General features: G+C 73.7%; 423 protein-coding genes, 7 tRNA genes and 6 pseudogenes (2 of these 436 cut by a window edge). 225 read left to right on the plus strand and 211 right to left on the minus strand.

Annotated elements, in window-relative coordinates; genetic code table 11:
• The 4 genes from PP1_RS15445 to PP1_RS15460 form a co-directional block, all read right to left on the minus strand.
• On the minus strand, positions 1-231 hold the 5' portion of the coding sequence (locus PP1_RS15445; RefSeq protein WP_010241071.1) for a 6-pyruvoyl trahydropterin synthase family protein. The gene continues 168 nt to the left of window position 1, outside the view; only the first 231 of its 399 coding nucleotides appear in the window; it begins with the start codon at positions 229-231; its stop codon lies off the left edge, out of view.
• A gap of 415 nt (positions 232-646) precedes the next feature.
• Complete coding sequence (gene trpA, locus PP1_RS15450; RefSeq protein WP_010241072.1) at positions 647-1,438, minus strand: tryptophan synthase subunit alpha; 792 nt, start codon at positions 1,436-1,438, stop codon at positions 647-649.
• Entirely contained in the window at positions 1,435-2,700 is a 1,266-nt protein-coding gene (gene trpB, locus PP1_RS15455) for a tryptophan synthase subunit beta (RefSeq protein WP_010241074.1), read from the minus strand. Before trpB ends, trpA begins: the two co-directional genes overlap by 4 nt.
• Before the next feature lie 120 nt (positions 2,701-2,820).
• Positions 2,821-4,056 (minus strand): MFS transporter, encoded by a 1,236-nt coding sequence (locus PP1_RS15460; protein ID WP_075314901.1) that lies wholly within the window; start codon positions 4,054-4,056, stop codon positions 2,821-2,823.
• A gap of 55 nt (positions 4,057-4,111) precedes the next feature.
• On the opposite strand from PP1_RS15460, the gene PP1_RS15465 reads away from it, so the two are divergent.
• The 4 genes and pseudogenes from PP1_RS15465 to PP1_RS15480 all read left to right on the plus strand — a co-directional run bounded on the left by PP1_RS15465 (position 4,112) and on the right by PP1_RS15480 (position 8,394).
• Positions 4,112-4,855 (plus strand): FadR/GntR family transcriptional regulator, encoded by a 744-nt coding sequence (locus tag PP1_RS15465; RefSeq protein WP_029239944.1) that lies wholly within the window; start codon positions 4,112-4,114, stop codon positions 4,853-4,855.
• 144 nt (positions 4,856-4,999) lie between these two features.
• A pseudogene (gene mscL / locus PP1_RS31580) lies at positions 5,000-5,377 on the plus strand (large conductance mechanosensitive channel protein MscL); the annotation flags it as partial.
• Positions 5,378-5,703: 326 nt separating this feature from the next.
• Positions 5,704-7,110 (plus strand): APC family permease, encoded by a 1,407-nt coding sequence (locus tag PP1_RS15475; protein WP_010241078.1) that lies wholly within the window; start codon positions 5,704-5,706, stop codon positions 7,108-7,110.
• 114 nt (positions 7,111-7,224) lie between these two features.
• Positions 7,225-8,394, plus strand: coding sequence for a macrolide family glycosyltransferase (locus PP1_RS15480; RefSeq protein WP_029239945.1), 1,170 nt, complete (start codon positions 7,225-7,227; stop codon positions 8,392-8,394).
• Here the strand turns inward: PP1_RS15480 and PP1_RS15485 are convergent.
• Positions 8,391-9,371 (minus strand): zinc-dependent alcohol dehydrogenase family protein, encoded by a 981-nt coding sequence (locus PP1_RS15485; RefSeq protein ID WP_029239946.1) that lies wholly within the window; start codon positions 9,369-9,371, stop codon positions 8,391-8,393. The genes PP1_RS15480 and PP1_RS15485 overlap by 4 nt on opposite strands.
• A 125-nt stretch (positions 9,372-9,496) precedes the next feature.
• Between PP1_RS15485 and PP1_RS15490 the strand changes: the two genes are divergently transcribed.
• From PP1_RS15490 to PP1_RS15505, 4 genes are all read left to right on the plus strand, one after another.
• On the plus strand, positions 9,497-9,856 hold the full coding sequence (locus PP1_RS15490) for a hypothetical protein (RefSeq protein ID WP_010241083.1): 360 nt from the start codon (positions 9,497-9,499) through the stop codon (positions 9,854-9,856).
• A 129-nt stretch (positions 9,857-9,985) separates the two neighbouring features.
• On the plus strand, positions 9,986-10,378 hold the full coding sequence (locus tag PP1_RS15495) for a GntR family transcriptional regulator (RefSeq protein ID WP_010241084.1): 393 nt from the start codon (positions 9,986-9,988) through the stop codon (positions 10,376-10,378).
• A complete protein-coding gene (locus tag PP1_RS15500) occupies positions 10,375-11,286 on the plus strand; it encodes an ATP-binding cassette domain-containing protein (RefSeq protein WP_075313912.1) in 912 nt (303 codons plus the stop codon). Before PP1_RS15495 ends, PP1_RS15500 begins: the two co-directional genes overlap by 4 nt.
• Positions 11,283-12,146 carry a hypothetical protein gene (locus PP1_RS15505; protein WP_010241086.1) on the plus strand — a complete coding sequence of 288 codons (864 nt, stop codon included), beginning with the start codon at positions 11,283-11,285 and terminating at the stop codon, positions 12,144-12,146. The genes PP1_RS15500 and PP1_RS15505 overlap by 4 nt, the downstream gene beginning before the upstream one ends.
• 12 nt (positions 12,147-12,158) lie before the next feature.
• Here the strand turns inward: PP1_RS15505 and PP1_RS15510 are convergent, their stop codons facing one another.
• From PP1_RS15510 to PP1_RS15520, 3 genes are read right to left on the minus strand one after another with little or no spacing between them, the layout of a single operon-like run.
• Positions 12,159-13,115, minus strand: coding sequence for a TIGR03557 family F420-dependent LLM class oxidoreductase (locus PP1_RS15510; protein WP_010241088.1), 957 nt, complete (start codon positions 13,113-13,115; stop codon positions 12,159-12,161).
• 60 nt (positions 13,116-13,175) lie between these two features.
• A complete protein-coding gene (locus PP1_RS15515) occupies positions 13,176-14,123 on the minus strand; it encodes an NADP-dependent oxidoreductase (RefSeq protein ID WP_010241090.1) in 948 nt (315 codons plus the stop codon).
• Positions 14,124-14,181: 58 nt separating this feature from the next.
• Complete coding sequence (locus PP1_RS15520) at positions 14,182-15,600, minus strand: amidase (protein ID WP_075313911.1); 1,419 nt, start codon at positions 15,598-15,600, stop codon at positions 14,182-14,184.
• Between the two features lie 400 nt (positions 15,601-16,000).
• On the opposite strand from PP1_RS15520, the gene PP1_RS15525 reads away from it, so the two are divergent.
• Complete coding sequence (locus tag PP1_RS15525) at positions 16,001-20,395, plus strand: Pls/PosA family non-ribosomal peptide synthetase (RefSeq protein ID WP_010242418.1); 4,395 nt, start codon at positions 16,001-16,003, stop codon at positions 20,393-20,395.
• A 157-nt stretch (positions 20,396-20,552) separates the two neighbouring features.
• Positions 20,553-20,945, plus strand: a complete 393-nt coding sequence (locus PP1_RS15530; RefSeq protein WP_033200631.1) for a group I truncated hemoglobin — start codon at positions 20,553-20,555, stop codon at positions 20,943-20,945.
• A gap of 10 nt (positions 20,946-20,955) precedes the next feature.
• Here PP1_RS15530 and PP1_RS15535 read toward each other — a convergent pair whose 3' ends face one another.
• Complete coding sequence (locus tag PP1_RS15535; protein ID WP_075300385.1) at positions 20,956-21,375, minus strand: hypothetical protein; 420 nt, start codon at positions 21,373-21,375, stop codon at positions 20,956-20,958.
• A 140-nt stretch (positions 21,376-21,515) separates the two neighbouring features.
• On the opposite strand from PP1_RS15535, the gene PP1_RS15540 reads away from it, so the two are divergent.
• From PP1_RS15540 to PP1_RS15550, 3 genes are all read left to right on the plus strand, one after another.
• On the plus strand, positions 21,516-22,349 hold the full coding sequence (locus PP1_RS15540) for an SDR family NAD(P)-dependent oxidoreductase (RefSeq protein ID WP_060574294.1): 834 nt from the start codon (positions 21,516-21,518) through the stop codon (positions 22,347-22,349).
• Between the two features lie 176 nt (positions 22,350-22,525).
• Positions 22,526-24,187 carry a flavin monoamine oxidase family protein gene (locus PP1_RS15545; protein ID WP_010241666.1) on the plus strand — a complete coding sequence of 554 codons (1,662 nt, stop codon included), beginning with the start codon at positions 22,526-22,528 and terminating at the stop codon, positions 24,185-24,187.
• The gene (locus PP1_RS15550) at positions 24,187-24,975 is read left to right on the plus strand and encodes a carbon-nitrogen hydrolase family protein (protein ID WP_075313910.1); all 789 of its coding nucleotides are present in this window, start codon (positions 24,187-24,189) and stop codon (positions 24,973-24,975) included. Before PP1_RS15545 ends, PP1_RS15550 begins: the two co-directional genes overlap by 1 nt.
• A gap of 61 nt (positions 24,976-25,036) precedes the next feature.
• On the opposite strand, the gene PP1_RS15555 is transcribed toward PP1_RS15550, so the two are convergent.
• Together PP1_RS15555 and PP1_RS15560 are read right to left on the minus strand one after the other, a co-directional pair.
• Positions 25,037-25,879, minus strand: coding sequence for an SDR family NAD(P)-dependent oxidoreductase (locus PP1_RS15555; RefSeq protein WP_010224397.1), 843 nt, complete (start codon positions 25,877-25,879; stop codon positions 25,037-25,039).
• 150 nt (positions 25,880-26,029) lie between these two features.
• Complete coding sequence (locus tag PP1_RS15560; protein ID WP_010224396.1) at positions 26,030-26,287, minus strand: hypothetical protein; 258 nt, start codon at positions 26,285-26,287, stop codon at positions 26,030-26,032.
• Positions 26,288-26,401: 114 nt separating this feature from the next.
• On the opposite strand from PP1_RS15560, the gene PP1_RS15565 reads away from it, so the two are divergent.
• Entirely contained in the window at positions 26,402-27,187 is a 786-nt protein-coding gene (locus tag PP1_RS15565) for a hypothetical protein (RefSeq protein WP_010224395.1), read from the plus strand.
• Between the two features lie 27 nt (positions 27,188-27,214).
• Here PP1_RS15565 and pcaD read toward each other — a convergent pair whose 3' ends face one another.
• The 4 genes from pcaD to PP1_RS15585 all read right to left on the minus strand — a co-directional run bounded on the left by pcaD (position 27,215) and on the right by PP1_RS15585 (position 31,629).
• The gene (gene pcaD / locus PP1_RS15570) at positions 27,215-28,528 is read right to left on the minus strand and encodes a 3-oxoadipate enol-lactonase (protein WP_010224394.1); all 1,314 of its coding nucleotides are present in this window, start codon (positions 28,526-28,528) and stop codon (positions 27,215-27,217) included.
• The gene (locus tag PP1_RS15575; RefSeq protein WP_075313909.1) at positions 28,525-29,343 is read right to left on the minus strand and encodes a hypothetical protein; all 819 of its coding nucleotides are present in this window, start codon (positions 29,341-29,343) and stop codon (positions 28,525-28,527) included. The genes pcaD and PP1_RS15575 overlap by 4 nt, the downstream gene beginning before the upstream one ends.
• Positions 29,344-29,420: 77 nt before the next feature.
• The gene (locus tag PP1_RS15580) at positions 29,421-30,995 is read right to left on the minus strand and encodes a 4-hydroxyphenylacetate 3-hydroxylase family protein (protein WP_010242343.1); all 1,575 of its coding nucleotides are present in this window, start codon (positions 30,993-30,995) and stop codon (positions 29,421-29,423) included.
• Between the two features lie 85 nt (positions 30,996-31,080).
• A complete protein-coding gene (locus PP1_RS15585; protein ID WP_010242341.1) occupies positions 31,081-31,629 on the minus strand; it encodes a flavin reductase family protein in 549 nt (182 codons plus the stop codon).
• Between the two features lie 148 nt (positions 31,630-31,777).
• On the opposite strand from PP1_RS15585, the gene PP1_RS15590 reads away from it, so the two are divergent.
• The 3 genes from PP1_RS15590 to PP1_RS15600 all read left to right on the plus strand — a co-directional run bounded on the left by PP1_RS15590 (position 31,778) and on the right by PP1_RS15600 (position 35,361).
• The gene (locus PP1_RS15590) at positions 31,778-32,590 is read left to right on the plus strand and encodes an IclR family transcriptional regulator domain-containing protein (protein ID WP_010242339.1); all 813 of its coding nucleotides are present in this window, start codon (positions 31,778-31,780) and stop codon (positions 32,588-32,590) included.
• A gap of 94 nt (positions 32,591-32,684) precedes the next feature.
• The gene (locus tag PP1_RS15595; protein WP_075313908.1) at positions 32,685-33,929 is read left to right on the plus strand and encodes a DUF418 domain-containing protein; all 1,245 of its coding nucleotides are present in this window, start codon (positions 32,685-32,687) and stop codon (positions 33,927-33,929) included.
• A gap of 61 nt (positions 33,930-33,990) precedes the next feature.
• Positions 33,991-35,361 (plus strand): diacylglycerol/lipid kinase family protein, encoded by a 1,371-nt coding sequence (locus tag PP1_RS15600; RefSeq protein ID WP_075314899.1) that lies wholly within the window; start codon positions 33,991-33,993, stop codon positions 35,359-35,361.
• A gap of 22 nt (positions 35,362-35,383) precedes the next feature.
• Here PP1_RS15600 and PP1_RS15605 read toward each other — a convergent pair whose 3' ends face one another.
• The 8 genes from PP1_RS15605 to PP1_RS15640 form a co-directional block, all read right to left on the minus strand.
• Positions 35,384-36,817, minus strand: coding sequence for a DUF2252 domain-containing protein (locus PP1_RS15605; protein WP_075313907.1), 1,434 nt, complete (start codon positions 36,815-36,817; stop codon positions 35,384-35,386).
• A gap of 38 nt (positions 36,818-36,855) precedes the next feature.
• On the minus strand, positions 36,856-37,359 hold the full coding sequence (locus PP1_RS15610) for an NUDIX hydrolase (protein WP_202796417.1): 504 nt from the start codon (positions 37,357-37,359) through the stop codon (positions 36,856-36,858).
• Between the two features lie 106 nt (positions 37,360-37,465).
• Complete coding sequence (locus PP1_RS15615) at positions 37,466-37,672, minus strand: hypothetical protein (protein WP_010234446.1); 207 nt, start codon at positions 37,670-37,672, stop codon at positions 37,466-37,468.
• 87 nt (positions 37,673-37,759) lie between these two features.
• Positions 37,760-38,194: a DUF1622 domain-containing protein gene (locus tag PP1_RS15620; protein ID WP_202968849.1), complete on the minus strand. Its 435-nt coding sequence runs from the start codon at positions 38,192-38,194 to the stop codon at positions 37,760-37,762.
• A gap of 6 nt (positions 38,195-38,200) precedes the next feature.
• A complete protein-coding gene (locus tag PP1_RS15625; protein ID WP_010242464.1) occupies positions 38,201-38,692 on the minus strand; it encodes a DUF1269 domain-containing protein in 492 nt (163 codons plus the stop codon).
• 104 nt (positions 38,693-38,796) lie between these two features.
• A complete protein-coding gene (locus PP1_RS15630) occupies positions 38,797-40,323 on the minus strand; it encodes an MFS transporter (protein WP_010242465.1) in 1,527 nt (508 codons plus the stop codon).
• Between the two features lie 17 nt (positions 40,324-40,340).
• Positions 40,341-40,676, minus strand: coding sequence for a DUF3040 domain-containing protein (locus tag PP1_RS15635; protein ID WP_010242466.1), 336 nt, complete (start codon positions 40,674-40,676; stop codon positions 40,341-40,343).
• A 228-nt stretch (positions 40,677-40,904) separates the two neighbouring features.
• Positions 40,905-42,185 (minus strand): AI-2E family transporter, encoded by a 1,281-nt coding sequence (locus tag PP1_RS15640; RefSeq protein WP_010242468.1) that lies wholly within the window; start codon positions 42,183-42,185, stop codon positions 40,905-40,907.
• 225 nt (positions 42,186-42,410) lie between these two features.
• Here PP1_RS15640 and PP1_RS15645 point away from each other — a divergent pair, with 225 nt between their 5' ends.
• The 8 genes from PP1_RS15645 (at position 42,411) to PP1_RS15680 (ending at position 50,449) form a co-directional block, all read left to right on the plus strand.
• Positions 42,411-42,995, plus strand: coding sequence for a potassium channel family protein (locus tag PP1_RS15645; protein WP_010242469.1), 585 nt, complete (start codon positions 42,411-42,413; stop codon positions 42,993-42,995).
• Positions 42,996-43,281: 286 nt separating this feature from the next.
• Positions 43,282-45,924: a LuxR C-terminal-related transcriptional regulator gene (locus PP1_RS15650; RefSeq protein WP_010242470.1), complete on the plus strand. Its 2,643-nt coding sequence runs from the start codon at positions 43,282-43,284 to the stop codon at positions 45,922-45,924.
• 179 nt (positions 45,925-46,103) lie between these two features.
• Positions 46,104-46,295, plus strand: a complete 192-nt coding sequence (locus PP1_RS15655) for a hypothetical protein (RefSeq protein WP_139323632.1) — start codon at positions 46,104-46,106, stop codon at positions 46,293-46,295.
• 1 nt (position 46,296) lies between these two features.
• On the plus strand, positions 46,297-46,740 hold the full coding sequence (locus tag PP1_RS15660) for a DUF7144 family membrane protein (RefSeq protein ID WP_010242475.1): 444 nt from the start codon (positions 46,297-46,299) through the stop codon (positions 46,738-46,740).
• 196 nt (positions 46,741-46,936) lie between these two features.
• Positions 46,937-47,473: a 2,4'-dihydroxyacetophenone dioxygenase family protein gene (locus PP1_RS15665; RefSeq protein ID WP_010242477.1), complete on the plus strand. Its 537-nt coding sequence runs from the start codon at positions 46,937-46,939 to the stop codon at positions 47,471-47,473.
• A 75-nt stretch (positions 47,474-47,548) separates the two neighbouring features.
• Positions 47,549-48,904 (plus strand): MFS transporter, encoded by a 1,356-nt coding sequence (locus PP1_RS15670; RefSeq protein WP_083696987.1) that lies wholly within the window; start codon positions 47,549-47,551, stop codon positions 48,902-48,904.
• Entirely contained in the window at positions 48,898-49,635 is a 738-nt protein-coding gene (locus PP1_RS15675) for an SDR family NAD(P)-dependent oxidoreductase (RefSeq protein ID WP_060574313.1), read from the plus strand. The genes PP1_RS15670 and PP1_RS15675 overlap by 7 nt, the downstream gene beginning before the upstream one ends.
• A 37-nt stretch (positions 49,636-49,672) precedes the next feature.
• Complete coding sequence (locus PP1_RS15680) at positions 49,673-50,449, plus strand: SDR family NAD(P)-dependent oxidoreductase (RefSeq protein WP_010243890.1); 777 nt, start codon at positions 49,673-49,675, stop codon at positions 50,447-50,449.
• A gap of 14 nt (positions 50,450-50,463) precedes the next feature.
• Here PP1_RS15680 and PP1_RS15685 read toward each other — a convergent pair whose 3' ends face one another.
• The 5 genes from PP1_RS15685 to PP1_RS15705 all read right to left on the minus strand — a co-directional run bounded on the left by PP1_RS15685 (position 50,464) and on the right by PP1_RS15705 (position 56,674).
• Positions 50,464-51,528: a LacI family DNA-binding transcriptional regulator gene (locus PP1_RS15685; protein WP_202796479.1), complete on the minus strand. Its 1,065-nt coding sequence runs from the start codon at positions 51,526-51,528 to the stop codon at positions 50,464-50,466.
• A 38-nt stretch (positions 51,529-51,566) separates the two neighbouring features.
• Positions 51,567-52,349: an AraC family transcriptional regulator gene (locus PP1_RS15690; protein WP_010243894.1), complete on the minus strand. Its 783-nt coding sequence runs from the start codon at positions 52,347-52,349 to the stop codon at positions 51,567-51,569.
• Positions 52,350-52,411: 62 nt separating this feature from the next.
• Complete coding sequence (locus PP1_RS15695) at positions 52,412-54,340, minus strand: CheR family methyltransferase (protein WP_050802594.1); 1,929 nt, start codon at positions 54,338-54,340, stop codon at positions 52,412-52,414.
• Positions 54,337-55,419, minus strand: coding sequence for a chemotaxis protein CheB (locus PP1_RS15700; RefSeq protein ID WP_010243899.1), 1,083 nt, complete (start codon positions 55,417-55,419; stop codon positions 54,337-54,339). The genes PP1_RS15695 and PP1_RS15700 overlap by 4 nt, the downstream gene beginning before the upstream one ends.
• A gap of 76 nt (positions 55,420-55,495) precedes the next feature.
• The gene (locus PP1_RS15705; RefSeq protein WP_010243901.1) at positions 55,496-56,674 is read right to left on the minus strand and encodes a TDT family transporter; all 1,179 of its coding nucleotides are present in this window, start codon (positions 56,672-56,674) and stop codon (positions 55,496-55,498) included.
• Between the two features lie 71 nt (positions 56,675-56,745).
• Between PP1_RS15705 and PP1_RS15710 the strand changes: the two genes are divergently transcribed.
• Positions 56,746-57,669, plus strand: a complete 924-nt coding sequence (locus PP1_RS15710; RefSeq protein WP_033200759.1) for a LysR family transcriptional regulator — start codon at positions 56,746-56,748, stop codon at positions 57,667-57,669.
• A gap of 165 nt (positions 57,670-57,834) precedes the next feature.
• On the opposite strand, the gene PP1_RS15715 is transcribed toward PP1_RS15710, so the two are convergent.
• Both PP1_RS15715 and PP1_RS15720 read right to left on the minus strand, forming a co-directional pair.
• The gene (locus PP1_RS15715; protein WP_010243905.1) at positions 57,835-58,824 is read right to left on the minus strand and encodes a CPBP family intramembrane glutamic endopeptidase; all 990 of its coding nucleotides are present in this window, start codon (positions 58,822-58,824) and stop codon (positions 57,835-57,837) included.
• 38 nt (positions 58,825-58,862) lie between these two features.
• Positions 58,863-59,417 carry a hypothetical protein gene (locus PP1_RS15720; RefSeq protein ID WP_060574322.1) on the minus strand — a complete coding sequence of 185 codons (555 nt, stop codon included), beginning with the start codon at positions 59,415-59,417 and terminating at the stop codon, positions 58,863-58,865.
• Between the two features lie 153 nt (positions 59,418-59,570).
• Between PP1_RS15720 and PP1_RS15725 the strand changes: the two genes are divergently transcribed.
• From PP1_RS15725 to PP1_RS15740, 4 genes are all read left to right on the plus strand, one after another.
• Positions 59,571-60,779 carry a sensor histidine kinase gene (locus PP1_RS15725; RefSeq protein ID WP_010229610.1) on the plus strand — a complete coding sequence of 403 codons (1,209 nt, stop codon included), beginning with the start codon at positions 59,571-59,573 and terminating at the stop codon, positions 60,777-60,779.
• The gene (locus PP1_RS15730; RefSeq protein ID WP_010229608.1) at positions 60,776-61,378 is read left to right on the plus strand and encodes a response regulator transcription factor; all 603 of its coding nucleotides are present in this window, start codon (positions 60,776-60,778) and stop codon (positions 61,376-61,378) included. The genes PP1_RS15725 and PP1_RS15730 overlap by 4 nt, the downstream gene beginning before the upstream one ends.
• A 375-nt stretch (positions 61,379-61,753) precedes the next feature.
• The gene (locus PP1_RS15735; protein WP_010229606.1) at positions 61,754-62,938 is read left to right on the plus strand and encodes a hypothetical protein; all 1,185 of its coding nucleotides are present in this window, start codon (positions 61,754-61,756) and stop codon (positions 62,936-62,938) included.
• Positions 62,932-63,150, plus strand: a complete 219-nt coding sequence (locus tag PP1_RS15740) for a hypothetical protein (protein WP_010229604.1) — start codon at positions 62,932-62,934, stop codon at positions 63,148-63,150. The genes PP1_RS15735 and PP1_RS15740 overlap by 7 nt, the downstream gene beginning before the upstream one ends.
• A gap of 46 nt (positions 63,151-63,196) precedes the next feature.
• On the opposite strand, the pseudogene PP1_RS15745 reads toward PP1_RS15740, so the two are convergent.
• Together PP1_RS15745 and arsB are read right to left on the minus strand one after the other, a co-directional pair.
• Positions 63,197-63,540 (minus strand): annotated as a pseudogene (locus PP1_RS15745) (arsenate reductase/protein-tyrosine-phosphatase family protein).
• Positions 63,537-64,506: pseudogene (gene arsB, locus PP1_RS15750) on the minus strand (ACR3 family arsenite efflux transporter). Before arsB ends, PP1_RS15745 begins: the two co-directional pseudogenes overlap by 4 nt.
• 718 nt (positions 64,507-65,224) lie before the next feature.
• Here arsB and PP1_RS15755 point away from each other — a divergent pair.
• Together PP1_RS15755 and PP1_RS15760 are read left to right on the plus strand one after the other, a co-directional pair.
• Positions 65,225-67,429, plus strand: coding sequence for a hypothetical protein (locus PP1_RS15755; RefSeq protein WP_139323738.1), 2,205 nt, complete (start codon positions 65,225-65,227; stop codon positions 67,427-67,429).
• On the plus strand, positions 67,426-67,854 hold the full coding sequence (locus PP1_RS15760) for a hypothetical protein (protein ID WP_010229596.1): 429 nt from the start codon (positions 67,426-67,428) through the stop codon (positions 67,852-67,854). Before PP1_RS15755 ends, PP1_RS15760 begins: the two co-directional genes overlap by 4 nt.
• A gap of 18 nt (positions 67,855-67,872) precedes the next feature.
• On the opposite strand, the gene PP1_RS15765 is transcribed toward PP1_RS15760, so the two are convergent.
• The 5 genes from PP1_RS15765 to PP1_RS15785 form a co-directional block, all read right to left on the minus strand.
• Positions 67,873-68,643 carry a hypothetical protein gene (locus PP1_RS15765; protein WP_139323737.1) on the minus strand — a complete coding sequence of 257 codons (771 nt, stop codon included), beginning with the start codon at positions 68,641-68,643 and terminating at the stop codon, positions 67,873-67,875.
• Positions 68,644-68,754: 111 nt separating this feature from the next.
• Positions 68,755-68,830, minus strand: a tRNA-Arg gene (locus PP1_RS15770).
• Positions 68,831-68,884: 54 nt separating this feature from the next.
• Positions 68,885-68,974 (minus strand) — tRNA-Ser (locus PP1_RS15775).
• Positions 68,975-69,074: 100 nt separating this feature from the next.
• Positions 69,075-71,072, minus strand: a complete 1,998-nt coding sequence (locus PP1_RS15780) for an acetoacetate--CoA ligase (protein WP_010229592.1) — start codon at positions 71,070-71,072, stop codon at positions 69,075-69,077.
• 100 nt (positions 71,073-71,172) lie between these two features.
• On the minus strand, positions 71,173-71,868 hold the full coding sequence (locus PP1_RS15785; protein WP_010229591.1) for a dienelactone hydrolase family protein: 696 nt from the start codon (positions 71,866-71,868) through the stop codon (positions 71,173-71,175).
• A gap of 60 nt (positions 71,869-71,928) precedes the next feature.
• On the opposite strand from PP1_RS15785, the gene hisC reads away from it, so the two are divergent.
• On the plus strand, positions 71,929-72,993 hold the full coding sequence (gene hisC, locus PP1_RS15790) for a histidinol-phosphate transaminase (RefSeq protein ID WP_010229589.1): 1,065 nt from the start codon (positions 71,929-71,931) through the stop codon (positions 72,991-72,993).
• Here hisC and PP1_RS15795 read toward each other — a convergent pair.
• Complete coding sequence (locus PP1_RS15795) at positions 72,990-73,724, minus strand: response regulator transcription factor (protein ID WP_010229587.1); 735 nt, start codon at positions 73,722-73,724, stop codon at positions 72,990-72,992. The two genes, hisC and PP1_RS15795, sit on opposite strands and share 4 nt — an antisense overlap.
• 434 nt (positions 73,725-74,158) lie before the next feature.
• Here PP1_RS15795 and PP1_RS15800 point away from each other — a divergent pair, with 434 nt between their 5' ends.
• Positions 74,159-75,601, plus strand: coding sequence for a glycoside hydrolase family 16 protein (locus PP1_RS15800; RefSeq protein WP_139323736.1), 1,443 nt, complete (start codon positions 74,159-74,161; stop codon positions 75,599-75,601).
• A 76-nt stretch (positions 75,602-75,677) separates the two neighbouring features.
• Here the strand turns inward: PP1_RS15800 and PP1_RS15805 are convergent, their stop codons facing one another.
• Genes PP1_RS15805 through PP1_RS15820 form a run of 4 tightly spaced genes read right to left on the minus strand, consistent with a single transcriptional unit; the run spans position 75,678 to position 80,233 of the window.
• Positions 75,678-77,714 carry a M3 family metallopeptidase gene (locus tag PP1_RS15805; RefSeq protein ID WP_010241119.1) on the minus strand — a complete coding sequence of 679 codons (2,037 nt, stop codon included), beginning with the start codon at positions 77,712-77,714 and terminating at the stop codon, positions 75,678-75,680.
• An 18-nt stretch (positions 77,715-77,732) separates the two neighbouring features.
• Positions 77,733-78,230 carry a GNAT family N-acetyltransferase gene (locus PP1_RS15810; RefSeq protein ID WP_010241118.1) on the minus strand — a complete coding sequence of 166 codons (498 nt, stop codon included), beginning with the start codon at positions 78,228-78,230 and terminating at the stop codon, positions 77,733-77,735.
• On the minus strand, positions 78,227-78,715 hold the full coding sequence (locus PP1_RS15815; RefSeq protein ID WP_010241116.1) for an SRPBCC family protein: 489 nt from the start codon (positions 78,713-78,715) through the stop codon (positions 78,227-78,229). The genes PP1_RS15810 and PP1_RS15815 overlap by 4 nt, the downstream gene beginning before the upstream one ends.
• Before the next feature lie 21 nt (positions 78,716-78,736).
• On the minus strand, positions 78,737-80,233 hold the full coding sequence (locus tag PP1_RS15820; RefSeq protein WP_029239949.1) for a GMC family oxidoreductase: 1,497 nt from the start codon (positions 80,231-80,233) through the stop codon (positions 78,737-78,739).
• A gap of 10 nt (positions 80,234-80,243) precedes the next feature.
• On the opposite strand from PP1_RS15820, the gene PP1_RS15825 reads away from it, so the two are divergent.
• The gene (locus tag PP1_RS15825) at positions 80,244-81,509 is read left to right on the plus strand and encodes a M18 family aminopeptidase (protein ID WP_033200487.1); all 1,266 of its coding nucleotides are present in this window, start codon (positions 80,244-80,246) and stop codon (positions 81,507-81,509) included.
• A 10-nt stretch (positions 81,510-81,519) separates the two neighbouring features.
• On the opposite strand, the gene PP1_RS15830 is transcribed toward PP1_RS15825, so the two are convergent.
• A complete protein-coding gene (locus tag PP1_RS15830) occupies positions 81,520-81,924 on the minus strand; it encodes a YccF domain-containing protein (RefSeq protein ID WP_029239948.1) in 405 nt (134 codons plus the stop codon).
• 237 nt (positions 81,925-82,161) lie between these two features.
• Between PP1_RS15830 and PP1_RS15835 the strand changes: the two genes are divergently transcribed.
• Positions 82,162-84,684 (plus strand): hypothetical protein, encoded by a 2,523-nt coding sequence (locus tag PP1_RS15835; RefSeq protein ID WP_170918869.1) that lies wholly within the window; start codon positions 82,162-82,164, stop codon positions 84,682-84,684.
• 175 nt (positions 84,685-84,859) lie between these two features.
• Positions 84,860-86,056 carry an FAD-dependent monooxygenase gene (locus tag PP1_RS15840; protein ID WP_029239307.1) on the plus strand — a complete coding sequence of 399 codons (1,197 nt, stop codon included), beginning with the start codon at positions 84,860-84,862 and terminating at the stop codon, positions 86,054-86,056.
• Here PP1_RS15840 and PP1_RS15845 read toward each other — a convergent pair whose 3' ends face one another.
• Complete coding sequence (locus PP1_RS15845; protein WP_010226426.1) at positions 86,057-86,398, minus strand: hypothetical protein; 342 nt, start codon at positions 86,396-86,398, stop codon at positions 86,057-86,059.
• 48 nt (positions 86,399-86,446) lie between these two features.
• On the opposite strand from PP1_RS15845, the gene PP1_RS15850 reads away from it, so the two are divergent.
• On the plus strand, positions 86,447-86,848 hold the full coding sequence (locus PP1_RS15850; RefSeq protein ID WP_010226429.1) for a VOC family protein: 402 nt from the start codon (positions 86,447-86,449) through the stop codon (positions 86,846-86,848).
• A 3-nt stretch (positions 86,849-86,851) separates the two neighbouring features.
• On the opposite strand, the gene PP1_RS15855 is transcribed toward PP1_RS15850, so the two are convergent.
• Positions 86,852-87,358 carry a DinB family protein gene (locus tag PP1_RS15855; RefSeq protein WP_010226431.1) on the minus strand — a complete coding sequence of 169 codons (507 nt, stop codon included), beginning with the start codon at positions 87,356-87,358 and terminating at the stop codon, positions 86,852-86,854.
• A 90-nt stretch (positions 87,359-87,448) separates the two neighbouring features.
• On the opposite strand from PP1_RS15855, the gene PP1_RS15860 reads away from it, so the two are divergent.
• Together PP1_RS15860 and PP1_RS15865 are read left to right on the plus strand one after the other, a co-directional pair.
• Positions 87,449-87,898 (plus strand): SRPBCC family protein, encoded by a 450-nt coding sequence (locus tag PP1_RS15860; RefSeq protein ID WP_029239308.1) that lies wholly within the window; start codon positions 87,449-87,451, stop codon positions 87,896-87,898.
• Positions 87,899-87,951: 53 nt separating this feature from the next.
• Positions 87,952-88,377, plus strand: a complete 426-nt coding sequence (locus PP1_RS15865) for a DUF6194 family protein (RefSeq protein WP_010226436.1) — start codon at positions 87,952-87,954, stop codon at positions 88,375-88,377.
• Positions 88,378-88,910: 533 nt separating this feature from the next.
• Here the strand turns inward: PP1_RS15865 and PP1_RS15870 are convergent.
• Both PP1_RS15870 and PP1_RS15875 read right to left on the minus strand, forming a co-directional pair.
• Positions 88,911-88,996: transfer RNA gene (locus PP1_RS15870), tRNA-Ser, on the minus strand.
• Between the two features lie 31 nt (positions 88,997-89,027).
• Entirely contained in the window at positions 89,028-89,765 is a 738-nt protein-coding gene (locus PP1_RS15875; RefSeq protein WP_010226440.1) for a class I SAM-dependent methyltransferase, read from the minus strand.
• Positions 89,766-89,897: 132 nt separating this feature from the next.
• On the opposite strand from PP1_RS15875, the gene PP1_RS15880 reads away from it, so the two are divergent.
• The 3 genes from PP1_RS15880 (at position 89,898) to PP1_RS15890 (ending at position 93,129) form a co-directional block, all read left to right on the plus strand.
• Positions 89,898-90,725, plus strand: a complete 828-nt coding sequence (locus tag PP1_RS15880; protein ID WP_337819671.1) for an AraC family transcriptional regulator — start codon at positions 89,898-89,900, stop codon at positions 90,723-90,725.
• A gap of 81 nt (positions 90,726-90,806) precedes the next feature.
• Positions 90,807-91,739: a KPN_02809 family neutral zinc metallopeptidase gene (gene ypfJ, locus PP1_RS15885; protein WP_010226443.1), complete on the plus strand. Its 933-nt coding sequence runs from the start codon at positions 90,807-90,809 to the stop codon at positions 91,737-91,739.
• 151 nt (positions 91,740-91,890) lie between these two features.
• Complete coding sequence (locus PP1_RS15890; protein WP_249265915.1) at positions 91,891-93,129, plus strand: DDE-type integrase/transposase/recombinase; 1,239 nt, start codon at positions 91,891-91,893, stop codon at positions 93,127-93,129.
• Between the two features lie 60 nt (positions 93,130-93,189).
• On the opposite strand, the gene PP1_RS15895 is transcribed toward PP1_RS15890, so the two are convergent.
• Positions 93,190-93,783, minus strand: coding sequence for a TetR/AcrR family transcriptional regulator (locus PP1_RS15895; protein ID WP_029240133.1), 594 nt, complete (start codon positions 93,781-93,783; stop codon positions 93,190-93,192).
• An 86-nt stretch (positions 93,784-93,869) separates the two neighbouring features.
• Here PP1_RS15895 and PP1_RS15900 point away from each other — a divergent pair, with 86 nt between their 5' ends.
• Together PP1_RS15900 and PP1_RS15905 are read left to right on the plus strand one after the other, a co-directional pair.
• Entirely contained in the window at positions 93,870-94,727 is an 858-nt protein-coding gene (locus PP1_RS15900; protein WP_010243821.1) for an alpha/beta fold hydrolase, read from the plus strand.
• Positions 94,724-95,341, plus strand: coding sequence for a VC0807 family protein (locus tag PP1_RS15905; protein ID WP_010243823.1), 618 nt, complete (start codon positions 94,724-94,726; stop codon positions 95,339-95,341). Before PP1_RS15900 ends, PP1_RS15905 begins: the two co-directional genes overlap by 4 nt.
• Here the strand turns inward: PP1_RS15905 and PP1_RS15910 are convergent.
• Positions 95,334-96,023, minus strand: a complete 690-nt coding sequence (locus PP1_RS15910) for a GNAT family N-acetyltransferase (protein WP_010243825.1) — start codon at positions 96,021-96,023, stop codon at positions 95,334-95,336. The two genes, PP1_RS15905 and PP1_RS15910, sit on opposite strands and share 8 nt — an antisense overlap.
• A 57-nt stretch (positions 96,024-96,080) precedes the next feature.
• Here PP1_RS15910 and PP1_RS15915 point away from each other — a divergent pair, with 57 nt between their 5' ends.
• From PP1_RS15915 to PP1_RS15940, 6 genes are all read left to right on the plus strand, one after another.
• Positions 96,081-97,073 (plus strand): NAD(P)H-quinone oxidoreductase, encoded by a 993-nt coding sequence (locus PP1_RS15915; protein ID WP_010243827.1) that lies wholly within the window; start codon positions 96,081-96,083, stop codon positions 97,071-97,073.
• 28 nt (positions 97,074-97,101) lie between these two features.
• Complete coding sequence (locus PP1_RS15920) at positions 97,102-97,647, plus strand: bacterial proteasome activator family protein (RefSeq protein WP_010243829.1); 546 nt, start codon at positions 97,102-97,104, stop codon at positions 97,645-97,647.
• A 187-nt stretch (positions 97,648-97,834) separates the two neighbouring features.
• Positions 97,835-98,650, plus strand: a complete 816-nt coding sequence (gene wzm, locus PP1_RS15925) for a galactan export ABC transporter permease subunit Wzm/RfbD (protein ID WP_029240134.1) — start codon at positions 97,835-97,837, stop codon at positions 98,648-98,650.
• A gap of 6 nt (positions 98,651-98,656) precedes the next feature.
• On the plus strand, positions 98,657-99,421 hold the full coding sequence (wzt, locus tag PP1_RS15930; protein WP_010243833.1) for a galactan export ABC transporter ATP-binding subunit Wzt/RfbE: 765 nt from the start codon (positions 98,657-98,659) through the stop codon (positions 99,419-99,421).
• Positions 99,418-100,332, plus strand: coding sequence for a galactofuranosyltransferase GlfT1 (glfT1, locus tag PP1_RS15935; protein ID WP_010243835.1), 915 nt, complete (start codon positions 99,418-99,420; stop codon positions 100,330-100,332). Before wzt ends, glfT1 begins: the two co-directional genes overlap by 4 nt.
• Positions 100,333-100,727: 395 nt before the next feature.
• On the plus strand, positions 100,728-101,735 hold the full coding sequence (locus tag PP1_RS15940) for a type IV toxin-antitoxin system AbiEi family antitoxin domain-containing protein (protein ID WP_010243837.1): 1,008 nt from the start codon (positions 100,728-100,730) through the stop codon (positions 101,733-101,735).
• Positions 101,736-101,892: 157 nt separating this feature from the next.
• Here the strand turns inward: PP1_RS15940 and PP1_RS15945 are convergent, their stop codons facing one another.
• A complete protein-coding gene (locus PP1_RS15945) occupies positions 101,893-102,348 on the minus strand; it encodes a GtrA family protein (protein ID WP_010243839.1) in 456 nt (151 codons plus the stop codon).
• A 125-nt stretch (positions 102,349-102,473) separates the two neighbouring features.
• On the opposite strand from PP1_RS15945, the gene PP1_RS15950 reads away from it, so the two are divergent.
• Genes PP1_RS15950 through PP1_RS15965 form a run of 4 tightly spaced genes read left to right on the plus strand, consistent with a single transcriptional unit; the run spans position 102,474 to position 104,999 of the window.
• Entirely contained in the window at positions 102,474-103,082 is a 609-nt protein-coding gene (locus tag PP1_RS15950) for a hypothetical protein (RefSeq protein ID WP_010243841.1), read from the plus strand.
• The gene (locus PP1_RS15955) at positions 103,079-103,393 is read left to right on the plus strand and encodes a transcriptional regulator (protein WP_010243843.1); all 315 of its coding nucleotides are present in this window, start codon (positions 103,079-103,081) and stop codon (positions 103,391-103,393) included. The genes PP1_RS15950 and PP1_RS15955 overlap by 4 nt, the downstream gene beginning before the upstream one ends.
• A complete protein-coding gene (locus PP1_RS15960) occupies positions 103,390-104,262 on the plus strand; it encodes an ABC transporter ATP-binding protein (RefSeq protein WP_010243844.1) in 873 nt (290 codons plus the stop codon). The genes PP1_RS15955 and PP1_RS15960 overlap by 4 nt, the downstream gene beginning before the upstream one ends.
• A complete protein-coding gene (locus PP1_RS15965; RefSeq protein ID WP_010243846.1) occupies positions 104,259-104,999 on the plus strand; it encodes an ABC transporter permease in 741 nt (246 codons plus the stop codon). Before PP1_RS15960 ends, PP1_RS15965 begins: the two co-directional genes overlap by 4 nt.
• A 19-nt stretch (positions 105,000-105,018) precedes the next feature.
• On the opposite strand, the gene PP1_RS15970 is transcribed toward PP1_RS15965, so the two are convergent.
• On the minus strand, positions 105,019-105,621 hold the full coding sequence (locus PP1_RS15970) for a DUF1707 SHOCT-like domain-containing protein (protein ID WP_010243848.1): 603 nt from the start codon (positions 105,619-105,621) through the stop codon (positions 105,019-105,021).
• 20 nt (positions 105,622-105,641) lie between these two features.
• Positions 105,642-107,471, minus strand: coding sequence for a hypothetical protein (locus PP1_RS15975; RefSeq protein ID WP_010243850.1), 1,830 nt, complete (start codon positions 107,469-107,471; stop codon positions 105,642-105,644).
• Positions 107,472-107,571: 100 nt separating this feature from the next.
• Here PP1_RS15975 and PP1_RS15980 point away from each other — a divergent pair, with 100 nt between their 5' ends.
• Positions 107,572-108,978 carry an FAD-binding protein gene (locus PP1_RS15980; RefSeq protein WP_033200753.1) on the plus strand — a complete coding sequence of 469 codons (1,407 nt, stop codon included), beginning with the start codon at positions 107,572-107,574 and terminating at the stop codon, positions 108,976-108,978.
• A gap of 16 nt (positions 108,979-108,994) precedes the next feature.
• Positions 108,995-109,750 (plus strand): decaprenylphospho-beta-D-erythro-pentofuranosid-2-ulose 2-reductase, encoded by a 756-nt coding sequence (locus PP1_RS15985; RefSeq protein WP_010243854.1) that lies wholly within the window; start codon positions 108,995-108,997, stop codon positions 109,748-109,750.
• A gap of 18 nt (positions 109,751-109,768) precedes the next feature.
• Here the strand turns inward: PP1_RS15985 and PP1_RS15990 are convergent, their stop codons facing one another.
• The 3 genes from PP1_RS15990 to PP1_RS16000 form a co-directional block, all read right to left on the minus strand.
• A complete protein-coding gene (locus PP1_RS15990) occupies positions 109,769-110,419 on the minus strand; it encodes a nitroreductase family protein (protein ID WP_010243855.1) in 651 nt (216 codons plus the stop codon).
• A gap of 23 nt (positions 110,420-110,442) precedes the next feature.
• Positions 110,443-111,120 carry a hypothetical protein gene (locus PP1_RS15995; protein WP_075313902.1) on the minus strand — a complete coding sequence of 226 codons (678 nt, stop codon included), beginning with the start codon at positions 111,118-111,120 and terminating at the stop codon, positions 110,443-110,445.
• Positions 111,121-111,284: 164 nt separating this feature from the next.
• Positions 111,285-113,309 carry an acyltransferase gene (locus PP1_RS16000; protein ID WP_075313901.1) on the minus strand — a complete coding sequence of 675 codons (2,025 nt, stop codon included), beginning with the start codon at positions 113,307-113,309 and terminating at the stop codon, positions 111,285-111,287.
• A 194-nt stretch (positions 113,310-113,503) separates the two neighbouring features.
• Here PP1_RS16000 and PP1_RS16005 point away from each other — a divergent pair, with 194 nt between their 5' ends.
• Positions 113,504-116,725: an arabinosyltransferase domain-containing protein gene (locus tag PP1_RS16005; protein ID WP_075313900.1), complete on the plus strand. Its 3,222-nt coding sequence runs from the start codon at positions 113,504-113,506 to the stop codon at positions 116,723-116,725.
• A gap of 54 nt (positions 116,726-116,779) precedes the next feature.
• Positions 116,780-118,675, plus strand: a complete 1,896-nt coding sequence (locus PP1_RS16010; protein WP_010226751.1) for a glycosyltransferase — start codon at positions 116,780-116,782, stop codon at positions 118,673-118,675.
• On the opposite strand, the gene PP1_RS16015 is transcribed toward PP1_RS16010, so the two are convergent.
• The 4 genes from PP1_RS16015 to PP1_RS16030 form a co-directional block, all read right to left on the minus strand.
• Positions 118,635-119,291 (minus strand): hypothetical protein, encoded by a 657-nt coding sequence (locus PP1_RS16015; RefSeq protein WP_010226750.1) that lies wholly within the window; start codon positions 119,289-119,291, stop codon positions 118,635-118,637. The two genes, PP1_RS16010 and PP1_RS16015, sit on opposite strands and share 41 nt — an antisense overlap.
• 224 nt (positions 119,292-119,515) lie before the next feature.
• Complete coding sequence (locus PP1_RS16020) at positions 119,516-122,512, minus strand: arabinosyltransferase domain-containing protein (protein ID WP_075313899.1); 2,997 nt, start codon at positions 122,510-122,512, stop codon at positions 119,516-119,518.
• Entirely contained in the window at positions 122,509-124,518 is a 2,010-nt protein-coding gene (locus PP1_RS16025) for a glycosyltransferase (protein ID WP_010232752.1), read from the minus strand. The genes PP1_RS16020 and PP1_RS16025 overlap by 4 nt, the downstream gene beginning before the upstream one ends.
• A 181-nt stretch (positions 124,519-124,699) precedes the next feature.
• Complete coding sequence (locus PP1_RS16030) at positions 124,700-125,812, minus strand: mandelate racemase/muconate lactonizing enzyme family protein (protein WP_010232751.1); 1,113 nt, start codon at positions 125,810-125,812, stop codon at positions 124,700-124,702.
• Positions 125,813-125,993: 181 nt separating this feature from the next.
• Between PP1_RS16030 and PP1_RS16035 the strand changes: the two genes are divergently transcribed.
• Positions 125,994-126,782 carry an IclR family transcriptional regulator gene (locus PP1_RS16035; protein ID WP_010232748.1) on the plus strand — a complete coding sequence of 263 codons (789 nt, stop codon included), beginning with the start codon at positions 125,994-125,996 and terminating at the stop codon, positions 126,780-126,782.
• Between the two features lie 6 nt (positions 126,783-126,788).
• Here PP1_RS16035 and glf read toward each other — a convergent pair whose 3' ends face one another.
• Positions 126,789-127,994: a UDP-galactopyranose mutase gene (gene glf, locus PP1_RS16040; protein WP_010232746.1), complete on the minus strand. Its 1,206-nt coding sequence runs from the start codon at positions 127,992-127,994 to the stop codon at positions 126,789-126,791.
• 133 nt (positions 127,995-128,127) lie between these two features.
• Here glf and PP1_RS16045 point away from each other — a divergent pair, with 133 nt between their 5' ends.
• The 4 genes from PP1_RS16045 (at position 128,128) to PP1_RS16060 (ending at position 135,362) form a co-directional block, all read left to right on the plus strand.
• Entirely contained in the window at positions 128,128-130,212 is a 2,085-nt protein-coding gene (locus PP1_RS16045; protein ID WP_075313898.1) for a DUF6541 family protein, read from the plus strand.
• 146 nt (positions 130,213-130,358) lie between these two features.
• Positions 130,359-132,575, plus strand: coding sequence for a DUF6541 family protein (locus PP1_RS16050; protein WP_010241716.1), 2,217 nt, complete (start codon positions 130,359-130,361; stop codon positions 132,573-132,575).
• Between the two features lie 52 nt (positions 132,576-132,627).
• On the plus strand, positions 132,628-133,407 hold the full coding sequence (locus tag PP1_RS16055) for a class I SAM-dependent methyltransferase (RefSeq protein ID WP_010241715.1): 780 nt from the start codon (positions 132,628-132,630) through the stop codon (positions 133,405-133,407).
• Between the two features lie 5 nt (positions 133,408-133,412).
• On the plus strand, positions 133,413-135,362 hold the full coding sequence (locus tag PP1_RS16060) for an arabinofuranosyltransferase (RefSeq protein WP_075313897.1): 1,950 nt from the start codon (positions 133,413-133,415) through the stop codon (positions 135,360-135,362).
• Here the strand turns inward: PP1_RS16060 and PP1_RS16065 are convergent.
• On the minus strand, positions 135,343-135,741 hold the full coding sequence (locus PP1_RS16065) for a VOC family protein (RefSeq protein WP_010232788.1): 399 nt from the start codon (positions 135,739-135,741) through the stop codon (positions 135,343-135,345). The genes PP1_RS16060 and PP1_RS16065 overlap by 20 nt on opposite strands.
• A 155-nt stretch (positions 135,742-135,896) precedes the next feature.
• Here PP1_RS16065 and PP1_RS16070 point away from each other — a divergent pair, with 155 nt between their 5' ends.
• Entirely contained in the window at positions 135,897-136,778 is an 882-nt protein-coding gene (locus PP1_RS16070; protein WP_010232786.1) for a glycosyltransferase family 2 protein, read from the plus strand.
• A 70-nt stretch (positions 136,779-136,848) separates the two neighbouring features.
• Positions 136,849-138,423: a hypothetical protein gene (locus PP1_RS16075; protein ID WP_010232785.1), complete on the plus strand. Its 1,575-nt coding sequence runs from the start codon at positions 136,849-136,851 to the stop codon at positions 138,421-138,423.
• Here PP1_RS16075 and PP1_RS16080 read toward each other — a convergent pair.
• Entirely contained in the window at positions 138,405-139,289 is an 885-nt protein-coding gene (locus PP1_RS16080) for a glycosyltransferase family 2 protein (protein ID WP_202796401.1), read from the minus strand. The genes PP1_RS16075 and PP1_RS16080 overlap by 19 nt on opposite strands.
• 81 nt (positions 139,290-139,370) lie before the next feature.
• Here PP1_RS16080 and PP1_RS16085 point away from each other — a divergent pair, with 81 nt between their 5' ends.
• Positions 139,371-140,447, plus strand: a complete 1,077-nt coding sequence (locus tag PP1_RS16085; RefSeq protein ID WP_010232782.1) for a hypothetical protein — start codon at positions 139,371-139,373, stop codon at positions 140,445-140,447.
• Between the two features lie 21 nt (positions 140,448-140,468).
• On the opposite strand, the gene PP1_RS16090 is transcribed toward PP1_RS16085, so the two are convergent.
• Genes PP1_RS16090 through pseB form a run of 3 tightly spaced genes read right to left on the minus strand, consistent with a single transcriptional unit; the run spans position 140,469 to position 143,994 of the window.
• A complete protein-coding gene (locus PP1_RS16090) occupies positions 140,469-141,881 on the minus strand; it encodes a lipopolysaccharide biosynthesis protein (RefSeq protein ID WP_010232780.1) in 1,413 nt (470 codons plus the stop codon).
• Positions 141,878-143,008: a DegT/DnrJ/EryC1/StrS family aminotransferase gene (locus tag PP1_RS16095; protein ID WP_010232778.1), complete on the minus strand. Its 1,131-nt coding sequence runs from the start codon at positions 143,006-143,008 to the stop codon at positions 141,878-141,880. Before PP1_RS16095 ends, PP1_RS16090 begins: the two co-directional genes overlap by 4 nt.
• 2 nt (positions 143,009-143,010) lie before the next feature.
• Positions 143,011-143,994, minus strand: coding sequence for a UDP-N-acetylglucosamine 4,6-dehydratase (inverting) (gene pseB / locus PP1_RS16100; RefSeq protein ID WP_029239670.1), 984 nt, complete (start codon positions 143,992-143,994; stop codon positions 143,011-143,013).
• Positions 143,995-144,077: 83 nt separating this feature from the next.
• On the opposite strand from pseB, the gene PP1_RS16105 reads away from it, so the two are divergent.
• Genes PP1_RS16105 through PP1_RS16145 form a run of 9 tightly spaced genes read left to right on the plus strand, consistent with a single transcriptional unit; the run spans position 144,078 to position 152,274 of the window.
• Entirely contained in the window at positions 144,078-144,803 is a 726-nt protein-coding gene (locus tag PP1_RS16105) for a cytidylyltransferase domain-containing protein (protein WP_010232775.1), read from the plus strand.
• A gap of 4 nt (positions 144,804-144,807) precedes the next feature.
• On the plus strand, positions 144,808-146,355 hold the full coding sequence (locus PP1_RS16110; protein WP_075313896.1) for a bifunctional UDP-2,4-diacetamido-2,4,6-trideoxy-beta-L-altropyranose hydrolase/GNAT family N-acetyltransferase: 1,548 nt from the start codon (positions 144,808-144,810) through the stop codon (positions 146,353-146,355).
• A 31-nt stretch (positions 146,356-146,386) separates the two neighbouring features.
• On the plus strand, positions 146,387-147,007 hold the full coding sequence (locus PP1_RS16115; RefSeq protein WP_050802446.1) for a biotin transporter BioY: 621 nt from the start codon (positions 146,387-146,389) through the stop codon (positions 147,005-147,007).
• Complete coding sequence (locus PP1_RS16120) at positions 147,004-148,353, plus strand: AMP-binding protein (protein ID WP_249265914.1); 1,350 nt, start codon at positions 147,004-147,006, stop codon at positions 148,351-148,353. Before PP1_RS16115 ends, PP1_RS16120 begins: the two co-directional genes overlap by 4 nt.
• Positions 148,350-149,510 carry a thiolase family protein gene (locus PP1_RS16125; RefSeq protein WP_075313895.1) on the plus strand — a complete coding sequence of 387 codons (1,161 nt, stop codon included), beginning with the start codon at positions 148,350-148,352 and terminating at the stop codon, positions 149,508-149,510. The genes PP1_RS16120 and PP1_RS16125 overlap by 4 nt, the downstream gene beginning before the upstream one ends.
• Entirely contained in the window at positions 149,507-150,184 is a 678-nt protein-coding gene (locus tag PP1_RS16130) for an energy-coupling factor ABC transporter ATP-binding protein (RefSeq protein ID WP_010240592.1), read from the plus strand. Before PP1_RS16125 ends, PP1_RS16130 begins: the two co-directional genes overlap by 4 nt.
• Complete coding sequence (locus PP1_RS16135) at positions 150,181-150,816, plus strand: energy-coupling factor transporter transmembrane component T family protein (protein WP_010240590.1); 636 nt, start codon at positions 150,181-150,183, stop codon at positions 150,814-150,816. Before PP1_RS16130 ends, PP1_RS16135 begins: the two co-directional genes overlap by 4 nt.
• Before the next feature lie 28 nt (positions 150,817-150,844).
• Entirely contained in the window at positions 150,845-151,318 is a 474-nt protein-coding gene (locus tag PP1_RS16140; protein WP_010240588.1) for a GbsR/MarR family transcriptional regulator, read from the plus strand.
• Entirely contained in the window at positions 151,315-152,274 is a 960-nt protein-coding gene (locus tag PP1_RS16145) for an alpha/beta fold hydrolase (RefSeq protein WP_010240586.1), read from the plus strand. The genes PP1_RS16140 and PP1_RS16145 overlap by 4 nt, the downstream gene beginning before the upstream one ends.
• 15 nt (positions 152,275-152,289) lie before the next feature.
• Here the strand turns inward: PP1_RS16145 and pseI are convergent, their stop codons facing one another.
• Positions 152,290-153,348 carry a pseudaminic acid synthase gene (gene pseI, locus PP1_RS16150; protein ID WP_010240584.1) on the minus strand — a complete coding sequence of 353 codons (1,059 nt, stop codon included), beginning with the start codon at positions 153,346-153,348 and terminating at the stop codon, positions 152,290-152,292.
• Positions 153,349-153,362: 14 nt separating this feature from the next.
• Positions 153,363-154,358, minus strand: coding sequence for a putative sugar O-methyltransferase (locus PP1_RS16155; protein WP_010240583.1), 996 nt, complete (start codon positions 154,356-154,358; stop codon positions 153,363-153,365).
• Positions 154,359-154,490: 132 nt separating this feature from the next.
• Between PP1_RS16155 and PP1_RS16160 the strand changes: the two genes are divergently transcribed.
• The 4 genes from PP1_RS16160 (at position 154,491) to PP1_RS16175 (ending at position 158,885) form a co-directional block, all read left to right on the plus strand.
• On the plus strand, positions 154,491-155,168 hold the full coding sequence (locus PP1_RS16160; RefSeq protein WP_202796449.1) for a glycosyltransferase family 2 protein: 678 nt from the start codon (positions 154,491-154,493) through the stop codon (positions 155,166-155,168).
• A gap of 17 nt (positions 155,169-155,185) precedes the next feature.
• On the plus strand, positions 155,186-155,641 hold the full coding sequence (locus PP1_RS16165) for a DUF2304 domain-containing protein (protein WP_212592091.1): 456 nt from the start codon (positions 155,186-155,188) through the stop codon (positions 155,639-155,641).
• A gap of 132 nt (positions 155,642-155,773) precedes the next feature.
• The gene (locus PP1_RS16170; protein ID WP_010240579.1) at positions 155,774-157,837 is read left to right on the plus strand and encodes a DUF6541 family protein; all 2,064 of its coding nucleotides are present in this window, start codon (positions 155,774-155,776) and stop codon (positions 157,835-157,837) included.
• A 100-nt stretch (positions 157,838-157,937) separates the two neighbouring features.
• A complete protein-coding gene (locus tag PP1_RS16175; RefSeq protein WP_010240578.1) occupies positions 157,938-158,885 on the plus strand; it encodes an NAD-dependent epimerase/dehydratase family protein in 948 nt (315 codons plus the stop codon).
• A 22-nt stretch (positions 158,886-158,907) separates the two neighbouring features.
• Here PP1_RS16175 and PP1_RS16180 read toward each other — a convergent pair whose 3' ends face one another.
• The 3 genes from PP1_RS16180 to PP1_RS16190 all read right to left on the minus strand — a co-directional run bounded on the left by PP1_RS16180 (position 158,908) and on the right by PP1_RS16190 (position 161,682).
• Entirely contained in the window at positions 158,908-160,065 is a 1,158-nt protein-coding gene (locus PP1_RS16180; protein WP_010240576.1) for a decaprenyl-phosphate phosphoribosyltransferase, read from the minus strand.
• A gap of 4 nt (positions 160,066-160,069) precedes the next feature.
• Positions 160,070-160,660 (minus strand): phosphatase PAP2 family protein, encoded by a 591-nt coding sequence (locus PP1_RS16185; RefSeq protein ID WP_010240574.1) that lies wholly within the window; start codon positions 160,658-160,660, stop codon positions 160,070-160,072.
• Positions 160,661-160,842: 182 nt separating this feature from the next.
• Positions 160,843-161,682 (minus strand): HAD family hydrolase, encoded by an 840-nt coding sequence (locus PP1_RS16190; RefSeq protein WP_010240571.1) that lies wholly within the window; start codon positions 161,680-161,682, stop codon positions 160,843-160,845.
• Positions 161,683-161,767: 85 nt separating this feature from the next.
• Between PP1_RS16190 and PP1_RS16195 the strand changes: the two genes are divergently transcribed.
• Positions 161,768-162,880, plus strand: a complete 1,113-nt coding sequence (locus tag PP1_RS16195) for a glycosyltransferase (protein WP_075313894.1) — start codon at positions 161,768-161,770, stop codon at positions 162,878-162,880.
• A gap of 24 nt (positions 162,881-162,904) precedes the next feature.
• Here PP1_RS16195 and PP1_RS16200 read toward each other — a convergent pair whose 3' ends face one another.
• Genes PP1_RS16200 through PP1_RS16210 form a run of 3 tightly spaced genes read right to left on the minus strand, consistent with a single transcriptional unit; the run spans position 162,905 to position 165,227 of the window.
• On the minus strand, positions 162,905-163,357 hold the full coding sequence (locus tag PP1_RS16200; RefSeq protein WP_010227507.1) for a DUF350 domain-containing protein: 453 nt from the start codon (positions 163,355-163,357) through the stop codon (positions 162,905-162,907).
• A gap of 31 nt (positions 163,358-163,388) precedes the next feature.
• Positions 163,389-164,552, minus strand: coding sequence for a glutathionylspermidine synthase family protein (locus tag PP1_RS16205; RefSeq protein ID WP_010227509.1), 1,164 nt, complete (start codon positions 164,550-164,552; stop codon positions 163,389-163,391).
• 3 nt (positions 164,553-164,555) lie between these two features.
• On the minus strand, positions 164,556-165,227 hold the full coding sequence (locus tag PP1_RS16210; protein ID WP_050802298.1) for a hypothetical protein: 672 nt from the start codon (positions 165,225-165,227) through the stop codon (positions 164,556-164,558).
• Between the two features lie 254 nt (positions 165,228-165,481).
• Between PP1_RS16210 and PP1_RS16215 the strand changes: the two genes are divergently transcribed.
• Both PP1_RS16215 and PP1_RS16220 read left to right on the plus strand, forming a co-directional pair.
• Positions 165,482-166,837 (plus strand): septum formation family protein, encoded by a 1,356-nt coding sequence (locus PP1_RS16215; protein ID WP_010227513.1) that lies wholly within the window; start codon positions 165,482-165,484, stop codon positions 166,835-166,837.
• A gap of 11 nt (positions 166,838-166,848) precedes the next feature.
• Positions 166,849-167,199 (plus strand): metallopeptidase family protein, encoded by a 351-nt coding sequence (locus PP1_RS16220; RefSeq protein ID WP_010227514.1) that lies wholly within the window; start codon positions 166,849-166,851, stop codon positions 167,197-167,199.
• Positions 167,200-167,218: 19 nt separating this feature from the next.
• On the opposite strand, the gene PP1_RS16225 is transcribed toward PP1_RS16220, so the two are convergent.
• From PP1_RS16225 to PP1_RS16235, 3 genes are read right to left on the minus strand one after another with little or no spacing between them, the layout of a single operon-like run.
• Entirely contained in the window at positions 167,219-167,950 is a 732-nt protein-coding gene (locus PP1_RS16225; RefSeq protein ID WP_010227517.1) for a histidine phosphatase family protein, read from the minus strand.
• A complete protein-coding gene (gene pheA, locus PP1_RS16230; RefSeq protein WP_075313893.1) occupies positions 167,947-168,894 on the minus strand; it encodes a prephenate dehydratase in 948 nt (315 codons plus the stop codon). The genes PP1_RS16225 and pheA overlap by 4 nt, the downstream gene beginning before the upstream one ends.
• Positions 168,895-168,896: 2 nt before the next feature.
• On the minus strand, positions 168,897-169,805 hold the full coding sequence (locus PP1_RS16235) for a hypothetical protein (RefSeq protein ID WP_010227520.1): 909 nt from the start codon (positions 169,803-169,805) through the stop codon (positions 168,897-168,899).
• Between the two features lie 140 nt (positions 169,806-169,945).
• On the opposite strand from PP1_RS16235, the gene PP1_RS16240 reads away from it, so the two are divergent.
• A complete protein-coding gene (locus PP1_RS16240) occupies positions 169,946-170,725 on the plus strand; it encodes a DUF2470 domain-containing protein (RefSeq protein ID WP_010227522.1) in 780 nt (259 codons plus the stop codon).
• Positions 170,726-170,728: 3 nt separating this feature from the next.
• Here the strand turns inward: PP1_RS16240 and PP1_RS16245 are convergent, their stop codons facing one another.
• Together PP1_RS16245 and PP1_RS16250 are read right to left on the minus strand one after the other, a co-directional pair.
• Positions 170,729-171,052, minus strand: a complete 324-nt coding sequence (locus PP1_RS16245) for a DUF3817 domain-containing protein (RefSeq protein ID WP_010227524.1) — start codon at positions 171,050-171,052, stop codon at positions 170,729-170,731.
• Positions 171,049-171,543: a hypothetical protein gene (locus tag PP1_RS16250; RefSeq protein WP_249266066.1), complete on the minus strand. Its 495-nt coding sequence runs from the start codon at positions 171,541-171,543 to the stop codon at positions 171,049-171,051. The genes PP1_RS16245 and PP1_RS16250 overlap by 4 nt, the downstream gene beginning before the upstream one ends.
• Positions 171,544-171,687: 144 nt before the next feature.
• Here PP1_RS16250 and PP1_RS16255 point away from each other — a divergent pair, with 144 nt between their 5' ends.
• Both PP1_RS16255 and PP1_RS16260 read left to right on the plus strand, forming a co-directional pair.
• Complete coding sequence (locus PP1_RS16255; protein ID WP_010227528.1) at positions 171,688-172,512, plus strand: CPBP family intramembrane glutamic endopeptidase; 825 nt, start codon at positions 171,688-171,690, stop codon at positions 172,510-172,512.
• Positions 172,513-172,625: 113 nt separating this feature from the next.
• Positions 172,626-173,804: a hypothetical protein gene (locus tag PP1_RS16260; protein ID WP_033199167.1), complete on the plus strand. Its 1,179-nt coding sequence runs from the start codon at positions 172,626-172,628 to the stop codon at positions 173,802-173,804.
• Here the strand turns inward: PP1_RS16260 and PP1_RS16265 are convergent.
• Complete coding sequence (locus PP1_RS16265) at positions 173,699-174,649, minus strand: 1-aminocyclopropane-1-carboxylate deaminase/D-cysteine desulfhydrase (protein ID WP_010227532.1); 951 nt, start codon at positions 174,647-174,649, stop codon at positions 173,699-173,701. The genes PP1_RS16260 and PP1_RS16265 overlap by 106 nt on opposite strands.
• On the opposite strand from PP1_RS16265, the gene PP1_RS16270 reads away from it, so the two are divergent.
• Together PP1_RS16270 and PP1_RS16275 are read left to right on the plus strand one after the other, a co-directional pair.
• Positions 174,648-175,148: a hypothetical protein gene (locus tag PP1_RS16270; protein WP_010227534.1), complete on the plus strand. Its 501-nt coding sequence runs from the start codon at positions 174,648-174,650 to the stop codon at positions 175,146-175,148. The genes PP1_RS16265 and PP1_RS16270 overlap by 2 nt on opposite strands.
• Positions 175,149-175,221: 73 nt before the next feature.
• Entirely contained in the window at positions 175,222-175,755 is a 534-nt protein-coding gene (locus tag PP1_RS16275) for a ferritin (protein ID WP_010227536.1), read from the plus strand.
• A gap of 82 nt (positions 175,756-175,837) precedes the next feature.
• Here the strand turns inward: PP1_RS16275 and PP1_RS16280 are convergent, their stop codons facing one another.
• Complete coding sequence (locus PP1_RS16280; RefSeq protein WP_010227538.1) at positions 175,838-176,773, minus strand: DUF5926 family protein; 936 nt, start codon at positions 176,771-176,773, stop codon at positions 175,838-175,840.
• Positions 176,774-176,793: 20 nt separating this feature from the next.
• Between PP1_RS16280 and PP1_RS16285 the strand changes: the two genes are divergently transcribed.
• The 3 genes from PP1_RS16285 to PP1_RS16295 all read left to right on the plus strand — a co-directional run bounded on the left by PP1_RS16285 (position 176,794) and on the right by PP1_RS16295 (position 179,518).
• Complete coding sequence (locus PP1_RS16285) at positions 176,794-178,017, plus strand: cytochrome P450 (RefSeq protein ID WP_010227540.1); 1,224 nt, start codon at positions 176,794-176,796, stop codon at positions 178,015-178,017.
• 202 nt (positions 178,018-178,219) lie between these two features.
• Complete coding sequence (locus tag PP1_RS16290) at positions 178,220-178,948, plus strand: hypothetical protein (RefSeq protein WP_075313892.1); 729 nt, start codon at positions 178,220-178,222, stop codon at positions 178,946-178,948.
• A gap of 141 nt (positions 178,949-179,089) precedes the next feature.
• Positions 179,090-179,518 carry a hypothetical protein gene (locus PP1_RS16295; RefSeq protein ID WP_010232647.1) on the plus strand — a complete coding sequence of 143 codons (429 nt, stop codon included), beginning with the start codon at positions 179,090-179,092 and terminating at the stop codon, positions 179,516-179,518.
• Positions 179,519-180,124: 606 nt separating this feature from the next.
• On the opposite strand, the gene PP1_RS16300 is transcribed toward PP1_RS16295, so the two are convergent.
• From PP1_RS16300 to PP1_RS16355, 12 genes and pseudogenes are all read right to left on the minus strand, one after another.
• Positions 180,125-181,171, minus strand: coding sequence for a DUF4328 domain-containing protein (locus PP1_RS16300; RefSeq protein ID WP_075313890.1), 1,047 nt, complete (start codon positions 181,169-181,171; stop codon positions 180,125-180,127).
• A gap of 3 nt (positions 181,172-181,174) precedes the next feature.
• The gene (locus tag PP1_RS16305; RefSeq protein ID WP_010232649.1) at positions 181,175-181,504 is read right to left on the minus strand and encodes a rhodanese-like domain-containing protein; all 330 of its coding nucleotides are present in this window, start codon (positions 181,502-181,504) and stop codon (positions 181,175-181,177) included.
• Positions 181,505-181,977: 473 nt separating this feature from the next.
• Positions 181,978-183,576, minus strand: a pseudogene (locus PP1_RS16310) (solute symporter family protein); the annotation flags it as partial.
• Complete coding sequence (locus PP1_RS16315) at positions 183,573-183,917, minus strand: DUF485 domain-containing protein (protein ID WP_033198707.1); 345 nt, start codon at positions 183,915-183,917, stop codon at positions 183,573-183,575. The gene PP1_RS16315 and the pseudogene PP1_RS16310, both read right to left, overlap by 4 nt.
• 217 nt (positions 183,918-184,134) lie before the next feature.
• The gene (locus PP1_RS16320) at positions 184,135-185,892 is read right to left on the minus strand and encodes a sodium/solute symporter (protein ID WP_010224669.1); all 1,758 of its coding nucleotides are present in this window, start codon (positions 185,890-185,892) and stop codon (positions 184,135-184,137) included.
• Positions 185,889-187,802, minus strand: coding sequence for a hypothetical protein (locus PP1_RS16325; RefSeq protein WP_075313889.1), 1,914 nt, complete (start codon positions 187,800-187,802; stop codon positions 185,889-185,891). Before PP1_RS16325 ends, PP1_RS16320 begins: the two co-directional genes overlap by 4 nt.
• On the minus strand, positions 187,799-188,665 hold the full coding sequence (locus PP1_RS16330) for a LytR/AlgR family response regulator transcription factor (protein WP_010242567.1): 867 nt from the start codon (positions 188,663-188,665) through the stop codon (positions 187,799-187,801). Before PP1_RS16330 ends, PP1_RS16325 begins: the two co-directional genes overlap by 4 nt.
• Positions 188,666-188,836: 171 nt before the next feature.
• Positions 188,837-189,724, minus strand: coding sequence for a S49 family peptidase (locus PP1_RS16335; protein ID WP_443217607.1), 888 nt, complete (start codon positions 189,722-189,724; stop codon positions 188,837-188,839).
• Positions 189,725-189,833: 109 nt separating this feature from the next.
• The gene (locus PP1_RS16340; protein WP_010242571.1) at positions 189,834-191,075 is read right to left on the minus strand and encodes a sensor histidine kinase; all 1,242 of its coding nucleotides are present in this window, start codon (positions 191,073-191,075) and stop codon (positions 189,834-189,836) included.
• The gene (locus PP1_RS16345; protein WP_010242573.1) at positions 191,076-191,954 is read right to left on the minus strand and encodes an Fpg/Nei family DNA glycosylase; all 879 of its coding nucleotides are present in this window, start codon (positions 191,952-191,954) and stop codon (positions 191,076-191,078) included.
• A gap of 10 nt (positions 191,955-191,964) precedes the next feature.
• Complete coding sequence (locus tag PP1_RS16350; protein WP_010242575.1) at positions 191,965-192,405, minus strand: hypothetical protein; 441 nt, start codon at positions 192,403-192,405, stop codon at positions 191,965-191,967.
• 85 nt (positions 192,406-192,490) lie between these two features.
• Complete coding sequence (locus tag PP1_RS16355; RefSeq protein ID WP_010242577.1) at positions 192,491-193,039, minus strand: cupin domain-containing protein; 549 nt, start codon at positions 193,037-193,039, stop codon at positions 192,491-192,493.
• A 272-nt stretch (positions 193,040-193,311) separates the two neighbouring features.
• Between PP1_RS16355 and PP1_RS16360 the strand changes: the two genes are divergently transcribed.
• Together PP1_RS16360 and PP1_RS16365 are read left to right on the plus strand one after the other, a co-directional pair.
• Positions 193,312-193,797, plus strand: coding sequence for a MarR family winged helix-turn-helix transcriptional regulator (locus PP1_RS16360; protein WP_010242579.1), 486 nt, complete (start codon positions 193,312-193,314; stop codon positions 193,795-193,797).
• Positions 193,798-196,560 (plus strand): MFS transporter, encoded by a 2,763-nt coding sequence (locus PP1_RS16365; protein ID WP_075313888.1) that lies wholly within the window; start codon positions 193,798-193,800, stop codon positions 196,558-196,560. It abuts the gene before it with no gap.
• Between the two features lie 83 nt (positions 196,561-196,643).
• Here PP1_RS16365 and PP1_RS16370 read toward each other — a convergent pair whose 3' ends face one another.
• Positions 196,644-198,455 carry a gamma-glutamyltransferase family protein gene (locus PP1_RS16370; RefSeq protein ID WP_249265913.1) on the minus strand — a complete coding sequence of 604 codons (1,812 nt, stop codon included), beginning with the start codon at positions 198,453-198,455 and terminating at the stop codon, positions 196,644-196,646.
• 11 nt (positions 198,456-198,466) lie between these two features.
• Positions 198,467-200,254, minus strand: a complete 1,788-nt coding sequence (locus tag PP1_RS16375) for a TM0106 family RecB-like putative nuclease (protein WP_075313886.1) — start codon at positions 200,252-200,254, stop codon at positions 198,467-198,469.
• A gap of 167 nt (positions 200,255-200,421) precedes the next feature.
• Between PP1_RS16375 and PP1_RS16380 the strand changes: the two genes are divergently transcribed.
• The gene (locus tag PP1_RS16380) at positions 200,422-201,321 is read left to right on the plus strand and encodes a DUF6474 family protein (RefSeq protein ID WP_010231270.1); all 900 of its coding nucleotides are present in this window, start codon (positions 200,422-200,424) and stop codon (positions 201,319-201,321) included.
• A 43-nt stretch (positions 201,322-201,364) separates the two neighbouring features.
• Here the strand turns inward: PP1_RS16380 and PP1_RS16385 are convergent, their stop codons facing one another.
• Genes PP1_RS16385 through PP1_RS16395 form a run of 3 tightly spaced genes read right to left on the minus strand, consistent with a single transcriptional unit; the run spans position 201,365 to position 203,964 of the window.
• Positions 201,365-202,774, minus strand: coding sequence for a dihydrolipoyl dehydrogenase family protein (locus tag PP1_RS16385; RefSeq protein ID WP_010231268.1), 1,410 nt, complete (start codon positions 202,772-202,774; stop codon positions 201,365-201,367).
• A 31-nt stretch (positions 202,775-202,805) separates the two neighbouring features.
• Complete coding sequence (locus tag PP1_RS16390; protein WP_010231266.1) at positions 202,806-203,468, minus strand: NAD(P)H-binding protein; 663 nt, start codon at positions 203,466-203,468, stop codon at positions 202,806-202,808.
• Positions 203,469-203,508: 40 nt separating this feature from the next.
• Positions 203,509-203,964 (minus strand): DUF4442 domain-containing protein, encoded by a 456-nt coding sequence (locus PP1_RS16395; RefSeq protein WP_010231265.1) that lies wholly within the window; start codon positions 203,962-203,964, stop codon positions 203,509-203,511.
• Positions 203,965-204,193: 229 nt separating this feature from the next.
• Here PP1_RS16395 and PP1_RS16400 point away from each other — a divergent pair, with 229 nt between their 5' ends.
• The 3 genes from PP1_RS16400 (at position 204,194) to PP1_RS16410 (ending at position 207,079) form a co-directional block, all read left to right on the plus strand.
• Positions 204,194-205,222 carry an NAD(P)-dependent alcohol dehydrogenase gene (locus PP1_RS16400; RefSeq protein WP_010231263.1) on the plus strand — a complete coding sequence of 343 codons (1,029 nt, stop codon included), beginning with the start codon at positions 204,194-204,196 and terminating at the stop codon, positions 205,220-205,222.
• 88 nt (positions 205,223-205,310) lie between these two features.
• Entirely contained in the window at positions 205,311-206,342 is a 1,032-nt protein-coding gene (locus PP1_RS16405; RefSeq protein ID WP_010231261.1) for an amidohydrolase family protein, read from the plus strand.
• A 35-nt stretch (positions 206,343-206,377) separates the two neighbouring features.
• Positions 206,378-207,079, plus strand: coding sequence for an iron-sulfur cluster assembly protein (locus PP1_RS16410; protein ID WP_238591911.1), 702 nt, complete (start codon positions 206,378-206,380; stop codon positions 207,077-207,079).
• A gap of 64 nt (positions 207,080-207,143) precedes the next feature.
• On the opposite strand, the gene PP1_RS16415 is transcribed toward PP1_RS16410, so the two are convergent.
• From PP1_RS16415 to PP1_RS16435, 5 genes are read right to left on the minus strand one after another with little or no spacing between them, the layout of a single operon-like run.
• Positions 207,144-207,902, minus strand: coding sequence for a class I SAM-dependent methyltransferase (locus PP1_RS16415; RefSeq protein WP_075313885.1), 759 nt, complete (start codon positions 207,900-207,902; stop codon positions 207,144-207,146).
• A gap of 13 nt (positions 207,903-207,915) precedes the next feature.
• On the minus strand, positions 207,916-208,257 hold the full coding sequence (locus PP1_RS16420; RefSeq protein WP_010231255.1) for a TfoX/Sxy family protein: 342 nt from the start codon (positions 208,255-208,257) through the stop codon (positions 207,916-207,918).
• 40 nt (positions 208,258-208,297) lie between these two features.
• Entirely contained in the window at positions 208,298-209,440 is a 1,143-nt protein-coding gene (locus tag PP1_RS16425) for a 5-methyltetrahydropteroyltriglutamate--homocysteine S-methyltransferase (protein ID WP_010231252.1), read from the minus strand.
• 60 nt (positions 209,441-209,500) lie between these two features.
• The gene (locus PP1_RS16430; protein WP_010231249.1) at positions 209,501-210,280 is read right to left on the minus strand and encodes an enoyl-CoA hydratase/isomerase family protein; all 780 of its coding nucleotides are present in this window, start codon (positions 210,278-210,280) and stop codon (positions 209,501-209,503) included.
• A gap of 59 nt (positions 210,281-210,339) precedes the next feature.
• The gene (locus PP1_RS16435) at positions 210,340-211,140 is read right to left on the minus strand and encodes an IclR family transcriptional regulator (RefSeq protein ID WP_060574391.1); all 801 of its coding nucleotides are present in this window, start codon (positions 211,138-211,140) and stop codon (positions 210,340-210,342) included.
• Positions 211,141-211,190: 50 nt separating this feature from the next.
• Between PP1_RS16435 and PP1_RS16440 the strand changes: the two genes are divergently transcribed.
• Positions 211,191-211,817, plus strand: coding sequence for a uridine kinase (locus tag PP1_RS16440; protein ID WP_010231243.1), 627 nt, complete (start codon positions 211,191-211,193; stop codon positions 211,815-211,817).
• A gap of 119 nt (positions 211,818-211,936) precedes the next feature.
• On the opposite strand, the gene PP1_RS16445 is transcribed toward PP1_RS16440, so the two are convergent.
• A tRNA-Leu gene (locus PP1_RS16445) sits at positions 211,937-212,022 on the minus strand.
• A gap of 242 nt (positions 212,023-212,264) precedes the next feature.
• On the opposite strand from PP1_RS16445, the gene PP1_RS16450 reads away from it, so the two are divergent.
• From PP1_RS16450 to PP1_RS16495, 10 genes are all read left to right on the plus strand, one after another.
• On the plus strand, positions 212,265-213,578 hold the full coding sequence (locus PP1_RS16450; RefSeq protein ID WP_029239590.1) for a DUF3662 and FHA domain-containing protein: 1,314 nt from the start codon (positions 212,265-212,267) through the stop codon (positions 213,576-213,578).
• Between the two features lie 108 nt (positions 213,579-213,686).
• Complete coding sequence (locus PP1_RS16455) at positions 213,687-214,157, plus strand: FHA domain-containing protein FhaB/FipA (RefSeq protein WP_010231234.1); 471 nt, start codon at positions 213,687-213,689, stop codon at positions 214,155-214,157.
• Between the two features lie 123 nt (positions 214,158-214,280).
• Positions 214,281-215,630, plus strand: a complete 1,350-nt coding sequence (locus PP1_RS16460; protein WP_010231232.1) for a PP2C family protein-serine/threonine phosphatase — start codon at positions 214,281-214,283, stop codon at positions 215,628-215,630.
• Positions 215,630-217,108 (plus strand): FtsW/RodA/SpoVE family cell cycle protein, encoded by a 1,479-nt coding sequence (locus PP1_RS16465; RefSeq protein WP_010231229.1) that lies wholly within the window; start codon positions 215,630-215,632, stop codon positions 217,106-217,108. Before PP1_RS16460 ends, PP1_RS16465 begins: the two co-directional genes overlap by 1 nt.
• Complete coding sequence (locus tag PP1_RS16470; RefSeq protein WP_060574395.1) at positions 217,105-218,574, plus strand: peptidoglycan D,D-transpeptidase FtsI family protein; 1,470 nt, start codon at positions 217,105-217,107, stop codon at positions 218,572-218,574. Before PP1_RS16465 ends, PP1_RS16470 begins: the two co-directional genes overlap by 4 nt.
• A 49-nt stretch (positions 218,575-218,623) precedes the next feature.
• Positions 218,624-220,261: a protein kinase domain-containing protein gene (locus PP1_RS31585; protein ID WP_443217598.1), complete on the plus strand. Its 1,638-nt coding sequence runs from the start codon at positions 218,624-218,626 to the stop codon at positions 220,259-220,261.
• Between the two features lie 103 nt (positions 220,262-220,364).
• Positions 220,365-222,350: a Stk1 family PASTA domain-containing Ser/Thr kinase gene (gene pknB, locus PP1_RS16480; protein WP_010233077.1), complete on the plus strand. Its 1,986-nt coding sequence runs from the start codon at positions 220,365-220,367 to the stop codon at positions 222,348-222,350.
• Between the two features lie 17 nt (positions 222,351-222,367).
• A complete protein-coding gene (locus PP1_RS16485; RefSeq protein ID WP_010233080.1) occupies positions 222,368-223,003 on the plus strand; it encodes an aminodeoxychorismate/anthranilate synthase component II in 636 nt (211 codons plus the stop codon).
• A 177-nt stretch (positions 223,004-223,180) separates the two neighbouring features.
• Positions 223,181-223,441: a cell division protein CrgA gene (gene crgA / locus PP1_RS16490; protein ID WP_010233083.1), complete on the plus strand. Its 261-nt coding sequence runs from the start codon at positions 223,181-223,183 to the stop codon at positions 223,439-223,441.
• A gap of 62 nt (positions 223,442-223,503) precedes the next feature.
• A complete protein-coding gene (locus PP1_RS16495) occupies positions 223,504-223,959 on the plus strand; it encodes a PH domain-containing protein (protein ID WP_010233086.1) in 456 nt (151 codons plus the stop codon).
• A 436-nt stretch (positions 223,960-224,395) separates the two neighbouring features.
• On the opposite strand, the gene PP1_RS16500 is transcribed toward PP1_RS16495, so the two are convergent.
• Together PP1_RS16500 and PP1_RS16505 are read right to left on the minus strand one after the other, a co-directional pair.
• Positions 224,396-225,127 carry a rhomboid family intramembrane serine protease gene (locus PP1_RS16500; protein WP_249266063.1) on the minus strand — a complete coding sequence of 244 codons (732 nt, stop codon included), beginning with the start codon at positions 225,125-225,127 and terminating at the stop codon, positions 224,396-224,398.
• 313 nt (positions 225,128-225,440) lie between these two features.
• Positions 225,441-225,986, minus strand: a complete 546-nt coding sequence (locus tag PP1_RS16505) for a peptidylprolyl isomerase (protein ID WP_033198699.1) — start codon at positions 225,984-225,986, stop codon at positions 225,441-225,443.
• Positions 225,987-226,029: 43 nt separating this feature from the next.
• Between PP1_RS16505 and PP1_RS16510 the strand changes: the two genes are divergently transcribed.
• Positions 226,030-226,422, plus strand: coding sequence for a hypothetical protein (locus PP1_RS16510; protein ID WP_010224599.1), 393 nt, complete (start codon positions 226,030-226,032; stop codon positions 226,420-226,422).
• A 4-nt stretch (positions 226,423-226,426) separates the two neighbouring features.
• On the opposite strand, the gene PP1_RS16515 is transcribed toward PP1_RS16510, so the two are convergent.
• On the minus strand, positions 226,427-227,578 hold the full coding sequence (locus PP1_RS16515; RefSeq protein ID WP_010224600.1) for an alpha/beta hydrolase family protein: 1,152 nt from the start codon (positions 227,576-227,578) through the stop codon (positions 226,427-226,429).
• A gap of 238 nt (positions 227,579-227,816) precedes the next feature.
• Between PP1_RS16515 and PP1_RS16520 the strand changes: the two genes are divergently transcribed.
• Positions 227,817-228,542 carry a hypothetical protein gene (locus PP1_RS16520; protein WP_010224601.1) on the plus strand — a complete coding sequence of 242 codons (726 nt, stop codon included), beginning with the start codon at positions 227,817-227,819 and terminating at the stop codon, positions 228,540-228,542.
• A 126-nt stretch (positions 228,543-228,668) separates the two neighbouring features.
• Here PP1_RS16520 and PP1_RS16525 read toward each other — a convergent pair whose 3' ends face one another.
• From PP1_RS16525 to PP1_RS16550, 6 genes are all read right to left on the minus strand, one after another.
• Positions 228,669-229,229, minus strand: a complete 561-nt coding sequence (locus tag PP1_RS16525) for a GNAT family N-acetyltransferase (protein ID WP_157178917.1) — start codon at positions 229,227-229,229, stop codon at positions 228,669-228,671.
• Positions 229,230-229,298: 69 nt separating this feature from the next.
• Entirely contained in the window at positions 229,299-230,063 is a 765-nt protein-coding gene (locus PP1_RS16530; RefSeq protein ID WP_010224603.1) for a dihydrofolate reductase family protein, read from the minus strand.
• Positions 230,060-230,926, minus strand: a complete 867-nt coding sequence (gene folP, locus PP1_RS16535; protein ID WP_010224605.1) for a dihydropteroate synthase — start codon at positions 230,924-230,926, stop codon at positions 230,060-230,062. The genes PP1_RS16530 and folP overlap by 4 nt, the downstream gene beginning before the upstream one ends.
• 96 nt (positions 230,927-231,022) lie before the next feature.
• Positions 231,023-232,039, minus strand: a complete 1,017-nt coding sequence (locus tag PP1_RS16540) for an esterase/lipase family protein (protein WP_010224607.1) — start codon at positions 232,037-232,039, stop codon at positions 231,023-231,025.
• 110 nt (positions 232,040-232,149) lie between these two features.
• Positions 232,150-232,782: a dihydrofolate reductase family protein gene (locus PP1_RS16545; protein ID WP_010224609.1), complete on the minus strand. Its 633-nt coding sequence runs from the start codon at positions 232,780-232,782 to the stop codon at positions 232,150-232,152.
• A 63-nt stretch (positions 232,783-232,845) separates the two neighbouring features.
• Entirely contained in the window at positions 232,846-233,742 is an 897-nt protein-coding gene (locus PP1_RS16550; protein WP_010224611.1) for an NmrA/HSCARG family protein, read from the minus strand.
• A 144-nt stretch (positions 233,743-233,886) separates the two neighbouring features.
• Here PP1_RS16550 and PP1_RS16555 point away from each other — a divergent pair, with 144 nt between their 5' ends.
• Complete coding sequence (locus PP1_RS16555; RefSeq protein WP_010224613.1) at positions 233,887-234,243, plus strand: MerR family transcriptional regulator; 357 nt, start codon at positions 233,887-233,889, stop codon at positions 234,241-234,243.
• 19 nt (positions 234,244-234,262) lie between these two features.
• On the opposite strand, the gene PP1_RS16560 is transcribed toward PP1_RS16555, so the two are convergent.
• Entirely contained in the window at positions 234,263-235,471 is a 1,209-nt protein-coding gene (locus tag PP1_RS16560; protein WP_010224615.1) for an acyl-CoA dehydrogenase family protein, read from the minus strand.
• Between the two features lie 31 nt (positions 235,472-235,502).
• Entirely contained in the window at positions 235,503-236,033 is a 531-nt protein-coding gene (locus PP1_RS16565) for an SCP2 sterol-binding domain-containing protein (protein WP_010224617.1), read from the minus strand.
• 100 nt (positions 236,034-236,133) lie between these two features.
• Here PP1_RS16565 and PP1_RS16570 point away from each other — a divergent pair, with 100 nt between their 5' ends.
• Together PP1_RS16570 and PP1_RS16575 are read left to right on the plus strand one after the other, a co-directional pair.
• Complete coding sequence (locus PP1_RS16570; protein ID WP_010224619.1) at positions 236,134-236,772, plus strand: TetR/AcrR family transcriptional regulator; 639 nt, start codon at positions 236,134-236,136, stop codon at positions 236,770-236,772.
• Between the two features lie 332 nt (positions 236,773-237,104).
• On the plus strand, positions 237,105-237,479 hold the full coding sequence (locus PP1_RS16575; RefSeq protein ID WP_010224621.1) for a hypothetical protein: 375 nt from the start codon (positions 237,105-237,107) through the stop codon (positions 237,477-237,479).
• Positions 237,480-237,548: 69 nt separating this feature from the next.
• On the opposite strand, the gene PP1_RS16580 is transcribed toward PP1_RS16575, so the two are convergent.
• The 3 genes from PP1_RS16580 to deoC form a co-directional block, all read right to left on the minus strand.
• Entirely contained in the window at positions 237,549-238,157 is a 609-nt protein-coding gene (locus tag PP1_RS16580; RefSeq protein WP_029239192.1) for a mycothiol-dependent nitroreductase Rv2466c family protein, read from the minus strand.
• Positions 238,158-238,186: 29 nt separating this feature from the next.
• Positions 238,187-239,641 (minus strand): hypothetical protein, encoded by a 1,455-nt coding sequence (locus PP1_RS16585; RefSeq protein ID WP_075314885.1) that lies wholly within the window; start codon positions 239,639-239,641, stop codon positions 238,187-238,189.
• A gap of 65 nt (positions 239,642-239,706) precedes the next feature.
• The gene (deoC, locus tag PP1_RS16590; RefSeq protein ID WP_010230041.1) at positions 239,707-240,429 is read right to left on the minus strand and encodes a deoxyribose-phosphate aldolase; all 723 of its coding nucleotides are present in this window, start codon (positions 240,427-240,429) and stop codon (positions 239,707-239,709) included.
• A gap of 192 nt (positions 240,430-240,621) precedes the next feature.
• Between deoC and PP1_RS16595 the strand changes: the two genes are divergently transcribed.
• Positions 240,622-241,086 (plus strand): STAS domain-containing protein, encoded by a 465-nt coding sequence (locus PP1_RS16595; RefSeq protein WP_010230043.1) that lies wholly within the window; start codon positions 240,622-240,624, stop codon positions 241,084-241,086.
• A gap of 21 nt (positions 241,087-241,107) precedes the next feature.
• Here the strand turns inward: PP1_RS16595 and PP1_RS16600 are convergent, their stop codons facing one another.
• The 4 genes from PP1_RS16600 to PP1_RS16615 form a co-directional block, all read right to left on the minus strand.
• Positions 241,108-241,743, minus strand: a complete 636-nt coding sequence (locus tag PP1_RS16600; RefSeq protein ID WP_010230045.1) for an AmiS/UreI family transporter — start codon at positions 241,741-241,743, stop codon at positions 241,108-241,110.
• Between the two features lie 130 nt (positions 241,744-241,873).
• On the minus strand, positions 241,874-243,127 hold the full coding sequence (fmdA, locus tag PP1_RS16605) for a formamidase (protein ID WP_010230048.1): 1,254 nt from the start codon (positions 243,125-243,127) through the stop codon (positions 241,874-241,876).
• A 64-nt stretch (positions 243,128-243,191) separates the two neighbouring features.
• Complete coding sequence (locus tag PP1_RS16610; protein WP_010230050.1) at positions 243,192-243,479, minus strand: FmdB family zinc ribbon protein; 288 nt, start codon at positions 243,477-243,479, stop codon at positions 243,192-243,194.
• A 76-nt stretch (positions 243,480-243,555) separates the two neighbouring features.
• Entirely contained in the window at positions 243,556-244,641 is a 1,086-nt protein-coding gene (locus tag PP1_RS16615) for a substrate-binding domain-containing protein (RefSeq protein WP_029239530.1), read from the minus strand.
• Between the two features lie 105 nt (positions 244,642-244,746).
• Here PP1_RS16615 and PP1_RS16620 point away from each other — a divergent pair, with 105 nt between their 5' ends.
• Entirely contained in the window at positions 244,747-245,157 is a 411-nt protein-coding gene (locus PP1_RS16620; RefSeq protein WP_083697283.1) for a MarR family winged helix-turn-helix transcriptional regulator, read from the plus strand.
• A 46-nt stretch (positions 245,158-245,203) separates the two neighbouring features.
• Here the strand turns inward: PP1_RS16620 and PP1_RS16625 are convergent, their stop codons facing one another.
• Positions 245,204-245,890: a GntR family transcriptional regulator gene (locus tag PP1_RS16625; protein ID WP_212592125.1), complete on the minus strand. Its 687-nt coding sequence runs from the start codon at positions 245,888-245,890 to the stop codon at positions 245,204-245,206.
• A 120-nt stretch (positions 245,891-246,010) separates the two neighbouring features.
• On the opposite strand from PP1_RS16625, the gene PP1_RS16630 reads away from it, so the two are divergent.
• Complete coding sequence (locus PP1_RS16630; protein ID WP_212592124.1) at positions 246,011-248,905, plus strand: FAD-binding and (Fe-S)-binding domain-containing protein; 2,895 nt, start codon at positions 246,011-246,013, stop codon at positions 248,903-248,905.
• On the opposite strand, the gene PP1_RS16635 is transcribed toward PP1_RS16630, so the two are convergent.
• The 4 genes from PP1_RS16635 to PP1_RS16650 form a co-directional block, all read right to left on the minus strand.
• Positions 248,860-249,096: a hypothetical protein gene (locus tag PP1_RS16635; protein ID WP_010237800.1), complete on the minus strand. Its 237-nt coding sequence runs from the start codon at positions 249,094-249,096 to the stop codon at positions 248,860-248,862. The genes PP1_RS16630 and PP1_RS16635 overlap by 46 nt on opposite strands.
• 71 nt (positions 249,097-249,167) lie before the next feature.
• Positions 249,168-250,004, minus strand: a complete 837-nt coding sequence (locus tag PP1_RS16640) for an alpha/beta fold hydrolase (RefSeq protein ID WP_010237802.1) — start codon at positions 250,002-250,004, stop codon at positions 249,168-249,170.
• A 39-nt stretch (positions 250,005-250,043) separates the two neighbouring features.
• The gene (locus PP1_RS16645) at positions 250,044-251,183 is read right to left on the minus strand and encodes an RNA polymerase sigma factor (RefSeq protein WP_075314881.1); all 1,140 of its coding nucleotides are present in this window, start codon (positions 251,181-251,183) and stop codon (positions 250,044-250,046) included.
• Between the two features lie 8 nt (positions 251,184-251,191).
• On the minus strand, positions 251,192-251,599 hold the full coding sequence (locus PP1_RS16650) for a YciI family protein (protein ID WP_010230615.1): 408 nt from the start codon (positions 251,597-251,599) through the stop codon (positions 251,192-251,194).
• A 426-nt stretch (positions 251,600-252,025) separates the two neighbouring features.
• On the opposite strand from PP1_RS16650, the gene PP1_RS16655 reads away from it, so the two are divergent.
• On the plus strand, positions 252,026-253,774 hold the full coding sequence (locus PP1_RS16655; RefSeq protein ID WP_139324008.1) for an ABC transporter ATP-binding protein: 1,749 nt from the start codon (positions 252,026-252,028) through the stop codon (positions 253,772-253,774).
• 47 nt (positions 253,775-253,821) lie between these two features.
• Here PP1_RS16655 and PP1_RS16660 read toward each other — a convergent pair whose 3' ends face one another.
• The 3 genes from PP1_RS16660 to PP1_RS16670 form a co-directional block, all read right to left on the minus strand.
• Complete coding sequence (locus tag PP1_RS16660; protein ID WP_010230610.1) at positions 253,822-254,250, minus strand: (R)-mandelonitrile lyase; 429 nt, start codon at positions 254,248-254,250, stop codon at positions 253,822-253,824.
• 53 nt (positions 254,251-254,303) lie between these two features.
• Positions 254,304-254,921 (minus strand): stage II sporulation protein M, encoded by a 618-nt coding sequence (locus PP1_RS16665; RefSeq protein WP_010230607.1) that lies wholly within the window; start codon positions 254,919-254,921, stop codon positions 254,304-254,306.
• Positions 254,922-255,075: 154 nt separating this feature from the next.
• The gene (locus tag PP1_RS16670) at positions 255,076-255,558 is read right to left on the minus strand and encodes a MarR family winged helix-turn-helix transcriptional regulator (RefSeq protein ID WP_227012739.1); all 483 of its coding nucleotides are present in this window, start codon (positions 255,556-255,558) and stop codon (positions 255,076-255,078) included.
• 92 nt (positions 255,559-255,650) lie between these two features.
• Between PP1_RS16670 and PP1_RS16675 the strand changes: the two genes are divergently transcribed.
• A complete protein-coding gene (locus PP1_RS16675) occupies positions 255,651-256,301 on the plus strand; it encodes an FMN-dependent NADH-azoreductase (RefSeq protein WP_010230601.1) in 651 nt (216 codons plus the stop codon).
• 21 nt (positions 256,302-256,322) lie between these two features.
• Here the strand turns inward: PP1_RS16675 and PP1_RS16680 are convergent, their stop codons facing one another.
• From PP1_RS16680 to PP1_RS16690, 3 genes are all read right to left on the minus strand, one after another.
• A complete protein-coding gene (locus PP1_RS16680) occupies positions 256,323-257,777 on the minus strand; it encodes a phenylacetate--CoA ligase family protein (RefSeq protein WP_010230599.1) in 1,455 nt (484 codons plus the stop codon).
• Positions 257,778-257,868: 91 nt separating this feature from the next.
• Complete coding sequence (locus tag PP1_RS16685) at positions 257,869-258,630, minus strand: SDR family NAD(P)-dependent oxidoreductase (protein WP_202796378.1); 762 nt, start codon at positions 258,628-258,630, stop codon at positions 257,869-257,871.
• Positions 258,631-258,677: 47 nt separating this feature from the next.
• Positions 258,678-259,787, minus strand: coding sequence for an LLM class flavin-dependent oxidoreductase (locus PP1_RS16690; RefSeq protein WP_010230594.1), 1,110 nt, complete (start codon positions 259,785-259,787; stop codon positions 258,678-258,680).
• 229 nt (positions 259,788-260,016) lie between these two features.
• On the opposite strand from PP1_RS16690, the gene PP1_RS16695 reads away from it, so the two are divergent.
• From PP1_RS16695 to PP1_RS16720, 6 genes are all read left to right on the plus strand, one after another.
• Positions 260,017-260,394, plus strand: coding sequence for a Zn-ribbon domain-containing OB-fold protein (locus tag PP1_RS16695; RefSeq protein WP_249266062.1), 378 nt, complete (start codon positions 260,017-260,019; stop codon positions 260,392-260,394).
• Positions 260,391-261,521: a thiolase family protein gene (locus PP1_RS16700; RefSeq protein ID WP_010230591.1), complete on the plus strand. Its 1,131-nt coding sequence runs from the start codon at positions 260,391-260,393 to the stop codon at positions 261,519-261,521. Before PP1_RS16695 ends, PP1_RS16700 begins: the two co-directional genes overlap by 4 nt.
• Entirely contained in the window at positions 261,518-262,789 is a 1,272-nt protein-coding gene (locus PP1_RS16705) for a cytochrome P450 (RefSeq protein WP_010230588.1), read from the plus strand. Before PP1_RS16700 ends, PP1_RS16705 begins: the two co-directional genes overlap by 4 nt.
• Positions 262,776-263,585 carry an SDR family NAD(P)-dependent oxidoreductase gene (locus PP1_RS16710; protein ID WP_050802369.1) on the plus strand — a complete coding sequence of 270 codons (810 nt, stop codon included), beginning with the start codon at positions 262,776-262,778 and terminating at the stop codon, positions 263,583-263,585. The genes PP1_RS16705 and PP1_RS16710 overlap by 14 nt, the downstream gene beginning before the upstream one ends.
• Before the next feature lie 41 nt (positions 263,586-263,626).
• Positions 263,627-264,271 carry a TetR/AcrR family transcriptional regulator gene (locus tag PP1_RS16715; RefSeq protein ID WP_010230583.1) on the plus strand — a complete coding sequence of 215 codons (645 nt, stop codon included), beginning with the start codon at positions 263,627-263,629 and terminating at the stop codon, positions 264,269-264,271.
• A gap of 267 nt (positions 264,272-264,538) precedes the next feature.
• Entirely contained in the window at positions 264,539-266,431 is a 1,893-nt protein-coding gene (locus PP1_RS16720) for an alkyl/aryl-sulfatase (protein WP_010230580.1), read from the plus strand.
• A 633-nt stretch (positions 266,432-267,064) separates the two neighbouring features.
• Here PP1_RS16720 and PP1_RS16725 read toward each other — a convergent pair.
• Complete coding sequence (locus PP1_RS16725; RefSeq protein ID WP_010230573.1) at positions 267,065-267,850, minus strand: SDR family oxidoreductase; 786 nt, start codon at positions 267,848-267,850, stop codon at positions 267,065-267,067.
• A 40-nt stretch (positions 267,851-267,890) separates the two neighbouring features.
• A complete protein-coding gene (locus PP1_RS16730) occupies positions 267,891-268,253 on the minus strand; it encodes a nuclear transport factor 2 family protein (RefSeq protein WP_010230571.1) in 363 nt (120 codons plus the stop codon).
• A 78-nt stretch (positions 268,254-268,331) separates the two neighbouring features.
• On the opposite strand from PP1_RS16730, the gene PP1_RS16735 reads away from it, so the two are divergent.
• The 3 genes from PP1_RS16735 (at position 268,332) to PP1_RS31590 (ending at position 270,668) form a co-directional block, all read left to right on the plus strand.
• The gene (locus PP1_RS16735; protein ID WP_010230568.1) at positions 268,332-269,126 is read left to right on the plus strand and encodes a MerR family transcriptional regulator; all 795 of its coding nucleotides are present in this window, start codon (positions 268,332-268,334) and stop codon (positions 269,124-269,126) included.
• Between the two features lie 95 nt (positions 269,127-269,221).
• Positions 269,222-270,232: a DNA alkylation repair protein gene (locus PP1_RS16740; protein WP_202796377.1), complete on the plus strand. Its 1,011-nt coding sequence runs from the start codon at positions 269,222-269,224 to the stop codon at positions 270,230-270,232.
• Between the two features lie 49 nt (positions 270,233-270,281).
• The gene (locus PP1_RS31590; protein ID WP_075314879.1) at positions 270,282-270,668 is read left to right on the plus strand and encodes an MGMT family protein; all 387 of its coding nucleotides are present in this window, start codon (positions 270,282-270,284) and stop codon (positions 270,666-270,668) included.
• Positions 270,669-271,067: 399 nt separating this feature from the next.
• Here PP1_RS31590 and PP1_RS16745 read toward each other — a convergent pair.
• The 11 genes from PP1_RS16745 to dnaA all read right to left on the minus strand — a co-directional run bounded on the left by PP1_RS16745 (position 271,068) and on the right by dnaA (position 284,838).
• Positions 271,068-271,143: transfer RNA gene (locus PP1_RS16745), tRNA-Ala, on the minus strand.
• A gap of 32 nt (positions 271,144-271,175) precedes the next feature.
• On the minus strand, positions 271,176-271,286 hold the full coding sequence (locus PP1_RS16750; RefSeq protein WP_010230562.1) for a DLW-39 family protein: 111 nt from the start codon (positions 271,284-271,286) through the stop codon (positions 271,176-271,178).
• 39 nt (positions 271,287-271,325) lie between these two features.
• A tRNA-Ile gene (locus PP1_RS16755) sits at positions 271,326-271,399 on the minus strand.
• A gap of 81 nt (positions 271,400-271,480) precedes the next feature.
• Positions 271,481-272,230, minus strand: a complete 750-nt coding sequence (locus PP1_RS16760) for a DUF3566 domain-containing protein (protein ID WP_060574423.1) — start codon at positions 272,228-272,230, stop codon at positions 271,481-271,483.
• Positions 272,231-272,333: 103 nt separating this feature from the next.
• Positions 272,334-274,844 (minus strand): DNA gyrase subunit A, encoded by a 2,511-nt coding sequence (gene gyrA / locus PP1_RS16765; protein ID WP_010230557.1) that lies wholly within the window; start codon positions 274,842-274,844, stop codon positions 272,334-272,336.
• 55 nt (positions 274,845-274,899) lie between these two features.
• Complete coding sequence (gene gyrB, locus PP1_RS16770; RefSeq protein WP_010230553.1) at positions 274,900-277,002, minus strand: DNA topoisomerase (ATP-hydrolyzing) subunit B; 2,103 nt, start codon at positions 277,000-277,002, stop codon at positions 274,900-274,902.
• Positions 277,003-277,362: 360 nt separating this feature from the next.
• Positions 277,363-278,073 carry a DciA family protein gene (locus tag PP1_RS16775; RefSeq protein WP_337819672.1) on the minus strand — a complete coding sequence of 237 codons (711 nt, stop codon included), beginning with the start codon at positions 278,071-278,073 and terminating at the stop codon, positions 277,363-277,365.
• A 63-nt stretch (positions 278,074-278,136) separates the two neighbouring features.
• Complete coding sequence (gene recF, locus PP1_RS16780; protein WP_010230548.1) at positions 278,137-279,333, minus strand: DNA replication/repair protein RecF; 1,197 nt, start codon at positions 279,331-279,333, stop codon at positions 278,137-278,139.
• Positions 279,334-279,340: 7 nt separating this feature from the next.
• Positions 279,341-280,288 (minus strand): phosphogluconate dehydrogenase (NAD(+)-dependent, decarboxylating), encoded by a 948-nt coding sequence (gnd, locus tag PP1_RS16785; protein WP_010230545.1) that lies wholly within the window; start codon positions 280,286-280,288, stop codon positions 279,341-279,343.
• A gap of 167 nt (positions 280,289-280,455) precedes the next feature.
• Complete coding sequence (dnaN, locus tag PP1_RS16790; RefSeq protein ID WP_010230543.1) at positions 280,456-281,616, minus strand: DNA polymerase III subunit beta; 1,161 nt, start codon at positions 281,614-281,616, stop codon at positions 280,456-280,458.
• A 1,509-nt stretch (positions 281,617-283,125) separates the two neighbouring features.
• Complete coding sequence (dnaA, locus tag PP1_RS16795) at positions 283,126-284,838, minus strand: chromosomal replication initiator protein DnaA (protein ID WP_029239553.1); 1,713 nt, start codon at positions 284,836-284,838, stop codon at positions 283,126-283,128.
• A 504-nt stretch (positions 284,839-285,342) separates the two neighbouring features.
• Between dnaA and rpmH the strand changes: the two genes are divergently transcribed.
• The 9 genes from rpmH (at position 285,343) to PP1_RS16840 (ending at position 292,323) form a co-directional block, all read left to right on the plus strand.
• Positions 285,343-285,480, plus strand: a complete 138-nt coding sequence (gene rpmH, locus PP1_RS16800; protein WP_029239552.1) for a 50S ribosomal protein L34 — start codon at positions 285,343-285,345, stop codon at positions 285,478-285,480.
• 28 nt (positions 285,481-285,508) lie between these two features.
• A complete protein-coding gene (gene rnpA / locus PP1_RS16805) occupies positions 285,509-285,895 on the plus strand; it encodes a ribonuclease P protein component (RefSeq protein ID WP_010230535.1) in 387 nt (128 codons plus the stop codon).
• Positions 285,892-286,311 (plus strand): membrane protein insertion efficiency factor YidD, encoded by a 420-nt coding sequence (gene yidD / locus PP1_RS16810; protein ID WP_010230532.1) that lies wholly within the window; start codon positions 285,892-285,894, stop codon positions 286,309-286,311. Before rnpA ends, yidD begins: the two co-directional genes overlap by 4 nt.
• Before the next feature lie 40 nt (positions 286,312-286,351).
• Positions 286,352-287,518: a membrane protein insertase YidC gene (gene yidC, locus PP1_RS16815; RefSeq protein ID WP_010230529.1), complete on the plus strand. Its 1,167-nt coding sequence runs from the start codon at positions 286,352-286,354 to the stop codon at positions 287,516-287,518.
• A gap of 163 nt (positions 287,519-287,681) precedes the next feature.
• A complete protein-coding gene (locus PP1_RS16820; RefSeq protein WP_082399599.1) occupies positions 287,682-288,146 on the plus strand; it encodes a Jag family protein in 465 nt (154 codons plus the stop codon).
• Positions 288,143-288,817 (plus strand): 16S rRNA (guanine(527)-N(7))-methyltransferase RsmG, encoded by a 675-nt coding sequence (gene rsmG, locus PP1_RS16825; protein WP_010230523.1) that lies wholly within the window; start codon positions 288,143-288,145, stop codon positions 288,815-288,817. Before PP1_RS16820 ends, rsmG begins: the two co-directional genes overlap by 4 nt.
• Positions 288,818-288,891: 74 nt before the next feature.
• Positions 288,892-289,785, plus strand: coding sequence for a ParA family protein (locus PP1_RS16830; protein ID WP_010230521.1), 894 nt, complete (start codon positions 288,892-288,894; stop codon positions 289,783-289,785).
• 30 nt (positions 289,786-289,815) lie between these two features.
• A complete protein-coding gene (locus PP1_RS16835) occupies positions 289,816-290,787 on the plus strand; it encodes a ParB/RepB/Spo0J family partition protein (RefSeq protein ID WP_010230518.1) in 972 nt (323 codons plus the stop codon).
• A gap of 1,404 nt (positions 290,788-292,191) precedes the next feature.
• Positions 292,192-292,323, plus strand: coding sequence for a hypothetical protein (locus PP1_RS16840; RefSeq protein WP_010241682.1), 132 nt, complete (start codon positions 292,192-292,194; stop codon positions 292,321-292,323).
• Positions 292,324-293,549: 1,226 nt separating this feature from the next.
• Here PP1_RS16840 and PP1_RS16845 read toward each other — a convergent pair.
• Together PP1_RS16845 and PP1_RS16850 are read right to left on the minus strand one after the other, a co-directional pair.
• Positions 293,550-294,500 carry a D-alanine--D-alanine ligase family protein gene (locus tag PP1_RS16845; RefSeq protein ID WP_029239724.1) on the minus strand — a complete coding sequence of 317 codons (951 nt, stop codon included), beginning with the start codon at positions 294,498-294,500 and terminating at the stop codon, positions 293,550-293,552.
• 76 nt (positions 294,501-294,576) lie between these two features.
• Positions 294,577-295,977, minus strand: coding sequence for an aminotransferase-like domain-containing protein (locus PP1_RS16850; protein WP_010234548.1), 1,401 nt, complete (start codon positions 295,975-295,977; stop codon positions 294,577-294,579).
• A 260-nt stretch (positions 295,978-296,237) separates the two neighbouring features.
• Here PP1_RS16850 and PP1_RS16855 point away from each other — a divergent pair.
• Positions 296,238-296,852 (plus strand): annotated as a pseudogene (locus tag PP1_RS16855) (GNAT family N-acetyltransferase); the annotation flags it as partial.
• A 167-nt stretch (positions 296,853-297,019) separates the two neighbouring features.
• Here the strand turns inward: PP1_RS16855 and PP1_RS16860 are convergent.
• The 8 genes from PP1_RS16860 to PP1_RS16895 all read right to left on the minus strand — a co-directional run bounded on the left by PP1_RS16860 (position 297,020) and on the right by PP1_RS16895 (position 306,085).
• On the minus strand, positions 297,020-298,180 hold the full coding sequence (locus tag PP1_RS16860) for an N-acetylmuramoyl-L-alanine amidase (RefSeq protein ID WP_010243084.1): 1,161 nt from the start codon (positions 298,178-298,180) through the stop codon (positions 297,020-297,022).
• 216 nt (positions 298,181-298,396) lie between these two features.
• Positions 298,397-298,720 (minus strand): thioredoxin, encoded by a 324-nt coding sequence (gene trxA / locus PP1_RS16865; protein ID WP_010243082.1) that lies wholly within the window; start codon positions 298,718-298,720, stop codon positions 298,397-298,399.
• A gap of 43 nt (positions 298,721-298,763) precedes the next feature.
• On the minus strand, positions 298,764-299,768 hold the full coding sequence (gene trxB, locus PP1_RS16870; RefSeq protein ID WP_010243080.1) for a thioredoxin-disulfide reductase: 1,005 nt from the start codon (positions 299,766-299,768) through the stop codon (positions 298,764-298,766).
• 175 nt (positions 299,769-299,943) lie between these two features.
• Positions 299,944-300,417: a hypothetical protein gene (locus PP1_RS16875; protein WP_139324006.1), complete on the minus strand. Its 474-nt coding sequence runs from the start codon at positions 300,415-300,417 to the stop codon at positions 299,944-299,946.
• 179 nt (positions 300,418-300,596) lie between these two features.
• Entirely contained in the window at positions 300,597-301,115 is a 519-nt protein-coding gene (locus PP1_RS16880; protein ID WP_010232632.1) for a sigma-70 family RNA polymerase sigma factor, read from the minus strand.
• A gap of 72 nt (positions 301,116-301,187) precedes the next feature.
• Complete coding sequence (locus PP1_RS16885) at positions 301,188-303,014, minus strand: protein kinase family protein (protein ID WP_010232630.1); 1,827 nt, start codon at positions 303,012-303,014, stop codon at positions 301,188-301,190.
• A 231-nt stretch (positions 303,015-303,245) separates the two neighbouring features.
• Positions 303,246-305,594 carry a DUF6049 family protein gene (locus PP1_RS16890; RefSeq protein ID WP_075314875.1) on the minus strand — a complete coding sequence of 783 codons (2,349 nt, stop codon included), beginning with the start codon at positions 305,592-305,594 and terminating at the stop codon, positions 303,246-303,248.
• Positions 305,591-306,085 carry an NUDIX hydrolase gene (locus PP1_RS16895; RefSeq protein ID WP_029239761.1) on the minus strand — a complete coding sequence of 165 codons (495 nt, stop codon included), beginning with the start codon at positions 306,083-306,085 and terminating at the stop codon, positions 305,591-305,593. Before PP1_RS16895 ends, PP1_RS16890 begins: the two co-directional genes overlap by 4 nt.
• A gap of 172 nt (positions 306,086-306,257) precedes the next feature.
• Between PP1_RS16895 and PP1_RS16900 the strand changes: the two genes are divergently transcribed.
• Entirely contained in the window at positions 306,258-307,754 is a 1,497-nt protein-coding gene (locus tag PP1_RS16900) for a CCA tRNA nucleotidyltransferase (protein ID WP_414706161.1), read from the plus strand.
• Between the two features lie 61 nt (positions 307,755-307,815).
• Here PP1_RS16900 and PP1_RS16905 read toward each other — a convergent pair whose 3' ends face one another.
• Positions 307,816-309,273, minus strand: a complete 1,458-nt coding sequence (locus tag PP1_RS16905) for an MFS transporter (RefSeq protein WP_249266061.1) — start codon at positions 309,271-309,273, stop codon at positions 307,816-307,818.
• Positions 309,274-309,317: 44 nt separating this feature from the next.
• On the opposite strand from PP1_RS16905, the gene PP1_RS16910 reads away from it, so the two are divergent.
• The gene (locus PP1_RS16910) at positions 309,318-309,914 is read left to right on the plus strand and encodes a YqgE/AlgH family protein (RefSeq protein ID WP_010227262.1); all 597 of its coding nucleotides are present in this window, start codon (positions 309,318-309,320) and stop codon (positions 309,912-309,914) included.
• 19 nt (positions 309,915-309,933) lie between these two features.
• On the opposite strand, the gene PP1_RS16915 is transcribed toward PP1_RS16910, so the two are convergent.
• Positions 309,934-310,404 carry an SdpI family protein gene (locus PP1_RS16915; RefSeq protein ID WP_075298708.1) on the minus strand — a complete coding sequence of 157 codons (471 nt, stop codon included), beginning with the start codon at positions 310,402-310,404 and terminating at the stop codon, positions 309,934-309,936.
• Between the two features lie 219 nt (positions 310,405-310,623).
• On the opposite strand from PP1_RS16915, the gene leuS reads away from it, so the two are divergent.
• Positions 310,624-313,479: a leucine--tRNA ligase gene (gene leuS, locus PP1_RS16920; RefSeq protein ID WP_010227258.1), complete on the plus strand. Its 2,856-nt coding sequence runs from the start codon at positions 310,624-310,626 to the stop codon at positions 313,477-313,479.
• 48 nt (positions 313,480-313,527) lie between these two features.
• On the plus strand, positions 313,528-314,277 hold the full coding sequence (locus tag PP1_RS16925) for a hypothetical protein (protein ID WP_010227256.1): 750 nt from the start codon (positions 313,528-313,530) through the stop codon (positions 314,275-314,277).
• Positions 314,278-314,288: 11 nt separating this feature from the next.
• Here the strand turns inward: PP1_RS16925 and PP1_RS16930 are convergent, their stop codons facing one another.
• The 4 genes from PP1_RS16930 to PP1_RS16945 are packed head-to-tail and all read right to left on the minus strand — an operon-like array spanning position 314,289 to position 317,024.
• Positions 314,289-314,789, minus strand: coding sequence for a HEPN domain-containing protein (locus PP1_RS16930; protein ID WP_010227253.1), 501 nt, complete (start codon positions 314,787-314,789; stop codon positions 314,289-314,291).
• On the minus strand, positions 314,786-315,547 hold the full coding sequence (locus tag PP1_RS16935) for a UPF0158 family protein (RefSeq protein ID WP_010227251.1): 762 nt from the start codon (positions 315,545-315,547) through the stop codon (positions 314,786-314,788). Before PP1_RS16935 ends, PP1_RS16930 begins: the two co-directional genes overlap by 4 nt.
• A gap of 58 nt (positions 315,548-315,605) precedes the next feature.
• Positions 315,606-316,046, minus strand: coding sequence for a DUF1707 SHOCT-like domain-containing protein (locus PP1_RS16940; RefSeq protein WP_010227250.1), 441 nt, complete (start codon positions 316,044-316,046; stop codon positions 315,606-315,608).
• Positions 316,047-316,064: 18 nt separating this feature from the next.
• Positions 316,065-317,024 (minus strand): DMT family transporter, encoded by a 960-nt coding sequence (locus PP1_RS16945; RefSeq protein ID WP_010227249.1) that lies wholly within the window; start codon positions 317,022-317,024, stop codon positions 316,065-316,067.
• Positions 317,025-317,106: 82 nt separating this feature from the next.
• Between PP1_RS16945 and PP1_RS16950 the strand changes: the two genes are divergently transcribed.
• Positions 317,107-318,018, plus strand: coding sequence for a LysR family transcriptional regulator (locus PP1_RS16950; RefSeq protein ID WP_010227248.1), 912 nt, complete (start codon positions 317,107-317,109; stop codon positions 318,016-318,018).
• Here PP1_RS16950 and PP1_RS16955 read toward each other — a convergent pair.
• From PP1_RS16955 to PP1_RS16975, 5 genes are all read right to left on the minus strand, one after another.
• Positions 317,987-318,706, minus strand: a complete 720-nt coding sequence (locus PP1_RS16955; protein WP_010227247.1) for an SDR family oxidoreductase — start codon at positions 318,704-318,706, stop codon at positions 317,987-317,989. The two genes, PP1_RS16950 and PP1_RS16955, sit on opposite strands and share 32 nt — an antisense overlap.
• Entirely contained in the window at positions 318,703-319,401 is a 699-nt protein-coding gene (locus PP1_RS16960) for a nucleoside/nucleotide kinase family protein (RefSeq protein ID WP_082399607.1), read from the minus strand. Before PP1_RS16960 ends, PP1_RS16955 begins: the two co-directional genes overlap by 4 nt.
• Before the next feature lie 103 nt (positions 319,402-319,504).
• Positions 319,505-320,104: a C40 family peptidase gene (locus PP1_RS16965; RefSeq protein WP_060574438.1), complete on the minus strand. Its 600-nt coding sequence runs from the start codon at positions 320,102-320,104 to the stop codon at positions 319,505-319,507.
• A 360-nt stretch (positions 320,105-320,464) separates the two neighbouring features.
• A complete protein-coding gene (locus PP1_RS16970; RefSeq protein ID WP_010228796.1) occupies positions 320,465-321,544 on the minus strand; it encodes an inositol-3-phosphate synthase in 1,080 nt (359 codons plus the stop codon).
• 1 nt (position 321,545) lies between these two features.
• Positions 321,546-322,172, minus strand: a complete 627-nt coding sequence (locus tag PP1_RS16975; protein WP_010228793.1) for a PadR family transcriptional regulator — start codon at positions 322,170-322,172, stop codon at positions 321,546-321,548.
• Between the two features lie 200 nt (positions 322,173-322,372).
• On the opposite strand from PP1_RS16975, the gene PP1_RS16980 reads away from it, so the two are divergent.
• The 4 genes from PP1_RS16980 to PP1_RS16995 all read left to right on the plus strand — a co-directional run bounded on the left by PP1_RS16980 (position 322,373) and on the right by PP1_RS16995 (position 328,239).
• The gene (locus PP1_RS16980; protein WP_010228790.1) at positions 322,373-322,771 is read left to right on the plus strand and encodes a DUF5318 family protein; all 399 of its coding nucleotides are present in this window, start codon (positions 322,373-322,375) and stop codon (positions 322,769-322,771) included.
• Positions 322,772-323,350: 579 nt separating this feature from the next.
• A complete protein-coding gene (locus PP1_RS16985) occupies positions 323,351-325,426 on the plus strand; it encodes a transglycosylase domain-containing protein (protein ID WP_075314871.1) in 2,076 nt (691 codons plus the stop codon).
• Between the two features lie 182 nt (positions 325,427-325,608).
• Positions 325,609-327,165 (plus strand): glycosyltransferase family 87 protein, encoded by a 1,557-nt coding sequence (locus PP1_RS16990; protein WP_075314869.1) that lies wholly within the window; start codon positions 325,609-325,611, stop codon positions 327,163-327,165.
• Positions 327,166-327,561: 396 nt separating this feature from the next.
• Positions 327,562-328,239, plus strand: coding sequence for an NUDIX hydrolase (locus tag PP1_RS16995; RefSeq protein WP_010226881.1), 678 nt, complete (start codon positions 327,562-327,564; stop codon positions 328,237-328,239).
• Between the two features lie 46 nt (positions 328,240-328,285).
• Here the strand turns inward: PP1_RS16995 and PP1_RS17000 are convergent, their stop codons facing one another.
• Complete coding sequence (locus PP1_RS17000) at positions 328,286-329,059, minus strand: deoxyribonuclease IV (protein ID WP_010226883.1); 774 nt, start codon at positions 329,057-329,059, stop codon at positions 328,286-328,288.
• A 235-nt stretch (positions 329,060-329,294) separates the two neighbouring features.
• Between PP1_RS17000 and rpsF the strand changes: the two genes are divergently transcribed.
• The 5 genes from rpsF (at position 329,295) to dnaB (ending at position 332,967) form a co-directional block, all read left to right on the plus strand.
• Positions 329,295-329,609: a 30S ribosomal protein S6 gene (gene rpsF / locus PP1_RS17005; RefSeq protein ID WP_029239343.1), complete on the plus strand. Its 315-nt coding sequence runs from the start codon at positions 329,295-329,297 to the stop codon at positions 329,607-329,609.
• Between the two features lie 13 nt (positions 329,610-329,622).
• A complete protein-coding gene (locus PP1_RS17010) occupies positions 329,623-330,180 on the plus strand; it encodes a single-stranded DNA-binding protein (RefSeq protein WP_010226885.1) in 558 nt (185 codons plus the stop codon).
• 54 nt (positions 330,181-330,234) lie between these two features.
• On the plus strand, positions 330,235-330,471 hold the full coding sequence (rpsR, locus tag PP1_RS17015; RefSeq protein ID WP_010226886.1) for a 30S ribosomal protein S18: 237 nt from the start codon (positions 330,235-330,237) through the stop codon (positions 330,469-330,471).
• A gap of 14 nt (positions 330,472-330,485) precedes the next feature.
• The gene (gene rplI, locus PP1_RS17020) at positions 330,486-330,932 is read left to right on the plus strand and encodes a 50S ribosomal protein L9 (protein WP_010226887.1); all 447 of its coding nucleotides are present in this window, start codon (positions 330,486-330,488) and stop codon (positions 330,930-330,932) included.
• Between the two features lie 622 nt (positions 330,933-331,554).
• Positions 331,555-332,967, plus strand: coding sequence for a replicative DNA helicase (gene dnaB, locus PP1_RS17025; protein ID WP_010226888.1), 1,413 nt, complete (start codon positions 331,555-331,557; stop codon positions 332,965-332,967).
• Positions 332,968-333,028: 61 nt separating this feature from the next.
• On the opposite strand, the gene PP1_RS17030 is transcribed toward dnaB, so the two are convergent.
• Together PP1_RS17030 and PP1_RS17035 are read right to left on the minus strand one after the other, a co-directional pair.
• Positions 333,029-333,370, minus strand: a complete 342-nt coding sequence (locus PP1_RS17030; RefSeq protein WP_010226889.1) for a DUF3040 domain-containing protein — start codon at positions 333,368-333,370, stop codon at positions 333,029-333,031.
• A gap of 157 nt (positions 333,371-333,527) precedes the next feature.
• Positions 333,528-334,046, minus strand: coding sequence for a dTDP-4-dehydrorhamnose 3,5-epimerase family protein (locus PP1_RS17035; protein ID WP_157178939.1), 519 nt, complete (start codon positions 334,044-334,046; stop codon positions 333,528-333,530).
• A 236-nt stretch (positions 334,047-334,282) separates the two neighbouring features.
• Between PP1_RS17035 and PP1_RS17040 the strand changes: the two genes are divergently transcribed.
• Both PP1_RS17040 and PP1_RS17045 read left to right on the plus strand, forming a co-directional pair.
• Complete coding sequence (locus tag PP1_RS17040; RefSeq protein ID WP_010226891.1) at positions 334,283-335,413, plus strand: class I SAM-dependent methyltransferase; 1,131 nt, start codon at positions 334,283-334,285, stop codon at positions 335,411-335,413.
• A 53-nt stretch (positions 335,414-335,466) separates the two neighbouring features.
• Entirely contained in the window at positions 335,467-335,829 is a 363-nt protein-coding gene (locus PP1_RS17045; protein WP_010226892.1) for a BlaI/MecI/CopY family transcriptional regulator, read from the plus strand.
• Positions 335,830-335,844: 15 nt separating this feature from the next.
• Here the strand turns inward: PP1_RS17045 and PP1_RS17050 are convergent, their stop codons facing one another.
• Both PP1_RS17050 and PP1_RS17055 read right to left on the minus strand, forming a co-directional pair.
• The gene (locus tag PP1_RS17050; protein WP_010226893.1) at positions 335,845-337,503 is read right to left on the minus strand and encodes an SDR family oxidoreductase; all 1,659 of its coding nucleotides are present in this window, start codon (positions 337,501-337,503) and stop codon (positions 335,845-335,847) included.
• A complete protein-coding gene (locus PP1_RS17055) occupies positions 337,500-338,714 on the minus strand; it encodes an AI-2E family transporter (RefSeq protein ID WP_010226895.1) in 1,215 nt (404 codons plus the stop codon). The genes PP1_RS17050 and PP1_RS17055 overlap by 4 nt, the downstream gene beginning before the upstream one ends.
• A 709-nt stretch (positions 338,715-339,423) precedes the next feature.
• On the opposite strand from PP1_RS17055, the gene PP1_RS17060 reads away from it, so the two are divergent.
• Together PP1_RS17060 and PP1_RS17065 are read left to right on the plus strand one after the other, a co-directional pair.
• Positions 339,424-339,882, plus strand: coding sequence for a hypothetical protein (locus tag PP1_RS17060; RefSeq protein WP_060574447.1), 459 nt, complete (start codon positions 339,424-339,426; stop codon positions 339,880-339,882).
• A 675-nt stretch (positions 339,883-340,557) separates the two neighbouring features.
• Positions 340,558-341,778 carry a D-arabinono-1,4-lactone oxidase gene (locus tag PP1_RS17065; protein ID WP_075314867.1) on the plus strand — a complete coding sequence of 407 codons (1,221 nt, stop codon included), beginning with the start codon at positions 340,558-340,560 and terminating at the stop codon, positions 341,776-341,778.
• Between the two features lie 6 nt (positions 341,779-341,784).
• Here the strand turns inward: PP1_RS17065 and PP1_RS17070 are convergent, their stop codons facing one another.
• Together PP1_RS17070 and PP1_RS17075 are read right to left on the minus strand one after the other, a co-directional pair.
• Positions 341,785-343,116 (minus strand): amidohydrolase family protein, encoded by a 1,332-nt coding sequence (locus PP1_RS17070; protein ID WP_010235820.1) that lies wholly within the window; start codon positions 343,114-343,116, stop codon positions 341,785-341,787.
• A gap of 1 nt (position 343,117) precedes the next feature.
• Entirely contained in the window at positions 343,118-343,762 is a 645-nt protein-coding gene (locus tag PP1_RS17075; protein WP_029239764.1) for an NYN domain-containing protein, read from the minus strand.
• An 82-nt stretch (positions 343,763-343,844) separates the two neighbouring features.
• On the opposite strand from PP1_RS17075, the gene paaI reads away from it, so the two are divergent.
• Positions 343,845-344,300, plus strand: a complete 456-nt coding sequence (paaI, locus tag PP1_RS17080; RefSeq protein ID WP_010235815.1) for a hydroxyphenylacetyl-CoA thioesterase PaaI — start codon at positions 343,845-343,847, stop codon at positions 344,298-344,300.
• A 35-nt stretch (positions 344,301-344,335) separates the two neighbouring features.
• Here the strand turns inward: paaI and PP1_RS17085 are convergent.
• The 4 genes and pseudogenes from PP1_RS17085 to PP1_RS17100 form a co-directional block, all read right to left on the minus strand.
• Positions 344,336-345,436, minus strand: a pseudogene (locus PP1_RS17085) (nitric oxide synthase oxygenase); the annotation flags it as partial.
• 523 nt (positions 345,437-345,959) lie between these two features.
• The gene (gene trmB / locus PP1_RS17090; RefSeq protein WP_010226219.1) at positions 345,960-346,757 is read right to left on the minus strand and encodes a tRNA (guanosine(46)-N7)-methyltransferase TrmB; all 798 of its coding nucleotides are present in this window, start codon (positions 346,755-346,757) and stop codon (positions 345,960-345,962) included.
• Positions 346,750-347,754 (minus strand): glycosyltransferase family 2 protein, encoded by a 1,005-nt coding sequence (locus tag PP1_RS17095; protein ID WP_050802242.1) that lies wholly within the window; start codon positions 347,752-347,754, stop codon positions 346,750-346,752. Before PP1_RS17095 ends, trmB begins: the two co-directional genes overlap by 8 nt.
• 77 nt (positions 347,755-347,831) lie before the next feature.
• Entirely contained in the window at positions 347,832-348,794 is a 963-nt protein-coding gene (locus tag PP1_RS17100; protein ID WP_227012742.1) for a glycosyltransferase family 2 protein, read from the minus strand.
• A 253-nt stretch (positions 348,795-349,047) separates the two neighbouring features.
• On the opposite strand from PP1_RS17100, the gene PP1_RS17105 reads away from it, so the two are divergent.
• Together PP1_RS17105 and PP1_RS17110 are read left to right on the plus strand one after the other, a co-directional pair.
• Entirely contained in the window at positions 349,048-349,833 is a 786-nt protein-coding gene (locus PP1_RS17105; protein ID WP_060574451.1) for a hypothetical protein, read from the plus strand.
• Positions 349,834-349,867: 34 nt separating this feature from the next.
• Positions 349,868-350,176, plus strand: coding sequence for a DUF6802 family protein (locus tag PP1_RS17110; RefSeq protein WP_075298643.1), 309 nt, complete (start codon positions 349,868-349,870; stop codon positions 350,174-350,176).
• Positions 350,177-350,186: 10 nt separating this feature from the next.
• Here the strand turns inward: PP1_RS17110 and PP1_RS17115 are convergent, their stop codons facing one another.
• Positions 350,187-350,642 carry a hypothetical protein gene (locus PP1_RS17115; RefSeq protein ID WP_010241904.1) on the minus strand — a complete coding sequence of 152 codons (456 nt, stop codon included), beginning with the start codon at positions 350,640-350,642 and terminating at the stop codon, positions 350,187-350,189.
• Positions 350,643-350,730: 88 nt separating this feature from the next.
• Positions 350,731-351,294 (minus strand): TetR/AcrR family transcriptional regulator, encoded by a 564-nt coding sequence (locus PP1_RS17120; protein ID WP_033200591.1) that lies wholly within the window; start codon positions 351,292-351,294, stop codon positions 350,731-350,733.
• Between the two features lie 134 nt (positions 351,295-351,428).
• On the opposite strand from PP1_RS17120, the gene PP1_RS17125 reads away from it, so the two are divergent.
• The 6 genes from PP1_RS17125 to PP1_RS17150 all read left to right on the plus strand — a co-directional run bounded on the left by PP1_RS17125 (position 351,429) and on the right by PP1_RS17150 (position 360,703).
• Positions 351,429-353,036 carry an MFS transporter gene (locus tag PP1_RS17125; RefSeq protein WP_010241908.1) on the plus strand — a complete coding sequence of 536 codons (1,608 nt, stop codon included), beginning with the start codon at positions 351,429-351,431 and terminating at the stop codon, positions 353,034-353,036.
• 183 nt (positions 353,037-353,219) lie between these two features.
• The gene (locus PP1_RS17130) at positions 353,220-353,567 is read left to right on the plus strand and encodes a hypothetical protein (protein ID WP_010241909.1); all 348 of its coding nucleotides are present in this window, start codon (positions 353,220-353,222) and stop codon (positions 353,565-353,567) included.
• A 363-nt stretch (positions 353,568-353,930) separates the two neighbouring features.
• A complete protein-coding gene (locus PP1_RS17135; RefSeq protein ID WP_010241910.1) occupies positions 353,931-355,757 on the plus strand; it encodes a phosphoenolpyruvate carboxykinase (GTP) in 1,827 nt (608 codons plus the stop codon).
• A 200-nt stretch (positions 355,758-355,957) separates the two neighbouring features.
• Entirely contained in the window at positions 355,958-358,159 is a 2,202-nt protein-coding gene (locus PP1_RS17140) for a carbon starvation CstA family protein (RefSeq protein WP_010241911.1), read from the plus strand.
• A complete protein-coding gene (locus tag PP1_RS17145; protein ID WP_010241913.1) occupies positions 358,156-358,335 on the plus strand; it encodes a YbdD/YjiX family protein in 180 nt (59 codons plus the stop codon). Before PP1_RS17140 ends, PP1_RS17145 begins: the two co-directional genes overlap by 4 nt.
• A 325-nt stretch (positions 358,336-358,660) precedes the next feature.
• Positions 358,661-360,703: a hypothetical protein gene (locus PP1_RS17150; protein WP_075314865.1), complete on the plus strand. Its 2,043-nt coding sequence runs from the start codon at positions 358,661-358,663 to the stop codon at positions 360,701-360,703.
• Between the two features lie 18 nt (positions 360,704-360,721).
• Here PP1_RS17150 and PP1_RS17155 read toward each other — a convergent pair whose 3' ends face one another.
• Positions 360,722-361,066, minus strand: coding sequence for a DUF3024 domain-containing protein (locus PP1_RS17155; protein WP_010232052.1), 345 nt, complete (start codon positions 361,064-361,066; stop codon positions 360,722-360,724).
• A 111-nt stretch (positions 361,067-361,177) separates the two neighbouring features.
• Between PP1_RS17155 and PP1_RS17160 the strand changes: the two genes are divergently transcribed.
• On the plus strand, positions 361,178-361,756 hold the full coding sequence (locus PP1_RS17160) for a peroxidase-related enzyme (RefSeq protein ID WP_010232050.1): 579 nt from the start codon (positions 361,178-361,180) through the stop codon (positions 361,754-361,756).
• Here PP1_RS17160 and PP1_RS17165 read toward each other — a convergent pair.
• The 3 genes from PP1_RS17165 to PP1_RS17175 are packed head-to-tail and all read right to left on the minus strand — an operon-like array spanning position 361,753 to position 364,363.
• Positions 361,753-362,505, minus strand: a complete 753-nt coding sequence (locus PP1_RS17165) for an amino acid ABC transporter ATP-binding protein (protein ID WP_075315287.1) — start codon at positions 362,503-362,505, stop codon at positions 361,753-361,755. The genes PP1_RS17160 and PP1_RS17165 overlap by 4 nt on opposite strands.
• A 20-nt stretch (positions 362,506-362,525) precedes the next feature.
• Positions 362,526-363,431, minus strand: a complete 906-nt coding sequence (locus PP1_RS17170) for an amino acid ABC transporter permease (RefSeq protein ID WP_010232047.1) — start codon at positions 363,429-363,431, stop codon at positions 362,526-362,528.
• Entirely contained in the window at positions 363,428-364,363 is a 936-nt protein-coding gene (locus PP1_RS17175) for an ABC transporter substrate-binding protein (protein WP_083697402.1), read from the minus strand. The genes PP1_RS17170 and PP1_RS17175 overlap by 4 nt, the downstream gene beginning before the upstream one ends.
• 199 nt (positions 364,364-364,562) lie before the next feature.
• On the opposite strand from PP1_RS17175, the gene PP1_RS17180 reads away from it, so the two are divergent.
• The 9 genes from PP1_RS17180 (at position 364,563) to PP1_RS17220 (ending at position 375,092) form a co-directional block, all read left to right on the plus strand.
• Positions 364,563-364,913, plus strand: coding sequence for an antitoxin (locus tag PP1_RS17180; protein WP_010224212.1), 351 nt, complete (start codon positions 364,563-364,565; stop codon positions 364,911-364,913).
• Positions 364,914-365,124: 211 nt separating this feature from the next.
• A complete protein-coding gene (locus PP1_RS17185) occupies positions 365,125-366,315 on the plus strand; it encodes a thiamine pyrophosphate-dependent dehydrogenase E1 component subunit alpha (RefSeq protein WP_010224214.1) in 1,191 nt (396 codons plus the stop codon).
• On the plus strand, positions 366,315-367,289 hold the full coding sequence (locus tag PP1_RS17190) for an alpha-ketoacid dehydrogenase subunit beta (protein ID WP_010224216.1): 975 nt from the start codon (positions 366,315-366,317) through the stop codon (positions 367,287-367,289). Before PP1_RS17185 ends, PP1_RS17190 begins: the two co-directional genes overlap by 1 nt.
• Before the next feature lie 10 nt (positions 367,290-367,299).
• On the plus strand, positions 367,300-368,868 hold the full coding sequence (locus PP1_RS17195) for a dihydrolipoamide acetyltransferase family protein (protein ID WP_075314863.1): 1,569 nt from the start codon (positions 367,300-367,302) through the stop codon (positions 368,866-368,868).
• A 29-nt stretch (positions 368,869-368,897) separates the two neighbouring features.
• Positions 368,898-369,476: an FxsA family protein gene (locus PP1_RS17200; RefSeq protein WP_010236187.1), complete on the plus strand. Its 579-nt coding sequence runs from the start codon at positions 368,898-368,900 to the stop codon at positions 369,474-369,476.
• Between the two features lie 652 nt (positions 369,477-370,128).
• Positions 370,129-371,319 (plus strand): ATP-binding protein, encoded by a 1,191-nt coding sequence (locus tag PP1_RS17205; protein ID WP_010236184.1) that lies wholly within the window; start codon positions 370,129-370,131, stop codon positions 371,317-371,319.
• Positions 371,320-371,517: 198 nt separating this feature from the next.
• Positions 371,518-371,841, plus strand: coding sequence for a GroES family chaperonin (locus tag PP1_RS17210; RefSeq protein WP_010236182.1), 324 nt, complete (start codon positions 371,518-371,520; stop codon positions 371,839-371,841).
• A gap of 73 nt (positions 371,842-371,914) precedes the next feature.
• A complete protein-coding gene (locus PP1_RS17215) occupies positions 371,915-374,572 on the plus strand; it encodes a VanW family protein (protein ID WP_170918919.1) in 2,658 nt (885 codons plus the stop codon).
• Positions 374,573-374,666: 94 nt separating this feature from the next.
• Positions 374,667-375,092, plus strand: coding sequence for a CBS domain-containing protein (locus PP1_RS17220; RefSeq protein WP_010229623.1), 426 nt, complete (start codon positions 374,667-374,669; stop codon positions 375,090-375,092).
• A 67-nt stretch (positions 375,093-375,159) separates the two neighbouring features.
• Here the strand turns inward: PP1_RS17220 and PP1_RS17225 are convergent, their stop codons facing one another.
• Entirely contained in the window at positions 375,160-376,998 is a 1,839-nt protein-coding gene (locus tag PP1_RS17225) for an acyl-CoA dehydrogenase (RefSeq protein WP_010229621.1), read from the minus strand.
• Between the two features lie 264 nt (positions 376,999-377,262).
• Here PP1_RS17225 and PP1_RS17230 point away from each other — a divergent pair, with 264 nt between their 5' ends.
• Entirely contained in the window at positions 377,263-378,507 is a 1,245-nt protein-coding gene (locus PP1_RS17230; RefSeq protein ID WP_060574462.1) for a peptidoglycan recognition protein family protein, read from the plus strand.
• 58 nt (positions 378,508-378,565) lie between these two features.
• A complete protein-coding gene (locus PP1_RS17235; RefSeq protein ID WP_010235803.1) occupies positions 378,566-379,774 on the plus strand; it encodes a class I SAM-dependent methyltransferase in 1,209 nt (402 codons plus the stop codon).
• A gap of 12 nt (positions 379,775-379,786) precedes the next feature.
• Here PP1_RS17235 and PP1_RS17240 read toward each other — a convergent pair whose 3' ends face one another.
• A complete protein-coding gene (locus PP1_RS17240) occupies positions 379,787-380,359 on the minus strand; it encodes a TetR/AcrR family transcriptional regulator (RefSeq protein ID WP_010235800.1) in 573 nt (190 codons plus the stop codon).
• Positions 380,360-380,487: 128 nt separating this feature from the next.
• Here PP1_RS17240 and PP1_RS17245 point away from each other — a divergent pair, with 128 nt between their 5' ends.
• Positions 380,488-382,113: a GMC oxidoreductase gene (locus PP1_RS17245; protein ID WP_010235797.1), complete on the plus strand. Its 1,626-nt coding sequence runs from the start codon at positions 380,488-380,490 to the stop codon at positions 382,111-382,113.
• A gap of 10 nt (positions 382,114-382,123) precedes the next feature.
• Here the strand turns inward: PP1_RS17245 and PP1_RS17250 are convergent, their stop codons facing one another.
• Positions 382,124-382,759: a 2-C-methyl-D-erythritol 4-phosphate cytidylyltransferase gene (locus PP1_RS17250; RefSeq protein ID WP_010235791.1), complete on the minus strand. Its 636-nt coding sequence runs from the start codon at positions 382,757-382,759 to the stop codon at positions 382,124-382,126.
• A gap of 92 nt (positions 382,760-382,851) precedes the next feature.
• Between PP1_RS17250 and PP1_RS17255 the strand changes: the two genes are divergently transcribed.
• Positions 382,852-385,542: a helix-turn-helix transcriptional regulator gene (locus tag PP1_RS17255; RefSeq protein WP_075314861.1), complete on the plus strand. Its 2,691-nt coding sequence runs from the start codon at positions 382,852-382,854 to the stop codon at positions 385,540-385,542.
• On the opposite strand, the gene PP1_RS17260 is transcribed toward PP1_RS17255, so the two are convergent.
• From PP1_RS17260 to PP1_RS17275, 4 genes are all read right to left on the minus strand, one after another.
• A complete protein-coding gene (locus tag PP1_RS17260; protein WP_060574466.1) occupies positions 385,539-387,008 on the minus strand; it encodes a dynamin family protein in 1,470 nt (489 codons plus the stop codon). The genes PP1_RS17255 and PP1_RS17260 overlap by 4 nt on opposite strands.
• Entirely contained in the window at positions 387,005-388,813 is a 1,809-nt protein-coding gene (locus PP1_RS17265) for a dynamin family protein (protein ID WP_010223742.1), read from the minus strand. The genes PP1_RS17260 and PP1_RS17265 overlap by 4 nt, the downstream gene beginning before the upstream one ends.
• 185 nt (positions 388,814-388,998) lie before the next feature.
• A complete protein-coding gene (locus PP1_RS17270) occupies positions 388,999-389,811 on the minus strand; it encodes an IniB N-terminal domain-containing protein (protein ID WP_010223740.1) in 813 nt (270 codons plus the stop codon).
• Between the two features lie 114 nt (positions 389,812-389,925).
• Entirely contained in the window at positions 389,926-390,756 is an 831-nt protein-coding gene (locus PP1_RS17275; RefSeq protein WP_010223737.1) for a hypothetical protein, read from the minus strand.
• Positions 390,757-391,032: 276 nt separating this feature from the next.
• Between PP1_RS17275 and PP1_RS17280 the strand changes: the two genes are divergently transcribed.
• The 9 genes from PP1_RS17280 to PP1_RS17320 all read left to right on the plus strand — a co-directional run bounded on the left by PP1_RS17280 (position 391,033) and on the right by PP1_RS17320 (position 397,965).
• Positions 391,033-393,066, plus strand: a complete 2,034-nt coding sequence (locus PP1_RS17280; RefSeq protein ID WP_075314859.1) for an Hsp70 family protein — start codon at positions 391,033-391,035, stop codon at positions 393,064-393,066.
• Positions 393,067-393,328: 262 nt separating this feature from the next.
• A complete protein-coding gene (locus PP1_RS17285) occupies positions 393,329-393,670 on the plus strand; it encodes a hypothetical protein (protein WP_139316942.1) in 342 nt (113 codons plus the stop codon).
• A 79-nt stretch (positions 393,671-393,749) separates the two neighbouring features.
• On the plus strand, positions 393,750-394,562 hold the full coding sequence (locus PP1_RS17290) for a hypothetical protein (protein ID WP_139316941.1): 813 nt from the start codon (positions 393,750-393,752) through the stop codon (positions 394,560-394,562).
• 11 nt (positions 394,563-394,573) lie between these two features.
• On the plus strand, positions 394,574-395,296 hold the full coding sequence (locus PP1_RS17295; protein WP_010226091.1) for an alpha/beta fold hydrolase: 723 nt from the start codon (positions 394,574-394,576) through the stop codon (positions 395,294-395,296).
• Positions 395,297-395,339: 43 nt separating this feature from the next.
• Positions 395,340-395,687, plus strand: coding sequence for an MmcQ/YjbR family DNA-binding protein (locus PP1_RS17300; protein WP_029239280.1), 348 nt, complete (start codon positions 395,340-395,342; stop codon positions 395,685-395,687).
• 14 nt (positions 395,688-395,701) lie between these two features.
• Positions 395,702-396,667 (plus strand): ketopantoate reductase family protein, encoded by a 966-nt coding sequence (locus PP1_RS17305; RefSeq protein ID WP_010226086.1) that lies wholly within the window; start codon positions 395,702-395,704, stop codon positions 396,665-396,667.
• Positions 396,664-396,849 carry a hypothetical protein gene (locus PP1_RS17310; RefSeq protein WP_029239279.1) on the plus strand — a complete coding sequence of 62 codons (186 nt, stop codon included), beginning with the start codon at positions 396,664-396,666 and terminating at the stop codon, positions 396,847-396,849. Before PP1_RS17305 ends, PP1_RS17310 begins: the two co-directional genes overlap by 4 nt.
• A 51-nt stretch (positions 396,850-396,900) precedes the next feature.
• The gene (locus PP1_RS17315) at positions 396,901-397,524 is read left to right on the plus strand and encodes a pyridoxamine 5'-phosphate oxidase family protein (RefSeq protein ID WP_010226084.1); all 624 of its coding nucleotides are present in this window, start codon (positions 396,901-396,903) and stop codon (positions 397,522-397,524) included.
• Positions 397,525-397,590: 66 nt separating this feature from the next.
• The gene (locus PP1_RS17320) at positions 397,591-397,965 is read left to right on the plus strand and encodes a hypothetical protein (protein ID WP_010226082.1); all 375 of its coding nucleotides are present in this window, start codon (positions 397,591-397,593) and stop codon (positions 397,963-397,965) included.
• On the opposite strand, the gene PP1_RS17325 is transcribed toward PP1_RS17320, so the two are convergent.
• A complete protein-coding gene (locus tag PP1_RS17325) occupies positions 397,962-398,492 on the minus strand; it encodes a barstar family protein (RefSeq protein WP_010226080.1) in 531 nt (176 codons plus the stop codon). The two genes, PP1_RS17320 and PP1_RS17325, sit on opposite strands and share 4 nt — an antisense overlap.
• Before the next feature lie 41 nt (positions 398,493-398,533).
• Positions 398,534-399,115, minus strand: a complete 582-nt coding sequence (locus PP1_RS17330) for a TetR/AcrR family transcriptional regulator (RefSeq protein ID WP_010226078.1) — start codon at positions 399,113-399,115, stop codon at positions 398,534-398,536.
• Between the two features lie 70 nt (positions 399,116-399,185).
• Here PP1_RS17330 and PP1_RS17335 point away from each other — a divergent pair, with 70 nt between their 5' ends.
• Both PP1_RS17335 and PP1_RS17340 read left to right on the plus strand, forming a co-directional pair.
• The gene (locus tag PP1_RS17335; protein ID WP_075314857.1) at positions 399,186-400,118 is read left to right on the plus strand and encodes an NADP-dependent oxidoreductase; all 933 of its coding nucleotides are present in this window, start codon (positions 399,186-399,188) and stop codon (positions 400,116-400,118) included.
• Positions 400,119-400,208: 90 nt separating this feature from the next.
• Positions 400,209-400,664 (plus strand): hypothetical protein, encoded by a 456-nt coding sequence (locus tag PP1_RS17340; RefSeq protein WP_075314855.1) that lies wholly within the window; start codon positions 400,209-400,211, stop codon positions 400,662-400,664.
• Positions 400,665-401,298: 634 nt separating this feature from the next.
• On the opposite strand, the gene PP1_RS17345 is transcribed toward PP1_RS17340, so the two are convergent.
• Complete coding sequence (locus tag PP1_RS17345; protein ID WP_083697274.1) at positions 401,299-402,813, minus strand: MFS transporter; 1,515 nt, start codon at positions 402,811-402,813, stop codon at positions 401,299-401,301.
• An 84-nt stretch (positions 402,814-402,897) separates the two neighbouring features.
• Here PP1_RS17345 and PP1_RS17350 point away from each other — a divergent pair, with 84 nt between their 5' ends.
• Positions 402,898-403,404, plus strand: coding sequence for a MarR family winged helix-turn-helix transcriptional regulator (locus PP1_RS17350; RefSeq protein ID WP_157178928.1), 507 nt, complete (start codon positions 402,898-402,900; stop codon positions 403,402-403,404).
• 231 nt (positions 403,405-403,635) lie between these two features.
• On the opposite strand, the gene PP1_RS17355 is transcribed toward PP1_RS17350, so the two are convergent.
• From PP1_RS17355 to PP1_RS17370, 4 genes are all read right to left on the minus strand, one after another.
• On the minus strand, positions 403,636-404,502 hold the full coding sequence (locus PP1_RS17355; protein WP_010226070.1) for an AraC family transcriptional regulator: 867 nt from the start codon (positions 404,500-404,502) through the stop codon (positions 403,636-403,638).
• A gap of 114 nt (positions 404,503-404,616) precedes the next feature.
• Complete coding sequence (locus tag PP1_RS17360; RefSeq protein WP_010226068.1) at positions 404,617-404,826, minus strand: hypothetical protein; 210 nt, start codon at positions 404,824-404,826, stop codon at positions 404,617-404,619.
• Positions 404,827-405,431: 605 nt separating this feature from the next.
• On the minus strand, positions 405,432-405,701 hold the full coding sequence (locus tag PP1_RS17365) for an HAD family hydrolase (protein ID WP_139324001.1): 270 nt from the start codon (positions 405,699-405,701) through the stop codon (positions 405,432-405,434).
• A gap of 158 nt (positions 405,702-405,859) precedes the next feature.
• Positions 405,860-405,933 (minus strand) — tRNA-Gly (locus PP1_RS17370).
• Between the two features lie 163 nt (positions 405,934-406,096).
• Here PP1_RS17370 and PP1_RS17375 point away from each other — a divergent pair.
• The 3 genes from PP1_RS17375 to PP1_RS17385 are packed head-to-tail and all read left to right on the plus strand — an operon-like array spanning position 406,097 to position 409,140.
• The gene (locus PP1_RS17375) at positions 406,097-407,269 is read left to right on the plus strand and encodes a UDP-N-acetylglucosamine 2-epimerase (RefSeq protein WP_010226061.1); all 1,173 of its coding nucleotides are present in this window, start codon (positions 406,097-406,099) and stop codon (positions 407,267-407,269) included.
• 25 nt (positions 407,270-407,294) lie between these two features.
• A complete protein-coding gene (dcd, locus tag PP1_RS17380; protein WP_010226059.1) occupies positions 407,295-407,879 on the plus strand; it encodes a dCTP deaminase in 585 nt (194 codons plus the stop codon).
• Positions 407,880-407,931: 52 nt separating this feature from the next.
• The gene (locus tag PP1_RS17385; RefSeq protein ID WP_337819673.1) at positions 407,932-409,140 is read left to right on the plus strand and encodes a hypothetical protein; all 1,209 of its coding nucleotides are present in this window, start codon (positions 407,932-407,934) and stop codon (positions 409,138-409,140) included.
• Between the two features lie 72 nt (positions 409,141-409,212).
• Here the strand turns inward: PP1_RS17385 and PP1_RS17390 are convergent, their stop codons facing one another.
• A complete protein-coding gene (locus PP1_RS17390) occupies positions 409,213-411,840 on the minus strand; it encodes a heterodisulfide reductase-related iron-sulfur binding cluster (RefSeq protein ID WP_075314851.1) in 2,628 nt (875 codons plus the stop codon).
• 618 nt (positions 411,841-412,458) lie between these two features.
• Between PP1_RS17390 and PP1_RS17395 the strand changes: the two genes are divergently transcribed.
• From PP1_RS17395 to PP1_RS17420, 6 genes are read left to right on the plus strand one after another with little or no spacing between them, the layout of a single operon-like run.
• Positions 412,459-412,731, plus strand: coding sequence for a hypothetical protein (locus tag PP1_RS17395; protein ID WP_010244125.1), 273 nt, complete (start codon positions 412,459-412,461; stop codon positions 412,729-412,731).
• Between the two features lie 3 nt (positions 412,732-412,734).
• Positions 412,735-413,511, plus strand: a complete 777-nt coding sequence (locus PP1_RS17400) for a hypothetical protein (protein WP_249266060.1) — start codon at positions 412,735-412,737, stop codon at positions 413,509-413,511.
• Positions 413,498-416,512: an ATP-binding protein gene (locus PP1_RS17405; protein ID WP_249266059.1), complete on the plus strand. Its 3,015-nt coding sequence runs from the start codon at positions 413,498-413,500 to the stop codon at positions 416,510-416,512. The genes PP1_RS17400 and PP1_RS17405 overlap by 14 nt, the downstream gene beginning before the upstream one ends.
• Positions 416,509-418,422, plus strand: a complete 1,914-nt coding sequence (locus tag PP1_RS17410) for a hypothetical protein (protein WP_010232420.1) — start codon at positions 416,509-416,511, stop codon at positions 418,420-418,422. The genes PP1_RS17405 and PP1_RS17410 overlap by 4 nt, the downstream gene beginning before the upstream one ends.
• Positions 418,406-419,008 carry a hypothetical protein gene (locus PP1_RS17415; protein WP_010232421.1) on the plus strand — a complete coding sequence of 201 codons (603 nt, stop codon included), beginning with the start codon at positions 418,406-418,408 and terminating at the stop codon, positions 419,006-419,008. The genes PP1_RS17410 and PP1_RS17415 overlap by 17 nt, the downstream gene beginning before the upstream one ends.
• Positions 419,005-420,033 (plus strand): C40 family peptidase, encoded by a 1,029-nt coding sequence (locus tag PP1_RS17420; RefSeq protein WP_010232422.1) that lies wholly within the window; start codon positions 419,005-419,007, stop codon positions 420,031-420,033. The genes PP1_RS17415 and PP1_RS17420 overlap by 4 nt, the downstream gene beginning before the upstream one ends.
• Positions 420,034-420,039: 6 nt before the next feature.
• Here PP1_RS17420 and PP1_RS17425 read toward each other — a convergent pair whose 3' ends face one another.
• The 4 genes from PP1_RS17425 to PP1_RS17440 form a co-directional block, all read right to left on the minus strand.
• On the minus strand, positions 420,040-420,858 hold the full coding sequence (locus tag PP1_RS17425; protein ID WP_075314845.1) for an ESX secretion-associated protein EspG: 819 nt from the start codon (positions 420,856-420,858) through the stop codon (positions 420,040-420,042).
• The gene (locus tag PP1_RS17430) at positions 420,855-422,279 is read right to left on the minus strand and encodes a hypothetical protein (protein WP_139324000.1); all 1,425 of its coding nucleotides are present in this window, start codon (positions 422,277-422,279) and stop codon (positions 420,855-420,857) included. Before PP1_RS17430 ends, PP1_RS17425 begins: the two co-directional genes overlap by 4 nt.
• Before the next feature lie 9 nt (positions 422,280-422,288).
• Positions 422,289-422,672 (minus strand): PE domain-containing protein, encoded by a 384-nt coding sequence (locus PP1_RS17435; RefSeq protein ID WP_139323999.1) that lies wholly within the window; start codon positions 422,670-422,672, stop codon positions 422,289-422,291.
• 72 nt (positions 422,673-422,744) lie between these two features.
• Positions 422,745-423,299 (minus strand): DUF3558 domain-containing protein, encoded by a 555-nt coding sequence (locus PP1_RS17440; RefSeq protein WP_139323998.1) that lies wholly within the window; start codon positions 423,297-423,299, stop codon positions 422,745-422,747.
• A gap of 922 nt (positions 423,300-424,221) precedes the next feature.
• On the opposite strand from PP1_RS17440, the gene dnaK reads away from it, so the two are divergent.
• The 4 genes from dnaK (at position 424,222) to PP1_RS17460 (ending at position 428,657) form a co-directional block, all read left to right on the plus strand.
• Positions 424,222-426,096: a molecular chaperone DnaK gene (gene dnaK / locus PP1_RS17445; protein WP_010241410.1), complete on the plus strand. Its 1,875-nt coding sequence runs from the start codon at positions 424,222-424,224 to the stop codon at positions 426,094-426,096.
• 35 nt (positions 426,097-426,131) lie between these two features.
• A complete protein-coding gene (gene grpE / locus PP1_RS17450) occupies positions 426,132-426,854 on the plus strand; it encodes a nucleotide exchange factor GrpE (protein ID WP_010241408.1) in 723 nt (240 codons plus the stop codon).
• A 97-nt stretch (positions 426,855-426,951) separates the two neighbouring features.
• Positions 426,952-428,178, plus strand: a complete 1,227-nt coding sequence (dnaJ, locus tag PP1_RS17455) for a molecular chaperone DnaJ (protein WP_010241406.1) — start codon at positions 426,952-426,954, stop codon at positions 428,176-428,178.
• Positions 428,179-428,270: 92 nt separating this feature from the next.
• A complete protein-coding gene (locus PP1_RS17460; RefSeq protein WP_050802538.1) occupies positions 428,271-428,657 on the plus strand; it encodes a heat shock protein transcriptional repressor HspR in 387 nt (128 codons plus the stop codon).
• A gap of 88 nt (positions 428,658-428,745) precedes the next feature.
• On the opposite strand, the gene PP1_RS17465 is transcribed toward PP1_RS17460, so the two are convergent.
• Complete coding sequence (locus PP1_RS17465; protein ID WP_139323997.1) at positions 428,746-430,050, minus strand: MDR family MFS transporter; 1,305 nt, start codon at positions 430,048-430,050, stop codon at positions 428,746-428,748.
• Between the two features lie 158 nt (positions 430,051-430,208).
• On the opposite strand from PP1_RS17465, the gene PP1_RS17470 reads away from it, so the two are divergent.
• From PP1_RS17470 to PP1_RS17485, 4 genes are read left to right on the plus strand one after another with little or no spacing between them, the layout of a single operon-like run.
• Positions 430,209-431,768 carry an ABC transporter substrate-binding protein gene (locus PP1_RS17470; protein WP_010241403.1) on the plus strand — a complete coding sequence of 520 codons (1,560 nt, stop codon included), beginning with the start codon at positions 430,209-430,211 and terminating at the stop codon, positions 431,766-431,768.
• The gene (locus tag PP1_RS17475; protein WP_010241401.1) at positions 431,765-432,706 is read left to right on the plus strand and encodes an ABC transporter permease; all 942 of its coding nucleotides are present in this window, start codon (positions 431,765-431,767) and stop codon (positions 432,704-432,706) included. Before PP1_RS17470 ends, PP1_RS17475 begins: the two co-directional genes overlap by 4 nt.
• A complete protein-coding gene (locus tag PP1_RS17480; RefSeq protein ID WP_010241400.1) occupies positions 432,703-433,563 on the plus strand; it encodes an ABC transporter permease in 861 nt (286 codons plus the stop codon). The genes PP1_RS17475 and PP1_RS17480 overlap by 4 nt, the downstream gene beginning before the upstream one ends.
• Before the next feature lie 57 nt (positions 433,564-433,620).
• Positions 433,621-434,430 (plus strand): TauD/TfdA family dioxygenase, encoded by an 810-nt coding sequence (locus PP1_RS17485; RefSeq protein WP_010241399.1) that lies wholly within the window; start codon positions 433,621-433,623, stop codon positions 434,428-434,430.
• A gap of 61 nt (positions 434,431-434,491) precedes the next feature.
• Here PP1_RS17485 and PP1_RS17490 read toward each other — a convergent pair whose 3' ends face one another.
• Positions 434,492-435,664: a globin domain-containing protein gene (locus tag PP1_RS17490; protein ID WP_010241398.1), complete on the minus strand. Its 1,173-nt coding sequence runs from the start codon at positions 435,662-435,664 to the stop codon at positions 434,492-434,494.
• 313 nt (positions 435,665-435,977) lie between these two features.
• Here PP1_RS17490 and PP1_RS17495 point away from each other — a divergent pair, with 313 nt between their 5' ends.
• The 10 genes from PP1_RS17495 (at position 435,978) to PP1_RS17540 (ending at position 445,473) form a co-directional block, all read left to right on the plus strand.
• Entirely contained in the window at positions 435,978-436,751 is a 774-nt protein-coding gene (locus tag PP1_RS17495) for a pyridoxamine 5'-phosphate oxidase family protein (protein ID WP_249266058.1), read from the plus strand.
• 393 nt (positions 436,752-437,144) lie between these two features.
• Positions 437,145-439,766 carry an ATP-dependent chaperone ClpB gene (gene clpB, locus PP1_RS17500; protein WP_010241393.1) on the plus strand — a complete coding sequence of 874 codons (2,622 nt, stop codon included), beginning with the start codon at positions 437,145-437,147 and terminating at the stop codon, positions 439,764-439,766.
• 50 nt (positions 439,767-439,816) lie between these two features.
• Entirely contained in the window at positions 439,817-440,146 is a 330-nt protein-coding gene (locus PP1_RS17505; protein WP_010241392.1) for a YbaB/EbfC family nucleoid-associated protein, read from the plus strand.
• Positions 440,143-440,478, plus strand: a complete 336-nt coding sequence (locus PP1_RS17510; RefSeq protein ID WP_075314843.1) for a type VII secretion target — start codon at positions 440,143-440,145, stop codon at positions 440,476-440,478. Before PP1_RS17505 ends, PP1_RS17510 begins: the two co-directional genes overlap by 4 nt.
• Complete coding sequence (locus PP1_RS17515; protein WP_075314842.1) at positions 440,475-441,311, plus strand: WXG100-like domain-containing protein; 837 nt, start codon at positions 440,475-440,477, stop codon at positions 441,309-441,311. The genes PP1_RS17510 and PP1_RS17515 overlap by 4 nt, the downstream gene beginning before the upstream one ends.
• A gap of 82 nt (positions 441,312-441,393) precedes the next feature.
• Positions 441,394-442,041: a hypothetical protein gene (locus tag PP1_RS17520; protein ID WP_010226297.1), complete on the plus strand. Its 648-nt coding sequence runs from the start codon at positions 441,394-441,396 to the stop codon at positions 442,039-442,041.
• 89 nt (positions 442,042-442,130) lie between these two features.
• The gene (locus PP1_RS17525) at positions 442,131-443,174 is read left to right on the plus strand and encodes an SDR family NAD(P)-dependent oxidoreductase (protein ID WP_082399246.1); all 1,044 of its coding nucleotides are present in this window, start codon (positions 442,131-442,133) and stop codon (positions 443,172-443,174) included.
• A gap of 54 nt (positions 443,175-443,228) precedes the next feature.
• Positions 443,229-444,248, plus strand: coding sequence for an adenosine deaminase (locus PP1_RS17530; protein ID WP_010235199.1), 1,020 nt, complete (start codon positions 443,229-443,231; stop codon positions 444,246-444,248).
• A 13-nt stretch (positions 444,249-444,261) separates the two neighbouring features.
• Positions 444,262-445,068: a helix-turn-helix transcriptional regulator gene (locus tag PP1_RS17535; RefSeq protein ID WP_139323996.1), complete on the plus strand. Its 807-nt coding sequence runs from the start codon at positions 444,262-444,264 to the stop codon at positions 445,066-445,068.
• A gap of 33 nt (positions 445,069-445,101) precedes the next feature.
• A complete protein-coding gene (locus PP1_RS17540; protein WP_010235194.1) occupies positions 445,102-445,473 on the plus strand; it encodes a DUF4345 domain-containing protein in 372 nt (123 codons plus the stop codon).
• Positions 445,474-445,477: 4 nt separating this feature from the next.
• Here PP1_RS17540 and PP1_RS17545 read toward each other — a convergent pair whose 3' ends face one another.
• Positions 445,478-447,067 carry a flavin-containing monooxygenase gene (locus tag PP1_RS17545; RefSeq protein WP_010235191.1) on the minus strand — a complete coding sequence of 530 codons (1,590 nt, stop codon included), beginning with the start codon at positions 447,065-447,067 and terminating at the stop codon, positions 445,478-445,480.
• Between the two features lie 149 nt (positions 447,068-447,216).
• On the opposite strand from PP1_RS17545, the gene PP1_RS17550 reads away from it, so the two are divergent.
• The 3 genes from PP1_RS17550 to PP1_RS17560 are packed head-to-tail and all read left to right on the plus strand — an operon-like array spanning position 447,217 to position 449,227.
• Positions 447,217-447,990 (plus strand): SDR family NAD(P)-dependent oxidoreductase, encoded by a 774-nt coding sequence (locus PP1_RS17550; RefSeq protein ID WP_010235188.1) that lies wholly within the window; start codon positions 447,217-447,219, stop codon positions 447,988-447,990.
• Complete coding sequence (gene pyrE, locus PP1_RS17555; RefSeq protein ID WP_010235184.1) at positions 447,987-448,544, plus strand: orotate phosphoribosyltransferase; 558 nt, start codon at positions 447,987-447,989, stop codon at positions 448,542-448,544. The genes PP1_RS17550 and pyrE overlap by 4 nt, the downstream gene beginning before the upstream one ends.
• The gene (locus PP1_RS17560) at positions 448,541-449,227 is read left to right on the plus strand and encodes a TrmH family RNA methyltransferase (RefSeq protein WP_010235181.1); all 687 of its coding nucleotides are present in this window, start codon (positions 448,541-448,543) and stop codon (positions 449,225-449,227) included. Before pyrE ends, PP1_RS17560 begins: the two co-directional genes overlap by 4 nt.
• 18 nt (positions 449,228-449,245) lie before the next feature.
• On the opposite strand, the gene PP1_RS17565 is transcribed toward PP1_RS17560, so the two are convergent.
• The 3 genes from PP1_RS17565 to PP1_RS17575 form a co-directional block, all read right to left on the minus strand.
• Positions 449,246-450,211 carry a DedA family protein gene (locus PP1_RS17565; protein WP_083697272.1) on the minus strand — a complete coding sequence of 322 codons (966 nt, stop codon included), beginning with the start codon at positions 450,209-450,211 and terminating at the stop codon, positions 449,246-449,248.
• Between the two features lie 79 nt (positions 450,212-450,290).
• A complete protein-coding gene (locus PP1_RS17570) occupies positions 450,291-450,644 on the minus strand; it encodes a hypothetical protein (protein WP_060574510.1) in 354 nt (117 codons plus the stop codon).
• On the minus strand, positions 450,641-451,339 hold the full coding sequence (locus tag PP1_RS17575) for an RNA polymerase sigma factor (protein WP_369821689.1): 699 nt from the start codon (positions 451,337-451,339) through the stop codon (positions 450,641-450,643). The genes PP1_RS17570 and PP1_RS17575 overlap by 4 nt, the downstream gene beginning before the upstream one ends.
• Positions 451,340-451,486: 147 nt before the next feature.
• Between PP1_RS17575 and fbaA the strand changes: the two genes are divergently transcribed.
• The 4 genes from fbaA to PP1_RS17595 all read left to right on the plus strand — a co-directional run bounded on the left by fbaA (position 451,487) and on the right by PP1_RS17595 (position 455,010).
• The gene (gene fbaA / locus PP1_RS17580) at positions 451,487-452,515 is read left to right on the plus strand and encodes a class II fructose-bisphosphate aldolase (RefSeq protein ID WP_010225292.1); all 1,029 of its coding nucleotides are present in this window, start codon (positions 451,487-451,489) and stop codon (positions 452,513-452,515) included.
• A 92-nt stretch (positions 452,516-452,607) separates the two neighbouring features.
• Positions 452,608-453,021 carry a DUF3151 domain-containing protein gene (locus PP1_RS17585; protein WP_010225291.1) on the plus strand — a complete coding sequence of 138 codons (414 nt, stop codon included), beginning with the start codon at positions 452,608-452,610 and terminating at the stop codon, positions 453,019-453,021.
• A gap of 4 nt (positions 453,022-453,025) precedes the next feature.
• Positions 453,026-454,198: an FUSC family protein gene (locus PP1_RS17590; RefSeq protein WP_010225290.1), complete on the plus strand. Its 1,173-nt coding sequence runs from the start codon at positions 453,026-453,028 to the stop codon at positions 454,196-454,198.
• A gap of 131 nt (positions 454,199-454,329) precedes the next feature.
• Positions 454,330-455,010, plus strand: a complete 681-nt coding sequence (locus tag PP1_RS17595) for a lysophospholipid acyltransferase family protein (protein WP_010225289.1) — start codon at positions 454,330-454,332, stop codon at positions 455,008-455,010.
• Positions 455,011-455,020: 10 nt separating this feature from the next.
• On the opposite strand, the gene PP1_RS17600 is transcribed toward PP1_RS17595, so the two are convergent.
• Positions 455,021-455,596: a hypothetical protein gene (locus tag PP1_RS17600; protein ID WP_010225288.1), complete on the minus strand. Its 576-nt coding sequence runs from the start codon at positions 455,594-455,596 to the stop codon at positions 455,021-455,023.
• 219 nt (positions 455,597-455,815) lie between these two features.
• On the opposite strand from PP1_RS17600, the gene PP1_RS17605 reads away from it, so the two are divergent.
• Positions 455,816-457,090: an adenylosuccinate synthase gene (locus tag PP1_RS17605; protein WP_029239235.1), complete on the plus strand. Its 1,275-nt coding sequence runs from the start codon at positions 455,816-455,818 to the stop codon at positions 457,088-457,090.
• Between the two features lie 10 nt (positions 457,091-457,100).
• On the opposite strand, the gene PP1_RS17610 is transcribed toward PP1_RS17605, so the two are convergent.
• Together PP1_RS17610 and PP1_RS17615 are read right to left on the minus strand one after the other, a co-directional pair.
• On the minus strand, positions 457,101-458,297 hold the full coding sequence (locus tag PP1_RS17610; RefSeq protein WP_075314841.1) for an MFS transporter: 1,197 nt from the start codon (positions 458,295-458,297) through the stop codon (positions 457,101-457,103).
• Between the two features lie 60 nt (positions 458,298-458,357).
• Positions 458,358-459,213 carry the 3' portion of a MarP family serine protease gene (locus tag PP1_RS17615; protein ID WP_029239525.1) on the minus strand. Its footprint extends 344 nt past the window's final position, so 856 of the gene's 1,200 nt are visible here — the last part of the coding sequence; its start codon lies off the right edge, out of view — the gene reads right to left on this strand; it ends in the stop codon at positions 458,358-458,360.

Genomic DNA, 459,213 nt, shown 5'->3' on the forward strand with positions numbered 1-459,213 from the left:
GAAGTCCGGGTGCTCGTCGAGGTCGCGGTGGTTGAGGTCGGCCAGCACCTCACCCAGCTGCGTGGTGGCGAGCGCGATGTCGACCACGATCCCGTCGGGGTCGAGCTCGGGGCGCCGGAACGTCGCGTCGACCAGGAAGGTCGCCCCGTGCCGCTGCTGCGCCGGTCCGAAGACGTCCCCGCGCAGGCTGTGCGCGATCATGACGTGGTCCCTGACGGTGATGCTGAACAAGACGGGGTGACTCCTCGCGGTCGGGCGGCCCGGCTGACGGTGGTGCGCACCCGTCAGCGGCCGTATCGGACATACCCGACAGTCTGCCGTGGACTCCGCTCCCCGGGGGACCGTGTGCGGCCACCGGACGGGTCGGTGCGTCCGGGCGGCACGGCACGGGAGGTCATCGGGTCACTTCCGGTTCGGGGAGCGGCCGGGATCGGTCCCGGCCACCACCGCGACCCGACGGGGGAGCCGGCCGCGGTGCGGTGCCGACGACGATAGGAAGCCCGAGCGGGATCGGGTTGCGTTCCTGAGAGGTGTCACCGCCGTCCGGGCACCGGGGGACGCCGAACGGGCCCGTGTCCCGCCGACCGGAGTACCGGGGTCGCTCCGTCCGCCGCGCCCCCTCTCAGGAACGGCGGGCAGGGACCCGCTAGGCGCTCACCGGCGTCGCCGAACGGATCCCCTCGGACAGCTCCTGCGCCAGGTCGCGCACTGCGGACGGCCCGCCCGACTCGAGTGCCTGCACGAACGCCGTCCCGACGATGACGCCGTCGGCGTAGGAGGCGACCTCGGCGGCGTGCTCGGCGGTCCGCACCCCGAGCCCGACGCACACCGGCAGGGTCGCGACCTCGCGGGCACGGCCGACCAGCTCGCGGGCCTCGGCACCGATCGAGCGGACGCCGGTGACGCCCATCAGCGACGCCGCGTAGAGGAACCCGCGGCTGGCCCCGACGGTGAGTCGCATGCGCTCCGGCGTGGTCGTCTGCGCGACCAGGAAGATGCGGTCGAGGTCGTGGCGCTCCGACGCGGCGAGCCACTCCTCGGCGTCGTCGGGCAGCAGGTCCGGGGTGATCAGGCCGGAGCCGCCGGCCGCCGCGAGCTCGGCGGCGAACCGCTCGACGCCGTAGCGGTCGATCAGGTTCCAGTAGGTCATGACGACCGCGGGCGCCCCGGCGTCGGCGACCCCGCGGACGGCGGTGAACGCGTCCCGAGAGCGGGCGCCGTTGTCCAGCGCCTGCTGTGTGGCGCGCTGGATGACCGGGCCGTCCATCAGCGGGTCCGAGTACGGCAGGCCGACCTCGACGACGTCGACGCCGCCCTCGACCATCGCCCGCATCGCCTCGACGGAGCCGTCGACGCTCGGGAACCCGACCGGCAGGTAGCCGACCAGCGCGGCGCGGCCCTCCGCACGGACCGCCTCGATCCGCTGCGCGACGCTCACTTCGTCTCCCCGTCGGTCACGGCGTTCCCCTGCTCGTCGATCAGGTCGAAGTACTTCGCGGCGGTGTCCACGTCCTTGTCGCCGCGACCGGACAGGTTCACCAGGACGACCTTGCCCTCGCCCAGCCGCGCCGCCTCGCGCAGCGCGCCCGCGAGTGCGTGCGCGCTCTCGATCGCCGGGATGATCCCCTCGGTGCGGCAGAGCAGGCGGAACGCGTCCATGGCCTCGCGGTCGGTCACCGACTCGTAGCGGGCCCGGTGCAGGTCGTTCAGCCAGGAGTGCTCCGGCCCGACGCCGGGGTAGTCCAGCCCGGCCGAGATGGAGTGCGAGTCCCGGGTCTGCCCGTCCTCGTCCTGCAGGATGTAGCTGCGCGACCCGTGCAGGACGCCGACGTCCCCGCCGCCGATCGACGACGCGTGCCGCGGGGTGTCGACGCCGTCACCACCGGCCTCGAAGCCGACCAGCTCGACACCGGTGTCGTCGAGGAACGCGTGGAAGATCCCCATCGCGTTGGACCCGCCGCCGACGCAGGCGCACACCAGGTCCGGCAGCGCGCCGGTGAGGTCCTGCACCTGCTGCCGCGCCTCGACACCGATGATCCGCTGGAAGTCGCGGACCATCGCCGGGAACGGGTGCGGCCCGGCGACCGAGCCGATCAGGTAGTGCGTGTCGGCCACGTTGGTGACCCAGTCGCGCATGGCCTCGTTCATCGCGTCCTTGAGGGTGCGCGTGCCCGAGGTGACGGGGCGGACCTCGGCGCCGAGCATCCGCATGCGGGCGACGTTGAGCGCCTGCCGCTCGGTGTCGACCTCGCCCATGTAGACGACGCAGTCGAGGCCGAGCAGGGCCGCCGCGGTCGCCGACGCGACGCCGTGCTGGCCCGCCCCGGTCTCGGCGATCACCCGCGACTTGCCCATCCGCTTGGTGAGCAGTGCCTGACCCAGCACGTTGTTGATCTTGTGCGAGCCGGTGTGGTTCAGGTCCTCGCGCTTGAGCAGGATCCGCGCGCCGCCGGCGTGCGCGGCGAACCGCGGCGCCTCGGTGAGCAGGCTCGGCCGGCCGGAGTAGGTGCGGTGCAGCTCCGCGAGCTCGGCCTGGAACGCCTCGTCGGTCATCGCCGCGTGGTAGGCCTGCTCCAGTTCGTCCAGGGCGGCGACCAGCGCCTCCGGGACGTAGCGGCCGCCGAAGCGGCCGAAGTACGGGCCGGTCTGGTCGACCAGCCGCGCCGTGTCCCCGGCCGGGGGGAGGGCGGTGTCGGTCACGAGTTCTCCCTGACGGATGAAGCGGACCCCGCGAGCGCGACGGCCGGCACGCCGGGTGCGGTGACGCCGAGCGGGTGCGCCCGACGGTACACCGCGACCACCACCCGCTTTCCGCCGCGATCAGACGAAGCGCGGACGCCCCGCGATCCACCCGACGACCATCTCGACGACGATCACCGCACCGAGCAGGACCAGCGACGCGGTCCAGGTCCCGGTCACCCCGTGCAGCATCCCGAACAGGAACGGCCCGGTGGCCCCGATCAGGTAGCCGACGCCCTGCGCCATCGCGGACAGGTCGGTCGTCTCGGACGCCTCCCGGGTCCGCAGCGCGATCACACCGAGGCCCAGCGGGAAGACCGCCATGCCGGTACCGAGCAGCACCGTCCACAGCCACGGCGCCGCCGCGGGCGCGACGGCGAGACCGGCGACGGCCGCGAGCGAGCAGCACGCAAGGCCGACGATCCACCAGGACTGCGAGGGCCGGTTCAGCGCGATCGGCGGCACGATGAAGCTCAGCGGGATCCCGATGAGGTTGATCAGCGCGAGCATCAGGCCGGCGTCGGTGCGGGGGATCCCCTCGGACACGAACAGCTCGGACAGCCAGCCCATCGCGACGTAGGCGACGCAGGCCTGCAGCCCGAAGAACGCGGTGACCGCCCAGGCCAGCGGCCGGCGCAGCATCGAGCGGCGCGGCTCGGCGGAACGGGCCGTCGTCTCCTCGGCACGCCCGTGCCGGGCCCCGCAGAGCCAGACGACCAGCGCCGCGGCCGACAGCAGCGCCCAGGCACCGACCGCACCGCGCCAGCCGCCGAGCAGCGGCTCCAGCGGCGGGGTGAAGGCCGCGCCGATCCCGCCGCCCGCCGCGAGGGCCGCGGTGTAGACGCCCGTCACCCGGCCGACCGCGTGCGGGAACGACTCCTTGACCACGACCGGGATGAGCACGTTGCCGATCGCGATCCCGGCGGCGGCGACGAACGTGCCGCCGAGCACCACCCACGGCCCGTCGACGATCCGGAGCACCAGCCCGGCGGTGAGCACCGTGAGGGCGATCCCGATCGCCCGGGCCATCCCGAAGCGGCGCCCGAGCCACGGCGCGGCGATCGCGGCCAGTCCGAAGCAGATCGTGGGGACGGCGGTGAGCACACTCGTCCAGGCGGCCGCGGCGCCGAGGTCGTCGCGGACCTCGCCGAGCACCGACGCCATGCTGGTGACCGCGGGGCGCAGGTTCGACGCGGCGAGCGCCACACCGACGACGAGCAGCGGGGACCCGACGAGCGCGGCCCGGCGGGACCGGTCCACTTGCTCGCTCGATCCGGTGGCGATGGTCTCCTCCGCGCGGGTCTCGTGCTCAGCAATGCTCACGAAACAGTAGTGTTACAGACATAGGATGTTCGGATGGAAGGATGATCCGGTGCCTCTGGTCACAGCACGCCGAGGAAGCCTGGTCGACCAGGTGATCGCGCAGCTCCGCAGCGCCATCGCCGACGGCGAGTGGCCGGTCGGCAGCCGCATCCCACCGGAGTCCGAGCTGGCGTCGTCGCTCGAGGTCGGGCGGAACACCGTCCGCGAGTCGGTCCGCGCGCTCGCGCACGGCGGCCTGCTCGAGGTCCGCCAGGGCGACGGCACCTACGTCCGCGCCACCACCGAGCTGTCCGGTGCCCTGCGCACGCTGTGCGGGTCCGAGCTGCGCGAGGTCCTGGAGGTGCGACGGACGCTCGAGGTCGAGTCCGCCCGGCTCGCCGCCGCCCGCTGCACCCCCGACGACCTGGAGATGCTGCGGGGCGCGCTCGCCGAGCGCGACGTCGCCGTCGCCGGGGTCGCCGCGATCACCCGCCGCGGCGACGAGCCCGGCCCCGCCGAGCTGGAGCGCGCCGCCCGCGCCGACACCGACTTCCACCTGGCCGTCGTGCACTGCGCGGGCAACGCGCTGCTCGCCGAGCTCTACCGGGGCGTCGTCGAGGCGGTCGCCGGGAGCGTGGCCGCCACCATGCCCTCCACCGTGGGCACCGACGACGACGTCTCGCACACCGGGATCGTCGAGGCCATCGCCGACGGCGACGTGGAGCGGGCCGCCCGGGAGGCCGGCGACTTCCTGGACCGGCTGATCGCCCAGCGCCGCACCACGCCGGGTGGCCCGGGTCCGGCCACGACCTGACGACGGCCGCCCGCCGATCCGGGCGTCCCGCCCACCGAGCCGGTCACCGCCCGTCCCGCACCGGCGAAGCACGACGATCACGGTCGGGTTACGGTCGCCCGCCGGACCGGCCCCCGACCGACGACCCCCGAGGAGTGCTCCGGCGTGCTGAAGGGCTTCAAGGAATTCCTGCTGCGCGGGAACGTGATCGACCTGGCGGTCGCCGTCGTCATCGGTGCCGCCTTCACCGCGGTGGTCACCGCGTTCACGAAGGCCTTCCTGGAGCCGCTGCTCCGGCTGTTCTCCGGCGGGGAGGACGCGGTGCCGCCCGGGACGATCCCGCTCACCGACGAGGTCCAGCTCGACTACGCGGCGTTCCTCAACGCGATCATCCAGTTCATGATCACGGCAGCGGTGATCTACTTCCTCGTCGTCTACCCGATGAAGTGGCTGCAGGAGCGTCGCAAGAAGGGCAAGGAGGAGGACACCCCGGAGACCGACAGCGAGCTGCTGAAGCAGATCCGGGACCTCCTCGAGGAGCAGTCCGCCCGCGAGCGCGAGCGCACCACCGTGCTGCCCCCGGCCGATCAGGCCGTGCCGGCCGGGCCCGCCGGGCCGCTCGGACATGGCGGCCCGGCCCCGCGGCCCCCGATGCCGGCACCGCAGTGGACGCCCCCGCCGCAGCAGGTCCCGCAGACACAGCAGATGTCCCCGGGGTACGTGTCGTACCAGGACGAGCCGCAGGCACCGCGCCGCCGCGGGTGATCACCCGGGCGCGCACCGTTCCGACTCGACACGGCCGGAACCGGACACCAGGCTGACCCCGGTCGCGGCGGGAACGGCCCCGCCGCAGGAGGGGGAACACCGGGATGGCGGACGCCACCACCACCGAGGCGCAGCCCGCGCTGAAGCGGGTCATGGGGCCCAAGCTGCTGTTGCTGTTCATCGTCGGCGACATCCTGGGTACCGGGATCTACGCCCTGGTCGGCGAGGTCGCCCAGGAGGTCGGCGGCGCGGCGTGGCTGCCGTTCCTGGTCGCCTTCGCGGTCGCGATGGTCACCGCGTTCTCCTACCTGGAACTGGTCACCAAGTACCCCGCGGCGGCCGGGGCGGCGCTGTACGCGCACAAGGCGTTCGGCATCCACTTCCTGACCTTCATGGTCACCTTCGTCGTGATGTGCTCGGGGATCACCTCGGCCTCGACGGCCTCGCGGGCGTTCGCCTCGAACCTGAACGAGGGCTTCGGCCTCGACCTGGGCAACGGCGGCATCGTGCTGATCGCGCTCGGGTTCATGGCCCTGGTCGCGGCGGTGAACTTCCGCGGCGTCGGCGAGAGCGTCAAGGTCAACGTGGTCCTGACCCTGGTCGAGCTGTCCGGGCTGCTGCTGGTGATCCTGGTCGGGGTGTTCGCCATCGCCGGCGGCAACGCCGACTGGGCCCGGGTGATCGCCTTCGACACCCCCGAGGACAAGGGCGTGTTCCTGGCCGTGACCTCGGCGACCTCGCTGGCGTTCTTCGCGATGGTCGGGTTCGAGGACTCGGTGAACATGGCCGAGGAGTGCCACGAACCACGCCGGATCTTCCCCAAGATCATGATCACCGGCCTGACCATCACCGGCATCATCTACGTGCTGGTCGCGATCTGCGCGGTCGCACTGGTCCCCGTCGGACCCCTGGCCGCCAGCGAGACCCCGCTGGTCGAGGTCGTGCGCGCCGGCGCCCCCGGGATCCCGGCCGCCGCGGTGCTGCCCTTCATCTCGATGTTCGCGGTCGCGAACTCGGCGCTGATCAACATGCTGATGGCCTCCCGGCTGCTCTACGGCATGGCCAACCAGGCCGTGCTGCCCAAGCCCCTGGCCCGGGTGCACCCGTTCCGCCGCACCCCCTGGGTGGCGATCGTGTTCACCACGCTGATCTCGTTCGGGCTGATCACCTACGTCTCGCTCGACGACTCCTCCGACGTCGTCTCCGCACTGGGCGGCACCACCTCGCTGCTGCTGCTCGCGGTGTTCACCATCGTCAACATCGCGGTACTCGTACTGCGCCGCGACACCGTCGACGCCGACCACTTCCGCGCCCCGCCCGGCCTGCCCGTCGTCGGCGCGATCACCAGCCTCTACCTGGTACTGCCGTTCTCCGGGCGCGACACCATCCAGTACGAGCTCGCCGGGCTGCTGCTCCTGCTCGGCCTGGTCCTCTACGGCATCACCGTCCTGCTCAACCGCCGCCTCGGCGTGAAGCGCACGACCCTGGACCCGGCGAAGCTCGACGGGTGACGGGAGTCTCGCCGGACGCCTCGCCGGTTCCGTACCCGTAGCTGACGCGGTGTCCGGCGGTGTCCGGTTGATCCCGGAGGACGTCGGTCCGCACCGGTGCCACGATCGGTGATCATGAGCCGGCACTTCACGTTCGTGAGCATGCCCGCGTCCGGGCACGTCAACCCGACCCTTCCGCTGGTCGCCGAGCTGGTCCGGCGCGGACACCGGGTCAGCTACGCCACCGGCGCGACGCACCTGGACGCGGTCGCCGCGGCCGGCGCCGAGCCGGTGGAGGTCCCGTTCGTGCTGCCGGAGGCACCGCCGCCCGGGAAGAGCTTCTCCGACGAGGAGATGGTGTCCCGTGTGGACGCGTTCGCCGTCTCGGTCGAGCAGGTGTTCCCGGTGCTCGCGGACCGGGTCACCACCGACCGGCCGGACGTCCTGTGCGGGGACGCGATGAGCCCGGTCGACGGGCTCGTCGCACAGCAGGCGAGGATCCCGCACGCGGTGATGCACCCGTCGTTCGCGAGCAACGAGCACTTCTCCCTGGCCCGCGACGTCCTCGGCGCCGGCGACGACGGGCCGCCACCCGCGTTCCGCCGGGTCACCGAGCGGATCGCCGGGTTCGCCCGTGAACGGGGCCTCGAACCGCTCCCGTTCGGGACTCCCGGTGACCTCAACCTGGTGTTCCTCCCGCGCGAGTTCCAGGTCGCGGGCGACACGTTCGACGACTCGTTCGTCTTCCTCGGTCCCGCGCTCGGCCCCCGCTCCGCGGACGTCTGGGACGGCCCCGGCCCGGTCCTGCTGGTGTCGCTGGGCACCACGTTCAACGACCGTCCCGACTTCTTCCGGACCTGCGCCGAGGCGTTCGCCGGCAGCGGGTGGCAGGTCGTGATGGCCGTCGGGAGCAGGATCGACCCGACCGACCTCGGGCCGCTGCCGCCGAACGTCGTCGCGCAGGCGCACGTACCGCAGATCGGGGTGCTCCGGCGCGCGCGGGCGTTCGTGACCCACAACGGCATGAACTCCACGATGGAGGCGCTGCTCCTCGGCGTTCCGCAGATCGGGATACCGCAGATGCCGGCGCAGGCCGCCAACGCGGCCCGGGTCGCCGAACTCGGCTGCGGGCGCAGCCTGGACCCGGACACCCTCGATGCCGCGACGCTGCGGGCCACCGCGGACGAGGTCGCGACCGACCCGGACGTGCGCGCCGCCGCGGAGGCGTTCGGCGCCCGGATGCGGGCGGTCGACGGGCCCGCCCTGGGCGCCGACGCGCTGGAGGCCTTCGCCGCCCGCGCCTAGGGCGTGAGGACGATCTTCCCCACCTGGGCGTTCGACTCCAGGTGCTCGTGCGCGGCGACGACCTGGTCCAGGCCGGAGAAGACCCGGTCGACCTGCGGGGCGAAGTCGCCGCCGCGCATCCCGGCCGCGACGAACGCGGCCGCCCGCCGCAGCCGTTCCTCGTCGCGGGTCATCGCGAACAGCGTGAAGGAGCGGACGACGAGATCGGGCAGCGTCGCCGTCGGGAAGATCGTGGGCTCACCGGAGAGCCTGCCGTGGATGACGATCGTCCCGTCCGGGCGGACGGCGTCGGCCATCGTCTCCACCGCGGGCCCGGCGACGGCGTCGAACACGACGTCCAGCCCGCGCCCGCCGGTGATCTCCCGGCACCGTTCCACGAGGTCCTCCTCCCCCGTGGCGACGACGTGGGCGGCGCCGGCGTCCAGGAGCGCCCCCGCCTTGGCGCGGCTGCGGCTGGTGGCGATCGGGACGGCGCCGATCCGGTTCGCCGTCGCGATCGCGGCCAGCCCGACGCTCGACGACGCCGCGGTGACCAGCACGTGGTCACCGGGCTGCAGCACCCGCGGTTCCAGCAGCCCGGCGTAGGCGACGAGGTAGGGCATCCAGGTGGCGGCCCCCGTGACGGCGTCCACCGGGCGCGGCACCAGTGCCCGGGCCGGGACGACCGCGCGGTCGCCGTAGACCGTGTAGTCGTTCATCGAGAAGGCCGGGACGACGCTCACCGGGTCACCCACCGCCCAGCGGGTCACCCCGTCGCCGACGCCGGTGACGGTGCCCGCCGCCTCGTAGCCGAGCCCGGCCGGCAGCCGGGTTTGCTCGATGTACTCGCCGCGCCGGAACATCGACTCGGCCCGGTTGAGCCCGATCGCCTCGACGTCGACCACGGCCTCGCCCGGCCCGGGCACCGGCTCCGGTGCCTCGACGACCTGGAGCACGCCGGGCCCGCCGAGCTCGGTGAAGCGCACGACCCTGTTCATGGTCACCACCCTGCCGTCCCCCGCACCCGCGCCGCCCCGTCCGGCCGGAGGGGTTGCGCTTTCCGATTTTCACTAGTTAACTAGTGAAAGCAAGCAAGCAGGACACACCGAGGGGGACACAGGACATGCACGCACGACGTTCGATCATCGGATTCCTCGCCGTCGCGATCGCGATGGGCGGCGCCACCGGCACCGCGCTCGCCGACCCGGTCACCACCGACCCGACACCCATGACGATCACCTCGGGCCACGGGCCGGTCGACGTGACGGTGCTGAACACCTACGGGGACGGCTACTCCTTCACGGTGCCCGCCGGGGGCCGGAGCGACGTCCCGACCGAGGCGGGCGGGTACAGCCGGATCGTGATCAGCGAGAACGGCGTGACCATCGGGGAGCGTGCACTGCTCAACCCGGATCTCCAGACCTACTGCGACGTCCGTCCTGCCACCGAGGACCCCCGGCTGAGCTGCGGGATCATCGCCTGAGCCACGGTCGGCGCTCCCCGGGCGGAGGGGATCCGGGGAGCGTGGACCGGCCACCGGGCCGGGTGCCGGTGGGGGATCGGCACCCGGCCCGCATGATGTGGCACCAGACCGTCCGGGGAGGAGGTACCGGTGATCGAGTACCGGATCGACCGGCGCTCCGGGGTGGCCGCGTACGTGCAGATCGTCCGGCAGACGAAGGAGGCGCTGCTGCTCGGGACGCTGCGGGCCGGGGACCGGCTGCCGACGGCCCGCGAGGTCGTCGAGGCCACCGCGATCAACCCGAACACCGTGCTCAAGGCCTACCGGGAGCTGGAGCGTGACGGGCTGGTCGAGGCGAAGCGGGGGGTCGGGACGTTCGTCCGGGCCGACGCCGTCGCCGCCGGACCGGCCGCGAGCTCGCCGCTGCGGGCGGAGCTGGAGGACTGGGCGGCCCGCGCCGTCGCGGCGGGGCTGTCCCGGGAGGAGGCCGACGCGCTCGTGCGCGCGGCCCTCGACCGGCACTACGACCGAGGAGACGCATGACCACCGCAGGGACCCACGCGGTGCGCACCTCCGGGCTCGGCCGCCGGCACGGCGGGACCCGGGCGCTGCGTGACTGCTCGCTCACCGTCGAACCCGGCTCCGTGGTCGCGCTGACCGGCGCGCCGGGTGCCGGGAAGTCGACGCTGCTCGGCCTGCTGGCCGGGCTCGACCTGCCGTCGGAGGGGACCGCCGAGGTGCTCGGCGCGCCGGTGCCCACCGGCGGGCCGCACCCGGCCGTCGGCTACCTGGACCAGTCGCGGCCGCTGCCCGGGGGCTTCACCGTCGCCGAGACGCTGCGGCTGGGCGCGGCGCTGAACCCGGGCCGGTGGGACGACGGCCGTGCCGCCGACCTCGCCGGCCCGCTGCCACCGGCCAGCCGGACCTCGGCCCTCTCCGGCGGGCAGCGGGCGATGCTGGCGCTCGCGCTGGTGCTGGGCACGGGCCCGGACCTGTTGCTGCTCGACGAGCCGCTGGCCGGGCTCGACCCGCTGACCCGGCGGCGGGTGCTGGCCGCGGTCACCGCGCACGTCGCGGAGACCGGGGCGACCGCGGTGCTCGCGTCGCACGAGGTCGAGGACCTGCAGGACAGCTGCGACCGGGTGCTGTTCCTCGACCGCGGCCGGGTGCTGCTCGACGGCGACGTCGACGACCTGCTGACCGGGCACCGGATCCTCGACGGTCCGGCCGGGGCCGCCGCCTGGTCCGCGGAGCACACCGTCGTCGAGCAGCGGGTGCACGGACGCGACCAGACCGTCCTGGTCCGGGGCGGACCGATCGGCCCGGCACCGGGCTGGCGGGTGAGTGCCCCCGGCCTGCTCGATGTGGTGATGGCCTACCTGCGCGCCGCCGAGGACCGCTCCGACGACTGCTCCGACGACCGCTCCGACGAGGCGAAGGAGACCCGATGACCTGGGTGATCTGGCGCAGCCACCGCACCGCGCTGCTCACGACCGTGCTCCTCGCCGTGGCCGGCTGCCTGGTGGTGACCGTGCTCGCCGTCACCGGACGGCTCGACGACGCCGTGGGCGTGGACGGCCTCCTCATGGCCGACGCGTCCCAGGTCCTGGCCGCGTTCACGACGCTGGCGCCCGCACTGGCAGGGGCCTTCCTCGGCGCGCCGCTGCTCGCCGGGGACCTGGAGCACGGCACCCACGTGCTGCTGCTGACCCAGGCGGCGTCACGGCGCCGCTGGGCCACCACGGCCCTGCTGCTCGTGGGCGGCCTCGGGGTCGTGGCCGTCACCGTCGTCACCGCCGTGCTGCAGCCGCTGAACGGCTCGGCGCAGTGGTACTCGCTCGAGGAGTTCTCCGCGACCGGGCTGCTGCCCCTGGCCCGCACCCTGTCCGCGGTCGCGCTCGGCGCGGTGATCGGGCTGCTCGTGCGGCGGGTGCTCGCGGCGTCGGCGCTCACGCTGGCCGCCGTCGTCGTGACCGAGGTGACGCTGGCCGCCCTGCGCAACGTGCTCGTCCCGCCGGTGCTGCGCACCGGCCCGCTCCCCCACGGCGGCTCCGTCGACTCCGGCCGGGACCAGATGCTGGACGCCGGCTACACCCTGGCGGGTGGCGGCCTCCGTCCGCTCGGGACGGGCTGCACGCAGGACGACGTCGCCTGCCTGCGGGCCGCGGGGATCGACGGCAACTGGGTGCTGGTGCGACCGCTCGAGCTGCGGTGGCCGATGCACTGGGTGGAGGTCGGGCTGCACCTGGTCCTGACGGCCGGCGCGCTCGCGCTGCTGTTCGCACGGCTGCGCCGGCCACTGGGCCGGTGAGCCGCCCGCGGGTCAGAGGGCCCGCAGGCGCCCGGACAGCTCCTTCTCCCAGAAGGCGAAGAACTCCTCCACGTCCGGTCCGGCGCTGATCAGTGCCAGCCGGTCGTAACCGGCGTCCGCGAAGGCCCGGACGGTCGCGACGTGCGTCTCGACGTCCGGTCCGGCGCCGAACACCCCGGCCATGTCGTCCTTGCGGACGAACGCGGTCGCGGCCTCGAAGTTCCGGACGTTCGGCAGCTCGGCCTGGACCTTCCAGCCGGTCGGGCCGAAGCGGAACAGCCGGTGCGCGGACTCCAGCGCCTCGTCGACGGTGCCGGCGTGGGCGAGTGGCACCTCGGCGTACCGGGCCCCGGTGCCACCGGCCGCGGTGTAGGTCTCGATCAGGTCCGTGCGCGGCTCGGTGACGAACAGGGCGTCGCCGAGCTCGGCGGCGATCCGCGCGGCCCGCGGCCCGCCGGCGGCGACCGCGATCTCCGGCCGGGTCTCCGGCAGGTCGAACACCCGGGCGTCCTCGACGGACAGGTACCGGCCGCGGTAGGTGCGGTAGCCGCCCTCCCAGAGCAGACGGATGATCTCCAGCGCCTCGCGGAGCATCTCCTGGCGCACCCCGACGACCGGCCACTCGGCGCCGGTCACGTGCTCGGAGAGCCGCTCCCCCGATCCGACGCCGAGGGTGAACCGGCCGTCGGACAGCAGCGCGGTCGTCGCGGCGGCCTGCGCGACGATCGCCGGGTGGTACCGGATGGTCGGGCAGGTCACCCCGGTGGCGAGCCGGATCCGCTCCGTGCGGGCCGCGATCGCGGCGAGGATCGACCAGGCGAACCCGGAGTGACCGTGGCTCTCCAGCCAGGGGTGGTAGTGGTCGGAGATCTCGACGAAGTCGAAGCCGGCCTCCTCGGCGCGGACGGCCTGACGGACCATCTCCTGCGGGGAGTAGGCCTCGGCGAAGAGCTTGAAGCCGATCTGCACGGCGGGTTCCTTCCCTGCTGGCTCGCGGATCCGGCCGTGGTTACCCGGGCGGCCGGACGGTCACTCCTGCGGCAACAGGACGATCTTCCCGGCGGTGTGCCGCTGCTCCAGCTCGGTGTAGGCGTCACGCACCGCGGCCAGCGGGTAGGCGCCGGCGATCGGGATCTCCAGCGCGCCGTCGGCCGCCAGGTCGCCGAGCGCGGCCAGGTCCTCCCGGCCCGCGGCGTCCGCGGTGCCCCGGGTGTGCACGCCGTACTCCTCGGCGCCCTCGAAGTCGATGATCGTGTTGATCCGGCCGGCCGGGACGCCGAGCTCCCGGGCCAGTGCGACGTAGCCGCCACCGGCGACGTCCACCCACGCGTGCACCGCGGCCGGCAGGGCGGCCTGCAGGTTCTCCCGGGTCTCCCGGGGAGAACCGCCGTAGGCCACCGGGGTCACCGCCATCTCCCGCAGGCGGGCGTGGTGCCGCTGGGAGGCCACCCCGACGACCTCGACGTCGCGCAGGGTCAGCAGCTGGGCCGCGATCTGCCCGACACCGCCCGCCGCCCCGGAGACGACGACCGTCTCCCCCGGTTCCGGGGCGACCGCCTCGACCGACGCCGTCGCGGCGGCGCCGGCGACGTACAGCGCTCCGGCGGTGGCCGCGTCCAGCCCGGCGGGCCGGTGCAGGACCTGCTCGGAGGGGACGTCGACCCAGGTCGCCTGGGCGGCACGGTCGTCGGTCCAGCCGAAGACGTCCTCGCCCGGCTCGAGCCCCGTCACGCCGTCGCCGACCGCGGCGACGACGCCCGCCCAGTCACTGCCCTGGCCGCTCGGGAAGTCGCTGGGCCAGGTCCCGGCGAAGGCGCCCGCACGGAGCGCGGCCTCCCCGGGATTGATGCCCGCGGCGTGCACCTCGACCAGGACGCGCCCCGGACCGGGGTCCCCGAACCCGGTGTCGGCCACGTACAGCCGGTCGACGTCGCCGTGGCTGTCGAACCGCACCGCACGGCCGTTGCGTGTACCCATGGACGCCCGGGTTCCCGCTCCGGCCCGCCGGGTCACCGGTGCGCGGCGATGAGTCCCCTCACACCCCCCGGCGCAGCTGCTCGACGGCCGCGGCGACCTCCAGCAGGAACCTGTCGGCGCCGTGCCGCGCGACGATCTGCAGCCCGACGGGCAGCCCGCCGGGCGTCCGGCCGAACGGCACCGAGATCGCCGGGCACCCGGTGACGGTGATCAGGTACGCCGACCGCATCCAGTCCAGGTAGGACTCCATCGGGCGGCCGTCGATCTCGGTCGGGAACTCCTGGTCCGCCGGGAACGGTGGCACCTGCGACACGGGAAGCACGAGCACGTCGTGGTCGGCGAAGAACGCGCGCGCGGCGTGCGCGAGCGACGTGCGCAGCCCGTGGGCCCGCGCGACGTCGGCACCGGTCAACGACGCGCCGGCCCGGATGTTGGCGGCCAGCGTCGCCTTGAACTCGTCCGGGTGCGCGGCGAGGAGCTCACCGAACGCGGCCTGGAAGTGCCAGGCGCGCAGCGTGCGGAAGCACTCGTCGGCCCCGGTCAGGTCGGGCACCGCGGAGCCGACCACGGCGCCGGCCCCGGCCAGCGCGGGCGCCGCCGACGACACGACGGCGGCGACGTCCGGGTCGACGGCGAACGCGCCGTCCAGGTCGGTCGACACCGCCACCCGCAGCCCGGCGAGCGGGGCCGGGCGGAGCGGGGGCGCGAACGCCGCACCGGGGTCGCCGAGCGCGTGCGGCGCGCGCGGGTCCGGCCCGGCCAGCACCGACAGCAGCAGCGCGAGATCGCCGGCCGAGCGCGCCATCGGGCCCCCGGTCGCGGTCGTCTCCCACATGTTCTGCGCCGGCCACGCCGGCACCCGGCCCAGTGACGGGCGGAGCCCCACCACCCCGCAGAACGACGCCGGGTTGCGCAGCGAGCCACCCATGTCCGAACCGTCGGCCAGCGGCACCATCCCGGACGCCAGCGCGCACGCCGCCCCGCCGGACGAGCCCCCGGCCGAGCGGGACGGGTCGTGCGGGTTGCGCGTCGTCCCGAAGACCCGGTTGAAGGTGTGCGAGCCGGCGGCGAACTCCGGCACGTTCGTCTTCCCGATCGGGACCGCACCGGCCCGCCGGATCCGCTCGACGATCAGGTCGTCGGCGTCCGGGACGTGCTCGGCGAACAGCGGCGAGCCCGAGGTGGTGCGCCAGCCCGCGGCGGCGTGGGTGTCCTTGAAGGCGAACGGCAGCCCGTGCAGCGGGCCGACGTCCGCGCCCGAGGCGAGCCGCTCGTCGGCGGCGGCCGCGCCGGCCCGGGCCCGCTCCGGGTCGAGGGAGACGATCGCGTTCAGCTCCGGGTTCCGCTCGGCGATCCGGTCGAGGTGCAGCTCCAGCAGCTCGCGCGCCGAGATCTCGCGGGCGCGCAGCGCGGCGGCCTGCTCCTGAGCGCCCGAGTCGGCCGTGAGCCGGTCGGAGGCGTTCCCGCTGGTCGTCATCGAGCGCTCCCGGGGGTGTCGCGGGCGGGGTAGGGGTGGAGCACAGCATGACTCGCCGGGCCCGCGGGCGGCACCGGCCGTGACCGTCCCCACCGGACGACCCGAGCGTCGTGACACCATTCCGGAACGGAACGCCGGGAATTGCGTGCCGCATTCCGCGACCCCGTTCTCGGAGTGGTACGACAATGACCCCGATCCATTCCAGGAGCCGCGTCGGACATCCGGCCGATCCGACGACGATGCTGCTGAGAGGGTTCGTCGATAAGGCGACCCTGACCGGACACGGTTCCGTCCCCCGTTGCTACGTGGGCCGGACCCGATCGGTTCACCACTTTGCGAGTGACACTTACCACCGGCTTCCCCGGCATTTTCCGACCACTTTCGTGGGTAGCCGGACCCCATGACGGACGTGCACAACCGGCCGGCTCCCGCGGACGGAGCCGACGGTCGCGATGATCATGGCGGGCCGGGCGGCCCCCGGGTGATCCGCCGGGATCTCCCGTTCCGGCCGTCCCCCCGCCCCCGGACGGCGATCGACGAGCGGGTCCTCGTACCCGGCGACTCGCTCGCCCCACCGCGCACCCGGCCCGGGGAGCAGCTCGCCGAGGTCTTCGAGGAGGCCGTGGACGCCCACCCCGGCTCCGTGGCCGTCGACACCGGCGACACGCAGCTCACCTACCGCGAGCTCGACGCCCGTGCCGACCGGCTCGCCCGCCACCTCCACGCCCGCGGTACGGGCCCCGGCGACGTCGTCGGCCTGCTGCTCGACGACCCGGTGGAGACCTACACCGCCCTGCTCGCGGTCCTGAAGACCGGCGCCACGTACGTCCCGCTCGACGCCGGCTTCCCCGCCGACCGGATCGCCCACATCCTCGACGACTCGTCCGCCGGGCTGCTGCTCGCGACGACGTCGGCCCTGGACGCCGTCGGTGACGCGATCGACGGCGACGTCGAGATCCTCCGCGTCGCCGGGGAGGGCTCGGCCGCCGAGGAGATCGCGCGCCGGCCCGCCGAGCGGCTCGGCACCGACGACCGCCGCGACGGCGGGGAGCACCCCGCCTACCTGATCTACACGTCCGGCTCGACCGGGCGGCCCAAGGGCGTGGTGATCTCCCACCCGGCGATCTGCAACTTCGTCCGGGTCGCCGCCGACGAGTACGGCGTGCTCCCGGACGACCGTATGTACCAGGGCCTCACGCTCGCGTTCGACTTCTCGGTCGAGGAGATCTGGACGTCGTTCCTGGTCGGCGCGACCCTCGTCCCGAAGCCCGCCGGGGTCTCGCTGGTCGGCGAGGACCTGCACGCCTTCCTCGCCGAGCAGCGGATCACCGCCCTGTGCTGCGTCCCGACGCTGCTCGCGACGCTCGACGACGACCTCGACGACCTCCGCTTCCTGCTCGTCTCCGGCGAGGCGTGCCCGCACGACCTGGTGCGCCGCTGGCACACCGGGGACCGCCGGTTCCTCAACGTCTACGGCCCCACCGAGGCCACCGTGACCGCGACCTGGACCGAGCTCCACCCGGACCGCCCGGTGACGATCGGCGAGCCGCTGCCGACCTACGCGGTACTGGTCCTCGACCCCGAGGACCCCACTCGGGTCCTGCCGTTCGGCGAGACCGGTGAGATCGCGATCGCCGGCGCCGGCCTGGCCGACGGCTACCTGAACCGGGACGACAAGACCGCCGCCGCGTTCGTCGCGTGCCCGGTCGAGCTGCCGGGGAACCCGTCCGGCCTGGTCTACCGGACCGGGGACCTCGGCCGCGTCGACGACGACGGCGAGATCGAGTACCGGGGCCGGATCGACCTGCAGGTCAAGATCCGCGGCTACCGGATCGAGCTCGCCGAGATCGAGGCCGTCCTGCTGGAGCACCCGTCGGTCGCGATGGCCGTCGTCGACACCCACGATCCGGGCGGCGGGAAGGAGCTGGTGGCCTGGTACAGCCTGGTCGGCGGTGCCGACCACCCGGACGACCTGCAGGATCGGCTGCGCGACCGGCTGCCGTCCTACATGGTGCCCACCTACCTGGAGCACCTCGACCGGATCCCGATGACCACCAGCGACAAGGCGGACCGTGCGAACCTGCCCGCCCCGGCCGGGGGCCGGGTGCGGGCGTCCGGCCCGGTCGTCGCGCCGGAGTCCGACGTCGAGCGCGGACTGGTCGAGGAGCTCGCCGGCGCGCTCGGCGTGGAGCCCGGCGAGATCTCGGTGACCGCGCACCTGTTCGACGAGCTCGGCGCGACGTCGCTGCTCATGGCCGGTGTCGCGGCGTCCGTCCGTCGTCGCGACGACCTGCCGCCGGTGAGCGCGCGCGACGTCTACCGGAATCCGACCGTCCGCGATCTCGCCGCCGCGGTCGGCGACGCCCCGCCGGTCACCGCCGCCGCGACCGACGTCGAGCCGGTCCGGCCGCGGCCGGTCGCGCACGCCCTCACCGGGCTCGCGCACCTGGCCGTCCTGCTGGCCGCCGGGTTCGCGACGGCCGCCGTCGTCACCCTGGGCTACGGCTGGGTGTCGGCGGCGCCGGACACCGCCGGGACCGCGGCCCGGGCCGGGGGCCTCGCCGCCGGCCTGCTGGCCGGGGTCGCGCTCCTGCCGGTGCTGGCGAAGTGGACGCTGATCGGCCGGTTCACCGAGCGCACCGTCCCGCTGTGGGGCCTCACGTACCTCCGGTTCTGGGTCGTGTCGACGCTGATCCGCACCAGCCCGGTCGTCCTGCTGACCGGGACCCCCGTGTTCACCCTGTGGCTGCGGCTGCTCGGTGCCCGGATCGGCCGGGGCAGCACCTGGTTCGGCGCCGTGCCGGTCGCGACCGATCTCGTCCGCACCGGTGAGCGCACCCTGGTGCACCCGGAGGCGTCGCTGCAGGGCTACCGGGCCGTGCCGGGCGCGCTGGAGTTCGGCCCCGTCGACGTCGGCGACGACTGCGTCGTCGGCGAGGCGGGCGTGCTGGACGTGCGGACCCGGATGGGGGACGGCGCCCAGCTCGGTCACGCCTCCGCGCTGCGGCCCGGCGTCACCGTCCCGGCCGGCGAGGTCTGGCACGGGTCCCCGGCCGGACCCTCCGGTTCGGACTACCGGACCGTGACGCCGGTCGGCGCGGGCCGGGTCCGCCGCGCGGTCTACGGGACGGTGCTGGCCGCGCTGCTGTGGGCGGTCGTCAGCGCGGTGCTCGCGGTCGTCGTGACCGTCTACGCGAGGTTCGCGCCGCAGGTCACGGCCCTGATCGGCGCGCAGGCCGGGGAACGGTGGTGGTACCTCGGGGTCGGCGTCGTGGCCGTCATGACGCTGGTCGTGCTCGCGCTGGCCGTCGGCGTGGCCGCCGTGCTGGCGCTGCCGCGGCTGGCGGGGCTGCTGGTGCCCGTCGACCGGACCTTCCCGCTGTACGGCGTCCGGCACGTCGCCCAGCAGGTCGTCACCGGTGTGTCCAACGCACGGTTCCTCGTCCTGCTGCTCGGCGACAGCTCCTTCATCACCGGCTACCTGAGGGGGCTCGGCTACGACCTCGGCGACCTCCACCAGACCGGGTCGAACTTCGGCACCCAGCTGCGCCAGGAGTCGCCGCGGTTCGTGCACGTCGGGCGGGGCACGATGGTGTCCGACGGCCTGCGGATGATGAACACCGACCTGTCGCACGACTCGTTCCGGATCCGCCCGGTGCGACTGGGTGCGGACAACTTCGTCGGCAACGACGTCCACCTCCCGCCGGACGCCCGCACCGGCGACGACGTGCTCCTCGCGACCAAGGTCATGGTCCCGACGGACGGGCCGGTGCGGTCCGGCGTCGGGCTGCTCGGCTCGCCGCCGATGGAGATCCCGCGCTCCGGTGCGGGCCCGCACCCGAACACACCGGCCACCGAGGACGAGCGACTGCGGCGGCTGCGGTCGAAGAACCGGTACAACGCGTCGACCGTGCTGGCCACGGTGCTGCTGCGGGCGTTCGGCGCCGCCGCGGCGCTGCTGCCGGTGGGCCTCTCGGTCGCCCTCTGGCCGACCTGGGGCCTGTGGGCGCTCGGCCCCGCGGTGTTCCTCGGCCCGCTGCTGCTGATGCTGTGGTCGGCCCTGCTCGAGCGGGCCACGCTGGGCTTCCGGGCGCTGGAGCCGCGCACCGCGTCGATCTACGACCGCTACTTCTGGTTCCACGAGCGGCTGTGGAAGTTCTACGTCCGACCGGTGCTGGGCGGCAGCCCGCTGCTGGTCTGGCGGAACCGGGTCGCGGGCCTGACCGCGGGCCGCCGGGTGTTCGACGACGGAGCGTCCCTGCCGGAGAAGAGCCTCGTCGCGGTCGGTGACGACGCCGTCCTCAACGCCGGGTCGGTCGTGCAGTGCCACTCCCTGGAGGACGGGCGGTTCGAGTCCGGCCGGTCCCGGATCGGCGACGGCGGCTGCATCGGGGTGCGCGCGTTCGTGCACCACTCCACCGAGGTGGGCGACGGCGCCACGCTGGCCGCCGACTCCTTCCTGCTCAAGGGCGAGCAGGTCGGGACGGGCGAGCACTGGGGCGGCAACCCCGCCGAGCCGGAGCGGCCCGGGACCGTGGACACGTCCGGGACCGGGGACGACGCCGGGGACGACTTCCTGGCCCGGGTGCAGGAGCGGTTCGACGCGACGGACCCGGACGCGACGGTCGCGTCGCTCGCGGTGCTGGGCGTCCTGGCGGACCGGATGCCTCCCGCGGAGCGCACCGCGCTGGCCCGCCGGCTGCCCGGGGAGCTGCGCTCGCGCATCCCGGTGCTCGCGGAGCCCGACGCGCCCGGGCCGGAACCGGCGGTCCCCGACCAGCGGTCCGCCGGCTGAGCCGGGTCCGCGTCGCCCGCCCGGCGGCGCGGACCGGTTGTGCGAAATTCAGTTGTGCACCATTGACGTGCCCCGCTCCGGGCGGGACCGTGGGTGTGACCGCCGCCACGCGGTCACCGTCCCGGACCCGCCGCCCTACACCGGAGTGGAGCAGCACATGACCGAGCAGTCCCTGTTCGAGCGCCTCGGAGGCGTCTACGGCATCGCCGGGGCGGTCGACATCCTCGTCGACCGGCTCTTCGAGAACGCCTCGGTCAACGCCAACGAGGCGGTGCACGCCCACCACGGCGTCCCGGCGAACGCGGCCGGCTACAAGTTCCTGGTGACGGCGTGGTCGGTCCAGGCCGCGGGCGGCCCGCAGTGCTATCCGGGCCTGGACATGATCACCGCGCACGAGACCATGGGCGTCACGGACGAGCAGTTCGACGCGGTCGCGATGGAGATCGCGTCGACGCTCAGCTTCTGCGGCGTCCCGGCGGCCGAGCACGTCGAGTTCATGGACATCATCGAGAGCTACCGCCCGCAGGTCGTCGAGCAGAAGGTCGCCTGATCCCGTCCGATCAGCGCAATGACCAGGCGCAGCCGCCGCTGAAGGTCACCGCCTCGCCGGCGACCAGCTCGGCGGCGGCGCGCCCGTGCACCGCGGCGCGGGCCGCCTCCCGCGTGCCGGGGCCGGTACGGCTGTAGGCGCAGGCGCGACCGGCGGCGGGCCCGTCGGTCACCCAGTGGCCGGGCACCAGGACGGGCCCCACCCGGAACCGCCCGTCGGCCACCCGGGTCACCGCGGCCGGGTGCGGCTGCGGGGCGTGCAGGCCGGCGGCCGCCCCGGTGGGCGGGGGCGGCTCGTCGTCGGTCACGAAGGTGCGCACCAGCAGCAGCGGTACGACGAGGGCGAGCAGGATCCACGGCCACACGACGGTCCGCTTCCCCGCGGCCTCCCGCTCGGCGTAGTACCGCTCGTAGGGTCCGTCGCCGTCCATCACACCCCCACCCCCGGCCGGCCTCCCGGTTACCCGGCAGTAGGTATCTGCGCGGCCGCCGTCTACGCTGCGTGCGACCGTCCACGGGAGCCAGGGCCGGAAGGCCCTGGCTCCGGCACCGACGCCGTCCGGGAGCGCCGATGAAGACCTTCACCGACCGCACTGCCGCGATCACCGGGGCCGGCTCCGGCATCGGCCGGGCACTGGCGCTGCGTCTGGCGGGCGACGGCTGCCACCTCGCCCTCGCCGACCGGGACGCCGCCGGGCTCGCCGAGACCGCCGCGCTGGCCGGCCCGCAGGTGCGGGTGACGACGACCGAACTGGACGTCGCCGACGAGAAGTCCGTGTTCGACTGGGCCGACCGGGTGGTCGCCGACCACGGCGGGGTCCACCTCGTGGTCAACAACGCCGGCGTCGCGCTGTCCGGCACGGTCGAGGCGCTCTCGCTCGACGACTACCGCTGGATCATGGACATCAACTTCTGGGGCGTCGTCTACGGGACCAAGGCGTTCCTGCCGCACCTGCAGGCCGCGGGCGAGGGCCACGTCGTCAACCTGTCGAGCATCTTCGGTGTCGCCGCCCAGCCGCTGATGAGCGGCTACAACGCGAGCAAGTACGCCGTCCGCGGGTTCACCGAGTCGCTGCGGCAGGACCTGGAGCTGACCGGGTCGGCGGTCTCGGCGACCTGCGTGCACCCGGGCGGGATCAAGACCAACATCGCGAAGGCCGCCCGGGTCGACGACAGTGTCGCCGCGGCGACCGGCAAGCCGTCCGACGCCGCCACGGCCGAGTTCGAGCGGATGCTGAACACCACTCCGGACAAGGCCGCCCGCACGATCCTCGACGGCGTCCGCGCCGACCGGCGGCGGGTCCTCATCGGTCCGGACGCGTGGGCGATCGACTCGATGGTGCGGCTACTGCCGTCCGCCTACCAGCGGATCGTCACGGGCGCGGTGCGCTCGCGGCGGGGCTGACGCGGTGCGCTCGCGCCGGGGCTGACGCGGTGCGCTCGCGCCGGGGCTGACGCGGTGCGCTCGCGCCGGGGCTGACGCGGGGCTCCGGACGGCCGCGAGCACCGGGTCCCGGCGGGGCCGGCGGATAGGGTCGATCGGGCCGGGCGACCCCCGGCCCGACCCCGAGGAGTCACACGATGAGTCCCGACCCGCGCCCGGTCACCGCCTTCGGACCGGACTTCCCGTTCCCGTTCGACGACTGGATCTCCCACCCGGCCGGGCTCGGCCGGGTGCCGCCGGACCGGCTCGGGGCCGAGGTCGCGGTCGTCGGGGCCGGGATCGCCGGGCTCGTCGCGGCCTACGAGCTGATGCGGATCGGGCTGCGGCCGGTCGTGTACGAGCCGTCGCACCTCGGCGGGCGCCTGCGGTCCCAGCCGTTCGAGGGCGCCGACGGGATCGTCGCCGAGCTGGGCGGGATGCGGTTCCCCCGCTCGTCGACCGCCTTCCACCACTACGTGGACCTGCTCGGCCTGCGCACCGAGCCGTTCCCGAACCCGCTCACCCCCGCGGCCGGCAGCACCGTGATCGACCTGCACGGGGAGACCTTCTACGGCCGGACCCTCGACGACCTGCCGCCGTTCTTCTCCGAGGTCGCCGACGCCTGGGCGTCGGCGCTGGAGCAGGGGGCCGGGTTCGGTGCGCTGCAGGAGGCGGTCCGGGCCCGGGACACGGCGACGGTCAAGCGCCTGTGGGACGCGCTCGTCCCGCTGTGGGACGACCGGACCTTCTACGACTTCGTGTCCACCTCGAAGGCGTTCTCCGAGCTCTCGTTCCGCCACCGCGAGGCGTTCGGGCAGGTCGGGTTCGGCACCGGCGGGTGGGACTCGGACTTCCCGAACTCCATGCTGGAGATCCTCCGGGTGGTGACGACGGCCTGCGACGAGGACCAGCTCCTCGTCACCGGCGGGGTGGAGCAGGTCCCGCAGGGGCTGTGGCGCCGTGCACCGGACGACGCCGTGCACTGGCCGGCCGGGACCAGCCTGGCGTCGCTGCACGGCGGCGGGACCCGCCCGGGCGTCGCGCGGATCCACCGGGTCGGCCCGGACACGATCCGCGTCACCGACACCTACGGCGGCACCCGGGACTTCCCGGCGGTGCTCACCACCTGCCAGAGCTGGCTGCTGTCCACCCAGATCGACACCGACGAGTCCCTGTTCGACCAGGACGTGTGGATGGCACTCGACCGGACCCGGTACATGCAGTCGACGAAGACGTTCGTGATGGTCGACCGCCCGTTCTGGCGCGACACCGATCCCGCGACCGGGCGCGACCGGATGAGCATGACGCTGACCGACCGGCTCACCCGCAGCACGTACCTGTTCGACCACGGCCCCGACCGGCCCGGCGTGATCTGCCTGTCGTACTCGTGGATGAGCGACTCGCTGAAGATGCTGCCCTACCCGGTCGAGAAGCGGGTCGGGCTCGCGCTGGCGGCGCTGCGCAAGATCTACCCCGACGTCGACGTCGCGGCGCACGTCATCGGCGACCCGATCACCGTGACCTGGGAGTCCGACCCGCACAGCCTCGGGGCCTTCAAGGGTGCGCTGCCCGGCCACTACCGCTACAACCGGCGGATGTACTGCCACTTCGTGCAGGACGGGCTGCCCCCGGCCCGGCGCGGGATCTTCATGGCAGGCGACGACGTGTCCTGGACGCCGGCCTGGGCGGAGGGCGCGGTGCAGACCGCGCTCAACGCGGTGTGGGGGATCGTCCACCACCTCGGCGGGGCCTGCGACCCGGCGAACCCCGGCCCCGGCGACCGCTTCGACGAGCTCGCGCCGCTGGCGCTGCCGGACTGATGCGGATCGCGCTGCTGCAGGTCGAGCCGGGTTCCCGGGACGTCGCCGGGAACCTGCGCCGGCTCGCGGACGCCTGCGGGGCCGGCGTCGATCTCGTCGTCACACCGGAGATGTTCCTGACCGGCTACGACATCGGCGCCGCCGCCGTGCACGCGCTGGCCGAACCGGCCGACGGGCCGTCGGCCGCCGCCGTCGCCGGCATCGCGCGCCGCACCGGGACCGCCGTGCTGTACGGCTACCCCGAGCGGTCGGGCCGGGCCGTGTTCGACGCGGTGCAGCTCGTCGGGCCGGACGGGACGCGGCTCGCCGGGTACCGCAAGACCCACCTGTTCGGCGACCTCGACCGCTCCGTGTTCGAGGCGGGGGACGACCCGCCGCCCGTCGTGGAGCTGCACGGCTGGGGCCTCGGCCTGCTGATCTGCTACGACGTGGAGTTCCCGGAGACGGTGCGCGGCCTCGCACTGGCAGGGGCGGACGTCGTGCTGGTGCCGACCGCGAACATGCTCCCCTACGACGCGGTGCCGGAGGTCCTGGTTCCGGCCCGGGCCCACGAGAACCAGGTGTACGTCGCGTACGCCAACTTCGTGGGCCGCGAGGGGTCCCTCGACTACGGCGGGCTGTCCCGCGTGGCGGGGCCGACCGGCGCGGTGCCCGCCCGCGCGGGCCGCGGCGCGGAGGTGCTCGTCGCCGAGCTCGACCGCGCGGCGCTGGCGGACTCCCGGCGGGACACCCCGTACCTGGCGGACCGGCGGCCGGAGCTCTACCGGGGCCTCGCTGACGGTCCCTGACCGGCGCGGCCGCCCGCCGCGTGCCCCGGCCGCCGGGCCGGGGCACACCGGGGGTGCGGGGTCAGGAGAACTGGATGCCGCCGTCGACCAGCATCGTCTGGCCGGTGACGTAGTCGGAGTCCTCGCCGGCGAGGTAGGAGACCATCCGGGCCACGTCGTCGCCGACCGAGACCCGGCCCAGGTGGATCGAGCGGGAGTTCTCGGCCAGGGCCTCGCCGCGCTGCTGCCCGTTCTTGGCGGCGAGCTTCTGGTCGATGAGGTCCCACATGTCGGTACCGACGATGCCCGGCCCGTAGGCGTTGACGGTGATGCCGTACTCGGCCCACTCCATCGCCGCCGCCTGGGTCAGGCCGCGGACCGCCCACTTGGTCGCCGAGTACGGTCCGAGCAGCGCGAACGGGCGGAAGGCGACGATCGACGCCGCACCGATGATCTTTCCGCCGTGTCCCTGCGCGACCATCCGCCGCGCGGCCTGGCGGTAGGAGTTGAAGATGCCGGTCAGGTTCACGTCCAGGATCTTCCGGAAGTCCGCCGCGTCGTAGGACAGCAGCTCCTCGACCTGGGCGATACCCGCGTTCGCCACGAAGACGTCCAGCCGGCCCCCTGCCTCGACGGCGGCGGCGACCGCGGCCTCGACCGAGTCCTCGTCGGTCACGTCGACGTCCGCACCGGTCGCGGTGCCGCCGGCGGCGACGACGGCCTTCACCGTGGCGTCGGTCCCCTCCCGGGACTGCGGCAGGTCGGCCACGACCACGTGGAACCCGTCGCGCCCCAGACGCAGGGCGATCGCCTCGCCGATGCCGCGCGCGGCGCCGGTGACGACCGCGACCTGCTGCCCCTGCGGAGCCCTCCTCCGTGCGACCTCCACATGGGACTGTCCGGTGATGTCGGCGCTCGTCGTCACGGGTGCCTCCTCCTCGTCGAGTGTCCGTCCGGCCGGGTGTCGGCCGGACGACCGAGTCGATCGCAGGGAGAGGGCCCGGACAACACGGGTGCCATCTCAGGATGAGATGAGACCGGTCGTCCGGGACGGTGGTGTCTCAGCGGGAGGGGATCAGCCGACGATGCCGACGAGCACGCCGAGCCCGGCCAGCACGCAGCCGACGAGGGCTACGGCGATCGACGCCTGCAGCCACAGGTCGGCCGGGGCGGGTGCGACCCGGGCACTGACCGCGCCGTGCACCTCGGCGACGGCCTCCCGCCTGCGCAGCGCCCGCGCGCGGGCGAGATATCCCGCGGCGTCACGGGTGGCGAGCCGGGCACGGCGACGGATGTCGACGTGCGCGTTCGTGGGCACCGCATCGTCCGTCATCGCCGACCTCCCGCTCACCGGTCGCCATCAGGATAGCCACGAACCCGGCCGCAGCCCACGGTCCCGCGGGGAACGGCCCGGATCCGGTACGGTCCGCCGGTCGGCGGAACGGGGGTGGCGGTGACGCAAAGGCGACGGTGGCTCCCGCCCGCGGCCTGGTGGAACCTGCCGCTGCCCGCGCTGGCGTCGTCGGCAGCCTGGATCACCCAGATCTACTTCAGCGAGGACCTGTCCGGGACGACGCAGGTCTCGCTCGTGACGATCGGGGTGCTCGCCTCCGCCCTGACCGTGCTGCTGCCCGCACTGGAGATCCGGCGCGAGCGCGGCCGGATCACGACGGCCGAGCAGCTGGCCGCCGAACGGCTCGCCGAGTACAAGGTGACCACCAACGACATGCTGATCCCGCTGTCGCTGGCCGTCACCGACGTCCTCACCACGACGTCGGCGACCGCGCGCCGGGAGGCCCGCCAGTCGCTGCGCCAGATGACGGTCGGCTTCGCCGCCGAGTACATCGGCCCGGAGCGCAGCCGGTCCTGCTTCTACGGCCTGGAGGACGACCCGGAGACCGGTGGGCGGACCCTGCGGCTGCGGGCCTGGCACGGGCGCAACCGGCAGCCGCGACCCCGGTTCGACCCGGCGGACCCGGTCGAGGCACAGGTGTTCGCCTTCGTGGACAGCCTGGACTCGATGATCGTCGCCGACGTCCAGCGGGTGCACCTGATCGGCTGGACCGACGTCTCGGAGTACCGGACCTTCGTCGCCGCCACCGTCTGTGCCGGGGAGACTCCGCTGGGCCTGCTGACCGTGGACTCGCTGCAGCCCGGTGACCTCGGCGAGGACGACCTCGACCTGGTCCGGCTGCTCGCCCAGCTGCTGGCCGCCGGGCTGTCCGCCCGCTGACGTGCGGGCCACCGGGCCGCACCGTGGTCAGGTGCTCCCTTCCCGAGCCGGCTCGGCCGAGCAGCGGCCGAGGTGCTCGGCGAGCGCGCGGGTGACCTCGTCGGCCCGTTCCACGTTCGGCAGGTGCGCCGCGCCGTCGAGGATCACGTAGTGCCCGTCGCGGACGCCGTTCGCGATCGCCTTCAGCATCTCCGGCGGCGTCGCCGGGTCGGCGGCGCCGGCGACGGCCAGCGTCGGTGCGGTGATCCCGGCGAGGCGGCGCCGGACGTCGAACTCCCCGATCGCCTCGCAGCACCCCGCGTAGCCCTCGGCCGTCGTGGCCTGCAGCATCGCGAGCAACCGCACCGCCTCGCCGTTGCGCCGGCGGACGAAGTCGTGGGTGAACCAGGTGCCCGGCCGGCTGGTGACCATCGCCCCGGTTCCCTGGGCGCGCACCACCCTCGCCCGCCGCGGCCACTCCGAGGGCTCGGCGAACCGCGCCGCCGACGCGACGACGGTCAGCGACGCGACCCGGTCGGGCCGGTCGAGCGCGAGCTGCAGGCCGATCGCGCCGCCCAGCGACACCCCCGCGTGGTGGAAGCGGCCGATGCCGAGCCCGTCGAGCAGGGCGAGCACGTCGCGGGCGAGGCCCGCGACCGTGTAGGGGCCGTCCGGGGCGGGGCTCCCGCCGTGACCGGGCAGGTCGTAGCGGACGATCCGATAGGTGCTCGCGAGCTCGGCGACCTGGGCGTCGAACAGGTGCAGGTCGGTGCCGAGCGACGGGCCGAGCACCAGCACCGGGCCGTCGGCCGGGCCGTCGGTGCGGTGGTGCAGCGCGATCGGCGCGTGGTCCGGCCGGGGCGGTTCCGGGGTGTCACCGGGGGTGCGGGTCCCCGCGGCCGCGTCCACGGTGAACCGGGCGCGGTCCCAGCCCTCGTCGAGCGGGGCGAAGTAGTCGAACGACACCTGCTTCGACCGGTACCGCCAGGCACCGGCGACGCGCACGAGGGTGTCGGTGTACCGGCCCGCCGCGACGTGCGGGACCCCGTCCAGCACGCACGGCTGCCACAGGAACGACCGGGCGCGCGCCCGGCCCGGGGCACCGCCGTCGAGCTCGATCTCCAGGTTGGTGACGTGGTGCCAGAACGCGGTGAGCCCGTTCCCGGCGAGCCCGGCGAAGAACCGGCGCAGCCCTGGACGCCCGCGGGCGTGGCCGAGGCCGGTGAACTCGCCGTCGTCGGTGAAGAGGGAGACAAGGGTGTCCCAGTCGCCGTCGTCGAGGGCCCGGCAGTAGCGGGCGTCGAGCGTGCGGATCTCCTCCAGCGTCTCCAGCCGGGCGATCCGCTGTTCCAGCGACGTCATCGCGCGGCCGTCCCGGCGCCGGGGAAGGTGACCGCGACCGTCCCGTCCCGGCCGGTGGTCACCGCGCCGAGGAGGCGCAGCCCGCCGCGGAGGTCGATCTCGACGGTCGCCGGCCGGTCGCCGACCAGGGCCCGGTACCGGCCGGGCGGGGGCAGCGCGGTGTCCGGCTCCAGCACGACCCGGTCGGACCGGCGCTGCCCGTGGACCCGGTGCGGTCTGCCCAGCGCCCGCTCGGCGCCGGGGAGGTCACCGGCGCGCAGGCAGCGCCGGGCGTGCGTCGACGAGCAGGTCGTGCCGGCCTCCTGCAGCAGGTCGACGCCGTGCGCGGTGAACCCGAGCTCCCGGCCGAGCTCGCGCAGGGTGCCGACGGTCCCGGCGCCGCGCGCGCCGAAGGTGAAGTCGGCCCCGACGACGACGGCCGCGGCCCGCAGCCCGGCCACCAGCACCTCGCGGGCGAACTCCTGCGGGGTGCGGGCGGCCAGCTCGCGGGTGAAGCGGAGCACGCAGACGGCGTCGGCGCCGGCGTCCGCGGCGAGCTCGGCGCGGTGCCCGAGCGTGCTGAGGGCGGCGGTGTCCCGGCCGGTGCCCAGCACCCGGGCCGGGTGCGGGTCGAAGGTGACGAGCAGGACCGGCAGGCCGCGGCGGCGCGCGACCGCCCGTGCGGTCGCCACGATCCGGCGGTGGCCCCGGTGCAGGCCGTCGAACACGCCCAGCGCGACGACGCACGGGCCGGAGCCCGCAGGGACCTCGTCGACGCCGTGCCACACCGGGATCCCGGCCGGTGCGTCGGTGTGCTGGGTCGGTACGGCGGTCATTCCCGGGCTCCGATCGGTGGCGGGCAGGGGGTGGCACGCGGGGACGCCCGCCGGAGACCGGCGTCCCCGCGCCGGGGTCAGCGGCGGCCGATGACGGCGTCGTCACCCGGGTTGATCAGGTCGGGCACGGTCCAGCCGTTCAGGTCGTACTCGGACAGGCACTGCTCGGCGAAGCCCTTCATCGCCCCGGCCGTCCCGGAGGCCTCGGCGGCGAAGAGCAGCTCGGCGCGCACGCCCTCGTGGTTGCCGGAGTAGTTGCGCTCGTAGAGCTCGTGCCGGCCACCGAACTCGGTGCCGATCGAGTCCCAGATCAGCTTCATCAGCTTGACCCGGTCGACGGCCTCGTAGCCGTTCGAGCCGCGCACGTACTTGTCCAGGTAGGGCCGCACCTCCGGGGACAGGAAGTCGGTCGAGTGGCTGGGCAGGTAGATCAGCGAGGCGCCGAGGTCCTGCAGGATGATCTCGCGGACGCGGGGGTAGCCGATCGTCATGAACCAGCGGTAGGCCAGGCCGTAGTCGAGCTTCGGCAGCTTGGCGCCGCCGACCCACTCGTCGGGGTTGGCGCACATCGCGTCCGACAGCGCCCAGAACATGTTCCGCCAGGCGATCACCTCACCGACCCGGGTCTGGACGCCGCGGAAGTCCTTCGAACCGGTGACCTCGAGGCCCTTCATCAGCAGTCCGGCGATGAAGTCGAGCTTGACCGCGAGCCGGGTGACGCCGTGGAAGGTGAAGCGGTGCAGGAAGCCCGAGCCGGGGAAGAACGTCGACGCCTTCTCCGGGTCGCCGTAGATGAAGACGTTCTCCCAGGGGATCAGGACCTTGTCGAGCACGAAGATCGTGTCGTTCTCGTCCATCCGCGACGAGAGCGGGTAGTCGAACGGGCTGCCCGTCATGGTGGCCTGCTGGGCGTAGGACGGCCGGCAGATCAGCTTCATCCCGGGCGCACCCATCGGGACGGTGCAGACCAGCGAGTACTCCCGCTTCTTGATCGGCAGCCCGTAGTGGGCGAGGAAGTTGAAGTGGGTGATCGCCGATCCGGTCGCGACGACCTTGGCCCCCGACACCACGACGCCGTTGTCGTTCTCCTCCTCGACGTGCATGAACACGTCGGAGACCTCGTCCGGGTCGCGGTGCCGGTCGACCGGCGGGTTGATGATCGCGTGGTTCCAGTAGAGGACCTTCTCCTGCGACTCCTCGTACCAGCGCCGCGCGTTGGCCGCGTACGGGTCGTAGAACGGCGAGTTCGCGCCGAGGGTGCCGAGGAAGGCGGCCTTGTAGTCGGGGCTGCGGCCCATGAAGCCGTAGGTCATCCGGGCCCACTCCGCGATCGCGTCGCGGTCCTTCTTCAGGTCCTCGACCGAGTGCGGGGTGCGGAAGAACGGGTGGGTGAACCCGGTGCTGCCGGTGTCGGTGGGGACGGTCAGCGTCTCCTGCCTGTCCGGGTCGTGCAGCGCGTCGTAGAGCCGCGCGGTCATGCGGACCGCGTTGCGGAACGCCGGGTGGGTGGTGACGTCGCGGACCTTCTCGCCGTAGAGGAAGACCTCGCGGTCGTCCCGCAGGCTCTCGATGTACTCGGCGCCCGTCATCGGCCGCGTCGCGCGGCCCTCGCCGTCGGTGGGGGTGCTGACGGAATCCTGCTGCAGGGTCATCGTCGACTCCTTCGTCGTCCGGGCATGCCGGGTCGGGGCACCGCGCGGGGCAGGGTGCCGGGTCACGGGTGGAGGGCGGGTCGGGTCAGCGGGCCGCGGCGTGCGGCGGGATCCAGGACTGGCTCTGCGGGCCGTCGGCGGAGTCGCCCCACAGCAGCGGTTCGTGGTCGTCGCCGAGATGGTGGAACTTGCCGGTGTGGAACAGCAGGGGCTCCCCGCCGTTCATCAGGAACTCCTGGACCTCGCCCAGGTACAGGACGTGGTCGCCGCCGTCGTAGGACTGCCAGGGCGTGCACGAGACGTGCGCCAGCGCACCGCCGAGCCGCGGCGCACCGCAGGCGCTGTCGGGCAGCCACTCGACGTCCTGGTTCGGGCGGCCCGCGAAGTGCAGTGCCAGGTCCTTCTGCCGGCTCTCCAGCACGTTCACGGTGAAGGGCCGCGCCTCGACCAGCGAGCACAGCCGCGACCGCCGGTCCAGGGAGACCAGCACGAGCGGTGGCTCCAGCGACACCGCCGTGAACGCGTTGACCGTCGCGCCGTGCGGTGCACCGTCGGCGCCCTGGCAGGTGATCACGGTGACCCCGGTCGTGAAGTGACCCAGGCACCGCCGTAGCTCTCTCGGGTCGATCGCCATCGATCGCTCCTTTCGCGTGTACGCTGTGCGTACCGGTCGAACGCCCTGCGTTCAGACTTCACCATGGCGTGGCCGGGGTCACCGGTCAATGGACGCGGGCAGGATGCGAGGGACCGGGTCCCGCTGCACTGAGAGGATCTGCGACTGAATGAGCGACAGGCCGGCCGACGACCGTGACCACATCCAGAGCATCGAGCGCGGGTTCGCGGTGCTGCTGGCGTTCGACGCCGACCGGCCCCGTCCGACCGGCACCGACCTCGCCGAGGCCACCGGGCTGTCCCGGCCGGCCGTGCGGCGCATCCTCCTGACGCTCGAGCACCTCGGCTACGTCCGGCCCGTCGGCAACCGGTGGCGGCTCACACCGCGGGTGCTGTCGATCGGGCAGCACTTCACCGCGACCAACTCGATCGTCGAGCTGGCCCGGCCGCACCTGTCCCGGCTGTCCGAGGAGACGGGGGAGTCGGCGTCGCTGGCCGTGCTCGACGGCACCGACGCGGTGTACGTCGCCCGGGTCGCCGTGCGGCGGATCATGAGCATCGACGTCTCCCCCGGCACCCGGGTGCCCGCGGCCGCGACCTCGATGGGCCGGGTGCTGCTCGCGTGGGCCGAGGAGGAGACCGTCGCCGGCGTCCTCGCGGCGGGGCTCCCCGCGCACACCGCACGGACGGTGACCGACCCCAAGTCCCTCCGCGGCGTGCTCCGCGAGGTCCAGGCCCAGGGCTGGTCGATCGTCGACGGCGAGCTCGACCCCGAGCTGATCTCCGTCGCCGTCCCGGTCCGGGACCACACCGGGTCCGTGGTCGCGGCCATGGCGTCGTCGACGTCGGTGGCCCGGACGACGGCGGAGCAGCTCCGCGCCACGGTGCTGGAACCGCTGCTCGCGGCCGCGTCCCGGCTCAGCGTGGAGCTCGGGCAGCCCCGCGGGGCGCAGGCCCGGGAACGGCGCGAGGGCTTCTTCTGACGCTCCCCGCCGGCCCCGCCCGGACCGGGACTTGAGTGTGCCCCGACGGCACGGTCTCTGATGGAGGCACTCCGCCACCGAGAGGAAGCCTCCCGTGCCCACCGATGCGACCGCACCGCTGCGACCGGCCCCCGGTCCCGACGACACCTCGCCGGCGCTCCCGACCCCCGTGTCGCGCCGTGCACTCGCCCCGGACCTCGCCCGCGGCCTGATGCTGCTGCTCATCGCGCTGGCGCACGTACCGTGGTTCCTCTACACGACCGACATCGGCGCCACGCTGCTGCACCCGGCAGGCGGCGGCGTCGCCGACCGGATCGCACAGGCGGTCACGATCGTCACCGTCGACGCCCGGGCGTACCCGCTGTTCGCGCTGCTGTTCGCCTACGGCATCGGCCAGATGTATGCGCGCCAGACCGGCGGCGGCACCTCGGTGCGCGACGCCCGCCGGCTCCTGCGCACCCGGCACCTGTGGCTGCTCGGCTTCGGTCTGGTGCACGCCGCGCTGCTGTGGCAGGGCGACATCCTCGGCACCTACGGGCTGCTCGGCCTCGTCCTGGTGCCGCTCTTCCTGAACCGCAGCGACCGCGTCCTGAAGATCTGGATCGGGGTGCTGCTCGGCGTCGGCGGGGCCTGGGCCCTCACGATGACCGCGCTCGGCGCGCCCGCCGCCCCGGCCGCGATGGAGGTGCAGCGGATGGCGATCGCCCAGGAGAGCTACCTCCTGTCGATCCCGCTCCGCCTCGTCATGTGGTTCCCCGGCCTGCTGTCGGGGTTCGTCACCGTCACCCTGCCCGCCGCGTTCCTCGTCGGCCTGCTCGCATCGCGGCACCGGGTGCTCGAGGAGCCCGCGCGGCACCTGCCGCTGCTGCGGCGCACCGCTGTCCTCGGGATCGCGGTCGGCTGGGGCGCCGGTCTCGCGCAGGCGCTGGTCCACCTCGGCGTGCTCACGCTGCCCGGCGGGGCCGCCCTCACCGACCTGCACGTCTACACCGGCTTCTTCGCCGGGGTCGGCTACGCGGCACTGTTCGGCCTGGTCGCGCACCGGATCACGGCCCGTGGGACGACGCCGCCGCTGCCCGTCCGCGCCCTGGTCGCCCTCGGCCGCCGCTCGATGAGCGGCTACATCGCGCAGTCAATGGTGTGGACCCCGCTGCTCGCGGCGTCCGGACTCGCGCTCGGTGCCCATCTCACGAGCTGGTCGGCGCTGCTCGTCGGGATCGGGACGTGGCTGCTGACCGTCGTACTGGCCTACGCGCTCGACCGCGCCGGGATCCGTGGCCCGGCCGAGACCCTGCTGCGACGGCTCACCTACCGCCGGGGAGTCATCCGGAGAGGGTGATGCCGCCGGGCGGCGACGCGGCCAGGGTCGGACGCGTCGTCACCCGAGGGGCGTGATCACCATGCCGGACGGACCGCCCGGCGCCGCGTCCGCGCCCCTCGACCCGCCGTCGGCCGGGCGCCGGCTGGCCGCGGCGGGCGCGCTCGTCGCCCTGCTCGTGGCGGCGATCGTGATGCTGTCGCTGCTGAGGGACCCGCTCGCGATGGTGCTGGGGCTGGTCCTCGTCGTCGTCGCGGTGGTCGCCGGGTGGACGGCCCTGGTCAACCGCGGCACCCGCCGGGTGCTCGCCGCCGCGGTCGCCGTGGCGGCGCTGGCGGGGACCGTCTGGGTCCTGCTCCTCACCGGCTCGGTGCTGCGGCTGGTCTCGGTCGTCGTGCTGGTCCTGCTGGCCACGGCGGCGGGCCGGGTGGCGATCGGCCACGACCTCGCCCGCACGCCCGCGACGTCACGGCCGGTGGGACCGGCCCGCTCCGGGGTGCTGATCATGAACCCGCGGTCCGGCGGCGGGAAGGTCGAGCGTGACGACCTGGTGACGGCCGCCCGCGACCGCGGTGTCACCCCGGTGGTCCTCCAGCGGGGCGACGACCTGCGTGCGCTCGCCGAGGAGGCGGTGTCCGGCGGCGCCGACGTGATCGGGATGGCCGGGGGCGACGGCTCGCAGGCGCTGGTCGCGGACGTCGCCCGCCGGCACGACGTCGCCTTCGTCTGCGTCCCCGCCGGGACCCGCAACCACTTCGCCCTCGACCTGGGCCTGGACCGCGACGACGTCCCGGCCGCGCTGGACGCGTTCGGCCCGGCCGTCGAGCGGCGGGTCGATCTGGCCCTGCTCGGCGAGCGCGTGTTCGTGAACAACGCCTCGCTCGGCGTGTACGCGACCGTCGTCCAGTCCGACGACTACCGCGACGCGAAGCTCGCGACCACGGCGACCGTCCTGCCGCAGATGCTGGGCCCGGGTGCCCGCCGGTCCGACCTGCGTTTCAGCGACGCCGACGGGGCACCGGTGCACTCCGCCGACGTGCTGCTCGTGTCGAACGGCGCCTACCGGTTGAGCACCCTCAACGGGTTCGGCACCCGCGAGTGCATCGACGCGGGGGTGCTCGGCGTCGTCACCGTGACGGTCGAACGGGCCCGTGACCTGCCCGCGCTGCTCACCGCCGAGGCGGGCGGGCAGGTCGGGCGCTTCCACGGCTACCGGGAGTGGACGACCCCCGAGTTCGAGGTCGACTCGGCCGAGCCGGTGCTCGACGTGGCCCTCGACGGGGAGGCGTTGCGGATGGCCCCGCCGCTGCGGTTCCGTTCGCTCCCCGGGGTGCTGCGCGTGCGGGTGCCGGAGGGCACCCCCGGCGCCGCCCCCGCGGCCTTCGCCCCCGCGGGGGTGCGCAGCGGGCTGACCGCCCTGCTCCGCGTCGCCGGGGGACGGCCGGCGCGCTGACGGGCGGTGCCGGCACCCGCGGTCACACCCCGGGTTCGGCGTCGATCCGGCCGTCCCCGATCGCGTCGAGCAGCTCCTGGTGGTCGCGCTCGTTGAGGTCGGCGTAGGCCGTCGCGAACCCGGCGACGGCCCGGTCGAACGACGGCCCCGAGCCGAGGTAGGCGCCGATGGCGACACGGTCCCCCGACCGGGCGTGCGCGCGCGCCAGCGTCCAGCCGCACAGCTCGGCGTACACCTCCATCCCGCGCGGGATCATCGCCTCGACCTCGGCGGAGGCCTTCCAGTCGCGCAGCTGGCGGAGGTAGAAGTCGCGCGTCCGGCCGTCGATGCCGACGTGCCGCTGCCAGCCGAGGAAGATGTCGCCGACGGCCTGCATCAGCCGCTGGCCCTCGGTCACCCGCCGGGCGGGCGACGACTGCGGTGCCGGCCCCAGGTAGTCCTCGAGCACGGACCGGCCCGCCTCCTTGGCCTGCAGGAACAGCGGATCCTGGTCGTCGCGGCCGAGCAGCAGGAACATCCACGAGCGGGTACCGACGCTCCCGACACCGACCACCTTCCGGGCGATGTCGACCAGCCGGTAGCCGTCGAGCAGCACGCGGCGCTCGGTGGGGAGCGTGGCCCGGTAGTCACGGAGCAGGCCGCGCATCACGTCCTCCTGGCCGAGCCGGGTCGTCTCCTCCGGGAAGAGATCACGGAGCGGGACGACGAGGGGCTCGGCCGCCGCCAGCCGGAGCCGCCCGCCGGCGTCGGTGGTGAACCGGCCGAGCGCTCCGAGGTTGTCCCGGGTGCGCGCCTTGGCCAGGCCGCGGTCCACCCGCTTGCGCCCCTTGCCCAGCTCGCGCTCGTAGCGGCCGCGGATCTCCTCGACGTCGGCCCGCGCGTACCAGACGTCGAGGGTGGTCATCGCGGCGAACCGGCGCATCGCGTGCCGGTAGGACCGTGCCGCGGTCTCGACGATGTCCCGCCGGTCCCCGCGCCGGAACCCGCGGTCCCGCCCGGCGATCTCCAGGCTCGCGGCGAGCCGTTTCACGTCCCACTCCCACGGGCCGCGCAGGGTCTCGTCGAAGTCGTTGAGGTCGAACACCAGACGCCGCTCGGGCGAGGCGAAGAAGCCGAAGTTGGACAGGTGCGCGTCCCCGGAGATCTGCGCGGTGATGCCGGAGACCGGGGTACCGGCGAGGTCGCGGGCCATCACGGCGGCCGCCCCGCGGTAGAACGTGAACGGTGTGGCGGCCATCCGGCCGTACCGGATCGGGAGGAGCTCGGGGACGCGTCCGGCGTCCTGGGCGGTGAGCAGCGGGAGCGGGCCGGGGCGCGCGGGGTCCGGCCGGAAGTCGGCGTGCGCGCCGCGGGGCGTGTCCCGGCGCGCCGCCCGGCCGCGCGCCTCGCGCTCCTCCACGGAGGTTCCGGCGGGCGCCGGTGCGGTGTCGACCGGCTGGACCGGGGTGGCGGTCATCGTGGCTCCAGGTGACGTGACGGACGTGCCGGGAAGGGTCAGTGCAGGTACGGGACGGGGCCGTCGGCCAGGGCGTGGTCGATCCGGTGCCGGGCCCCCGGTTCCAGCGGCAGCCGGTCGATCTCGGCCGGGGTGAGCCACGCGGCGAGGCTGGTCTCCTCCCGGTCCGCGCAGAGGGTTCCGCCGACCGGCTCCGCCCGCAGGACCAGGCTGAACGGCTGACGGACCTCGCCGTCGACGGCCCGGACGACGAGCCCCGGATCGGTGTAGACACCGACGATCCCGGTGATCGCGACGAGCACGCCGGACTCCTCGGCGGTCTCGCGTACGGCCGCGGCCACGGCGCACTCCCCCACGTCGACCCGGCCGCCCGGCAGCTCCCAGCCGCCGCTGTCGCACCGGCGCACGAGCAGCAGCGTCCGGTCCGGCCCACGGGCCGCGACGAACACCGACGGGACGACGACCGTCGCGAGCGGTGCAGCCGGGTCGTGGTCGAACACCTGCCGGGCCCCGACGACGTGGCCCGTCGGCGATCCGCTCACAGCACCCTCCTCGCACCGCCGGTTCCGGAGCGCGAGCATCGGCGACCCCGCTGGGGCCCACCTCGTCCGGAGCGGATGAACGCGGGCCGGTGCCGGCGCGCGGCGGTCACCGCACGACCGGCCGGACCGAGACGACGGTCAGCCCGAGCACCCGCATCGAGGCGATGATCCCGTGCAGGTGCGACTCGTCGACCACGGTGCCCTCGAGGACGGTGCTCGCCCGGGCCTCCTCGATCCGCATGTCGCAGAACTCCTCGGCAGCCTGCTCGGACAGGTGCCCGTCGATCCGGAACCGGTAGACCGTCGGCGTCATCCCGGGCCTCCCTCCGCCTCGGGGCGGGTGAGCAGTGTCCGGCCGGGCAGGCCGGCCGGACACCACCCGCGGGGGGTGGGCCCCGGGTCACGCGCGGCCGTCACCACCGGTGCCTGCCGGGCCGGACGCGGTGGCGCCGGCCCGCGACACCGCCGCGGACAGCTGCCGTCCGCCGCCGACGAGCGCCCGCCGCCACGGCGGGATCCCCTCGATCTCGATCTCGAGCGAGAAGCTCAGGAACGTCCGGATCAGCACGATGAGCCCGAGCACCGCCACGCTCTGCAGCGTCGGCTCGACCGCGACGGTCCGCACGAGGTCGGCGGCCACCAGGATCTCGAGACCGAGCAGCAGCACCCCGCCGAACGTCTCGCGCAGGGTGCGGTAACCGGCGCGGCCGCTCCTCGTGCGCTGCCAGACCCGGACGGCGAGCACGCCCGCGAGCACCAGGCCCAGCACGAGCACGGCCGCGCCGATCACCTCGAACGCCGTGGCGACGTGCTCCATCCCCTCGGCGACGGTCACGCCCCGCTACTCCTCCTCGGCGAACGCCGCACGCAGCCTGGACTCCTGCTCGTCGGACAGGTTGGTCGACAGGAGCGTCGCTCCGGTGTCGCGGAACTGGTCGAGCACCTTGTCCTCGACGACGTTCGAGGTCATCACGAACAGCGCCGACGTCCCCGGGGTGACGTTGTCCCGCACCTTCTTGATGAACTCGTCGTCGATCCCGACGTCGGAGAGCGAGCCCGTGAGCGCACCCATCGTCGCGCCGATCGCCAGCCCCAGGAGCGGGACGAAGAAGATCAACCCGAACAGCAGGCCCCAGAAGCCGCCGCCGAGGGCCCCGCCCCCGGTCAGGTTGTGCAGCTGCTCGGTCTTCGGCTTCTTCCGGCCCTCCGTCCAGTACACGCAGGCGGCGTCGTCGATCCGGAGGAGCTCCTCCTTCTGCATGCGTTGCAGCAGGTGGAGCGCGTCGTCCGCCCCGCTCGCCGTGTCGAACTTCCACACCGTCAAGGTCGCCATGCCCTGCCTCCGTCCGATGAACCGGTCGTCGTACCCCCTCGACTCTTCGGACCGGCGGGCCCCGGGACATCACCCTCGGTGGGGGATCCCGCCGCCGGCGGGCGTCAGCGCGCGACGCCGCTGTCCGACACGGGCAGGGTGTGCGACGTCGACGCGGCCGCCGCGGCGTAGTCGATGGCACGCGGCCGGCCGGGGCGCCGGGAGGCGAACACGGCGAGCACGATGCTGACCGCCGAGAAGATCGCGAGCACGACGGACCCGGCCGAGAACCCGGCGGCGAGCGCGTCGCCCTGCGCGTCGCCGTCCGCCGTACGGGTCGAGATCACGTTCTCGTAGACGCCGGCACCGACGGCCGTCATGACCGCGCCGCCGACGTAACGGGCCATGTTGGAGATCCCCGACGCCTGCCCGACCTGGTCCGGTGTGACGCAGGAGGTCGCGACCGACGACGCGGGGCCGTTCGTCAGGGAGAGCCCGGCGGCCACGCACAGCAGCGGGACCAGGAACGTGCTGTAGCTCCAGGACGGGGTGACCAGCGCCAGCAGGGCGAACCCGGCGGTGAGGATCACGAAGCCGCCGAGCACGGCGGCACGGGTGCCGAACCGGTGCGCCAGCGGGGTGACCGCGGGCGCCAGGATGATCACGACCGCGGCCAGCGGCAGCATGGCGAGGCCCGCGAGCAGGCTCGACAGGCCGAGCGTGGCCGGGTTCTGCAGGTAGAGGCTGAGCATGAAGCTGAGCGCGGCGATCGCCCCGGCCCCGACGAAGATCACCCAGGTCGACGCCACGAGCTGCACGTTGCCCAGCAGCCGCAGGTCGACGAGCGGCGACGCGACCCGCCGTTCGACGGCGACGAAGCCGAACGAGGCCACGACGGTCAGGACGAGGCAGGTCACGGTGGGGACCGACAGCCACCCCCACGTCGGCCCCTCGGTCATGGCGAACACGAAGGGGACGAGCACGCAGGCGATCAGTGCCGTGCCCGCGAGGTCGATCGAGGGCGACCGCTTCGGGTCCCGGGACTCGGCGACCGTGCGGAGCGTGAGCGGGACGCAGACCGCGGCGATCACCGCGTCGATCCAGAACAGCCCCTGCCAGCCGGTCAGCTCGTTGAGGACGCCGCCGACCACGGGACCGCCCGCGGCACCCGCCGCCGCGGCGGCGCCCCACATGGTGACCGCGCGCATCTGGGCCGGCCCGGACGACGCCACCGAGAGCAGGCTGAGCCCGCAGGCCAGGATCGTGGCCCCCGCGGCGCCCTGGATCAGCCGCCCGACCACCACCATCCAGCCGCTCTGGGCGAGCGCGATCAGCGCGCAGGAGACCACGAACAGCAGCAGCCCGGCCACGAAGATCCGCCGGCGGCCGAAGACGTCACCCATCGCGCCCGAGGTGACGATCACCGCGGCACCGACGAGCAGGTAACCGGTGACCGCCCACTGCAGGACGTCCACCGAGACCTGGAGGTCGGCGCTGATCGAGGGCAGCAGGATGCTCACCGCCGAGGTGTTCGCGTTGACCACCAGCGTCGACACGCACGCGGCGGTCATCACCCCCCACACCGGGCGGACACCGGTGCTGCCGGTGTCGTCGCCGGCGCGGGCCTCCTGCCCGGCGTCGTCCTTCGTCATCGGGGTCCTTCCTGCCGTCAGGGGTCGTCGGGCTGCATCTCGGCGAGCCACCAGGCGATCGGGGGGACGACGAACGTCGCCAGCAGCCCCGGCATCACCAGCACGGCCGCGGACAGGGAGGAACCGAGGACGATCAGGAGGAACCCGCACGCCACCGACCACCAGCAGATCCGCTTGAGCAGCCGCCGGCGGCCGACCCGCGGGTCCTCGGCGAACAGGTACGCCAGGGCCGGGTCGGCGTCGACCAGGGACGCCTCGATCGCGCGCAGGCGGCGCCGCTCGCTCCAGCTCAGGGGCCGGGGCTCGGGCGGGCGCGCGCCGCCCGGCGGGGTGTTCGGGGTACTGGTGCTCACGACCGCTCCCGCAGCATCCGTCAGGTGCTCGCGCCGAGGCCGCGACGGCCGGCCCCGGCCGGCGTACGCCCGGTGTCGGTCATGTCGGTCTCCTCTCCGAGCTGCGCCGCCGTCACGCGCCGCTCGCGGCGGCGGGGACGGCGTCGCAGGGGTGCCGGACCGTGGGGATGCTCCCGACCGGGACGGGGTCCGTGCCTCATCCGTCGGGGATGGTTCGGCGCCGCGGGCTCAGCCCGGGACCGGGGGTACCGGGCCGTTCCCGGTGTCGCCCGCCCGGAGGACGGCCGCACCGTCGGTGTCCGGGTCGGTCGCCTTCCGCCGCCGTCGCAGGCGGTGCAGCCGGCCGTGGTGCTCCTCGTCGGGGGGCTCGCCGGGCGGCGTGTCCGGTTCGCCCTTCGGCTTCGACCGGAGCAGGGCGTCGGCCCAGCGGGCGCTCGGATCGATGTCCACGAGCATGGCCTTGGCCAGCAGCGTCAGCGGGACCGCGAGGATCGCCCCGAGCGGTCCGAGCAACCAGGCCCAGAACACCAGGGCCACGAACGTCACCGTCACCGACAGCCCGACGGCGTCGCCGATGAACCGCGGCTGGATGATCGACTGGACGACGAAGTTGATGGCGCAGAAGACGACGATCACGATGATCATCAGCTCGGGACCGCTGGTCAGCAGCCCGAGCAGCGCCGGCGGGATCACCCCGATGACGAAGCCGACGTTCGGGATGTAGTTCGTGACGAACGCCAGCAGGCCCCAGGTCGCCGCCAGCGGGATGCCCAGCATCAGCAGCGCGACCCAGTCGAGCACCGCGACGATGAGCCCGAAGACCGTCGTGACGATCAGGTACTGCCGGGTGCCCCACGCGAAGCGGGCCAGGGCCGCGCTGGTGGCGGGACGGTCGGCGGCGATCGCGGCGAGGCGGTCACCGGCCCCGCTCGACTCGACCCCGAGGAACAGCAGCAGTGCGAGCAGGAACACGAAGTTGGTCGCCAGACCGGCCACGCTGCTCAGCAGGGCACCGAGCAGGCCGGCCAGCTTGCCGAGGTCCAGCGAACCGGCGGCCTGTTGCAGCTGCTCGGGACCGATGCCCATCGTGGCCAGGCCCGCCGTCGCCCGGTTCACGAGGGCGGTGGCCGATCCGGCGTACTGGGGGAGCTCGGTCGCCAGCCGGGCCACCGAGTAGACGATCCCGAGGGCCAGCCCGAGGAGGATCGCGTAGACCAGCAGGACCACCACGAGGGTCGTCGCCCAGCCGGGCCAGTTGTGCCGCCGCAGGAAGCCCTGCACCGGTGCGACCGCGATGACGATGATCAGCGCCATGAAGGCGGGGCCGATCAGCCAGGCGACCGCCTGCATGCCCGCCGCGGCGATGGTCGCCGCCGCGAGGCCGAGGAGGATGACCAGCGCCCGCGGCATGCTCGGCTGAGCCACCGCGCCGCCGGTCTCCGGGGGGACCTGCGACGCGGCGCCGGCCGGCGGAGCAGCGGCCGGGGCCTCGGCTGCCGAAGTCGTCATGACGCGGAAGCTAGGCCGGGCGGCGGCGGCCGCCATCACCCGTGGAGGGCGAGAGTCCGGCCCGGCCCGACCGCACCCGGCGGATCGCCCGGTGCGGGTGAGGACCGCCCGCCGGGACCGGCGGTTCGGTGGGCCGGTGCGAAGCGGCAGGAGGTCCCGGGGTTCAGGGCCCCGCGGACGTGGCCCGGTGCGCCCGCACGCCCGGGCGGCGACGGGACCACGGCGATGACGAGTGGCGGCACGTCCGGCCCCTCGGCCCGCCGGGCGCTGGTGGTCGCGATACTCAGCTCCACGGCCTCGATCGTGCTGCTCGTCGCCGTCTACTACCTGGCCCCGCTCGACCGCCCGCTGAACCTCGCGACCGGGGCCATGTTCGCGAGCGGCCTCGCCGTCTACGGCTGGCTGGTCGTCGCCCAGGTGCGGGCGGTCGGCCGGTCGGACTTCCCCCGGCTGCGCGCCGCGAAGGCCGTCGCCACGGGCTTCCCGCTCTTCCTGGTGCTCTACGCCTCCGCGTACTGCATCGTCGCCCACGAACGTCCGGACAGCTTCAACCAGGTGCTCGACCGGACCGACGCGCTCTACTTCACGGTGACCGTCTTCGCCACCGTCGGGTTCGGCGACATCGTGCCGACGACGAGCCTCACGCGGATCCTCGTGACGACCCAGATGATCCTCGGGCTGATCGTCGTCGGGCTGGTCGCCCGGCTCCTCCTGGGGGCCGTCGAGCGGGCCGAGGACGGCCACGGACCGCGCACGTCCGACGGCGGTCCGGCGGCCGATCCGCCGCCCGGCACGCGCGGTACCGGCTGATCCCGGCGACGGGGCGAGCCCGTTGGCCGTCAACAACATTGGCGATGTGATCACGCACGGGTCGGGAGCACGGTACGAGGCCCGCCGTCGGGGCGGCCGGTCGGTGACCGCACGGCGGCCTCGCCGCGGAAGGGGGTGACCCCTCACGGAGCGCACACCACCAGCCCCGTCGCGGCGCCCCGGGCGCACGGACGCCGGGGCGGACGACCCCCGCCAGGAGATCGCCCTGACACCTCCACCCGATCGTCACGAGCCTGCGGCACCGGTCCCGGCCGTCAAGATCACGGTGCCGCACGTCCCGCCCGAGGCCGTGCTGCGCGCCGCGCTGAACCGCGAGCTCGACCGGGGCGCCGCGGCCGACCTCACCCTGGTCTCCGCCCCGGCCGGGTACGGCAAGACGTTGCTGCTCGCGGCCTGGGCACGGGACGACCCGACGGTCGACACGGCCTGGGTCACCGTCGACCGGGACGACAACAAGCCGAGCCGGCTGTGGGCGTCGGTCGTGGCGGCGATCGCGGGCTGCCCGTCGGTACCCCCGGACAGCCGTCTGCGAGCCCCGTGGGCATGGCGGCCGGGAGCCCTGCCCGAGCTCGTCGCCGATCTCGCCGCAGCGCTGGCCGCCCTCCCGGGCCCCCTCCGCCTGGTCCTCGACGACGTCCACGAGCTCGTCGATCCGGACGCCGTGCACGGCGTCCGGATCCTCACCCGGGTGAAGCCGCCGAACGTCCATCTCGTCCTCGCGAGCCGGTTCGACCCACCGCTGTCGCTGCCCCGGCTGCGTCTGGGCGGCCGGGTCCGGGAGCTGCGTGCCGACGACCTGGCCTTCACCCGCCGCGAGGCGGCGGCCCTGCTGGAGCAGTCGGGCCTGCACCTGACCCCGTCCCAGGTCGAGGTGCTCCACACCCGGACCGGCGGGTGGGTCGCGGGTCTGCGTCTCGCCGCGCTCGGCCTCGAGAAGGCCCCCGACCGGACGGCGTTCCTGGCCCAGTTCTCCGGGGACGACCGCTCGGTGGGCGACTACCTCGTCGGCGAGATCCTCTCCGGCCTGCCCGACGACGTGCGCGAGTTCCTACGGGTGATCAGCATCTGCAACCCGGTCCCGACCGGGCTCGCCGCCGAGCTGTCCGGCCTGGACGACGCCGGCAGCGTGCTCGACCGGCTCGAACACCGGACCTCGCTGCTCTCCACCGCCGGGCAACACCCCGCCGTGTACCGGATCCAGGAGCTCCTGCGCACCCATCTGGCCGCCGACCTGGAGCGCCAGGGCGAGCGCCGGGTCGCGGACCTGCATGCGGTGGCCGCGCGCTGGTGGGCCGGTCAGGACGCCCCCGGCGCAGCCCTGGAGCACGCCGTCCTGACCGGTGACCCCGCGCTCGTCGTCGAGCTGCTGCACCGGTTCGCCGTGCCGCTGCTGCTCCGCGGGGACCTCCGCCCGCTGCGCCGAGCGCTCTCGTTCGCGGGCACCGACGCGTGCGGCCCGCGGCTCTCGCTCGCCTCGGCACTCGGGCACCTCACCGACGGCGACCTGCCCGCCGCCCGCGACGACCTGGACGCGGCCCGGCGCAGCCCTCCCGACGGCGACGACCCCGTGGAGCTCGGCGTCCTCCGCGCGGTCGCCGAGCAGTTCGGCGCCGGGGAGCCCGGCGCGGCCCCGGACCCGCTCCCCGCCGGCGACCCGCAACCCGGCGACCCACAGCCCGGCCACCCGCAGCCCGACGACCCACAGCCCGGCCACCCGCAGCCCGACGACCCGCTGCCCGGTGACCCCGGCACGGCGGCGCTGGCCCGGCTCAGCCGTGGCCGGGCCCTGCTGGGCGACGACCGCGAGGGGGCGCACGCCGAGCTGGACGCCGCACTGTCACTCGGCCGCCGGCACGGCTTCGACCACCTGCGGGCGGTGTCGCTGGCCCTGCTCGGTGTCGTCGCGGCCGGCGACGGCGACCTGCCCACGACGCGGGAGGTGTGCCGGGAGGCGCTGATCCTCGCCGACGACCACGGGTGGGGCGGCACGGCGCTGCCCACGACGGCCCGGGCGCTGCTGTCCTACGCCGAGCTCATGGCCTGCGAGACCGCGGACGCCGAGCGCATCGCCGCCGAGGGGCTCACCGAGGGGGCGGGCTCGGCGTCGCCCGCGATCCGGTTCGCGTTGCAGGCGGTCCACGGCGCAGCCACCTTCGACCTCGGGGACCGCGCGCGGGGCCTGACGGAGCTGCAGCGGGCCCGTGCCGACTTCGGCACCCACGGCATCGGGGCCGAGCAGGCCGCGGCGCTCGCGATGCTGGAGTGCCGGCTGGCGCTCCTGCTCGGGCACCCGGCCGCCGCGCAGAGCGCGCTCGCGTGGGCGGCGCAACGGACCGGCGACTGCGGCGAGCTCGTGACGATGCGCGCCTGGACCGAGTCGGCCGGCCGCCACCGGGGGCGGGCGCGGGCCCTGGTCCGGCCCGTCCTCGACGGGTCGGTCCCGGTCCTGCTGCCCGCCACCGTGGTGGACGCCTGGCTCCTGGAGACCTCGATCGCGATGGCGGCCGACGAGCGGCTCGCCGCGCGGCACGCACTGCAGACCGCGCTCGCCTGGGCCGGACCGCTCGGCACGATCCGCCCGTTCGCCGTCGCCGAACCGGGTGTCCACGAGCTGCTGGTCCATCAGCTCGGCAGCTTCGGCAGCCACAACGAGATCGCGAGGCGCGCGCTCGACGCGGGTCTCGGCCGGACGCCGCAGCAGGCGTTGCTGAGCGACCGGGAGATCACGGTCCTCGAGCTGCTGCCCTCCCTGCTCTCGCTCGACGACATCGCCGCGGACCTCACCGTCTCGGTGAACACGGTCAAGAGCCACGTGCGGTCGATCTACGCGAAGCTCGGGGTGAGCAACCGCAGGCTCGCGGTGGTCGCGGCGCACGAGCGCGGCCTGATCGACAGCGGGCACCGCTGACGGCCGGTGCTCATCCGGCACGGGCGATGACTCGCGGGGCCGCGGGCGGCGAGCCTCGGCCGTCCAGACCGGGGCGCGCGCGGACGGGAGCATCGGCGATGGCGCGGTACGAGGTGTGTGTGAACGGGCGGCTGTCCGGGCCGGCGCGGAGCGCGTTCGGAGCGCTCGAGGTGCGGACCGTGCCGTCACACACGACGTTGCTCGGGGTCTTCCCCGAGCAGGCCGACCTGCACTCCCTGTTGGAGCTCTGCAGTGACCTGGGCCTGGAGGTGCTCTCGTTGCAGCGCATCTCACCCCTGCCGGGTGAGGAGGAATCGGAGCCGGACGACGACCCTCGTCGGGACGACGTGCCCGCTGTCCGGGAGGTTTGACATGTCTCTGTCCGAGAAGGCCGCGACCACCGCCGGGGAGGCGACCGCGCGGCCGCACCATCGCGAGGGGTGGAGGACCGGTCTCGCGTTCTTCGCCGGGATCATCATGATCGTCGCCGGTGTGTTCGGCGCGATCCAGGGACTCGTGGGGCTGTTCCGCAACGAGGTCTACGTGATCGGCCCCGAGTACGTCTTCTCCTTCGACCTGACGACGTGGGGCTGGGTGCACCTGATCGTCGGGGTCGTCGTGGCGCTGGCCGGCTGCGCCGTGCTCGCGGGCCAGACCTGGGGCCGGGTGGTCGGGATCGTGGTCGTGATCCTGAGCATGGTCGCGAACTTCCTGTTCATCCCGCTGTACCCGCTCTGGTCGCTGCTGATCATCACGCTGGACGTCTTCGTCATCGCGGCGCTCTGCACCTACACCCGGGAGCCCGACACGACGTGAGGCAGGGGCGTCACGGACGCCCGCCCCACCAGCCGATCCGGCCCCGACCGGCACGAACGGTCCGGGCCGGATCTCCCGCGTCCGGGGCCACCCCGCCGCCGGACGGACCATTGCCGCCGTGACTACCCGCTGCTACTGTCCATTAAACGGTTAAGTTAACCGTTTAAGTTCAGACCTACTGCGGAAGGACGGCAGGGTGTCCACACCGATCGAGGACGCGGTCAAGCCCTACGACGGGCCGAGGCTCTACGGGATGGTCGACGACATGATCACCCCGGGTGCGCTCGACCTGGACTGCGACGAACGACTCTGGGTCCCGCAGGGCGAGCACTCGCCCGGGGTCGAGTTCCGGCCGCTGATGTTCCAGCCCGGGGAGGGCAAGTTCGTCAACCTGCTGCGCGTGCGCCGCCAGGGCGTCGTCTCCCGCCACCGGCACGCGGGTGCGGTGCAGGCGTTCACGCTGCGCGGGCGCTGGCACTACCTGGAGTACGACTGGTGGTCCGAGGAGGGCAGCTTCGCCTTCGAGCCCCCCGGCGACGTGCACACCCTCGAGGTGCCGTCCGACTGCCAGGAGATGATCACCCTCTTCATCACGACGGGTGCCTACATCTACGTGGACGCGGACTTCCGGATGCTCGGCATCGAGGACGTCTTCAGCAAGATCGACAAGACCCGCGAGCACTACCGCGACGTCGGTCTCGACGTCGCGCTCGTGGACGACCTGATCCGCTGACCCGCGGGGCCCGCGCCCCCTCCCCGGCGACGTCGCCGGTCCGCGTCACCCGAACTCCAGACGGGATACACAGTCGTGTCCACTGACCACTCCCCCACCGCGCCCCCGCCACGCCAGTCGAGCGTCAAGGTCATCAAGGGTGCCGTGCTCGGCACGATCGTCGAGTACTACGACTTCGGCATCTACGGCTACATGGCCGCCCTGCTGAGCGTGCAGTTCTTCGCATCCGAGGACCCCAACACCGCGCTGCTGGAGACGTTCGCCACCTTCGCGGTGGCGTTCTTCCTGCGCATCCCCGGCGGCCTGTTCTTCGGGCACATCGGCGACCGCTACGGCCGCCGCACCGCGCTCACCTGGACGCTGCTGCTGATGGCGGGATCGACGCTGCTCATCGGGCTGCTCCCGACCTACGCGACGCTCGGCATCTGGGCGACGATGCTGCTGATCCTCTGCCGCTGCCTGCAGGGCTTCTCCGCCGGTGGCGAGGTGGGCGGGGCGAACGTGTTCGTCTCCGAGCACGCCCCGACCCGGTGGCGCGGCTTCCAGACCGCCCTGGTCATGGGCGGCATGTACCTGGGTTCGCTGGCGGCGTCGCTGACGGGCCTCGCGATCAGCTCGCTGTTCACCGAGCAGCAGGCGATCGACTGGGCCTGGCGGCTCCCGTTCCTGCTGAGCGCCGTCATCGGGATCATCGGCTTCTACATCCGCAACAACCTGCACGACTCCCCCGAGTTCACCGCACTCAAGGAGGAGCAGCAGGTCAGCAGCCTGCCGATCACGACGCTGCTGCGGACGTCGTGGAAGACGATCGCGCACCTCGTGGCCCTCTACGGGCTGTCCGCCGGTGGCTTCTACACCGCGTCCGTCTACACCGCCACCTACCTGCGGACGACCGCCGGGTTCTCCTCGACCGTGGCCTTCGTCAGCACGAGCCTCGCGCTGGTCCTCGGCATCCTCACCCTGCCGGTCGGCGGCTACCTCGCGGACCGGTTCGGCCGCCGCCCGGTCCTTCTGGCCGGTTCGGGCGCGGGCCTGGTCCTGGCGATCCCGATGTTCCAGCTCATGCAGCTCGGCTCGGTCGGGCTCGCGATGCTCGCCCAGTCGGTCTGCTTCGTCTGCGTGTCGGTCTTCAACAGCGCGCTGTTCGTGACCTTCTCCGAGAGGATGCCGACCCCGGTGCGGTACACCGGCGTCGCCCTGGTCACCAACATCGCGAACTCGACGATGGGCGGCACCGCGCCCTTCATCGCGACCTTCCTTGTCGCGACCACCGCGAACCCGCTCTCACCGTCCTGGTTCTACGCGGCGACCGCACTGCTCTCGCTGGTGGCGGCACTGTTCCTGCGGGAGACCCGCGGCATCGACCTCGCCGGCGTCGGGACCGGCCCGGCGCGCACCGCGGCCGGGGCAGGCCGGGGTGCGTCGTGCTGAGCGCGACGGGGATCGCGGGCCGGAGCGCCCTGGTCACCGGCGCGGCCTCGGGCATCGGCCGGGCGACGGTGCTGGCACTCGCGCGCGACGGCGTGCGCGTCGTCGCCGTCGACCGGCAGCCGGTCGACGAGGTGTGCGCCGCCGTCGCCGCCCGGGGCGGGACCGCCGTCGGCGCCGTCGCCGACGTCGCCGACGACGCGTCGGTCGCGGCCGCCGTCGACCGCGCGGTCACCGGGTTCGGCGGCCTCGACATCGCCGTGCACTGCGCCGGGGTCGTGTCGGAGACCGCGATCGCGGACCTGGAACGCCCGGAGTGGGACCGGCAGCTGGACGTCAACCTGACCGGCTCCTACGTCGTCTCCCGGACGGTCCTGCCGCACCTGGTGACGGCCGGGGCGGGCCGGCTGGTGCTGTTCTCCTCGATCGCCGCCCGGGTCGGCGGCGTCAACTCCGGGGCCGCCTACGTGGCGTCCAAGGGCGGGGTCGGGGCGCTCGGCAAGTGGCTGGCCCGCCGGTACGGGGGCGACGGCGTCACCGTGAACATGATCGCGCCGGGCCCCGTGGACTCGCCGATGACCCACGGCCGGGACTACGCGCCGGAGGGCTATCCCGTCCCGCGGATGGGCACGCCCGACGAGCTCGCCGCCGCCGTCGTCTTCCTGGTGTCCGACGCCGCCGCCTGGATCACCGGGCACACGCTCGACGTCAACGGCGGCATCTTCATGAACTGACGTGGCCGTCCGGCCCCGTCGAGAGGAGCGGATCGCAATGGGATGGGCCCTGGTGACCGGCGGTGCGACCGGTATCGGTGCGGCCACGGTGGAACTGCTGGCGACGGGCGGGACCGACGTCGTCTGCGCGGGCATCGACGAGCAGGCCGCGGCCGGGCTGGCGGCGGAACTGGAGGGGAAGGGGCTCCCCGGACGGGTGCGGCCGGCCCGCGTCGACGTCAGCGACGTGGCCTCGGTCCGGGCGTTGTTCGCCGGGCTCGACGAGGCGGGGATCCTGCCGGAACAGCTCGTCAACTGCGCCGGGCTCAACCGCCGCGAGCGGGCGCAGGACGTCCTCGAGGAGAGCTGGACGACCGTCGTCGACGTCAACCTCCACGGAACGTTCGAGGTGTGCCGTGCGTTCGCGGACCGGCTGGTCGCGGCGGGCCGTCCCGGGCGGATCGTGAACATCACCTCGATGCTGGCGCACTACGGGGCACCGGGTTTCGCCTCGTACGCCGCGTCGAAGGGCGGTGTGCTGGCGCTGACGCGGACCCTCGCCGTGGAGTGGGCCCCGCACGGGATCCGGGTCAACGCCGTGAGCCCCGGCTACGTCGCGACCCCGCTCGCCGCGTCGCTGCTCGTCTCGGGCCGGTTCGCCGAGGAGATCAGGGCGCGGACGCCGATGGGCCGGATCGGGTCGGTCGAGGACGTCGCGCCGGTGATCCGGTTCCTGCTCGGCGACGACTCGCGGTTCGTGACCGGCCAGGTCATCCCGGTCGACGGGGGGATCACCGCGGGGGACCTGCGGCTCGGCCCGACCGGCCTGCAGTGACGGCGTCGTAGCCGTCAGGTGGCCGCCCGGCCCGCCCGGGCCGGGCGGGCCGCCGGGGCGCCGCCCTCCCCGGTGGAGTCCCGCAGGACGATCTCGTAGGGCAGCATCCGCCGGATCGGCGGGCCGTCGGCCCCCTCGATCCGGTCGATCAGCATCGTCGCCGCGCACTCCCCCATGACCCGGCGCGGCGCGTTCACCGTGCTCAGCTGCAGCGGCCCGGCGCTGGCGATGCCGGTGCCGTCGAAGCCGGTGATCGCGAGGTCGCCGGGTACGGACAGCCCCGCCTCCCGGGCGTGGTCCCAGGCACCGACGGCGATCACGTCGCTGGCGCAGAGCAGGAGGTCCGTGCCGGGGTGCCGGTCGAGCACGTCCCGGGCGCGGGTGACGCCGGCCTCGCGGGTCAGCGGCCCCCAGACGTCGTCCGGGTTGACGGGCTCGATGCCGCGCTCCGCCAGCGCCTCCCGGAACCCGGCGACGCGGTTCCGCGCCACCACGGACTCCCGGACACCGCTGAGGATCGCGACCGAACGCCGCCCGCCGGCGAGCACCTGCGCGGCGAGCTCGCGGGCGGCGGCCCGGTCGTCGATGCCGACCCAGTCGTTCGGCACCTCGGTCAGCCCCCGGTAGGCCTGGACGCAGGCGACGCCGCGCTCGCGCAGCGAGGCGAGCAGCGGGATGTCCTCGACCGTCACCGAGGTGAGGATCAGTCCGCTGATGTTGCGGTCCACGTGCGAGAGCGCGACCTCGGTCTTGCGGTCCGAAGCCGTGCCGAGGTGGGAGACGAAGACCTCGTAGCCCCGCTCGGCGGCGGCGGACACGGCGGCGCCGGCGATCTCGGTGTAGACCGGGTTCTCGATGTTGTCGAGCAGGATCCCGATGACCTTGGCCGTCCCGGCGCGGAGGTCCTGGGCGATCCGGTTGGGGCGGAACCGCAGCTCGGCGGCGATGTCGAGGATCTGCTGACGTACGGCCGGGCTGACGCCGGGCACACCGTTCAGCGCGTAGGAGACGGCGGCCTTCGACACCCCGGCCCGGGCGGCGATGTCCGCGATCGTCACCCGCCGCCTGCCGTCCGCCACGGCGTCGACGATACCCGGCTGCCCGGGGTGCGCCCTGCTCAGCGGTGCAGGGTCGTCGCCGGCGTGACCCCGTACGCCGCCCGGTACTCGACGGCGAAACGGCCGTGGTGCGGCAGCTGCCAGGCGTCGGCGATGGCCCCGACGGTGTCACCGCGGGTGGGGTCGGCGGCGAGGAGCTCACGGTGTGCGTGGGCGAGGCGGACCCGGCGCAGGTACCGGGTCGGGCTCACGCCGCAGTGCTCCCGGAACGCGTGCTGCAGCCGGCGGCGGCCGACACCGGCCGCGGTGGCGATGTGGTCGCTGGTGATGTCCTCGTGGGCGTGCCGTTCGATGAAGGCGACCGCCCGCCGGACGACCAGCGGCACGCTGTGCCTGCCGGTCACGCCGCCGTCGCGGAGCACGTTCGCCGGGTCGCCGCCCCGTTCGCACTCGGTGACCATCCGCCGGGCGAGTGCCTCCGGCGGACGGTCCTGCTGCCAGCTCAGCATGGCCAGCAGCTCCCCGGCCTGCTTCCCGGTCAGCCCGAACATCCCCATCAGCATCCCGACGGCCTGGTGGTGCGCCGCGGAACGCTGGGGGGCGGCGTGCCGGTGGACGGCGAGGAAGTCGGCGTGACGCCGCCCGAGGTCCTCGAGGCGCTCGCCGATCGCCTCGGCACGGCTGCGGGCCAGCCGTGCGCGGGCGCGGACGATCGCCCGGTTCTCAGCGTTGTCCGCCGCGGGGTCGGCCCCTCCGGCGTCGGGTCCCAGGGGCTGCGCGAGCAGCTCGGACACCGAGTGCAGGAAGGCCTCGACGTTCGCGGCGGCGTCGACCTCGGCCACCCCACCAGGATAGCCGCGCGTGCCGGTGTGACGCAGCAGTCGCGGGCACCGATGACGTGGCCTCAGTCGGACGGCTCGAGCTGGTCCATCACGATGATCGCTCCACTGCGCCCCCGCTCGTGGTAACGGAGCGGGGCGACCGCGACCTCGATCCGCACGGTCCGCCCGCGTCGGTTGATCGCGTCGACGACGACGGTCGACCGGTCGGGCCGGCCGTCGGAGCCGGACCGGTCGTCGTCCCGCTCGGCCACGACGACCGGCTCCGCACCGTCCTCGTCGTCCTCGGGACGGCGTTCGGCGAGCGTGTCCCACACGATCGGCCGGATCCGTTCGGTGGGCAGCCCGATGTCGAGGTTGAGCAGGTGGCGGCCCGTCGCCTCGTCCGAACGAAGGCCCCACAGGTCCGCGGCGCGGTGGTTCCAGGCCAGGACCATCAGCTCCGAGTCGACGACCACGACGGCGGAACGCAGGCTCTCCAGCACCGCCTGGAGGAAGTCGTTGGTGCCGTCGAGCTCGGCCGTGCGGTCCCGGAGCTCGTCGTTGATCGACTGGAGCTCGTCGTTGGTGGACTGGAGCTCCTCGTTCATCGTCTCGAGCTCCTCGTTCGTGGACTGGAGCTCCTCGTTGGTGGTCTCCAGCTCCTCGACCGTCGACTGCAGCTCCTCGTTGGTGGTCTCCAGCTCCTCGACCGTCGACTGCAGCTGCTCGTAGGCGGACTCGACCTGCCGGTGGGCCTGCTCCAGCTCCTTGGCGAGCTGGCGGTACCGGCTGACGTCGGTGAAGAAGATCGCCGCCGGGGTGCCGCCGTTGCCGTCGACGGGGAGGGGCACGAGCTGGACGTCGAAGTGCATCGTCTCGTTGTTGTGGGTCCACTCGACCTCGTGCAGCACCGCCGAGCCGCGTTGCTGCTGGACCTGGTCCAGGGTCGAGGCGAGCTTCGCGACGCGTGTGAAGAGCTCGAGCTCACCGACGTGCCGTCCGACGTCACGGCCGGAGAGCCCGAGCTGGGTCTCCGCACGGCGGTTGGCGAGTCCGAGCACGCCGTCGGGGGAGACCGAGAGTGTCGCGACCGGGCTGGACATCAGCGTCTCGTCCTCGACCCGCGGCACGCTCGCGGCGTCGTTCGAGAACAGCGGCTCCAGCGTCGTCACCCGCAGACCGGGTGAGTCGGACTTCCGGAAGAAGCGGCGCTTGAGGTCCGTCGGCACGAACAGGCGCGTGTGGCTGAGCAGCATCTCGGCCTTGCCCAGGAACAGCGCTCCACCCGGTTTCAACGCGAAGTGGAAGCGGCCCAGCACCTGGGCCTGGGTCTGGGCGTTGAGGTACATCAGGGTGTTGCGGCACACCAGCAGGTCGAGCCGGCCGATCGGGGCGTCCTGGACGAGGTCGTTGCGACCGAAGATCACCGAACGGCGCAGGTCGGGGCGGAACACGTAGCGCTGGCCGTTGCGCTCGAAGTAGCGGTCCCGCCACTCGGGGATCACGGCCTCGAGGTCCTTGGCGGTGTAGGCGGCCTGGCGGGCCGTGGCGAGCGCGTCCTCGTCGACGTCCGTCCCGTAGATCTTGACGCGCTCGCGGAACCCCTCCGCACCGAGTGCCTCGGCCAGCAGGATCGCGAGCCCGTAGGTCTCCTCACCGCTGGCGCACCCGGCCGACCACACCCGTACCGGCTCGCCCGGCCGCAGGGTGGCCAGCAACGACGGCAACACGTCGTGCTGCAGGTGCATCCACGAGTCGTGGTCCCGGAAGAACCCGGTCACATTGATCAGGATCGTGTTGAACAGGCGGGCGAACTCGTCCTGGTCGACCTGCAGCCGGTCCAGGTACTCGTCGAGCCCGCTGATCGCCAGCTGCTGCATCCGCCGTTCGATCCGCCGGCGCAGGCTCGACCGCTTGTAGCCGGTGAAGTCGAAACCGCGCATCTCCTTCAGGAAGTCCAGCAGATGCTCGAACTCCGGGTCGGGCCCCCCGTCGCGGGCCACATCGCTCATTCCGTCCTGCTCCTTCCCCGATCCTCGTCCCCCGCACCGCCCAGGAGCCGCCGGAGCACCCGCGCCGAGCGCACCGCCTCGTCGGCGGCGGCTCGGGCGCGTGCCACCACCCGGTCGGCCCCCTGCTCGGCGGCCGTGGCCGCGATGCGTCGCTGCAGGGCCGCCTTGTCCTCCAGGGCCCGCAGCGCAATGTAGAGAGCAGTCTCCACCGACTGCTCCTGCTGGGCGCCGAGGGCATGCTGCGACCAGGCGTGCCCCACCCGGCACCGGTACCGCGGGAGTCCCCCGTCGTGGATCTCGAACAGCGGACCGGAGCAGTCCGGGCAGGCCAGCCCGGCCGCCGTACCGGCCGCATCGGGGGCAGACATCTCCGAATCCTCCATCCGGGCGATCGCGACCTCCCAGCGCAGCCGGGCCGATCCGTGGCCGGTGGACCGCAGGGGACCGGCGCGGTCGACGACGCCCGGGAGGATGGCGCCGAGCCCGGCCACCGGTCGCACGAACGCACCCGGCACCTGCTCGAGCGTAGCGAGCGGCATGCTCGGGTAGAGCGCCTCGTCGGGTTCCTGGATCATGACCGTCCCGCCGTGGCGCACCACCTCCAGCGCCCCCGACGCGCCGTCGTCGAGCGCCCCGCTGAGGACCACCCCGACCGCGCCCGCCCCGGCGTCCAGGGCCAGCGAACGGAACAGCGGATCGATCGCGGGCCGGTTCCCGTTCTCCTTCGGGCCGCTGCTGAGCACGACCCGGCCCTTGTCCACCATGAGGTGCCGGTCCGGCGGGGCGACGTACAGGCGGCCCGGCAACAGGGTCTCCCCGTCCTGCGCGTGCCCGACCGGCAACCGCCCGCGACGGGCCAGCAGCTGCGGCAGGACGGTCGCGGCGGCCGCCGGCTGGTGCACCGTCACCAGCACCGGGGCCGCGAGCCCGGGCTCCAGCAACGGGACCAGCTCCAGCAGGGCCTCGATCCCGCCGGCCGAGGCCCCGATCGCGATCGCACGCCGCGACGGCGGCCCGGTGCCACCATCCTGCGGCCCGGTCTCCGCCTCGTCCGGCGTCTCCTCGGCCATCTCGCACATCGACAACGTCCTCCGCCCGGAAGGTACTCGGCCGCGGGGACATCGGCCACGGTCCGCCGTCACCCGGAACGCGAGGTCAGGCGGGGGCGAAGAGGTACCCACGGACCAGCGAGCCGTGCGCGGTGCGGACCGACACCACCGCCCACGCGACCACCAGCATGACGTAGAGCGCCGTCGCGGTGACCGCCAGCAGCGGGAGGTGCAGGTGCGCGGCCAGCGCGCTGGTCCCGGTCACGCACGTCCCGACGGGGAACGTGAAGCTCCACCAGGTCAGCGCGAACGGCAGCTTCTGCCGTGCCGTCCGGACGGTGACGGCGGCCGCGATGACCAGCCAGATCATCGCGAAACCCCAGGCCGGAACCCCGTAGAAGATCCCGAACACGTGCGCCCCGGTCGCGTAGGGCTCGCCCAGCACGCCCGCCTGGTCGCCCAGCAGGTTCGCCGCGGTCACCGACTGCCCCAGCGGACCGAGGACGATCCACATCGTCGGTACCGTGGCCGCGGGCCCCGTCCCGTGCACGACCAGCCTGTTCCACACCTGCGGGAGGATCGCCAGCGTCGCGAACAGGCTGATCCCGAACATCGCGTAGCAGGCGACCACCATCGACGTCTGCCACCCGGCCGGGGTGTGCGGCACCAGCAGCGCCCCGTTGGCGGCCGAGACCATCGGCGGCACCACCGGCATCAGCCAGCCCCCGAACGCCGACCCCTGCTCGATCCTGTGGTGGACGATCATCATGTACGGGATCCACGCCGCGGTGACCAGCCCGAGCACGGTGCCGATCCCCCACAGCGTCCAGCCGGCACCGATCGCCCCGGTGGCGCCGAGGAACGGTCCGCCGAACTTCACCGCGCCCGCGCCGACGGTCATCACACCCATCGCGACCGCGCCCCAGAACTGGGCCATGACCGGGTTCCGCGCGTGCCCCAGCGCGGTGCCGGTGTGGCGGACCCAGTGGACCGCCCACGCGGCGGTCAGCGTCACGAGCAGGAAGGAGGCGAGCAGCCAGATCCCGACCGCGAAGGTGTGCAGGCCGGGGACCTGCACCGGCAGCGTCGCGGCGGCGACACCGACGATGCCGGTACCCATGATCGACGAGTACCAGTTCGGGCCGATGCCGGAGAAGAGGTCGCCGGGCCGGTCCAGGTCGCGCAGCAGTCCCGCACGGGACAGCCGGTGGCGACCGGTGCCGTGCCCCGTGGTGTCCACGGGGCACTCCCGTGCGGCCGCGGTGCTCAGCTCGGAGGACGTCATGGCCACCACCGTGCGCTCCCGGTGCGGCCCGCGGTAGCGGGGTGGACCTTGTGCCGCCACAATCTCCGCTTATGCCCCTACCACCGCGGGTGGCCGATCTCGCGGCCTTCGACCTGCTGCTCAGCGTCGCCGGCCTCGGCAGCATGGGCAAGGCCGCCGCCGCACACGGGGTCAGCCAGGCCGCCGTGAGCGCTCGAATCAAGACCCTCGAGTCCGCACTCGGACTGACCCTGCTGGAGCGCACCACCCGTGGCACCACGCTCACCCGGGACGGCGCGCTCGTCGCCGACTGGGCACGCACCGCCGTCGACGCGGCGCGGGCCATGGACGAGGGCGTCACCGCACTGCGCACCCGGCAGGACGCCCGGCTGCGGGTCGCGGCCAGTCTCACCGTCGCCGAGTACCTGCTGCCCCGGTGGCTGATCGCCCTGCGGGACCGCCTGCCCGGCACCGGCGTCGCACTGACCTCGCACAACTCCAGCGACGTCCAGGACGACGTGCTCGCCGGCCGGGCCGACCTGGGGTTCGTCGAGGGACCCCGGCACTCCCCCGATCTCGACGAGCAGATCGTCGCCCGCGACCACCTCACCGTCGTCGTCGCCCCCGGCCATCCCTGGGCCGGCCGCCGCGGCGTCACACCGGCCCGGCTCGCCGCCACCGCCCTGATCTCCCGGGAGCGCGGCTCCGGCACCCGCGAACACCTCGACGAGGCCCTGGACCGGGCCGGGACAGGGACGCCCGTCGAGCCCGTGCTGGAGCTCGGGTCGACGACGGCGATCAAGAACGCCGCGGCCGACGGCGTCGCACCCGCGGTGCTCAGCTCGCTCGCCGTGGCCGGGGAGCTCGCCGGGGGGACCCTCGTCGCCGTGCCCGTCCGCGGTCTCGCGCTGGACCGCCGCCTCGCCGCGATCTGGCCCCGCGGACGTCCGCCTGCCGGGCCGGCACGGGAGCTCGTCGAGCTCGCCGCGCGGACCGGGACGGGGCGCGGGCGGTAGGTACCGGAACAGGAGTGGCTCGCCGAGGCCTACGCCCGCGCCGGGGTCCACGACGCCGGACGCGCCACGATCGACCGGGCACGCCGATCCGCACGCGGCGTCCGGTCGGCCCGCCTGGACGCCCGGATCGGTGAGGTCGAGCGGCTGCTGTCCACGTAGGCCGTCCTACCGCGAGTTCCGGGTGACGGGCGCCGGCGTGCGCTCCGGCAGGCGCGACGGCGTCGTCCGCGCGGGGCCGGTCCGGCGGGTGGCCCACCAGACGACGGCGGTGAGCGCGACGACGGTGATCGTGGGAACGAGCTGGTAGGCGGTCCCCACGGTCTCCGAGCGGCCCTGAAGCGCCGCACCGAGGTCGATCCGCAGGTACGGCGCGGCGGCGAGGGACAGCGTGTTCAGGACGGCGTGGAGCATGACCGCGATCTCCAGACCGCCGGTACGCCAGGTGATGACGGCCAGCCCGCCGAACAGGACCAGGTACCAGAGCACGAGGTACGCGTCGGTCGCCCCGTGCACCAGGGTGAACAGCACGCTGGACACGACGATCCCGAGGACCAGGCCGGCGCGCCGCCCCCGGGTCCAGCCGCCGACCACCCGGAGGACCAGCCCCCGCACGCCGTACTCCTCCCCCGCCGCCTGCAACGGGGTGAGCAGCAGCGTGGCCAGCAGGATGGCGACGAGGTCGGCGTGCGACCAGGGGCTCTCCTCGACCGGCGTCGCGAACCCCAGCAGGACGACGACCACCCAGACCGGCCCGAGCACGAGCAGCGCCCTGCCGAACAGGCCGAAGCGGAACCGTGAGGTCACCGAGTGCAGCGACGCCCCGGGCACGCCGTAGAGCAGGCGCTGGACGAGCATGCTCCAGGGGGCGAGCAGGCCGAGGGCGATCATCGACCCTGCGTGGTGGAGCGGTGTGTAGTCGGTGCCCCCGGCTGCGGGCGGGCTGTTCCCGAGCCGGACGTCGACGAGCGCGAGCCCCTGGCCGATGACCGTCGGGAACAGCACGAACCCGGCCGCCAGCAGGACGATCGCGAGGATCCCCCGCCCGACCCGCCGTCTCTCGCCGGCGAGCACCCGGTGGTACTCCACCCCGGCGGGCACCGCCGGGTCGTTCCTCGGTGCGCCGTCGTCCATCAGCCAGTTCGGTGCGGTCGTCATGTCCTGATCCCCCTCGTCGTGGTGGTCCGGGCCGCGGCTCAGCTGACGGCCTGGACGACGCCGCCGACGACGAGGGCGGTGATGGTCGTCCACAGGACGATCGCGACCGCCTGCCAGACCAGGATCCGGGCCCGGCCCACACCGGACGCGGCGAGCATGGTGGCCGTGAAGTGGGTGGGCAGCAGCAGCGGGCCGAGCAGGCTCACGCCGGGGACGCCGTAGCGCTCGTAGGCGCGCTGGAACTTCGCCCGGCGCGCGGACCCCCGGTCCCGGCCGTCGCCCGGGACCGCCGCGGGGTGCGGTGCGGCGCCGCCGACCGTGGCGCCCTGGCGGGCGCGCGCCGCCGTGCGGTGGCGGTTCACCACGGCGTCCCGGGCGCCCGCACCGAGCAGCACCAGGGCGGCGACGACGACGAAGTTCCCGATCATCGCGGCGACCGCGGCGACGGCGGGGTGGATGCCGCCGAGGATGCCGATCGCGGCACCGCCCTCCCCCTCGACGAACGGGATGGCGCCGGCGAACGCCGCGATCAGCGGCTGCAGCGGCTCGGGCACCTGGCCCACGAGGTTCTGGAGGGTCTCGAAGAGGTTCACGGCGGGCTCCTGTGCTGGGTGGCGGGGCGGTTCCCCGGCGCTGTGTCCAGTTCAGACGCCGGGCGCGCTCGCCAGAAGTGCCTGGCCGTCATCGGGATCCGGGAGCTTTCGCTGTCCGATCCGTGACATCTGTCATGGTCGTAGGCTGAGCGGATGGAGCGGACGGCCGAGCGCACCGCGTCGACGGCCGTCGACGCGCGTCGCGCCGTCCGGCTCAGCCGGGGCATCACCGTCACCTGGTGGTACATGGCCCTGGCGGTCGTCGTCTTCGAGCTGTTCGTCGTGGCCCTGTCGATCAGCGCGCTCGCCGGGTCCGGCACCGGGCCGGTGCCGACCGGTGTGGTCGCCGCGAGCGGGGTGGTGTGGTTCCTGACGACGCTGCTCCCGCTGCACGACTACCGGCGCCGGTCCGACGCCGTGTCGCTGGTGGTCCGGCGCCGGCACCTCGCACCGCTGGTGACCGGTGTGGTCTTCGGGCTCGCGGCGGGCGTCGCCCTCGATCTCTGGGTGCTGGGCGCGCTCCCGGTGCTGCAGGCCGCGGTGCTGTTGAACTGGCCGTCCGGGACACGGGCCCGGCTGGTGCTGGCGGCGACCGCCCTGCTCGTGGCGCTGGCGGTGATCGACTCCCGGCTCACGCTCGCGGAGAGCGGCGCTCCGAACTGGACCCAGCTGGTCTTCCTGTCCACCGTCCTCCCGGCGATCACCGTGTCGTCGCTGTGGTGGTGGGACGTCATCGAGGCACTGGACCGGGCACGGGTGTCGGAGGCGCGGCTCGCGGCGGCCCAGGAGCGGCTGCGGGTGGCGACGGACGTCCACGACCTGCAGGGACACCATCTCCAGGTCGTCGCCCTGCAGCTGGAGCTGGCCGAGCGGCTCCTGCCGGGCGACCCGGACGCCGGCATGGCGCAGCTGGCGGCGGCGCGGGTGAGCGTCGACGAGGCGCGGCAGGGCACCCGGGACCTGGCCACCCGGTTCCGCTCCGTGCCGCTGGCCGACGAGCTCGCCAACGCGGTGGACCTGCTGCGCGCGGCGGGCACGAACGCCGTGGCCGAGGTGGATCCGGACGCGGCGGCGGCGCCGGCCGGGACCCTCGGCCCGGTGGTCCGCGAGACGACGACCAACGCGCTGCGCCACGGGGGCGGCGGCTGGGCCCGGCTGCGCCTGACCCGCACGGACAACACGTGGCGCTACGAGATCTCCAACGACGTCACCGGCCGCCCGTCCGACGACACCGGCGGGTCCGGGCTGGACGGGATCGCGCGCCGGGCGGCGGAGGGGGGCGGTGACCTCGAGGTACGGCGGGACGACTCGGTGTTCACCGTCGTCGTCACCGTGCCCGCCGACGTACGGGAGGCCGGATGATCCGGGTACTGCTCGCCGACGACGAGGGGATGATCCGGTCCGCGCTGGCCGCGCTGCTGCGCCTGGAGCCGGACATCGACGTCGTGGCGGAGTGCGCCGACGGTGCGGAGGCCGTCACCGAGGCGCAGCGGCTGCGGCCGGACGTCTGTCTTCTCGACCTGGAGATGCCGCAGCTCGACGGCGTCCAGGTCACCGAGCGGCTGACCCGCAGCACCGCCACCCGGTGCGTGATCGTCACGCGGCACGCGCGGCCGGGGGTGCTGCGCCGGGCGCTGGCCTCGGGGGCGGCCGGGTTCCTGCCCAAGTCCCGCAGCGCCGACGAGGTCGCGGCCGTCATCCGGCGCGCGGCCGCCGGCGAGCGGTACGTCGATCCGGAGATCGCGGCCGACGCCCTCAGTGACGAACGCTCCCCGCTGACCGACCGCGAGCTCGACGTCCTGCGGGCCGGACGGCGCGGGGAGTCGACCCAGCAGATCGCGCGCGCCCTGTCCCTGGCCCCGGGCACGGTGCGGAACCACATCTCGGCGGGACTGCGCAAGCTCGCCGTCGACACGCGTCAGCAGGCCGTCCTCGTCGCGGAGGAGCGGGGCTGGATCTGACCGCGGACTCCCGAACGACGACGAAGGCCCTCCCGGTCGGGAGGGCCTTCGCTGTGTGTGCGCCCGAAGGGATTCGAACCCCTAACCTTCTGATCCGTAGTTGGCGTGCCCGCGTCCGCAGGTCAGGATTTCGAGGTACCGGCTCGCGGTGCCCGCACCAGATCGGGCGTGACCGGCACCAGTGCCGCGTAGTTCGTGGACCGATCCGTGGACCGGCCCGTGCCCGCTGTCCGCGAACGGATCTCCCCACACGGTCGATGTGTGATCTAGGCAACAATTGATGCGGTTCTGACGGAATCCCGTCGTCGCCGTTTCTGGAAGGTAGAGGGTCCGGCGATCCGAGCCGGGTACCGTGAACTTCCGAAGGAGGTCATCATGGCCGACGAGGCCGGTGACGACACCTCCCGCTCCCCGGGACGGTCCGACGAGCCCGCCGTCCGCGACGGGATGGTGCAGCTCGGTCGGCTGGGCCCGGGCCCCAGCTTCCTCGCCGCCGCCCGGGGCGCCTCGCTCGGAACGTTCTTTCCAAGGGACCACTTCTTGGGTCACGACTCCGCCCTGTTCGCGAACCAGATCGGGGCCAGCCTGGCCGAGGCGATCCGCCCGAAGATCCTCAACATGCTGCCCACCACGGCCTCCGTGCTGGGGTTGCAGCACCAGTCGGTGATGAACAACTTCAGTGCCAGCCTGCTCGGCCGTTTCCCGGCGTGGGACGCCGGGTTCTCGATGTTCGAGCCGACGGACCTGGTCCCCTCCCTGCGGCTCGGCCCACTGCTCGACGGGCTCCGGCCGGAGATGACTGGGCTCTCCCTGCTGACCGACAGCGTGATCGAGCAGTTCCGTGTCGGGTTGGTCGGGGAGCCGTGGCGGGACCTGCTGCGCATGGGCCAGCGCGCCGCGTGGTGGGCCGTGTACCGGGCGTACGAGGCGATGGAGCGCGGTGACACCCGTGCACTGGAGCAGTTCCTGCGGGACTGGCTGGATGTCCGGCCGTCGCAGAAGGCCGTCGAGGCACTCCACGAGGCGCTTCTCATCGTCGACCTCGCCGCGGTGCCGCAGGAGGACGGCTGGGAGCTGATCGACCTGGTCAAGGTGCAGTTCCGCGACAGCGCACGGGAGTGGAACCGGGCGCTTCGGGGGGATGTCGGGCGACAGATCGGGCAGGGCCGCTGGGTCCACCCCCTCCCCGAGTACGAAACGACGGTGCGGGTGCCGGGGATGCCCGACCTCGCGCTGGAGGACGACCGGGTCGTCGACTGGGTCGAGTCGGGAACGCTCACCGGGCCCGCGGCCGCGCTGCTCGCCGGGCTCTCCCGGGAGGACCAGGCCGTGGCCATGGTCAAGGCGTCGCACGGCTGCGGCTGGTCGGCCGCGGCCGAGGTGTGCGGCCGACCGCGGCGCGACGGTGACGCCATCGCGCAGCGGCTGCGCCGGCTGCGCAAGCGGACGGGTGCGGTCCCGGGGTACGGGGACACGTCCTCGCCGACGTCCGGATTCACCAGTACGGATTCCGGTCTGATGGTTCCCCACCAGTTGCGCGAGGAGCTGCGGCCGTGGTGATCTTCCTCGACGCCGCTGCGGCGGGGGTGCTGGCGACCGCGCTGACGGTCGTGGTCCGCACGGTCTTGAGGGAGCTGCGCTGGTGGCTGGCCCTGTACGGAACCGCGCCAAACGACCGCCCGGACATCATCCGGGCGTTGCGGATGCGCGGCTCCGACACCGGGTCGAGCGTCACGGGCTCCGGTCGGCCGCCCGACCCGGCGAGGACATGAGCTGGGCGAGCAGATCACGGATCAGTCGTTCGATCTCGTCGCGGATTTAGCGGACGGCGGCGACGTCTTGCCCTCCGGGATCGGCGAGCTGCCAGTCGAGGTAGCGCTTGCCCGGGAAGACGGGCAGGCGTCGCCGCACCCCATGGTGATGACGACATCGGATGCCTCGACAGCGTCGGTGGTGAGCTTCTTCGGAGCAGCGTCGGTGAGGTCGACACCGATCTCGGCCATGGCCTCGCGTACCGCGGGGTTGATCGTGTCGGCCGGGGCGGACCCGGCGGAGCGGACGACGACGGCGCCGGCGGCGGGGTGGGTGAGCAGTGCGGCGGCCATCTGGCTGCGGCCGGCGTTGTGGACGCAGACGAACAGCACCTCGGGCACGTGGGTCATGACGGATCTCCGATCGGAGTGAAGAGGCGGCGTCGCAGCCACAGGGAGACGTAGACCAGGGCGACGAGGACGGGGACCTCGATCAGTGGGCCGACGACCCCGGCGAGGGCCTGGCCGGAGGTGACGCCGAAGGTGCCGATGGCCACGGCGACGGCGAGTTCGAAGTTGTTGCCCGCGGCGGCGAACGCGAGGGTGGTGGTGCGCTCGTAGCCCATGCCCACGGCGCGGCCGAGGGCGTAGGACCCGGCCCACGTCAGGGCGAAGTAGACCATCAGCGGCAGCGCGATCCGGGCGACGTCGAGGGGCTGGAAGGTGATGGCGTCGCCCTGCAACGCGAACAGCAGCACGATGGTGAACAGCAGGCCGTAGAGCGCGAACGGTCCGATCCGCGGGATCAGGCGCTCCTCGTACCAGGTGCGACCCTTGGCGCGTTCACCGATGCGGCGGGTCAGGTAGCCGGCGAGCAGTGGGATGCCGAGGAACATCAGCACCGACTTCACGATGTCCCAGATGGAGAACGCGACGTCGGTGACGGGCAGCCCAAGCCAGCCGGGCAGGGCGACGAGGTAGAACCAGGCCTGCGCACCGAACGCGATGACCTGGAACACCGAGTTAAGGACGACGAGCACGGCGGCGGCCTTGCGGGCGCCGCAGGCGAGGTCGTTCCAGATGATGACCATGGCAATGCAACGGGCCAGCCCGACGATGATCAGCCCGGCGCGGTACTCGGGTAGGTCGGGCAACATCAGCCAGGCCAGCGCGAACATCAGCGCAGGCCCGAGGATCCATCACGAGCAGGCCGAGTGCGATCGGCATCGAAATCCCGTCGACGGCGAGCGCGTCAAGCGCGGGGCGCCATGCCGGGAACCAGGCGACCGACCGCGCCAGCGCAACGCTCTGAGCTGCGATGCAGTGCGGCGGGCCGGGCTCGAACCGGCAACCTGACGGGTCCCGAGTCGCCTGCACGACGGTGGTCCCTGGTAGTCAGCTGGCGCCGTTCTCACTGTTCAGCAACAGTCTTGATGTTCTGCGGACGTCAGCGCCGATCGGCGAGGTCCGGAGGTAAGCGTTGGCATTCTCGTTGGCGACGATCGTGAAACGAGCTCCCACGTGAGGACTCTCGTCACGTCCTCCAGCTGGCCCCGACGGGCCGGACGAGCGGCGCCGCCGCCTCCGGCTCGGCGTCCGGCGCGCACGCCCGCCACGGTGTCAGTCCCGGCCGGGAACGCGAACTTTCAGCGCCGACGAGTTGGGCGGCAGGGAACGGATGAAAGTGGACCGGCACTGATCGCTCGCGAAGCGCGGAGATATTGTACAAGTCGTCCGACATCCCCGACCTCCACGTCCGGCACCGTAACAGGCTCGGCGAGCCGACGCGCCGGGACGAACCCGGCGTCGGCGGCGACGCAGCCGATCGAATTCTGAGCGCGGCGCCGGGCAGCTGTGTGGGAGACTGGCCGTCTCGCCGCACCGGGCGAGCGACGTCGCATCCCCGCGGCGTGGGCCGAGGCCCACGCCCACCGGGCGCCGCGGACCGGCCATTCAGGTGGCAGTCCGAGGTTCGTGCGGCCGACCCAGCCGGGTGCGCTGCCCGCATCGGGAGACCGCGGTCCCCCCGGGAGCGACAGGTGACCGGGGCGCCCGCCCTGACACGCGATCTCCGTTCGCGTGTCAGGAGACACCTGTGCCCCAGCACCCCAGTTCCGCGCGACCCAGTTCCGTGCCGCCGGAGGCCGCGCCGTTCGCCGAGCACGACCGGTTCGCGGCGCTGCTCAGCGACGAGCGCCCCGACGCCTCCGAGAGCCCGCAGGAGGCCGTGCGCGTCATCCCGCTCGGCTCCGGCGAGAGCTGGACCCTCAAGGTCGGCCCGCCCAGCGCCGCGAAGGCGGCAGAGAGCCGCTTCGCCCGCCGCGAGCTCTCGGGCGTGATGGTCAGCCCGGCCGGACGGGAGGCGCTGTTTCTGGGCGCCCTGGACCCGGGCGGCGTCGCCGACGAGAAGATCAAGCGCCAGCGCGTGAGCAACGGCTGGCTGCTGCGGATCGACGACGTTCGGCTGTTCACGCCGCTGGTGAACCTCAGCCCGGCCAACGACCGGCTGCTCGCCGACACGATCTACGCCGCCGACCCCACGCTGAGCGCGCGCGGCGGCGCTCTCTCGGCGGTGCCGATGCCGACCTCGCACCCCGACCACTCCTCGCTGGTCTACGCCTGCGACCGCACGCTGCTTCGCGACGCGAGCGACGTCAACATGGAGCGGGTCCTGAAGGACAACCCGGTCGACGTGGGCACGCGCATCATCGAGCAGCCCATCACGCTCGTGGCGGCGGCCTACGCCCCGGGCGTCGACAGCGAGGGCTACCCGGCCCTCGGCCCGGACTCCGCAGCGCCGGAGGAGCTCGTCACGGTCGACGGCAATAGCCGCACGGCCGCCGCGTTCCGGAACGTCTCGTTCGAAGTCCACCTGCTGCCGCAGCGCCTCCATGCGCTCTACGCGGCGGAGCCCCTGGTGACGCTGCGGCCCTCGCTGCTCAACCAGATGACCTACGTCGAGCGACGCGACCTCACCCGCAAGCTGCTCAAGTTCTACAGCGACCATTTCACGGCGCTGCGGCAGCGGGAGGCGCGGGGACCGCTCGGCGAGCGCGACCGCCGCTCGAAGGACGCGGCCGCCCGAGCGCTCAACAGCCTGACTGTGCCGGCGACGGTGATCGTCGGGTACATCGACGACGACTCGATGTTCCACGGCAACGCGCGCTTCGCCACCGCGGTTCGCGAGGTGCTGCAGGGGATGAACGTCGCCCCGAAGCCGTTCGACGAGGGCGCCCGGATCGGTGTCTCGGCCGAGCAGGCGGTCGCCGCGCTCCACGACGCCCGGCTCCTCGGGCCGCAGGGGTGCACGGCGGCCGTCTCCGGCGCCACGCTCGACACGCTGATCGGGCGCACGCCGGTTGCCGACGCCATGGCCCCCCTCGACCTGACTGCCCTGGCCGATCTCCGCGCGGCCGTCGTCGTGCGCGAGTTCACCCGCTCCGGTCCACAGGTGTCGCGCGTGCTGCAGGGGCCGCTGAACACCACGCAGGTACACCTCAAGCACCGCTCCGCGCCCGTGGTGGAGCTGGCGCTGCGCGGCTACACCGCCCGCAACGACGTCAAACAGATCGACAGCATGCGCAAGGTGCTCTTCTCCGGCTCCGGCGGCTGCCTGTGGCGGGGCCTGCTCACCACGCCGTGGGAGGTCCTCGACATCGCGACCGACAACGATGTCGACGGGCTCGCCGAACTGGCGCTCCAGCAGCTGAAGGCGGCCCCCGCCCTGCCGCAGGGCGCGCTCTGCCTGCTCGGGGTCCTCGGTATGACCGCGCTCGTGACCGGCGGCTACCTGTTGGCCGCCGGTGGATCGGGGGAGCATGTCGCGGCCGGCCTAGAGAACGTCACCGGCCGGGTCAGCATCCAGCGCGGCAGCGTCGGCAGCGTCGTCGAAGCACTCCTCGGACGGGAGTGGGGCGTGCGCCTGCTCGCCGACGCCGTCAAACGCTCCCGGTCGGGGCTGAGGCCCCGGCTGATCGACGCCAGCACCGGCGAGTTCGCGGAGCTCCCGCCCGAACACGGCGTCGCGCACGTCAACGCGGCGCTGCGGCGCATGCTCAAGAAGGCGGACGAGCCCGACGTCGAGGAACTGACGCACGCCGACAAGCAGCGCCGCGCCTTCACCGCGTTCGCGCAGTCGCTCGCCTCCTCGAAGGAGTCGCTGGCGGAGCTGCTGGCCCTGCACTCCGACCGGCGCGAGCTGATCCCGTTCGCCCAAGCCGAGGCCTCGCTTCTCAACCTCGACGCCATCGCGGGGAACTTCCGCTCCGTCGTGGAGCCGCGTCCCCTGGATCTCTCGTGACGGGCGCACCCCGGCGCGTCTGGGGCGGTGTGGCGCGCATGGACGAGGCCCGCTACGACGTCCTGGCCGCCGCGCTGCCGGTGCCGCTGCTCGAGCACCGCGCGGTCTGCGTGCCGCTCACCGAGTGCACCGGCGACGACACGAAGGTCGTCTACGTCGCGGTCACCACCGGCGGCTACGCGTGCTACGTCGGGCAGGCCCGGCGGGGCGCCGACGCCCGCGGCGCGGCATCCCGCCGCATCGGCGCCCACCGGTACGAGCCCAGTAAGGCGGCCGAATGGGCTGGCTACTGGGTCCTGCCGCTGCCCGGGGCGACCCGCAAGGAGGTCGTCGACGACTGCGAGCGCACTGTCGCGGCCATCCTCGGCGTGCCGCTGCGCAACCGGCGCTGGCGCTCAGCCCAGCGGCGGCTCTATCACACCTGAGGCCCGCGCGCTGGGGTTTCACGCGCGGTGGCCGCACCGACGGGCTACGGTCATCGTGTGCGGGCCACGCCGCCCCCTTCGCGCTGTCGGTTCGACGTCTCGGCGGTCGCGGAGCGGCGGGGCGATCTCGTCCGTCTGGGCGCCGTTCTGGAGCGGGTCACCCGCGATCAGGTCGACGTTGGGCGGGCCGCCCCCCACCGACGCTGCTCTGTCCACAACCTGCCCGCCGCCGATCCCCGCCCGGCGGGACGCGGCGGCAGAACGCGGAACTGTCGGATCACCCTGACCGCCGCCGGACAGGAACACCCGGCCGTCGCCCGCCCGGACGTCGCCTGGAACCTCAACGGCGTACCCCGCCGGGTCCGCAGCGAGGCCAACCAGACACGGCTGCCCAGCGAGATCCCCCGCAGCGACGCCACCCTCGTCGACGCCACCGACAGCCGCGACGACGCTGTTCAGCTGGCCGACCTCCGCCGAGACCCGGGTCGTCGGGTCGATCTCGTGCTGCGCCATCCAGCGTTCGAGCAGCCCCCCGACCGTCGCCTTGGTCCGGGCGACCTTCAGCTCGTCGGCGTCCGCGAGGAGCCGGGTCCGGACCTTCTCGGCCTCGCGGTACGCCGCCTTCTCCGCGCGGTCTCCGGTGCCCTCGATGTCCACGCTCTCGCACAGCACGATCCGCTCACCGGTCGAGGAGTCCTCACCAGCCGACACCCGGACCTCGGAGCACCGCGCACGGCGGCGGATGCTCCCTCGCTGGCGCTTCACGGAGGCGTCGGATCGGCTGGCCACGTGGCGGAAGCTAGCAAGGTTCGTGGACCGGTTCGTGGACCGCGATCAACTTCTGGCCTGAGAACGAGAACCGGCCCTGACCGTTCGTACTGGTCAGGGCCGGATTTCGTGTGGTGCGCCCGAAGGGATTCGAACCCCTAACCTTCTGATCCGTAGTCAGATGCTCTATCCGTTGAGCTACGGGCGCGTGCTCTTCTTCAGTTGTCGGCCGCCGGTCCGATCTCGTTCCGCCGTGCCGGTGCGGAGGCTCCGGGATTTGAACCCGGGATGGGGGGTTACCCCAAACCGCATTAGCAGTGCGGCGCCATAGACCAGACTAGGCGAAGCCTCCCCGGTGCCTCACGGCCACCAGCGAGGACAACACTACACGGCACCCTGACCGGGCCGGAACCGGGGTCGGGCGATCACCCGGGACCCCGGTCCGGCGCTGATCAGCGCCCTGCCATGGCCACGAACGGGGCCAGCGAGTCCGGGTTCTGGAGCGCCCCGGAGGACACCGCCTTCGCCGGGTCGGTGCCGGAGAGGATCTTCTTCACCGGGACCTCGCACTTCTTGCCGTTCAGCGTCCGCGGCACCGCGTCGACGACGACGAACCGGTCCGGCACGTGCCGCGGCGAGAGCTCCTTGCGCAGCGCCGTGCGGAGCGCCGGCTCGACGTCGTCGAGGGACACGCCGTCGTCGAGCACCAGGAAGCAGAGCAGCGCGCCCTCCTCACGGGCGCCCAGCGCGGTGGTGTCGATGACCAGGCAGTCGGCGACGCCGTCGAAGTTCTCGACGACCGAGTAGAAGTCGGCCGTCCCCATCCGCACCCCGCCGCGGTTCAGCGTCGAGTCCGACCGGCCGTAGATCACGTAGGAGCCGCGGGGGGTCCGGCGCACCCAGTCGCCGTGCCGCCACTTCCCGGGGAAGTCCTCGTAGTAGGACTCGCGCAGCCGGGTGCCGTCCGGGTCGTTCCAGAACATCACCGGCATCGACGGCGTCGGCGTCGTGATGACCAGCTCGCCGACGTCGTCGAGCAGGTCGGTCCCGTCCTCGCCGTAGGACCGGACGTCGGCGCCCAGCGCCGCACAGGACAGCTCACCGAGCCACACCGGGACGGTCGGGGCGCTGGTCAGGAACGCCGCGCACACGTCGGTGCCGCCCGACACCGAGCAGATCTGGATGTGCTTCCCGGCCGCGTCACCGATCCAGCGGAAACCCTCGACCGACAGCGGCGCCCCGGTGGAGCCGAGCGCCTTCATCGCGGACAGGTCGTGGTCGTCGCCGGGACGCAGGCCGGCCTTCATGCAGGACTGGACGTACGGGGCGGACACCCCGAACAGCGACACCCGGTGCTTCGCGGCGAGCGCCCAGAGCGCACCCAGGTCCGGGTGCCCGGGGCTGCCGTCGAACATCACGACCGTCGCGCCCACCAGCAGGCCGCCGACGAGGAAGTTCCACATCATCCAACCGGTGGTGGTGAACCAGAAGAACCGCTCCCCGGGCCCCAGGCCGTGCTGCAGCCGCATCGCCTTGAGGTGCTCCAGCACGATGCCGCCGTGCCCGTGCACGATGCCCTTCGGCAGCCCGGTCGTGCCGGACGAGTAGAGCACCCACAGCGGGTGGTCGAACGGGACGGCGGTGAACTCCAGCGGGCCGGCCTCGGCGGTGAACTCCGACCAGGACACGGTGCCGTCGAGGGTCGCGTCCGGGTCCAGGTACGGCACCAGGACGGTCGCGCGCAACGACGGCATCTGCTGCTGCAGCGACGCCACGTTGGACCGGATGTCGAAGCCCTTGCCGTTGTAGCGGTAGCCGTCGACCGCGACGAGCACCGTGGGCTCGATCTGGGCGAACCGGTCGTGCACCGCACGGGCGCCGAAGTCCGGCGAGCACGACGACCAGATCGCGCCCAGGCTGGCCGTGGCGAGGAACGCGACGAGGGTCTCGACCGAGTTCGGCGCCAGCGCGACGACCCGGTCACCCGTCCCCACCCCGGCCCGGACCAGGCCGGCCCGGGCACGCGCGACCTGGTCGCGCAGCTCGGCGTGGGTGACGGTGCGCTCCAGGCCGTCCTCGCGGACGAACTCGACGGCCACGTCGTCGTCCGCTCGGGCGGGGCCGGGGGTGAGGGCGTGCTCCGCGTAGTTCAGCGTCGACCCCGGGAACCACTGCGCGCCCGGCATGTCCCGCGCACCGAGGGTCGCGGTGGGCCGGTCGTGGAAGATCACGCCGGAGTACTCGGCGACCGCCGACCAGAACGCCTCGAGGTCGGACACCGACCAGGCGTGCAGCTGCGCGTAGTCCGTGACGTCGGTGATCGGCGCCCCGCGTGAGTCGCGGGCCCACGTGGCGAACGCGACGATCTCGGTGTGCGGCACCTGTTCCGGGTCGGGCCGCCACAGGAGCTCAGGGATCTCCGGGTCGGTCACGGTCTGCGCTGACGACATGGATCCAGCTTCCCCGACCGGGCGGCCCGCGCACCAGTGGTCGCCGGACACACCCCGGCCGCCGTGCTGGGGCGGGACCACACCGCGGGCGCCGGGCGGGTCAGCGGAGGTGGGCGTCGTACCAGTTGAGGACGCGCTCCCACGCCTCGGCGGCGGACTCGGGGTCGTCGTCGAACCGGTAGCCGGTGGAGGGGAACACGACGAGATCGGTCGCCACCCCCGACGACTCGGCGGCCTCGCGCAACCGGGCGACGGCCGCGCTGTCGGCGGCCTCCGAGTAGATCCCCAGCCACGGGCAGGTCAGCTCGGGCGCGGTCTCCACCAGCGCGGGGACGCTGTGCGACGGGGACCGTTCGACCCCCTCACCCGCCACGGTGACGGCGGCGCCGAGGGTCCGGTTCGCCGCGACGTGCAACGCCACCGTTCCGCCGATGTCGAACCCGAGGACGCCCATCCGGTCGGGCTCGATGCCATTGTCCGCCAGCCAGCCGAACGCGGTCTCGCAGTCGTCCATCACCTGCTGCGGCTCCAGGCGGCCGAGCTGCTCGGCGACCTCGGTGTCGCTGCCCGCGCCGAGGTCGTCGGCGTCGTCACGGTGGTAGAGGTGCGGGGCGACGGCCAGCCAGCCGTCGCCGGCCAGCCCGGTCACCAGCAGCCGCACGGAGTCGGTGACGCCGCGGGCCTCCTGCAGCACGACGACGCCGCCGCGGGCCGGGCCGTCCGGCTCGCCGACCGTGAGCCGTAGCTCGCTCCCGTCGGTCAGCGGAACGCCCTCGGTCCGGATCCCCGTACTCATGGGGTCACTCAACCAGAGCAGCCGCCCGTGTTTCGACCCCCGAGAGCTACCGTTGCCCACATGACGCTGATCCGTCCCGATCTGGACACCCTGCCCGCCTACGTGCCGGGCCGCACCGTCCCCGGGGCGATCAAGCTGGCCAGCAACGAGGTCGCCGAGCCACCGGCCCCGGCCGTCCTGGAGGCGATCACCCGGGCCGCCGCGAACGGCAACCGCTACCCCGACCTGGGGGTCGTCGAGCTGTCCGGGCGGATCGCGGAGCTGCACGGCCTCGCGCCGGAGCGGGTCGCGGTCGGCTGCGGATCGGTGACGCTCTGCCAGCAGCTGGTGCAGGTCACCTGCCGCACCGGCGACGAGGTGCTCTTCGCCTGGCGCTCGTTCGAGGCCTACCCGATCGTGACCCGGATCGGCGGCGCCGAGGTCCGCACCGTGCCGCTCGACGACGGCCACCGCCACGACCTCGACGCGATGGCCGCCGCGATCACCGACCGGACCCGGCTGGTGTTCGTGTGCAGCCCGAACAACCCGACCGGGCCCGCCGTCCACCGCGACGAGTTCGAGCGCTTCCTCTCCGCGGTGCCGTCGGACGTGCTGGTGGCGCTGGACGAGGCGTACGCGGAGTACGTCACCGATCCCGACGCCGTCACCGGTCGCCCGCTGCTCGACGCGCACCCGAACCTCGTGGTGCTGCGGACCTTCTCGAAGGCCTACCGGATGGCCGGGCTCCGGGTCGGCTACGCGCTGGCGTCGGAGGAGGTGGCGACGGCGCTGCGCAAGGTCGCTCCGCCGTTCGGGGTCAGCTCGGTGGCCCAGGCCGGCGCGATCGCCGCGCTGGAGCACCGGGAGGAGATCCTCGCGGGGTGCGCGGGCGTCGTCCGCGAGCGCGACCGGGTCGCCGCCGGCCTGCGCGGCCTCGGGTTCACCGTGCCGGAGACGCAGGCCAACTTCGTGTGGCTGCCGCTCGGCGAGCGGGCCGCGGACTTCGCGGCCCACTGCGCCGAACGGAAGGTGATCGTGCGTCCGTTCCAGCCGGACGGCGTCCGGGTGTCGGTGTCCACCCCGGAGGAGAACGACGTGCTGCTCGACGCCGCGTCGTCGTTCCCCGCCGGGGACGGCGCCCGCTAACCGTCCAGCTGGTAGCCGGCACCGCGGACGGTCCGGATGCGCTCCGGACCGATCTTGCGGCGCAGGTAGGAGATGTAGACCTGCACCAGGTTCGGCGAGGCGGGTTCGGACCAGGCGCGGCGGGCCAGCTCGTCGTGGGTGACGACCTCGCCCGCCCGCTCGGCGAGCGCCAGGAGCAGCGCGTACTCGGTCGGTGAGAGCGCGACCCGCCTGCCGTCGGCGAAGACCTGGCCGGCGTCGACGTCCACGGACAGCCCGCCGTGCCCGAGCACGGTCGGGGCCGGGAGCCCGGCGGCGGCGCGCAGCCGCAGCCGGATCCGCGCGGCCAGCTCGTCGGGGACGAACGGCCGGATGAGGAAGTCGTCGCGGTCACCGCGGAGCAGGCCGAGCACGGTGGCCCGCCGCTCGCGCGGAACGACCGTGATCACCGGTGTCGGCGGGGACTCGGCCTGCACCGCACCGAGCAGCACCGCCGGATCGGGGCCGGGCAGGTCCATGTCGAGGACGAGCAGGTCGGTGCCACCGGCACGGACGGCGTCGAGCAGCTCGATGCCGTCCGCGGCGACGGTCAGGTCGACACCCTCCGCCGCCAGGTCCTGCCGCAGTCCGCGACCGAGCGAGACCGAGGTCGTGGACGGCGGTAGGGCGAGGAGGACGGAGAGGGGGCGGACCGGGGAGCGGGGCGCCGGGACGGAGATGGACGGGGCGACGGGGGGAGCGTTGTCGTTCACAGGTCCTGGGGCGGGGTTCGGGGGGATGGGGGGAGCATCGGGCCCACTCTGGCGCGACCGGAAGTCGGTCACAATCGGCTAACGGTGCGACAGAGAGTGTTCGCGTCCGCCTATCGGACCAACCTGAGAGTGCGACTGCTCCATTCGGAGCAGAGTCATTACCGTTTCTGCGAGATCTTGCTGATCGTCGTGTCCCGACGACCTGTCGGCGCCGGAGAGCAACCACCTCTCTCAGCGAGGGTGTTCACGCACGGTCACCCTACCTAGAGTCCCTCCTCATGCGACGGAAGAGTTCCGCTGCGGCTGATCGGATCGACCCCCGGGATCTGATCGAGCGGGTTGCCGCAGAGCACAGCTCCCCCTCTGTGCCGTCCCCACGGGCCGGGCGCTCCGCGTCCGCTGCCGTACCCGCGTCGACCCTGCTGCAGGAACCGGTGACCGCCTCCGGGCGTCACCGTGCCCGCCGCGCCGGGGACGGTGACGACACCGGTGCCGCCGAGGCGGACTCCCCCACCGGTGTCACGCGGAGTGGCCGGTCGGCCGAGGTCCGGGTGTCCCGTTCGCCGTGGGCGGACCCGGACGCGGTCGACGCGAGCGGGTGGGCACCCGGTGCCCCCGCACGCTCCGCGACGACGACGCTCGATCCACCGGCCGTCCCGGACGCGCCGGTCGAGCTGTTCTCGCACCGCGAGGCCGGGGACGAGCCCGACGACGGTGCGCACGGTGCGCGGCACGCCGCCCGCGGGACGAGCGGTGTCGCGATCGCCGAGCTGCACGAGCCCGCCGGTCCCGCGGACGCGGGGACCGGAGCGGGTGACTCGTCGGTCGTCGAGATCGACCGGGCCGCACCGGCCGGCCGGTCCCGGCTCCGCCGCTACGGCCCGCTCGGCGTGGGCGTGGCCGCGATCCTCGCCGCCACGCTCGTGGTGACGCTGCTGCAGCCCGGCGCCGAGGACCCCTCGCTGAGCACCACCCTGGTGGACGCGTCGCGCCGGTCGGTCTCCGACGGCGTCGGCACCGCGACGACCGGCATCGGCGACGGCGGCGGGTCCGCGATGGGTGACGTCGCCCAGGGTGCGTCCGGCCAGATCGGACCGGCGATCGCCGCCGCCGAGGCCGCCGAACGGCGCGCCGCGGAGCGCAAGGCCGCCGCCGAGCGCGCCGCGGAGTCCGGTCCGGATTCCGGCTCGGGCACGGGATCCGCACCCGCCGGCCCGGTCGGCGGCGCCGCCCAGGTCGTCGGTGACGGGATCCAGGCCGCGCTGAAGCTGGGCTGGCAGGCCATCGGCGGCGACGAGTTCACCGGCTCCTCGCTCGGCGAGAACTGGAGCGCCTACGACGGCGCCGGCCACGACGGGCAGGGCCGCCGCACCCCGGACGCCGTGTCGGTCGAGAACGGCAACCTCGTCATCCGTGGCGACTCCGAGGGCAACACCGGCGGCATCGCCTGGGACACCCCGCAGAAGTACGGCAAGTGGGAGATGCGGGCGAAGTTCCCGAAGGGCGACGAGCAGTACCACCCGGTGCTGCTGCTGTGGCCGAGCGAGATCTCCTGGCCGGAGGGCGGCGAGGTCGACTTCGCCGAGACCACCAGCGCCAGCGAGGACGTGTCGTTCTTCCTGCACTACGGGTCGGACAACTCGCAGAAGCACGCCAAGACCGATCTCGACATCACCCAGTGGAACAACTACGCCGTCGAGTGGACGCCGGACGCGATCGTCGGCTACGTCAACGGCGTCGAGTTCTTCCGGTCGACCGACCCGGAGACGCTGCCCCCGGGCCCGATGCACGCCACGGTCCAGCTGGACTACTTCCCGTCGGGCGGGTCGCCCCAGCCGTCGGAGATGCAGGTGGCCTGGATGCGCCAGTACTCGTGACCCTCCCGCACGACGACACCGCCCGCCGCCCGGCGCTCCCCACCGGACGACGGGCGGTGTCGTGTCCGGCGGGCGTTCAGTCCACGGTCAGCCCGCGGCGCTCCAGCAGCGGGCCGATCTCCGGGTCCCGTCCGCGGAACGCGCGGTACGCCTCCATCGCGTCCACCGCCCCGCCGCGGGAGAGCACCTCACGGCGGAACCGGTCGCCGTTGCCGCGGCGCAGACCACCGTTCTCGGCGAACCAGGCGACGGTGTCGGCGTCGAGCACCTCGGCCCAGATGTAGGAGTAGTACGCGGCCGCGTACCCGCTGCCGCCGAAGACGTGGTTGAAGTAGGTCGTGCGGTAGCGCGGCGGGATCAGCGGGTGCGCGATCCCCGCCGCCTCCAGTGCCTGCTGCTCGAACGCGGCGACGTCGGTCACCGCCCCCGCCTCCTCCGGTGAGAGCCGGTGCCACGCCTGGTCCAGCAACGACGCCGCCAGGTACTCGGTGGTGGCGAAGCCCTCGCCGTATCCGCGGGCGGACAGCGCCGCCGACAGCAGCTCCGGCGGCAGCGGCTCACCGGTCGCGTGGTGCCGCGCGAACGACGCCAGGATCTCCGGGTCGCTCAGCCACATCTCGTTGACCTGGCTGGGGAACTCGACGAAGTCCCGCGGCACCGACGTCCCGGAGAACGTCGGGTACTCCACCGCGGAGAAGAGGCCGTGCAGGGCGTGCCCGAACTCGTGGAACAGGGTGCGGACCTCGTCGAGGGACAGCAGCGCGGGCTCGCCCGCGGCCGGCTTGACCAGGTTCAGCGTGTTCAGCACGACGGGCGTCGTCCCCAGCAGCGACGACTGGTCGACGAGCGCGTTCATCCACGCCCCGCCGCGCTTCGAGGGCCGCGCCCACAGGTCCGCACCGAACAGTCCGAGCACCCGGCCGTCGCCGTCGCGGACCTCCCACCAGCGGACGTCCGGGTGGTGGGCGGGCAGGTCGGTGCGCTCGGTGAAGCTCACGCCGTACAGCAGCCCGGCCGCGCGGAACACACCGTCGTGGATCACGCGCTCGGCACTCAGGTACGGCCGCAGCACCGCGTCGTCGACGGCGTACCGCTCGCGGCGGACCCGCTCGGCGTGGAACGCCCGGTCCCACGGCTCGATCGCACCGCCGGCGAGATCGGCGAGCTCCGCCGTCTCCCGGTCGGCGTTCGCGACGGCGGCCGGGACCAGCGACTCCAGCATCTCCCCGGCCGCGGCGGCGGTGCCGGCCGTGGCGTCGTCGATGACGTAGGACGCATGGTCCGGGTACCCGAGCAGCCGGGCCCGCTCGGCGCGCAGCCGGGCGATCGCCAGGACCGTGTCGCGGGTGTCGTGCGCGCCGCCGAGGCCCCGGGTCACCGACGCCCGGTGCAGCTCCTCCCGCAGCGACCGGTCGGTGAGAACGGCGAGGGCGGGCTGCGTGGTCGGGAGCACCAGGGTGATCAGCCAGCCGCCGTCGTACCCGCGGTCGCGGGCGGCCGCCGCGGCGGCGGAGACGGCGTCGTCGGACAGGCCGTCGAGCCGCTCCCGGTCGGTCACGTGCACGGCGGCCGCGTTCGCCCCGGCCAGCAGGCTCGCACCGAACGACGTGGTCAGGCCGGACAGCTCGGCGTTGAGCTCGCGCAGCCGCTCCTGCTCCGCACCGCCCAGCCGGGCACCGGCGCGGACCATGTCGCGGTGGTGGCGCTCCAGCAGGCGCAGCGCCTCGGGACCGAGCCCGAGGGAGTCCCGGCGGGCGTGCAGCGCGTCGATCCGGGCGAACAGCCCGGGATCGAGGGCGACCGCGTCGGCGTGCGCGGCGAGCTGCGGGGCGACCGTCGCCTCGATCTCCTGCACCGCGGGCGAGGTGTGCGACGAGACGAGGGTGAAGAACAGCCGCGACACCCGGTCCAGGACGGCGCCGGACCGTTCCAGCGCGACGACCGTGTTCTCGAACGTCGGCTCACCACCCGCGACGATCTCCGCCACCTCGGCGCGCTGCTGCGCCATGCCCGCCTCGAACGCCGGGAGGAAGTGCTCGTCGGCGATCCGGGTGGTGTCGGGCAGGCCGTACGGCAGCTCGCTCGGAGCCAGGAACGGGTTCACCGAGGTCATGGGCCGAGCCTACGGCCCTCAGCCCAGGTCGCGGCGCATCGCCAGGCGCGGCCACACGTCCAGGCCACGGGCGGTCTCCTCGGCGCGGATCGCCCGCAGACCCGGGGTCAGCTCGACCAGCTCCCGGAAGCCGAGCCGCACCCAGTACGGCCCGTTCCACGGCACGTCCCGGTACGTGGTCAGGGTGAGCGCGGGCAGCCGCCGGTCCCGCGCCCAGCCGGCGAGGTGCTCGACCAGCCCCTCCCCGATGCGCCTGCCGCGCATCCGGGGCAGCACCGACACCTGCTCGAGGTGGGCGCAGCCGTCGACGACCTCGGTGATCAGGTAGCCGGCCGGTGCGCCGTCGCGCACGTCGACGAACGCCCGGCCCGCGGCCGCGTAGGCGACGAGGACGGCACCGGGGAGCGGCTCGTCGTCGGCGACGACGTCGAGCCCGATCGCACGGAACGGCTCGCCGGCCGCCCGTTCGATCTCCCGCATGGCCGCCACGTCGGCGGGCACCGCCGGCCGGATCATCCGGACGCGCCCGCCCCGCCGTCGTCGGACCGGGCGCCCTCGGCGACCTCCCGGATCCGGTGCAGGGTCTCGGTCATCCCGCGCAGATTGGTCCGCCGCCGGGCCCGCCCCGCGATCGCCCAGTAGATCCGGGTGCCCACGTTGTCGGCCAGCGCGAACGACTCCGTGACGTCGGTCCCGTCGCCGGCCGGGGTGAACCGGTAGTGCCAGGTGTTGATCGTCCGGCTCCCCGCCAGCACGGCGAACCCGAACTCGCGCCCCGGCTCGCACGCCGTGACCCGGCAGACGGTCCAGTACATCGGCCCGCGGCCGTTGCGCTTGACGTGCCCGCGGAACCGGGCACCCGGTGCCGGGCCGGTCGCGCCGTCGAGCCACTCGGCCTCGAGGGTCTCCGGGGAGAACCGGCCGGTGTTGCGCACGTCGGCGACCAGCTCCCAGATCTCGTGGGCCGGTGCCCGCACGTGCACCGTGACCTCGTCGCGCATGGTTCCTCCTCGTCGGGCCGGTCAGCCGCCGACCAGGTCGGCGGCCCGCTCCCCGATCATGACGGCGGTCGCGGCCGGGCCGCGCCGCGGTGCCGACGGCAGCACCGAGGTGTCGGCCACCCGCAGCCCGTCCAGACCGTGCACGCACAGGTCCGGCCCGACGACGGCGTCCGGCCCGGTCCCCATCGCCGCGCTGCCGGACAGGTGCACCGACGTCGTCAGCCTGCCGTGGATCCACTCGTCGAGCCGGGTGTCGTTGCCGAGCTCCCAGCCGGCCGGGCCGCCGTCGTCCGGGCCGGCCCGGTCCCAGCCCGCGGCGCGGAGGATCTCCGCGGCGACCCGCACCGCGGCCCGCATCCGGTGCCGGTCCGAGGTGGTCTGCAGGTAGCGGAAGTTCAGCCGTGGCGGGTCGGCGTGCTCGGGCGAGGTGATCGCGAGCATCCCGCGGCTGTCCGGGTGCTGCACCGCGCACATCAGGTGCGCGGGCCCGCCCGGCGCGAACGGGTGCGCGAACAACAGGACCTCCAGGTCGCCCGCGGGGTCGGTGCCGGAGTCGAGGTTCAGCGCGGCCTGCCCGGCGACGGCGTCCGGGTGCGGGTCGGGCAGTCCGCTGCGCAGCGGCAGGAACACCGACGGGTGATCCGACCAGCCGCGGCCGACCCCCGGCAGCTCGTGGCGCACCGCGACGCCCGCCGAGCGCAGGGTGTCCTCCGGTCCGATCCCGGAACGCTGCAGCAGGGCCGGGCTCCCCACCGCTCCCGCCGCGACGACGGTCTCCGCCGCGTACAGCTCCGTGTCACCGAACCGGACGCCGGTGACCCGGTCGCCGTCGAACAGCAGGGTGTCGACGGCGCGTCCGCCGTAGACGGTCAGCGCGTCCTGCCACTCGGCGTTCCCCCACGGCGGCGGGAGGTACGCCGTCGCGGCGCTGATCCGCTTCCCGTCGACGGCGTTGGTCGGGACCGGGCCCGCCCCCGGCCTGCCGCCGGCGTTCTTGTCCGGCTCCTCGGAGTACCCCAGCGCGGCACACGCCTGCAGGAACGGGTCGGTGACGGGGGCCAGCAGGTGCCCGGCCGGCCGGGAGATCCGCAGCGGGCCGGCGTCGCCGTGCGCGTCGGAGGTGCAGAAGTCCAGGTCGCGCTCGAGGCGCCGGTAGTAGGGCAGGACGTCGTCGTAGGACCAGCCCGGGATCGCCCAGTCGGCGAAGTCGGCGGGCACCGCCCGGACGAAGTAGCCGCCGTTGATCGCGCCGGAGCCGCCGAGCACCCGGCCGCGGGGCACCGTGCACTCCCGGCCCTGGCACAGGGTCGCCCGATAGGCCCAGTTCAGGACGTGCCCCGGGGTGGTCGCCGCGAGCGACGCGATCGGTGTGGACTCCGGCGGGACGACGATCTCGCCCGCCTCGACCAGCGCCGTCCGGACACCGCGCTCGGCCAGCCGGCCGGCCAGCGTGCAACCGGCGGATCCCGCGCCGACCACGATCACGTCGTGGACGTCCGTCCTCGCCCCTCCAGTCATTGCTGCCAGGATGCCTTACGTGACCGACGCTGCACGTGATCTCGCCTCGTTCCTCACCGCGAGCCCGTCGCCGTACCACGCGGTGGCCGAGGCCGTCCGCAGGCTGACCGCGGCCGGGTTCGTCGAGCAGCCCGAGGACGGGCCCTGGGTCGACGGCCCCGGCGGCCGCTACCTCGTGCGCGACGGCACCGTGCTCGCCTGGTGGCAGCGCGCGACACCCGGCGAGCGGCCGCTGCGGATCTTCGCGGCGCACACCGACTCCCCCGGTTTCAAGGTCAAGCCGAACCCGGACGTCGGCGCCGCGGGCTGGCGGCAGGTCGGTGTCGAGGTCTACGGCGGAGCGCTGTGGAACTCCTGGCTGGACCGCGACCTCGGGCTGGCCGGACGGCTGGCGCTCTACGACGGCCGGGTCGTCCCGGTGCGGGTGGACCGGCCGCTGCTGCGCATCCCGCAGCTCGCGATCCACCTCGACCGCGGCGTGAACCAGGGGCTCACCCTGGACCCGCAACGACACCTGCTCCCCGTCTGGGGGCTCGGCGACCCCGGCGGCGGTGACCTGCTGGAGTTCCTGGCCGTGCTCGCCGACGAGGACCCCGGCGACGTCGCCGCGCACGACCTGTTCACCTACGACCTCACCCCGCCCGCCACCCTCGGCCGTGACGACGAACTCCTCGCTGCGCCCCGGCTGGACAACCTCGCGTCGGTCCACGCGGGGATCACCGCGCTGATCGAGACCGCGCGGCGCGACCCGGACACGGTGCCGGTGTTCGTCGGGTTCGACCACGAGGAGATCGGTTCCGACACCGCCACCGGCGCCGCGGGCCCGCTGCTGGAGACCGTGCTGACCCGCCTCGCCGGCGGGTTCGACGCCCGCCGACCGGTGTTCGCCCGGTCCCGCTGCCTGTCGGTGGACGTCACCCACGCGGCGCACCCGAACCACCTCGACAAGCACGACCCGGACCACCTGTCGGTGCCGAACTCCGGCCCGTCGCTGAAGGTCAACGCGGTACAGCGCTACGCCACCGACGCGCCCGGCGCGGCCGCGTGGAAGCGGGCGTGCCGCACGGCGGACGTGCCGAGCCAGGTGTTCGTCTCGAAGAACACGGTGCCGTGCGGGTCGACGGTCGGGCCGATCATGGCGACGCGGCTGGGGATCCGGACGGTCGACGTCGGGATCCCGGTGCTGTCCATGCACTCGGCCCGCGAGCTGTGCGGGGTGCACGACCCGGGGCTGCTCGCCCGGGCCGGCGCCGAGTTCCTCTCCGACGCGGGCTGACCGGCCGGGCTCACGTCGCGATGCGCGACCCCGGCACGTAGTCGTCGGTGTCGACGACCTGCGAGCCCAGCGGGAACAGCGACACCGGGATCAGCTTCAGGTTCGCCCAGGCGAGCGGCAGCCCGACGATCGTGATCGCCAGTGCGATCGCCGTGCCGATGTGCCCGAGCACCAGCCACCACCCGAACAGCAGGATCCACAGCACGTTCCCGATCGTGGACGCCACCCCGGCCGTGGGTCGGCGCACCACGTCCCGGCCGAACGGCCAGAGCGCGTAGAAGCCGATGCGGAACGCGGCGATGCCGAACGGGATCGTCACGATCAGCACGCAGGCGACGATCCCGGCGGCCAGGTAGCCGAGGAACAGCCAGAAGCCCGAGAGCACCAGCCAGATCACGTTCAGGATGAGCCGCAGCATGGTTCCAGGGTGCCCGCCCACCCGGGGGCGATGCTCGGGGTTCGCCCTGATCCTTTCCCCCGGATTCCGCCCGGTCGATTGAGAGCCGCATCGTCTTAGCCCATTCGGAGTAGAGCCGGATCATCCGCGCACGTCACCGGGTTACGGACGGTCCGTTGTGCCCTGTACCGGTGATCCGTCCGGACCCCACCGCGCAACGAGGCGCGGGCCGCGGTCACCGGTGGAAGGCTCCCCATGAGAAGGACGAAGCGAGTCGGCGTCGTGCTCGTCGTGGCCGGGCTCGTCGCCGGCGCGGCCGTCGGTGCCGGGTCGGCGCTCGCCGCACCGGGCGACCCCGGCGCCGGCGACACGGCGGGCCCCGACCTGCTGCGCGCCCCGGCCGTCGACGCACCCCAGCTGCAGAACACCGGACCGTGGTCGGCGGACCCGATCGGGATCTGCATGACGAGCGCCTACCGCGCCGGTGAGTACGTGCACCAGGGTTGCGTCTACGACGACGAGGGCGGCGGCAACCAGTACCGCTGGCCGAACGACACCCTGCTGCGCAACTACACCTACCCCGAGGCCGCCGGGTACCGGCGCAACGCCGCCGACATCCTCGAGGTCCGGGCGAAACCCGAGGACGACGCGACCCTGTTCCGGGTCACGATGAACACGATGACCGACCCGGAGCTCCTCGGTCTCACCCTGGCGCTGGGGGACTCCGACGCACCGCGCGAGGCACCGCACGGCGCCCACACCGTGATGCCCGCGGAGCGGTTCGTGACCGTGCACGGCACGGGCGGGGACGTCACCGACGCCGCCACCGGGGAGACCCTGCCCGACGCCCCCGATGTGCGGGTCGACGTCGAGCGACGGCAGGTCGAGATCCGGGTCCCGCACTCCGCGTGGGACCCGGCGGACGGGACGCAGCGGATCGCCGCCGCGGCCGGATTGTGGGACCGCGACGCCGACGCCTACCTGACCCCACGGGCGACGGCCGACGAGACGCACCCGGGCGGCGCGGTCGTCGGGGACCCGACGCCGTCGGCGTTCTTCGACGCCGCGTTCCGGTTCCAGGAGCCGTTCGAGGCGCCCTACCGCAACAACGACCAGCGGCTCGCGATCGCGACCGGTGACCTCAGCCCGTTCCACGCCGACGTCGACTTCGGGAAGCTGCGCAGCGGCACCGACGACGAGTCGGGCGTCCCGACCAGCGGCTACATGACACGCGTGTTCGCCTCGGAGTTCGAGACCGAGCAGGGCAGGCGGCTGCCGTCGGACCCGGGCGGACCGGCCCCGGGGACCGGCACCCAGCAGGGCGGCATCGCCACCGGGTCCGGCGAGGGGTCCGGTGACCAGCGCCCGAGCCTGTCGTTCGGCTACCCCTGCCGCGACGACTGCGTCCCCGACCTGGCGGGCCGGATGCAGCGCTACATGGTCTACGTCCCCGAGACCGGGGCCCCGTCCGAGGGCTGGTCGTCGATGGTCTGGACCAACGGGTACGCCCTGCGCCCCGGCGACGACGTCGCGGGCGACAAGGACCTCTACCGGCAGCTCGCCGAGCGCCCGGACGACCCGACGATGATGATCGACGTCGACTTCCGCGGCGCCGACAACTGGGGCTACGGCCAGGGCGGCGCCGTCGTGTTCGAGGCGGTGGCCGACGCCCGCAGGCACTACGACCTCGACACCGAGCGGACCACGATGGCCGGGTTCTCCTCCGGCGCCTACACCGCGAACAAGCTGTCGCTGACCTTCCCGGACGTGTTCACCAAGGCGTTCGTCTGCGACGGGCTGAACGTCGCGCCGTCGCTCCCGGGGGTCAACGGCGTCGCCGACGAGGTCGCGGAGAACGCCGGCGTCGACACGGTGACGAAGCACGAGCCGGGGTCGAAGATCTCCGAGCTGCTGCCCAGCCGGCGCAACCAGCCGGTGATGGAGTGGGCGGGCGTGAACGACGACTTCATCCCCTACAACATCACCCGCGAGCGGGCCGACCTGTACGCGGCGGGCGACTACGACTACGAGTTCGTCAGCCACGTCGGCGTGGGCGCCGAGCACCTGGTGATGTGCAAGAACGGGATGTGGGACCTCACCACCGACTGGCTCGGCGACGAGCCGCGCGCGGTCGACCCGCACCACGTGACCTACGTGCGGAACCCGCTGATGGACGACCCGGGGTCGGGCCTGGTGGGCGACCACGCCTACTGGCTGTCCGGCATCGCCTCGCGCGACCCGCAGCAGCTGGGCACGATCGACGTCGTCAGCCGCGGTCAGGGGATCACCGAGGCACCCGTGCCGGCACCGCAACGCGAGATCGGGCAGACCGAGGGCACGTTCTCCCCGGTCAACCCGTACCTGCGCGAGTACCGGCACCTCGACGAGCCGGTGGACGCCGGTGCGGAGGACGTGCTGGAGGTCCGCTCGGCGGGAGTCGGCGCGGTCACGGTCGATCCGGAGCGGGCCGGCGTGAGCTGCGACGCCCGGCTCGACGTGCACACCGACGGCCCGCTGACCGTCATGCTCGACGGCTGCGACCGCACCGAGTCGTTCGACGGCACCGACTCCGGTGGCCTGGAGCGGCCGGGCACGTTCGCCCCGGCCGACCCGCTGGAGCCGGTGGGCAACCCGCTCCAGGGCGTCCCCGTGCCGCCGGAGGTGGGCAACGCCCCGCAGCCGCCGCTACAGGAGCTGCCGCCGTTGCGGTTCCCGCCGAACCAGCTCGGCCAGGACCCGGCCCCCGGTGACGGGGAGCAGGAGTCCCCGACCGGCTGACGGTCGGCACCGGCGGTCACGTGACGGCGCCGGCACCCCTGGGCTCCCGGGGTGCCGGCGCCGTCGTCGTCCCGGCCCCGGCCCCGGCCCCGGCCCCGGCCCCGAGCGGAACCTGGTCACCGGTGAGACGTTCTGCGTCAGGAAAACCACCCGGTGTACGTGTGAGGATCCGGATATGGACGGATCAGTGGCGATCGTCGGGGCCGGGATCGGCGGGCTCACGCTGGCCCTGTCGCTGCACGCACGCGGGGTACCGGTGACCGTGTACGAGCGGGCCGGCGAACTGCGCGAGGTCGGCGCCGCGGTGGCGCTGTCCGCGAACGGCCTGCGCCCGATGGACGAGCTCGGGCTGCTCGGGCAGCTGGAGGCGGTCGCGACCCAGCCGACCGAGCTGGTGCACCGCGGCTGGCGGACCCACGACCGCGTCACCGCGTTCCCGGTCGGCGCCGACGGCTCCTACCGCGACCGGTTCGGGGCCCCCTACCTGGGCATCCACCGCGCCGAGTTCCAGCGGATCCTGTCCGGGGCCTGCCCGCCGGGGACGATCCGGCTGAGCAGCGAGGTCACCGGCGTCACGGACCACGGCGACCACGTCGCGCTGTCCCTCGCCTCCGGGGAGACCGCGACGGCGTCGGTCGTCGTCGGCGCGGACGGGGTCCACTCGCGGCTGCGCGCGGTCGTCGACCCGCACGCCCGGCCGGTCTACACCGGGACGTCCGGGTTCCGGGGCATCGTCGGCGTCGCCGACCTGCCGTCGCTGCCGGACCCGCAGGCCATCCAGTTCTGGATGGGCCCGGACGCGCACCTCCTGCACTACGCGATCGGCCCCGACGGCGGTGAGGTCAACTTCCTCGCCGTGCTGGAGGGCCCCGAGCGGTGGGACGCGGGTTCCGGCCCGGCCGCCGCCGAGCCCGGCACCCTGGCCCGGGCGTTCGCCGGCTGGGCGCCGGCCGTCCGCGAGATGGTCGAGGCCGTCCCGCAGTCCGCGCACTGGCCGCTGTACACGCTCCCGCCGCTGTCGCGCTGGTCGGCGGGGCGGGTGGTGATCCTCGGCGACGCCGCGCACACCATGCTGCCGCACCACGGCCAGGGCGCGAACCAGTCCATCGAGGACGCCGTCGTGCTCGCCGACCTGCTGGCCTCCGCCGGCGCCGACCCGGGCCCCGCGTTCGCCCGCTACGAGCGGCTGCGCCGGACCCGCACCCGCCAGGTGCAGCGCAGCTCGCTGGTCACCTCGGACCTGCTGCACCTGCCCGACGGCGAGGCCGCCGGCAGCCGGGACGCGGGGCTGGCCGGGCTGGACCCCTGGCTGGCCTGGATCCACGGCGTCGACGCCCGCGCCGACACCCGTCCGGCCGCCGTGCCGGTCTGATCAGGCGATCTCCTCGACGATGCTGGTCCCGGCCCCGGGCCGGGACTCCCAGCACCAGTCCTCGTGCGAGCGCAGCCGGCCGTCGGGCAGCACCTCGAGGCGGGCCTCGCAACGCCCGGAGCTGGTCGAACCGTCCTCGGCGACGTGCACGTAGCGGAACCGCAGGACGTCGCCGTCCCGGGTGCCGACGAGCCGGCCGAGCCGGACCGCGCCGCCGCCGTACTCGGCCCAGACCAGGCCGTCGGTCTCGTGGTAGTCGAAGACGGTGGCCCGGCCGACCTCGCCGTCGCCGGTGTTCGCGACAGCGGTGAACCGGCGACCGTCGACGCTGGGAGCGCTCACGCACCCAGCCTGGCAGGTGACACCCTGTCCGCGCCGTAGGTTGGAGCCATGACCTCGACGGTGTGGCCGGTCCTGCACTACGACGTCCCCGGTGCGGCGCTGCGGTTCCTCACCGGTCTCGGTTTCACCGAGACCGTGGTGATCCGGGACGACGTCGGCGACGTCGTGCACGCCGAGCTCTCCTGGCCGGGCGGTGGCACCGTCCTGTTCGGAGGGACCAAGCACGACGACGGCGTCCACGCCGGGTTTCGGGCGGGTGCGGTCTACGTGGCCGTCGCGTCCGAGGAGGGGGTCGACGCCGTCCACGAGCGGGCCGTCACCGCCGGCGCGACCGTGCCGGCGGCGCCCCACCGGACGGCGTTCGCGGCGGGCGGCCCGGCCTACGCGTGCGCGGTCACCGACACCGAGGGCAACCTCTGGACGTTCGGCACCTACCGCGGCGGGGGCTGACCGTCAGACCCCGGTGCGCCCGTCGATGCGCTCCCGGATCAGGTCCGCGTGCCCGCAGTGCCGCGCGTACTCGGCGACGACGTGGGTCAGCACCCACACCACCGACACCTCGTGCCCGTCGAGCGAGCCGGTGCCGTCCGGTCCGGCCTCGGCGCAGACCGCGCGGGCGTGCGCGACCTCGTCCTCCCAGGCGGCGAGAGCCTCGGCGAACCCGGTGCCGTCGAGCTCGAACCCACCGTCGTGGCCGGTCCCCGCCTCGCGGCCGTGCAGCGGCGGGAGGTCCGCGCCGCCCAGCACCGTGCGGAACCAGTTCCGCTCGACCGCAGCCAGGTGCCGGACCAGCCCGAGCAGCGTCATCGACGACGGCTCCACCGGCGCACGGCGCAGCTGCTCGTCGGTCAGTCCGTCGCACCTGCCGATCAGGGTGGCCCGGTAGAAGTCGAGCCACCCGGCGAGCGTGGTCACCGGATCGGCCTGCATCGGCGGGATGCCGCGTTCGGTCGTCGTCACGCGGAGATCGTGGCACCGGGGTCCGACAACGAGCGCGTGCCGTCCCGCCACGACGGGACAGCCCGTTCCCGGGCGTGCTCCACTCCGGTGGTGACCGAGCAGACCGTCGTCTCCAGCACCCGGGAGATCGCCGCACCCGCGGACCGCATCTTCGAGCTCGTCGCCGACCCGGCCCGGCAGCCGCGCTGGGACGGCAACGACAACCTCGCCCACGCCGCTCCCGGACAACGGGTGCACGGGACCGGCGAGGTCTTCACGACCACGCTGACGCTCGGCACCGTCCGGGAGAACCGGGTCGTCGAGTTCGAGGAGGGACGGGTGATCGCCTGGCTCCCCTCGGAGCCCGGCAGTCCACCGCCCGGCCACCTGTGGCGCTGGGAGCTGGACGCGCTCGGCCCCGGACGGACCCGGGTGACCCACACCTACGACTGGTCGGACCTGACCGACGCGAACCGGCTGACCCGTGCCCGCGCCACGACAGCGGACCGGCTGGCGGCCTCACTGGACCGCCTCGCCGAGCTGGCCGAATCATCTGAGTGATCTACATCACTTGATCCGCACATCGCCCGGTGGAATCGTGCTGTCTTGGCGCAATGGACTCCGACGAGATCGCCACCGTCCTGGCCGGCTATCCCGGCACCCGGCTGATCGAGGCGAACGGTGACGTCTTCGCCATCCACGACCCGGACGACGACTACGACCAGCGCCCCCGCCAGGGCTGGGCGACCGTCGTGAACTCCGACGTCAATGACACCGCGTCCGACCTGGACCGGCCCGGCGTCTTCCGCCTCAACATCGGCCTGCCGAAGCCGCGGTTCGCCGAGCTGTTCCCGGTGGCGGCCGAGCACGACACGACCGCCCTCGACACCCTCTTCCCGCACCCGGTCTACGGGACCTACCACTGGGTGAGCGTGATCAACCCGGACCAGACGTGGCCGCAGGTCCAGGCACTACTGGACGAGGCGCACGCCTTCGCCGTCCGGAAGCACGACAACGCCGCACGCCGGCGCCGGGCCTGACCGGCCCACCCCGCCGGAACTCGTCCGCGCCCGGAACACTCTCGCCGAGATGCAGCTCAGAGTCCCTCCCGGCGTGCGCGGACGACGCTGAGCCGCATCTCGGCGAGAATCGTCCGGATGCGGACGGTCCGGCCGGAGCAGCCCGCGGCACCCGACACGGACAGAGCCCCGGCCGTCGCCGCACAGCCCGCGGGTGTGCCGCACAGGACAGCGCGCTCCCGCACAGGACCGGTCCTGTGCGGGAGCCGGTCGGCCCGTGCGAGAGCCGGTCGACGTGTGCGGGAGCCGGTCGGCCCGTGCGAGAGCCGGTCGACGTGTGCGGGAGCCGGTCGACGTGTGCGGGAGCCCGTCGACGTGTGCGGGAGCCCGTCGACGTGTGCGGGAGCCCGTCGACGTGTGCGGGAGCCCGTCGACGTGTGCGGGAGCCCGTCGACGTGTGCGGGAGCCCGTCGACGTGTGCGGGAGCCCGTCGACGTGTGCGGGTGCGGGGACGGCGTGGAGCGCGGCGGCGTCGGCGGAGCCCCGTCGGCCGGTGGCGGAAGCGGGGGGATTCGAACCCCCGGTCCTTTCGGACGCCCGCTTTCAAGGCGGGTGCATTCGGCCGCTCTGCCACGCTTCCGCACGGCAGGGTAGCGGGTGCGTCGTGGGCGTCAGCGATCCGCGCGGTGGTAGGTCACCGCACCCATCCGCGTGCTGCCGTGCCCGACGACGACCGGCTCGGCGAATCCGGCCTCGGCCAGCACCTCCGGAACCGGCCAGCCCCCACCGTGAGCGTGACCGTGCGCCGGGTCCGCGCCGTGCCCGTGCCCGTGGCCCTGACCGTGGCCGTGCCCGTGACCCCCGCCGAAGCCCAGGCGCCGCGCGGCCGGATCGAGCCGGTGCAGGAGCGACAGCACCCGGTTCACCGGCCGCATCGGACCCGCGACCCGCGGGTCGGCGTCGAGATCGACGAGGTGCAGGCTCCCACCGGGCGCGAGCACCCGGCGCACCTCGCGCAGCGCGGACACCTGCCGGTCGGCGGGCAGATGGTGCAGCATCAGCGAGGACAGGACGCGGTCGACGCTGCCGTCGTCGTAGGGGAGGTCCTCGGCGACCCCCTCGTCGAGCTCGAGCGCGAGGCCCTCGTCGGCGGCCTTGCGACGGGCGATGCCGAGCGCCTCGCCGTCCGGGTCCAGGCCGATCACGGTCGCCCCGGGGACGGCCCGCTTCGCCCGGAGCACGACGTTCCCGGTCCCGCACCCGATCTCCAGGACGGTCGAGCCCGGCTGGATCCCGGCCTGGGCGACCAGCCTCCAGTACATCCCGGTCGCCCCCATCAGGGTGGCGAAGCCGTCGTAGCCGGGCAGCAGCCGCGGGCTGACGAGCGCGGGCAGGTAGTCGGTCGACATGACCCCTCCGTGGTACGAAACTCGTGTGCTGAACCCAGCTTCCGTCGCCGTTGACCGGCGCACAATGAAGGATGTGCGGCGCTGATGGGACGATCTTCCGATGTGCCTCTGATGGGGTTCATCCACTCTCCGGTGCCGATCGTCGTCCAGCGCGGGTCGGGTTCCGGGCTCGCGGAGGTCCCCCGGATGCGCGGCGAGCACGCCCACGACTTCCTGTGCCTGATCCACCTCGTGGAGGGCCGCTGGACCCGCCGCGTCGACGGACGGGCGTGGGAACTCGCCGCGGGCGACGCGTTCGTCGTCGCACCGGGGGCGGTCATCGGCGCCGCCGACGACGATCCGCCGGCGTCCGGGGCGGCCTGGACCGTCCTCTTCCCGGCGGAGGCGGTCGACCCGGACGCGGCCGCGCCGCTGGTGTCCTGGCGTGGGCACCCGTTGCTCGCACCGTTCGTCGGCAACCACCGTGGCGGGGCGCAGCGGCTGGTCGTCCCGCCCGCGGACCGGCCCGGCTGGCTCGCCCGGCTCGACGCACTGGAGACCGAATTGACCGAGCGGCGCGATGGCTACGCCGAGGCCGCCCGCGCCCACCTCACCCTGCTGCTCGTCGCGCTCGGACGCCTGCAGGACGACGTCCCGGCCGAGGCCACGGACCCGCAGCTCGCCGCCGTCTTCGAGCTGATCGAGCAACGCTTCCGGGAACCGATCTCGCTGCGCGACGTCGCCTCGGCGCTCGGGCTCACGCCGGGTCACCTCACGACGGTGGTCGGTCGCGGGACCGGCCGGACCGTGCAGCAGTGGATCACCGAGCGACGGATGCGTGAGGCCCGGCGGCTGCTGGTGGGCACCGAGCTGACGGTCACGGAGATCGGCCGGCGGGTCGGCTACCGGGATGCCGGCTACTTCGTCCGACGCTTCCGCACGGCGCACGGGCGGAGCCCCGCGGCCTGGCGCCGGGGCTGACCCCGACGGGCGGACGCATCGCCGGTGTGCGGGCAGGCCGGGTGTGGTGGGATCTTCCCGACTCGGCTTCGGGAGGTCGGCGTGCGGTTCGACGAGAACGCCAGGCTGGACACGTCCGGTGTGGACGACCTGCGTGGCTCCGGCGGCGGTGGCCGCGGTGTCGGTGGCCGGGTCGCCGGCGCCGGCGGCGGGCTCGGGATCGTCGGCCTGGTCATCTACCTGCTGCTGTCGAACTTCGCGGGCGTCGACATGGGTGGCATGGCCGCCGGTGGCGGCTACCCGAGCCTCGACCAGGTCGGTGCGGGCCAGACCGCGGACAGCTCGTCGCTGGCGCAGAACTGCGCGACCGGGGCGTCGGCGAACAACTCGACGGACTGCCGGATGGTCGCCGTCGTGAACTCCCTGGACGACTTCTGGGCGGGCCAGTTCTCGTCCGGCTTCGAGCGGCCGCGGACGAACTTCTTCTCCGGCGGCGTCAGCACCCAGGGCTGCGGCTCCGCGACGTCGGACAGCGGTCCGTTCTACTGCCCGGCCGACTCCGAGATCTACATCGACCTGACGTTCTTCGAGGACCTGCAGACCCGGTTCGGCGCGCAGGGCGGCCCGTTCGCGCAGTCGTACGTGATGGCGCACGAGTACGGCCACCACATCCAGAACCTGCTCGGCACCAACCGCCGCGTGGGCAACGAGACCGGCCCGACCTCGGGCTCGGTCCGCCTCGAGCTCCAGGCCGACTGCTACGCCGGTGTCTGGGCCCACCACGCGACGACGGTCCCCGGCGACTCCGGCCGGCCGCTGATCACCGAGCTGGACCAGTCCGACATCGACGCGGCGCTCGACACCGCCGAGAAGATCGGCGACGACCACATCCAGTCGACCCTGGGCAGCGGCCGGGTCGACGAGTCCCAGTTCTCGCACGGCAGCTCCGCCCAGCGCGAGCGGTGGTTCACCACCGGATTGCAGACCGGCGACCCGAACGCCTGCGACACCTTCGCCGCCCGCACCCTCGGCTGACCCACACATCCCCTCGTGAGTGCTTGAGTCGGTCCTGGCCGACTGCTTGTTCTCAGGACATCCGACACAGTTGATGTCTCGGCACATCGAGGACACTGAGTAGCCCGCTGGCCGGGTTGGTCGATCCTGGTGATCGACCAGCCTGGTCCAGGTGGGTGGAACAGGGTTCGAGATGGATCCCGACCTCGTCGCGGCGGTCGCCCGGGCCGCCGCCGGGCAAGAGATCAACATCGCTCGGGTGTGCCGAGAACTCGGCGTGTCCCGGTCGGTGTTCTATCGCAAGCTGTCCCGTTTCCGAGACCAGGGCAGCACCGGTCTGGCACCGCGTTCACGTGCCCCGCACACCCGTCCCAGCGCGGTGGCCGAACACGTGGCCGAGGCGGTGGTGCGGGCCCGCAAAGAACTCGCCGACCAGGGCTGGGACCACGGAGCCCAGACCATCCGCTGGCGGCTGCTCGACGCGGCCCGCACCGGCCGCAGCCCCGGCAGCAGCCCCGGCAGTAGCGGCGGCAGCGGCCCGGCACTCGAGCAGGCCGAGGTCCCGTCGCGGGCCACGATCCACCGGCTGCTGGCCGACCGCGGCCAGATCACCCCGCAACCACGTAAACGACCCCGCCGCAGAACGCACCGGTTCGTCCACCCGGCCCCGAACGCGGTCTGGCAGATCGACGGCGCCCAGACCGTCCTGGCCGATGGCCGGCGCGCCACGGTGGTGCAGGTCATCGACGACCACTCCCGGCTCGACATCGCCTGCCACGCCGCGAGCAGCGAGAACGGCGAGGCCGCCTGGGCCGCGCTCAGCGCCGGCTTCGCCCGCTACGGCCACCCGGCCTGCGTGCTCTCCGACAACGGCACCGCCTTCTCCGGCCGGCGCCGCCAGTGGCCCCTGGTCGACCTCGAACGCCGCCTGGCCGCGCTGGGCATCACCACCATCGTGTCCTCGATCGGACACCCACAGACCTGCGGGAAGAACGAACGCGCCCACCAGACCCTGCAACGCTGGCTCGCCGCCCGACCCACCCCGGCCACCCTGACCGAACTCCAGAACCTGCTCGAGACCTACCGGCAGGGCTACAACCACCGCCGCCACCAAAGCCTCGACGGCGACACCCCGCACCAGCGTTTCCACACCCGCGAACCCGCCCGACCGGCCGGACCCGCACCCCGCATCGCCGGACACCTCACCCGCACCGTCTCCGAGACCGGAGTCATCAGCTTCTCCGGAACCTCGATCGGTCTGGGCCGCCGCCACGCAGGCACCACCGCGGAGGTGTTCTGGCAAGGCGACCGCGTCACCATCCTCATCGACGACGCGGTCGCCGCCAGCCTTACCCTCGATCGCAGCGTCCGCTACCAGCGGACCACCAGCAAACCGTCCACGATGTGCTGAGACAGATCTGTCTCAGATGTGCTGAGACACGACAGTCGGTCCTGGCCGACACACAATCACTCACGGGCGGCGGAGCCGCCCGACCTGGTGCTCGACGGTCCCGACAGCGGATGCCGAGGCGTACTCACCGAGCAGGATCCCCTCGGCCAGCCCACCGACCAGCGCGATCAGCACCGTCGCCTCCTGCTCGGCGTCCACGGCGCCGATCTCGCCCTGCGCGTGCGCCGCGTCCAGGCGGCCGGCGACGGCCTCGCGGATCAGCCGGTTGCCCGAACGGTAGGTCTCGCGCATCGCCGCGTCGCCGAGGGCGCGGATCAGGAACGCCGAGCCGACGCGCGCGTCGGTGGCGGCGTCGTCGTCGAGCGGAAGGAGCGCGACCAGCAGCGCGCGGACCTCGTCGAGCGGCGTCGCAGGTCGGGCGGCGGCCAGCTGCGCGCGGATCCGCTCGTCGATACGGAGCTGGAGCTGCTGTGCGGCGTAGCCGAGCAGCTCGTCGCGCGAGGTGAAGTAGTGCTGGACCCGGCCCTTGGAGACACCGGCCTCCTGCGCGACGCGGGCCAGGCTGACCGCCTCCAGGCCCTCGTCCGCCGCCACCCGCCAGAGCGCCTCCGCGATCTCGCCGCGACGCTGCCCGTGATCGACGACTCTCGGCACCCGCATCCCCTCGTTGCAATCCGATCGGCTTGCATACAGCCGAGCCGCTCTTTACAGTCCGATCGTATCGTCAAGGAGGGGGCGTGATGCGGACCGGACACTTCACCGGCCCGGCGGCACGGGACCGGTACCGCGCGCTGTACGACGCAGCGGTCGCGACGCTGCCGCCGTCGACCGCGCGGGACGTCGGGACGACCCACGGCACCGTCCGGGTACTGACCTGTGAGGGCGCGTCCGGGGACCCGCTCGTCCTGCTTCCCGGAGCGGGCGCGCCCGGGCTGAGCTGGGCACCGAACGTGCCGTCGCTGCGGGGACTCGGCACCGTGCACCTGGTCGACCCGCTGGGCGGGCCCGGCGCGAGCCACCAGGACGTGCCGATCCGCGACGTCGCCGACCAGGCCCGCTGGCTGCGGGCGCTGCTCGACGGGCTGGACCTGCCGTCGTTCCACCTGGTGGGGACGTCGATGGGCGGCCGGATCGCCTTCGAGCTGGCCCGGCGCGCACCACGGGGACTGCGGACGCTCACCCTGCTCGAACCGGCGAACACGTTCGCCCGCCTCCCGCTCGGGACGGTCGTGGCCTCGGTCGGCGCGCTGCCCGTGGCCCCGGCCCGCATGCGGCGCCGATTCCTCGACCGGATCGGCGACGGCGGCGCGAGTGGAGACGATCCCGTCCTGCAGCTGATCGACGCCGGGATGTCCGGTTACGCGTCCGCGGTGCCGTTCCCACCGCTCCCCTCGCCCGCGGACGTCCGCGCGGTCGCGGTACCGACGCTCGTCCTGCTGGGCGGGCGCAGCACGATGCTCGACGCGGGCCGGGCCCGCGAGCGCGCCGGGCTGCTGCCACGCGGGACGGTCGAGCTGTGGCCGGACGCCTCGCACGCGCTGCCCGGGGAGTTCCCGGAGCGGGTGGCGGACCGGATGACGGCGCTGGTGACGTCGTGAACCGGCGCGAGCTGCTCGCAACGGTCGGGATCGACGTCGTCGCACCGCTGGCGATCTTCTACGGCCTGCGCGCGTCCGGCGTCGGCGCCGGGACCGCACTGCTCGCGGGAGCGGCCGCCCCCGCGGTTCGGGCGTCGTACGTGCTGGTCCGGCACCGGCGGATCGAGTGGTTCGCGGTGCTCGTCCTGGTCCTGTGCGTCGCGAGCGCGGCGACCTCGCTGGTCAGCGGGGACGAACGAGTGCTGCTCGCCCGGGACGGGCTCGTCACGGCGGCGCTCGGTGCGACATTGCTGGTCACGGTGCCGACCGCACGTCCGGCGCTGTTCACGATCGGCCGGATCACACTGAGCCGGGCCGGGCACGATCCCGACGGGTGGGACCGCCGGTGGGCGGACTCGTCCCGGTTCCGGACGATCTGGCGGTGGCTCACCGCGTGGTGGGCCCTGGGCCTGTTCGCCGATGCCGCGCTCCGTGTGGTGGCCGCCTACGCGCTGCCGGTCGACGTCGTCCCCGCCGTGCACGCGGTGCAGTGGTTCGCCGTGCTCGCCGTACTACTGGTGGGCGGGCAGGTGTGGCTGCGACTGCCACGCCACCGGGACCTCGTCTTCAGCTGACCCGCGGCGGATCGGCGGCCAGGAAGTCCGCGAGCTCCGTCGTGTAGCCCCGCACACCGAGCTCCCACCCGGGCCGGACGAACGCCTCGCGGGCCAGCAGCTGCCGGTGCTCCACCGTCCGACGGTCACGGGTGGCCGTGAGTGCGGTGCCGTCGTGCACGTAGCCGAGCCGGGCGGAGACGGTCGCAGACGCGGCGTTGCCCTCGACGTACTCCGAGCGCGCCGCCGTCGCACCGAGGTGGTCGAACGCGAACGCCAGCACCGCCGCCCGCATCTCGGTGCCGTACCCCTGTCCCTGGTACCGCAGGCCCAGGTAGGAGCCGGTGTGCACCTCACGGAGGACACCGAAACGGTCGGCCATCAGGTCCTGCAGACCGATCACAGCGCCGCCGGCCCGCACGAGGAACTGCACCGCCCACGACTCCGGCGCCGCCCGAGCCCGGTTCGACCAGAAGTACTGCGCGACGCCGCGCCCCAGATACCGCGGGTCGGCATCGGTCCAGGGGGCCCGGAACGGCATCTCGTCGGCGGGGTGGATGCCGGTGGAGTGGAGCATCGTCACGAACTCGCGGAGCGTCGCGTCGTCCTCCGGGCGCAGCTCCAGCCGCGGCGTGCGCAGCACGAGCCCCGACAACGGCCACGGGTCGGGGACGGGGTCGATCGGCGCCGGGAGCACGTCCATGGTCCACGGACCCTGCCGGATCGCCCGGGACGGCGCGACGGAATACCGTCGACGACCATGAAGGCGATCACCTTGGCGGAGTACGGCGGTCCCGAGCAGATGGCCTGGGAGGAGGTCCCGGACCCGGTGCCGGGCGCGGGCGAGGTCGTGCTCGACGTCGTCGCGTCCGCGGTCAACCGCGCCGACCTGCTCCAGGTCCAGGGCAACTACCCGGTGCCGCCGGGTGCCTCCCAGATCCTCGGGCTGGAGTGCTCCGGCCGGATCTCCGCTCTCGGCGAAGGTGTCACCGGCTGGAACGTCGGCGACGAGGTGTGCGCCCTGCTCGCGGGCGGCGGGTACGCGCAGAAGGTCGCCGTCCCCGCGGCGCAGCTCCTGCCGGTGCCCGAGGGCGTCTCGCTGGAGGACGCGGGCGGCCTCCCCGAGGTCGCGTGCACCGTCTGGTCGAACGTGTTCATGGAGGGGCGGCTCGCCGAGGGCGAGACCTTCCTGGTCCAGGGCGGGTCGTCCGGCATCGGCACGCACGCGATCCAGGTGGCGACGGCGTTCGGGGCGCGGGTCGCGGCGACCGCGGGCCACGCCGACCGGCTGGAGTTCTGCCGCGGGCTGGGGGCCGACATCACGATCGACTACCACGACGACATCGCCGAGGAGCTGAAGAAGGCCACCGACGGGCACGGTGCCGACGTCATCCTCGACAACATGGGCGCCAAGGGCCTGGCGAACAACCTGTCCGCTCTCGCGAAGGACGGCCGCCTGATGATCATCGGGATGCAGGGCGGGGTGAAGGCGGAGATCAACATCGGCGCGCTGCTCGCCAAGCGCGGACACGTCTCCGCGATGGGCCTGCGCGGGCGCCCGGTGGAGGGCCCGCACTCGAAGGCCGAGATCGTCGAGCAGGTGCGCGACCAGGTCTGGCCGCTGTTCCCCGCGGGCCGGGTCCGCCCCGTCGTCTTCGAGCGGTACTCGATGGCCGACGCCGCCGACGCCCACCGCCGGCTGGCCGACGGCGGCGTCACCGGCAAGCTGATCCTCCGCAACCCCGACGCCTGAGGTTGCCCCGGATCCCGCCGGGGCCAGAATGGCGCTCATGAGCGACGAGCAGGAGAACCCGGACGAGCGGGTCGTGGTGGTCGGCGCCGACGGCCGCCCGGTCGGCGACACCACGTCCGGCGAGGACGAGGAGCAGCAGAGCCCGGCCTCGATGGTCGAGCAGCCCGCGAAGGTCATGCGGATCGGCACGATGATCAAGCAGCTGCTGGAGGAGGTGAAGGCGGCCCCGCTGGACGAGGCCTCCCGCAGCCGGCTCAAGGAGATCCACGAGAACTCCGTCAAGGAGCTCGAGGACGGTCTCGCCCCGGAGCTGCGCGAGGAGCTGCAGCGGCTGAGCCTGCCCTTCACCGCCGACTCGACGCCGTCGGAGGGCGAGCTGCGGATCGCCCAGGCCCAGCTGGTGGGCTGGCTGGAAGGACTGTTCCACGGCATCCAGACGGCGCTGTTCGCCCAGCAGATGGCCGCCCGCGCGCAGCTGGAGCAGATGCGCCGCGGGCTCCCGCCGGGCATGTCGGCAGGCCCGGAGCAGGGCATGCCGGAGGGCATGGGCCGGGGCACCGGGCAGTACCTCTGACCCGGACGACGCGGCCGGTCCGCCGTCCGCGGGTCCGGACCCGGCGCACCCGGCTCCGACCTGCGGTTTCGCCCGCGCCCGGCAGGGACCGCCCCTGCCGGGCCGCGCGAAGGGCCGTGAGTACCCTCGTCGGGTGGCCGTGACCGTGACCGACAACGAGCCGGGCGACCTCGTCGATCCGTCCGAGATGTCGAGCCCGCGCAGCTGGCGCCGGGCGTTCGCGGATCTCGCCGCCGGCTGGCGGCAGCGACCGCTCTGGGGCTACCTCGGATGGCAGGACATCAAGCAGCGCTACCGGCGCTCCGTCCTGGGCCCGCTGTGGATCTCGATCAGCATGGGCGTCATCGCGCTCGGGCTGGGCATCCTCTACTCGGCGCTGTTCGAGACCCCGATCGCGACGTTCCTGCCGCACGTGGCCGTCGGCCTGCTGATCTGGAACTTCGTCTCGGGGTGCATCCTCGAGGGCAGCGAGGTCTTCATCTCGAACGAGGGACTGATCAAGTTCCTCCCGGCGCCACTGACCCTGCACATCTACCGGCTGGTGTGGCGGCAGACGCTGTTCTTCCTGCACAACATGGTCGTCTGGGCCGTGCTGATGGTCGTGTTCCCGCGGCCGCTGGGCTGGGAGGTGCTGCTCGCCGTCCCGGCGTTCGCGCTGCTCGCGATCAACGGCGCCTGGATCGCGATCCTCTCCGGGATCCTCGCGACCCGCTTCCGGGACATCCCGCCGATCATCGCCAGCGTGACCCAGCTGGTCTTCTACCTGACGCCGATCGTCTGGTCGATCGACATCCTCAAGGACAACGAGGCCGCACGGGAGCGTGCCGCACTCGTCGAACTGAACCCGGTCTTCCACTTCCTGGAGATCCTGCGCGAGCCGCTGCTCGGCCAGGAGATCGTCGGCCGGTACTGGCTGGTGGCCGGGTTGATCACGATCGTCGGCTGGGCCGCAGCGCTGGTCTGCCTGCGCAACTACCGCTCCCGCGTCGCCTACTGGGTGTGAGCCGCTGTGAATGAACCCCAGATCCGCATCGACCGCGCCGGAGTCGACTTCCCGATCTTCGACGCCAAGACCCGGTCGCTGAAGAAGTCCGTCCTCGGACGCGCCGGTGGCCGGATCGGCACCGACGCCAAGGTGCCGATCATCGAGGCACTGCGCGACATCACGCTGAAGCTGGGTCGCGGGGACCGGGTGGCGCTGGTCGGCCACAACGGTGCCGGCAAGTCCACCCTGCTCCGCCTCATGGCCGGCATCTACGAACCGACCCGGGGCCGGTCCGCCGTCCGAGGCAAGGTCGCGCCGATCTTCGACCTCGCGGTCGGGATGGACCCGGAGATCTCCGGCTTCGACAACATCGTCATCCGTGGGCTCTTCCTGGGCATGACCCGGAAGCAGATGGAAGCACGGATGGACGACATCGCCGAGTTCACCGAGCTCGGCGACTACCTGGAGATGCCGCTGCGGGCGTACTCGACGGGTATGCGCGTCCGGCTGGCACTGGGCGTCGTCACCTCGATCGACCCGGAGATCCTGCTGCTCGACGAGGGCATCGGCGCCGTCGACGCGGAGTTCCTGAACAAGGCCCGCGGCCGCCTCCACGAGCTGGTCGACCGCTCCGGGATCCTGGTGTTCGCCTCACACTCCGACGAGTTCCTCGCGGACCTGTGCGACACCGCGCTGTGGATGGAGCACGGGACGATCAAGGAGTACGGCCCGCTGCAGGAGGTCCTCGACCACTACAAGGGCAGGACGCCGTTCGAGGGGACCGCGTGAACGCTCCCCTGCCGCCGGGCTCGGTCGTCGGCGTCATCGTCACCCGGCACCGTGCCGACCTCCTGGTCGACTCGCTCACCGCGATGGCGAAGCAGACCCATCCGGTCTCGCACCTGATCGTCGTCGACAACGGACCGGACCAGCCGGCCCGCGCGGCCGTGGACGCCTGCCCGCTGCCGACGACCTGGCTGCCGTCCTGGCGGAACCTCGGCGGCGCAGGCGGGTTCGCCCTGGGCATGCTGCACGCGCTCGCGCTGGGCGCGGACTGGGTGTTCCTCGCCGACGACGACGGCCACGCCGCCGACGAGTCCACCCTGGCCACCCTGCTGGACCTGGCGAACCGCCGCGGGCTCGCCGCGGTGTCCCCCGTGGTCGCCGACAAGGCCGACCCCGAGCGGCTCGCGTTCCCGCTGCGCCGGGGCGTGACCTGGCACCGCACCCGGTCGGCGCTGACGGCCGGTGACGGGGACCCCGAGCTCCTGCCCGGGATCGCGTCGTTCTTCAACGGTGCGCTGTTCCGGGCCTCGACGCTCGAGGTCATCGGCGTCCCGGACCTGCGGCTGTTCGTCCGCGGCGACGAGGTGGAGATGCACCGCCGGATGGTGCGCTCGGGACTGCCGTTCGGCACCGCGCTGCACGCCGGCTACCTGCACCCCTACGGATCCGACGAGTTCAAGCCGATGCTCGGCGGGCGCCTGCACGCGCAGGATCCGGGCGACCCGGTGAAGCGCTACTACACCTACCGCAACCGCGGTTACCTCATGAGCCAGCCGGGGATGCGCCGGATCGGGCTCCTGGAGCTGCCGAGGTTCGCCTGGTACTTCCTGGTGACGAAGCGGGACCCGCGCGGCTTCCGCGACTGGCTGCGCCTGCTGAAGAAGGGCCGCGACGAGCGGTTCGACCGCGCCTGACGCCCCTGTCCGCCCCGGACTCGCCTCCACACCCCCGCGCCCGTCACGGCCGGATCAGCTGATCGTGGGTCGACGCGCTCGGCCCCGCGCACCCCGTCACGGCCCGCGCACCCCGTGACCAGCCGACGCACCCCGTGACCGACCGACGCACCCCGTGACCGGCCGGCGCACCCCGTGACCGACCGACGCACCCCGTGACCGGCCGGCGCACCCCCCGCGTGGGGTGCCATGACCTGTCATGGGGTGCGCGGAGCGGTGACGGGGTGCGCGAGGACAGGCTCGCACGCGGTCATCGTCGGCGGAGTTGTCCACAATGCAGCCTCTGTCCACAGGTTGTCCACAGGCCGGAGGGCAGCCTCTCCCGGTCCACGGCGTTGCGGCGCATCGTGATGCCCATGGACCCGCTCGACACCCTCCGCCCGGACCGCGCCGGGTTGCTCCGCCGAGACACCCTGCTGGCCACCGGGCACGGCCCCGACGAGATCGACCGCCTCGTGCGGACCGGCGCCCTCCTCGTCGTCCGCCGTGGGGTGTACCGGCTCCCTGACGGGACCACGCCGTCCCCGGCGGGCATGCACGTCCTGCGCGCCCGCGGTGTCGAGCCGGGGTTGGCCGCCGGGGCGGCGTTCAGCCACGTGACCGCCGGTCTGCTGTTCCGGCTCCCGTTCTGGAGCGTGCCGCTCACCCGGCTGCACCTGACCAGGGACCGGCGCGGCGGCGGCCGGGTCCGGGCGGGCACCCACGTCCACTGTGCACCGCTGCCGGAGACCGACGTCGTCGAGATCGACGGGCTGCGCGTCACCTCACCGGCGCGGACGGTCGCCGATCTCGCCCGGACGCTGTCTGCGGAGCGGGCACTGGTGACCCTCGACGCCGCGCTCCACCGGTACCGGATACGCGACCCCGGCGAGCCTCCACCACCCGGAGCCACGACCGCCGAGGAGATCAGGGCCGCGATCGACCGGTTCGCGGGTCGTCGTGGCGCCCCACCCGCTCGACGGGTGCTCTCCCTCGCCGACGACCTCTCCGAGAGCCCCGGCGAGTCGCGCAGCCGCTACCGCATGCACGTGGCCGGGCTGCCGGTCCCAGTCACGCAGTGGCAGGTGCCGGGGCTCCCCTACCGGACGGACTTCGCCTGGCCGGATGCGGGAGTCGTCGGGGAGTTCGACGGCCGCACCAAGTACGGCCGTGGGCTGCGGCCGGGCGACGACGTCGAGGAGATCCTGTGGGAGGAGAAGCGCCGGGAGGACCGGATCCGGGAGTGCGGGCTCGTCGTCGTGCGCTGGATCTGGTCGGAGATCGCGGACACCGGGCCCGAAGGCATGGTCGCGCGGCTGTGCGAGCGCTTGGCGCACCCCGTCACCGGTCCGCGCACCGGCCGCAGCGGGTGCGTCACCCGGTGAGGGGGTGCGGCGCCCGGTCAGGGGGTGCGGCGCCCGGTCAGGGGGTGCGGCAGCCGGCGAGAGGGCGCGGCGCCCAGTCAGGGGGTGCGGTGGCCGGGACGTGGTGCGGCGACCGAGGACACCGTGCGGCAGCGACCCGGGGGATGGAGGCCGCCGGTCAGTCCTTGAAGATCACGTAGCGCAGCATCACGAAGTTGATCGCGGTGGCGGTGCCCTGGGCGATGAGCCAGGCCAGGGAGGTGCCGTACTCCAGCGGCGGGAGCAGGTGCAGCACCAGGGAGTTCACGCCGACGTTCACCGCGAACGTCGTCCCGTAGAGGGCGACGAAGCCCGCGAACCGGCCCTTGCCGCCGGTGTTCGCGCCGGTGAAGGTGAAGCGCTTGTTGAGCAGGTACGCGGTCGTCGTACCGAGGACGAAACTGATCCCCTTCGACACCGGCACCCACAGGCCCAGGTTCAGCAGCAGGTGGTAAAAGCCGAAGTCGACGACGGCCGAGAGCGCGCCGATGACGACGAAGCTGCCGAGCTGCCGGACGAGTCCGTGGCGCGATGCGGGGGCGGCGGCACCGTCGGGAGCCGGGCTCTCGGCCCGCGAGGGCTCGGTGGCGGTCACGCCTCCGAGGGTAGCGGCGTGCAACGACGCCACCGCGCGGACCCGTCCCCTGGACACCACCAACCACTTTGCGCTACAAACTAGATGCAGCCACAAACCAGTTGGCGCATCCAGAGGGGGATCCCGTGGACGACCGACCGCACACCGACGTCGACGAGCAGCCACCCGCCTCACCGGCCGAGGCGCTGGCGATCATCGAGCGTGAGCAGGCCCGCCAGGAACCGGACATCGCGCCGTTCTTCGTGGTGTGGGGCGTCGTCTGGATGGTGATCGGCCTCGCGTGGTCCGGGGCCGGGTTCGGGGTCTGGCCGGACACCGCGGCCGGCATCGCGACGGCGGCGGTGATCGTGCTGTCGATGATCGCGTCCGGAGTGCTCGGCGCCCGGCTCGGCCGCGGCGTCGCGGGTCCCACGCAGCACTTCGGGGCCATGTACGGGTGGGCCTGGACGCTGTCGATGATCGGCACCGGCGTGCTGGTCGGCGCGCTGGCCCGGCTCGGCGGACCCGGGGTCGGGGTGCTCGCGCCCGCGCTGTTCGTGTTCGTCGTCGGGGCGATGTACACCCTCGGCGGGGCGTTCTGGCGGAGCCGGCTCGACTACGGGCTCGGCCTCGCGCTGCAGGTGATCGCCGTGGTGTCGGCGTTCACGCCGCTGCCCTGGAACTCGCTGCTGATGGGTCTCGGCGGGGGCGGCGCCATGATCGCGACCGGCGTCCTGCGGCGGGTCCGCCGATGAGCGAGCTCGATCCCGTCATCCACGCCCAGGCCCGGCTCCGCGTGACCGCCACCCTCGCGACGCTCGCCGACGGCGACCGGATGACCTTCCCCCGTCTCCAGGAGGTGCTGGAGATGACCGCGGGGAACCTCTCGACGCACCTGCGCAAGCTGGAGGACGCCGGCTACGTCGCGATCACCAAGACCCACCAGCGCCGCACCCCGGTCACCTATGTCGAGCTGACGAGAACCGGGCGTCGTGCCTTCGAGGACTACACGACCGCACTGCGCACCCTGCTGTCCCCGCAGGTCGACGAGGAGGTCGGGTCGTGAGCGCACCCGTCGTGCTGGACGGCGTCACCCGCCGCTACGGCGGCACCGTCGCCCTCGACGGCGTCGACCTCGTCCTGGAGGCCGGCAGCCTCACCGGGCTGCTCGGCCCGAACGGGGCGGGCAAGTCGACGCTGGTCAACCTCGTCTCCGGGCTGCGCCGGGCGGACTCCGGCACGGTGCGGCTGTTCGGCGGCGACCCGCGGGGGGCGGCGAACCGCGTCGCGCTCGGGACGACACCGCAGCAGACCGGCCTGCCGGAGACACTGCGGGTCGGCGAGATCGTCCGGTTCGTCTCCGAGCACTTCCCGGACCCGGTCCCGGCCGGGGAGCTCCTCGCCCGTTTCGGTCTCGACGGGCTGGAGCGCCGTCAGTCGGGCGGACTGTCCGGCGGGCAGCGACGACGGCTGGCGCTCGCCCTCGCCTTCGCCGGGCGTCCCCGGCTGGTGCTGCTCGACGAGCCGACCACCGGACTCGACGTGGAGGGCCGCCGGGCCCTGTGGGACACCGTCCGCGAGTTCCACGCGGGCGGCGGCACCGTCCTGCTCACCACCCACTACCTGGACGAGATCGAGACCCTGGCCGAACGCGTCGTCGTCCTCGCGCAGGGCCGGATCCGGGCGGACGGCGACGTCACGGACGTCCGCGGAATGGTCCGGCGCAGCCGGGTCACCGTGCGGGCCACCGCGCTGCCGGACCTGCCCGGCGTCGACCTCGCCGAGCGGGACGGCGACCGCTGGACCCTGCACACCGCCGACGCCGACGAGCTGGTCCGTGACCTGGTGCGGTCCGGCGCGGCGTTCGCCGATCTCGGCGTGGCACAGGCGTCGCTCGAGGACGCGTTCCTCAGCCTGACGGGAGAGACCTCGTGACACTGGTCGTCGCGCACGCCCGCTACCTGGTCCTGGAGCAGCTCCGGATCCCGGTCGCGGTGCTGTCCACGGCGCTGTTCCCGGCGCTGGTGCTGGCGTTCTTCGTGCTGCCCTTCGACTGGGTCGACGACCCGGCGCAGGCGACGGTGTCGGTGGCGCAGCTGGCGTTGTTCGGCGTGCTCAGCGGGTTCCTGTTCACCTTCGGCGTGGGCGTCGCGAACGACCGGGAGCAGCCGTGGGACCCCTACCTGCGGACGTTGCCGGCCCCGCCGACGGCCCGGATCGTCGGACGCCTGGCGGTCGGCGCGTTCTTCGCGCTGCTCGGGCTGCTGCCGGTCGTAATGCTCGGTGCGCTGTTCACCCCGGCGTACGTCCCGCCGGGACGGCTGCTCGCCGCGGTCGGGATGCTGCTCGTCGCGGGACTGCCGTTCCTGTTCGGCGGGCTCGCGATCGGCTACTCGCTGCCGACGAAGGTCGCGCTGCCGGTCACCCAGCTCGTCTTCTTCCCGATGGCCTTCGGCGGCGGGCTGCTCATGCCCCCCGAGATCTTCCCCGCCTGGCTGCAGACGGCGTCCGCCCTGCTGCCCACGCGGGGCGCTCGCGACCTGCTGATCTGGGCGGTCGGTGGGGCCGCGCCGCTGCCACTGGCCGTCGTCGCGTTCGTCGTGTGGACCGTGGCGCTGGCGCTGCTGGCCGGCTGGGCCTACCGCCGGGACGAGGGCCGCCGGTTCCGGTGACCCACGGCGCCTCCCCGGCTCAGAAGTGCCGGCCGGCGAACGTGTAGCGGGTGCGGACGGTGACCGATCCGGCGGACGTCCGGCCGTAGATCCGGAAGTGCGGCCTGCCGTGCACCGCGCGGGCCGGGACCTTGGACCGGACCGAGCCGTAGGCCGCGACCAGGCCGTCGACGTCGGCCGTCGCGTTCTCCGGGACGAGCAGGCGGGCCGACCCGGCCCCCAGCGCCAGCTCGATCTCGACGACCGGCTCCGGCAGCTCCGTGTCGCAGAAGTCGAGCAGGACCGAGCCGATCGAGCTCTGCACACGCAGCCGGGACGGCACCCGCCAGTCCCCGCGCCGCTTGAGCCCGCTGACGCCGACGCGCAGCACGGTCGGCGGGCCGACCGGCGTGGCGAGGACGTCGGCGCTCAGGTCCAGCGGATCACCGGGGAGGTCGGACAGCACCGGTGTCAGGTCGGAGCCGAACCGGGCGGCGTAGACCGTGGTGAGACGCTCCTGCAGCTCGTCGACGGAGATGCGGCCCTCCGCCATCGCCCGGTTCAGGCGCTCCGCGGCACGCTCGCGGTCGGCGTCCGAGATCCTGATCTCGCGCCGCTCACCGGGAAGCCGCGGGCTGGTCACGTGTCCAGGGTAAACGGCACCTAGCCGACCGGTGCGCTCGCCGGCAACCGGAACAGCCACACCCCACCGTCGAAGCGGCCGGGGTCGCCGGTGACGCGCCGCGTCCACTCCACGACCCGGGCGTCGTCGCCGCCCTCGGCGGACCGGCCCGGCACGACGGCCACCGCGGTGATCCCGAGCGTGCGGAGCTCCCGGTGGGCCTGCGCGGTGTAGTCGTCGCTCGGGTCGTTCTTCCCGTCGGCGACCCACTGCGCGCCGACCTGGTAGCGGTTCCACCGGGACTGGATGACGACGTCGTCGTCCGGGTCGGAGGCGATGAAGTAGCCGCCGCGGATCCGGAAGTCCGGACCCGACGCGGCCTGCCAGCGCAGGCCCTGCGCGCCGTCGTCCCAGGTGGCGGTGATCCGCGGGTAGATCTCGACGACGTCGGCGGGCCCCAGCCCTCCGGCGCCCGTGGTGAAGAACTCCGGGACCGGCGCCGGGCGCACCTCCTGCGCGTCCGCCGGCAGCCAGCTGACCAGCGCGAACCCGGTCAACGCGAGCGCACCGACGGCGGTCGCGGGTGGTGCGGTCGGCATCCGGTCGATCCACATCGCGACGACGACGGCGACGCACAGCACAGTCACGACCTGGATCCGGACCGGCTCGATCTCCGACAGCAGGGGGACGTCGGCGAACGCGAGCCACGGCAACGGCACCCCGGTCTCGGACCCCAGCAGCACGACGCCGGTACCCAGCGACGCGAGCCAGGCGAGTGCGCCGAGCCCGGCGGCCACCCGCAACGCCGTCGAGCGGATCACCAGGACGGCGACGACGACGAGCGCCAGCATCGCGACGCCGACGTAGCCGCCCTGCTCACCGATGTGCCCGGCGAGCGACTCCCCCGCGCTGTCCGGGAGCGGCCGGAACGCCGTCATCCGGGTCGGGACCAGCACGTTCGCCAGGTCCGCACCGGTCGCGTGCACGTTGCGGATCGCGGAGCGCGGCCGGTTCGGCCCGGCCAGCACGAGGTGGATCGGGTAGGCGCCGAGCGCGCCGAACACGACCACGCAGGCGACGCCCGCCCGCAGCAGCCCCGGCAGGTGTGCGGGCACCCGGCGGGGGAACCGCAGCGCCAGCACGATCGCGGTGAGCACCAGGAAGATGACGCCGACGGCGAGGGTCTGGGTGTAGAGGAGGAGCTGGCCGAGCAGGGCGAGCCCGGTCAGCCCGCCGACCAGCCACGGCCGCCGCAGGGGCCCCCGCCCGAAGAGATGGTGCGCGATCAGCAGGAGCAGCGGCGGCAGCACCGACCACGTGAGGTTGAGGTGCCCGGCGATGGCGTGGGCGAGATGGAACGGCGAGAACGCGTAGAGCGCACCAGCGGTCCCCCGGGCGACCCAGCCCCGGATCCCGGACGAGGTGACGAACGGTCCGAGCGCCGCGACCAGCAGCAGGCCCGACACGACAGGGCCGAGCACGATGCCCACGTTGAACGCGGTGACCGACCCCGCGATGACGGTGACGGGCGCCAGCAGCGCGGCGAGCAGCGGCACCGCGGTGTTCCACAGCGCGTTCAGCCCGTGCGGCCAGTGCATCCAGTCGGTGACCAGCGGGTTCGCGCCGTTCCCGACCGCGAACGGGAACCAGTTGAGCCACCAGGCGAACATGTCGGCGTCGGCGGTGACGTGGCCGGCGAGCAGGCCGGACGGGTCGGCGAGCACCCGGCGCTGCAGCCACAGCGAGACCAGCAGGTACGCGATCCCGAGCAGGACGTACGTGCCCGCGACAGCGGTGCGCGGCCGCGGCGACGGCAGCGGGATGCGGGCGTGCCGGGGCCCGGGCCGGGGGGCCTCCCGCTCGTCCAGCACGCGATCAGTGTGGCGCTTCGCGCTCGTGAGTGGTTATCGCGGTCCGGACCACGGTAACCACTCACGGGCGCGGAGCGCCCTCTCGGTAGCCTGGGCGGCGATGACGGACACGACCGTTCCCACCAGCATCAGGACCGACGCCCCGGCGCGCCGGACCGCGTCCCTGCACGGCTGGGGACGGACCGCACCCACGCTCGCGCAGCTCGTCACCCCGCGCGGCGCCGAGGACGTCGCCGAGGCGGTTCGCACCGCAGGCGACCGCGGGATCATCGCCCGCGGCCTCGGCCGCTCGTACGGTGATCCCGCGCAGAACGCGGGCGGTGTCGTCCTGGACATGCCCGGGATGAACCGGATCCACGCGATCGACGAGGGCTCCGGCGTCGCCGACGTCGACGCCGGCGTCTCGCTCGACCAGCTGATGCGGGCCGCGCTGCCGCTGGGGCTGTGGGTCCCGGTGCTGCCCGGCACCCGCCAGGTCACGATCGGCGGCGCGATCGGTGCCGACGTGCACGGCAAGAACCACCACACCAAGGGCAGCTTCGGCAACCACGTCGAGTGGCTGCAGCTGGTGACCGCCGACGGCTCGGTGAAGGAGCTGACCCCGGACGGTCCCGAGAAGGACCTGTTCTGGGCGACCGTCGGCGGCATGGGCCTGACCGGCGTCGTCGTGCGGGCGAAGGTGCGGCTGCACCGCACCGAGTCGGCGTACTTCGTGGTCGACACCGACCGCACCGACGACCTCGACGGCCTGCTGGAGCTGCTCACCGACGGCTCCGACGACACCTACGGCTACTCCGCCGCCTGGTTCGACACCACCGCCACCGGGGCGCGGACGGGCCGCTCGGTCCTCACCCGCGGCTCGCTGGCGACCGTCGACCAGCTCCCGGAGAAGCTGCGCGCCGAGCCGCTGAAGTTCGACGCCCCGCAGCTGCTGACCTTCCCCGACGTCTTCCCGAACGGGCTGGCCAACAAGCTGTCGCTGACCGCGTTCAGCGAGCTCTGGTTCCGCAAGGCCCCGCGCCGCCAGCGCGGCGCCGTGCAGAACATCACCGCCTTCTACCAGGTGCTCGACCTCTTCGGTGAGTGGAACCGGATCTTCGGTTCGAAGGGCTTCCTGCAGTACCAGTTCGTCGTCCCGATGGGCGAGGAGGCCGCGCTGCGCCGGATCGTCGAGCGCATCACGCAGTCCCCGCACAAGTCCGGGCTGAACGTGTTCAAGCGGTTCGGCGACGGCAACGACGCGCCGCTGTCGTTCCCCACCAAGGGCTGGACGATCACCGTCGACTTCCCGATCGCGCCCGGCCTGTCCCGGTTCTGCACCGAGCTCGACGAGCTGGTGCTCGCCGCGGGCGGTCGCCTGTACCTGGCCAAGGAGTCGCGGACCTCGCCGGAGGCGTTCGCCGCCGGCTACCCGCGGTTCGACGAGTGGAAGGCGATCCGCGACGCCGCCGACCCGGCGGGCGTCTTCGCCTCCGACATGTCCCGCCGCCTCTCCCTCGCACTCTGAGTCTGGAGCTCCCCACATGATCGACGCCGTCGGCAACCCGCAGAGCATCCTGCTGCTCGGCGGGACCTCCGAGATCGGCCTCGCCACGGTCCGTGCGTTCGCCGCGGACCGCCCGCTGCGGGTCGTGCTGGCCGCCCGTCCCGGGCCCCGCCTCGACGCGGCCCGCACCGAGCTCGAGGAGCTCGGCTGCGGGGTCGAGACCGTCGAGTTCGACGCCGCGAAGATCGAGACCCACGCGGAGGTCGTGACGAAGGCCTTCGCCGGCGGGGACATCGACGTCGCCGTCGTCGCGTTCGGCCTGCTCGGGGACAACGAGCGCGGCTGGACCGACGTCGAGCACGCCGTCGAGCTGGCCCAGGTCAACTACACCGCCACCGTGTCGACCGGCGTCGCGCTGGCCGAGCGGTTCCGCGAGCAGGGCCACGGCTCGATCGTCGCGATCTCCTCGGTCGCCGGTGAGCGGGCCCGGCGCTCGAACTTCGTCTACGGCTCGACCAAGGCCGGGATGGACGCGTTCTACACCGGCCTGACCGAGGCGCTGCGCGAGTTCGGTGTGACCGTCACGATCGTCCGGCCCGGCTTCGTCCACTCGAAGATGACCGAGGGGCTCGACCCGGCGCCGCTCGCGACCACCCCGCAGGCGGTCGGCGACGTCATCGTCGACGCGGTGCGCAACCGCAAGGAGCTGGTCTGGGCACCGGCCCCGATGCGGTTCGTGATGAGCGCCCTGCGGCACGTCCCGCGCCCGATCTTCCGCAAGCTGCCGATCTGACGCGGGACGCGCGGCGGCTCACCAGCCGTCGACGTGCAGGACCGTGTCCAGGGGCTGCCGCTTCGCGGGCTTGAAGGTGTCGCCGGTGTAGTACGCGACGGGCAGCAGCACGCCCTGGCGGACGTCCGCCGGCACACCGAGCAGCTCGGAGATCTCCTTCTCGTACTGCAGGTGCAGGGTGGTCCAGGCGCTGCCCAGCCCGCGGGCGCGCAGCGCGATCTGCAGGCTCCACGCGGCGGGCAGCAGCGAGCCCCACAGCCCGGCCTGGTTGCTCGCCGGCAGGTCAGCCGAGGCCTTCAGCGCGCCGATGACCAGGACCGGGACGTCGCTCATCCGCTCCGCGAGGTACAGCGCGCTGTCCGCGACGCGGTTCTGGGTGGCGTCCCGGTCGGCGTCGCCCGAGGTCCTGTTGGTCGGGTACGCCGAGGAGTTCCGGTAGGCCATGAAGGCCTGCCGGTAGTACTCGCCGACCGCCTTGCGCTTCTCCGGGTCGGTGATCACCAGCCAGTGCCACCCCTGCTGGTTCGACCCGCTCGGGGCCTGCAACGCGACCTCGAGGCTCTCCCGGACCACGTCCATCGGGACCGGCCGGTCCAGGTCGAGGCGCTTGCGCACCGAGCGGGTGGTGGTCAGCAGTTCGTCGGGGCCCAGGTCCAGAACGTCGGTCATACCCGCATCCTGCCCCGCACACCTCACCCCGGCCTGCGGGCCACCAGGACGGCGTGCTCGCCGGCTCCCGCGTCGAGGGTCAGCCGCCCCGACGAGCGCTGCGCACGGGCCGGCGCGGTACGCGGGTCGAGCAGGGCGGGGACGCCGCCGTAGGGACCTCCGGTCAGGCCGTCCGATCCCTCGCGGACGATCTCGAACCCGTGCGTGACGAGGATCTCCCGGATCCGTACGTGCCCGCGCGGGACGCGCGGCGGCACCCAGCGGGCCCCGGTGAGCTCCCGTCCGCGGCCCTCCGCGTCGGTCGCGACGACGAGGACGTGGCCGCCCGGCTCGAGCGCCCGGAACCAGCCACGGGGGCCGGTGTCGGATCCGAGGGCGGAGTCCGGTGTCCGGTCCAGCACCCCGACCGCGGTGAGCGACGGCAGCGGGCCGGGCAGGTCGTCGACGCGGCGGTGGACCGGGCAGCCGGGGGCGCCCGCGCGCATGGCGGCCGCCTCCTCGTCGGACCCGGCGAGGCCGGACACGGGGCCGAACCGCGCGAGCCCGGCCAGCAGCAGCCCACCGGCGCCGGCGACGTCCAGGTAGGGGCCGCGGCCCAGGTACAGCCGGACCAGGCGCAGGTACCACTGGCGGGACGCCTTGTCCGGCGGCGCCGGGGTGGGGTCCGGCAGGGCGTCGCGCGGCGGGGTCGTGGGGATCATCGGTCCACAGGGGTCTCGGCGACGGTGGTCGCCGCCATTCTCACCCGTCGCGACCGGTCGCGGCGCCGTACCCCGGCCCCCGACGCGGCCGTGCCCCGGACCGCGGCGGCGGTCCGGGGCACGGCCGGTGTCTCCCGCTCCCCAGCGGAGGTCGTGCGGGCCGGTCAGGCCCCGTGCGCGGGCCGCTTGCGACGACGGCGGGCCGCCGCACCCGACGCGGCGACGATCGGCGTCGCGGCGCTGGAGTGGCTGTCGTCCCGGCGGCGACCGGCGCGACCGCAGTGCTCGGCACCGGAGCGGCTGCCCGGAAGGGCCGCCGCCGACCGGATGGCGCGCGGAGCGGGGACGACCCCGCCGCGCCCGGCCGTGACCTGCGCGTCGCCGGCGGTCGTGCCGGTACCGGCGGCGCCGGTGGTGTCCGGCCGGCCCGCGCGGGAGGCCGCCTGCAGCGACCGCAGCCGCTCCACCCGGTCGGCGGCCCCCGGCCCGTCGACGGTCGGGGCGAACAGCGCCGACCCGGTGCCCGGGCCGCCACTGCGCAGCCGGGCCGCCGCGACCAGGTCCGCGGAGACACCGTCGCCCGGCCCGTCGACACCGGCGGAGCGGGCCGCGGCCAGCCGGTCGAGCACCCAGCGGGCCGACCCGGCCGGGGCGGGCTCGTCCGTGGTCTGCGCCGGCACCGGCCGGGCCGGTGCCGCGTGCTCGCGGCGGGGCCGCGGGGCGACGGCCGGGGCAGGGCGCTGTCCACGCACGGTGTCCACAGGGTTGTCCACAGTGTGGCCGGCCGGCCCGCGGGACTGGACCGGCAGTGCCTCGGTGGCGGCCACGTCGCTCTCCGCGGTGATCACCGGCAGCACGGAGGTCTCCGGGTCGCGACGGGCGGCGTCGGAGTCGATGTGCAGCACGGCCCGCGCCGCGGGCGGCTCGACGGTGTCCGGGCGGGCCGGCGCCGCCGTACGACGGGTGGGCAGCGCGCGCAGCCAGCGACGGGCCGGACGTTCGACGAGCGTGTAGAGCAGGTGTGCCACGGGCAGAGTCCCCACGAAGACGGTGAGCGCGATCAGGTGTCCGGTCTCGCCGCCGGCGGGGACGACACCCGAGTCGCTCAGGAACCAGAAGACCTCGAACACGGGGATGTGGACGAGGTAGAGCGCGTACGAGACGCGCCCGCCGTGCACCACGGGCGCACGGGTGAGCAGGTGGTGCACCGGTCCGCGGTCGGCGAGCGCGAGCGCACCGACGAGGACCGGGAAGAGCAGGACGGCCGTGCCGTGCAGCCCGCCGCCGTGGGCGGCGCCGGCGAGGAGGACGAACGGGACGGCCACCGCGGCGAACGTCGCGACCGACGACGCGGCGGACGCGACGTCCCGGCCGCGCAGCCTGCGCACCGCCAGCATCGCGAGCACACCGGCGGAGAACCCGCCGAGGATCCGCACCAGCCAGCTGTACGGGTAGTAGGGCGACCCGACCACGACGAACGCCGCAGCCAGCGGCGCGACGCAGAGCAGCGACCCGGCGGCGAGGACCACGAACGGCAGGTTCCGCAGGCGGAAGAACACCACCGCGAGCAGCGGGAACAGAAGGTAGGCGAGCCACTCCGCGCTGATCGACCAGGTCGGCCCGACCCAGGACGCCCCGTCCAGGTACGGCTCGGTCCACATCTGGATCCCGACGAGTTGCTCGAACCACGCCACGACGCCCAGCGACGGCTGCACGGCCTGGTAGGCGACCTCGTCGGTGTCCCCGAACACCGCCCGGGCCACCAGCCACACCCCGAAGAGGTGGAAGACGACGGCGTAGGCCGGCCACATCCGTGCCACCCGGGCCCAGACGAACCGGCCTGCCTCCCGCGCCCGCAGCCGCGGACCGAGCTGCTCCAGGTACGTCCAGGCGATGACGAAGCCGCTCAGGACGAAGAACAGGTCCACCCCGAGGGCACCCTGTGTGACCAGCGGACCGAGCCAGTCGGTGACCATCTCGACCCCTGGCATCGGGGTGAAATGGAAATGGAACGCGACCACCCAGAGCGCCGCGACGATCCGCAGACCGGTCAGCGCGGCGACCTCCCCACGCCCCTCCTGGACGCCAGCCGACGCCGTCCCGCCCAGCTCGGGCGGTACGTCGGGGGTGCCTGACGTCACCGCGGCCGGACCGTCGGCCGCGGAACGCTCGGGGGCGTGGATGCTCACGACGGGGCCAACGAGAATTGCGCGTCACCGTCACCGGTGACCCCCGAAATGGGCCCGAATGTCGCATACCGTGACTTAGAGTGACGGCTACCGACTGTGCACGACCTTGAGACCCCGGCCGAGCGAATCCCGGCCCGCGCGGGCATGACGGGGGCGTCACGGACGATCCCCGGCGCACGTCTAGCCTCGGCCGCGTGCTGACCGCCGACACGGAGCCTGCCCATCAGGCCGGGACCCGGTCCGGCGACCGCGGATCCCGATCCAGAGATCAGGTCCTCGCCGCCGTGCTCGGGCTGGTCTCGGCGGTGCTGGCGCTGGCGATCCCCTTCCTCCCCGTCGTCCAGAACACGGCCACCGTTACCTGGCCGACGGCGGAGACCGGCACGGCGCCGCTGAACGCGCCGCTGGTCGCCTACCGTCCGGAGACCCTGCGGATCACCATCGGCTGCGACGCGATCCGCAGCCTCGACGACCGCACCCCCGGCCCGGCGACCGTGGTGAGCACCGCACCGGAGCAGTCCCCGTCCGCGCAGGCCGTCGGACTCCGGGCCGCCGTCGACAACGGTGTCCTCACCCTGGACAACCGCGGCCAGCGCGTCGCGACCGAGGCGATCCCGCCGGCCGGCCCCGGCTGCGCCCTCCAGGTCGACTCGACCGACGCGGCGACCACCGCCACGCTCGGCGGCACCACCCTGCTCGACTTCGACGGCGATGCCCGTCCCCAGGTCACCGGCGTCTACTCCGCCCTCGACGGCGGCCTCGACCCCGTCGCCGGCACGTCGGTGTCGTTCGACGCCGACAACCGCTACGACAGCGACGCCTCCGTCCTCAAGATCGTCGCCGGGGCGATCGCCATCGTCACGCTGTTCGGCTGCCTCTACTACCTGCGCCGGCTCGACGAGCGCGACGGCCGCCGGATCATGCACACCCACCGGCTCGCCGTCGGGCTCCGCGGGCGGGACGGCATCCGCGACACCCTCGTCGTCGCCGTCCTCGCGGTGTGGGCCGTGATCGGCTCGATGACCTCGGACGACGGCTACATCCTGGCGATCTCCCGGGGCAACGACGCTGCGGGCTACGTCGGCAACTACTACCGCTGGTTCAACTCGCCCGAGGCGCCGTTCGGCTGGTTCTACCAGCTGTACTCGCTGTGGAGCGGGGTCTCCGAGGCCGTGCTGTGGCTGCGGCTCCCCGCGCTGGCGATGGGCATCGCGTCCTGGTTCCTGATCAGCCGGGCGCTGCTGCCGCGGCTCGGGACCCGGGTCCGCCGGAGCCGCTCGGCCGGTTGGGCGGCGGCCGCGGTGTTCCTCTGCTTCTGGCTGCCCTTCGACAACGGACTGCGGCCGGAGAGCGTCGTCGTGATCGCGGCGCTGGTGTCGTTCGTGATGCTCGAGCGGGCGCTGGTCGTGCGCCGCCTGCTGCCGGTCGCGGGAGCTCTGGTGGCGGCCGCGTTCGCCGTCGCGGCGACGCCGACCGGCCTGATCGCCCTGGCCCCGTTCCTGGCGGCCGCCCGGCCGTTGCTGGCGTTGTTCAGCGAGCGCGCCCGGAAGGCGGGCTGGGTGCCGACGCTCGCCCCGCTGCTCGCCGCCGGGCTGATCGTCCTGGTCGCGATCTTCGGGGACCAGACGTGGGCGACGGTCGCCGAGGCGACCCGGGTGCGCACCGACCTGGGCCCGAACCTGTCCTGGTACGAGGAGCTGTCCCGCTACCAGCTGCTGTTCACCGAGTCCCGCGACGGCTCCCTGCAGCGACGCTTCCCGGTGCTGCTGCTGTGGCTGTGCACCGCGGTCGCCGGTGCGGTGCTGCTGCGTCGCGGCCGGATCCCCGGCGCCGCGCTCGGCTTCTCGCGGCGCCTGCTGGGCAGCACCGTGCTGTCGTTCGCCGTGCTGGCGCTGACCCCGACCAAGTGGACGCACCACTTCGGTGCGTTCGCCGCACTCGGCGCCGGCGTCGCGGCACTGGCCGCCCTCGCGACCAGCACCGGCGTACTGCGGTCCCGGCGCAACCAGGCGCTGTTCCTCGCGGCGGTGCTCGCGGTGACCGCGCTGGCCTTCACCGGCCCGAACACCTGGTGGTACGTCTCGAACTGGGGCGTGCCGTGGTTCGACAAACCGCCGTCGGTGGCCGGGTTCTCGGCGACGACGCTGCTGCTCGGGCTGGCCGGGATCTCGCTCGTCGTCGGGGTGATCGAGCACCTGCGCGGCCCCGGGATCCCGCGCCCGGTCGCGATCCCCGGGCGGCGACGGCGGCGGATGGGCCAGGCCCAGGCCGTCCGGCTGGGGTCCGCACCGGTCGCGCTGATCTGCGCACTGATGGTCCTGTTCCAGGTCGCGTCGCTGGCCAAGGGCCTGGAGAAGCAGGTGGGCTCCTACTCGCTGGGTGCCGACATCGTCTCCGACCCGACCGGGTCGGAGTGCGGTCTGGCCGGCCGGCTGCAGGTGGAGACCGACCCGGCCGCCAACGTGCTGGCCCCGGCGCCCGCCCCGGCCGGGGCGGAGCCCCCCGTCGAGCAGGGCTTCACCCGCGACGGCCTGCCGCCGACCGGCCCCGGGTCGCTGCGCGACAGCGACGGCACGGGCTCGACGCAGCCGGCCGTCACCGGTGCCGGCCCGCAGGGCGGGCCGGTCGTCGGCAGCTGGTCGCCGGACCCGGACAACACCGGCGAGTACCGGTCCGGCTGGTACACGCTCCCCGAGGCGGCACGCGACGGCGGCGCCCCGCTGGTCCTCGGCATCGCCGGGACCGTCGGTGGCGGCAACTCGCTGACCCTGGAGTTCGCCTCCGGCGACCGGATCGTCGACGAGATCTCGCCGAGCGGCTCGACCGGCACGGTCACCTCGGTCGCCGACACCGCGGGCACCGCCGCGGGCGGCCGCAGCTGGCGTGACGTCCGGCTCGACCTGGCCGGCCGGGACGCCGCGCAGGCCGACCGGGTGCGCGTCGTCGCGACCGACGACGGGCTGGGACCCAACTCCTGGATCGCCGTCGCCCAGCCGCGGGTGCCGCAGCTGACCCCGCTGACCGATGTCGTGGGGGGCAGGCCCGGTTACCTGGACTGGCCGACCGCGTTCGTCCACCCGTGCCTGCGGCGCTTCGACGTGAACGCCGGGATCGCCGACGTGCCGGCCTACCGCCTGCTGGCCGACACCCAGCAGCGGTCCGTCGGCGACGAGTGGGGCGCGGCATCCGGCGGCGGCCCCCGGGGCTGGACGGCGCTGCTGGGTGCCGAACGGGTGCTGCCGACCTACCTGCCGGGCCAGTGGGACTTCGACTGGGGCCAGTTCCGGGTCTACGAGCCGTACTCCCCGCAGGCGACCCAGGCACCCACCGAACGGGGCACCCGCACCATGTGGGGCTGGGAGCAGGTGGCCCGGATCGGGGACGCGCCGGGAGACCCGGCGCCGCTGCCCCGCTGACGGCGCGGCAGACTTCACCGAAGACCCGATCCCGGCGAGAGGCGACCGCGAGACATGCTGGACACGGCCCGTCCCACCCGCGACGGCGATCCCGCACCGGCCACACCCCCGGCCGGCGAGCCGCGGCCCGGCAGGCTCGTCGTCCAGCGCGGGCACTTCACCGGGCCCACGGCCCTGGTCCCGGAGGACCTCTACGCGGAGGTCCTGCGGGGCGCGGCCCGGCGGGAGCGCGCCCGGATCGAGCTGGCACCGGCGACGCTGGTCAGCACGAACACCTACTGGGGGCGGCTGCACGCCACCTACTGGCAGCGCTGGACGACCGTCCCCGAGGTGCGGGTGACGCTGCGGGCGAGCGGCCGCGGCCGGATCTGGCTGATGGCGTCGGACACCAACAAGGTGGCCCGCGCGGTCGAGGTGGCCGACGTCGACGGCGACACCGCGGTCGAGCTGACCGGGTCGGTCGACCGGTTCCTCGACGGCGGCGGCCTCTGGCTGGAGATCGGCACCGACACCGGTGAGCTCGCGGTGTCCGGCGTCGAGTGGACGGTGGCCGTGCCCCGCCCGCCCCGGCCGACCTCGCTCACGATCTGCACGTACAACCGCGTCGAGGACTGCCTGAACACCCTGCAGGCGCTGCTCGACGACCCGGCGGCGCTGGCCCGCGTCGAGCTCGTGCGGGTGGTCGACCAGGGCAGCGACCCGCTGGAGTCCCGGGACCGGTTCGCCGCCGTCGCGGACGCGTTCGGTGCGACGCTCGTCTACCAGCGCCAGCCGAACCTCGGCGGCGCCGGCGGGTTCACCCGCGGCCTGTACGAGGCGACCGCCGGGGACCCGGCGGACGACCACGACGTCCTCCTGATGGACGACGACGTGCTGCTCGACCCGGAGATCGTCGTCCGGCTGACCGGGTTCGCGGCCTGCACCACGAACCCGGCGATCGTCGGCGGGCAGATGCTGAACCTGCTGCACCCGGGGCACGTGCACATCACCGCCGAGTACGCCGAGCCGGAGAAGCTCCGCGTCGGCCGCCCGGTGCCCGGCGCCCTCGAGGAGGGCTTCCTGCTCGGGCGCGACGAGCGGCTGCTGCCGATCGTGCAGGAGCGCCGCGTCGACACCGAGTACAACGGCTGGTGGTCCTGCCTGATCCCGGCGCCGATCGTGCGCGCCATCGGCTACCCGCTGCCGCTGTTCTTCCAGTGGGACGACGTCGAGTTCGGCTACCGCGCCCGCGAGCACGGCTTCGCCACCGTCTCCCTGCCCGGCGCCGGCGTGTGGCACGCCGACTTCGGCTGGAAGGACTGGGACGAGTGGCACCGCTACTTCAACCAGCGCAACGGCCTGATCACCGCGGCGCTGCGGACCGGCTTCGACCGGCGCACGGTGACGTCGACGGTCGTCGAGCTGCTCGCCCAGTACCTCGTCGCGATGCAGTACGGGCTCGCCGCGACGCTGCTGACCGCGGTCGAGGACTTCCTGGAGGGTCCCGCCGTCCTCGACGACGGCTCCGCCGCCGCGGCCGCGCGGATCCGCCGGATCCGGGCCGCCTACCCCGAGACGGCCGCCGTGCCGATCGCCGACGCGGGCCTCGACCCGCGGGAGTCCGTCGTGCACCTCGCCGGGCACAAGCCGTCGAAGATGGTGCGGACCTGGCTCAAGCGTGTGGTGCTACAGGCGACCGGCCGGGTGCCGTTCCGGTCCGGGATGGTGCCGGCCGGTGAGGCGCACTGGTGGCACGTGGCGCTGTTCGAGCGGGCGATCGTGACCGACATGGCCGAGACCGGCGTGCGGATCCGGACCCGCGACCGGGAGCGCCTGCGCGAGCTCGCCACCCGGGCCGTGCACACCGTCCGCCGGCTGTACACCGAGGGCCCGGACGCGGCACGGACCTGGAAGGCCGCCGAGCCGCGGCTCACGGCACGGGAGACGTGGACCCGGCTCTACGAGGACTGATCCCCGGCCGGGGCCGGCCCACCAGCACGACGACCAGGACCACGACCGACGCCACGGGCGCCGGGTGGCCCAGGCCGAACCCCAGACCCAGATCGACGACGACGGCCGCGCACGCCGACGCGAACATCCAGCGCGGCCCGGTGACCGGTCGCGGCCGCCCGGTGGACCAGCGCGTCCGGCCCCAGGGCTTGTCGATCGACAGCCAGGCCTGGAACGCGATCGCCGCGACCATCAGCAGGGTCAGCGGCAGCAGGCCCGCGCGCGAGGTGCCCGCCGGGTCGGAGTGCGCCGCGTCGAGCCGCGCGGACAGCACGACGATCCCCAGGTGGAGCTGGGCCACCGTGATCGCGAACTTCACCGCGACCCAGCGGTGGTGGAAGAACCCGAAGGGCGTCGCCGCCGCGAGCACCATCCCGGTCAGCGCGGAGCCGACGGCGAGCGGGGCGAGCAGCACGGCGTCGAGATGGTGGGCGGCGAGCAGCGCGGGCCCGCGGACCGCAGGGTCGACGCCGAGCACCTGCAGCGCGGCGAGCGACGCGGCGAGCGCCATCCAGCCGACCGAGGTGAGCACGTGCAGCCAGACGGTGAGCCGGCGCCAGGTCTTCGTGGTGAGCACGGACCCAGCCCACCGGAACCGGCACCGCGGCCCATCCGGCCCCACCCCCACTCCACCCGGACCCCCGCCTCGTCACGTCGACGTACCGAGCCACGCCCCAGGACGCTCACCGGTTGCGTCAGCGCTCATCCGATCGCGCGAGCGCCGGCTGAACCGGTGAGCGTCTCCGGGAGAGTCCGCCCGGGGAAGGGACGGGGAAGGGGGCGGGGCGGGGCGGGGCGGACTCAGCCCAGGAAGTCCCGGCCCGTGTAGTCCTTGTCCGCCAGGGTCGGCAGGCGCTCCCAGCCCCATCGGCGCTCGGTCCCGACGGCCACGTCGTAGCCACCGGTCGGGTGGTCGTACCCGACCCGCTCGACGTGGCCCCACGCGAACATCGCGCGCCCGGGCGGCGGGTCGAGCCGCGAGGGCAGCTCGTCGAAGGTCGCCGTCCGCCCGATCCCGGCGAGCGCGCCGCCGTTGCCGGTGAAGAACGCGTTGTCCTCGGTGGCGCCCTCGAGGTCGTCGCCGGTGCGGAGCCGCCACTGCGGGGTCTCCGCGATGCCGTGCCGCACGACGATCTGGTCCTCGCAGGGCCACAGCAGCGCGGTGACCTGGTCGGCGTAGACCGGGTCCCCGCGGACGACGTCGGACGCCGGCCGGTCCCGGGCGGGCACCGGCGCACCGATCCCGAGCCAGCTGTCGGCGCCGTCGGTGGCGTCGGTGACGACCAGCCGGACCTGGGTGACCGGTCCGGGGAGGTCCCCGGCCGCGGCGAGGTCGATCTCCAGGTCGGTCCAGTCCGCGACCTTCTCCCCGGGCAGCGACGCCGTGATCTCGTGGGTCGCGTCCGGCGCACCGACCGGGCCGGAGCCGGCCACGACCTGCACGGTCTGGTCGGATCGGAGGTCGCCGGTGGCGGGCACGAGCAGCCGTGACCGGTCCTGCGGGACCGGGAACCAGCCGGTCTCCAGGGTGCCGGTGCCGGCGTCGTCGGTGTGCCAGACGGGGCCGTCGAGTGCGGGCCGGTCGGGCGGCGGGCCGTCGCGCAGGGCGCCGGTGAGCTGCGGCGGGCCGGCGGCCGGTCCGAGCGGTCCGCCGTCGGGCACCGTGACGGTGACGGCGTCGGCGAGCCCGCACGGCCGTCCCGCGAGGGACGCCAGGTTCATCGACGCGACCGACGGTCCGGGCGCCTGCTGCACCGGGGCGAGCGCGAACACGAGCAGCATGAGCGCGACGCCGCCGGCGGTGGCGGTCCGCAGGACCGCACCGTCCGGTCCGGTCCCGGACGCGCGTCCGGCGCGCCGCCTGCGGTGTGCCCACCACAGCGCGACCACGGCCACGAGCAGCCACAGCACCGGGTTGCGGAGGTAGACCGGCCCGAGGTGCGGGGCGAGGACCTGCTGGTGGATCGGGGCGTCGACCACGGAGTGGTTGCCGAACGGCTGGCCCCAGTCCCCGAGCGGTCGCCACAGGTTCGGCCCGGCGTAGATCACCGCCGCCGCGAGCCCGAGCACCGCCGTCCCGACGGCGACGAGCCGGGCGGGCGCCCGGCGCGGCAGCGGGCCACGGGCCAGCGCGATCGCTAGCAGCAGGGTGGCGGGGGCGGCGACGGCACCGAAGTGGTTGACCCACTTGGTGGGGCTCAGGCCGATCGCGACGAGTGCGAGCGCCGTGGCCGCGAGGGCGAACCCGAGCGCCCGGCCCAGCGGCCCGCCGGTGCCGCGCCGGGTCGCCAGGCGGACCGTGCCGAGCAGCAGCACCCCGACGGTCAGCAGGACGGGCAGTCGGCGGCCCCACGTGCCCTGGTCGTCCGGGCCGAGGAGGTTGGCGTAGTGCACGAGCTCCTGCCACCACGAGTACTGGAAGTAGTACCAGCGGTGCACGGCGACGGACTCGCGGACGTCGGCGAGGGTCTGGTCGGCCAGTCCCAGCGGGACGACGACGCTCGCGGCGGCGAACGCGACCGCGACCGTCGCGCACCGGGTGACCCACCCGGAGTGCACGAGGTGCCACCACACCAGGGGCAGCGCGAGCAGCAGGGGGACGGCCGCGACGACCGCGGCGGGCGCCGTCGTCACCCCGAGGACGGCGACGGCGGTGGCCGGGGCGAGCAGCCCGACCGCGCCGGTCCGCAGCGCGGCCGCGACGAGGAACAGGACCCCGGCGGCGGCGAGCGTGCCCGCCGGCTCCGGCCGCAGGCTGATGCCGTAGGGCAGGAACCAGGCCAGGTGGGCGACGGCCAGCGCCGCCACGACGACCGGGCGGGTGCCGGCCCGGTCGGCGAGCGCGACCAGCGTCAGCCGGAGCAGCACCCACGTCCCCAGACCGAGCACGACCGGCACGACCCGCATCGGGAGCAGGCCCCATCCGGCGATCCCGCCCCACAGCTGCAGGAGGTACTGGCTCGTCGCGAACGGGGCCTCGGTGACGTTGAACTGGTAGATCGCGTTGCCGATGGTCCCGGTCTCCGCGCCCTGGCGGGCCATCAGCGCGTACCAGGAGTCGTCGATGTTGACCGGGCCGAGCACGGCCCAGGCCAGCGTCACGACGAGGACGACGGCGTCGGCGATCCCGGGCCGGGGCCGCACGGCGAGGATCCGCCGGGTCCCGGTCCAGGTGCGGACGGCGACCGCGAGCGTCGCGGCCAGCGCGAGCAGGTGCGCGACCAGCAGCGCGACCTTGAGCGGGGACGGCGACGACTCGTAGCGGGCGTCGGTGTGCAGCTGCACCCCGAGCCCGTCGGCGGCCGGTCCCGCGACGGCGGTGGACAGCTCGGCGACCTGCGGCGGCGCGAGCTCCGGGTGCTCGGCGACGGTCGCCCCGTCCCGGGTCACGACGGTCCCGTCCGCTCCCGCGGTGACGACGAGGGTGCAGCCGCCGGCGACGGGCCCGGCCCACAGCTCGGTCGGGCCGGAGCGGATCGTGAGCGTCCCGCCGGCGACGCCCGCCACCAGCCCGGGCGCCGCGACCGGGTCGTCGGCGGCCGCGGGCATCGTGCGCAGCACGTCGCCCTCCGGGAGCGACGCGGCGGCCGCGCACGGGATCGACGCGGTGAACTCCAGCGGCCGGTACGGCGACAGCGGCAGCACCGTCGACGCCGGTGCCTCGCCGGCGCGCGGCCAGCTGACGACCGGGTCGTCGGCGTCGACCGGGGCCAGCGCGGCCCCGATCCCGAGCAGGCAGGTCAGCCCGCCGAGCAGCAGCAGGAGCAGTGGCCGGCGGGTGGACGCCGCCGGGCTCACTCGAAGATCTGCTTCCAGCCGTCCTTGCCGGTGAGCGTGGGCTCGGCCGCCCGGTAGCGGCCGCGCAGCGTCTCCCAGTCCGCGGCCACCGCACGGTGCAGCCGGAACGACTCGGCGACCATCCGCTTGAACATCTGCGGGTCACGACGCCGGAAGGTGACCCCGCGACCGTCCGGTGTGGACACCGTCGCGGAGTCGAGACCCGAGAGGACGAACCACTGCGCGTTCGCCCACGGGACGTTGCGCTGCGGGCGCTCCTGCCGCCCCGGCGCCGGGGACCTCAGGTTCCGCAGGACGCCGCGGGCCAGCCCGAGCGCGACCTTGGCCTTCCCGACCGGCGGCTCCGGGAACAGCTGGGCGCCGAGCGCGTCCAGCTCCGCGAGCGGGACGTCGGTGGCGGAGTCCAGCGGGCGGCCGTCGTCGTACTCGGCGCGGACCGCGCGGATCTCGTCGAGCACCACCGGCAGCTTCGGGAACAGCGCCTCGGGCCCTGCGAGGAAGTCGGTGAACGCCTTGATCTGCAGCGCGACCGCCGAGTACTCCATGAGCATCAGGTGCCGCAGGGTCCGCTTGAACGTCTCCTTCAGCATCGCCCGCGGGTCGTCCGGGCCGCGCAGCGCCGCGGCGACCAGGCGGTTCCGGTAGTGGAAGTACGCCTGCCAGTCCGACGAGTCGTCCTTCTCGATGAAGGACATGTGCCAGATCGCGATGCCGGGGACGGTCGCGGTGCGGTAGCCGGCGGTGCGGGCGCGGAGGCCGTACTCGGCGTCGTCCCACTTGATGAACAGCGGCAGCGGCAGCCCGAGGTCCTCCGCGACGCGGCGCGGGATCAGGCACATCCACCAGGCGTTGTAGTCGACGTCGACGCGGCGGTGCAGCCACGGCGTCTGCCGCAGCGTGCGCGCGGCGAGGTCGTGGTGCGCCTCGGTCTCGGGGGCGGGCCGCCAGAGGAACTGGTTGCGGTCGACGACCTCGCCCATCGTGGAGAGCTGCGAGCGGGCCTGCAGCGACAGCATCTGCCCGCCGACCAGCATGGGCTCGCGCGCGAACCGGCTGAACGCGACCGCGCGGAGCACCGAGTCGGGCTCCAGCAGGATGTCGTCGTCCATGTAGAGGATCTGCTCGCAGTCGATGCCGCCCGCGTGCGGGCCGGTCCCGTGGAGCACCTCGTACATGATCCGGGCGTAGCCGCCGGAGCCGCCGAGGTTGGGCTGGTCGATGATCCGCAGCCGATCCCCGAGCACGGCAGCGGCCTGCTCGTACCCGGCCTCGTCGCGCACCTTCCGCGTGCCCTGGTCCGGCAGGACGACCGCGGTGATCGTGTCGAGGACCTGCGGGTCCGAGCCGAGCGCGGTCAGGGTGGCGACGCAGTCGGCGGGCCGGTTGAACGTCGGCATCCCGACGACGACGGCGGCCCGGCCGGGCGCGTCGTGCGGCGCGTGCCAGCCGCCGCCGTGCAGCGTGAGGTCGCCCTCGTCGGTGGAGAGGTCGAACCAGTACCAGCCGCCGTCCTCGAACGGGCGCAGGTCCAGCTCCATGGTCACCCGGCGGCGGCCCTGCACGACCTCGCCGCCGACGAAGATCTGCGACCCGTCGGCCTTGGTGCGGTACACGTCGACGCGGCCCGAGCCCTCCAGCTCCAGCCGCAGCTCGATCGCGGTCAGCGTCGACCAGGCGCGCCAGTACCCGGCGGCGAAGGCGTTGAAGTAGGCACCGAACGACACCTCGGTCGCCGGGGGCACGGTCGCGCTGGTCCGGTCCTGCACGCGGGTGCGACGGCCCGCCGTGGTGGAGACGGTCAGCGACAGCGGACGGCTCTTCTCGTCCGGCAGCGGGTCGACCGGCGCGAGGGTCGTCCCGGGGCGCTCGTCGAGGTAGAGGGCGCGCACCGCGAACGGGTCGGCGGGGCGGGGAAGGATCACCCGCTGCAGGAGCGTCTCGCCGCTGGTCGGGTCGGCGGTGTCGGACACCTGGTGGCCTCGCTGGTCCGTGGGGGCGGTGGTCATCGCAGAAACGGCCTCGGGGGTCGGCGGGTTCCGGTCGTGCCCGCGCCTGGACGGCTGCGCTGCCGCACCGCCCGGGCCCGGGAGGAGGTACCCGAGCGTAGCCGCGGCTCGGGGCAGCGGCGGCAGGCGGGCGGGCGCGCCGCACAAGCGGAGTGGAACGTCCGGTTCGCCGTGCCGGAACTCAGCCGACCCGCCACCGTGCGACCGCGTCCTCGTCGAGCTCGACGCCGAGCCCCGGCGCATCCGGGACGGCGAGGCACCCGTCCGGACCGACGGTGACGGGCGCCGCCAGCGGGAAGTCCCGCCGCGCCGGCGTCCAGTCCGGCGGGTCGTAGGGGACCTCGAACCACGGCCCGCCGCCGACGCCGGCCGCGACGTGCAGGTTCGCCAGCAGCCCGATGCCGTTGGTCCAGCTGTGCGGGGTGAAGGAGCGGTGCCGCAGCATCGCCAGCTCGGCCAGCGTCCGGGCGCGGCTCATGCCGACCGAGAGGACGACGTCCATCTGGTAGACGTCGAGCACGTCCTCGTCGATCCAGCGCAGGATCTCCGGCACCGAGTGCTGCATCTCCCCCGCCGCGATCCGCAGCCCCGGGTTGTCGGCGCGCAGCGTCCGGAACCCGTCGGTGTCGGGGTAGGGCAGCGGCTCCTCGACCCAGAAGACGTCGAGGTCCGCGAGCCGGCGCGCCAGCCGACGGGTGGCTGCCAGGTCGGTGGCCGGTGCGACGTCACCCGCCGTCCGCCAGGACTGGTTGAGATCGACCATGATCGTGAACTCGTCGCCGAGTGCACCGCGGACCGCGGCGACGGTCGCCACGCCCTCGTCGATCCGGTTCCGGTCGATCCTGATCTTCGCCGCGCGGAAGCCCTCGTCCGCCACCTGCGCGGCGATCTCGACCCGCTCGGAGGAGGCGCGCGGCACGCAGAACGACGCGTACGCGGGCACCCGGTCGTAGGTCCCGCCGAACAGCGTGGCGACGGGCAGACCGGCTGCCTTGCCCGCCAGGTCCCACAGCGCGGCCTCGAGCGGCCAGTAGTGACCGCCGTGCACGGCGCAGGTCTCCAGGGCGCGGACGTGCCGGGCGATCGCGAGGGCGTCCTCGCCGACGAAGACGTCGCGGAAGGCGTCGAAGCCGTCCATCGTGTCGCCCGAGCCGATGCCGACGCGCCCGTCGTCGGTGTGCACACGGACGATGGTGGCGTCGAACGCGGTACGCGGCCGGGGGTCCCAGGCCGCGCGCAGCGGCGGGTCCAGCGGCAGCCGCACCCGGTCGAGCGTGATGTCGGTGATCTTCATGTCGTCCGGGGGGTTCGCGCCGACTGGTGCCGGCCCGGAGCGCGATCGGGGGCTTCCGCACTCCGAGCCGGATATCCGACGACTGTAGGAAAGTATCCGCTGAGCGACCAGCGCGGGCCGTGGATCGCAATCCACGTTGCGTTCACGCCAACGACGACCACCGTCCCAGTACGGTCGGAGGGTGACCGATGCGCCTCGCAACAGCTACGGGCTGAGCCGGGACGTGGCACTCCTGGAAGCCCTCGCGTCGGACGAGGCGCAGCGCGCCGACGGTCTCGGCGTCGCGCAGGTGGCCCGGCTGACCGGCCGGGAGAAGAGCCAGGTGTCCCGGGCGCTGCGCGCGCTGGCCGAGGCCGGGCTCGTCGAGCGCGACGACGACAGTCTCGTCTACCGCCTCGGCTGGCGGCTGTTCTCGCTGGCCGCGCGCGGCGCCGACGGCCGGCTGACCGGGGTCACGGAGCCCGCCCTGCGCCGCCTGGCGGTCGAGACCGAGGAGACGGCGCACCTGTGCGTGCTGCGCGACGACGCGCTGCTCACCCTGCGGACGGTGTCCGGGCACTCGTTCCGCACGTCCGGCTGGGAGGGGCGCAGGTCGCCGCTCGTCTGCACCTCGGCGGGCCGTGCGCTGCTCACCGACGCCACGCCCGACGAGCTCTACGTGCGTTTCGGCACCGTCGAGGACCTGGCACCGGACTACCCCGGCTGCCGGGTCCGGACGGTGCCCCAGCTGTGGCGGGCGATCCGCGAGGCCGCCGAGCGGGGCTGGGCCGAGGCCCGCGACGAGCTCGAACCGGACCTCTCCGGGGTCGCGGCCCCGGTGCGGGACTTCCGCGGCCGGATCGTCGCCGTGCTCAACATCGTCGGGCCGACCGCGCGGATCGGCGAGCGGCTCGACGAGCTGGGCCGGACGACGGCGGCCGCCGCCCGCGCGGTGTCCACCGAGCTGGGCTGGAACCCGGAACGGCCCTGAGCCGGATCAGTCCTCCGACTCGGTGCCCGAGAGCGGGCGCCCCTCGGTGAAGTGCGGGACCAGCCGGTTCTCGAACATGGTCAGCGCCGACCCGATGGCCATGTGCATGTCGAGGTACTTGTAGGTGCCCAGCCGGCCACCGAACAGCACGTTCCGGTTCGCGGTCTCCTTGCGGGCGAGCTCGCGGTAGCGCTCCAGCTTGGCGCGGTCGTCCGGCGTGTTGATCGGGTAGTACGGCTCGTCCCCGGACTCGGCGAAGCGCGAGTACTCGCGCACGATCACCGTCCGGTCCTTCGGGTAGTCCCGCTCGGGGTGCATGTGCCGGAACTCGAGGATCCGGGTGAAGGGGACGTCGGCGTCGTTGTAGTTGATCACCGAGGTGCCCTGGAAGTCGCCGGTCGGCTCGACCGACATCTCGAAGTCCAGGGTGCGCCAGCCGAGCTCGCCCTCGGCGTGGTCGAAGTAGCGGTCCAGCGGCCCGGTGTAGAGGACCGGGGTTCCCGCCGGCAGCGCGTCGCGGACCTCGAAGAAGTCGGTGTCCAGCACGACGTCGATGTTCTCGTGGTCGGCCATCCGCTCCAGCCAGGCGGTGTAGCCGTCGACCGGCAGACCCTCGTGGGTGTCGTTGAAGTACCGGTTGTCGTAGGTGTAGCGCACCGGGAGCCGGGTGATGATCGACGCGTCCAGCTCGGTCGGGTCGGTCTGCCACTGCTTGGCGGTGTAGCCCTTGACGAACGCCTCGTAGAGCGGGCGCCCGACCAGCGAGATCGCCTTCTCCTCCAGGTTCGCCGCCTGCTTCGTGTCCACCTCGGACGACTGGTCGGCGATCAGCGTGCGCGCCTCGTCGGGCGTGTGCGCCTTCCCGAAGAACTGGTTGATCAGCGCGAGGTTCATCGGGAACGCGTAGACCTGCTCGCCGACCCGGGCGAAGACCCGGTGCTGGTAGTTCGTGAACGCGGTGAAGCGGTTCACGTACTCCCACACCCGCTCGTTCGAGGTGTGGAACAGGTGCGCGCCGTACCGGTGGATCTCGATGCCGGTCTCCGGCTCGGGCTCGGAGTAGGCGTTGCCGCCGATGTGGTCGCGGCGCTCCAGGACCAGGACGCGCTTGCCGAGGCCGTCGGCCACCCGCTCCGCCACGGTCAGCCCGAAGAACCCGGACCCGACGACGATCAGGTCGTAGCTGGCGAGGTCGTACCCGTCGAGGCTCACGGCACCCGAGGGTAGGACAGGCGTGATCGGGGGCACCGGGCGGCTTCGGTATCCTCGCAGACGGGCCGCGGAAGCGGACGAATCAGGCGCCCCCGCTCGTGTCATCCCGTTCGGTAAAGGAGGCGGACCTGTCGTGAGCTGGCTGTCCGCCGTCCCCCTCGTGGTGCTCGCCGCCGCCTGGCTGACGCTGCCGGGCCTGTTGGTGGGCGTCGCCGCGGGGTTGCGCGGCATCGCCGTGTGGGGCGCGGCCCCGCTGTTGTCGGTCGGCCTGATCGCCGGCTCCGCGGTCGCCGGGAGCATGGTGGGCGTCCCGTGGAGCGGTGCCGTGCCGGTCGCCGCGGCGTGCGTGTTCGCGCTGGTGGTCGTCGGCGCCCGGCGGCTGGTGCTCGGGCGTCCGCTGGTGCCGGGGCCCGCGCTCGCCCGGGCCCGCACCGCGCAGGCGTGGGCCTCGCTGCGGCAGGGCGGGCCGGACCGCCGCTGGACCGGCCTGGCCGCACTCGGCGGGATGGTCATCGCCTGGGCGCTCGGCTTCCGGGCCGCGATCCGCGGGATGGACCGCCCGGACGCGCTGTCCCAGACGTTCGACGCGAACTTCCACTACAACGCCGTCGCCCGGATCCTCAACACCGCCGACGCGTCCTCGCTGACCGTCGGCGGCCTGGTGAACTCGCCCGGCTTCTACCCGTCGGCGTGGCACGGCGTCGTCTCGCTGGTGGCACCGCTGACCCCCGGACCCGGCGAGATCGTCGTCGCCTCCAACGTCGTCGCGCTGGTGACGACCCTGCTCGTCTGGCCCCTGTCGGTGCTGCTGCTGGTGCGGACGCTGACCGGCCGCTCGGCCGGTGCCGCGCTCGCGGCGCCGGTGCTGGCGCTGGGCTTCATCGCGTTCCCGTGGACCCTGGTCACCTACGGCGCGCTGTGGCCCAACCTGCTCGGGGTGGCCCTGGTCCCGGCCGCGCTCGCCGCCGTCGCGCTGGCCGCGCGGCCCGGTCTCGGGCCCGACCCGGTCAGCCCGGCCCGGCCCGGCCCGTACCCGCCGGGACGGGTGGCGCGCTGGTTCCCGGTCGTCGTCGGCGTGCTCGCGCTGGGCCTCGCGCACCCGAACGCGCTGTTCGGCGCCGTCGTCGTCGCCGCGCCGCCGGTGCTGTGGGGGGTGACCGGCGCGATCCGCCGGGGCCTCCGCGCCGGCCGGTGGCAGACCGTGCGGGCGCTGGCGGCGGTGCCGGCCGTCGCGGGCGTCGGCGGGGTGCTGGCCTGGTTCATGTTCGTCTCGCCGGTGCTCGACGGCATCCGCGGCTACTACTGGGAGCCGCAGGTCACCGTCGCCGGGGCGATCGGCAACGCGGTGCTGCACAGCCCGAACGGCAACGACCCCGCGTGGTCGATCGCGGTGCTGACGCTCGCCGGCGCCGTGGTCGCGCTGCGCCGCGCGCGGACGTCGTGGCTGGTGCCCGCGCACGTGCTCGTCTGCGCCCTCTACGTCGTCGGGGCCAGCTCGTGGTCCTCGATCTGGACCGGGGTCTGGTACAACGACGCGCCCCGGATCGCCGCACTCGTCCCGGTGACGGCCGCACCGCTGGCCGCGCTCGGCCTGGTCGCGCTGTGCTCGCTGGTCCGCCGGGTGGCCTGCCTCGTGCGCGACGCGCTCACCCGGGCCGCGCCCGCCGTCGAGTCGTGGCCGCGGCCGCGGGCCGCGGTGCTGGTGGCGGTCGGGGTACTGGCCGTCGTCGCGACCTCGGGCGGGCTGTACCAGCGCTCGCACATCGACCAGCTCGCCGGCATCTACCAGACCCCGGAGCAGGTGCTGGTCGGCCCGGAGCAGGCGCAGTTCCTGCGCTACGCCGGTGAGCTGCTGCCCGCCGACGCCGTCGTCGCGCAGAACCCGTGGGCCGGTACCGCGATGCTGTGGCCGCTGACCGACCGGAAGGTGCTGTTCCCGCACCTGACCGGGGTGTGGTCACCGGACCAGCAGCTGATCGCGGAGCGGCTGCGGGACGCCGCGAACGACCCCTCGGTGTGCGCGGCCGTCGCCGAGACCGGCGTCGGGTACGTCGTCACCGCGCCGCCCACGTTCTGGCAGCCGGACCCGCTCGCGGAGAACTGGCCGGGGCTCGACGACCTCGCCGACGCCGACGGTTTCGAGCTCCTCGCCGAGGACGGCGACAACGCGCTCTGGCGGATCACGGCGTGCGACGCGGGGCGGATCGTCGGATCCTGATCACTCCTCGGCGCCGGAGAGGCGTCCCGCGCCCGGTGGTGTCCGAGCGGTAATCTCCGGCGCGCCCACCGTCCGGCGCCGGCTGGCCGCGCGGTGACCGACGACGGATCCGGGGCGCTCGCTCCCGGGAGAGGAGCGCCCGCCCGATGGGCACACCCACCTGGCTGTCCGCGGTACCCGTGGCGCTCGCCGCGGCGTTCTGGGTGGTCGTACCGGGACTGCTGGTCACCCGCGTCGGCGGGCTCCGCGGGATCACGGCCTGGGGCGCGGCCCCGCTGGTGTCGGTGGCCCTGATCGCGACGTCCGCCGTCGCCGGGACCGCGCTGGGTGTGCCGTGGAGCCCGTGGGTGCCGTCGGTCGCCGCCGTCCTGGTCGCGGTCCCGGCCGGGCTCCTGCGCGCGTTCGTAGCCCGCCGTCCGGCCGGCAGCCCGCTGCACCGGGGATGGCGCTCCGCGCTGCGCGGCTGGGAGCCGGGCAGACGGCTGCGCACCACGTTCGTCCGGCTGCGCACCCCCCGCGGGATGTTCGCCCAGGGCCCCGAACCCCTGACGACGGCGCTGCCGCAGACCTGGCGCACCTCCGCCCAGCGGGAGGGGGCCGACGGCCGGCGGGCAGGCCTCCTCGCCACCGCCGGGACGCTGCTCGCGGCCGCGCTGGCCTGGCTGACGGTGGTGCTCGGCTTCGGGCCGGTGGACCAGCTGTCGTCGACCTACGACGCCGTCTTCCACTACAGCGCCGTCGCCCACATCCTCGCGACGCACGACGCGTCGTCGCTCACCCTCGGCACCCTCACCAGCCCGGGCTCGCCGACGGCGTTCTACCCGGGCGCGTGGCACGACCTGGTCTCGCTGGCCGCGATGACGGCCGGGGCCGGGGTGCCGGTGGCCACCAACGTGGCGTCCTGGTCGGTCGCCGCGCTGGTCTTCCCGCTGTCCGCGCTGCTGCTGACCCGGCAGGTCCTCGGCCGCTCGGCCGGTGCCGCGTTCGCCGCACCGGTGCTCGCGACGGCGTTCACCGGCTTCCCGTGGGCGCTCATGTCCTTCGGGGTGCTGTGGCCCAACCTCCTCGGCGTCGCGCTGCTGCCCGCCGCCCTGGCCGCGGTCGCGGTACTGGCCGGGACCGTGCGGGAGCCTGCGCTCCCCCGCGCGGGCGCCGTCGCGCTCGGGGTCGCGGCCCTGCCCGCGCTGGCGCTCTCCCACCCGAACGCGGTGTTCAGCCTGGCCGTGCTCGGGGTGTTCCCGATCCTGTGGGGGCTGGTCCGGCTGGCCCGGCACCGCCTCCTGACGCGGCGGTTCTGGCAGCCGGTGGCCGGGCTGCTGGTGACCGTCGGCGGGGTGGCCGTCGTCGGGTGGCTGATGGTGGCGTCCCCGCTGCTCGCCGGGGTCCGCAACTTCGACTGGCCCGCGTTCACCAGCACGCCCGAGGCGATCGCCCAGGTCCTGCTGCTCTCGACCAACACCCGGCCGCCGCTCTGGCCGGTCGCGGCGCTCGTCCTCGTCGGGGCGGTCGTGTCGTTCCGCCGGGTCGCGACGTCGTGGCTGGTACCGGCGCACGCCGCGTCCGGGTTCCTCTACGTGCTGGCCGCCTCCCAGGAGGGCGACCTCACGGCCGGGTTGACCGGTGCCTGGTACAACGACTCGTACCGGCTGGCCGCGATGGTGCCGGTGACCGGCGTCCCGCTCGCCGTGATCGGTGTCGTCACCGTGGCCGGCCTGCTGCGCCGGGTGCTGCTGCGCGCCCCCGGCCCGGTCGCTCCCGTCGTGCGACGCCGGGGGGCGCCCGCCGCGCTGGTCCTTGCCTGCACCCTGGCGCTCGTCGCCGGGTACGGCGGCCTGCGGGTCGGGGTCCACGCGCTCGTCCTCGCGGGCACCTACCAGGACTCGTCGGACGTCCTGCTCGAACCGGGCCAGCGGGAGTTCTTCACCGAGGTCGCCGCGCTGGTCCCGCCGGACGACGTGGTCGCCGCGGACCCGTTCACCGGCAACTCGCTGCTCTACCCGATCGCGGGCCGCGAGGTGCTGTTCCCGCACCTGATCGGGAACTGGACCCCGGAGCAGAGCCTCGTCGCGACCCGCCTGCGCGACGCCGCCACCGATCCCGCGGTGTGCGAGGCCGCCGCGGCGACCCGCGTCGGCTGGGTGATCAGCGGCCCGATCACGTTCTGGCCCTCGCACGGCGGCGCGCGCTGGTACCCGGGGCTGCACGACATCGCACCGGTCCCCGGGTTCGAGCTCGTCGCCGAGGGCGGCGGGCAGGAGCTGTGGCGGCTGACCGCCTGCGACCCGGCGGCCCCGGACGAGCCCGCGCCGCAGGCGATGGTCCCGGCGGAGCCGCCCGTCCCCGTGCCCGTCCCGCAGCGGTGACTCTCGTACGGTGAGTCGCCCCCCGACCGTACGAACGGAAGAGTTCCCCGCCGTGGACCCGAGCGAGCACACCGACCTCCCCGAGTACGAGCGCTCGCTGCGCATGGTCGAACGGCGACGGCTCGCCACCGGCTTCGCCCGGCAGATCGCGATCACCACCGGACCGTTCCTGGACCGGCCGTTCGCCGAGTGCCGCGTGGCCGACCTGGGTTGCGGCTACGGCTACACCGCGCTCGAGCTGGCCGGGATGTGCCGCGAGGTGGTCGGGATCGAGCCGAACGCCGCGCTGGCCGCCGAGGCGACGACGCTGGCCGAGGAGGGCGGCGCCGACAACTTCACCTTCCGCGTGCAGGGCATCGGCGAGTTCGGGCACGGCGAGGACGCCGGCGCGTTCGACGTCGCCGTCCTCGACAACGTGCTGGAGCACCTCGACGACCAGCCGGACGCGCTGGAGCGGATCGCGTCCTGCCTGCGCCCCGGCGGGGTCGCCTACATCCTGGTGCCGAACCGCTGGTGGCCGATCGAGGCGCACTACTCGCTGCCGTTCCTGGCCTGGCTGCCGCTGCCGCTCGCGAACCGGTACCTGCGCCTGTCCGGCCGCGGCCAGGACTACACCGACGCCAGCTACGCGCCCGGATACCTGCGGATGCGGAAGCTGCTGGCCCGGCGCCCCGAGCTCGACGCCCGGTTCACCGTGCCCGGCGACGTCAGCCTCGCCGAGGGCGGTGGCTCGGCGCTGTACTCGGCGGGGGTGTCGGCGCTGCGCCGGTTCCCGGCGCTGTGGGCGATCTCGAAGGCGTTCCTCGTCGTCGCCGTGAAGAAGCCGGCCTGAGCCCCGTGTACGACGGCGGCGGCCCGGCCGCGGTGGACGGCTCGCGACCGTGGCCGGCCGCCGTGCACCGGGGGCCGGCCGGCTCCGGGCGGCCGCGCTCCACCCGCCGTCCGGCGGCGCTCGCGGACCTGGTCGTCGGGCCGGTGGTCGCGGTCGCCGTGACCGTGGCCGTGCTCGCCGCGGTGGACGGGCTGTCGATCCCGGCGTCGTCGAACGTCGGGCTGGCGCTGACCGCGTCCGGCGGCGCGGTGGTCGCGCTCGTCCTCGTCCTGGCGGCCCGGACCGCGCGCCCGCTGCTCGCCGCGCCGCTGACCTGGGCGGGCCTCGCGGCGCTCCCGTCGGTGCCGCTGGCGCTGTTCCTCGCGAACACCCCGCACTACCTGTTCGGGGTGTCCGGCGACCAGCAGTTCCGGGTGCAGTTCCTGACCCGGTTCGCCGACTCCGCCCGGCTCGCCGACTTCGCCTACGCCGACATGCCGCCGTACTACCCGGCGGCGTGGTTCTGGGTGGGCGGCCGCGCCGCCGCGCTGCTCGGTGTGGAGGCGTGGCAGTTCCACAAGGCGTTCTCGATCGCGACGCTGGCCGTGACGGCGGGCCTGGCGTTCGCGCTGTGGGCGCTGGTGACGACGCGGCGCCGCGCGCTGGGCGCCGCCGTCGCGACGACGCTGGCCGGGCTCGCGACACTGGCCGCGTACACGCCGTACTCGTGGCTGACCGGTGCGCTCGTCCCGCCGCTCGCGGTCCTCGGCCTGCGGCTGGTGCGCCGCCGCGACGGCGGGCCGTGGGTCCGGACGGCGGTGCTGGTCGGGCTGGTGCTCGGGGTCGCGGCCGTCACGCACACCCAGATCCTGGTGTTCGCCGGGCTCGTGCTGACCGTGCTCGCGGTCGCCGGCCTGGTGACCCGCACCGCGCGCCCGCTGCCGCTGCTGGGGACGGTCGGCGTCGTGCTCCTCGCGGCGCTGCCCCTGACACTGCTGCACTGGCTGCCCTACCTCGTCGCCGCGGCCGGGGAACCGACCTACAGCGCGGGTCAGCACTTCCTCGCCGAGGCCGGGTCGCGCTGGCCGGTGCCGATGCTCGAACCGACCGCGCTGGGCGGGCTGTGCCTGGCCGGGACGGTGTGGATCGTCGCCGCGGCCGGCCGCTCCCCGGTCGCCCGCGCCCTCGGGGCGACGGCGGCCTGCGGGTACCTCTGGTACCTCCTGTCGACGCTGGCGCTGGCCGCGGGGACGACGCTCCTGGCGTTCCGGATCGAGCCGATCATGACGGCCGCGCTGGCGTCCGGGGCGGTGTGGGCGGCCGCCGACCTCCTCGGGCTGCTGCGGCGGTGGGGCCGCGACGCGTCCGCCCGCCGGGCGGGCACCGCCGTGGTCACCGTGCTCGCGGCGGTCGCCGTCGTCGCGCAGGTCCAGACCGTCCCGGAGACGTACGAGTGGGCAGGCTCCGCCCAGGACTACCGGCCCGACGGCACGAAGCCCGACGGCTCCCGGAACCCGGACGAGCCGAACGCCTGGCTCGGCGAGCTCCGCGGCACGATCGACGGGCTGACCGGGCTTCCGGAGCGGGAGGTCGTCGTCGCGAGCGCGAACCCCGCGCTGCTGACCTACCACCCGTACTTCTCGTTCCAGGCGTCCGGCGCCCAGTACGCGAACCCGTTGGGGAACTACCCGGAACGCACCGACGAGCTCCGCCGCTGGTCGGCCGCCGCCGGCCCGGTGGAGCTGCTGGCCGCGCTGGACCGCGGACCGGCCCGCGCCCCGTCGGTGTTCGTGTTCTCCCGGACCGCGGACGGCCTCCTTCAGCTGCCGACGACCGAGGACCGGTTCCCCGACCCGAGCTCCGGCGCCCCGCCCGCGACGTTCGGCCCGCAACTGTTCGACGACCCCGCGTGGCAGCGGCGGGACGTCGGGCCGTACGCGGTGCTGGTGCGGACCGCTACACCTGCACCACGGTGACGACGTTGCCGTCCGGGTCGCGGAGCATGAACAGCTTCGGGGCGCCCGGGGTGTCGTCGGTGGGCATCGGCTCCATGTCGGCGACGCCGACCGCCGACAGCCGGGCGTGCTCGGCCGCCAGGTCCGCGGTCTCGACGCCGATCGCGCTGCCGCCCGGCTCGCCGTACATCGGCGGGTTCAGCGCGAGCCGCGCGGTCGAGCCGGGCGGGGCGACCTCGAGCCAGCGGTACTCGCCGTTCTCGCCGAACCGGGAGTCGCCGCGGACCTCCCAGCCGAGCTTCTGCGTGTAGAACGCCAGCGCGGCGTCCTGGTCGGCGACGGTGAACATGGCGACGCCGATGTTCGTGACGGTGGTGGGTGCCTGGGTGTCGGTGCTCATGCCGGTACGACCGCGCTGCGCACCGGGACTCATCGGTGCGGGCCGGATCGACTCGAACAGGTGAAACCCAGATTCTCGTCATTCTGCCGCAACCTGCTCATAGCGCACCTCGTTGCTCGGGACAGGGAATCGCGAAGTGGCGAGGAGATTGACCGATGACGCTCGACATCCTGCTGCCCTTCTACGGCGACGCGCGCCTGCTCCGGCTCGCCGTGGACAGCGTCCGTGCCCAGAAGAACCCACGGTGGACGCTGCTCGTACTCGACGACCACTACCCCGACCTCGAAGCCTGCCGGTGGATCACCGAGATCGGTGACTCCCGGATCCGCTGCCTGCGGAACGAGGTGAACCTCGGGGCGAATGCCAGCTACCAACGCTGCCTGTCGCACGTCGGCAACGAGTGGTTCACCGTCATGGGCGCGGACGACGTCATGTCGCCGGACTACGTCGACGTCGTGACCTCGGCGATCGAGGCCGCACCGGACGCGGGAGTGGTCCAGCCGGGCGTCACCGTCATCGACGGGTCAGGGCGCGACGTGCAGCCGCTGGCGGATCGGATCAAGACGTTCTACCGACCACGCCACCGTGGCCGCACCGTCCTCGGTGGCGAGGAACTCGCCACGAGCCTTCTCCGTGCGAACTGGACCTACTTCCCCTCGCTCTGCTGGCGCCGGGAGGCTGTGCCCGACTACGGTTTCCGTGACGACCTGCACGTCGTGCAGGACCTGGCGATGATCATGGACGTCCTCGGCCGGGGCTGGTCGATGGTGCTCGACGATCGGGCCTGTTTCCAGTACCGCCGGCACACGGGCAGCGATTCGGCGATCAAGGCAATGAACGGGACCAGATTCGACGAGGAACGCGCCTTCTTCGTCACCATGGCGCGGGAGATGGACGCCCGCGGGTGGCCTCGGGCGGCACGGGCCGCCCGCCGGCACCTGACGTCACGGTTGAACGCAGCGACTCTCGTACCCGTCGCGCTCCGCCACCGCAGGCGCTCGGATCTCCGCGCCCTGGGCAGACACCTCGTCGGCTGACATGCCGAGCCGCATGTGACACCGCCCGCGTCCGCTCCCGAGGTGCTCCGGGTTCCGGGAGACTGCGCGCATGCTGCGCAGATCCCGCCGGGGCGCCGAGCGTGATCGCGACGCGACCTCACCGTCACCACGGTCCCGCCTGCTCCTCCTGACCGCTGCGCTCGTCACCCTGGCGGTCGGATTGTGGGCCTGCTGGTCGGTGACCGTGGACGACGCCTACATCACCTACCGCTACTCCGCGAACCTCGCCCTCGGACACGGGCCGACCTGGAACCCCGGTGAGAACCCGGTCGAGGGGTACACCAACTTCCTCTGGATGCTCTGGCACGTTCCGTGGGTGTGGGCCGGGGCGTCTCTGCCGGTCGTCTCCAAGCTCACCGCTGCGGCGTGTGCAGGGGCGATCGTCTGGATCCTCGTCTCGGAGCCGAGGACTCGTACCGGCGCGGCGGCCGCCGCCGGGGCGTTCGTGCTGTTCCTGCCCACCTGGGTGCACGTGGACGCCGGTCTCGAGACGGCGCCGTTCGCATTGGTGGTCCTCCGGTCGGTCGTCCTCGTCTGCCGGCTGCTCCGCGACCGGACGGCCTACATCCGGTCGTGGGAGCTGCCCGCTCTGCTGCTCGTGGCCGGGATGCTGCGGCCGGACGGGATCCTCGCCGTCGCGCCCCCGCTGCTCGTGTGGGCATTCCTTCGGCGGGCCGAGCGCCGCACCTGGGCCTGGCTCGTCGGAGGAGCGGTCGTCGGTGGGGCCTACACGGCGTGGCGATGGACGTACTTCGGTCATCTCCTGCCGAACACCTTCTACGTCAAGGTCGGGGTCGAGGCGGCGACGGACCTGCGCTGGGCCACGACGACAGTCGTCCTCTTGCTGCCGCTCCTCCTGCTCACCGTGTCCGGACTGACACGGCGGCCCACCGCCGGTCCGGCGGCCCTGCTCGTCGCGAGCTGCGCTGCCCTCTACCTCATACCGGCTCTGACGGCCCCGGCGATGGACTACCTGTCGCGGTTCGCCTGGCACGGGCTCCCGCTGCTCTGTCTGGGTGCCGCCTGGACGCTGGACGGCATCGCACGGCGCCGCCTCGCGGTCTTCGTGGCACTCATCACCGTCGCCTGGACCTGCACTGCGGGGTTCCTGCACCGAGACGGACCCACGATGGTCAACTACGGCGAGGATCTTCGCCGGGCTCACATCGCGATCGGCCAGGGCCTGGCCGACGCCGGCCTCCCCGAGGCCCGCCGGTCGGTGGCGATGACGGATGCCGGTGCGATCCCCTACTTCTCCGGCTGGCGCGCGACCGACTACATCGGCCTGAACGACGAGCGGATCGGACACGGAGCGAGTGCGACCGAGGTCCTGCTGGCAGACGCACCGTCGGTGATCGTGGCCACGGGCCCCGGCCCGGAACTCCCCGCCACCTCATGGGCTACGGACCTGCCCCGCGCCGTGGGCGATCGCGAACTCGTGGCCGTCGTACGCGTGCGCCCCACCTACTTCGAGCAGGTGTATGCCGACCGTGACGTCGCCCAACAGGTCCGTAGCGCGGTACAACGCAGGCTCGTAGAGGCCGACGCGGATACCGACGCGCGGTTCGATCAGACCTACGACCGGTGGCTCGACCGGCTGTCCGGTCAGAACGTCAGCAGGTGATTCCCCAGCTCCCGGACCGCCGCTGCGTCCCGCCGGGCGAACGCCTGAGGTAGCTGGACAGCGGCGTTGAGCCGCGACGAGACGTGGGCCCGGGCAGCCCGCGCAGCCCGGGGCCAGCCCCGCGCCGTCATCCGGTCGCTCTCGGCCCGGAAGTAGCGCCGCTCCTCCGCGAACCGGTTCCCCGCGGCCGCGCCCGATCCGGAGTCGCTGGAGCGGTGCCGCCGGTAGCGGAAGCAGACGTGGTCGTCGATCACCATCGTCCCGCCGTCCGCGATCACCGCGACCGGAAGGGCCAGGTCGAAGACGTCGGCGGACTGCGGGATCTCCTTCAGCGCCGACGTCCGCCAGCACAGCGACGGGTTGTACAGCCAGTTCCCGCGCAGCAGGCTGACGACGAGGTCCTCCCCCGTCACCAGCCGCGGGCCGTGGCCCTTCGGCGCGAGCAGCGCCTTCACGCGGTCGGCGAGCGGCCGGACGGGCTCGTCGTACTCGTCCATGATCGCCACCCCGGGCTGGACGACCGCCGCGTGCGACCACCGGTCGTGCAGCGCGAGCACGGTCTCCAGGTAGTCGGGCGCCATCAGGTCGTCGGCACCCATCATCACGAAGTACGGCAGCTCGACCGCCTCGATGCAGTACCGGTTGTTCGGCTGGGCACCGAGCCGCTGCGGGTTGCGGCGGTAGCGGATCCGGTCGTCGCCGAGGCCGGCGAACCACGGCCCGATCGAGTCGTCGGGGTAGCCGTCGTCGACGACGGTGAGCCGCCAGTCGTCGCGGCTCTGCTCCTGGACGCTGCGCACCGCGCGGCGCAGCAGCTCCGGATCGCCGTAGAAGGGGAGCATCACGTCGACGGTCGGGGCAGGCACGCACCCGACGGTAGCGATCGCCCTGATCGCTAGGATCGCCCGGCCTCAGCGATACGACGCAGGACGGACCGGAGCACGGCCTTGGACATCCAGAACCACTACTACGGCCACTCGGCGGTCCTCGCCGCGTACGCGGGCCTGCCCCGCCCCCGGCACATCGCCGGCCTGCTGCAGCACGGCTGGACCGCGACGTCACCGGTGCCGGCACACTTCGCCGACTTCCCGAAGGTCGGCACCGACCCCCGCCAGCGTCGCCTTCTGGTCTGGTCGCACGACTGCCGCGGCTGGTCTCCTACCGACGAGGACCGGACGACCACCGCGATCGGCGCCCCACTGCTCTATCTGGAGCGACTGCTGCGCCGCGGCGGGTGGGAGCCCTCGGCGCAGCTCGGGCCGGTCTTCATCCCGTTCCACGGCACCCGTCTGGTCCGGGTGACGGGCGCACACGCCGACCTTGCACGGCAGGTCGCCAAGGTCGATGGTCCTTCGACGGTGTGCCTGCACCACGAGGACATGACCGATCCCGAGATCACGACAGCGTGGGCAGAGGCCGGACACACCCTGGTCACCGCCGGTCGCCGGGACGACCCCCACTTCCTGCTGCGGATCATGCACCTGATCGGTCACGCCAGCCGGGTCTCGTCGAACCGGCTGTCGACCGCGGTGCTGTATGCCGCAGCGATCGGGACTCCCGCCGCCGTCTGGGGCGACCCGTTGACGTTCGGCCACCAGGGCGCTGAGGCGCTCGCGATGCTCCGCGACCGCTGGCCGGAGTTCCATGTCTCCGACCCGGCCGACGGGTCCCGTCCGGTCACCGGCGCCGCCGAGGCGGACGCTGCCGCGACGGAACTCGCCCGCCGTGAGCTCGGTGCTCATCACCTCCTGGAACCGGATGTCCTCAGAGACGCGCTGGGCTGGGGGCGCACGCCGAGCATCGGCCCGGGTCTCCAGTACTACGCCGCATCCCCCGTCAACAAAGCGGCGATGGTCCTGGGCCTGACGAAGCGTTCCGAGGCCAGCCAGAATGCGATGACGGCAGGCGGGTTCGTCTCGTTCAGCCCCATGCTGTGGCTGAAGAACCCGCTCGCGGCGGTCCCCCGGCCGTTGCCGAAGGGACTGCCGGTCCCGATCGCGACGGAGCAGCCGCTCGACGCGTGATCACCCGCCGGGCCGGCCCGGTCAGCGGGTGAAGATCCGCCGCACCATCCACAGCAGCGCGACACCGAGCAGCGCGGCGAGCCCGAACCGCACCGACAGCCACAGCACGCCGTCGGCGGGCAGGACCACCCCGGCCCCGCAGACGACGAGCCCGGCGGCGAGCGGGCCGAGCAGCACCTGCTCGCGCCAGCTGGTCTCCGACACCCGTCTGCGCAGCAGCGACGTCCCCACGGCGAGCGCGACGTAGATCAGCGGGAACCCGACGGCGACCGCCGTCAGGGACCCGGTCTGCGCGAGCCCGACCGCTGCGGCCAGGCCGACCATCAGGCTGATCGGGCTCGCGACGGCCAGCCCACCGCTGCGTCCGGAGGCGAACACGAGGTGCACGTTCGCCAGGTAGGCGACCGAGACGACGGCGCCGATCGAGGTGACGGCGGCGACCGGGACCAGCTGGGCCGGGGCGAACTCGGCCGGGGCGAGGATCTGCAGCAGGAACGGGGCGAGCAGCGCCACCCCGCCGGACAGCGCCGCCGTCACGGCGGCGACGTCGCGGGCGCTGCGCTCCAGCGCCGCGCCCCGCTCGGCCGGGTCGGTCCGGTAGACCACCGGCGCCCACGCGTTGTTCAACGCCGAGACGATCATCGCGGGCGCCGACCCGAGGAGCAGCGCGATCTGCATGCGGCCGCCGTCGTCGATGCCGAACCAGCGGGTCGCGATCAGGACGAGGGCGTTCTGCACGAGCAGCAGCGCCACCAGGTGCGGGACGGCGGGCAGGCCGACCTTCAGCGCCTTCCGCAGGTCACCGCGCGCGGTCCGCGGCCATCCGTCGCGCAGCGCGAGCACGATCCCGGTCAGGCCGGCGGCGAGGTAGCCGAGCAGCAGCCCGAACAGGTAGTCGTCGGCGTCGCTGGCCCGCCAGACCACCATCGCGAAGCCGAGCAGCGGGCCGCCGAGGGTCGCGACCCCGGACATGACCACGAACGGCACCGGACGGTCCTGCACCCGCAGGAACGCCTGCGCGTTGAGCACCATCGCGAACCCGGCCGCGGCGAGCGCGGCGAACGCCAGCCCGGTCTGCCAGGGCACCGACAGCACCGGCCCGCTCCACAGCGGGCCGGCCAGCACGGCGGCGACGACCAGCAGCGTCGACAGCGCGCTGCCCTGCAGCACCAGCGCCCTCGCGCCGTCCACACCGGACTTCTCCAGGATGCCGTGCCGGGTGATCGACGACGCCAGCCCGAAGCCCGCGACCATCGCGCCGACCTGCACGAGGATCAGGCCGATCGCGACGATGCCGTACTCCTCGCGCCCGAGCACGCGCGTCACCACCGGGGTGACCAGCACGTTCGCCAGGATCGGCGCGACGCTGCCGAGGGTGTAGAGGGAACCGCGACCGAGGACGTCCTTGCTCGCGTTCCCGGCCACGGACGTCATTCCCCGTGTCCGAAGAATCCCCGTACGAGGGCCGCCACCCGGTCCACGTCGGAGTCGGTGAGATCGGGGAACAGCGGCAGCGAGAGCTGCTGCGAGTAGTAGGTCTCCGCGTTCGGGCACAGCCCGCGGCGGTAGCCGAGATCGGCGAAGACCGGGTGCCAGTAGGCGGGGACGTAGTTGACCTGCACCCCGATCCCGTTCGCACGCAGGTGCTCGAACAGCGCGCGGCGGCGGCCGTCGAGCACGCGCAGCGGGTAGAGGTGCCAGGCCGGGTCGGCGCCGCCGCGCCGGGACGGCAGGCGCACCTCGGCGACGTCGGCCAGCGCCGCGTCGTAGCGGGCGTGGATCTCGGCCCGGCGACGGGTGAAGGCCGCCAGCCGGCCCAGCTGCGACGACCCGAGCGCGGCCAGCAGGTCCGGCAGCCGGTAGTTCAGGCCGAAGGCGTGCACCTCCTGGTGCCACGGGCCCTCGTCCGGGAACCGCTGCCGCTCCCTGTCACGGACCAGCCCGTGGTTGCGGAACGACCGCGCGCCCTCCACCAGCGACGGCCGCGGCGAGACGACGGCGCCGCCCTCGGCCGTCGTGAGGTTTTTCGTGGGGAAGAAGCTCAGCGTCGTCAGGTCCGCCAGGTCGCCCACCGGACGGCCGTGCCAGGTCCCGCCGACCGAGTGCGCGGCGTCCTCCAGCAGCAGGGCCCCCGCGCCGTGCGCGATCTCCCGCAGCGGGCCGGCGTCGATCGGGTGACCGGCGTAGTCCACCCCCGCGACGACGGTCGTGGACGGCGTGAGCGCGGCCTTCGCCGCGTCCGGGTCGAGGTTGCCGGTGTCCTCGCTGACGTCCGCGAAGATCACGTTCGCCCCGTGCAGGGCCGCGGCCGACGCCGTCGCGACGAACGTCAGCGGTGCGACGACGACGTCCTGGCCGGGCCCGACGCCCGCCGCGGCGTAGGCGACGTGCAGCGCCGCCGTGCCGCTGGTGACGGCCACCGCCGGGTGCCCGGTGACGGCCGCGAGGTCGTCCTCGAACCGGGTGACCGCCGGGCCGGTCGTGAGCCAGTCCGTGCCGAGGACCGCCGTGACGGCCTCGACGTCGTCGGAGGAGATCGACTGCCGTCCGTAGGGAAGCATGCTCAGTCCAGGGCCTCGACCATCTGGCGCAGCTGCTCGGGCGACAGCCACAGGTCGTTCGTGTCCGAGCGGTACGCCTCGCCATCGGGCACCTGCTCGCCGCCCTCGGGCGAGGTGTAGCCCCAGCCGGCGATGTACGGCTCGACGACGTAGCGGTCGGCCAGCTTGAGGGTCCGCCGCGAGTCGTCGGCGGCGATCATCTCCTCGTGCAGCTTCTCGCCGGGCCGGATCCCGATCTCGTGGGTCGCGGCGCCGGGCGCGATGGCCTCGGCCAGGTCCGTCATCCGCATCGACGGGATGCGCGGCACGTAGAGCTCGCCGCCCTGCATCCGGTCGAACGAGTCGATCACGAACTGGACGGCGTCCGGCAGGGTGATCCAGAACCGGGTCATCCGCTTGTCGGTGATCGGCAGCGACTGCCCGTCGGCGGCCAGCTTCTTGAACAGCGGCACGACCGATCCGCGGCTGCCCAGCACGTTGCCGTAGCGGACCACGGCGAACCGGGTCTCGTAGGCGGCCGCGTAGTGGTTCGCGCTCACGAACAGCCGGTCCGCGCACAGCTTGGTGGCGCCGTACAGGTTGATCGGCGACGACGCCTTGTCCGTCGACAGCGCGACGACCTTCTTCACCCCGGCGTCGATCGCGGCCTCGACCACGTTCTGCGAGCCCTCGACGTTGGTCCGGATGAACTCGAATGGGTTGTACTCCGCGGTGTCGACCTGCTTCAGCGCGGCGGCGTGCACCACGTAGTCGACGCCGTGCATGGCACGGCGCAGACGGGGCTGGTCGCGGACGTCACCGAGGAACCAGCGCAGCCGCGGGTCGTCGCCGAACAGCGAGCGACACTCGTACTGCTTCAGCTCGTCCCGGGACAGGATGACCAGACGGCGCGGTTCGTAGCGGTCCAGCAGGGCGCGCACGAACGCCTTGCCGAAGGACCCCGTCCCGCCCGTGACCAGGACCGACGAGCCCTTGAGTACCGACATCACGCCTCCACATCCACGGTATTTCTCCCGCCCGGCATGATGGCACGCGCTCATCCGGACGAATCGAAGCAGGTAGCGAGCAGGTGCGGATCAACGCGGTCATCCAGGCGCGGACGGGATCGTCCCGCCTGCCCGGAAAGGTGTTGCGGGACCTGGGCGGACGCCCGGTCCTCGACCGGGTGGTCACCGCGGCGCGCACGGCGCCGGGGGTCGACGAGGTCGTGGTCGCGACGTCGACGGCCACCGGTGACGACGCCGTCGCCGACCGGGCCGCCGAGCTCGGCGTCCGGGTGGTCCGCGGTTCCGAGGACGACGTCCTGGACCGCTTCGTGCGGGCCGCCGACGAGCACCCGTGCGACGCCGTCGTCCGGCTCACCGCGGACTGCCCGCTGCTCGATCCGGAGCTGATCGGCCTGGTCGCCGCGACCTGGCGGAACGCGCCGGAGCACGACTACGTGGCCAGCACCCTGGTCCGCACCCTGCCCCGCGGGCTCGACGTCGAGCTCGCGACGGTGGCCGCGCTGCGCGACCTGGCGACCACCGCGACCGGCCACGACCGGATCCACGTCACCTCCGGCCTCTACGCCGATCCCGAACGGTTCCGGTGCCTCGGGATCGTCGTCGCCCCGGCCGCGAACGACCTGCGGGTGACCCTGGACACCGCCGACGACCTGCAGGCCCTGCAGGGACTGGTGGAACTGCTCGGCGACCGGACGGACTGGCGGTCCGTCGTGTCGGTGCTCCGGTCGCACCCCGAGCTGGTGGCGCTCAACGCGCACGTCCGGCAGAAGTCCCTGGCGGAGGGCTGAGCCGGTGCGGTTGCTGCTCCGCTGCGACGCCGGCCCGTCGACGGGGGTCGGGCACGCCGTCCGGTGCGCCGCCGTGGCCGAGGCGGCGACGGCGTCCGGGCACGAGGTGTTCTGGTCCGGCCGCCTGGACGGCTTGGGCTGGCTGTGGGCCGGGCTGGCGCCCGGCGGACCCGTCCCGCCCGGGACGTTGCTCGATGCGGCCGACTCGGCCGACGACCTGGTCGCGTTGTGCCGCGACCACCGCATCGACGCGGTGCACGTCGACCACTACCTGCTCGGCACCGACCTGCGCGCACCGCTGAACGCGGCCGGCATCGCGCTGTCCACGGTCGAGGACTTCACCACCGGCCGTCGGCCGGGTGACCTGGTCGTCGACCCCAACCTGGGTGCCGACGACCATCCCCGGCCCGACGACGGCTCGACGACGCTGCTGCGCGGACCCGCGTACGCCCCGCTGCGGATCGCGGCCCGGCGCGCCCGCCGGGTGCGGGAGGTCCGCGACCGGGACCTCCGTCCCGCCACCGTCGGGGTCCCGCCCCGGGTGCTGGTCGTCATGGGCGGCACCGACGCGGCCGGGCTGCTCGGGCGGGTGGTGGCGGCGCTGGCCGCCGCGGACGTCCCGGCCGAGGTCGACGTCGTCGTCCCCGCGGGCCGGTCGGTCACGCTCCCGGAGGGCGGCCCGGCGCGGTTCCGCGCGATCGCCCCGCTGCCGGACCTGCCCGCGGCGATGGCCGAGATGGACCTGGTGGTCAGCGCGGCCGGGACGACGGTGTGGGAGCTGTGCTGCGTCGGCGTCCCGATGGCCCTGGTCCTGGCCGCGGACAACCAGGTCGAGGGCTACCGGACGGTCGTCGCCGCGGGCGCCGCGGCCGGGCTCGGCGGGGCCGCGGACCTCGCCGACCCGGAGCCGGGGGCGGCCGTCCTGCGGGACCTGCTGACCGGCCCCGGCCGCAGGGACGCGCTCGGGGCGCGGGCCCGGACCGTCGTCGACGGCGAGGGGGCGAACCGGATCGTGGACGCGCTCGCCGCCGCCGTCGGCGAACCGGACGGGGCCGCCCGGCGGGAGCACGTCGAGCACACCGTCCTCGCGAGCGCCCTGCACGCCCGCCCCGCCCGGCTCGACGACGCGGAGATGCTGCTCGGCTGGCGCAACGACCCGGAGACCCGGCGGTGGTCGCGCTCCACCGGCGAGATCGACCTCGACGCGCACCGGCGCTGGCTCGCGGGCTCCCTCGACCGCACCGACCGGCGGCTGCTCGTCGTGTCCGACGTGGACGGTGCGGTCGGCACGGTCCGCTGGGACCGGGACTGCACCGGCTGGGAGGTCTCGATCACGGTCGCCCCGGAGCGGCGCGGGTCCGGGCTCGCCGTCCCGCTGCTGCGGGCCGGCGAGGACGCGCTGCGGACGGCCACCGGCCCCGGGACACCGGTGATCGCCGTCGTGCACACCGGGAACGCCGCGTCGGCCCGGCTGTTCGCCCGCGCCGGGTACGCCGACGACGGCACCGGCCCGGACGACGACGGTTTCCGCACCCTCCGCCGGACGCTCTGACCGGTCGTGTCGCGGTGACACAACCCGCATGATGTGCCGCCGACACGCCGGGGTGACCTACCCTTCGCGCGTGTCCGGATCCCGTCCCGCGCTGCCCGCCGCCGACCTCGCGCGGGTCGTCGTGTTCGCCGCGTTCATCGCCGTCCTCGGCCTGTTCCCGGGGATCGGCGGCGTCGCCGGCGTCCCGATCGTCGTGCAGAACGCCGGTCCGATCCTGGCCGGCGCCATCCTGGGCTGGCGGCTCGGGACGGCGGCGGTCGCGCTGCTGCTCGTGCTGACCGCGATCGGGTTGCCGCTGCTGTCCGGGGGCCGCGGCGGGATCAGCGTGTTCGTCGGCCCGAGCGCCGGGTTCGTCCTGGGCTGGCTGCTGTCGGCGCTGGTCACCGGCCTGATCGTGCAGCGGTCCCGCAGGCGGACGTTCCCGGTCCTGCTCCTCGCCTGCCTCGCCGGGCTGCTCGCCGACTACCTGATCGGCATCCCGGTGATCGGCGCCTACGTCGGCGACCTGGGCGCCGGCCTCGTGCAGTCGCTGGTGTTCGTCCCCGGTGACCTGATCAAGGTCGTGCTGGCCGCGGTGATCGCCGGGCTGGTGCACCGCGCGCTGCCCGACCTGCTGCCGCCGCCGGCGTCCGCGGAGCCCCGGGTCCGGTGACGGCGGGGCACGCCCGGACGGCGCCACACCCCGCCCCGCCCGGACTCGACCTCCGGCTCCCGGACGACCTGGCCGGGGCCGTCGACGCGGCCCGGACCCGGCTCGCCGCCCTCGGCGCCCGGGCCGGGGACCGGATCGTGCTGGACGCACCGGCGCGGTCCCGCTGGGACGTCCTGCCGTACCTGCTCGCGGCCGACCGGCTGGGCGCCGCGTCGCTCGTCGCGGACCCGGGGTGGTCGGCCCGCGAACGCGCGTCGGTCCTCGCCGACGTCGACCCGGACCTGGTCCTCCCGACCGGCGACGGTCCGGCGCCGGCGGCGCGCGCCGACCGGCCCGCGCGGCACGGGGACGGCCTCTTCCTGCTCCCGACGACGTCCGGCAGCACCGGCATCCCGTCCGTCCTCGCCCGGACCCGCCGGTCCTGGCGGATCGGGTTCGACGTGCTCGGTCCGCTGCCGGGACCGGTCCTGGTGCCGGGGCCGCCGTCGTCGACGCTGTACCTGTTCGGCGCGGTGCACGCGCTCCACCACGGGCTCGACGTCGTCACGACCGACCGGCTCGATCCCGCCGACGCCCGCGCCGCCGGCACCGTCCACCTCGTCCCGGCACTGCTGTCCGCGCTGCTCGACGACCGGGAGCGGCACCCGGCCGGGCCCGGGCCGTCGGTGATCGTCTGCGGGGGCGCGCACGTCGCACCGGCGGTCCGCGAGCGGTGCGCGCGGCTGCTCCCGGACACCCTGCTGCTCGAGTACTACGGCTCGGCCGAGCACTCGCTGATCGCGATCCGGCGCGACGGCGGCCCGCTGCGTCCGGTCCGGGACGTGCGTACCGAGCTGCGCGACGGGGTGCTCTGGCTCACCAGCCCGCAGGCCGTCGCCGGACGGCTGCGCCACGGTGTGCTGGAACCGGCGACGCCCGGCCCGAGCACCGTCGGCGACCGGGCCGAGATCGCCGGCGACGGGTCGCTCACCGTGCTCGGCCGTGCCTCCGCAACGATCCCCTCGGGCGGGACGCTGGTCGTCCCCGAGGAGGTCGAGCAGGTGCTGCGCGCGGTCCCGGGCGTCGCGGACGTCGTCGTCGCCGGTACGCCGCACCCGTCGCTGGAGATGCTGGTGACCGCCGTCGTCGAGCCGGTGCCGGGCCACGCGCCGGACCGCCGGGCGCTGCGGGACGCGGCCCGGCGGGCGCTGTCCCCGGCGAAGCGTCCGCGGCGCTGGCTCGTCACGGACGAGCTGCCGCGGCTCGGCTCCGGCAAGCCCGCGCGGGCGGCCGTCGACGCGGGCCTGCGGGACGGCGTCCTCGACGCCCGGGCCTGCGGGACCGGCGGGGACGGGGGCGGCGGATGACCCCCGACGACACCCCGGTCGTGATCGCGGCCCGCCGCACCCCGATCGGCACGGCGGGTGGCGCGCTGCGCGGCCACACCGTCGACGCGCTCGCGGCGCCGGTGCTCGCCGCGCTGGCCGCGGAGATCGACACCCCGGTCGACGACGTGCTGCTCGGCAACGTGTTCGGCCCCGGCGGCAACCCGGCGCGGGTCACAGCGCTGGCGGCCGGGCTGGGCGAGACCGTCCCCGGGATGACCGTCGACCGGCAGTGCGCGAGCGGGCTCGCCGCGATCGTCGCCGCGGCCGGCTCGGTCCGGGCGGGCGACGGCGCCGCGTACCTCGCCGGAGGTGTCGAGTCCGCCTCCACCGCACCGGTCCGGACCTGGCCGGACGGCACGTCGTACACCCGGGCACCGTTCGCCCCGGCCGGGAGCCCCGACCCCGACATGGGGCCGGCCGCGGACGTCCTCGCCGCACGGTCCGGGATCTCCCGGGAACGCCAGGACGTCTTCGCCGCCCGCAGCCACGCCCGCGCCGTCGCCGCACAGCGCGCGGGCCGGTTCGACGGCGAGATCGTCGCCGTCGGCGGGGCCACCGCCGACGAGCGTCCCCGCGACCGGTTCACCGCCGAGCGGCTCGCCCGGTTCCGGCCCGCCTTCACCGCGGACGGCACGCACACCGCCGCGAACTCGTGCGGCGTGAACGACGGGGCGGCCGCCGTCCTCCTGGTCTCCGAGGCCCGCCGCCGGGAGCTCGGCGTCCCCGGTCTCGCGCTGGAGGCCGCCGCAACCCGCGGCTGCGCCCCCGAGCTGCTGGGGCTCGGCGCGGTCCCGGCGATCGTCGCGGCGCAGGGCCTGCCGCCGCTGCGTCCGGTCCCGCTGTCCGGCGGTGACCCGCCACCGGGGGATCCCGCCGCGCCGGACGCGATCGAGTTCACCGAGGCCTTCGCCGGGCAGGTCCTGGCCTGCGTCGACGCCGCCGGGCTCGACGAGGACCGGGTCAGCCCGGACGGCGGCGCCATCGCGCTCGGCCATCCGTGGGGTGCGTCGGGGGCCGTGCTCGTCGTCCGGCTGTTCCACCGTCTCGTCGTGCAGGGGCTCGGCGAGACCGGTCTGGCCGCACTGTCGTCCGGGGGCGGCCTCGGCGTCGCCACCCGCTGGAGGGTCGTCCGATGATCGAGTTCGACGGGATCGGCCACCGGTACGGCGAGCGCGTCGTCCTCGACGGGGTCGATCTCACCCTGCCCCAGCAGCGGGTCGCGCTGGTCGGCGCGAACGGGTCCGGCAAGTCGACCCTCGCGCGTACGGTCAACGGGCTGGTCCGCCCGACCGCGGGCAGCGTCCGGGTCGACGGCCGCGACCCCGCTCGCCAGGGTGCCGCGGTCCGGCGCCGGGTCGGGTTCGTGTTCAGCGACCCCGACTCGCAGATCGTCATGCCGACGGCCGGTGAGGACGTCGCGTTCTCGCTGCGCCGGACCGTCCGGAACCGTGCGGAGCGGGCCCGGCTGGCCGCGGAGAAGCTCACCGAGTTCGGCCTCGGCGACCACGTGGAGCACCCCGCGCACCAGCTCTCCGGCGGGCAGAAGCAGCTCCTCGCGCTGTGCGCGGTGCTCGTGCTCGACCCGGACGTGCTGGTGTGCGACGAGCCCACCACCCTGCTCGACCTGCGCAACAAGCGTGCGTTCGCGGAGCGGCTCGCCGGGCTGCGGCAGCAGGTCCTGCTCGCCACCCACGACCTCGACCTGCTCGACGGCTTCGACCGCGTGATCGTCCTCGACGGTGGCCGGGTCGTCGCCGACGACGAGCCGGGCCCCGCGGTCGCGTACTACCGGAAGATCTGTTCGGAGTGACCCCGCTCGGCCTCTACGAACCCGGCACGAGCCCGCTGCACCGCGCGCCGGCCGGCCCGTCGCTGCTCGTCGTCCTGGTGGTGGCCGGGGGCACCGTCCTGACCTCCGACCCGCGGATCCTCGGGGCGGTCTGCGGGGTGGTGGCGCTCGGCTACGTCGTCGCCCGGATCCCGTGGCGGCGGATCAGGCCACTGCTGCGCACCCTGGTGCTGCTGCTGGTGCTGATCGGGGTCGTCCAGTGGTGGCTGCTCGGCCCGGACCGGGCGCTGGTGATCGCGCTGCGGCTGGTCGCCGCGATCGGGGTGGCCACCCTGTTCACGCTCACGACCCGGGTGGACGACCTGGTCGGTGCGGTCGAACGCGGCCTCGGGCCGTTCCGCCGGTTCGGCGTCGACCCCGAGCGCCTCGGTCTTCTCGTCGGGCTGACGATCCAGTCCGTGGGGACGCTGTCCGGCATCGCCGGGCAGGTCAGGGCCGCGGCCCGGGCCCGCCGTGCCGGCGGGTCGGTGACGGCGTTCGCGGTGCCGTTCATGATCCGCACACTGCGGCACGCCGACGCACTCGGCGAGGCACTGGCCGCCCGTGGCTGGGGCGACGGCCCCGACGACCGCAGCGGCCAGTCTTTGCAGTAACTGCTGCAAAGACTGTAATGTCCGTTTCGTGCCACCCACGGAACAGGAACTCGACGTCGTCGACGAGATCGCCGCGTCCTTCGAGCGCGAGGGCCTGCCGCTGATCACCGGCCGGGTGATCGGCTGGCTGCTGATCAGCGACCCGCCCGAGCAGAGCGCCGCCCAGCTGGCCGAGGTGCTCGGTGTCAGCCGCAGCTCGATCAGCACCGCGACCCGGATGCTGACGCCCGGCGGCCTCGTGGAACGGGTGCGCACCCGCGACTCGCGGGTCGAGCTGTTCCGGATCGCGCCCGACGGCTGGAGCCGGATGCTCGCCGAGCGCCACGCCCGGGCCACCGCGTTCCGGCGGGTGCTGGAGCACGGCCTCGACGTGCTCGCCGACGAGCCGGACGCCCGCCGCGACCGGCTCGTGAACGTCCACGAGCTCTACCTGTTCCTGGAGTCCGAGCTGCCCGCCCTGTGGGAGCGGTGGGAGTCCCGGCGCACCGGAGGCGACCGATGACCACCCCGCGCGACCACGTGATCGAGCGGCCCGAGGGGAACCTGCACGTCCACCTCGCCGGGGACACCGGCCCGCCGGTGCTGCTGCTGTCCGGCGCCGGCCTCGACAACGCGATGCTGAGCTGGAAGCACCTGATCCCGGACCTCGCGCGCGACCACCGGGTGATCGCGCCGGACTGGCCGAAGCAGGGCCGCAGCCGGCCGTGGAACGGCCGGGCCACGCACGCCGTCCTGCTGCGGACGGTCACCGACGTGCTGGACGACCTCGGCGTCGAGCGGGCCGCCGTCGTCGGGCTCTCCCAGGGCGGCGCACTGGCGCTCGCCTCCGCGATCGAGCACCCGGACCGGGTGGAGCGCCTCGTCGCGCTCGCCCCGGCCGGGATCCTGGAGTTCCCGCCGGGGCTCCACCAGCTGCTGTGGCTCACCGCGAGGGTGCCGCTGCTGTCGCGGACCCTGCCGAACCTGGCGTTCCGCAGCCGGGCGGCCGTCACCGCCTTCACCCGTCGGGCACTGTTCGGCTCGTCCGACCGCGTCGCCGACCTCGACGAGATCGTCGAACGGGTGCTGGACGAGGCCCGGGCCGGGAACGCCGGCAGCTCGGACTGGCAGAACGACTCGATCGGCTTCCGCCGCATGCGGCTGGACCTGCGTCCGCGGCTGCCGGAGATCCGGTGTCCGGCACTGTTCGTCCAGGGCGACCGGGACGCCGGCATCCCCCTCGCGCGGACCCGCGCGGCGGCGGACGCCGTCCCCGGGGCCCGGCTGGAGGTCCTGCCCGGGCGGGGCCACTGGTCGAACCGGGAGTCCCCGGACGAGGTGAACGCACTGGTCAGGGCCTTCCTGACCGAGGACGAACCTCGGATCCGCTACGACGACAGCGACGTCGAAGGGCTCGATCCCGACATCCGGCGGATGTTCCACGGCGACGAGCAGGGTGGCGATGCTGCTCCTCGATAGCCGGGCTCCGACCGGCTAGACCAGGTCCCAGGTCAGCGGCGTCCCGCGGGCGACGTCGCGGGTGAAGGTGCGCCCCAGCACCGTCGTGATCGCGTCCGTCGGCAGCCCACCGGCGGGGCGGATGGACCGGACGTTGTCGTCGGTGACCTTCTCGCCGGCGGCGACGTCGGCGACGACGTAGAGCGAGCGGCGCAGCGCGAGGGTGTCCCGCTCGGACTCCCGCGGGCCGAACCGGGCCGGGCCCAGCGCGCGCCGGGCCACGTCGGTCTCGGTGACGAGCGACGCCAGCTCGCCGGGCTCCAGGGAGAAGTCCGAGTCGACCCCGCCGTCGGCCCGCTGCAGCGTCACGTGCTTCTCGATCGCGACGGCGCCGAGCGCGACCGCGGCGACCGGCACGCCGATGCCCGGGGTGTGGTCGGAGAGGCCGACCGGCACGCCGAACGCCTCGCGCAGCGCCGGGATCGTCTGCAGGTTCGCGTCGACCGGGTCGGCGGGGTACGACGCCGTGCACGCCAGCAGCACGATCTCGATCGCGCCACCGTCCCGGGCGGCGGCGACGGCCGCGTCGATCTCGGCCAGCGTCGCCATCCCGGTGGACATCACCATCGGCTTGCCGGTGGCCGCCATCCGCCGGATCAGCGGCAGGTCGACGAGCTCGGCCGACGCGACCTTGTAGGCCGGCGCGTCGAGCGACTCCAGCAGGTCGATCGCCGTCGGGTCGAACGGGCTGGAGAACGGGACGAGGCCGTGCTCGCGGGCCCGTGTGAAGAGCGGCGCGTGCCACTCCCACGGCGTGTGCGCCTGCTCGTAGAGCTGGTAGAGGTTCCGGCCGCCCCACAGTCCGTGGTCGTCGCGGATCCGGAAGGCCGGGCCGTCGGCGTCGATGGTGATCGTGTCGGCGCGGTAGGTCTGGAACTTGACCGCCTGCGCGCCGGTGCCGGCGATGGCGTCGACGATCTCCAGCGCGCGGTCCAGCGAGCCGTTGTGGTTGCCGGACACCTCCGCGATGACGAACGGCCGCTCGCCGGGCCCCACACGGTGGCCACCGATCTCGATCGCGTCGGGGATGCGCATGCCGCCGAGGGTAGTCACCGGCGGGCCAGCACCATCACCTCGGACACCGTGCCCTCCGAGTCCTGGCCGTACAGGCCGGCGTCGGAGTCGACGAGCTCGAAGCGGTCGAACATCTCCAGGTAACGGTGCCGGAGCATCGGTTCGCGCACGCCGGGCTTCCCGGTCGGCGAGTTGCGCAGCAGCAGCCAGCGCGCGCCGAGGTCGGTGACCAGGTTCGCGTAGTTCTCGACGACCTCGGGTTCCATCTCCTGGAACGAGATGAAGTTGGCGAACAGGTCGACGGTGCCGGTCAGCCGGGGCAGCTGCCAGGAGCACAGCACCGTCGCCGGCCGGTCGATCTCGTCGATCGGGATCTTCTCCTGCTCGCGGGTGGCCGCGTAGTCGAGCACCCGGCCCTCCCCCAGCACCTCGCGCAGGTAGTGCGTCGCGACCGCGGCGACCGGCGGGATGTCGACGTCGATGTAGCGCACGTCCTCGGTGCCGGCGAGGATCTCGCCGAGCGTGCCGAACCCGCCGCCGATCTCCAGGACGGTCGTCACGTCGAGATCGGGCACGGCCCGCTTCAGCATCACCAGGCCACGGAGGTAGTTCAGCGAGGACCGGCTGAACCGGCGGCCGGCGAACACGAGCTGCTCGGCCGGCGCACCCGCGGTCGACTCGGAGAACCCGCCGAGGAACGGCGGCCGGTCGGCCGGGTCGAGCGCCGTGACCGAGGCGTGGTGCGCCCGCGCGACCGGGACCTGGTCGATGCGCTCACGCACCAGCCTGCCCGGCTCACCCGCCGTCCCGAGCACCCGCGCGAGCGCCGCGGCGGGCCGGGACACCGGGGCGTACTGCGGCGCGTAGAAGTACTGCGCGGACGGGTGCCCGCGGAACTCCGCGAACCCACGGTCACGCAGGTCGGAGACGACCTTCTCCAGTCCGGTCCGCCAGAAGTCGGTCGGCCGGTACAGTTCCGGCGCGTCATCCAGGTCGGACAGCATCAGCTCGAGCAGCGTCCTCGCATCCATCCCCTCCACCGTACGGAATGCCCGTTAGGTCCGGATCGCGGCCGACCGTCGCGTACCGCCCGGAACGGGACCGATAGCCTGCGGGGTGGCGGACGGGAGCACCCGGCGCCCGGGAGGAGCGAGGGAGTGGACGTGGCCGCCGACACCGGCACCTGGGTGGTGGTCCCCGTGTACAACGAGGAGACCGTCATCGCCGAGGTGGTCGACGGGATCCGCACCCGCTTCCCGAACGTCGTGTGTGTCGACGACGGCAGCCGCGACGCCTCCGCCGAGCGCATCGCGGGGACGGCGGCGCACCTCGTCAAGCACCCGATCAACCTCGGCCAGGGCGCGTCCCTGCAGACCGGGATCGACTACGCGCTGCGGCGCGGCGCCGAGCGGATCGTCACCTTCGACGCCGACGGGCAGCACGACATCGACGACGCCCACCGGATGGCGGAGCTCGTCCGCACCGGTCAAGCCGACGTCGTACTCGGCTCCCGGTTCCTGGAGTCCACCGAGCCGATCCCGCTGCTCAAGCGGATCGTGCTGCGCACGGTCGCGGCGCTGTCGCCGTCGAGCCGGAAGCTCAAGCTGACCGACGCCCACAACGGCCTCCGGGTGCTGTCCCGGCCGGTCGTCGAGGAGCTGCGGATCTCGATGAACGGGATGGCGCACGCGTCGGAGATCGTCGCGGCACTGGCCGGGTCGCCGTGGCGGATCCGCGAGGTGCCGGTCACCATTCACTACACCGAGTACTCCCGTTCCAAGGGGCAGTCGTTGTTCAACGGGGTGAACATCCTGTTCGACCTGTCGGTCCGGCAGCGATGACCCAGGAGGCGAACACCGTGATCCTGCAGATCCTCCTGCTGGTCGCCACGATCGGCGCGCTGGTCTACTTCGTCCGGAGCGGGCAGAGCGTGGGGGTCCGGGCGAGCAAGCGACTCGCGTTCGGCGCCTTCGTGGTGCTCAACATCTACGCGATCCTGCGGCCGGACGACGTCACGTTCGTCGCCCGCGCCCTGGGCATCGGCCGCGGTACCGACCTGATCGTCTACCTGCTGGTCGTCGCGTTCGTCTTCGGGATGCTGAACACCTACCTGCGGGACCGCGAGATCAGTCAGCACCTGACGAACCTGGCCCGGCAGATCGCCGTCCGCGACGCGGAGCTGAGCCGCCGCGAGGAGGAGCTCCAGCAGCGGCTCGACGAGCTCGACCTGCGCGAGCCGTCGAGGAACGGCCACCGACCCCCGGCCGACGAGTCCGCCGGCTCCACCAGCTCCGCGGAACCGACGGGTTCCTGAACCCGCTCCGACACGCCGGAGGGACTCCGGGACCGGCTGACGCAAAGGGCACTCGTATGCTTCGCGAGTGCCTCTCGTCAATATCGATGACCATCGCTTCCCCGCCGGTGAGCAGGCAGGACGGGTCCGGCCGTGACGTGGACGGCGGCGGTCCCCGCCGCCGTGGTGGCCGCTGCCTGGTGTCTGATTCCCGGCGCACTCGTCGCCCGGACCGCGGGCTGGCGGGGCATCGCCTGCTGGGGATCGGCGCCGATGATCTCGGTCGCTCTGATCGCGACGACCGCCGTCGCTGCGGGCAGGCTCGGGATTCCGTGGGGAGCGGCACCGGTCGTGGCCGCCGTACTGCTGTGCGCCGTGGTGGTGCTCGCCGCACGTGCGGTCGTCCGACGACTGGTCCGGCCCCGGCCCACGTCCCCGGTCGCCGCCGACGCGCCACCGGCCGAGGAGCGGTCCCTGTACCGGCGAGCCGCCGCACTGCGGGCGGGCCCCGACGGCGCCCTCGCCAGGATCTCGCTGGCCACCGGGATGGCCGTCACGATCGCGATCTGCTGGCTGACGCTCGTCCTCGCGTTCGGGCCCGTCGACACGATCTCGCCGACCTACGACGCCGTCCATCACTACAGCGCGGTCGCCAGGATCCTGGGCACCGGCGACGGTTCGTCACTCACGCTCGGTGAGCTGACGAGCCCGGGGCGACCAGCGGTGTACCCGGCTGCCTGGCACGACCTCGTCGCGCTCGTCGTCCTGACGTCGGGGGTGACAGTCCCGGTGGCGTCCAACATCGTCGCGCTGGTCGTCGCCGCCGTCGTCTGGCCGCTGTCGTGCGTACTGCTGGTCCGACAGCTGGTCGGACCGCAGGCCGGTGCCTTCCTGGTCGCGCCAATCCTCTCGACGGCGTTCACGTCGATGCCCTGGCTGCTGATGACCTGGGGGGTGTTGTGGCCGAACCTGATCGGCCTGGCCCTCGTCCCCGCCGGACTCGCCGCGCTGGTGACGCTCCTCGGGCTGACCCGGGAGAGCGCGATCAGCCGGCCCGGTGCGGCGCTGCTCGGCGCGTTCGTCGTCGCGGGCCTCGGCCTGGCCCATCCGAGCGCGGTGATCAGCCTGCTCGTCCTCGGACTCTCCCCCGTCGCGTACGGCGGTGGGGTCCTGGCAACCCGGTGGATCCGTGAGCACCGGCCGCTCCGGGCGGTCGCGGCGGTGTCGGCAGTCGCCGTGGCGTTCGGGGCGACGGTCTGGTTGCTCGCCTGGTCGCCGTTCCTGGCCAGTGTGCGGTCCTACGACTGGCCGGCCTCCATGGGCGCCCGCGAGGCCGTCCTCGGTGTGCTGTGGAACGCGACGAACGGGCGTCCGGAGTTGGCGCTGGTCTCCGTCCTCGTCCTCGTCGGTGCCGTGTTCGCCCTCCGGCGGGCCCGCACCGGCTGGTTGGTGCCGGCCCACCTCGTCTCGGGTTTCCTGTACGTCCTCGCCGTGTCGCGCGAGGGCGCGTTGACCACCGCTCTCACCGGAGCCTGGTACAACGACTCCTACCGCCTCGGTGCGATGGTCCCGCTCACGGGTGTGCCACTCGCGACCATCGGCGTGGTCGGCACCGTCGGCCTGCTCGTCCGGGCGACGATCCGGCTGCGCGGTGCCGAGCTGCCCGCAGCACGCCGCCGGCTGGTGACGACGCCGGTGATCGCGGCGGTCGCGGCCGTCCTCGTCCTCGCGTCGGACGGCTTCCGGGTGGGGGTCCACGCCTTCGTCGTGGCCGGCACCTACCAGCGCGAGGCCACCTGGATGCTGCAGCCGGGGCAGCGGGAGTTCCTCGAGCAGGCGGGCCGCCTCGTCTCCCCCGACGTGGTGGTCGCGGCCAACCCCTGGACCGGGAACTCGCTGCTCTACGCCCTGACCGGCCGCGAGGTGATGTTCCCCCACCTCAGCGGGAACTGGACCCCCGACCAGAAGGTGATCCGGGAACGGCTGCGGTACGCGGCAGGCGACCCCGCCGTGTGCACGGCGGTGCGGACCACCGGCGTCGGGTACGTGATCGAAGGTCCGGTGTCGTACTGGCCGTGGCACGAGCAGTCCCACAGCTTCCCCGGGCTGACGGGCCTGGACGGGACCGACGGGTTCGAGCGGGTCCTCTCCGGCGGCGGCAGCACGCTCTACCGCGTCACCGCCTGCGATCCGGAGAGCACCCCCGCCCCGCGATGATCATTACCGCGCTCGGGCGGACCGTGTACGGGTCGATAACGTGGTGGCCCCCGGGGACGACCTCGTGACCACGTCGTCCCGACCCAGCCCGGAGGGATCCATGCGCGCGCTCGTCACCGGTGGAGCCGGTTTCATCGGCTCCACCCTCGTCGACACCCTGCTCGCCCGCGGTGACGAGGTGCTCGTCGTGGACGACCTGTCGTCCGGCAAGCGGGAGAACCTCGCCCCCGGCGTCGCGCTGACCGAGCTCGACATCCGCGACACCGACGGGTTCGCGAAGTGCGCCGCCGAGTTCGCACCCGAGGCGGTGTACCACCTGGCCGCGCAGATCGACGTCCGCACGTCGATGGCCGACCCGGTGCACGACGCGTCGGTGAACGTCCTCGGCACGCTCTCGGTCCTGCAGGCCGCGCGGGACACCGGCGCCCGCGGGGTCGTCGTCTGCTCCACCGGTGGGGCGATCTACGGCGACGGCGCGCCGCTGCCGACGACCGAGGACGAGCCGGCCGAGCCCGAGTCGCCGTACGGGATGAGCAAGCTCGCCGCGGAGCGCTACACGCGGTTCTTCGTCCGGGCGCACGGCCTGCCCGCACTGGTGCTGCGGTTCGCGAACGTCTACGGCCCGCGTCAGCACCCGGCCGGGGGCGCCGGCGTCGTGTCGCTGTTCTGCGACCGCGCGCGGAGCGGCCGGCGGCCCACCGTGTTCGGCGACGGCGGCCAGACCCGCGACTTCCTGTTCGTCGGTGACGTGGCGCGGGCCGCGACGGCCTCGGCGGACCGGCTCGCCGCCGGGGAGTTGGCCGGCGAGGTGTTCAACGTCGGGACCGGGACCGAGTCGACGGTCACCGAGCTGGCGGCGACGATCGGCCGGATCGCCGGGATCGACGAGGGCGCCTTCACCCCCGAGCACGAGCCGGCGCGTCCCGGAGAGCTGCGGCGCAGCTGCCTGGACCCGTCGCGCGGGATCGCGGCGCTGGGCCTCCCGGCCCCCACGACCCTCGCCGACGGTCTGGCGGCCACCTGGGCCTGGCACACGGGCCGTTCCTGACCCGTGCGCCCGGCCGGGGCGGTCAGCTGTAGACGGCGAGCGTGAGCATCGCGATCCAGGCCACCGCGAGCACCTGGAGCGCCCGGTCGCCCAGCGCGATCTCCTCGGGCTCCCCACCGGAGCCCTTGTCGACGTCCACCGAGTACCGCAGCACGGCGATCACGAACGGGACGATCGACAGCACCGACCACACGGTGTTGTGGTGCGCCTCGCGGATCTCGAACGCCCACAGGCCGTAGGTCATGATCATGACTGTGGCCGACAGCGACCAGATGTAGCGCAGGTACGAGGCCGAGTAGCTCTCCAGCGACTTCCGGATCTTCGCGCCGGTGTCCTCGGCGAGGCGCATCTCGGCGTACCGCTTGCCGGCGACCATGAACAGCGAGCCGAACCCGGTGACCAGCAGGAACCACTGGGACAGCGGGATCTCGGTCGCGACACCACCGGCGATGGACCGCATCAGGAAGCCGGACGCGACGATGCAGATGTCCAGCACCGGCTGGTGCTTGAGCCACAGGCAGTACGACAGCTGCACCGCAACGTAGACGGCGAGCACGACGATGAGCTGCCAGGTGCTCAGGATCGACAGCACGATCGCCGCCGCGAACAGCACCGCGGACGCCGCGTAGGCGAGCGGCACCGGCACGATACCGGCGGCGATCGGGCGGCGGCGCTTCGTCGGGTGCGCGCGGTCGGCCTCGACGTCGAGCGCGTCGTTGACGAGGTAGACACCCGACGCGGCCAGCGAGAACGCCACGAACGCGATGAGGCAGTCGATCAGGACCTCGACGCCGAAGAGCCCGCCGCCGACGAACGGCGCGGCGAACACGAGGACGTTCTTCACCCACTGGCGCGGGCGCATCGTCTTGAGCAGGCCGCGGGCGACCATCGCCGTGGTCCGCTCGGACGGGTCCAGCGGGACGTGCGGCGCGGGGGTCCCGCCCGCGGCGTCGGCCTCGTGGCCCTCGGGGGTGCCGGCGTCGTCCGGGGCGTCCGGCTCGACGGGGGTGGTCGGGTCGGCGGCCTCCGCGACGGCGGCCTTCGACGGCGTGCCGGACCCGTCCGCGGAGGCGGCGGTGCCCGTCGAGCCGTCGGTGCCGGACGAGCCGTTCGACGAGGACGGGGATCCCTCGTCGTCGCGGTCGGTGCGGTCGACCTTCGTGGGGTCGGTGCTGGTCATGCGCTCACCCTCCGGTGCTGGGGTTGCGGCGGATCGCGCGTCGCGCGCCGGCGGCGACGGCCGCGCCGAGCGCGGTGCCGGTGGCGACGTCGGTCGGGTAGTGCACGCCGAGGACGAGGCGCGAGAGCGCCATCAGGCCGACCGTGGCGGCGGCCGCCGGCCGGGCGCGACGGCCGAGCAGGCCGCCGTAGAGCACGGCGGCCGCGGTCGTGGACGTGGCGTGCGAGGACGGGAAACTCAGCCGGCTCGGGGTGCCGACCAGGACGCGGACCGAGGGGTGGTCCGGGCGGCGCCGCCGGACGACGCGCTTGACGCCGATCGAGGCACCGTGTGCGAACGCCACCGCGGCCGCCGAACCGAGCCACTCACGGCGGCGCGGACGGTCCAGCGCCGCTCCGGCGAGGCCGATCGCGAGCCAGCCCGCGGCGTGCTCACCGAACAGCGACATGCCGCGCGCGACGCGGACGGAGCCGTCGTTCGCGAGCGTGTCCTGGACGGTCGCGAGCACGGCGATCTCGCCGGTCGCGGACGCGGTGTTCGGGGCGCCGGCGTCGGCGGTCGGTTGCGGACCGGAACGGTCCAGGGTGTCTGCCACGGGGTGGGGCCCTCCTGGCGTGCCGCTGGCACCCGGCTGGCCCGGGCGATGACAGCCCGTGATGGTACGCGCGGGCGGGTCCCCGGCCGGGATCGGGGCACGTCACGGACCCGCGGATGAGGGCGGGGTGAACGGCCGGCGACCACCGCCCGCCCCGCGGGTGCACGGGTGGGCGACCGCCGTCAGAACCAGCGTTCGAGGACCTCGGCGATGCCGTCGTGGGTGTGCGGCGCGGTGACCTCGTCGGCCAGTCCGATCAGGTCCGGGTGCGCGTTGCCCATCGCGACCCCGGTGCCCGCCCAGCGCAGCATCTCCCGATCGTTCGGCATGTCCCCGAACGCGATCGTCTCCGCGGCGGTGACGCCGAGCCGCTCGGCGACGGCGGCCAGCCCGGTGGCCTTCGTGACGCCGGGCGCGGACGCCTCGATCAGCCCGGACGGGTGCGAGAACGTCAGGTCGGCCAGCCCGTCCACCCGCGGTGCGAGCGCCTTCATCATCTGCTCGCTGGTCAGCTCCGGTGCCCGGACGAGCACCTTGGTGGCCGGGTGGGCGAGGAGCTCGTCGTGGCCGGCCTCGCCGCCGTCGTGCTCGCCCCAGGCGTGCACGTAGCCGGGGCCGGTGAGGAACTCGTCGACGGTGCCCCGCGCGATGCCGCCGGAGACCGCGTTCCCGACCCGCTCGACGCCGAGCCCGCAGCCCGGGAACAGCTCGCCGGCGAGCGCCGCGAGGGTGCGGACCGCGTCCGGGGCCAGCGTGTGCGCGCCGAGGACGACGTCGTCGACGGCGTCGTAGAGCACCGCCCCGTTCGCGCACACGCACAGCCGCACCAGCCCCTCCGGGAGCCGCGCCACGATCGGGGGGATCCAGCGCGGCGGCCGTCCGGTGACGAGCACGAAACCGGCGCCCGCACCGACCAGCCGTCCGACGACGGCGGCGGTGCGCGGCGAGACGGCGCCGCCGTCGTCGAGGAGGGTCCCGTCGACGTCGGTGGCGACCAACCGCGGTGGCTTCTCGGCGATCACGACACCGAGCCTACGGATACCGGGACGGCTGCCCGATGTCGATGTTCGGCCCCGCGGGGGACGGCGGGGTGGATACCCTCGTCGGGTGCGTGTTCTGGTGGTCGCGGCCCCGCTGGCTGGGCACCTGACGCCGCTGCTCCCGTTCGCGCACGCGCTCTGGGACTCCGGTCACGAGGTCCTGCTGGCCAGCGGCGGTGAGGCACTCCCGTCGGGCGGTCCCGGGCCGCTGCCCTTCATCGACGTCGCCCGGAACCTGCGCATCGGACGGCTGGCGGCGCGGTCGCTCGTCGCGCACCCGGCGACCGCACGCGCGGAGCTGGCCGGAAAGGGAGGGGACGCCGGTGTCCGGTCGTTGTTCGCGCCGGTCAACGAGGAGCTGACCGACGCGCTGGTGACCGTCACCGAGCAGTGGCGGCCGGACGTCGTCCTGCACGAGCCGCTGGCGGTGGCGGGGGCGCTCGCCGCCGCGCGGCACGACGTCCCCGCCGTGCTGCACGAGAACGGCCTGCTCGACGGCCTCGCGACCGCCCGCACCCTGCTCGACGCCCGCCCGCTGGAGCGCGCCCGGATCCGGCACGGCCTGCGCGGGGTCCCGGCACCGGCGATGGTCCTGACCATCGCACCGGCGAGCCTGGTCGGGGCGCGGGACGCGCTGGCGGTCCGTCCGGTGTGGCGGTCCTCGGGCGGCGCACCGCCGGCGTGGCTGCAGGAGCCGTCGGTCCGGCCCCGGATCCTGGTCCTGCGCGGCGGCGGTCCGGTCCGCGGTGACCTGCAGGCCTCCGCCGTGCGCATCGCCCGGAGCGGCGACGGCCCCGACTGCGAGCTGGTGCTGGTCCGTCCGCCCGCCCGGCTGGGCCGCAGGCTCGGCCCCGGGATCCGCTCGGTCGGCCGGGTCCCACCGGCGCAGCTGCTGCCCGCCTGCGCCGCGGTGCTGCACGGCGGGAACTCCGGGCACGTGCTGTCCGCGCTGGCCGTGGGCGTACCCCAGCTGGCGCTGCCGGGACCGGGCGACCGCAGGCACAACGCCGCGCTCGTCGAGGCCCGCGGCGCCGGGATCGGCGGCCCTCTCACCCCGGACGCGCTCCACCGGCTCGTGCACGACGGCGAGCTCGCCGCCGCGGCCCGGGAGGTGCGTGCCGAGATCGCCGCGATGCCGCCGCCGCAGGCCCGGGTCGACGTCGTCGCCGCGCTGGCCTGACCCGGCCGCACCCGAACCGTGGGGTCAGAAGACGGCGACCGCCACGATCAGGCCCAGCGCCAGGTGGGCCGCCGCGACGACCTTCGCCGCCGCGCGGGGCTCGTCGTCCTGGATGACGTCGCCGATGTCGATGCCGGTCACCCACTCCAGCAGCCGCACCGCCCCGACCTGGGCGATGATCCCGACCAGGCCGAACACCAGCGACGAGATCATGCCCTGCAGCAGCGACCCGGCCGAGGCGTAGATCGCGAGCACGATGATGAACGCCATCGAGATCATCCCGGCGGCGGTGATGGTGATGGCGTTGGGCAGGCCGGCCCGGACCATCTGCGGCAGCTTGCCCGGCGTCGTCAGGTCGATCGCCCAGAAGCCGACCAGCATCAGCAGCGTGCCGATGACGGCGTAGAGCAGGATCGCGCCGATGCCACGGCCGAGGAAGCCCCAGTAGGTAGCGTCGAGCGCCTGGGCGAGGATCACGGAATGCCTCCGGAGGAGATGCGGGGAGCGGTCAGGACGTGATGCGGTGCGGCACGAACGCCGCGCCGTCGTCGGTGATCAGGCCGGCGGTCTCGCGGATGCCCAGGCCCGCGGCGGTGTCACCGACCAGCCAGGCGCCGAGCACCGGGCGGTAGCCGTCGAACTCGGGCAGCGGGTCGAACATCTGGTAGACGAAGCCCTCGTCGCCGTAGACGCCGCCGGTCGCCGTCTCGTACCCGGGCGCGACGACCTGGATGTTCGAGCCCTCCCGGCCGAGGAGCGGCTTGCGGACGTACTCGGTGAGGATCCCGGGGTCGTTCAGCGAGGCGGGCAGCAGGTTGGGGTGCCCGGGGTAGAGCTCCCACAGCACGGCGAGCAGCGCCTTGTTCGACAGGAGCGTCTTCCACAGCGGCTCCAGCCAGAGCGTCTCCGGCAGGCTGCGGGTGACGTGCTTGCCGAAGTCGTCGGAGAGCATCCACTCCCACGGGTAGAGCTTGAAGACGCCCGACATCGGCGCCTCCTCCAGGTCCACGAACCGGTCCAGCGCCGAGTCCCAGCCGATGTCCTCGATGGACAGACCGACGGTGTCGATCCCGGCCTCGGCCGCGGTCTCCTGCAGGTACCCGACGGTGATGTGGTCCTCGCCGGTGGACTCCGCGCCGGACCAGGTGAAGTGCACCTCGGACGACGGCAGTCCCTGCCGGATCTCGCCCCAGCGCTCGACGAGCTTCTCGTGCAGGGAGTTCCACTGGTCGTCGCCGGGGTGGACGTCCTGCAGCCAGTACCACTGCAGGATCGACGCCTCGAGCAGCGACGTGGGCGTGTCCGCGTTGTACTCCAGGAGCTTGCCCGGGCCGGAGCCGTCGTAGCGCAGGTCGAACCGGCCGTAGACGTACGGGTCGGCCCGCCGCCACGACTCGGCGACGGCCTGCCAGCTCCACTCGGGCAGCGCGAAGTCCTTGAAGCGCTCCGTCGTCACCACGTGGTCGACGGCGGTCAGGCACATCGAGTGCAGGACCTCGACGTCGGCCTCGAGGGAGAGGATCTCGTCCATCTCGAAGACGTAGTGCGCCGACTCGTCCCAGTAGGGCCGCTCACCGCCGGAGCCGTCCCGGCCGGGCGTGCCGAACACCAGGCCCTGCTCGGCGACCGTGCGCTGCCAGTCCGGACGCGGGGTGCCGCGCTCGCGTCGCACCGATCAGCTCCCGGACGACGAGGACGAGCCGCCAGAGGACGACGAGCTGGACCCGCCCACCCCGAGGCCACCGCGCGAGATGGTGCTGCCGGAGGTGCCGCTGCGCACGGTCGTCCCGCTCTTCGACGCCGCCGGCGGCGGGTTGACCGAGCCACCGGTCGCGACCTGGCCGACACCGCCGGTGCTGCCGTAGTTGTAGTGGTACTGGCGCCCACCACCACCGAGGAAGATCGGGACGAACGCGAACCCGCCACCGCCGTTGCTGACCTGGCCCTGCTGCGAGGCGCCGGCGCAGTTCTCGTCCGGGACGACGACCTGGTTCTCGTCGACGCACTGGGCGACGACCTCCTCGTCCGGCGAGGACGCGGCGTAGACACCGGCGATCAGCGCGACGACGCCGATGGTGGCGCCGGCCCCGATCAGCACCCGCTTCGTCGTCCGGGAGCGGGCCTCCTTCTGCCGCACGGCCTCGCGGTCGGCGCGCAGCTTCTGCTCGCGGGCCCGCTTCTCGGCCAGCGTGGGCTCGCGGGGTGCGGTGCTGCCGTCCTGCTGACGGATCCGGCCGCGCGGTGCCGCACCGGTGCGGTCCGGCTGCGCCGCAGGCGTACCGGCCGGCGGCGTGCGGTCGTCGGCGCCCTCGGCCGGGTCGTGACCCGGCTGCCGTCCATCGCTCATCGAAGATCACCCATCGCGCTGCATCCCCCCGGGCCGCAGGCTACCCGGCCCGTGCCCGGCCCCGGCGCGCGATCCTGATCTCGATTCGGCTGCGTTTCGTCGTCCGCCGGCCCGACGAGTGGTCGCCCCGGTTCCGCGTCGATCCCGCACCGGCGCCGTCACCTGCACGTTCACAGCACGCCGCCGACCGATGACCGCGCCGGCGACCCGGCCGGGTGAGGGTGCGGCGCGCCGGACTGCATCATGGACGGGCCATGGATCCCAGCTCCCCTGCCGGCTCCGCGCCCCGCCGGCCCGCCGAGACCGGTCCCGAGACGACCGGCGAGCAGGCCTACGACGGGTACGACGGCCGCTACTCCCGCGCCACCGGTGGGGCGACGTCGGTCCTGGCCCCGCCGGAGCGTGCGACGTCCGCGACCCCGGTGGCCCCCGGCCGCCGTCGTCGCCGGGACGAGACCGACGCCGCCTCCTCCGCCTCCGACGACGGCTCCGTCGTGACGCAGGGCGGCAGCCCCGCCGGTGGCCCGTTCGGTGCCCGCCGGATCGGGATCGGGGTCCTCGTCGGCGCGATCCTCATGTTCACGGTGGCGTCGCTGGACTCGCTGCTCGGCGCCGAGGTGCCCGTACTGGGGTCGTTCGCCTCGTCCGGGGTGCCGCGCGTCGAGGAGCCGCCGCCGCTGCCGCCCCCGCCGGACGTACCCGGCACCTGCCTGAGCTGGGACCGTGCCGACGCGACCGACACCGCGGCCGTGAACTGCGCCCAGCCGCACCTGTTCGAGCAGGCCGGCCGGGTCGCGCTCGCCGACCAGCCGGTCTTCCCGACCGACGCGGCCTGGCAGAAGCTCGTCGCGGACCGGTGCACCCCGGTCGCGACCAAGTACCTGAACGGGAAGTTCGACCCGGACGGCAAGTTCCGGGTCGGCGCGCTCAAGCCCTCCGAGGCGCGCTGGAACGAGGGCGACAAGGGCATGCGGTGCGGGCTCCAGATGGCGTCCCGCAGCGGGAAGATGTTCCCGATCACCGGCAAGGTCGCCGAGCAGGACCAGTCCGCGGTCCAGCCGGCCGGCACCTGCCTCGGGATCGACGGCCGCACCGTCGGCGACCCGACGGACTGCGCGGGCCCGCACGCCGTCGAGACGGTGGGCGTGGTCGACCTCGGTACGGAGTTCAAGGAGGGCTGGCCCGCGGTCGAGGACCAGGACAAGTTCCTCCAGCCGGCCTGTACCGACGCGGCCAACAAGTTCGCCGGCAACGACAAGGTGATCGGCGAGAAGAAGCTGACCGTCTACTGGGGCAACCTCGGTGAGGAGTCCTGGAAGGCCGGCAGCCGCAAGGTCAACTGCAACATCGGCACGTTGCTGCCCGACGGCAGCGGGTTCGCGTCGGTGACCGGGTCGGTCAAGGGCAACATCGTGGTCGGTGACCAGGCGGCGCCGTCCGCGCCGGCCTCGCCGGGCGCCCCCGCCTCCCCCGAGGAGTCGTCCCCGCCCGCGGAGGGCTCGCAGGCCCCGGTCGAGCAGCCGGAGTCCGAGCAGCCGGCCGCCCCCGACACCGGGGTGGCGCCACCGTCGCTGGACGTTCCGCCCGGGCTCCCCGGGCTCGGCGACTGAGGCCGGCTCGGGTGCCGGTCCCGATGCCACCGGACCGGTTCGACGAACTGGTCGGCGAGGCGCTCGATCTCGTCCCGGAGGAGCTGACCCGGGAGATGGACAACGTCGTCGTGCTGGTCGAGCCGCGGAATCCGGAGGAGCCCGAGCTGCTGGGCCTCTACGAGGGTGTCGCCCTGACCGAGCGCACGGCCGACTACGCGGGCGAGCTACCGGACCGGATCACGATCTACCGGGACGCGGTGCTGGAGTTCTGCGAGGACGACGACCACGTCGTCGACGAGGTCGCGATCACCGTGGTGCACGAGATCGCGCACCACTTCGGCATCTCCGAGGACCGCCTGCACGAGCTCGGCTGGGGCTGACCCCGGCCGCCACCCGGGGTCAGTGCGACGAGGGGGTCCGGTCCGGCATCGGGTCCCACAGCTCCCGGGTCCAGCCGCCGGGGTCCCGGCGGAGGACGACCCGTCCGGTGTTCGGGATCGGGTTGTCCCGGCCGAACTGCGCGTCCGGGCCGTCCAGCAGCGCGAGCGTGAGGAGCCGGATCGCGGCGCCGTGGCTCACCACGACGACGGCCCCGGAGGTGACCGGCTCCAGCGCCGTGGAGACGTCCGGCAGGAACCGGTCCCACACGTCCTGCACGGACTCGCCGCCGGGCATCGGCCGGGTGACGTCGCCGTCCCACCAGGCCTCGAAGATCCCGTCGAAGATCTCGCGGGCGTCGTCGTCGGCGCGCCGGTCCAGCTCGCCGACGTAGACCTCGTGGGCGCCGGGCAGCGACCGCACGTCGAGCCCGAGCACCTCACCGATCGGGGCGGCGGTCTCCTGCGCGCGGACGGCGCGCGAGGCGTACAGGGCCCGGACCGGCCAGCCGCCGAGCAGGCCGGCGACGGCGCGGGCCTGCTCGTGCCCGAGCTCGTCGAGCCCCGGGCCGGGCAGCCCGGTGTCGAGGGCGTGCCGGACGTTCGACGGGGTCCGCCCGTGCCGGACCAGCACCAGCCGGACGGCGCCGTCGTCGGGCGGTACGGACGGCAGACGGGTACCGACCCCGACGGCCGCGAAGGACGCGGCGCCGTCGTGCTCGTCGTCGGGTCGGCCGTCGTGCGGCGCGGTCATCTGCGGGCCCCCTCGCGGACGGCGGCGAGCCAGCGCTCGGACGCCGCGTAGTCGTCGGCGGTGGCGGTGTCCAGCGGCACCACCGGGCTGCCGGTCCCCTGCACGGGCTCCGGCGGCACGTCGGAACGCGGGAACGAGCCGAGGTAGATCAGCCGGTCGCAGCGGCGGTACAGGGCGGCGAGCGCCTCCCCCATCGCCGGCTCCGAGACGTGCCCGGAGCAGTCCAGGTGGAACCAGTACTCGGCGTGCCGGTCCTTGACCGGGCGGGACTCGATCCGGGTCAGGTCGATCCCGCGCACGGCGAGCTCGGTGAGCAGCCCGAGCAGGGTCCCCGGCCGGTTGGTGGTCGTCGCGGCGAGCGTGGTGCGGTCCCACCCGGTCGGCGACGCCGGCGGCGCGGGCCGGGTGAGCAGCACGAAGCGGGTGACGGCGCCGGCGTTGTCGGCGATGTCGTCCGCCAGCACGGCGAGCCCGTGCCGGTCCGCGGCGAGCGGGGCCGCGACGGCGGCGTCGACCTCGCCGCGGGCGGCCTGCGCGGCGGCCTCGGCGGTCGAGGAGCTGACCCGGACCTCGGCGCCGGGCAGGTTCGCCGCCAGCCAGCCGCGGGTCTGGGCGATGCCGTGCCCGTGCGAGGCGACGGTGCGGATCGCGGTGGGATCGGTGCCGGCCCGCCCCAGCAGGCAGAACCGGACCGCGATCCGGGCCTCCCGGGCGATCACCAGCGGCGGGTCCTCCACGAGACCGTCGAGGACCGGCGGGACGGCCCCCTCGACGGTGTTCTCGATCGGGACGCAGCCCGCGTCGACGGAGCCGTCGCGGACGGCCGCCAGCACGGCGGGCGCGCCCGGCAGCGGGACCAGCTCGGCGTCGTGCGACTCGGGCAGCGTCCGCAGGGCCTGCTCGGTGAAGGTGGCGTGCGGGCCCAGGAATCCGATCCGGGCCATGCTCAGTCCAGCAGACCGAGCGCGACGAGATCGGCGATCGGCACCGGGTCCGGGTCGACGCCGCAGCGCGGCAGCACCGTCCGGACCTGCTCCACGGCGGCCTCGGGCAGCTCGTCGAGCTCCCGGGCGAGCGCCTCGCCGTCGGTGGTGTCCAGGGCGTCCTCGACCGGTTCGGGCGAGGCGCTGACCCCGGTCATCCGGGCGACGGCGACGATCAGGTTCAGCAGGCCGTGGCGGCCGCGGGTGAAGGACCCGGACGGCTCCTCGCGCACGATCCGGTCGAGTCCCTGCGCGGAGATCCCGCCCGTTCCGCTCTCCAGACCGGCCTGGAGGAACCGGTGCACGTCGCCGGTCTCCGGGACGTCCGACGGCCGGGGGCCGCCCATCCGGATCTTCGGCGTGCAGCCGTGCCCGGCGACCTTCCGGACGGCGGCGAGCCAGGCCTCCGTGCCGTCGGCGTCGCCCTCGACGGGGCGGCGCGGCTCGACGACCGGCGTCACCTCGTCCGGGACGAACTCGGAGACCCGCTCGAGCCACACGCCGTCGACGTCCGGCGGGGCGGCGCACTCGACGGTGCTCGGCGTGAGCAGGCTGGAGCGGGAGAACACGGTCGACAGGGCCTTGGGCACCGCGCCGAGGCCGGTGTCCACGACCAGGGCGAGCTCGGCCGGCCTGTTCGGCGCGGACCGGGCGAGTTCGGTGACCACGGCGGGAAGCTGCGAGGCCGGGCACACCAACCGCCCGACGAGGCCTCCGTAGTGACCGTCGCGAGCGGCGAGGTAGCGGGACACCACCGCGTCCACTCCCGGTGCGACGGCCCGGGGCTGCAGGAGGCTGGTGTCGTCGACCAGCGCGGCCAGCAGCGGACGGATCGGCCACGGGTCGGCAGCTGAACCCGAGGGCACGGTCATCACGCCGACGACGCTAACGGTCGGGTCACGGCCGGTGGACAACGGGGGTTCTCCCCACGTGCCCAGCAGCACAGCCACCGCACTATGGACAGGCAACACTCACGACTGATTAGGTAAGGGTTGCCTAATCGGAGGTGAGAGTGGGAACCACCCGCACGCGACGTCCGCCGACGCCCGCCGTCGCCGAGCGCGCACGCAGCCTGGTCATGCGCGGCGGCACCGCCGCACTCGTCGGGACCGGCGAGCCGGAGCCCTGTGCGCCGCTGATGCACCACACCTGGCCGGACGGCACGACCGACCTGCTGCTGCCCGACGACCACCGGGTGCGCGAGCAGGCACGGCTGTCGGCCGACGGGCTGCCGGTGATGCTGGAGCTCACCGGGCGGACACCGGTGCCGCTGCCCGAGCCGGTCCGCGAGCTGCTGTGGCTCCTGGGACGGCTGCACGAGCCGGACCCACGGACCGGACGGGAGCGGGCGCTGCGGCTGGCCGAGAAGGCCCCGCACCCCAACCTGCTCGACGCCGGCCGTGGCGCGACGCTGCTGCGGCTGCACCCGTCGTCGGGGGTCTACTCCGACGCCGAGGGCTGCGCGTCGGTCTCGCCCGCCGAGCTGGCGGCCGCCGACCCGGACCCGTTCTGCCAGGTCGAGCAGCCCTGGCTCGAACACCTCGACCAGGCGCACCCCGAGATGCTGTGCGCGCTGCGCCGGCACCTGCCGCACGGCCTGCGCGGGGTCGACGGCCGGATCCGGCCGATCGGCGTGGACCGGTGCGGGCTGCGGGTGCGGGTCCCGGCGCCGGGCGGCGGGACGCAGGACGTCCGGCTGTCGTTCTCCTCCGAGGCGACCACCCCGGCGGAGCTGCAGAAGCGCTTCGCGGAGCTGGTCGGCTGCCCCGCGGTGCCGCAGACGGAGGGCTGAGCGTCAGGACCCGGCGCCGGCGAGGTGCTCGGCCTGCACCTTCTGCGTCACCTTGCGCTCGGCCACGAACGACGCGACCGGGACGGTGCCCGCCGCCAGGATGACGACGGCGAACACCGGCTTCCAGCGGCACCGCTCGGCCAGGATCAGCGTGCACACGATGTAGATCATGTACAGGAAGCCGTGCACCATCCCGATCAGCGCTACCGGGCGCGGGTCGCCGAACAGGTACTTCGCCGGCATCGCGTAGAAGGTCAGGAGCAGCAGCCCCACACCGGTCACCCAGGCCGAGATGCGGTAGGCCCGCAGGGCGGTCGCGACGGTCACGGGGTGGACTCCTCCCGGTGCCGGACCGACAGGCGGGCCAGCTCCTCGTTGTAGGCCCGCAGCTGCGGGTCCGTGCTCCGGGGCGCGGTCACGCCGGCCGGACGGGCGGTGAAGGGCGACGGCCGGGCGGGCTCGTCAGCCGTGGCGTCGGCGGCGTCCGCGGTGGGCTCCGGGGCCACGTCGCGGGGAGCCGGCACGGCGCCGGCCGGCCGGTCGCCGTCGTCCGTGGACGGAGCGGCGGGATCACCGGACTCGACGCCCACGCCGGCGGCACGCAGGTCGCGGATCTCCATCCGCAGGAAGCGGAACCACATCACGCCGAAGAACACGGCGAAGACGGGCCACTGCAGGCCGTACCCGATGTTCAGGGCGGAGCCCATCGCCGAGCCGGCCCGCTGCCACTGCCAGACGGCGAGCCAGCCACAGGCCACCATCGCGCCGAGCGTGAGCACGTGCCAGACCATCCACCTCGGGGACAGCAGCAGCCGCATCACGCCGACCAGGGTACGCAACCGCCGGACCGGTGAGCCGCGCCCGCCCGAGCGGTACGTCACGTACCTCCCGGGACCGGTCCGACGTGCACGGTGTGCCACTCGACGGGTGTCCGCCGCGGGGGCCGGTCCCGCCGCGATGCCATGATCGGCCGTGTGACGACGGCGAGCACGCTGCGGACCTGGCTGATCCCGCCCCGCCCCGCCGACCCGGCCCCGGTGACCGACCGCCGGGAACGACGGCTGATCGGGCTGGAGATCGCCGTCGTCCTGACGGTCACGCTCGGGCTCTCCGGGCTGCGCAGCGCGCTGTCCCTGCTCGAGGCGCTCCTCGCCCCGGCCCCCCTGGCCGACCAGCAGGTCACCCTGAACGCACCGGCGTCCACCGACGCCTGGATCGACCTCGCGTTCCAGCTGGTCCGGGCGCTCCAGCTCGCCGGCTGGGGCGCCCTCGCCGCCTACCTCCTGCTGCGCGCCGGGTTCGCGCTGCGCCGGGTCGGGCTCGACGGACGACGTCCGTGGCGGGACGCGCTGCACTCCGCCGGGCTCGCCGCGCTGATCGGGATCCCCGGGCTGGGGCTGTACCTGATCGGGCGGCTCGCCGGGATCACCCCGGACGTCGCCCCGAGCACCCTCACCGACGTCTGGTGGCGCATCCCGATGCTCGTCCTGTCGGCGGCGGCGAACTCCTGGGCGGAGGAGGTCGTCATGATCGGCTACCTGCTCACCCGGTTCCGGCAGCTGGGCTGGTCGGAGAACCGCTCCGCGCTCACCGCCGCCGTGGTGCGCGGGTGCTACCACCTCTACCAGGGGATCGGGGCCTTCTTCGGGAACCTGGTGATGGGCCTCGTGTTCGCCCGGTACTGGCAGCGCACGAACCGGCTCTGGCCGCTGGTCGGGGCGCACCTGCTGATCGACATCGTCGCGTTCGTGGGCTACGCGCTGCTGGTGGACGTACTGCCGTTCTGACCGCGGAACGGCTGCAGCGCGCGTTCGGCGGCCTCCCGCAACCCGCACGGCCACCGGGCGGGTGGCGCGGCCTGCGAGCTGCACGCGCGGCACCGGCCGTCCGGTCGTGGGACGTGCGTGGCGAGCAGGGCGTCGCGCAGATCCGGGTGCTCGGCGAGCAGGGCCGCGAGGCCGGAGAGGTCTCTGTTCACCCACCCGAGCGTGCTGCCCCCGGGGGCGGCGTGATCACCCCGTCCGACCAGGTCATGGGGCCGGAGCTCCCGGTCCGGCCGGGAGTAGGTTCGCCGCTCGTGACGGGACGCCGGGAACATCTACGGTTCGCCAGGGGACTCCGGGAGACCGGCGCGACACCCGCGGCGACGGCCCGGCAGCTCCGCGAACGGTTCGGGGTCCGTGCCCTGACCGCGGCGAGGCTCGCCCACGGCTGGAGCCAGTCCGATGCCGCCGCCGAATGGAACCGCCACTGGCCCGATGCGCCCCGGACCTTCAAGGCCTTCTCCTACTGGGAGAACTGGCCCGGCCCGACCGGCCACGCGCCGTCGCTCGACGTGCTCGAACGGCTGGCGCGGCTCTACGTCTGCGCGGTGCGGGACCTGCTCGCGGACCTGCCCGACCACGGCGATGCCGGCGGGCCGGACGTGGACCGGGCAGCACTCGTCTGGCAGGTCCAGCACCTGGACCTGCCAGAACTCGTCGAGTCGGTCTCGGGCTGGGCGGCCGGGATTCCGGCGGAGCAGCGTCGGGCGTGGCTGCTCAAGCTCAGCACGGCCGCGGCTGCCGCGGCACCTCCCGGGGCGACAGCGACCGCTCGGCCGGCGCTCTCCCCGGTCACCGACCTTCGAGGGGCTTGGGCCAGCAGCTACAGCTACCCGAGCACGAGTCGCGGCCGCGACCTGGAATCCGACCATCTGGTCGACATCGAGTGCCGCGACGGGCGGCTGGTCGGGACGAGCCGACCGGACGGGACCGGCAGCGAGCTGGTCCTCACCCTCGACACCGAGGGAGTGCTGGTCACCGGCACCTGGCACGAGCGGACTTCACCGACCGGGCACTACCGCGCCGCGAGCTATCACGGCACCGTCCAGCTCGTGCTCGATCCGACCGGGACCGCGCTCACGGGCCGCTGGCTCGGCATCTCGAAGCAGTACACGATCAAGTCCGGTGAGTGGCGGCTGCGGCGGACGGGTCACTCCTCGTCGACAGGGCCGGAGACCAGCAGCACGACCGTCTCGCCGGCGAACCGGCCCTCGCCGATCGACGTCACCAACCCGAGCAGCGCCTTGCCGACGTAGACCCGGTCGGGCGCCCACCCGTGCCGGCCGCGGAACCCGGTGAGGAACGTGTCGAGCTCGGGGCTGCGCCGGGCGAACCCGCCGCAGTGGAACCGGTGCTCGATGGTCCAGTTGTCCAGCCCGTGCCCGAGCGCGGCCCGGTGCAGGGCGTCGACGTCGCCGTCGAGCGAGTGCGCCCCGCGCAGCGCGCTGATCCCGACGACGCGGCGCCCCGCCGGCAGCGCCGCCGCGATGCCGGCGACGGTCCCGCCGGTCCCGACCGCACACACGACGGCGTCGTAGGGCCGGTCGAGCTCGTGCACCATCTCGGCGAGCCCGGGCAGCGCGAGGGACGACGTCCCGCCCTCGGGCACCACGTACGGGTCGCCGAACCGCGCGTGCAGCTCCGCGAGCACGTCCGGGTCCGTCTTGCGCCGGTAGGTGCTCCGGTCGAGGTAGTGCAGCACCATCCCGCGCTCCTCGGCCCGGCGCAGACCGGGGTTCGTCGGCCGCTCCTCGCCGCGGATGACGCCGATCGTCCGGAGGCCGAGCCGCTCGCCGACCGCCGCGACGGCACGCACGTGGTTGGAGTGGGCGCCGCCGAAGGTGAGCAGGGTCCCGGCGCCCCGCTCCCGGGCGTCGCGGACGAGGTACTTCAGCTTGCGCCACTTGTTGCCCGGCACGTCGGGGTGGAGGAGGTCGTCGCGCTTGAACAGGACACGGGTCCGCCCGAACGCCGGATCGCGGATCTCGACCAGCGGCGTCGGCAGCGTCAGCTCCGCCTCCCACACCCCGTCCACGACGGTGCAGCGTACGGCGATCGTGGCGTTGCCCGGCCGGAGCCGACCGGCCACGATCTCGGACATGGGACTCGGGTCGTGGCGGGCACGGCGGGCCTCCGGCGGGGTCGCGCCGGACGGGATCTGGCTCAGCCACTACGGCTACACCAGCACCTCGCGCGGTCCGCTGGAACGCCGTCACCACGTCACCGTCCGGACGGGCAGGCGCGGGCGGATCGTGATCGCGAGCATCCCGGGGTCGAACGACTCGCGGCTCCGGCTCGACCTGGTCCGGGCCGATCTCGTCCTCACCGGCACCTGGACCGAGCACACCGCCACCGACGGCCACTATCGTGGCGCCCGCTACCACGGCGCGATCCAGCTGGTGGTCGACCCGACGGGACGTTCCGCGCGGGGCCGCTGGGTGGGCTACGACCGGGCGGGAGAGGTCGACAGCGGGCCGTGGGAGTTCACGTTGCTGACCACCGACGCCGGCCCCGCCGCGGTCCGTGAACACGCCCGTCCGGCCGCCCCGACGGAGGTCACCCGTCCTGACGAGAAGGGCCCCTCACCAGGGGAAAGGTGACCCTGTCCAACTGAGACGGACCTCAACTCTTGAGCGGTTCAAGAAAGCTCGCGAGAGCGCTAACCTGGGAGCCATGACCGACGTGACCAAGTTCCACGCCCTGCTCCGCGACCAGATCCGGAGCGAGTTCACCGCGAGCCAGCAGTACCTGGCCGTCGCCGTCTGGCTGGACGACGAGGACCTCCCCCAGCTGGCCGCGCACTTCTACGCGCAGGCCCTCGAGGAGCGCAACCACGCCCTGAGCATGGTCCAGTACCAGCTGGACAACGACCTCAAGGCGACCATCCCGGGCGTCAACGACGTCCAGACCGAGTTCGCCTCGGTCGAGGAGGTCGTGCAGCTCGCACTGACCCAGGAGAAGCAGGTCACCGAGCAGATCACCACGCTCGCCCGGACCGCCCGCGACGAGGGCGACTACCTCGGCGAGCAGTTCCTGCAGTGGTTCCTGAAGGAGCAGGTCGAGGAGGTCGCCTCCATGCAGACCCTGCTCACCGTCGTCCGCCGCGCCGGCGACAACCTCTTCCACATCGAGGACTTCGTCGCCCGCGAGCTCAAGGCCGAGGCCGCGGACCCGACGGCGCCGGCCGTCGCCGGCGGCCGCGCCTGAGTCACCCCCGTCGGTCCGCCCGGGGCCCGGTGCCACGCGCACCGGGCCTCCGGGGCCGCGTATCAGCGCGGATCAGCGCGGATCAGCGCAGCGTGATCTGCTTCCCCGCCAGCACCTCGCGGGCCCGGTGCTCGGCGTCCGTCAGCGGCTTCTCGGCCAGCCCCGCCAGGGCCTCGTCCAGCCGCTTCGCGAACTCCGCGGCAGAGCCCGCCCACTCCGACGAGTGCATCTCCCGGTCGACGTCCCAGACCGGGACCAGGAGGCCGTGCGCCCGGAACGACCCGGCGTAACGGGACCCCTCACCGAGCTCCAGCCCGTCCTGGTCGGACAGCCGGGCCAGCGCGTTCATCAGGGCCGTCTCGTCCTCGGTCCGCACCCAGCGCACGTGCGCCTTCGAGCCCGTGTCCACCCAGTACGCGCCGCGCACACCCGGCGCCGCGACCGCCTCGGTCGGCATGATCACCGCGTTGGCGCGCTCCAGCATCGCCTGCGCCTCGGGGTCCGGCTCGTCCCCCGGGATCCACCAGGAGAAGTCGCCGTGCACGGTCGGCTCCAGCGGCGTGTCCGGGTCGAGCACGTCCTGCAGGCGCTCGCCGGTGCGGCGGTCCGGACCCACGACCGGCAGCGACGAGCCCGGCTCGGCCGAGCGGGCCCAGGCCAGCGCGCCCGCGAGGTCGGCGGACAGGTCACCGGAGCGGGTCTGCACCTGCATCCCGATCAGCACGTCGCCGTTGTCCCGGACGATCGCTGCGGACGCACCGGGCAGCACCGACGCCAGCGTGACCGGGCCGCCCGAGCGGACCGGCAGCGGCGCCGTCGCCGACGGCAGGAACTCCCGCATCGCGACGAGATCGGGTTCCACGGCCAGACCCTCGAACGGCCGGATGACGATCACGTCGTCCCCGGCGCCGTGGCAGGCCTTGTACCGCTTGCCCGACCCGCACGGGCACGGCCGGCGGGGGTTGTCGGCCGCGGAGCCCTCGGTACGGGTGGCACGGTTGCGCGTCTTCTTGCCCATCGGGGGCAAGGTAGCGGGTCATGCATGCGTTCGATCCGGCCGACCCCGGTTTCCTCGCCGATCCGTACCCCTCCTACGCCGAGCTGCGCGCCGCGGGCCCGGTGCACGACCACCCCGGGCTCGGCCTCCCGGTCGCGGTGAGTCATGCGGCGTGCTCGGCCGTCCTGCGCGACCGCGGGCTGGGCCGGATCTGGTCCGACGCGGAGCCGGCGGCGGAGCTGGCGTCGTTCAACCTGCTGCACCGCAACTCGCTGCTGGAGCGCGAGGGCGAACCGCACACCCGCCTCCGACGGCTGGTGGCGTCGGCGTTCGCCCGCGGGCACACCGAGCGGCTGGCCCCGCTGGTGCGCTCCCGTGCCGAGGCGCTCGTCGACGACCTCGTCCGGCGGGTGCGCGACGGCGAGCCGGCCGATCTCGTCGCGCTGGTCGCCGAGCCGCTCCCGGTCGCGGTGATCGCCGACCTGCTCGGGGTGCCGGAGGACCGGCGGGAGCCGCTGCGGGACTGGTCTGACGCGATCGTGCGGATGTACGAGCCCGACCCCGGCGACGACGGCCGGGCCGCCGCCGAGCGGGCCTCCACCGCGTTCGTCGCGCTGCTCCGCGAGCTCGTCGCCGAGCGCCGCGCGGGTGGCGGCGGACCCGGTGGCCCGGACGGGCGGGACCTCGTCGGGGACCTGCTCGCCGTCCGCGGATCGGCCGACGAGTCCTCCGACCGGATCTCCGACGACGAGCTCGTCGGGACCGCCGTGCTGCTCCTCATGGCGGGCCACGAGGCGACGGTGAACGTCGTCGGCAACGGGGTGTACGCACTGCTCCGGCACCCGGAGCAGTGGCAGCGGCTGCTCGCCGACCCGTCGCTGGTCGGTACGGCCGTCGAGGAGCTGATCCGCTTCGACGCCCCGTTGCAGCTGTTCGACCGCACCGCCGTGACGGACACGACCGTCGGCGGACACCCGGTGCCCGCCGGGACCCGGATCGGGGCCCTGCTCGGCGCCGCCGGACGCGATCCGGCCGTGTTCGGCGACGACGCCGACCGGCTCGACGTGGGCCGCTCCCCGAACCCCCACCTGGGCTTCGGCGCCGGCGCGCACTACTGCCTCGGCGCGCCACTGGCCCGGCTGGAGATCGCCGAGGTGCTCCGGGCACTGGTGCGCGAACTGCCCGGCGCCGCGGTGCACGGGACACCGGTCCGCCGCCCGCGGTTCGTGATGCGCGGCTGGGCGGAGCTGGCCCTGACCGGCTGAGCCGGACGGACGCTGTTCCGCTGCGCCGTCCGACGTACTACGAGATCCGTTCGCTGAATTGCCGACGCCTGCGCGCAATCACAGTTCCAGGAATTGCGGGAACCGGTGGAGGGGATCGGAGAACGCTCGCAGGCCTCGTGGTGAAATCATGCGGGTGGAATCATGGTCGGAAGTGCTCCGCGGCGCATGGGACGCTCCCGGCGTGCGCTATGCGTGCCTGGCCGATCCGGTCGCCGGGACCGTCGTCGCGGCGCACGGAACGACCGGGCACGACCCGGGGCCGGACGGTGGGCACCCGCCGGCGGGGAGCGACGATCCGGCAGGCGCCGTGCCGGACGACGTCGCTGCGGTGCTCGGCTGGGGATCGGCCGAGGCCGGGCGCACCGGACCAACCTTCGAGGACGCGGTGATCACCACCGGCGAGGCGTACCACCTCGTCCGTGTGCTGCCCCGGGACGGCACGGCGCTGCTCGCCTACCTCAGGGTCGACCGGGTGCGCGGCAACCTCGCGCTCGCCCGCCGGGCGCTGCTGGCCCTTCCGGCAGACCCGTCTCCACCTGCGAATACGTCGATCCTGGAGCCGGCCCCTCCCGCGACGGACCTCCCGGACGCGACCGCGTCCACGATGCCTCGGCTCCCGGCCGTCGTCGTGCCGGAGCAGGCCGCGGCCCCCGCGGTGGAGCGGACCCCGCGACCGGTGATCCCGCTCCCGCGCCGGGAGCCCGGTCCGGGCGGCGGCTCGGGGACCCCGCCCGCGGCACTCGCGCCGGCGCCCCGCCCCGCCGGGCGGGCGGCCGCCGACGAGCCCGCCGCCGTCCCGTCCGGACCGCTGGACGGACCGGGTGGCGGATGGGCCGACGATCTCCGCACGATGGCCCGGATCCTGGCCGGCCTGCGCCGGCTGGATCGATCGCCCACGACGGACGGTTGACGGTCGGGAATTCAGGGTTATCGTTGTCGTTCTCCACGGTGAAATCGACGAAGATCCGTTCCGGCCCCCGCAGGAATGGCCGTAGGAGTCGGCTCCCTCGAACTCGAACGCGGCGCTCTGTGCCGTGCGGAGGCAACTGTAATGAACAACATCGATCGTTCGCTGGACATGGCAGCCAACATCAAGGGCGCCTTCGCGGTCGCGATCGTCGACTTCGACAGCGGCATGACGCTCGGCTCCCGCGGCGGCAGCCCCGAGTTCGACCTCGACGTCGCGGCCCCCGGCAACTCGGAGGTCGTCCGCACGAAGCTCGAGGTCATGCAGAAGCTCGGCCTGCGCGAGACCATCGAGGACATCCTGATCACGCTGGACACCCAGTACCACCTGATCCGGATCATCCGCGGCACCGACGAGCAGCTGTTCTTCTACCTCGTCCTCAACCGCGCACAGGCGAACCTGGCGATGGCCCGGCGCGACCTGCGGGTCATCGAGCAGCAGTTCGCGATGGCGTCCCCGCAGTCCGCCCCGCAGGCGCAGGGCCAGACCTACTTCCCCGCGCAGCAGCGCTGACCGGCGCGGAGCCGCCTACCCGCATGGGACGTCACCGGCATGCCGTGGCGGTCCGGACCGACGGCCTCGCCGCCGTGCTCGGACCGCTCCTCGGCGACCCCAGGATCCGGTCCGCCGCGCTGATCGACGTCGACAGCGGCATGGTGCTCGACGTCTGCGGCCCGGACACCGCGGCCGGGCGGTTCGGCAACGGCCGGGCCGCCGAGCACGACCACCGGGACGAGGTGCGCGGCGCCGCACACGCCGAGCTGGTCCGGATCGGGCTCGCGCTGTCGCCCGGCTCGGGCGGGGTGCTCGGGCTCGTCCTGGAGGCGGGCCCGGACCGGCACGTGCTGCACACCGTCGCGGACCCGCACGGCGGGCTGCTCGCGCTGTCCGTGGTCGTGCGTGGCCCGGACCGGGTGGTGGCCAAGGTCCGCAGGCAGGTGCGGTCGGTGTCCGACGCGGCGCTGACCGCGGGACCCTCGGTCGCGGTCCGGCCCGGTTCGACGGCGTGGTCGGTGGCCCGGCCGGACGGCGCTCCGGCCGATCCGGTGCACCCCGGCCCTGTGAGCTCGGGACCGGTCGACGAAGCGGCCGTGGAGACGACCGCGCCACACCGGCCCGTCACCGAGCTGCAGGCGCCTCCGCCGGCTCCGGTGGTGTCGGGTCCGTCCGCTCCGCTGCGGGTGGCGCCGCTGTCGGCGATGCTCCCGGCGCCGCGCCCGGAACCGCCCGTACCAGCAGCTCCCGCGGACCCTGTGGATCCGGCTCCAGCAGACCGGTGATCCACCGGACGACGCGGATCGTCCGGTACGCGGTGACCGCGGCGACCGCGTTCGCCCACACGTGCAGCACGACCCCGTCGGCCAGCGCCTGCGTGCCCGACCGGAAGCGCCAGACCAGCGCGACCGTCGCGAGCAGCAGCGACGCGATCCAGAGCCCCCACCACACGAGCAGCTCCCGCGACGGCGAGGGCCGGCGCTGCGGCTCCAGCCCGAGCGCCGCGTGCTCGGTCTCCGCCAGCAGGGATCCGGGGCCGGCGAGGTTCCAGCCCGGCACGACCCAGCCGGCCACGATCCACCGACGGCTGCGCCAGGCCCGCGTCCCCGACCGGTCTGCCGCCGCGCGGTAGGCCCACAGGCTCCAGGACACGGTCAGCACACCGGCCGCGATCACCGCCGCCACCGAGGACCAGCCGCCGAACCAGACCATCGCGTCGGACCAGCCGACGGCGACCGGGGACAGCGCGTCGGACCGGCTGACCAGCAACAGGCCGTACCGCCACGCCTCCGCGACCGCGGCGATCGCGCTCACGACGACGAGCACCCACAGCACCGGGACCAGCTGGCCGGCCAGCCACCGGGCCCGGTCGATCGGCTGGGCCGGACCGTCGCCCGGCGACACGGGCCGCCGCCACGGCCCGACCGGCAGACCCCATCCCGGCACCGACCGGTAGCGGGGCGGACCGGCGTAGCGGTCGGTGCCGCCGGACGCCGGCGCCGGATCGGACACGGTGCCCGGCACGGTCGCCACCCAGTCCAGCGCCGCCAGGTACCGGCCGCACCACGGGCAGAAGGCACCACTGCCGGGCGGAGCCGTCCGGCCGCACCGCGGGCACGGCGGCGGTACGCGGCCACCGGTCTGCGGCGGGATCCGCCCGGGTACGGACACGGCTCAGGCGATCCGGGGGGCGCTGCCGTCGTCGGTGATCACGTCGCGACCCGAGGCCGCCCAGTCCTGCATCCCGCCGGCCACGTTCACCGCGGGGAAGCCCTGCTGGGCGAGGTAGGCGACGACCCGCCCGGAGCGGCCGCCGGAGCGGCACACGACGAAGAGCGGGTCGTCGGTGGGCACCTCGCCCATCCGGCCGGCCAGCTCCGACATCGGCAGGTGACGGGCGGCCGGGGCATGGCCTGCGGTCCACTCGTCGAGCTCGCGGACGTCCAGCAACGGGGCGTCGGCGGGCACGTCGGACACGCTCACGGTGGGCACCTGGTCGGACATGGCGCCATCCTGCCACGCACCACCGTCAACACCCGGTGAGAGACGGACGCGCCGGCCCGGGGTCCCGGACCGGCGCGTCGGACGACGGGTCAGTTCCGCCGGTCGTCGCGGTAGAGCGATCCGTGCGGGATCGTCACCTCGTTCGGGTCCACCGGCGGCACCTGGCGGTACCCGCCGGTGGCGTGCACCGGCCGGTGCCCACCGGTCCCCTGCCCGCCCTGCCACCCGGGCCGGCCGGACGGGCCGACCGCGGGCTGGGTCCCGGTCAGGCCGGTGTTGCCGAACAGGTCGCCCGCCTGGCTGCTGGTCCGCGACCGCATGCCCGGCTCGCCGCCGTTGCGGCCGTCACGGCCGTCGCGCGGGGGCCGCGGTGCCTGTGCCGACCGGTCCTGCACCGGCCGGTGGCCGGCCCGGTCGGCCAGCTCGGAGGCCGGCACGGCGGTGGGCCGCGGCTCCTCCTTGGGCGGTGCGGTGGACCGGACCGCACCGGCACCGGTCAGCGAGCGGACCTCCATCTCGGCGTAGCGGGCGGCGTTGAACCGCTCGCGGCCACCGAGCACGGTCCCGATGACGCCCAGCAGGAACGACGCGGGGATCGACACCAGGCCCGGGTTCGACAGCGGGAAGATCGCGAAGTCGGCGCCCGGGATCATCGAGGTCGGCGACCCGGAGACCGCGGGCGAGACCAGGATCAGCCCGACGCAGATCACGACACCGCCGTAGATGCTGCACAGCGCGCCGGTCGTGTTGAACCGCTTCCAGAACAGCGAGAACAGGATCGTCGGCAGGTTCGCCGACGCGGCCACCGCGAACGCCAGTGCCACCAGGAAGGCGACGTTCTGGCCGTTCGCGACGATCCCGCCCGCGATCGCGACGAGTCCGATGACCAGCGCCGTCGTGCGGGCGACCTTCACCTCGGAGTCCGGCGAGGCCTGCCCGCGGCGCAGGACGTTGGCGTACACGTCGTGCGCGAACGACGCCGACGCGGTGATCGTCAGGCCGGCGACGACCGCGAGGATCGTCGCGAACGCGACCGCCGAGATCAGGCCGAGCATGATCTCGCCGCCCAGCGCGTACGCGAGCAGCGGCGCGGCGTCGTTCTGGTTCGCGCGGGTGATCGTCCCCGGCGGCAGCAGGGCCGTCGCGCCGTACCCGAGCACCAGCGTGAACAGGTAGAAGATGCCGATCAGCCAGATCGCCCAGACCACCGAGCGGCGGGCCTCCTTGGCCGACGGGACCGTGTAGAAGCGCATCAGGATGTGCGGCAGGCCCGCGGTGCCCAGCACCAGGGCGAGGCCCAGCGAGATGAAGTCGACCTTGTTCGTGTACTGCAGGCCCGGGTTGAGCAGGGCCTCACCGCGGTCGGAGTTCTCGGTCGCCCGCTCCATCACGGTGGACAGGTCGAACCCGTACCGGCCCAGCACCCAGGTGGTCATCACGGCCGCGCCGGTGAGCAGCAGGCCCGCCTTGATGATCTGCACCCAGGTGGTGCCCTTCATGCCGCCGAACAGCACGTAGACGACCATCAGCCCGCCGACGACGATGATCACCAGCGCCTGCGAGAACGAGTCGTCCTTCGGGATCTGCAGCAGCAGCGAGATCAGGCCGCCGGCACCCGCCATCTGGGCGATCAGGTAGAAGAGCGAGACGACCAGCGTCGAGGTCGCGGCGGCCGCGCGGACCGGGCGCTGACGCATCCGGAACGCCAGGACGTCGCCCATCGTGAACCGGCCGGTGTTCCGCAGCAGCTCGGCGACCAGCAGCAGGGCCATCAGCCAGCCGACCAGGAAGCCGATCGAGTAGAGGAACCCGTCGTAGCCGTAGAGGGCGATCGCGCCCGCGATACCCAGGAACGACGCGGCGGACAGGAAGTCGCCCGCGATCGCGGTGCCGTTCTGCGGGCCGGTGAACGCGTGCCCGCCGGTGTAGTAGTCGGCCCGGGTCGCGTTGGTGCGGCTGACCCGCAGCACGATCATCAGCGTCACGATCACGAACAGCAGGAAGAACCCGAGGTTCGCGGTGACCGACCCGACCGACTCGGCCTGCGCGAGGACCTGCGTCGTCGCCGTCATGCCCGCACCTCCCCGCTCTGCTCGACGCGGGCCCGCAGCTCGGCGGCCGGGCCGTCGATCTCGCGCTCCGCGAACCGCACGTACAGCGTCGTGATCAGGAACGTGCTGACGAACTGCCCGAGCCCGATCAGCAGGCCGACGGTGATCGTCCCGGTGACGCGGATGGACATGAACTCGGGGGCATAGCCGGCGAGGCCGATGTAGACGAGGTACCAGGCGAGGAAGATCGCCGTCATCGGGAACACGTAGCGGCGGAGCCGGCCGCGGAACGCGCGGAACTCCGGGCTGGCCTGGACCTGCTGGTAGATCGTGCCGGTCGAGCGCTCAGCGGGGCTGCTCATGGCGCCGTTCACCGGTCCTTTCACATCACGGGGAGGCGGGGAGCCGGGGACCGCGCGGTGGAGACCACGCCGTCCCCTCGGGGACACACTTCACCTGCCCAACGACGAGCTCACGGCGCGGGGAACGTCGTTGCGCGGCACACCGTCGAAGTCCCCCGATCCGGCCCAACACGTGGCCTCTTCCGGCTACGCAGCGTCAGCCGTTCGGAGTATCCCTTCAGGTGCGGTCATCCAAACGATCACGCATCAGCCCCAGACGTTCGGGAGCGTGCAGGCGCAGCAGTACCTGACCGGCGTCCGCGGGGCGCCGCGACCGGGTCAGCTCCGACACCACGACCATGGTCAGGAAGGCCAGCGGCACGCTGACGATCGCCGGCCGGTACAGCAGCACACCGGCCCAGCCGCCCGAGCCACCCGGGAGGAACGCGTCCAGCCCGGCCAGGGCAGCGATCACCGCACCGGCCGAGGCGACCCCGCCGACGACGACGCCCGCGATCGCCCCGATGTCGGTGAGCCCGCGCCACCAGATCCCCAGGATCAGCAGCGGGCAGAACGTCGACGCCGCCACCGCGAACACCAGCGCCACGGCCTCGGCGAAGTTGAGCCCGGTCGGGACCAGCGCGACGACCGTCGGCACGATCCCGGCCAGCACCGTGGCCAGCGGGAAGCGCCGGGTCATCTTGCCGCGCCCGGCGAGGACGTCGGTGGAGATGACGCTGGCCAGGCTCACCAGGAGCCCGGACGCCGTGGACAGGAACGCCGCCCACGCCCCGGCCGCCACCAGCCCGCCCACCAGGATCCCGAGCACACCGCTGCCCAGGATCGCCGACGGCAGCAGCAGGACGGCCGCGTCGGTGCGGCCGGTGACCAGCAGCTGCGGCGTGTACACCCGGGACAGCACGCCCATCAGCGTCACCAGCAGGTAGAAGCCACCGAGCATCGCGATGACGAGGACGGCGCTGCGCCGGGCCGCGCGGCCGTCGGAGTTCGTGTAGAAGCGGCCGAGCACGTGGGGCAGGCCCATCGTGCCCAGGAACGTCGCGAGGATCAGCGAGTACGTGGCGAGCAGCTGGTGCTGCTCGCCGCCGCCGAAGGGGCGCAGCCAGCTCTCGTCGTCGGACGGGGAACCGCTGGTCACCGGCACCGGCTCCCCCGCGGCGAAGTCGAGCTCGGTGCCGGGGGCGACCTCGTGGGAGGAACCGGCGACCCAGCGGAGCGGGCCGTCGACCGGCTGCCCGTCGACGGTGCCGCGGGCGGTCACGTCGACCGAGAGCCGGACGTCGAGGGTGACCGGGGTGGTCACCGAGACCGTCGTCGGCTCGCGGAACTCGGGCGGCTCGTCACGGGCGAAGGTGTGCGAGTCGCCGAACCAGACGGCCAGCCCGATGACCACCGGGACGGCCAGCGCGGTGAGCTTGAACCAGTACTGGAAGGCCTGCACGAACGTCACCGACCGCATGCCGCCCAGCGCCACCGTGGCCAGCACGATCACGCCCGCGGCGGCGGCACCGATCCAGTCCGGCAACCCGGTGACGATCCCGAGCGTCAGTCCGGCGCCCTGGATCTGCGGCAGCAGGTAGAGCCAGCAGATGACGATGACGACGCTCGTGCACACCCGGCGCAGCGCGGGCGAGGCGAGCCGGGCGTCGGCGAAGTCCGGGACGGTGTAGGCCCCGGACCGGCGCAGCGGGGCCGCGACGAACAGCAGCAGGAACAGGTAGCCGGCGGTGTACCCGACGGCGTACCAGAGGGCGTCGACCCCCTGGAGCAGGATCAGCCCGGCGATGCCGAGGAACGACGCCGAGGACAGGTACTCGCCGGAGATCGCACCGGCGTTGAGCCGGGACGGCACCGACCGCGAGGCGACGAGGAAGTCCGAGGTGAGCCGGGTGCGGTGCGCGATCGACCCGATCACTCCGGACACCACCGCGACCAGGACGATCGCGATCAGGGAGACGACGGCGGTCACGGTCATCGATCGGCCACGTCCTCGGCGAACTCCTGCTCGGCTGTCTCGGCGGACCGGACATACCACCAGCCCAGGCCCAGCAGGAACGGGTAGACGAGCACGCCGAGCAGCAACCACGGGAGCCGGATGCCGAGGACCGAGATCCCGCCCAGCGCCGGCACGGCCATGAACAGTGCCGGGAGCATCCCGATCCCGAACAGTGCGACCAGGCTGACCCGCAGCGTCAGCAGCAGCTGGGTACGGACCAGCGAGTTGCGCAGGAGGGTGCCGACCGCGCCCGGATCCTGCACGTCGGAGAGCCCGCGGGACGAGTGGGCCGTCGAGCGGCGCTCGGAGAGCACGATCCGGACCCGGCCCGCGCCGGGACCCTCGTCGGCCTGCTCGGCCTCGTCCTGCTCGGGGGCCGGGGCGTCGGTGGGCGCGGCGGCGAAGCGGCGGGGCCGGGCGCCGGTGTACGGGGCCGGGGAGGAGACGGCCAGAGCGGCCGGTGTCGCGCCGGTGTCGGGAGCGGGGGCGGGGGCGGGGGCGGGCGCGACCGGGGCGTCCGGGCCGGGGGCGCGCCAGATGACCTCGGTGCGTTCGGTCTCGTGTTCCGGCAGGTGCGGACGGCCTGCGTCGTCCGTGTCGTCGCCGCCGTCGTCGAGGTCGTCGCCGTCGTCGAGGTCCCCGAGGTCGTCGGGCAGGACCCCGCGCGTCCCGTCGTCGGGAGCGCCGGCCGGATCGGCGAAGGCCGCCGGGCCGGGGAGCGAGACGATCCCGTCCGCGGCGTCGTCGGTCGGCTCGACGGGGGCGGGGGTGCTGCGCCGCCCCGCCGCGGTCCACCGGGTCGGGACGGGCCGGGTCTCCGGATGTTCCTCGGTGGCCGTCCCGTTCTCGGTGGCGGCACCGGCGTGCAGCGCGTCGGGATCGGGCGACCAGCCCCGGTCCCAGACCGGCGACGACGCCCCCGGCACCCGCCGGGGGAGCCCCGAGCCGCCGTCCGCGGGCGGCCACTGCTTGCCGCTGTCGGACGGGCCCGGTCCGGTTGACGGGGTCCCGGCGACGTCGCGCACGCCCTCCGGGGCGTAGGGATCGGGCATCCGGGTCGAGCGGGGCCGCGGACCGGACGGACGGCGCGGGCCGGTGGACGTCACGGGTGCGTCGTCGCCGCGCTCGTCGCGGACGGCGGGGGTGTCGGCGGCGGCGGCCGTGCCGGCGGGTGACGACGCGGCGCGGGTCGCGCCGGAGCCGCGGGGCAGGTCGGCCGCCTCGTCGGACGCACCGTCGCCCGGCTCGACCTGCGGTGTCGTGGCCCGACCGCGGGCGGGATCGACCCGGGCGTGCCGCCCGGACTCCCCGGACCTCCCGGCGACCCGGCGGGCGATCTCCTGCTGCAACCAGGCGGAACCGCTACCCGGGTCGGACGCGGAGTCCGGTCCGGTGTCGTCACGGCGGGCGCGCCGCCCGGACCGGCCGGACGGTTCCGGTGCGTCGCTCGTCTCCTGCGGGGTGTGCGGTGCGGCGGCGCCGGCATCGGTGGACCGCGGAGCAGGGGTGGGACGTTCCCCGCCGGGGTGCGGCGTGGGCGACGGCTCCGCGGCGCCGGTGGCGTACGGCGGCGCCGGACGTGGTGTCCCACCGGTCGTGCCGGAGCGCGGGGGCTCGGCGGGGCGCGGGTGACCGGCCGAGAGGTCCGGGCTGCGCGGGCGCGGCGGGACGGCGCCCGGCGCACCCCCGCGGGGGTGGCCGTCGGCGGGGGTGGGCCCGTCGGCGGAGGCCCCCGGCCAGGACGACGTGCCGCCGGGACCGGCCGGGTGCGCGGCGCCGTCGGCGCGGTCGTCGCCGGCGTAGGGGTCCGCGGACCCGTCGTGGGTGTCCGACGCCTGCTCCGGCTTCGGACGCACCGACGGCTGGACGCCGCCGGTGGGCCTGCTCACCTCTGGCTCCACGCCTGCTTGGTCGCGCGGACGAGACGGTCCTTCAGCTCACGGGTGTGCCGGCGGCTGACCGGCAGCTCGGCCGTCTCCGCGCCGGACCCGATCCGGACGACGTACCCGGACCCGGCCAGCCGCAGCTCGGTGACCAGCGGCAGCGCCACCAGGAACGAGCGGTGGATCCGGACGAATCCGGCATCACGCCAGCGGTCCTCCAGCACCGACAGCGGGATCCGGACGAGGTGGCTGCCGTCGGTGGTGTGCAGCCGGGCGTAGTCGCCCTGGGCCTCGACGTAGCGCACCGCGGACCGTGGGACGAGCTTCGTGGTGCCGGCCAGCTCGACCGGGATCACCTCGTCGTCGCCGCCACCCGTGACGGTGCCCTCCTCGCGGACCGGCTCGACGGCCCCGGCACGCCGGGTCGCGAGGATGCGGTCCACCGCGGCCGAGAGCCGTTCGGTGCGCAGCGGCTTGAGCAGGTAGTCGATGGCACCGACGTCGTAGGCGTCGACGGCGCGGTCGTCGTGCGCCGTCACGAACACGATCGCCGGCTGCACGGCCATGTTCTGGAGCACCCGGGCGAGTTCCAGGCCGTCGAGCCCGGGCATGCGGATGTCGAGGAACACGGCGTCGATGTCGGTCTGCTCGGCGACGTCGGTCCCGCCCCCGGGGCCGGACTGGCCCCCGGCGGGCGCTCCCGCGCGGCGACCGTTCAGGATGCGCAGAGCCTCGGTGGACTCCCCCGCCTTCAGGACGGTCGCGACCCGCGGTTCGTCGTTCAGCAGGAAGGCCATCTCCTCGAGCGCGGGCTGCTCGTCGTCCACCGCGAGCACGACGAGTCCCCGAGTGGTGTCGTTGCTGTCCACGATCTCCTCATCCTGCTTTCGGGCCTGCACCGGAAGCCCATCGTCGGTGATGATCGCCCGGCGCCGCGACCATGGTGACGCGCCGAGGCGCCGGATGCCAGGGCACGAACCGGATCGGTGACCGTCCGGACACGGCGGGCAGCCCCCTCCAGGGCGTCACCCGGCGCCGGGTCACAGCCCGTAGCGGGCCCAGGTGGCCTTCGTCTCCACCGCCGAGAGCAGTTCGAACGCGACGTCGGCCGGATCACCGAACGAGTGAGCCCGCGCCGCGCCACCACCGGCCCCGAGCCGGGCGAGCAGCGGCCTGCGCTGCTCGACCGGGCGCTGCTCGGCGTCCGGGAACCGCTCGTCCAGGACGTCGTGCACGGTGCCGATCCCGTCGACGAGCCCGAGCTCGCGGGAGCGCTCACCGAGCCACACCTCGCCGTCGAACAGCTCGGTGTCCCCCGCGAGCCGGTCGCCGCGGCGCTCGCGGACCCAGCCGGTGAACCGCTCGTGCAGCTGCTCCTGCAGGCCGGTGAGCCAGGCGACGTCCTCGGCCTTCTCCGGCAGGAACGGGTCCAGCCGCGACTTCGAGCCGCCGGCGGTGTGCAGCCGGCGGGACACGCCCCACTTGTCGATCAGGCCGTCGAGCCCGAACCCGGCGCTGACGACGCCGATCGAGCCGACGATCGAGGTGGAGCAGGCGTAGATCTCGTCGGCGGCGCAGGCGAGCCAGTAGCCACCGGAGGCGGCGACGTCCTCGCAGAACGCCAGTACCGGCACCTCGGCCTCCGCGGCCAGGCTGCGGATCCGGTCACCGATCAGCTGGGACTGGGTCGGCGAGCCACCCGGCGAGTTGATCACCAGGGCGACGGCGGCGAGCCGGTCCGGGGCGAACGCCCGCTCCAGCACCTTCTCGACCGAGGCGGCGTTGAGCACCTGGCGGGGCACCGGTGCGGCCTGGGCGCTGATCACACCGTGCAGCCGGACCACCGAGACCACCGGCGCCCCGGCGGCTCCGACGGTCTCACCGAGCTTGCCGGGCAACCGGGAGGTGACGGCGGCCGGTATGCGCAGGACGTCCATGCCCGTCCACCGTACGCGGGAGCGCTGGGTGACCGCTGGTGACCGGATCGGCACAGTGGGCAGCCGATCCGCCACCCGTGCGGAGCAGCGCCGGGGGCCGTCAGGCCCGGATGCCCGCCCGGAACTTGGGCACCCGCAAGGTGATCTTCATACCGGCGCCGACGTTGGTGTCGACGACCAGACCGAAGTTGTCGCCGAACGCCGACCGCATCCGGTCGTCGACGTTGCCGAGGCCGACGTGGGCTCCGGACAGGTGGGCGTCGTCGAGGTCCTCGTTCAGCCGGGCCGGGTCCATGCCGACCCCGTCGTCCTCCACGACGATCACGCACTCGGACCCGGCGTTCTCCGCGCGGATGGTGACGGTGCCGCCGTTCGGCTTGCCGGAGAGGCCGTGCCGGACCGCGTTCTCCACCAGCGGCTGCAACGCCAGGAACGGGAGGACCACGTTCTTGATCTCGTCGTCGATCTGCAGCCGGATGTTGAGCCGGTTGCCGAACCGGGCCTTCTCCAGCTGCACGTAGCGCTGGATGTTGTCGAGCTCGTCGGTCAGCGTCGTGTACTCGCCGGCGGAACGGAACGAGTACCGCGTGAAGTCGGCGAACTCGATCAGCAGCTCGCGGGCACGGGACGGGTCGGTCCGGATGAAGGACGCGATCGTGGTCAGCGCGTTGTAGACGAAGTGCGGCGAGATCTGCGCCCGAAGCGCACGGACCTCGGCCCGGTTCAGCCGGGCCCGCGAGTCGTCGAGCTCGGCCAGCTCCAGCTGGCTCGACACGTACCGGGCGACCTCGCCGGTCGCCCGCAGGACGGGCGGCCCCGCGGTCGCCGGCGTGAGCGCGGCCAGCGTGCCGATGATGGTGCCGTCGCTCTCCAGCGGCACGACGACGATGCCGCGGACCTCGCAGCCGGGCTGGCTGCACTTGATGGAGGTGTGGCTCATCAGCTCCATCCGGCCGGTGGAGACCACCCGGTCGGCGAGCGTCTGGACGTCCTGCTGGTGCTGGTCGGCGCTGCCGTCCCAGCCCAGGACCGTGCCGCGCGAGTCGGTCATCGCCATCGCGGTCGTCTCGAGCAGCTGGCGCAGGTAGGGCAACGCCTGCGACGCCGAACGCGCCGAGAGCCCCTCGCGCAGCACCGGCGCGGCCAGCGCCACCGTGTGCAGCGCCGAGAACGTGGCCTTCGCCAGGGGGGAGACCATGTTGTTGCGGCGGTTGCGCTGCCAGAGGAAGACGAACACTGCGACCGCGAGGACGACCACGACGACCGCCAGCAGCAGCACCAGCGACGGCGTCAGCACCGTCGTGCCGTCGACGACGGCGAGCACCCCCGACTCCACCCGCACCTACCTCACCAACCGGGACAGCCGCCGGTCGGCGAGCGGCTTGCCACCGGTCTGACAGGTGGGACAGTACTGGAACGATCTCTCCGCGAAGGAGACCTCCCGGACGGTGTCACCGCACACCGGGCAGGGCAGCCCGGTGCGGGCGTGCACCCGCAGACCGGAGCGCTTCTCGCCCTTCAGCTCGGCCGCGCCCTGCCCGACCGACCGGCCGACGGCGTCGGCGAGCACCCCGTGCACGGCCTCGAACAGCGCGTCGCGCTGCTCGGTCGTCAGCCGGCCGGCCGTCGCGTACGGCGACAACCGGGCGGTGTGCAGGATCTCGTCGGAGTAGGCGTTGCCGATCCCGGCGACCGTCGACTGGTCGGTCACCAGCGTCTTGAGCCGGCGGGTGTCGCCGTCGAGCAGCTCGTCCAGGCCCGGGCGGGTCAGCTCGAGCGCGTCCGGCCCGAGCTTCGCGATCCCGGGGACCAGGGCGGGGTCGTCGACCAGGTACACGGCGAGCCGCTTCTGGGTTCCGGCCTCGGTGAGGTCGAAACCCGGGCCGCCGACGGCGTCGAGGTGCACCCGCAGCTGCAGCGGACCCCGGCCGGGCTTGGGCGGGGTGGCGCCCGCCGTGGCGTGCCAGCGCAGCCATCCCGCCCGGGAGAGGTGGGTGACCAGGTGCAGCTCGCCGTCGTCCGGCCGGTCGGCGAAGTCGACCGACAGGAACTTGCCGTACCGGGACGCACCCGTCACCACGCGGCCCACCAGGGCGGACACCGCGGGATCGAACGTCTTGAGCGCGCTCATGGAGGCCACGTCCACCCGCGCCACCGGGCGGTACACCGCGTGCTCGCGCAGGTGGTGGGCGAGCGCCTCCACCTCGGGGAGTTCCGGCACCGCGCGCCTCCTAGTTCATCGGCTGCAACGGGCTGTCCGCGTGGCCCGGGGTGGACCGGTTCTTCAGGCTGCGCACGACCACCCGGGTCTCCTCGCGCGCGGTCGCGAGCCCCCGGACCATCCCGGTCCAGCTCTCCGGGGGCAGGTCGTACCCGCCCTGGGTCTTCGCGGTGATCGTGAACGGGCGCCGCAGCAGCCAGCGGGCCGGGAAGAAGCCCAGCCCGACGACCACGACGAGCCAGTAGAACCACGGGAAGATCACGTTGTCCGGGACCCAGACCAGCAGCATCAGCCAGAAGAAGGCGAGCGAGGAGAGGATCAGCACGACGGCGCCGCTGCCGGCGTCCACGTCGTGCTCGAACTCGTCGCCCACAGCGGGCGTCGCCCACTCGATCCGCCGCTGGACCTGCCACTCGCGGTAGTCCGCCGCGATGACCGTCTTCGTCGCCAAGGTCTCCGCTCCCCTGCCCGTACCCGAGTCGATGTTCCCACAGGTCACCGACAGAACCGAGTGTCCGCGCGGGAGCGCCGGGACGTCAGCAGGCCGGTTCGGTGGACTCCCGCTCGGGGACGCCGGGCGCCAGCAGCTCGGAGCGGGTCAGGACGACCGGCTCGGGCCCGTCGTTGCGGAGCTCGTTCGGCTCGCCGTCACCGAGGAAGAACGCCTGCTCGGCCCCGAACGTCTGCGGCTCGCAGCGGCCGGCCCGCTGCACCGTCACGGTGCCGGAGCGGACGGCCGACACGGCCGTGCCGGGGTGCCGGATCCATCCGGTGGCCTGACCGGGCTGCAGCACCTCGGTCCGCACCAGCAGCTCCGACGGGCCGGGCGTGCCGATCTCGATCGGCCGCTCCAGCGTGCCCCGGGCGTCGGACCCGGCCTGGGCGACCGGGACCGCGGGGACACCGGGCACCTCGGCCGGCTCCTCCCCGGGACCGGTGGACGGTCCCCGCGCCGGTGCGGACTCCCCGGCGGGAGCGGCGGCGGGGTCGTCGGGATGGCCGAGCTGGCCGGGCTGCGCGCATCCGGCGAGCAGCGCGCCGATCAGGACGAGCAGGACGGTGCCGGTCAGGGAACGGATGCGCACGGACGGTCCTCCCGGGGAGCGAGACGGATCACCCGCGAGGCTAGTGGCGCGTCACCACGCCGGCCGCAGCCGGGTGACGACGACCGCGCCGTCCGGTGTGCGCCATCCCCTTCGCCCGACCGAGCCGGGTCCGCCGAGGCAGGGTCGTACCGGCGCGGCAGGCCCATGGTGGAGGTCACAGCGAACCGGTTTGCATTGCGCAACGCAGAAGCGCATCCTTGCATCCGTCAACTAGTTGCGTGATACATGCACCACCGGGAGAGGGGCGCGCGATGAGCACCGCGAAGCCCGCGACGGCCGAGCCGGACGAGGCCGACATCGAGCTCGCCGACACCGTGGTCCGCGAGCTGTTCATGCTGGTCCGCCAGGTCAAGAGGTCGGCGGAGCGGCACCGCCCCGACATGATCGTCGACATGGCCGGCTATCACGTCCTGGCCCACCTGCACTTCGGCGGACCGCAACGGGCCACCGAGATCGCGGCGGCCTTCCACTCCGACCCCTCGACGATCAGCCGCCAGGTCTCGGCGCTGGTCAAGGCCGGCCTCGTCGAGCGCCGCGCCGACCCCGGCGACGGCCGCGCCTCGCTGCTCGCCGCCAACGACGAGGGCGTCCGGGTGATCGAGACCGAGCGACGGCGCCGCGCCCACGTGATCGCCGAGGTGCTCGGCGGGTGGGACCCCGCCGACCGCGTCGCGCTGACCACGCTGCTCGACCGCTTCCTCGACGACTACCAGACCTTCGAAGCACGGGAGTCCTGAATGTCCACCGCTGCCGCCGCTGCGCGGCCCGCCGCCGCGAGCGCCGACGGAGAGCTGACGCACCGGCAGATCCTCACCGTCCTGGGTGGACTGATGCTGGGAATGTTCCTGGCCGCCCTGGACCAGACGGTCGTGTCGACCGCCATCCGCACGATCGCCGACGACCTCTCCGGCCTGTCCCTGCAGGCCTGGGCGACCACGGCGTTCCTCATCACCAGCACGATCACGACGCCGCTCTACGGCAAGCTCTCCGACATCTTCGGCCGCAAGCCGCTGTTCATGACCGCGATCTCGATCTTCCTGATCGGCTCGGTGGCCTGCACCCTGGCCTGGTCGATGTACTCCCTCGCCGCGTTCCGTGCGCTGCAGGGCCTCGGCGCCGGTGGCCTGATGTCGCTGGCGCTGACCATCCTCGGTGACATCGTGCCGCCGCGGGAGCGGGCCCGGTACCAGGGCTTCTTCCTGGCCGTGTTCGGCACGTCCAGCGTCATCGGCCCGGTCGTCGGCGGCCTGCTGTCCGGTGTGGACACCATCGCCGGGATCGACGGGTGGCGCTGGATCTTCCTGGTCAACGTCCCCATCGGACTGATCGCCCTGGTCGTCGTGCAGCGGGTGCTCAACATCCCGCACGTCCCGCGGAAGGCGCGGATCGACTGGCCCGGCGCGATCGCGCTGGCGCTGTGCCTGGTGCCGCTGCTGATCGTCGCCGAGCAGGGCCGCGAGTGGGGCTGGGACTCCACGAACTCGATCGTCTGCTACGTCATCGGCGGGATCGGGCTGCTGCTCTTCCTGCTGGCCGAGCGGGCCTACGGCGACGACGCGCTGCTCCCGCTCCGGCTGTTCCGCACCGGCGTCTTCTCGCTGTCCAGCGTCATCAACCTGATGATCGGCATGGCGATGTTCGGCGGGATCGCGCTGCTCCCGCAGTTCCTGCAGATCGTGCACGGCGCGACGCCGATCGAGGCCGGCTTCATGATGCTGCCGCTGGTCGGCGGGATCATGGTCGCCTCGGTGCTGTCCGGCCAGCTGACCTCGCGGACCGGTCGCTACAAGATCTTCCCGGTGATCGGCACCGCGCTGATCACCGTCGCGATGGTGCTGCTGTGGCTGACCGTCACACCGGAGATCCCGCTGCCGCAGCTCTTCGCCACGATGGCCGTCCTCGGCCTCGGCCTCGGCCTGTGCATGCAGACCCTGGTGCTGGCCGTCCAGAACGCGATGCCGGCCCGCGACATGGGCGTGACGACCTCGGCCGTCACCTTCTTCCGGCAGATGGGCGGCACGCTGGGCACCGCCGTGTTCCTCTCGGTGGTGTTCTCCACCGCCGGGGACCGGATCGGCGAGGCGCTGCGCTCCGCGATGGGCACCGCGGGCTTCCAGGCGGCGGTGACCGATCCGGCCGTGCTCGCCGACCCGGCGAACCGGCAGGTGGTCGAGGGGCTGCAGAGCGGCGCGATCAACTCGTCGGTGCTGAGCGACTCGTCGTTCCTGCAGCAGATCGACCCGCGGCTCGCCGCCCCCTTCCAGGAGGGCTTCACCAGCTCGATGACGCTGGCGTTCCTCATCGCCGCCGTCGTGATCGCGGCCGCGTTCGTGCTGGTGCTGTTCGTGAAGGAGCTGCCGCTGCGGACGATGTCCGGTGCGCAGGCCGCGCGGGCGGAGGCCCAGGCCGGTGCGTCGGCGAGCCTCCCCACCGGTGACGCGACGACCGCAGCCCCGGTGCCCGCCCCGGCCGGTCGCGGTGCGGGCGTCGAGCCCGGCCGCGCGATCGACGCCCCGCCCACCACGCCGATCCCGGTGATCGGCCGTGCCGACGGCTCCCGCAACGGCACGCCGCAGCCCGACGGCGCCGCACACCCGGCTCCCGCCACCGGGCAGCCGGCAGCCGCACCGGTCGCGCCGCCCGCGCCCGCGGCGGCCCCGCCGGCCCGGGGCGGCGGCCCGGCCGTCACCGGACGCGTGCAGCACGGTTCCGGTGACGCGCTCACCGGGGCGGTCGTCACCGTCGCCCGGCTGTCGGGTGACCAGGTCGGCCGCACCACCACCGACGACGACGGCCACTACCGGATCGCGCTCGACGGCCCGGGCCGCTACCTGGTCGTCGCCGCCTCCGGCGCGCTGCCGCCGCACGCCGCGACGGTGTCGGTGGGCACCGAGCCCGTCCGGCACGACGTGCGGCTGGCCGGTGGCAGCGGGATCCACGGGACCGTGCAGGACGCGGCCGGCCACGGCGCGGCGGGCGTGACCGTCTCGCTGATCGACGCCGGTGGCGACGTCGCCGCGTCGGGCCGCTCCGGCGAGGCCGGGCGCTACGCCCTCACCGGGGTGCCGTCCGGGCGGTACACGCTGACGGCCGTCGGCGAGGGGGTCGATCCAGTCGCGGTCGGGGTGGAGGTCCCGGCCACCGGCTCCGCACTGCAGGACCTGCGGCTGCCGCAGCGCTCGCGCCTCACCGGCCGGGTGACCGCCGCACCGGACGGCCTGCCGGTCGGCCAGGCACTCGCCACCCTGATCGACTCCGAGGGTGCGGTCGTCGGGTCGCGGCTGTCCGGACCCGACGGCACCTTCACCTTCGAGGGCCTCGCCGCGGGGAGCTACACGCTCGCGACCAGCGGCTACCCGCCGGTGGCGACCGTCGTCGCGCTGGAGCCGGGCCGGGTGACCCACTCCGACGTGGAGTTCCCGCACCCGCTCGACGAGCCCGGCCCCGTCCCGTCGCCGAACGGCAACGGCCGGCACGTCCGGGAGGGTGACCCCCGGTAGGGGTTCCACGTGGAACGGCCCGGCACCCGAGCAGGAGGGGTGCCGGGCCGTTCCCGTCGAACGCCCGAGTGCACGGCCGGTCGCTACACCGCGATCGCGGCGCCCACCCCGGACCGCGGGTCCACCGCCGCGTGCAGCGTCCCGGCGCCACCGCCACCGGGCACCGCGTCGCCCCGGCCGGCCGCACACATCCGGCCGAGCGCCCACGGCCCGGCGTCGTCGACCGCGTGCCCGCGGTCCCGCAGCGACGCCAGGGTCGCCGCGCCGAGCCGCGACTCGACGACCAGCCCGTGCGGCTCCCACCCGCGCGGCGCGAACGACGCCGGGAAGGCCGTCGAGTGCCAGGCCGGGGCGTCGATCGCGGCCTGCAGGTCCAGGTCACCGTGGATCATCGCGAGCAGGAAGCACAGCTGCCACTGGTCCTGCTGGTCGCCGCCCGGGGTCCCGAACGCGACCGCGGGCTCGCCGTCGCGCAGCGCCAGCGACGGGCTGAGCGTGGTCCGCGGCATCCGGCCCGGGGCCAGCGAACTCGCGAGGCCCTCCTCCAGCCAGGACATCTGACCGCGGGTCCCCAGGCAGAACCCGAGCGACGGGATGGTCGGCGAGGACTGCAGCCAGCCACCGGACGGCGTCACCGAGACCATGTTCCCGGCGGCGTCGACGACGTCGACGTGCACGGTGTCCCCGCGGGCGACCCCGTCCCGGCTCACCGTCGGCTCGCCGGTGCCGGGGCCCTCCGTGCCCGAGCCGCGGGCAGCACCCGGGGTGGCGGCGTGGCGGCCGATCCGCGGCTCGCGCCCGCCCGGGGAACCCGGCCGCAGACCCGGATCGGACGTCGCTCCGAGCAGCGCCCGCCGGGCGTCGGTGTAGGGATCGGAGAGCAGGTCCGCGACGACGCCGTCGCCGCCGGGGTCGCCGTACCAGGCCTCCCGGTCCGCGAACGCCAGCTTCGCGGCCTCGGCGGCGAGGTGGACGGTGTCAGCGGTCGCGACACCGCCGGGCAGCTCGACGCCGGTACCGGCCAGCAGCCGCAGCTGCTGCAGCAGCACCGGGCCCTGCGACCACGGCCCGCACTTGGCCACCGACCAGCCCCGGCCCGCGTCGGCGACCAGGGCCGGCTCGTAGTGCGCCGACCAGCCGGCCAGGTCGTCGGCGGTGAGCAGGCCCGTGCGGTCGAGCCCCGTCTCGTCGCGGACCGGGGTGGTCGCGCAGAAGCGTCCGATCTCCTCGGCGACGAAGCCGCGGTACCAGGCGTCGCGGGCCGCGTCGATCCGCGCCTCCCTGCTCGGGCCCGTCGCGGCGGCGAGCAGCCGCCGCCAGGTCTCGGCCAGCGCGGGGAGCCGGACGCTCTCGCCCGGTGCCGGGACGCGGCCGTCGGGCAGCCAGGTCGCCGCCGACGTCGGCCAGTGCGCGCGGAAGTGGGCGGCGACCGTCGCCAGCGCGGCGGAGATGCGCGGGACCAGCGGGAACCCGCCCGCGGCGTAGCCGAGCGCCGGTTCGAGCACGTCGGCGAGCTCCCAGGTGCCGTGGTCCCGCAGCAGGGTCAGCCAGCCGTCCCAGGCGCCGGGAACGGTGGCCGAGAGCAGGCCGGTCCCCGGGACGGTCTCGCAGCCGGCGTCGCGCATCCGGTCGATCGTCGCCGCGGCCGGGGCGACGCCCTGGGCGCACAGCACCGTCGGGGACGGGTCGGCGGCGGTGACGAACACCGCGGGGAGCTCACCGCCGGGGCCGCACAGGTGCGGTTCGACGACCTGCAGGACGAACCCGCAGCTCACCGCCGCGTCGAAGGCGTTTCCGCCCCGGGCGAGCACGGTCGCCGCGGCGGCGGTGCCGAGATGGTGGGTGCTGCTGACCGCGCCACGCGGGCCGATCCGGTCGTATCCACGGGGAGCCACGCCCCGCATCGTCACACGGGCAGGTCGGTCAGCTCCGTCACCAGTGGCACCTCGAGCACCCGATCCGACGACATCCACTCCCGCAGCGCGTGCGTCGCCAGCACGTCGTCGGTGTTGTAGCCGAGCAGCCGCTCGCGCTGCGCGGGATCGGGCTCACCGCCCTCCAGCGCGACGGCGTCGCGGTACCACCGCATCGAGTTCTCCCCGCCGGCCTCCGGGTCCCGCCAGGAGAAGCCCGCCGCGGGCGCGATCTTCTTCAGTCCCTTGCCCTGCGCACACAGGAACCAGGTCGACACGACGCCGTAGAGATCGACCCAGCACGGGTCCTCGATGAACTCGCGGACCTGTGCCTCGGTCGGGACGCCGGGCATCCCGGCGAACCGGTGCGCCGACGACAGCATCCACCGGTTCTCGGCCTGCTCGTTGTAGCAGTAGGCGGCGAACGACCGGCCCGACGCGCGGGCGGCCGCGCGGATCCCGGACAGCCACGTCCAGAACTCGCCGAACGAGCGGCCCTCGTCGCGCGTGGGTAGCGGGTCCCAGGTGGCGAACGCGCGGTAGCCCGGGTCGGGGTCGCCGTCGCGCGCCCCGCCGGGCAGCGACAGCAACGCTCCCCAGAGGTACGCGCCGGACTCGCCGAAGCTCTCCATGTCGACGTCGACCTCGACGTCGGCACGCGGCACCTCCACCCGCGGCACCCGGCGGGCCACGGCCAGCCCGTGCCTGCGGGCCCGCGCCAGTGCCACGAGATCCCCGAACGGCGGTCCGGGCAACGGCGCGGCCAGCTCCGACGGCGGGTCGGCCGGATCCAGCCCGGCCAGTCCGGCGACGGTCGCCACACCGGCCGACCGCAGCAGCCGCGCCGTCTCGCCGTGGGCGACCAGGCTGACGTCGTCGGCGCTCTCCAGGGCGGCCTCGCACGTGGGCCACCACGGGCAGCGGCGGCACTCGGTGATCCGCGACGGCGCCGCGAGCGCCGGCCCCCCGGCCGCGGCCGACCGGGCGACCGCGGCGCGGTCGGCGAACCGGACGTCGTACTCCTCCAGGGTGGAACGCCCACCCGGCCAGTGCCCGGTGTCCAGGTCGTGCCAGACGACGACGTCGGCATCCAGCCCGATCACCCCGCCGAGCCGCGGCGCGGGCTCCGGCGGCGCCCAGCCCGCGGCCTCCAGCAGCCGGGTCAGCTGGGCCAGGGCCAGGAGGTCGCGGGGCTGCGAGCGGACCTTGCGGTCCGGGTCGTGCCGGGCGCGCTGCGGCCAGGGGTCGGTGACCGCCGTGGTCCGGGCGCCCTCGCCGGGATCGGTGATGCGCCGCCGCACGACGAGCAGCGGGACGTAGCCGCCGCCGGGCGCCCGCACCAGGAGCTCCGCGGTGCCGCGGCGGTCGTCGTCGAGCGGGAGCACGGCACCCCAGATCAGCGGGGTGCCCGCCGCCACCAGTTCCGCCGTCCGGGCGGCCCGCGCCGCGCGGGACCCGGCGGGTGGCCCGGACGCCTCGCCGTCGGACGCGGCCGCGACCGGGACGCCCGCCGGACCCTCCGCCGTGGCCGGGCCCGTCGCGCCGCCGGGCCAGGTGCTCGCCCAGTCCCCGCCCCAGGTGCCGGCCAGCAGCTCGCCGATCCGCGCGCGGTGCGCGGCCGCGTCGGCCCGGCGCTGCTCGATCGCGGGGTCGGGCAGGGCCCGGGGTGCACCGCTCGCCGACGGGTCGTGGTCCAGGTGCACCCGGCGGCGGCACCCGGTCAGCGCGGCGGCGTCGAGCAGGACGCGCGGCGCCGCACGGGATCCGGTCGAGGTGCTCACGGTGGTCGAGGGTAGAGACCGTCCCCGACAGTTCCGACGGGTACCGATCCGGTGGACGACGCCGTCACTCCGCGGTGTCGGACCTGCGCGGGCGGTGGGACGGGCCTTAGGCTCCGGCGACGACATCGCGATCAACTGTGGTCGGACCGACCCCGGGAGGACACGACATGGGACTGCTGCGCAGGAAGCCGCGCGCCGGCGAGCGCGCCGCCGCGGCGACCAGGGAGGCGGCGGTCGACGCGTCCGAGCGGGTGCACACCGCCGCCGTGCAGACCGCCGAGTTCACCAAGGAGACCGCGGACCTGGCGTCGGAGAAGCTGCACCGCCGGGCCGTGAAGGCGCGCCGCCGGGCCGAGTCGGCGAGCCGCCGCGCCGAGAAGGCGGGCCGGCGGGCGGCCCGGACCACCCGTCGTGCGGTGGACTCGGGCACGCACTCGGTCGCCGCCGCCGCGAACGGTCTGCTCAGCGAGGCCGACCTCAAGGCGCGTTCGGCCGACCGGAAGACCGCGAAGACCGCCGCGAAGGCGGACGCCGGCGCCCGCAAGGCCGAGGCCAAGGCCGCGCAGGCCGCGGAGAAGGGCCGGCTCAAGAGCGAGGCCCGCGCCGCGAAGGACGCCGAGCGCGAGCGCGCCGCCCGCGAGTGGAACGCCAAGCGGGTGCAGCGCTACCTCGGCATCGCCAAGATCGTGGCGCCGCTGGTGGCCCCGTACGCGATGGCCGCCGCGGGCACGCTGCGGCACCGGCTCGACGACCACCGGTCCCGGCGGCTCGGCGTCTCGCCGGACGAGCTGGGCGGCTACTCGGGCCCCGGCGGGAAGCTGCACGCACGGCTGTCCCGGATCTCGCGGACGATCGCCGAGCTGCGCGCGGACGGCACCACCGACCGGGACGCGAACGCGAAGCGGTTCGCCGACGAGACCGAGCCGCGGCTGCACGACCTGGCCGCCGCCGTCCGGGCCGCGGAGAACATGCCGGCCGCCCGCCGCAAGGCGGCGTTCCGCACGATCTCGCACGACCTGGACCGCATCGAGGTCGAGCTGCTGGACCACCTGGGCGTCCGGGCCTGAGCCGGACGGGCGCCGCACGCACCGTGCGCGCGGCGCCCGTCGCTCAGCCCGCGCGGTAGGTCTCCAGCAGCCGCAGCCACACCTCGCTGACCGTGGGGAACGCGGGTACCGCGTGCCACAGCCGGGCCAGCGGGACCTCGCCGACGACGGCGATCGTCGCCCCGTGCAGCAGCTCCGCCACACCGGGTCCGACGAAGGTCACCCCGATCAGCACCTCCCGGCGGGTGTCGACGACCGCGACCACGCGACCGGCCCAGTCGTCGGCGGTGAGCGACGACCCGGCGACGGCGATGTCCATGTCGACGACCCGCACGTCCAGGCCGTCCCGCCGGGCGGCGTCGGCGGTCCGGCCGACCCAGGCGACCTCGGGATCGGTGAACACCACCTGGGGCACGGCGTGGTGGTCGGCCGTCGCGGCGTCCTCGCCCCAGGCGCCGTCGTCGAGCCCGCGGCCTGCGGCCCGGGCGGCGATCGCGTGCGCGGCGATCCGCGCCTGGTACTTGCCCTGGTGGGTGAGCGGTGCCCGGCCGTTGACGTCCCCGACCGCGTAGAGCCAGTCCCCGCCACCGTCGACGAGGCCGGAGTCGTCGACCGGGACGGCCCCGCGCCCGGTCGTCGTCACCCCGACGGTGTCGAGGCCGAGCCCGTCCGACGCCGGACGGCGCCCGGTCGCCACCAGCAGCCGGTCCACCTCGACCACCTCCCCGCCGAGGTGCAGGCGGGTCGCGTCGCCCGCGGCCTCGACGCGGTCGAGCCCGGTGTCGAGGCGGACGTCGACCCCGGCCTCCCGCAGCCCGTCGGCGACCCGCTCGGACGCGACGGGCTCGGCGTTCGGCAGCACCCGCGGTCCGTGGTTGACCAGCGTCACCCGTGACCCGAGCCGGGCGAAGGCGAGCGCCATCTCGCACCCGACGACCCCGCCGCCGAGCACGCCGAACCGGGGCGGGATCTCCTTCGCCGAGGTCGCGCCCCGGGAACCCCAGTACTCGACCGTGTCGAGGCCGGGCACCGGCGGCGTCACCGGCACGCTGCCGGTCGCGAGCACCACCGCGCGGCGGGCCGTCACGGTCGTCTCCGTCCCGTCGGCGCCGGTGACGACGACGGTCCGCTCCCCGGCCAGGCGGCCGCGGCCGCGCAGCACCGCCGCCCCGGCACCCTCGGCCCACTCGACCTGCCCGGTGTCGTCCCAGTTCGAGGTGAAGGACGTCCGCCGCTCCAGCACGGCGGCCGGGTCGAAGTCCGCGGTGACGCCGGGCAGCCGCCGGGCGTCCGCGACCGCCTGCGGGGTGCGCAGCAGCGCCTTCGACGGGATGCACGCCCAGTAGGAGCACTCCCCGCCGAGCAGCTCGGCCTCCACGATCGCCGCGGAGAGTCCCGCGTCGACCGCGTAACCGGCGGCGTTCTCGCCGACCGGCCCTGCTCCGATGACGACGACGTCGTACTCGTGACTCATGCCACCAGCATTCCCCGCCGTCGCCGGGTTATCACCCCTGGAGTGCGGCGACCGCCTGCGCGAGCTCGACGTCGCCCTCGCGGAGCTCCAGGGTCGACCCGATCGTGTGGTCCGCGGTCAGCAGCGCCGCCAGTACGGCGGCGGTGTCGTCACGGGTCACGTCGTCGCGGTCGACCGGCGGCGGCGCCAGCAGCACCGCGCCGGTCCCGGGGTCGTCGGTGAGCCTGCCGGGACGGAGGATCGTCGCGTCGAGCCGGTCGTCGGCGCGGATCGCCTCCTCGGCGGCCTTCTTCGCCCGGATGTAGGCGGCCCAGACCTCGCCGCGCTCCGGATCCGGCTCGGCGTCCACCCCGGTCGAGGAGACCAGCAGGTAGCGGCGGATCCCGGCGGCCGCGGCCGCGTCGGCGAGCAGCGTCGCGCCGTCGCGGTCGACGGTCTCCTTGCGGGCCGCCGTGCTGCCCGGCCCGGCGCCCGCCGCGAACACGACCGCGCCGGCGCCCCTCAGCTGCACGGCGAGCTCGTCCGCGGTCGCCGACTCCAGGTCGGCCACGACCGGCCGGGCGCCGGTCGCCGCCACCTCGTCGGTGTGGTCGGGGTTGCGCACGATCGAGCGGACCGTGTGCCCGTTGCCCGCGAGCAGCGCGGCCAGCCGCATCGCGATCTTCCCGTGTCCTCCGGCGATCACCACGTCCATGGTCCGAGGCTAGGCCCGGACCGCACGTCGCGCGCGGGACCTACCGGCGGTTCGGCTTCAGCGTCCAGACGATCGTCATCGCGCCGGTCTGCACGCCGTCGGCGTCGGTGATCGTGACGTCGACCGAGAACTCCGGCCGGGTGCCGCCGTCGAGCTCGGCGAGGACCTCACCCGCCGGACGGGTCAGGACCGCCTCCGCCCGCAGGTCGCCCTTCGCCAGCTTCAGGTAGCGGATCTCGGAGCGGACGACGAGCGGGACGGCCCGGTCGCCCGCCGAGGCGAAGGCCGCGAGCCCCACCGCGCCCGAGGCGGTCTCCCCCAGCCCGAACATGACCGCGGCGTGCGGGCCGCCGACATGGTTGTGCTGGTCGGAGCGATCGGGGAGGAACGCCTCCACCCGTTCGGTGGTGATCTCGCCGAAGGTGATCCCTGCCGTGCCCACCCACGGCACGGCCTGCGTCATCGCCCCGGCCACCCAGCTCGCGTCGTCAGCCATGACCCGGAGGCTACTCGTCGGTAACCGGTTCGGGTAGCCGCCCGATTCGTCCGTCGTATCGCTGGGCGAGAAAGGATCCCCTTGTCCGCGGTCCGCGGTGGGGTTCTGATCGATGTGACAGGCGGCACAACGCGATCACGGTCACGTCGGCGCCGCTCCCACAGCAACGACCGCGAGTCCCACCACGATCGACGCGCACCGCCGCGCGTCCGACGCCAGGAGGTACCCCGTGAAGGCCGTGCGGGTGCACGCGTACAAGCAGGACCCCCAGCTCGAGGACATCCCCGAGCCGACGATCCAGGGACCGCTCGACGTCATCGTCAAGGTCGGCGGTGCCGGTGTCTGCCGGACCGACCTGCACATCATCGACGGCGACTGGGCCGACATCCAGAACCCGGACCTGCCCTACGTCATCGGGCACGAGAACGCCGGGTGGGTGCACGCCGTCGGCGACGGCGTCACGAACGTCAAGGTCGGCGACACCGTCATCCTGCACCCGCAGCCGTCGTGCGGGCTGTGCACGATGTGCCGCTACGGGCGGGACATGCAGTGCACCGGCGACGCCTTCTTCCCCGGCCTGTCGAACAACGACGGCGGCATGGCCGAGTACCTGCGCACCACCGCCCGGGCGTGCGTGAAGCTGAACCCGGACACCAACCCGGCCGACGTCGCCGCGCTCGCCGACGCCGGCATCACCGCCTACCACGCGGTCCGCAAGTCGGTGCCGTTCCTCTACCCGGGCACCACCGCCGTCGTGCAGGGCGCGGGCGGGCTCGGGCACATCGGCATCCAGGCGCTCGCCGCGCTGACCGCGACGAAGATCATCGTCGTCGACAAGAACCCGGCAGCGCTGGACCTGGCGAAGAAGATCGGGGCGGACGAGACCGTGGTCGCCGACGGCAACCACGTCGAGGCCGTCCAGGAGCTGACCGGCGGCGGCGCCACCGTCACCTTCGACTTCGTCGCCGAGCAGGGCGCCGAGCTCGACGCCTGGGCGATGACCGGTCCGGCCGGCTACCAGTTCATGCTCGGCTACGGCGGCGAGTTCAAGGCCCCGACGCTGGACTTCGTCGCCGGCGAGAAGAACGTCATCGGCAACATCGTCGGCACCTACAACGACCTGGCCGAGCTGATGGTCCTGGCGCAGGCCGGGAAGGTCACCCTGCACACCGTGCAGTACCCGCTGGACCGGGCGCTCGACGCCCTGCACGACCTCGACGCGGGCAAGGTCCGCGGCCGGGCGATCCTCGTTCCCTGATCCCTGATTCATACGTCCGTCCAGGACGTACGTACGGAAATCCTGATCCACCACCGATCAGCAGAGCAGCTGACGCAGGAGGAACCACATGTACGAGAAGGATGGCGAGAAGTACTTCGTCGTCGACTCCCACTCGCACTTCTGGGACGCGTCCCGGGAGAACTGGGTCGAGGGTCGCGAGCAGTACGCCAAGGGCTGGATCGACTGCTTCTACGGCTACCACCAGCTCGGCCCGCCCGAGACGCACTGGGACTGGGAGCACTACCTCAAGGTCTCCGCCGACGACTTCGAGCGGGACATGTTCATCGAGGGCCACGTCGACTACGCGATCTTCCAGTCGACGTACCTGAAGGAGTGGTACAAGAACGGCTTCAACACGATCGACCAGAACGCGGAGCTGCTGGAGCGGTTCGGCGACCGGGTCATCGTCAACGGCCGCTTCGACCCCCGCGAGGGCGACGCCGGGCTCCGCCAGCTCGAGGCGGACATGGAGAAGTACCACTTCAAGGGCGTGAAGCTGTACACCGCGGAGTGGAACGGCGACTCCCGCGGCTACAAGCTGACCGACCCCGAGGCGTACCGCTTCCTGCAGGCGGCGCAGGACCTGGGCGTGAAGAACGTCCACGTGCACAAGGGCCCGACGATCTGGCCGCTGGACAAGGACGCGTTCGACGTCGCCGACGTCGACCACGCGGCCACCGACTTCCAGGGCCTCAACTTCATCGTCGAGCACGTCGGCCTGCCGCGCATCGAGGACTTCTGCTTCATGGCGGTGCAGGAGCCCAACGTCTACGCCGGCCTGTCCGTCGTCGTCGGCGGCCTGATGCACGCCCGCCCGAAGTTCTTCGCCAAGGTGATGGGCGAGCTGCTGTTCTGGGTCGGCGAGGACAAGATGCTCTTCGGCGGCGACTACAACATCTGGACGCCGAAGTGGCAGGTCGAGGGCCTCGTCGACTGGCAGATGCCGGACGACGACCAGTTCGCCGACTACCCGCGCCTCACCACCGCGAGCAAGAAGAAGATCCTCGGCCTGAACGCCGCCCGGCTCTACGACATCCCGGTGCCGGACGAGCTCAAGCTGCAGGACGCCCCGGGCGAGCAGCTGGTCGCGGGACAGTGACGCCCGGGCCTGTCGACAGCACCGTCCGGCAGGCCGTGTGGTCCGCGCTGGGGACGGTGCTCGATCCGGAACTGGACGAGCCGATCACGGACCTCGACTTCGTCGAGTCGTGCACCGTCTCCCCCACCGGTGAGGTCACGGTGGGCCTGCGGCTGCCGACGTTCTTCTGCGCCCCGAACTTCTCGTTCCTGATGGTCGCCGACGCCTACGACGCGGTGACGGCCGTCCCCGGGGTGAGCAGGGCGCAGGTGACGCTGGCCGACCACCACGCCTCCGACGAGATCAACGGAGGGGTCGCGGCGCACGCCGGGTTCGTGAAGTCCTTCGAGGGCTCGCTGAACGGCGAGGCCGCGGCGGAGCTGGACGAGCTGCGCCACACGTTCCTGTCCAAGGCCGCGCTGGCCGGGCAGGACCGGGTGGCCCGGCCGCTGGTCGACGCCGGTCGCGGACCGGAGGAGCTCGCCGCGCTCACGCTCGGCGCGCTCACCGGCACCGACGCCGACACCGACGAGCTCGCCCGAATGCGTCGCCGCCGGGAGGCCATCGGCCTGCCCGCCGGGGACGACGCGCCGCTGCTGGTGCATCCGGACGGAAGCCCCGTACAGGTCGAACAGGTCCCGCTCCACCTGCGCCGGGCGCGGCTGCAGCGGGTCGGGATCGAGACCAACGGGGAGTACTGCAAGTCGCTGCTCAAGATCCGTTACGAGCAGCGGGAACCCGCCGCGGCAGGCGGGTGAGGACGGGCCGGACCCTGCCGGCCCCGCACCACGTGAGCCGTGCCCCTCTCGCCGGGGGCACGGCTCACGTGCGTTCCGGGGTGGCGTCGAGGACGCGCACGGTGTCGACGAGCCGGTAGCCGTCACCGGCCCGGAACGGCTCCAGGGCGTCCAGCAGGGCCGTCCGGACGGCCGCCGGTCCCGCCGAGCGGGCCGCGTGCCGGCCCGGGCCGGACTCCAGGACCCCGGCGACGAGGTCGTCGGCGTCCGGGTGGTCCGCCGGCACCCGGACGACGCCGATCTCCCGCACCGCGAGCCCGGCGAGGCCGGCGAGCCTCGCCAGCCGCTCCGGGTCGGTCAGCGGCGGGGCCCCGGTGCCGCTGCGGTCCGGGCCGGGCGGCCGGTCCTGGCGGGGTGCGGGAGCCGCGTCGGTGAGCGGGGCGAGCGCCGCACCGATCACCGCCGCGTCGCACTCGTCGGGGGTGCCCCAGACGGTGGCCCGCACCGTCCCGCCGGGTGCGCACACCCGCCCGGCCTCCCGGAGCGCCTGCACCGGGTTCGTCAGGTGCTCGAGCACCTGGACCAGGGTGACCAGGTCGAACGCGTCGTCGTCGAACGGGAGCTCGTGCGCGTCGGCGACGGTCAGCGCGGCCGACGGCGCGGCCCGCTCCGCCATCGCGAGGGCCCGCCGCTCGACGTCCACGCCGGACACGACGAGGCCGTCGCCCACGGCGCGGGCGAGCAGGCCGCCGGTGCCGCAGCCGACGTCGAGCAGCCGGGCGCCGGGCCCCGCACCCGCCAGCACACGGTCGTGCAACGGAGAGGCGGCGGCAGCGGTGCTCACACCGGTGAGGATCTCACTTCGGCGGCAGGGTCCGCACGAAACCGGCGCCCTCCGCCACCCATCCGGCCAGCTCCGGACCGTCGAGGTCGTCGATGTCCGGCTCGCCCGCCACCCGCAGCCAGCCGGCCGTCTCGCGGCCGCTCATCACCATGCGCGAGGCCCCGCGGCGGGTCAGCAGCTCGGCGGACCGCGCCGGGTCCACCCGCACCATCAGGCCGCCGCTCCCGCTGGCGGCGACGGCCATGTGGCCGTCGAGCAGGAAGGCGAGGCCGCCGAACATGCGCCGCTCGGCGAGCCCGGGCTCGTCCGCGAGCAGGGTGCGGATGCGGGCGGCGAGCCCCTCGTCGTAGGCCACCCGACGAGTATGTGCCCGGCCGGGGTCGTACGGGGAGGTCTCAGCGTCCCCAGACGTCCTCCGCGACCGAGACGATCAGCTCCAGCTTCCGCCGCTGGTCGTCGACGGTGAGCTCGTTGCCCTCGACGGTGGAGGAGAAGCCGCACTGCGGGGACAGGCAGAGCTGGTCCAGCGGCACGTACCGGGCGGCCTCGTCGATCCGCCGCTTCAGCACGTCCGGGTCCTCCAGGGCACCGGTCTTGGTCGTCACCAGCCCCAGCACCACCTGCTTGCCGGCCGGGACGAACCGCAGCGGCGCGAACGTGCCGGAGCGCTCGTCGTCGAACTCGCAGAAGAAGCCGTCGACCTCCAGCCCGCCGAACAGTGCCTCGGCGACGTGGTCGTAGCCGCCCTCGGCCGCCCAGGACGACCGGTAGTTCCCGCGGCACATGTGCGTGGTGACGGCCAGGTCCGCGGGACGGCCGGCGATCGCCGCGTTGATCTGGCGGATGTAGCGCAGGTGCTGGGTGTCCGGGTCGTCGCCCTTCTCCGCCAGCTGCTCGCGATGCGCCGGGTCGTTGAGGTAGGCCAGCGCGGTGTCGTCGAGCTGCAGGTAGCGGCAGCCGCGGTCGTACATCGCGGCGAGCTGGTGGGCGTAGGCACCGGAGAGGTCCGCCCAGAACTCCTCGATGTCGGGGTAGACGTCGGAGGAGATCACGGCCCGGCCGCCACGGGCGTAGACCATGCTCGGCGAGGGGATAGTCAGCTTCGGCGTCGCCGTGGTGACCTGCGACGCGAGGAAGTCGAAGGCGGTGCCGAAGATCGGCTCGTCGAGCCCCACCTTCCCGTCGACCGCCATCCCGGCCGAGGTGAAGTTGTTCTGCCCGGTGGCATTGCGCATCGCCACCTCGACCTTCCCGGAGGTCCGGGAGACGCCGCCGAGGGCGTAGATGAAGTCCATGTGCCACGACGTGCGGCGGAACTCGCCGTCGGTCGCGGAGCGGAGACCGACCGACTCCTGCAGCGCGACGACGTCGGCGATCGCGGAGTCCTCGGCGGCACGCAGACCGGCGGCGTCGAGCTCACCGGCGGCGTGCCGCTCCCGGGCGGCGAGCAGGGCCGGCGGCCGCAGCAGGCTGCCGACGTGGTCGGCGCGGAACGGCGGGACCGTGCGGACGAGTTCGGACTGCGCTGTCTCCGGCATGCGCCCGAAGGTATCGCCGCGCGTGCATGTCCGCCGACCGCGCTTCCGGAGGGCGGAACGTCAGCGGGCCCGCCAGACCGGCGCCCGCCGCTCCCGCGCCGCCGCCGCTCCCTCCGCCGCGTCCTCGGTGGCGCCCACGACCCGGCGCATCGTCTCGCCGAACCGGATGGCCTCCGTCGTACCCATCTCGGGCCCCCGCACCGCCATCTCCTTGATCGCGCGCTGGGCGAGCGGGGCACCCGCGGTGAGCCGCTCCGCCAGGCCGCGCGCCTCCTCCATCAGGGACTCCCCGGGGACGACGCGGCCGGCCAGCCCGATCTCCCGCGCCCGGTGGGCGTCGATCGTCTCCCCCGTCATCAGCAGCTCCATCGCGGCCTGCCGATCGATCATCCGGGGAAGCCGCAGGGCGCCGACGATCGTCGGCACGCCGAGCCGCACCTCGGGGAAGCAGAACGTCGCCTCCTCCGCAGCGATGACGAAGTCGCACCAGGTCAGCAGGGTGACCCCGTAGCCGACGGCGGCGCCGTTCACCGCAGCGACGATCGGCTTGAAGATCTCCCAGCCGCTCTCCAGCGAGTTCACGGTCGGGCGTTCCCAGAAGCTCCCGGGGAAGTCGCCGGCCGGGTTGCCGGTGGTCGAGCGCAGGTCCGCCCCGGCGCAGAACGCCTGCCCCGCGCCGGTCACGATCGCCACCCACGCGTCGTCGTCGGTGCGGAACCGGTCCCAGGCCGCGTTGATCGAGCGGCGCATGTCGCCGTCGATCGCGTTGCGCTTCTCCGGCCGGTCGTAGGTGATCGTCACGACGTGCCCGTCCCGCTCGTAGCGGACCCCATCAGCCATCCGGCCATCCTGGCGGGACCGGCGCGGGCGGGCACCCCGGCAGTGCGGTCCGGGGCCGCTCAGCCCGGCGCGGCGAGGGGCGTCGCGGCAGCGAGGTGGCGGGCCAGCGGACCGGCCGCCTCCCGGACGGCCTGCTCCAGCTGCCACCGCCGGCCGGCGAAGTCCGCCCGGCTGACGACCACACCGAGCGCCGCCGTGCCGTCCCCGGACGGGACCGCGACGGCCAGCCCGGCCCGGCCACGGGCGTGCTCCTCGACCTCCACGGCGACGCCCGCCGAGCGCACTCGCAGCAGGTCCCGGTCGAGGAGCCTGCGGTCGGTCAGCGTGTGCGGGGTCAGCGCGCCGAGCGGGCCGGCGCCGAGCACCTCCGCGAGCCGTCCGGCGTCCAGCCCCGCGAGCAGTGCCTTCCCGGGTGCGGTGGCGTGCGCGGGGACGGGCTCGCCCGGCATCGCCCCCGGTCCGGGGTGCGCGGCGCACGTCTCGCTGTGCGCGACCACGACGTCGCCCGCCCGCAGCACGGCCAGCACGGCGGCCGCACCGACCCGGACGTGCAGGTCGGCGAGGATCTCCCGGGCAGGCGCCGGCGGCACGATCCGGTCGGTCATCCCGCGGTAGAGCCCGACGACCCGGTAACCCAGGCCGTAGCCGCGCACCGCGTGCAGCCGGACGAGATAGCCCTCCTCGACGAGCGTGCCGAGCACCCGGTACGTCGTCGGGAGGGGCAGGTCGAGGCGGCGGGCGAGCGCCTTCGCGGTCACCCCGTCGCCGATCTCGGCGACGGACTCCAGCACCCGCAGCGCACGCCGCAGCGCGGTGCCGGCCGTTCCGCCGGGGACACCGGTGCCGTCCTCACCCGCCACCCGCCTAGTGTCGCCGCCGGACACGACGGGCACCAGCGGACGGAGGACGCGTGGCGGGTGGGTTCCGGCCGACGGACCGCGACGGGCTCGCCGCCCACCTCGCGGAGCGGATCACCGCCGTGCCCGGACGGCTGCGGGTCGTCGTCGACGGCCCTCCGCCCACCGGGCCGGTCGAGCTGGCACGCGTCGTCGCCGGCCTGCTCCGGGACCGGGGCCGGGACGCGCTCGCCGTCGACGCCGACGACTTCCTGCGGCCCGCATCGGTCCGCCTGGAGTTCGGCCGGACCGATCCCGCCATGTTCCTCGACGGGTGGCTGGACGAGCCGGCCCTGCGCCGCGAGGTGCTGGGGCCGATGGCCCCGGACGGCAGCGGATCGGTGCTGCCCCGGCTGCGGGACGTGCACCGGGACCGCGCGTTCCGCGACGAACCGGTACCGCTCGGCGCAAGCGGTGTCGTCCTGCTCGGCGGTGGCCGGCTGCTGGGACGAGGCCTCCCCGCTGATCTGACGGTCCACCTGCGGATGGGACGGGCCGCCCTGGAGCGCCGGCTGTCGCCGGATCTCGCCTGGACCGCGGCCGCCTACACCCGGTACGAGGAGGAGGGCGATCCCGGCGCGTACGCGGACGTGCTCGCGATGGCCGACCATCCGGAGCGTCCCGCTGTACGTGACCGCTAGGCGCCGGACGGTGACCGACATGCGTGCGCCACACCGGAACGGGTGACAATGGATACCGATCGCGCGATGGCGACGGTGACCCTCGGGGAGGAAGAATCTCCACCGGAGGTGAGAAGTTGTGGTGGGCGAGGAGGGAGTTGAACCCTCACGTCCTTTCGGACACACGGACCTGAACCGTGCGCGTCTGCCATTCCGCCACTCGCCCGGAGCGACAGGAAGAAAGTTAGCACCCCGCCGCGGACCCGTTCGCAGGGGGGTCCCCGCCGGCCGCCGGCCGGTGCCGGGGGGTGCGCGGGACCGGCCGGACGGGTAGATCGGAGAGGGCACGGGTGACCAGCGGACGGCGACGGCGTGGGCCGTTCGGTCGGGCGCCGCCGGGGCCGCGGGTTAGCACAGATACCATCGGTCGCACATCACCGACACGCCGATGCGGACGGAGGAGATCATTTGGGCCGCGTGGATCGCTTCGAGCGCCGATTGCAGGGGTTCGTGGGCGACGCCTTCGCGCGGGTCTTCGGAGGCAGTGTCGTCCCACAGGAAGTCGCACAGGCACTGCTGAGGGAAGCCGAGGACCACGTCGAGCAGCTCGCCGGAGGTCGCCTGTTGGCGCCCAACCGGTACACCGTTCTGCTCAGTCCCAGCGATCTCGACCGGATGGCGGGCGACGAGGACGGGGTCGTCCGATCCCTCTCGTCGCACGTGGCGAAGGAACTCACCGACCAGGGCTGGGACACCTACGGTGAGGTCGTAGTCTTCCTGGAGCGCTCCGAGGCGCTGCACACGGGACAATTCCGCACCCGCTCCGCTGTCGATCCCGACGCTTCCCGTCGGGCCGCCACCAGAGCACGCACCGCAGGAGAAGCACCCATGAGCCAGCAACCGGGCCACCCCGAGGAGAACGGGCAGTACGGGTACGACCGTGGCGCCCCCGGCGGGTACGGCCAGCAGACCTACGCGCCTCCGGGGTACGACCAGGAGCAGGGTCAGCAGGGCTACGGCCAGCAGCAGGGCGGGTACGACCAGTACGGCCAGCCGCAGGGCGGGTACGGACAGCCCCAGGGCTACGACCAGTACGGCCAGCCCCAGGGCGGCTACGCGCAGCCCCAGGGCTACGACCAGTACGGCCAGCCCGCCTACGGGCAGCCGCCGCAGGGCTACGGCCAGCCGCAGCAGGGCTACGCGGACCCGAACCAGGGCTACGGCGGATACCCGCAGCAGCAGCCCGGCTACCCGCAGCAGGGCTACGACCAGGGCTACGACGGCTACGGCCAGCCCCAGGGCTACGGCCAGCCGCAGGGCTACGCCCAGCCCGGCGGGTACCCGCAGCAGGGCTACGACCAGGGCTACGACGGCTACGGCCAGCCCCAGGGTTACGGCCAGCCGCAGGGCTACGGCCAGCCCCAGGGCGGGTACGACCAGGGCTACGACGGCCAGGGGTACGGCGGCCAGGGCGGCTGGGGCGCACCGGTGCAGCTCACCGCGATGCTGATCCTGGACGACGGGTCGAACCGCAACTACCAGCTGGTCGAGGGCACCCACGTCATCGGCCGCGGTCAGGACTCCCAGTTCCGCCTCCCGGACACCGGCGTCTCCCGCCGGCACCTCGAGGTCACCTGGGACGGCCAGGTCGCGACCCTGAACGACCTGGGCTCGACCAACGGCACCACGGTGAACAACTCGCCGGTGCAGTCGTGCCAGCTCACCGACGGCGACGTGATCCGCGTGGGTCACTCCAGCCTGGTGTTCCGGACCCAGGGCTGAGCCCGCTCGGGCGACAGGTCAGACTGGACGGGACATGACGGTCCGTCCGCCCGGCCCCGATCCGGGTGGGCGGACCGTGCAGGCGGACGAGAAGGGCGAGCAGGCGAAGTGCCGGAACTGGTGCTGCAGCTGACCAGAGGTGGCTTTCTGGCCCTTCTCTGGCTGTTCGTCCTGCTCGCACTGCAGGTGGTCCGCTCGGACCTCTACACCGCCTCCGGGCTCAAGGGCGCCGTGCCCGGCCGGTCGGGAGGCAAGGCCCCCCGTGCCCGTGGCGCAGGCCGCGGGAAGGTAGCCCGCCAGCTGCTCGTCACCCAGGGCCCGCTGACCGGCAGCCGGATCACCCTGGACTCGCGGCCGATCCTCATCGGCCGCGCGGACGACTCCACCCTCAAGCTCGACGACGACTACGCATCCACCCGGCACGCCCGCATCTCCCAGCAGGGAGACGAGTGGTACGTCGAGGATCTCGGGTCGACGAACGGCACCTATCTCGAACGTAATAAGGTCACCGGGCCCACCCGGGTCCCGTTGGGGACGCCGGTCCGCATCGGCAAGACGGTGATCGAGCTGCGATCGTGACGGCCCTGGACCAACCATGACCACCACGCCGCGACCGCCCGCTCCCCCGGTGCCGCGGCCGCTCGACCGGTCCCGCGGCGCGGGATCGCCCCGACGTGCCCCGACCGAAGCCGGAGCCGCCCCGTGACACTGGTGCTGCGCTACTCGGCCCGCAGTGACCGCGGACTGGTCCGGCAGAACAACCAGGACGCCGTCTACGCCGGCCCCCGACTGCTCGCCCTCGCCGACGGCATGGGTGGGCACGCCGCCGGCGAGGTCGCCTCGTCCCTGGTGATCTCCGCACTGGCCCCGCTCGACGACGACGTTCCCGGCGACGACCTGCTCGCCGAGCTCCGCGACGCGACCCACGAGGGCAACGACGCGATCTCCCGGCACGTCGCCGACGCCCCCGATCTCGAGGGCATGGGCACCACGCTGACCGCCATCCTCTTCGCGGGGTCGCGGCTGGGCATGGTGCACGTCGGCGACTCGCGGTGCTACCAGCTGCGCGGCGGTGAGTTCGCCCAGATCACGAAGGACGACACGTTCGTCCAGTCGCTGATCGACGAGGGGCGGATCACCGAGGAGGAGGCGCACACGCACCCGCAGCGCTCGCTGCTGCTGCGCGCCATCACCGGGCAGGACGTCGACCCCTCGCTGTCGATCCGCGAGTCCCGCGCCGGCGACCGCTTCCTGCTCTGCTCGGACGGGCTCTCCGGCCCGGTCAGCGACGAGACCCTGCAGCAGACGCTGGAGGACTACGCCGACCCGCGCGAGTGCGCCGACCGGCTGATCGAGCTCGCGCTGCGTGGTGGCGGGCCCGACAACATCACGTGCATCGTGGCGGACGTGGTGGACGTGGACTACGCCGACGACGCGCCGATCATCGGTGGGTCGGCCGGGCGGAGCCCCCGCGCGGGCGACGGCGACTACCGGCACGACGAGCGTGCCCCGCACACCTCCGCGCAGCGGGCCGCGGCGACCACCCTGCCCCGCACCGAGCCGGTGCGGCTCGAACCCGACCGGACCGGGTCCGACGGGCGCCGGCGCGGGCTGCGGCCCGTGCTCGCGCTGCTCGGCGTGCTCGTGGTGCTGGTGGCCGGCGTCTTCGTCGCCCGGGCACTGGTTCTCCAGCAGTACTACGTGGGCGTGGACCAGAACCAGGTCGCGATCTACCAGGGCGTGCGCGGGAACGTGCTCGGGGTCCCGCTGCAGCGGGTCGCCGAGCGCTCCGACATCGACCTCGACGACCTCCCGCAGTCGGTGCGCACCCAGGTCTCCGGCGGGATCGTCTCCGACGACGGCGACACCGGCGCCCGCGACACCGTGGACCGGCTGCGCGAGCAGATGCTGCCGCTGTGCTCGACGCTGAACCCGCCCCCGGCGCCGCCCGTGGTCGCACCGCCCGCCGTGCCCGGCGGACCCCCGGTGACCACCACGCCGCTGCCGACCATGACCCCGGACCCGGGCCGCAACTGCCGGCTCGACAGCTGATGACGGCGGGCAACGGCGCGCCGGAGCCGACGACCGGCACCGGCCGCGGGATCGAGTTGGTCATGCTCGGCCTGGCGGCGGTGCTGACGACCGGTGCACTCGTCCTGGTCGAGGCGAACCAGGAGCAGTCGCTCACCACGGACCTGCTCCTGGTGGGGCTGGCCTACCTGGTGCTGTTCGCCGGCGCGCACCTCGCGGTGCGGTGGCTGGCGCCCTACGCCGACCCGCTGATCCTCCCGTCGGTGGCGCTGCTCAACGGCATCGGCCTGGTCATGATCCACCGGCTGGACCTGGCCAGGGCGGCACGCGCGGAGCTGCTCGGCCGGGAGGTCCCGAGCGGGCTCATCACGGCCCAGATCACCTGGACGGTGGCCGGGCTCGCGCTGTTCGCGCTGGTCCTGTACTTCCTGCGCGACCACCGCGCCCTCGCCCGCTACGGCTACACGGCCGGCTTCCTCGGGCTGGTGCTGCTCGCGCTGCCCGCCGTGCTGCCGTCGTCGATCTCCGAGGTCAACGGCGCGAAGCTGTGGATCCGGATCCCCGGCGGCCCGGGCATCCAGCCCGGCGAGTTCGCCAAGATCCTGCTGATCGTGTTCTTCTCGGCCTACCTGGTCCAGAAGCGCAACCTGCTCTCCACGGCCGGCCGCCGGTTCCTCGGCATGGAGCTGCCGCGCGCCCGCGACCTGGCGCCGCTGCTCGCCGCCTGGGGCCTGTCGATCGGCATCATGGTCTTCTCCCGCGACCTCGGCAGCTCGCTGCTGATCTTCGGGCTGGTCCTGGTCCTGCTCTACACGGCCACCGAGCGGATCTCCTGGATGGTGATCGGGCTGACGGCCTTCGCCGTCGGCGCGTCGATCGCCTACCAGCTGTTCGGGCACGTGCGGGTCCGCGTGCAGATCTGGCTGGACCCGTTCGAGGACTACGACGGCGGCGGCTTCCAGCTCGCCCAGGCACTGTTCGGGCTGGGCACCGGCGGGGTCGGCGGGACCGGCCTGGGTGCCGGCCGGCCGGACCTCGTGCCCTTCGCCGAGTCCGACTTCATCTTCTCCTCGCTCGGCGAGGAGCTCGGCCTGATCGGGCTGGCGGCGATCCTGGTCGTCTACCTGGTCCTGATCACCCGCGGGCTCCGCTCGGCGCTGGCCGTGCGCGACTCCTACGGCAAGCTGCTGGCGACCGGGCTGGCGTTCTCGGTGGCGCTGCAGATCTTCGTCGTCATCGGCGGGGTGACCAAGCTGATCCCGCTGACCGGTCTGACGCTGCCGTTCCTGTCCTACGGTGGGTCGTCGCTGCTGGCGAACTACGTGCTCGTCGCGCTCCTGCTGCGGATCTCGCACGTGGCACGGGCGCCGCTGCCGAAGCGGCCCGCCCAGCAACGGGCGCCGATCGCGGAGGCGAGCACCGAGCTCGTCCAGCGCCCGCAGAACTCCCGCCCGTCGACCACACCCACGCCCGCGTCCCAGGAGAGGAGCGACCCGTGAACCGCCCGGTACGCCGCGTCGCCCTCGCCGTGATGGTCATGATCGTGGCGCTGCTCGCGAACATCACCTACGTGCAGGTCGTCGTGGCCGGCCAGTACCGCGACGACCCGCGCAACCAGCGCTCGCAGATCGACGAGTACTCCCGCCAGCGCGGCCAGATCACCGCGGGCGGCCAGGTCCTGGCGCAGAGCGTCGACAGCGACGGCCGGCTGCGGTACGCCCGGCAGTACCCGGAGGGCCCGGCGTTCGCGCCGATCACCGGGTTCCTCTCCACCGTCTACGGCAAGGGCGCCCTCGAGCGGTCCACCGACGACGTGCTGAACGGCACCGACGACCGGCTGTTCGTGCGCCGGCTGTCCGACCTGATCACCGGCCGGGACCCGGCGGGCGGGAACGTCGTGACCACGGTCGACCCGGACGTGCAGCGGGTCGCCTACGACGGCCTGCAGTCGCGCGGCTACACCGGCGCCGTCGTCGCGCTGGAGCCGCAGACCGGCAACATCCTGGCGATGGCCTCGACGCCGTCGTACGACCCGAACCGGCTGGCCGCCCCGGACGCGGCCGAGCAGCAGGCGGCCTGGCGCGAGTACAACAACGCCGAGCTCAACCCGCTCACCAACCGCGCGATCAACGAGATCGAGCCGCCCGGGTCGACGTTCAAGCTGGTCACGACCGCGGCCGCGCTGCAGAACGGGTACACCCCGGAGAGCAGGCTCACCGCGGCCCGCAACATCCAGCTGGCCGACTCGACGACCACGCTGGAGAACTACAACGGCTCGCAGTGCGGCGGCGGCGACACCGCGTCGCTGCGCGAGGCGCTGGCCCGCTCCTGCAACACCGCGTTCGCCCAGCTGGGCCAGGAGCTCGGGGCGGACAAGCTCCGGGCGCAGGCCGAGGCGTTCGGGATCGGCCGGTCGGACCTGCAGATCCCGATGCCCGTCACCGCGTCGCAGGTCGGTCCGATGTCCGACGTGCCCTCCACCCAGCAGTCCGCGATCGGCCAGCGCGACGTCCGGCTGACCCCGATGCAGCTGGCGATGATCGGCGGCTCGATCGCCAACGGCGGCCAGACGATGGCCCCGCACCTGATCAAGGAGATCCAGGGCGCGACGCTCGACGTCGTCGACACCACCGAGCCGGACCGGATGGCCCGCTCGATGCCCGGCGACGTCGCCCGCACCCTGACCGACCTGATGATCGGCTCCGAGGACCGGACCCAGGGCGGCGGCAAGATCACCGGCGTCCAGATCGCCTCGAAGACCGGTACCGCCGAGCACGGCACCGACCCGAAGAACACCCCGCCGCACGCCTGGTACGTGGCGTTCGCCCCGGCCGACAACCCCCGGGTCGCGGTCGCGGTGCTGGTCGAGAGCGGCGGGGACCGCGGCGCCGAGGCCACCGGTGGTTCGGTCGCGGCACCGATCGGCCGCGCCGTGATCGCCGAGACCCTCCGGGACGCCCAGTGAGGCGGGGACACGCCGCGGGAACGGCACGGCGCAGGTCCCCGGCGGGCCCGTGAGCGCGCTGGCGGCCGGGCAGCTGATCTCCGAGCGCTACCAGCTGGACCGGCGGATCGCGGTCGGCGGGATGGGCGAGGTCTGGGAGGCCTCCGACACCCGTCTGGGGCGGAGCGTCGCCGTGAAGGTGCTCAAGGCCGATCTCTCCGACGACCCGGAGTTCCTGCACCGGTTCCGGATCGAGGCGCGCACGGTGGCGTCGCTGGACCACGCCGGCATCGCCTCGGTGCACGACTACGGCGAGGACGACGGCCCCGTCGGTGGCGGGCGCACCGCGTACCTGGTGATGGAGCTCGTCCGCGGCGAGCCGCTGTCGACCCGGATCGGGCGCGGGCCCATCCCGTCCGACGAGGCACTCGACATCCTCGAGCAGGCCGCGCGGGCGTTGCAGGCGGCGCACGAGCGCGGCTTCGTGCACCGCGACGTGAAGCCCGGCAACATCCTGCTGCGCACCGACGGCGTCGTGAAGCTGACCGACTTCGGCATCGCCAAGGCCGCCGACGCCGTGCCGGTCACCCGGTCCGGGATGGTCATGGGCACCGCGCACTACATCGCGCCGGAGCAGGCCTCGGGCGACGAGGCCGGCCCGTCCGGCGACGTCTACTCGCTCGGCGTGGTCGGCTACGAGTGCCTGGCCGGGGTGCGCCCGTTCCGCGCCGAGAGCGCGGTCGCCGTCGCGATGATGCAGGTCCGCGACGACCCGCCGCCGCTGCCCGACGAGATCCCCGAGCGGATCCGCGAGCTGATCACCACGGTGCTCGTGAAGGACCCCGAGCAGCGCTACACCGACGGCGCCGAGTTCGCCGAGGCCGTCGCGGCCGTACGACGCGGGCACCGCCCGCCGCCCGCCGGCATCCCGGCCCCGACCGGGCACGCACCGGGTTTCCGGCCCGACGACGACCCGCAGGGCGGGCCGCGCCGGCACGCCCGTTCCGACGCCGACGGCCCGGAACCCGCGGGTCGCCCGCCCGAGATCCCCGGCCCGGCGGACCCGCCGGGCCGGTCCCCGCGGCACGGACTGCAAGCCGGTGACGACGCCGGCGGCCGCCCGCCCACGGGACCGGGGTCCCGTCCCGTCACCGGCGGGAACCGGCCACCGGCCGGACCGCCGCCCGTGCGCCCGCGTTCGGGTCCCCTCCCCGTCCCACCCCCCGCTGGGCCGGGTTCACCCGCCCACGGCTGGACCCCGGCGCGGACGCCGTACCCGCCGGGCGGGCCGGCAGCGGGGCACGGCGGCCGGCCGCCGACCGGACCGCAGGTGCCCGCGCACCCGGGTTCCGGGCCGCCCGCCGCACAGCGACCGGCACCGGCCCGGCCGCCGACCGGCCGCGGCTCCGGCGACCGCGCGCCCGAGCAGCACCCGTCCGGCCCCCTGGACCTGACCCCGAAACGGTCGGGCCGGGCGAAGGCCTGGCTCGCGGTGCTCTTCGTCCTGCTGAGCGTCGCGGCGGTGGTGCTGGCGGTCATGATCCTCCGGGAGACGTCGCCGGGCGGTAGCCGAACCGGCTCGCTGGGCCCGGCCCCCGGTACCGTGACGGTGGCCTCCGGGTGGGAGGCCGACCGCACGGGACCGGCGGCCACTTCCCGGCCGCTCACCGCCACACCTCCACGTGGCGGACCGGAGGTCGGCCGGTGATCCCACGCAACGGACGGCCCGGCGCACGCGACGACCGCGCGGGAGTGATCACGTCCACCGACCGGCATGATGAGTACGCCTCCGACCCCGGGAACCTGAACCGATGACGACACCGCGACTGCTCTCCGAGCGCTACGAGCTGGGCGACCCGCTCGGCTACGGCGGGATGTCCGAGGTCCACCGCGGCCTCGACACCCGGCTCGGCCGGGACGTGGCGGTCAAGGTGCTGCGCGCCGACCTGGCCCGCGACCCGCAGTTCCAGCTGCGCTTCCGCCGCGAGGCCCAGAACTCGGCGTCGCTGAACCATCCGGCGATCGTCGCCGTGTACGACACCGGCGAGATCGAGTCCGAGTTCGGGCCGCTGCCGTACATCGTCATGGAGTTCGTCGACGGCCAGACGCTGCGCGAGATCGTCAAGACGACGGGGCCGCTGTCCCAGCAGCGGGTCGTCGAGGTGATGGCCGACGTGTGCGCCGCGCTCGACTTCTCGCACCGGCACGGGATCATCCACCGCGACGTCAAGCCCGCGAACGTGATGATCAACGGGGTCGGTGCCGTCAAGGTGATGGACTTCGGCATCGCCCGTGCGCTGGGCGAGGGTCAGAACGTCACCCAGACCGCCGCCGTGATCGGCACCGCGCAGTACCTGTCCCCGGAGCAGGCCCGCGGCGAGTCCGTGGACGCCCGGTCGGACGTCTACGCGGCCGGCTGCGTGCTCTTCGAGCTGCTCACCGGCGAGCCGCCCTTCACCGGCGACACCCCGGTCGCGGTCGCCTACCAGCACGTCCGGGAGGACCCGCGCGCCCCGTCGGAGCTGAACCCGTCGGTGCCGCCCGCGCTCGACGCGGTGGTGCTCAAGGCGCTGAGCAAGAACCCGGCCAACCGCTACCAGTCGGCCGCCGAGATGCGGGCCGACCTGGTGCGGGTGCGCAACGGCGAGCCGGTGCACGCGCCGCTCGTGATGAGCGAGTACGAGCGCACCCAGATGATGGCGCACGACGACGCCACCACCGCGATGCCGACCCGCCGGATGGCCGGGAACGGGGCCGGCGGCCCACCGACCGGCCGGCACGTCATGCCCCCGGACCACGACGGGTACGACGACGACTCCGGTCGCGGCCGCGGGAAGAAGATCGCGCTCTGGCTCGTCGGGCTGATCGTGCTGGGCCTGCTCGGTTTCGTCGGGTTCCAGATGTTCTCGAACTCCTCCCCCGACCAGGTCTCGGTGCCCGACGTGCTCGGCCAGACCCCGGAACAGGCCCGCTCGACGATCTCCGCCGTCGGTCTGCTGCCGGACCAGCAGAACCAGCCGTCCGACGTCGCGCAGATCGGCAAGGTCGTCCGGACCGACCCGGGCGGTGGCAACCAGGTCGCGGAGAACAGCCGGGTGACGGTGTTCGTCGGGACCGGACCGGCCGAGGTGACGGTCCCGTCGCTGGTCGGGAGCTCGCCGTCGGACGCCGAGGTCCAGCTCCGCGAGGCCGGCCTGCAGGTCGGCGGGACGACCGAGCAGGAGACGTCGGACTCCAGCCAGATCGGGAAGATCATCCGCACCGATCCCGGCCCGGGGCAGCGGGTGCCCGGCAACACGTCGGTGGCGCTGGTCGTCGGCAAGGAGCAGACCACGGTCTCGGTGCCGGACGTGACGGGCCAGAGCGCCGAGCAGGCGGCGAACACGCTGCGCGGCGCCGGGTTCACCTCGGTGAGCACCACCGAGGTCGACGGCGGCGGCTCCGCGGGTTCCGTGGTCGGCACCGATCCCGCCGCGGGCACCCGGGTCCAGAAGGACCGGGCGATCTCGATCCAGGTCAGCCGGGGCAACCAGTCGCAGATCCCGAACGTCGTCGGCCAGCGGGTCGACAACGCGGTCAACACCCTGCGCGAGGCCGGCCTGTCGTTCCAGATCCAGACCGTCGACGTCTCCGACTCCTCGCAGAACGGCATCGTGCTGAACCAGAGCCCGTCCGGCGGGTCGCAGGCGTCCGACGGCCAGTCGGTGTCGCTGACGGTCGGCCGGGCCTCCGGCAGCGGTAACGACGGCGGGGACTCCACCGACGAGACCGGCAGCAGCGGCTTCCCCTTCAACTGATCAGGGAGGATGAGGGCGTGCGCGTACTCGTCGTCGACAACTACGACAGCTTCGTCTACAACCTCGTCCAGTACCTGGCCCAGCTCGGGGCCGAACCGGTCGTCCGCCGCAACGACGAGGTCGATCCCGACGAGCTCGGCGAGGTCGGTGCCGTGCTGGTCAGCCCCGGCCCCGGTACGCCGGAGCGGGCCGGGCGCAGCGTCGAGGTGATCCGCCGGGCAGCCGAGCGCGGCACGCCGCTGCTGGGTGTCTGCCTCGGCCACCAGGCGCTGGCGACGGCGTGGGGCGGGATCGTCGAGCGGGCGCCGGAGCTGCTGCACGGCAAGACCTCGCAGGTCTTCCACGACGACACCGGCGTCCTCCGCGAGCTGCCGTCGCCCTTCACCGCGACCCGCTACCACTCCCTCACGATCGCCCCCGACGGTCTCCCGGCCGAGCTGGAGGTCACCGGGCGGACCGGGACCGGCCTGATCATGGCGGTGCGGCACCGCGAGCTGCCGATCGAGGGTGTGCAGTTCCACCCCGAGTCGGTCCTGACCGAGGGCGGTCACCGCATGCTCGCGAACTGGCTCCGTCAGGCGGGCGCCGACGTCTCCGAGGACGTCGTGCAGCAGCTATCCGACGAGATGGCGGGACTCGTCGCGGGCGTCTAGATCCCCCGTTCGTTTCGCCCGTGTGACGCAACCCGGCGGGCATCCGCGCTACCGTGGTGGCGGATCTGTCCGGGTCGGCCGCTCCCACGACGTGTACCGCCGACGTCGCAGGTCCCGCCCCCGGCCGGCGCACCGGCCGGAACTCGTGTCCGCAGCACAGCCGATGAGGTCCGCCACATGCCCAAGTCGAAGGTCCGCAAGAAGGCGGCCTACACCCCGCCGCCGGTGAACCGCACCCCGCAGAAGCTGGCCGGTCCTACGCATCCCGCGTACATCGCGGTGATGGTCGCGATGTGGGTCCTCGGGCTGGCCTGGCTGGTCGTCAACTACCTCGCGGGGCCGGCGATCCCGTTCATGGCCGCACTGGGGAACGCGAACTTCATCATCGGATTCTCACTCATCGTGATCGGCCTCCTGATGACGATGCGGTGGCGTTGACCTGCAGAAATACATGAACGTCAGTTATCCTCACTGTGGATGACGGCTGTGGACAACCTCTCGTGAGCACACTGGGTGATCAACAGGGCCGGCATTCCTGGTCGACGCCGGCCGGTGCCGTCGTCGCACTGTGGGTGCTGGCCGCCGCCGCGGCCGCTTGGCTCGTGGCACTGGTCGCGACCGGGGCGGACCCGGCCGGGCAGCTGATCTCCGGGCTCGCCGCCCTCGGTCTGGCCCTGGCGGCGGCGTCCGGGACCCGGGCCCGCCCGCGGCTCGAGGCCGGACCGGACGGAGTGACGATCCGCCGTCTGACCTGGACCCGGCATGCGCCCTGGTCGCGGGTCGACGACGTCCGGGTCCTGCGGACCCGCCGCTTCGGCCGGGAGTCCGCCCTGCTGGAACTCGACCTGCGCGACGTCGACGGCCACGAACGTCTCATCGTGCTGGGACGCCCGGAACTGGGCGAGGACCCCGAGGACGTCGCCGAGGTGCTCCAGGACCTGCACCCGCGCCTGTGACCCGCGTGGGCCGGACGCGGCGCGCCCCCACGCACCCCTTCACCGGCCCGCGCACCCGCTGCGGCAGGTGCTCGGGCCCTTAACAGGGTGCGCGACCCGGCAACGAGGTGCTCGGGCGCGTAATGGGGTGCGCGAGCCGGCAACGAGGTGCGCGAGCCTTTCCGCCGCCCGGCCGCGGACCCGTGGGGACCCTGCCCGGCCGGCCCGGGCACGCACCCCACGAACCGAGCCATTCGCTCGGCCGCGCACCCCTTCACCGGCCGCGCCTTCGCCGGCCGCGCACCCCGTCACCGGCCGCGCACCCCGTGACCGGCCCGCGCACCTGTCGCAGCGGGTGCGCGGGCCGGTGAAGGGGTGCGTGAGCGGCTGCTGTCCTCTGTCGTCGAGCCGGCACCGCCGCGTTCGGCCGCGCGGCGGGTGCGGCGCGGGCGGCGGCTCAGACGAGCGCGACCCCGGCGCCGATGAGGATCAGAGCGAGCAGCGCCAGCCCGGAGATCGAGGCGATCTGCACCTGCCGCCGGTTCGGCGAACCCGCGCCGAGGTAGACCAGTGCGGCGGTGACCGCGGCACCGAACACGAGTCCGCCGAGGTGCCCCTGCCAGGAGATCCCCTGCAGGGTGAAGCTGATGACGACGTTGATCGCGATCACGCCGATCACCTGACCCGCGGGCAGGCGCAGCCGGCGTAGCAGCACGAACAGCGCACCCATCAGGCCGAACACCGCGCCCGATGCGCCCGCCGTCGGACCGAGCGGGTTGCTGAGCAACATGACCGCGGCCGAGCCGCCGAGCAGCGAGACGCCGTACACGGCGGTGAACCGGGCCCGGCCCAGCACCGCCTCGACCTCACGCCCGATGACCCACAGGGCGAACATGTTGAACGCCAGGTGCAGCGGACCGATGTGCAGGAAGCCGGCCGTCACGAGCCGCCACAGCTGGCCGTCCGCGACGTCCACGGGTGTCAGGGCGCCCAGCCCGAACAGCGGGGAGTCGAAGTTCCGGTTGAGGCTGCCCGCCGTGACCACGGTCAGCACGAAGACCGCCACGTTCACGGCGATCAGGGCGGGCACGATCACCGGCTTGCCGGCACGGGTCGCCCCGGCGACGTTGCGCCAGCGCGGCGCCGACCGCGACGACTCGGCGAGGCAGTCCACGCAGTGCTGGCCCACCGAGGCGGGACGCAGGCACTCCGGGCACGCCGGACGGTCGCAGCGGGTGCACGCCAGCCCGGTCGGACGATCCGGGTGGCGGACGCACACCGAGCCGCCGCCACGGCCGGCGGGGACGCCGCCGGCAGGGGGCGGTGCCGAGCCCGGCGCGCCCTGCTGCCACGGCGCGGGCCCGCCTCCGGGCGCGGCCTGCCACGGCGCGTTCGGGGGGCCGGGGTACGGGGCTCCGCCCGTCCCGCCGGGCCCCGGAGAGCCCTGTGGGCCCGGAGACGCGCCGTGTGCGGTGGGGTCTGGTCGTTCGGTCAGGGCGGACTCAGCTCCGCTCGATCTCGACCTTCTCGATGACCACGTCGTTGAGCGGGCGGTCGGCCTGCCCGGTGGTCGTGTTCCCGATGCCGTCCACGACCGCGCGGGACTCCGCGTCGGCGACCTCACCGAAGATGGTGTGGCGCCGGTTCAGGTGCGGCGTCGGGCCCACCGTGATGAAGAACTGCGAGCCGTTGGTGCCCGGGCCGGCGTTCGCCATCGCGAGCAGGTAGGGCCGGTCGAACTTGAGGTCCGGGTGGAACTCGTCGCCGAACTGGTAGCCCGGGCCACCGCGACCGGTGCCGGTCGGGTCGCCGCCCTGGATCATGAAGCCGCTGATCACCCGGTGGAAGATCGAACCGTCGTAGAACGGCCCGGTGTCGCCGCCACTGGCGTTCGGCCCCGTGTAGTCCTTCGTTCCCTCTGCGAGACCGACGAAGTTCGCCACCGTCTTCGGGGCGTGGTCGCCGAACAGCTCGACCCGGATGTCGCCCTCGTTGGTGTGCAGGACGGCCGTCGTCTTGGCGTTTCCTGGTTCCGTCACGGCTACCATCGTGCCAGTACGCAGCCGCATCCGTGGGAAGCAGGTCCGGAACATGAGCACCGACCGCAAGCGGGCGAAGGCCCGCAAGGACGCCGCCGAGGCCGTGCACACGCTCGCCGACGCGGGACGGATCGCGGGCGGGGCCGCCGCCTCCTCGGTGTCCGACGCGGTGGCGGACCTGTCCGGTTCGGTCTCTCACCAGGTGGAGGACGCCCGCCGGGCGCTCGCCGCGGCGATCGATCCGGCCCCGGTGCGGACCCGTCGCGCGCCGTGGATCGTGGCCGTCGTCCTGCTGACCGGTCTCGCCGCCTACGCCTGGGCCACGCTGCTCCGCCGGGAGCGCGCCGTCGACCCGGGCACCCCGGTGCCGACCACCCCGCCGTCGGACCAGCAGATCCACGGCAAGCCGATCGGGCAGGGGCCCGCTCAGAACTCCACGAGCTGACGGGTCAGCCCGGGAGGACCGTCCCGAGGAACCCGGTGACGGCCGCCTCGTAGCCGTCCGGGTCGGCGTTCCAGCTGCCGGTGTGCTCGGTACCGGCGAACTCCCGGTAGGTGACCGGCCAGCCCCTGGCCGGCGCGGTGGTCGCGAGGTCGCGGCTGAGCTCGACGGGGACCGCCGTGTCGGCGTCGCTGTGCAGCAGGAGCGTCGGCGGGCGGACCGCGGGCGGGTTCCGGACCAGGTCGAACCGGTCCAGGTCGATCCCGATCCGCCGCTCCGTCAGCAGGGCCGCGACCCCCGCCAGCGACGGCGGCAGCGCCCGGTTGCGGGCCTGCCTGCGCAGCGTGCGGCGCCAGTCGAGCAGCGGCGCGTCCCAGACGACGGCCGCGACCCGGCCGGCGTGCGACGACCGGTCGAGGAACGCGCCGCCGACCGCGGCCCCCATCGACCAGCCCACCAGCACCAGCCGCCGGGCCCCGTGCACGACCGCGTAGGCCGCCGCCGCGGCGACGTCCTCCCACTCGGTGTCACCGAGGTGCGAGCGCCCGTCCGGCGCGGCCGGGGCCGTCCCGTCGCCGCGGTAGCTGACCACCAGCGAGGTCAGGCCGGCCGCGTGCAGGGCGGGCAGCGCCCGCAGGGCCTCCCGCCGGGTCCCGCCGCGCCCGTGCACGCACAGCGCCCAGGTCCCACCGTCCGCTCCGGACGGCGGCGCGACCCGCCATGCCGGTGCCGGACCGAGGTCGGTGGGCACCTCGACCTCGTCGAACTCCAGGCCGCGGGCACCGGGATCGGGGTCGAACGGCCCGGCGTCGAGCACGGCGGCGCCGGTCTCCGGCACGGGTCCGGCCCGCAGCTCGCGCACGACCCGCCTGCGGTCCCGTTCCAGCACCGGCCCGACGACGCTCAGCCCCGCGGCACCGCGCAGCCCCCACACCCCGGGCTGGGACACGAGCCGGGTCCGCGCCAGCTCGACGGTCCCGTCACCGGCCGCGAGCACCCGCTCGGGCAGCCCCGGGTCACCGGAGGGGTGGAGCAGGACCGTGGAGTAGTGCCAGCAGACCGCCGCCGCTCCCCCGGCACCACCGAGTGCACCGGCCAGGACGCCGGCGGCCGCGTAACCGGGAACCGGCCGGGAGGACGGGATCGGAGCGGCGCGCACGCAGCCATCCTGCTCTGCACCTCGTTCGCACCACACGGGGCCTCGGCGAAAACGGTCGGTCACGACGGATCGAACCTGTACGTGCGAGACCCCTCTCAGGTTGCCACTCGTTCGGGTGACATTAGCTTCAAGATCACTGCGTAGCGAAACCGGCACCCCCACCCCTCGTTGGGCCGTCGGAGGGACAGTGCGGTCCCCCAGCTCCCCATGACCCCCATCAGTTCGAAAGGACGCGCGAATGAACTCGCTCGCCCGCAACGCGCTCCGGTTCTCCCTGGCCGGCGCGGGAATCGCCGTGCTGGGTGCCGGCGTCGCCGGTCAGGCCTCGGCCGCCGAGCTCCCCGAGATCCCCGAGGCCCCGGACGCGTCGTCGCTGACCGACGCCCTCCCGACCCCCGACGAGGACGGCACCGTCGCGACCGACGACAGCTCGGTCACCTTCGGCCAGATCCAGGGCCCCGAGATGGAGGCCTCCGGCCTGCCGGAGCTCCCGACCGCGGACTCGCTGCCGGGCCTCCCGGAGCTGCCCACCGGCGACTCCCTGCCGTCCACCGACGCGCTGCCCTCGGCCGACTCCGTGCCGTCCGGCGTCCCCTCGGGCGCGCAGCAGGAGGCCGACCTGCAGGCCGCCGAGGACGAGCAGTCCGACGACGAGGAGTCGAGCTCCCCCGCCGACGCGCTCCCGACCGACGCGCTGCCCACCGACGCCCTGTCGACCGACGCGCTCCCCACGGACGCCCTGCCGACCGCCACGACGCTCCCCGCGCCGTCGCTGCCCGGCGCCGACGCCCTGTCGACCGACGCGCTCCCGACGGACGCGCTCCCGACCGACGGCCTGCCGGAGCTCCCCTCCGCCGACGCGCTGCCGTCCGCCGAGGACCTGCCGCTGCCGGACGCCGAGGCGCTCCCCACCCTCTCGATCCCGGACGTCATGTACGTCGAGGCGCCGAACGTCACCCTCTGACGTCGGGTATCCCCCGATCGTCGGTCGCCGGGCTCCCCGACCGGCACCCCACGGCCGTCCGTCCCCGCTCCGCCCGCCGCACCGGGCGCGTGGCGGGACGGGCGGCCGTACCTCGTTCCGGGCGGGTCAGAACCCGCGGTGCCGCGGCTCCGGCGGCGGAGCCGGCACCACCGGCGCCCGCACGATCAGCTCGTAGCGGTCGAAGGCGCCCTCGTCGTCGCGCACGTGCCGGAGGAACCGGAACCCGGCCCGGCGCGCCACCCCGATCGAGGCCGTGTTCGCTGGATCGACGTCGATCGAGATCCGGTGCACGTCCCCGCGTTCGCCGAGGTAGCGGGCCGCGAGACGGACGGCCCGGGTCGCCAGCCCCCGCCGCCGGTAGGCCGCGTAGATCCCGTACGACAGTCCCGCCCGGCGGGCGAGGGGATCGAGCTCGGCCTCGATCGTCCCGGCCAGCACGGTGCCGCCGTCGAGCCGGATGCCGAAGCTGAGCTTCGGGCCGTCGTCGGCCCACCGGTCGATCGCGCGGCGCACGTGCGCCCGGACGGTCGCGGGCGTCCCCGGGCCGCCGCTCAGCCAGCGGACCAGCTCGGCGTCCTCGCCGGCCAGGTGCGGCTCCACGTCGTCCCAGCCGAGCGGGCTGAGGACCACCACGCCGTCCGCCAGCGTGTTCGAGGGCCTGGGCACGACACCCATCCTGCCGCACCCGTCGCCGTCCGTGACCGCACCCTCCCGGAGAATGACTCGGAGGCGGGATCAGGTCGTGGCCGCCCCCCTGACCCGGTACCGCACCAACAGCGTGTCGTCACCGGTGACGACACTGACCAGCTCGAGCCGGGCCGGGTCCATCCCGGCGCCGCGGGCGATCCTCCCCGCCTCCCCGGAGACGAGGAACGGCGCCAGGGTGAGGCGCAGCTCGTCGACCAGACCGGCCTCGGCGAGGCCGCCGAACAGCGCCGGGCCGCCCATGCAGTTGATCCGCCGCAGACCGCGCCGGCCGAGCTCGGCGACCGCCACGGGCAGGTCGACGGCGCCGTCGCCGGTGAGCACCACGTCGGCCCCCGCGTCGGCCCAGCTCCGCCGCAGGTCCTCGGGGGCGGCGGCGCAGGTCAGCACGATCGTCGGGACCAGGGTGTCGGTCAGCACCGGCGACGCCGGATCGAGGGACCGCCCGGACGCGGTGACCACCGCCGTGGACGGGATCGGGGCGAGACCGAACCGGCGGCGCCGGTCGTCCATCCGGCCGCCGTGCTTCACCCCGGTGAAGCCCTCGGCGGTGGCCGTCCCGGCCGCGACCAGGACGACGTCGGCGAGGTCGGTCCCCAGATCCAGCACCGCCCGGTCCGGTGGGGTCGACAGGCCCGCCGAGCCGCCCGCGACCTCGACGGCCCCGTCCGCGCTGGACACGAAGTTGACGCACACCCGCAGCCGGTCGTCGGGGTAGGCGTAGAGCCGTTCGAGCTGTTCGGTGGACAGCGGGCCGGCGTCCCCGGCGGGAAAGATCTGGTGGATCACGCTCACGCGAGCAGTCTCACCGCGCGCGACGGTCGCCGCTCGCCGCGCACGGTCGCGACCATCTCGCAGGTCTCCCGCGTGGCACGGGCCTGGTGCGCACGGACCATCGCGACGCCGCGGTCGGCGGCGATCGCGGTCGCGGCGAGGGTCCCGGTCAGCCGCTCCTCCAGCGGGACGGCCAGCGACTCCCCGACGACGGTCTTGTTCGACATCGCGAGCAGCACCGGCCAGCCGGTCGCGACCATCTCCTCGATCCCGCGCAGCACCTGCAGGCTGTGCAGGGTGTTCTTGGAGAAGTCGATCGCCGGGTCGATGAGGATCCCGCCGGCCGGGACGCCCGCCGCCACCGCCTTCTCCGCGAGCGCGACGGTCTGGGTGACCACGGTGCCGAGGACGTCGGCGTAGCGGGGCCGGTGCGGCTCGGTGCGCGGGGTGACGTGGTCGGTGTGCGCGCTGACGTAGCCGGCGCCGTAGCGGGCGGCGACGTCGAGGATCCCGCCGTCGGCCGCGGCCCAGTTGTCGTTGACGAGATCGGCCCCGGCCGCGCAGACGGCCTCGGCCGGTCCGGCCCGGAACGTGTCGACCGAGATCACGACGTCCGGGAACTCCCGGCGGGCCCACTCGACCGTCGGGACGACCCGGTCGATCTCCTCCTGCTCGGTGACCTCGGTGCCGGGGCTGGCCGGCACCCCGCCGATGTCGATGACGTCGGCGCCCTCGCGGACGACGGCGGTGATCCGGTCCCGTGCGGCCTGCTCGGCGAAGGTGACCCCGTGGTCGTAGAACGAGTCCGGGGTCCGGTTCACGATCGCCATGACCATCGCCCGGTCGCGGTTCCAGGTGCGTCCGCGGAACGTCAGGCTCGGCACAGGTCCTCCTCGCAACACGGCCGGGCCCGTCGGACCCGGCTCGTGTCCCATCTTGACCACCACCGGGCCGTCCCGGCCACCCGGTGCGGGCCGGGATCAGGCGTCGTCGCGCGCGTAGTCCCGCAGCGGCTCCTCGGCGACGGTCCGCGGCTCGGTCGCGATGCTCGTCCCGACCTGGCCGAGCAGCCGGGCCTCGTTCACCGGCAGCGCCACCGGGTCGACGGCGGGCATCACGGCCTGCAGGCAGGTCGCGCGGTCGATCCGGTCGGCGGACGCCGGACCGTCGTGCTCCAGCGCGTCGGCGACGACGGCGTACCCGACCGGGTCGGTCGAGCCCATGATCAGGTGCTCGGCGACGTGCGCGGGGCAGATCCGCTGCACGGGGATGTTGGCGGTCGCACCCTCGCCCCCGCGCAGCTCGGAGCTCGCCGCCGGCGGGAGGTTGGGGACGACGACCTCGTCGGTGACGGTGTAGACGACCGTGTAGTCGATCCCGGCGAAGGTCTCCGGCCCGTCGTTGAGGGCACCGAGGAGCTGCGACCCGGTCTGCTGCTGGTGGAACGCCGGGACGCAGCCGGGCGCGCAGACCGGGTAGGCGTCGAGCGTGCCGTGGTTGGACGGGTCGATCCCGATCATGTCGGAGACCATGCCGCGGGTGTCCGGCCAGTACTTGAGCGCCCAGCGGGGCACCATGCCGCCCTGGCTGAACCCGACGACGGCGATCCGGTCGCCGGACTCGTCGTGCATCGTGCGGATCGCGTCGACGACGTGCTCGGCCGCGACCTGGATGTCGCCGGTGGCGTGCCGCGGCAGCTCCACCCAGCAGTACGACCGGCCCTCGGCGGCGAAGGCGCGGGCGTAGTTCCAGTCGAAGTTGACGTCCGGGTCGAGCGTGGTGCCCGGCACGAGCAGGACGGGTGCGCCGGCCGTGTCGTCGGACAGGTCGCCGAAGCAGGTGAGGTTCTCCCCGACCCCGGGGGCGGTGAGCTCCGGGCCGGTGGTGCCGTCGTCCCCGGGGGACGCCACCGCCACCCCGGCCGCACCCAGCAGGCAGGCCCCGGCCGCGGCGAGCGCCAGCAGCACGGACCGCGCGGACGTCGTCGTCCGGATCATGGTCGTCCCCCGATCTCGATCTTCTGATCGGGCAACGACGCAGCGGCGCCCAGGTGACGCGCACCCGGACGTCCTGCAGCTCCGGGCCGGTTCTCGTCGAAACGATGGGATCAGTGGCGGGTCCGGGTGAACGTCAGGTGGGTGACACCGGCGGGTGACGACGTGGCCTCCACGGCGTAGTCCCGCTCGATGCCCTCCAGCCCGTCCCAGAGCCGCACGCCCCGGCCCAGCAGGATCGGCACGACGACGACGTGCAGGTGGTCGACGAGGCCGGCCGCGACGAAGTCACGGACCACGGTGGCGCCGCCCCCGATGCGGACGTCCTTGCCGCCGGCGGACTCGCGGGCCGCCGCGAGTGCCTCGGCGGGCGTCGCGTCGAGGAAGTGGAACGTCGTGCCGCCCTCCATCTCCAGCGACGGGCGGGTGTGCCGGGTGAGGACGTGGACCGGCGTGTGGAACGGCGGGTTCGGGCCCCAGTGCCCGCGCCACTCCGGGTCGGCGTGCCAGCCCGGGAAGCCGTACTTCCCGGCGCCCATGATCTCGGCGCCGATGCCGTCGTCGAACCGCTGGACGAACGCGTCGTCGACGCCGCTGCTGCCGCCGGCGCCCCACCACCGGGTGGCGAACATCCACTGGTGCAACCGCTGCCCGGCGTGACCGAACGGTTCCTCGCGGGTCCGCCCCTCACCGGTGCCGAACCCGTCCAGGGAGACGGCGAAGTTGTGGACGCGGACGAGTGACATGACGGGCTCCTCAGACGGCCGGGGCGTCGCTGCTACCCGTACGACGTCCCGGCGGCCCGGAACTCATCGGACGGCCGGGCCGAGCGCCTCCGCGAGGAGGGGCGCGCCGGGACCCGCCAGCCAGTCGTCGGCGCGCAGCAGCGACGGGAACTCCGCGCGGAGGGCGTCGAGGTCCGCGTGACCGGCGAGCCTGCCGTCCTCGAAGAGCGCCGCCAGCCGCCCGAGTACCGGGTCCTGCTCCAGCACCGCATCGGACAGGCGGCTGTAGCCGATCGGACGACCGGCGGCCCGGGTCAGGTGCTCGGCCAGGACCCTGCCGGTGACGGCGTCACCGGCGATGTCGAGGGTCCGGCCCGCGTAGCGGTCGGCCGCCCCGAACACCCCGGCGACGATCCGTCCGATGTCGCGGACCGCGATGACCTGGACGACCCGGTCCGGGGTCGTCAGGAACGACATCCGCCCGCGGTCGAGCCCCGCTCCGGGGGCCACCAGGAGCTCCAGGAACGTGGCGGGCCGGACGATCGTGGTGGCGATGCCCAGCTCCCGGACGCGGGCCTCGATCCGGCTCTTGGTGTCCAGATGGGGGACGCCGGTCGGCGTCGGCCCCGCGGCGACCGTCGAGCTGTGGACGAGGTGCACGACGCCGCAGCCCTCGGCGACGTCGGCCACCGTCGTCCCGAACCGGACCTCGTCCTCGTCCGTCACGGTGGCGCCGGCCTGGCCCGAGTTCGGCTGGACGCTGAAGACCCCGTGCGCGCCGGCGAAGGCCGCGCGGAGCGACCCCGGATCGTCGAGATCGCCGCGGACGGTCTCGGCACCGGCGGCGGCGAGGGACCGGGCCCGGTCGGTCGACGGGTCGCGCACGACCGCCCGGACCCGCCAGCCGTCGTCCAGCAGTGCCGCGGCGACCGCACCCCCCTGCTGTCCCGTGGCACCCAGCACGGCGACGGTCCTGTCCATGGTCACGTCCGGTCCTCCCCGAAGCCCCGGGGCACACCGTCCTCGCCGGTCGGGACGGTGTCACCCGCGTCGATGACGGCTACGCTAGAACATGACACCGACGTCAGGTGCAAGCCTCGGACGGAGATCGACACGGGAGGCCGGGTGCGGATCGGCGAGGTCGCCGCCAGGGCGGGCGTCAGCGTGCGGTCGCTGCGCTACTACGAGGAGCAGGGTCTCCTGCGGTCCACCCGGAACCCCGGTGGCCAGCGCCGCTACCCGGACGGCGCCGTCGACCGGGTCGGGCTGATCCAGCAGCTCTACGCCTCCGGCCTGCCCAGCAGGGCCGTCCGCGAGATCCTGCCGTTCGCGGACTCCGGCGAGGTGTCACCCGAGCTGCTGGATCTCCTGGTCGCCGAACGCGACCGCCTCGACCGGCGGCTCGCGGAACTGCAGGACGTGCGCGACCGGCTCGACCGGTGCATCGGCGAGGCGCACGGGCAGGTCCCGCGCGACCCCTGACCGGCCGAGGCCGCGCCGCTCAGGCCAGGTGCTTCCCCGAGATGGCGCGGGCGATCACCAGCTGCTGGATCTGCTCGGTGCCCTCGAAGATGTCGTAGATCTTGGAGTCGCGGTGCATCCGCTCCACCGGGTGCTCGCGGGAGTACCCGGCGCCGCCCAGGATCTGGATCGCCCGCTCGGTCGACCACACCGCGACCCGGCCGGCCTTGAGCTTCGACATCGACCCCTCGCCGGCGGTGAAGGGCACGCCGTTGCGGCCCATCCACGCGGCCCGGTGCACCAGCAGCCGGGCGGCGTCGATCTCGGTCTTCATGTCGGCGAGCATGAAGGAGATCGACTGGTTCTCGATGATCGGTCGGCCGAACGCGACCCGGTCCTTGGCGTACTCCAGGGCGTACTCGTAGGCGGCACGGGCGATGCCGACGGCCTGCGAGCCGACGGTCGGCCGGGACAGCTCGAAGGTCTGCATCGCGGCCGAGCCGGTCGACCTCGCCCCCTCACGGGCCCGGGCGAGCCGCTCGTCGAGCTTCTCCTTCCCGCCGAGCAGGCAGCTGCCGGGGAGCTTCACCTCGTCGAGGAAGACGTCCGCGGTGTGCGACGCCCGCAGCCCCATCTTCTTGATCTTGCGGGTGGACTCCAGCCCAGGGGTGCCGGGCGGGACGACGAACGCCGCCTGCCCCTTGCTCCCCAGCTCCGGGTCCACGACGGCCTGCACGACGTGGATGTTCGCGATGCCGCCGTTGGTCGCCCAGGCCTTCTGCCCGGTCAGCGTCCACTCGTCACGGGCCTCGTCGTACACGGCGCGGGTGCGCATCGCCGAGACGTCGGAGCCGGCGTCGGGCTCGGACGAGCAGAACGCGCCGACCTTCGGGTCGGAGGCGTCGCCGTAGCACTGGGGGATGAACTCGACCATCTGGTCCGGGGTGCCGGAGGCGAAGATGCCCGCCACCGCGAGGGTCGTCCCGAAGATCGCCATCCCGATGCCGCCGTCGCCCCAGAAGAGCTCCTCGTTGACGAGCGGCATCGACAGGCCGGTCTCGTCGCCCCAGAACGACGCGAGCGTCTCGAAGTTGTAGAGCTCGATCTTCGCGGCCTCCTGGAGGATCGGCCACGGGGTCTCCTCGCGCTCGTCCCACTCGGCGGCGGCCGGGCGGACGACGTCGGCGGCGAACCCGTGCACCCACTCCTGGAGCTCGCGGTGCTCCTCGGACAGTTCGAAGGAGGTCATCTACTTCTCCGCAGGTCGGTGCCGGTCGTCGTCAGGCGGACGGGATCTGGAACATCTTCTGCAGGGCGGTCGCGAATCCGACGTCGCCCTCGACCTTCAGCTTGCGCATCATGAACAGCGTCACCGGGTTGGCGTTGTTCGTGGCGACCTTGAGGAACTCGGTGCCGGGCATGGTCAGCGCGGTCCGGGGGTCCTCGTCGGTGCCGTGGGTGACGGTGCAGGTGCCCTCGTGCAGCACGGTCTGGAAGCTGTCGACGGTCGCGCCGTCCTTGATGTGCCAGTGCACGACCTGACGGTTCCCGCCGGCCCCCTTCGACGAGTAGAACTCGCTCATCCGCCCGAAGATCGCTTCCAGCACCGGCCGGCGGATGTCCGACGACATGACGGTCGCGAGCTGCTGCTTCGACGCGCTCTTCACCAGCCGGGCGAAGATCGACGGATCGACGTCCTTCGGGTCGCCGTCGCGGAGCGCCGTCCCGAGGGTGGAGAGGAGCTCCTCGTCGGACAGGGACTTCGGGTCCACGCTGCGGCCCAGCTCGTTGATGTCGACCGTCTCGGCCATCGTTCGCTCCACCTCGCCGTGGTTGCCGTAAGTGCCCGGTACTCGCGGTACCGGGGTCGGGATGCTCGGTACTTTACGCATGAGTAGTTAAGGTGTCGAGATGGCATCCCCGCCGGGCTCCCGCCGCCGTCGCCTGCCCCCCGAGCAGCGCGAGAAGCAGGTGCTCGACGCGGCCGTGCGCGTGTTCTCCCGCTCCGGCTTCCACGACGCGTCGATGGACGCCGTCGCCGAACAGGCCGGGGTGTCGAAGCCGATGGTCTACACCCACGGCGGCGGCTCGAAGGAGGAGCTGCTGCGGCGCTGCATCCGGCGCGAGTCCGAGCGCCTGCTGGGGTCGGTGTCCGACGCCGCCGGCGGCCCCGCCGCGGACGCCGAGGAGCGGCTGCGACGCGGACTGCGGGCGTTCTTCACCACCGTCACCACCCACCGGGACGGCTGGGCGGTGCTCTACCGGCAGGCCAGGACCGGGGTGTTCGCCGACGAGGTGCACGAGGCCAGGTCGCGCATCGTCGGACGGATCGCCGAGCTGCTGGCCGCCGAGCTCGCGATCCCCGCGGGCGCCGACCCGGCCGCCGTCGCCGGACCGGTGGCCGCGGCCCTGACGGGCGCGGCGGAGGGTCTCGCCGACTGGGCCGGTACGGCCGGCACCCCCGGAGCGGAGGATCCCGACGCGCTGGCGGAGACGCTGACGACCCTGATCTGGCCCGGACTCGAACGGATCCGCGACACTCTCACCTGAGCCGCCGAGGGCCGGTAGACATTTCTCGGCGCATTTCTCACCGCAATTCGGCTGCGCACGGCATTATTCGGGTGCACACTCGATCGTGGATGTCACCCGACCGAGTGAGACCTGTGTCCAAGCAGGTCAGCACCCCTCGTTTGCTCCCGTTCCGCTGCAGGTCCGACCCCTACGAGCGACCCGGGACACCGGTTCACCGAATGCGGTGCCGAATTCGTCACCGCCGATCCGGTGGGCGTCCACGGTCGATCGCCACTACCTTTCGGGGCAGCGCGTACCGCCATTCCGGGTACGTGCACGTGAGAAGAGAACTGTCGAAGGGAACACCTTTCATGCGTCAGACCGTGCGCACCCTCACCGCCACCGCGCTGGCGGTGCCGATGACCCTCGGCGTCGCCGGCATGGCCTTCGCCGACGACACCTCCGGGCAGAACCAGACCTCGGACGCGACCGCCTCGTCCGGCCAGGCGGCCGGCACCGACCAGGACAACACGTCGCTCGCCCCGGTCACCCAGGCCAACCCGGCCGTCAACGCGACCGACGTGCTCGGCCTGGGCGCCGTCGCGAACGAGGACTCGGACACGGGCACCGAGCAGTCGATCGTCCAGGACAACGGGATCGACTCGGCCAACGAGCAGGACAACGCGGCCAGGACCGACCAGGCCCAGAAGACCGTCGTGGAGCAGATCGCCGGCCTCGCCGGCTGACCGGACTCCCGGCGCACCGGTCCGGGAGGCGGCCCCCCGCCTCCCGGATCCGGGACAGGTCGGAACGGGTCAGGACGCCAGGTCGATGCCACCGCTCCGGGTGCGCTTGAGCTCGTAGAACATCGGGTTGCGGGCCAGCAGCACGGCGCCGTCGAAGGCGTCGAGCGACTCCTGCCCCCGCGGGACCGCACCGAGGACGGGACCGAAGAACGCCACGCCCTCCACGTGCAGGACGGGTGTCCCGACGTCGTCGCCGACCGGCTCCTGGCCGGCGGCGTGCTCGGCCCGCACCTCGTCGTCGTGGGCGGGGTCGTCGGCGAACCGGTGCAGGCCGGCCGCACCGACGTCGTCGAGCGCGGCGCGCAGGGCGGCGTCCCGCGGGCGGACCCGCTCCTGGTGGTAGCGGTCCCCGAAGGCCCGGACGAACTCCCGGACCCCCGGCTCGCCACGCTCCCGGCGCAGCGCCGTGCCGGCCCGCACCGGGCGCCAGGCGCTGTCCCCACCCTTCTCGTGCTCGGGGGTGTGTCCCTCGCGGCCCTCGTTCAGCACGGCGAGGCTCATCAGCCGCACCCGCAGATCGACGTCACGGGCCGGGACCACCTCCTCGGTCAGCCACCGGAAGGCGATCCAGGCGAACGGGCAGACGGGATCGACGAACAGGTCCACACGGGTCGTCACACCGGCCCTGTTCCCACCGGCGAGCCGGATCACGCCTCCGGCGCGGGACGGGTGACGAGGCGCCGCGTGCGGTCCGGCAGCCGGTCGACGATCCGCCCGATCCGCTCGGTGGTGCCCTGCAGCGGCGCGAGCGCGTCGGCGAGCACCCCGATCTGCCGGTCGAGGGCGTCGATCCGGGCCGCGACCGCCCGCAGGTCCGGGGCGACCGCGGTGAGCCGGTCCGCGGCCTGGGCCAGGTTCGTGTCGAGCGCCGCGAGGCGGGGGGCGGAGCCGTCGGCCTCGGTCGCGGGGTCGGCGACGGCGGAGGCGATCCGCTGCACCGCGCCGTCCTCCCCGATCGACGCGGCCAGCGCCGCCAGGTCGTCGCGGGTCCGGGCCAGCTCGCGCAGCGGTTCCACGGCGCCCGCGAGTGCGGCCAGGTCCTCCCGGGTGCGCGCCAGCTCGCGCAGCGGCGGTACCGCGCCGGCCAGCTCGCCGAGGTCCGCACGGGCCCCGGCCAGCTCCTGCAGCGGTCCGACGGCCTCGGCCAGCCGCGCGAGGTCGCCCCGCGCGGCGGCGAGCTCCTCGACCGCTCCGACCGCACCGGCGAGCCCCTCGAGGTGGAGTCCCGCCGCGGCCAGCTCACGCAACGGCCCGACCGCCGTGCCCAGCTCGCGCAACGGGTCCACGGCGGAGCTCAGCTCCCGCAAAGGTCCGGTCGCCGTGCTCAGCTCCCGCAACGGGTCCACGGCCGTGCTCAGCTCCCGCAAAGGTCCGGTCGCCGTGCTCAGCTCCCGCAACGGGTCCACGGCGGTGCCCAGCTCCCGGAGCGGTTCGACGGCGCCTGCCAGCTCCCGCAGGGGCTCGACGGCGGTGGCCAGCTCCCGCAGCGGCCCCGCGGCGGACGCGAGCTCGTGCAGGTCCGCGCGCACCGCGGCCAGCTCGTGCAGGTCCTCCCGCACCGCCGCCAGCTCGCGCAGCGGCTCGACCGCGGCTCCGAGCTCACGCAGCGGCTCCACCGCGGACGCCAGCTCCCGCAGCGGCTCCACCGCCGAGGCCAGGTCCCGCAGCGACCCGACCGTCCCGCCGAGCTCGCGCAACGGCTCCACGGCACCGGCGAGCACGCCGAGGTCGCGCCGGGCCCCGGCGAGCTCGGTCAGCGGACCGGCCGCCCCCGCCAGCTCGACGACCGCCGCGGTCAGCCGGTCGACACGCTCGACCGTGGCCGGGTCGTCCCAGAGCGCGACCACCCGGCCGAGGACGTCGTCGAGCACCGGGGCGAGCCCGCTCAGCGCGGCGTCGACGCCGGCGATGCGGCGCGGCAGCGTGCCCAGCTCCCCGGCCACCGCGGGCAGTGCCTCGACCGCGCGCGGGGCGTCGGCGAGCCAGCCCGGGAGCCTGCGTCCGATCTCCACCGCGGCACCGACGGTCCCGACGGCGGCGCCGATCAGCGTCCCGGTGACGCCGGCGGGCGACCACGCGGACGGGAGGGGCTGCTCGGCCATCGCTCTCCTCGGGCTGTCGTACGGTCGCCGGTCAGCTTCGCAGATCGGGCGTCCGCACGGAGCACTCAGTACGAGGTGTCGTCCACCCGTGCCCCGCCGGTGGCACCGGACTCGCGGGCGGCGGCGTCGTCGAGGATCGTGGCCGTCCCGCTGGTGCCGAAGCGGGTCACGCCCGCGGCGTGGAAGGCCAGGACGGTGTCCAGGTCCCGCACCCCGCCGGACGCCTTGACCTGCACCTGCGGCCCGACGGTGCGGCGCATCAGCGCGACGTGCTCCGCCGTCGCCCCGCCGCCGGCGAACCCGGTCGAGGTCTTCACGAACGCGGCCCCGGCGCGTTCGGCGGCCCGGCAGCCGGCCTCGATCTCGTCGTCGGAGAGCAGGGCGGTCTCGAGGATGACCTTGACGACGCGCCCTCCCGCCGCCCCGACGACGGCCCGGACGTCGGCCTCGACGTCGTCGAGCAGCCCGCTGCGCAGGCGTCCGACGTTGACCACCATGTCCAGCTCGGCCGCGCCGTCGGCGACCGCCTGCGTGGACTCGGCGACCTTGGCCGCCGTGCTGGTCGTGCCGTGCGGGAAGCCGATCACGGTCCCGACCGCGACGCCGGTGCCGGCGAGCCGGGCGGCCGCGTGCGCGACGTCGCTCGGGCGCACGCACACGCTGAAGATCCGGTAGCGCGCGGCGACGTCGAGCTGGGCGTCGACGTCGGGCCGGGTCAGCTCGGGGCGGAGGATCGCGTGGTCGATCATCCCGGCGATCTCGGTGGCGGTGAGGGTCGGCGCGGGCACGGCGGTCCTCCTCTGTGGCGGGACGGTCCCCGCGACGGCGTGTGCTGGCGTGCACCGGGCAGGCTACGCGCCCGTGACCCCGGGTCGGCCGCGCCGACGGCCCGGCCCTCCGGTCACCACATGCGGTGACGGCCGGGCGCTGCGATGCTGACCCGGCGTGCCGGAGGTACCGGTCCGCCGAGAGGACTGGCGATGGTCGACGACGAGCAGCACCTGCCGGTCCCGGAGCCCGCCGAGGAGATCGGTCCGGCGCTGCGGTTCGAGCGGTCCCACCATCCCTCCGGCGCGACCGTGCTGCACGCGATCGGCGCCGTCGACGACGAGACGTCGCCCGACCTCTGGGTGGAGCTCGGCATGTGGTCCGAGGAGAGCTCCGACCTCGTCCTGGATCTGTCCGGTGTGGACTTCCTCGGCACCGCGGGCCTCACCTCGCTGCTGGAGGCCAGGGACGTGATCGGCGGCGAGGGCAAGCGGCTGCGGGTCGCCTGCGGCACCAGCCGTGCGGCCCGGCGCGCACTGCAGGTGACGGGCGCGATGGAGCTGTTCGACGTCGTCGACCGCATGCCGGAGGCGCCGGCCGCCTCGGCGGGCATGCTCTTCGCTGTTCCCGCGCCGGACGTCCGGCTCGACGGGATGCCGCGCCGCGACGACGCGTAGCCGCCGCGGCACGGTCCCCGGTCAGGCGGGCACGGCCGGGTCCGAGGCCGCCACCGCGCCACCGGAGCGCCGCCGTCCCAGCAACGGGAACAACGCCCCGAAGACGACCACGCCGAACACCGCGAGGACGATGGCCAGCGTGCCGGTCAGGGCGTCGTACGCCCCGGTGAGCAGCAGCAGTGCCGGGAGCCATCCGGTGACCCAGCCCTGGATGGCGCAGACCGCGCCGGTGTAGCGCCCGAGCTGCTCCTGTTTGAGCCCCAGCAGCAGGAAGAACAGCAGCCAGAGGAACGCCCAGTACAGCCAGATGACCCCGAATCCGGGATCGGCGAAGCGCGTGAAGTTCAGCCACGAGAACACCAGCGCCGAGATGAAGACGAACAGGCAGAAGTAGCCCAGCCCGGTGCCGTCCAGGTTCAGCGTGAGGTTCAGGGCGACGTACAGGTAGGTGAAGGAGAACAGGTAGAGCCCGGACGCCGCGAGGATCACGTCGGCGTCCCCGTTGGCGGTGAAGATCAGGTAGGTCGGCGTGATGATCTGCAGGCCACCGACGAAGAAGTTCATCGGCGCGGCGGACTTCGCGTCCACCCAGCCCAGCAGCATCACCCCGTTGATGAACAGCACGGCGCCGACGAACAACAGCCCGACAGATGCCATCGCTGACTCCCTCCCGTGCGGAGAAGTACGTGCGGAGAAGCAGGGGGTGCCCGGTGCCGGGCCGGATCGGGGGCGGTCGGGCTCCGGCACCGGGCGGTGCACCCGGCCGGAGCCCGGGTGCGGTCCGTGGTCAGGCGCGCGAGACCGGGACGCCCTGGCCCGGGTCGATACGGGTCGGACCGTCCTTGCCCGGCCGGACGTCGAAGCCGAAGATCTCGGTCGGGATGTAGACCGTCGAGCACGAGTTCGGGATGTCCACGACGCCGGACAGCCGGCCCTCGATCGGTGCCGCCCCCAGGATCATGTAGGCCTGGATGTCCGAGTAGCCGAACTGCTGCAGGTAGTCGATCGCGTGCAGGCAGGCCCGCTGGTACGACAGGTGCGAGTCCAGGTAGCGCTGCTCGCCGCCGAGGGTGACCGAGGTGCCGGAGAACGCCAGCCACTCGCTGTACTGCGGGTCGGTGCGGCCGGGCATGAAGATCGCGTTCTCGGAGACGCCGTACTTGTCCATCCCGCCCTTGATGACGTCGACGTGCAGGTCCATGAACCCGCCCATCTCGATCGCCCCGCAGAAGGTGATCTCGCCGTCGCCCTGGGAGAAGTGCAGGTCGCCCATCGAGAGCTTCGCCCCGTCGACGAAGACCGGGTAGAAGACCCGGCTGCCCTTGGTGAGGTTCTTGATGTCCTGGTTGCCACCGTTCTCCCGGGGCGGCGCGGTGCGTGCGGCCTCGGCCGCGGCCCGGTCGAGGTCGGCGCCGGACAGGCTGCCGAGGATCGCCGAGTCCGGGTTCGGCGGCAGCGCGAGCGGCGGCACCCGCTGCGGGTCGGTGTCGATCAGCGCCTGCTCGCGGGCGTTCCAGGTGCCGAGCAGCTCACGTGACGGCGCGGTGCCCATCAGCCCGGGGTGCACGATCCCGGTGAAGGACACCTGCGGGACGTGCCGCGAGGTGGCGACGCCGCCCTGGAAGTCCCAGATGACCTTGTAGGCGTCGGGGAACTGCTCGGTCAGGAAGCCGCCGCCGTTGCGGGTGGCGAACACGCCGGTGTAGCCCCAGCCCTGGCCTGCCAGCGGGCCGGAGTCCTCCTGCGGGATCGGGCCGACGTCGAGGATGTCCACGATCAGCAGGTCGCCCGGCTGCACGCCCTCGACGTGGATCGGGCCGGAGAGCACGTGCACGCTCGCGAGCGGCGCGTTCAGGATGTCGTCGGCGGAGTCGTCGTTGTGGATGGCTCCGTCGAACCACTCGCGGCAGTCGACCCGGAAGCTGTCGCCGGGACGGACGCGGACCTGGGCCGGCACGTCCGGGTGCCAGCGGTTGTGGCCGACGATCTGCTGGTCGGTGAACTTCTTGCGGGAGTCGAGCGGGAACACGACCTCGGGCATGACGACTGCACCTCTCATCGGATGACGGGTGGTCGCGCCTGGACTGGGGCCGTTCCAGGCGGGATCAGGGGCGCGGGAGGCCCCGGGTACGCGGGTCCGGCACCGCCGACGGCCGCACCCGGGTGCCCCGGCCCGGGAGCGAGGTGACGACGTCCGGCTCGGTCCGCGACCGCTCCGCGCGGTCGATCACCGACGTCCGGGCGCGGTCGGCGAGCCCCAGCATCGGCGCGGTGACCACGCGCGGGCACGGCTGCCCGCAGGCCGGGCAGGCGACGGTCTCCGGCGCCGTGCCGATGGGCCTGCGGACGTCGACCGGCCCGTCGTCCGCGCAGCGGTAGGTGTAGGTCGCCACTGCCCGTCACCCCGCCGATGATCGAGGAAATAGTTTCCTGGGAAACATAGAGTCGGCGGCGAAGACGTGTCAACCGTCACAATTGCTGAATGACGTCCCAGGTCAGACCGTCCGCGGCGGCGAGGAACACGCGTTGCTGCAGGTGCCGGTCACGGACCTCGACGGTGCCCCGCGGGCTCTCGTAGGACAGCCCGTCGGACACCGCGGTCATCGGCCCGACGTCGGCGGAGCCGGCCCGGCGCATCAGCGACGTCAGCAGCAGCACGCCCTCGTAGCAGGACTCGCCGAGGCTGTTCAGGACCGGCGCCTCCGGACCGAAGCGGCGCGCGTGGGCGGCGGCGAAGTCCAGCCCGGAGGCCGTCGCCAGGTCCTCGAAGTACCCCGCGGACGTCATCAGGCCCCTGGTGTTGTCCGCGCCGGAGGCGAGCAGCACGTTCTCGTCGATCAGCGAGCTGAACCGCAGGATGTCCCGGTCCATCCCGGCCGCGGCGAACGCCCGGTTGAACTCGACCGCGTCGTTGCCGATCAGCAGCATCAGCACCGCCTCGCAGCCGCTCCGGTCGACCCGCCGCAGCACGGTGTCGAACCGGGTCGTGCCGAGCGGCACGTACATCTCGTCGCACACCGTCCCGCCGATCCGGCGGAGGTAGCGGCGGGCCTCGTCGGCGGACCGGCGCGGCCACACGTAGTCGTCGCCGACGATGGTCCACCGGCGGACCCCGACCGTCCCCGCGAACCAGTCCAGCGTCGGGCCGAGCTGCAGGTCCGGGGTCTCGCCCGTGAGGAAGACGCCGGGGCGGCGCTCGCCGCCCTCGTAGAGCGCGGTGTAGGCGTAGGGGACCCGGCCGTCGATCGCCGGCGCGACGGCCTCGCGCACCGCCGAGATGTGCCAGCCGGTCACCGCGTCGACGGAGCCGGCCCGGATCAGCGCGTCGACCTCGCGCGCGACGTCGGCCGGTGCCGCGCCGCCGTCGACCGGGAGGAGCCGCAGCTCACGGCCCAGCACACCCCCCGACGCGTTGATCTCCTCGGCCGCCAGCGTCCCGCAACTCTCGCAGGACGGACCGAAGATTCCCGCCGGTCCCTGGAGCGGGACGACGAGAGCCATCGTGATCGCGTCCCGCCGGCGCTCAGGCGGTAGCGAGAGACGCGGTGCCCCCATCCCGCTACGCTAAGACCGTTCCACCTGCGAGAACTGCTCCGTTCGGAGGGATAGTCGCTGTCGATGTCGCACCCGGATCCAGCGGAGACGCTTCGACTCCTCTCGATGGCGGAGCGGGAGGCCTCCCATCGGATGGAGGAGGCACTGCGTGCCGTGGGAGCCGACATCGACCGCTGGCGGGTGCTCTCGCTCCTCGTGGCCCGGGGCGGCTGCCCGATGAACGTCGTCGCCGAGCACGCGCTGCTGCTCGCACCGAAGTGCTCGAAGCTCGTCGACCGGATGGTCGCGGCGAACCTGGTCCTGCGCCGCCCCGACGACCTGGACCGGCGGCGGGTGCTGATCTTCGCCTCGGCCCGGGGCCGGGAGGCGCTCACCCGCTGGGACGCGGCCGTCGACGAGGTGGGGGCGCAGCTCGCCGAGCTACTGGGTGACGACGCCGCGGTGCTCGACGCCGTGCTGCGCCGGCTCGCCACGGGGGCCCGGAGCGACCCGGCGGCATCCCGCACCGCGGGCTGACCCGAACCGCGGGCTGGCCCGAACCGCGGGCTGGCCCGTGCCGGCGTCAGCGCCCCGGGGACACCGGGCCGGGCCGCGCCGCCTCGGGGCCGGGGGTCCCGCCGAGCGCACCGGCGAGGAGCTCCCTGGCCCGCGCCAGGTGCTCGTCCAGCAGCGCCGCTGCGGCGTCCCCCTCCCCCGCCCCGACCAGGTCGAGGATCCGCTCGTGCTCGGCGATGATGATCTCCGGGCTGAGCAGCTCGCGGCCCTGCACCTGGGCCATGCACAGGGTCACCTCGGACGTCAGCGAGCGGTACATCCGGCTGGTCCGGGCGTTGCCCGCGGCGTCGACGAGTGCGGTGTGGAACCGCATGTCCGGCTCGACGACGTCGAAGCCGGCGGCGTCCCACCGGCGCCGGATCTCCGCGTTCGCCGAGCGCGCCTCCTCGGGCACCGGTGTCCCGGCACGGGCCAGCCGCCGCAGCACCTCGGCCTCGAGGATGGCCCGGGAGAGGTAGATGTCGCGCACGTCGTCCGGGCCGAGCCGGACCACGCGCGCGGTCTTGTGGGTGCTGCGTTCCAGCACCGACTCCGCGACCAGGCGCTCGATGGCCGCCTTCGCCGTCGCGCGGGCGACCTCGTAGCGGCCGGCGACCTCGGCCTCGGTGAGCGACGTCCCGGGGGCCAGCTCGCCGGTCAGCACGCTGCCGCGCAGGTCGTCGGCGATCGCGTCGACGACCGACGTCACGGTCACGCGGGCTACCACGACGACTCCATGAGGAGACCCTAACCATCCGTCGTCGAGCCGGAAGCTTTGCCCTACGAGTAATTCTGCTGAACAATCCGACGGACCGCGCTCGACAGGAGGATCCCGGTGGCGTCACGCAACAGCTCCGAGCCGCAGCCCGCGACCGACGACCCACGGGCCCGTCTGCTGGCCGGGCTGCACGGGTGCGTGGCCGATCCCGGCCAGGTGCGCGACGGCGAGCTGGCCCGGCACGTGGGCGCGCACGACGCGTCGCACTTCCACCTGCTGCCGACCGCGGTCGTCGCGCCGCGCGGCGGGGCCGAGGTCGGCAGGCTGCTCGCACTCGCCCACCGGCACGGCGTCCCGCTCACGTTCCGCTCGGGCGGGACCAGCCTCTCCGGGCAGGGCGTCACCGACCAGCTGCTGGTCGACACCCGGCGGCACTTCCGCGACGTGGAGATCCTCGACGACGGGCTGCGGGTCCGGGTGCAGCCGGGCGTCACCGTCCGGCAGCTCAACGCCCGGCTCGCCCGCCACGGCCGGCGGTTCGGGCCGGACCCGGCGAGCGAGGCGGCCTGCACCGTGGGCGGGGTGCTGGCCAACAACGCCAGCGGGATGGCCTGCGGCACCGTCGAGAACAGCTACCGGACGCTGGAGTCGGTGGTCGCCGTCCTGCCGTCGGGCACGGTCGTCGACACCTCCGGGCCGGACGCCGACGAGCGCCTCCGCGCCCTCGAACCGGACCTTCACAAAGGACTGCTCGTGCTCCGTGACCGGGTGCTGGCGAACCCGTCGTCGGTCGCGACGATCGGCAGGCAGTTCGCCATGAAGAACACCATGGGCTACGGGCTCAACGCGCTCGTCGACCACGCCGGACCGGCCGAGATCCTCACCCACCTGCTGGTCGGCAGCGAGGGGACGCTGGCCTTCGTCGCCTCGGCGACCTTCCGCACCGTCCCGCTGCGCACCCGGATCTCGTCGGCGCTGCTGGTGTTCGACGACCTGTTCGCCGCCAACGCCGCGCTCCCGGAGCTGGTCGCGACCGGGGCGGCGACGCTGGAGCTGATGGACGCGACCTCGCTGCGGGTCGGCCAGTCGTTCGCCGACTGCCCGCCCGAGGTGGCCCGGATCGCGGTCCGCGAGCAGGCCGCACTGCTCGTCGAGTACCAGGAGCTGGCCGACGACGAGCTCGCCGAGCGGGTCGCCGCGGCCGGACGGACCCTGGCCGGGCTGCCGACCGCCGAACCGGTCGAGCTGAGCACCGATCCCGCCGTCCGCGGCCCGCTGTGGAAGCTGCGCAAGGGGCTCTACTCGTCGGTGGCCGGGGCGCGGCCGCAGGGCAGCACCGCCCTCCTGGAGGACGTCGTCGTCCCGGTTCCGGCGCTGGCCGGCACCTGCCGCGACCTGGCGGTGCTGTTCGACCGCTACGCCTACCGCGACAGCGTCGTGTTCGGGCACGCGAAGGACGGCAACATCCACTTCATGCTGACCGACCGGTTCGAGACCGACGAGCAGCTGGGCCGCTACCGCGACTTCACCGAGGAGATGGTCGATCTCGTCCTCGGTCACGGCGGCTCGCTCAAGGCCGAGCACGGCACCGGGCGGGTCATGGCGCCGTACGTGCGCCGCCAGTACGGCGACGAGCTCTACGACGTCATGCGGGAGATCAAGCGCCTCTTCGACCCGCACGGCGTGCTCAACCCGGGCGTGGTGCTCAGCGACGACCCGGACATGCACCTCAAGCACATCAAGCTGTCCCCGGTGGTCGATGCCGAGGTCGACCGGTGCACCTCCTGCGGGTTCTGCGAGCCGGTCTGCCCGAGCCGCGACCTGACGCTCACACCGCGGCAGCGGATCGCCGCCCGGCGCGCGATCCGCGAGGCCGAGCTGGCCGGTGACACCGCGCTCGCCGGGCGGCTGGAGTCCGAACAGGACTACGAGTCGGTGCAGACCTGCGCCGTCGACGGCATGTGCCAGACCGCGTGCCCGGTCCTGATCAACACCGGTGACCTGGTCAAGAAGCTCCGCCGCGACGACCGGTCCCGGGTCGACAGCACCGCCTGGACGACGGCGGCGAAGCACTGGTCGACGGCCACCAGGGGCGGCTCGGCCGCACTGACCACGCTGGCGAAGGCCCCTGCCCCGGTCCGGGCCGGGGTGACCGCGGCCAACCGCGCCGCCCGCGCCGTGGCCGGGACCGATCGGGTCCCGCTGTGGTCCGGCGAGCTGCCCGGCGGCGGCCCGCGGCGGCGACGCCCGGCGCCCGCCGCGGCGCCCGCCGCGGTGTACCTGCCGGCCTGCGTGAACACCCTGTTCGGCCCGGCCGGGGACGGACCCGGGGTGCAGGCGAGCGTCGAGGCACTGTGCGCGGCGGCCGGGATCACGCTGCTGGTGCCGCCCGGGATCGACGCGTTGTGCTGCGGGACGCCCTGGTCGTCGAAGGGGCTGCCCGACGGCTACGCGGCGATGCGGGAGCGGGTCGTCCCCGCCGTGCTGGCCGCCACCCGCGGCGGGGAGCTGCCGGTGGTCGGCGACGCGTCGTCGTGTACCGAGGGGTTCCACACGATGCTCGCCGACGCCGGCGTCCGGGTGGTCGACGCGATGCGGTTCGTCGTCGACGAGGTGCTGCCCCGGCTCGGGGAGCACCCGAGGGTGGCATCGGTGTCGGTGCACCCGACCTGCTCGTCGGCCCGGCTGCAGCTCGATACCGCGCTGCTGACGCTGGCCGCCGAGGTGGCCGACGACGTGCACGTCCCGGACTCCTGGGGGTGCTGCGCGTTCGCCGGTGACCGGGGCATGCTGCACCCGGAGCTGACGGCGTCGGCGACCGCGGGCGAGGCGGCCGAGGTGCGCGAGCGCGACGCGGCCGCGCACGTGTCCTGCAACCGGACCTGCGAGCTGGGGATGACACGGGCCACCGGCCGGCCCTACGAGCACGTGCTGGAGGTGCTCGCGAGGCAGGTCGGCGTGGGCACTCAGCCGGCGGGCCCGTCCGGCGGGTCGGCGCCGAGGTCCCGGTAGGGACGGTCGTCCCAGTGGGCCTCGGCGCGGCCGACGCCCTCCCCGCGGTCGAGACCGAGGTACCGCTGCACGAACAGCGCCCGTCGCCGCTTCAGCTCGGGTTCGAGCGCGTCCTCGACGGCGGCGCCGAGCTCGGCCTCGGACCGGGCGCGCTCGTCGTCCGGGTCGTCGGTGGTTCCCTCCGCTGCCATGCGGCGCTCCTCCGGTCGTCGGGCCCCGTCCCCCGAGGATGCCTGTCCGGGGAGGTCTCGGCCAGGGCCGGTCAGGGCCGTCCGGCGGCGCGGACCCGGGCGTGGAAGCGTTCGACGAGCAGCGCGAACAGGTCGGGCTCCTCGAGGTTCGTGAGGTGCCCGGAACGGGGCAGCACCGCGAGGTCCGCGGCGGGGAGCGTCCGGCGCAGCATGAGGTTCGCGTCGAGGATGCCGTCGTCGCCGTCCCCCGCGACCAGCAGCGTCGGGACGCCCATCGCGGCGAGCGGCCCGCGCAGGTCGTAGAGCGAGGGCCGGGCGGCCTGCACCCCGCGCATCGTCGACGCCGCACCCACCGGATCGTGCTCGGCGAGGACCGTCAGGTGCTCGGCGTAGGTCCGCGGGTCCTTCTCCGCCAGGAGCATCCGGCCGGGTGACGCGCCGTAGGACGCCGCGACGGCCGCCGCCCCCTCGGCGTCGTAGCGGTCGGCCAGCGCCCGCGACTCCGCCCGGAACGCCGCGTCGTGATCCGGGTGGGCGCCGTACCCGCACCCCGCGACGACGAGCGACCGGCACCGCCCCGGCGCGGTCAGACCGAGGTGCAGCGCGCAGAACCCGCCCATCGAGTTGCCGATCACGTGCGCGGCGCCGGCGCCCGCCGCGTCGAGGACGGCGAGCGCGTCGGCGACCGCACGCTCCTGCGAGTAGGCGGCCGGGTCCTCCGGCACCTCCGACGGCGGGTAGCCGCGGGCCGCGTAGGTGATCACCCGGTGGCTGCGGGCGAAGTGCGCGACCTGGGGGCGCCAGGAGCGCTGGTCACCGCCGAACTCGTGGATCAGGAGCAGCGGCTCGCCCGCGCCGTGGGAGTCCCAGTGCAGGGCGACGCCGTCGTCGGTCCGGGTGCGCGGCATGGGTCCAGCAGAGCACATCCCGCGCGGCCCGGCGGCCGGTCAGCCGCCGGTGTTGAGCCGGGCGGCCCGGCGGGTCAGGTGGTCCCGCTCGGCCACGTTGGACGCCGCCCGCGCGGCCTCCGCGTACAGCCGCGCCGCCGTCGCGGTGTCCCCGGCCCGCTCGTGCAGGTACGCGGCCACCGCGGCGTGCCGGGGCACCGACCCGTCCACCTCGGCGAGCGCCGCCAGCCCGGCGCCCGGGCCGTCCGCCTCCCCCACGGCGACGGCGCGGTTGAGCCGGACGACCGGGCTGTCGGTCAGTTTCGCCAGCTCGTCGTACCACTCGACGATCTGCACCCAGTCGGTCTCTGCGGCGGTGCGCGCGTCGGCGTGCAGCGCCGCGACGGCCGCCTGCGCCTGGAACTGGCCCAGCCGGTCGCGGCCCAGCGCGGCCTGCAGGATCGCGACGCCCTCGGCGATCGCGTCGGTGTCCCACCGGCGTCGGTCCTGCTCGGCGAGCGGGACCAGGCTGCCGTCCGGTGCGGTCCGGGCCGCGCGGCGGGCGTGGTGCAGCAGCATGAGGGCGAGGAGCCCCGCCACCTCGGGATGGTCGATCGCCGCCGCGAGCCGCCGGGTGAGCCGGATCGCCTCGGCGGCCAGGTCGACGTCGCCGGAGTAGCCCTCGTTGAAGACCAGGTAGAGCACCCGCAGCACGGTCGCGACGTCGCCGGGGCGGTCGAACCGCGCGCCCGAGACGGTGCGTTTGGCGCGGCTGATCCGCTGGGCCATCGTCGCCTCGGGCACGAGGTACGCCTGCGCGATCTGCCGGGTCGTCAGCCCGCCGACGGCCCGCAGCGTCAGCGCGACCGCCGACGACGTGGTCAGCGACGGGTGCGCGCACAGGAAGTAGAGCTGCAGCGTGTCGTCGGTGTCCGGTGCGGGCCCGGGTTCCGGCTCGGTGTCGGCGACGTCCTCGCGCCGCCGGCGGGCCACGTCCGCGCGGGTCGCGTCGAGGAACCGGCGCCACGCCACGGTGACCAGCCAGCCCTTCGGGTCGCGGGGCGGATCGTCCGGCCACACCCGCCACGCCTCGAGCAACGCGTCCTGCACCGCGTCCTCGCCCGCCGCGAAGTCGGCTCCGCGGCGGACGAGGATCCCGAGCACGCTCGGTGCGAGGCTGCGCAGCAGTGCCTCGTCCACCGGTGACGTCACTCGGTGATGGTCGGCGGCGCGGTCAGGAACGGGCGCAGCTCGAGCCACTCGTGGATCGGCTTCCCGCCGGCGCCGGGGGCCGCCGACAGCTCGCCCGCCAGCTCGACGGCGCGGTCGTAGCTGTCCACGTCGATGACCATCCAGCCGGCGACGAGGTCCTTCGTCTCGGCGAAGGGGCCGTCGGTGACCGGCGGGCGGCCCTCGCCGTCGTACCGGACGAAGGTCCCCTCGGGGGCGAGCGCCTGGCCGTCGACGAACTCCCCGGTCCCCTCGAGCCGGGCCGCGAAGTCGTTCATGTAGCGGATGTGCGCCGAGACCTCCTCCGGCGTCCACCGGTCCATCGGCACGTCGTTCACCGCCGCCGGAGCTCCGCGGTAGTGCTTGAGCAGCAGGTACTTGGCCATCGTCGTCTCCTCGGTGTGTGCGGCCCATCCTGGCCGCTCGCACCACGGGGACGGAGCCGGTCAGCCGTTCTCGACACCGCCGGCAGAATTTCTTCCCACCGCGTGACGCCCCGGGCGACTCGGTGCCCGGTCCTGCCCAGCCCGCCGCCGCGACCTCGTGTCATGTCGACCGGACGAAGCGATGGACGGGCACGATCCTCATCCGGAGCGAACCGATCGCGGGGATTCCATTCTCACGAGAACCGATCTTCGGGCGGTCACGTATGGGCGTCCATCGCGGCCTCCGCGCGTAGAGCACTTCTCCACGACGACCCGCTGCACCGCCGACGGTTACCCGATTCAGGCCACGTCGAACGTGCCGAATTCGTAGGTTCCGGATCCGACAGAAGGTAGCTGGAACACCCTCCCGTCTCCGGAAGGACGGCTGTGACTCTCACCGACCAGCGCCCGGGCGAGCCCTCACCGCTCGGGAAACACGACGCCGAATGTGTTCCTCCGGACCGTGCCCGACTCAGCGACCTGTGGGAACACGTCCGACCGATGCGTCGGTCGTTGGCCACCGCGTTGGTCCTGGCGTTGATCGGCGCCGGATTCGCCCTGGTGCAACCACTGCTCGTGATGCGAGCGATCCAGGGCGCCGCAGGGGCCGAGGCGGTCGGCGGCGTCATCGCGCTCCTGATCGCCCTGTTCGTCGGTGAGGCACTCATCGACGCCGCGCAGAGCTTCCTGCTACAGCGCAGCGGAGAACAGGTCGTCAGGCGAATCCGGCACCGCATGATCCGTATGACGCTGTTCCTACCGATCTCGCGACATGACCGGTTCCGCAACGGAGATCTGCTCTCACGCGTCGGCACCGACACGACCCTGCTGCGGGCTTCGGTGTCGTCGGGCATCGTCGACGCCCTGGTCGGTGTCGTCTCGCTCCTCGGCGCCATCGCCTTGATGATCTACCTCGACTGGTCGTTGTTCGCGCTGGTCATCGTCGCGGTGCTCGCAGCAGGGACCGTCGTCGGCGTCGTCCTGACCGGCATCCAGCGGGCCTCGGAACAAGCCCAGGACCGGGTCGGCGCCATGACGGCCGACCTGGACAGCTCGCTGTCCGCCATCCGCACCGTCGTCGCCAGCAACGCCCAGGACCGCGAGACGCGGCGCATCTCCGCACGCGTCGACGAGGCATACGAGGCCGGTGTGCGCGCCGCTCGGCTCGATGCCCTGGTCAACCCTGCGATGACCCTCGCCACCAACGGATCGTTCCTGCTGGTCCTGGGGGTCGGCGGCGTCCGTGTCGCCGGCGGGGATCTCGACCTGGCCACCCTCGTCTCGTTCCTGCTCTACCTCACCCTGCTCGTGATGCCGATCGCTCTCATCGCCGGTGCGGCATCGTCGATCAAGGAGGGCCTCGGAGCACTGCACCGCATCAAGCAGCTCCTCGGCGAGCGCGGCGAGGACCACGGAGCTCCGCCCGACGACCCGGCTGAACCTCTCATCCGTCGCCGTCCGGACGCCCCGGTCGAGCTGGAGTTCCGCGACGTTCATTTCCGCTACGACGACACGCCGGTTCTCGAGGGGGCCTCCTTCACCGTCCCCGCCCGCGCGTACGCCGCCATCGTCGGTCGTTCCGGCGCCGGTAAGACCACCATCTTCTCGCTCGTCGAACAGTTCTATCGTCCCGACCGCGGCATCATCCTTCTGAACAGACGCGAGATCGGGGGTGTGCCGCTGCCCGAATACCGCAGCGCGATCGGATACGTCCAGCAAGAAGCGCCGATCCTCTGGGGCAACCTGCGCGACAACCTGCGCTTCGCTGCGCCCGACGCCGCCGACCACGAGATCATCGACACGCTCCGCCAGACCCACCTCTACGACTGGTACGCGAGCCTGCCCGACGGACTCGACACCCATGTCGGAGACCGCGGCGTCACCCTCTCCGGTGGCCAACGGCAGCGAATCGCCATCGCACGGGCACTGGTGGCCAAGCCGTCCCTGCTGCTCCTCGACGAGCCGACCGCCCACCTGGACGGCGAGGCCGAGGCTGCCGTCATCGCCACCCTCCGCCGGCTCCGGGCCCGATGCACGCTGCTAGTCATCGCCCACCGCCGATCCACCATCGGCAGCAGTGACCTCGTCCTCGACCTCGAAGCCGGGCGCGTCACGACGCGCAGCGACGAACCGTGAACGAGCCGCGTTCCTCCCCGGCAGCTCGCACTCCGGGGCGGAGCCGGTCAGTTGTTCTCGACACCGCCGGCGGAATTTCTCTCCGCCGCGTACTCGTCGTCGGTGACCTGGCGGCCCCACGTGACGGGAGTACCCGTCTCGTCGTTCTGCTGCATCGCGACGTGGACCATGAACCGGTTCGGTGCCGCGCCGTGCCAGTGGTTCTCCCCCGGCTCGAAGAACACCCGGTCCCCGGCACGGACGACCTCGACCGGTCCGCCCTCGCGCTGGCACAGCCCGACCCCCTCGGTGACGTAGATCGTCTGGCCGTGCGGGTGGGTGTGCCAGGCGGTCCGCGCGCCGGGGGTGAAGTGCACGAGCGCCGCGGCGAACGTCGAGGTCCCGGCGGGCTCCGCGACGGGATCGATGTAGACGTCACCGGTGAACGCGTCGGCCGGGCCCTTACGGGTGTCGGGACCACTACGGGTGATCTGCATGTCTCCGGACGGTACGACCTGCGGGCTGCCGGGACGAGCCGGACCCACCGGCCTCATGCCGCGAGCAGCGGCGGGATCAGGTAGATGATCTCGAAGGCCTCGTACACCGCGCCGACGACGAACAGCACCAGCGCGGGGACGGCGAGCCGACCGGCCTGCCGCAGCCCGGCGACGTACCCCTGACGTCGGCTCTCCGCGCCGACGGCCTGCGGGCGCAGCCAGGCGCGCCCGATCAGGTAGGCGGCGAACATGACCACGACGTAGGCCTGGAACTCGATCAGCATCGTCAGCGAGTGCGGGATCAGCATCGTCGCCACGGTCTCGTCCACCGGCGCGAGGGCGACCCCGAACTCGAACGCCTTGTACCCGGCGAGGGCGATCCCGGCGAACGGCACGACCAGCGACGGCAGCAGGATCATCGCCAGGCCGACGGTCACGGTGTTCACCGCGAAGATCGTGAGGCTGAACAGCCAGACGTTGCCGAGCAGGGACACGACCAGATCGGTCGTCCCGTCTCCGTCCAGCGCTGCCGTCCGGGCGGCGGTCAGCTCGGGGAGGACCAGCGCCGTCGCCATCCCGACGAGGCACAGCCCGTACATGAGGGCGTTCAGGACGAGGTAGGCGCGCAGGTTGTCGCGGACGAGCGTGAACGCCGGGCGGACGAGTCTCATGTGGTCACCCCTTCCCGGGCCGGCTGGGTGCCCTGCCCGGATCCGGTGGCGACGGTAGGGACGCCGTCCGGCTGACCGGATCGGTCGAGCGGCCGGGACCTGCCGACCGAAGGAGGAGTGGGCCGGGACGGACGTCACGGCATCCGGCGCCCGGTCACGAACCGGCGGCGGAGGAACCCTCGTCGGGCGAGCCGCCGTCGGCGGTGGCGACCCGGCGCAGCAGCGTGCGCAGCACTGACTGCTCCTCGCCGGAGAGCGGCGCGAGGATCCGCGCCTCCGCCTCCCGCAGCGCGGCCTCGGTGTCGCACAGGCGGGCCCGCCCGGCGTCGGTGAGCACGACGCGTCGTGCGCGGCGGTCGGCCGGGTCGGGACGACGCTCGACGAGGCCGGCCTCCTGGATCTCGTCGAGCAGGTAGGTCATCACCGTGCGGTCGACGCCGAGCTTGCGGGCGAGCGCGAGCTGGGTGGACGGTCCGTCGCCGGCCGCGGTGGCGAGCACCTGGAAGCCACGCTGCCCGCCGGGGAGGTCCCCGATCACGCACTGCACCGCCGTGGCGTGGTCGCGGGCCACCCGTCCCAGTGCCCAGGCCAGGTCGCACTCCACGCCCTGCGGAGCCGGGATCTGCGGAGTGGACACGGTCACAGGATACGCGCTTGCCAATGCGTTCTGCCGCGCAGATATTCTGTTAAACAGAACATCTTCGCGAGAGATCACCACCGGAGGTCGCCATGTCCCTGCTCCGACTCGACTCGAGCATCCGTACCGAGAACTCCGTGAGCCGCGAGATCACCGACGTCGTCGAGCGCGCCTACCGCGAGGCGCGGCCGGAGGCCACGGTCGTCCGCCGCGACCTGGGCGTGCAGCCGGTGCCCATCGATCTCTGGAACACGGGGGTCGTCGCCGGCGCCGTGGCCGACTCCGATCGGACCCCCGAACAGCAGGCGGCGGTCCGGGAGACGGAGCGACTCGCCGACGAGGCGATCGCCGCGGACGCCCTGGTGATCGGGTCCCCGCTGTACAACTTCAACGTCGCCGCCCACCTCAAGACCTGGGTGGACACGATCGTCACCGACGCCCGCTTCGCCCCCGGCGCGACGCCGCTGGCCGGGAAGCCCGTCGTCCTCGTCGTCTCCCGGGGCGGCGGCTACGGCCCGGGCACCCCGCGCGAGGGATGGGACCACGGCACCGGATGGCTCGTCCGCATGTTCGGCGACGTCTGGGGCGGTGACGTCAGAGTGATCGAGGCCGAGCTGACCCTCGCCGACGTCGTGCCGGCGATGAGCGAGCTGCGCCCGCTCGCCGCGGAGAACCGCGACCGGGCCCGCGCCGAGGCGCAGGCCGCGGGAGCGCGGTGCGCGGGTGCGGTCGCGGTGGCGTGAGCCGGGGCCCGTCGGCGACCCTCAGGAGATAGCCCCCGAGGGGACGGGGGCGTGCCGCTCGCGCTCGTCGACCACGCGCCGGGCCTTGAAGGTCGTCTCGGGCAGGGCACCGGGTTCCAGCAGCCGCACCGGCACCCTGATGTTCACCGCGAGCCGCAGGGCGTTCTCCACCCGCCGGGCCAGCGCGTCCCGCGCCGCGGCGGCGTCCGGCGCGGGCAGGGCGGTGAGGGCCGCCGCGGTGTGGTGCGAGAGCTCGGTGTGGACGCTGATCTCGTCGAGCGCATCGGGCCGGGTCACCCGGATCTGGAACTCGGGGCCGAGCTCGTCCACCGTGCGCAGCGCGGTCTCGACGGCCGAGGGGAAGATGTTGGCCCCGCGGACGACGAGCATGTCGTCGAGCCGCCCGAGGACGCCCTCCGGCATGCGCGGGTAGGTGCGTCCGCACGGGCACGGGCCGCCGTCGTCCAAGTAGGTCTCGTCCCCCGGCGCGAAGCGGATCATGGGCTGGGACTCGCGCCAGAGGTGGGTGTAGACGACCGCGCCCCGGTCCCCGACCGGCAGCGCCGTGTGCGGGTCGTCCGTCCCGACCACCTCCACGTGCACCTCGTCGGAGATCAGGTGGGTGCCCGTGCCTGCGGTGCACCCGACGCTGGTCTGGAAGGGATACATCTCCGACGTGGAGCCCGCGTCGACCACGGTGGCGCCCCAGCCCTGCTCGATGATCCGGCGTGTCCCGGGCAGGGAGCCCCCGGGCTCGCCGCCCACCAGCAGGGTGCGGACGGAGCCCGACGCGAGGTCGATGCCCATCCGCTCGGCCACCGAGAGCAGATGGATGCAGTAGGAGGGCGTGGCGGTGAAGACCGTCGAGCCGAGCCGCGTGATCAGTTCGAGGTGCCGCTCGGAGTCGGTGACGCCGAGCGGGAAGACCGTCGCGCCGATCCGTTCGAGGCCCTGCAGGACACCCCAGCCACCGAAGAACAGGCCGAACGGGAACCCGACCTGGGCGATGTCGTCCGGGCGGATGCCGGCACACCACTGGGCCATGGCGTGCACGTCGGCAGCACGGTCCCAGTCGCCGTGGGAGACGGCGTACAGGGTGGGCGTGCCCGAGGTCCCCGACGAGCCGTGGATCCGGGCCAGCCCGCTCGACCCGTCCGCGCCGGTGAAGTCCCGGGTGTAGCTGCCGAACGGCGGATGCTCGGCCTGGTCGGCGACCAGCATCTTCTTGGTGATCACCGGGACCTTCGCGGTGAAGTCCTCGAGCGAGCGCACCTCGTCGGGGTGGAAACCGTGGGCGTCGTAGTGCCGTCGGTAGAACGGCAGCTGCTCGTAGGCGTAGTGCAGCTGGTGCCGGAGCCGATCGAGGACCACCGCGTCCCGGTCACGGGGGTCGCGGGTCTCGCGTTCCTGGTCCCAGTAGCGCGGGAAGCCGCGTCCGTCCCGGTCGGCCGCACGCGGCCCGGCGGCGGTGCTCATGCGGGTCCTCTCGTCACGTGTCGTCGGTGGTCCTCGGACCGCAGAGCCGGTCCGGGGCCGGCGGTCGTCCGCTGCGGCCCCGGACCGGAGATCAGCCGGCGCTGCCCTTGGTGTTCCAGCCGCCGTCGACCGGGAGGACCTCGCCGGTGCAGAAGCTCGCGTCGTCGGACAGCAGGAACGCGGCCGCGGCAGCGATGTCCGCAGGCGTGCCCAGACGCGGGATGAGGTGGGCGGAGACGAAGTTCTCCCGCATGCTGTCGGTGATGCCGGCGAGGATCGGTGTGTCGATCGTGCCCGGGCAGATGCAGTTCACCCGGATCCCGCGCGGGCTGAACTCCATCGCGACCTGCTGGGTGAGGCTCACGACCCCGCCCTTCGCCGCGGAGTAGGCGGCGAGGTTCTCCAGCCCCTTCAACGCCGCCATCGAGGCGATGTTGAGCACGGCACCGCCACCGTCCGCCAGCATCCGCGGGATCACGGCCTGCATCCCGAGCCAGACGCCCTTGAGGTCGGTGTCGACGACGTGGTCCCACCCGGCCTCGTCGAGATCGACCACGTTGTCCGGGCCGAGGGTGTTGGTGACGCCTGCGACGTTCCCGAGGGCGTGCACGCCGCCGAAGCCGCCGACCGCCTCGTCGACGAGGCGCTTCCAGTCCCCGGGCTTCCGCACGTCCATCACGACGTGGGCGGCCTTCCCTCCGCCGTCGACGATCTCCCGGGCCGTCGTGTCGTCGTCCTGCAGGTCGCCGATCACCACGGCGGCGCCCTCGGACGCCAGCCGCAGCGCGATGCCGCGGCCGATGCCCTGCACACCGCCGGTGACGACGGCGACCTTGCCGTCGAACCTGTTCATGCTCACTCCGATGTCGGTGGGAAGTCGGGGGTCCGGTGCCGGACGGGTCAGGCCTTGCCGAGCGCGACGTCCGCGAGCTTCGCGCGGCGCGCGAGGTTCTCCCGCGGGGTGAACTGCGGCGTGACGTAGCGGGCGAAGAGCTCCAGCGACCGGTTCCACTTGTCCGTGGTCACCCAGTCCCGGGTGTTGATCAGGAAGGTGCCGAAGCCGCCGGTCTGCTCCTCGAGCTCCTTGATCTGGCGGGTGCAGTCCTCGGGGCTGCCGATGATCCAGGGGATCTCCTCGACCATCCACTCGAAGGTGAGGTCGGCGTCGTCCATGCCCTCACCCTTCTTCATGAGCGCACCGAGGCCGAGACCCAGCAGGTACTCGTAGGAGCGCCGGACCCCCTCCCGGATCTCGTTCATCGCCTGGTTCTTGCTGTCCGACACGTAGACCTCGCGGCTGACCCGCCAGTTCTGCCGCGCGACGGCCGGGTCGAGGCCGGCCTCCTCGGCCGCACCGGTGAGCGCCGCACCGTGGGCGAGCAGGTCGGGCGCGTCGGTGTAACCGCGGTTGTCGGTCGGTGCGAAGTAGACCGACAGGGCTTTCCAGCCCTTCCCACCGCAGCGCGCGTAGTTGTGCGTCCCCGTCAGGCCGGCGATCGCGAACGGCGGGACGTCCTGGTACGGACCGACCTGCAGCTGCCGGTTCTCGTACTTCCAGTAGACGCCCTCGTAGCTCACCGGGTCCTCGGAGGTGAGCAGCTGCCAGATGATCTCCAGGGCCTCGGTGGTGCGGGGGGCGGCCTCCGAGCGCTCCAGCCCGAAGAGGGCCTGGTCGGTGGGCAGCCCGCCGCCGCCGAAGCCGTACTCGAGGCGGCCGTGGGTGAGGTGGTCGAGGAACGCCATCCGCTCGGCCACCTGGAACGGGTCCTGGTACGGCAGGTTGATCACCCCGGTGCCCAGGCGGATCCGGCTGGTCACGGCGGACGCCTTGGCGATCATGTACTCGGGGACCGGCACGTTCTCGTAGCCGCCGGTGTGGTGCTCACCGATCCAGTACTCGGAGAACCCGAGCTTCTCGGCCAGGACGATGTCGTCGATGTCCCGGTCGTAGGACAGCGTCCAGTTCTCGTTCGGGGGGTGCTCGGGCATCGTGAACAAGCCGAACCGCATCGGTCGGACCTCCTGGCCGCAGTCGTCCGGCGCCCGGCACCCATCGTTGCCAAACGCAGGGTCGTTTTATGTGTGGCAAACAGTGATCTGCTTCACCCCGGGGTGTCAAGGTCCTTCCGGACCAGCGCAGATGAACCGGGTATTTTCGTGCGGATCACGCATCGGGGCTTGATTGATAACCGACCCAGAGTTTGTTTACATGGAGGCACTTCGACTCAGGGGAGTTCACGTGTCACACGTCGACGCCGTCGATCCCCGCCCCCACGCCCGGCTCGACGCCGGCGGTGCGTGGCGGCTCCACGGCCTGCGCTGCCCGCGCTGCGGCGCGGTGTCCGCCTACGCGTGGCCGCGCTGTCCCGGCTGCGCCGGCCCGGCCGAGCCGGCCGTGTTCGGCCCCGGGGGAACCGTGTGGAGCAGCACCGTCGTGCGCATCCCGGTCCCCGGCCGGACGCCGCCCTTCGCCCTCGCCTACGTCGACCTCGACGATGGACCGCGGATCCTCGCCCACGTGCCCGGCCCGGCCGCCCCGCCCGTCGGCGGTCGGGCCCGGCTCGTCGCCCCGACCGGGTCCGGTGACCTGGCGGTCGAGCCGGACGCCGCGTCGTGAGCCGGGTCGCGGTCCACGGCGTCGGGACGTCGCACTTCGGCCGCCGGCCCGACCGGGACCTCGTCGGTCTCGCCCACGACGCCGTACGCGAGGCCCTCGCCGACGCCGCGGTCGACGCCGTCGACGCCGTCTGGGTCGGCACGGTCTTCGGCCCACCCGGTGTCGCCCAGCGGACGCTGCGTGCCCTGGGGATCACCGGCGTCCCGGTGATCACGGTGGAGAACGCGTGCGCGAGCGGGACCACCGCCTTCGCCGAGGCGCACGAGGCCGTCCGCACCGGACGGTACGGCCGGGTGCTGGCGCTCGGAGTCGAACAGATGAGCACCGCCTTCTCCGGTGCGATCACCCCCGAGCCCACGGATCCCGAGCAGAGCTCCGGGCTGGCGCTGCCGGCGTTGTACGCGATGAGCGCCGCGCGCTACCTCCACCTCGGCGCCGTCACCCCCGCCCAGCTGGCGGCCGTCTCGGTGAAGAACCACGCGCACGCGTTGCACAACCCGCGCGCCCAGTACGCGGGGAGCTACACCGTGGACGAGGTCCTCGGTTCGACGATGATCTCCGACCCGCTGACCCTCCTGCAGTGCTGCCCGACGTCCGACGGCGCGGCCGCGGCCGTCCTCGCACCGGCGTCGGGAGGCGACCGCGAGGTCGTCGTGCGCGGTGTCGCCCTGCGCAGCGGGGCACCGTGGAACGAGACGTCGCCCCACGTGTGGGGATACGACATCGTCCGGGACACCGCTGCCGACGCGCTGGCCGCTGCGGGCCTGGACACCGTCGTCGACGTCGACGTCGTCGAGGTGCACGACGCGTTCACCATCGGCGAGATCGTCACCACCGAGGCGCTCGGCCTGGTGGCGGAGGGCGAGGGTGGCAAGGCCGCCGAGGCCGGGGTGACCGCGCTGGGTGGCCGGCACCCGGTCAACCCGTCGGGCGGGCTGCTCTCCCGCGGGCACCCGCTCGGTGCGACCGGGCTCGCCCAGGTCGCCGAGATCGTCTGGCAGCTGCGGGGGGAGGCGGGCGGCCGTCAGGTCGGCTCCGCCCGGATCGGCCTGGTCGAGACCATGGGCGGCGGGGTGTCCGTGCTGGACGGGAACGCCTGCGTCGTCGCCGTACTGGAGGGGCCGTGAGTACTTCCCGTGTCGACGTCAGCGGGGTCGATCTGCTCGGCCCGGAAGCCGTCGCGGACCCGTACCCCGTCCTCGCCGCCCTGCGCGAGCACGACCCGGTGCACTGGAGCGGGAGATACCGGTCGTGGTTCGTCACCCGCTTCGACGACGTCTCGGCGGCGCTGCGGGACGTCCGGTTCTCGTCGGACCGGATCGCCCCGTACCGGCGGGCCAAGCTCGACGGCCCGGACGCCGATCCCGGGCTCCGGTCGGCCTTCGGCGTCCTCGAGGAGTGGATGGTCTTCAAGGATCCGCCGGACCACACCCGGCTCCGCAGGCTGCTCAGCCGGGGGTTCACCCCGCGGGCGGTCGACCGGCTCCGGCCACGGATCGAGGAGCTCGCCGACGAGCTGCTCGGCACGGCGACGGCGGACGGGTCCGGGACCGTCGACCTCGTCCGGGACTACGCCTACCCCCTGACCGCCTCGGTGATCGCCGAGATGCTCGGCGTCCCCCGGCAGGACCAGGACCGCTTCAAGCACTGGTCCGACCAGATCACCGGACTGGTCTTCGGCGGGATGGGCGACGCCGGACGGCACGCCAGTGGCGCGTCCGGCATGGCCGAGCTGACCGGGTACCTGTCCGACCTGGTGGCCGCGCACGAGCGCGAGCCCGCCGACGACCTGCTGTCCGCACTGATCGCCGCGCGGGACGAGCACGACTCGCTGAGCCACGACGAGGTCATCGCGACCGGTGTGCTGCTGCTCTTCGCCGGCCACGAGACGACCACGAACCTCATCGCCAGCGGCGTGCTCGCGCTGCTCCGGCACCCCGGGCAGCGGGCCCTCCTCGACGCGGACCCGACGCTCCTGAACGGTGCCGTGGAGGAGGTGCTCCGGTTCGACGGCCCCGCCAAGACCGTCGCCCGGGTCATGGCCGAGGACGTGGAACTGCGCGGGCGCACCCTCCGCCGCGGCCAGCGGGTGTTCCTCAGCCCGTCGGCGGCCAACCGCGACCCCGAGGTGTTCGACGACCCCGACACCTTCGACATCACCCGCCGCCAGGGCCGCCAGCTGGGCTTCGGCGTCGGGCTGCACTACTGCCTGGGCGGACCGCTCGCGCGGCTGGAGGCGGCCGTCGCCATCCCGCGCGCGCTCGCTGCGCTGCGGAGTCCGGAGGTCGACGAGGAGCAGCTGCGCTGGGCCCCCGTCCTCCTGTCCCGCGGCATGGAGCACTTCCCCGTCCGTGTCGACCCGGCAGGAGGCCCGGGCGGGCATGGGACACGATGAGCGGGTGACGGAGCCGGCAGAGGTGGTACCCGGCGGTTTCCGGCTCGACGGCGAGGTCGCGATCGTGACCGGTGCGTCGTCGGGGCTCGGCGCCCATTTCGCCCGGGTCCTGACCGCCGCCGGGGCCGGCGTCGTGATCGGTGCACGGCGGCCGGCGGAGCTGGACGCGGTCCGGTCCTCGATCGTCGACGCCGGGGGCAGGTGCGTCGCGGTCACCACCGACGTCGCCGACCCCGAGCAGTGCCAGGCGCTCGTCGACGCCGCGGTCGACCGGCTGGGACGGGTCGACGTCCTGGTCAACAACGCCGGGACCGGCTACGGCGCACGCGCCGAGCGGGACGATCCCCGCCGGGCCGCGGCCCTGCTGGAGGTCAACCTGCTCGGCGCGTACCAGATGGCCGCCGCCGCGGGCCGCGCGATGATCGCGGCCGGGCGGGGCGGCTCGATCGTCAACATCTCCTCGGCACTGGGCCTCACCGCCGGGACCGTCCCGCAGGCCGCCTACTCGGCGTCCAAGGCGGGGTTGACCGGACTGACCCGCGACCTCGCGGCCCAGTGGTCGGGCCGGCACGGCATCCGGGTCAACACGCTCGCCCCCGGGTACGTCGACTCCGAGATGACCGCGCCCCTGATCGAGCACGAGGAGGGACTGGCCGCGGCGGTCGGACGGATCCCGCTGGGCCGCCTCGGTACCCGGGAGGAGCTCACCGGTCCCCTGCTCCTGCTGGTGTCCCGGGCCGGCTCCTACGTCACCGGCGCCACACTGTGCGTCGACGGCGGCTGGACGATGCACTGATGCCCGGCCGTCGCGAACGCAGGACCTGGGAGGACTGACCGATGCCACGACCGAGCCGCTGGCCCGACCTCGTGCACGCCGCCGGTGAGGAGTTCCGGGAGCGCGGTTACGACAACGCCACCCTGGAGAGCATCGGCGCCCGTGTCGGGATCCTCAAGGGCAGCGTCTACAACTACGTGAGCAGCAAGGAGGAGCTGCTGCTCGCCGTCGTGGAACAGCCGGCCCAGGCCCTGCTCGCCGAGCTCGACCGCCTGCGTGCGGACACCGGCAGCAGCGTCGCCATGCGACTGCGCGAGCTGGTCCGCACCCAGATCCGGATCTTCGCCGACTACTACCCGGCCGCGTTCGTCTACCTGCAGCACGTCGGTAGGTTCCGGTCCCCGACCTTCGCCCGGTTCGACGACATGGACCGCCGGTACATCGCCGCGGTCGAGTCGCTGCTCGCCGAGGGCGCCCGGAACGGGGAGTTCTCGCTCGCCGGCGATCCCGCCGTGGCGGCCCGGGCGATCGTCGGGATGCTGGACTGGATGCAGCACTGGTTCACGCCACACGGCGAGGAGGCGGACTCGCAGCTGGCCGACCAGATCTTCGCGCTCGCGCTCGGCGGACTGGTCGCCGCGGGCGGCATCCACGGTCTGGCGAAGGGGGCCCCGTACGCCGCGCGGACGGTGCCGACGGGGAGCTGACCGGGCGGAAGGTGTCTCCCGTCGAGCGTCGTTCATCGCCCCGGACATCTCGTCCTCTTCGGGAATCGATGGCCGCACACAACGCCGCATCATGACGGTCCTCCTGCTGGTCATCGGCCTCGAGCTCCTGGGGGACGCGCTCGCCGGCCCGGCGTCAGGGTCCAGCTGAACCAGGTCCGGCGCGGGTCGATGGCCGCACGGTCACCGTCCGAAGGTCACCCGTCCCGGAGGAGGCGCCCGGATCCAGCTCGATGCGAGCGTCGGTGGATGACAACCACGTCGAGGTCCGCAACGCCGTCGATCGCCCAGCAGCAGGAGGATCTGCGGGGCCGCCTCCCCTTCGACGACACGCAGGACTTCGACGACGCCGAACGGGGACTGATCGCCTCGATCGATCAGCCGGTCGTCGGCGAGGACGGCACGGTCCTGTGGGACAACTCGACCTACTCCTTCCTCAGCGGCGACGCTCCGGACAGCGTGAACCCGAGCCTGTGGCGCCAGTCCCAGCTCTCCGCGATCGGAGGCCTCTTCGAGGTCGTCGAGGGGATCTACCAGGTGCGCGGCATGGACCTGTCGAACACGACGTTCGTCGAGGGCGACCAGGGCGTCGTCGTCATCGACACCCTGCTGTCGAAGGAGACCGGCGCCGCGGCGCTGGAGCTGTACCGGCTCCATCGCGGAGACCGGCCGATCAAGGCGGTCGTCTACACCCACTCGCACGCCGACCACTTCGGCGGGGTGAAGGGATTCGTCACCGAGGAGGACGTGGATGCGGGAGCAGTGCGGATCCTCGCTCCCGACGGTTTCACCGAGGAGGCGGTCGCGGAGAACGTCTATGCCGGAACGGCGATGGCCCGTAGAGCGGGATACATGTACGGCGCCGCACTCGCCCGCAGCCCGGAGGGCCAGGTCGGTGCCGGCCTCGGGCAGACGGTGTCCGTCGGCACCGTCACCCTGATACCGCCGACCGACATCATCACCACGACCGGTCACGAGGAGACCGTCGACGGGGTGCGGATGATCTTCCAGATGGCGCCGGGCACCGAGGCACCGGCCGAGATGCTGGTGTACCTGCCCGACTTCAAGGCACTCTGCGCGGCCGAGGACGCGACGCACAACCTGCACAACCTGCTGACCCTGCGCGGCGCCGTCGTGCGCGACCCGCACGCCTGGGCCCGCTACCTCACCGAGTCGATCGACCTGTTCGGCGGTGACGCCGAGGTCGTGTTCGCCTCCCACCACTGGCCGACCTGGGGAGCCGACCGGGTCGTCGAGTTCCTGTCCACCCAGCGCGACCTCTACGCCTACCTCCACGACCAGACCCTGCGCATGCTCAACCAGGGACTGGTCGGCCCGGAGATCGCCGAGGAGATCGTCCTGCCTCCCGCACTCGAGAACGCCTGGAACGCCCGCGGCTACTACGGCTCCGTCAGCCACAACGTCAAGGCCATCTACCAGCGCTACCTGGGCTGGTTCGACGGCAACCCCGCCCACCTCTGGGAACACCCACCGGTCGAGAAGGCCAGGCGCTACGTCGACTTCATGGGCGGCGCCGACACCGTCGTCGACAGAGCACGCGCCGCCTACGACGCCGGCGACTACCGGTGGGTCGCCGAGGTGGTCAACCATGTCGTGTTCGCCGAGCCGGAGCACCCGGACGCGCGCGAACTACTCGCCGACACCTACGAGCAACTCGGATACGGCTCGGAGAACGGCACCTGGCGCACCTTCTACCTGTCCGGGGCCACCGAACTGCGCGACGGCAGATTCGGCACACCGACCGAGACCAGCGCCCCCGACGTCATCGGTCAGCTCACCCCGCCGATGTTGTTCGACGCCCTCGCCATCCAGGTCGACGGACCCAGCGCGTGGGACGAGAAACTGAGCCTCGATGTCGTGCTCACCGACATCGACGAGCGCTACCGGCTCACGCTCGCGAACGGCGTACTGACCTACAGCTCCCGGCCACAGAAGGGCGACGCCGACGCCGTGCTCACGACAGACCGACGTGCGCTCCCGGCACTCGCGGGCGGCGGCCTGAGCGCGGAGGGGCTCGCCGCAGCCGGCCTCACCCTGACCGGGGACCCGACCGTGATCACCCGCCTGGCCCGCGTCCTCGACCCGGGCGACACGAACTTCGCCATCGTCACCCCGGACTGATCCGCATACATCCATCCTGCGGTCGGAGTGCCACGGCCATGGGATCCCTCGAGACGATCCACTGACGACGTCCTGCGATGAGCGTCAGCGCCATCACCGGTCGTAGAGATCCGCGACAGATCGCAAGTGCGCAGTTCAGCGGTGGTGGAGACGAGGGGGTGCTGCGGGTAGCGGAGCCGGATACGGGAGAGGAGGCCGTGCCGGGATGGAGGGGCGGGCCGTTGACCGCGCAGTGCGGCACGTCCACGACGCGCACTCGCTGCGGCGGATCCGCGGCCCGGGGGCGACCGGCCGGGGCGCGGTCTTCGGCGGACGAGCCGATCGGCCTGGGCGAGGTTGTGTCGGCGACGCCTGTGTCGGAGTGGGTGTCGGCGCCAATGTGGGTGTCGGCGCCGGTGTCGCCGAGGCGCCCGCGGATGAGGACGGCGGCGAGCAGCGCCCCGGCGACCAGAAGGGCCGACGAGAGCAGGATCGGATCGGGTCGAGCGCGGCCGGGTAGGTGTAGTCGTCGCCGCTGAGGCCGGCGACGACGGGGATAACCGCGACCGCGAGGAGCCCGGCGGCGCGCCGCACCGAGCAGGAGCTGAGCTCAGGTCTCCCCCGTGCAAGCGGCTTGAGCGGCCAGATTCGGGCTCAGACTGTCGGAACAGTCCCGCCGTCGATCACGTACTCGGCGCCCACGACGGCCGAGGCACGATCCGAGACCAGGAACCCGACCAGGTCCGCGATCTCCTCGGGCTTCGCGAACCGACCCAGGGGAACTCCTCCGAGGGAGTCGTAGATGGTCTGCTTCGCTGCTTCACGGGTGAGCCCGTTGCCCTCGGCGATCCGGTCCACGAATCGTTCGTAGGCTTCCGTCTCGATCCCGCCGGGACTGATGGCATTGATCCGGACACCGCGCGGCCCGAGCTCGTTGGCCAGCCCCTTGCTGTACGTGCGCAAGGCGGCCTTCGCGGCGGCGTACGCCAGGGATGCGTCGTACTGGGGCAGTTCGCGCTGGATCGAGGTGAAGTGCAGCACGACTCCCGACGCTGACTCGATCATGGCTGGGAGAAGGGCTCGATCGAGCCGCACCGCCCCCAGGAGGTTGAGGTTCAGCTCGGTGAGCCACTGGTCGTCGGTGATGACCGCGAATCCGCCGGACGGCGTCGATGCGCCTCCGACGACGTGCACGAGGATGTCGAGCGGGCCGGCCTCGGCGATCCGGGCGGCGACGTGGTCGGCGCCCTCGATCGTCGAGGTGTCCGCCTCGACGAAGCGGTCAGGGTGCTCGTACCCGTCGGGCATGGTCCGGGCCGTCACGTACACGTCGGCGCCCATCTGGCGCAGCCGCTCGGCGACGGCCTTGCCCGAGCCCTTCGAGCCGCCCGTGACCAACGCCCGGCGACCGTCGAGGCGGTCGGGATTCGAGTTCGGCATTGTCTCTCTCCTCGGTGACGATCGCCGTGGCATGGTGCGGTCAGGCTTCGTGGTTGGCGATGACGAGCTCGGCGATGAGGTCGTCGCGCAGCGCGAAGCGGTAGTCGAGTTCGGCGACCCCACCGGGGAAGGTCCCTTCGAGCCGAACGGTCGCCACGGAGTGGGTGTCGTCGACGCGGTGAGCGCCGACCAGTTCGGTCGTGTACTCGAACTGCGACCCGGCGTCGCGCAGGAACGCGTGGGCCTGCTCCCGCCCACGGACGGTCTCGCCCTGGTCGACGAGGACCACGTCCTCGGCGAGGAACGTGGAGGCGGTGTCGTCGTCACGGACGACGTGGGCGGCGAGGAAGTCGCGCACCTTGGCCGGGAGCGAATCGGACTGAAGGTCGGTGTGCTGTGTCATGAGCCCACCGTGTGGCCTCGCGTTGCGGGAAGGTCAAGCCGTGGACTCTCCCCCAGGGGGAGGGTCCAGGCTGGAGGGGTGCTGACCATCGGGGAGTTCTCGCAGTTGACCCATCTGAGCGTGCGTACCCTGCGTCGCTACCACGAGGCGACCCTGCTGACGCCCGCCGTCGTGGACGAGGCCACCGGATACCGCTACTACGGCGTCGACCAGATCCCGACCGCCCAGGTCATCCAACGGCTCCGCGAACTCGACGTCCCCCTGACCGACGTCCAGCGGATCCTGCGGACTCCCGACCCCGTACTTCGGGCGAACCTGGTCGCGGACCACCTGCAACGCCTCGAGGACCAGCTCGACCGCACCCGGGCCGCGGTCGTGTCGCTGCGCCGCCTGCTCCAGCCCGACCCCGCCCCGATCGACGTCGAGCTGCGCGCGGAGCCCGCCCGGACCGTCGCGGCGGTGGAGGCCGTCGTCAACCTTCACGACGTGGAGACCTGGTTCGCCGGCGCGATGGCCGAGCTGGAGGCGGCCGTCGGCACCGCGGTGACCGGGCCGCCGGGCGGTAGCTACGACAACGCCCTCTTCGAGCAGGAACGCGGTCACGCGCTCCTCTACCTGCCGACCGATACGCCGCCTCGCACCGGACGCGTGCACCCCGCGACCCTGCCGGCCGCGGAACTGGCCGTCACCACCCACGTCGGCGAGCACGACGGCATCGAGGTCGCCTATGGCGAACTCGGGACCTGGGTGGTGGAGAACGCGATGTCGGTGGCCGGACCAGTGCGGGAGGTCTACGCGGTCGGGCCACGCGACACACCCGATCCCGGTGCGTGGCGCACCGAGATCGGCTGGCCGGTCTTCCGGGTCGGCTGATCCTCGTGGGGACGATGGATGAGTTGATCGACACGTCGGTAATCAGTCACCTCGCCCAGCTGATGCGGCAGCGCCACGTCCGACCGACGGCACTGATGGCGAGTCGCGTCGGTGATCAGAAACTCCGCCGGCGGGTCGACGTCGTCCGTGACGCCCTCCTGGCCGATCTCCCGCCCGGGTACGACGAGACGGCCGCGGTGGTCCGCGCCGCGTTCGAGGACGACACGTTCACCGGCTGGATGCTGTGGCCGGTCTCGGAGGCGGTCGTCGACCGCGCCCTGGCATCAGGGTCCGCGCGGAGTTTCGACGACGCCCTGGACGTCCTCGCTCTGCTCACCACTCGACTCAGCGGTGAGTTCGCCATCCGGAGGATGCTCGGCGCGGGGTTCGAGCGGACGCTCGCGGTGGCCACGGGATGGACGTGCAGCGTGGACCTGCACGTGCGCCGGCTCGCGAGTGAGGGGACGCGCTCCCACCTCCCGTGGGCCAGAGGCGTTCCGGAGCTGGTCCGACGTCCGGGGGTCACCCGCCCCATCGTCGACGCGCTCTACACCGACCGATCGGACTACGTGCGGCGGTCGGTGGCCAATCACGTCAACGACCTCGCGCGAGACGATCCCGACCTCGCGGCCGACATCGTGGCGGGCTGGCTGGACCACCCCGACGAGAACACGCCTCGTGTCGCCCGCCACGCGATGCGCACGTTGATCAAGAAGGGTCATCCGAGAGCCCTCGAGCTGATGGGGTTCGAGGGTGCCGATTTCTACGTGGACGGACCGTCGGTCGTCGAGCACGAGGTCCCCGTGGGCGCGAAGGTCCGGTTCACCGCGCGGATCACCAACACCGGAAACGTCCCGGCGCGGACCGCGATCGACTACATCATGCACTTCCAGAGAGCACGCGGTGTACTGCGACCCAAGGTGTTCAAGATCGTATCTCGGTCGATCGCACCGGGTGAAACGGTCGTCGTCGACACGTCGTACTCGTTCCGAGCTCGGACGACCCGGACCTTCCACCTCGGCGAGCACGCAATCGAGCTGCAGGTCAACGGGCGGCCCTACGGCCGCGACACCTTTCTACTCGTGGACCCGGAGGAGTCGTCGTGAGTGCGAGGGAGCAGATTCTCGGGATCGTGGGGTCGATACCGGCGGGCGGGTGACGACCTACGGGTCGATCGCCGACCTCGTCGAGGGCGCGACCGCGCGCAGCGTGGGTCACGCACTCAAGACGGATGGTCACGCAGTGCCGTGGTGGCGTGTCGTCACCGCGAGCGGTCGTCCCGCTCCTGGTGCCGAGCGAGCCGCGTACGAGCGTCTCCTCGGGGAGGAGATCCCCTGTCGACACGGCCGACGACGGGACCTACTCGGTCGACGTCGCGGCTGCGATATGGCACATCCCGAGTTCGCCATCCCCTTCTGCGGGACGGAGCGGGGCGGTTCGTGCCGAGGTCGAGTCGGATGCGCAACGAGTACACGTACCCGGCAGACCAGCGAGCGGCACGAGATGATCGAACCGCGGCTGGGCGGGCGTTGCACACGTTGATCGCACACCGTGCCGATTCCGCCTCTGTGGGGTGGTAAATGGGGGCGATGGAGGGGCCGACCTCTGCTGGCCGGCGGCGTCGTCGGCCAACTCCCAGGCGACCGGCCCGACCTGCACCCGCAACATCGTCGGCAGGTTCAACCCGGGCCGAGCAGGCATCAGCAGTGCCTCCACCCGGGGCGTCCGCCCGAACCGGGCCGGCGCCGACAGCGACCACGGGCCCGGAGCCACCGCCCGACGGCGGTAGAACCGGGGACAGGGAGCGGGCCTGCGCTGCGGTCTCGCCCCATTTGATCGCCACTGTGCGCGCGGTCAGGAAGGTGCTCATGTAGATCAGCACCGTGCCCAGCGAGATCCCGAGCTGCTGCTGCGGCAGTTGCCAACTGTGCAGTTCAGCGGTGGTGGAGACGAGGGGAATCGAACCCCTAACCCCCGCCTTGCAAAGGCGGTGCTCTGCCAATTGAGCTACGTCCCCGGGTGGGTGCCGTTCACGGTACCCGGACGGACTCAGCGGGTGGTGGCCTCGTGCCAGAGATCATCGGACCCGACGCCCCGGAGCCGGGACCAGCCGACGTACGCGGCGCCGGCCACCACGGCCAGGGCGAGCAACTTCTTCATCGACGGGCCTCTCACGAGAGCTTCGGAGGAGGGAAGGTGTGGGCCTAGCTGGATTTGAACCAGCGACCTCATCGTTATCAGCGATGCGCTCTAACCAACTGAGCTATAGGCCCTTGCAACGTCGAGAAGACTACCCCACGGGTTCGAGCGGGTTACGCCGGGGGCCCGCCCGAGCCCGTGCGGAGCGGTCTCCGTCAGTCACGCTCCGACAGCGTCACCTCGATGCCACCGACCAGGTCGGCGGCGACGTTGTAGACGAACGCCACGATCGTGATGGCGACGGCGAACAGCAGGCTGTTCACGGCCCCGACGACGGCCGCGAGGCCGAACACCCGGCCGGCGCTGATGAGCGCACCGCCCGTCTCCGGCTGGGCGGTGACCAGGTCGGCGTAGGTGCCGTTCAGCCGGTCCCAGACGCCCATGCCGCCGAGCACCCCGTAGAGCACCCCGGCCGCGACCATCCACACCAGCCACAGCACGACGGCCAGCGCCAGCGCCATCTTGAGCACCGACCAGGGGTCGAGCCGCTTCAGCTGGAGCAGCGCCTGCCGGGGCGGCCGGTTGCGCACCGACGCCCTGGGGACGTCGGAGCCCGGCGCCTGCTGCTCCGGGTCGCGGACCGCGGTGGCGGTACCGCCGCCCTCGGCGGCGGACGGGCCGGGTGCGGCGAGGAACGCGGTCGGGGCCTCGCTCAGCAGCGAGTCGGCCACGGTCCCCCGGTCCGCGTCGCGGGCACCGTCCTGTGCGTCGGGCACCCGCCGCCACGGGGGCGGGGACGTGCCTGCCTGGTCGGCCACCGGCTCCTCCGGCTCGGGCTCGGCGGCCCGGGGGGTGGGGCTCGGCGGGACGTCCGGGGAGGACGCGGTCGTCGACGCGTCGTGGTCCGCATCGGTGGCGACGGTGCGGCCCTCGCCCTCCGACGGGGTGCGGTCGTCGGTGCTCACGAGCTGGAGCTCTCCTCGCTGGTCGTCGCTGCGGTCGTGCGGACGATCCGGGCCGGCGGGTGCCACGGGCGGCCGGTCGCGTGGACCGGCCGCCCGCGACGACCTACGCCTGCTGGCCCGGGTCCTCCTCGGTCTCCTCCGCGTTGCGGGCGACCGCCAGCAGCGTGGAGCTCTCGCCCAGGTTCATCAGGCGCACTCCCTTCGTCTGCCGGCCGGCCTTCCGCACCTCGCGGGCCGAGGTCCGGATGACCCCGCCGGTGGAGGTGATCGCGTACAGCTCGTCGTCGATGCCGACGATGAGCGCACCGACCAGCGTGCCACGCCGACGGTCGTACTGGAGGGTCAACACTCCCTTCCCGCCGCGGCCCTGCACCGGGTAGTCCTCGATCGGGGTGCGCTTCGCGTACCCACCGGTGGTGGCGACGAGCAGGTAGGTGTCGGGCCGGATCACGCCGAGCGCGAGCAGCTTGTCGCCGCTGTTGAACCGCATCCCGAGCACACCGGAGGTGGCCCGGCCCATCGGGCGCAGCGCGTCGTCGGTCGCTGTGAAGCGGATCGACTGGCCCTCGGCCGAGACGAGCAGCAGGTCGTCGTCACCCGAGCAGAGGACGGCGCCGACCAGCTCGTCGTCGTCGCGCAGGTTGATGCCGATCAGGCCACCGGTGCGGTTGGAGTCGAAGTCCGTCAGCCGCGACTTCTTCACCAGGCCGTTCCGCGTCGCGAGGACGAGATACGGCCGCGCCTGGTAGTCCTTGATCTGCATGACCTGGGCGATCTCCTCGTCCGGCTGCAGTGCCAGGAGGTTCGCCAGGTGCTGACCGCGGGCCGTGCGGTTCGCCTCGGGCAGCTCGTAGGCCTTCAGCCGGTAGACCCGCCCGCGGTTGGTGAAGAACAGCATCCAGTCGTGCGTGGAGCACACGAAGAAGTGGTTGACGATGTCGTCCTGCTTCAGCTGCGCGCCCTGCACACCCTTCCCGCCGCGCTTCTGCGCCCGGTACAGGTCGGTCTTCGTGCGCTTCGCGTAGCCGGTGCGGGTGATCGTGACGACGACGTCCTCGACGGCGATGAGGTCCTCGTCGGTGACGTCGCCGTCGTAGCCGACGATCCGCGTGCGCCGGTCGTCGCCGTGCTGCTCGACGATCTCGGCGAGCTCGTCACGGACGATCTCCCGCTGGCGCTCGGGGCGGGTCAGGATGTCCTCGTAGTCGGCGATCTCGCGCTCGATCTCGGCGAGCTCGTCGACGATCTTCTGGCGCTCCAGCGCGGCGAGGCGCCGCAGCTGCATGTCCAGGATCGCCTGGGCCTGGATCTCGTCGACGGTGAGCAGGTCGATCAGGCCGGCCCGGGCGACGTCGACCGTCGCGGAGGCCCGGATCAGGGCGATGACCTCGTCGAGGGCGTCGAGCGCCTTGACCAGTCCACGCAGGATGTGGGCCCGCTCCTCGGCCTTGCGCAGCCGGTAGCGGGTCCGCCGGACGATGACCTCGATCTGGTGCCGCACGTAGTGCCGCACGATCTGGTCGAGGCGCAGCGTGCGGGGCACGCCGTCGACGATCGACAGCATGTTCGCGCCGAAGCTGTGCTGCAGCTGCGTGTGCTTGTACAGGTTGTTCAGCACGACCTTGGCGACCGCGTCCCGCTTCAGCGTGACCACGATCCGCATGCCGATGCGGTCGCTGGACTCGTCGACGATCTCCGAGATGCCGGCGATCTTGCCGTCGCGCACCATCGTCGCGATCGACTCGATGAGGTTGTCCGGGTTGACCATGTAGGGCAGCTCGGTGACCACCAGCGTGGTCCGGCCCTTGGCGTCGTCCTCGACCTCGACGACTGCGCGCATCCGGATCGAGCCGCGGCCGGTCCGGTACGCCGACTCGATGCCGTCGCGCCCGACGATCAGGCCGTGGGTCGGGAAGTCCGGGCCCTTGATGCGCTCCATGAGCGCCTCGAGCAGCTCGTCGTCGGTGGCGTCCGGGTTCTCCAGGCACCACGCGACGCCGGCGCCGACCTCGCGCAGGTTGTGCGGCGGGATGTTGGTCGCCATGCCGACCGCGATGCCGGAGCTGCCGTTGATCAGCAGGTTCGGCACCCGCGACGGCAGGACGACCGGTTCCTGGGTCTTGCCGTCGTAGTTGTCGAGGAAGTCGACGGTCTCTTCCTCGATGTCCTGCAGCATCGCCATTGCCAGCGGCGAGAGCCGGCACTCGGTGTACCGCATGGCGGCGGCCGGGTCGTTGCCGCGCGAGCCGAAGTTGCCCTGCCCGGTGATCAGCGGGTAGCGCATCGACCAGGGCTGGGCCAGCCGCACGAGGGCGTCGTAGATCGCCGAGTCGCCGTGCGGGTGGTAGTTGCCCATGACGTCGCCGACGACGCGGGCGCACTTCACGAAGGAGCGGTCCGGCCGGAAGCCGTTCTCCCCCATCGAGTAGAGGACGCGGCGGTGGACCGGCTTGAGACCGTCCTCCACCAGCGGCAGCGCGCGCCCGACGATCACGCTCATCGCGTAGTCGATGTAGGAGCGCTGCATCTCCTGCTGGATGTCGACCGGTTCGACCCGGCCCCCACCCTCGCCGTCGCCCGCTGCGGGGGCGGCGGGGTCGATCGTGTCCGTCACGGAGTGATCCCCTCGTGGTGTTCAGACGTGCGTATGGGACAGACGTACGGACGGATCAGACGTCCAGGAAGCGCACGTCCTTGGCGTTGCGGGTGATGAACGACCGGCGGGACTCGACGTCCTCGCCCATGAGCACCGAGAACAGCTCGTCCGCGGTGGCGGCGTCGTCCAGGCTCACCTGCAGCAGCAGCCGGTTCGTCGGGTCCATCGTGGTCTCCCACAGCTCCTTGGCGTCCATCTCGCCGAGACCCTTGTAGCGCTGCACGCCCTGGTCCTTGGGGAGCTTCTTGCCCGCCGCGCGGCCGGCCTCGATCAGGCCGTCCCGCTCGCGGTCGGAGTAGGCGTACTCCGGCTCGGCGCCGCGGCCGCCCCACTTGAGCTTGTAGAGCGGCGGCTGGGCCAGGAACACGTGCCCGTTCTCGATCAGCGGGCGCATGAACCGGAAGAGCAGCGTGAGCAGCAGTGTCCGGATGTGCTGGCCGTCGACGTCGGCGTCCGCCATCAGCACCAGCTTGTGGTACCGCAGCTTGGAGAGGTCGAAGTCGTCGTGGATGCCGGTGCCCATCGCGGTGATGATCGACTGGACCTCGGTGTTCTTGAGGACGCGGTCGATCCGGGCCTTCTCGACGTTGATGATCTTGCCGCGGATCGGCAGGATCGCCTGGTGCATCGAGTCGCGGCCGGCCTTCGCCGAGCCGCCCGCCGAGTCGCCCTCCACGATGTAGAGCTCGCAGCTCTCCGGGTCGCGGGACCGGCAGTCGGACAGTTTGCCCGGCAGACCGCCGATGTCGCCTGCGCTCTTGCGACGGACCAGCTCGCGGGCGCGGCGCGCGGCGAGGCGGGCCTGGGCCGAGGAGACCGCCTTGTTGACGATCGTCTTGGCCTCGTTGGGGTTGCGCTCGAACCAGTCCGCGAGCCACTCGTTGGACACCCGCTGCACGAACGACTTGACCTCGGTGTTGCCCAGCTTGGTCTTGGTCTGGCCCTCGAACTGCGGCTCGGAGATCTTGACCGAGACGATCGCGGCGAGCCCCTCGCGGATGTCGTCCCCGGACAACGCCGGGTCCTTCTCCTTGATCAGCTTCTTGTCGCGGGCGTACCGGTTGACGGTCGCGGTCAGCGCGTGGCGGAAGCCCTCCTCGTGGGTGCCGCCCTCGTGCGTGTTGATCGTGTTCGCGAACGTGTAGACGGACTCGGAGTAGCCGGAGTTCCACTGCATCGCGACCTCGACCTGGTGGCCGGGGCCCTCGCCGGTGTAGGCGACGATCTTGCGGTGGATCGGGTCCTTGGACTTGTTCAGGTGCGCGACGAAGTCCTCCAGCCCGTTCGGGTAGTGGAAGACGTACTCCTTGGGCTTCGCGACGTAACCCTCGGCGTCCGGCTCCTCGTCGACGTCGACGACCGGAGCGGCCTCGACCGGGTTGCCGTCCTCGTCGACCGCGTCGGAGGAGGGGACGCCGGTCGCGGGGGTCTCGGGGCGGCGCTCGTCGCGCAGGACCATGGTGAGGCCCTTGTTCAGGAAGGTCTGCTCCTGGAGCCGGCGCCGGATCGTCTCCAGCGTGTAGCTGGTCGTCTCGAAGATCGTCGGGTCGGCCCAGTAGGTGATCGTGGTGCCGGTGTCGGACTTCTTCGTGGTGCCGGCCTCGACGAGCTCGCCGGGCTTGGCGTGGTCGTAGCGCTGCTTCCAGATCTTGCCGTCGACCCGGACCTCGACCTCGAGCGCCGTCGACAGGGCGTTCACGACCGAGACGCCGACACCGTGCAGACCACCGGAGACCGCGTAGGACTTGTCGTCGAACTTGCCGCCGGCGTGCAGGCTGGTGAGGACGACCTCGAGGGTCGGCTTCTTCTCCACCGGGTGCATCTCGACCGGGATGCCGCGGCCGTCGTCCTCGACGCGGACGCCGCCGTCGGGCTGCAGGGTCACGACGACCTTCGTGGCGTGACCGGCCATGGCCTCGTCGACCGAGTTGTCCACCACCTCCCAGATCAGGTGGTGCAGGCCCCGTTCACCGGTGGAGCCGATGTACATGCCGGGCCGCTTGCGGACCGCCTCCAGCCCCTTGAGGACCGTGATGGACGACGCGCCGTAGGCGTTCTTCGCTGCCTTGTCCTGAGCCACGAGTAGCTGGTTCTCCTCGCCACGTGAACCGGCCACGGGCGGGCACGTCGCGACGACGCGGACGACCGTGGATCCGGTTCCACCTACCGGGCGCTCTGGTCATGTCAGGGGAGCCACCCGGGAACACCTTTCCATCCTACCCGCAGGCACCCCCGGAAAGGCGGTCAGGACCCGCCCAGAACCGCCACAGACGGGCGAACGGCTTCCGGTGCGGGATCGGACGTGCCCGGGCGGGGCCGAGCGGTCCGGCGGCCGTGTCATCCCGCGCTCACCGGCGGCGAGAGCCCTGCGGCTCCCGGTCCACGGCTCCTCACCCGTAACGGGCCCTCGCGGCCGGGTACGACGGCGTGACGCGTCCGTACCGCTCCCGGGCGGGCCGTTGACTGCGCCGCGGGCTCAGCCGTAGGTGTCGCGCGGGCCGCGGCCGCGGACGTGCCGCGGACCGTGCCGCCAGCTCGGCCCGCTCGGGCCCACCACCCGGATCCGGCGGACCACGTCCGGCCCGACCGCCGCCGCGAGCCGGGTGAGCAGCTGGCGCTGCAACGTCCGCAGCTGGGTGGCCCAGGCCGTCGACTCGGCCTGCAGGGTCAGCTCGCCGTCGCGCAGCGACACCGGGGTGCAGTGGTCGGCGACGTCCGACCCGACCAGCTGCGACCAGCGCCCGAGCACGGTGGCGTCGGTGAGGCGGGACGACCAGCCGCGGTCCATCGACACCCGGGACACCACGCGGCCGAACGGCTGCGGGTCACGGTCGTCCGGGCCCGATCCCGACCAGCGGCGGCGCCGGCCCTTCCCGGAGACGACCCGCAGCTTGGGGCGCGCCTCGTCGGCCCGCTCCTCCGCCTTCCGCGCGGAGGTCTCACGGGCCGCGCGCAGGGCGTCCCGGGCCAGGTCCGCGCCGCGCAGTCCGGCGCGCTCACCGGCGAGCAGGTCCCCCTGTTCACCCGGGACGCCGCCACCTGTGACCGGGCCGTGACCCGACTCGCCGGACTCTCCATCCCCAGGGCGGGCGCCGTCGGGACGGGCCGCACGGGCCGTTGTCCGGCGGTTCCCCGTCCCCCGGCGCCGTCGCTCCCCCGGCCCGCCGGAGTTATCCACAGAATCCACAGGCTTGTCCCCAGTTCGCCGTGATGTGGTCGAGATCTGCACCGTGCCCTCGCGGACGGCCGGTCATCGAGCCTCCCCGACCGGCTCCGTGCCCTCGCGGACGACACTCCGGTCACCGACGGCGAACCGGACCCCGTCCAACTCGGGGGGCACGTCCTCCCCGACCGCGGCGGTCACCAGCACCTGCTCCGCGTCCGCGACCAACCCGGCCAGCGCCCGCCGGCGAGCGGAGTCGAGCTCGGCGAAGACGTCGTCGAGCACCAGGACCGGCTCCACGTCGTCCGCCTGCAACAGCCGGTACGACGCCAGCCGCAGCGCCAGCGCGAACGCCCACGACTCGCCGTGGCTCGCGTAGCCCTTCGCCGGGCCGTCGCCCAGTGCCAGGTCCAGCTCGTCGCGGTGCGGGCCGACCAGGCACACGCCGCGCTCGATCTCCTGCGTCCGGACCTCGGCGAGCCGCTCCAGCAGCAACGCCTCCAGCTCCTCCGCCGGGGCGGGCAGCTCGGCCACCCCGCCCGGCCCCAGGCTGGACCGGTAGTCCAGGCCGATCGGGTCCGACGAGGGCGCGATCTGTGCGAACGCCTCCCGCGCGTACGGGGCGAGTGCGACGACCAGCTCGCGACGGCCGGCCAGCAACGCCGCCCCGGCCCGGGCCAGGTGCCCGTCCCACACCTCGAGGGTCGTGAGGTCGTCCGGGACGTCCGGGTCCGCCGGGGCGGGCCGCGCGCGCCCGCGCGGACCACGCAGGGCAGGCTTCGCCGACTTCAGCAGGGCGGAGCGCTGGCGGAGGACCTTCTCGTAGTCGGAGCGGACCCCGGCGTAGCGCGGGAAGCGGGCGACGAGGAGCTCGTCGAGGAACCGTCGTCGTTCCGAGGGGTCGCCGCGCACCAGCGCGAGGTCCTCCGGGGCGAACAGCACGCTCCGCAGGATCCCCAGGACGTCCCGGGGCCGGGACACCGGCGAGCGGTTCACCCGGGCCCGGTTCTGCTTCCCCGAGTTGATCTCCAGTTCGACGCCGAGCTTCCGGCCGTGGTGGTGGACCTCGCCGCGCAGCACCGCCTGTTCCGCGCCGCGCCGGATCAGCGGAGTGTCCGACGAGACCCGGTGCGAGCCGAGGCTCGCCAGGTAGCCGATCCCCTCGACGAGGTTGGTCTTGCCGACGCCGTTCGATCCGACCAGCACGGTGACACCGGGGTCGAGCTCCAGCTCGGCCTCCGGCCACGACCGGAAGTCGGTGACCGCGAACCGCCTGAGGTACACCGCGTGGTCAGCCCCCCTGGGTCGAGCCGGACCCGGAACTCGGACCCGCCTTGTCACCGGGGGCGCCGGCCGGGCCGGACTCCTTGACCGCGTGACCGCCGAACTGCTGGCGCAGCGCCGCGACCGCCTTCATCGCCGGCGACTCGTCCTGCCGGGAGGAGAACCGGGCGAACAGCGCCGCCGAGATCACCGGCAGCGGGACGGCGTGCGCGATGGCCTCCTCGATCGTCCACCGGCCCTCGCCGGAGTCGTCCACCCAGCCCTCGAGGTCGGCGAGCTCCGGGTCCTCCTTGAGCGCGTCGACCAGCAGGTCCAGCAGCCACGAGCGGACCACGGTGCCGCGCGACCACGCCTGGACCACGCCGGGCACGTCGGTGATCAGCTCGCTGGCCTGCATGAGCTCGAAGCCCTCGGCGTACGCCTGCATCAGGCCGTACTCGATGCCGTTGTGGACCATCTTCGCGAAGTGGCCCGCCCCGACCGGGCCGGCGTGCGCGAAGCCCTCCTCGCGCAGCCCCTCGGGCCGGAGCGCGTCGAAGATCGGCATCGCGCGCTCGATGTGCGCGGGCTCCCCGCCCGCCATCAGGCCGTAGCCGTTGTCCTTGCCCCAGATCCCGCCGGAGACGCCGCAGTCGACGTAGCCGATGCCGTGCGCCTCGAGGAGCTCGGCGTTCGGCTTGTCGTCGGTGTAGCGGGAGTTGCCGCCGTCGATCACCAGGTCGCCGGAGGCGAGCGTGGTGGCGAGCGTGGCGACGGTGTTCCGGGTCGGCTCGCCGGACGGGACCATCACCCACACGACCCGCGGCGCCTCGAGCGCCGCGGCCAGTTCCTGCAGCGACGCGACGTCGCTCACCTCGGGCCGGGGGTCGAACCCGACCACCTCGTGCCCGGCGGCGCGCAGCCGCTCACGCATGTTGCCGCCCATGCGGCCCAGGCCGATCAGACCGATCTGCACTGCGATGCCCCCTTGTGTCACGCGCCGCCGGCCCGCCGCGTCGCGGGGGTCTGGCGGCCCTCGTCGATCACGCCGGGGGCGAGTCTTCCCCTCCGGCGCCGCGCTCGCCCGGCGGGGTCGCCGATCCGGGGACCCCGCTCACGGCGGCCCTGCCCGGCGGGACCCGGTCAGCCGGGCAGGCGGACCGGCATCAGCAGGTGCAGGTACCCGGACTTCTCGGGCGACGGCGCCTCGCCGTCGTCGGTGGCGGGCTTGGGCACCGGCCGGACGAGTGCCGGACGGTTCGGCGTCGTGAAGGTCAGCTGCGCCCGGTCGGTGTGCAGGGCCCCGAGCGCGTCGAGCAGGTAGCCCGGGTTGAACGCGATGGTCAGCGGGTTCCCGTCCAGCGCACAGGGGAGCTCCTCCTCCGCGGACCCGACGTCGTCGCCGCCCGCGGCCAGGCGCAGGCCGTCCTCGCCGAACTCCATCCGGATCTGGGCGACCCGGTCCGCGACCAGCGACACGCGCTTGATCGCCTCGACGAGCATCGCGACGTCCAGCTCGACCGCGGTGGTGTGCTCGGCCGGGATCAGCTGGCGGAACCGCGGGAACTCGGCGTCGAGCAGGCGGCTGGTCGAGCGGCGGCCACCGCCGGTGAGCCCGAGCATCCCGTCGCCGGCCGACAGCGCGACGTCGACCGTCCCGGAACCGGCGAGCGTCTTGGCGACCTCGGCGAGGGTCTTCGCCGGGATGAGCACCGCGGTCGAGATCGACGCGTCCTCCGGCGACCACTCGAGCTCGCGGACGGCCAGCCGGAACCGGTCGGTCGCGGCGAGCGTCAGCTGCGATCCCTCGATCTCCAGTCGGATGCCGGTCAGCATCGGCAGCGTGTCGTCGCGCCCCGAGGCCACCGCGACCTGTGCGACGGCGGCGGCCAGCGCGTCGGCAGCGACCGAGCCCGCCTTCTGCGGCATGTCGGGCAGCTGCGGATAGTCCTCGACCGGCATGGTCGGCAGGCTGAACCGGCTGTTCCCGCAGTTGATCGTGGCGCGCGCCCCGTCGACCACCAGGTCGACCGGCTTCGACGGCAGCGCCCGGGTGATGTCCGCGAGCAGGCGGCCCGAGACCAGCATCCGGCCCGGCTCACCGACGGTCGCGTCCAGCTCGACCCGGGCCGAGGTCTCGTAGTCGAAGCCGGAGACGGTCAGCTTCTCGCCGGCCGTCTCGTCGGAACCGTCGGACTGGATCAGGACCCCGCCGAGCACGGGCACCGGAGGGCGCGCCGGAAGGCTGCGGGCCACCCAGGCGGCCGCGTCCGCGAGGACGTCGCGTTCGACCCGGAACTTCATCAAGGACCTTCCCCGGTAGCGCCGCGACCACGGCCGGTGGGCCGGGCCGTCGACGGGACGGCGGTGCTGCGGCGGACGGACCCCTCCCCCGTCGCCCTGCCGGACGGTGCCGCCCGGAGCGGGCGGCGGCCGAACGGCCGGTGCGGGATCGGGACCCGGGGTTCGCCGGGACGCTCACGGTAGAGCCTCGCCCCGACAGTTTCCACGCCACCCCGGCACTCGGGGACGGCGGAGCGACGTCCGGTCCGCGACGGGGTGTGCCCGGATCGTGAGCCCCCTTCGTGTCCCTTCCACACAGGTGTTTTGGGGAAGAAGTTCTAGAGAGAGAAAACCCGTAGTAGGGACAGGTCCTGTGCACAGTGTGGATGGGCCGCATCGGTGCTGGTCAGCAGGCCGCGTCGACTGGGGACGTGCCCGTGGGGGCTTCCGTTGACAGCTCGCGCCGGCGGTGGACGGACGGCGTCGACCCCCATCCGTCCCCGATTCATCCCGGGTTCACCACAGGGTTGTCCACCGATCCCGGGCCATCCGTCCACGGGCTCGGCGCGGTCCATCCACAGAGTTGTCCCCAGATGTGGGTGGAAACGTGGTGGATCGTGGACCGTGGGTGATGGCCGTCGCACGCCTCGCAGCACTCCTGCGTTGCGCGATGAACCCACATACGCCTCATCCGTTACCGCGATCTCCACGGAGAGTCACTGCCCCTACGTCGATGACGATCACCTGCCGGAGTGACGGAGCGCCGAACGCCCATTACCGGACGACGAACGGGAACCGTGGGAGCGACACGCGGGTGACGCCACGCCGGACCCGATCGGGATCGACTCGACCGGCCTCGGGGTCGGGTCGGCCGCCGCGACGGCGGTGTGGCGCGGGTACCCGATCATCCCGGACGGCTCCTCGTAACGCCGGAGAACGGATCTCAGGGCTGTTGTCCGTGTGGGTGCGGCGGAATCGGTACCGGTGCGAGCCGTGATCGGCCCGGCAGGGCCGTGATGATCACCCCGGGCCCTGTGGAGACGGGGCCGTGCCTGTGCAGGAACGGCTGCCCGACGCGGCCGTCCCGGCGGCGACGCGCGTCGTGCCGCCAGAGCACGACGCGCGGAACGGTCGGCTCGCCCACCGCGCTCGCCGCCGCGTGCCGGATGCGGCCCGTGCCGCCCCTCCCGTGCCGGCCCCCTGTGCTGGCCCCCTGTGCCGGACCCGCCGTGCCGGACCCGCCGTGCCGGACCCGCCGTGCCGGATCCCCCGTGCCGAACCCGCAGGCGCTGCGGAGGGTTCGTGCCGCAGAGGGCCGCGCTGCACCTGCCCGCGCCGGTTCGGAACCTGGCGCACCTGTTCGCGGCCTGACGCACCCCACGCGTGGGGTGCGCGGGCCAGTACCGGGGTGCGTGGACTGGTACCGGGGTGCGTGACCGGCACCGGGGAGGCCCACGACACGTCGACCGGACCGGGTGTGTCGGCGGAGCGGAGCGCGGCGACGCGGGGGAAAGCCGGGTCGGTGCCGGGTCAGTGCCGGGCGCGCAGCTTGATCCGCGCGGTCAGCTCCTGCACCTGTTCGAAGGTCTTCCGCCGGAGCGAGATCTCGTTGCGGATCTTCTTGTCGGCGTGCATGACGGTCGTGTGGTCCCGGCCGCCGAACGTCTGCCCGATCCGCGGGAGGGAGAGGTCGGTCAGCTCGCGGCAGAGGTACATCGCGATCTGGCGGGCCTGGGCGAGCGCCTTCGTCTTCCCGGGACCGGAGAGGTCGTCGAGCGTGACGCCGAAGAACTCGGCGGTGACAGCCATGATCGTCGGCGCGGTGATCTCGGATGCGGCGGAGTCGGGGATGAGGTCGCGCAGCACGATCTCGGCGAGCTGGGTGTCGACGGCCTGCCGGTTCAGCGACGCGAACGCCGTGACCCGGATCAGCGCACCCTCGAGCTCGCGGATGTTCCGCTCGATCCGCTCCGCGATGAACTCCAGCACCTCACCGGGCACGGCGAGCCGGTCCTGCGCGGCCTTCTTCCGGAGGATCGCGATCCGGGTCTCCAGCTCGGGCGGCTGGATGTCGGTGATCAGGCCCCACTCGAAGCGCGTGCGCATCCGGTCCTCGAGCGTCTCGAGGCGCTTCGGCGGCCGGTCGGAGGAGACGACGATCTGCTTGTTCGCGTTGTGGAGGGTGTTGAAGGTGTGGAAGAACTCCTCCTGCGTCCCCTCCTTGCCCTCCAGGAACTGGATGTCGTCGACCAGCAGGACGTCGACGTCGCGGTACCGGCGCTGGAAGGCGACCTTGCGGTCGTCCCGCAGGGAGTTGATGAAGTCGTTCGTGAACTCCTCGGTACTGACGTACCGGACGCGCATCCCGGGGAACAGCCGCTGGGCGTAGTGCCCGACGGCGTGCAGCAGGTGGGTCTTGCCCAGTCCGGACTCGCCCCAGATGAACAGCGGGTTGTACGCCCGCGCCGGCGCCTCGGACACCGCGACAGCGGCGGCGTGGCTGAACCGGTTCGACGCCCCGATCACGAAGGTGTCGAAGGTGTAGCGCTCGTTGAGCCGGGTCTGCGACCGCGGCGCGACCGGGTCGCCGGCCTGCGGCGCGGTGTAGGCGGGCCAGGAGGTCCCGCCGCCGTCGCGCGAGCCGCTGTCCGCCGACGGCGGCTGCGGTGCCCATCCCCCGGACGACACGGTCGTCTCGGACGGGTAGGCCCGGCTCCGGCCGGTGTCGGCGGCCGGGAGGTCGTCCGCGGCGGTGCCGGGCCCGTCGTCCCCGGTGCCGGTCGCCGGCTCGGTCCCGTCGTCGAGGGCGACGGTCCCGGAGGTGTCGTCGGAGCCCTCGGACAGCGCTGCGGAGGCCGCGGCCTCGGGTGTGCCGGTGTCCCGCGCGCTGTCGCCGGCGGTGACACCGCGCGGCAGGCCGAACCCGGGCGGGTCGGGCACCTCGGTGCCGCCGGAGGCGGCAGAGGCGTCGACGACGACGGCCAGGTTGACGCTCACCCCGAGATGGCGGCCCAACGCGTCGCTGATCGGCCGGCGGAGGATGCGCTCGATGGCGTCCTTGGCGAACTCGCTCGGGGCGGCCAGCAGTGCGGTGCCGTCCAGGAGCCCCAGCGGGCGGGTGAGTCGGAGGAACGCGCGTTGCTGCGGGGAGAGTGCGGGAGTGCCCGAATCGGCCGACGAGCCCGACAGATCGGCGATGACCCGGTTCCAGACCGCGCCGAGATCGCCCGGCTGGTCGGTCATCCGCGGTTCCCCCTCCCGCTCGTCCCCGTCGGTGTGCTGCTCCCCCTGTAGTAGCGGTTCGACCGCCACTCGGAGGCGTCCACTGCTACCCAGGGTTGCTGCATCCCCAGAGTTGTCCACACTTGTGCGTAAAGGTACGCAGGAGGCGTCGCCCGGCTCGCAACGGGGCGGCCGGTCCGGCGTCGTGTGTGGTCTCGGTCGAGCTACGGGCAGTCGTTACCGCCCGCCGGTGGCGGGTGGGGCGGCGACGCTAGCAGCAGCCGCCGGACGGGCGTCCCGCCGGGCGGCCGGGGGCGCCCGGGGGTGGTTTGACCCTCCGGAAACGCGCTGCGTACCCTTGACGACTGGACACTGGTCAGGAAGGGCGTGTCGCGCCCGTCCGCCACGACCATCGCCATCGCGCGATGGCCGGAACGACGACCGGTGCCCCACGAACCCGAGCCAGACCGCAGAGAACATCGGCGTCGCAGGGCGCCTGCGAGCCGCCGACCAGGAGAGCCGACCGTGAGCAAGCGTACTTTCCAGCCGAACAACCGCCGCCGTGCCAAGACGCACGGTTTCCGGCTTCGCATGCGCACCCGCGCCGGCCGGGCGATCCTCGCCGCGCGCCGCCGCAAGGGGCGCAACGCCGTCTCGGCCTGACCGGCCGGCGCCCCCACCGGCCCGCGCCGTGCTGCCGGCACACGCCCGGCTCACCCGCCGGCCCGAGTTCGCCTCGACGATCAAGCGTGGCCGACGTGCCGGCCGGTCGAGGCTGGTGGTGCATCTCGACCTGACCCGCCCCGGCGGCGTGCCCGAGCACGCCTCGCCGAGGGCGGGTTTCGTCGTGAGCAAGGCCGTGGGCAACGCGGTCGTCCGGCACCGGGTGACCCGGCGCCTGCGGCACCTCGTCTCCGACCGCATGGACCAGCTGCCGGCGGGAGCCGCGCTCGTCGTCCGGGCGCTGCCCCCGGCGGGCCGGGCCACGTCCGCCGAACTCGGAGCGGATCTCGACTCGGCCCTGCGGGCGGCACGCCGTCCGCGCAGGCAGCGACCGGCTCCGGAGAGTGCGCGGTGATCCGCCCCGAAGACGCGGCGCGGGACGCCGTCGACGACCACACCGCCGGCGAGTCGCCGACGGGCGACGAGCCCACCCCGGTGCGGCCCCGGTCGCTCGGGGCACGGGCCGCGGTGGGCGCCGTCCGCTGGTACCAGGTCTGGATCTCCCCGAACCTCATGCCCAGCTGCCGGTTCCACCCGAGCTGCAGCGCGTACGCCGTCGAGGCGCTGGGTGTGCACGGCCTGATCCGGGGGCTGGGACTCACCACGTGGCGGCTCCTGCGCTGTGCACCGTGGCACCCTGGCGGCTGGGACCCCGTGCCACCGCGACGACGGCGGCGGGGTCGGCGCCGTCCGCCCGCCGGCGAACAGCCGGAACGGCCGTCCACCGACCCGCCCCGAACCGAAGGCTTCCCGAGCGGCACGGACCGCTGACCAGCGGCCCCGGCCCGAGACCACGAGGAGCAACACACCTGTGCTGGACTTCATCTACTACCCCGTCAGCTTCATCATGTGGGTCTGGCACAAGGTGTTCGGCTTCGTGCTGGGCGAGGACAGCGGCTTCGCGTGGGCGCTGTCGGTGGTCTTCCTGGTCTTCACCCTGCGGCTGATCCTCTACAAGCCGTTCGTCACGCAGGTCCGCTCCATGCGCAAGATGCAGGAGATGGCGCCGGAGATGCAGAAGCTCCGGAAGAAGTACGCCAACGACCGCCAGAAGCTCGCCACGGAGATGCAGAAGCTCCAGCAGCAGAACGGCGCCAACCCGCTGATGGGCTGCCTGCCGATCCTGGTGCAGATCCCGGTCTTCATCGGTCTGTTCCACGTGCTGCGGGAGTTCAAGCCGGGCAAGACCGAGAACTACTTCTTCAACGCCCAGGAGAACGCGTCGTTCGTCGACTCGGACCTGTTCGGGTCGAAGCTGGGTTCGGCGATCTTCCCCCTGCAGAACACCGCGTCGGTCACGGACCTGGGCGGCAACTACGTCGCGCAGTGGGTCGTGATGGTCCCGCTGATGATCGCGGCCGGCATCTTCACCCACATCACCGCGCGCCACTCGGTGGCCCGCCAGCAGGCGCAGATCGCGGCCGGTACCGCTGCGGCGAACCCGCAGGCCGAGATCATGCAGAAGCTGATGCTCTACGTGTTCCCGATCGGTGTCGTCGTCGGTGCGCCGTTCCTGCCGCTGGCCGTCCTCTTCTACTGGGTCTCGAACAACCTGTGGACCCTGTGGCAGCAGCACCACGTCTACAAGCGGATCGACGCCGAGGAGTCGGAGAAGCGCGAGAAGGCCGTCGAGACGGCCAAGAGCCTCGCCCCGCGTCCCGGCCAGAAGCCGGTCCGCAAGGACGGCAAGGGCACCGCGAAGGACGTCCGCGACATCGCCGACGAGCCGCTGTCCGAGGACGAGGAGGCTGCCGCGCCGAAGGGGTCCGACGGCGCCTCCGCCGGGTCCGGCGCCGACGGTGGGACCGCCGACGGCACCGCCGCCAACGGCACGTCCGCCGGCGGTTCGGGCACGAACGGTTCCGGGACGAACGGTTCCGGAGCGAACGGCTCCGCCGGGAACGGTGAGAAGAAGCCCGGGGCGAAGCCGGTGCAGCGCCGTCAGGGCGCCAAGTCCAAGCGCGGCAAGCGCCGCTGACCACAGACCCGCGAGCCGACGACGGCCCCGGCGGTCCCCCGACCGCCGCGCGGGCCCGGGCATCGCGAACCCGCGTTCCGACGAGAGGAGAACCCCTGTGCCCACCACTGCGAAGGACCCTGCCGAGGGAGCCGACGTGCAGGACAAGCCGTCCGGTGACGACATGCTGATCCAGGAGGGCGACGTCGCAGGCGACTACCTGGAGCGCCTGCTCGACATCCTGGACTTCGACGGCGACATCGACCTCGACGTCGAGGGTGGCCGCGCGATCGTGAGCATCGAGGGCGCCGACGACGACACCGACCTGGAGAAGTTGGTCGGTGACAAGGGAGCGGTGCTGGAGAGCCTCCAGGAGCTCGCCCGGCTCGCCGTCCAGCAGCAGCTCGGCAGCCGCAGCCGCCTCATGCTGGACGTCGCCGGCTGGCGCAAGCGTCGGCGTGACGAGCTGACCGACCTCGGGCTGGAGACGGCGCGAGAGGTCAAGTCGTCCGGTGAGTCGGCCCGGCTGCGCCCGATGACGCCGTTCGAGCGCAAGGTCGTCCACGACGCCGTCGCGACCGTGAAGGGCGTCGTCAGCGAGAGCGAGGGCGAGGAGCCGCGCCGGCAGGTCGTCGTCCACCGCAAGTGAACGGACATCGGGAGCCGGTCCCGGAGGTCGCGGGCACGGTGTTCGGCGAGCGGGCCGGTCTGGCCGCCCGCTACGTCGAGCACCTCGCGACCTCCGGGATCGAGCGCGGCCTGATCGGGCCGCGGGAGCTGGACCGTCTGTGGGACCGGCACGTGCTCAACTGTGCGGTGCTCGCCGAGGTGGTACCGCCCGACGCGAAGGTCGTCGACGTGGGCTCCGGAGCGGGCCTTCCCGGGATACCGTTGGCGCTGGCCCGCCCGGATCTCCGGATCGTCATGATCGAGCCGCTGGCCCGGCGGGTGGACTGGCTCGACGAGGTGGTCTCCGATCTCGGTCTCGACGTCGCCGTGGAGCGGGGGCGGGCCGAGGAGCCTGCGGTTCTGCGACGATGGGAGGGCGCCGACGTGGTGACCGCCCGGGCGGTCGGGCCGCTCGCCCGGCTCGCGGGGCTGTGCCTGCCGCTGCTCCGTCCCGGGGGTGCGATGCTGGTGCTGAAGGGTGCCTCCGCCCCGGACGAGATCGCGCGCGACGCGGAAGCGGTCCGGGCACTGGGGGGTGGTGATGCCCGGTTGCACGAGGTCGGCAGCGGTGTCGTCGACCCGCTGACCACGGTGGTCGAGATCCCCCGCATCGGCGCGCCCCGACGCACTCGCAGGAAGGAACGGCGATGATGAGGAGCAGGACATCGTCCTCGGCTGTTCCACGTGAAACAACGGCAGGGGAAACGACGGAGAGAGGGCCGCGCGTGAGTCTCGGTTGGACCCCCATCGCGGACGAGGCCGAACGGGCCGCCCGCGTACTGCATCCCGACGACCACAGCATGCCGCGGCCGGCCGAACGACGGGTCCTGGGCGTCGCCAACCAGAAGGGCGGCGTCGGGAAGACCACGAGCACCGTCAACCTGGCCGCGGCGCTCGCGATGCACGGCGTGCGCGTGCTCGTCGTCGATCTCGACCCGCAGGGCAACGCCAGCACGGCGCTCGGCGTGGAGCACCGGACCGGCACGCCGTCGGTGTACGAGGTCATGCTCGGTGAGATCCCGCTCGAAGAGGCTGCGGCCGTCAGCACGGCGTCGCCGAACCTGCTCTGCATCCCGGCGACGATCGACCTCGCCGGTGCCGAGATCGAGCTCGTCAGCATGGTGGCCCGGGAGTCCCGGCTGTCCCAGGCGCTGAACGAGGAGTCCCTCTCGAAGCTGGACGTCGACTACGTCCTGATCGACTGCCCGCCCTCGCTCGGCCTGCTGACGGTGAACGCGCTCGTCGCGGCGTCCGAGGTCCTGATCCCGATCCAGTGCGAGTACTACGCGCTGGAGGGCCTGGGACAGCTGCTGTCGAACATCGACCTGGTGCGGTCGCACCTGAACACGTCGCTGCACGTGTCGACGATCCTGCTGACCATGTACGACGGCCGCACCAAGCTGGCCGACCAGGTCACCTCCGAGGTGCGCCAGCACTTCGGCCCGACGGTCCTGCGCACCGTCGTCCCGCGCAGCGTGAAGGTCTCGGAGGCGCCGGGCTACAGCCAGACCGTGCTCGCCTACGACCCCGGTTCCCGCGGCGCGATGAGCTACGTCGACGCCGCCCGTGAGATCGCCGAGCACGGCGCCTCGGGCGCGTACCGCACGGGCGGGCGCTGACATGGCCGACCGGACAGAGGGCTGCTCCTGATGGCAGAGCGCAAGGGCGGCCTCGGCCGCGGCCTGGCCGCACTGATCCCGACCGGTCCCGCCGAGGGTGGGGAGCAGCCCGGATCCAACGGCGCCGGTGCCCCGCTGCACCGGCCGGCCCCGGCGGTGCAGCGCGAGGACGCCGAGACCGAGACCCCGGTCGTCGACGGCGGTGCCGAGTACCGGGAGATCCCGCTGAAGCGGATCGTCCCGAACCCCAAGCAGCCGCGCACCCAGTTCGACGACGAGCAGCTCGGCGAGCTCGAGCACTCGATCCGCGAGTTCGGGCTGCTGCAGCCGATCGTGGTCCGACGATCCGGCCGGGACTACGAGCTGATCATGGGCGAACGCCGGTGGCGTGCCGCCCAGCGGGCCGGTCTCGACACGCTGCCCGCGATCGTCCGGCACACCGCCGACGACGTCATGCTCCGCGACGCGCTGCTGGAGAACATCCACCGCGTCCAGCTGAACCCGCTCGAGGAGGCGGCCGCCTACGAGCAGCTGCTCGGCGAGTTCGGGGTGACGCACTCGGAGCTGGCCGACCGCCTCGGGCGCAGCCGCCCGGTCGTCACGAACATGATCCGGCTCCTGAAGCTCCCGGTGACGGTGCAGCGACGGGTCGCGGCCGGAGTCCTGTCCGCCGGACACGCGCGTGCGCTGCTCGGTCTCGAGGACGCCGGCCGGCAGGAGGACCTCGCGACCCGGATCGTCGCCGAAGGGCTGTCGGTCCGGGCGACCGAGGAAGCCGTGGTGCTCGCCCGCCAGGACGGACCGCCGCGGGAGCGTCGTGCCCGGAAGCGGGGCGAGCAGCGCCCGGAGTTCACCGAGCGGGCGGACCGGCTGTCGGACAGGTTCGACACCCGGGTCAAGGTCGAGATGGGTCAGCGGAAGGGCCGCATCGTCGTCGAGTTCGGTTCGGTCGAGGACCTGGATCGGATCACGGGGATGATGGGCATCCGCGAGCAGGACTGACGATCACTCCCCTACGGCCGCCGTCCGGATCCGGACGGCGGCCGTAGGTGTTTCGGAGGCCCGTGGAGGAAGCCGGGCTCCGGCTGCGCCCTCGCCGGCATCGACGGGAGAGTTCGACTGAGGGCGCTCTGAGATGGACGAGGACGGCCTTGCGTCACCGTCCCGGTGTCACGGGCCTGGAGGGCCTCGTTGAAACGGCTGCGGGGATCTGAGGACGCGAAATCGTGGACTGTAACGGTTAAGTTCCTATGCGCAGTCGAGTCGGTCCGGTTTCACGTGAAACGGGCACCGTGGGGGCTCGATGGGGGCGCTCGCTCCAGCTCGAGGCTCCCTCCGCCCGGAGTTCCGTCCGGTAGGGGCCGGAACCAGATGCGGACAGACCGGGCCATCAGACCGCCGGAACGCTGGGCCGCCGGATCCCCGGGCCGCCGGATCCCCGGGCCGCCCGGATCCCGGGCCGCCGGATCCCGGGCCGCCGGAACCCTGGAACCCGGAACGCCGGAACGTCGGGCCAGCGAAACGCGGGGCGTCGGACTGTCGGGCCGTCGGGTTGCCAGGCCGCCGGACGCCGGGCGTGGGACTGCGCCGCCGCCGGGCCGCCGGGCCGCCGGACCGCCGGATCGCCAGGCCGCTGGGCCGCTGGAACGTCGGACTGCTGGTCTGCTGGACTGCCGGACTGCCGGACTGCCGGACTGCCGGGCTGTCGGGCAGCAGGGCCGCTGGACTGCCGGGCAGTCGGGCATCCGGGCCGCCGGACCATACGGCGGCGCGCCCGGTGGAGCTGGAAGGCCCCCGGCGTTCCGGACCGCGACAGGTGCGGGACCGAGAGATCGCGGGGTGCGGGAGAAGGCGGCGCCGGCCACGCGGATCCCGAGCGGTGATCACAGATCAGGAAGAGATCCGGCCGAATATGGCCGTTCGACTGCCCGATTCGTGATCACCGGACTTGTCCAGGCACGGGAGGTCGGACCGGAAGCCGTGCGGGATCCCTGTCGACGTCGAGGCCCGGCTCGCGGACGAGAGGCGGCGCGGGTCTCTGCTCCTGGCCGCTCGGACGGTCGTCGGTCGTCCGCCCAGATGTCCGGGCCGTCCGGTCCGCGGTCCCGCAGGCCACGGTTCCGGCCCGGTGGGTGGTCGGCGCCCGCGCCGGGCGCAGTGGCCGGTCTCGACGGGCTCGCGATCTCGCTGTCGTGGCGTGCTCCGGAGGTGGGCGGACAGGGGCCGGCGGCCAGGGCAGGCTGACGGCGGGACGGATCGAGCCTGACAGGTAGATCCCCGGGCCGGAGGTGGTGTTCTGCGGACGGCCGGGAGTCCGCCTGGTCTACGTCGGCTTCCCGGCGTGGGTCGGCGCGGACGATGTCGCCGTGGAGATCCGGTCGCTCCCGTCGATGACGTGCGGTCGCCGTGGACCGCGTGGACCGCGTGGACCGCGTGGACCGCGTGGACCGCGTGGACCGCGTGGACCGCGTGGACCGCGTGGACCGCGTGGACCGCGTGGACCGCATGGACCGCATGGACGCGACGACGCGTCCGTGACGGACGCGAGTGTCGAGTTGTAGTTCGTCGCCCGGAGGTTGTTCGGCGGGAGGGAGGAATCGAGATCATCCCGCAGAGCCGCTCGCCCGCAAGCGGGATGTTCCACGTGGAACAACGGGCCCCGGTCGCACATGTTCCACGTGAAACCGCGGCACGACCGAGCGTCGCCCCTGTCGACGGACAGCACTGAGCGGCGCTTCGTCACCTCCGGCGAGGCTGAGTGTCCGGCAGACCGGTGAGAGCACGGGGCGGCGGGTCTGTGGGGGCGGCGGTAGCGCGAGGCCCCGGGACTGCGAGGCCCTGAGACTGCTGGCTGCGGGACTGCTGGCTGCGGGACTGCGGGACTGCGGGACTGCGGGACTGCGGGACTGCGGGACTGCGGGACTGCGGGACTGCGGGACTGCGGGACTGCGGGACTGCGGGACTGCGGGACTGCGGGACTGCGGGACTGCGGGACTGCGGGACTGCGGGACTGCGGGCTGCGGAGCTGCGGGACCGCGGAGCTGCTGCGCCTTGGACTGCGAGATCGTGGACCGGCGGGGCGTGTGGCTGTGGGCTGGGGTTCGGCCTGCTGCAGGTCTGCTGCACGACGAGGGTCGACGGTCCGCGCCGAAACGGCGCCGTACGGGTCCGACCGCCGCGCCGACGGAGCACGGGAGTGGGGTCTGTCCCGAGTCGCGCCACGCTGTCGACGCCAGGGGACCGCGAGCTCCTCCACTCCCCGGGACCTGGTATCCACCGACCACGTCCCTGGCGCCACGTGGTCGGACACTCCGAGGGTGGCCGATCGAGGATCCGGCGGCGGTCTATCGGCGCGGGGCGGGCCGCGGCACGTCTCCCCCACCGGTGCCTGCGGGATAGCGCCGGACGCCGTCGGCAGCGAGCCGAGCGCGGCGTCTCGCGCGCACCGGACGGAAGCTGGAGGGTCGGTGCCCGATCGCGCCGTTGAGCCGGCTTCGGAGATGCCCGGTCCGGCCTGATCCGGACGGGCAGGTGGGCCGATGAGGCCGAGGTCGGGATGCGATCGCGGACGAGCCGAGACGGCGGGCGCGCGGCGATCCCGCGCGTCCTCGACCATGGCCGCGGCCACGAGGTTCGCGACGTGCAGCAGATGCAGCAGATGCGCCAATGCGCAGTGCGGCTGCCGGGCGGCGACGCCCACTCCTCGACCGCCCGGGTTTCACGTGGAACCAGGCGACGCTCCGCCCGGTTCCACGTGAAACACGTCAGTCGTCCCGCGTCGCCGCGCGATCGACGAGCGCCTGGTAGACGGTTGCGAGATCCGATCCGTCGGCCGCGACAGCGGTCGGCAGCAGTGACGTGTCGGTCAGTCCCGGCGACACGTTCATCTCGAGGACGTGCACCCGGCCGTCGCCGTCGACGATCGCGTCCATCCGGGACACGTCCCGCATCCCGAGCAGCCGGTGCGCCGTCAGGGCGGTCTCGGCGAGCGTCTGCTGCACGTCCGAGGAGAGCCGGGCCGGGCAGTGGAACGTCGCGGCTCCCGGTGTGTAGCGGGAGGTGTAGTCGTAGAACCCGGACGGCACCTCGACCTCCACGGGGGGCAACGCGCGCGCCTCGTCGCCGTCGTGGACGACCGACACGGCGACCTCGGTCCCGGCGACGAACTGCTCGGCGAGCACCGTGTCGGCGTAGGCGAAGGAGCTGACCATCGCGGACGGGAGGTCGTCCGCGGACCGGACCACCTGCACGCCGAGCGCCGATCCGCCCTGGTCGGGCTTCAGCACCAGCGGCAGCCCCAGCCGGTCCACGATGGCGCCGAGCACCCCTTGAGCGCCCAGCTCCCGGAACGTTGAGTGCGGCAGCGCCACCCAGTCCGGAGTCGTCAGTCCGGCCCGTACGAGCTCGGCCTTGACGCTCGGCTTGTCCCAGGCCCGCCGGCACGCTCCGGAGGGGGTGCCGACGAACGGGATCTGCAGCAGCTCCAGGATCTGCTGGACGGCACCGTTCTCCCCCTCGCCACCGTGCAACGCGACGGCGACGACGTCCGGACGGTCGCTGTGCAACCGCTCCAGCAGGGCGCTGTCGACGTCCCACTCCCGCACGTCGACGCCGTTCGCCCGCAGCGCTCCCGCGAGCCGGCGACCGGATCGCAGGGACACCTCGCGCTCGTGGGACAGACCTCCGGCCAGCACGGCCACCGTTCGATCGCTCACCCGGGCATTCTGCGGCATGCCTGCACACGGGAACGCCCCGGACCTGCCGGTCCGGGGCGTTCCACGTGAAACATGCTCAGTTCGTGTCGGGCGACGGGCTCTGCGGCCCGCGGCTCAGCTCGGTCCGCGCCGACGTCCCGAAGGTCCGGACGACGTCGAGCTCCGCCTCGAGCACCGCCGCGAGCCGGCGGACGCCCTCGGTGATCCGCTCCGGTGTCGGGTAGCAGAAGGAGAGGCGCAGCTGCCGGCTGCCGAAGCCGTCGGCGTAGAAGCCGGTACCGGACGCGTACGCGACCCGTGCGGTCACCGCGCGCGGCAGCATCGCCTTGGTGTCGACGCCCGGCGGGACGGTCAGCCAGACGAAGAAGCCGCCGTCCGGCACCGTCCAGCTGCATCCCTCGGGCAGGTACGTCTCCAGCGCGGCCAGCATCGCGTCCCGGCGCTCGCGGTAGTTCTCCCCGAACGTCTTGATCTGGCTGCGCCAGTCGTGGTGCGACAGGTATCGCGAGACCAGCATCTGCGTGAACGAGGGCGGACACAGGGTGGCCGACTCGGCTGCCAGCACCAGCCGGTCGCGCACCAGCGGGGGCACCAGCGCCCAGCCGACCCGCAGTCCGGAGGCGAACGTCTTGGAGAACGAGCCGAGGTAGATGACGTCGGCGTCGTAGGACCGCAGTGCGGGGTGCACCTCGCCGGTGAACCCCAGCATCCCGTACGGGTTGTCCTCGATGACCATGACGCCGTAGCGGCGGCAGAGATCGAGGATCTGCGGGCGCCGATCGTGCGCCAGCGTCACGCCGGCCGGGTTGTGGAAGTTCGGGATCGTGTACAGGAACTTCGGGGTGGTCCCCTGCCGGGCGAGCGAGTCGAGTGCCTCGTGCAGCAGCTCGGGGACGAGCCCGTGCTCGTCCATCGCGACGTGCACGACCCGCGCCTGGTATGCGGCGAAGCTGCCGAGCGCGCCCACATAGGACGGCCCCTCGGCCAGCACGACGTCACCGGGGTCGACGAAGATCCGCGTCAGGAGGTCGAGCGCCATCTGCGACCCGACGGTCACGACGACGTCGTTCGGGTCGCCCTCGATCCCCTCCTCCCGCATGACCTCGCAGATCTGCTCGCGCAGTTGCGGGACACCCTGGGCGGAGCCGTACTGCAGCGCGGTCAGACCGTCGGTGTCGACCAGCTCGGCGACCTCGGTCGCCAGGGACTGCAGCGGGAGCGCGGCGAGGTTCGGCATCCCGCCGGCCAGCGAGACGACCTCGGGGCGGCTCGCGACGGCGAACAGCGCCCGGATCTCCGAGGCCGTCATCCCCGCGGTACGGGCCGCGAAGCGCTCGGTCGGGGGCAACAGCGCCGGGGACGCCGACGAGTCCTGCGAGGTGGGCACGACCTCGTTGCCCTCCCCTGCCGCTGCGGCCGCCGCCGCTGCCGCGGTGCGGCGGGCGTCGGGCTGCTGCGGGCGGTCGGGCGAGGCCATCGGCGTGCTCCCCTTCGACGAGATGAATGGTGGCCAGAGTGTAACCGCGTCGGGTGACCGGCCTGCCCTTCGTCGTGACGTACGTACCGGTGAGCCGTTCCGGGGTGACGTACGTGCGGGGATCCGCTTACCCTCGCGGTAGGCGGGGCATCGGATCGGGCGCAGGCACCACTGCGCCGGGCCGGGTCATCCGGCCGACGTCCGGCCGTCCCGCGCACGGCGCGTCACCCGCACGACTACGACAGCCGGAGGTCCTCCTCGTGTCCTGGCATGTGGCCGCGCTCAATCTGGACAATCTGGGTGATCTGCCCAAACGGTGCCGGAACTGCGTCTACTGGGAGCTGTCGCCCGCGCTGGCGGACCAGGCCGAGGGCTACGGCACGACCGACCTGGAGAAGGAGGCCTGGCTGTCGGAGGTGCTCCTCGAGTGGGGCTCCTGCGGCCGGGTCGTCTACGTCGGTGGCGCGCCTGCCGGCTACGTGCTGTTCGCCCCGCCGGCCTCGGTCCCCCGTGCGACCGAGATGCCGACCGGCCCGGTCAGCGCGGACGCCGTCCTGCTGACGACGATGCAGGTGCTGCCCGAGTTCGCCGGAGAGGGGCTGGGCCGGGCTCTCGCCCAGGCCGTCGTGAAGGAGCTGACGCGACGCGGGGTGAAGGCCGTCGAGGCGTTCGGTGACGCCCGTCCCGGGACCGAGGCCGACTGCGTGATGCCTGCCGACTTCCTGCGCTCGGTCGGGTTCAAGACCGTCCGGCCGCACCACCGGTGGCCCCGGCTGCGGATGGAGCTGCGGTCCGGTCTGGAGTGGAAGTCCGATGTCGAGGCCGCGCTGGAGCAGCTGTTCAACACGGTGACGATCCCGATGCAGACCCCGGCGCCCGTCCCGGTGGCGACGCCCGCGCGTGCGGGCCGGTGCCAGGTGTCGTTCCTGCCGACGGACGGCAGCAGCGACGACCGCACGGACGATCTCAGGGGCCGCGGAGAGCCTCGCTGAGCGGTCGTCCGGCCCGGCCCGGGTGACGGGGCCGGGAAGCGGGAACGGCCTCAGACTGCCCGGATCTGGTCGCGGCCGTACTCGCGGGCCAGCACGTCGTTGAACGTGAACGTGCCGGTCGGCTGGTCGTCCTGACCGAGCAGGTAGAGCCGCTTGACGGCGACGAGGATCCCCTCGGCGACGACGTCCCGGAACCCGGGGTCGAGCAGCTTGCGGCGGTCCCCGAGGTGGGTCAGGTACCCGGTCTCGATCCGCACCGCCGGCATCCGGGTCCGTCGCACGAGTTCCCAGGTGCACGTCTGGCTGCGGCAGTCGAGCATGGACGTGCGGGTCAGCAGTTCACGCTGGACCAGCCCGGCGAGCGCCTCGCCCACGTTGGACGTGGTGCCCGACCCGTTGCCGAAGAAGTAGGTCGCCAGGCCCTGCGCGTGCGGGCTGAAGCTGGCGTCGGTGTGCAGCGAGACGACGAGGTCCGCGCCGACGTCGTTCGCGAACTGGGCGCGCTCGGTGTCGGGCGGGTTGCCGTTCTCCGGACGGGAGAGCAGCGCCTCCATCCCGGTGGCGGACATCCGGCCGACCAGGCGGCGGGCGAGATCCCACATGAGATCGGCCTCGGTGACCCCGGCGACCTCGACACCGCGGTCCGGGCCGCCGTGCCCGGGGTCGATGACGATCCGCTTGCCGCGCATCCGCGGTCCGGCGCGGCGCAGCAGCTCCTGCTCACGGAGGAGGTGCGGTCGCCCACCGGTGACCTTGCGTCCGAGCTGGCGCAGCGCACGCAGCGTCTCGGGCCCGCACATGCCGTCGGGGACCATGCCGTAGTCGCGCTGGAACCGCATCAGCGCCTGCTCGGTCTGCTGGTCGAAGAGCCCGCTGGGACGGCCCGGGTTGTACCCGAGCTCGAGCAGCCGCTCCTGGAGCGTGGCGACGTCGTCCCCGTTGGTCGGGGTGGACAGGGTGAAGGAGAGCATCCGGTCGCCGAGCGACCAGCCCGCCTCCCGGAGGGCCCGTGCGGTGTCCGGACCGACGATGCCGTCGGTGATCAGGCCCCGCCCCTGCTGGAAGACGCGGACGGCGTGGTCCACCTCGTCGTCGAAGACGTCCCGGTCCGAAGTGCCCGGCGACAGGGCCGGGAGCAGGCCGAGTTCCCGCAGCGTCGCTCGGATCTCGCGTACGGCAGGACCGGAGTCCCCGCGCCGGAGCAGCTGCATGCACCCCTCGCTCGAAGTCGTCAGGCGTCGTCGTGACGCCGTGATCGTTCGGATCCGCACGGTGAGCCGGGCGGGTGGCCGAGGCCCATTGTGCCCTGCGGCGCCACCGGAGGAGCGCAGCGGGGCGGGCACCCGCGTGTCCCGGTTGTGATCAACCGGGACACGCAGCGTGACCTCGGTGCGCTAGAACGCGCACGAGAGATACCGGGATGCGGCTCAGATGTGGTCCGCGAGATCGGCGAGCAGGGCGGCCTTCGGCTTCGCGCCCACGATCTGCTTCACCGGCTTGCCGCCGCTGAAGAGGATCATGGTCGGCACCGACATGACCTGGTAGTCGCGGGCGACCTCCGGGTTCGCGTCGATGTCGAGCTTCGCGACGGTCAGCTTCTCGGTGTTCTCGCCGGCGATCTCGTCGAGCACCGGGGCGACCATCTTGCACGGACCGCACCAGGTCGCCCAGAAGTCGACCAGGACGGCCTTGTCGCTCTTCAGGACGTCCTGGTCGAACGAACCGGTGGTGACGTCGATGGTGTTGGCCATGGGGTTCTCCTCGGTTGGAAGGGTCGGACGGTCTGCGGGCGACTCAGTGCGCGGCGTCGGCGACCGCGGCCACGGGGGCGTCGCCGTACCCGCCACCGGCCAGCTCGGGCGACACCGGGTGCCCGGCGAGCCAGCGCTCCGCGTCGATCGCGGCGGAGCAGCCGGAGCCGGCGGCGGTGATCGCCTGCCGGTAGGTGTGGTCGACGAGGTCGCCGCAGGCGAACACCCCGGGGACGTTCGTGTAGGTGGAACGTTCGTCCACCGTCACGTAGCCCTCGTCGTCGGTCTCGACCTGGCCCGTCACCAGCGCGCTGCGCGGGTCGTGGCCGATCGCGACGAACATGCCGGTGACGTCGAGCGTGTCGGTCTCGCCGGTCACGGTGTCCCGGAGCTGGAGCTGCTTGACCGAGCCCTCCCCGGTCACCTCGGTGACCTCGGAGTTCGTCCGCCAGCGCATCTTCGGGTCGTTCTGCGCGCGCTCCAGCATGATCTTCGACGCGCGGAACTCGTCGCGCCGGTGGATGACCGTGACGGTCTCGGCGAAACGGGTGAGGAACGTGGCCTCCTCCATCGCCGAGTCGCCGCCGCCGATCACCGCGATGTTCTGGTCGCGGAAGAAGAATCCGTCGCAGGTGGCGCACGAGCTGACGCCCCGGCCGAGCAGCTCCTGCTCGCCGGGGACGTGCAGGTAGCGCGGCGCGGCGCCCATCGCGAGGATCACGGAGCGGGTACGGAAGGTCTCCTTCCCGACCCGGACCTCCTTGATCTCCCCGTCGAGCTTCACCTCGTCGACGTCCTGCGGGCGCAGGTCGGCGCCGAAGCGCTTCGCCTGCCCGCGCATCTGCTCCATGAGCTCGGGGCCCATGATGCCGTCGGTGAAGCCGGGGTAGTTCTCCACGTCGGTCGTGGTCATCAGGGCGCCGCCGAACTGGCTGCCCTCGAACACGAGCGGCGCGAGCTGTGCCCGCGCGGCGTACACCGCAGCGGTGTAGCCGGCCGGCCCGGACCCGATGATGATCAGGTCGTGCACCGTGTCGTCGGTGGTCACCGGTACCGATCCCTCCTGGCGCCGCCCGCTGCCGGGCGCGCGATGACGGGGCGTGCGGTCCGGCCGGTCCGGCCGGTCCGCCTCGATTGCTGCCGTGTGGCTGGAACGCGATCCTAGACAGGGGCATTCCCCGGTGCGGGTCCCGCCGGACGCGCCCCCGGTCACTCCGGCCCGTTCATCCGGTGCGGGTCTCCGCCAGTACGCGGGCGGTGCCCGGCCCGCAGCCGGCCGGGACGACGACGAGCCGGTGCCGTCCCGCCCGTCCGGTCCCGAGGACGAGCAGCACCCCCGGCTCCCCCGCGACGGCGTACGGCCGCGAGCCGAGCAGCGGTGCGGCGGGATCGGCGACGCCGGCGGCGGTCAGGCACGCCCGCACCCAAGCGGGGTCGGTGGCCCGCCCCGGCGCGTCCGCGGCCCGGCGCAGCGCCTCCGGGGTGTGCTCGGCGACGCCGACCGGTCCGGGCGCGGGCCCGAGGACCACCGGGACCCCGACGAGCGTCCCGACGACGGCCGCGGCGGCGAGCAGGACCGCCGCCCGCCGGGTCCGGTGGCAGGGGTGCGGCCGACGCTGCGGCTCCCCGGTCCGACCCGCCACGTCGTTCTCGTCGGCGAGCCGGGAACGGATCCGCTCCGCGACATCGGCGGGCATCCTCACGGGGTGCGCCACTGCCGCGATCGCGGTCCGGACCCGGGCGCACTCCGCGTCCACATTATTGTGGGCATGACGAGTACCAGCGTTCACCAGCGTGGGTTCGTCAGAGAACGGTCTGTTGTCGTCGATCGGACAAGAATCGCGCCGCTCGCTGATGTCGTCATGACGAGAATCGGTCATCGGTCGTCCTCCCGCAGGTGGCCCAAGGACCTGGCGAGGCGCCGGCGGCCCCGGGCGCACCGGCTCTTGATCGTCCCGGGTGGTACGCCGACGATCGCCGCGGTCTCCGCGACCGAGTAGCCGAGACCGTCCACCAGCACCACCGCGGCGCGCTGGTCGGCGGGGAGCCGGGCGAGGGCCTCGTCGACGGCGAGCCGCGTCACGAGCCTCCCGGCCGGGTCCGACGCCACCGCCGGGGTCGTGGAACGGGTGTGGCCGCGCCGGCGCCCGGCGGCCCGGATCCGGTCCACGCACCCGTTGACGAGGATCCGGTGCAGCCACGTCCCGGCGGCCGCGTCACCCCGGAAGCCGGGTGACCGCAGAGCTGCCAGGAACGCCTCCTGGACCGCGTCCTCGGCCTCTCCCGGATCCCCGAGCATCCGCAGCGCGACCGACCAGAGACGGTCCGCGTACCGCCGGAACACCTCGTCCAGATCGGGCGCGGCGGGCCGCGGAGGCCGGTCGACGGTGGTCACCCGGGCACGGTAGGGAGCCCTGGCCGGCGGGCACGGGCGTCCGGCCGGGACGGGTCACGATCGCGAAGGGCGTCAGCCGGCGGCGCGGGCGAACGCGATCTCGCCGATCGCGCTCTGGTTCCCGGAGCTCAGCGTCGTGATCCACAGGAGCACGTGTCCGGTCGGCCGGGCCGCGTCGAGCGGGACCACCGTCTCGCCGTCCCGCAGGGTCACGGTGGTGATCGGGGTGGTCTCGTCGAGGCTCGCCTCCGCCGACGGGGCCGAGCGGACCTCGACGACGGTGCCCGGGCTGGCGGAGTCGATCGTGAGCCGGGAGACCGGCTGCGGTGCGTCGAACGACGCCATCACGCCGATGCCCGGCTTGAGTGCCGGGAACGGCTGGAAGTAGCGGCTCGTCGTCCACGTCGTGGCCGGGTCGCCGTCGAGGACGCGGTCGACGGTGCCGGCGTTGTCTCCGTCGCCGGTCGGGTCGAACACCTGCACCGACACGTCCCCGACCGGCACGACGGCCGCCGCCGGCGCCGCCCCCTGCGGCGCGGTGCCCTGTGGCGCGGCCGGGGCGGTCGCCGCCGGTGGGATGACGACGGGCGGGGCGCCCGACCCGCCGAACAGCGCGCCCACCTGGACCGAGAGGTAACCGAGCACGATCAGCACACCGACGGCGAGCACCGTCAGCCCGATGCGCAGGTTGCGACGGCGCTGCGGGTCGTTGCGGGTGTCCGGGAGCCGGTCGGAGTCCTGCCAGACGTCGTCCGGGTCGGCCGGGGCACCGTCGTGCACGGGCGGGAAGAACGCCTGGTCGGCGTCCTCGGCGACGACGTCGGTGAGCATCCGGTGCATCGCCGCCGCGGTGTGCACGCGGCCGAGCCCGTCGCCGGCCTGCCCCAGCGCGCCCATGCACAGCGTGTCGAGCTCCAGCGGGACGCCGGGGCGCAGCTGGGCCGGGGAGCGCAACCTGCCGGCCGGGGTGCGGTCGGCGGCGACCAGCCCGGCGCGGGCGGAGTCGGCGACCGAGAGCGGCCAGCGGCGGGTGAGCAGGCAGTAGAGCAGCCCGCCGAGCCCGCGGACGTCGTCCGCGGCGGACACCGACGGCCGGGGCAGCAGGAACGCGAGCATCGCGCGCCCGTCCGGCGTGATCCGCACGCGCTGCGGGTGGTCGCAACCGAGCACCAGCCCCTGCTGGTGGGCCTCGGTGGCCGCGGACGCGAGCGCTTCGACGGCCTTCGCGGCCCGCTGGGCGCGTACCGGGCCCTCGGCGACGGTCTCGGCGAGCGACCGGCCCGGCACCCACTCGGCGACGGACGCACCGAGCACGTCGGCCGGGAGGCCGTGCGTGCCGGGGGCCAGGACGTCGAGCAGGCGGGCGCTGCCGGGGTGCTCGAAGCATCCGGAGCGGAGCGCGCGGACGATCATCTCGCCCGCCCGGGCGGTGCCCTCGGGGTCGTCCGACCGGTCGTCGGCCGGAAGCCTGCGGAGCAGGGTCACCCCGACCGGACGGCGGAGGACGGTGTCCTCCGCACGCCAGAACTCGGCACCCGCCGCGGCGTCGGTGCCGATCCGCTGGCGCAGCACGTAGCGGTCGGTGAGGTTCGAGCCCGCCGCGGTGCCGAGCGCGTCCTTCGCGGCCGGGATCCGCTCGGTCGGCCGTGCCTGGGCCGGGACACGGGCGGTCGGCTGGTCGGTCGCCGGACGCGCCCGCGGGTGCGGTGACGGCTGGGGGGACTGCCGGGGGGACGGCGACGAGGCGGCGGTGGTCCCGGTGGTCCCGGTGGTCTCGGTGGCCGCGGGTGTCTCCGCCGGGTCGAGGGAGGGATGGCCCTCGACCGTCGGTAGATCCGTGTCGGTGCGGGCACCGGTCCGGGCAACGCCCTGGTCGGTCTGCCCGTTCAACGGCCCCACCCTCCCCTGGCTTGCGTCCCCTGCGGCCGCCAAGCCTACGTCACTCCACGGCGTCCGGACGAGACACGAGACGCGCTCGTGACCCGTACGTACTGTCTTCGGTGGACAGCTCCGTTCGGTTTGCCTAGACGACCCATCAGTGCGCCGAAGTGTCCTTCTCGTGCGATGAGCGGTCGAAACTGGCCGCCGAGTGCGGTTAGAGCTGTGACGGCTCCCGGATCCCCATGAAGATCATCCGGCGGGCGGCGGGCCCGGATGACGGGCCGGGACACCGTCGGACGGGTGGGTGCGCCGGCCGCCCGCGGGCGTGTCCCGGAGGCCGTCGCCACGGCCGTCACCACTGCCATCGGGACCGCCGTCACCACCGCCGCCGGGACCGCCGCCGGGGCCCGGACCCGGACCGCCGCCACCCGGACCGCGGCCCCGGCCCGGGGGACCCGACGACCCCGGCGGACCGGACGACCGGATCCGCCGGACCACCCGGCGCACCACCAGGACGACGAGCACCGCTCCCGCCGCCGCGGTGAGCCAGCCGGTGACCGTCCCGTAGACCGTCGAGCGGACCCGGAGCCGGGTGTCGGGACCGAGCGCCACGCCGTCCGGCGTGCGTAGCCCGGCGTCGACGCTGAACTGGCCGGACCGGGTCACCTGCGCGCTCACCCGGACCTGCACCCGGCCCAGCGGGGGCACCGCCTGCACGGGGATCGGCGCCACCCGCAGCCCGGGTGTGCTGGACAGCACCACCCGGACGTTCATCGTCACCGGCAGCCCGTTCGCGACCGTGACCAGGATCGGCGCGTCGCTGGTGCCCAGCGAGTACGGGCTGGGCGGTTGGACGACCCGCACCGATCCGCGGATCTGCTCGATCCGCTCGCCGACCGTCCGGGACTCCCGCCCGGCCCGCGCCGGGTCCCCGCGCCACCACGACGACGCGGCCCGCAGCGTCCCGCGGACCAGCGGATCGAACACCTCGGCGGGGGTCGCGCCGACGCCGGTGCGGGCCTCGGCGGCACCACGCAGCCCGTCGATCGAACGGACCTGGTCGGCGATCGAGGCGACCACCTGCGCGGGGACCTCCGAGGCTCCGGCCTCGGGCGGGTAGAAGAGCCGCGCCGTCCCCCCGGTGGGTGCCGCTCCGGCGCCGGGCAGCCCGGCCGGGACGAGCCTGCCGTCGCCGATCAGGGCCGACAGCGCGGACAGCACGCCGCTCGCCGCGGGCCCGTCCGCCGACCAGCGGTGCGGCGGTGCGACGAGCAGCGGGCCCGGTCCGGCGTCGTCCTCCCCGGTGCGGAACGCCAGCGCCCCGGCCAGGTCCTGCCCGGCCAGCCCGCCGGCGTCCCCGGTCTGCAGCTCGATCCCGGACGGCCCGGACGCGGCCTCGGTCAGCAGCGGGTCGGCCAGCAGGCCCCTGGCCGGGCCCTCGGCGCCGTCCAGCGTGACGACCCCCGAGCTCTCCGGCGTCGTGACGCCGTCCGCGGACAGGACCAGCCTGCGGCCGCCGCCGAGCGCCTCCAGGGTCGGCTCGTCGAGCACGCCGTCGACCGGCCAGACGACGTCGTCGACGACCGGCGCGCCGAGATCGGCGGACAGCTCCTCGCGGCCCTGGGCGAGTGCGGTGCGGGCGAGCTCCGCCTGGCCGCCGCGAACCAGGCCGACCAGGTCGGCGTCCGACGGCGGCAGCGCCACCACGCACGTGCCGCGCGCCGCGCCCTGCAGGGCGGTCAGCCACTGGGCCGCCGCCTCCGCCCCGCGGCCCGGGGTGGTCGCGCCGTCGGATCCGGTCGTGACCTCGTAGCCGCCGCGCATCGCGGCGGCGGTCGCGACGAGCTCCGGGTCGACCGCCAGGCACAGCGCGGTCCGCGCGGGTGATCCCGGCGGGGCACCGGACCCCACCGCGTCGACCAGCCCGCGGAGCCGCCCGCCCGGTGCGAACGACGCGGCGAGCTCGTCGTCGGCCAGGACGGGGGTCTGGCCGGGCACCGGCGGCAGGCGTCGCGGGGCGTCGGTGACCGGGTAGAGCATCGTCACCGGCGTCGCGGCGGGCGGCGGCGCCGGCGGTGGCGTGCCGGGCAGCGACGACACCGGGAGCACCGTGCGGATCCCGGCCAGCCGGGACGGGGTGCCGTCGACGGTGCCGTTGAGGTTCACGAGCAGCGGGTAGGTGCCCGGTCCGGGCAGTGCCAGCGACGCGTTCGCCGGGCCGGTGAGCGGCACCGCGTACCGGAACGGCACCGACGCGCCGGGGGCCAGCGGCCCGATCTCGGTGAAGGGCGGCACGGCGTCGTCGACGGCCGCCTCGCCGTCGAACGCCGCGCGCAGCGCCGACTCGCCGCCCACGGCGGATCCGCGCTGCACGCGGAGCGCGAGCTCGTCGACCGGGTCGTCTCCGGTGTTGGTGATCGTCCCGGTGACGACGAGCTCGGGCGGCCCCGAGGCGGTGACGACGCGGGGGGACATCGCCTCGACGTCGAGCCGGACCGGGGCCGCCGGTGCCTCCTGCGCCCGGGCCGGCGCGGCGGGTACGAACGTGCCCACCAGGGCGACGAGCACGATCGCGACCAGGGCCGCGACCCGGCTCACGCCGTCTCCTCCAGCAGGTCGGCCGCGTGCCGGATCAGTCGGCGCTCGTCGGCGTAGGCGAGCCGGCCCTCGAGTTCGCCGAGCGGCACCCAGGCGACCTCGGACACCTCGACGTCCTCGTCGGAGAGCTCGCCGCCGAGTGCGCGCATGAGGTAGTGGTGCACGGTCTTGTGGACGCGGCGGTCCTCGGCGACGAACCAGAAGTCGATGGTGCCCAGGGGTGCCAGCACCTCTCCGATGATGCCGGTCTCCTCCTGGACCTCGCGCACCGCCGCCTGCTCGGCCGTCTCACCGGCCTCGATGTGCCCCTTGGGCAGCGACCACAGCAGCCGCCCCCGCCGGTCGAGACGGCCGATGAGCGCGGCCTCGCCGGTGCGCGGGTGCACGACGAGACCGCCGGCGGAGGTCTCGTCCACCGTGCGCAGACGGCGGCGCCGGTCTGCGGAACGTCCCGCGCGGCGCCCCCCGGAGCGGCCGCGGGAGGTGGACATGTGGCGATGGTAACGAGGAGGTGGCCGCTCGGGGCGGTGGCGACGGGTGCCCGGCGGTGCGTCACCCGGCCGGCGGGGCCCTGATCTGCGGGCGGTGACGGGCCCGTGCCCCTGTACCCGCGGGCGCCGCCGGGCGCGTTGCCTACACTGGCCGGTCGTGTCCTCGTCGTCCGTGACCTCCCGACCGACCCGACCCGCGTCCCGTCCGTCCGGCGCCGGTGCGGAGCCGGACGAGCTGCAGCGCTCCCAGGAGAACGCCGTGGTCCAGATGCTCGACGTCCCCGACGTCGCCGACCGGCTGGCGGCCCGCTTCGCCGAGCGCGGTCACCGGCTCTACCTCGTCGGTGGCAGCGTCCGCGACGCGCTGCTCCGCGGCACCGGCGCCGCCGACCGTGACCCGGGTGATCTCGACTTCACCACTGACGCCCGGCCGGAGACGATCCTGGAGATCGTCGAGGGCTGGGCCGACGCGATCTGGGACACCGGCATCGCCTTCGGCACCGTCGGGCTGCGCCGCGGCGACGACATCCTCGAGGTGACGACGTTCCGCGCGGACTCCTACGACGGCGCCTCCCGCAACCCCGAGGTCCGCTTCGGCGACACGGTCGAGGGTGATCTCGTCCGGCGGGACTTCACGGTGAACGCGATGGCGGTCGAGCTGACCGGTCCCGAGCGCCGGTTCGTGGACCCGCACGGCGGGTTCGCCGCGCTCGCCCAGGGCATCCTCGACACCCCCGACCTGCCGGAGCGGTCGTTCGCCGACGACCCGCTCCGTATGCTGCGCGCCGCCCGGTTCGTCTCCCAGCTGGGGTTCACCCCGGCCGAGCGGGTGACGGCCGCGATGACCGAGATGGCCGGCGAGCTCGCCCGGATCACCGCCGAGCGCGTCCAGGCCGAGTTCTCGAAGCTGATCCTCGGCGCCCACCCGCGCCGTGGCGTGGAGCTGCTCTGTGACACCGGGCTCGCCCGGCACGTCGTCCCGGAGGTCCCGGACATGCAGCTCGAGACCGACGAGCACATGCAGCACAAGGACGTCTACACGCACTCCCTCGTCGTCATGGAGCAGGCGATCGAGCGCGAGACCGACGGCCCGGACCTCACCCTGCGGCTGGCGGCGCTGCTGCACGACATCGGCAAGCCGGCGACCCGCCGCAAGGAGCCGGACGGCCGGGTCTCGTTCCACCACCACGAGGTGGTCGGCGCGAAGATGACCCGCAAGCGGATGCGGGCGCTGAAGTACCCGAAGGCGCTGATCGACGACGTCTCCCAGCTCGTCTACCTGCACCTGCGGTTCCACGGCTACGGCAAGGGCGAGTGGACCGACTCCGCCGTGCGGCGCTACGTGACGGACGCGGGTCCCCTGCTGGACCGGTTGCACGATCTCGTCCGGTCGGACTGCACCACGCGGAACCGGCGCCGGGCCGCCGCGCTGCAGCGCAACTACGACGGTCTGGAGGACCGGATCGCCGCGCTGCGCGAGAAGGAGGAGCTCGACGCGATCCGGCCGGACCTCGACGGCAACCAGATCATGGAGCTGCTCGGGATCGCCCCCGGACCGGCGGTGGGCAAGGCGTACAAGCACCTGCTCGCGCTGCGGATGGAGGAGGGCCCCCTCGGCCCGGAGCGTGCCGAGGCCGCACTGCGGGCGTGGGCTGCGGAGAACCTCTGACGGTGTGTGTACGTACGTATTACACGTATGTATGACACGGACGTACGACTCGTCTTCCTGTTCAGGTGACGGTGCTGTCGGACGTCCGTACACGACGTCCGTCCAGGTAGACGACGTGCGCCACGAGCCCGGCCGCGTACAGCCCGGCGGCGAGCCCCAGCAGCGCCGGTGACCGGCCGTCGGGCGGTCCCGCGACCGCGGCGAGCGTGACGGCCGCGACGTAGCAGACGCTGAACACCGCGTCGAACAGCGCGAACACCCGCCCGCGGACGGAGTCCCCGGCGCCCGACTGGACACCCGCGTCGGCGCACAGCTTCACGACCTGCCCGAACACGCCCAGCAGGAACGCGCTCACGAGCACCGTCGGCAGCGTCAGCCAGACCGCGACCGCGCCCTGGGAGAGCACCGCGCCGGCGAGCGCCACCCGCACCGCTCGGACCGTCCCGACCGTCCGCACGAGCGCCGGGGTGACGAGTGCGGCGACCGCGAGCCCGGCCGCCGTCAGTCCGGCGACGACCCCCACCCCGAGCAGTCCACCGGCGCCCGGGACGTTCTCCGGGGTGAACACGTGCCGGAACAGCATGAGCAGGAGCAGCGTGTTGATGCCGAAGGCCAGCCGGTGCGCGACCAGGCCGAGGAACGGCGCGCAGACCGCCGGGGTGGTGACGGTCGCGCGGGCGCCCGCCGTGAAGCCACCGAGCACGTCACGCAGGACCGACGGGCGGGAGCCGCCCGGGCCGGGCGCCGTGCTCCGCACGCTGCCGTCGCCACCGCCGGGCCCGGGCACGACCGTCCGGCCGGTCCCCGCGACGGCCGGGCCGGGCGCGTCGCCGACGGTCCGGCCGGGCCCGAGCGCACGGCGCGTGAACCCGGCGGCCAGCCCGGCGGCGACCAGCGACCCCAGCGCGGCGGCCAGGACGGTGGCGGCCGAACCGGCGTCGCCGTCGCCGAACACCGCCCGCAGCGCGACGGCGCACCCGGCGCCGGTCGCCGAGATCCCGGCCCCGACGGTCACCGAGAGGGTGTTCGCGGGCACCAGCCGCGCCGTGCCGGGCACGACGTGCGGCAGCGCCGCCGACAATCCGGTCAGCACGAAGCGGTTCACCCCCGTCACCGCGAGCGCGAGGACGTAGAGCGGTGTCCCGGCCCAGCCCGCCGCGACCGCCGCGGCGACGGCGACGACCAGCACCGCCCGCACCGCACTCGCGCCGGCCAGCACGCGTCGCCGGTCCCAGCGGTCGAGCAGCGACCCGGCGAACGGGCCCAGCAACGAGTACGGCAGCAGCAGCACCGCCAGTCCGGAGGCGACGACCAGCGGATCCGCCTCACGCTCCGGGTTGAACAGCACCGCGCCGCCCAGCGCGGCCTGGAACAGCCCGTCCGCCCACTGGGCCGAGAGCCGTACGGCGAACAGCCGGGCGAACGGTCCCCGGCGCAGGAGGGCGAGCGCCGCCGGGAGCCCGGCACTCTCCCCCGGCCCGCCGGTGGCGTCGTCCGGACGGGTGGGAGTACTGCACACGGGTGCCGAGCCTACGTCCGTGGCGCGGGTGCGAACATGGGGTCGTGCGGGAACACCGCGCCACGCGAGGCGCCGCTCTTCCCCCGGTCACACCGGGGAGTCTGCTCGTCGCCGCCCCCGGACTCGGCGACCCGAACTTCGCCCGCTCGGTCGTCTACATGATCGAGCACCGGCCGCACGGGAGCCTCGGTGTCGTGCTGAACCGGCCGGGCCCGGCCGCCGTCCGCGACGTGCTGCCGCGCTGGGCCGGGGTCACCAGTGATCCCGGTTCGATGTTCGTCGGCGGACCGGTGGAGGCGCAGACCGCGCTGTGCCTCGCGGCACTGCGGACGGGCGAGTCGGGTCGCGGGCTGTCCGGCCTGATGCCGGTGCGCCCGCCGGTGCAGCTGGTCGACCTCGACTCGGATCCGGCGCGTCTCGCGCCCCGGCTGCGCGGCCTGCGGATCTTCGCGGGGTACTCGGGGTGGGACGCGGGGCAGCTCGGCGGGGAGATCGCCCGCGGGGACTGGTTCGTCGTCCCCGGGCTGCCCGACGACCTCCTCACCGTCGCGCACGACCGGCTCTGGGAGCGGGTGCTGCGCCGGCAGGGCATCCCGCTCGCGCTGCTCGCGACCTTCCCGCTGGACCCGGCACACAACTGATCGGCCGCTGCCCCCCGGGTCAGCCCGTCGTGGCGTCCGTCGACGCGGTGCCCGGGGTGGTGCCGGTCGCGTCCCGGCAGCCCGCGATCAGGTCGCAGCCGCTGCACACGCCACCACAGCCGGCGGCGGGCGCCTGCGCGGCGATCGCGGCGTCCGCGGCCCGGGCCCCGAGCGCCCCGCCGATCCCGGCCATCACGACGAGGCCGACCACGGAGATGGCGCCCAGCACCCACGGCGTCGCCCCGGCGCGGGTGAACAGCAGCGCGGCACCCCCGGCCAGCCCGACCACGCCCGCGGCGCCCATCGGACCGGCGGCGACCCGGTTGGCCAGCAGGAACGCGTCGGCGGTCCGCAGGCTGTTCGGCGTCCGCACGCCGGCGACGCGGTTGCGCGGCAGCCGGCCGCTCGCGCCGAGCGCGGCGAGCACGACGAGCACCGCCCCGGCCAGCAGGAGCAGGGCAGCGACGATCAGGCGCACTGTGGTGGGCACGTGACCAGGGTAGAACCCGGCTGAACCGGGTCGCCCGCCCCGGCTACCCTGGTCACATGTGCGCGGCTCGCCGGCTTCCCGGCGCCGCGTCGTAGGAGGTCCGCAGGAGCGGACCGATCGGCGCGGCGACGACCCCTCATGCCCACGCGGTGCGAGGGGTCGCAGCGTGTTCCGGGCCCCGACGGGCCGTCGCGACAGGTTTCCCGAGGTGAGACGGACATGAGCACCGAGACCAGCACCGCCCCCGCCGCCGGCGGTGAGCGCCCCGACCGCCCCGCGTACCGCTACGACGCCGCGATGGCGGGCCGGATCGAGCGCAAGTGGCAGGACTTCTGGGAGGCCGAGCAGACCTTCCACGCCCCGAACCCCGGCGAGCCGGGTTCGGAGAAGCCGAAGTTCTACCTGATGGACATGTTCCCGTACCCGTCCGGGGCGGGGCTGCACGTCGGGCACCCGCTGGGCTTCATCGGCACCGACGTGCTGGGCCGCTACCTGCGCATGACCGGGCACAACGTGCTGCACCCGATGGGCTTCGACGCCTTCGGGCTGCCCGCCGAGCAGTACGCCGTCCAGACCGGGACCCACCCGCGCACCACGACCGAGGCCAACATCGCCCGGTACCGCGAGCAGCTGCGCCGCCTGGGCCTGGGCCACGACCCGCGCCGCTCCGTGTCGACCACCGACATCCCGTTCTACCGCTGGACCCAGTGGATCTTCCGGGAGATCTTCGAGTCCTGGTACGACGCCGAGGCAGGCCGCGCCCGCCCGATCGCCGAGCTGCGCGCCGCCTACGAGTCCGGCGAGCGCGCCACCCCGGACGGACGTCCGTACACCGCGCTGTCCGAGGGCGAGCGCCGCGCGCTGGTCGACGCGCACCGGCTGGCCTACATCTCCGAGGCGCCGGTGAACTGGTGCCCCGGCCTGGGCACCGTGCTGGCGAACGAGGAGGTCACCCCCGAGGGGCGCTCCGAGCGCGGCAACTACCCCGTCTTCCGCCGCAACCTCAAGCAGTGGATGATGCGGATCACCGCCTACGCCGACCGGCTGGCCGACGACCTGGACCGGGTCGACTGGCCGGAGTCGGTCAAGGCGATGCAGCGCAACTGGATCGGCCGGTCCGAGGGCGCCAGGGTCCGGTTCCCCGTCCAGGACGGGGCCGACGCGATCGAGGTCTTCACCACCCGGCCGGACACGCTGTTCGGCGCCACCTACATGGTGCTGGCCCCGGAGCACCCGCTGGTGGACACGATCGTCCCGGCGGCCTGGCCGTCGGAGGTCGACGCCCGCTGGACCGGCGGCGCCGCGACCCCGGCCGATGCCGTGTCGTCGTACCGCGCGGAGGCCGGGCGCAAGTCCGAGCTGGACCGCCAGGAGAACAAGGACAAGACCGGCGTCTTCACCGGCGCGTACGCGGTGAACCCGGTGAACGGCGCCTCCGTCCCGGTGTTCGTGGCCGACTACGTGCTGATGGGCTACGGCACCGGCGCGATCATGGCGGTGCCGGGCCAGGACCAGCGGGACTGGGACTTCGCGACCGCGTTCGGCCTGCCGGTCGTGCGCACCGTCGACCCGGGCGAGGGCTGGGACGGCGAGGCCTTCACCGGTGACGGACCGGCGATCAACTCGGCGAACGACGAGATCAGCCTGGACGGGCTGGACGTCGACGACGCGAAGCGGACGATCACCGACTGGCTGGCGGCACGCGGCGCCGGCGAGGGCGTCGTCCAGTACAAGCTGCGGGACTGGCTGTTCTCCCGGCAGCGCTACTGGGGCGAGCCGTTCCCGATCGTCTGGGACGAGCACGGCCCGGTCTCGCTGCCCGCGGACCGGCTGCCCGTCGAACTGCCCGACGTCGACGACTACGCACCGAAGACCTACGACGCGGACGACGCCGGCAGCGAGCCCGAGCCCCCGCTGTCCCGGGCGGACGAGTGGGTGACCGTCGAGCTGGACCTGGGCGACGGGCCGAGGACGTACCGGCGCGAGACGAACACGATGCCGCAGTGGGCCGGTTCCTGCTGGTACTACCTGCGCTACCTGGACCCGGAGAACTCCGAGCGCTTCGTGTCCCCGGAGGCCGAGCGGTACTGGGTGGGCAAGGACCCGGAGCGCGCCGCGGACGACCCGGGCGGTGTCGACCTGTACGTCGGCGGTGTCGAGCACGCGGTGCTGCACCTGCTGTACTCGCGGTTCTGGCACAAGGTCCTGTTCGACCTGGGCCACGTGAGCAGCGAGGAGCCGTTCCGGAGGCTGTTCAACCAGGGCTACATCCAGGCCTTCGCCTACACCGACGCCCGCGGCATGTACGTGCCCGCCGAAGAGGTGGTGGAGTCACCTGATGGTGGTTTCACGTGGAACGGCGAGCCCGTCACCCAGGAGTACGGGAAGATGGGCAAGTCGCTGAAGAACGTGGTGACGCCCGACGAGATGTGCGAGCGCTACGGCGCCGACACCTTCCGGCTGTACGAGATGTACACCGGCCCCATGGACGCCTCGCGCCCGTGGTCGACGCGTGACGTCGTCGGGCCGCAGCGGTTCCTGCAGCGGGTCTGGCGCAACCTGGTCGACGAGGGCACCGGCGAGTCGACGGTCGTCGACGCCGAGCCCTCCGACGACGTCCGCCGTGCCCTGCACAAGGCCGTCGCGGGTGTGCGGGAGGACCTGTCCGCCCTGCACTACAACACCGCCGCGGCGAAGCTGATCGAGCTGAACAACCTGCTGACCAAGCGTGCTGCGCCGGTGGAGCGCGAGGTCGCGGAGCCGCTGGTGCTGATGATGGCGCCGCTGACGCCGCACCTGGCCGAGGAGCTGTGGCAGAAGCTGGGCCACGACGGGTCGCTGGCCCACGCACCGTTCCCGCAGGCCGACGAGCGGTACCTGGTGGCGGAGACCGTCGAGTACCCGATCCAGGTCAACGGCAAGGTCCGGTCCCGGGTCACCGTCCCGGCCGACGCCGGCCAGGACGAGATCCGCGGGGCAGCACTGGCGGACGAGAAGATCGCCGCGGCGCTGGACGGCGCGGAGCCGAAGAAGGTCATCGTCGTGCCCGGGCGTCTGGTCAACATCGTCCGGTAGCGGGAACGCCCCGGACCTCCCGCCCGTTGTCCGGGTGGGAGGTCCGACATGACCGGAGCACTGCTGACCCTGATCGTCGCGCTGGCCGTCGTCGCCGGTGTGGTGTGGCTAGTCCGCCGGCACAACGCGGACAAGGCCGCCGCCCTCGACGACGCGAAGGCCGACGCCCGACGCTGGGTGGAGCGCCTCGGCGGCCAGGTCCTGTCGCTGCACGGCACCGACGAGCCCAGCCGTCAGGCACTGGCCGACGCGGCCGAGCGCTACACCGCGGCCGGCTCCCAGATGGAGCAGGCCCGCACCGCCGCGCAGTGCCGCCAGGTCACCGAGACGGCGTACGAGGGCCTCTACTACGTGCACGCCGCCCGCAGCGCGATGGGCATGGACCCCGGACCCGAGCTCCCGCCGCTGCCCGGGCAGGCCCGCGCCGGTCAGGTCACCGAGGACCGTGAGGTCGAGGTCGAGGGCCGCACGCTGGGCGCCTCGCCGAACCCGACCGAGCGCAACAACCACTACTACCCCGGTGGCACGGTCGCGGGCCGCCCGGTCCCGCGCGGCTGGTACTCCGAGCCCTGGTGGAAGCCGGCGCTGGTCGCCGGGGCCTGGGGCGTCGGGTCGGCGTTGCTGTTCTCGTCGATGTTCAGCGGCATGGCGGGTGCCGAGCAGGCCGCCTACGCCGACGGGTTCGCCGACGGGGCCGGTGCGGACGGCATGGACGGGGGCCTCGAGGACCCGGGCGCGTTCGACGGCGGCGACGGGGACTTCGGCGACTTCGGGGACTTCGGCGGCGACTTCTTCTGACCGGGCCCCGGTCAGCGGGCCGTCCGGCGCGGGGGCCTGGCCGGACGCCGGGTGGCGCCCTCCACCGCGTCCGGCGGCCGGCTCAACGACGGCTCCGCCAGCCAGGACTCGACGGCGTCGATCACGAACGCGGCGTCGTCCAGCGCCGACTTCGCCTCCCGTTCCGGTGCGCCGACGTCGGAGTGGTCGGCCAGCCCGCGCCGGTTGAACAGCGACCGCAGCAGGCGTCCGGCCCGGGGGTCCAGCGACCGCTCGCGCACGACCCGCCGGACGAACGCGCTGACGACGTCGGAGTGCTCCGCCCGGGTCTCCCCCAGGACCAGCAGCGCGGTCTCGGCCGCCCGGAACGCGGCGTGGAACGACCGGGAGACAGCCGCGTCGGTGAACCCGTGCTCGGCGAGCACCCGGGCGCCGCCCAGCTCCGTGCGGGCCCGTGCCATACCGGACCGGGTGCGGCGCTCCCCGTCCTCTCCCGGCTCGTCGTGCTCCTCGTGCGGCGGGATCGGGATCACCGCACCCGCACCGCCTCGGCACGCGCACGGATCACCGTCGGGTCCCCGGGCCGGGTGAGCTCGTGCTGCCCCACGGGGAGGGCGCTGATCGTCAGGCCGGTCCGCTCGGTGTGCTGCCAGAGGACGTCGTCCATCGCCCGCAGCTCCTCCCACGCCAGGATCGAGGCGCGGTCGTCGTCGAGGACGACCAGGAGGTCGATCGCCGACTCGACCGAGCCCTCACCGCTGGCCCAGGAACCGAACAGCAGCACCTGGCGCAACCGCGGGCCGTAGAGCGCGGCCAGGTCCTCGGCGACGGCGGCCGGCACGTCGTCGTTCGACGGGTCCGGATCGGGGTACCGGGCGCGCAGGCGCTCCGCGTCCGGCTCGGTGATCAGCCCCGCCCCGGCCAGCCAGTCGACCGCGCGGCGCCGGGAACGGGCGTCGCGGAACCGGTACCACTGGTCGCGGACCTCGGGGAACTCGAACAGGGTGTTCTTGAACCGGCGGAACGCCCCGCGGCCGTCGATCGCCCGGTCCAGCAGTGCCGCCGCCCTGCGGTGCTGCACACCCGCGGTGAAGTCCGACATGTCCCGGTAGGACTCGCGGCTGGTGACCCGGTCGATCTCCACCCAGTCGCCCGGCGGCGGGCCGGTCTCGCCGGGTCCGTACGCCGCGATCCCGCCGCCCGACGGGTCGAGGTACCAGCGGGTGTCCGGTGACCGGTCGTCGAGCGCGTCCGCCAGCGCGGCCAGGTCGACGCGGCCGGGATCGAGCATGGACCGACTCTAGGCCGATGCCCGCCGCCGCAGGGGGAATCGGGCCGGGGAGCCCGCCTCAGTCGTCGTCGCCGCCCCAGAAGAGCTGTGCGACGAGCACGGCACCCCAGATCCCGATCGGGAAGACCGGCCAGAAGAAGACGGCGTCGCCCGCGGCCAGCGAGGTCACCGCCCAGATCCCGGTGAGCAGCACCGCGACCCCGGCCCACGACCGCCACTCCTTGACGTACTCCCGTGTGGCCTCGGCCTTCTCGGCCTCCGCCTTCTCCGCACGGACCGCCGGCAGGTGCTTGCGCTTCACCACCGGCAGGTCCGCGACGAGCACGTCCAGATCGGCCCGGACGGTCGCCGCGTAGGCGCTCTGCAGGCGCTGGTCGTACTCGCTCAGCGACAGCCGCCCCTCGTCGTGCGCGAGCTTCAGCCGTTCGGCGGTCTCCTGACGGTCGGCGTCCGACACCCGGATCAGCGCCTTGCCGTCGTCCCCCTGCTGCTCCCCCATGGATCCGAGGGTAGCCAGTCAGCGGCCGGAGGGGATCCGTCCTCCGACCGACTCCGGGGCGGGCCCGGCGGTCGTGCGCCGGCGCCGGGGCCGGGTGGCGACGACGACGCCGGCCAGGCACAGCACCCCGCCGGCCAGAGCGAGGGGCGCCGGGACCTCCCCGAGCAGACCCCAGGACAGCAGGACGACGATCGGCGGGACGGCGTACGTGGCGGCGGCGAGCCGGCCCGCCGTCGTCCGGGACAGGGCGTATCCCCAGGTCAGGAACGCGATCGCGGTCGGGAAGACGCCGAGGTACACGGTGCCCGCGATCGCCGTGGCCGGCACGGACCCCAGCTCGGTGAGCAGCGTGGGCAGGTAGGGCAGCAGCGCGACCGTCCCGGCGACGGCGCCGAGCCAGGTCACCGTCAGGGCGTCGAGCCGGGCGAGCAGGCGCTTCTGCGCGACGGCGGCACCGGCGTAGACGAGCGCGGCCACCAGCCCGAGCAGCACCCCGGCGACGTCGGTGCCACCCGCCGAGGTCGTCGTCGCGATCAGCACCACACCGGCGAACGCGATCGCCATCCCGGCCAGCAGCCGGGCCGGGAACCCCTCGCCGAGCAGCAGCCCGGCGAGGACGGCGACGACGACCGGCGCGACGTTGACCAGCAGCGCGGTGGTGCCCGCGTCGAGGTGCCGCTCGGCCGCGTTGAGCGCGAGGTTGTAGAGGCCGAACCAGGCGGCGCCCCACAGCGCGACCGCGCCGAGCAGGCCCCGGGTGGGCGGACGCCGTCCCAGCAGCGGCGGGCCGCCCCGGCGGCCCCGCACGACCAGCACGATCACGGTCAGGGTCAGCGACCCGACGACCATCCGCCCCAGCGCCAGCGCACCGGGCGAGAGGTCGTGCCCGACCGCCCGGATCCCGACGAAGGCGGACGCCCAGAGGACGACCGTGGTCGCCGCGGCCGCGAGGGGGAGCACCTGCCGGGAGAGCGTCATGGATCCGAGACTGCCGCCCGGGACACTTCAGCACCAGCGATTGTTCCTACCGCTGGATTCAGTACGGCTGTACAGTCCTGGGGTGCTCGACACCCATCGTCTGCGCGTCTTCCGGTCCGTCGTCGCGAGCGGCTCGGTGCAGGGCGCCGCCGCCAACCTCGGCTACACGCCGTCGGCGGTGAGCCAGCACGTGACCGCACTCCAGCGCGAGACCGGCCTGGCGCTGTTCGAGCGGGCCGGCCGCGGGCTGCGGGCCACGGCCGCCGGGCTGGTGCTGGCCGACCAGGCCGACGCGATCCTCTCCCGGCTCGGCGAGGCCGAGGTCGTCGTGGCGGACCTCCGGGCGGGGCGGACGGGCGCGCTGTCGCTGTCGTACTTCGCCTCCGTCGGTGGCGCCTGGCTTCCCCGGGTCGTGCGCAGGCTCGGGACCGAGTTCCCGGGCGTCCGGCTGGACCTCGCCCTGCGGGAGTGGCTGCCCGACGACCCGGCCGACCGCTCCGACCTGCAGATCGCCGTCGAGCGGCCGGACTTCGAGGCGTGGCCCGGGTTCACCGCGCACCACCTGCTCGACGACCCGTACGTCGCCGTGCTGCCGGAGACGCATCCGCTGGCGGACCGCGCCGAGATCGAGCTGGCCGAGCTGTCCGGTGAGCGCTGGGTGGACAACGACTTCGCCCGCGGATGGTGCCGGCGCAACCTGGTCGAGGCGTGCACCGCCGCCGGGTTCCGCCCGCCGTTCCACGTGGAGGCGCACGACTACCCGACCGCGCTCGCGTTCGTCGCGGCCGGGATCGGGATCACCGTGCTGCCCGAGCTCGGTGCGGTCCGGATCCCGGCCGGGACGTGTGCGGTGCCGGTCGTCCGGCCGGTGCCGGTGCGCTCGATCCTGGCCGTCGTGCGGGACGCGGCCGCCCACACCCCGCCGGTGCTCGCCGCGCTGGACGAGCTGCGTGCGGTCGCTGCTATCCCTGCGGGCGCACCACGATCTCGGTGAGGTGTGCGTCGCGGGTCGCGGTCAGCGCGGCGAGCACCGCGGAGGCGACGGACTCGGGCCGCAGGAACCGCGACCCGTCGTACTCGCCGCCCTCGTGCGCCACGACCCGCTCCTGCATCGCGGTGTCCACCCGGCCCGGGTGCACCGAGGTGACCCGGATGCCGTTGCCGGACTCCTCGGCCCGCAGCGCGTCGCCGAAGGCGCGCAGCGCGAACTTGCTCGCGGCGTAGGAGCCCCAGCCCGCCCGCGCGGCGATGCCGGAACCGGAGTTGACCAGCACGACGTCCGCGCCGCCGTCGGCACCGGCCGCCCGGAGCGCGGGCAGCAGCAGCCGGGTGGCCTCCGCGACCGCGACCACGTTGACGTCGAACTGGGTCCGCCAGGTCGCGGCCGGGGTGTCCGCGACCGTGCCGAGCTCGCCGATCCCGGCGGAGTGCACCAGCGCGTCGAGGCGGTCGATGCCGGACAGGACACCGGCCAGCGCGTCGTCGTCGGTGAGCTCCACCGGCAGGGTCGTCACGGTGACGGGGCCCGCCGTCGTCAGCTCGTCGGTCAGCGAGGCCAGCCGCCGCTCGTCGCGCCCGCCCAGGATCAGGTCGTACCGCGGGGCGATGAGCTTCGCGACGGCGGCGCCGATGCCCTGGGAGGCACCGGTGATCAGGGCGAGGGGGCGGCGGGGCGAGGTCATGGACCCGAACCTACGGACCCGGCACCGGCGGTGCCGGGCACCACCAGATCCGCGCGCCGACGGGTCGACTCGATCAGGTCGGCGTTCGCGCCGTCGACGTCACGGGCCCACGCCCGGGCCGCCTCCGCGGTGCGGCCGTGCCGGGTGTGCCGCTCGACCAGGCGACGCAACCGTTCGTCCTCCGGCGTCCCGACGAACCAGGCCGCCGCGAGCAGCGGCCGGATCCGGGCCCACGGCTCGTCGGGCACCAGGAGGTAGTTGCCCTCGACCAGCACGATCCGGTGCCCGGGCTCGATCGCGATCGAGCCGGCGACGGGCTCGTCGACTGCCCGGTCGAAGCCGGGCGCGTAGACGGTCTCGCCGGTCGTCGACGTGACCCGGTCGAGAAGCGCGGCGAACCCGGCCCCGTCGAACGTGTCCACCGCACCCTTCCGGTCCCGGCGCCCGAGCCGGTCGAGCGTGACGTTGGCGAGGTGGAACCCGTCCATCGGCAGGGCGACCGCGGCCGGGCCGAGCCGCTCGGCCAGGGCGGCGGCCAGGGTCGTCTTGCCGCTCCCCGGGCTGCCGGCCAGTCCGATCAGGACGCGCGGCCGGTCGCCGAGGAGGCGGACGGCACGGCGGGCGAGCGCGTCGGGCCCGTCGGCCGTCACGCGGTCACCGGGCGGGTGGGCGGGGCCGTCCCCGTCGACGTTCATGCGGTGATTGTCGACGCCGGACACCGGTACGCGACGACGACGGCCCCGGGACCGTGCGCGTGGCACGGTCCCGGGGCCGCCGGTCCGGTCGTCCGGGGCCGGATCAGATCCGGCGCGCGGAGTTGAACGGCATCGCGTCCATGTCGGACACCTTGACCGGCTCGCCGCTGGTGGAGGCGTGGACGATCTTGCCGTCGCCCATGTAGATGCCCACGTGGCTGACCGGGCTGTAGAAGAAGACCAGGTCACCGGCCTGCAGGTTCGACTTCGACACCTTCGTGCCCGCCGACGCCTGGGCCTTGCTGGTACGCGGGACGTCCTTGCCCGCCTTCTTGTAGGCGTAGCTGACCAGGCCGGAGCAGTCGAACGCGCTGGGCCCGGTGGCACCCCAGCTGTAGGGCTTGCCGAGCTGAGCCATCGCGGTGGACAGCGCGCTGCTGCGGGCGGCCGCGGCACGGGCGGCGGGCGCGGCGGCCTTGGCGGCCTCGGCCACGTTCTGCGCGGCGGGGTTGACCGCGGGTGCGGGGGCGGCGGGCAGGACGGTGGCGGCCGGCGCGACGTCACGGGTCACGGACGCGGCGGGGGCCGGGGCGGCGTCGGCGGGGGCCGCCGCGGCCGCGGGGAGCACGGACAGGGCGGCCGCCGCGGCGGCGGTGGCCACGACGGCGACGCGGAGCGCCGGAGCGGTGGTGCGCTGGGGCACGGGAAAATCCTCGGGAGTAGCACCCCGGGCGTGCGGTGGAGGCGGAAACGCCGGTTCTTCAGGGGAGTGACCGGCGTGCCGAGGGAGCGACGTGCCGGGACCGGCTTCCCGCCCGCGTCGTCGCCCGGCGGTGACCCCGCGCCCCTCCGCCCCGGGTGGGCGTCGGTCGCGCAAGGCCGACGCGCACATTACGAACACATATCGTTCGAATAAATGACGCAGCACACAATCAATGCATGACTGCGCTCACGAACAATTCCGAGAAGATTCCGGATCGGGAACTTCCTGCTCCGGAAACGGCGACGGCCCGGCGGTGACCTGCGTGGTCACCGTCCGGGCCGGCACCGGAACGGAAAGTGATCAGGCGTCGCCCTCGCCCCGGATGAACTCCTCCACCTTGTCCCGCGCCTCGGAGTCGCGGTACTGCTCCGGCGGGGACTTCATGAAGTAGCTCGACGCCGAGAGGATCGGTCCGCCGATCCCGCGGTCCATCGCGATCTTCGCCGCGCGCACGGCGTCGATGATGATCCCGGCCGAGTTCGGGGAGTCCCAGACCTCGAGCTTGTACTCCAGGCTCAGCGGGACGTCACCGAACGCCCGGCCCTCCAGCCGCACGTAGGCCCACTTGCGGTCGTCCAGCCAGGCCACGTAGTCCGACGGGCCGATGTGCACGTTGTCCTTGCCCATGTCCCGGTCCACCTGGGACGTCACGGACTGGGTCTTCGAGACCTTCTTCGACTCGAGCCGCTCCAGCTCCTTCATGTTCAGGAAGTCCATGTTCCCGCCCACGTTGAGCTGCATCGTGCGATCGAGCTGCACGCCGCGGTCCTCGAACAGCTTCGCCAGCACCCGGTGGGTGATGGTGGCGCCGACCTGGGACTTGATGTCGTCACCGACGATCGGCACCCCGGCCGCACGGAACTTCTCGGCCCACTCCGGGTCGGACGCGATGAACACCGGCAGCGCGTTCACGAAGCCGACCCCGGCGTCGATGGCGGCCTGGGCGTAGAACCGGTCGGCGTCCTCGCTGCCCACCGGCAGGTAGGACACGAGGACGTCGGCGCCCGAGTCGCGCAGCGCCTGCGCGACGTCGACCGGCTCGTCGTCGGACTCGGTGATCGTGTCCCGGTAGAAGCGCCCGAGGCCGTCGAGGGTCGGCCCGCGCTGGACGGTCACGCCCAGCGGCGGCACGTCCGCGATCTTGATCGTGTTGTTCTCGCTGGCCGAGATGGCGTCGGCGAGGTCGTGCCCGACCTTCTTCGCGTCGACGTCGAACGCGGCCACGAACGTCACGTCCCCGACGTGGTAGCCGCCGAAGTCCACGTGCATCAGGCCGGGGACCTTGGTCGACGGGTCGGCGCCCGCGTAGTAGCGGACACCCTGCACCAGCGACGCCGCGCAGTTGCCCACGCCGACGACCGCGACCCGAACCTGGCTCATGTCAGGCTCCTCCTGTTGTCTCGTCCTGTCGTTGCCCGCCGGATCCGGGTCCGGCGTCCGTACCGGCTCCCGTGCCGGGGATGGTCTCGTCGAGCTGCTCCGCCCGTTCGGTCGCGAGCAGCTCGTTCAGCCAGCGCACCTCGCGCTCGGAGCTCTCCAGCCCGAGGCGGTGCAGCTCGCGGGTGTATCGGTCGATCTGCTCACCGGTGCGTCCCAGCGTGACGCGCAGTCCGTCCCGGCGTTCCTCCACCGTCCGGCGGCGACCCTCCAGGATGCGGATCCTCGTCGCCACCGGCGTCCGCGAGAAGAACGCCAGGTGCACGCCGAAACTTCCGTCCTCCCACGCCTGTGGCCCGGCCTCGTCGAGGATCTCGGCGAAACGGTCCTTCCCGTCGCCGGTGATCCGGTAGACCCGGCGGCCGCGCCGCAGCCGGCCACCCGCGACACTGTCCGCGGGATCGCCGGTGTCGGCGATGAGCCCGGCCCGGACGAGCCTGCGCAGCGCCGGGTACAGCGACCCGTAGGAGAATGCCCGCGGGCCGCCCAGCCGGCGACCGAGCTGCTTGCGCAGCTCGTACCCGTGCAGCGGGCCGTCCTGGAGCAGGCCGAGCACGGCGAACTCCAGCACGGCACACCTCCTCGTCACCCCCGGGCCCCGCCCGGGGTCGACCCGTACGACTATATCGGTCCGATACATCGGCGCGCCTCATGCATGATCGTCATCACAGACCGTCGTGACCCGGGTGGACGGCCGTCACCTGGGCCGGGACCGCTACTCCGACGGGGCGGCCGCTGGGTACGACGGACGGCCGCGCGTACCCTGGAAGGGTGCTCAATCCGCGACAGGTGGTGGACTACGCCCTGCAGCGCCGCGCGCTGCTGGGCGACGTCCGCGCCGGTCGGGTCGGTCCGGAGGAGGTGTGCGATGCGGGTGCCTACCTGCACCGCGCCGCCCGGTTCCACGGCACCACGGTCGACGAGACCTGCCCGGTGTGCCGCAAGGAGCCGCTCGCCCAGGTGTCCTGGGTGTTCGGCGAGAGCCTCCGGCACGTCTCCGGTTCGGCCCGCTCGGGGGCCGACCTGGAGCAGCTGGCCGCGCACCATCCCGAGTTCACGGTGCACGTCGTCGAGGTGTGCCGGGCGTGTGGCTGGAACCATCTGGTCCGGTCGTTCGTCCTCGGCACCGGCCGGCGGCAGCGCCGCGGACCCAGGACCGCGGGCGGATGACCCGCACACCGAGCGCCGCGACGACCCGGACCGCGTGCACGGCACCGGACCGCGAACGGACCACCGCCCCGGGCTCCCCCGGCCCGGACGGCGGACCAGCGAGACCGCACCCCACGGAGCCGCCCGGTGAACGACGAGCGTGACCCCCGGCGCACCCCGCCGCCCGGACCCCCGCCGCCCCCCGGCCGTCCCCTCCCCCCACCGGCTCCCCGTCCGGGTCAGGGACCCCGCCGGAACGGGCCTCCGCCGCCTCCGCCCCCCGGACCGCCCCCCGGCCGTCCGGGGCCGAACGGTCGCCCGGGACCGCCGCCGGGGCCCCCGCCCGGGCCGCCCCCCGGTCAGCGGCCGCCGCCGCAGTCGCCGTACTCCCAGTCGCCGCCGCCGCTGCTGACCCACGAGGACTCCGGCGTCGGCAACTTCGACCCGGTCGACCGCCCGTACCCGGCACAGCAGCCGCCACCCGGCCGCGCCGGTGGCGGTCCGCCCGGCCCGCCCGGACGTGGCGACGGCCGCCGTCCCGGCGACGGCGGCGAGCCCCCGAAGGGCGGCAGGTCGCGCCGGCGCCGGATCCGGAACTGGGTGCTCGGGGCGGCCGCACTGGCGGTCATCGGCCCGCTCGTCGCGTTCGCGATCGGCTGGCTGGTGTTCCCTGTGCCGAACGCCGACGACATCGCCGTCAGCCAGGTCGCCACGTTCTCCTACGCCGACGGAGCGCCGTTCGCGACCGTCCGGCCGGACAACGTCAACCGGACCAGTGTCGGCCTCGACCAGGTCCCGCTGCCGGTGCAGCAGGCCGTGCTGTCCGCCGAGGACCGCTCGTTCTACTCCAACCCCGGCTTCGACATCTCCGGCATCGGCCGCGCGGTGATCAACCAGCTCACCGGCGGGATCGGTGGTGGGTCGACGATCACCCAGCAGTACGTGAAGGTGACCACCGGCAACGACCAGTACTCGCTGTTCCGGAAGTTCCGCGAGGTCGTGCTCGCGGCGAAGATCTCCAAGGAGATGACCAAGGAACAGATCCTGGAGAACTACCTGAACGCGATCTACCTCGGTCGCGGTGCCTACGGCGTGCAGGCCGCGTCCCAGGCGTACTTCGGGAAGAACGTCCAGGACCTCGGCCCCTCCGAGGGCGCCATGCTCGCCGGCCTCATCCAGTCGCCCTCGCGCTGGGACCCGGCGAAGAACCTCGAGATGTCCCAGCAGCGCTGGGCGTTCGTCCTCGACGGCATGGTCCAGCAGAACTGGCTGTCCCCGGCGGAGCGCTCGCAGCAGCAGTTCCCGCAGTGGCGGGAGTCCGCGGGCAACCAGGGCGGCGGCATCCCCGGCGACGACCGCGGCCACATCTACAACGCCGCCCGCGCCGAGCTGGAGAGGCTCGGCATCTCCGAGACGGAGATCAACACCCAGGGACTGACGGTCACCACCACGGTCGACCCGAAGGCCCAGGAGGACGCCACCCGGGCGGTCAAGGACATCATGGAGGGCCAGCCGGAGAACCTGCGCTCGTCGCTGGTGTCGGTGGACCCGAAGACCGGCGCGGTCCTCGCCTACTACGGCGGCGAGAACGGCGTCGGGCTCGACTACGCGAGCGTGCTCAAGCAGCCGGGGTCGTCGTTCAAGCCGTTCGTGCTGGCCGCGGCCCTGCAGGCCCCGGACCCGATCGGGTTGGGAGCCACCTACGACGGCTCCTCCCCGCAGACCCTGGCGGGCGCGAAGGTCACCAACTCCGAGGGCGTCAGCTGTGCGAGCTGCTCGGTCAAGGAGGCCATGACGAAGTCGATCAACACGGTCTTCTACCGGATGGGTCTCGACGTCGGCCCGCAGAAGGTCGCCGAGGCCGCGCACCAGGCCGGCATCCCCGGCGACCTCCTGCCGAACCCCACCGGCGGCATCTCGCTGGGTGACCGCGAGGTCCACCCGGAGGACATGGCGTCGGCCTACGGCACCTTCGCCGCGGACGGTGTGAAACGCGAGCCGTACCTCGTCGCCAAGGTCACCGCGAGCGACGGCCGGGTCATCTTCGACCGCGGCTCGACCGACACCGGCGAGCAGGTGATGGACCCCGAGGTGGCGCGCAACGTCACCGAGTCGATGACCGACGTCGCGGACTCCTCGCGGATCGGCCTGAGCGGCGGCCGGCCGGTCGCCGCCAAGACCGGCACCGTGCAGAGCGGCACCGAGGGCCAGAACAACGACGCCTGGACGGTCGGCTACACGCCGTCGGTGTCCACCGCGGTCTGGGTCGGCACCGACGACAACAGCCCGATCAGGAACTCCTCCGGGAACCCGATCTACGGCCGGATGCTGCCGGGCTCGATCTGGCAGTCGTTCATGGACGACGTGCTGGACGGCACCCCCGTCGAACGGTTCTCCGGCTTCGAGCCGATCGGCCAGGCGCCCCCCGCACGGGAGGCATCCACCGACACCGGCGAGCAGCCCACCGGGAGCGCCGAGCCGACCGCGGAGCCGAGCGGGGAACCGGGACGCGACGGGTCCGGCGACGGTGACTCCGGGAACGGCGACCCCGGCCGCGGCGACGGCGGCGACCGGACCCGCGAGTCCACGGGCAACGACCGCCCCGGCCGGGACAACCCGTTCGCCGACGACGAGGACCCGGACGGCGGCGGCGAACCGACCGGGGAGAACAACTGACCGGAGCCGGCCGTCCCGGCCCCGCCCCGCCCGAGGAGCGGCGGACCGGGGACGGCCCGACCGGCCGGGTCGTCCCGACGTGGACCGAGCCGCTGGCGCGCTCGGCCAGCCGGATCGCCGGGGGCCCGCTCGGCAGGCACGCGCTCGTCGGCCGGGCCCGGTACTGGACGCCGCTGCGCACCGTGCTGCTGTTCGCGGTGGTCGTGCTGGCCGTGAGCTGGCTCGGCAAGGCGGCCTGCCTGCAGGAGTACCGCACCGCGGACGGGGTGCTCGCGCTGGACTGGCGCAACGACCGCCAGTACGTCGCGATGTGCTACTCCGACACCGTTCCGCTCTACGGGCTCGAAGGTCTCGCCGACGACGGCGTCCCCTACCGCGACGCCTGGTTCGAGTCCGCGGCCGACGGGTCCCGGGTCGAGCGCTACATGGAGTACCCGGTCCTCACCGGGTTCTTCCAGTACCTGAACGCCCAGCTCACCGACGGGTGGATGTGGCTGTCCGAGCGGCTGCCGCTGCCGAGCGCGCTCGACGTCGTCGTCTACTTCGACATCACGGCGTTCTGGCTCGCCGCCGGATGGCTCGCGGTGGTGTGGGCGGTGCTGATGCTCCGCCCCGAACGCCCGTGGGACGCCGCGCTGGTCGCGCTCTCCCCGCTGGCGCTGGTGCACGCCTTCACCAACTTCGACACCGTCACCGTCGCGCTCGCGACCGGCGCGTTGCTCGCGCTGCGCCGGGACCGGCCCGGCTGGGCGGGCGTGCTGATCGGGCTCGGCGCCGCCGCGAAGCTCTATCCGGCGTTGCTGCTGCTGCCGATCCTGCTCGTCGGGTGGCGACGACGGTCCTCCGGTGGCCTGCCGCGTGCGGCGTGGGTCATCGGTGCGGCGATCGGGTCCTGGCTGGCGGTGAACCTGCCCGTCGCGCTGGCCTGGCCACGCGGCTGGGCGGAGTTCTTCCTGCTCAACCGCACGCGTCCGGCCGACCCGGACTCGATCTGGTACTCGCTGTACTGGTTCACCGGCTGGGCCGGGTTCGACGGCCGGCTCGCCGACGGTGCAGCGCCCTCCGTCCTCAACGCCGTCACCGCCGCGCTGATGGTGCTCGCGTTCGCCGCGATCGCCTGGCTGGCGTGGCGCGCCCCGCGCCCGCCTGCGGTGGCGGAGCTGGGTTTCCTCGTCGTCGCGGCGTTCCTGCTGCTGAACAAGGTGTGGAGCCCGCAGTACTCGCTGTGGCTGGTGCCCCTCGCCGTGCTGGCGCTGCCGCGGTGGAGGCTGCTGCTGGCCTGGATGACGGTCGACGCACTCGTCTGGGTGCCGCGGATGTACCAGTACCTCGGGGTCGAGGCCAAGGGTCTGCCGGTCGAGCCGTTCCTGGTCACGGTGCTCGTCCGCGACGCGGTCGTGGTCTGGCTGTGCGTGCTCGTGGTGCGGCAGATCCTGCGCCGGGAGCCGGAGCCCGGACGGGACCCGGACCCCGTGTGGCCGCGGGCGACCGGGCCCGTCGCCGCGGCCCCGGTGCCGCCGGGGCCGGGCGCGGGGCCGTCGAGCTCGCTGCTGGGCGCGGGACAGAGCGCGGGACCGGTGGCAGCGGACGAGATCGGCCTTGCCGCCGGAGTGACGGGGACCGATCGTCCGGAACCGCCGCGGCGGCGCCGTGTGCGGGGCGCTCCGGAGCGGGACGCGGCCGTCCGGGAGCCGTGGCCGAACCGGTCCGAACGGCGCGATCCGCCCACGCGATCCTGAGCGCTCCGCCGCTCCGCCGCTCCGCCGCTCCGCCGCTCTGTTGGGTCGCCGCGCAGCTCGGCAGGACGTCGCAGGGTCTGCTGGGTCGCCGCGCAGCTCGGCCGGGCGTCGCGGGGTCTGTCGGGTTGCCGCGCAGCTCGGCCGGGCGTCGCGGGGTCCGCCCGGTCGCGGTGCGGGGGCGCCGGCCCCGCAGGGCCCCGGCGCGGCACAGGCCGGCGCCGCCTCGCACAATCTGCCCTCAACCGCACACGTCCAGGGCTCCCCGCACGGTCTCGACCTTGTGCGGGGCGCAGAGAACTCGTGCGGTTCGGCGACAACCTGTGCGGCCGGCGAGCCCGGGGTGACCCGGGTCTCGCTGTCGGCGCCGGTGCGGGGACGGTGCGGCAGGATCGGGCCATGGGCGACGACGCGGTGGTCCCGGACCGGGTGCAGCAGCGGCTGTGCGAGCGGATCGGGGAGGCACTCACCGTCCTCCCGCCGCACGCGCGCCACACCGTGTCGGACGCCGACCGTGCCGGGAAGCGCGCCGCGGCCGTGACCATGACGCTGCTCCCGGTCCCTGGTGCCACCGGGGACGGGCCGCTGGCCGACGAGATCGCCTTCGTCCTGACCCGGCGGGCCCGGTCGCTGCGCGCGCACTCGGGACAGTGGGCGCTGCCCGGCGGCCGCCTCGACGACGGCGAGACCGCCGAGCAGGCGGGCCGGCGCGAGGTGTCCGAGGAGATCGGTCTGGAGCTCGGTCCCGATCGGGTGCTGGGCCTGCTGGACGACTACCCCACCCGTTCCGGCTACGTGATCACGCCGGTCGTGCTGTGGGCCGGCGGCGCCGGGGAGCCCGTGCCGAACCCCGACGAGGTCGGCGAGCTGCACCGCCCGCCGCTGGCGGAGATCGACCACGAGCCCCGGTTCCTCACCATCCCGGAGTCGGACGCCCCGGTGATCCAGGTGCCGCTGTTCGACCGCTTCGTGCACGCCCCCACTGGCGCGGTGCTGCACCAGTTCCGGGAGGTCGTGCTGCACGGCCGCGCGACCCGGGTGGCGCACCTGGAACAGCCGGTGTTCGCCTGGCGGTGAGCCCGGTGAGCCCGGTGAGCCCGGTGGCCCGGTGGCCCGGTGAGGCTCAGGCCGTGGCGTGCTCGCGGAGCCAGGCGATGTCGCGGGCCTGCCCCTCGGCCGGGGTCTCCACCACGACCGGGGCACCGGCCTCGGCGACGACGGCGGCCAGCTCGTCCGGCGGGATGGTCCCGGAGTCGATGTTGGCGTGCCGGTCGCGGGCCGAGTCGAACGGGTCGCGCGAAGAGTTCAGGTGGATCAGGTCGATCCGCCCCGTGATCGCGCGGGCGCGCTCCACGAGACCGGCCAGCTCCTCCCCGCCGGCGAAGGCGTGACAGGTGTCGAGACAGAACCCGACGCCGAACTCGCCGACCGCGTCCCACAGCCGGCCGAGCGCGTCGAACCGGCGGGCCATCGCGTTGTCCCCGCCGGCGGTGTTCTCGATCAGGACGGGTACGTCGAACCCGTGCTCACCGGCCTGGCGCTCCACGAACTTGCGCCAGTTGTCGACGCCGGTGGCCGGGTCGTCGTCCTTCGTGACGTGGCCGCCGTGCACGACCAGGCCGAACGCGCCGACCTCGGCCGCACCCGCCAGGTGCTGCTGGACGATCTTGCGGGAGGGGATGCGGATCCGGTTGTTCGTCGACGCGACGTTCGCGGTGTAGGGCGCGTGCACGACCACCGCGACCTCGGAGGCCGCCAGCTCCGCCGCGCGCGGGTGCGGTGGCGGTTTCTTCCAGCCCTGAGGATCGGACAGGAAGAGCTGGATCACCTCGGCGCCCACCTCGCCGGCCTCGGCCAGCGGGTCCTCGGCGTCCCGGACGTGTGCTCCGATCTGCATGCGGGCAACGGTAGCGAGGCCCCCCGACAGCGGGCGCCCGCCGCCCCGGGGACCCGGGAGCGGTGTACCCGCAGGTCGGGGCCCGGACGGGCGTTGGTAACCTTTCCCGGCTCTCCTGCAGTGTCGTCGCCGCGACGTCGTCGCGGATCGAGAACTGTCGGGGGGCACTGAGAACCTCCTGTCACGGCCGTCGGGGTCGTGACCGTCACGAGTCCATAGGAGGTGAGTGGTTCTCATGCGTCATTACGAGGTCATGGTCATCCTCGACGGCAGCCTGGACGAGCGCACTGTGCAGCCGTCCCTGGAGCAGTTCCTCACCGTCGTGAAGAGCGACGGCGGATCGATCGAGAAGATCGAGGTCTGGGGCAAGCGCCGGCTGGCCTACGAGATCAAGAAGCAGGGCGAGGCCATCTACGCGGTCGTCGAGATCGCCGCGGAGCCGGCCACCGTCGCCGAGCTGGACCGCCAGCTGGGCCTGAACGAGTCCGTGCTGCGCACCAAGGTGCTGCGCAAGGACGTCACCCGCACGCCGGCGCCCGCCGCCGGCTGAGAGAGGGGCAGTCATGGCCGGCGAGACCGTGATCACCGTCGTGGGCAACCTGACGGCGGATCCCGAGCTGCGGTTCACCCCCTCCGGCGCCGCGGTCGCCAACTTCACCGTCGCGTCCACACCGCGCACCTTCGACCGCCAGTCCGGCGAGTGGAAGGACGGGGAGGCGCTGTTCCTGCGCTGCAACATCTGGCGGCAGGCGGCGGAGAACGTCGCCGAGTCGCTGACCCGCGGTGCGCGGGTCGTGGTGCAGGGGCGTCTCCGCCAGCGGTCCTTCGAGACCCGCGAGGGTGAGAAGCGCACCGTCGTGGAGATGGAGGTCGACGAGGTCGGCCCCTCGCTCCGCTACGCGACCGCCAAGGTCAACAAGGTCAGCCGGGGCGGAGGCTCCGGTGGCTTCGGTGGCGGCGGCGGTGGTGGCGGCTACGACGGCGGTGGCGGCGGATTCGGCGGCGGCCAGCAAGGCGGCGGCGGGTCCGGTGGAGGCAACTCCGGCGGCTATGACGACCCCTGGGGTTCGGCCCCGCCCGCGGGCAGCGGAGCGGCGTCCGACGACGAGCCCCCCTTCTGATCCACGTTCGCATCCCGCCCGTCACGGGCGGTGGACTACTCCAGGAGCACCACCATGGCCAAGGCCATCGTGCGCAAGCCGAAGAAGAAGGTCTGCGCTTTCTGCAAGGACAAGGCCCAGCCGATCGACTACAAGGACACCGGTCTGCTGCGGAAGTTCATCTCCGACCGGGGCAAGATCCGCGCCCGCCGTGTGACCGGCAACTGCCGGCAGCACCAGCGTGACGTCGCCGTCGCGGTCAAGAACTCCCGCGAGGTGGCCCTGCTGCCCTACACCTCGACCGCTCGCTGAGGAAGGGGAGACACGTGAAGCTCATCCTCAACGCCGACGTCCCGAACCTGGGCGCCCCGGGTGACATCGTCGAGGTCAAGGACGGCTACGGCCGTAACTACCTGCTGCCGCGCAAGCTCGCGGTCGTCGCCACCCGTGGCGCCGAGAAGCAGGTCGAGCAGATCCGCCGGGCCCAGAAGACCCGCGAGATCCGCGACCTGGGCCACGCCCAGCAGGTCGACTCGCAGCTGAAGAACCTGAACGTCACCGTGCCGGCCAAGGCCGGCGCCAGCGGTCGTCTGTTCGGTTCGGTCACGCCGGCTGCCGTCGTCGACGCGGTGAAGACCGCGGGCGGCCCGGCGCTGGACAAGCGGACGGTCGACGTCCCGGGTCACATCAAGACCCTGGGCAAGCACCAGGTGCAGGTCCGCCTGCACCCGGAGGTCACCACCGAGCTGCCGATCGCGGTCGTCGCCGGCTGATCTGTGGCCGTGGTCACTCGGCCACGCAACGTAGTGAGGGCGGTGCCCGGAGCCTGTGCTCCGGGCACCGCCCTTTCTCGTCGGTACCGATCGGGGCCGCGGTCTCGCCCTCCGGAGTCCTACGTGGACTGCGACACCCTGTCGAGTGAATGGGGCGGGATCCGTTGTCACGCAGGCGACACGCCGCAGGGTGACGCCCCGGTCGTCGGACGGGGTTGTGGACGCGACGGACGGTGAGCGGTGCCCCGGGGAGTCCGACACGCCCACGAGAGGTCTGCGCCGACACGCCAGAGCAAAGTTGTCCACACCCGTCCCCATGCCTCTGACCTGCTGTTCCGGCACGAATCCGGCTGTTGTCCCCAACATGTCCACAGCACGGTCCCGGGATGGGCGGTGTTGGTGCACAGTTCATCCCCAAGTCGATCACCAGACCGGTTCGCGCGCGGTGCCCGCACCGACCTAGCCTCGGTCGTACCGGCCCGGCGAGGGGCCGTGCGCGAGCCGCGCACGGACGTCGCCGTGAGAGCCGGAGATCGCGGGAGATCAGCGCGGGCGACACCCATCCGTCGCTCGCGCATCGAACGTGTGTTCGTTAAGCTGTTCACCGGGGGTGACGCTGCGTATGGCTCTGACCGACGACCGTCCTGCCGGGCGGCCTCGGGCCGTCCGTGACGGCGAGGCCGGTGGCTCCGGTGAAGGCGGCAACGGCACCTTCGACCGTCAGCCCCCACAGGACCTCACCGCGGAACAGTCCGTGCTCGGCGGCATGCTGCTGAGCAAGGACGCGATCGCCGACGTGGTCGAGGTGCTGCGCCCGGAGGACTTCTACCGGCCCGCGCACCAGACCGTCTACGAGACGATCCTGGACCTCTACGGCCGTGGTGAGCCGGCCGACGCGGTGACCGTGTCGGCGGAGCTGCAGCGGCGCGGCGAGCTCGTGCGGCTGGGTGGGGCGCCGTACCTGCACACCCTGATCGCGACCGTGCCGACCGCGGCGAACGCGGCGTACTACGCCGAGATCGTCGGGGAGAAGGCGATCCTGCGGCGGCTGGTCGAGGCCGGCACCCGGATCGTGCAGCTCGGCTACCACGGCAACGAGGGCGGTGAGGTCGAGGAGGTCGTCGACCGGGCACAGGCCGCGGTCTACGAGGTCACCGAGCGCACCACCACCGAGGACTACACGGTGCTGGAGGAGCTCCTCCAGCCCACGATGGACGAGATCGACGCGATCGCCTCCCAGGGCGGGATGGCCGCGGGCGTGCCGACCGGGTTCGCCGATCTCGACGCCGTGACCAACGGCCTGCACCCGGGGCAGATGGTCGTCGTCGCGGCCCGTCCGGGTCTGGGCAAGTCGACCCTCGGCCTGGACTTCGCCCGGTCGTGCTCCATCAAGAACGGCATGACCAGTGCGTTCTTCTCGCTGGAGATGAGCAAGTCCGAGATCGTGATGCGTCTGCTCTCGGCGGAGGCGCGGATCCGGCTGGCCGACATGCGTGCGGGCCGGATGTCCGACGAGGACTGGACGCGGATGGCGCGGCGGATGTCGGAGATCTCCGAGGCGCCCCTCTACATCGACGACTCACCGAACCTGACGCTGATGGAGATCCGGGCCAAGGCGCGCCGGATGAAGCAGCGCAACGACCTCAAGCTGATCATCCTGGACTACCTGCAGCTGATGACCTCGGGCCGCAAGGTCGAGTCGCGTCAGCAGGAGGTGTCCGAGTTCTCGCGTCAGATCAAGCTGATCGCGAAGGAGCTCGAGGTGCCGGTGGTCGCGATGAGCCAGCTGAACCGTGGTCCCGAGCAGCGCACGGACAAGCGGCCGATGCTGTCGGACCTGCGTGAGTCCGGTTCGATCGAGCAGGACGCCGACATGGTGGTCCTGCTGCACCGGCCCGACGCGTTCGAACAGGACGATCCGCGCGCCGGCGAGGCGGACCTGATCCTGGCCAAGCACCGTAACGGCCCGACCACGACGATCACGGTGGCCCACCAGCTGCACTACAGCCGGTTCTCCGACCTGGCGCACGGCTGAGCCGCGCCGGGCGGCGGTCCCGCCCGCGAGAGGCGGGGCCCGGCGGGCTCGGCGGGGACGGTCAGGCCGTACCGGGCTGGGCCCGCGGGCCCGTCGTCGCGGCGACACCCAGGGACAGGGCTGCCAGCACGATGCCGGCGATCACGACCGGCACGCTGACCGCGACGGCGCCCACCAGCAGCACCAGCAGGGAGAGACCCAGCAGGGTCGAGGGGAGCGGGCCCGAGCGGTGCACGGAGCGGCCGCCGCCGTTGCCGGAGAGGCCGCTCAGCAGCCCACCCGGCCCGATCGGTACGCGGCCTGCTGCCGCCAGTGCGGCGAAACGCCGCACCAGGCGCGGGTCGGTCAGTCGCAGCTGCACCTCGATCTCGTGCAGCCGACGGCGCTCACGGTCGCTGAGCACTGCAACACCCCTCTTAGGGTCTCGGACGGCACACCACGTGCCGGCGGAACGCCAGGGGCGTCGTCGATCCGGGCTGATGCGACAGTACGTGACCGAATCGTGATCTTCGGCGCGGGGGCGGCGGCGTCACACGTGCCGCGGCTCACCCGCGGCCGGCTCACCAGAGCGAGACGCGGTCGTGACGGGGGCCGGCCGGGGCGCCGAGCCGGGTGCAGAGCCCGGCCCAGGAACGGTCGTCGGCCGGGGTCCGCACCGGGCGCGGACGCAGCCAGCGGATCTTCAGGTCGGGGTCGTCGGGGTCGACCTCGAGCCGGTCCCGGCGGGACGGCCGGGTGGCCGTCCGGATCTCGACCAGTGTGTTGCCGGTGACCGCCTGCACGCCGTAGAGGCAGCCCGGCGGGACCAGCAGGGTGCGCGGGCCGTCGAGCAACGCGACGGCGAGCCGTCCGAAGGTCTCGGCCGCCGGCCGGGTGTCGATCACGACGGCGTAGCCGGACCCGCGCGGGACGCCGAGGAGGACGGCGCCGTCGGGGTGGCCGTGCAGCCCGTGCACGGCGCCGTCGGCGGGACGCCGCCGACGACGGACGGTGAACGCTCCCGGGTCGACGGCCGCACCCGGGCCGCCACCGGGTGCCGTGGCGTCGAGCAGCAGCGCACCCGGCACCACGGTCGTCACCACCTGCACCTGTTGCTCCCGTCGTCGTGGCCGCCCGCCGCGCGCCGGGCGCGGTGCGATCGATCTCGCGTACCGGTGACGACAACGAGTGATCGGGTCCTCGGTGACGCTCCGCGAGACTTCACTACTCCGAACGGGTGCGCAGAGCCCGCTCAGTGCCGACTACTACTATCCCGGATAGTTGATCGCCGGGCCGGCGGTCGTGACCGTGGTCGGGAGGGTGTGTGCCGGACCGGATGCGCTGTCGCTCCTGCCGCGGTGAGCAGGGTGGGATCGTCCTGGACCTGGGCGAACAGCCCCCGTGGGACAGCATGCCGCCGGCCGCCACGCCGCTGCCCGATCCCGTATCGCCGTTGCGGATGTGGCTGTGCCGTTCCTGCGGACTGGCTCAGCTCGAGGCCGGTGCGGACGTGGGCGAGGAGATTCTCGGCGTCGAACCGCGGGCGGTCGCCGAGCAGAGCGACCGCGCCGTGGAGCGGCTGGTCCGGGAGGGACTGGTCCGGCCGGGCGATCGGGTCGTCGAGTACGGCAGCCCGCACGGCGAGTCGTGGCTGCCGCGCCTGACGGGGCGCGGGATGACGGACGCCGGGCACGCCGCCCCGCCGGGTACCGCCGACCTCGTCGTCGACTTCTACGGGCTGCTGCACGAGCCCGACCAGGACGCCGCGTTGCGCCGCCGGGCCGGGGTGCTCGCGCCGGGTGGGACGCTCGCCCTGCAGCTGCTGTCGCTGGGCACCGTCCTGCGTGACGGCCAGTGGTACGACCTGCGGCACGGCCACTACGCGTACTGGTCGCTGCCCGCGCTGGACACCGCGCTGCGCCGGTACGGCCTGGCCGTGCACCGGGCGTGGCGGTACCCGCTGTCCGGCGGGACGCTCCTGGTGACGGCCCGGGCCGGTGCGACGCCGGACACCGGGACCCGGCGCCTGCTCCGCGAGGAGGACGAGCAGGGCGTCACCACCCCGGGCGGGCTCGCCGGGCTGCAGCGGTCCGCCGACCGGGCCCACGACCTGTGGGGATGGCTGGACGCGGAGCGGCGGGCCGGGCGCACCGTGGCCGCGTACGGCGCCGCGTCGAGGGCGGTGCCGGTGATGTGTCACGCGGGGCTGGACGCCGGCCTGCTGGCCGCCGTCGGCGACGCCTCGCCCACCAAGCAGGGCCGCCGGATGCCCGGCACCGACATCCCGATCGTGTCCCCCGCGGAGCTGGCCGCACTGCGCCCGGACCGGGTCGTGCTCTTCCTGGCCGAGCTCGCCGACGAGGTGCGTGCGGCGCTGCCGGAGATCGAGGCGGCCGGCGGTCGCTGGGTCGTCCTCGATCCGGTCCCGCGGCTGGTCAGGCCCGTCCCGGGGGCGTTCGCCGGCTGATCCCGACCGGGGGAGCATGGGGGGTTGCGGCTACCCTGTGTCCGGGAGGCGGGATGCGGGGTCGACTGGGTGAGCTCGAGGCCGTCGTGATGGACGTGCTGTGGTCCGGCGACGAGCCGCTCCGCGTCCGTGACGTCCGGCTGCGCCTGGCCCCGGAGCGTCCGCTCGCGTACACCACGGTGATGACCGTGCTCGACAACCTGCACCGCAAGGGCTGGGTGCGCCGCGAGCTCGACGGCCGTGCCTACCTCTACCGCCCCGCGGCCAGCCGCGAGGAGGAGACCGCGCGGGCACTGCGGGACCTGCTCGACACCGGCGGTGACACCGAGGCCGTCCTGATGCACTTCGCGCGCTCGGTCTCCGAGCGGGAGTCCGCCGTCCTGCGTGACGCCCTGGCCGGCCCGGACCGGGGCTGATCCGGGCGGCGGCCCTCAGGCGGCGCGGTCCGGGCGCCGGGCCCGGGAGCGCAGCCAGGCCGGCCGCCTGCTCGCGGGGACGTCGCCGTCGTCACCGGAACGTTCGGCGGTCCGGGTGATGTTGCGGACCATCCCGCCGAACACGATCCCGTGGAACGGGGCCACCGACCACCAGTACAGGTAGCCGGGGAGCCCGTGCGGGATGAAGACGGCCCGCTGGTGGTAGGTGGAGCCGCCGTCGCGCGGGGTCACCGACATGTCCAGCCACGCCTGTCCGGGCACCTTCATCTCGGCGCGCAGCCGCAGGAGCCCCTCCTGTGGTCCGAGATCGCTGCCGGGCGAGCGGCTCCCACCCGGCTCGACCAGCCGCTCGACCCGCCACCAGTCCAGGGCGTCGCCGGTGTGCAGGTCGTCCGGGTCGCGCCGGCCGCGGGACAGCCCGACCCCTCCGACGGCCCGGTCCATCCAGCCGCGCACCGACCAGGCCAGCGGGAACGAGTACCAGCCCCGCTCGCCCCCGATGCCCTCGATGACCGTCCACAAGCGCTCCGGTGACGCGGACGTCGGCTGCTCGCGCTCGTCGAGGTAGACGCTGCCCCCGGCCCAGTCCGGGTCGCTCGGAAGCGGATCGGACGGCACGTTCTCCACCGTCGCGCCGGACCAGCGGGTCTCCACCTCGCCGCCGGTGATCCGGGCGAGGGCGAGCCCGACGGCCCGCTCGTAGCCGATCAGCCCACCGGGCGGATCCGGCACGTGGTCGGCGATGTCGTTCTCGGTGCAGACGACCTCGTGCACCAGTGACTCGATGAGCGGCTTCGCGATGGACTTCGGCACCGGGGTCACGACGTTCACCCAGTGGGCCGACAGCGCGGGCGACAGCACCGGCACCGGCAGCACCCGGCGCCTGCCCAGGTCGGCGACGGCGGCGTAACGGCGCATCATCTCGATGTAGGACAGGACGTCCGGACCGCCGATGTCGAAGGTCCGGTTCAGCTCCTCCGGGATCTCCGCGACCCGGATCAGGTAGCGCAGCACGTCCCGCACCGCGATCGGCTGGATGCGGTTGTGGACCCAGCGGGGGGTGACCATCACCGGCAGCCGCTCGGTCAGGTGGCGCAGCATCTCGAAGCTCGCCGAGCCGGACCCGAGGATCACCGCGGCCTGCAGGACGACCGTCGGCACCCCGGACCGCAGCAGGGTCTCCCCCACCTCCACCCGGGACGCCAGGTGCGCCGACAGCTCGTCCGGGTCGCCGTCGGGGTGCAGGCCGCCCAGGTAGACGATCCGCTTCACCCCGGCCTCGCGTGCGGCCTCGCCGAGGATCAGCGCCGCCCGCCGGTCGGTGGCGGCGAAGTCGGTGTCGGACAGCGAGTGCACGAGGAAGTAGACGACGTCGACGTCGGTGCATGCGGCACGCACGCTCGCCGGATCGAGCAGGTCCCCCCGGACGATCTCGGCGTCGGCCGCCCAGGGCACGTCGGCCAGCTTGTCCGGGTTCCGGACCAGGCACCGCACCTGCACCGGACCGGACGCCGGATCCGGGGTCAGGTCGTCCTCGGGACCGTGCCCGAGCAGCCGGGGCGCGAGGCGCCCGCCGATGTAACCGGTCGCTCCCGTGACGAGATAACGCACGACGGCGATCGTGCCACCGGTGCGCCCGGACGGCAGGGTCACGCGTCACGGGTGGGGGCGGTCGCCGGGTTGGCGTCGCGTGGCAGCAGCGGGTCCACCTGCTCCGGTGCGACCTCGTGCGGCGCGGCCAGGGACCGGACCGCCGCGGTGAGCACCGCCATCAGCGGGACGGCGAGCAGCGCGCCGGTGATCCCGGCGATGACGACACCGGCCGCCACCGCGAGGGCGATCGCGAGCGGGTGCAACCGCACGGCCCGGCCCATCAGCACCGGTTGCAGCACGTGGCTCTCCAGTTGCTGCACGGCCAGCACCACCCCGAGCACGACGAGTGCAGTGCCGATCCCGTTCGCGACCAGCGCGATGAGCACGGCGATCCCCCCGGTCAGCACCGCGCCGACGATCGGGACGAACGCGCCGACGAACACCAGCGCCGTCAACGGCAGGGCCAGCGGTACGCCGGTGATCCACAGCCCGAGCCCGATCCCGATCGCGTCCACGATCGCGACCAGGACGGTCGCGCGGACGTACCCGACCAGCGAGGCGAAGGCGCGGCGGCCGGCGACGTCGACCCGCTCGCGGCGCCGGGCGGGGGCCAGGAGCCGGAGGAACGACCAGAGGCGCGAGCCGTCGTACAGCATGAAGATCAGCGCGAACAGGCAGAGGGCGAACCCGGCGAGCACCTCCCCGACCGTCGCCGCGGTGCTCACCGCGCCGGAGGTGAGGGTCTGCTGGTTGTCCTGCAGGGTCTGCAGCAGCTGGGTGCCGAGCTGCTCGACGTTCACGTCGAACGGGGTCGCGTCGACCAGGCCCTGCAGCGACGCGACGCTGATGGTCAGCTGCCCGATCAGGTCGGACGTCCCGTCGACCAGCGTGTTGACGACGGCCGTGAGCAGCCCGCCGAGCGCGGCGAGCCCGCCGACCATCACCAGCCCGGTCGCGAGGGAACGCGGCACGCGGTGGTCGTGCAGCCACTGCACCAGTGGGGCGAGCAGCGCCGCCAGCAGCACCGCGATCGCGACCGAGATGACGACCACCCGGAGCTGGACCGCCACGAAGATCAGCAGTGCCAGGCCGGCGGCGATCACCAGCATCCGGGCGCACACCTCGGAGGCGATCCGGAGCGGGGAGGGGACCTCGGAGCGGGGCGGGGGCCTGCGGAAGCGCTGCGGGACGTCCTCGTCGCGGGGCGGTTCGGCGGCCGTCCGACCGGTGGGCACGGCACCGTCGGGACCGCTCGCCGCGTGCCCGTCCACCTCGGCACCGTGCGGCTCCGCTGCCGTCTCCGGGGCTGGTCCCGGGTCCGGCGCCGGAGAGGCGGGAGCGGGTGAGGCGGGCGCGGGAGAACCGGACACCGTCTCCGGAGCAGCACGCGGACCGTCCCCGGGAGGTGCCCCGTCGGGCTCCCGCGGGGTGTCCGCCGCCCCGCTCCGCTCCGTCATGCGCCTGACGCTAGACCCGTGCCGCCCGCTGGGCGCGGTGCGCGATCCGGTGAGCCCGAGCGCCGCTCGGTCGGCCCAGTGCGCGGGAGGACGGAGCAGTCGTCGCGTCCTGTGATCACCGAACGTCGAACTACACACGTGTAGTGGACACTCCGAGGTCCGTCGTGGACACCGACGGGTGGCGTGCCGGTCACGCAATGCGGCACAACGGTTTCTACGTGGCGATCTGCACGCGTGGCGAGAGGTGTGCCGCGTCGCGGCCGGCCTCTCCGACCGGACCGCGACTACGCACTGCTCCACAAGGACCCTGGATGCACACTCTCCGTGTGCACAACCGAGTGTGACCCTCTGGCTACGCCACCCGTAAGAGGGGACCTCTGAGAGGAGCTGTAACCACCGTTTCCCCGCTCGTGTGTCACCCGTTGACGGGGTGAGTGGGCCGAACGGCGGTACGCCGGGTGCGGGTTCCGGCGGAATCCGGCAGGGCCTGCGACGGACGTCAGGGGAGCAGGAGGTACGGCGGGTGTACGAGTTCGAAGACGTTCCCGGCTGCGGTGGTCTCGAGGCCTCGATCCGGGCGCGGCGCGCCGACCGGGACGGCTGGCCGTTCCCGGGCCGGCACGAGTCGCACGCCGAGATCCACGATGAGACCCCGATCTTCCACGCACTCACGGTCGGTGGCTGGCGGGACCGCGGCCCCACCGGCAACGCGGTCCGCCGGGTGCACCGGGCGACCGTGCGCACCACCCGGCGGGACGCGTCCCGGACCGCCGACACCATGGCGGCGTTCCACGCCGACCCGCTCGCCGCGCCGGTCCCCGCGCAGGCGGAGGCGCCGGACCGGCAGGCGGCGAACGCACCGGGCGACGCCGCCATGGCGATGCTGCGCCGCCGTCGCGACGCCCGCCGGGCCGCCGACCGCGCCGCGGTCGTGGACCTGCTCGGCGGGGCGGGCCGGCACCGGACGGCGCGCAGCGCCTGACCGCGTCCTGCGTCCCGGTCGCACCGGCTCCGGGGTGGGCGTCGGGCCCTGCCGGAGCGGATCGCACCGCCGGGCGCGGCGCAGGCAACCGAACGGCGTCCGGCACGTCCCGGATGACGAGGGCACGGCGACGCGCCCGACGGGGAGTACCCGCAACACCCCGGCCGGTGGGGACCGGCCGGAGACCGCGGCCCGCCCGACGGGGATCGGGCAGGCCGCACGAGACGTCCCGCGGAACCTTGGGCCGCGGGGTGGATGACGACCGGCTGGGGAGCTGGGTCGTCAGCACGCAAGGCGAGGGCCGGGCCCGGAGTCGGAGGGAGCCGACACCGGACCCGGCCCTCGCGCCTGTGCGCACCCGTCCGGCGCGGTCGTGCGGCGCCGGGTGCGGTGACGCCGTGCCCGGAGCCGTGGGGAGCGCGGTTCCGGACAGGGCGGTCCGTCGAGAGCGGGACGTCGTCGGCCCGGTCTCGGGTGGCGACAAGATCGCCACGGAGTGTGACCGTATCGGTCGGCCGTCCGGGTCACAAGGGGTGTGAGCAGGTCCGTTCTCCCGTCCCGTGTGGCACAGCAGTCACCCGGTTCACCGGTGCCCCACCGGCCGTCCCGCGGAGGTGTCCGTGTCGCACACGAATCGATGCGCACGGTGACCCCGCGCGTTCTACCCTTCATCCGATGAGCACCGACGCCGCGGCGACCGGCCCCCGTCGCACCGACCGCCCGCTCGACGAGGCGGGCGTGGTGACGGCGGTGCGGCGCGCCGCCGAGCGCGGCACCGCGGTGCGCCCCACCGGCGCCGGTGGCCGGGTACCCGGCCCGCTGGTCCGCACCGATGACGTGCTGCTCGACGCCTCCGCGCTGACCGGCGTCGTCGGGATCGGCGCGGACACCGTCCGGGTCCGCGGCGGCGAGACCGTCGCGGCGCTCTGCACCGAGCTGGCCGCCTCCGGGCGTGCGCTCGCGACCGTCCCCGACGCCCCCCGCGCGACGGTCGCCGGCGCCACCGGGCTCGGGATGGCCGGCGGCGCGCCGGACCGGGGCTCGCTCTCCGACCAGGTCGTCGCTGTCCGGCTGGTCGACGGTCGCGGCACCGTCCGCGAGGTCACCGGACCGGACCTCGACGCCGCGCGCTGCGGGCTCGGCGCGCTCGGGGTGGTCACCGCGCTGGAGCTGCGCACCGTCCCGCTGCGCCGGCTGCGGGTGCACGAGGAGGCGACCGCGCTCGCCGACGTCCTCGCCGACGGGGGGCTCATCGGGCACGCCTGGACCGAGTGCGACGTCGCCGTCCACACCGGACAGGCCGTGCTGCGGTGGGCCGAACCGGAGCCCGACGAGGACCCCGATGGCGAGCCCGCCGGCCGGGGCGGCTGGGGGCAGGCCGTGTCACGGCTGGCGTCGTCGTGGTGGCAGTCGCGCTCGGCGTGGCCGCCGCCGCAGCGCTGGGCCCCGGGCACCGCCGGGCCCCCGCACGAGGTGCTGCCCGACCCGCAGCCGTGGGACCCGGACCTGGCCGAGTGGGCGGTCCCGCGGGCCGCGCTCGGGACCGTGCTGCGCGAGCTCGGCGCCGCCGTTGCCGCCCGCGGGCAGGAACTGCGCCCGGTCCGGGTGCGGACCGGGCGCGCCGAGACCGGCCTGCTGCACCCGGCGTCCGGCCGGGACACCGCCTACCTGCGGATCCGGACGCGCGGACCCGCGGAGGAACCCGTGCGGCGCCTCGCCTGCGCGGTGCTGGAGGACGCCGCCGGCCGCCCGTGCTGGACGACCCGCCACGAGTGGGGACCCGACGAGCTCGCCGTCGCCTACCCGGGCTGGGCGGCGTTCGCCGAGGTCCGCGACCGGTTCGACCCGGACCGCCGGTTCACCGACCCGTACCTCGCCGCGGTACTCGGGTCCTGAGCCGGGTCAGCGCGCGAGCGTCTCGCGCAGCCGGGCCGAGATCGCGCGGACGGCCGTGAGGGACTCCCGGCGGTCGGCCATCGTCGGCTCCCCGCCGGCGACGACCTGCTCGCCGCCCACCCACACGTCGCGCACCAGGCGGGACCCGCCCGCCCAGACCAGGTTGGACACCAGCTGGGCGTCGTCCTCCGGCGCGACGAAGGCCGAGTCGTCGGTGTCGACGTGCACGACGTCGGCCCGGCGGCCGGCCTCGAGCACCCCGAGGTCGTCGCGGCCGATCGCGTGCGCGGCGTCCGCGGTGCCCATCAGCAGCACGTCGGCGGCGGTGAGCGCGGCCGCGTCGTCGGACCCGACGCGGGCCAGCAGCCCGGCCAGCCGGGCCTGGTGCCAGAGGTCCAGGTCGTCGCACGACGCCGGGCCGTCCGTACCGAGGCCGACCGGGACACCGGCCCGTCGCAGGTCCAGCAGGCGGGCGGTGCCGGCGGCGAGCTTGGCGTTGGAGCCGGGGCAGTGCGCGACCGCGACGCCGTGCCGGGCGTAGGTGTCGATGTCGTCGTCGGACAGGTGCACCGAGTGCGCGGCCAGCATCCGCCCGCCGAGCGCGCCGCCGGCGTCGAGCATGGCCGGGACCGAGCCGTGCGAGTCCCGCACCGCCGAGTCCTCGCCACGGGACTCCGCGACGTGGGTGTGCACCAGCGCGCCCCGCTCCCGGGCGGCCTCGGACACCGACTCCAGCGCCCCGGACGGCAGCGTGTACGCCGAGTGCGGGCCGTAGCCGAGCTCGATCCGGCCGTCGGCGTCCGGGATCACGCCGTGGGCGTCGATCCGGGCGGAGACGTCGTCGCGCATCTGCTCCCAGGTCCCCAGCCGGTCCCAGCCGGGCGCGGCGATGATCCCGGGCGTCAGCACCGCGCGGGACCCTGCGGTGCGGACGGCGTCGACCAGCGCGTCGGTGTAGAAGTACATCTCCACGCTGGTGGTGCAGCCGGTCCGCAGCAGGTCCAGACAGCCGGCGAGCATCCCGGCGTGCACGTCGGACTCGGTGAGCAGGCCCTCCGCGGGCCACATGACGTCGGTCAGCCACGGCATCAGCGGCAGGTCGCCGCCCATCCCGCGCAGCAGCGACATCGGAGTGTGGCAGTGCGTGTTGACCAGCCCGGGCATGAGCAGGCCGGGCAACGGCCGGACGACGGCGTCGGTCGCCGGGGCCGACGCCGCCGGGCCGAACCAGGCGATCCGGCCGGTGTCGTCGACGTCCAGCACCGCGTCCCGGACGATCGGGAAGCCGGGCGCGCAGCTGAGCGCCACCGGCGCGGTCAGGCGCTGCAGAACCGCCATCTCAGCGCCGCTCGAGCAGCGAGCGCAGCGAGCGGAACGGCGGCAGCCAGGCGCCCTCGTCGGGCAGCGTGTCCAGGGAGACCCGCGGCAGCGGCTCGCGGAACACCCCGTCCATGTCCTCGAGGTCGAGGAACGAGATGACCTCGGACGCCTGGGCGAACCCGGCGTACTCCCGGAAGCCGATCACCGTGACGTCGGTGCCGCCCTCGACGAGCTTCTCGAGCGGGTCCTTGAACGCACGTCCGTCCCCGGACGCGACGACGACGTGGCGCAGCCGTCCCTCGCCCGACCGGAGGTCGATGTGGGCGAGCATGTCGTCGTCGACGTCGGAGTCGTCGCTGGTCTTCGGCTTGGCGAACACGGCGAACCCGACGTTCCGCAGGGCCTCGACCCACGGGCGGACGATCTCGATGCTGCCCGGGGCGACGTTGGTGAACACGCACGCCTCGGCCTCGGCCTCGGTGCCCGCGAGATCGAGCAGCCAGCGGCCGACGGCGTCGAACCGCGGGCGGTAGGCCGAGGTCGGACGGGCGCCGAGCAGCGAGCCGAGGCTCATGTCCATGTTCGGGGCGTCCCAGACCAGGAGGACCCGCTCCAGCGGCCCCGTCGGCACGCCCCGTCCGTCTTGCCCCGCGCCGCTGCTCATGACGGCGAGCCTAGTCTCCGCGGGGCGGAGCGATCGAGGCGCCGGTACCGGCGGTCGTGGGTCGCCGGGAGAGACTGCACCGGTGAGCGAGACGGGAACCACGGATCCGCAGCGGACCGCCGAGGAGTCGGCCGCGGCCATGCGCGCCGCGGACCACGCCGCACGGGCGGCGGGCGTCGAGATCGTCGACGTCGGGCCGGGCCGGGCGGTCGCCACGATGACGGTCTCCGGCGAGCACGCGAACGGCCACGGCGTCTGCCACGGCGGCTACCTGTTCCTGCTGGCCGACTCGGCGATGGCGTACGCCTGCAACGCCTACGGGGTGTCCGCGCTCGCGACCGGAGCGGACATCGCGTTCCTGCGGCCGGCAGCTACCGGCGACGTGCTCACCGCCGAGGCGGTCGAGCGGTCGCTCGCGGGACGGTCCGGGCTCTACGACGTCACCGTCCGGACCGGGGACGGCACCGTCGTCGCGGAGTTCCGCGGACGGACGCGGCTCGTGCCGGGGTTGGCGGCTCCGCCGCCCGTGAGCGGTTGAGTCGGTCCTGACCGAATCAACCCACTCACGAGGGCTCAGCTCAGGCCGTGCGGCTCCAGGAAGGCGGGGCGCAGCGAGGCGTCCGGCTCGTCGTAGTACCGGTGGAAGACCGGGGTCTGCGAGCCGGACATCGGCGGGACGATCCAGCTCCAGTCCGCCGGGCAGCTGCGTCCGGCGGCCTCCTCCTTCTCCAGGTGGCGGAGGAACCGCTCGGACTCCGAGTGGTGGTCGGCCATGGTCACGCCGTCGGCGTCGAAGGAGTAGGTGACGGCGCGGACCAGCTCCACCATCGCCCGGTCCTTCCACATGGTGCGGACGGACCGGGTGTCCAGGCCGAGCCGGGTGGCGATCTCCGGCAGGAGGTCGTAGCGGTCCGGGTCGGCCAGGTTGCGGGCGCCGATCTCGGTGTCGAGGTACCAGCCGTTGAACGGGGCCGCCGGATAGGTGATCCCGCCGATCTCCAGCGGCATGTTGCTGATCGCGGGCACCGAGTGCCAGCGCAGGCCCAGCCGCGCGAACCACGGGTGCTCGGGGTGGCGCAGCGGGACCTCGTGCACGGCGTCCGGCGGGACGTCGAACAGCCGGGACCTGCCGTCCGGACCGGTGATCAGCAGCGGCAGCACGTCGAAGCGGCCCCGCGGCTGCGGACGCGGCCAGCCCATCGCGACGACGTGGTCGGTGAAGCCGGTCTGCGCCGGGTCACCGGTCACGGAGCCGTCCGGGTTGCGGTGGCCCGCGTACCGGACGAGCTGGTCGTTGCGGATCCGCGGACCGGGGCGGCCGGGGGCGTCGGGTGCGAACACCGTCATCGTCGAGCGGATCTTCCCGCTGCGGGTGGCCGCACGCAGGTGCCCGACGCTCTCCTGTGCGACGTCCGCCGGGTCGTGCAGGTTCCGCAGGTCGCGGACCTGCAGCGACTGCCAGTAGAGCCGGCCGATGCAGCGCGCCGAGTTCCGCCACGCGACCCGGGCGCCGAACACGAGCTCGTGCGTGGTGTGGGTGTACGTGCCGCTCCGGTCGATCTCGCCGCGGACCTGGCGGAGCCGCTCCGCGAGCGGCGTCTCCGGCTGCGTCTCGGCGTACACCTGACGCAGGAACTCCTCGGCGACGGCCGGGTCGACCGGGCGCGGGTTCCGCTCGTCGGCGACCCCGGAGGGCGGCGGGTGCCCGCCGGACCGGCCGTGCCCGGTGACGGGGCAGCCGCGCTGCGTGGCCGGGACGGCCGTCGTCGCGGCGCCGGGGCCGTCGACCCGGTTGAGGACGGTCGCCTGCTCGGCCTCCCGCGCCGGGACGGCGACGGTCGCCCGTTCGGGCGCCGGCGTCGCGACGGTGGCCTGGTCGACGTGCTCGCGGGTGACGACCGCGGTCGCCTCGGCGCCCGCGTCCGGCGCGACCGGTACCGCGGTCGTGGCCTCGACGGCCCCCGCCAGCGGTACGACGGCGACCACCCGGGTCCGCTGCTCCGCGGGACCCCCGGAGGTGTCGGTTCCGGGCGCCGGGGCGCCCTCCGACGGCGCCGTCCGCGGGCCGTCCGGGGTGCGCGGCGTCGGGCTCGGGCGGAAGCCGGACGGGCGCCGCACCGGCTGGGTCGGCTGCGCGGGCGCAGGCTGCTGCTGGCTCGTGGCGTGCTCCACCGTCGTCACGGGCGTCCTTCGGGGGTCACTCGAGCGGGGATACATCTCGGGGGATGTCACGACCGTAGTCGGTCACTCTGGGTATGTCATCGGGGGCGTTTCCGTGATCAGCGACGTAGAGGAGGTCACGGACGGGGCGCCCCTCCTCCTGTGCCCGGTCCTCGAACTTCGTGACCGGACGCCAGCCGGGCCTGGCCTGCCAGCCGTCCGGGCCCACCGGGAAGGCGTCGTCCGGACGCAGGTCCGGCTCCGCTGCGACCACCCGGCGCATCTGCTCGGCGTAGTGCGGCCAGTCGGTGGCCAGGTGCAGCAGCCCACCGGGGACCAGCCGCGACACGGCCAGCCGGACGAACTCCGGCTGGATCAGCCGCCGCTTGTGGTGGCGCCGCTTCGGCCACGGGTCCGGGAAGAAGATCCGCAGTCCGTCCAGCGACCGGGGCGCCACCGCGTGCTGCAGGAGTTCGACGGCGTCGCCGCGCAGCAGCCGCTGGTTGGCCAGTCCGCCCTGCTCGACGCGCATGAGCAGCTGGGCCAGCCCCGGCTCGTAGACCTCGACGGCGACGTGGTCGATCCCGGGCTCGGCCGCGGCCAGCAGCGCCGTCGTCTCCCCCATCCCGGAGCCGATCTCCAGCAGCACCGGCGCGGTGCGGCCGAAGGCGGCGTGCGGGTCCCAGGTGCCGGAGCCGACGATCTCGCCGATCTCCCCGCCCCACACCGGCCACAGCCGGCGCCAGGCCGACTCCTGGCCGTCGGAGAGCCGGACGCGCTGGTGGACGTAGGAGCGGATCCGGGTGTCGCGGGGGTCGGTGGCCTGCTCAGGCACCGGGGTCGTTCCGGCCGGCGGCGGGCAGCCGCACGTGCGCGGTCGCGCCGGGCAGCCGGCCGCGCACGTAGCCCGCGGCGGTCACGCCGAAGCAGGCGACGATCGCGGCCGCCGAGGCGGGGTTGCGGTCACGTGCCTCGCGGACCACGCCTTTGGGCAACACCTTCATGGTGTAGCTGCTCTCGGTGGACAGCGAGTCACCGGTGCCGACGACCTTGGAGACGGCCGCCTTCGAGATGCCCTCGGCCCAGCCGCGGCGCAGCAGGTACTTCCAGGAGACCCGGTCGTCGGACACGCGGTGGTCGACCGCGGCCCTCGGCTCGAACAGGATCCGGGGGTTCCGGCCGTCGGCGGTGTAGGCCTGCCGGGCCCGGATGCAGAGCTCGGTCTCCTCGCAGCCCAGCGGGTTCTTCCCGATCCGGCCCATGTCCTCGGCGAAGCCGCCGACCCGCTTGAACACCTCGGAGCGCAGCGACATGTTGCAGCCCATGAGGTTGCGCATCTCGGCGCGCTCGGTGGGCTGGCCGGTGTAGGTGCAGCCGACGACCCAGTCCAGCTCGCCGGTCGCGTCGCGGTCGCCCGGCGTGGCGCCGGGGAGCGTGCGCGGACGCCCGTCGGGCCACTTCGGGTGCGCGATCCCGCCGACCCCGACGACGTCCGGGTCGGCGTAGGGCGCGAGCAGCGCGGCCAGCCAGCCCGGGCGGGCCGACGCGTCGTCGTCGAGGAAGACGACGACCTCGCCGGAGGCCAGTTCGACCGCGGTGTTCCGCGCGCCGGACAGGCCCTGGGTGCGTTCGTTCGCCACGACGACGACGCCGCGCGGCCCGAACTCCTGCTCGGCGCGCTCGAGCAGCCGGTCGTTGTGGTCGACGACCACGATCGTCTCGACCGGCCGGACCTCCTGGGCCTCGACCGACTCGACGGCGGCCTTGATGTCGAACCAGCGCTTCTCGGTGTAGACGCAGACGACGACACTGGCGGTCGGCAGGGCGCTCACGGCGTTCTCGCTCCTCGGGTCGGCGCACACCACGGTCGCGGGTCGCGCGACCGGTGGGTGGGTGTCGTCGAGCAGCGTCAGCGGGCGTAGCCCGAGGACTTGCGGCGCTGCTCCATGCGACGGTGCTCTGCCATCAGGGTACGCAGCACCCGGGTGCCGTCGGCGAAGGTCCGCAGGTTGGTCTCGCCGAACATGCGCTCACGCTCGACGGACGGCACCTCGGTGATCTTCAGCTCGGCCGCGGCGACCCGGCAGTTCAGGACGGTCTCGATCTCGAAGCCGTCGCCCCAGAGCATCGAGCCGTCCTCCGGCTGCGGGGCGGCCGGGTCCGGCAGCTCCAGCTGCGGGATCAGGTCGGCCCAGAAGGCGTTGTAGCCGTAGCAGAGGTCGGAGTAGCGGGTGCCGAACAGCCGGTTCGCGACGGTGTTCAGCCCGGCGTTGCCGGACTTGCGCAGCAGCGTGATGTCGTCCGAGCCGCCGCCCTTGCAGAACCGGCTGCCCTTGGCGAAGTCGGCGCCGTTCACCAGCGCGTCGACGAAGGCCGGGATCTCGTTCGGGTCGGCCGAGCCGTCGGCGTCGAACATGACGATGACGTCACCGGTCGCGGCGGTGAATCCGCAGGCCATCGCGTTGCCCTTGCCCTTGCGGGTCTGGGTGATCACGCGGGACCAGGGCAGCGTGCGCCGGGCGACGGCGACCGTGTTGTCGGTCGAGTTGCCGTCGACCACGATGACCTCGTGCACGGCCGGGCGCACCGCGGCGATGGCCGGCAGCACGATCTCCAGGTTCCGCGCCTCGTTGCGGGTCGGCACGATCACCGAGACGGCCGGGTTCGCGCTGCGGCGCGGGGCCGGACGGGGCCGCGGGCGCCGGAAGCCCTCGGGGCCCTCCGGCTGCGGGGGCCGGGAACCGCCGTGGGGCCGGGCAGGGGTCGCCGGGAGGGGCGTCTGTCCCACTCCGGTGCCGGTCTGGTGCCCCGGGCGCGCGGGCGCGCTCGACTCGGGCGTGACGGCCGGGCGGGCGGGCGTAACGGCGCTCACACTTCCTCCATACAGGTCCGCTCTACTCGTCCAACGACGAAGTCACGGTCTGGTTGCGGTTCTCGTGTCGGGCGGCTTCCTCGGCCCCGACTGTGCAGACGTGCGGGCCACCGAAGGGGTTGCCCCGGTAGGTTGATCCGTCCGCATCCAGCGCGCGGTTCAGCGTGGTCCATGTCCCGGTCCGCCGGACCGGCGGGGGTGGTTGCGCAGTCCTACGCATCCCCCGCCGCACGGGACGCACCACCCTGTCCACATGTCGCCGAACCGCCGTCCCGCCCTCCTCGCGGCCGAGCTCCGCCCGGTGCTCGCACTGGCCAGGATGGACTGTGTCGCAGCACTGTCGTCGCAGGTCGACGGTCTGGTGGAGCGCGCGGCCCGGCAGCCGCGCCGGGCCGTGGACCCGGCCTGGTGGGCGGCGGAGCTCGGCGGGCCGGCGCGGGCGTTCGACGACGCCTGGGCCCGCGCCGCGGGCCCCGCGTCCCGCCGCGCCGCAGCCGCGGGGGCGTTGCGGCATCGGAGGTTGGAAGTGACGCGCATCACTCACGGTGCGTCACGACCGGCCGCGCCGCCGCTGATCTCCGCGGCCACCGGGGCGCTGCCGCGCCCCCGGCGTCGGTCGTCCCCCGCGCGGCCGGCGCGGCGCGGCGCGCCGGGTGCCGGCCTGTCGGGTGCGGTGCTCTCCGGGACGGTGCTGTCGGGATCCGCGGTCTCCGGCCTGGCCGGCGCCGGCCGCGCGCTGCCCGCGGCCTGGCCGGGAGCGCTGCTCGTGCTGTCCGGGGTGCTGCTGCTGGCGGGGGCGGGTGCCGGCCTGCGGGTGCGGGCGGTCCGGGAGACGCGGGCCCGCGAGGTCGCGGCGCGGGTGCGGACGGCGGTGCTCGCCGCGGCGGAACGGGAGCTCGTGCGCCGCTCACTGGACGTCGAGCGCGCGGCGGGGGCGCCGGCACGGCCGGCCGCCGGGGTGCGGGCGGCGCTGCGCGGTGTCGTGACCGGCGCCGGGCGCGGCACGGGGTCGGCAGGCGGGGCCGGTCGTGCGGCCTGACGGGCGCGCCGCGGCCCGGCACACGAGCGGTCCGGTGCCGGCCGTGCGGTGGCCCTGGGGGACGACGGCCGCCGCGGCGGCGGCCGGGGCGGCCCCCTGGTGGCTCGCGGTGCCGGTGCCGAGGGGTTCCGGGAACCTCCCGGCCGGGGGCTCGCGGGTTCCGGTGAGCGGCCCGGCCGCCCGCGACACCGACGGCGACGGTGCGCCGGACGCGCTCGTCGTCGACGTCCCGGGTGGTACGTCGATCTGGTCGGACCTCGACGGCGACGGCCTCGCCGACCACGTCCGGCACGTCGGACCGTTCGACGACCTGGTCGCCCGCACCCTGGAGGCGGGGAGGTAGGAGCCGGGGCTCAGTCCTCCGGCTGCTCCGACGGCGACCGCGGCTCGGGCTCCGCCGCACCGCCGCGCCGGAACCGGCCCGCTCCGCGCCGCTGCTCGGCGATCTTCTGGTCGATGTCCGCGGACATCTTCATCTGCCGGCGACGCTCCCGGATCCGCAGCAGCACCAGCATGCAGATGCCGTAGGCGATCCCGACGAGCAGCAGCACCACGCCGATCTTGAAGACGATCGTCTGCGCCGGGCCCGCGTCCTGGGGGAAGTCCGCGATCGAGATCATCGCGAGCACACCCAGGGTGAGCAGGTGGAACAGCACGACGAGCAGACGGTTGATCGAGTCGGCGGTCTCCTTGCTCTGGAAGACGTCCTCGAGGAACGGCTTCCCGGAGCGGAGCAGGATCTGGCCGACACCGACCGTGATCAGCACGCCGATGACGACCAGCGTCAGGTAGCCGCCGGTTCCCTCCACAGTGGGCCCCTCCCCGTGTCCGACCAGGGCGCGAGCCTACCCTGAGCGACCGCTCCGACGCGCTCCGCGCGTCCGGGGTTCATCCGGTTCAGGGGCGTGCGGCGAGCAGCGCCCTGAGGGTGTCGAGCAGCTCCTCCGGGGAGACGCCGCCGGTCAGCGGTGCGCCGGTGAGCGTGCGGAGGTAGAGGCCGTCGCCGACGAGCTGGACCAGCCACGCGAGGACCGGGTCGGTGATCTCCTCGCGGAGCGCGGCGAGGCCGTCGGCGTCGACGGCGGCCAGGGCCTCCCGGGCGAGCTCGCCGGAGGTGGTGCCGTCGGCGATCCGCAGCGTCGCGAGGTAGGTGCGGGTCAGGCCGGCCGGCGAGCCGCCGCCGGGCACCGAGGTGCGGAGGTAGTAGGCCACCGCGCCCTCGTCGTCGCCGCGCATGAACTCGGCGTCGGTGGCGCTGCGCTGCCGCAGCCGGTCCAGCAGGCCGGAGGCCAGCGACTCCTTCGAGTTGAAGTGGTAGAGCAGCCCGCCCTTGGAGACCTCGGCGGACGCGGCGACGGCGTCCAGCGTGGCCCCGCCGGGCCCCTGCTCGATCAGGAGGGTCTCGTACGCGTCGAGCACGCGGTCGCGGGCCGGTCCTGCTGCGTTCCGCCGCTCCGCCATGCGCGCACCCTACCGGCGGTGCCCCGCCTCACAGCCCCGGCCGCAGCGCTGGACTGTACCGTCCGGACGGTATATGACTGTACCGTCTGGACGGTATAGTCCAGCAGGTCTGCGAAGTGACGAGGAGACGAGAGATGTCACGGCCCGAGCTCACCGACCGGGCGGCACCGACGGCCCGGCCCGGTCCGCGTGCCTGGCTCGCGCTGGCGGTGCTGGCGATCCCGACCCTGCTGGTCTCGATCGACAACACGGTCCTCGGCGTGGCGCTGCCCGAGCTCACCGCGGCGCTGCGCCCGGACGCCACGACCCTGCTCTGGGTCGTCGACGTCTATCCGCTGGTGCTGGCCGGGCTGCTCGTCACGATGGGGACGCTCGGCGACCGCATCGGCCGCCGCCGGCTCCTCATGATCGGTGTCGGCGGGTTCGGCGCGGTCTCCCTCGCGGCCGCCTTCGCGACGTCGGCGGAGCAGCTCGTCGCCGCCCGTGCGCTGCTCGGTGTCTTCGGCGCGATGCTGATGCCCGCCACGCTCGCCCTGCTCCGGACCGTCTTCGTCGACCGCGTCCACCGGCGGCTGGCGCTCGCGATCTGGGCGACCGGGTTCGCCGCGGGGGCGGCGCTCGGCCCGATCGCCGGGGGCCTGCTGCTCGAGCACTTCTGGTGGGGCTCGATCTTCGTGATGAGCGTGCCGCCGATGGCCGTGCTCCTGGTGGTCGCGCCGCTGCTCCTGCCGGAGTCGCGTGCGGAGGCACCGGGCAGGCCGGACCCGGTCGGCGTGCTGCTGTCGCTGCTGGCGATGGGGCCGCTCGTACTGGCGATCAAGCTCGTCGGCTCCGGCGGGCTCACGCCTGCGGCCGGCCTCGCCGTGCTGGTGGGTGCCGGATCGGCGGTCGCGTTCGTGCTGCACTCCCGGCGCCGGGTCCGCAACGGACTGGACCCGCTGATCGACCTGGAGCTGTTCGCCCGGCCGGTGCTGCGCTACAGCGCGCTGGCCAACGCGACGACGATGTTCGGCCTGACCGGGCTGCTGTTCTTCTCCGCGCAGTACCTGCAGCTGGTCCTCGGCACCTCGCCGCTGCAGGCCGGGCTGCTCCTGCTCCCGGGCTTCCTGGTCACGACCCTGGCCGGGTTGCTCGCGGCCCGCCTCGCCCGGCGGTACCCGCTGCACGGGCTCGTCACGACCGGGCTGGCCCTGGTGCTCGCCGGCTTCGTCGCCTGCCTGTTCCTGCGGGCCGACTCCGCCGTCGCGCTCCTGATGTCGGCGGCGGTGCTGATCGGTGCGGGCATCGGGCTCTCCGAGACCGTCACCAACGACGCCATCCTCGCCGCGGCGCCGCCGGAGAAGGCGGGTGCGGCGTCGGCGGTGTCGGAGACGGCCTACGAGATCGGTGCGGTGCTCGGTACGGCCCTGGTCGGGGGCGTGCTGTCGGCGGTCTACCGGGCGGGCGTCGTGCTGCCCGACGGCGCACCGGCGGCGGCCGGGGAGACCCTGGGGGCCGCCGTCGGTGCCGCGGCGGACCTGCCGGCCGGGGTCGCCGACGCGCTCACGGCGTCGGCGCAGGAGGCCTTCGTCGCCGGGGCCGACGTCGCGGCCGGGGTGGCCGCCGTCGTCGTGGCGGTGGTGCTGGTGACGGCCGGGCTCGGGCTGCGCCGGGCGCACCGGACGGTGCTGGCAGCGGGTGCGACCGGTCTGGACGGGGACGCGGCACGGCGCTCCGGGGCCACCGCTGATCGCACGCGGTGAGCGAGCGGCAACCAGCTGTGACGATGCCGGGTGACCGTCCGGCGGCCCGGACGGGTGGTTCCGGCGACGCGCCGCCCGTCCGGTAGCCCGATCGGGGCTCACACGTGCCCCCGGCTGGTTCACTACGGCCGACCGCGGCGGCCGCGTCGTGCCGCCGGAGCCGACGTCATCCGGGAGCGATCCGTGCCGTACGAGGTGGTCAGCGCCTACACCCTGGTCCTGGGGGAGGCGGCGGTGGACGGCACCGCCGACGGCCGGCCCGAGGTGTCCGTGCACTCCACCGCCACCGACGCCTGGCGCGCGCTCGACACCGGCGTCCGGGAGCGGTGCGGCATGCGGCCGCGGCCGCGTCGCAGCATCGACCCGGACGCCGTCGTCCGGCTCGCGGACGCCTGGCGCGCGGCCGACCCGGACGCCCGCTACTGGCAGGTCACCGCGCACCGGCTCCCGATCATGCTGCCGGAGCTCGCCCGGCCGACCGCGGTGCCGGCCGTCCCCGCCCGCACCCCCTTACGCACTGCGAATGCCTAAGTCGGAACAAGGAATGCGTTGAATCGCGGGGTTCCGATCGACGAGTGTCTTTCCCCCGACGCGAGTCCGCGCATTTCCGCCGTATCGTCGCGCGGCGTCGGCGAATACGTCACCCGCGCCGGGTTGCGTTCGTGTGACAACCCCGTCACCAGGAACGACGACGGCGTACGCGATTCTGTTCTGGATCGATCTACATGATCGGTGCTGTGCCTGACCTCTCAAAGAGGCCCATGGGTGCGTCCCGATTCCGCGGGTAGCCTCGCCGTACACCTTTTCCCGTCAGGGCCCGTACCGACTCCGGTAGCGGGCTCGCAGTAGTTCCCCCGGAGGACGGGCCGGGGCCGGCGAGGAGAACAGGACGACATGACTGCAGCGACCGTTCCGGGTACCGACCGCGCACCGACCACCAACCAGGGCGTCGTGGCCTGGGTTCAGGAGATCGCCGAGCTGGCCACCCCGGACCGCGTCGTGTGGTGCGACGGGTCCGAGGCGGAGTGGACGCGGTTCACCGACCAGCTGGTCGACCAGGGCACGATCGTGCGGCTGGACCCCGAGAAGAAGCCCAACTCGTTCTACGCGGCGTCCGACCCGGGCGACGTCGCGCGCGTCGAGGAGCGGACCTACATCTGCACCGAGACCGAGCGCGGCGCCGGGCCGACGAACAACTGGGTCGCCCCCGCCGAGATGAAGCGGACGATGACCGAGCTGTACCGCGGCAGCATGAAGGGCCGGACCCTCTACGTCGTCCCCTTCTGCATGGGCCCGACGGACGCGGACGACCCGAAGCTCGGCGTCGAGATCACCGACTCCGAGTACGTCGTCATCTCCATGCGGATCATGACCCGGATGGGCGCGGACATCCTGCCGCTGCTCGACGCGGCCGGTGACCGCTGGGTCAAGGCGCTGCACTCGATCGGCGCCCCGCTCGCCGACGGCCAGGCCGACGTGCCGTGGCCGCACAACGAGGACAAGTACATCAGCCACTTCCCGGAGACCCGGGAGATCTGGAGCTACGGCTCCGGCTACGGCGGCAACGCCCTGCTCGGCAAGAAGTGTTACGCGCTGCGCATCGCCTCGGCCATGGCGCACGACGAGGGCTGGCTCGCCGAGCACATGCTGATCCTCAAGCTGATCAGCCCGGAGGAGAAGGCGTACTACGTCGCGGCCGCGTTCCCGAGCGCCTGCGGCAAGACCAACCTCGCGATGCTGCAGCCGACCATCCCGGGCTGGCGTGCCGAGACCGTCGGCGACGACATCGCCTGGATGCGCTTCGGCGAGGACGGCAGGCTCTACGCCACCAACCCCGAGTTCGGCTTCTTCGGCGTCGCGCCGGGCACCAACTGGAAGACCAACCCGAACGCGATGCGCACCATCGAGGCCGGGAACGCGCTGTTCACCAACGTCGCGCTGACCGACGACGGCGACGTCTGGTGGGAGGACCTGGAGGGTGACCCGCAGCACCTGACCGACTGGAAGGGCAACGACTGGACGCCCGACTCCGGCGTCAAGGCCGCGCACCCGAACTCCCGCTACACCGTGCCGATCGACCAGTGCCCGGTCGTCGCCCCGGAGTGGAACGACCCGAAGGGCGTGCCGATCTCGGCGATCCTGTTCGGCGGCCGCCGCAAGACCACCGTCCCGCTGGTCACCGAGGCCCGCAGCTGGCAGCACGGCACCTTCATGGGCGCCACCATGTCGTCGGAGAAGACCGCGGCCGCGGCCGGCAAGGTCGGCGAGGTCCGCCGCGACCCGATGGCCATGCTGCCGTTCCTCGGCTACAACGTCGGCGACTACTTCGCGCACTGGGTGAACGTCGGCAAGAGCGCCGACGAGGGCAAGCTGCCGAAGATCTTCTACGTCAACTGGTTCCGCCGTGGCGAGGACGGCCGCTTCCTGTGGCCCGGGTTCGGCGAGAACAGCCGCGTCCTGAAGTGGGTCATCGAGCGGCTGGAGGGCTCGGCGGCCGCCGTCGAGACCCCCATCGGTTTCGTGCCCACCGCCGACCAGATCGACCTCGAGGGCGTCGACGCCGAGCGCGCCGACGTCGAGGCCTCGCTGGCCGTCGACGTCGAGGAGTGGAAGGCCGAGATCCCGCTCATCGAGGAGTGGTTCGAGAAGATCGGTGACGACAACCTGCCGTCGTCGATCCGCGACGAGTTCGAGGCCCTGAAGCAGCGCCTCGGCGCCTGACCGGGAGCCCACCGGAGCCCCCGGCGGCCACTGGCCGCCGGGGGCTCCCGTGTGTCCGCACCCTCCGCGGGCGGTCCTCCGCGGCGACTCCATAACGTCACACCGCGCAACGGTGACAGCCGTGATTGCGCGACGTAACGTCCCCGACCGGGCCGGCGCCGGCGGGGCACCGGTCGCGCACGGTGCACGGAGGGGGCGTCATGGTCACGACGGAGCGGCCGCGGGAACCCGAGGGACCCGGCACGGGAACGGCCGGTCCCCGGCGCCGTGACCCGAGGCAGATCGCGATCTGGACGGCGGTCGCCGTCGTCGGTGCCGTCGCCTGGGCGATCGTCGCGTTCGTCCGGGGCGAGCAGATCTCGGCGGCCTGGCTGGTCTTCGCCGCCGTCGCGTCCTACGCGATCGCCTACCGCTTCTACTCCCGCTGGATCGCGCACCGGGCGCTGCGGGTCGACGACACCCGGGCGACCCCGGCCGAGCGCCTCGACGACGGGCAGGACTACCAGCCCACCGACCGGCGCGTCCTGTTCGGACACCACTTCGCCGCGATCGCCGGTGCGGGCCCGCTGGTCGGGCCGGTGCTGGCCGCGCAGATGGGATACCTGCCCGGCACGGTCTGGATCATCGTCGGCGTCGTGTTCGCCGGCGCGGTCCAGGACATGGTCACGCTGTTCTTCTCGACCCGCCGTGGCGGCCGCAGCCTGGGCCAGATGGCCCGCGAGGAGATCGGGCCGGTCGGCGGGATCGCCGCCATCGTCGCCGTCCTCGCGATCATGGTCATCCTGCTGGCGGTGCTCGCGCTGGTCGTCGTCCAGGCGCTGGCCGACTCCCCGTGGGGCACGTTCTCGCTGGCGATGACGATCCCGATCGCCCTGTTCATGGGCGTCTACCTGAGGTACCTGCGCCCCGGGAAGATCATCGAGGCGTCGGTCCTCGGGGTCGCGCTGCTGCTGCTCGCGATCGTCGGCGGCGGCTGGGTGCAGGACTCGTCGTGGGGCGAGGTCTTCCACCTCTCGGCGAACCAGCTGACCCTCGCACTGGTCGTCTACGGCTTCGCCGCGTCGGTGCTGCCGGTGTGGATGCTGCTGGCGCCACGGGACTACCTGTCGTCGTTCATGAAGGTCGGCGTCGTCGTGCTGCTGGCCGCGTCGATCGTGCTGGCCTGGCCGACGCTGCAGATGGCGCCGCTGACCCGGTTCGCCTCGGACGGGCTCGGCCCGGTCTCGGCGGGCTCGCTGTTCCCGTTCGTGTTCATCACGATCGCCTGTGGTGCGCTGTCCGGCTTCCACGCGCTCGTCGCGTCCGGCACGACGCCCAAGCTGATCCAGAAGGAGTCCCAGGTCCGGGTGATCGGCTACGGGGCGATGCTCACGGAGTCGTTCGTCGCGATCATGGCGCTCGCCGCGGCCTGCATCCTCGACCCCGGCCTGTACTTCGCGATGAACATGCCGGCCACCGTGCTCGGGCCGACGGTGGAGTCGGCGTCGGCGGCGGTGCAGCAGATCGGGTTCACGATCTCGCCCGCGGACCTCGCCGCGGCGGCGTCGGCTGTCGAGGAACAGACGCTGGTCGGCCGCTCCGGCGGCGCCCCGACCCTGGCGGTCGGCCTGTCGACCGTGTTCTCCGAGGTCTTCGGCGGCGACGCGCTGCGGGCCTTCTGGTACCACTTCGCGATCATGTTCGAGGCGCTGTTCATCCTCACCACGGTGGACGCCGGCACCCGGGTCGGGCGCTTCATGCTGCAGGACACCGTCGGCAACGTCTGGCCGCGGTTCGCCGACACGAGCTGGAAGCCGGCCGCATGGCTGTCCAGTGCGGTGATCGTCGGTGCCTGGGGCTACCTGCTCTACGCCGGGGTGAACGACCCGCTGGGCGGCATCCACCAGCTCTTCCCGCTGTTCGGCATCGCGAACCAGCTGCTCGCCGCCGTCGCGCTGGCGGTCTGCACGACCCTGCTGATCAAGACGGGACGCGCCCGGTACGCCTGGATCACGCTGGTCCCGCTGGTGTTCGACGCGGCGGTGACACTGACCGCGAGCTACCAGAAGATCTTCTCGGACAACCCGAAGCTCGGCTTCTGGGCGCAGCGGACGCAGTACCAGGACGCGCTCGACGCCGGGAAGACCAGCATGGGCACCGCGAAGTCGGTGGAGGACATGCAGCAGGTCGTGTTCAACACGACCCTCGACACCGCTCTCACCGCGCTGTTCGCGGTCCTCATCGTCGTCGTGCTGGCCGACTCGGTCCGGGTGTGGATCGCGGCCCTGCGCGGGCGCCCGCTGCGCAGCGGCACCGAGGACCCGTACGTCGAGTCGCGGATCTGGGCACCGTCGGGTCTGGTACCGACCCGGGAGGAGCGGGCGCGGGAGCGCGAGCTCAGCGAGAGCGGGACGGGCGGATGAGCCGGCTGCGGTCGCTCTGGCGGTTCGTGCGCGAGCTGGCCGGGGAGCGGGACTACGAGCGCTACCTGGAGCACCGGGCACGTCACCATCCGGGCGCGCCGGTGCTGTCCGAGCGTGCCTTCTGGCGGGAACGGACCGACCGCCAGGACCGGGTTCCGTCCGCCCGGTGTTGCTGACGGGGGATTTCACTCTCTCGGAGCAGTGTGCCCTGTACAGCTGTCACTCAGGGTGGTGCGCGGAGGCTGCGCGTGTGGCGTCGTTGCGTGATGTCGTGAGAGATCGGCGCAGCGTGACGATGTGACAGGTAGCCTCTGGAGGGGACCGGACCGATCCCGCGGTGTCCCGTTCGGGTCGAGGCCTCGTCGCTGATCGTGACGAGATCCGGTTCGGCCCGGAACGGAGCACGCGGCGGGACGGAACGCCGCGCGCTCCACGGCGATACACACCGTGAGCGCCGTCCTCGGTGCGGGAATGCTGGTTACGGCGGAGGTGTGAGGCGCGATGCTGGATGTCCGGGTGTCCGAGGGCACGGACCCGGAGGCTCTCGTCGCGTTCGTGGAACGACTGGCGGGCAGCGGCCGGGGTGGACCGGCGACCGGGGCGGCTCGGTCGCGGATCGTCGACGAGGTGCACGACGGCCGGGTCCCCGCAGGTATCCGCACCCTGGCCGGTGCGCTGGAGTCCCCCGTCCCGCCGCGTCAGCGGCGTGGCGACGAGGACGAGGAGACTCTGCTCGGTGCGGTCTCCGAGGAGCCGCTGGTCGTCCTGTCCGAGGCCGGTCCGGCCGAGCTGGCCCGCGCGCTCGCCGACCTGACCGGCTACGGCATGCGGGTCCTCCTGACCGGTGCGCAGGCCGAGCGGCTCGGCGCGGTGCGCGCCGCGCTGCCCGCGGACGTCGCCGGCCGGGTCGTCGACCGGCTGCCGGCACTCCCCTCGACCGAGCTGCGGCGGCTCCGCAGGCTGCTCGCGACCGCCGGCGTCGACCGGTACGGCCGCGCCGGCCAGCAGCTCCCGCCGGAGGACGCGCTGCCCGGCCCGGCCGACGTCGCGGGCTGTTGCGACCGGGCGAACCGGGTGGTCGACGGCACCGACACCGGCGCCTCCGGTGAGGCCCGCATCGTGCCCGGGCTGCTGCGCGATCTCGAGATCGACCGGCGGGCCGCGGTCACCCAGGTCGCGCGGTGCGCGCTCGCGTCGCTGGAGACCCTGACCGGGGCTCCCGACGCCGACCGGTTGCAGGGCGTCGCCGGTCGGCTGGTGCACAGCGGGCTGCGGGCCGAGTTCGAGTCGCTGCAGGGCCTCGCCGCCCGCCAGCGCGACGACCGGGCCCGCCTCGCGAGCGGTGCGCGCGTCGAGGTGGTGGAGCCGCTGCCCGAGGGCGGCGACGTCACGATCCGCCGCTACCTCGACTTCCTCGACAGCGGCGGGCGCAGCCGCTCGTACTTCAAGCCGCAGGAGCAGAAGGAGGCCGAGCCGTTGCTGCGCGGCTTCCGCCTCGACGGCGCGGCCCCGCAGACCTACGACCAGATCGCCACCGTCTCCCAGCACCTGCACCTCGCCCGGCGCGACGACGAGATCGCCCGGCTGTGCTCGGTGCTCGGCCTCCCCGTCCCCCGCTCGCCGCAGGACCTGCCCGGTCTCGTCGACGCGCTGGACAAGATCGCCGCCGCCGCCCGGTCCGTCGGGGCGCTGCGGCACGACGTGCTGTTCCTGCAGCAGGACTCGCCGGTCTCGGTCCCCGACCTGGCCGCCGCCGAGCGGGTGGCTCGGGCCATCGTCGACTACGACGAGCACGGTGACCCGGCCGAGGCCGCGGACGAGCTCGAGCGCCTCGCGCTCCGGTGCGAGGCCGCGGTGCCGTTCGACGCGACCGCCCCCGAGCACACCGCGGTCGTCGCGGCGCTGCGCCGGCACGACGCGGAGGCCTACGCGGCGGCGCTGGAGGAACTGGGTCGCGCCCGCCGGGAGATGCTGGACCGCGACGAGCTGCAGCGGCTGCTGGGTGAGCTGTCGGCGTCGCACCCGGACCTGGCGCAGGCCTGGGCGGCCGACGGCGCGGCGGAGGTGCCCGGCTTCGGGCTGCTGCACGTGGCGGGCAGCGACGACCTGCTCCGGAACCTGCCGTCGGCGGACTCGGCCGACCTGGTCGTCGTGCTGGGGGCCGGGGCGCTGCAGGCCGACGGCCTGCTGCTGACCGCGGCCGCGCCGCGGATGCTCGCCGTCGTCGGGGACGAGCCGCGTGCCGAGTCGTCCGGGACGACCCTGCTCGAGGTGCTCAACCAGGCGTCGGCGCGGTTCCTGCGCGGCACCGGCACACCGGCCGGCGAGTCGTCCGGCACCGGCGCCGAGGTGCCGGTCGCCGACGTGCCGGTCCCGGCCGTCCCCCCGGAGTCGTCGGTCCCGGACGGGGCCGGCGTCGCCGACATCGTGTCCGCCCCGGCGGTGCCGGCCCCGCGGACCGGTCCCCCGGCCGCCGGTGGCGAGAGCCGCCCGTCGGCGCCGTCGGCGATGGCCCCGGCCCGGCGCGGTACCGAGCGGAGCTGACCCCGGGCCCGGCCGGGCTCAGCCCGAGCCGACCGCGCGGATGCTGTCGGCGATCCGGTCCAGCAGCTCGAACGGGTCCGCGGCCGGTGGCCGCACCCGTTCCCAGCGTCCGCGGGAGCCGGGTGCGGCCGGGATGTAGAGGGTCCAGCTGCCCGCCTCCGGGTCGTCGGCGCGCAGCTGCGCCAACGCCGTCGACGCCCACGCCGCTCCCAGCTCGGGGAAGGCGGGCGGCCGCCGGTCGAGGATGGTGACGACGTCGCCGGCGGTCGTGTAGCCGATCCGCCGCCGGTCACGTTCCCCTGCGGGCACCAGCTCCGCGCACCACGCCGCGAGTTGCTCGCGTACCTGCTCCGGAACTCCCATGGCGCGCATGGTCCCGGATCGGGGTGGGCGCGCCAACCCCGGGGGACCGTCCCGTCCCACCGGACGGCCGGGCGCCGCGTCGCGGCCGGTCGAGGCACTACCGTCCGCGGTATGGCAGAGCACGAGGTGAGCCGGTTCGGGCACGTCGAACTCGACGGTCTCCCGCCGGACCTGGCGGAACGGATCGGCGCGATCGCGGAGAGGTCGGGTTTCGTCCCGAACGTCTTCCGCGCGCTGGGCCGCCGTCCGCGGGAGCTGCGGGCGTTCCTGGACTACCACGACGCGCTGATGGACTCGGACGACGGACTGTCCCGGGCCGAGCGGGAGCTGGTCGTCGTCGCGACCTCGGGGGCGAACCACTGCACCTACTGCGTCGTCGCCCACGGCGCGATCCTGCGGATCCGCTACAAGGACCCGGAGATCGCGGACCGGGTCGCGACGAACCCGTACGCGGTGGAGCTCTCCGAGCGCGAGCGCGGGATCGTCGACCTTGCGCTGCTGATCGCCCGGCAGTCCGAGGCACTCACCGAGGCCGACCTCGACGACGCCCGCGCCGCAGGCCTGACCGACGACGAGATCTGGGACGTCGGCGCGATCACGGCACTGTTCGCGATGTCGAACCGGCTCGCGCACCTCACCGCGCTGCGCCCGAACCCGGAGTTCTTCCTGATGGGCAGGCAGCCCCGCTAGAGCACCTTCGACAGGAACGCGCGGGTGCGCTCCTCCTGCGGGTCGGAGAGCACCGCGCGCGGGTCCCCGGCCTCGACGATCCGGCCCTCGTCCATGAACACCAGTGTGTCGCCGACCTCGCGGGCGAACCCCATCTCGTGCGTCACGACGACCATCGTCATGCCGTCGCGCGCGAGCTCGCGCATCACGTCGAGCACCTCCCCGACGAGCTCCGGGTCAAGCGCCGAGGTCGGTTCGTCGAACAGCATCAGCGACGGCCGCATGGCCAGCGCGCGGGCGATCGCGACCCGTTGCTGCTGCCCGCCGGAGAGCTGGGCGGGGTAGGCGTCGGCGCGGTCGGTGAGGCCGACGCGTTCCAGGAGCTCCTGGGCGTCCCGGCGGGCGTCGGCCCGCTTCCGGCCGCGGACGACGACCGGTGCCTCCATGACGTTCTCCACCGCCGTGCGGTGCGGGAACAGGTGGAAGCGCTGGAACACCATCCCGATGTCCCGGCGCTGCCGGCCCAGCGCGGCCTCGGAGAGCCGGTGCAGCCGTCCGCCCCGCTCCTCCAGGCCCATCAGCGCGCCGTTCACCCGCAGTCGTCCGGTGTCGATGCGCTCCAGGTGGTTGATGCAGCGCAGCAGCGTCGACTTGCCCGAGCCGGACGGCCCGATCACGCAGCACACCTGGCCCGGCTCGACCACCAGGTCGACGCCGCGCAGCACCTCGACGTCGCCGAAGCTCTTGCCGACGTCCTCGATCTGCACCATCGGCGTGCCCACGGTGTCGCTCACGACGCACCTCCGCTCGTCCCGGCCAGCTTCCGCAGCAGCGACGGGCCCGGGGCACCCGCGGCGACACCGCGCCCGAACCGGCGCTCGACGGCGCGCTGCCCGACCGTCAGCAGCGACGTGAGCACCAGGTACCAGGCGGCCGCCACGATCAGCAGCGGGATGACCTCGAAGTTCGCCGAGTAGATCCGCTGTACCGAGGTGAGCAGCTCCAGGTACCCGATGACGACCACCAGCGACGTCGTCTTCAGCATGCCGATCGTCTCGTTGCCGGTCGGCGGGACGATCACCCGCATCGCCTGCGGCAACACCACCCGGCGCAGCGTCTGGGCGCGGGTCATGCCGAGCGCCCCGGCCGCCTCGGACTGGCCGCCGTCGACCGACTGGATCCCGGACCGCACGATCTCGGCCATGTACGCGGCCTCGTTCAGCCCGAGCCCCAGCAGGGCCGCGGCGAACGGGCTGATCAGCGTGTTCGTGTCGACGACGACGAACTCCGGCCCGAACGGGATCCCCAGCGACAGTCGCGGGTAGAGCGCGGAGAGGAAGTACCAGAACAGGAGCTGCGCGATCAGCGGCGTCCCGCGGAACACCCAGAGGTAGACGGCGGCGACCGAGCTGAGCACCGGGTTCGGCGACAGCCGCATCACGGCCAGCCCGATCCCGCCCGCGATACCGATCGCCATCGACAGCGCCGTCAGCACCAGGGTGTTGCGCAGGCCGTTGAGCACGGGCTCGGAGAACAGGTACTCGCCGACCGTGCCCCAGCGGAAGTTCTCGTTGGTGAGCAGCGTGTTGACCAGCATCGACGCCAGCACGGCGAGCACCGCGACCGCGACCCAGCGCAGCGGGTGCCGGACGGGAACGGCGTCGCGTGGCTCCGGACGGGCCCCGGGCGATGTCATCGGCCGACCTCCGAGGTCGTGATCGCGCCGTCGCCGACGTTCCAGCGGTCGAGGATCCGCCGGTAGGTGCCGTCGTCGATCAGCTCCTGCAGTGCCGCGCGCACCGGGTCGCTCAGCTCCCCGTCCTTCGGGAGGACGATCCCGTACGGCGCGGTGTCGTAGGGCCGTCCGACGATCTCGGTGGTGCCGCGCGACTGCGTCACCGCGTAGGACGCGACCGGCGAGTCCGCCAGCATCGCGTCCACCCGGTTCGCGACGAGTGCCAGCGTCACGTCGGTCTGGGCCAGCAGCTCCGTCACCCGGATCGGCTCCCGCCCGGCGGCGACGCACGCCTCGTCCCGGCCCACGATCTCCTCGGTCTGGGTCGTCCCGGCCTGCACCCCGACCGGGCGCCCGCACAGGTCGTCCGGGGTGATGCCCTCCGGGTTCCCGGCCGCGACGACCAGGCTCGTCCCGGCCGAGAAGTACGACACCATGTCGACCACCCCGGACCGCTCCGGGTTGATCGTGAACGACGACATCCCGGCCTCGTACCGGCCGCCCTGCACGCCGGGGATGATCCCGGAGAACTGGCCGGTCTCGTACCGGACACCGAGGCCGAGCTTCGCGGCGACCGCGGTGCCGAGGTCCACGCTCATCCCGACGACGGTCGAGCCGTCCGGCGCGGTGAACTCGTTCGGCGGGTACGTCGGTTCGACGCCGACGGTGAGCACGCCGTCGGCGCGGACCGCCGCCGGGACGCGTGCGGCGAGGGCGTCGTCGCGGGCCACCGCGGGCAGCGGCGTGTCCGACCCCGGGGCGACGCCGGCGCCCGCGGCCGGGTCGCGCCCGCCGCTGCCGTCACCGCCGACCCCGCAACCGGCCAGCGCCAGCACGGCGGCGACGGCGAGCCCGGCGAACGGGCGTGCGCGACGGCGTCGCAGACGGGTCATCGTGTGGTCCAGACGGTCGAACCGGACGTGCTCGGAACGGCACGATCGTGCCACCGCCCGGTCCCACCACCGTCGGTCGGGCCGTCCGGGCGGGGAACTTCCTGCCGCCGGGCACGCGTTCCCCTACCGTGGGTTCGACGAGACACGCGAGCCCGCGGCCCCTCGAGGAGCCGCGCCCCGTCACGGAGGTCCAGACACGATGTCCCTGATCCGACGACTCACCGTCCTCGCCGGTGCCGTGGAGGCCGCCCGCCGCTACGCCCGGTCCAACCCGGACAAGGCCGGCAAGGCCCTGGACTCCGCCGCCCAGTTCGTGGACAAGCAGACCAGGGGCAAGTACACGAACCAGATCTCGGGCGCCGCGCGCAAGGCCAAGGACGCGGCCGGCATCCCGCAGCCGGGCTTCGGCTACGGAGCCCCCGGCACCACGCCGCCGGCCCCGGGCCGCCCGGGCAACCCGCCGGTCCAGGGCAACGGGCAGCCGACCACGCCGAACCCGCAGCAGCCGCCGGCGTTCCCGCCGCCGTCGCCGGGGCAGCAGGGCTCCTGAGACCCCCGGCGTCCGGCCCCGGCACCGCGCGCGGTGCCGGGGCCGTCGTGTGTGGACACCACGGGCGGCTCTCCTGTCCCCGGCGCCCGCTCCCGTGCCAGGATCGGCGGTGACGCGACGGCGCGTCCCTGGCCCGCCCACCCGTGCGGGTCACGGCGGAAGAACCATCCGGCCGGTACCCCGGCCCGGGTGACCCCCGAGGAGGTACGCCGTGCAGGAACCGCAGGCGTGGGTACCGACCGATCCGCGGTCACGCCCCAGCCCGAACCAGGTCGTCGCCGGTCTGAAGGGGGTCGACGAGGGCGGCGCCGAGCTCGTCCAGCTGCTGACCCCGGAGGGTGAGCGGGTGCCGGACGAGCGGTTCGACCGCTACGCCGACGACATCACCGTCGACGACCTGAAGTCGCTCTACCGGGACCTGGTCCTCGTCCGCCGGGCCGACCGCGAGGGCAACTCGCTGCAGCGTCAGGGCGAGCTGGGGATCTGGGTGCCGCTGCTCGGGCAGGAGGCCGCCCAGGTCGGCTCCGGGCGCGCGCTGCGCCCGACCGACATGTGCTTCCCCAGCTACCGCGAGCACGGCGTCGCCTGGACCCGGGGCGTCGACCCGACCGAGCTGCTCGGGATCTTCCGCGGCACCGACCACGGCGGCTGGGACTTCACGGGGAAGCGCTTCCACCCGTACACGATCGTCATCGGCAACCAGTGCCTGAACGCCGCCGGGTACGCCATGGGCCAGCGGTTCGAGTCGAAGGTGGGCGACCCGGAGACGGGTGAGGCCACCATCTGCTACTTCGGCGACGGCGCGACCAGCCAGGGCGACGTCCACGAGGGCTTCGTCTGGGCCGCCGCGTACGACGCCCCGCTGGTCTTCTTCTGCCAGAACAACCAGTGGGCGATCTCGGTGCCGCTGGACCGGCAGACCCGGGTGCCGCTCTACCAGCGCGCCCGCGGTTACGGCTTCCCCGGCGTCCGGGTCGACGGCAACGACGTGCTCGCCTGCCTGGCCGTCACCCGCTGGGCGCTCGAGGAGTGCCGCACGGGCAACGGCCCCGTCCTGATCGAGGCCTTCACCTACCGGATGGACTCGCACACCACCTCCGACGACGCCACCCGCTACCGGCTCGCCGACGAGGTCGAGCTGTGGAAGCTCAAGGACCCGATCGAGCGGGTCCGGGTGCACCTGACGCGCCGGCACGGCGTCGAGCCGGAGTTCTTCGACGGCGTCGACGGCGAGGCGGACGCGCTCGGCGAGCGCCTGCGCGCGTTCTGCCGGTCGATGCCGCAGCCCGGCCCGGAGCGCATGTTCTCCGAGGTCTACGCGCAGGCTTCGCCGCAGGTCGACGGCCAGCGCGACGAGTACCTGGAGTACCACGCGTCCTTCACCGGCGAGGAGGCGTCCTGATGGCGACCACGCTGGCCAAGGCGCTCAACGACGGACTGCGCGCCGCGATGGAGCGTGACCCGAAGGTCCTGGTCATGGGTGAGGACGTCGGCCGGCTCGGCGGCGTCTTCCGGATCACCGACGGGCTCCAGAAGGACTTCGGCGAGCAGCGCGTGCTCGACACCCCGCTGTCCGAGTCCGGGATCATCGGCGCTGCCGTCGGGCTCGCGGTGCGCGGGTTCCGGCCGGTCTGCGAGATCCAGTTCGACGGCTTCGTCTTCCCCGGCTACGACCAGATCGTCTCCCAGCTCGCGAAGCTCCGGTACCGGACGCAGGGCGCGGTCCCGGTCCCCGTCGTCGTCCGGATCCCGTTCGGCGGCGGGATCGGCGCGGTCGAGCACCACTCGGAGTCCCCGGAGTCGCTGTTCGCGCACGTCGCGGGGCTGAAGGTGGTGGCATGCTCGAACCCGGCCGACGCGCACTGGATGATCCAGCAGGCGATCCTCTCCGACGACCCGGTGATCTTCTTCGAGCCGAAGCGCCGGTACTGGGAGAAGGGCGAGATCGACACCGACCTCGGCGCGGCACCGCCGCTGCACTCCGCGCGGGTCGTCCGGCCCGGTTCGGCGCTGACCCTCGCCACCTACGGCCCGATGGTGAAGACCTGCCTCGACGCCGCCACCGCGGCCGCCGAGGACGGCCAGGACCTCGAGGTGATCGACCTGCGGACGCTGTCGCCGCTGGACCTGGGGCCGGTCGCCGAGTCGGTGCGCCGGACCGGCCGGCTGGTCGTGGTGTCCGAGGCACCGTCCGAGTCGTCGATCACCTCCGAGGTCGCCGCCCGGATCCAGCAGGAGTGCTTCTTCTCGCTGGAGGCCCCGGTGCTGCGGGTGACGGGGTTCGACACCCCGTACCCGCCGTCGCGGCTGGAGGACGAGTTCCTGCCCGACCTGGACCGGGTGCTCGACGCCGTCGACCGTTCGCTGGCCTGGTGAGGACCTGAGGATGCGTGAGCTGTTCAACCTGCCCGACGTGGGCGAGGGACTGACCGAGGCCGAGATCGTCGCGTGGCGGGTGTCGCCCGGCGACACCGTCGCGGTGAACGACGTGGTCGTGGAGATCGAGACGGCGAAGGCCGCGGTCGAGCTGCCGTCACCGTGGGCCGGGACGGTCGGCGAGCTGCTGGCCGAGCCGGGGGCGACCGTCGAGGTGGGTACGCCCATCATCGCGATCGACACCGCGGGATCCGGTGCGCCGGCCGGCGGGGCCGGGCCGCCGGATGAGGATGGCGCGAAGATCGGCGAGGCCGGGAAGGACGGCCGGATCGCGACGCTCGTCGGCTACGGGCCGCGGCAGGGTGCGGTGAAGCGCCGGCCGCGGCGGGGCGCGGGCGGCGGCGACGCCGGGACCGCACCTGCCCCGGCGGAGGCGCCGGCCGGGGCCGCGGCGGCCGCCGCGGTGGGGCCCGACGAGGCGGCCGAGGTCCGTGCCGAGGCGACCGCGACCGGAACCGCGACCGGAACCGCGACCGGAACCGCGACCGGAACCGCGACCGGGACCGCGACCGGGACCGCGAGCGGGCCGACGGCCGGGCTCGTGCCGCTCGCCCCGCCGCCGGTCCGGCTGCTGGCCCGCGAACTCGGCGTCGACCTGCAGACGGTCGCGGGTACCGGGGCGCACGGCCGGATCTCCCGGGACGACGTCCGCGCCGCGGCGGCATCCACCGCCGTGCCCGCCGCGGTGCCCGCCGGTGGGTCGTCGACGGCCGCGTCGCCCGCCGCAGCCGCGCCCGCCGCACCCGCGCCGGCCGCAGCCGCGCCCGCCGCCGTGCCGCCGGCTGCGCCGCCGCCGGCCGCGGCGGCCCGCCCGGCCGGGGCCGGGGACCGGCGCGAGCCGATCCGCGGCGTCCGCAAGGCGACCGCGGCCGCGATGGTGTCCAGCGCGTTCACCGCCCCGCACGTCACGGAGTTCCTCGACGTCGACGTCACCGCGACCATGGCGCTGCGCGAGCGCCTGAGGTCCTCCCGGGAGTTCACCGGGGTCCGGCTGACCCCGCTCGCGTTCGTCGCGAAGGCGGCCTGCCTCGCGGCGGGCCGCACCCCCGCGGTGAACGCCAGCTGGGACGAGCGCGCCGGTGAGATCGTCTACTACGAGCGCGTGCAGCTCGGGATCGCCGCAGCGACCCCGCGCGGCCTGGTCGTGCCCAAGATCCGCGACGCCGACCTGCTCGACCTCCGCGGGACGGCCGAGGCGCTGGGCACGCTGACCGAGACCGCCCGGGCCGGGAAGACGGCCCCGGCGGACCTGGTCGGCGGCACCTTCACGATCACGAACGTGGGGGTCTTCGGGGTCGACACCGGTACGCCGATCCTGAACCCCGGCGAGGCCGCGATCCTGGCCGTCGGCTCGATCAAGCCGGCACCGTGGGTGGTCGACGGCGAGCTGGCCGTCCGCACGGTGTGCCGGCTGGCGCTGTCGTTCGACCACCGGCTCGTCGACGGGGCCGAGGGATCCCGGTTCCTGGCCGACGTCGGGTCGCTGCTCGAGGATCCCGGTATCGCCTTCACCTGGTGATCGATATGTGATCGTTCCGGAGAATTCGGGTGATCCGGGAGCAGAACGGCGTGCTCGTGCGTTCTACGGGCATGCCGTTCGTGCTGCTCTACGTCGTGCTCGAGGTGGTGGCGATCGCCGGGCTGATCGCCTGGATCGGGCTGGGCTGGACGTTGCTCGTCCTGCTCGCCGGTTCGGTGCTCGGTCTGCTGCTCGCCCGCAGTGAGGGTGCCCGCGCCGCCCGCGCGCTGGCCACCGCGGTGCAGCGCGGGAAGCTGGCGCACGAGGAGGCGACCGACGGCCTGCTCATCGCGATCGGCGGTGTCCTGCTCTTCGTACCGGGCCTGATCACCGACGTGCTCGGCCTGGCGCTGGTGTTCCCGCCGACCCGCGCACTCGCCCGGCGCCGCATGGTGGCCGCGGCGGAGCGTGCCGCCCCGGGCCTGCGCACCGCGCGGATCCGGTACGGCGCGACCGTCGTCGACGGCGAGACCGTGGTGGACGGCGACACCGTCACGGAGGAGCGCCGCCGGCCGGGCGCCGTTCCGCCGAGGATCACCGGGCCGGTCGTCGACGGCGAGGTCGTCGAGGGCGAGATCGTCGACGGTGGGGACCGCCGGGACCGCTGAGCGGCACGGGGCGGCACGGGGCGGCACGGGGCGGCACGGGGCCGGGAGTACGGCGGGGGCGGTCGGGGCCACCCCCGCCGACGATCACCAGCCGGGCCGGGCTCCGGCGAGGAGACTGCGCAGCCCGTCCAACGGTCGGCGACGCTGGGTCGTCGAACGCTGAGTGATCGGGCGCATCCGCAGTGTGGAGTGGTGCGTCTCGGTGGCGCGGTGCCGTCCACGACGTCGGTTCACGGCACTTCCTTCCGGGGCGGGGCGGGGCGACCGGATCGTCCCGATGTGAAGTGTCGCCGGTCGTCGCAGGTCACGGAAGGCTCACCGGCCGAGGCCACCGGATCGTGACGACAGCGATGTGATTCACCCCGCGGGTACGCACCGACCGTTCCCGGATCGCCGGGCCGGGGTCCCCGGAACCGGGACCGGCGCGGTGAGCAGTCACGTTCCGTGAACAATGCGGATGGTGGCGGCCGGGCCGGGTGGTGACCCTTTCCGTGGAATCGCTGCCTGGGGAAGCGAATTCGCAGAAGAGGCACCGTCGAAAGGCGGCGCGGTCCCGTCCGGCACTGGGCCGGCCGGGTGGATCGCGGCGACACGCCGTGCGCCCGTCGTCGCCGTCTACGGAATCCGGAAGACCGCCGGATACCGTCGGTCCATGGATCCGGTGCGCAACCCGTTCGCCCCCGGGGCCGGGCAGCGCCCGCCCGAGCTGGCCGGACGGGACCGCGAGGTGGACGCCTTCGAGATCGTCCTCGAGCGGGTCGCGCGGGGCCGTCCGGAGCGGAGCCTGGTGCTCACCGGCCTGCGCGGCGTCGGGAAGACGGTGCTGCTCGGCGAGCTCCGCTCGATGGCGATGCACGCCGGGTGGGGCGCCGGGAAGATCGAGGCCCGGCCGGACGCCGACCTGCGCCGTCCGCTCTCCGCCGCCCTGCACCGCGCGATCCGCGACCTCGCGGTCCGGCACCGCGCCCCGGAGCGGATCGACGAGGTGCTCGGCGTGCTCAAGGCGTTCGCGCTGCGGTCGTCGCCCGAGGGCACGAAGCTGCGCGACCGCTGGCAGCCGGGCATCGACGTCCCGGTGCGCAACGGGCGGGCCGACTCCGGGGACATCGAGATCGATCTCGTCGAGCTGTTCACCGAGGTCGCCGAGCTGGCGCAGGACGTCGGTTCCGGCATCGCCCTGCTCATCGACGAGATGCAGGACCTGCGGCCGGACGACGTCTCCGCGCTCTGCGCCGCCTGCCACGAGCTGTCCCAGTCGCGGGTCCCGCTGGTGGTCGTCGGCGCCGGGCTCCCGCACCTGCCCGCGGTGCTGTCGGCGTCGAAGTCGTACTCCGAGCGGCTGTTCAAGTACTCGCGGATCGACCGGCTGGATCGCAAGGACGCCGACTTCGCGCTGCTCGCACCCGCCGAGCGGGAGGACGCGACGTTCGACCAGGACGCCCTCGACGATCTCTACCAGCGGTCGGGCGGCTACCCCTACTTCGTGCAGGCCTACGGCAAGGCGGCCTGGGACGCGGCCCCGACGAGCCCGATCGGTCCCCGCGACATCGCGATGGCGGCGCCGGAGGCGGAGGCCGAGCTCGCCGTCGGGTTCTTCGGGTCCCGTTTCGAGCGCGCCACCCCCGCCGAGCGCGAGTACCTGCGCGCGATGGCGGAGCTGACCGACGGCGAGGACCTGCCCGTCGACACGGCCGGCGTGGCGAAGCACCTCGACCGGCGGGCGTCGTCGCTCTCGCCGTCGCGGGACAGCCTCCTGAAGAAGGGCCTCGTCTTCTCCGCCCAGCGCGGGCAGATCGCCTTCACCGTGCCGCACTTCGGGCGCTACCTGCTCGCCAACGCCTGACCCCCCGACTACTCCGGACGAGTGAAAACAAGTTGCGGTGTAACAGGACGGCGTGTGGTCGCGAAATCCCTGATGAGCCCCGCGGCGCCACCGGACCCCCGACTCGGTCGCGCCGCGGGGCGTTCCACGTTCGGGACCGGTCGTCACGACCCCCGGGCGCTGCCGGGCGCGTCGGCGCCGGGCCGTAGCATCGGCCGGGTGGTCGAGCCCAAACTCGAGATCCAGATGCTCCACGACCGGGTCATGATCAAGAAGATCGAGGGCGCCGGTGAGCGACGGAGCTCGGCCGGAATCGTCATCCCGGCAACCGCACAGGTCGCCAAGCGTCTTGTCTGGGGAGAGGTCGTGGGGGTGGGTCAGCACGTGCGCACGGTGAAGCCGGGTGATCGTGTCCTCCTCGCGCCCGAGGACCAGTACGAGGTCGAGGTCGGCGGGGTCGGACACCTGGTGATGCGCGAGCGGGACCTGCACGCGGTCGCCTCCGAGGCGTCCGCCGAGCACGGAACCGGTCTCTACCTCTGACTCCTGCACGTCGCCCTCCCGAGGGTGCGGCGTGGCCAGGTACGACGGCAGTGCGGAAAGGAAGTCCCACGTCATGCCCGAGCGTCAGTCCCCGCCCGGAGAGGCCGCCGACCAGCCGGTGACCCCCGCACCGGAAGCGGGAACGGGAGACCGCGGCACGGCCGGTGAGGCCCCCGCCGCCACGGGAGAGCCGGTCCGCCCGGTGATGCCCGACCGTCGCCCCTCGCCCGGCCCGCAGGCCACGAACGACGCCGGTGCCGCGCGCCCGTCCCCGTCGCCGCGTCCGGCGGACCCCGCCGCGGCCGCCGACGGTGCCCCGCCCGCCTCGCCCGCCGCCCGCTCGGTCGCCGGTCAGGCGGTCGACCCGGAGGCCGATCCGGCCGCACGCGCCGGAGGAGCGGCGCCGGTCGCGGATGCCGTCACCCCCACGGCCTCGCAGCCGGGTGCGGGCCGGCCCGGCGGCGCCGAGGGCGCTCCCCAGGGCGACGGCGCCACCCGTCCCACGCCGACGTCCCGCCCGTCCCCCGGCCCGGTCGCACCGACCACACCGGTCACACCGGCTGCACCGACCGCACCGACCGCACCGGCCGCGGCGCCCGGCGCCGCGGGAGCAGGAGCAGGAGCAGGAGCCACCGGAGCGGGAGTCGCGGGAGCAGGTGCTGCCGCAGGAGCGGGCGCCGCCGCGGCCGCGGCCGGCGCGGACACGACCCGCACGCCCGCCGGACCGGGCGCGGAGCAGCCCACCGTGGCCGGCGCCCCTCCGCAGGCCCCCGGCGCGGCGACGAACGGTTCGGCCGAGGACACGGTCCGCGTCGCCCCGCTGAGCGAACAGAACACCCAGGTCATGCCCCGCGTCGCGGCCGCGCAGGCCGGAGCGGGCGACCCCGGCGAGCGGACCGAGCGGATCCAGACGGCCGGGACGGCCGTCTTCGGCGGTGCCGCGGGCGCCCCCGGCCCCGGTGGCCCGGGCGGCCCGGGCGGCCCGGGCGGCCCCGACGACCCCGGTGCGGGCGGTGGCCAGGGTGACGGCGGTTCCGGTGACGGCGACGGCGGCTCCGGCCGCACGCGCCCGACCGGGCTGATCGTCGCCGCGGCGGTGCTCGGTGTGCTGGCCCTCGGCTACGTCGGTGACCTCGTGTTCTCCTCCGGGAGCGTGCCGCGCGGCGTCGTCGTCGCCGGTCAGGACATCGGCGGGCTGTCCCGTTCGGCCGCCACCGAGAAGCTGCAGGCCGCGATCGAGCCGCGTTCGTCGGCGCCGGTCCCGGTGCAGGCCGGTGAGATCCGGAGCGAGATCGACCCGAAGGCCGCCGGCCTGCAGGTCGACTACGCGCGCACCCTGGACGAGGCCGGCCAGCAGCCGCTGAACCCGATCACCCGGATCTCGTCGTTCTTCACGACGCGCGACGTCGAGATCGTCAACTCCGCCGACGACCGCGCCGTGCGCACCGCGCTCGAGCAGATGGCGCCGCTGGCGCTCAAGGAGCCGAAGGAGGGCTCGATCGAGTGGCAGGGCGTGGAGCCCACCCCGGTCGCGCCGGAGCCCGGCCAGCAGCTGGACGTGGACGCGGCCGTCGGGGTCGTCGAGCAGCAGTGGGCGTCCGGGCAGCCGGTGCAGCTCCCGCTGATCATCGAGCAGCCGGAGACCACCCCGGCCGACGTGCAGCAGGCCATCGACGAGGTCGCGAGGCCCGCGGTGTCCGGCCCGCTGACGATCACCGGCGAGGGTGCGAACGCGACGGTCCCGCCGGAGGACATCGCCAAGGCGCTGAGCTTCACCGCGGACCCGGAGGGCGCCGCGAAGCTGAAGCCGGTCATCGCGAACAAGACGCTCGAGGACTCGGCCAAGCCGCAGCTCGCGAGCACCGAGAAGCCCGGTGTCGACGCCCAGCTGGACTTCGCCGCGAACCCGCCGCGGGTCATCCCTTCGCAGGACGGCCGCGGGATCGACTACGACGCGACGTTCACCAGCGTCCTCCCGATCCTGACCGGGGAGGGCCCGCGCCAGGTCGCGGCGGTCTACGCCCAGAAGCCTGCCGAGATCACCACCGCCGACCTGGAGTCGCTCGGCAACGCCGGTGAGATCAGCACCTTCACCACCGGCGGGTTCGCCGCGGACTCGGGCCAGAACATCCGGCGGGCCGCCGAGATGATCGACGGCCAGATCGTCCAGCCCGGCGAGACGTTCAGCCTGAACGGGGTGACCAACCCGCGGAACGCGTCCAACGGCTACGTCGAGGCCGGGATCATCGAGGACGGCCATCCGGCGCGCGGCGTCGGCGGCGGTGTCTCCCAGCTCGCGACGACGCTGTACAACGCGTCGTACTTCGCCGGCATGACCGACGTCGAGCACAAGGAGCACAGCTACTACATCAGCCGCTACCCGGTGGCCCGCGAGGCGACGGTCTTCGACAACCTGATCGACGTCAAGTTCCGCAACGAGGGCCCGACGGCCGTGCTGATCAAGACGGCCTGGACGCCCAGCAACGTCACCGTGACGTTCCTCGGCCAGAAGATGTACGACGTGACCTCCGAGACCGGTCCCCGGACCAACCCCACGGAGCCGCAGCTCGTCACCATCCCGCCGGGGCAGCCGTGCAGCGCCAGCAAGGGCTCCCCGGGCTTCACCGCGACGGACACCCGGACGCTGCGCAACGTCCAGAGCGGGGAGACCCAGAGCGAGACCAGGACGGTCAAGTACAACCCTCAGCCGATCGTGCAGTGCGGCGGCTGATCCGGTGACGATCTCCGCCAGAGGCTGACGAGACGCACGTCACGTTCGTACCCTGATCTCTCCGACGCAGCGACGCGAGGGATCGGGGTACGCCATGCGGATCGCGGACGTTCTGAAGGGCAAGGGCAGTGCGGTGACGACGGTGTCACCGGACGAGGCGGTCACCGAGGTGCTGCGCTTCATCACCGAGGGGAACCTCGGCGCGCTGCCGGTCGTCGACGGTGAACGGATCGTCGGCATCGTCTCGGAGCGGGACGTGGTCCGCCGCCTGCACCAGCAGGGCGGGGCGATGCTGAACGCCCGGGTCTCCGAGATCATGACGGCGGAGGTCGTCACCTGCTCGCCGGACGACGGCGTCGGTGATCTCGCGAAGATCATGACGGAGCGGCGGGTCCGGCACCTGCCGGTCGTCGTGGACGGTGTGCTGTCCGGGATCGTGTCCATCGGTGACCTGGTCAAGGCCCGGATCGACATGCTGGAGCAGGAGCGAGAGCAGCTCGAGAGCTACATCGCCCAGTAGGTACCGGGCAGAAGAAAGGGCCCCGGGCGGGGAGTCCGCGTCCGGGGCCCTTCCGTCTCCCGTGCGACTAGAACGCCGCCTCGTCCAGCTCCATCAGCGCGTTGTCGGCGCCCTCGACGATCGCCTTGTCCGAGGTGAGCCGCGGCAGGACGGTCTTCGCGAAGAACGACGCGACCCCGGCCTTGCCCTCGTAGAACGCGCGGTCCTTGGCGGAGACGCCGTCGGTCCCGAGCGCCTCGAGCGCGACCGACGCCTGGCGCAGCAGCAGCCAGCCGACGAGCAGGTCGCCGACCGCCATCAGCAGCCGGACGGTGTGCTGCCCGACCTTGTAGAGGTTCTTCACGTCCTCCGCGGAGGCGTACAGGTACCCGGTCAGTGAGCCGAGCATCCCCTGCACGTCGGTGAGGGCGGTCCGCAGCAGCTCACGCTCCTCCTTCAGCCGGCCGTTGCCCGCGTCGGAGTCGATGAACGCCTGCACCTCGCCTGCGACGTGCGCGAGTGCCTGGCCGTTGTCCCGGACGATCTTGCGGAACAGGAAGTCCTGGGACTGGATCGCGGTGGTGCCCTCGTACAGCGAGTCGATCTTCGCGTCGCGGATGTACTGCTCGATCGCGTAGTCCTGCAGGAAGCCGGAGCCGCCGAGGGTCTGCAGCGACTGCACGAGCTGCTCGGTGGCCCGCTCCGAGCCGACACCCTTGACGATCGGCAGCAGCAGGTCGTTGACCTTCTCGGCGAGCTCGGTGCTGACGCCACCGCCCTCGTCGCCGAGGCGGATCCGGTCCTGGAAGGTGGCGGTGTAGGTGTACACCGCGCGCATCCCCTCGGCGTAGGCCTTCTGCAGCATGAGGCTGCGGCGCACGTCCGGGTGGTGGGTGATCGTGACGCGCGGCGCGGTCTTGTCCGTCATCTGCGTCAGGTCGGCGCCCTGGACCCGCTCCTTGGCGAACTCCAGCGCGGTGAGGTAGCCGGCGGACAGCGTGCCGATCGCCTTGGTGCCGACCATCATCCGGGCGTACTCGATGACCTGGAACATCTGGGCGATGCCGTCGTGCACGTCGCCGAGCAGCCAGCCGACCGCCGGGGTGCCGTGCGCGCCGAAGGTCAGCTCGCAGGTCGTGGAGGCCTTGAGGCCCATCTTGTGCTCGACGTTCGTGACGAAGGCGCCGTTGCGCTCGCCCGACTCGCCGGTCTGCGTGTCGAAGTGGAACTTCGGGACCAGGAACAGCGACAGACCCTTGGTGCCCTGCTTCGCGCCCTCGGGGCGGGCCAGCACCAGGTGCATGATGTTCTCGGTGAAGTCCTGCTCGGCCGAGGTGATGAAGCGCTTCACGCCCTCGATGTGCCAGGTGCCGTCGTCCTGCTGGACGGCCTTCGTGCGGCCGGCACCGACGTCGGAGCCCGCGTCCGGCTCGGTGAGCACCATCGTGGCGCCCCAGCCGCGCTCGACCATGATCTCGGCCCAGCGGCGCTGCTCGTCGTTGCCGTTCTTGTGCAGGATCCCGGCGAAGTTCGGGCCGGCCATGTACATGAAGACGGCCGGGTTGGCGCCGAGCATCATCTCGGCCGCGGCCCACTGCACGGAGGGCGGGATGCCCATGCCGCCCAGCTCGTTCGGCACGCCGAGACGCCACCACTCGCCGTCCCAGAGGACCTTGTAGGCGTCCTTGAGCTCCTGCGGGGTGGTGACCGAGAAGGTCTTCGGGTCGTAGACCGGCGGGTTGCGGTCGATGGTGGCGTAGTGCTCGGCGAGCGGGCCGGTGCAGACGGTGGACAGCTCGGACAGCACGCCCTTGGCGGTGTCGACGTCGACGTCGGAGAACGGCCCGGTCCCCAGGTGGTCCTGGATCCGGAAGACCTCGAAGAGGTTGAACTCCAGGTCGCGCACGTTGCTCTTGTAGTGGCCCATCTGTCCTTCACCGCCGTTCCTGCCAGGGCCGATTCCCTTACCGGCCAGTAACCGACTCCAGAGTATTACTCACCGGTAACCGAGGCAAGGCCGGGCTCTCCGCACGGCGACGCGACACGGCCGGGTGACAGGACGACCGGCGCGTCCGCCGCAGAATTTCGGACTACTGGTCGACAATCACCCGTGAGACGCACGAGGTGTGCGTGGCACGTGGGACTCGAACCGGCACCGGATCGTGCGGTGCCGCCGGAAGGGCGGACGGCGATGGGCGAACCCGACGAGCACGCCGGCCCCGGTCCGGTGCCCGCCGGGCCGGACGGTCCCGGCGCCGCGGACGCCGCCACGGGCCGCCGGCGGACGAGCCGGCGCGGGCTGCTGGTCGCCGGCGCGGCCGCGGGTGCCGGGCTCGTCGTGCCCGCGTTCGGGGGCCGTGCGCACGCGGCCGAGCCGCCGTCGCCGGTCCCCCCGCCGTCGTCGACCCGGGTGCCGGGCCCGGCCGGGATGCCGGGCCCCGCGGCCGGCGCCGGTGCGCTCGCCGAGGCGGTCCGCGCGCCCTACATCGCCCGCTGCTCGGAGTGGGGTGCCCGGCGGCCGTCGTCGCCGCCGAAGATCTGGGACCGGCGCCCGATCCGGATCCTGGTGCACCACACGGCCGGCGCGAACACGCCGGACTTCAGCGTCCCGGCGGCGCACCGGATGGCGCGCGGGATCCAGGCCTTCCACATGGACCGCAACGGCTGGCTGGACTCGGGCCAGCACTTCACGATCTCCCGGGGCGGGCACGTCCTCGAGGGCAGGCTCTACAGCCTCGGCGAGCTCAACGGCGGCCGGCGGGTCGTCGAGGGCGCGCACTCGCCGGGGCAGAACATCATCGCGATCGGGATCGAGAACGAGGGCACCTACATCGGCGTCGATCCGCCCGCGCCGCTGTGGAACTCGCTGCGCGCGACGTGTGCCTACATCTGCTCGCGGTACGGCATCGCCCCCAGCGAGCTCTACGGGCACCGCGACTACCGCAACACGATCTGCCCGGGCGACCGCCTCTACGGGATGCTGCCGCGGCTGCGGAACGAGGTCGCCGGACTGCTCGGACGACGGCTGTCGCGCACCGAGGCGACCAAGGCGACCTGGCCGCTGCTGCGCGAGGGCGACTCCGGGCCGCTGGTCGAGGCGGCACAGCTGCTGCTCCGCGACGCCGGGACGCTGCGCGGCGATCCGGACGGCCGCTACGACGACCGCACGCTCGGTGCCGTCACCGAGTTCCAGGTCCTGCACCGCGCCGAGGACGCCAACGGGCTGCTCGGCGGCGAGTCCTGGCCGGAGCTGGCGCGCACCGTGCGGGCGGGCTCGGAGGGTGACGCGGCCCGTGCGGTCGAGCTGCTGGCCCGGCACCGGAAGGTGGAGAGCGTGCCGGACGTCGTCGACCACCCGGTCTGGCAGAAGCTGCTCGGCACCGGCGGGGCACCCGTCCCGGTGGCGCAGGACCCGTCGGGCGTCGCCGACCGCTGACCGGGCGGGAGCCGCCCACCCGCTCGGACGGGTGACGCGGGCTCGCTAGTCTCCCCGGGTGCTGAACCGCTGTCCCGCCTGCGACGCCCCCGCCGCCGACCCGTTCTTCTCGGTGACCGGCCTGCCGGTGCACGGCACGGCGGTGCTCCCCGATCCGGCGTCGGCCCGGTCGGTGAGCGTCGGAGACCAGGTCCTGGTGCTGTGCGAGCGCTGCGGCACGGTCTTCAACCGCGACTTCGACGCCGGCCTGCTCGACTACACCGGCGACCACGAGGAGTCCCAGCACCACTCCCCCCGGTTCGCCGCGTACGCCGCCGAGATCACCGCGGACTGGGTGTCCCGGTTTGGGCTGGCGGGCGAGCACGTCGTCGAGGTCGGGTGCGGATCCGGCGACTTCGCCGCCGAGCTGCTCGGCGCGGGCGTCGGCCGGGTGACGGGGATCGACCCGCACTTCGCCCCGGCACGGGTGCGTGCGGAGCTGGCGGGGCGGCTGACCGCGCTCCCCGCCGAGTTCGCCAGGGACCAGGTGGAGCCGGGTACGGCCGCACTGGTCTGCCGGCACACGCTCGAGCACATCCCGGCGCTGGCCGCGTTCGGTGCCGAACTGCGCGCGGGTCTCGTCCGGGGCGGCGGGCGGGCGCTGCTGGCCGAGGTCCCGGATCTCGGCCGGATCCTCGACGAGGGCGCGTTCTGGGACCTGCAGTACGAGCACTGCTCCTACTTCACCCCGGCGACCATGCGCACCTTCCTGACCGGGGCGGGATTCTCCGACCCGGCCGTCCGGCTGACCTACGCCGACCAGTACGTCGTCGCCGAGGCAGGGCCCGACGGCACGCCGGGCACACCGGAGCTGGAGCCGCACCTGCGCGAGGCGCTGCACGACGCCTGCCACGCCTTCGCCACCCGGGTCCGCGAACAGGTCGGGCGGTGGCGGGTCTGGCTGGGCGAGCGCGCCGCGGCGGGGGACGAGGTCGTCGTGTGGGGTGGCGGGGCGAAGGGCCTGACCTTCCTCAACGTCGTCGAGGGCGAGAGCGGCCTGTCCGGTGTGGACGGCCCGGCGCCGGGGGCGGTGCAGGCGGTCGTCGACATCAACCCGGGGCTCCAGGGGCACTACATGGGCGGTCTCGGGCTGCCGATCCGCGCGCCGAAGGACCTCCTCGACGCACCGCCGCGGTCGGTGCTGCTGATGAACCCGGTCTACATCGGAGAGGTGCGGTCCACCCTGGACGAGCTGGGCCTGGGAGCGACGGAGCTGCTGGCGGTCTGACCCGGTGCGCCGTCAGCCGTCCCGGCGGGCCTCCGCCCGCAGGACACGGACTGCACGGACCAGGTCTTCCCGCATGCGGTCCGCCGGCTCGATCCCCGTCCCGGCCAGCACCATCGCACCCGAGAACAGCAGCCGGGCCGCGCGGCGTGCGTCGCCGGTCAGGTCGTCGCCGCAGACCCGGTCGAAGCGCAGCTCGAAGTCCTCCACCACCGAGTTCCTGACCCGGCGCACGTCCGGGTCCCGGCCCAGGAAGACGGCGCGGAGTGCGGTGTCCAGGGCCGTCCCACCGGCGAGCCCGGCGACCAGGTCGTCGACGAACCGGGCCAGCCGCTCCTCCACCGGCGCGCCGGGGCCGGTGGGGTCCTCGTCCGGTGCTGCCCGGAGGTGGGTCAGGAACACCGCGGACAGCAGGTGCTCCTTCGATGCGAAGACCTTGTAGGCCGTCGCCGGGGAGACTCCGGCCCGTCGGGCGACGCGGCGGACGGTGAGGGTCCCCGACCCGTTCTCCGCCAGCTCGGCGGCGCCGGCCGCCAGCAGGCCGTCCCGGGTGGCCGGGGTGACCTCGCTGCGCCGGGAGATCTCCACGGGGCGAGGGTAGACGGTCGACCGAGAGGCGACCCCGTTACCTGGGGTAGCACCCTGATGGGTTAACGTGCGCCGCTGAGTGGACAGGTGTCCATTCAGCTGTCCGATCCCGACGAGGGGAGAGCCGGATGCAGGCGATCAGCCGCCGGTCGGTACTTGCCGGGGCCGCCGCCACCGGGCTCGGCCTGCTGGGGGCCGGCGCCGCGGCCGCCGCTCCCGGTCGTGTGCCCGTCCGTCGCGAAGAGCACCGGGTCGTCGTGGTCGGCTCCGGGTTCGGCGGCGGGGTGACCGCCCTGCGGTTCGCCGAGGCGGGCATCCCGGTGACGGTGCTCGAGCGCGGCCGTCGCTGGCCGACCGGCCCCGACGCCGACACGTTCCCCCGCCCGACCTGCACCCCCGACGAGCGGATGATCTGGATGGGGTCGGTCACCGACCCGCTCGACGAGCAGACGACACCGCTGTCGCTGCTGCTCGGCGGCCTCGGCCGGGGCACCCCGCTGGGGGCGCTGGGCCGCTACGTCGGTGTCCTGGAACGGGTCTCCGGCGTCGGCATGGACACGTTCTGCGCCGCCGGGGTCGGCGGCGGGTCGCTGCTCTACCAGGGCATGTCGCTGCAGCCGACCCGGGAGCTGTTCGAGACGACGATGCCGTCCGATCTGGACTACGGCCTGCTCGCGCGCGAGCACTACCCGCGGGTCGCGCGGATGCTCCGGCTGGCCACCGCACCGGACGAGCTGGTCGAGAGCCCCACCTACGCCGCCGCCCGCGCCTTCCGCCACAACGCCGAGGCTGCCGGGTACGACGTCGAGAAGATCCCGATGCCCATCGACTGGGACTTCGCGTTGCGCGAGCTGCGCGGCGAGATGGCGCCGTCGTACACCAACGGCGACTGCGCGTTCGGTGTCAACAACGGCGGCAAGCACTCGGTCGACGTCACCTACCTGGCTGCGGCCGAGGCGACCGGCCTCGTCACCGTCGCCCCGCAGCACCAGGTCACCGACGTGGCCCGGACCGCGGACGGCCGCTACGAGGTCCACGTCGACCGGATCGCGACCGACGGCACCGTCCTGGAGAGGAAGATCCTCACCACGACCGCGCTCGTGCTCGCCGCGGGCACCGCCAACACCAACCGGCTGTTGCTGCGGGCCCGCGAGCAGGGGACGATCCCGGATCTCCCGGACGCCCTCGGCGAGAACTGGGGCACCAACGGCGACCGGATCTGTACCTGGACCTCGCTCACCGACGACTTCGGATCGCCGCAGGGCGGACCGGTCGTCTACGGCAGCAAGGACTGGTCCGACCCGGCGACGGCGAACACCGTCATCCAGGCATCCCTGCCGCCGTTGCCGGACCTGCGCACCACGATGACCGTGGGCTACGGGGTCAGCGAGGGCCGCGGCCGCTACCGGTGGGACCCGGTCCGCGGGGAGGCCGTCCTGCACTGGCCCCCGGACGGCGACGCGGCACTGACCCGCCGCATCCACGAGCGGATGAACCGGATCATCGGTCCCGGCGGGGTCCTCCTCGACACCACCTACGTCGTCCCCACCACCTGGCACCCGCTGGGCGGTGCGTGCATCGGGACGGTGTGCGACGCCGCCGGCAGGGTGTACGGGCAGCGCGGTCTCTACGTCCTCGACGGATCGCTGATGCCCGGGACGACCGCGGCCTGCAACCCGTCGATGACGATCGCCGCCGTCGTCGAGCGCGCCACCGACGAGCTGGTGGCCGCCGACGCCGGCACGGTCTTCTAGGACACCGGCCTCACGGCGCCGCCAGCCGGCGCACGACGGCCAGGTCCTCCTCCGTCGCGACGTGCAGGTTCCCCGGGTCCCCCGCGACCGTCACCACCCGGTGCCCGAGCGCGGCGAGCATGCCCGAGTTCTCCACCGGGCGGGGCGCGTCGGCGTGCGCGGCCCGCAGCACGTCCGCCCGGAACGCCTGGGGCGACTGCGCCAGCCAGGTGTCCTTCTTGGGCAGCGTCTCCACCACCACGCCGTCCTCCACCCGCTGCACGACCTCCAGCATCGGGATCACCGGCACCGCACCGTCGGCACCGGCCCGCACCTCGGCGACGGCGTCGGTGAACAGCCGGTCCGCGGCGAGCGGGTGCGCCGGGTCGGCCAGCACCAGCACCGACGCCGAGTCCGGCACCACGGCCAGCGCGTTGCGCAGCGATGCCGACTGGTGGTCCCCGCCGACGGCGAGCAGGTCGACGGGCTCGCCGTCCCACACGACCCCGGGCGGCAGCACGAGCGCGACCCGGTCGCAGGTGCGCCGTGCGGCGGCGACCGTGTGGTCGACCAGCCGGAGCCCGGCCAGCTCCTCGAGCTGTTTCAGCCGCCCGTAGCGGGTCCCGCTGCCACCGGCCAGCACGATCGCCCACACCTCGTCGACCACAGGGGTGATCCTGCCCGGACCCCACAGGTCTCCCGCGGCCGCACCCGATAACCTCGGCCACTCCCCGATCGGGGGACGGGCGAGGAGGTTGCGTGAGCACAGCGGCACCGACCGGGACCGCACCGGGAACCGGCCCGCTCGCCGGTGGCCCGGTGTCGATCGCGCTCGTCCGCGCGGTGGCCGATGACCCGTCCGCCCCGCGCACCGTCGCCGTCGGCGGGCCGGCCGGGTCGGGCAAGTCCACCGTGCTCCGCGCGCTCGCCCGGGCCTGGGCCGACGCCGGTGCGGACGTCGTCGAGGGGGTGCCCGGCGGTGCACCGGACCCGTCGGCGGTGGTCGTCGTCGACGATGCGCACGAGCTCGGCGACGACGAGCTGGGCGCGCTGCGTGAGCTGGCGGGGCGCCCCGGGGCACGGATGCTGGTCGCGTTCCGGCCCTGGCCGCGCGGGCGGGCGCTGGCCCGGCTCGGCGCCGTCCTCGCCGCCGGCGCCCCGCCGCTGGTGCTGGGCTCCCTCGACGCCGCCGGGGTCGCCGCGCGCGCGGTGCGGGTCACCGGGGACCGGGTCGCCGACGACGCGGTCCGCGCCGTCCTGGAGCGCACCGCGGGCTCCCCGATGCTGGTGGACCGGCTGCTGGCCTCCGGCGCGACGTCCGGTGCGGTGCCGGCCGGGCTCGCCGAGCAGATCGGCTACGTCGTCGACGCCGAGGACCCGCGCGTCGTCGACCTCGTGACCGCGACCGCGCTCGGCGCGCCGTCCGACAGCGAGGTGCTGGTGCCGTTGCTGGGCCTCGCCGACGCCGCCGGGTCGGGCATCGACGAGCTCGACGAGCTGGTGCAGCGCGCCGCCGCGGCCGGCCTGTGCACCCCCGACGGCCGGGTGGTCCCGCTCGTCGGCGAGGTGGTGCGGGGGCGAGTCGCTCCGGCCCGGCGCACCGAGCTGCGGCGCTCGCTGGCCGAGATCGAGCTCGATCGCGGGGGGAGCGTGCTCGCCGTCGCCCGGATGCTGCGCGGCTCGGGTGCGACCGGCGACCGGGCGGCCGCGGTGTTCGCCGCCGCGGCGGCCGAGGCCGCCCGCTCCGAGCACCCCGACGCCGTCCGGTTCTACGCCGAGGCCGTCGCCGCCGGGACCCCGCCGCTGGCCGTGGCCGCCCACCGGGCGGCGTCGCACCTGGTCGCCGGGGACCTCGACGGGGCGCTCGGTCACGCCGACGCCGTGCTCTCCGCGACCGACGCCGTCGAGCCCGACGACGCCGTCCGGGCCGGGTCGGTGGCCGCCGCGGTGCTCGCGCGCCGCGGCCTGCTCGCGCGCAGCGCGGAGCTCTACCGGTGGACGGCGGCGGTGGCCGGTGAGGGCATGCCCGCCGCGGCCGTCCCGGTCCTGATCGGGACCGGCGCGCTGGCCGAGGCCCGCGAGGTCGTCGACGGCGCGGGCGGGTTCGTCCCGGGCCGGGCGCCGACCCTCGTCGACGGGGCCGACGACCTCACCGCCCGCGGCATGCTCGACTCGGTCCAGGGTTCCCCGACGGCGGCGCTGTCCGGCCTGGCGCGTGCCGCAGGGTTGCTGGAGAGCGCGCACGGGGCGGCGCTGCTGCCCGACACCCCGGCCGCGCTCGCCGCGCTGGTCGCGGTGCACACCGGTGAGTTCGACGTCGCGTCCTCGGTGCTGGACCGTGCCCTGCGCACCGGCCTCGGCGGCGCCCCGGCCCGGCCGCGGCACCGGCTGCTGCTGGGCTGGATCGCGTTGCTGCGCGGGGCGACGGGGCCGGCGGCCGAGCGGCTCGCGGCCGTCGACACCGCGAGCGGTGATCGCCCGCTGGAGCCGCGCGACGAGTTCCTGGCCGCGTCGCTGCAGGTCGCGATCGCCCGCCGCAACTCCGACGTCGGCGCGCTCATGCGGTCCTGGACCCGGGCCAGGCAGGCGATCGTGCGGCACCCGGTGGACCTGTTCGTCCTGCAGCCGCTCGGCGAGCTGGTCACCGCGGCGACCCGGCTGCGCGAGGAGAGCTGGGTCCGCCCGCACCTCGACGAGGCGACCGCGCTGCTGGACCGGCTCGGGCGTCCCGCGCTGTGGGGGGCACCGCTGCACTGGGCGCAGCTGCAGGCGGCCGTCATGGTCGACGACGTCGACACCGCCCGTGCCCACACCGAGGCCCTCGAGCGGGAAGCGGGTGGAAGCCGGTTCGCCCACGCCATGGCCGCCGCGGCGCCGCACTGGGTCGGGGTGCTGGAGAACCGGATCGACGCGGCGGCCGTCGAGGAGGCGGCCCGCGGGCTGCACGCGGTCGGCCTGTCGTTCGACGGCGGCAGGCTCGCCGGGCAGGCGGCGCTGCGCACCGACGACCGGCGTGCCGTGTCCGCGCTGCTGGCCTGTGCACGGGCGCTGCAGGCGGCCGGAGCGGACGTGCGGGCCGCCCCCGCCGAGGACGCCGGTCGCGCGGAACCCGTCCCCGCCGGGCCGGGCGGCACCGCGGCGCCGTCCGTGCGACGGGGGAGCGAGCCCGCCGCGCCCTCCCCCGCCGTACCGGGGAACGGGACGGGCGGCACCGGGGAACCGGGCGGCAACGGGAGCGCGGAGCCGCCGTCGCTGCTGTCCGAGCGGGAGCTGGAGGTCGGCGAGCTCGTCGTCCAGGGCCGCACCCAGAAGGAGATCGGCGAGGCGCTCTTCATCTCGGCGAAGACCGTCGAGCACCACGTCGCGCGGATCCGGCAGCGCCTCGGCGCCGGCAGCCGCAGCGAGCTGCTGGACGGACTCCGCCGGATCCTCGAGGACCGCCGAGGCTAGTGGTGCACCGGGGCCGCGAGCAGGCCCTCGCAGCTGCGCACCACGATCCGGGCCGCCTCCGCCGACGCCCGCCCGGTCAGCGGGCTCTCGGCGCGCCGGCGCCAGCGGCGCAGCGCGTCGGCGGCGGCGTCGTGGACGTCGCGCGGGCCCGCGCCGTCGTCGAGACCGAGCCGGGCGACCGCGGACCCGCCGTCGCCACCGAGCAGACGCTCGGCGTCGGCGAGTGCCTCCGCCGGAAAGACGATCTTCCCGGCGCGCAGGTCGGACAGCGCCCGCAGCTCGACGAACTCGTGCGCCCCCGCGAGGATCCGCTCCACCTCGGCGCGCAGCGCGGCCGTGGCGGGTCGCGGCTCGCGGGTCAGCACGAGATCCACGGCCAGCAGCGCCGACCGGGACTTGAGCAGGTCCCGTCGCTCGGAGAACTGGGTGTCCAGCACCCGGCGCAGCTCGTCCAGGCCGGAGCGGCGGACGAGGTCGTCGGCCAGCGCGGAGGGGTCCTTCACCCCCTGGCGGATCAGCGTGCTCGCCAGCCGCACCCCGAACAGGCCGAACCGTTCGAGCAGCCGGACCCGGGTGGCGGAGTCGGGCCGGTCGAGCTCGGTGCGCCCGAACCGGTCCGCCGAGAGCAGTAGCGCCTCGACGTCGGCCCGCGGCAGCGCGGCCAGCTCGGAGAGCGCGACGAACTCGTCCTGCCGCATGGTCCGGGCCGTCTCGGCGACCAGCCCGGCGACGGCGACGACGGTCTGGCACAGGCCGCGCAGCTTGTCGTCGCCGCGGTAGCGGCGCGCGATCCGGCGCGCCGAGGTGAGCGCGTCGAGCCGCCCGACGCCGATCTCGTCGGCCCGGGACAGCACGGCGATCGTGTTGACCGGCGTCGCGCGGGCGACGCCGCGGTCGTGGAACGCCTCCAGGAACCGCACGTCACCGGCGTGCAGGTGGCGCATCAGGTAGACGACGGCGTCGGCCGGGGACGGCGCGTCCTCCGGGGTGAGGAACTCGCCCGCCCGGGCCGAGGTGTCCGACGACAGCGACGCGATGCCCGGGGTGTCGATCAGGTTGGTTCGCCGCAGGTGCTGCGACGGCCAGTCGACGAGCAGCCGGTCCACGTTCTCGACCGGTGTGCCCTGGAGGTCGATCCGCAGCGCGCCGTCCCGGCGGGACAGGGTGAGCGGGCGCTCCGGGCCTCCGCCGCGGGGCCGCATCCGGACGCCGGGGGCGGCCGCGTCGGCGTACCAGGTGACGATCCGGGTGCACTCGCCCGCGTCGGTGGTGGCGATCCGCTCCCCGACCAGCGCGTTGAGCAGCGTCGACTTGCCCGCCTTCACCTTGCCGGCGATCGCGACGCGCAGCGGCTCGTCGAACCGCTCCAGGTGGTGCCGCAGCCATCCCGCGGCCTGCGGCGAGTCGCCGTAGACGTCCAGGGTGTTCCGCAGCAGCGTGCGGGTCTGGTCGGTCAGCGCGCTCACGACGACGCCTCCACGGTCGCGGCGAGCGAGCGGGCCCGCTCGGCGAGCCCGCCGACCCGCTCCAGCTCGGCTTCCAGGTCGGCGACCCGCTTCTGCCGCTCCTTGTCGTCCTTCATGGCGGTCTGGGCGGCCGTGACCGACTCCTTGAGGGACTCCGAGAGCTCCTCGGCGAGCACCGTGAAGTGGTCGCGGAGCTCGCGCTGGATCTGGCGCAGGTTGTCCCGGGAGTCCTTCCCGACCTGGAACGTGACCTCGTCGATGTGCCGGCGGACGGCGTTCTTGGAGTCGGCCTGCCTGCGCTGCACGAGCCGCTTCTTCTCGTCCCGGACGGTCTTGGCGCCGAAGAGCAGCCCGGCGCCGATGGACAGCGGGTTGAGCAGCGCGAACCCGGCGAACGTCGACGCCAGGCCGAGCATCAGCAGGCCGCCGTAGCCGCCGCGCATCCCGACGAACAGCTTCTGGCCGGGGCCGAAGTTCTCGCTCGCCGGCAGCTCCAGCGCGTCGACCTTCCCGGCGACCGCGCCGCCCGCGATCCGGAGATCGGGCAGCTGGACGTCGATGTCCTCGGCGAAGTGGTCGGCGACCTGCTCGGCCAGCCAGCGGGCCCGTTCGGTGGTCCACACGAAGTTCTGCGCGACGGCGTGCGAGACCTGCTTGTGGAACCACTCCGCGAACTGCTCCCAGATGTCCGCCGGGTCGGCGTCCTCCAGCAGCTGCTCGGCGTCGCGGGACACGGCGCGGAGCCGGTCCCGCAGGTCGTACTCGATGTCGGCGATCAGGTCGGCGACGCCGTCGTTCAGCGTGGTCTGCCAGCGCGCCGACCGCTGCCGCAGCGCGTCGACCCGGGACCGGGCCGCCTCGAGGTCCTTCGCCAGCGCACCCGCCTTCTCCGGGTCGTTCTGCGACATCAGCTCGGCGCGCATGCTCGACTCGAGCGACTGGCAGGTGACGAGCACGTCCTGGCTGGTCGATCGGCGGCTCAGGTCGTCGGCCCGCGACACGACCTTGCGCAGCAGGAAGCTCACCAGCGCCTGGAAGCCGGACTCGGCGATCAGGTCGAGGTCCTGGGTACGGGCCGCGTGCAGCCGCAGCGCCGACGACACCGGCAGCAGATCGGCCTCGATCCGGGCGTTCCGCAGGTGGCCCTCGTCGAGCTCCACGATCCGCCGCCAGTGCGGGTAGAGGTCGGTCTTGGTGACCACGCACGCGACGTTCGGGCACAGCTTGCGGGCGGCCTGCAGGAAGTCGATCTCCGGCGAGGTGTACTCCTGGCTGGCGTCGGAGACGAGCAGGACGGCGTCGGCGGTCGGCAGCGCCGACATCGTCGCCGCCCCGTGCGCGGAGCCCAGCCCGCCGACGCCGGGGGTGTCGACGAGGACGAGCCCGCTCTGCAGCAGCTTTCGCGGCAGGGTGACCTCGGCGCGGGTGAGACCGGACCGGTTGCCGGGGTTGCCGCCCTCGGAGACGTGGTCGGCCAGCTGCTCCAGCGGGACGGGCGTGCGCTCGGCCCGCTCACCGCCCGCCTCCTCACGGACCAGGGTGACGGTGGTGTCCTCACCGAACCGGACCAGCGTGGGGACGGCGGTCGCGATGTCGTCGTCGACCGGGCAGACGGTCGCGTTGACCAGCGCGTTCACCAGCTGGCTCTTGCCCTGCTTGAACTCGCCGACGACGAGCACCCGCACCGCGGGGTCGGTCAGCCGGGTCTTGGCCTGGGTCAGCCGAGGCGCGAGATCGGGGCGGTCGTAGGCGGAGACCGCTTTCAGGGCCAGGTCGACGAGGCCGACCGCCTCCGGTACCGCCACGTGCCGACGCCCCCCACATGCTCGTGCTCCGGAGCGGTCCGGGTACCGCTCGTCACGTTCCTGTCATGGATACACGAACGCCATCGGCCCCGGTCACCCACGTGGGGGTGACCAGGGCCGATGGGCCGTGCGGTCCAGCGCACTGCTCCGGAGAGCAGGTGCGACATCCTATCCCGAAGAAGGGATCAGAGGATGTCGACCGCCAGGTTCGCGTTCACGTCGTTGTGCGACAGCAGGTCGTTGTGGGTCTCGCTGTTGTCGACGACCGACGTGTCGTTGTCCTGGCTGAAGTCCTGGTTGTAGGAGTCCGAGACGTCGGTCGAGGTGCTGGTGTTCGTCTCGGTCTCGTTGAACGAGCCGGTGGCGTCGTGCGAGCCGGAGGCGTTGCCGCCGACCGCGACGGCCGAGCCGTCGTCGGCGGAGACGTCGCCGACCGTGGTGGCGTCGCCGTCGCCGAAGGCGATCGTGTTGTCGTCGCCCTTCACCACGTTGTTGCCGTCGCCGACGACGTTGTCGTCGCCGGTGGTGATGGTGGAGTCGGAGATGTCCCGGCCGGCCGCGACCGAACCGTCACCGGACGCGACGACCGAGTTGGTCTCGATGTCCTGGCGGAAGTCGCCGCCGCCGGTGTCGATGTTCTGGTTGATCGAGTTGTCGACGATGGTGTCGCGGTCGTCGACGTTGTAGGTGTAGTGGTTGTTGGTCACGTACTTGTCGAGGTACTTGACCGGGTCCTCGCCGTGCTCGACCGGCGGGGGCGGCGGGGTGTGGTGGCCGCCGCCGGAGTGGCCGGAGCCACCGGTGTTGTAGCTGCGGTCGAACGACACGTCGTCGTTGTCCTGGGCCAGGACGATCGCGTCCCGCACGTCGTCGGCGGAGACCTCGGACAGGCCGCACTGGGCGAGCAGGCCCTGCGGGTCGTCCTTGAACTCGGCCAGCAGCTTCGGGTCCTTCAGCAGGTCCAGGATGAACTGGATCAGCGACTTCTCAGCGGACATCACGCGCTCCTCGGGAGGTGTCGTCGCGCTCGGGCGCGCGACGGAGGTTCGGAAGGGGGGAGGTGAGCGGGCCGGTGTCGGGAACCGGCCCGCTCACCGGGCGGGTGGGCCGGATCAGGCCTCGACGCCGAGGTCGATCGAGTTGTGCGAGCCCACGTGGGTGTGGGTCTCGCTGTTGTCCTCGAAGCGCGAGTCGTTGTCCTGGCTGAAGTCCTGGTTGTACGAGCCGTCGATCGAGGTCTCGTTCGTCGTGGTCGTGGTGGTCTCGTTGAACGAGTTCGTGGCGTCGTGCGAGCCGGAGGCGTTGCCACCGATGGAGACGGCCGAGCCGTCGTCGGCCTTGACGTCGCCGGTGCTGGTGGCGTCGCCGGAACCGAACGCGATGGTGTTGCCGTCGCCCTTGACCACGTCGTTGCCGTCGCCCACCACGTTGCCGTTGCCGGTCGTGATCGTGGAGCCGTCGATGTCGCGGCCGGCGGCCACCGCGCCGTCGCCGGAAGCGGTCACCGAGTTGGTCTCGATCGACTGGCGGAAGTCGCCGCCGCCGGTGTCGATGTTCTGGTTGACCGAGTTGTCGACGATGGTGTCGCGGTCGTCCACGTCGTACTCGTAGAAGTTGTCCGTGACGTGGACCTTCTCGCCGGCGGCGTGGTGGTGGCCGCCCTCCTTGCCACCGTCCCACTTCCAGCCGCCCTTGCCGCCGTCCCAGTCGAAACCGGTGTCGTAGTTGCGGTCGAAGGAGACGGTGTCGTTGTCCTGGGCGATCAGGACGGCGTCGCGGACGTCCTCGGCGGTCAGGTCGCCCAGGCCGTAGTGCTCGAGCGCGGCCTGCGGGTCCTTCGCGAACCAGTCCCGGAGCTCGATGTTCTCGTCCTTGTCCGGGCCCAGGCCCAGGAGCATGCGGACGAACTCGATCAGGGTCACGTCGTGGGCGTGGTCGGCCATGGTCGCCTCCGGGGCTTCGGTGGTTACCGGCTCGAGGGCGTCGGCCGGTGTTGACGAGAAAGCTAGGCAGACCGGACGCGACGGCCATCGGGGATCGTTCCGGGTCCCGATGGGGGCCCCTAGGGGATCGCTCCCCCTCTGCGAATTGCTGCGCCGCACGGGCTAACGCCGGGGCGGCAGCGATCGATGGGTCTCGGGAAGGGGCCGACGCCTGCGGCGTCGCGCGCCACCGGATGCGGCGGGTCGGGGGATTCGGCGCCGACGAGGGGAAGGGACATGTCCTACCTGCTCGGGATCGACCTGGGCGCCACCGTGGTGACCGCCGCGGTGCTGCACGGCAGCGCCTGCGACACCCGTGCGCTGCCCGCCGTCCTCGTCGCGACCCCGGCCGGTGACCTCCTCTGCGGCGAGCCCGCACGCCGCCGCGCCGCCGCCGACCCGGACCGGGTCGCCCGCGGTTTCCTCGAGCGGGTCGGCGACCCGACCCCCCTGTCGCTCGGCGGTGTCCCGTACCGCGCCGAGGACCTCTGCGCCCGCCTGGTCCGCTTCCTTGTCGACGAGATCGGCGCCCGGCACGGCGGGGCGCCGTCCCGGATCGGGGTGACCCACCCGGTGTCCTGGGGCCGGCACAAGCGCGACCTGCTCGCCGCCGCGCTCGACCGGCACGGCCTCACCGTGTCCCTGGTCGCCGCACCGCAGGCGGTGGCGCTCGCCCACCGTGACGGCGCGCCGGGCGACCGGCCGCTCGCCGTCGTCGACCTGGGCGGGAACGGGTCGACCGCGACCGTGCTCGCCCCCGCCGGGCCCGGCGTGCTCCCCGCCGTCTCCGGGCGGACCGAGGCGTGCCGGACCGGTGGCGCCGACGTCGACGACGCCGTGTTCGCCTTCGTCCGGGGCGCCACCCCGGACCTCGCGGCCGCGTTCGACGCCCTCGACACCGACGACCCGCGGGTGCTGGCCGCCCTCACCGCGCTCCGCGACGACTGCCGGGCCGCCAAGGAACTGCTCTCCCGCGACACCGTCGCGACCGTCGGCGTGGACCTGCCGGGGGTGCGGACCTCGGTCCGGATCCACCGCTCCGACCTCGACGAGCTCGCCCGGCCGCTGGTCGAGCCGCTCGCCTGGCCCGTGGAGGAGGCGCTCGCCGCCGCCCCGGACGCCGAGGTGCTGCTCGCCGGCGGTGCCGCCCGGATGCCGGCGGCCGTCCAGGTGCTGTCGGCCGCGCTCGGCCGCCCGCTGGCGGTCGCCGCGGACCCGGTGCACGGGGCCGCGCGGGGTGCCGCGCTCGCCGTGGCACCGGGCGCGGGGACGTCGTGGCCGGGTGTCCGGATCGCGCCCGTCCCGGCGGCCGGTCCGGCGACGTCCCGGATCCCGGCGCCGCGGGGGCCCGAGCGCGCCGTACCGGTCGGTGCGGGTGGCGTCCCCGCGCCGCGCGAGGCGGCGACCGCCTCGCCGTGGGCCCCGCCCGGCGTCCGTACGGAGACGGTGGCCGAGCGGGACGGGGGAACGGCCGTCGGTCTCCTGGACGCCGCGACCGGGCCGCTGCCCGCGGTCCCCGCCCGCCGCGGCGCCGCGCAGCCGGACGGGCGGGCCACCCTCCCGGCGGCCCCGGTCCGCCCGTCGCTGCGCACCGCGGCCGCGCCGGTCACGGGGGTCGCGCCGGCCCTCGACCGGCTCGCGGCGCCGGAGCGGCCCGCGCCGGACACCCTGGTCACCCGGGACGCCGACCGTGCCGTGGCCGCCCGGTCGCAGCTCCGGCAGCGGATCCTGATCGGGGCCGGTGGGCTGGCCGGGATCGCCGCGGTGGCCGGCGCGATCCTGTTCTGGCCGACCCAGCCGTCGTTCGGGGAGCTCAGTGCGGCCCCGACGCTGCCGGACACCACCTCCGCCGCCGCCCCGGCGCCCGTCGTCCCGGGGGCACCGGCCGCCGCGGGGCCCGCAGCGGCACCGGGGACCGCGTCCCCGGGGACCGCGGGCGCGACGGTCGCGGCGCAGGCCGGGAAGCCCACGGCGAACGCCTCCCGGGGCGCTGCGGCCAACGCTCCGGCCGCGGCAGCACCGGCCCGTCCGGGAACGCCGGCTCCGGTCGTCCCGCCGCCGCCTCCCGCCGCCGTGCCGGCACCGCCGGTGAAGCAGGCACCTGTGTCGCCCGGACCCACCGTGAACCCTCTGCCCAGCACCCCGCCGGTGACAACGCCTTCCCCGACGGAGGGCGAGCCGGTGGACCCGGGCCCGACCACCCCGCCACCGGCGACCGGCACCACCACCCCGGTGCCTCCGGCACCGACGACCGCGGGTACTCCCGCGTGACCCCCGATCACCCACTGCGCTGCGGTGACAGCGGCGAGTGACCCCCACCCCGCCCGGCATCCGGCCGGGACGGGATGATTCGGACCGCCGGGCCGGCGTGGAAACGGGAGCCCCCACGCCGGCTCGGCCCCATCCCGGGCCTCGTGTCACCCGAAGGCCCGAAGTGTGTCCCGCGCCGCGTCGTGTGAGCCGGGGACACCCCTCCCGAGGTGGTAGAACCACGGGTGGTCACTGGTCGGACACGGTACGAGGGGAGCGCGTGGTGACGCGGTTGGCAGGGGCGGTCATCGGCATGGCGGCGGTGGCACTCGTCGTGGCGTATCTGGCCTTCGGATGGCCGGTGCTCCTGGTCGGCGGACCGCTGTTCGCCGGCGTCGCGATCACGGTGCTCGCGCTCGTGCTCACCGAGCGTCCCCGGGCCGCGCTGCGCGAGCGCCGCGCGGCGCACACCGGCGACTCCCCGTGGAAGAGCGCGGTGGACCGCGGCGAGCGTGCGGGCAGCGGCCTGATGAGCGGCTTCTTCGAAGCCGGCCCGCAGCCGGGTGCGCTTCCCGAGCAGCGTCCCGCACCGGCTCCCGGTGCCCGCCCGGCGGGCGCCCGGTAGCGATAGGTGAGAATCGGGCGGTGACGATCTTCGGCACCGCCCGTACCCGGACCCTCCGGGGGCGGCCGTGCTGATCGGGATGACGTTCGCCGTCCTGGCCATGCTCTGCAGCACGGTCGCGGCGATCCTCCAGGCCGACGCCGCCCGCCGGGGCGGCCGCACCAGCGCGGTGCTGACCCGTCCCCGCTTCATCGGCGGGATCGGGATGGACGTCGTGACCTGGCTCTGCATGGTCGTCGCGCTGCAGTTCATCCCGATCTTCGCCGTCCAGGCCACGCTGGCCGGGGCGATCGCGATGACGGCCCTGTACGCCCGCTGGTTCCGCGGTGAGTGGCTCCGCCCGGTGCACCGGCTCGCGATCGGCTGCAGCATCGTCGGCCTCGCCCTGGTCGCGGGCAGCGCCGGGACCGAGCGGAAGGAAGCGGTCACCGGGTACGGGACGACGGTGGCCGTGCTGGTGGCCGCACTCGTCGCCGTCATGGTGGCGACGCTGGCGACCAACCGGACGACGAGGCCGTGGCCGCCCGCGGTGCTCGCCGGGCTCGGGCTCGGCGGCGGCTCGGTGTGCATCCGCGCGATGCACGTCTCGGAGGGCGTCAGCGTCTCCGGACTGCTCGCGGAACCGCTGGTGTACCTGCTGCTCGGGATGGCTGCGACCGGGCTCTACAACTACGCCCGCGCCCTGCAGCTCGGCGACATCGCGACCGTCACCGCGCTCTACATGGTCGTGCAGGTCGTCGTCCCGGGACTGGTCGGGATCACGCTCCTGGACGACACCGTGCGCCCCGGTTTCATGTGGCTGCTGCTGCTCGGGCTGGTCCTGGTCGTCTACGGGACCTCGATCCTGGCGCGCCGCCGTCCGGAGAAGCGGACGCCCCCGCGGGTGGCCTAACGTCGGCCGGCATGGCGACCTTCGAGCGTCCGGGGCTGACCCTGCACCACGAGGAGCGCGGCTCCGGCTTCCCGATCCTGCTGATCGCGCCGGGCGGGATGCGCTCGACCATCGACGCCTGGGGGAACGCCCCCTGGGACCCGGTCGAGCACCTCTCCGACCGCTACCGCGTGATCGCGATGGACCAGCGCAACGCCGGTGGCTCGGCCGGTGAGGTGCACGGCACCGACGGCTGGTCCACCTACACCGCCGACCAGCTCGCGCTGCTCGACCACCTCGGCGTCGACGAGTTCGCGGTGCTCGGCATGTGCATCGGCGGCTCCTACATCGCGAGCCTGCTGGCCACCGCACCGGAGCGGGTGCGCGCCGCCGTCACGCTCCAGCCGATCGGCCGCGACGACAACCAGCAGATGTTCGAGGAGAAGTTCGACGAGTGGCGGGCCGGGATCGAGGCCGACCACCCCGAGGCGTCCGACGACGACTGGGCCGCGTTCCGCTCGAACATGTACGCGGGCGGTGGGATGCTCTACTCCGTCCCGGACGAGGCCCTCGCCCGGTTCACGACGCCGTGGCTGGTCCTGATGGGCGGCGACCCGTTCCACCCCGAGCAGGTCTCCCGCCGGCTGGTCGAGCTCGCTCCCGGCGCCGAGCTGGTGGAACGCTGGAAGGCCGAGGAACACGTCCCTGCCGGGAAGGCGGCCGTCGACACCTTCCTCGCGAAGCACCTGCTCTGATTCGTCCACGACCGGGCCGCCCCGGCACGGCACGATGAACCGCATGCCGAACTGGGACGACGTCGTGCGGATCGGGTCCGGGCTGCCGGAGGTCGAGGAGTCGACCTGGTACCGGACGCCGTCGCTGAAGGTCCGGGGCAAGGGTTTCGCGCGGCTGCGCACCGAGGACTCCGCCCCGGACACCGGCCTGGTCCTGATGTGCTCGCTCGAGGAGAAGGAGGCGTTGCTCGCCTCCGGCGACCCGGCGTTCTTCACCACGCCGCACTACGACGGCTACGGCGCGATCCTCGTCGACCTCGACCGGGTGGACCCGCAGCAGCTCGCCGAGCTGGTCGAGGAGGCGTGGCGGCGCAAGGCCCCGGCGACCGTGGTGCGGCGCCACGACGGCTGAGCAAGGATCACCCCGTGCGCTACGTGGTGATCGGGGCAGGGGCCGTCGGCGGGACGATCGGGGCGCGGCTCGACGGCGCCGGGCGCGACGTCGTCCTCGTCGCACGCGGGGCGCACCTCGACGCGATCCGGGAACGCGGCCTGCGCCTCGACTCCCCCGACGGGTCCCGGACCCACCGGATCCCCGCGGTCGCGTCGGTCACCGAGGTGGACTGGGCGGACGGCGACGTCGCGGTGCTCGCGGTGAAGTCGCAGGACACCGGCCCGGTGCTGACGTCGCTGGCCGCGGTCGCGCCGGACGTCACCATCGCCTGCGCACAGAACGGCGTCGCGAACGAGCGCGCCGCCGCCGAGCGCTTCGACCGGGTCCAGGCGGTGCTCGTCATCCTCCCGGTCGAGCACTACGAGCCGGGCGTGGTGATCGCGTCGTCGTCGCCGGTCCCCGGCGTGCTCGACGTCGGTACCTACCCGGCCGGCACCGACGACGCGAGCGCCGCGCTCTCCGCCGACCTGCGCGCCGCCGGGTTCGCCTCCCGCCCCGACCCGGCGGTCATGGACGCGAAGTACGGCAAGCTCCTGACCAACCTCGGCAACGCGGTCGACGCGATCTGCGGGACCGCCGACCCGGACGCGGCCCGGGTGACCGCGGCCGCCACCGCCGAGGGCGAGGCGTGCCTCGCGGCCGCCGGCATCACCGCCCGCACCGGCGACGACGACCGCGTCCGCCGCGAGGGCATCCTCACCGAGCAGGCGGTCGGCGGGCGGTCCCGGCGGGGCTCGTCGTCCTGGCAGAGCCTGAGCCGGGGCAGCGGGTCGATCGAGGCCCGATACCTCAACGGCGAGATCGTCGCCCTCGGCGCGGCCCACGGCGTCCCGACCCCGGTGAACGCCGAGCTGCTCCGGGTGGCGGAGGAGATGGCCGCGTCCGGGGAAGCTCCCGCCTCGCGGCGTGGTGCCACCCTCCTCACCGTGTTGGCATGACGTACCCGCTCGCCACGGCCCGTGCCGCGTTCCTCGCATCGCTCGACGGGCTGTCGGCGCTGCTCGACCGCACGGGACGGCCGGGACGACCGCGCCCTCGCGGACCTGCTCGGCTGAACCCGGTGATCACGGATCCGGCAGGGATCCGGCCGGATGTGGCCGCGCCCCTGCCCGACCCGTGATCACCGCGGAAACGCCGTGAACAGTCCCGGGGGACGGCCTACTGTCGGGGCATGTCGGCTGCTCAGGAGATCCGTACCGTCGCCGAACTGCAGGAGCTCACCGGTGAGGCCACTGCGCCGGCGATCGCCAAGGAGCGCGACCATCTGCTCGACGTGCACCGCGAGTGGATCGCGGTGTCCCGGTTCCTGCTGCTCGCGACCTCCGGTGCGGACGGCACGTGCGACGTGTCGCCGAAGGGCGATCCGGCGGGCTTCGTGCACGTCGTCGACGACCGCACCGTCGCGATCCCGGAGCGGCCCGGCAACGGCCGGGTGGACGGCTGGCGCAACGTCCTGGAGAACCCGCACGTCGGGCTGATCCTCCTGGTGCCCGGCCGCAACGACACCATGCGGATCAACGGCCGGGCCCGGCTCGTCCGGGACGCGCCCTACTTCGACGAGCTCGCGGTCAAGGGCCGCCGGCCCCTGCTGGCCTGCGAGGTCGCCGTGGACCAGGTCTTCACGCACTGCCCGAAGGCGTTCCTGCGCTCCGAGCTGTGGAAGGCGGCGACCTGGCCGGAGAAGGACCGGCTGCCGTCGGTCGCCGCGATCGCCCAGCAGCTGGCCCGGCCCGACGAGCCGCTGGAGAAGATCGAGGAGTACTACGGACCGTCCTACGCGGAGCGGCTCTACTGATCCGTACCCGGAGGGTCACGCAGATTACATCGAAACCGCTGGTCAGGGTGTGAATAATGGGCCCACGTGAACACCCCCGTCCCGCCGGTCCGGCGATCCGTGCGCGCCCTGCTGTCCGCCGTCCTCACCGCACTCGCGATCCCGATCGCGCTCGCGGCGGGGGCCGCGCTGCCGGGTCCCGCGATCGTCGTCTGTGTGGTTCTGGCGGTGTTCGTCGGTCTCGTCGCCAGGACACTGTCCTGGGTGGCCGGTGAGCCCGGTGGCCAGGCCGCGACCGTGCTCGCGCTGAGCGCCGGCCTCGGTTCCGGGATCGCGGTCGTCGTGCTCGGGGTGCTCGCGGTGCTGGCCGGACCGGTCGTCCTGGTGGTGATCCCGCTGGTCACCGCGTTCGCCGTCGTCGGTTGGTGGGTCGTCCGGGGTGACGCAGGCCCCGTCGTCTAGTGCGGTGTGTGGGCCTCCAGGACGGGGGCCGCACCGACGTCCGCGAACGGTTCGGGCGACTCGACCAGGCACAGCATCGGGTGGCCGTACAGCGCGGCGAGCCGCGCCTCCCGGGCGAACGCGTCGAGCACCGCGTGGGCGAGCCCCGGCCGGAACGTGTCCAGTACATCGTGGTGCCGGATCAGGACGGCGGTCCCCGTGGAGGCCGGGTCGGCGCCGCCGAAGGTGAACTCGGCGACGTCGCTGAGCGCGTCCGCGAGGGCGTCGAGCCCGGAGCGGCCGTAGCCGTCCGGTAGGCCGAAGATCCCGGCGAAGCCGTCGTAGAGATCCGCCTCGCGGGTCCAGCGCCCCGCGTCCAGGCGCAGTACGACCCAGCCGAGCTCGGACAGCCGGCGGGCGGCCGCGTCGAGGACCTCGGGGTCGTCCACCCGGTGGACGAACGAGTTCATCAGCAGCTGGTGGTCATAACGCGAGTACGACGCCGTGTGGTCCGGCGCCGTCGGGTCGAACAGCACGTGGCGCACCATCGCGACGATGGTGCCCGCGCGCGTGCCGGGCGGCAATCACGTCACCGGGCGAGGCCGGCGACCTCCCAGGCTCCCTCGATCATCCGGAAGATCTCCTCCACCGCGGCCTCCGGATCGGGTGCCTCGCGGGCCAGCGCGTGGGAGTCGATCACGAAGGTCGCGAGCGTGCGGCAGGCCGTCGTGTCCGGCGGCACGCCGACATCGGCGGCGACCGCCGTCGTCAGCGACGCGGCATGTCGCAGGCGCATCGCCTTCTCGTACTCCTTCAGTGCGGGCGTCCCGTCGATCATGCGCCAGATCGGGGCGGCGGCGCCCGACGCGCAGTGACGGACCATGGCCTGCATCTCCCGGCACAGGGCGGGCACGAGTGGCTCGCCCGGTGCCCGGTCGCGGACCGCGTGCGCGAGTCGGAGCTCGACGTCGTCGTCCTGTTCGAAGACCAGGGCCTCCTTGGAGGCGAAGTGCGAGAAGAGCGTGGTGACGGCGACGTCGGCCTCGGCGGCCACGTCGCGGATGCCCACCGTGTCGTACCCGCGCTCCAGGAAGAGCCGTATCGCAGTGTCGGCGATCTTCTGGCGGGTCGCGGCCTTCTTGCGCTCACGGCGTCCGGTCGGAGCGGTCACGAGGAGAGACTACCAGGTCTGAAATCATACCCGTTGCAAAACACTAACCGTTAGTCTTAGTCTCGGCCGCATGAGGAGAGTGAGCTTCGCCGAGTTCGGCGGTCCCGAGGTCCTGCAGGTCGTCGACGTCGAGGAGCCCCACGCGGGCCCCGGCGAGGTGCGCGTCGCCGTCCGCGCGGCAGGGGTGAACCCGCACGACTGGCGGGTCCGCGAAGGACAGTTCCAGGCGTTCCGACCGGTCGAGCTGCCCTCCGGGCTGGGGCTGGACGCCTCCGGCGTGGTCGACGAGATCGGCGACGGCGTCGACGGGGTGGAGATCGGCGACCACGTGTTCGGCGAGGGTGTGGACACCTACGCCGAGTTCGCGGTGCTGACGGCCTGGACCCGCATCCCCGAGGGGCTGACCTTCGCAGAGGCGGCGGGCTACCCGTCGGTCGTGGAGACGGCGCTGCGCATCCTGCGCGAGGTCGGTGTCCAGCCGGGACAGACGCTGCTGGTCAGCGGCGCGTCCGGCGGCGTCGGCTCGGCGGTGCTGCAGATCGCCCGGGACCGCGGCATCACGGTGATCGGCACCGCCGGCACCGCCAACCAGGAGTACCTCCGGAGCCTGGGGGCAGTCGCGACGACGTACGGAGACGGCTGGGTCGGGCGGGTGCGCGGGCTCGGGCCGGTCGACGCCGCCCTCGACCTGGCCGGCTCGGGCGTGATCGGCGAGCTCGTCGAGCTGACGGGTGATCCGCAGCGGGTCGTCTCCATCGCAGATCTCGGCGCGCCGGAGTTCGGGGCCCGGTTCTCCGGAGAGGGCGGGAGCGTCCCGGACGCGCTCGCCGAGGCCGTCGGGCTCATCGAGCGGGGCGCCCTGAGCATTCCCGTCGAGCGGTCCTACGCGCTCGACGACGTGGCCACGGCGCACGTCGACAGCCGCACCGGCCACGCGCGAGGGCGCCGGGTCGTGCTGGTGCGGGCGGGAGCGGCCGCCGGCGGACCGGAGACCGGCCCCTGATCCCTCCCGCGGTCCGGATCGACCGTCCCCGGGAGGGCTCCCGGGCACCGACCGGCATCGTCGTCCTCCCCGGACGAAGAGGAGAGCGTCATGGTCGACGCGAACGCACCGGACGGGGCCGCTCCGCGAGGGGGCAGCCGGGGACGCCGGACGGCGGCTGCCGTGCTGTGCGGTGCCCTGGCGGCCGCGGCCTTCGGCCTCGGGGTCCGGGGGCTCGTGGCAGGGAGCTCGCCGACGGCAGGCGCCCCCGCACTCGGCAACGCCGTGCTGGTGCTGGCCGGGTGCGGGTGGTGCGCTGCGGCGGCCCTTGTGAGCTCCGTGCGCCGGGCCTGTCGCGCGCTCGACGTGGCGACGCTCCTCGCCTGCGCCTGGTGGGTGCTCGTCGTCCCGGTCGCCGCTCCGGAACCGCCCGGCGCCGCTGCGCCGTTCTCCACCGCGGCGACGACCGCGGCAGGCGTCGCCGGCACCCTCGTCGCGCTCGCGCTTCAGGGGCTGCTCGGGATCGTGGTGCTCCTGGGGGTACGCACGTTCGCACGGCGATCATGACGAGGAACGACGAAGGCCCAGAATCGGCGAGGAACTCCTCGCTGACCTGGGCCTTCGTGTTCTGAGCGGATGACGGGAATCGAACCCGCGTATTCAGCTTGGGAATCCGATGCACGTCGCTGGATCTGGCCCCTGACCTGCGGGTCGGGGTGTCGCGAGTGACCGTTGTTGACCCTCGTGGACCCTGCCGTATCGCACGTTCGTCGCACGCAACGGCGCCCAAGACACGCAGCGGCGTGCCCAGGATGAGCACCGCCCTCCTATCGCGAAACGGGCGCCGTCGCTGCCTGCGCGTCCACTACGGGACCCGCGATCACCAGCCCAACCACTGTCGCGGCGTGTCAGCGGGTATCGGGCCGTTCCGGGCGGGATGTGCCCCAGATGTGCCCGACGCGGGCCGCTCCCCCTACGCCGTGCCAGTGCCATCCCGTCGACCTGCTGCAAGCCGACCGCATCCGTGTGGTAGCCCGGAGGGAGGTCGGCGGGATGGCACGACCCACCATCCCGGAGGCCAGCCCGCCCGGCGAGGGCACGCCGCTACCAGCCGGAGATGAATAGCTGAAGTAGGCGTCGTTGCAGCAGTGGTCGAGGGCCGCAGTGGTCCGGTGACGCTGGCTTGCTGTCCCGGGCAAGATCAGTGGGCGGTGTCGGAGCTCGTGTCGGCCGACGCGGTCCGAGGTAGGACGAGGGTGAGAACCGCTGCCACCGCCATCACAAGGATCTCGAATGCGAGCGCCCAGAGGAACGCGTGGGTGAACTCGCCGGGCCCGGCTTCGGTGACTCCGGCTGTGCTCAGCGCCAGCACGCCGAAGAAGACGCTGCTGATCAGCGCTACGCCGGTCGCTCCGCCGATCTGACCGGAGGTGATCAGCCCGCCGGAGGCGGCGCCGGCGTCGGATGATTGAACGCGGGCGAGGGCGACGTCGGCGATGGTCGGGGCGACCAGCCCCATTCCGATGCCGCACACGAGCAGCCCCGGCAGTGGGTGCCACCAGGTGATGGCGTCGACGGCGAGGAAGGTGGCCAGCAGGATCGCCATGCCACTGCCCTTGACCACAGCTCCCAGGGCGATCAGGCTGCGCCCCAGTCGGGGCACGAGCGGAAACGCCATGCCCGAGGCGGCGGCGATCCCGATCGAGTAGGGGATCAGCATCATCCCGACGCTGCGGGCGGTGAAGCCCAGGCCGACCTGCATCGTCAGGGCGAAGACCATGAGGAAGCCGACGACACCTGCGAAGAACACCATCCCGGTCAGTACTCCGCCGGTGAATCCACGCTGGCGGAACAGACGTGGGGGCACGAGTGCCGCGTGTCCGGCGCGGTCCCGCCGGTGCTGGTGCCACAGGAACAGTGCGAACAGCGGTGCGACAGCCAGGAGCATCAGCGCGCTGGTCGGACCCCAGCCCGCCTCGGCGCCATGGATGAGTGGGAAGAGCAGCAGGAACAGTGGAAGTCCGAGCAGCGCGACGCCGGTGATGTCGAACTGGCGGGCGCCTTCGGCGCGAGACTCGGCCAGTAGTACTGCTGCGGCGATGATCGTCACGAGGCCGATCGGCACGTTGATGAGGAAGATGGGGCGCCAGGCGAGGCCGAACAGGTCGGCGTCGATCAGCACGCCTCCGAGGACTGGTCCCCCGACGGTGGCGACGCCTTGGACGGCGCCGAACGCGGCGTAGGCCTTGGGGCGCTCGGCTGGCGTGAAGTTGATCTGAATGACCGACAGGATCTGCGGGGTCATGATCGCGGCGAATACGCCCTGCAGGACGCGGCCGACGATCAGCGGCCCGGCGCTGGGGGCGAGACCGCACAGGACCGAGGCAAGGGTGAATCCGAGCACGCCGAGCATGAACATCCGCTTTCGGCCGAACCGGTCGCCGAGCCGTCCGCCCAGGACCAGGAACACCCCGAAGGTCAACGGGTAGCTCGCCACGATCCAGGTCAGCGCTGCGGGCGATGCGCCGGTTTCCGCGCGGATGGCCGGCAGGGCGAGGTTGACGATCGCGACGTCGAGCAGGTCCATCGCCATCGCCGCGAGCATCACGGCGAGGGCGATCCACCTACGGCGGCCCTGCTTTCCCCCTGCGCTGTCGGCCTGCTGTAGGTCGTCCGCGCTCTGACTCATGTAGGGCTCCCGGAGGTCGTACGGCACTGTGCGTACCTGAACAGTACAGACATGAACTGTATCGGTGCGTTAAGTTGTGAGCTGAACGGTGGGTCTGGAGAGGTGACAGTCGTGCGTCCTGACGCGGAACCGATGGCGGCAACCGATGACATATCCGAGCTGGATGACGCCGGCTTCGATGCCTGGCTCGGCCTGTGGAAGGCCCAGGTGCTCATCGCGCGGAAGCTGGAGCGGGAGCTGAGGCAGGTGGGCGCACCGTCGCTGGCATCCTGCGAGGTCCTGTCCCGACTCTCGGCGGCACCAGGCAGGCGGATGCAGATGCAGGAACTGGCCCGTCGGTGCTTCGTCAGCAAGAGTGGGATCAGTCAGATCGTCACCCAGCTGGCCAAGGACGGACTGGTCGAGCGACAAGGTGACGCCACGAACCTACGAGTGACATATGCCGTGCTGACATCCGATGGTGCGGACGCCCTAGAACGAAGCGCCCCGCGCTTCTTCGGTGCGATCCGGGAACAGTTCTCCACGCATCTGACCCCCGAAGAGATTGCGCAGGTCCGATCCATCACCGACAAGCTGATCACGGCGCATGGCGAGAGAGCTGAGGCCGCGACGGAGTGAGAGCCGCCGCAGGCCGACCGGGGACCGGCCGGAGGCCGCACGCCCCGGTCGGCCGGAAGCGGCGCGGCGGCGGAGCCGCCGCCGCCTTGATACCGAATGGAAGGTCTAGACACGACGTGCGCTGGCGCCGTTGTCGTGTCCCGGCTGATGCTTGACGTTCGAGCGTGGAGTCGGAGCGCCTGCCCACGAGCCACGGGGACTCGCGGGCAGGCAACTCTGACGGGGCCACCGTCAGGGCATGGGTCGGACAGCGAGCCAGAGTTCGAAGTCGGCGTGCGTACCGTTTTCATCGTGGTACGTCGCCCGGACGAGCGATGGTGCGGGCACCAGCTCGTAGGGATTGGCGGGCAGCCACTCGCCACCGACGGCGCGCCAGAGAGACTGCAGCGCCTGTGGGAACGCTCCGGAGGTAGCGAACACGGCCCAGGAGTGCGGCGGCACGTCGAGGACGTCGTACCCTCTGGGCGCAGGCCGGCTGGTGGCGGCACCGACGTAGTAGTCGGCCCGGGTGCCCTCGGCCCCACCCGTCTCGTCTGCGTCGTCCCAGACCGAGATGTCGCCGCGCGGCTCCTGGTCCGACAGTTCCTCGAACGCTTCCCAGTCGGCATCGGGAAGTGACCGGACGAGCCGGTCGGCGTCGGGGTTGATGCCCTCGTAGGCGACGGTGGATCGAGTCTTGCGGCCCACCACCCGGAACGCCGGCTTCTCGACGATGCGGTACTGCATGTCCGTTCTCCCTTCGACAGTGAGGCGGAAGGCCAGACGGGGCTGTGACCGCAGAACGGCACCCGGTCGACGTGCCTGCTCGGGTCCGATCCCGTGCACGTTGCGGAACGCGCGGGCGAAGGCATCCGCCGACGAGTAGCCGAACCGGACGGCGATGTCCTGCACGGCCTCGTGCCCTTCGCGCACCGCACTGGCCGCGACGGTCATGCGCCGTCGGCGGATGTAGTCCGACAGCGGCATCCCGGCCAGCATCGAGAACACGCGCCGGAGCTGGTATTCCGAGGTGAGGGCGACCGCGGCCACGTCCCGGACGGGGACGTCGTGGTCGAGGTGTTCTTCGATGGCGTCCATCGCGCGGTTCCACAGCTCCATGTCTGTTCCCTTCTGACATGTCCCAGAGTGGGAAATGCAGGCGAGCGAGGTCCGACGATCTGTGCCCGCGATTGTTGGGCAGGCGGTGCCACCGGGCGGTGTGGGAGGACAGGCTCAGACTGTCGCAGCGTCGCTGACGATGACCCATGCGTCTGCGCGATCGGGATCGCTCTCGCAGGCCATCGCGATGCTGCGAGCGAGCGCGCGGGTCGTGTCGAGATGGTCGTAGCTGAGTTTGAGTGCGAGCACGGCGATGGCATAGGGGGCTTCGCCGTTCATGCCGCGGGGATCGATGAACCACAGCCGGGAGCCGTCGTAGAGCACGTTGGCGGGGTGAGAGGTCCGCGTGGCACAGCCCTGCCTCGGTCTCATCGGCGAGTTGGCCAAGGATCGCTATGGCGTCGTGGCGCACGGGTTCGGGTCCTCGGTGGGGTGGTTGGTCGTCGGCCGGCGGAGCGGTGAGTCGTGCGCGGAGCCACGGAACGATGCTGGGCACTGACGATGGGCCGTCTTCGGCGGAGAGAGTGCGCAGCATCGTCGTCACCGCGGCGAGGTCTGATGGGGTTGGCTCTTGCTCGGCGAGCGAGGCTCCGGGACTGATGGCATCCATTGCAGTCCACGTGCTGGCCTCGGTGTGGCGGACGAGGTGCACGGTTGGGGCGAGGTCGACCGCTGCGAGCTGTTCCAGTACAGCGCCTGATGGGCAGCGTAGGGGTCGGGGCTTGAGCGAAGGATGAGCCGCGCGCCGCTACGGGTGGTCGCTTCGATGACGTGGGCTGACCGTGCCGAGAAGGTGCGCCCGGTGGGTGTCACCGCTAGTGACTCGCAGACCTCGGTCAGTTCGTGAGGTAGGGCGTCGATCCATGTGGTCGCGCGGCCAGGCCATCGGGAGCGCGCGGCATCGGCGACGGCTGAGCTGAGCACGGTCATCAGCGGAGTGCCGTCGCGAGGGCGTGCGTGTCGTCGACGACGACCAGGGCGTCCGCGTCGGCGAGCCCTTCGGCGTGCTCGGGTTGCTTGGCGTAGCCGATGCAGGGCAGCTCGGAGGAGGTCTCGGCGATGACGTCGGTGATCGAGTCTCCGACGAACACCGCGTCGCTCGGTGCCGCTCGGGTGATGTCCAGCGCCGCGTGGAGCGTGCGACCAGCTCCGCCGACCGCCGGATCGCCGACGGGCTGAGCGGCCTGGTCGACGACCACCGGCGTGGGGCCACGCGCTCAGACGACGACGAGCGCGATCCGCCGGTCGCCCGGTGAGCCACCCGAATTGCACGGGGATAGCACGCGAGGCCGTTCACCGAGAAACGACGAAGGCCCAGGCTCGGCGGAAACCTGCCGCTGACCTGGGCCTTCGTTGATGGAGCGGATGACGGGAATCGAACCCGCGTATTCAGCTTGGGAAGCTGATGTTCTACCATTGAACTACATCCGCACGGCGTGAGATCACCCTAGCACCACGCCCTCCCCGCCCGTCACGGGCCACCCGGGCCCGGTCGCCGCACGAACCGACCACCCGGCGCGGGTGTCTCGACCCCTCCACCGGCCGTCACGCACACTCGCGACGTCGGTCTGTCAGCCGGCTGGAGGGGGCCACGATGAGCGGGTTCGAGCCGCTGCCGGGCGGTGGGTCCGACGATACGGACCACGAGCACGACATCCTCCTCATCGCGGGGAGCCGCCCCGAGGTGGCCCGGCTGGCGCCCGTCGCGGCGGCCGTCGCCGCCGCGGACCGGATCCGCGGCATCACCGTCGCGACCGGACCCGACCCGATGGCGGTGCACGAGGCGTTCGAGGCCCTCGGTGTCCCGACCGACATCACGGTCCTGCTGCCCACCGACGTCGCGTCCGGCGTCGCCGACGTCGCGGCGGCGCTGCTGGTCCGGCTCGACCGGCTGATGGTCGACCAGGACCCGTCCGCGGTGCTCGTGCACGGAGGCGGGATGGCCGCCGCCGTCGCCGCCACGGTCGCGTTCTGGCGCCGGATCCCGATCGTGCACATGCAGGCCGGCATGGGCACCGACGACCTGCTCTGCCCGTTCCCGCAGGAGGCGCACCGCCGGGTGATCGGGCAGCTCGCGTCGCTGTTCCTGACGACGAGCGGGTCCGCGCTCGGCAGTCCCCTCGGCCCGAACGTGCTCACCATCGGCGACACGGTCAACTCGCTGCCGGCGCCGTCCGACCAGGGCTGTGTGGACGTTCTCGAACGGGTGCGCGACGCGCAGCGGCGGCTGGTGCTCGTGGACCTGGAGCGGTCGTCGTCGCTGCCGGTGCTCGGCGCGCTGGCGGACCTGCTGGAGCGCTACCCACGGGTCGAGTTCGTCGTCACCGGTGCGCAGGCCACCGCCGACCCGGTGCCGGTACTGGGCCGGCACCCACGGGTGACCGTCGTCCCCGAGCTGGCCCTGCCCGACGAGCTGGCCGTGATGGCCGCCGCGACCGTCCTGATCAGCGACGACCACGAGCTGGTCGCCGACGCCCCCGGTCTGGGCACCCTCGCCGTCCTGGTGGACGGCCCGAACGTGCCGCAGCCGGGTGACTCGATCCGCAGCATCGCCGCGCACGACGCCGTCCCCGCCGTCGCGCAGGTGATGGACGGGGACCACGGGCGCCGACCGGCCCCGTCGGACGGGCTCGAGGCGGCCCGGGCCGAGCAGGCGGTCGCGTGGATGTTCGGACTCTGCCGCTCCCCACAGCTGCCCGACGGCACCGGCGGAGGCCGGCACAGCGCGGACGGGAGCGCCTCGGAGGAGGAGTCGTCCGAGGCGTGATCCGCGCGCTCGCTAGGGTGTCCCGGTGCTGCTCTCCGACGGCGACCTGCGCAAGGAGATCGAGTCCGACCGGCTCGTGCTCGATCCGTGGGACGTCGAGATGCTCCAGCCGTCCAGCATCGACGTCCGGCTGGACCGGTACTTCCGGGTGTTCCAGAACTCGCGCTACACCCACATCGACCCGTCCCAGCAGCAGGACGAGCTGACCACGTCGGTGGAGACACCCGACGGGGAGCAGTTCGTGCTGCACCCGGGCGAGTTCGTGCTCGGCTCGACGTTCGAGCGCGTCGGGCTGCCCGACGACCTCGCGGGCCGGCTGGAGGGAAAGAGCTCGCTGGGACGGCTGGGCCTGCTGACCCACTCGACGGCCGGGTTCATCGATCCCGGTTTCACCGGGCACATCACGCTGGAGCTCTCCAACGTGGCGAACCTGCCGATCACCCTGTGGCCGGGGATGAAGATCGGCCAGTTGTGCCTGTTCCGGCTGTCCAGCCCCGCCGAGCGGCCCTACGGCAGCGAGGGCGTCGGCTCCCGCTACCAGGGCCAGCGGGGCCCGACGCCGTCGCGCGCCTTCCGGAGCTTCCACCGCACCGACACCCGCCGCACCTGATCCCGTTCCGCGGAACCCGGGAGGGGCCGCCGGATCGCTACGCTGGCCGGTGATGGACGCCGAGCGCAGCTCCCCGGAGCACCCCGACCCGTGGGCGACCGGGCGTCGCCGCCCGGGCCGTCCCGACCGGGGCCGACGGCCTGCCGCACCCACCGGCACGTCCGGCACCGCTTCGTCCGGCACCGCCGGCACCGCTTCGTCCGGCACCGCTTCGTCCGGCACCGCTTCGTCCGGCACCGCTTCGTCCGGCACCGCTTCGCCCGGCACCGCTTCGCCCGGCACCGCTTCGCCCGACACCGCCGCGCCCGGCACCGCCGCCCCCGCTGAGCCGCCCGGCCGGGCGCTGGAGCGCCGTCCCGCACCCGCCGGACGGGACGACCCGCCCCGGACCGTCGACGGCTCGGTCGCCGGGCCGCCGCGCGACCGTCCGGCCCCGGAGGAGCCCGTCGAGGACCCCTGGCGGCACTGGCGCAGGCTCCGCCCCCGCAGCGTCCGGGGCGCGACCGCGCTCGGGCTCGCCGGGACCGCCCTGTTCCTGTTCCCGTTCCTGGACGAGCCGGGCCGGTGGTGGGTCCCGGCCGGGCTCGGGTTCGGGACCCTCGTCCTGCTCGCCCTGCTGCGCCTCGACCGGCTGCTGTTCGGGTGGGCTCCGCACGTCGCGGGCGTCGTGCTGATCGCCGCGCTGGTGTACGGCACCGCGCGTAACCCGTGGGCCTGGGGCCTGGCGCTGGCGACGGGCGTCGTCGTCGCCGGGCTGCTCCTGCTGCCCCGCTGGAGGGTCCTCGCCGTGGGCGGGGTGCTGCTGGTGCTGGCCGGGATCGGCTACACGTTCCGCTCGGCCGAGATCCAGCAGGACCAGGCGCGGGTCGACGCCCAGGCGGGGGCGCAGTTCCGCGCCGAGCTCGGGGTGGAGCGGCCGCAGCTCGCGCTGGTCACGCTGGACACCGGCGTCGCCGACGGGAACCCGGCGCGGGTCTGCCGGGTCGCCCAGGAACCGGCTGTCGCGCAGCTCCGGGCAGCCACGGGGGCTGCGACCTGCGAGGACGCCGTCGCCGTGCTGCATTCGCGGCTCCCGGCCGGGGCGGAACCGACGCGTCCGGACCGGAAGTCCGAACCGGACGTCCCGCCCGGTGGCACCACGACCGTCGACGCCTGCGCGTCCCCCTGGGGTGCGGCGGCCCCGCAGCTCGGGCGGGTCGAGCTGACCCGCACCGGGGCCGCTCGGCCGACCTTCCAGGTCAGCTCCTTCGCCCCCTGCTGAGCGGAGCCCCTCCCGACGCGGAACGGCCGGGCACCCCGTGGGGTGCCCGGCCGTCGCCGTCGGTGCGGTGGATCAGTTCTCGTTGGACCGTTCCTGCGTCGCCTGCTCCGGGGTGGAGCCGTTGGACGACCCGTTCCCGGACGACGACGGCGCCGCCGTCCCCGTGCTGGACGCCCCGTCGGACCCGGCCGGTGCAGGGTCCTGCCGGGCGGCCTCCTCCGCGACCTCCGGCTCCGGCGTGGCGACGGCCGGGGTCTCCGTGGTCGGCGCGGCCTCACCGGTGGTGTCGGCGGCGACCGGCTCGGCCGTCGGCTCGGACTCCTGCTCCGGGGTCGCGCCCGGCTCGGCGGCGGGCTCGCTCCCGGCCTGCGCGTCGGTGTCGGCGGTGTCCCCGGCCTCGGCGGCCACGACCGGCTCCGGCGTCGGCTCGGGCTCCGGCGTCGGCTCGGGCTCCGGCGTCGGCTCGGGCTCCGGCGTCGGCTCCGGCGCGGGGTCGCCGCGCCGCACGGCGGCGAGCAGCATCTGGGAGACGTCCTTGACCTGCACCGAGTCGCCGGCGGTCTGGTTGACGCCGTCGGTCATCATCGTGCGGCAGAACGGGCAGCCCACCGCGAGGGTGCCGGAGGGCTCGTCCCCGCCGCCGGCCTTGGTGAGGGTCTCGGCGGCCTCCTCGGCGCGGGTGAAGTTGATGCGCTTGCCGATGCGCTCCTCCATCCACATCCGGGCGCCACCGGCACCGCAGCACATCGACCGGTCGGCGTGCCGCGGCATCTCCGACAGCGTCGCCCCGGCGGCGCCGACGAGGTCGCGGGGGTCCTCGTAGACCTCGTTGTGCCGGCCCAGGTAGCAGGGGTCGTGGTAGGTGACCGGACCCGTCTCCTCGCCCGCGGGGGCGTTGACCGGGACCAGCTTCTTCTCCCGGACCAGCTTGTTCAGCAGCTGGGTGTGGTGCACGACCTCGTAGTGCCCGTCGAGCTGGGGGTACTCCCGGCCCAGGGTGTTGAGGCAGTGCGGGCAGGTCGTGACGATCTTGCGGGTCCCGGCCTCGCGCTTCTCGAACACGCCGTTGAGGGTCTCGACGTTCTGCTGGGCCAGCATCTGGAACACGAACTCGTTGCCCGAGCGACGGGCCGGGTCACCGGTGCAGGTCTCGCCCGAACCGAGCACCGCGAAGTCGACCCCGGCGCGGTGCAGCAGCTCCGCGGTGGCCTGCACGGTCTTCTTCTGGCCGTCGTCGAACGCGCCCGCGCAGCCGACCCAGAACAGGTACTCGGTCTCGGCGGGCAGCTCGCTCTCCACGACCGGGACCTCGAAGTCGAGGCTCTTGGTCCACTCCAGGCGGTCCTTGGCGTTCTGGCCCCAGGGGTTGCCCTTGTTCTCCAGGTTCTTGAACAGCGAGTTGAGCTCGGTCGGGAACTCGGACTCGATCAGGACCTGGTAGCGGCGCATGTCGACGATGTGGTCGACGTGCTCGATGTCGACCGGGCACTGCTCGACGCAGGCGCCGCACATGGTGCAGGACCACAGGATGTCCGGGTCGATCACACCGAGGACGTCCTCGCCGCCGATCAGGGGGCGCTCGGCCTCCTTGCGGGCGGCCTCGGGGATCGCGGCCAGACGGGCCTCGGCGTCGTCGCCGGTGATGCCGACCTCGTCGCCGGCCATGTCGGTCGAACCGCCGGCCAGCAGGTAGGGCGCCTTGTCGTAGGCGTGGTCGCGCAGCGCGTTGACCAGCAGCTTCGGCGAGAGCGGCTTCTCGGTGTTCCACGCCGGGCACTGCGACTGGCAACGACCGCACTCGGTGCAGGTCGTGAAGTCGAGCAGGCCCTTCCAGGTGAAGTCCTCGACCCGCCCGACACCGAAGGTGTCCTCGTCCGGGTCGGCCTCCTCCAGCTCCAGGACCTGACCCTTGGACATCATCGGCCGGGTCGCGCCGAGTGCCTTGCGGCCGTCGTCGTCGCGCTTGAAGTAGATGTTGGGGAACGCGGTGAACCGGTGCCAGGCCACACCCATCGTCGGCTTGGCCGCGATCACGATCAGCCAGATCGTCGCCGAGAGGACCTTGACCGCGGCGAACACCGTGACCAGCGTCGGCGACGCGGGCAGGATCGTGCCCAGCGCCTTGGACACCGGCGCCGACCAGGTCGGGACGTCGAACACGCCCAGCGCGTCCTTCGCGCCACGCACCACCAGGATGCCCAGGCCCTCGAGGAACACGATCGCCTCGACGAAGTACGCCCGGCCCTGGTTCGAGCCGTAGAACCGCGACATGCGGCCCTTGGTCCGCGGGTTGTTCAGCTGCCGGATCACGATCAGCACGCCGATGCCGACCACCGTGCCGACACCGAGGATCTCGACGAACAGGGAGTAGACGCTCCACTCACCCAGCAGCGGCAGGTGGAACGTCGGGTTCCAGACCTCGACGAACGCCTCGATCAGCGCCAGGAACAGGCCGCCGAACCCGACCATCACCAGCCAGTGGAAGACACCGACGTGACTCCACTTGAGCATCCTGGTGTGACCCAGGGTCTCCTTGAGCATCGTCGCGAACCGCGGCCCGAACGGCCCGATCCGCGTCGCGTCCTGCTCACCGAGCCGGATGACGCTCACCATGTAGGCGACCGTGCGCCACACCAGCGCCACCGCGGCGATCGCCGACAGCACCGTGACGATGCCCAACGTGTACTGCACCCAGGTCATGCGGGGGAACCTCCCTGTAGAACGCCCAGTGGTCCCGGCCCGAGAGCGGTGCGGGGCCGTGCCGGCCGGTGACGGGAGGCGCCGAGGCGCGTCGCACCGCAGAGAGCGATGACGGGGCGCGCGTCGGCACTGACGTCGAGGCGGAACGGGACGGGAATCGAGGAGCCGGTCCGGGAGGTCACCGCGCGGGGCCGGGGGTCACGCGGGCACGGCGGACCGTGCCGCCGGGACCGGGCGGGCCTCTCCATCGCAGTGCCTCCTCGGACGTCGCCGTCGCGTTGCTGTGGTGGGACGCGACGGCGGTCGGGCGAAGGGTAGTGCGCGTGGACGCGGCGCGCGCTGCCCCACCTCCCGACGGGTGGTGCCTTGTTACCGAACAGTAGCCACCCGTGACCATGACATTCGCGGGTGGGGAGATCCCACCGGGGTGCCCGATATGAGGTACGAGTCACGCCCCGGAGCGTGCTCGACCGTTCGGCCGACCGTGTCCACCCGGATGCGGTGCGTGGCGTTCACACCGGGCGTACGGGCCACTCGTCTATTATCACCGCCGGGTCTCGTGGTCTACTCGCCTGCGGGAGCAATTCGGACGAGTGGATTCCGCAAGGAGGAGCTGAGATGACCTCGCACGAGGCGATCCAGCTGGTGCTGGCCCAGGGCGAGCTCACGACGGTCAACCTCCGTGACTGGATCACGAACAACATCGTTCCGCTGATCCTGCTCGCGATCGCCGTGATCCTGCTCTGGATCGGTGGCAGGGGTGACAACGCGGGCGTCGCCCGCCGCAGCGTCGGCCTGCTGGTCGGCCTCATCGCGCTCGGCATCGCCGTGACCGGCAACGGTCCCGCGGTCGGCCAGGCGCTGGCCAACCTCCTCGTCTCCACGGGCTGATCCGTGCTCGTTCGCACGGACGACGAGGTCTACCGGGTCGACGCCGTCTGGCTCGGCCCACCGCGCGCCACCTTCCCCTGGCGGGCCCGGTACGTGAGCTACGGCGTCGGGCTGCTCGTGATCATGCTGATCATGATGGTGCAGCGCAGGCTGGGCATCGGGCTCGACTTCTTCTCGGTCGCGTGGGCGCTCGTGGGCACCGTCGCCATCACCCGCTTCCTCGGCAAGAAGATCGACTACGAGCGTCCGCTCGGTCAGGTGCTCGGCCAGTTCTGGGCCGAGGTCACCGGGCCGCGTGCGGGTCGTCGTTCGGGTGGTGGGTCGGTGCGGGCCGGGCACGTCCGGGTCCGCACGTCGCGCGCGCACCCGGGGCAGCCGCCCCGCGGGGGCCGGCCGCGCCCCTGGAAGGTCGCCGACCGGTCCGCCGCGCCGGCGCTGCCCGACACCTCCCCCGCCACCGGCGGGCAGTTCGGACGCCCGGTCGCCACGAAGGGCGCGCTCGTCGGTGCCGCGGCCGGTCCCGCCACGACACCGCGCCGGTCCCCCGCCGGCGGCACGGTCGTGGACGTGACCGGCGAGACCGAGCCCGCCGCCCCGGTCGTCCCGGCACAGGCCGAGCCGGAACGTGTCGTCCCGCCGCTGCCCGAGCCGGGCAGCGCCCCGCGACAGGGCCGGTTCCGCCGGGCCCGCGGGCGGGGCCGTGGCCGCGGCGCGACCACCCCGGCCCGCGTCAGCCGTCCGGAGCCGTGGCGCAAGGGTGGCCACCGTGGCCGCACCTGAGCGGACGTCCCGCCGGCGGCGTGGCCGCGCCCGTGCCGGCGAGGGCGGTTCGGGCTACACGCCGTCGATCGCGCTGCGCTCGATCGACGGCCACCTGACGCGCACCGGAACCCAGGTCATGGCCTGGTACCGGCTCGCGGCGCAGGCCTGGAGCTTCCGCAGCGACGGCCAGCGCGAGGTGCTGATCCGGCAGATCGCCGCGCAGCTCGGGGAGATGCAGGGCCGCTGGGTGCACCTGCGCGTCACGACGCGGCCGTACCCGGTGCACATGTGGGCGGAGTCGTTCGACCAGAACGCGCTCGGCCGGATGCCCGACGTGCCCGGCGCGCTGGGCTGGGACGGCTTCCTGGAGGGCGAGCAGCGCCACCTGATGGGCCTGTCGATGGCCGACAAGGAGGTCTTCCTCGGCATCGAGGTGTCCGGCCGCGGCCTGCTGGACCGCTGGGTGGAGCGCGCCGCGCCGGTGCTGGACCGGATCGCGCCGTCGGCGGTGCGGGCCGAGCTCGCCGCGCTGGAGTCCGAGGTCAGCCACCTCGACGTCCTGGTCGCCGGCTCCGGGCTCGACGCCGTACCGGCCAGCTCCGAGGACATGGCCTGGCTGATGCACCGCTCCGTCGCGCTGGGGCTGCCGGCGCCGCGCGGGCTGTCGTCGGTCCCGCGCGGGGTCTCCACCTGGGAGGCCGAGGACCTCGCCGCCTTCACCGAGGGTGTCGACCTGCACCAGGAGCCCTACGCCCCGACCGTCCAGGTGGTGGGGCGGATGCGGTCGCAGGCCGTGTCCCGCAACGTCGCCGTGCTCTCGGTGGGCCTGATGGAGGGCCTGCGTATCCCCGAGATCGACGACCCGTGGATGCAGCACTCCGACCGCCTGCCGTTCCCGGTCGAGTGGTCCGCCCGGATCTACATCCGGCGCCCGGAGGACGTCACGGGCGAGCTGCAGCGCCAGATGGGCAAGGTGCGCAGCCAGATCCGGCACTACACCCACGACCATGACCTCGACCCGCCGATGTCGCTGGCCCGCCAGGCCGACCGCGTGCTCGAGGTCGAGGACGAGCTCACCACCGGGCTCACCCAGATGAACACCCGGTTGTACGGCTGGTGGCGGATCGCCGTCTCCGGCCGCGACGAGGCCGAGGCGACCACCCGCGCCCAGCAGATCGTCGACATGTACCGGCCGAAGGTGCAGATCGAGCACCCCGAGGCCCAGTACCGCTACGCCCGTGAGTTCATCCCCGGCGAGCCGCTGGCGTCGACGGCCTACCGGCGGCGCGGTTCCGTCACGTGGGCGGCGGCCGCGGTCCCCGCGGCGACCGCGAGCGTCGGCGACCGGCGCGGGATCATGCTCGGCGAGACCTGCACCGCGACCCGGCGTCCGGTGGCCTGGGACCCGTGGCTCGCGCAGGAGGTGCGGCGCGCGTCCGGCCTGACCGCGATCGTCGGTGGCCTGGGCTCCGGGAAGTCGTTCCTGACCGGGCTGGTCGTCTACAAGACGCTGCGCGGCGGGGCACGCTGGACGGTGCTCGACCCGTCCGGTCCGCTGGCCGAGCTGACCCGGCTCCCGGAGCTGGCGCCGTTCTCCCGGCACATCAACCTGCTGCGGGCCGACCCGGGCATCCTGAACCCGTACCGGGTGGTCGCCGAACCCCGCCCGGACCACTTCGCCGACGACGAGGACCCCGAGCGCGCCTGGAAGCGGGAACGTTCGCTGGCGGCGGCCACCCGTCGTCGTCTGGTGCTGGACGTGCTGTCCGGTCTCCTGCCCTACGAGATCTCCCGGCAGCCGCACACCCGGATCGTGCTGCTGCGTGCCGTACGCGAGGTCGGCGGCGCGCCCGACCGGCACCCCGGCATGGTCATCGACACCCTGCGGCGGCACGCGTCCGAGGGCGAGGAGCACGCCGGCGTCGTCGCGGACTTCCTCGACGAGCGCCGCGAGCTGCCGCAGGCCGCGCTGCTCTTCCCGGACGAGACGCGCGACGACCCGTGGCACGCGGACCGCGACTACCGCCTCACCGTGCTGACCATGCAGGGCCTGTCACTGCCGCGGCCGGGCAGCCCGCGCGAGGAGTGGACCGACAACGAGTCGCTCGGCGTGGAGCTGCTGAACCTGGCGTCCTGGCTGACCCAGCGCACGATCTACGACGCCGACCGCAACCTGCGCAAGGGCGTCGCGCTCGACGAGACGCACTTCCTGTCCCAGGTGCCCACCGGCAAGGTGCTGATCGACCGGCTCGCCCGCGACTCCCGGAAGTTCAACGTCCGGGCGCTGTTCGCGTCCCAGCTGGCCGGCGACCTGCTGCGGGTGTCCGGGTTCGCGTCGCTGGTCAACGCCGTGTTCGTCGGCCGCACCGACGACGAGGAGGCCCAGTCCGAGGCGCTGCGGCTGCTGCGGGTGCCCACCGACGTCGGCTACGAGGAGATGCTCGGGACGCTCTCGCCGCGCCCCCGGCACGACGACCGGCCGGACGACACACCGCGCCAGTTCGTCTTCGCCGACGGGCACGGTGGCGTCGAGAAGATCCGGATCGACCTGGAGGCGCCGCACCTGGAGCACATCCGGGAGGCACTCGACACCAACCCGGACGCCGCCCGTGCCACCGCGCCCCGCCCGCCGTCCGGCCCGGAGATCAACGCCCCGGACGAGCCGACGCCGCTGCCCGCCGCCCGCCAGGCACCGCCGCCCGCGGCGCTGCCCGATCTCGACGGCGACGACCTCGACGTCGACACCCGGATCGGGCCCGGCGAGACCGATCCGGTGCTGGCCGGACGGGTCCGCGCCGGCGGGGTGCAGGTCGTCTCGCCCGGCCCCGGGTCCTCCACCGAGATCTACGACGACGAGCAGATCGACCTGCTCGACGAGTACGACGAGGACTGGATCGTCGACGAACCCCCGCCCCCGGACGACGACGGCGGGCACGGTCCCGCCGGCAACGGGCACCGACCGGCCGCATCGCGCGCCGACGCCCACGACCCGCCCGATCCCGGCGGGGACGGGCGGTGACGGCCGGGCTGGATCCGTCCGGTGGCGCCGGTGTCTGGGTCGTCCTCGGCATCGTGCTCGCGGCCGTCGTCGTCGCGGTCCGCCGGACGCGCACCGAGCGGCCGCCGCGCCGCCCGCGCCGCCGGGCGGTACTGGTGGTCGCCGCGCTGGCGGTCGGCACGATCCTCGTCGGCACCCCCGCCATGGCCCAGGCCCTGGACTGCAAGACCCCGCCGGAACCGGACCGGCCCGGGACCGGTCTCGTGGGCTCGCTCGACCGGCCGTCCGCGCTGCACGGTGAGCTCGGCAGCGTCTACGAGGAGGTCGGCTACGCCGGGCTCGTCTGGCACAACTACGACCTGGGCTGCGCCGCCTCCGGGGTGCTGAACCCGTCGGTCACCACCGACACCTGGCTCGGCAACCAGGTCTTCAACCTGGCCAAGCTCAGCGTCGGTGGCGTCAACTGGGCGCACTACCTGATCGCCGACGGCGGCGCGCTGTTCGAGCCGCTCGACACCGTCATCTCCACCGCGACCCGCGCGATGTACGAGACGGTCTTCACCACCTGGGTCGGGCTCGCCCTGCTCGGGTTCGCGATCATCGTCCTGCTCCTCGCGATGCGCGGCGACCTCGCCCGCCAGGCCCAGCGCACCGCGATCGCGGTGCTCGCCCTGATGATCGGTTCCGCGGCCTATCTCGCCCCGGTGAACTGGTCGCGGGCCGCCGACGACCTGCTGCTCGACGGCGTCACGCAGATGCAGGAGGGCTTCCTCGGCCAGATCGGGCTCGGCACCCGGGACACCCTGCCGACGATTCTCGTGGACCAGGTCGCCTACCAGAACTGGCTGCGCGGGACCTTCGGCGCGCCGGACGTGCCACAGGCCCAGGAGCTCGGGCGCGACCTCCTGCGGGCCCAGGCGTTCACCATCGACGAGATCGACCAGGGGCAGGACACCTCCGAGACGGCCGAGCGGAAGAAGGCCGACTACTCGGCGATCGCCGACCGGATGGGCGACCGCTACGCCTACTTCACGGGCGCGACCGGCAGCCGGATCGGCGCCGGCACGCTGGCCCTCGTCCAGGCGGCCTGCATCGCGCTCTTCCAGCTCCTGGCGAAGGTCCTGGTCCTGGTCGCGTTGCTGATCATCAGACTGCTGGTGGTGTGTGCGCCGGCGGTCGCGGTGGTCGCGCTGCTGAAACCGGACGTCATCCCGGCGATCCTGCGCATCGCGGGTGCGGCGGTCGTCAACACGCTCGTCGTGGGCGCGCTCGCGGGCCTGCACGCGTTGCTCGTGGTGTCGCTGTTCGCCCCCGGCTCCGGGATCGACCTGTGGCTGGCGCTGCTGGTCACCGGGGTCGTGACCCTGGTGATGTGGGCGGTCGCCCGGCCGTTCCGGCGGCTGGTGTCGATGGTGTCGCTGACCCGGGAGCAGTTCGGCGGGATCGTCCCGGGCGTCGGCGACGGGCCGATGTCGAAGGTCTGGAACCGGATGCGCGGTCCGCTGCCGGGCGACGAGCGTCAGTCCCGCTGGTGGTCCGAGCGCGGCACCGGTCCCGGCGCCGGTGATCCCGACGCCGCCCGGCCGGAGGCGGAGACGGTCGCGGGGCCGGGTGCCCGGTCGTGGCGCCGCAGGCCGCAGCCGGAGGTCCCCGGCCGGCAGGAGAGCAATCGGATCGCCGAACCGCGTCGCGGGCAGCTGCCGGTCGGCGCGTCCGGACGCCCCGGCACCGGCCCGGGCGTCCCCGGCCGGACCGACCCCGGCGAGATCGACGACCGGTCGATCTACCGTCGCGACGAGGCGTCCGCCCGCCGCCCCGGCGATCCGTCGCCGGTGACGCCCGAGCTGGTCGACGGCGTCCCCGTCTACAAGATCTACCGTCCGCGCGCCGCGCGGACCGCCGACGGCCGGGACGGTGGCCGTGCCGATTAGGTCCCCGCGCGGCCGGACGGCCGCCTACCGGATCATCTGGCAGTGGCCGCTGCGCTCACCCGCCCGGCTGGCCGTGACCGTCGTCCTGCTCGGCGGGCTCGTGTTCGGGCTGGTCCTGGTCGGCGGCCAGGTCGGCGGCGGCGCGTCGAGCGGTGGTCTGCTGGCCGGCGGCGGTCAGGGCGAGCGGTGGGAGCAGGGCTCCGGTGTCTCCGCCACACCGACGCCGACGATGCTGCCCCCGGTGGCCCCGCTGACCCCGGAGTCCCGTCCGGTCGACCAGGCGCCGCCCCAGGCGCTCGAGGTCGCGAGGGTCTGGGCGTCGGCCTGGGTGAACCACCCCGAGGGCATGACGGCGCCGCAGTGGGTGGCCGGCCTGCGCCCGTACACGACCGACGAGTTCCTCGGTGTGCTCGCCGGCGTCGACCCGGCCAACGTCCCGGCCTCCCGGGTGACCGGCGCGGCCACGCCCGTCCGGGTCGCGCCCAAGAGCGTCGAGGTCGAGGTCCCCACCGACTCCATCCGGCTGACGATCCTGGTCGTGGACACCGAGGCGGGCTGGAAGGTGTCCCGCTACGACCGGGCATGAGCACACCGGTCACCCGGGCGCTGCGCCCGCTGCGGCTCCTGCTGCCGTTCGTCGCCATCGGGATGGCGCTGGTCCTGTTCCTGACCGTCGGGTTCCTGGCGTTCAGCCCGAACATCGGTGGCGGGCGGACCGGAGGTTCCGCATGGTGCGACACCGGGATCTCGACGGCGACCGTCGGACGCGGGGGTGGTGGCGCGACCATCGAGACGCTGGCCGACGACCAGCGCCAGAACGCCTCGTCGATCATCTCGGTCGCCAAGGACATGGACCTGCCGCCGCGCGCGTGGCTCGTGGCGCTGGCCACCGCGATGCAGGAGTCCACCCTCCGCAACATCGACTACGGCGACCGTGACTCGCTGGGCCTGTTCCAGCAGCGGCCGTCGCAGGGCTGGGGCACGCCCGCGCAGGTCACCGACCCGGCGTACAGCAGCCGGATCTTCTACGAGCGGCTGCTCGAGGTGCCCGGCTGGGAGAGCATGCCGATCACGGTCGCCGCGCAGACCGTGCAGCGCTCGGCCTTCCCCGAGGCCTACGCCAAGTGGGAGCCCCTCGCCGCGGCGCTCGTCGAGCAGGTCGGTGACGTCGCGAACCCGACCGGGTGCGAGCCCGGGACGACGGGTGCGCTGCCCCCCGGCGCGGCCGGCGCCGCGATCGGCTTCGCGCTGCGCGAGCTCGGCAAGCCCTACGTGTGGGGCGCGACCGGCCCGAACGCCTACGACTGCTCCGGGCTCCTGATGCGCGCCTACGAGGCGGCCGGGATGACCATCCCGCGGGTCTCCCGCGACCAGTACAACTCCGGCGGGCACCTGCCCAACCGGGACGTGCAGCCGGGCGACTTCCTGTTCTACGCCCACGACACGTCGGACCCGTCGACGATCTACCACGTCACGATGTTCATCGGCGACGACAAGATGGTCGAGGCGCCGAACAAGGACCATCCGGTGCGGGTGCAGCCGGTGCCGTGGGACTTCGAGGACCTGGTCCCGCTGGCCACCCGCCCGGGGACGACGCCGAACCCGGCGTAGGGCCGGTCAGCTCCGTACGGGCCCGACGCGCGCCCGGCGACACCGCGCCGCGTCCGCGAGCCGCTCCAGCTCGCCGACGAGGAGCGGCCCGTCGGCCGGACCGGCGTGGACCGTCGCGCCGTCCGGCAGCGCCCCGCCGACGACGGCCGGGGTGGGGCGGTGCTGGTGGAAGCAGCCCTCCGCAGTCGCGTGGACCAGCAGGACACCCGGTGCCCGGCACGGGTCCGGCCCCCGTCTGCCCGCGCCGAGCTGCGCCATCCCGTCGATCTCCCCCATCCGCCGGACGACGTCCACCTCGGCGCCGGTGCACCCGCGCCGCAGCAGCTCCGGGACGAACCGCGCGTCGTCGCCCCCGGCAGCGGCGACGGCGTCGGCCAGCACCCCGGCCGGGATCCGCACGGTCGGTCCCGGTGCCGCGACGACGGGGCCGAGCAGCGACACCAGGGTCGCGGCGGCGTCCTCCGGCCGGATCCGCAGCAGCGCCACCTCGTCGCCGATGCGGGTGGCCAGCACGGCCCGTCCGGCGCGGTGCCCGACGACCGCGCGCTGCCGGGACGGCGGGGCGACGACGAGATCGTGCTGAAACTCGGCCCCGACCGCCGTGCGGAGGTCGTCGGCCAGTGCGGGCAGGAACCCACCGCCGGTGACGAGCCCGCGCGCGGCGAGCGACGCGATCCCCCCGCGGACGACCCGGGCCCGCTCGAAGTCGGTGGGACCGGGACTGACCAGACCCAGGACCGCAGGGTTGCGGCCGAGGTCGAGCAGGTCGCGCGCGACGTCGAACTCGGTGGCGGTGAGGACGGTGGCCCGGCTCCAGTCGATCATCGCGGGTCCTCGTCGGGACCGAGGACGGCGTCGGTGGCGGTGATCTCGACGGCGAAGACCTCGTCGGTGGGGACGACGTAGCGGTTGCGGTGGTCCTGCCCGTCACGGGCGCCGCCGACGCCACCGGCCATCGGGCCGTAGCCGCCCGCACCCGTCGCGGCGCGGGCGGCTCCGGCATCGGCGGTCCGGAGCGGGTGGGCCTCGCCGAACCCGCCGCGGGCGCCGGGGCCGCGGGGCTCCGTGCCCCACCCTCCGACGGATCCGCCGCCCGGGCGGCCCGCGGTCGGCGGGTACGGCTCGGCGAGCCCGCCGCCGGAGCCGCGGCCGGCGACGGGCACCCCGCCGCGTGGCCCGGTCGGCAGCTGGTGCCTCCGTGCCTCCTCGGCGAACCGGGCGGCGCGCTCGTCGCGGGCCCGCGCGGCGTCGGGGGCGCTGACGGTGGGGACCGGGGCGGGGAACGCCCGGTCGGACGTGGGCCTGTCGGGACCGATGGCGTCGCCACCCGTTCCGGGCAGCCGTGTCAGGTCCTGGCCGCCCCCGGGCACGTGTCCCGACGGGGTGGTCCGGTCCGGGCCGCCGCCTGGGCCGGGTCTCCCGCGTGAGGTCGCCCCGGGGGTCTCGCGGCCCGGTCCAGGAGGTGTGGGGACGGGGGTGACGCCCACCGGGGCGGGTCCGCCGGACGTCCCGGGGCCGGGGACTTGCCCGGGGCTGCTCGGGCCTCCACCGACCGTGCCACCGCCCGCGCCGCCGATGCCTGATCCACCACCCGCACCTGCGACACCGCCGGACACCCCACCGCCTCGGTCCCCGCCACCGGCCACTGATCCTTCGGATCCGGGACCCGCTCCCTGGCCGGGCGAGACCCCCGCGGGTGCCGTCGCCGTGGTGAAACGGCTGTCGGTCTCGAACGTCTCGCTCTGGTACCGGGCGAGTGCGCGGTTGGCGACCTCGTCGTTGGCCTGGTTGTGCTCGGCGATCGTGACGTGGTCGTCGCCCCTGCCCCACAGGGAGTGCCACGCCTCGCTGCCGTTGTCGACGGCCCGTGCGAACCAGGTGTGGTCGTCAGGATCCGTGTAGGTGATCTGACGACGCATCGCCTCGAACGATCGGCCGTGGTCGGCCATCCGATCCGCGCCGTTCCGTACGACGGTGGCGGTGTCGGCGATCCCACCGGCCGTCGTGGCGAGCGAGGTCCGGGCGGCGTCGCCCGCCCGGCCGGTCCACGAGACCCCCAGATCCCCGACCCCGCGGTCGGTGGACTGCCGCGTCGTGTCGAGAGTGGTCGCGAGGGTGGTGAGACCGTCCGAGGTCTGCTGGGCCACCGTCATCCCGGGCTGACCGTTCACCCAGGCGAACTTCGTCGCCATGTCGAACGCCGCGAAGTTGTAGCAACCCAGGACGGGCATGTCAGATACGGCCATGGTCGCCTCCTACGCGCGGTATTCGTGGAGGCGCGCGGTCAGCCGGGGGCGTGCCGCGTCCAGGGATGCCGTGATCGCTTCCTCGGTGTATCCGTAGTGGTGGGCCGCCTCGGTCAGCCGGTCGACCGCTTCGGTGATCTCGTGGAGGTGAGCCGTGTGCACAGCGATGATCTGTTGGACCTTTCTGCGGAAGGACAAGGCTGCGTCGAGTGAGACGAGGTCCTGACCGCACGGCCGAACCCGGCACTCGTGGCCTGCGCGCATCAGTGCTGACTGCATCTGCTCGGCCTGGAATCGCAACTCGTTCCGCACCGCCAGGACGTTCGACTTGTTGATCTGCACCATGAGCGCGTCTGATTCCGTTCCTCGCGGAAGTAAAGGGTTGTTGTCCACCCGGACATGCTAGGAGTCGCTGTTCGCGGCCATGATGTATCGACCGGTCCGATTTGCTTCCGCGAACGAGCCTCAGCTCGCGAGGTGCCGGGATTCGAGGATGACGGTTTCGGCCAGTCGGGATGCGTCGTCGCAGACGTCGGCGATAGGCCGCGGCCGGCCGTCGTGATAGCGGGTCGAGCGGACGAGAATCCGAGCCATCTGGCCGTCGTTCATGTCGATGACAAGTATGCAGAGCGGGGCGGAGTCCACGTTCTCGACCTGTCGGACCGCTCCGAACCCACCTACGACTGTGATCAGCCGGTCGTCGCCGATGGCCTTGCCGGCATCGATCCCGACCAGCTGCACGCTGTAGCTGACCCCCGTGTCGAAATTGTTCCACCCGCAGTTTCGGGCGCGGGCCCCTTCGTCGAGAAGATTCTCGCTCGGCTCTCCCGGCTCGACGTCGAGTCGAGCCTGTTCGCCGGGAGGCAGCAGGGTGCACGGGTCGAGCTGTGCGATGTCGATGTCCTGCGGCCGATCAGGGAACGGGTCGGCGGGTTCCGATCCGCCGCATCCGCTGAGGACTGCGCCGACGGTGAGTGCGACAAGAAAGACGGACATACGAGACCGGACCGGGACAGCCACGTGATCCTCCGGAGCAGGCGGGAAACCACAGACTAACTCGCCCGTCGACTCGCCGGACCCGTTTCCCTGTACCTCGCAGTCGCATAGATTGCGGGCTCTTCGCACAAGCTGGAATCGGTGCGGCAGTCCCGGATCCTGTGCGGTCGCGGTCCAAGCTGTGCGGTTGCCGAGGCCGGCGCCTGTTCCAGCGGGGGAAGGGGCGGATCCGATGTCGTGGTTTACGGATGCGAACCACTCATGGGGTCGGCATTTTCTGCAGGACGACCTCGGCGAAGTCCTTCGCCCGGCGGCAGGCGTGGTCGACCTGGCGAGGACGGCCGTCGTCTCCGTAGTGGACAGACTGGGCCTGGATGCTCAGCGGAGTGGTCTCGCCGGTGCCGACGACGAGTTGACAGATCGGTGCGCAAGAAGTGCCACATGACCCTCCGGAAGAGACGGGAACCACAGCCCCACCCGCCCATCACCCCGGACCCACTCCCCGCACCTCACAGCCGCGCAGATTGCGGGCCCTCCGCACAGGCTGGAACCGGTGCGGCTGCCCCGGATCCTGCGCGGTCGCGGCTGTGCGATTGGCGCGGACGGTGTGCGGCGGTCCCGGGCGGGGTGCGGCCGCGCCGGGCGGCGCGTGGTCCGGCGCGCGCCGCCGCGCCTGCTCCGGCGTCGCGAGGCGTGGTCGGCGGCGTGCCCGGGTATCGGGGGCCGGGAGTGGTCCGCTCACCAGGAGGAACGAGGGTCCCCGAAAAAAGTTGAGTCGAGTCGGAACAAGTCTGCATGGTCGCCCGTTGGACCGGGTACCAAGAAGTTGAGCAGCGCCCACTCAAGCTCTTACCCCGGACCGCTCCCCGGTCTGATAGAACTTGAGCCGGAGGCACTCACACCCCGCAAGTATCGACTCGCACGCATCAACACGGAGGCAGTCACCATGGCTCGTACGGTCGGGATCGACCTCGGGACCACCAACTCCGTCGTCGCCGTCCTCGAGGGTGGCGAGCCGACGGTGATCGCGAACTCGGAGGGTGCCCGCACCACTCCGTCCATCGTCGCGTTCGCCCGCAACGGCGAGGTTCTCACCGGTCAGTCCGCGAAGAACCAGGCCGTCACGAACTCCGACCGCACCTTCCGCTCGGTCAAGCGCCACATCGGCACCGACTGGAAGACCCCGGAGATCGACGACAAGACCTACGCCGCGCAGGAGATCAGCGCCCGCGTCCTTCAGAAGCTGAAGCGTGACGCGGAGTCCTACCTGGGCGACGAGGTCACCGACGCGGTCATCACCGTCCCCGCCTACTTCGAGGACGCGCAGCGGCAGGCGACGAAGGAGGCCGGCCAGATCGCCGGCCTGAACGTGCTCCGCATCGTCAACGAGCCGACCGCGGCCGCGCTGGCCTACGGCCTCGACAAGGGCGAGAAGGAGCAGACCATCCTGGTCTTCGACCTGGGTGGCGGCACGTTCGACGTGTCCCTGCTGGAGATCGCCGAGGGCGTCGTCGAGGTCAAGGCGACCAACGGCGACAACCACCTCGGTGGCGACGACTGGGACGAGCGGATCGTCACCTGGCTCGTCGACAAGTTCAAGTCCTCCCAGGGCATCGACCTGACGAAGGACAAGATGGCGATGCAGCGGCTCCGTGAGGCCGCGGAGAAGGCGAAGATCGAGCTGTCGAGCTCGTCCTCGACCAACATCAACCTGCCCTACATCACGGTCGACTCCGACAAGAACCCGCTGTTCCTCGACGAGTCGCTGTCCCGCGCGGAGTTCCAGCGGATCACCCAGGACCTCCTGGACCGCACCCGCCAGCCGTTCAACCAGGTCATCAAGGACGCCGGCATCTCGGTGAGCCAGATCGACCACGTCGTGCTCGTCGGTGGCTCCACCCGGATGCCCGCCGTCACCGAGCTCGTCAAGGAGCTGACCGGCGGCAAGGAGCCCAACAAGGGCGTCAACCCGGACGAGGTCGTCGCCGCCGGCGCCGCCCTGCAGGCCGGCGTGCTGCGCGGCGAGGTCAAGGACGTCCTGCTGCTGGACGTCACCCCGCTGTCCCTCGGCATCGAGACCAAGGGCGGCGTCATGACCAAGCTGATCGAGAAGAACACCACGATCCCGACCAAGCGCTCGGAGGTCTTCTCCACCGCGGACGACAACCAGCCGTCGGTGCAGATCCAGGTCTTCCAGGGCGAGCGCGAGATCGCCGCGTACAACAAGAAGCTCGGCATGTTCGAGCTGACCGGCATCGCGCCGGCCCCGCGCGGTGTCCCGCAGATCGAGGTGTCCTTCGACATCGACGCCAACGGCATCGTCAACGTGTCCGCGAAGGACATGGGCACCGGCAAGAGCCAGGAGATGACGATCACCGGCGGGTCGGCGCTGTCCAAGGACGACATCGACCGCATGGTGCAGGAGGCCGAGGCGCACGCCGAGGAGGACGCGAAGCGCCGCGAGGAGGCCGAGACCCGCAACCAGGCGGAGACCCTCGTCTACCAGACGGAGAAGTTCGTCAAGGAGAACGACGAGAAGCTGCCGTCCGACGTCAAGGAGTCGGTGAACGCGTCCCTGGGCGAGGTCCAGGAGGCGCTGAAGGGCACCGACCACGAGGCGATCAAGTCCTCGATGGAGAAGCTGGCGACCGAGTCCCAGAAGATGGGGTCCGCCCTGTACTCGCAGCCGGGCGCCGACGGTGCCGCGGGTGCGGCCGACGGCGACGCCGCCGGTGGCGCTGCCGGTGGGCAGCAGGAGCAGGACGACGTCGTCGACGCCGAGATCGTGGACGACGACAAGGACGCCAAGGGCGACAAGTGACGGCCGGCGGCCATCCAGAGGACAGGACGGTCGACATGGCAGGCGACGAGAAGCAGCAGGACGAGCCGGTGACCTTCCGGGACCGCCGCAAGGTGGACCCGGAGACCGGTGAGGCCCGCCCGCAGGAGACCGGGGCCGCCGAGCAGGCGGCCCCGGCCGGGGACGGCACCGACCAGATCGTGGATCCGGTCGCCGGTCCGGCCGACGGGGTGGACCCGGAGGTCGAGAAGCTCACGGCCGAGGTCGCCGAGCGCACCGCGGACCTGCAGCGGGTCACCGCCGAGTACGCCAACTACCGGCGCCGGGCGGACCGGGACCGCGAGCAGACCCAGCTCGCGGCGAAGGTCTCGTTCGTCTCCGACCTGCTCACCGTGCTCGACGACTTCGAGCGCGCCGAGCAGCACGGGGACCTGACCGGGGCCTTCAAGTCGGCGGCCGACAAGGTCGGCGGCGTGCTCACCAAGCTCGGCCTGGAGCCCTTCGGGGCCGAGGGCGAGCTGTTCGACCCGCAGCGGCACGAGGCCGTGCAGCACGAACCGGCCGAGGGCTCCGGCCCCACGGTCACCGTGCTGTCGGCGGTGCTGCGCCGCGGCTACCGGATCTCCGACCGGGTGCTCCGGCCGGCGATGGTCACGGTGCAGGACCGGCCGGAAGCCGAGGTCTCCCCGGAGGCCCGGGCCGAGGCCGCCGAGGGCGGCACGGATCCGGCGGGCGGCGACGCCGGGCCGGGCACCGGCGAGCCGGAGAACCCGGCCTGACCGGAAACCACAGTGGACGTCGGCACGCGGTGCGGTGGACGGGCCCCGGGAGGGGCGTGTTCCACCGCACCGCGGGCGTGACCGGGAAGGGGGCGGGGTGACCCAGCGCGACTGGATCGAGAAGGACTACTACCGCGAGCTGGGCGTCTCCTCGACGGCGTCCCAGGACGAGATCAAGAAGGCGTACCGGAAGCTCGCCCGTGAGCTGCACCCGGACGCCAACCCGGGCGACGAGAAGGCCGAGGCCCGCTTCAAGGCGGTGTCCGAGGCCTACGGTGTCCTCGGGGACGAGGCCAAGCGCAAGGAGTACGACGAGACCCGCGCGATGTTCGCGGGCGGCGGCGGTTTCGGCGGTTTCGGCAGCGGGGGCGGCTTCCCCGGCGGCGGCGCAGGCGGTGCCGGCGGACCCGGTGGATTCGACATCAACGACCTGTTCGGCCAGGCCGGACGGGGCGGCGGCGGCTCCGGCGACTTCAGCGACATCCTCGGCGACATCTTCGGCCGCACCGCCCGCAACAGCGGTGGGGCCGGTGCCGGTGGCTTCGGCGCCGCCGGTGCCCGCCGCGGCCAGGACGTCGAGAGCAGCCTGACCATCTCCTTCGACGACGCGGTCCGGGGCGCGACCGTGCCGATCCAGCTGTCCTCGCCCGGCCGGTGCGAGCGGTGCGGCGGCACCGGCTCCCGTCCGGGCAGCACCCCGCGTACCTGCGTGACCTGCGGTGGCGCCGGCCTGGTGAACCGGAGCCAGGGCGCGTTCTCGTTCTCCGAGCCGTGCCGCGACTGCCGCGGGACCGGCCGGATCATCGACGACCCGTGCCCGGAGTGCCGCGGCGACGGCGTGTCCACCCGGACCCGCTCGCTGTCCGTGCGGGTCCCCGCCGGCGTCGACAACGGCCAGAAGGTCCGGCTCGCGGGCCAGGGCGAGCCCGGCCGCGGCGGGGCGCCGGCAGGCGATCTGTACGTGACGGTGAGCGTCACCCCGCACAGGATCTTCGGGCGGTCCCCGAAGAACGCCGACGATCTGACGATCACCGTCCCGGTGACCTTCCAGGAGCTCGTCCTGGGTGCGACCCTGACGGTGCCCACACTCGACAGCACGGTCTCGCTGAAGATCCCGGCCGGGACCTCCAGCGGCCGGACCTTCCGGGTCGCGGGTCGCGGTGTCGAGCGGAAGAACGGCAAGAAGGGCAACCTGCTGGTGACCGTCGAGGTGGCGGTGCCGCAGAAGCTGGACCAGGCGGCGACGGACGCGCTGCAGGCGTACGCCGAGGCGACGAAGTCGATCGATCCGCGGGCGGACCTGCTCGGTAGCTCCAGGAGGTGAGTGCGGTGGCCGGACGGCCCCAGGACGGCGACGGCCGCGGCCGCGCCCCGTCCGACGCGACGGGTCCCGACGCGGTCGCGCACGACAGCCCGGTGTTCGTCATCTCCGTCGCCGCGCAGCTGTCCGGCCTGCACGCCCAGACCCTGCGCAGCTACGACCGGCTCGGGCTCGTCAGCCCGGGCCGGGCCTCCGGCGGCGGCCGTCGCTACTCGCAGCGCGACATCGCCCTGCTCCGCGAGGTCCAGCGCCTCTCCCAGGAGGAGGGCGTCAACCTGGCCGGGGTCAAGCGGATCATCGAGCTGGAGCAGCTGGTCGACGAGCTGCACGCGCGGCTCGAGGAGACCACCGCCGAGCTCGACGCCGTCCGCGCGGCCGCCGCCCAGGCGACGGCGGCGGTGCACCGGTCCTATCGGCGCGATCTCGTCCCGGTGGACCGCCGGGCCGTCGTCCGGTGGCGGCCGGGCCGCCCCGAGCAGTAGGCCGGTCCGAGCGGGCGGTCGTGTGGAGCACCGGACCGGTCCGAGCGGCCGGTCGCGTGGCAGGGCGGACCGTGCCGGGCGGGTGGTTTCAGGCCGCCACGGGTGCGGGTGCCAGCCCTCCGCGGCGCGCGAGCGTGCCCAGGACCGCCGCCCCCGCCAGCGGGATCGCCGCGAGCACCACGAACGGCACCGCGGCAGGAACCGACGGATCGAGCAGCGCGCCGACGACGGTCGATCCGATCAGCACCATCAGGCCTCCGAACGAGGCGAGCACCCCGAAGTGGGCGCCGAGCCGGCGTTCCCCGGCCAGCCGGGGCACCAGGTCCTGCGCGACCGGGACGGCGAGCATCTCGCCGACCGTCAGCAGGAGCACCATCGCCACCGCCGGCGTGATCGCCCACCAGCCGGGCAGCCCCGGCAGCAGCCGCGCCACCGCGACCACGGCGAAGGACGTGGCGATCAGGCAGAAGCCGATCACGACCGAACGGCCGGGCCCCAGCCGTCGTCGGGACCAGCCGGTGACCCGCAGCTGCAGGCTGATCACCAGCACCGACATCATCACGAACAGGAAGCCGAGTGCGGCGGTGCGGTCGACGCGTTCCAGCTCTGCGGGCAGCGCCAGGTAGAGCTGGTTGTAGGAGAGCAGCCAGCCGGAGTAGCCGGTGGCGAACACCATGAACCGGCGGTTGCCCAGCACCTCGCCCCACCCGGCCAGGATCGGCTGCCCGGCGTGCTCGGCGGGGCTCCACGGCAGCAACCGCCAGTGCGCGAGCCCGACGAGCACGAACCCGGCCGCGGCCACCAGGCACGCGGTCCGGAAGTCGACCAGCAGCAGCGCCGTGCCGACCAGCGGGCCGGTGACGGTCCCGACCTGACCGGCGACGGAGAACATCGCGAACACCTCGGCCCGCGGCGGGCCCTCCCCGGAGCGCTCCAGCTCCCCGCCCTCGCGGGCCAGTGAGGACTCCACCGCCGGCGAGAACAGGGCGGCGGCGAACCCGGTGAGGAGGGCACCGCCGATCACGGCGGGCAGCGTCCCGGCGGCGCCGAGGAGGATGAAGCCGATCACACGCAGTGCGCAGCCGACGAGCACCACCGGCTTCGCGCCGTAGCGGTCGGTGAGCGCCCCGCCGACGACAAACAGCCCCTGCTGGCTGAACGTCCGCAGCCCCAGCACGAGCCCGACGGCCGCTGCGGCCAGCCCGAGATCGTCCGCCAGGTGCGTGGCCAGGTAGGGCAGCACCATGTAGAAGCCCACGTTGAACGCCAACTGCGTCGAGATGAGCAGCTGTACGACCGGGGGGAGGGCCCGGAACGCGGCCCAGCGGGGCGCGCGGCCGGGGAGGGCGGCCGGTGCGGGCCCGGTCGGCCGCCGGCGGGTGTTGCGGAGCACCACCCAGTGGTATCAGGTCACGGATCGCAATCGCGACTCGATGGCAACAGGCACATATGCGCACAGATGCACATGCTTGACCGTCTGCACACACTTTCCGAGGATCTTCCGGGCGCCGGGTGACATCCCGTCGAGGCGCCGGAGAGGACGATCCCGACATGCCCGCCGAACCGGCCGTCGTTCCACCACGCCGTCGATCGCCCGTCCGGGTCGCCGCCGCGCTCGCCGTGAGCACCGCGATCCTCACCGCCTGCGGTGGTCCCGGCGGCGGGACGGGACAGGTCGTCCCGGACGGCACGCTCACCCTGGCGATGGCGTTCGCCCCCGCGGCCGGTTACGCCGTCGACACCGACGACGCGTTCGTGGTCTCCCAACTGGGTGTGACCGAGTCGCTGGTCGCCTCCGGCCCCGACGGGCAGCCGCGGCCGGCGCTTGCCACCGCGTGGGAACAGCAGTCCGACGCCCGGACCTGGCGGTTCGAGCTGCGGCCGGGGGTGACCTTCCAGAACGGCGAGCCGCTCACCGGGCAGGCCGTCGCGACCGCTCTGAACCATGTCGCCGGCGTCGAGGCGCCCCCGCGCGCGGTCAAGGGCACCGGCCTGCAGGCCGCGGCCGACGGCGGCGCCGCCGTCCGGGTCACCACCACGGCTCCGGACCCGATCCTCCCGCTGCGGCTGAGCAGCGCGAACACCGCGATCCTCGCCCCGTCGGCGTACGGGGCGACGCCGCCGTCGGTGCAGGGCACCGGCACCGGGCCGATGACGATCACCGAGCTGAACGGCACCCAGTCGGTGACGCTGCAGCGCAACGACACCTACTGGGGTGAGCGTCCGCAGGCCGCCACGGTCACCGCGAACTTCGTACCCGACCCCGCCGCGCGGGCGCTCGCCCTGCGGGCCGGCGACGCCGACATCGCGCAGGAGCTGCCCGAGTCCAGCGCCCTCGAGTTCACCGGCGACGGGTACACGAACGAGACGGTGCCGGCTCCCCGGACCGCGTCGCTGATGCTGAACCAGTCCCGTCCGCCGTTCGCCGACGTGCGGGTGCGGCAGGCCGTCACCGCCGCGATCGACCGGACCGCGCTCGGCGAGCAGGCCCTCGCGGGGTCGGCGATCCCGGCGTCCGAGCTGTTCGGCCCGGCCGTCGCCTGGGGTTCGCAGGAGGCCCCGCCGCCCGCCGACCCGGCCCGCGCCCGCGCGCTGCTCGCCGAGGCCGGCTACGACGCGGGCAACCCGCTGCGCGTCGAGCTCGGCACCTACAGCACCCGGGCCGAGCTGCCCACCCTGGCGACGGCCGTGCAGCAGATGCTGCGCGAAGCCGGCATCGAGGCGACCATCCGCGTCGGTGACTACGACGCCCGCGAGCCCGACCTGCTCGCCGGGAACTACGACATGTATCTCGGTTCCCGCAGCTACCTGCTCGACGTCCCCGACGCCGGAGCCACCCTGACCAGCGACTACGGCTGCGAGGGCTCGTACAACATCAACCGGTACTGCTCGCCGGAGTTCGACGCCCTGCTCGCGCCACTGGCGACCGTGACCGATCCGGCCGCCCGACAGGACGTGTTCCGGCAGGCCGCGGCGAAGCTGAACGACGACGCCGTCGGCGTCCCGCTGGTGCACACCAGTGCCAACGGCGTCGGGAGCCGGGTGGCCGGCTACACCGTCGACCCGCTCGCGAAGACCCTCGTCGTCCCCGGGCTGGCGAAGACGGAGTGACGACCCTCCTCCTCCGCCGGCTGCTGGCCCTGCCGCTGGTGTTCGTGGCCGGGGCGGTGCTGGTGTTCCTGCTGCCCCGGCTGTCCGGTCAGGACACCGCGCTGGGCATCCTGCGCAGCCGGACGGGGGAGGCGGATCCCGATCCAGCGGTGCTGGCCGCGCTGCGCGAGGAGTACGCGCTGGACGGCGGCTGGTGGGACCAGTTCACCGCCTGGTTCGGCGCGCTGCTCGGCGGCGACCTCGGGATCTCCTACGCCAGCCGGACCCCGGTGTCCGGGCTGCTCTGGCCCGCGCTCGGCGTCTCGCTGGTGCTGACGGTCGCGGCCCTGGTCGTCGCGGGGCTCGTCGGCGTCCCGGCCGGCGTGCGGGCCGCGCGCCGGCCCGGCGGGCGCTTCGACCGGATGCTGACCTCCGGATCGGTGCTCGGCGTCGCGGTGCCCGAGTTCGTCCTCGGCACGGTGCTCGTGCTGGTGTTCGCCGTGGTGATCCCCCTGTTGCCGGCCACCGGCTGGGGATCCCCCGCGCAGGCGGTGCTGCCGGTACTCACCCTGGCGGCGTTCCCGGCCGCGCTCTCCGCGCAGCTGGTGCGCGCCGAGACCGTCGACGTGCTCGGCCGCACCCACGTGACGGTCGCGCGGGCGAAGGGGCTGCCGGACCGTGTCGTGCTGTGGCGGCACGGCGGGCGGCTCGCACTGACGTCGGTGGCCTCGATGTCCGGGCTGTTCCTGGGCGGCCTGCTGGGTGGCTCGGTCGTGGTCGAGGTGCTCTTCTCCGTACCCGGGGTCGGCCGCCTGCTCTACGACGCGGTGCTCGGGCAGGACCTCCCGGTCACCCAGGCCGGGCTGCTGGCGATCATCGTCCTGGCCTCGGTGGCGGGGATCGTAGCCGAGCTGCTCGCGCTCGCGCTGGACCCGGTCGCCCGGAGCGCGGTCCGGTGAGCGCCGGCGTGATGGCCGGACGCCGGTACGCCGCGGACGGCCGGTCGGTGCGCCTGCGCCGCCCGCTACAGATCGGCGGCCTCGTGCTGCTGGGCGTGCTCGTCGTGCTCGCCCTGCTGCCGCTCGACCCGACGACCAACGACCTCTCGCAGCGGTTCTCCGGTCCCACGCCGGAGCATCCGCTGGGGACCGACCAGCTCGGCCGGGACATGCTCGCCCGGCTGGCGGTCGGGGCGCGGATCTCGGTCGGGTTCACGGTGGTGGCGCTCGCGGTCTGCGCGGTGACCGGCACGCTCCTCGGGGTGGTAGCCGCCTGGGCCGGCGGGGTGGTGGGCCAGCTGTTCCAGCGGATCGTCGACGTGCTCGTCGCGATCCCGGCGGTCCTGATCGGACTGATCGTCGTGGCCGCGTCGGGCGGCGCGCCGGGAGTGTGGTCGCTGCTGGTGGCGGTCGTCGTCGCCGGGTGGACGCCGTTCGCGCGGTTGACCTACCAGCTCGTCGTACGCGAGCGGAGCCGCGAGTACGTCGAGGGCGCGGTCGCCGTCGGAGCCGGACCCGGGCGCATCGCGTTCCGGCACGTGCTGCCGAACCTGACCCGGCCGCTGCTGTCGCACCTGTGCCTGCGGTTCGCGAACATCCTGCTCACGGTGGCCGGACTGTCGTTCCTCGGGCTCGGGCCGCAGCCGCCGACCCCGGAGTGGGGGGTGATGCTCGCCGACGGGAGGCAGTTCCTGTTCAACGCACCGCAGCTCGTCGTCCTCCCCGCGCTGGCCGTCGTGGGCACGGCGCTGATCGTGACCGGGATCGGCCGGGAGATCGAGCGACGGACCGTCACCGGACCTTCCGGACAGTTCTGAAAGAGCGTCGTTCCTGCCAGACTTGTGCGAGAGCGCACGAACGGCAGGAGGCACGACGTGGCGGTGACGGCAGCGGACGGACGGCGGCGGGGCGAGGCCCGGCCCGAGCTGAAGTGCCTGGTGGACGAGACCGGGGTGGTGCCGCGCACCGCCTCGGTCGACGACGCCCGCGCGGTGCTCGCCGAGGACGGTGTCGTGCGGATCCCCGGGGCGGGGCTCGACCCGGAGTGCCTCGTCGTGACCGCGGCCCGGGTGCTCGGGGGCCGGTTGCGCGAGCTGTTCGGGATCCGCCCGCAGGGCGGGACCGACTCCCCCGCACTGGGCCTGCACAACGACGGCGCGTACCTGCAGGGCGACGTGCACGGGCGCACCGTGCGCCTGCGCGACCCCGACGAGGACTACCTGCTGATGCACTGCACGTCGCCGGCGCCGTCCGGCGGGGACTCGGTGCTCGTCGACGGCTACGCCCTGGTCGACCGGCTGGCCACCGACCACCCGGAGCTGCACGCGTTCGTCACCGGCGCCGACACCGACTTCTTCGGGACGCGGGTGGACCCGCCGCGCGGCGTGCCGGCCACACCCCTGCTCCGCAGGATGGTCGAGTACACCCGGGGTGGCCGCCGCGCGGTGCGGGCCAGCGACTACGCGCTCCCGGTGCCCCGTGTCCCCGAGTGGGACGAGCACCTCGCCCGGATCGAGGAGTACGCCGACCTGCTCGCGACGGCGTCCGAGGCGGCCCCGCGGTTCCGGATGGACAGCGGTGACCTGCTGATCCTCGACAACTACCGGTTCCTGCACGGTCGCGACGCCTTCAGCGGCTCGCGCACCCTGCACGTCCTGTCGGTCAGGACGACCGAGGCCTTCTGAGACACCGACGGCCGCCCTCCACACCGGGAGGGCGGCCGTCGGTCGTCGTGCGTGGTGGCGCTCAGTCCATCGTGAACGGGTCGTAGGTGATCCGGTCCAGCGGCGTGCCCGCCACCAGCATCCGGGACACCGTCGAGCGGATCATCGCCGGCGAGCCGCACACGAGGACGTCGTGGTCGCTCCAGGCGCCGAACCGGGTCACGACGTCGGCCAGGGTGCCGGTCTCGGCGCCGGACGGCTCGTCCTCGTGCTCGACGACCGGGATCACGTCCAGCCACGGGAAGCTGTAGGACAGCTTCCGCAGCGAGGTGAAGTCGTACAGGTCGTCCCAGGTGCGGCCACCGACGAACACCTGGGTGCGCGGCGGCCGCGGCCGCTGCCGCACCTCGTCGAGCAGGGCCTTCATCGGGGCGACGCCGGTGCCACCGGCGACCATCAGCAGCTCACGCTCGGTGTTCTGCGGGACGGCCATCCGGCCCATCGGCGGGCCGATCCGCCAGGTCTCGCCGATCTGGCTGTGCGCGACGATCGCCCGGCTCACCCAGCCGTTCTCGACGGCGCGGACGTGGAACTCGATCGTCCCGTCGTGCCGCGGCGCGTTCGCCGGGGACAGGTAGCGCCAGAGCCGAGGGCGGTGCGGCGTCTCCACCGAGACGTACTGCCCGGCCTGGTAGGGCACCTGCTGCTCGGTCGCGACGGTGACGACGGCCAGGTCCCAGCCGATCCGGCGGTGGTCGACGACCCGGCCGAGCCAGGACGCCGGCCCGCGCTCGGCGGCGGCGGCCTGCTGCATCGCGTCGGCGACGATCCCGTACGCGCCGGTCCAGGCCTTCTCGACGTCGGGCGTCCAGTTCTCGCCGGAGTACGTCGCGATCGCCGAGATCAGCGCGTCGCCGACCGCGTCGTAGTGCTGGGAGAGCACGCCGAACTTGCGGTGGTCGCGGCCGAGCTGCTGCAGGAAGGGGACGAGGTCGTCCGGCTGGTCGACCATCTGGACGACGTGGACGAGGGCGCGCAGCAGGCGGCTGCGCTGCACCTCCATGTTCACCGGGAACAGGTCCCGCGTCTCCGGGGCGCGGCTGAACAGGCGCGCGTAGAAGTGCTTGCCGAGCTCCTCGGCCTGGGGCTCGACGAGGGCGAAACTGTTCCGGATGAGCTCGACGGTCCGGTCCGCCTCCGAGGCGGGGCGTCGCGGCGGGGCGACGTCGCCGGCGATCAGCTGGTCAGCAGTCATGCCTGGCGGACACTCTCCTCGGTCGTGCTCCGTGCCGCGGTGCCGGTGGGCCTCGACGCCCCGGCACCGCCGGTCAGGGTACGCGAGTTCCTCCGCCCGCCGGTGCGACGCGCAGCAGCCGGCTCACTCGGTGGCAGCGAGCGGGTACGCATGGTCACGAATCATCCGTTCGGGGACGGTGGGCACTCGTCATGGCGTGGGTGGCGCCACGGTCAGGATAGCGCCCGCGCCGGAGAATGCCGACGTGGCGGGGGCGGTGTGTGCATCCTGCGTCCGTTTGGTCCTGGGCCCTCCGGATGGCACGGTGGTGTCCGTGCCCCTGCGAACCCCCGCCCCGGTGCTCCCCGGCCGGGAGCGTCCCGCGAGCCTTCCGGAGACCCTCCCGCACCCCGAGGAGTCCCACCGGCCGGGATCGGCGGGCGAGCACGTGTTCCAGGACGAGGTCGGCAGCACCGCCCGCGCCGACCGCTTCTACGACGACCAGCTCCGTGACCGGCTGCTCCCCACGATGGTGGAGTTCATCGGCCGGATGGAGATGGCGTTCGTCGCCACCGCCGACGGCCACGGGGAGTGCGACAGCTCGCTGCGCGCGGGCCCGCCCGGCTTCGTCCAGGTGATCGACGAGTTCACGCTGGCCTACCCCGAGTACCGCGGGAACGGCGTCTACGCCAGCCTCGGCAACCTCGTCGAGAACCCGCACGTCGGGATGCTGATGGTGGACTTCACCGAGTCCCTGATCGGGCTGCACGTCAACGGCCGCGCCCGGATCATGGACGACGCCGCCTTCCGCGCGGCCTTCCCCGGCCACGGCGGCGAGCAGGTGGCCGGCCGCCGCGCCGAGCGCTGGGTGGTCGTGGAGGTCGAGGAGGCCTACATCCACTGCCGCAAGCACATCCCGCGGATGGAGCGGGTGACGCAGCGGCGGGCGTGGGGGACCGACGACCCGGCCCGCAAGGGCGGCGACTTCTTCGGTGCGAAGGGGACCCCGCAGCGGGTGCCACGACCGGCGCGCCGCCGGTTCCCCAGCACCACGCACCTGGGTGCCGGTGCCTCCCGCGCGCTGCGCCGCCGTCCGCACTCCCGCTGAGCGGGGCCACTCCGCACCCCCCGGCATTCCCCGGGCGGCGCCCGGCGAGGGCGTCCGGGCCGTGAGCCGTGCGCGCCGTCCGGCGAGGACGCGCGCGCACCCCGATGCCGCACCCCCGATGCCGCCGTCCGATGTCGACGGCCGCGGTCCGCGTCGGATCCGCCGGCGCGCCCGTGCGGCGGTGGCCGAGCCGGTCCCCGGCGGCCCGGGACCGCCCGTGCCCGGGAAGAGGGGTCGAGAAATTTTCGACCTGAGCGGAACAGACTCAACTTTCCTGCCGTTGTCACTGTCGAGAGGTGCGCCGGCGGGCAGACTGTGCGGACAGCGGTCCGCGGTGCCGCTCCCCACCACGGACCACCAGACGACAGAGAAGGACCAGGAGGAACGCGGAGCATGGACTCCTTCAACCCCACCACCCGTACTCAGCAGGCCATCTCCGCAGCCGTCCAGGCCGCGACGCTGGCCGGCAACCCCGATGTCGGGCCGACCCACCTCCTCGGTGCGCTGCTCGCCCAGGGCGACGGCATCGCCGCGCCGCTACTGGAGGCGGTCGGGGCGGACGCCGGCGCCGTCCGGAAGGACGTGACCGCGCTCGGGAACCGGCTGCCGTCGGCGTCGGGATCCTCGGTGAGCGCGCCGCAGCTGTCCCGGGACGCGCTCGCCGCGATCACCGCGGCCCAGCAGCTCGCGACCGAGATGGGCGACGAGTACGTCTCCACCGAACACCTGCTCGTCGGGCTCGCGCAGTCCGGCGGCCCGGTCGCCCAGCTGCTCCAGCGCTATGGCGCCACGCCCGACGCGCTGCGCGAGGCGTTCGGCAGGGTCCGCGGGTCGGCCCGGGTGTCCAGCCCGGACCCGGAGAGCAGCTACCAGGCGCTGGAGAAGTACGGCCAGGACCTGACCGCCCGCGCCCGTGACGGCGGGCTCGACCCGGTCATCGGCCGGGACACCGAGATCCGCCGCGTGGTGCAGGTGCTGTCGCGCCGCACCAAGAACAACCCGGTGCTCATCGGCGAGCCGGGCGTCGGCAAGACCGCCATCGTCGAGGGGCTCGCCCAGCGGATCGTCGACGGCGACGTGCCCGAGTCCCTGCGGGGCAAGCGGGTCGTCGCGCTCGACCTGGGCTCGATGGTCGCCGGTGCGAAGTACCGCGGCGAGTTCGAGGAGCGGCTCAAGGCCGTCCTCAAGGAGATCACCGACTCGGCCGGCGAGATCATCACCTTCATCGACGAGCTGCACACGATCGTCGGGGCCGGCGCGTCCGGCGAGGGCGCGATGGACGCCGGCAACATGATCAAGCCGATGCTCGCCCGCGGTGAGCTGCGGATGGTCGGCGCCACCACGCTCGACGAGTACCGGCAGCACATCGAGAAGGACGCGGCGCTGGAGCGCCGGTTCCAGCAGGTGCTGGTCGGCGAGCCGAGCGTCGAGGACACGATCGGCATCCTGCGCGGGCTCAAGGAGCGCTACGAGGTGCACCACGGCGTCCGGATCACCGACGCCGCCCTGGTCGCCGCCTCCACCCTGTCGGACCGCTACATCACCGCGCGGTTCCTCCCCGACAAGGCCATCGACCTGGTCGACGAGGCCGCGTCCCGGCTCCGCATGGAGATCGACTCGCGGCCGGTGGAGATCGACACCGTGGAGCGGGCGGTCCGCCGGCTGGAGATCGAGGAGATGGCGCTGGAGAAGGAGTCCGACGCCGCCTCGGCCGACCGGCTCGTCGCGCTGCGCGCCGAGCTGGCCGAGAAGCGCGAGGAGCTCACGGCCCTGACCGCACGCTGGCAGAACGAGCGTGGCGCCATCGAGTCGACCCGCGAGCTGAAGGAGCAGCTGGAGCAGCTCCGCGGGGAGTCCGACCGCGCCGAGCGCGACGGCGACCTGGGCCGGGCAGCGGAGCTGCGCTACGGGCGCATCCCGCAGCTGGAGAAGGAGCTGGCCGAGAAGACGGCGGTCGTGGAGACCCACGAGGACGTCATGCTCAAGGAGGAGGTCGGCCCGGACGACGTGGCCGACGTCGTCAGCTCCTGGACCGGCGTCCCGGCCGGCCGGATGCTGGAGGGCGAGACCGCGAAGCTGCTGCGCATGGAGGACGAGCTCGGCCGCCGGGTGATCGGACAGGCCGAGGCCGTCCGCGTCGTCTCCGACGCGGTGCGCCGCGCCCGCGCGGGCATCGCCGACGAGAACCGGCCGACCGGCTCGTTCCTGTTCCTCGGCCCGACCGGTGTGGGCAAGACCGAGCTGGCCAAGGCGCTCGCCGAGTTCCTGTTCGACGACGAGCGCGCGATGGTCCGCGTCGACATGAGCGAGTACTCCGAGAAGCACTCGGTGGCCCGCCTGGTCGGCGCCCCGCCCGGCTACGTCGGCTACGACCAGGGCGGCCAGCTCACCGAGGCGGTGCGGCGGCGGCCGTACACCGTCGTGCTGCTCGACGAGGTGGAGAAGGCCCACCCGGACGTCTTCGACACGCTGCTGCAGGTGCTCGACGACGGCAGGCTCACCGACGGCCAGGGTCGCACGGTGGACTTCCGCAACACCATCCTGGTGCTGACGTCCAACCTGGGCAGCCAGGCGATCGCCGACCAGGCGCTCGACGAGAAGGCGCGCGAGGACGCCGTCATGGCCGTCGTCCGGACGCACTTCAAGCCCGAGTTCCTCAACCGGCTCGACGACGTCGTGGTCTTCCACGCGCTGTCCACCGACGAGCTGACCCACATCGTCGACATCCAGGTCGGCGTGCTGGGCGACCGGCTCGCGAAGCGGCGGCTGACGCTCGAGGTCTCCGACGCGGCCCGCGAGTGGCTGGCGATGAACGGGTTCGACCCGGTCTTCGGCGCCCGGCCGCTGCGCCGGCTGGTGCAGAGCTCGATCGGTGACCAGCTCGCCCGCGAGCTGCTGTCCGGATCGGTGCGCGAGGGCGACACCGTGCGGGTCGATCTCGACCCGTCGGCGTCCGGCGGGACCGGTGCGCTGGTCGTCGGCAGGTCGACGAGCCCGGTCGCGATCGCGAACTGATCCCCGGACCCGGCCGTGGGCCGGGGCGGTGGAGGCCATCGTCCCGGTCCATGGAGCGACCGACATCGGCTCCGCCGTCGGCGGAGACCTGGCTGGCCGAGTACCGCGAGCGGCTCGACGTGATCCGGGTACGGGTCGAGCAGGCCCGGGACCGGGCGACGGCGGTGACCGCGACCGCGCAGACCCGGGACGGCGCGGTCGCCGTCACCGTCGACGCGTCCGGCGCCGTCACCGACCTGCGGTTCGGGGTACGGGCCGACGACCTTCCCCGTGCGCGGCTGGCCGGGACCGTCCTGCGGCTGTGCCGCGAGGCCGCGGCCGACGCCCGATCCCAGGTCGAGAAGATCATGGAGCCGTTGACGTCCGGCGGCAGCCGGTGACGGCCGCGGACGGCGGCTTCCGCGCCGATCCCGCTGGGATGGCGGCCGTCGCGGCCCGGCTCGACGACGTCGCCACGGCCGTCGACGCGGCGCGGCCGACCGCCGGCCAGGTCTCCGGGGACGCGTTCAGGCTGGTCGGCGGCCTGTTCGCCGGGGCGGCGACGTCGGCGGTGCACACCGGGGCCGAGGCCGTGTCCGCGCTCGCGGCGTCCCTGCGCCGGACCGCGGGGGAGCTGCGGCACGCGGCGCGCGACTACGAGCTGGCCGACGCCGGCGCGGCCCTGGCCTTCGCCGGGGTCGGGGTCCCGGCGGTCCCGGCCGGTGAGCGGTGACCGCGCCGTCCGCTCCCCCCGCCCCGGAGGGCGACGCCGGCGAGAGCGCGGACGCCTGGTTCGAGGGCAGCGGGATCGTCTCGTCGTACCGGGACGTGGGCACGGCCGTCGACGAGCAGGACGCCGCGGGCGTCGCCTGGGCCGCGGCCGCCGCCGGCCTGGACACACTGGGGTTCGTCGCCGACCCGTTCGGGTCCCTGACCTCGGCGTTCGCCGGCTGGGCCATCGAGCACCTGTGGTTCCTCCGCGAACCGCTGGACGCCCTCGCCGGTGACCCGCAGGAGGTCGGCGACCTCGCGGCGGGCTGGCAGCGCCTGTCCCACGTGCTGACGGCTCAGGGCACGGCGGCGCGGACGGCGGTGGAGGAGGCGGGCCGCGCGTGGGAGGGCGCGGCGGCCGCCGGGTTCGCCGGCACCACCACGGCCGTCGCCGCCGGAGCCGACCGGATCGCCGAGCAGGCACGGGCGACGGCCGAGCTGGTCCTGCACACGGGAGCGATGGTCGGTGCGGAGCGCGCCCTGATCCGCGACGCCGTCGCGGACTTCCTGGCGGGCCTGGCCACGTCGGGGGTGCTCACGGCGATCAGCGGCGGGGCCGCCGCACCGGTCACCGTCACGAACGCGCTGCTCGACGCCGTGCAGCTGGGCCGGCGGCTGGGCGACCGCGTGCAGACGCTGGTCGACGCGCTCCGGGAGTCCGCCGAGCTCGCGGGACGGGCCGAGACGGCGTTGCACGCCGCGATCGGCAGGCCGGACCGCACGGTCGAGCACGGCAAACAGGAGGCCGCGGCCCGCGCCTCCGCCGCCGGAGGCGACGACCCGGCACCGGAGTGAGAGCACCTCGTACCCGGAAAGGTGCACGTCCGGGTCGTGGCGCTACCACGTCGCCACGCCGATCGGGACTACGCTCCGCGGCATGTCGGTCTGGTTCGTCATCGCCCTCGTCGCGGTCGTCGTCGGCGTCGGTCTGCTGGTCTTCGACCGCTTCCGCGGGGGCGCGACCCGCGACCGGAAGCGCTGGGCCTCGCTGCGCGAGTGGGAGTACCTCGACTCCGATCCCGTCCTGCCCAGCCGCTGGCGCTACGGGACCATCCACCAGGGTGGCCCCGGCGTGGCCCGCAGCCTGGTCACCGGGGACGTCCCGACGCCGGACGGCCCGCGCCGCGCCTACGCATTCGACCACGAGCAGGCCGGACGGGTCAGCTCGGTGCTCTGCGCGGTCCAGGTGCAGGAGTCGCTGCCGGCCGCCGTCGAGCTCCGGCTGCCGTCGGCCCCGTTGCCCGACGACGCCGGGCTGGACCTCCTGGAGCCCGTCGGCGAGCGCTACGCCTTCGTCAGCGACGCCGACGCCGTCCGCCCGCTGCTGACGCCGCGACTGGCCGACGCGAGCGACGCGGTCGGCGAGGACGTCGAGCTGCTCTGGGCGGAGGACTCCTGGGTGCTGGCCGCCGCCCCGGTCGGCATCTCCGCCGACCGGATGCAGGACCTGCTCGCCGATCTCGCCGAGGTCGCCACCGCCCTGGAGGAGGGCCTCCACGTCCGGGGTCCCGCTGTCGAGTCCTGACCAGCGGACATCGCGCTGCGTTGATCAACAGACACGACACGTGACCACCCGATCGCGCTAGCCCGATCGGGGGTGGATACCCTGTTCGAGTGGCTGTGGCACTCATCACCGGCGGTGGCTCCGGGCTCGGCGCGGTTCTGGCCGAGCGGCTCGCCTCCCGCGGACATGACCTCCTCCTCGTCTCCCGGGACGCCGCGCGGGCGCACATCGCGGCCCGGTCGCTCGCCGGCCGGTACGGCGTCCGCGCCGACGTCCTGGTGACCGACCTGGCGACCCGGCGCGGCCTGTTCCGCCTGGAGGCGCTGCTCACCGGGCCCGAGGCCCCCGCGGTGGACGTGCTCGTCCACGACGCGGCGTCCGAGGTGACCGTGGCCGCGGGCGGTGTCCCCTCCGTGGACGACCGGCAGGCGCTCGTCGACCTCGGGGTGACGGCCACGATGCGCCTCACCCACGCCGCGCTGCCCGGGATGCTGCGCCGCGGCACCGGCACGGTCCTCGCGGTCGGGCCGGCACCGGCCCCCGGCGACACCGGTGGCGAGCCGGGCACGGTGTGGGCCACGGCCTTCACCGCCTCGCTGGCCGCGACGCTGGACGGCAGCGGGGTGCGCGCCGCCGTCGTGCGCGCCGACGACCGTCCGGAGCGGGCGCTCGCCGTGCTCGACGCCGAGGACCCGGCCGCCGCGCCGGATCGTCCGTCGGTGCTGCGGGACCTGCCGCGCCGCGCGGTCGGCGCGGGGGTGCGTGCCGCCCGCCGCGGCGCCGAGCTCCTCTCCGACGCCACCCGCGAGCCGCTCATGCCGGCCGCGGCGGCTCCGCGCGCCGGGTCCGGGCCGTCCGTCCCGCGCCGCGACGTGGCGGCCCCCGGCTGCGGCCACGCGCCCGAGGAGCTCCTCGCCGGTGCGGGCGCGCCGGCCGCCCCGGTGCGGGCACCGTCCCGGCTGCCGGACCTGCCGGCCCGTCCGGGTGCGGGCCGGTCGACGGCCGCCGCCTCCGGGTGCGGCCGCTCGACGCACTTCGTCGCCGGGTCGCTGCGGACGGCCGAGCAGCGCTCCCGGGCGACGGCCGCCGCCCGCGACCGCGCCCGCACCCGGCACGTCTCGCCGCACGGCAGCGCCGTCGTCAGCGGAGCCTGACCCGGTACCGGGGCGCCGCGCGGGATCCGGCTCCCCGGACGGGATGATGAACCGATGACGACGACCGGGACCCCGCCGCTGCCGAAGGCCGAGCTGCACCTGCACATCGAGGGCACGCTCGAACCCGAGACGGTCTTCGAGCTGGCCCGCCGGAACGACGTCGAGCTGCCCTACGCCGGGGTCGAGGACCTGCGGGCCCGGTACGACTTCACCGACCTGCAGTCCTTCCTGGACGTCTACTACGCCAACATGGCCGTCCTGCGCACCCGCGACGACTTCGCCGAGCTCGCGTCGGCGTACCTGCGGCGCTGCCCGGAGCAGGGCGTCCGGCACGTCGAGATGTTCTTCGACCCGCAGGCGCACACGTCCCGCGGTGTCCCGATCGCCGACGTGGTCGGCGGTCTGACCGACGCGATCGACGAGCACGCCGGCACCGTCTCGGCCGGGCTGATCCTCTGCTTCCTGCGGGACCGGCCCGCCGACGAGGCGGAGGCCACCCTCCGCGCCGCGGAGCCCCACCTCGACCGGATCGTGGGGGTCGGGCTCGACTCCGCGGAGGTCGGCCATCCGCCGTCGAAGTTCACGGCGGTGTTCGAGCGGGCCCGCGGCCTGGGCCTGCGCCCGGTCGCGCACGCCGGTGAGGAGGGCCCCGCCGGCTACGTCCGCGAGGCACTCGACGAGCTGGGAGTGCACCGCGTCGACCACGGCATCCGTGCGATCGAGGACGAGGAGCTGGTCGCCCGGCTGCGCCGCGACCGGACGCCGCTGACCGTCTGCCCGCTGTCGAACGTGCGCCTCGGCTGCGTCCCCGGGATCGGGCTGCACCCGCTCCCGGAGATGCTCGCGGCCGGCCTGCATGTGTCGGTGCACTCCGACGACCCGGCCTACTTCGGTGGGTACGCCGACGCGAACTACGTCGCCGCCCGCGACGGGCTCGGCCTCACCGCGGACCAGCTGCGGACGCTCGCGGCGAACTCGTTCGAGGCCTCGTTCCTCGACGACGCCGCCCGGCAGGCGTTCGCCGGGGAGGTCCGCGCCTGGGGCGGTGACCCCGCCGGCGGGCGCCCGGCCTGACCGGGCGCTCCCGGTGGACGGTGCCGGTCCGGCGACGATCTCGATCGGCCCCGGGTGGGCGGCCTACATCGGACCGTCGCTCGGGCTCGCGCCCCACCGCGGGGCCGTCACCTGCCTCGCGGTCGGCGTCGGCGGGCCGCTCACCGTCGAGGCCGACGGGACCGTGCTCGTGGCCCGCACCGTGCTCGTCCCGGCCGGGCTGCGGCACCGCGTCCGGTCCGCGGGCGAGCGGACGGCGTTCCTGTACCTCGATCCCGGCACCGCCGCCCGGCACGGCTGCCGGGACCGGATGGCCGGTGCCACCGGACCGCTCGCCCACGACCACGCCGACGAGACCTCCGTCGTCGCGTCCGCGGTGTCCGGGGACGCCATCGCGCTCCGCAGGACCGCGGCGGGCGCGGGCAATGCGGCCGGGCCTGCCGATCCGCGCATCCTCGACGCCCTTCGTGACGTCCGGCGGCCCGGCGGCGCCGACCTCCCGACCGACGAGCTGGCCCGCCGCGCCGGCCTGTCCCCGGCCCGGTTCCGCCGGTCGTTCGCGGCGGAGGCGGGCATCGGGATCCGCGGGTACCGGCGGTGGGCCCGGATGATCGTCGTCGCGCAGGTCGTCGCGGCGGGTGGGGACCTGACCCGGGCGGCGGCCGACGCCGGCTTCGCGACGCCGTCGCACCTCAGCCACGCGTTCCGGCAGATGTTCGGCCTGCGGCCGAGCCAGGTCCTCGACGCCGGCGGCCGGATCCGGGTCCGGGCACCCGACGACCGGCACGTTCGTGACAGCGCCGTCGTCGACGGCCGGGCGAGACTCACGCCCGCACGGTGACCGGACCGGCCACCGGCGGAGCGGAGGTCCGGTGTGAGCGCGGTCGTGGTCGTCGTGGTGGGTGTGTTCTTCCTGGGCATGGGGATGTACGGGCTGACCGCCCCGGCGGCGCTGGTGCGGCCCTTCGGGCTGGTCGCCGACCGGCCGGAGAGCCGCTCCGAGGTCCGCGCGGTCTACGGCGGGTTCGGCGTCGCGACGGCGGGCGTGCTCGGTGCCGCGCTCACGCTCCCGGACCTGCACGACGGCGTCGTGACCGCGGTGGCCGTCATGCTCGGCGGGATGGCGGCCGGACGGGTGGTGTCGCGGCTGGTGGACCGGCCGGTCGGGCTCTACCCGGTCTGGTTCTACTGCGGGGTCGAGATCGTCGCGGCGCTGCTGCTGGTGCTCGCGGTGCTGCCGGCCTGAGGGGTCAGGCGGTCGCGGCGAGCCGGACCGGGCGCAGCGGCTCCAGCGGCCGTCCGGCGCCGGTCCGGCCGTGCTCGGCGTGGAACGGCGCGAGCCGGAACCGGCGGGTGCGCAGCTGGTACTCGGCGGTGTTCGCCGGCCACATGACGACGTTGTGGCCCTCGCCGTTCTGGTAGTAGCTGGTACAGCCACCCGTCTCGTAGACGGTGCGGGCCGAACGCCTGCGGATCCGCCGGGTCCACCGCTCCTCGACCTCGGGCCGCACGTCGAGGGCGCGGATCCCCTCGTCGGCCATCCGGCAGACCGCGTCGGCGACGTAGCGGGCCTGCGCCTCGGAGAACAGCAGCGTCGAGCTGGCGCCGCTGGTCGCGTTGGGGCCCTGCATGAGGAACAGGTTGGGGAAGCCGGGGTAGTTCATCCCCAGGTAGGCGCGCGGGTAGGAACCCCAGTGGTCGTGCAGCGACCGGCCGGACGAGTCCTGGATGCGCCGGGCGATCGGCGCGGTGGCGCCGACCTCGAACCCGGTGGTGAGGACGATCGCGTCCACCTCGGCCGCCGTCCCGTCGCCGGAGACGACGGTGCCGCCGTCCACGTGGGACAGCCCGCCGGTGTGCAACGTCGTGTTGGACGCGCACATCGCAGGCAGGTAGTGGTTCGAGACCAGCGGGCGCTTGCAGGCGTAGTCGAAGTCCGGGGTGAGCCGGTCCCGCAGCTCGGGGTCGGGTACCTGCGTCCCGAGGTGCCTGCGGCCGACCCGGCTGAGCGTCTCCCGCAGAAGCTTCGACCGCCGGGTCGCGGCGAGCAGCTCCGCCCCGACGTAGATCAGGTCGAACTGCATCCGGGAGAGGATCGGGTTCGCCGCCAGCGCCCGCCGGGTCAGGTCACCGACCGGCCGCTCCGGCTTCGGCAGGATCCACGCCGGGGTGCGCTGCAGGACGTGCAGCTCGGCGACCTGCGGCTGCAGCTCGGGGATGAGCTGGATCGCCGTCGCGCCGGTGCCGACGACCGCGACCCGCTTCCCGGTCAGGTCGGCCGAGTGGTCCCAGCGGGCGGAGTGGAACACCGGCCCGGGGAAGTCGGCGAGGCCGTCGACGTCGGGCTGCTTCGGGTCGGCGACGAGCCCGGCCGCGCTGACCAGGACGTCCGCGGTGAAGGCGCCCAGCGGTGTCGCGATCCGCCAGCGTGCCGCCGCGGCGTCCCACCGGGCGGAGTCGACGGCGGCGCCGAAGCGGATGTGCGCCAGCAGACCGGTCGAGTCGGCCAGCCGCCGCGCGTAGTCCTGGACCTCGTGCCCGGGCGCGTACAGGTCGGACCAGTCCGGGTTCGTCATCGCCCGCAGCTGGTAGAGCGGGGAGGGGGTGTCGACGCCGACGCCCGGGTAGGTGTTGTCCCGCCACACGCCGCCGACGTCGTCGGCGCGCTCCAGCAGGACGAAGTCGTGCACACCACGGCGCAGCAGGGCGAGACCGACGGCCAGGCCGGTGAAGCCCGCGCCCACGACGGCGACCCGGGAGTGCCGCGGGGAGGGACCGGTGACTCGCTCGCCGGCAAGGGGTTCGGCCGGTCGCCGGATCCGCAGCGCCTCGGACGTCATGCCTCGACGGTAAAGGGTTCATAACGACGGGGCACGCGAGAGCGGTCCGTCTCACGATGTCACCGGACCCGAGTGTCGCCGGGATCACACCCCGGCGCCCGCGGCGGCGTCCGGGGTGCGGGCACGGCCCGACGGACTAGGCTCGCCGCGTGCCCTCCGTCATGATCACGGGCGCGTCGTCGGGAATCGGGGCCGCGTTCGCCGACCGGCTCGCTGCCGACGGCCGCGACCTCGTGCTCGTGGCGCGCGACGCGGACCGCCTGCAGGCGGCCGCGAACCGGTACCGCGACCTCGGCGTCGCCGTCGAGGTGCTGCCCGCGGACCTGTCCGAGGCCGGCGAGCGCGCGCGGGTGCCCGCGCGCCTGGCGGACCCGGACCTGGCGCCGGTCGACCTGCTGGTCAACAACGCCGGCCTCGCGCTCGGGGCGGCGTTCCTGGAGAACGACCCGGCGGACCTCGCCCGGCAGCTCCAGGTGAACGTCGCGAGCGTGCTCGAGCTGACCCGGGCCGCGCTGCCCGGGATGGTCGACCGCGGCACTGGTGCGGTGGTCAACGTGGCGAGCGTGGCGGGCTTCCTCGCCGGGCGCGGGTCGACCTACCCGGCGGACAAGGCGTGGGTCATCTCCTTCACCGAGGGCGTGGCCGCGTCGCTGCAGGGGACCGGGGTGCGCGCGATGGTGCTGTGCCCCGGGTACGTACGGACGGAATTCCACGAGCGGGCCGGCATCGACGTCGGCGGCCGGCGCGGCCCGCTCTGGCTGGAGGCCTCGCAGGTCGTGGACGAGGCCCTGGCCGACCTGGACAGGGGACGGGTGGTGTCGGTGCCCTCGAGGCAGTACAAGGCGATCGTCGGGCTGGTCGGGGTGCTCCCCCGCGGCGCACTGAGGCGGCTCACCGCGGCGTTCGACCGGGACCGCACGTGAACGCCCACGCGGACCGGGCCCGGCTGGCCGCGCTGGTGCGCGAGCTGGCGGTCGTCCACGAGAAGGTGACCCTGTCGTCGGGTGCCGAGGCCGACTACTACGTCGACCTGCGCCGGATCACGCTGCACCACGAGGCGTCGCCGCTGATCGGGCGCCTGCTCCGCGAGCTGACCGCGGACTGGACGTACCGGTCGGTCGGCGGCCTCACACTGGGCGCGGACCCGGTCGCGACCGCGGTGCTGCACGCCGCGCGGCAGGAGGACGGGACCGAACCGGTCGACGCGTTCGTCGTGCGCAAGGAGACGAAGAAGCACGGCATGCAGCGGTTGATCGAGGGGCCGGACGTGGCCGGGCGACCGGTGCTCGTCGTCGAGGACACCTCCACCACCGGTGGGTCGGCACTGACGGCGGTGCGGTCGGTTCTCGCAGCCGGTGCGCAGGTCGTCGGGGTGTGCACCGTCGTCGACCGGGACACCGGGGCCCGGCAGGCCGTCGAGGCCGAGGGCGTGCCCTACCGGGCGGTGCTGGGGCTGGCCGACCTGCAGCTGGGGTGAGCGACCCGGACGGCCCGTCCGGTGGGCCCGGGCCCGCCGACGAGGCGGGGCCGAGCGAGTGGCAGGTGCCCGGCCAGGTCGGGGTCGGTCCGTGGACCGGACCCCCGCCGGTCGGCGGGCACTGGGACCCGGAGCTGCTGGCGGAGGGCGACCGCCGCAACGTCGTCGACGCGTACCGCTACTGGCGGCGCGAGGCCGTCGCGGAGGACCTGGCGCGGCGGGCCCACCCGTTCCACGTCGCGATCGAGAACCTCGGCCACGACCACAACATCGGCACCGTGGTGCGCACGGCGAACGCGTTCGGCGCGGGCGGGGTGCACATCGTCGGACGGCGGCGCTGGAACCGGCGCGGCGCGATGGTGACCGACCGCTACCTGTCGCTGCACCACCACCCCGGCGCCGCCGGGCTCGTCGCGCACGCCCGTGCCGCCGGGCTCGCGCTGGTCGCGGTGGACAACCTGCCCGGCGCCGTCCGGCTGGAGGAGACGGCACTGCCGCGGGACTGCGTGCTGGTCTTCGGCGCGGAGGGTCCCGGGCTGTCGCCGGAACTGCGGGAGGCCGCCGATCTCGCGGTCTCGATCGCCCAGTTCGGTTCCACCCGGTCGATCAACGCGGGCGTGGCGGCCGGGATCGTCATGCACGCGTGGGTCCGGGAGCACGCGGACCTGTCCGGCGCCTGGTGACCCGGCGCCCGGCCGGGCTCAGCGCTCGTGGCGGGGGGCCATCGGCGGACGCCCGGTGCTGTGCCGGTACGGCGGCTCGCCCGTACCGTTCCGCGGCGGCTGCGCCCCGGGGCCGGGCTGCACCCCCGGCTGCGGCGCGCGGTGGGCCTGCGGGGCCGCGTCCGGCCGCGGTGCGGGGTGCGAACGGGGCGCGCCGTCCTGCGCCGCCGGGCCGGGCCGTCCGACGGCCGGCATCTGCACGGTGGCCGGGTCGTCGTCGGCCGCCCGGCCGGTGACGGTCGCGGCGGCGGCACCCGCGGCGGTGGCGCCGACGGCGGCCGCCCCGCCCGCGTCGGCACCGCGCTTCGACCGGGCCCGGATCACCTCGAACACGATCGGCAGCACCGACACGAGCACGATGGCGATCAGGATCAGGTCGATGTGCTCGCGGACGAAGGCGAACTGGCCCAGGAAGTACCCCAGCACCGTGACGCCGGCCGCCCACGCGACACCGCCGATCAGCGAGTACGTCAGGTACCGCCGCGGGTCCATCCGGGCCACGCCGGCGCTGACCGTGATGAAGGTGCGCACGATCGGCACGAACCGGGCCAGGACGATGGCGCGGTTGCCGTAGCGCTCGAAGAACTCGTGGGTCTTGTCCACGTGCTTCGGGTTGAACAGTTTCGACCGTGGCTTGTCGAAGATCGCCGGTCCGGCGCGGTAGCCGATGCCGTAGCCGACCGCGTTCCCGGCGAACGCGGACACCACCAGCACCAGGCACACCAGCCACAGGGGAACGCCGATCGCGCCCTGGGCGACGAACAGGCCCGCGGTGAACAGCAGCGAGTCACCGGGCAGGAAGAAACCCAGGAGCAGGCCGCACTCGGCGAAGATGATCGCGGCCACCCCGACCAGGGCCCACGGGCCGAGGGACTCGATGATCACCGCCGGGTCGAGCCACGAGGGGCCGAGGGCGAGCGTCTGGGTCGCGGCGAGAACCGTCACGCGGAGAAACGGTACCGGCCGGGTGACGGGCCCGGCCGGGCGCCGTCGGCCCGGCCGTGCGCGGCCGGGGCCGGGACGGTCAGCCCAGTGCGGGCAGCGCGCCGGGCAGCAGCACCGAGACCAGGGCGATCCCGCCGCCGAGGAGGGCGCCGACGAGCAGCGTGATCAGCGCGGCCCACAGGATCTGCGGGACGGGCGACCCGGCCGGGGCCGCCGTCGCGCGGGGTGCGGCCGCGACGGGAGCGGGACGGTGGTGGACCTGCGGGGCCGGGCGCGGCGCCGGCGGCGGGACCCGGCCCGGGACGCGGGGCGGCGCGGGCGGCGGACCGCCGGGGCGCGGCGGCGGCATCGGACGCCCGCGCGCCTGCGCCTGCAGCGCCTCACCGACCCGGCGGGCGGCGTCGTCGCGGTGCGGGTTCTGCGGGCCGGTCATCGTGGCTCCCCCGGACGGCGGCCGGTCGCCGCACCCGCCCGCTCCTCCATGATCCGGGCGACGGAGTCGAGCGCGCGGCTGGCGGTGGACTTCACCGTCCCGCGGCTCATCCCGGCCGCCTCGGAGATCTCGGACTCGGTCAGGCCGCCGTAGTAGCGCAGCACCAGGACCTCGCGCTGGCGCGGCGGCAGCGCCGACAGCGCGTCGACGACGGACTGGTGCTCGGCCGACAGCATCGCCAGCGACTCCGCGGAGCGCGCGTTGGCGGAGTGCGGCGGCACGTACTCCCGTGCGGTCCGGCGGCGGCGCAGGACGGACCGCGAGCCGTTCACGACGGCGGCGCGGAGGTAGGCGACCGCGGCGGTCTCGTCGCGCAGGCCGGTCCAGTGCCGGTGCAGCCCGGTGAAGGCCTCCTGCACGACGTCCTCGGCGGTGGCCGGGATGTCGACCAGCAGCATCGCGAGCCGCATCAGCCGCAACCGGTGGTCGCGGTAGAGGTCGGCGAGGGTGAGCGGGTGCTCCGCCTGCGGGCCGGGTACGCCCGGCCCGTCCGGGACGGGATCGGCCGGGAAGGGACCGGGCCCCTCCGGCGCCGGTCGGCTGTCGATGGCGCGCAGCCGGCCCAGCGTCCGGTCTACGGCGTTCTCGGCCTGGTCCTCCTCCACGTGCCCCAGCGTAGCGACCGCCTCCGACAGTCGTCGCGGCGTCGCCCGTTCCGCCGTCCGGCCGAGGTGACCAGACCCATCCGCACGATGACTCCCGCCCCACAGCGGGTACGTGATACTCACCGGAGGAAAGAGCGCTGCGACGAGCAGCGACCGCCGAAGACGAGGAGGCCGGCCGTGCCGATCGCCACGCCCGAGATCTACAACCAGATGCTGGACAACGCCAAGAACGGCGAGTTCGCCTACCCGGCGATCAACGTGACCAGCACCGAGACCCTGAACGCGGCGCTGCGCGGGTTCGCCGAGGCGGGTTCGGACGGCATCGTCCAGATCTCGACCGGTGGCGCGGAGTTCCTCTCCGGCACCCGGGTCAAGGACATGGTCACCGGCTCCGTCGGCCTGGCCGAGTTCGCCCACGTCGTCGCGGACAAGTACCCGGTCAACATCGCGCTGCACACCGACCACTGCCCCAAGGACAAGCTCGACGGCTTCGTCCGGCCGCTGATCGCGGTGTCCCAGGAGCGGGTGGACCGCGGCCTGAACCCGCTGTTCCAGTCGCACATGTGGGACGGCTCGGCCACCGAGCTCGAGGAGAACCTCTCCATCGCGGCCGAGCTGCTCGACGAGGCGGTCAAGGCGAAGATCATCCTCGAGGTGGAGATCGGCGTCGTCGGCGGCGAGGAGGACGGCGTCGCCCACGACATCAACGAGAAGCTCTACACCGCGCCCGGCGACTACGAGCGCACCGTCGAGGTGCTCGGCGGCGGCGAGAAGGGCCGGTACCTGCTCGCCGCGACCTTCGGCAACGTGCACGGCGTCTACAAGCCGGGCAACGTGAAGCTGCGCCCGGAGATCCTCAAGCAGGGCCAGGACGTGGCCGTGCAGAAGCTGGGGCTCGACGCCGGCAGCAAGCCCTTCGACCTGGTCTTCCACGGCGGCTCCGGCTCGCTGCTCGAGGAGATCCACGAGTCGCTGAGCTACGGCGTGGTGAAGATGAACGTCGACACCGACACCCAGTACGCCTTCACCCGGCCGATCGCGTCGCACATGTTCGAGAACTACGACGGCGTCCTGAAGATCGACGGCGAGGTCGGCAACAAGAAGGTCTACGACCCCCGCTCGTACCTCAAGAAGGCCGAGGTCGCGATGGGCGACCGCGTCATCGAGGCGTGCGAGTCGCTGAAGTCCGCCGGCAAGGCGCTCTGAGCGGTCCTGCGGGAGCACGTCGGGCACGTGCGTGGTCGCCCGGGCCGGGCCCGGCCCGACCACGCACGCGCCCGAGGGGCCAGGATGGGCGCATGAGTCTGCACGGCAACCTGCTCGAACCCGACGACACCCGCCTGCCGGTGGACCCGGCCGCGGCGGAGCTGGCCGCCGGGAGGGACCCGGCCGAGCTGGCGGCGGGCAACCCGTCGTCGTCGATCGCCTGGGCGGTCCTGGCCGAGCGTGCGCTGGAGTCCGGTGAGACGGTCGCCGCGTACGCCTACGCCCGTACCGGCTACCACCGCGGTCTCGACCAGCTCCGTCGCAACGGCTGGAAGGGCTTCGGCCCGGTGCCGTGGTCGCACGACCCGAACCGCGGCTTCCTGCGCTCCTGCGGTGCCCTGCTCCGGGCCGCCGACGGCGTCGGCGAGGCCCCCGAGGTCGAGCGCCTGCGCACCCTGATCGCGGACTCGGACCCGGAGGCGATCACCGCTCTGGGCCTCGGCTGAGCCGGTGCCGTCCGTGACGCCGGCCGGCTGGCGGCGGGCCGGGGACCGTGTCCGGGCCCGCCTCCGGCTCGGCGTCCGGCGGGTGCGGGCGTCGTGGCTGCCGATCCTGCAGTGCGCGTTCGCGGCGGGCCTCGCGCTGTGGGTGGCCGGCGACCTGGTCGGGCACACCCGCCCGTTCTTCGCCCCGATCGCCGCGGTGATCAGCCTGGGCCTCTCGCTGAACTCGCGGCTGCGCCGGGCCGCCGAGCTCGTCGTCGGCGTCAGCCTCGGCGTGCTGGTCGGCGACCTGCTGATCGCGCAGATCGGCAGCGGCGTCTGGCAGCTGATCCTCGTGGTCGCGCTGGCCATCACGCTCGCGACGTTCTTCGACGGCGGCAACCTGATCGTCGCCCAGGCGGGCGCGTCCGCCGTGCTGGTCACGACGCTCCTGCCCCCCGGTGAGACCGGCGGGATCGACCGCTGCGTGGACGCGCTGATCGGCGGCGTGGCCGGGATCCTGGTCGCGGCGGCGATCCCGGTGCACCCGGTCCGGATCGTGCGCCGGGAGGCCCGCCGGGTGCTCGACGACCTGGTCACCGTCCTCACCGAGGTCGCCTCGGCACTACGCGACGACGACCGGGAGAGCGCCTCGCGGGCGCTCCGCCGGGCCCGTGACACCCAGGCCGTGATCGACGGGCTCCGCACCGCGGTCGGGTCCGCCGGTGAGGTCGCCGCGGTGTCCCCGCTGCACCGGCCCCGGCGGCGGATGCTGCGCCGCTACCGCGAGCTCGCCGAGCGCGCCGACTACGCGCACCGCAACGCACGGGTGCTGGCCCGGCGGGCCCTCACCGCGATCGAGGACGGCGAGCGGATCCCGCCGGAGCTGGCCGACGCGATCGCCGATCTCGCGACCGCGGTCGGTGCGCTGATCCGCGAGCTCGGGCAGGACGGCGACCGCGAGCGCGCCCGCGGACCGCTGCTGGAGGCGGTGCAGGGCGCGCCGGTACTCGCGGAACCGCCCGTCGCCCCGGCCCCCGCCCCGGACGGCGGCCACCCGGCCGGACCGGCCGTCTCGGTCCCGGTGCTGGTCGCCCAGACCCGCTCGATCGCCGTCGACCTGCTGCAGGCCACCGGCCTGTCCCGCACCGAGGCGATGCACGCGCTGCGTGACCGGCTCCCCGCCCCGGACCTGGGCTGATCGGGGGAGCGGGGTTCCGTGACCGTCCGGTCACGGAGCAGAATCGGGCGCTGTTCGGCGCCGGGACCGACCGCGTCCCCCTGCACGGTGTGGTGTGGCCGACGCCGTCGACCGCGAACGGGGTCCCACCAGTGCAGCTGTTCATCCGCTACGTCCTCGCTCCCCTCGTCCGGCTGATCTGGCGCCCCCGTGTGCAGGGCGCCGACCACATCCCCGCCACCGGCCCGGTGATCCTGGCCGCGAACCACCGGGCCGCGGTCGACACGGCCTTCATCCCGCTGGTCGCGTCGCGCCGGGTCGCGTTCCTCGGCAAGTCCGAGTACTTCACCGGCCGCGGTCTGCGCGGGCGGCTGATGGCCGCGTTCGTGCGCGCGCTCGGCTACATCCCGGTCGACCGGGGCAACGCCCGCGCCGGGCTCGCCGCGCTCGACGCGGGCCGCAGGGTGCTGGAGACCGGTGGCGTGTTCGGGATCTACCCGGAGGGCACGCGCTCGCTCGACGGCAGGCTGCACCGCGGGCACACCGGGGTGGCGAGCCTGGCGCTGTCGACCGGCGCGGTCGTCGTGCCGGTGGGCCTGATCGGGACCGAGCGGGTGCAGCCGATCGGCCGGCTGTTCCCGCGGCTGGCCCGGGTGCAGATCCGGTTCGGCGCCCCGCTGGAGTTCAGCCGGTACGACGGCCTGGAGGGCGCGCCGGCGATCCGCCGCGCGGTCACCGACGAGATCATGGACGTGATCGCCGACCTGTCCGGCCAGACCTACGTCGACTCCTACCACCGGCGCCCGGACGAGCAGCTGCCCGCGGCCGCCTGAGGAGGCCCGATCAGCCCGGCAGGACCGGGTTCCAGGGCTCGGTGTGCCGGTACCAGGCCCAGCGCCGGATCTCGCGGGGATGCGGCTCGCCGTCGCGCACCGGGGTGGCGCCGGTCGTCCCGATCTGGATCGCGCGCCCCTGCGCGGCAGTGACACCGCGCCCGCCACGGATTCGCACGCCGTCCGGTCCCGCGTCGACGACGAGCCGCGGGACCCGGCCGCGGAACACCCGGGTCGCGTCGCAGTACGCCTCGCCATACAGGTCGGGGATCTCGCCACGGCCGACGAGGACGCCGCCGTTGTCGTCGCGCACCAGCGGCTCCGGTCGCGCGGCGCCGGTCCGGGCGAGCCGGGCCGCCGCCGCGGGGGACACCGGCACACCCCAGTTCGCCGCCGCGGCCGAACGACGGTCGACCGGCAGGTACGCGACCTCGGTGCCCAGCGCCGAGCGCCGCAGCAGACGCAGGACGACGGCGGCCAGGTCGGCGTCGTCGCCGTGCACGATCAGCCGGGCCCCGGGGTGCTCGGCGAGCAGCGGGTCGACGACGTCCTTGCCGGGACGCGGCGGAACGGTGACCGACCGCACCGCAGGATCGGACTCCAGGGACGCCGGTGGGCGTTCCCGCCGGGCACCGGGCCGGATACCGTGGAACGGAAGACGGTGTCGCCGCTGCGGCACACAGGCGAGCAGCACCGCTTCGGGATCGGTCGAATCCACTGATCGAGTACCCTCCCCGCCGCGGAATCCGGTAACCACGCCCGGATCCGCGGCCGTGACGAGCGTGTGTGAACTGGAGTCTCTTACATGCCCGCAATCGTGTTGATCGGCGCCCAGTGGGGCGACGAGGGCAAGGGCAAGGCGACCGACCTGCTCGGCGGCGAGTACGGCTGGGTCGTCCGCTACCAGGGCGGCAACAACGCCGGGCACACCGTCGTCACCCCGGACGGCCGCGACTTCGCACTCAAGCTCATCCCGTCCGGCATCCTCTCGCCGGGCGTCAAGAACGTCATCGGCAACGGTGTGGTGGTCAACCCCGAGGCGCTGATCGAGGAGAAGGCCGGGCTGGAGAAGCGCGGCGTCGACACCTCCGGCCTGCTGATCTCGGCCGACTCCCACCTGATCATGCCGTACCACGTGGCGATCGACCGGGTCACCGAGCGCTACCTCGGCAAGGCCAAGATCGGCACCACCGGCCGCGGCATCGGCCCCGCCTACCAGGACAAGGTGGCCCGGGTCGGCGTCCGTGCCGCGGACCTGCTCGACGAGAAGATCCTGCACCAGAAGGTGGAGGCCGCGCTCGAGCTGAAGAACCAGATCCTGGTCAAGGTCTACAACCGGCGTGCGCTGGACTTCCACGAGGTGGTCGACACCGTCCTGGAGCAGTCCAAGGAGTTCGCCGAGAAGATCGTCGACACCCGGCTGATGCTGAACGAGGCCCTGGAGCGCGGCGAGACGCTGCTGCTGGAGGGGTCGCAGGGCACGCTGCTCGACGTCGACCACGGCACCTACCCGTTCGTGACCTCGTCGAACCCGACCGCGGGCGGTGCCTCCGTCGGCTCCGGCATCGGCCCGAACAAGATCACCCGGGTGATCGGGATCCTGAAGGCCTACACCACCCGCGTGGGGTCCGGCCCGTTCCCGACCGAGCTGCACGACGAGATGGGCGAGTTCCTGCGCAAGACCGGCGGTGAGGTCGGCGTCAACACCGGCCGCGCCCGGCGCTGCGGCTGGTTCGACGCCGTCATCGGCCGGTACGCCGCCCGTGTCAACGGCATCACCGACTTCTTCCTGACCAAGCTCGACGTGCTCTCCGGCCTCCAGTCGGTCCCGATCTGCGTCGGCTACGAGGTCGACGGCCACCGGGTCGACGAGATGCCGATGACCCAGACCGGCTTCCACCACGCCGTCCCGGTGTACGAGGAGATGCCCGGCTGGTTCGAGGACCTCTCCGGCGCCCGGACCTGGGAGGATCTGCCGGCGAACGCCCGCGCGTACGTCGGGCGGATCGAGGAGCTCACCGGGGCGCGGGTGTCCGCGATCGGCGTCGGCCCCGGACGGGACCAGACGATCACCCGCTGACCCGCGCGGGTCAGGTGTCGGCGCGGACGGCCGGCTCGTCGCGCACCGGGGTGACCGCGACCGCGGCGAGCGGTGCCAGCGCCGCGACCGCGAAGCCGACGCCGTAGCCGGCGACGCCGACCAGGGCGCCGAGCGCGACCGGGACCACCGACCCGAGGGCGTTCTGCCCGGTGTTCTGGATCCCGAGCGCCCGCCCCGACCAGGCGCGGCCGGCGAGCTCGGCGGTGCTGGTGTAGGCCAATCCGTTGTCGGCGACGGTGACGACGGCACCGACCGCCAGCATCGCCACCGCCAGCCAGGCGGCGACGGCGTCGCCGAGGGCGAACAGCAGGAGGACGACGACGGCGGCGACCGCGATCTGGCGCATCGGCCGCATCCGTGACCCGACCCGGTCCGACCACCAGCCGGACCCGATCCGGCCGAGTGCGCCGGCGACCTGGCCCGCCGCGACGAACGCCCCGGCCGCCGCCGCACCCCAGCCCTGCTCGCGCACCAGGTACTCGGTGCCGAACGAGGCCACCGCGAACTGCGGGACGACGAGCAGGGCGGACGCGCCGTGCACCCGCCACAGCAGCGGCGTGCGGTACGGCGAACCCTCCGGCGCCGCCCCGGCCGGCCGGGGGACCCGGGGCGGGTCCGGGGCCAGCAGCAGCACCAGGACGGCGGAGAGCAGGCACAGCACGGCGGGCAGCAGCAGCGCGGGCCACGGGCCGACCGCCGCCCCCAGCGACGGCAGCGTGAGCCCGGCCAGCGCGACACCGAGCGGCTGGGCCGTCTGCCGGATGCCCATCGCCGTGCCGCGCTCGTGCGCGCCGAACCAGCCCATGACCATCCGGCCGCTGGCCGCGAACACCGACGCCGCCCCGGCCCCGCCGAGCAGCAGGAACGCGAGCGTGCCCGGTCCGGGCAGGAGGGCCGCGCCCGCGACCCCGGCCGCGCACACGGTCAGCCCGGCGGCGATCACCCGGCGCTCGCCGGTGCGGTCGGCCAGCGCGCCCCAGGCGATCAGGGTCAGCAGCAGCCCGGCGGTCGGGGCGCCGACGTAGGTGCCGACCCGCGCGAGCGAGAGACCACCGGCGTCGCGCAGCAACGGGACCAGGAACGGCACCCCGTAGACGAACGAGCAGGCCGCCGTCTGGGCGAGCACACCGGTGCCGAGGACCACCCATCGACGGGCGCTGCGGGTGACGTCGGTCGTGGTGGGCACCTGCCCACGCTAGGCCGACGTCTCACCAGATGACGATTCCGTCCCACCGGGTGGGACGCGTCAGGAGGCGCACTCCCCCGTGTCCACCGGCGACGCCGACTCGTTCGCGGCCACGTTCAGCGCCTGTGCGGCCTGCTCGGCGGTCAGCACGAAACCGGTCTCCGAGTCGTCCAGCGCGGCGCCGAACACCACGCCGACCACCCGGCCGTCCGGGGCGATCATCGGACCGCCGGAGTTCCCGGAGCGGACGACCGCGCGGACGGTGTAGACGTCGCGGACCACGCTGCCCTGCTCGTAGATGTCCGGGCCGCGCAGCCGGATCCGCTCGCGGACCTTGCCGGGCGTCACCGTGTACGGGCCGTCCAGCGGGTAGCCGAGGATGACGACGTCGTCGCCGACCCGGGCGGGGTCCGGGCTGAACTGCAGCGGCTCCTCCTCCAGGGCCGGCACGTCCAGGACGGCCACGTCGACCTGCGGGTCGTAGAAGACGACCTCGGCGTCGAGCTGGCGGGTCCGCCCGCTCGCGGTGGTCACCTCGACGGTCGTGCTGGAGGTGCCCGCGACGACGTGCGCGTTCGTCATGACCCGCTGCGGGGCGACGACGAACCCGGTGCCCTCCAGTGCCCGCCGGCAGGACGGCGCCCGCCCGCGCACCTTGAGCACCCGGTCCCGGACCTCGGTGACCACCGGGTTCTGCACGAGGTTCGCGTCCGGCGGGCCGACCGCGGCGACCGGTGTGCGGGAGAACGGGCTGACCACGTCCGGGAACCCGGAGTCGTCGAGGATCTGGCGCAGCTCGGACGGGAGCTGGCGGGCCGCGTCGGGCATGACGCCGTCGACCGCGCCGAGCACCCGCGAGTCGCGCAGTCCGCTGGTCAGCGTCGCGAAGCTGGTCGAGGCCAGCGGCAGGGCGATC

This window comes from Pseudonocardia sp. P1 (assembly GCF_000178675.2).
GTDB lineage: Bacteria > Actinomycetota > Actinomycetes > Mycobacteriales > Pseudonocardiaceae > Pseudonocardia.

Bases quoted from the DNA above. Each gene is read 5' to 3' on its own strand.
- PP1_RS15475 (WP_010241078.1), top strand. From the start codon at position 5,704: ATGGCGGACGCCACCACCACCGAGGCGCAGCCCGCGCTGAAGCGGGTC.
- PP1_RS15480 (WP_029239945.1), top strand. From the start codon at position 7,225: ATGAGCCGGCACTTCACGTTCGTGAGCATGCCCGCGTCCGGGCACGTC.
- PP1_RS15485 (WP_029239946.1), bottom strand. From the start codon at position 9,371: ATGAACAGGGTCGTGCGCTTCACCGAGCTCGGCGGGCCCGGCGTGCTC.
- PP1_RS15490 (WP_010241083.1), top strand. From the start codon at position 9,497: ATGCACGCACGACGTTCGATCATCGGATTCCTCGCCGTCGCGATCGCG.
- PP1_RS15500 (WP_075313912.1), top strand. From the start codon at position 10,375: ATGACCACCGCAGGGACCCACGCGGTGCGCACCTCCGGGCTCGGCCGC.
- PP1_RS15505 (WP_010241086.1), top strand. From the start codon at position 11,283: ATGACCTGGGTGATCTGGCGCAGCCACCGCACCGCGCTGCTCACGACC.
- PP1_RS15515 (WP_010241090.1), bottom strand. From the start codon at position 14,123: ATGGGTACACGCAACGGCCGTGCGGTGCGGTTCGACAGCCACGGCGAC.
- PP1_RS15520 (WP_075313911.1), bottom strand. From the start codon at position 15,600: ATGACGACCAGCGGGAACGCCTCCGACCGGCTCACGGCCGACTCGGGC.
- PP1_RS15525 (WP_010242418.1), top strand. From the start codon at position 16,001: ATGACGGACGTGCACAACCGGCCGGCTCCCGCGGACGGAGCCGACGGT.
- PP1_RS15530 (WP_033200631.1), top strand. From the start codon at position 20,553: ATGACCGAGCAGTCCCTGTTCGAGCGCCTCGGAGGCGTCTACGGCATC.
- PP1_RS15535 (WP_075300385.1), bottom strand. From the start codon at position 21,375: ATGGACGGCGACGGACCCTACGAGCGGTACTACGCCGAGCGGGAGGCC.
- PP1_RS15540 (WP_060574294.1), top strand. From the start codon at position 21,516: ATGAAGACCTTCACCGACCGCACTGCCGCGATCACCGGGGCCGGCTCC.
- PP1_RS15545 (WP_010241666.1), top strand. From the start codon at position 22,526: ATGAGTCCCGACCCGCGCCCGGTCACCGCCTTCGGACCGGACTTCCCG.
- PP1_RS15550 (WP_075313910.1), top strand. From the start codon at position 24,187: ATGCGGATCGCGCTGCTGCAGGTCGAGCCGGGTTCCCGGGACGTCGCC.
- PP1_RS15560 (WP_010224396.1), bottom strand. From the start codon at position 26,287: ATGACGGACGATGCGGTGCCCACGAACGCGCACGTCGACATCCGTCGC.
- pcaD (WP_010224394.1), bottom strand. From the start codon at position 28,528: ATGACGTCGCTGGAACAGCGGATCGCCCGGCTGGAGACGCTGGAGGAG.
- PP1_RS15575 (WP_075313909.1), bottom strand. From the start codon at position 29,343: ATGACCGCCGTACCGACCCAGCACACCGACGCACCGGCCGGGATCCCG.
- PP1_RS15580 (WP_010242343.1), bottom strand. From the start codon at position 30,995: ATGACCCTGCAGCAGGATTCCGTCAGCACCCCCACCGACGGCGAGGGC.
- PP1_RS15585 (WP_010242341.1), bottom strand. From the start codon at position 31,629: ATGGCGATCGACCCGAGAGAGCTACGGCGGTGCCTGGGTCACTTCACG.
- PP1_RS15590 (WP_010242339.1), top strand. From the start codon at position 31,778: ATGAGCGACAGGCCGGCCGACGACCGTGACCACATCCAGAGCATCGAG.
- PP1_RS15600 (WP_075314899.1), top strand. From the start codon at position 33,991: ATGCCGGACGGACCGCCCGGCGCCGCGTCCGCGCCCCTCGACCCGCCG.
- PP1_RS15605 (WP_075313907.1), bottom strand. From the start codon at position 36,817: ATGACCGCCACCCCGGTCCAGCCGGTCGACACCGCACCGGCGCCCGCC.
- PP1_RS15615 (WP_010234446.1), bottom strand. From the start codon at position 37,672: ATGACGCCGACGGTCTACCGGTTCCGGATCGACGGGCACCTGTCCGAG.
- PP1_RS15625 (WP_010242464.1), bottom strand. From the start codon at position 38,692: ATGGCGACCTTGACGGTGTGGAAGTTCGACACGGCGAGCGGGGCGGAC.
- PP1_RS15630 (WP_010242465.1), bottom strand. From the start codon at position 40,323: ATGACGAAGGACGACGCCGGGCAGGAGGCCCGCGCCGGCGACGACACC.
- PP1_RS15640 (WP_010242468.1), bottom strand. From the start codon at position 42,185: ATGACGACTTCGGCAGCCGAGGCCCCGGCCGCTGCTCCGCCGGCCGGC.
- PP1_RS15645 (WP_010242469.1), top strand. From the start codon at position 42,411: ATGACGAGTGGCGGCACGTCCGGCCCCTCGGCCCGCCGGGCGCTGGTG.
- PP1_RS15660 (WP_010242475.1), top strand. From the start codon at position 46,297: ATGTCTCTGTCCGAGAAGGCCGCGACCACCGCCGGGGAGGCGACCGCG.
- PP1_RS15680 (WP_010243890.1), top strand. From the start codon at position 49,673: ATGGGATGGGCCCTGGTGACCGGCGGTGCGACCGGTATCGGTGCGGCC.
- PP1_RS15695 (WP_050802594.1), bottom strand. From the start codon at position 54,340: ATGAGCGATGTGGCCCGCGACGGGGGGCCCGACCCGGAGTTCGAGCAT.
- PP1_RS15700 (WP_010243899.1), bottom strand. From the start codon at position 55,419: ATGTGCGAGATGGCCGAGGAGACGCCGGACGAGGCGGAGACCGGGCCG.
- PP1_RS15705 (WP_010243901.1), bottom strand. From the start codon at position 56,674: ATGACGTCCTCCGAGCTGAGCACCGCGGCCGCACGGGAGTGCCCCGTG.
- PP1_RS15710 (WP_033200759.1), top strand. From the start codon at position 56,746: ATGCCCCTACCACCGCGGGTGGCCGATCTCGCGGCCTTCGACCTGCTG.
- PP1_RS15715 (WP_010243905.1), bottom strand. From the start codon at position 58,824: ATGACGACCGCACCGAACTGGCTGATGGACGACGGCGCACCGAGGAAC.
- PP1_RS15725 (WP_010229610.1), top strand. From the start codon at position 59,571: ATGGAGCGGACGGCCGAGCGCACCGCGTCGACGGCCGTCGACGCGCGT.
- PP1_RS15730 (WP_010229608.1), top strand. From the start codon at position 60,776: ATGATCCGGGTACTGCTCGCCGACGACGAGGGGATGATCCGGTCCGCG.
- PP1_RS15735 (WP_010229606.1), top strand. From the start codon at position 61,754: ATGGCCGACGAGGCCGGTGACGACACCTCCCGCTCCCCGGGACGGTCC.
- PP1_RS15780 (WP_010229592.1), bottom strand. From the start codon at position 71,072: ATGTCGTCAGCGCAGACCGTGACCGACCCGGAGATCCCTGAGCTCCTG.
- PP1_RS15785 (WP_010229591.1), bottom strand. From the start codon at position 71,868: ATGAGTACGGGGATCCGGACCGAGGGCGTTCCGCTGACCGACGGGAGC.
- hisC (WP_010229589.1), top strand. From the start codon at position 71,929: ATGACGCTGATCCGTCCCGATCTGGACACCCTGCCCGCCTACGTGCCG.
- PP1_RS15805 (WP_010241119.1), bottom strand. From the start codon at position 77,714: ATGACCTCGGTGAACCCGTTCCTGGCTCCGAGCGAGCTGCCGTACGGC.
- PP1_RS15810 (WP_010241118.1), bottom strand. From the start codon at position 78,230: ATGATCCGGCCGGCGGTGCCCGCCGACGTGGCGGCCATGCGGGAGATC.
- PP1_RS15815 (WP_010241116.1), bottom strand. From the start codon at position 78,715: ATGCGCGACGAGGTCACGGTGCACGTGCGGGCACCGGCCCACGAGATC.
- PP1_RS15820 (WP_029239949.1), bottom strand. From the start codon at position 80,233: ATGACTGGAGGGGCGAGGACGGACGTCCACGACGTGATCGTGGTCGGC.
- PP1_RS15825 (WP_033200487.1), top strand. From the start codon at position 80,244: ATGCCTTACGTGACCGACGCTGCACGTGATCTCGCCTCGTTCCTCACC.
- PP1_RS15835 (WP_170918869.1), top strand. From the start codon at position 82,162: ATGAGAAGGACGAAGCGAGTCGGCGTCGTGCTCGTCGTGGCCGGGCTC.
- PP1_RS15840 (WP_029239307.1), top strand. From the start codon at position 84,860: ATGGACGGATCAGTGGCGATCGTCGGGGCCGGGATCGGCGGGCTCACG.
- PP1_RS15850 (WP_010226429.1), top strand. From the start codon at position 86,447: ATGACCTCGACGGTGTGGCCGGTCCTGCACTACGACGTCCCCGGTGCG.
- PP1_RS15865 (WP_010226436.1), top strand. From the start codon at position 87,952: ATGGACTCCGACGAGATCGCCACCGTCCTGGCCGGCTATCCCGGCACC.
- PP1_RS15875 (WP_010226440.1), bottom strand. From the start codon at position 89,765: ATGTCGACCGACTACCTGCCCGCGCTCGTCAGCCCGCGGCTGCTGCCC.
- PP1_RS15900 (WP_010243821.1), top strand. From the start codon at position 93,870: ATGCGGACCGGACACTTCACCGGCCCGGCGGCACGGGACCGGTACCGC.
- PP1_RS15910 (WP_010243825.1), bottom strand. From the start codon at position 96,023: ATGGACGTGCTCCCGGCGCCGATCGACCCCGTCCCCGACCCGTGGCCG.
- PP1_RS15915 (WP_010243827.1), top strand. From the start codon at position 96,081: ATGAAGGCGATCACCTTGGCGGAGTACGGCGGTCCCGAGCAGATGGCC.
- PP1_RS15920 (WP_010243829.1), top strand. From the start codon at position 97,102: ATGGCGCTCATGAGCGACGAGCAGGAGAACCCGGACGAGCGGGTCGTG.
- wzm (WP_029240134.1), top strand. From the start codon at position 97,835: ATGTCGAGCCCGCGCAGCTGGCGCCGGGCGTTCGCGGATCTCGCCGCC.
- PP1_RS15940 (WP_010243837.1), top strand. From the start codon at position 100,728: ATGGACCCGCTCGACACCCTCCGCCCGGACCGCGCCGGGTTGCTCCGC.
- PP1_RS15955 (WP_010243843.1), top strand. From the start codon at position 103,079: ATGAGCGAGCTCGATCCCGTCATCCACGCCCAGGCCCGGCTCCGCGTG.
- PP1_RS15980 (WP_033200753.1), top strand. From the start codon at position 107,572: ATGACGGACACGACCGTTCCCACCAGCATCAGGACCGACGCCCCGGCG.
- PP1_RS15985 (WP_010243854.1), top strand. From the start codon at position 108,995: ATGATCGACGCCGTCGGCAACCCGCAGAGCATCCTGCTGCTCGGCGGG.
- PP1_RS15990 (WP_010243855.1), bottom strand. From the start codon at position 110,419: ATGACCGACGTTCTGGACCTGGGCCCCGACGAACTGCTGACCACCACC.
- PP1_RS15995 (WP_075313902.1), bottom strand. From the start codon at position 111,120: ATGATCCCCACGACCCCGCCGCGCGACGCCCTGCCGGACCCCACCCCG.
- PP1_RS16010 (WP_010226751.1), top strand. From the start codon at position 116,780: ATGCTGGACACGGCCCGTCCCACCCGCGACGGCGATCCCGCACCGGCC.
- PP1_RS16025 (WP_010232752.1), bottom strand. From the start codon at position 124,518: ATGACCACCGCCCCCACGGACCAGCGAGGCCACCAGGTGTCCGACACC.
- PP1_RS16030 (WP_010232751.1), bottom strand. From the start codon at position 125,812: ATGAAGATCACCGACATCACGCTCGACCGGGTGCGGCTGCCGCTGGAC.
- PP1_RS16050 (WP_010241716.1), top strand. From the start codon at position 130,359: ATGGGCACACCCACCTGGCTGTCCGCGGTACCCGTGGCGCTCGCCGCG.
- PP1_RS16065 (WP_010232788.1), bottom strand. From the start codon at position 135,741: ATGAGCACCGACACCCAGGCACCCACCACCGTCACGAACATCGGCGTC.
- PP1_RS16070 (WP_010232786.1), top strand. From the start codon at position 135,897: ATGACGCTCGACATCCTGCTGCCCTTCTACGGCGACGCGCGCCTGCTC.
- PP1_RS16075 (WP_010232785.1), top strand. From the start codon at position 136,849: ATGCTGCGCAGATCCCGCCGGGGCGCCGAGCGTGATCGCGACGCGACC.
- PP1_RS16090 (WP_010232780.1), bottom strand. From the start codon at position 141,881: ATGACGTCCGTGGCCGGGAACGCGAGCAAGGACGTCCTCGGTCGCGGT.
- PP1_RS16095 (WP_010232778.1), bottom strand. From the start codon at position 143,008: ATGCTTCCCTACGGACGGCAGTCGATCTCCTCCGACGACGTCGAGGCC.
- pseB (WP_029239670.1), bottom strand. From the start codon at position 143,994: ATGTCGGTACTCAAGGGCTCGTCGGTCCTGGTCACGGGCGGGACGGGG.
- PP1_RS16115 (WP_050802446.1), top strand. From the start codon at position 146,387: ATGTGCCGCCGACACGCCGGGGTGACCTACCCTTCGCGCGTGTCCGGA.
- PP1_RS16125 (WP_075313895.1), top strand. From the start codon at position 148,350: ATGACCCCCGACGACACCCCGGTCGTGATCGCGGCCCGCCGCACCCCG.
- PP1_RS16130 (WP_010240592.1), top strand. From the start codon at position 149,507: ATGATCGAGTTCGACGGGATCGGCCACCGGTACGGCGAGCGCGTCGTC.
- PP1_RS16145 (WP_010240586.1), top strand. From the start codon at position 151,315: ATGACCACCCCGCGCGACCACGTGATCGAGCGGCCCGAGGGGAACCTG.
- pseI (WP_010240584.1), bottom strand. From the start codon at position 153,348: ATGCGCATCCCCGACGCGATCGAGATCGGTGGCCACCGTGTGGGGCCC.
- PP1_RS16155 (WP_010240583.1), bottom strand. From the start codon at position 154,358: ATGGATGCGAGGACGCTGCTCGAGCTGATGCTGTCCGACCTGGATGAC.
- PP1_RS16175 (WP_010240578.1), top strand. From the start codon at position 157,938: ATGCGCGCGCTCGTCACCGGTGGAGCCGGTTTCATCGGCTCCACCCTC.
- PP1_RS16180 (WP_010240576.1), bottom strand. From the start codon at position 160,065: ATGACCAGCACCGACCCCACGAAGGTCGACCGCACCGACCGCGACGAC.
- PP1_RS16210 (WP_050802298.1), bottom strand. From the start codon at position 165,227: ATGAGCGATGGACGGCAGCCGGGTCACGACCCGGCCGAGGGCGCCGAC.
- PP1_RS16215 (WP_010227513.1), top strand. From the start codon at position 165,482: ATGGATCCCAGCTCCCCTGCCGGCTCCGCGCCCCGCCGGCCCGCCGAG.
- PP1_RS16225 (WP_010227517.1), bottom strand. From the start codon at position 167,950: ATGACCGCGCCGCACGACGGCCGACCCGACGACGAGCACGACGGCGCC.
- pheA (WP_075313893.1), bottom strand. From the start codon at position 168,894: ATGGCCCGGATCGGATTCCTGGGCCCGCACGCCACCTTCACCGAGCAG.
- PP1_RS16235 (WP_010227520.1), bottom strand. From the start codon at position 169,805: ATGACCGTGCCCTCGGGTTCAGCTGCCGACCCGTGGCCGATCCGTCCG.
- PP1_RS16250 (WP_249266066.1), bottom strand. From the start codon at position 171,543: ATGCGGCTGCTGCTGTCCCCGAGGTGGATGGTCTGGCACGTGCTCACG.
- PP1_RS16255 (WP_010227528.1), top strand. From the start codon at position 171,688: ATGATCGGCCGTGTGACGACGGCGAGCACGCTGCGGACCTGGCTGATC.
- PP1_RS16270 (WP_010227534.1), top strand. From the start codon at position 174,648: ATGGGACTCGGGTCGTGGCGGGCACGGCGGGCCTCCGGCGGGGTCGCG.
- PP1_RS16265 (WP_010227532.1), bottom strand. From the start codon at position 174,649: ATGTCCGAGATCGTGGCCGGTCGGCTCCGGCCGGGCAACGCCACGATC.
- PP1_RS16275 (WP_010227536.1), top strand. From the start codon at position 175,222: ATGACCGACGTGACCAAGTTCCACGCCCTGCTCCGCGACCAGATCCGG.
- PP1_RS16280 (WP_010227538.1), bottom strand. From the start codon at position 176,773: ATGGGCAAGAAGACGCGCAACCGTGCCACCCGTACCGAGGGCTCCGCG.
- PP1_RS16285 (WP_010227540.1), top strand. From the start codon at position 176,794: ATGCATGCGTTCGATCCGGCCGACCCCGGTTTCCTCGCCGATCCGTAC.
- PP1_RS16295 (WP_010232647.1), top strand. From the start codon at position 179,090: ATGAACAACATCGATCGTTCGCTGGACATGGCAGCCAACATCAAGGGC.
- PP1_RS16305 (WP_010232649.1), bottom strand. From the start codon at position 181,504: ATGTCCGACCAGGTGCCCACCGTGAGCGTGTCCGACGTGCCCGCCGAC.
- PP1_RS16315 (WP_033198707.1), bottom strand. From the start codon at position 183,917: ATGAGCAGCCCCGCTGAGCGCTCGACCGGCACGATCTACCAGCAGGTC.
- PP1_RS16320 (WP_010224669.1), bottom strand. From the start codon at position 185,892: ATGACCGTGACCGCCGTCGTCTCCCTGATCGCGATCGTCCTGGTCGCG.
- PP1_RS16360 (WP_010242579.1), top strand. From the start codon at position 193,312: ATGAGCACCGCGAAGCCCGCGACGGCCGAGCCGGACGAGGCCGACATC.
- PP1_RS16365 (WP_075313888.1), top strand. From the start codon at position 193,798: ATGTCCACCGCTGCCGCCGCTGCGCGGCCCGCCGCCGCGAGCGCCGAC.
- PP1_RS16380 (WP_010231270.1), top strand. From the start codon at position 200,422: ATGGGACTGCTGCGCAGGAAGCCGCGCGCCGGCGAGCGCGCCGCCGCG.
- PP1_RS16385 (WP_010231268.1), bottom strand. From the start codon at position 202,774: ATGAGTCACGAGTACGACGTCGTCGTCATCGGAGCAGGGCCGGTCGGC.
- PP1_RS16390 (WP_010231266.1), bottom strand. From the start codon at position 203,468: ATGGACGTGGTGATCGCCGGAGGACACGGGAAGATCGCGATGCGGCTG.
- PP1_RS16395 (WP_010231265.1), bottom strand. From the start codon at position 203,964: ATGGCTGACGACGCGAGCTGGGTGGCCGGGGCGATGACGCAGGCCGTG.
- PP1_RS16405 (WP_010231261.1), top strand. From the start codon at position 205,311: ATGTACGAGAAGGATGGCGAGAAGTACTTCGTCGTCGACTCCCACTCG.
- PP1_RS16425 (WP_010231252.1), bottom strand. From the start codon at position 209,440: ATGCCGGAGACAGCGCAGTCCGAACTCGTCCGCACGGTCCCGCCGTTC.
- PP1_RS16430 (WP_010231249.1), bottom strand. From the start codon at position 210,280: ATGGCTGATGGGGTCCGCTACGAGCGGGACGGGCACGTCGTGACGATC.
- PP1_RS16465 (WP_010231229.1), top strand. From the start codon at position 215,630: ATGACGGCGGGCAACGGCGCGCCGGAGCCGACGACCGGCACCGGCCGC.
- pknB (WP_010233077.1), top strand. From the start codon at position 220,365: ATGACGACACCGCGACTGCTCTCCGAGCGCTACGAGCTGGGCGACCCG.
- crgA (WP_010233083.1), top strand. From the start codon at position 223,181: ATGCCCAAGTCGAAGGTCCGCAAGAAGGCGGCCTACACCCCGCCGCCG.
- PP1_RS16505 (WP_033198699.1), bottom strand. From the start codon at position 225,986: ATGGTAGCCGTGACGGAACCAGGAAACGCCAAGACGACGGCCGTCCTG.
- PP1_RS16510 (WP_010224599.1), top strand. From the start codon at position 226,030: ATGAGCACCGACCGCAAGCGGGCGAAGGCCCGCAAGGACGCCGCCGAG.
- PP1_RS16520 (WP_010224601.1), top strand. From the start codon at position 227,817: ATGAACTCGCTCGCCCGCAACGCGCTCCGGTTCTCCCTGGCCGGCGCG.
- PP1_RS16540 (WP_010224607.1), bottom strand. From the start codon at position 232,039: ATGATCCGGACGACGACGTCCGCGCGGTCCGTGCTGCTGGCGCTCGCC.
- PP1_RS16545 (WP_010224609.1), bottom strand. From the start codon at position 232,782: ATGTCACTCGTCCGCGTCCACAACTTCGCCGTCTCCCTGGACGGGTTC.
- PP1_RS16550 (WP_010224611.1), bottom strand. From the start codon at position 233,742: ATGGACAGGACCGTCGCCGTGCTGGGTGCCACGGGACAGCAGGGGGGT.
- PP1_RS16560 (WP_010224615.1), bottom strand. From the start codon at position 235,471: ATGACCTCCTTCGAACTGTCCGAGGAGCACCGCGAGCTCCAGGAGTGG.
- PP1_RS16565 (WP_010224617.1), bottom strand. From the start codon at position 236,033: ATGGCCGAGACGGTCGACATCAACGAGCTGGGCCGCAGCGTGGACCCG.
- PP1_RS16570 (WP_010224619.1), top strand. From the start codon at position 236,134: ATGGCATCCCCGCCGGGCTCCCGCCGCCGTCGCCTGCCCCCCGAGCAG.
- PP1_RS16575 (WP_010224621.1), top strand. From the start codon at position 237,105: ATGCGTCAGACCGTGCGCACCCTCACCGCCACCGCGCTGGCGGTGCCG.
- PP1_RS16585 (WP_075314885.1), bottom strand. From the start codon at position 239,641: ATGGCCGAGCAGCCCCTCCCGTCCGCGTGGTCGCCCGCCGGCGTCACC.
- PP1_RS16595 (WP_010230043.1), top strand. From the start codon at position 240,622: ATGGTCGACGACGAGCAGCACCTGCCGGTCCCGGAGCCCGCCGAGGAG.
- PP1_RS16600 (WP_010230045.1), bottom strand. From the start codon at position 241,743: ATGGCATCTGTCGGGCTGTTGTTCGTCGGCGCCGTGCTGTTCATCAAC.
- fmdA (WP_010230048.1), bottom strand. From the start codon at position 243,127: ATGCCCGAGGTCGTGTTCCCGCTCGACTCCCGCAAGAAGTTCACCGAC.
- PP1_RS16615 (WP_029239530.1), bottom strand. From the start codon at position 244,641: ATGGGGGCACCGCGTCTCTCGCTACCGCCTGAGCGCCGGCGGGACGCG.
- PP1_RS16620 (WP_083697283.1), top strand. From the start codon at position 244,747: ATGGCGGAGCGGGAGGCCTCCCATCGGATGGAGGAGGCACTGCGTGCC.
- PP1_RS16635 (WP_010237800.1), bottom strand. From the start codon at position 249,096: ATGGCAGCGGAGGGAACCACCGACGACCCGGACGACGAGCGCGCCCGG.
- PP1_RS16640 (WP_010237802.1), bottom strand. From the start codon at position 250,004: ATGCCGCGCACCCGGACCGACGACGGCGTCGCCCTGCACTGGGACTCC.
- PP1_RS16650 (WP_010230615.1), bottom strand. From the start codon at position 251,599: ATGGCCAAGTACCTGCTGCTCAAGCACTACCGCGGAGCTCCGGCGGCG.
- PP1_RS16660 (WP_010230610.1), bottom strand. From the start codon at position 254,250: ATGCAGATCACCCGTAGTGGTCCCGACACCCGTAAGGGCCCGGCCGAC.
- PP1_RS16665 (WP_010230607.1), bottom strand. From the start codon at position 254,921: ATGAGACTCGTCCGCCCGGCGTTCACGCTCGTCCGCGACAACCTGCGC.
- PP1_RS16675 (WP_010230601.1), top strand. From the start codon at position 255,651: ATGTCCCTGCTCCGACTCGACTCGAGCATCCGTACCGAGAACTCCGTG.
- PP1_RS16680 (WP_010230599.1), bottom strand. From the start codon at position 257,777: ATGAGCACCGCCGCCGGGCCGCGTGCGGCCGACCGGGACGGACGCGGC.
- PP1_RS16685 (WP_202796378.1), bottom strand. From the start codon at position 258,630: ATGAACAGGTTCGACGGCAAGGTCGCCGTCGTCACCGGCGGTGTGCAG.
- PP1_RS16690 (WP_010230594.1), bottom strand. From the start codon at position 259,787: ATGCGGTTCGGCTTGTTCACGATGCCCGAGCACCCCCCGAACGAGAAC.
- PP1_RS16710 (WP_050802369.1), top strand. From the start codon at position 262,776: ATGGGACACGATGAGCGGGTGACGGAGCCGGCAGAGGTGGTACCCGGC.
- PP1_RS16715 (WP_010230583.1), top strand. From the start codon at position 263,627: ATGCCACGACCGAGCCGCTGGCCCGACCTCGTGCACGCCGCCGGTGAG.
- PP1_RS16720 (WP_010230580.1), top strand. From the start codon at position 264,539: ATGACAACCACGTCGAGGTCCGCAACGCCGTCGATCGCCCAGCAGCAG.
- PP1_RS16725 (WP_010230573.1), bottom strand. From the start codon at position 267,850: ATGCCGAACTCGAATCCCGACCGCCTCGACGGTCGCCGGGCGTTGGTC.
- PP1_RS16730 (WP_010230571.1), bottom strand. From the start codon at position 268,253: ATGACACAGCACACCGACCTTCAGTCCGATTCGCTCCCGGCCAAGGTG.
- PP1_RS16740 (WP_202796377.1), top strand. From the start codon at position 269,222: ATGGCGAGTCGCGTCGGTGATCAGAAACTCCGCCGGCGGGTCGACGTC.
- PP1_RS16750 (WP_010230562.1), bottom strand. From the start codon at position 271,286: ATGAAGAAGTTGCTCGCCCTGGCCGTGGTGGCCGGCGCCGCGTACGTC.
- dnaN (WP_010230543.1), bottom strand. From the start codon at position 281,616: ATGAAGTTCCGGGTCGAACGCGACGTCCTCGCGGACGCGGCCGCCTGG.
- dnaA (WP_029239553.1), bottom strand. From the start codon at position 284,838: ATGACCGACCAGCCGGGCGATCTCGGCGCGGTCTGGAACCGGGTCATC.
- PP1_RS16820 (WP_082399599.1), top strand. From the start codon at position 287,682: ATGCTGATCCAGGAGGGCGACGTCGCAGGCGACTACCTGGAGCGCCTG.
- PP1_RS16835 (WP_010230518.1), top strand. From the start codon at position 289,816: ATGGCAGAGCGCAAGGGCGGCCTCGGCCGCGGCCTGGCCGCACTGATC.
- PP1_RS16850 (WP_010234548.1), bottom strand. From the start codon at position 295,977: ATGGCCTCGCCCGACCGCCCGCAGCAGCCCGACGCCCGCCGCACCGCG.
- PP1_RS16860 (WP_010243084.1), bottom strand. From the start codon at position 298,180: ATGCAGCTGCTCCGGCGCGGGGACTCCGGTCCTGCCGTACGCGAGATC.
- trxA (WP_010243082.1), bottom strand. From the start codon at position 298,720: ATGGCCAACACCATCGACGTCACCACCGGTTCGTTCGACCAGGACGTC.
- PP1_RS16875 (WP_139324006.1), bottom strand. From the start codon at position 300,417: ATGCCCGCCGATGTCGCGGAGCGGATCCGTTCCCGGCTCGCCGACGAG.
- PP1_RS16895 (WP_029239761.1), bottom strand. From the start codon at position 306,085: ATGTCCACCTCCCGCGGCCGCTCCGGGGGGCGCCGCGCGGGACGTTCC.
- leuS (WP_010227258.1), top strand. From the start codon at position 310,624: ATGAGCACCGAGACCAGCACCGCCCCCGCCGCCGGCGGTGAGCGCCCC.
- PP1_RS16925 (WP_010227256.1), top strand. From the start codon at position 313,528: ATGACCGGAGCACTGCTGACCCTGATCGTCGCGCTGGCCGTCGTCGCC.
- PP1_RS16935 (WP_010227251.1), bottom strand. From the start codon at position 315,547: ATGCTCGATCCCGGCCGCGTCGACCTGGCCGCGCTGGCGGACGCGCTC.
- PP1_RS16940 (WP_010227250.1), bottom strand. From the start codon at position 316,046: ATGGGGGAGCAGCAGGGGGACGACGGCAAGGCGCTGATCCGGGTGTCG.
- PP1_RS16945 (WP_010227249.1), bottom strand. From the start codon at position 317,024: ATGACGCTCTCCCGGCAGGTGCTCCCCCTCGCGGCCGCGGCGACCACG.
- PP1_RS16955 (WP_010227247.1), bottom strand. From the start codon at position 318,706: ATGACCTCGCCCCGCCGCCCCCTCGCCCTGATCACCGGTGCCTCCCAG.
- PP1_RS16960 (WP_082399607.1), bottom strand. From the start codon at position 319,401: ATGAACGTCGACGGGGACGGCCCCGCCCACCCGCCCGGTGACCGCGTG.
- PP1_RS16970 (WP_010228796.1), bottom strand. From the start codon at position 321,544: ATGAGCCAGGTTCGGGTCGCGGTCGTCGGCGTGGGCAACTGCGCGGCG.
- PP1_RS16995 (WP_010226881.1), top strand. From the start codon at position 327,562: ATGGGCGACGACGCGGTGGTCCCGGACCGGGTGCAGCAGCGGCTGTGC.
- PP1_RS17000 (WP_010226883.1), bottom strand. From the start codon at position 329,059: ATGCAGATCGGAGCACACGTCCGGGACGCCGAGGACCCGCTGGCCGAG.
- rpsF (WP_029239343.1), top strand. From the start codon at position 329,295: ATGCGTCATTACGAGGTCATGGTCATCCTCGACGGCAGCCTGGACGAG.
- PP1_RS17010 (WP_010226885.1), top strand. From the start codon at position 329,623: ATGGCCGGCGAGACCGTGATCACCGTCGTGGGCAACCTGACGGCGGAT.
- rpsR (WP_010226886.1), top strand. From the start codon at position 330,235: ATGGCCAAGGCCATCGTGCGCAAGCCGAAGAAGAAGGTCTGCGCTTTC.
- dnaB (WP_010226888.1), top strand. From the start codon at position 331,555: ATGGCTCTGACCGACGACCGTCCTGCCGGGCGGCCTCGGGCCGTCCGT.
- PP1_RS17040 (WP_010226891.1), top strand. From the start codon at position 334,283: ATGCGCTGTCGCTCCTGCCGCGGTGAGCAGGGTGGGATCGTCCTGGAC.
- PP1_RS17045 (WP_010226892.1), top strand. From the start codon at position 335,467: ATGCGGGGTCGACTGGGTGAGCTCGAGGCCGTCGTGATGGACGTGCTG.
- PP1_RS17065 (WP_075314867.1), top strand. From the start codon at position 340,558: ATGAGCACCGACGCCGCGGCGACCGGCCCCCGTCGCACCGACCGCCCG.
- PP1_RS17070 (WP_010235820.1), bottom strand. From the start codon at position 343,116: ATGGCGGTTCTGCAGCGCCTGACCGCGCCGGTGGCGCTCAGCTGCGCG.
- PP1_RS17075 (WP_029239764.1), bottom strand. From the start codon at position 343,762: ATGAGCAGCGGCGCGGGGCAAGACGGACGGGGCGTGCCGACGGGGCCG.
- PP1_RS17105 (WP_060574451.1), top strand. From the start codon at position 349,048: ATGTCGCCGAACCGCCGTCCCGCCCTCCTCGCGGCCGAGCTCCGCCCG.
- PP1_RS17120 (WP_033200591.1), bottom strand. From the start codon at position 351,294: ATGGCGGAGCGGCGGAACGCAGCAGGACCGGCCCGCGACCGCGTGCTC.
- PP1_RS17125 (WP_010241908.1), top strand. From the start codon at position 351,429: ATGTCACGGCCCGAGCTCACCGACCGGGCGGCACCGACGGCCCGGCCC.
- PP1_RS17135 (WP_010241910.1), top strand. From the start codon at position 353,931: ATGACTGCAGCGACCGTTCCGGGTACCGACCGCGCACCGACCACCAAC.
- PP1_RS17140 (WP_010241911.1), top strand. From the start codon at position 355,958: ATGGTCACGACGGAGCGGCCGCGGGAACCCGAGGGACCCGGCACGGGA.
- PP1_RS17145 (WP_010241913.1), top strand. From the start codon at position 358,156: ATGAGCCGGCTGCGGTCGCTCTGGCGGTTCGTGCGCGAGCTGGCCGGG.
- PP1_RS17150 (WP_075314865.1), top strand. From the start codon at position 358,661: ATGCTGGATGTCCGGGTGTCCGAGGGCACGGACCCGGAGGCTCTCGTC.
- PP1_RS17155 (WP_010232052.1), bottom strand. From the start codon at position 361,066: ATGGGAGTTCCGGAGCAGGTACGCGAGCAACTCGCGGCGTGGTGCGCG.
- PP1_RS17160 (WP_010232050.1), top strand. From the start codon at position 361,178: ATGGCAGAGCACGAGGTGAGCCGGTTCGGGCACGTCGAACTCGACGGT.
- PP1_RS17165 (WP_075315287.1), bottom strand. From the start codon at position 362,505: ATGGTGCAGATCGAGGACGTCGGCAAGAGCTTCGGCGACGTCGAGGTG.
- PP1_RS17170 (WP_010232047.1), bottom strand. From the start codon at position 363,431: ATGACATCGCCCGGGGCCCGTCCGGAGCCACGCGACGCCGTTCCCGTC.
- PP1_RS17175 (WP_083697402.1), bottom strand. From the start codon at position 364,363: ATGACCCGTCTGCGACGCCGTCGCGCACGCCCGTTCGCCGGGCTCGCC.
- PP1_RS17180 (WP_010224212.1), top strand. From the start codon at position 364,563: ATGTCCCTGATCCGACGACTCACCGTCCTCGCCGGTGCCGTGGAGGCC.
- PP1_RS17190 (WP_010224216.1), top strand. From the start codon at position 366,315: ATGGCGACCACGCTGGCCAAGGCGCTCAACGACGGACTGCGCGCCGCG.
- PP1_RS17195 (WP_075314863.1), top strand. From the start codon at position 367,300: ATGCGTGAGCTGTTCAACCTGCCCGACGTGGGCGAGGGACTGACCGAG.
- PP1_RS17205 (WP_010236184.1), top strand. From the start codon at position 370,129: ATGGATCCGGTGCGCAACCCGTTCGCCCCCGGGGCCGGGCAGCGCCCG.
- PP1_RS17215 (WP_170918919.1), top strand. From the start codon at position 371,915: ATGCCCGAGCGTCAGTCCCCGCCCGGAGAGGCCGCCGACCAGCCGGTG.
- PP1_RS17220 (WP_010229623.1), top strand. From the start codon at position 374,667: ATGCGGATCGCGGACGTTCTGAAGGGCAAGGGCAGTGCGGTGACGACG.
- PP1_RS17225 (WP_010229621.1), bottom strand. From the start codon at position 376,998: ATGGGCCACTACAAGAGCAACGTGCGCGACCTGGAGTTCAACCTCTTC.
- PP1_RS17230 (WP_060574462.1), top strand. From the start codon at position 377,263: ATGGGCGAACCCGACGAGCACGCCGGCCCCGGTCCGGTGCCCGCCGGG.
- PP1_RS17245 (WP_010235797.1), top strand. From the start codon at position 380,488: ATGCAGGCGATCAGCCGCCGGTCGGTACTTGCCGGGGCCGCCGCCACC.
- PP1_RS17270 (WP_010223740.1), bottom strand. From the start codon at position 389,811: ATGTCCGCTGAGAAGTCGCTGATCCAGTTCATCCTGGACCTGCTGAAG.
- PP1_RS17275 (WP_010223737.1), bottom strand. From the start codon at position 390,756: ATGGCCGACCACGCCCACGACGTGACCCTGATCGAGTTCGTCCGCATG.
- PP1_RS17280 (WP_075314859.1), top strand. From the start codon at position 391,033: ATGTCCTACCTGCTCGGGATCGACCTGGGCGCCACCGTGGTGACCGCC.
- PP1_RS17290 (WP_139316941.1), top strand. From the start codon at position 393,750: ATGACGTTCGCCGTCCTGGCCATGCTCTGCAGCACGGTCGCGGCGATC.
- PP1_RS17295 (WP_010226091.1), top strand. From the start codon at position 394,574: ATGGCGACCTTCGAGCGTCCGGGGCTGACCCTGCACCACGAGGAGCGC.
- PP1_RS17300 (WP_029239280.1), top strand. From the start codon at position 395,340: ATGCCGAACTGGGACGACGTCGTGCGGATCGGGTCCGGGCTGCCGGAG.
- PP1_RS17310 (WP_029239279.1), top strand. From the start codon at position 396,664: ATGACGTACCCGCTCGCCACGGCCCGTGCCGCGTTCCTCGCATCGCTC.
- PP1_RS17315 (WP_010226084.1), top strand. From the start codon at position 396,901: ATGTCGGCTGCTCAGGAGATCCGTACCGTCGCCGAACTGCAGGAGCTC.
- PP1_RS17325 (WP_010226080.1), bottom strand. From the start codon at position 398,492: ATGGTGCGCCACGTGCTGTTCGACCCGACGGCGCCGGACCACACGGCG.
- PP1_RS17335 (WP_075314857.1), top strand. From the start codon at position 399,186: ATGAGGAGAGTGAGCTTCGCCGAGTTCGGCGGTCCCGAGGTCCTGCAG.
- PP1_RS17340 (WP_075314855.1), top strand. From the start codon at position 400,209: ATGGTCGACGCGAACGCACCGGACGGGGCCGCTCCGCGAGGGGGCAGC.
- PP1_RS17355 (WP_010226070.1), bottom strand. From the start codon at position 404,502: ATGGAGCTGTGGAACCGCGCGATGGACGCCATCGAAGAACACCTCGAC.
- PP1_RS17375 (WP_010226061.1), top strand. From the start codon at position 406,097: ATGAGCGGGTTCGAGCCGCTGCCGGGCGGTGGGTCCGACGATACGGAC.
- PP1_RS17385 (WP_337819673.1), top strand. From the start codon at position 407,932: ATGGACGCCGAGCGCAGCTCCCCGGAGCACCCCGACCCGTGGGCGACC.
- PP1_RS17390 (WP_075314851.1), bottom strand. From the start codon at position 411,840: ATGACCTGGGTGCAGTACACGTTGGGCATCGTCACGGTGCTGTCGGCG.
- PP1_RS17395 (WP_010244125.1), top strand. From the start codon at position 412,459: ATGACCTCGCACGAGGCGATCCAGCTGGTGCTGGCCCAGGGCGAGCTC.
- PP1_RS17420 (WP_010232422.1), top strand. From the start codon at position 419,005: ATGAGCACACCGGTCACCCGGGCGCTGCGCCCGCTGCGGCTCCTGCTG.
- PP1_RS17425 (WP_075314845.1), bottom strand. From the start codon at position 420,858: ATGATCGACTGGAGCCGGGCCACCGTCCTCACCGCCACCGAGTTCGAC.
- PP1_RS17430 (WP_139324000.1), bottom strand. From the start codon at position 422,279: ATGGCCGTATCTGACATGCCCGTCCTGGGTTGCTACAACTTCGCGGCG.
- dnaK (WP_010241410.1), top strand. From the start codon at position 424,222: ATGGCTCGTACGGTCGGGATCGACCTCGGGACCACCAACTCCGTCGTC.
- grpE (WP_010241408.1), top strand. From the start codon at position 426,132: ATGGCAGGCGACGAGAAGCAGCAGGACGAGCCGGTGACCTTCCGGGAC.
- PP1_RS17470 (WP_010241403.1), top strand. From the start codon at position 430,209: ATGCCCGCCGAACCGGCCGTCGTTCCACCACGCCGTCGATCGCCCGTC.
- PP1_RS17490 (WP_010241398.1), bottom strand. From the start codon at position 435,664: ATGACTGCTGACCAGCTGATCGCCGGCGACGTCGCCCCGCCGCGACGC.
- clpB (WP_010241393.1), top strand. From the start codon at position 437,145: ATGGACTCCTTCAACCCCACCACCCGTACTCAGCAGGCCATCTCCGCA.
- PP1_RS17505 (WP_010241392.1), top strand. From the start codon at position 439,817: ATGGAGCGACCGACATCGGCTCCGCCGTCGGCGGAGACCTGGCTGGCC.
- PP1_RS17520 (WP_010226297.1), top strand. From the start codon at position 441,394: ATGTCGGTCTGGTTCGTCATCGCCCTCGTCGCGGTCGTCGTCGGCGTC.
- PP1_RS17530 (WP_010235199.1), top strand. From the start codon at position 443,229: ATGACGACGACCGGGACCCCGCCGCTGCCGAAGGCCGAGCTGCACCTG.
- PP1_RS17545 (WP_010235191.1), bottom strand. From the start codon at position 447,067: ATGACGTCCGAGGCGCTGCGGATCCGGCGACCGGCCGAACCCCTTGCC.
- PP1_RS17570 (WP_060574510.1), bottom strand. From the start codon at position 450,644: ATGACCGGCCCGCAGAACCCGCACCGCGACGACGCCGCCCGCCGGGTC.
- PP1_RS17585 (WP_010225291.1), top strand. From the start codon at position 452,608: ATGAGTCTGCACGGCAACCTGCTCGAACCCGACGACACCCGCCTGCCG.
- PP1_RS17605 (WP_029239235.1), top strand. From the start codon at position 455,816: ATGCCCGCAATCGTGTTGATCGGCGCCCAGTGGGGCGACGAGGGCAAG.